This window comes from Sulfitobacter sp. HNIBRBA3233 (genome assembly GCF_040149665.1).
Taxonomy (GTDB): Bacteria; Pseudomonadota; Alphaproteobacteria; order Rhodobacterales; family Rhodobacteraceae; genus Sulfitobacter; species Sulfitobacter marinivivus.
Map to the genome: position 1 here is coordinate 2,187,672 of NZ_JBEFLP010000001.1, position 452,283 is coordinate 2,639,954.

A 452,283-nucleotide genomic window follows, 5' to 3' on the forward strand; every position below is an offset into this window, starting at 1 on the left:
TCTATGCGGCGCATGGGGCCTCTATCGGCGCGCGGCATATCGCGAAGGCTCTGGAGCGGTCACGCCCACATAGCCCGTCACGCTATTTCGCGGGTGACACAACGCAGGCATGGCAACCGCTCTGCACGATATTGGAGCGACTGGCCCCCCGAATGCTTTGCCGAGGCAAGCGATGGCGCAGGGCAAGTTTTCCGGCAGCTTGCAAGCACACGACCGACACGGTCGGAAGCTTGATAGCGTATCTTTCGGATAAAGTGGTGAGCCCTGCAGGATTCGAACCTGCGACCCACTGATTAAAAGTCAGTTGCTCTACCAACTGAGCTAAGGGCCCACTGACGCGCTGTTTAGAAACGTGCTGGGTCAGGGTCAACCCCATAACGGCATGAATCTGAGACCAGCCGCTGGAATAACCGGCGCCGCCTCGTTATATGCGCGGAATGGACCGCGATCACCCTACAGAACTGCCTTTCATGAAGATGCACGGGCTGGGAAACGACTTTGTCGTCGTTGACGCGCGCGCGCGTCCGGTCGCCTTGTCCGACAGCCTGGTGCGGGCGATTGCCGACCGCCATACCGGCATCGGTTTCGACCAGCTTGCCGTGATCGGGACCGGCAGCGGCGACGCGCATCTGACCTTCTATAATGCCGATGGGTCCACGTCCGCGGCCTGCGGAAACGCGACACGCTGTATCGCCCGCTATCTGATGACCGAAACGGGCACGGACGCGCTGCATCTGACAACGGATCGCGGTGATCTGTTCGCGGTGGACGCGGGTGACGGGCTGACATCGGTAAACATGGGCCACCCGCAGCTCAACTGGGACGAAATCCCCCTCGCGCGCGAAATGGAGACGCTGGAACTGCCCATCGCTGGCGGACCAACTGCCACGGGCATGGGCAATCCGCATTGCACCTTCTTCGTGCCCGATGCATTGGCTGTGGATCTGGAGACCTTCGGTCCCTTGCATGAGAATCACGCATTATTCCCGCAGCGCACGAATGTTCAGGTCGCCCACCTGACAGGTCCGAATCATATTCGCATGCGGGTCTGGGAACGCGGTGTCGGTCTGACGCTTGCATCCGGATCGTCCTCCTGCGCGACCGCCGTTGCGGCGGCGCGCCGTGGGCTGACCGGGCGCACCGTTCGTATCGACCTTGATGGCGGGACGATCATGATAGACTGGCGCGACGATGGCGTCTGGATGACCGGGCCAACGATGCATGTCTCGAACGGGACGTTCACCACAGAGTTTCTGGAGAGCGCCCGATGACCGCGCCCGTATTCTCGAACCATGGCTGCCGTCTGAACCAGTATGAACTGGAAGCGATGAAAGAACTCGCCGACGGTGCCGGATTGCGTGACGCCATCGTGGTGAACACATGCGCGGTCACAGCGGAAGCCGTGCGCAAGGCGCGTCAGGACATCCGCAAGCTGCGCAAGGCCCACCCGGACGCCCGGCTGATCGTCACGGGCTGTGCCGCCCAGACCGAACCGCAGACCTTTACCGCCATGGAAGAGGTCGATGCCGTGATCGGCAACACGGAAAAGATGCTGCCCGACACATGGAAGGGCCTCGCTGCGGATTTCATCGGCGAGACCGAGGCGGTACAGGTCGACGACATCATGTCGGTGCGCGAAACGGCGGGCCATCTGATCGACGGTTTCGGCACCCGCAGCCGTGCCTATGTCCAGGTCCAGAACGGCTGTGACCATCGCTGCACTTTCTGCATCATCCCCTACGGTCGCGGCAATTCTCGGTCGGTTCCCGCCGGCGTGGTGGTCGAACAGATCAAGCGGCTGGTCGACAAGGGCTTTAACGAGGTCGTGCTGACCGGCGTCGATCTGACGTCGTGGGGGGCGGACCTGCCCGCCCAGCCGAAACTCGGCGATCTGGTCATGCGGATCCTGCGGCTGGTGCCGGACCTGCCACGCCTGCGCATCAGCTCCATCGATTCGATCGAGGTCGACGAGAACCTGATGACCGCGATCGCCACCGAAGCGCGGCTGATGCCGCATCTGCACCTGTCTTTGCAGCACGGTGATGACCTGATTCTGAAGCGGATGAAGCGACGCCACCTGCGCGACGATGCAATCCGCTTTTGCGAGGACGCCTTGCGGCTGCGGCCCGATATGACCTTCGGCGCCGATATCATCGCGGGTTTTCCCACCGAAACCGATGCACATTTCGAGAACTCGCTGAAACTGGTCGAAGACTGCCAGCTGACATGGCTGCATGTTTTTCCCTACTCGAAACGCGAGGGAACGCCGGCTGCCAAGATCCCCGCACAGGTCGATGGCCGCACCATCAAGGACCGCGCCGCCCAGCTGCGCGCCGCAGGCGAAGCACGGGTCCAGCACCATCTTTCGGATCAGGTAGGGCGCACCCACGATATCCTGATGGAAAATCCGCTGATGGGCCGCACCCCGCAATTTGCGGAAGTCCGGTTCGAGACAGAGCAGCCCGAAGGCGCTATTGTCCGCGCAAGGATAACAGGGCAGGCTGGAATGGAGCTGCGGGCGTAACGCCCGACTGACCCATTGAACGGACCGCACCCATGGCGCAAGCATCGCTTGGCGATATCGGCTTTCTTTCGTCTGCCTCGGCGGCGCTGCGCAACATGATCGAGGAGCGGGCAACACGGCGCCACCTCGCTGCAGGAGAGACCCTTTTTTCGCAGGGAGATCCGGGCGACACGCTCTTCGCCATCGCCAGCGGGCTTGTAGAGGTCAGCGTGCTGTCGAAAAGCGGTCAGAAGCTCGGGCTCGATATGATGGGCGCGGGAGAATTGATCGGGGAAATCGCCCTGTTCTCGCCCGGACCACGCACGGCGACGATCACAGCCATTGAACCGACCGAAGTCTGGGGGCTGCGAAATGCGGACGTGCTGGACGCGCTGCAGGAAAAGCCGGAACTCTGCGTCGACCTGATCGAGCTTGCGGGCAAGCGGATGCGCTGGATGTCGACGCAATATCACGAACAGGTCTTCATGGATGCCCCGACCCGTCTGGCGCGCCGGATCGTTCACTACTGCGGCATTGGTGGCTCCGAATTGCGAATGTCCCACGCCGATCTGGCCTCTTTCGTGGGAACGACCCGCGAGACGGTTTCAAAAACGCTCGCGGGCTGGAAACGTGAGGGCGTGATTTCCATGGGCCGCAGTACGATCACCGTGGTCGATATGGATGCGCTTCGGGATATTGCCGGCAATTGAAAGAAATTTCATTGCTCTGTGAAACAGTTCACAGACCAGAACATATCCGCAGCGCATGCTCGGTCCATAGATAATGTGACCAAGAGAAACCCGCGCCAGTATATTCCTGGCGTCTCGCGGTCAAACAGATCCAAGTAATGCCGGGCACGCGGTGACGGGGGCTAAGCTTCTTGATCCGGGGTTCACTCTTCGGAAGGGGCCTTCCGGCATATTACAAAAATAAATTTAGCCTATCGGGTGCCGGCCTCGCTTCCTTCATTTCGGCACTCGAGAAAGCCCTTCGATCCCCTCGGATCAGAAGGGCTTTCGCATGTCTAGAACGCGAAACGCCCGCCGGGCGAACCAGCGGGCGTTCCTTCATTCACACACGCAGTGGTCAGTCCTTGCGCTTGACCGATGCCCAGAGGCGTTTGTTGGTCAGATACAGCAGCACCGACAGCAGCGTCAGGAAGACGACACCGGCAAAACCGGCCTGCTTGCGGGCACCAAGCTTGGGCTCGGCTGTCCACATGAGAAACGCGGCAACGTCCTCGGCCATCGCTTCGACCGTGTTGGCGTGGCCATCCTCGAATTCGACCGCTTCATCGTAGAGCGGGGGCGCCATGGCGATCCACCCACCGGGGAAGTAATCGTTCTCATAGAGGATTACACCCGCCTGCTCTTTCTCTTCACCGGTATAGCCGTGAAGCAGGGCAGCGATGTATTCAGGACCACCGATACCCTTGAAGAACTGGTTGATCCCCAGACCGTAAGGGCCGTGGAAACCCGCACGCGCCTTCGCCATCAACGACAGGTCAGGAGCGTTTGAAAGCGACGACATCGGGAAGTGATCCGTTGGCTTCGCTTCGCGGAAATCGTCCAGCTCTTCGTCATAGACTTCGTACTGGGCGGCATAGGCGCGCATCTGGTCGTCCGGCAGGCTCGGGCCACCGTCATCGCTCAGCGTGCGGAAAGGCACGTAACGCAGACCGTGGCAGGCCGAGCAGACTTCGGTGTAGATCTGGAGCCCGCGCTGAAGCTGGTTCACATCGTAGGCGCCAAAAGGACCATCGAACGGGAAATCGATATTCTCGATCTCGTGTCCGCTGCTTTCGGCGGCCATTGCCGCTGGCGCGGTAAGCGCCAGCGCGGCGGAGAGCAGTGTTGCTTTGATCATATTCATCTCGCGTTACTCCGCAGGGTTCACAAGTGTCTTGGTTCCGCCGGTTTTCGGCGCATAGTGCGCGTCAAAGTCGGCTGCGATTGTCTCTGGTTGCTCGATCGGTTTCTCGATCACACCAAGCAGCGGCAGAATCACGAGGAAGTAGGCGAACCAGTAGGTCGATGCGATCAGAGAGAGCGTCGCATATGGCTCTTCCGCGGGCATCGCGCCGAGCCACATGAGGGCGAAGAAATCGACCACCAGCAGGGCGAACCACCATTTGAACATCGGACGATAGCGGCCCGAACGGACCCGCGATGTATCGAGCCATGGCACAGCCGCCATTGCAGCGATCGCACCGAACATGGCCAGCACGCCGAAGAATTTGGCGTCGATGATGCCACCGGTCACGAAAGAGGCAATCTGCACCACCCAGACCTCTGCGGTGAACGCACGCAGGATCGCGTAGAACGGTAGGAAGTACCATTCGGGGACGATGTGCGCGGGTGTCGCGAGGGGGTTCGCCTCGATGTAGTTGTCGGGGTGACCGAGGTAGTTCGGCATGAAGCCTACGACCGCGAAGAACACGACCATGATGACCGCCAGCGCGAACAGGTCCTTGATCACGAAGTAGGGCCAGAACGGCAGCGTGTCTTTCTGCGCTTCTTCTTTCGACGTGCGGCGCACTTCGACACCCGTTGGGTTGTTGTTGCCCGTGGTGTGGAAGGCCCAGATGTGCAGGACAACAAGACCCGCGATCACGAAGGGGAAAAGATAGTGCAGCGAGAAGAAGCGGTTCAGCGTTGCGTTGTCCACGGCGGGACCGCCCAGCAGCAGTGTCTGGATCGGCTCACCGATGAACGGGATGGCACCGAAGAGACCGGTGATAACCGTAGCGCCCCAGAACGACATCTGGCCCCAGGGCAAGACGTAGCCCATGAAGGCCGTGCCCATCATCAGCAGGTAGATCAGGATACCGATGATCCACGTGATCTCACGGGGTGCCTTGTAAGACCCGTAGTAAAGGCCGCGGAAAATATGCGCATAGACCGCGATGAAGAACAGCGAGGCGCCGTTCGCATGCATGTACCGCAGCATGTAGCCGCCGTTCACGTTGCGCATGATATGCTCGACCGAGGCGAAGGCCTCGTCCACGTGCGGGGTATAGTGCATCGCCAGCACGATGCCGGTGATGATCTGCAGCACGAGACAGAAGGTCAGAACGATGCCCCAGATCCACATCCAGTTCAGGTTCTTGGGTGTGGGGATGAAGAGTGTATCGTAGGCCAGTCCGAGGATCGGCAGGCGCTTTTGCACCCACTTCTCGCCGTCGGACTTCGGCTCGTAATGGTCGTGAGGAATTCCAGACATAGGTACTATCCTTTAACCGAGTAGAATTGTTGTTTCATCGACGAATTCGGCCCGTGGGACCGGAAGGTTCGTCGGCGCGGGTCCGCGGCGGATGCGGCCTGCTGTATCATAGTGCGACCCGTGGCAGGGGCAGAACCAGCCACCGAAATCACCGGCATCGCCCAGCGGCACACAGCCGAGGTGCGTGCAAACGCCCATCATCACCAGCCACTCGCCCGCTTCGTCCAGCGTGCGGTTTTCGTCCAGCGCGGGTGTGCCGTCGGCGAGGTTCGCGTTCTCTGCATTCGGATCGGGAAGCTCGGACAGGTCGACGGCGCGGCCGTCGGCGATCTCTTCCTCAGTGCGGCGGCGGATGAAAACAGGTTTGCCCAGCCATTTGACGGTCAGCTGCGTGCCGGGTTCGACGGCGCTGACATCAACGCGGATCGACGCGAGCGCCTGAACATCCGCAGAGGGGTTCATCTGGTTGACCAGCGGCCAGACCGCGGCACCCACGGCTACGGCGCCGGTGCCAGCGGTTGCATAATAGAGGAAATCTCTGCGATTGCCTGCGGTATCATCTGCTTGTGACACGTTGGAGTCTCCGTTTCGGGGCCGCACCGCGGCCAACAGGTATTAAGACGCACCTGCCCCGGCGCATCGGATATTAGGGCGGTATCTAGCTTGCCACCGCGCCAGCGTCCAGATGGTTTAGGCGCGCAAACCGTCGCAGCCCAAGGAATAGTAGCCCGAATTGAAGGCCAAAAGCAGGCATTGCGCTGCGGTTCAGGCCTCCGGCGGGCGCGTCGATTTCATCCATTCACGCGATTCGAAGGCTTCGAACCATTTCGCCAGTTCGTCGTTGCCACTGCGCCAGTCCCGCGCGCCATGGCGGAAATCGATGTAGGCCAGCGCACAGCCTACAGCGATCTGCCCCATGTCCAGCGGCCCTTGCAGGTGGCTCATCCAGCGTGTGTTCAGCGCGGTCGCTGCCCGTGCGATCTTGTCCCACTGGCCCTCGATCCACTCGGGCATCCGCTTGTCTTCGGGACGGATGCGTCCTTCGTATACCATCAGCAGCGCGGCATCGAGCATACCATCCGCCGTCGCCTCGAGCGTCAGCGTATCCCAGCGGCGCGCGCCCTGCGGATAAAGCGATCCGCCCGCGCGGTCATTGAGGTAGGCGGTAATAACACGGCTGTCATATAGCGTCGGGCCATCCGTCCGCTCGAGTGCCGGAACCTTCGACAGCGGATTCTTGGTCAAAAGGGCAGCATCCGCCGCGACAGGTGTCGTTACAGTATTGATGATCTCGACATCGTTCCGCTGGCCCGTCTCTTCCAGAACGATCATGACCTTGCGCACGTAGGGCGATGTTGGTGCGTAATAGAGTTTCATGGCGGTATCCCTCATGTTGCGCGGTCACTGTTTCCCCAAATGCGATCCGGCGCAAGCCGTTCAGCGGTGATCGAGGTCGCGCATCATCCGCGCCAGAACACCGGCTTCGCTTCCGAAGCCGTGTTCGGCCATCCGGTCCGCCGCCGCGCGGCGCACCGCGTCGGGCTTGTTCTGGCCAAGTTTCCACGTGCCGTCGATGTCTTCGATGTGAAACCGGTAGGGAACGATCGCGCGCATCATCCGGTCCAGGGCGTCCGGCGTCATCTTGTCCGTGGTCCAGGGCGTCTTGGGCAAAAGGCGCGTCTCGTAGCCGGCGGATTGCTTGTCCAGCATGTCGCGCATCCGGTCGGCGGGCAGCCGTTCAAGCGTACCGGTGAGCTGGACAGCGATGTAGTTCCACGTCGGCACCTGATCTTCGGCCTCGTACCAGTCGGGCGATACATAGCTGTCCGGTCCCGACACGGCGATCCGCGCGGGGACCCGCGATTCGTCCAGCCGTGCGATCGGGTTCGAGCGCACCAGATGCAGATCGGCAGAGGCCCCGCCCGCGTCGATCAGGAATGGCACATGGCTCAGCAACGGGACCCCATCGGACGACACCGCAAGCGTGCCAAAGCCACGTTCCGCCGCGAAAGCAAGATTCCGGGCCTTTTCGGCGTCGTGGTAGACCGGATTGGGGTGCATCACCGTCTCCTCCGCAGGGTTACGTTGCACGAGCTATTGCAGAGCGGTGCGTCTCTTGGCAATAAGAAGCCATTCTCAGGGCGGGGTGAAATTCCCCACCGGCGGTATGGAGCCTTCGCGCTCCGAGCCCGCGAGCGCCGGCGGCCATTCCTCGGAAGGCACCGGGACAAGCAGATCCGGTGAGATGCCGGAGCCGACGGTTACAGTCCGGATGGAAGAGAATGCAGGCGACAGACCGCTTTCGGAAACGAAAGGCGGCTTGCGGCCTGTGATCGCCTTGGGTGGAACGTCGAACCTAAAGGAGATCAGACATGAAAGACGACACTTCCGCCCCCCGCCGCTTCGCCTTTGTGAAGGCCCAGTGGCATGCCGACATCGTGGATCGCGCGCTGGACGGCTTTATCGAAACGGCACCGGATGCGCGGACCGATGTATTCGACGTCCCCGGTGCGTTCGAGCTGCCGCTGAAAGCGCAGCAACTGGCCCGGACGGGCACATACGATGCCGTCATCTGTGCCGCCTTCGTGGTGGACGGCGGCATCTACCGCCACGATTTCGTCGCCAGCGCCGTGGTGGACGGTCTGATGCGGGTGGGGCTGGATACAGGGGTGCCTGTGCTTTCGGTGTCGCTGACCCCGCACCACTATCAGGAAACGGATCACCACAACGCGATCTACCGCGCGCATTTCGTCGAAAAGGGCCGCGAGGCTGCCCGCGCTGCCCTGTCGATTACCGAGGCGCCCGCAGTTCAGGTCGCTGCCGAATAGCGAGCGGCCCTGCCGGCACTTCAGCCCAGATAGGCACGCAATTCCGGCGGCGGATCATCCATCAGCGCCGCCGCCGGACGCGGCGCATGGGCGCGACCGCCCTCCACGAAGATGACGTCATCCGCGATCCGCCGCACGTCCTGCGGCGCGTGGGTGACCATCACCAGCGCGGCGTTGGTCTCTCCGACGAGTTCCTGCACAAGATCCAGCATTTCGTTGCGCAGCGCGGGACCGAGCGCCGCGAATGGCTCATCCAGCAGCAGCAGCGGCTCGGCCTGCACCAGCACCCGCGCCAGCGCGACGCGGCTTTGTTGCCCGCCGGACAGCGTCCCCGGCTTTGACTGCGCCTTGCCCTGCAATCCGACCCGCGCGAGCGCCGCGCCGACACGTTCCCGCTCGGGCGCGGTCAGACGCAAGTCAGGCCGCAGACCCAGCCCCACGTTTTGCATCACGCTCAGATGGCCGAAAAGATTGTTGTCCTGAAAAAGCATCGTCATCGGGCGTGCGCCGGGCGCCGAATGGGTCAGGTCGCGGTCGTCCCACATCAGCCGCCCGGCCCGAAGCGCCACAAACCCCGCCATCGCGTTAAGCAATGTGGATTTGCCCGCGCCCGAAGGCCCGATCACCGCGTATTTCCGGCCAGGCAGGATCGACAGATCGGCCCGCAGCTCGAAATCGCCCTGCGCGATCACTGCATTTTCAAGCTTCAGCACGCAGGCGCCCTCCCCTGTCACAAATCCAGAAAACGGCAAGGCTCAGCACCAGAAGCAAAAGCGCCGCACCGGCTGCGGCCTCCATCTGGTAGGCCCCCATCAGGCGGTACATCTGCAACGGCAGCGTGACCCGGTCGGGATTGGCAAAAAGCGTGATCACCCCCAAATCGCCCATGGACAGCGCCCCCGTCAGACCGGCGGCGAACCCGATCTGGCTGCGCAGGCGGGGCAACAGCACGATGCGCCAGAAGCCAAACCCACGAAGATCCAGCGTCGCCGCCAGCCGCCCGTAGACCTGTATCGTATCACGCATCGGCGGCACCATCGTGCGCAGCGCGAAAGGCAGCGCCATCATCGCGTTGACGATCACCGTGACAGCCAGCGCAAAATCGAAAGGATCGGCAACCGGATTTATCAGCAGGAACCATCCGGTCCCGATCATCAGCGGAGAGGCCGACAAACCCAGAAGCCCGATGGCCTCCATCCCGCCGCCCCGGCGGCTGGCGATCCAGCCCGACATCGGCAGCGCCAGCGCCAGCATGACGCAAATGCTCAGCCCCGCCACCGCAATCGAGATACCGGCCGCCTCCCAGACCGAAACGGGCATGAGGGCCAGCCCCCCGAGGCCGCGCAGCACGACGGCGCACAGCGGAAGCAGCAGAAACGCGGCAGCGGAGGTGATCCATGCACCATCAAGAAGCCGCTGCGCCGCGCGGTTCGCATCCCAGCGCTGGCGGACGCGGTCCAGCCCGCCGCCTACGCTGATCTGCGGAACGAACCGCAACGCCGCCAGCGCCAGCCCCCCCGCGAGGACCAGCTGCACCACAGACAGCATCGCCGCGCGCCCCAGATCGAAATCGAAACGGAAGGCCTGATAGATCGCCAGTTCGACCGTCGTGGCGCGCGGCCCGCCGCCCAGCGTCAGTGCCACGGCAAAACTGGTCAGGCAGATCACGAAGATCAGAACGAAAATGCCGGGCACCATCTGCAAGAGCATCGGACGTTCGATTGCCTGAAACACGGCCCATGGCGTCAGGCGCAATTGCGCGGCGAGCCTGAAACGCTCCGCCGGAATGGTCTGCCAGCCCTGCAACAGCAACCGCGTCGCCAGCGGCAGGTTGAAAAAGACATGGGCGAGTACGACCCCGTGAAATCCGTAGACCGACACGCCCGGAAGGCCCAGCGCCGCCAGCAGGTCATTCATCCAGCCGTTCCGCCCGAACACTGTCAGCAGACCGAAGACCGCCACGATCACCGGCAGAATGAATGGCGCGCCCAGCAGCGTCACCAGCGCACCGCGCCCGACAAAGCGGCGCCGCGCCAAGGCCCGCGCGACCGGCAGCGCAAGAAGAACGGACAGCCCCGCAGACCAGAGCGCCTGATGCACCGTAAACCTGATTGCGGCCCAATCGCTCGGGGCCAGCCCCGATCCCGCCTCGGCCCGCAACAGAACCGCGACAAGTGCGGCGAGGATCAGCGCGAGGGTAAGCCCCGCCGCGCCGATCCCTGCCCTAGATCCTATTGGGACAATGCGTTGAGCCATTCGGCCAAAGCTTCCTCGCGGATCGCGGGCACCTCTTCGGCAGGTGTCAGCAGCGCCTTTTCAGGCGTTGTCAGGGTGTCGAACCCGTCGGGCAACCCGCCATCGGGTGTCACCGCCGGGTACATCCAGTTCGTCGTGGGCAGTGCCGATTGCGCCGCGTCGGAGACCATGAATTCCATGAATTGCGCGGCCAGATCCGGTGTATCGCTGCCGGCAAGCCGGCCCAGCACCTCGATCTGCATGTAGTGACCTTCGGTGAAGGATGCAGTGGTCTTGCTGTCGTCGTCCTCGGCGATCAGGTGGTAGGCGGGCGAAGTCGTATAGCTCAGCACCATGTCCGATTCCCCCTCGAGGAACAGACCGTAGGCTTCGGACCAGCCTTTGGTGACCGTCACGACGTTATCGGCCAGCCCTTCCCAGATCGCCGATGCCTCGTCGCCGTAGGCCGACTTGACCCACATCAGAAGGCCCAGACCGGGAGTCGACGAACGCGGATCCTGGATGATGATCGACGCGTCACTTTCCGCCAGCGCGCGGAAATCCGTGGGCGCTTCGAAATCCTTGTTGTGAACGAATGCGAAATAACCCCAATCGTAGGGCACGAAAACCGGGTCGTTCCACGCGACCGGCAGATCGTAGGCGGCCTCCACAGGCGTCTCGGCAAAAAGACCGGTTTCCTTCGCGGCAGCGATCAGCGACGTATCGAGCCCCATCACCACATCTGCGTCAGACCGCGCGCCCTCAAGCCGCAGCCGCGCGAGAAGTGCTGCGCCATCGCCCATGCCCACAAGGTTCAGATCGCAGGCGCAGACTTCCTCGAACGCCTTTTCGATCACCGGGCCCGGGCCCCAGTCGGACGTGAAGCTGTCGTATGTATAGACGGTAAGCACGGGTGTTTGTGCCAGTGCGGCACTGGCGCCGAATGTTGCTGCTGCAAACGTAAGATACTTCATGGCATCCTCCAAATTGCGGCGTCAGAAACGTTTGGATGGATGTCCAGACCTTCCCTCCGCCGGTGTTAACCGGTTCAGGTTCAACGGGTCAGCTTTCGCAATCTCAGCGCCGCAGCGCCCCCCGAGGTGCCCCAAGAGCTAGGACAGCTGCATCCCCTTGGCAAGGCAAATCCCCTTGAGCGCACCCGCTCCCCCGGCTAAGGCAGGGAGGAAGGAGCACCGCATGTCGATCAACAGCTTTGGCCATCTTTTCCGTGTGACCACCTGGGGCGAAAGCCACGGGCCGGCTTTGGGTGCGACCGTGGATGGCTGCCCCCCGGGCGTAGAGATCGACGCGGGCATGATCCAGCACTGGCTCGACAAGCGCAAACCCGGGCAGAACAAATTCACCACCCAGCGCCGCGAGGCGGATGAGGTCCGGATTCTGTCTGGCACGTTCGAAGGCGTGACCACCGGCACCCCCGTGCAGTTGTTGATTGAAAACACCGACCAACGGTCGAAGGACTACGGCGATATCAAGGACAAGTTCCGCCCCGGTCATGCGGACATCACCTATTTCCAGAAGTACGGCGTGCGCGATTATCGCGGCGGCGGACGGTCCTCGGCGCGCGAGACGGCCAGCCGGGTCGCGGCGGGCGGTTTGGCCCGCGAGGCGATCAAGGCGATCGCGCCGAACGTGCAGATCACCGGCTACATGGTGCAGATGGGACCGCACAAGATCGACCGGGATGCGTTCGACTGGGACCAGATCGAGCAGAACCCTTTCTGGGTCCCGGACGCCCGCGCGGCAGCCGATTGGGCAGACTATCTCGATGGCCTGCGCAAATCGGGGTCTTCCGTCGGGGCGATCATTGAGGTCACCGCGCGCGGTGTCCCTGCGGGCATCGGCGCGCCTGTTTACGGCAAGCTCGATACCGATCTGGCGGCCGCGATGATGAGCATCAATGCCGTGAAGGGCGTCGAGATCGGCGAGGGCATGTCGGCGGCCATGCTGACCGGCGAGCTGAACGCGGACGAGATCACCATGGGCCCCGACGGCCCGCAGTATTCGTCAAATCACGCGGGCGGCATTCTGGGCGGGATCAGCACCGGACAGGACATCGTCGTGCGCTTTGCCGTCAAGCCGACCTCCAGCATCCTGACCACCCGCCGTACCATCACCAAGACCGGCGAAGAGACCGAGATCATCACCAAGGGCCGTCACGACCCCTGCGTCGGCATCCGCGCGGTGCCGGTGGGCGAGGCGATGATGGCCTGCGTGATCCTCGATCACCTGCTCCTCCACCGCGGGCAGGTCGGTGAAAACCGCGGCACGATCGGGCCCGGCGCGTGATGACGCGATGAAGGTCGAGGATTTCTCAGCCAGACCGGCACTCGGTGTTGCCCTGAAAATCACCGCGATCTTTCTGTTCACCTGCATGTCGGCGATCATCAAATCCACCTCGGACGAGATCCCCCCAGGCGAGCAGGTATTCTTCCGCTCGCTGTTTGCCATCCCGATCATCCTTGCCTGGCTGGCCCAGCGCGGGCAGCTGAAAATCGGCCTGAAAGCCAAGAAGCCGATGGGCCACGTCTGGCGGGGCCTGTTCGGCACCACAGCCATGGGTCTGACGTTCGGCGGGCTGGGCCTGCTGCCCCTGCCCGAAGTCACGGCCATCGGGTTCGCCACTCCGATCTTCACGGTGCTTCTTGCCGCGCTGATGCTCGGAGAACGCATCCGATTCCTGCGGATCAGCGCGGTCGCCGTCGGGCTTGTCGGGGTCATCATCATCCTCTGGCCCCGGTTTGGCGGCGCGCGGCTGGATCACATGGCCACCATCGGTGCGCTGATGATCCTCGGGGCCACGCTGATGCGCAGCCTTGTCCAGATACACCTGCGCCAGCTGGTGCAGAACGAACATACAGCCGCGATCGTCTTTTACTTTTCGGCCACCGCGACCGTCCTGTCGCTGTTCACCCTGCCCTTCGGCTGGGTCGTCCCCACCGGGCAGACTGCACTCTTGCTCGTGTCGGCGGGGCTGGTGGGCGGCGTGGCCCAGATCCTCGTGACCTCCTCCTACCGGTTCGGATCGGTGTCGATGCTGGCGCCCTATGACTATACCTCGATGCTTTTTGCCATCGTGCTGGGCTACGTCATCTTCGGAGAACTGCCCACGGTGATGATGCTGGCGGGCGCCTCGCTCGTGATTGTGGCGGGCGTGCTCGTGATCTGGCGCGAACATCAACTGGGGATGGAGCGCGGCAAGATCCGCGCCGTATCCGTCCCGAAATCCTGAGATCAACCCCGAAGGGAGCTTTCAATGACCGACGACCACAAGGAAAAGATGCAAGAGCGTCAGGCCGAACAGCGAAAGAAGGTCTCGGAGCTTAAAGACCCCGAGCAGGGCCTCGTGCTGGTGCACACCGGCGCGGGCAAAGGCAAATCCTCCTCCGCTTTCGGTGTGGTGATCCGCGCGCTCGGCTGGAAGCAGACCGTCGGCGTCGTGCAGTTCATCAAGGGCAAATGGAAAACCGGCGAACGCCAGTTCTTCGACCGTCTGGGAGAGGTGACCTGGCATACGATGGGCGAAGGGTTCACCTGGGACACGCAGGACAAGGACCGCGACATCGCGGCGGCGCAGGCGGCTTTCGCCAAGGCCCGCGACATGATGGAAAGCGGCGACTATGACCTGATCGTTCTGGACGAGATCAACATCGCCATGCGCTACGACTATCTGTCGGTTGCGGATGTGATCGCCGGTCTGGAGGCGCGCAATGCACGTACCGGCGTGATCCTGACGGGCCGTGACGCCAAGGCCGAACTGTGCGACTATGCCGATCTGGTCACCGAAATGACCGAAGTGAAGCACCCATTCAAAGCGGGCATCAAGGCGCAGCGCGGCGTGGACTACTGAAGGGAACGGACGTGGAGCAGAAAGTCGCCCTCGTTACCGGTGCCGCACGCGGGATCGGGTTTGCCACCGCGAAACTCTTTCTCGAGGAAGGGTGGCTGGTTGCCGCACTCGACCGCGACGGCGATGCGCTCGGCCCTGCGGTGGACGAGCTTGGGCAGGGCGCAAGTGCGCTGGTCCATGACGTCTCCAGCCCCGATCAGGCGCAGGCCGCTGTGGCCGCCGCGATCGAGAAATTCGGCCGCATCGACGCGCTGGTCAACAACGCGGGCGTCGCCGATTTCGGCCCCATCGAGGAAACGACATTCGACCGCTGGCGCACCGTCATGGCCACGAACCTCGACGGGGTGTTCCTGATGTCGCAGGCCGCCATTCCGGCCCTGAAAAAGACACGCGGCGCGCTTTTGAACATCGCATCCATATCGGGGCTGCGCGCCTCGACCCTGCGGGTCGCCTACGGCACCTCGAAGGCGGCGGTGATCCATCTGACCAAACAGCAGGCCGCCGAACTGGGCGAATACGGCATTCGCGCCAATTGTGTCTGCCCCGGCCCTGTCCGGACCAAGCTTGCCATGGCCGTGCACACGCAGGACATCATCGACGCCTACCACGACGCCATCCCGCTGAACCGCTATGGATCGGAACGCGAAATCGCCGAGGTCATCGTGTTCCTGTGCTCTGACAAGGCAAGCTATGTCACCGGTCAGGTCGTGGCCTCTGACGGCGGTTTCGAGAGCACCGGTGTCGGCCTGCCGGCCCTGCGCAAATAATTGCCCAGGCAATTGACGTAACGTCATTATGCAATCGGCGCGTGCATCCCGTGCTAGCCTGATCCTCCAGACCCAAGCGAATCGTCCCGCCAGAGGACGCGCCGGTCCAACATCGGAGGATTTATGTTATTCAAATCATTTAGTGCATTTTGCCTAGGCCTGACGCTGAGCGCGGGCGCGGCGCTCGCGCAGGATTGCGACACATCAGAGCAGTGGGGCGCGGAAGATACGCTCGGCTCTGCCAACCTTGTGACCCCCGAACGCACGCTTGAAGCGGTAAAGCTGATCAAGCAGGGCAAATCCATGCCGCTTGGCATTGCCATTGGGCCGAACACACCCGCCTTCCCGCCACGCTCGCTGTCGCTTCAGGTTGTGCAGCCGAACCAGCAAGGCGGTCAGAAACTTACCGGTTTCGGCTACGAGGGCAATTACAACGACGATATTCTGCAAACATGGATAGGGATCGGCAGCCAGCTCGACGGGCTGGGCCACCTCGGGGAAAATGGCCACTACTACAACTGCCTCGACGAGAAAGAGATTTCCGCGATCACCGGCCTGACAAAGCTGGGCACCCATGCGGTGCCACCGCTGGTGGGCCGCGCCGTGATCCTTGATATGGCCGCGCACGCCGGTGTCGAGGTGATGCAGGCGGGCGACCATTTCGGATCGGAAGAGATCAAGGCCGCCGCCGAGGCGCAGGGCGTCGAGATGGGCGAAGGCGACATCATCCTGTTCCACACCGGATGGACCGAAGGGATGCTGGAAAGCGATCCGCAAGCCTGGGGCGGCACCGAACCGGGGCTGAACAACGAGGGCGCGGAATATATCGCCTCGCTCAATCCCATGGCAGTGGGTGCGGACACATGGGGGCTTGAGCCGATCCCGGCACCCGACGGCGACAAGGTCTTTTACGGCCACGTCACCCTGCTGAAAAAGAACGGCATCTACATTCTGGAAACGATGAATGTCGGGCCGTTGCTGCGTGAGGGGGTGAACGAATTCATGTTCGTGCTCGGCCAGCCCCGTATTGTCGGCACGGTGCAGGCCATGATCAATCCGGTCGCGCTGTACTGACCTTTCGCAAACCGTGAACGCACTGCGGCGGCCCGTTGGCCGCCGCAATTCCGTGTTGCCCGCGTGGGACTGAAGATCAGGCGCGCACCAGCTTCTCGTAGCTTTCGGCAATGTCGCGCGTCAGCGCGCCAACCTCGAAGGTATAGTCGCCGATCTGCCCCACCGGCGTCACCTCGGCGGCGGTGCCTGTCAGCCAGCACTGCTCAAAACCTTCGAGCTCTTCTGGCATGATGTGGCGTTCGTGCACCGTAACGCCACGCTCCTTGAGCATCCCGATCACCGTCTGCCGCGTGATCCCGTTCAGGAAACAGTCAGGGTCCGGCGTATGCACCTCTCCGTCCTTTACGAAGAACACGTTCGCCCCGGTCGCCTCAGCCACGTAGCCGCGGTAATCCATCATCAACGCGTCCGAACATCCCTTGGCCTCTGCCGCGTGTTTGGACATCGTGCAAATCATGTAAAGACCCGCCGCCTTTGCGTGGCTCGGGATCGTTTCGGGGCTGGGGCGCTTCCACTTCGAGATGTCGAGCTTGGCCCCCTTCATCTTGGCGTCGCCGTAATAGGCCCCCCATTCCCACGCGGCGATCGCCATGCGCACGGGGTTGCGCGCCGAGGCCACGCCCATGTCTTCGCCCGCGCCACGCCACGCGATCGCGCGGACATAGGCGTCCGACAGGCCGGAGGCCTTCAGCACCTCGGCCTTCGCAGCCTCGATTTCATCAACCGTGTAGGGGACTTCGAAGTCGATCATCTGTGCGGACCTGCGCAGGCGCTCGGAATGTTCGCGGCTTTTGAAGATCTTGCCGTTGTAGGCGCGTTCGCCTTCGAACACCGACGAGGCATAGTGCATGGCGTGGGTCAGGATATGCACCTTCGCATCGCGCCAGGGCACCATTTGCCCGTCTACCCAGATATGTCCGTCCCGGTCATCATACGCTCCGGCCATGCCGCTTTCCCTTCGAGGTTTGGACGCCAATGCGCGTCGAAATTTCCATTTATTGCGCATTATACGCCCAGCAGGGATATTAAGTTACGCAAAACCTCAGGCTGGGTAGCCTTTCGGGGTTGGAGTGTCAATAACACTGACATAAACTGCCGTGAATTCGCGAACCCCCGAGGAGGCTTCATGGACAGGCGCGCACCGGCACCCCAAGGCGGCGAAGCACTGCTGTTTTTGACAGACGAACAGCTGAGGCAGGGAATCGAGGCGATGTTCTTTGCCTATCGCGGCTTCACGGCCGATCCCGACAGGATTCTTGCCGATCTCGCCTACGGGCGTGCGCATCATCGGGCGATTCATTTCATCAACCGTGCGCCGGGAACGACGGTCAACAACCTGCTCAACCTGCTCGGGGTCACGAAGCAATCGCTGAACCGTGTCTTGCGCACCCTGATCGGCGATGGTCTGGTAGAAAGCAGGGTCGGGCGGCTTGATAAACGCGAACGGCATCTGCACCTGACCGAAACCGGGCGCGCGCTGGAACAACAGCTGTCCGATGCACAGCGGGCGCGAATGCGCGCCGCCTACCGCGAAGCGGGGCCGGAGGCCGTAGCCGGATTCCGCAAGGTACTGGAGGCGATGATGGACAGCGAAATGCAGGGGGCCTACACGCGGCTTCGGGACAGCAGCGCATGACTGTGGCTGACGCGCATCTTCTTGTTGTAGACGACGACGAGCGGATCCGCGCTCTGCTCAAGAAGTTTCTCATGCGCAACGGGTTTCTGGTAACGGCGGCCCGCGACGCCGCCCACGCACGGCGTATTTTGTCCGGTCTCGACTTCGACATGATCGTCCTGGACGTGATGATGCCGGGCGAGGATGGGGTCACGCTGACGCAATCCCTGCGGGAAACCCTTGTGACGCCAATCCTTCTGCTGACCGCGAAGGGAGAAACGGATGATCGCATCGCGGGGCTTGAGGCTGGCGCGGACGACTACCTGTCAAAGCCGTTCGAGCCGAAGGAACTGCTGCTGCGCATCAACGCGATCCTGCGGCGGATGCCCGACGCCCAACCCGCCGACACGGCGCCGAAGGTTCTGACGCTGGGGCCGATCCGCTACGACATGGAGCGCGGCGAGATGTGGCTGAACGAGGATCTGGTACGGCTGACCGCGACCGAAATCCAGCTGATGAAAATCTTTGCCGCGCAACCCAACGAACCGCTGAGCCGCGCCACGCTGGTCGAGGAACTGGGCCGCGATCGCGGGCAGGCACAGGAACGCGCGGTCGATGTTCAGATCACGCGCCTGCGACGCAAGATCGAGGACGACCCCAAGCAGCCGAAATACCTGCAAACGGTGCGCGGCGCAGGCTATATGTTGGCGCCGGACTGACCCGCCGCGCGGCCCCCCTAGGGCCTGCCAGACCTCGCAATTTTCCGCGCCGAATGCCCGGCCCTCCGCTGGCCTTGTGCGCCGGTTATGACTATGGTCGCGCCAAAGTTTCAGGAAAGGTTCACGCCCGTGAGTGACACACCCGTCGAAGAGATGAGCTTCGAAGCCGCGATGGCGGAGCTTGAAAAAGTATTGGGCCAGCTTGAGCGCGGCGACGTCGCCCTCGAGGAAAGCATCACGCTTTACGAGCGCGGCGCCGCGCTGAAGGCGCGCTGCGAGGCGAAGCTGAAAGAGGCCGAAGAAAAGGTCGCGGCGATCACGCTGGACGCGGACGGAAATCCGCAGGGACTGAAGCCGGTCGAAGGTCTCTGAAAATGCGGGCATTCCGGACCGCACTCGCAGAGGCGGGCGAACTGGCCGTGACCGAAATTCGCGCGGCCCTGTCGGGCATGGAAGGACCGGTCGCCGAGGCGATGCTTTTCGCTACGGTTGGTGGCAAGGGCCTGCGCGCCTTTCTGGTCATCGAAAGCGCCCGCTTGCACGGCGTGGAGCCGCAGCGGGCGGCCAAGGCGGCCGGCGCGATCGAAGCCCTGCATGCCTATTCGCTGGTGCATGATGATCTGCCATGCATGGACGACGACGACCTGCGCCGGGGCCAGCCCACCGTGCACCGCAAGTGGGACGAGGCAACCGCCGTTCTGGCTGGCGATGCGCTCCAGACACTGGCGTTCCAACTGTGCGCGACGGCCAATGTTACAGATGCCGCGCGCGTCGATCTGATGGCGTCGCTTGCCACCGCATCGGGAATTCGCGGCATGGTAGGCGGACAGGCCCGCGACATCGCGGCGGAAACCGCAACAACCCCGCTGACACTGGACGAGATTACAGCGCTTCAGGCGGGCAAGACCGGCGCGTTGATCGAATGGGCCGCGACCGCCGGCCCGCGCATGGCACAGGAAGACACAACAGCGCTCGCGCGGTTCGCCCGCGATCTCGGCCTCGCGTTCCAGATCGCGGACGACATCCTCGATGTCGAAGGGGACGCCGCGACCGTCGGCAAGGCCACGGGCAAGGACGCCGGCGCGGGCAAGGCCACCTTCGTATCGCTGCTGGGGCTCGATGCCGCGCGCGCAAGGGCCGCAGAACTTGTGGACAGCGCCTGTGACGCGCTATCTGCCTACGGAGATGACGCAGACATCTTGCGCGACGCGGCACGCTTTGTCGTGACCCGCAAGAGTTAGGATATCAAGATGACCGACCGCCCGCAGACGCCCCTTCTGGACAGCATCAAACGTCCCGCTGACCTGAAGCGATTGAACGACCGCGACCTGACACGCCTCGCGGACGAGCTGCGCGCGGAAACCGTGTCTGCGGTATCGGTCACCGGCGGCCACCTCGGGGCCGGTCTGGGTGTGGTGGAGCTGACCGTGGCGCTGCACGCTGTTTTCGATACCCCCCGCGACAAGATCATCTGGGACGTGAGCCACCAGTGCTATCCCCACAAGATCCTGACCGAACGGCGCGACCGGATCCGCACCCTGCGGACAAAGGACGGGCTGAGCGGTTTCACCAAGCGCAGCGAATCCCCCTATGATCCCTTCGGCGCGGCTCACAGTTCGACTTCGATCTCGGCGGCGCTCGGTTTTGCCGTGGCCCGTGATCTGGGCGGTGTCGTGCCCGAAGGGCTGGGCGACGCCATTGCCGTGATCGGCGACGGCGCAATGTCGGCCGGTATGGCCTATGAGGCCATGAACAACGCAGGCCACTTGAAAAAGCGCCTGATCGTGATCCTGAACGACAACGAGATGAGCATCGCACCCCCCGTCGGGGCGATGTCGTCCTACCTCAGCCGTCTTTATGCGGAAGAGCCGTTTCAGGAGCTCAAGCTTGCCGCGAAGGGGGCTGTCAGCCTTCTGCCCGAGCCGTTCCGCGAAGGCGCAAAACGCGCCAAGGACATGCTCAAGGGGATGGCTGTCGGCGGCACGCTGTTCGAACAGCTCGGGTTTTCCTATCTCGGCCCGATTGACGGCCATGACATGGACCAGCTGCTTCCGGTGCTGCGCACGGTAAAGGCACGGGCGACCGGCCCGATCCTCATCCATGTGCTCACGAAAAAGGGCAAGGGCTATGCCCCCGCCGAAAGCGCGGCAGACCGGGGCCACGCGACCGCGAAATTCGACGTGATCACCGGCAAGCAGACGAAGGCGCCCAGCAACGCGCCCAGCTATACTCGTGTCTTCGCCGATAGCCTGCTTCAGGAAGCTGCCGAAGATGACAAGATCTGCGCGGTTACCGCCGCGATGCCGGATGGCACCGGCCTGAACCTCTTTGCCGAACGCTACCCCTCGCGCTGTTTTGATGTGGGAATCGCGGAACAGCACGGCGTGACCTTCTCGGCAGCGCTGGCAGCCGGTGGCATGAAACCGTTCTGCGCGATGTATTCGACCTTTCTTCAGCGCGGCTACGATCAGGTTGTGCATGATGTCGCGATCCAGCGGCTTCCGGTGCGCTTTGCCATCGACCGCGCGGGGCTGGTCGGCGCGGATGGTGCGACCCATGCCGGATCCTTCGACGTGGCCTATCTGGCGAATTTGCCGGGCTTTGTTGTCATGGCCGCCGCCGACGAGGCGGATCTGAAGCATATGGTGGCCACCGCGGCCGCCTACGACGACGGCCCGATCGCCTTCCGCTTTCCGCGCGGCGAAGGCAACGGCGTCGAGATGCCCGAACGCGGCAGTCCGCTGGAGATCGGCAAGGGCCGTATCATGGCGCAGGGCAACCGCGTGGCGATCCTGTCATTCGGAACCCGGCTGGCCGAGGTTCAGCGCGCTGCCGAGGCGCTGTCGGCGCGTGGCATCACCCCCACGATCGCCGATGCCCGCTTTGCCAAACCGCTCGACCGCGAGTTGATCCTGTCGCTGGCGCGGGAACACGAGGCGCTCATCACTGTCGAGGAAGGTGCGATTGGCGGCTTCGGCAGCCATGTCGCCCAGCTTCTGGCCGAGGAAGGCGTGTTCGACACCGGCCTCAAATACCGCTCCATGGTGCTGCCGGATATCTTCATCGATCAGGCATCGCCGGCCGATATGTACGCAGTTGCGGGCATGAACGCCGAAGACATCGAGGCAAAGGTGCTGGCAACGCTTGGCCTAGGCCAAATCGGATCTCAGCGGGCCTGATCCGATCTCTCTTCGAGTAGCCTGTCCAGCTTGACCTCGAGCATGGCCAGTTTGTCATGCACTTCGGCGCGGTAGGCATCCGTGGAGGCCACGGATTCCTCCTGATGCGCGTCCTGCATCGAGTTCACGATCAAGCCGACCAGCAGGTTCACCACCGCAAAGGTCGTGACCATGATGAAGGGCACAAAGAACATCCACGCCAGCGGATAGACCTCCATCACCGGGCGGACGATCCCCATCGACCACGACTCCAACGTCATGATCTGGAACAGCGAATACCCCGAGCGGCCGAGTGTACCGAACCAGTCATTGAACTGGGCCGCTTGTTCGGGCGTACAGGCCGCACAGCCCATCCCGAAAAGCTTGGTCGCCATGACCGCCGCGATATAGAAGATCAGCGCCATCAGCACGAATACGGACGCCATGCCCGGCAGCGCCGTGACGAAGCCTTCGACCACCCGGCGCAGGCGCGGGGCCACCGACACCACACGCAGGACACGCAGGATCCGCAACGCCCGCAACGCCGAGAAACCCTGCGCGTCGGGCACAAAGGACACGGCGACAATCACGAAGTCGAAGATGTTCCACCCGTCGCGGAAAAACCGGCCACGATAAGCGATAAGCTTGGCCGCGATTTCCGCGACGAAGATCGCCAGGCAAATGCGATCCAGCGTCTTGATCAGGGATCCGGCAGCGTCCATCACGGTGCGCGATGTCTCGAGCCCAAGGATGACGGCGTTGAACAGGATCACGCCCAGGATGGCGTTCCTGACGCGATCGGATTCGAGGTAATCGGAAAGGGTACGCGCGGCGGCCATCGTGAAATCCTTTGTTTCGGTGGGGCCTATATGGCTGCTCGGCCTCGGCACAACAACCACCTGTCGCGGTCCTTTGCAGTCACCGCCAGCATCCGCTGCGCCGTGCAATCCGCGCGGTCATTCCCCGGACGGATCTGCCTGATTCTTCATCGCGTTCAGGCCGCTGCGATAGTCGGCATAGATCGGCGACCAGCCAAGTTCGGCCTTGATCCGGTCGTTTCGCACCCTCTTGCTTTCTGCGTAGAAGCTGCGTGCCATCGGGGTCATCTCGGCCTCTTCGAACGGGATGCCGGGCGGGACAGGCAGGCCCAGCAGTTCCGCCGCATAGGCGATGACATCCTGTGGCGGTGCCGGATCATCGTCACACAAATTATAGACTGCGCCGGGATTCGGGGACGCGATCGACAGCTCCAGCGCTTGCGCGATGTCATCCACATGAATGCGGCTGAAAACCTGACCATCCTTGATGATGCGCCGTGCCGTCCCGCGGCGCACCTTGGCGAACGGACCGCGTTCGGGTCCGTAGATACCGGCAAGCCGGAAGATATGAAGTGGCAGCTGCGCAATCGCCTGCCATGCGGCTTCGGCCTCGACACGCGCACGACCGCGCTTGGTCGCAGGCGTCAGGGGCGCGTCTTCGTCCACCCAGTCACCTGCATGGTCGCCGTACACCCCCGTGGTCGACAGGTAACCGAGCCAGCGCATGTCGGGCGCTGCCGCCGCAAAGGCGCCGTCCAGTTCAGCGAGAACGGGATCACCATCCGGGCCCGGCCCGGCAGAGATCAGAATGTTCGGAAACTGCGCGATGAGAGGGGCCAGATCGGCCCCCGGCCATTGCAGGGTCTCTATCCCGGTGGCTGCCAGCGCCTCGCATTTTTCGGCGCTGCGGCTCGTCCCCACGATCCGCCATCCCTGCGGGACCAGCCGCCGCGCCAGAGCCTGCGCCGAATACCCGTGCCCGATCGAGAGGAGCTGTTTGTTCATTCGGAAACTCAATTCATTGCTGCGCGTGCAACGGCCAAGCACAAACAAAAACGGCCTCCCCCGATGTCGGGGAAGGCCGGAAATTCTGGATGAAGTAAGACTTAGTCTTCTTCAACGCCCGAGTCGGAGTCGGAGTCGCTGTCGCTGCTGTTTGCGGCTGCTGCCAGCAGAGCGGCTGCTGCAACTGCACCGATCACGGCTGGAACGCCGATGCCGGAACCGACGGCAGGAACGAATACGCCTTCATCTTCTGGCTCGGCTTCAACAACTGCGTCGTTCAGCGAACCGGCGAAGGAAGCTGTTGCCATCATTGCGATGAGGGCGGATACGGAGAGCGTCTTAAACATTTTGGTCATCCTGTTTTGCGTAATTCAAGGGCATATTAGCCCGTCTTTCGACTTGCCTGACAAATAGCTGAAACGAAGTTGGTCTTCAACACACTATTCCCGGCCACAATACATTATTAGCAATGTCCCGCCAACTGTGGCGAAATTGCTTAGTTTTTGAGCAAAATCATCTCGAAATAGCCGGATCTGGCCCCAACCCACTGGCGGGATTTGCGCACCAGACCGGTGCCCGACTGGACCCAGTAATCGTTCGTGATCCGCTCGCCACCCGCGGCATCGCTGACACAGGTTTCACGCAGATGCGTTGTCTCAAATACTTGATTCACAACGGCAATATTCTCCTGACCGATCAGACGCACCTCACAGCGGAACTGGACTTCGGTCGCTGTGACGTCACCATCGGACAAGATATAGCGGCGGATCCCCGCATTTGCGGCCCTGTTCTGAAGCGCACGCACGGTCATCGACGCGTCCGAAGAGATGATATCCGCCCCGACTCCGCGTGTGGCTACAACGACACCATTTCGCAGAAAAATCTGGGCGTTGTCCGAGGATTTCCAGATTTCGACGTCTCCGGGATACGAATCGCGCCGCGTTGCAGCACGACGCAGGAAGTCGCTGCCACCCGCCATCTCGGGATTGACCTGAAGCGCCGCGATCTTGGTCTCAGCCAGCATCTTGGGCGTCACGACCACGGGCGGGGCACGCCCCTCGCTGCGCTGCTGGGCTGCCTGCTGTGCCGCCCCCAGAAGAAGCTGGGGAATATCGGTGCCTTCGTTGTTTTCGGAACTGCATCCGGACAACACGGCGACCACCGCGGCGAGCGCATAAAAGATTCCGACCTTGCGGATCATTCCCATACCCCCGACCAATTGCCGAAAAGCCCCTGCCGGTGCCCGTCACGTACCTGATTATAAAGCCTTTTGGGCACACTCAGACGCGCCCCGCCATCGCGCAGGATCGGCCGGATTGTTGTTTCGAAATTCCGCTTGTCCGGACGCCCGACAAACCAGCTTATCGGCACAGTGAGCGTGATGCCCTTGTCGAAGGATCCTTCGCCAAAGTCCTCCGCGGAAACATCTGTAAGGGTGAAGAACCCGCCGACCTTCCAGCCGTTGTCGAACTCCCGCTCCAGCGTCACTGTCGCGCCGACATCACCCGCAAGGTAGCGACCCACATCCAGCTGGCCGGTAAAGCCGTTGCCGAATTCGTAGTAGGCAGACGCATGTCCTGTCGCGACAGAATAGTCCCTGAACCCGAAACGCTGGTCGAAGTCGCGCTTTTTCACGTAGTTCGCTTCGATCCCAAGGGCGAGCCTGCTTGCCACCGGCTTCCAGAGCAGCTCGGCGGATACACCGCCATACATACGCTCCAGATAGCCCGCGGTCACCCGGGCGTAGAGATCGGCACCCGGCTTCCACTGGCGATTGATGTAGAGATTGCGCAGGGTCGTGTCACCGCCACCGGCATAGCGGACCGCGTCCGTGCGGACCCGCGGCAGCGCGGACTCCGTCGTCCGGACAGTATCGGCGATGTTGCCGCCCAGCCGATGCCGCAGTTCGCCCGCAACCGTCCAGCCCGGCGCAAACTTGTAAGATGCCTTGAGGCTGACGCCCCCGTCGACGCGGATAGGCTCTGTCGGATCGAAATAGCTTTGCGACAGGTAGGGCCCGATGGACCAATTGAACACCGAAACCAGATCTTCATTGTCGGCCGCGCCGATCAGGCTGGGCGCGGCGCTGTCGATGCCGGTCACGGCCAGCAGCGCATTCGGCGCATCCGGAGATGTCTCCAGCGCCTCCAGATCCGACCGCCGGAACACGACGGTCGACTTGGCCAGCCCGTCGGCCATCGGCGTCAGGCGGAAGGTTTCGACCGACGCAGGCAGCACCCGCGCCATCAGCCGTGCGGCGCGCCCGATGGCCACGCTTTCCGCGCGGTAGCGTTCGTTGCGGAACCGTATCTCGGTCGTCGATGCCGTGGTTTTTGCGGAGACCAGCGTCAGGCCCTCCGCCTCGAACAGTGGCGTGAGCGCGTCGCGCACGGCGCCCGATGCGCTTTCCTCGGATGCGGCCCAGGCACCGTCGTAGGCCTGCGGATCCTCACGGCGGCTCGGCCGGACGTCATAGGGGCGCGGCGCAGGCAACCGCAGCGGTGACAGCGGGCGCTTCGGATTGATCTGGATCTGAAGATTCACACCCAGTTCGGAGCCATAGAGATAGTACGCGCCCAGCCGCATGCTGTCAGACAGCTGGTATTCGGCCCCGAAGTTGAACCGGGACTTGCGATCGAAAACGCCGTTGCCGGTTTCGATGTCATAGGCATCCGAGCTATACTCGGCCTTCACGCCCCATTTGTCGTTGATCTGCCATTCCAGACCCGCGAATGGCGCGACATCGCCCCGAAACCACTGATCGAAGGAAGGCTCACCGCCGGTATCGCCGGGCTCGAACCCCGGGCGTTCGGCGCCAAAAGGCGCGCCGATGCTGCCGGAACTTGCCAGACGCCCCCAGCCAAGGCCGACCGTGGCCTTGATCTCTCCCGGAACGCGCGCGCCCGAGAAGGTTTTGGTCGCGACCACGTATTCGCCCGCATAAATCCCCGTGCCGGCAAAATCCTGAAGCCCGACCGTCACCGACGGCAAATACCTGCTTTCACGATTGAGCAGGAAGCGAAGGTCGAAGCTGCGGTCGCGGTAGGTCTCGAAACCGTCAAGATTGATATCGCGAATGCCGATGTACCGAAAGCTGGCCGAGATACGCGGCGCCGCCTGAAACGTCAGCGTCGTACGCGTGGTGCCGCCGAAATTCGAGATACCCACGACGAATTGCCCATCCGGCAACGCTTCGGCGGTGGGCATGTCGACCAGACCGGGAGAGCCGTAGAGGTTCAGCGTCGGACGGTCGGCAACACCGAAGACATGGTCGATATCTTGCGCAGCCGCCACCGATGGCAGGACCACGCCAAGCGTGGTCAATTTCAAAGCTGACTTGAGGAAACTTCGGATCATCACTTGCCCACTGCCCGGAAATGCATCTTTGGCCTTCTTTTCCAACTTAATGCACGGCGGTCCGCCTGAAAGCAACACACGAGCGGGACCAATGATGGGTTTAGCAACGCGCCGTGGCGCAATAGCGCGCCTAGACCGAAGAGGCTTCGGCCCCGGTCGGCTCGGTTTCCTTGCTTTCCACCCACCGTCTGACCACGGCGCGCGCCATGTCCTCGTCTCCCGCCACAACCGCTTCGCGCAGGCTGCGGATGGCCGACGCAATCTCGATCTGGGACGGGACTGCCTCAAGCGCGCTTGAAATCTTGGGATATTTCGTCCCCAGAAGATCGTTCGACAGGGTCAGTTCCTCGACCAGCTTTTCGCCCGGACGCAGGCCCGTGATCGCGATTTCGATATCGCCGTCCGGGTTGTTCTGGTCGCGCACCTCGAAACCGGCACGCTCGATCACCTGCCGCGCGAGGCGCAGGATCGGAACCGGCTCTCCCATGTCGAGAACGAATACCTCGCCGCCCTTGCTGATCGTGCCGGCTTGCAAAACCAGTTGCACCGCCTCCTGAACGGTCATGAAATACCGCTCTACACCCTTGTCGGTGACGGTCAGCGGCCCGCCGCGGCTGAGCTGTTCCTGGAACAGCGGCACAACAGACCCGGAGGAGCCCAGCACATTGCCGAACCGGACCATCGCGAAAACCGTTCCGGTTGAACGCCGCGCGAGATCCTGAACCACCATCTCGGCCAGGCGCTTGGAGGCGCCCATCACATTCGTCGGGCGCACGGCCTTGTCCGACGAAATCAGCGTGAACCGCTCGACACCGGCCTTGGCCGACTGCTCGGCCAGGGTCTGGGTGCCAAAGACATTGTTGACCAGCCCGGTCAGCGGATTGGCTTCGACCAGCGGGACGTGCTTGTAGGCCGCGGCGTGCAGCACCACCTGCACACCGTGGGTCACCAGAAGTTTGCGCACCTGACGGCTGTCGGTCACCGATCCCAGAACCGAGATGATTTCGGTCTCCAGATTGACCTGCTCGACGATGCCGCGCAGTTCCATGTCGATCTGGTAGAGCGCCAGTTCGCTCAACTCGAACAGGATCAGCTTGCGCGGACGGCAATCTATGATCTGTCGGCAAAGCTCGGACCCGATGGACCCGCCTGCCCCGGACACCAGAACCACGCGGTCCGCGTAGGTTGCCTGCGCATCGCCCAGCGGGTTCGCGACCTCGGCACGGCCCAGAAAGCTTTGCGGCGAGACCGGCGTCAGCTTGTCGACCAGTGCCTCCTCTCCGATCAGCTGCGAGAACGACGGAAGCGTCTGCACCTCAAGGCCCATCTGCTGCAAGCGCCGCGCGATCTGCGCCTGCTTGGGCCGGCTGAGCGACGGTACCGCCAGCAAGACGCGGTCGATCTGCTTTTCCTTGACGACCTCGGCAATGCGCGCGGGTGAATAGACCGGCAAACGCGCCACCTGCATGCCTTGCAAGCCCTTGTTGTCATCGACAAAGGCGACCGGTTGGATGGACTGGTGGCCGCGCAGGGCCGATACCAGCTGCATCCCCGTCGTGCCCGCGCCGTAAATCAGAACACGGCAGCGTGCAGAGGTCCGGCGGTAGATGGCCACGACAATCTGCAAGAGCACCGCACGGCTGGCGACGGCAAGGCAGAAGAAAACCACCCCGAAGACCATATGCAGCCCGACAGGCAGCCCCAGCCCCGCAATATCCGACAGGGTAAAGGAGGCCAGCGCCAGAAGCGCCGCGAACACAGCCGTGAGGCCGACGGCTGCCGCTTCATAGCCGCTGACCTGAATGTCGCAAATGCCGATCCAGATCGACACGCCGATGCAGACCGCGATCATGTAGGGAAGGATCAGCAGATAGTCCTGAATGTTCTCCAGCGTCCCGCCCGGCAGGTTCAGCGTGGCAAACGCGAAAAACAGGGCGAAGGGGACAAGTGTAGCATCAAGCGCCAGCATGATCCGGCGCTTCTGCGCCTTTGTCAGCGATTTGACCCAACCCAACATACCACTAGAACCCTCGAAAACTGGACAGACCCGGCAACTCGCCCCTTTGAGACGGCGCATCCAATCCGCATGAAAGTATAGTCAAACTAATCAAAGATTAACCAAAATTCGGCGGTGCAGCCAGTACGGCCGTTTTTCCGCCGATCGCTCCCTACCGTCAGCGACCGTCAGCCGCGACGGAAAAGGTTTGCGATCGTCTGGAAAACAAGGTCGAAATCGTAGCAAATGCTCTGGTTGCGCTGATAGATTAGGTCCAGCTTGGCCTTGCGCGGCACGCAAATGCGGCAATAGACATCATCGGTCTGCGCAGCGGTCGTACAGCGCGCAAGAAGGCGATCCTCGTGCCTGTGAAACCGAATCGTTGCAAGGCCGGTCACGCCGGGGCGGGATTTCAGCACTTCAGTGTATATCTCGGGAAACCGTTCCACGTATTCACGCAGGGGCGGGCGCGGTCCGACAAAGGACAGATCGCCCCGAAGGATGTTCCAAAGCTGCGGAAACTCGTCGAGCCGCCGTGCACGCAAACGTGCCCCGACAGGCGTGACCCGCGATGCCTTGTGCGCACCGGAGACACCTTGATCCTCGTCAACGACCGTCATGGTCCGGAACTTGAGGAGCTGGAACGGCTCGTCAATGGTCTTCATCCTCTCGGCCACGTAGAACAGCGGACGGCCCTGTTTGAGGTAGATATAGATCACCAACGCCAGGATCGCCGGCGCAAGGACAACAGCCAGAAGGCTGGCGAAAAACAGATCGAAGCATCGCTTGCGCCAGTTCATGTTCGTGAAGATCCCTTGTCCGTATCCCTCCGCGCCTGTGCCACGAGCCCTGCGGGTGTCGTCTCGTCGGCAGAAAAATCATAGAGCCGTTGCAGCCGCGTGGTGTCCAGTACAACTTCGGCGATCACGTTTTCGTCCGGCGTTCGCGGTGTCCACGCCAGATCGGCGGCATCCAGCAGCGCACCCATCTGCACCGGTTCGGGTGCCGCGATGTTCAGGATCGCGGGAAGGGCCTCGGCCCGCGTGAGCGTTTCGAGAACGCGCGCAAGGCTGACCGGGCCGATGTAGCTGCGCGTCGGCGTCGATCCGTCTGCGAAACTGTCGATCTGCATCCCCGGCGCCCAGTTGCCAAGGATCGCATCGGCACCTGCCACGTTACCGATCCGCAGGATGCAACCACGGCCTCCCGCCTCGGCCAGAAACCGGCTCTCCATCTCGACCTTGGCACGCCCGTAGTCGGAGACGGGTGCTGTGGGCGCATCCTCGGACAGAAAACCGCCCGACCGGCCATAGACGGCAGCGGTGGAGGCCACGAACACCCGCGCCCCGGCTGGCGCTGCGCGGAGCGCCGCAAGGGCAAGATCGGTGTTGAGCGCCATCGCATCGCCGCTGGCGGCGGCATGGGCGGGCGTCACGCCCGACAGGCAGATCACCGCGCGGCATCCTTCGGCCGCGCGCACCAAAGCGTCGGGCATCGACAACGGATCGCATCGGATCATGCCCGGCCCGCCACCGCGCGAGACGGGGCGCAACAAACGCGGATCAGACCAGTGTCTGCGCAACATCCCGCCCAGTCGTCCCGAGGCCCCCATCAGGAGAACCGGACGATCGTCCCCGGATACCGTTGTAGACATTGACCTCATACTTCCATGCAGTATCTTGCCCCCAACGGATTTCCAAGCCGTGCAGCGCGGCTGCGGGGGGTTCTGGATGAACAAAGCGGGTATGCGGATGGGCCTTTTCTCGAAACTCTTCCTTGCGGGCTTGCTTGCTTTCACGATGGCAGCCTGTGATGGCCTGCCCCGCGGCGCGGCGGTACAATCGGAAATCGTGAAGGGAGCGGACCAGCCAGAGGCGGATTTCGCCGTCTACCCCGTGACCAAGAGCTTCCTGCCCAGTGTGCAGCACTGGCCCGAAACGGGCATCCGCAGATACGGCTGGCTGTCGCGCGATCACGGGTCCTCGGCCCAGATCATCCGCCCCGGCGACACCGTGAACCTCATCATCTGGGACAGTTCGGAAAACTCGCTGCTCACGATCCCCGGGCAGCGTACCGCGCGGCTTGACGGGATGCGCGTGTCCGAAACCGGCACCATTTTCATGCCCTATATCGGCAAGGTGCGGATTGCCGACAGAACCCCCGACAGTGCGCGCCAGCTGCTGCAACGGCAGATTGATCCCATCGTGCCCGGCGCGCAGGTCCAGCTGAGCATGGCGGAAGGGCGTGTGAACTCCGTCGATCTGGTGGGCGGCGTGAACGCTCCCGGCATTGTCCCGCTGCCCGATCAGAACTTTTCGGTTCTGGCGGCGATCTCGGCGGGCGGTGGCGTGCGACCGGCACTTGCGAACCCGCAGGTGAAACTGGTTCGCGGCTCAAGCATCTATCAGACCTCCGTATCGCGCCTTTACGAGGATCCCGCGCTCGATACCCGCCTGCGTGGGGGCGACAAGGTCATCGTTGAGGAAGACCGGAGATATTTCCTGTCGCTGGGTGCGGCGGGGCAGGAAAGCCAGTTCACCTTCAACCGCGACCGTGTTTCGGCGCTGGATGCGCTGTCGATCATCGGTGGTGTGGCTGACTCGCGCGCGAACCCGCAGGGTGTCCTAATCCTGCGCGAGTATCCGTCCAGCGCGCTGGCGGCTGGCCAACGCGGGCCACGTCAGCAGCGTGTTGTCTTTACCATCGACCTGACCACGTCTGACGGGCTGTTTTCGGCGAAAAACTTCCACATCAATTCGGGCGATCTGGTGCTGGCGACGGAAAGCCCCGTCAACAACGTCCGCACCATCGTGAGCATCGTCGGATCGGCCTTCGGCCTGATCAACGTGGCCAGCGCAGCCGGAAACTGACAAGGCCGGCCAGCCCGTCAGGGCAGGACGATCCGTTTCTCTTCGGGCACCAGCGCGTTGATCTCTTCCAGATGCCGCGGCAGGCATTTCGTCAGGAAGTCGTATTCCCTGACCACGTGATCGCGGGCGGCCTTGCCCAGATGCGCGAACTCCTGCGGGCGCTCCAGCACCTCGATGACCTGCGCGGCAAGGGCGTCGGGATCGAAGAAGTCGACCAGAAGGCCGGTTTTTCCGTGGGTCATCGCCTCGCGCACCGGGGCCACATCGGCGGCCACGATGGTGGCCCCCATCGACATTGATTCCAGAAGCGACCACGACAGGACGAAGGGCATCGTCAGGTATATATGGCACCTGCTGAGCCGGATGATGGACTTGTAGCTCTCGAAAGGCACCTGCCCCAGAAAATGCACGCGGTCCCAGTCCACGCGGTCGCCGACCTCGGCCTCCATCTCGGCGCGCAGGCCACCGGGCTGTTTGCTTTTGGCGCCGTAAGATACCTCGTTGCCACCGATCACCAGAACGCGGGCGTTCGGGCGGGCCTCGAGAATGCCGGGCAGCGCGCGCATGAACTGGTGAAAGCCGCGCATCCGTTCCAGATTGCGCGCCATGTATGTCACGATCTCGTCGTCGCGGGTGATCGGCCAGTCCAGCCGCCCCAGTGTCAGCGATGCCCCGGCGTCCGGGGTCAGCTGGTCGGTCCGCACGCCGTCGTGGCAGACGTAGATCTTGTCGTGAAACTCTTCCGGAAAGCAGTCGCGCTGCCAGTATGTCGGACTGAGACCACGGTCGATGACCGGAAGATTCGCAAGCGGTGTCGCGTTGCGGGCCTGTAGCAGGAAGGGCGTGTGTTCGTTCACCGGCTCTTCGGGGTCGAAATTCACCGGCCCGCCGTAGAGGCGATAGTAATATTCGAAGAAGCCGATGATCGGCACGTCCGGCCATACCTGTTTGAAAAACGTCAACTCGCCCCAACCGACATGGCCGATCACGATATCAGGCTTGAACCCGTGTTCGACATCGAGCTTCCGTGCCGCAATGGCAGCGGCGAAACCGGCACCTGTGGCTTCTTCCCACACCTTGCTGAGCCCGTAGGCGTCGGTCTTCGGCTTGTGGTGCGGTTTATAGATAACGGTCTGGACGCCCTCGAATTTTGGCGGTTTCTGTCTTTGCGTCAGGAACACGATCCGGTGCTCGCCCGTGGCGGCAAGCCACTGCACAAGCTCGCGATACTGGCCCGGCATGTTCTGATGCACGAAAAGGAAATTCACGTTCGCACACTCCGGCGTTGATCGTATCGTCGCGCCGACAATAGCGGCAGCCGCGCAAGATTTGCAATTGGACCTCTCAACGACCTTTCCACACGGGATCGCGTTTTTCGGTGAAGGCCAGTGCGCCTTCCTTCTGGTCCTCGGAGGCATAAAGCGTATCTACCGTCGGCAGTTGCCGCTTTGTGATCCGGTTCATCGCGTCCTGGAATTTCGCGTCCTCCGCATCGCGGACGATTTCCTTTATCGCCGCATAGACAAGCGGCGGCCCCGACGCGAGCAGACGCGCCAGCTCCCGCGCGCGGTCCATCAACTGATCGGCTGGCAGGACCTCGTTCAAAAGGCCCCATCCCTTGCCTTCTGCCGCATCGAACCACCTGCCGGTGAGCAGAAGCTCCATCGCGATGTGGTAGGGGATGCGTTTGGGCAGCTTCACACTGGCCGCGTCGGCCACCGTGCCCGAGCGGATTTCGGGCAGTGCAAACTGGGCATGATCGGCGGCAAGGATCATGTCGGCGCTCAGCGCCAGTTCCAGACCGCCGCCGCAGCAAATGCCGTTCACGGCGGCAATCACCGGCTTGTTCATACCGCGCAGTTCCTGCAGCCCTCCGAACCCGCCGACCCCGTAATCCCCGTCCACGGCATCGCCTTCGGTCGCGGCCTTCAGATCCCAGCCCGGACAGAAGAATTTATCCCCGCCGCCGGTAATGATCGCGACGCGCAGGTCCGGATCGTCGCGGAAGTCGCGGAAAACCTCGCCCATGAGGCGCGAGGTCTGCAGATCGATGGCGTTCGCCTTCGGTCGGTCCAGCGTGACTTCGAGAATGGCACCATCACGGTGTGTCTTGATCGGGTTCATAACGGGTCTCCTGTATCCTGTTTTATCAAGGCGTCGACGGCCACCGCCCCCATGGGGGTGCACATCAGCGGATTGATCTCTATCTCTTCGACGCGGGAGGCATGCGCGGTCACATAGGATTGCACGGCCATGACGGTATCGCAGATCGCAGCCAGATCTGCACCCGGCGCCCCGCGATACCCTTCGATCAGGGGCCAAATTCTGAGCCGCCGCAGCGCCGCCTCGACCGCGCGGCGGTCGGCGGGGATCAGGAGGGTCTGTGTGTCCTGCCACAGTTCCGTCCGCGTCCCGCCCGCACCAACGGTCAGCAAGAACCCGTGCGCAGGATCGCGGACCACCCCGACAAGCAATTCGGCGACGGTCCCCCCCACCATTTCTTCCACCAGGTAGGGGCCGTCCCCCATGGCGCTGGCCGCGCCCAGCAAATCGGCAGGCTCAAGCCCGAGACGGACCGCGCCCGCCTCGGACTTATGCGCAAGGCCGAGGCGTTTGAGCGCCAAGGGAGGCCGAAGGGTGCCCGCCACCCGGGCCAGGCCTGCGGCCTCCGGTGCGACGCTGCCCTTCGGGATCGAGATACCGCAGGCAGCGAGTGCCGATTTGGCCGTCGCCTCATCCAGCAGCACCGGTGTGCGGTCCGGTCCCGCGGGAAGCGGTAGGGCCTCTTCGGGCCTGCGCCACGACGCGGCGGCCTCGGCGGCCGCCATCGTCTCGCTCAGGCCCTGCATCGGTACGACCCCGCCCGCGATCAACCGGTCGGCCACATCGGGCGGCATCAGTTCCGGCAGCGTTGCCGCCATCGCCACCGGACGGCCACTGCGCGCGGCGACCGCCAGCGCGGCCTCTGTGGCGCAGGTCCAGTCGCGAGGATCGGTATGGGGGTAGTCGACGATGATCAGCGTCAATCCGATATGGGGAGCGGCCATCGGCAGCCATGCCTCCGTCATCGCCGCCGCATTGCGCCAGACGTAGGTATGATAATCCAGCGGATTGCCCAGCGCGACCATCGGGCCCAGCGCCGCGCGCAGGGCGCCTGCCTGCACATCGGTCAGCGCCGGAAACGTCACCGCCCGACCAACGGCTGCATCCGCGGCAAGGCTGGCTTCTCCGCCGGAACAGCTGATCGACGACAGCTCCGGTGAGGAAAGCGGGCCGACCATGTGCAGCAGTTTCGCGGTTTCGAGCAGGGTTGGCAAATCCGCCACGCGCGCAATCCCGAGCCGTTTGAGCAAGGCCTCGGCCCCTGCATCCTGCCCCGCAAGAGACGCCGTATGCGATACAGCCGCACGGCGGGCCTGATCCGAGCGTCCGACCTTCACCGCGACCAGCGGCACCCCGCGCTCCGCCGCCTTGGTTGCCAGCGCATGCCATGCAGCGATATCGCCGAAGCCTTCGATATGCAGGGCGATGACGGTCACGCGCGGATCGTCCAGCAGCGCGGTCGCAATCTCGGCCTGACCGGTCTGCGCCATGTTTCCGCAGGCCACCACATAGGCGATAGGCAGACCGCGCCGCTGCATGGTCAGGTTGATCGCGATGTTCGACGATTGCGTCAGGATCGCCACACCCCGCGAAACGGGCTTGCATCCGTGCTGGTCGGGCCAGAGCAGTGCGCCGTCCAGCGCATTGATGAAGCCGTAGCAGTTCGGGCCCAGCACCGGCATTGCACCGGCCGCTTCGACCAGACGCGCCTGCAGATCCGATCCCGACGCATCCTCGGCCAGCGCCTCGGAGAAACCGGAAGCAAAGCAGACCGCACCGCCAGCCCCGATCCGCGACAGCCGCGCCACGACATCGACGGTCGCGAACCTGTTGACCCCGACAAAGGCCGCATCGGGCGGCGTATCCAGATCCTCGACCGCGGCAACAGCCTGCACCCCTTCGACGACCGGCATCTTGGGGTGCACCACGTCGATGCGCCCCGCAAATCCCATCAGGCGGGTCTGCCTGATGATCTCGGAACACCATGCGCCACCACCGATGACCGCGACAGACGCGGGGCGGAACAGACGCGACAGATCACGCGCCACGGAACGCGGGCCTCAGGCGAAAAACCATTCCTCCGGCGGGATAGTGCGTGGCCGGACGAGGTATCGCTTCACGGACAAACACCGGCGCAAGATACGCCTGCCAGAGAGCCGTGGGCCGCGCCAAGGAGCAACGCGGTGGTTTGCTCCTCGAGCCCCTGCCTATGCCGCGCCGGCTATCGCTGTCGGCCCTGTATTTTCCGGTACCGCCTGCCCTCAGGCCGAGGGCCGGCTGGCACCCCGCGCGATGCCGCCTCACGCGCCCAGCGCCCGGAGAAGATCGCGGCTGATGATATGTCGCTGGATCTCGCTTGTGCCGTCCCAGATCCGCTCGACCCGCGCATCGCGCCAGAACCGTTCCAGCGGATAGTCGTCCATCAGCCCCATGCCACCGTGAATCTGGATCGCAGCATCCGTAACCCGCGCGAGCATCTCCGACGCATAAAGCTTGGCCGACGCGATTTCGCGGTTCGCGGGCAGCCCCTTGTCCAAACGGTCCGCCGCGGCAAGCGTCAGCAGGTCTGCCGCATCGATTTCGGTGATCATATCGGCGATCTGGAAGGACACGCCCTGAAATTTTCCGATCTGCTGGCCGAACTGGCGCCGCTCGGCGGCGTAGCCGAGCGCGTAGTCGAAGACGCGGCGCGCGCGGCCGACGCTCATGGTGGCAACCGTGATCCGCGTGGCGTAGAGCCACGTGTTCATCACCTCGAAACCGCCATCGACCTCGCCCAGAACCTGCGCATCCGGCAGGCGGCAATCGTCAAATTCGAGGATCATGTTCTTGTAGCCACGGTGGCTGACCGATTTATACCCGTCACGGATGGTGAATCCTGGCGTGCCGCGATCTACGAGAAAGGCGGTGATCCTTTTCTTCGGCCCTTTCGGTGTCTGGTCCTCGCCGGTGGCGATGAACACGATCACGAAATCCGCGTGGTCGGCGCCGGAAATGAAGTGCTTGGTCCCGTTGACGATCCAGTCGCCGCCATCACGGACGGCAGCGCATTTCATGCCGCGCACATCCGATCCGGCACCGGGTTCGGTCATCGCCAGCGCGTCCATGCGGTCGCCGCGCACCGCGGGCATCAGATATCGGTCTATCTGCTCGCCTTCGCAGGCCATCAGGATGTTCTGGGGCCGCCCGAAGAAATGGTTAAGCGCCATGGACCCGCGCCCCAGTTCCCGTTCGACCAGTGCGAATTCCAGATGGCTCAGCCCCGCGCAGCCGACGCTTTCGGGAAAATTGCAGGCGTAAAAGCCCAACTCGATGGTCTTGCGCTTGATCTCGTCGGCGATCTCCTGCGGGACCTCACCGGTACGTTCGACCAGCGCTTCATGGGGATAGATTTCTTTTTCGACGAATGTGCGTACGGTGTCGGCAATCATGCCGTGTTCTTCGGTCAATCCGTAGTTTGTCATGGGGGCGTCCTTGGAAAAGCTGTGGGGTGGGGCGGATCAGGCCCCACCCGTTCGCCGCCACAGGCGGCGCGTGCTTTTCCAGCGCTTCAGGTCATCGACAGGGGGCTGGCCCGTCGGGTCAGGCCGCATAATCCGATCCTTCGGTGTCGAGAATCGCCTTAAGCTCGGCCAGATGGCGTGCGTCCTGTTCGGGATATTCTTCCAGTTCCCGCGCTGTTTTCTCTGCGATATCATCGGGGATACGGCGCAGGGGCAGACCGGTTTGCAGCGCCCGGATATAGGTCTCGGCCGCGCGTTCGAAATAATAGAGACGGTTGAACGTCTCGGCGACGGTATCGCCGATCACCATGACCCCGTGGGACCCCATGACCATCACCTTCTGCTTGGGATCGGTCAGCAGGGCCGCGCAGCGCGCGCCCTCGTCCTCGAAGGCAAGGCCGCCGTATTCCTCGTCGATCACCACGCGGTCGAAGAAAGTGCAGCAGTTCTGGTCGATCGGCGGCAGCCGGCTGTCCTGCAGGCTTGCCAGTACGGTCGCAAAGATCGAATGGACATGCATCACGCAGCGCGCGTGGCCGCAGGCACGATGCACGCCGCCATGCAGACCCCATGCTGTCGGGTCCGGAGCGTTCGGCCCTTTCAGCGTGTCGGGATCATTCGCATCTATCAGCAACAGGTCCGATGCCTTGATCCGGCTGAAATGCACCTGATTGGGGTTCATCAGGAACTGCGTCCCGTCGTCGTTCACCGCCAGACTGAAATGGTTCGCGACCCCCTCGTGCATATCGAGGCGGGCGGTCCAGCGGAATGCCGCTGCCAAATCCACCCGCTCCTGCCAGTGGTCCATATTCGCTTTCAACTTTGTCACGCTCATAAGTCTCTCCCGTTCTGGCCCTCAGACCATCATCTCTGCGCGACAAGGTCCACCCCATGCGCGACAGGTTTTCACAATGGGCGGCTCGGCACCCACGCGTATCCGTTCCGGCACAATATATAGGCCTCGCGCAGGCCATGCGGTTTATCCGCAGGCGGTTGCAGGATCGTTCCACCCGCATCCTCGGCACGCGCACAGGCCGCTTCAGGATCGCTTTCGTATAACCTGATCTCGATGCCTGCGCCGCGCGGCGGGGTCTCGGGCAGCAGCGTCAGGAGGGGGTTCGAATGATAGGTGCCGTCGCTGTGGATCTGGAATACCTGATCGCCGTAGGCCACGATGGCGAAATCCTGCGTCGCCTGATGACCGCGCATGTCAAACACGCGCTCGAGGAAGGCGACCTGCGCCAGCACATCGCGCACCAGCAGATTGAGCCCGATGCCCCGCAATCTGGCGCCGAAGGCCTGTGCCCCTACGGTATCGTAGTCCATTGCCCTCTCCCGCTTGAACCTGCCAAAACCCTGTGCCACCAAGGACCATGACGCAAGAAACTTTCCCCTCCTGGCCCGATGTAGCTGCCGATCTGGTGAATGTGGCCGCCGGGCGCAGCCCCGCCGATACGATCATTACGGGCGGCATCTGGGTCAATGTGCATACCCGCGAAACCCTGCCCGACCACGACATCGCTATCGCCCGGGGGCGCATCGCCTTTGTCGGGCCCTCCGCCGATCACTGCCGCGGTGCGGACACCGAGGTCATCGAGGCCGCTGGCCGCTATATGATCCCCGGCCTTCTGGACGGGCACATGCACATCGAAAGCGGCATGCTGACACCGGCGGAGTTCGCCCGCGCTGTGATCCCCCACGGCACAACGACCATGTTCACCGACCCGCACGAAATCGCAAATGTGCTGGGCCTTGCCGGTGTGCGCATGATGCACGACGAAGCGTTGATGCAGCCGAACAATATCTTCACCCAGATGCCCTCCTGCGCGCCCTCCGCGCCGGGGATGGAGACAACAGGGTATGAGATCACGGCAGAGGATGTTGCCGAGGCGATGGGCTGGCCCGGCATCATCGGTCTGGGCGAGATGATGAACTTTCCCGGTGTATCCAACGCCGACACGCAGATGCTGGCGGAAATCGCGGCGACGCAGGTCGCGGGCAAGACTGTCGGCGGACACTATGCCTCGCCCGATCTGGGGCCGGCCTTCGCTGCCTATGTGGCGGGCGGGCCGGCGGACGACCACGAAGGCACCTGCGAAGCGGATGCCATCGCGCGGATGCGCCAGGGGATGCGGTCGATGATCCGGCTGGGATCAGCGTGGTACGATGTCGAAAGCCAGATCACCGCGATCACGGAAAAGGGGCTGGACCCGCGCAACATGATTCTGTGCACGGATGACTGCCACTCGGGGACCTTGGTGAACGACGGGCATATGAACCGCGTGGTCCGCCATGCCATCGACTGCGGCTGTGATCCGTTGGTTGCCCTGCAGATGGCGACGATCAACACCGCCACCCATTTCGGGCTGGAACGCGAGCTGGGTTCGATCACCCCGGGACGGCGCGCCGATGTGATCCTGACCTCCGACCTGAAAACCCTGCCGATTGAAACGGTGATCGCGCGCGGGCAGATCGTGGCGCAGGACGGCACCTGCCTTGTCGATTGCCCGCACTACGACTGGCCCGCCTCCGCGCGCCAGACGGTCAACATGGCGCGCGACCTGTCGGCGGATGATTTCGCCATCGCCGCCCCAGAGGGCGCCAACGCCGTAAAGGCGAACGTCATCGGGATTGTCGAAAATCAGGCCCCTACCAAGGCCCTGCAATTCGAGCTTGCGGTGACCGAAGGTCGGGTGCAGCCCTCCGGCGAAGTCGCCCAGATCGCACTCGTGGAGCGTCACCGCGCCACCGGCGGTGTGGTCAACGCCTTCGTCTCGGGCTTTGGCTACGAGGGCCGGATGGCCATGGCCTCCACCGTGGCGCATGACAGCCACCACATGATCGTGGTCGGCACCGACAGCGAGCAAATGGCGCTGGCCGCCAATCATCTGCGCGCATTGGGCGGCGGCATCACGATCTTCCGCGACGGTGCGGAACTTGCCACCATCGACCTGCCCATTGCGGGCCTGATGTCCGACAGCCCCGCCGCCGAGGTCGCCGCGAAGACCGACCAGATGATGTCCGCGATGCGGGCATGCGGATGCACGCTCAACAACGCCTATATGCAGCACTCCCTGCTCGCCCTTGTGGTGATCCCCGAGCTGCGCATCTCTGATCTGGGGCTCGTAGACGTGCGCACCTTCAACTTCATTCCAGTTCTGGAACCCAACGAATGACCCAAATCCTGTCCCCGAACGCGCCCAAACCGGAAGAGTTCAGCGACGCGACAGCAGCCGTTGACCGGCTGACCGCTCTTTACGACGAAGCGGTCGGTTTCTTGCGCAAACATTTCCAGGCAGCGATGGATGGCGGCCCCCCGCAGACCCGGATCCGGGCCTTCTATCCCGAGGTGCGTTTCACCACCTCGACCTTTGCGCATGTGGATACGCGGCTCAGCTTCGGGCATGTGTCCAGCCCCGGCACTTATTCCGCAACGATCACGCGGCCCGATCTATTCCGCAACTACCTGATCCAGCAGATCGGCCTGTTGATCGAGAACCACGCCCAACCGGTCAGCATCGGCCCGTCCGACACGCCCATCCCGATCCATTTCGCAGTCGCGACAAACGAAGGGGTCAGCGTCCCGCAGGAAGGGGCCGCCGATTTCACCCTGCGCGATGTGTTCGATGTACCCGACCTGTCGACCACCAACGACGATATCGTGAACGGCACCTATCAGCCGCTCGACGGCACCCAGCCGCTTGCGCCTTTTACCGCCCAGAGGGTCGATTATTCGCTGGCGCGTCTGGCGCATTACACCGCCACCGACCCCGACCATTTCCAGTGTCACGTCCTGTTCACCAACTACCAGTTCTACGTGACCGAGTTCGAGGAATACGCCCGCGCCATGCTTCGCGATCCCGACAGCGGCTATACCGCTTTCGTCTCGACCGGCGACGAGGAAATCACGGATGGAGATGCGCCGCTCAACCCGTCGCCCAAGACACCGCAGATGCCCACCTATCATCTCAAGCGCGCGAACGGCTCCGGCATCACGCTGGTCAATATCGGCGTCGGCCCGTCGAACGCGAAAACCGCGACCGATCATATCGCCGTGCTGCGGCCGCATGCGTGGCTGATGGTCGGCCACTGCGCCGGACTGCGCAACAGCCAGGCCCTGGGCGATTTCGTGCTGGCCCACGCCTATCTGCGCGAGGATCACGTTCTGGACGACGATCTGCCCGTCTGGGTGCCGATCCCGGCCCTTGCCGAAATCCAGATCGCGCTGGAAAACGCCGTGGCGCAGGTGACGCGGCTGGAGGGGTACGAACTGAAGCGCGTGATGCGCACGGGCACTGTCGCCACCATCGACAACCGCAACTGGGAGCTGCGCGACCAGTCCGGTCCGGTCCAGCGGCTCAGCCAGTCGCGGGCCGTCGCACTGGATATGGAAAGTGCGACCATCGCCGCCAACGGCTACCGTTTCCGCGTCCCCTACGGGACGTTGCTGTGCGTGTCGGACAAGCCGCTGCACGGTGAGCTGAAGCTGCCCGGCATGGCCTCGGACTTCTACAAAACACAGGTTTCAAGGCATCTGATGATCGGAATCCGCGCAATGGAACAGCTGCGGGACATGCCTCTTGAGCGCATTCACAGCCGAAAACTGCGCTCTTTCGAGGAAACAGCCTTCCTCTAGGGGTCCGCAGAGGCGGAAAAACGCAAAAAACACCATATATTGTTGGAAAAGACGCCACTATTCGTTGTGTTTGTCCACAACATGCCGTTACATTCTCGGCGTGAGGCCCAACATTCGGGCGGTCGAAGGAGAAAAACCAAATGGCAACCAAACCAATGACAAAAACCCAGCTCGTCGCCGCTCTGGCCGAGGAAATGGACACAGACAAGAAATCCGCCAACGCAGCGCTGGAAGCAGTTTGCAACCTGATCACCAAAGAAGTCTCTGGCGGCGGCGCCGTGACGCTTCCCGGTGTTGGCAAAATCTACTGCCGCGAGCGCCCCGAGCGTATGGTGCGCAACCCTGCCACCGGCGAGCAGTTCAAGAAAGAAGCGGACAAGGTCGTCAAGATGACCATCGCCAAAGCGCTGAAAGACAGCGTCAACGGCTGATCTCCGCAGCATTTCACCGATGAGAAAGGGTCGCCACGTGCGGCCCTTTTTTCTTGTTGCGGGCCAATGCCCGCCAACGTGGGGATATTGTGCACTTTTTTGTTGAACATACTTCTGGATAGACTATCTCGGATTTGAATTCCTCATATAAGATACAACGTGCGCGCACCCAAGCATCCCCAGAACGACCAGCGGCTTGAGACACTCTACGGCACGGATATCCTTGATACCGAGCCGGAAAAGGGGTTTGACGACATCGTTTCGCTTGCCGCGGATCTGTGCGACGTGCCTGTCGCGCTGGTGTCGCTGGTGGACAAGGAACGCCAGTGGTTCAAGGCGCGCCACGGTATGGATCTGACCGAAACGCCGATCGCGCAATCGGTCTGTGCCCACGCGATCCTGCATTCCGATCTGGTCGAGATCGAGGATACCAGAAACGATCCACGCACCGCCGGCAACACCCTGCTGCACAGCGATACGCCGCTGCTGTTTTACGCCGGTGTCCCGCTGATGGCGGGGGACGGTCTGGCGATAGGAACGCTCTGCGTGCTGGATTATAAACCGCGCCGTCTGACGTCGGCACAGCGGCGGGGCCTCCGGACGCTTGCCAATCAGGTCATGAAAGAGATGGATCTGAAACAGGCGCTGCGCAATGAAGAAACCTTGCGCTCTGAAATGGATCACCGGATCAAGAATTCGCTGCAGGCAACGTCATCGCTGGTGCGGCTCTACACCCGTGCGGTCGAGGATGAAGCGGCCAAGGACGCCTTGCAGGCCGTTCAGCGCCGGATCGAAGCGATGTCTGCGCTGCACGAGCAACTTCAAAGCACATCGACCTCCGGCACCATCGCGATCAAGCAGTATCTCGAAAAGGTCATCGGAAGCCTGCGCACGACCACGCCGGGACGGATCAAATTGCGGCTTGAGTGCGAGGATACCTCCGTGCCCGCGCGCGCGGCAACCGACATCGGGATCATCCTCTCCGAATTCATAGCCAATTCGATCAAGCACGGCTTTCCGGGCGGACGCACCGGGACGGTCACGATCACGCTGGCCACATCCGACGAAGACAAGCTTGTCCTGCAAGCCACCGATGACGGGATCGGGTCCGACGTTGCCCCCGCCGCACCCTGCCGGATCAGCGGCATCGGCAGCAATATCGTCGCGGCCGCCGCATCGAACCTTGGCGGTGTGCTGACCAACGACCTGACCGACGGCGGTGCGCGGCTTTCGCTGGTTTTCGAAAAAGCCTGACGCCCCGTTGCACACGGCCCCGATCTGACCGATGGTCTGCCCGAAACGAGAGTGAGGCGGGCATGGATATTCGGGCAATCGGTTTGGGTCTCGCCTTTGCGCTGATGTGGTCGTCGGCCTTTACCTCTGCGCGGATGATCGTCGCTGATGCCACGCCCCTTTTCGCACTGGCTGCGCGATACCTTCTGTCGGGTCTGATCGGTATCGCGATTGCACGGGCATTCGGACAGACCTGGTCGCTGACGCGCGCGCAGTGGCGCGCGATCGTCGTTTTCGGTTTTCTGCAAAATGCGGTCTATCTGGGTCTCTTCTTTGTCGCCATGCAAACCGTCGAGGCATCTTTCGCCGCCATTATCGCGTCAACCATGCCGCTGATGGTCGGATGCGCCGCGTGGATATTTCAGGGCGAGCGGCTGGGCGTCGTGGGGATCGGTGGCCTCGTGGCGGGGTTTGTCGGCGTTGTCCTGATCATGGGCGCACGGATCGGCGCCGGGGCGGACATGATGGGCGTGCTGCTCTGCGTGATCGGTGTTCTGGCGCTGACGATCGCGACGCTGACGGTGCGCGGAGCCAGCAGCGGCGGGAACCTGTTGATGGTTGTCGGGTTGCAGATGCTGGTCGGCTTCGTGGCCCTTGCCGTCGCGACACTCCTGTTCGAGACACCGCAGGTCACTTTCACCCCACGGCTTGTCGTGGCGTTTCTCTATACCTGCCTTGTGCCGGGTCTGCTTGCGACATTCGTCTGGTTTCTGCTGGTCGGACGCATCGGCGCGACAAAGGCGGCAACCTTCCACTTTCTCAACCCGTTCTTCGGGGTGCTGATCGCGGCGGTGCTCTTGGGCGAACAGCTGGGGCCGCGTGACGTGCTGGGCGTTGTCATCATCGCGGCGGGTATCCTCGCGGTGCAGCTGTCACGGCAGTCGCCGCGCAGGGTCTGACCCCGCCGTCAGCGCATCACTTCAGGGCCTTTTCGATCTCTGCGGTGATCGCCTGCGACATCGGCCTCACCGACGACCCCCAGGTCTGTATGATCTCGCCCTCGGTGCCGATCAGCACCTTGTTGAAGTTCCAGCGCGGCACGAATCCGGTTTGCGCTGCCACATCGCGGTAAAAGCCGTGCGCACGCGGTCCGCGCACATGGGTCATATCGGTCATCGGCAGATCGAGGTTGAAGTTGATCTCGCAGAATTCCTTCACCTCGGCGGCGGTGTCGAGTTCCTGATTGAAGTCGTCGCTGGGGATGGCCAAGACAACCAGCCCCGCATCGCGATACCGGTCATAGAGCGCCTGCAAACCGTCGTATTGCCGGGTAAAGGCACATTGCGAGGCGGTATTGACCACCAGCACCGGTTGCCCGCTATAATCGCGCAGCCGGATTTCGCCGCCGTCAATCGATGCAAATACGGCGTCCAGCGGTGCCGCGGCGACGGCCCCGCTCCAAATGAACGCCACGATCAATGTCATTAGTGAACGCATGGTGTCCCTCCTGCAAATGGTACGCAGGATCCACGCGAACGGTTCACAAAGAGTTTCGCGGCGCAGCGCCACACCCCTTTGATTTCCGCGCCAAAGACCCATCTAATAGGGCAAGCCAAGCGCAAGGAGAGACCCATGCCAGACTACCAGAAAAACCCGGACGTCATCGCGACGCTGTCGCCGGAAGAGTATTACGTTACACAGGAAAGCGGCACCGAGCGTCCCGGCACCGGCAAGCTTTTGAACAACAAGGAGCCGGGAATTTACGTGGACATCGTTTCCGGCGAGCCGCTGTTCGCATCTGCCGACAAATACGAAAGCGGCTGCGGCTGGCCAAGCTTCACCAAACCGATCGAACCTGCCTATATCGAGGAGCTGAGCGATACGTCCCTTGGCATGGTCCGGACCGAGGTGCGGTCCAAACACGGCGACAGCCACCTTGGCCACGTCTTTCCCGACGGCCCCCGCGATCGCGGCGGCCTGCGCTATTGCATCAACTCGGCGTCGCTGCGGTTCATCCACCGCGATGACATGGAGGCCGAAGGGTACGGCGATTATCTGAATCAAGTGGAGGACGCAGCATGAGCAACGAACGCGCAGTACTGGCCGGTGGCTGTTTTTGGGGTATGCAGGATCTGATCCGCAAGATGGACGGCGTGAAATCCACGCGCGTCGGCTATTCCGGCGGCGATGTGCCGAACGCCACCTACCGCAATCACGGCACACATGCCGAAGCGATCGAGGTTATCTTCAATCCAGATGTCCTCAGCTACCGGCAGCTTCTGGAATTCTTCTTCCAGATCCACGACCCCACCACGGTAAACCGGCAAGGCAACGATGTCGGCATGAGCTATCGGTCGGCGATCTATTACGAAAATGACGATCAGAAAGCGGTCGCCCTCGACACCATCGCCGATGTGGAGGCTTCCGGCCTCTGGCCCGGCAAGGTCGTGACCGAAGTCGAACCCGTCGGCGATTTCTGGGAAGCGGAACCCGAGCATCAGGACTATCTCGAGCGGATCCCGAATGGCTATACCTGCCACTTCCCCCGTGCCGACTGGGTGCTGCCCAAGCGCGACGCGGCCGAATAAAACCGAACCAAGAAGGCGCGCGGCCCCCACGCGCGCCTTTTTCTTTTCCGCAAAGCCGGAGGGCATGTGGTGAGCGCCACCATGATCCGCGATATGTTGCTCGGCGCCTTCGTCGCCGACGCGGCCGCCCTCGGGCTGCACTGGATCTACGACCCCGACCGGATTGCCGATGTCATCCGCAACAACGGCGGGCGACCTGCCTTTGTCCCGATCAACCCTGCGCATTACGAGGGCGTGCCTGCATACTTCGCCCATGGCGACCGCGACACCGGAATGCTGACGCAATACGGCGAAACCCTGCGGCTGTGCCTGCGCACTCTCATCGACGCAGACGGGTTTATTGACGCGGCGACCTACAGGCAGGCCTTCGCGGGCCACTTCGGCGCCGGTGGTCGTTTCAGCGGCTATATCGACAAACCGACGCGCGGCGCATTGCAAAGGATCGCAGCCCAAGAGGACGAGACCGGCATAGACGATGACCAGTTGCCGGCCCTGTCGACCTTGCCCGCCATCGTCGGGGCCTATGCCGGCGCTGAGGACTTCGACGACATGCGGCGCGCGGCGATGCGGGTCACAAACATCAATCCCGTGGCCGAAGCATATAGCGCAGCCTTCGCGGATCTTCTGTCGCAGGTGATCGGCGGCGGTGACCTGCAACAGGCGCTGGACAGCACAGCCGCACGCGCCGACGGGAGCATCCGCGATGCGCTCGAACACGCGCTGTACACGGATGAACCCGACAGCGTGGTCTTTGCGGGCGACGTCGGGCGCGCCTGCCATCTGCCGATGGCCGGTCCGGTGATCTTTCACATCCTGAAACGCAGCGACAGCTACCGCACCGCGATAGAGACCAATATCCGCGCCGGTGGCGACAGCGCGGGCCGCGCCATCATGCTAGGCGCGGTTCTGGGATGCGCTCACGGGGCGGGAACCGACAAGGGAATTCCGCTGCAATGGCTGCTGGCCGTCAGCGATATCGCCCGGATCGAGGCAGAGTGCAGGGCGCTGGCCCGCCAGCCCTGATGCTCAGTCTGCCACTCGCGGGCGGCCCGCGGCTTCGACGGTAATCTCTGCCTCGACGAATACCTCGCGGCCTTCCACGCCGGCAGTGCGCACATCACGGTGCACGTTGATCTGGATATCCCCCGCGCCCGCGGTCTCTGCCGCCGCAATCGCACTGGCGCGCAAAACGGATTCGAGGTGGTCAAGCGCATCATCTGCCTGCGTAAAATCCTTCGGACCCTCGGGCAGATGCACCCGGAACTGGCCCTCGCGCGGTGCCGTCACCGTGCCGCTTTCGCGCATGGTGACACGGCCCACAACAGCGCCAATCGCATTGGCGACCCCTCCGTGCGCGGGCAGGATCATCTCGCAGCCCAGACGCGCGCCGACGGGCGGGTAATAGGTCGCGGCCGATGCACCCAGCCCGATCACCGGAACCGCCAGCCCTGTCTGCAGGCGCAGCAGGCCCTCGTGCCCTCCCAACCCGCGCTGCATCAGCACATGCCGCGCCAGAACCGCCGGGTCTTCTGCAAAAGCCGGTGTCTCTTCGGCAATCGCGGCCTCGAGCAGGACCAATTCGGTCTGCCGGTGCAGCCTGTCGATCACCATCCGCGCCATATCCTCGGCGGTGGTGGCCAGACGCTCTCCCGCGCCGGTTCTGCGGCGGCCCAGCAACAACAGCGCCTTGACCGCGGCCTCCCTGTCCCATGCCCCAGCCATGCCCAGCGCATGGGCTGCGTCCGACGGTGTGACCCCCGCCATCTGCACCAGCCCGCGCGAGACCAGCCGCGACAGCGCGCCGCTTTCGATCCGTGTGCGCAATACCGCGCCCAGCGGATGAACGATGGGGCCGATGCGTTCCAGCAAAACCCGCTCGCGCGGGCCGAGGCCCTCGTGGCTCAGCCCCGGAACGGCGCGAACGAACACGGCGTCATATTCGTTCGGCACCGTGTTCCGAAGCTGCGCGTCCAGCGCGGCGTGCACGACCTGCGGCGCCTCGCTTGCCAGCAATGAAACCGGCAGCACCCTGCGCGGACCAAGGCTGACGCCGCCCTGCAATCCTTCGGACAGGAAATGAACCTCGCTGTCGCCGCCCAGTCCGGTGGTGCGCATCGCGACCGCCTCCACCATCGTGCGGTAGGGGCCCACACGCGCCCCCGCCGGGTCAATCGCGGGCCGCCCACCGCGCAGCAGCGCCACATCGGTGGTTGTCCCGCCGATATCGCTGACCAGCGCATTCTCGGCCCCTGTCAGCCAGCGCGCCCCGACGATCGAGGCCGCAGGCCCGCTCAGGATCGTCTCAATCGGGCGTTCGCGCGCCTGCCCGGCCGAGATCAGCGCCCCATCCCCGCGCACCACCATCAGCGGCGCGGTGATCCCCATCTCTCCCAGCTGGTCCTCCGCGCGCCCGATCAGCCGGTCGATCATCCCAATGAGCCGCGCGTTCAGCACCGCCGTCATGGCCCGCCGCGGACCATTGAGCTTGGCCGACAGCTGGTGTGACGCCGAAACCGGACGCCCCGTTATCTCGGCGACCAGCGCCATGGCCCGCAATTCATGCGCCGGGTTCCGTGTCGCGAATTGCGCGGCAACGGCATAGCCGCCGATGCCTTCGGCATGCTCTTCGAGAAACGCGCGCAATGCCACCTCGTCCAGTGGCGCGGCCTCGGCCCCCGCGTGGTTGTGCCCCCCCGCCAGTGTGATCGCCGGATCACCTTTCAGCGCATCGCGCAGCCCGTGCGCGTCCAGATCCCTTTCGCGGAACCCGATGTAAATCAAGGCGACGCGCCCGCCCTGCCCCTCGACCAGCGCATTGGTGGCCAGTGTCGTGGACAGCGACGCCAGTGAAATCTCCTCCGCAGACGTGCCGGATCGCTCCAGCACCGCGCGCACCGCCTCTCCGACACCGATCGCCAGATCGTGGCGTGTCGTCAGCGCCTTGGCCGAGGCGATGACCTCGACCTCGTCTCGCAGGATGACCGCATCCGTATATGTCCCGCCCGTATCGACACCCAGCAGCAATGCCATGGCCTAGCCTTCCCTCAACTGCGCAACCGCCCAGCGGGCCGCGTCCGCCACCGTTTCGTCCGGATCCTCGCAATGGCCCTGCGCGACCGCCAACAGCGCCACCTCGCCCGAGTTTCCAATCGCATAGAGAACGTTGCGCAGGAACCGGTTGCGCCCGATCCGTTTGACCGCCGACCCCGAGAACCGCGCGCGGAACGCTGCATCATCCAGCGCTGCAAGCTCGGCCAGCGTGCCGCCGGCACCTGCGTGATACCGCATGTCGCTGGCCGCCTTGGCAAACTTGTTCCAGGGACAAACCGCCAGACAGTCGTCACAACCATAGATCCGGTTGCCCATCTTGCCGCGCAGATCCTCTGGGACCGGGCCACGGTGTTCGATCGTCAGGTATGAGATACAGCGCCGTGCGTCCAGCTGGTAAGGCGCGGGAAAGGCATCGGTCGGGCAGATATCCTGACAGGCGGTGCAGGACCCGCAATGGTCTGTCTCTGGCGCGTCGGGCGCCAGATCCAGCGTCGTAAAGATAGACCCCAGAAATGCCCAGTTGCCCCAGTCGCGGCTCAGAAGATTGGTATGCTTTCCCTGCCAGCCCAACCCGGCCGCCTGCCCCAGCGCCTTCTCCGGCACCGGTGCCGTGTCCACGAATACCTTGACTTCCGGATCTTCCCCGGCGGCGTCGATCAACCAGCGCGCCAGCCGTTTCAGACGCTTTTTCACGATGTCGTGGTAATCGCGCCCCTGCGCGTATACCGATATCGCCCCCACCTCACGGTGCTCCAGAACGTCCAGAGGGTTTTCCTCGGGCGCGTAGCTTTCAGCCAGCATGATCACCGACCGGCAATCGGGCCAGAGCGCCTGTGGATCGCCCCGCCATGCGGTACGCTCGGCCATCCACGACATCTGTCCGTGGTATTTGCGCGCCAGAAACGCCGACAGCCGGGCGGGCACTTCGGGCACCGCATCCGGTCGGCAGATACGGGCGGCCACGAACCCCTCCTCGAGCGCCCGCTCGACAAGGCGCGCTTTCAGGTCCTTCTTCATTTCGCCCTTAAACTCAAGCCCGCAGGCGCAGCACGAACCACCGGTTCGACGGACAGCGCCCCCTCAGAAATCGAGGTCATTGTAATGCTTCGGTGGCGGGAAACCCGGCACTTGGTCCGCAAGGATCGACCGGAAGGCAGGGCGTGACTTGATCTTGGCGTACCAGTCCTTGACCTCCGGGCAGCTTTTCCAATCCACGTCGGATATGTAATCGAGCGCGGAAAGATGCGCCGCCGCCGCAAAATCCGCCAGCGTCATCACGTCGCCCGCCAGCCAGCGCCGCTGGTCCAGCAGCCATGTCATGTATCCCAGATGGAACTTGATCGCCTTGGCACCCGCTTTCACGTTCTTGCTGTCGGGATAGCCTGATTTCATGACCTTCTTGTTCACCCGCTCGTACAACAGGTTCGAGGTCACCTCATGATGGAACTTGTCGTCGAACCAGCTGACCAGCCGCCGGACCTCCAGCTTTTGCGCGGGATCGCTGGGCAGCAGGGACGGCTCCGGCCGTGTCTCTTCGATATATTCGCAGATCGCGGCGCTTTCGCTCATCATGATGCCATCGAGGCGCAGCACGGGCACCTTGCCTGCCGGATTACGCCGCATGAAATCGGGATCCTTTTCCCAATACCTCTCCTCTACCAGCTCGACCTCGATCTTCTTCTCCGCAAGACTCAGCCGGACTTTGCGGCAATAGGGCGACAGCGGGACGTGGAAAAGGCGGGCCATGGATGCTCCGAAACTTGGGGTACCCACCCTGAATGCATCGCCCAAGGGGATTATTCAACTCTGGAAACAGGCCGCGCGCCCGTCGGCGTCGATCGTCGCGGCGCCTGAGCGGATTTGTGCGGCCCTGCGCTGGAGAAATCCGGTGGGCCGCGATGCCGAACGTGTTTTCGGCGATGGCAGGACCGCCGCCAGTTGCGACGCCTGACGCTCCGACAGCGCCTCCGGTCCGACCCCGAAGTAATGGCGCGCCGCGGCTTCGACGCCAAAGATGCCTTCGCCGAACTCTGCCACGTTCAGATAGACCTCGAGTATGCGCCGCTTCGGCCAGACGGCCTCAACCAGAGGGGTGATCCCCGCCTCCAGTGCTTTGCGGAACCAGCTGCGGCCGTGCCACAGATAGACGTTCTTGACCGTCTGCTGGCTGAGCGTCGAAGCCCCGCGGTTCGATCCTTCCGCGATGGCCAGCTTGATCGCCGCCACGTCAAAGCCCCAGTGTTCGCAGAAATTGGCATCCTCCGCCGCAACGACCGCACGGGCCATGACCGGTGCGATGCCCGACATCGGCACCCATTGGTGGTCGACACCCCCCAGCCTGCGACTTTCGCCGAACATATAGGCCGTGGTCGGCGGATTGACGACACGACCCAGCAGAACCGCAACCGCAACCACCAGCAGGACCGCCGCCACCGACCGCCAAAGATACCGCCGCAATCCACGGCTGAACCGCAGAAGGGCAGGATCGGGCTTCGGTTCGGGTTTCTTTTTCGTGCTGGTACGCTTGGCCATGGCCCAGCTATAGACGCGCTCACGGTTTTTGTGAACGATCCTCCTGCCTGCGGATCACATCTGCCAGCGCCGTGCCCAGAAGGGCACTGCCCCGCGGCGAGGGATGAGTATCGTCGCTTGCAAATAGCGAGGCGTCTGCCTTGTCGATCACGGTGTCGCCGTCAAAGAAATACGCCCCCGCGCGGCTATCGACATAGCGCTCTATGCGTGTTTCGAGCACTTCGAAATCATCCGTACAACCAACGAAGGACGAGCCCGGCGCGGTATAATACCCCATCCAAAGAACCCGCGCCCCCGAGGCGAGGATCCGGTCCACGAACTGCGGGATCGCCCCTCCTTGCGCGTCCTGCGCAATCAGGCTGTCCACCTCTGCACGGCAATCACCGCATCCGCAGTCGCCCAGCGCCAGATCGTTTGCCCCACCGTTCAGAACCACCCAGTTCCAGCGACCACCGGGATATTGGGCGCGGATATCGAACCCGACAGCCGCGGCAACCCGCGACGGGTTGGTGAACATCGCGCCCGGAACAGGCCCTGCAGAGACGGACCTTTCCAGATCGTTGGCGATGACGTTCGCAATATCGTCGTTTTCGCTGCCGTTCCACGCCATCACGGAATCCCCGAGGACAAGGATATCCCCCGTGCGGGGGGCATGTCCGGCGCAGGCTGCAAGCAGCAACGACAGGATAAGGGAAAGAAACAGCTTCATAACAGCCGAGATATCGCGATTGCACGCGAAGTACAGGGGTCAGGCTGCGTTCAGGCAAATCGCCTCGGCCTTGCGCGCCACTGTGCGGACGGCGCGCGGATGCGCAACGCTTTTGGCGAAATCGGGAAATAGCGACAGGGTCTCGGCATAGCTTGGATCTGTCGGGTCGTCGGCGATGCCACCGGGCAGGCAGCTCTCGGACGGACAATCGTCCGCAACGACGATCTGGTGGGCGTCAAACACGAGATGCAGATAGGTGACAGTGCCGCCTTCGACACGCCGGACGGTGGTGCCGTTGACCAGATGTTTTGCCGCGACAAGCACATCATCGCATCCGGTCCAAAGTGCTGCCCGCCAGTCGCCGATCAGCATCCTGTGTTCGGGCGATACGGCAAAGGTGCGGTCATTGCCCAGCGCGCCGCGCTCGAACACGATCGGGGCGTATTTCTCGAAGGCGCGGGCATCGACGCGCAGGACCATGCGCACCGGTTGCGGGCCATTGTCCAGTGTTTCGACCAAATCGCCTATTGCGATATCCTCGATCGCGCGGGTGCCGCCGGGCACGGCGATCTGCGCGCCTGGCGTGAAACAGGTCGGGCCAAGGCTTCCCACATCCATCTCGGTACTGACCGTGACGGCAGAGGCGCGGCGGAACTCTCCATCTTGAAGAATTTGACCGTCCGTCGGCGTGAACACCGCCTCGCCGTTGGAAAGGTAGAAGGTCGTCCCGGTGTAGGTGACATTCCCTATGCCCGGAATGCGGACCGTCAGCGTGTCGCCTTCCCAGACGTTGGTGATCAGGAGGCCGTTGAAAAGATCGCCATCATTGTCGTCTATCAGCCCGTTGTCGTTCACATCCGTCATCTCGGCGCGAAAAACGGTCAGGGGCGTGCCGCGCGCGGGCGGGTTACCGGGATCTACGCGGTAGAACTGGTCCTTGTAGGTGGTCGGCATCGTCGCATTCCTTCACGCTGTTGCGTTCAGAATGTCGAAACAATTTGCCTAAAATGCGCCGAATTGTGTCGCGGCGCAGGGTCATTTCGTGTCGGGCGCATGACGCGCGGTCCGCGCCCGACACGGGTTTTCCATTACTCGGCCGGAACCGCCTCTGCCTCGATGCCCAGTGGTGCGGGCAGACGCGACAGCATTTCCTTGGGGCAGATTTGCAGGAAATTCGCCCGCTCGCTGTCCCAGTGCTGCAAGATATCCGCGGCCTTCCGGCTGCCTGTCTCGGCGACGTGCCGCTCGATCAGGGCCTTCAGCTGGTCTTCCCAATGGGCGACCGTGACCGGACAATGCACAAGCGTTTCGTGGTTCATCAGGTCCTGCGCCATCCCGTCGGGATCGTAGAGATACGCCATCCCGCCGGTCATCCCGGCGCCAAAGTTCGCGCCGATCTCGCCCAATATCACCGCAACGCCACCGGTCATGTATTCACAACCGTTGGAGCCGCAGCCCTCGATCACCACTTTCGCACCGGAGTTGCGGACGGCAAAGCGCTCTCCCGCGCGGCCGGCAGCGAACAGATAGCCTTCGGTCGCGCCGTACAACACGGTGTTGCCGATGATCGTGTTTTCGGAGGCCACGATCGTGCTGGCCATCTGGGGGCGGACAACGATGGTCCCGCCCGACAGGCCCTTGCCCACGTAGTCGTTCGCGTCCCCTGCAACGACCAGCTTCAGCCCCGGTGCCGCAAAAGCGCCGAGCGACTGACCGGCGGACCCGGACAGTTTGACCGTCAGGTGATCCGGTTGCAGGTCATTGCGCATGCCGAAGCGTTTGACGATATGGCTGCTGACGCGCGTGCCGACGGTCCGGTGGGTGTTCTGCACCGCGTAGGACAGCTGCATCTTCTCGCCGTCTTCGAGGAACCGCGCCGCGTCGCGCACGATCTGCGCGTCGAGCGTGTCCAGAACGGCGTTGCGTGGCTTGTCGCGGTCATAGACGTTCTCGAACGCACCATCGACCGAGATCAGAAGCGGGTTAAGATCCAGATCGTCCAGATGCGCCGACCCCCGTGACACCTGCGCCAACAGATCCGCGCGACCGATCACATCATCAAGGCTACGCGCCCCGAGCGATGCAAGGATCTCGCGCACCTCGGTGGCGTAATGGGTGATCAGGTTCACCACCTTGTCGGCATTACCGGTGAACTTGTCGCGCAATGCCTCGTCCTGTGTGCAGACCCCGACGGGGCAGGTATTGGACTGGCACTGGCGCACCATGATGCAGCCCATGGCGATCAGCGCCGCGGTGCCGATACCGTATTCCTCGGCCCCCAGCATCGCGGCCATCACGATATCGCGGCCGGTGCGCAGACCGCCATCGGTGCGCAGGGTTACGCGGTCGCGCAGGTTGTTCATCGACAGGACCTGATGCGCCTCGGTCAGGCCCATTTCCCACGGCAGACCCGCGTATTTGATCGAGGTCGCAGGCGACGCACCCGTCCCGCCGTTATGACCGGAGATCAGGATGATATCCGCCTTGGCCTTGGCAACGCCCGCCGCGATGGTGCCCACGCCCGAAGACGCCACCAGCTTCACCGTTACCTTGCAGCGCGGGTTGATCTGTTTCAGGTCGTAGATCAGCTGCGCCAGATCCTCGATCGAGTAGATATCGTGGTGCGGCGGCGGCGAGATCAGCGTCACACCCGGTGTCGAGTGGCGCAGACGTGCGATCAGGTCTGTGACCTTCATCCCCGGCAGCTGCCCGCCCTCGCCGGGCTTTGCCCCCTGCGCGACCTTGATCTCCAGTTCCTCGCACTGGTTGAGGTATTCCGCCGTCACGCCAAAGCGCCCCGAGGCGACCTGCTTGATCTTCGCCGAGGGATTGTCACCGTTCGATTCAGGCACGAAATGCGCCGGATCCTCGCCGCCCTCGCCGCTGTCGGATTTCGCACCGATGCGGTTCATCGCGACGTTCAGGGTCTTGTGGGCTTCGGGGCTCAGCGCGCCGAGGCTCATGCCGGGCGTCACGAAACGCTTGCGGATCGACGTGATGCTTTCCACTTCCTCGATCGGGACCGGTTTACCGATGGATTTGAAATCCAGCAGATCGCGCAGATGGATCGGCGGATTGCTCTGCATCTTGGCCGAATACTGCTTCCACATCTCGTAGGACGCCCGGTTGCAAGCCTGCTGCATCATATGCATCGAGGTCGCTTCCCATGCGTGCGTCTCGCCGGATTTGCGGGACTTGTAGAAACCGCCGATCGGCAGAACGGTATCGTTGCCGGCCCATCCCTGCGCGTGCACCTCTTCCGCCTTGCGCTGGATACCACTGACACCGATGCCGCTGATGCGGCTGGTCATGCCGGGGAAATACTCCGCGACCATTGCGCGGCTCAGGCCCACCGCCTCGAAGTTGAGACCGCCACGGTAGGAGGAAATCACGGAGATGCCCATCTTGGCCATGATCTTGAGCAGGCCCTGATCGATCGCTTCACGGTAGCGCGCAACAGCCGTTGTGAGGTCGCTATCTAGAAGGCCGCGTTTGATACGGTCAGCAAGCGAATCCTCGGCCAGATAGGCGTTGACCACTGTCGCACCGCAGCCGATCAGCACTGCGAAATAATGCGGGTCGATACATTCCGCGGACCGCACGTTCAGCGATGTGAACGTCCGCAGACCTTTGCGGGTCAGGTGGCTGTGCACGGCGCTTGTCGCAAGGATCATCGGCATCGCGACACGGTCGCGGTTCGACTCCTGATCGGTCAGCACGATATGGCCCGCGCCGGAGCGCACGGCATCCTCGGCTTCGTCGCGGATACGGCGCAAAGCCTTGTTCAGGCTATCGCCGGGCGCGAAGGTACAGTCGATGCTCACCAAATCGGCGTTGAAGTTGCGCACCAGTTCATCCCATTGCGCATTGCCCACGAACGGGCTGTCGAGCACGAGGATTTCGGTCTGGCTTGAGCTTTCTTCGAGCACGTTCTTGAGGTTGCCAAAGCGCGTCTTCAGGCTCATCACGCGGAATTCGCGCAGGCTGTCGATCGGCGGGTTGGTCACCTGGCTGAAGTTCTGGCGGAAGAAGTGGCTCAGCGGGCGGTACTTCTTCGACAGAACCGCCGACGGTGTGTCGTCGCCCATGGACGCCAGCGTTTCCTTGCCATCCTCGGCCATCGGCGCAAGGATCTGCTCAAGCTCTTCGATGGTGTAACCGGCGGCGACCTGACGGCGGCGCAATTCGTTACCTTCGAACAGCGGTGTTTCCTTCACACCGGCAAGCGCGTCGTCCAGTTCGTTGATCTTGCCGACCCAGTCGCCAAAGGGGCGTGACGCGGCCAGTTTGTCCTTGATCTCGGTATCGCCGTAAAGCTTGCCTTCGGTCATATCGACAGCCAGCAATTGCCCCGGACCCAAGGCGCCCTTGCGCACAACGCGCGCTTCGTCGAGGGGCACCATCCCCGCTTCGGACCCGGCAATCAGCATACCGTCGCTGGTCACGACATAACGCATCGGGCGCAGGCCGTTGCGGTCCAGTCCCGCACAGACCCAGCGACCGTCGGTCATAGCCAATGCGGCGGGACCGTCCCACGGCTCCATCACCGAGTTGCAGTAGGAATACATGTCGCGCCACGCCTGTGGCAGCTCGATCCGCTGCTTGGACCAGCTTTCGGGCACAAGCATCGTTTTTGCCATCGGGGCGGACCGGCCCGCACGCACCAGAACCTCGAAAACCGAATCGAGCGCCGCCGAGTCCGACGATCCCTGCGCGACGATCGGCTTGATGTCCTCGGCCATGTCGCCGAACGCATCGGACGCCATGCGGATTTCGTGGCTTTTCATCCAGTTCAGGTTGCCCTTGAGCGTGTTGATCTCGCCGTTATGGGCCAGCATGCGGAACGGCTGGGCCAGCCACCACTGCGGGAACGTGTTGGTCGAATACCGCTGGTGATAGAGGGCAAAGGCGCTCTCGAACCGTTCGTCCATCAAGTCGGGATAGAATTCGGCAACCTGCTCGGCAAGCATCATGCCCTTGTAGATGATAGACCGGCAGGACATCGACGCGATGTAAAGCCCGGGCACCTGTGCCGCATTGGCCGCCTTTTCGATCCGGCGGCGGATTACGTAAAGCTCGCGCTCGAATGTTTCCTCGTCCACGCCCTTGGCGTTGGAAATCAGGATCTGTTCGATCTCCGGGCGCGTGGCGTTGGCTTTCTCGCCCAGACAATCGACGTTCACGGGCACATGGCGCCAGCCGTAGATATAGTGCCCCATGCGCAGCACTTCGGTCTCTACGATGGTCCGGCAGGTTTCCTGCGCCGCGAAGTTGGTGCGCGGCAGGAATACCTGACCGACCGCGATCATCTCGTCCTCGCGGGGGGTATGCCCGGTGCGCCGCACCTGATCGTAGAAGAACGGCACCGGAATCTGCACGTGGATGCCTGCGCCGTCACCGGTTTTGCCGTCCGCGTCGACAGCACCACGGTGCCAGATCGCCTTGAGCGCCTTGATGCCGTTTTCCACCACCTCGCGCGACCGCGACCCGTCGATGTTCACGACAAGACCCACGCCACAGGACGAATGCTCCTCTTCGGGAGAATACAGGCCCTTTTCGGCCATCATGGCGCGTTTGGCTTCTTCGCGTGCCACCCATGCGTCATCATACTTGGTCATTTGTCTGTCTCCTGTCGGGGCGCGAAGAGCGCGATTGTCTATGGTGTGGTCAGCCTGTGGTTGACCCCGCCGACGCCTATCCCTGGGGGTCTAGCGCCGGCATCATGTAAAGGTAGCTGGCGTTTGGCCGGTTGCACCGCCTAAAACTCCTGCCACCAAGGGCCGCGGAGCCGTTACTCCGCAGCGATGGCCGATTTTGCGCTGAAGCTTTCAAGGATCGCTTCTGCGCAATCGCGCCCGTCCTTGATCGCCCAGACCACCAGCGAGGCGCCGCGCACGATGTCACCCACCGCATAGACGCCATCGGCTTCGGTCTTGCCGGTGATATAGTCCGCCTTCACGGTTCCCCAGCGGTTGACCGGCAGATCGGGGCAGTCCCAAAGGGTCGGCAGGTCTTCGGGTTCGAACCCGAGCGCCATGATGACCAGGTCGGCTTCCTCTACATAATCCGATCCTTCGATCAGTTCGGGCGCCTGACGGCCGGTCGCATCCGGTGGCCCGAGCCGCATACGCTGCGCCATCACGCCACTGACCGGATCGCCCGAGAAGCCCTTTGGCGCTGTCAGCCATTCGAAGATCACGCCTTCTTCCTCGGCGTTCTGAACTTCCCGCTGCGAGCCGGGCATGTTTGCCCGGTCACGACGGTAAAGACATTTGACCGATTCAGCACCCTGCCGGATCGAGGTGCGCACGCAGTCCATGGCGGTATCGCCCCCACCGATCACCACAACGCGCTTTCCGTGGGCATTCAGGCTGCCGTCGGTGAATTCCGGCACATCGTCGCCGAAGCTTTTCTTGTTACTGACGGTCAGGAAATCGATCGCCTTGACCAGACCCGGCACGCCCACGCCGGGTGCCTGCAAATCGCGGCTCTTGTAGACGCCCGTCGCGATGATGACCGCATCGTGCTTTGCACGGATGTCCGCGAAAGAGATGTCCACTCCGACGTTGCAGTTCAGTTCGAACTTCACGCCGCCCTTTTCCAGCTGGTCGTTGCGGCGCATCACGACATCTTTTTCCAGCTTGAAGCCGGGAATGCCGTAGGTCAGCAAACCACCCGCGCGGTCGTAGCGGTCATAGACAGTTACCTGTACACCGGCACGCCGCAAGAAATCGGCGGCAGCCAATCCACCGGGGCCCGCGCCAATGATGCCAACGCTTTCGGAGCGTTCGGCGTCCGGAACGATGGGCTGGACCCAGCCTTCTTCCCACGCGGTGTCGGTGATGTATTTTTCGACGGAGCCGATTGTCACTGTGCCATGGCCCGATTGCTCGATCACGCAGTTGCCTTCGCACAGGCGATCCTGCGGGCAAATCCGGCCGCAAATCTCGGGGAAGGTATTGGTGGCCTGACTGACTTCGTAGGCTTCCTGCAAACGCCCTTCCGCAGTCAGGCGCAGCCAGTCGGGGATGTTGTTATGCAACGGGCAATGCGTCTGGCAGTAGGGAACGCCACACTGGCTACAGCGGCTGGACTGCTCCTTGGCCTTTGCTTCTGCATATTCTGCATAGATTTCGTTGAAATCCTCGCGGCGTGCGTCTGCGCTGCGCTTTTCGGGCATGTCCCGTTCAACGCTGGTGAATTTCAACATCGGTTGCTTTGCCATATGGATCGCGTCCTTATTTCAGCCGGAAGCCACCCAATATCCCAAGACCTTTACAAATAAAAGGCAGTAGTACTGACCTATATAGCAGTTTATTTTCGCCGCACCGCAGAAAGTAGCCCCTAAATCGCGATATTTAAATCCGATTCGGACCTAATGTTTCAAAAGCCACTGATAAGAAACGCTAATGCAACGACACCCACAAAAATCCGCCACCACCCAAAAAGTGCGTACCCGTGACGGCTGACATAGCCCAAAAGCCATTTCACCACGAAAACCGCACTGACAAAGGCCATGGCAAAGCCCACTGCGATCTCTCCCATGGCCGACACATCCAGCACGTCGCGATTCTTGAACAGGTCATAGGCGAATGCCCCCGCCATCGTCGGCATCGACAGAAAGAACGAAAACTCCGCCGCGGCCCGCTTGCTGGCGCCGAGCATCAGCGCGCCAACGATCGTCGCCCCGGACCGCGACACGCCCGGCACCATGGCGAGACACTGGATGAACCCGATCTTGATCGCCATCGGCAGCGGCAGGCGCATCGCGTCCTCGTGAATGGGTTCGGGCGCGATCCGGTCGACGAAAACCAGCACGATGCCCCCGAGGATCAGCATCACGGCAATCAGCATCGGCGTTTCGAACAGGACTGTCTTGATGAAATCATGCGCCAGCACCCCGATCACAACCGCGGGCAGAAAGGCGACCAGAACGGACAGGATGAACCGCCGGGCCTGCGGATCATGCGGTGCAGCCGCAAACACCGAAACCAGCCTTTGCGCGTAGATCGTCAGGATCGCCAGCACCGCGCCCAGCTGGATCACAACCTCAAAGGTCTTGCCCGCACTGTCGAAACCCAGAAAATGACCGGCAAGCAGGATGTGACCCGTAGACGATACGGGGATGAATTCCGTCAACCCTTCGAGCAATCCCAGAAGAGCCGCGACCAGTGTCGTATTTTCCATCAGCTGGAACGCAGGTTTCGCGCCGATTCCTTGATCGCATCGTATTGGCCCGAGGGGCGGAACCGCCACAGGTATTCCGGCAGGACGGACGCCATCGCCACAGGCTTGATCCCCAGCGCGTCAAAGCCTTGCGCACCTTCTGCGACGACATTGTCCCGGCGCAGGTTGCGCACCTGATCGCGGGTGATGAAGCCATTGCGCACCAGTCCGAACGTAACGGCCTGAAGCATGTCGAACCCGAAGGCCATGACGCGCGCGGCCCAGAACGGGATGTTCAGCACCAACCGGCGCCGCCGGATCACATCAAGCATCTGCACCATCAACTGCCGGAAAGACATGACCGCCGGTCCGCCCAGTTCAAAGACGCCCGAGGCATCGCCTGTCACGCCCTTCACCGCCGCGCGCGCGACATCATCCACATACACCGGCTGGAACAGCGTTTTTGCCCCGACCACCGGCAGCACGGGCGACACACGCGTCATTCCTGCAAAACGGTTGAAGAATTCGTCCTCCGGGCCGAACACGATAGAGGGCCGCAGGATCATCGCGTCGGGCTGGTGCTTCAGAACGCCCGCCTCTCCCTCGGCCTTGGTGCGCGCGTAGTCGCTGTCGCTGTCCATATCCGCGCCGATGGCGGAGACGTGCACCATGCGCGTGATCCCCTGCTCGGCCGCGATCCGCGCAATCCGCTCCGGCCCTTCGGCCTGTACGGCGTCAAAGGTATTGCGCCCGTTGGGCGCAAGAATACCGACGCAGTTCACGACGGCATCCGCTCCATGCATGACAGCGGCCACCGATGCATCGTCGCGGATGTTGCACAAGACAGGCTCCACCTGCCCGACAACGCCGTAGGGTTTTACAAAAATAGCCTCGTTCGGGCGCCGCACGGCCACGCGCACGCGCCATCCGGCCTTTGCCATCCGCCGTGCAATATAGCGTCCGACAAACCCCGATCCGCCGTAGATCGTCACCAGTTGCGACATGTTGCGTCCTCCGTCGGTTTTCCGGGTCGGGTGTACTCCTGCCACGCCCTCCGGACAAGTCTCAAAACAGAGGCGAGGCCGCGCGATAAAAGAACTTCGCTTTCGTGCCGGAAATTGAATTGACACGCCCGGATTCGCGCCTTAGACGCTGCCGTTACAAGGTGTGCCCAGGTGGCGGAATGGTAGACGCGCTAGCTTCAGGTGCTAGTACTGGCAACGGTGTGGAGGTTCGAGTCCTCTCCTGGGCACCAAATTTTCCGGAATAGAAACGGTCGGGTAGACAGAAGACTGTCGCGGCACTTCTATGTGCTCTCAACGCGCGTCACCCTGCCGGCATTCACACATCTTCTTCGGCGATCGCGTCGCCCCATGGTGTCATGATTTCGGTCGCGCCGCAGTTGCGGTTGCCCTCGCGCATTACGCCGGCCGGTACGGCGAAAGCATAGGGATGGACCGTTCTTTTGGCGGTTTTCACCGACATCTGTGATCCGAGCGCGGCGAGCACCGGCGCGGGCAGGGTTTCGTCAGCAGTCACTGTGCCCGACCCGCTGGCATCAATGCGGGCGGTGTGAATCGCGGCGTCCAGATCCATCGCGAAATCGGTCATGAAGCTGACCAGATTCGCGACCGCCGGCATGATCTTGCGCCCGCCGGAGGCCCCGATGGCAAAGCGGCGGCCATGGGCCTCTGCTATTGTCGGGCAGACATTCATGAGGCACCGCTTGCCCGGCGCGAGCGAGTTTGGTTTGCCGGGCTCGGGGTCGAACCACATGATACCATTGTTCATCAACATCCCCGTTTGCGGCGAGAGCACGTGGCTCCCGAACATCGACAGGAGTGTCTGGGTGACGTTCACCATATTCCCGTGCCTGTCCACGATCGAGAACGTGGTGGTGCAACCGGGTGCCTGTTCGCTCTCGCCGGTATCGCCCGAATGCGCGAGCCGGTAGGCGTAGGCCTCCGTCAGCGCGGTCGCCAAGGCCGCGTAGCTGACACCATCGGGCGCGTCACCGGGTGTGAACGCGGTTTCCATCTGTTGCAGACAGCGCACCAGATCGGCACCCGCCGACAGCCCCGAAGGTGCGTGGACCGTCGCGTCCCTGTATCTGACCGTGCGCGTGGGTTCGGCAGTGGCGCGGTAGCTCGCCAAATCATCGAGCGACAGGCTCCCGCCCTTCGCCTGCATGTCCGCCACGATCCGGCGCGCGATGTCACCCTCGTAGAAATCGCGCGGGCCTGCTTCGGCCAGCCGCCGCAGGGTGCGCGCATGTGCCGACTGGTCGAGCCGCGCGTCCGATTGCGCCGTCCAGCCCGCAATATTTGGCCACTGCCCGTCGACAAGAAACAGCTCCGCCGCATCGGCATCCTGCGCCAGCTGGCGCGTTGCCGAGGCGATGAGAAGCGACGCGTACCAGTCGACCAGCATCCCTTCGTCCGCCAACGCAATCGCGGGCGCCAGCAGGTCCGACCATGCCATCGTTCCGTATCGCGCGTGGGCGAGTTCCATCCCGGCGACCGTTCCCGGCACCGCAACGGCGGTTGCGCCGTAGATGTTGCGATCCCCCTGCACGCGGGTCCACGGGAAGAGATCACCGGCACGGCCAGCAGGGTCGAGCGGATAATCCGCGGGGTCGAGGGCCTGCGGCGCCGACATTCCGAACTCGATGGTCTCGGCGCGCGCTTCGTCCGCGCGCCAGAGGGTCATCATGCCCCCGCCCATCGGTCCCGACATCCATGGCTCGACCACTCCGACGGCAAAAGACGTGGCGATAGCGGCATCCATCGCATCGCCGCCCTGCGCCAGAACCCGCGCGCCCACCTCCGCGGCCTTGCGGTGCTGAGAGGCAACGACGCCGCCCTCGGTCCAGATGACATCCTTGGTGATGCGCTGGGTGGTCGAGAAATTGCTCATGTTTCGTGTCCTTTGCTTCAGCTGGCGCCAGCGCGCCCTTGGGTTGGGGTCAGGATGATGACGATGCCTGTCAGGGCCGGCACCAGACCCGCAAGGATCAGGCCGGTAGCGTAGCCTTCGGTTCTTTCGAAAATGAACTGGAAAACCAGCGGGAAGAAAACGTAGCCCGAGAACAGCACGAATGTCCCGGCTGCTGTCACGGCACCGACGCGGCCCTTTGGTGCGGCCTCTGCCAGCCCGGTCAGCAACACACCGTTCCACGAGACCGTTCCCAGACCGGCCAGAACCGAAAGCGCCGCGACCCACCAGACCGCGCTGTCGGGCCCGATCGTCGCCAGCAGCGCCATGCAGCCCCCCGACATCAGGCACAGCCCGCCCAGTGCGCGCATCGGATCGCCCAGCCAGTCCGACACCCACCCCATCGCCACGCGCCCGCCGATACCAGTGCCCTGCAACAGCGCAAAAGCCGCACCAGCGGCAGCGAGGGAATAGCCTGCGTGATCCGACAGGAAGACCGGAAAGAATCCCATCACCACGCTCTGCGATGCACCGAGCGCGAACCCCGCAAGTGTAAGCCGCCGCAAACGGGAGCTGCGAAACAGCGTTCCCACCATCAGGATCGGCGCCATCATCACATCGCGCAGCGACGTGTTGGCCCGCACCGGCGCGTCATCGACGCGGCCTTTCCAGACGCCCAGCACCAGCACCGCCAGAAACGCAAGCACCGCCACACTTACCAGCGCGGCCCCCACCCCTCCCGCATGAAGCGCGATCAGCGGCAGCAAAAGCCCCGCGACCGCCCCGCCCAGCGGGACGCCAGCCTGCTTGATCGAAAAGATCGTCCCGCGACGGCGCTGCGGCACCACCCGCATCAAAAGCTCGCTGCCCGCCGTCGTGCCGGGGCCGTAACCGATCCCGATCACCAGCGCCGCGAACAGCATCAGATGCCACTGCCCGCTGATGCACAGCAAGAGAGACACCCCCACAACCGCGCAGCCCACTCGCAACTGCTGCACGGACGTGAGCCGCGCCAGAACCGTCGGCCCCCAGAGGAAAAACAGCATCGAACCGAGGCTCGACGCCGAGGAAAACTGCCCCACAGCTTCGGGTGACATGCCCGCCGACTGGGTCAGCGGCATGCCAAGCACAGGCAGCGCGCGCGAGGCGGCGGCAAGGACGGCCTGCACCAGAGTGACGGCCAGAACCACTGGCCCCCACCGGATCGCAGGTTGCCCGAGCGCGGTATCAGCCACTCAGGTCACCCATTGGAATCCGTCCACGGCAATATCCTGTCCGGTGATAAAGCAGGGCTCAGAGAGCGCCAGAAAGGCAACCAGCTGTGCGACGTCCGCAGGCGTTCCCGTGCGGCCAAGGGAGATCCCGCGCACCAGTTCGTCCTTGCGCGCGCGGATCATATCGTTCGAGCGTTCGGTTTCGATCACGCCGGGACAGATCGCGTTGACATAGATGTGCGGCGACAACTCCTTGGCCAATGCCCGCGTCATACCCAAAAGCCCCGCTTTGGCAGTCGTATAAGCAAAGCGCGATACCGCGCTTGTCACCCCGCCCGTATAGGCGTTGAGCGACGACATCATCACGATGCGCCCCGCCTCGCGCGCCAACATCCCCGGTACGACGGCATGGGTCCAGTTGAAGGCCCCTTTCAGGTTGATGTCGATTGTCCGGTCAAAGGATGCTTCGGTAATTTCCGCGATCCCGTTGGTGTTGGAGGCCCCGGCGTTATTCACAAGCACGTCGATGCCACCGGTAGTGGCAATCACATCCGCCACGACATCATGGGCGCGGGCGAAATCGGCGACATCGGCCTCATACGTCCAGCAGCGGCGGCCGATCTGTTCGATCTCGGCCTTGGTATTGGCCAGATCGTCGGGGATAAGATCGGCCAGAACGATGTCGCAGCCCTGACGGGCCAGTTCATGGGCACACCCGCGACCGATGCCGCGACCGCCCCCTGTGATGATCGCTGTCTTCGTCATGTGCTTGCCTTTTCGGTCGGGACCGGGGGCGAAACCTGCCCGGCGAAGTGACAGGCCGCGCGCTGTGTGCCGACCTCTATTTCCGGTGGATCCTGCTCGCGGCAGAGCGGTTGAACATGCGGGCAGCGGCCTTGAAACCGGCAACCGGGGGGCAGATGCGCCGCATCGGCGGGCTCGCCTTCCAGCCAGAAATTCTCGGTCACGCGGGCCCCGTTGATCACCGGAATCGCGGCCAGCAACGACTGCGTGTAGGGATGCTTGGGATCGTTCATGATCGCCTCGGCGGGGCCGATTTCGACGATACGGCCAAGATACATCACCGCGATCCGGTGGCACATCATCCGCACAACCGACAGGTCGTGCGACACGAAAATATAGGTCAGGTCGAACTCGTCGCGCAGATCGGAAAACAACTTCAGGACGGTTGCCTGCACCGACACATCCAGCCCCGCCGTGGGCTCATCGAGGATGATGACCTCGGGGTTCAGCATCAGGATACGGGCCAGCCCGACCCGCCGCTGCTGGCCGCCCGAAATCTCGTGGGGGAAAAGATCCGCGTGTCCCGCAGGCAAGCCAACGGCGGTCAGGATTTCGGTGACTTTCTGAAGCCGTTCCTTGCGCGGAAGATCGGCGTGTATGATCAACGGCTCTTCGAGGGATTTGCCGATTTTCCAACGCGGATCAAGCGACGCACCGGGATCCTGATAGGCGTATTGCAACCGGCGCCGCAGGGCGCGCGCCTCTTTCGGAGTGCGACCGGCAACCTCCTTGCCGTCCAGCAGGATCGACCCCGAACTGGGCTTCTGGATGCCCATGAGCGTTTTGCCCAACGTCGACTTGCCGCATCCTGATTCACCCACCAGCCCCAGAATTTCTCCGTCCTCGAGGTCGAAGGACACCCCGTCAAGGGCGCGGATCTCGCCTTCCTTGCGGCCAAAGGCACCGCGGATCGGAAAACGCACCGTCAGGTCGGTGACAGTCAGAACAGGGTCTTTGCCACTGGCGGTCATGGGCGGGCCTCCTTCAAATCTGGCTGCTCGGCATCTTCGAGCGGGTGGAAACACCGCACCACGTGGCCGGGGCCAACGGGATCGGGCGCGGGCCGGTCCTTGCAGGCCTCGGTCGCGCGGCTGCACCGTGTCTGGAACCGGCACCCCTGCGGTGGCGCATAGAAGCTAGGCAACTCACCGGGAATACCTGTCATCCCGCCACCCCCGTCGGGCCGCGAGGCCAGCAGTTTCGCGGTGTAGGGATGCGAGGGGCGGTTGAAGAATTCGGCCACCGGCGCAGATTCCACATCCTGCCCCGCGTACATCACGGTGATGCGGTCACAAATCTCGTAGGCGGAGCCAAGATCATGTGTCGTCATCAGGACCGCAACGCCGTGATCGTTCGCAAGCCGCCGCAGCAGCATCAGGATCTGCGCCTGAATGGTCACATCCAGCGCGGTGGTCGGTTCGTCCGCGATAATCAGATCGGGTTCGGGCAACAGGGCCATCGCGATCATCAGACGCTGGCGCTGGCCGCCGGATACCTCGTGCGGGTATTTCTTCAGCAACTGGTCCGCCCGCGGCAATTGCACCTGCGCCAGCATTTCCATCACCCTCTCGCGGTCCGCGCGGCGGCGCTTGCGCGGATAACGCGTCAGCATCGCGGGCATCCGGCTCTCGTCCGGTGCGCGGCGCGGGGATTTCCATTTCATCAACTCGTCGATCTGCTGGCCGATGGTGAACACCGGGTTCAGCGAGGTGAAGGGATCTTGGGGAATGAATGTCACGCGCCGGCCCCTGATCGCCTCTTGCGCCGTGGCCTGATCGGCCGAGATCATGTCCGTCCCCGCAAAATCGATCTCTCCGCCCAGCACCTCCAGCGCCGTGCGCGGCAACACGCCCAGGATCGCGTTGGCGAGCGTGGATTTACCGCAGCCGGATTCTCCGACAAGGCCGACAACCTCGCCGCGGTTGATCGTCATGTTGGCACCGTCGAGGATATGGGCAAACCCGCCATCCCCGTGAAAACCAAGCGAGATGTCGCGGACCGAAAGGAGTGCGTCACTCATTTGCTGCCCTTTCGCAATTTGGGGTCGAGGATATCGCGCAGACCGTCCCCCAGAAGGTTGAAGCCCATCACCACCAGAAAGATCGCAAAGCCCGGTGCGGCGGCGTACCACCACGCCTCAGGCAGGAATTCGCGGGCTTCCGAGATCGTACGCCCCCATTCGGGTGTGGGCGGCGGCGCGCCCAGACCGAGAAACCCCAATGCCGCAGCTGTCAGGATGGTCGTGCCCATGCCGATGGATGTCCGCACAATGATCGCCGAGGCGGTGTTGGGCAGGATATGCAGCAGCATGATCCGCATGTCGGAGGCGCCCAGCGCCTGCGCCGCCTCGACGAAGGTCTGGTTTTTCAGTGAATTCGTCTCGGCGTAGACCAGTCGCGCCCAGAACGGCCAATAGGTCAGCGACAGTGCTAGGATCACGTTTTCGACCGAAGGGCCGAGCGTCTGCGCAATGGCGATGGCCAGCACGATCTGAGGCACCGCCAGAAACACATCGGAGGTCCGCATCAGAAACCCGCCCGAAAAGCCGCCGTAGTACCCCGCGATCAGGCCGATGGGCACGCCGATGGCGACCGACACGCCAACCGCGATGAAGGCGATCGTAATGGTAATCCGGGCGCCGAAGAGAATGCGCGAAAACACGTCCGATCCCATGCGGTCGGTGCCGAAGGGGTGATCCCACGATGGCGGCTGCAACCGCTGGTCGAGGTGAAAGGCGTTCACGTCGTCGGGGTAAGGGGCGAGCCAGGGTGCGAGGATCGCGATCAGGATCAGCCCGAGGATGATCGCCGCACCCAAGGTGGCCGCGCGATCCGACAAAAGGCGGTTCAGGGCGGTCATTTCAGCGTCCTCGGATCGATGAAGGTATGGGTAATATCGACCAGCAGGTTCACCCCGATGAAGACGACGCCGACGATGACCGAGAAGCCGAGGATCGCCTTGGTGTCGGATTGCAGGATCGACTGCACCGCGTAGGTGCCGAGACCGGGCCAGTCGAATACCGCCTCGACCACCACGGCACCGGCAAAGAGCGCACCGAAGATCAGGCCGATCTGCGTGACCGTCGAAATCAGCGCGTTGCGCAGCACGTACTTCCAGATGATCAGCGGCATCGGGATGCCCATGGCCCGCTCATAGAGAACGAAGTTCGAGTTGATCACTTCCAGCACACCCGCGCGGGTAAAACGCACCAGTGTCGCCGCAGCGGGCAACGCCAGCGTGATGGACGGCAGCAGAAGGTGGTGCAGCGAGTCCCAGAGCGACTCCCAGTCGCGGTTCAATATGGAATCGATGATATAGAAGCCGGTTATCGGTTCCGGCCCCCAACCGCTGACGCGCCCGTTCAGCGGCGTCCATCCCAGCTTGGTCGAGAAATACATCTGCAGCTCCATCGCCAGCCAGAAGCTCGCGATGGCAAGACCCGAAACCGAAAGTAATCGCAGAACCTGATCGACCATCGAATTTCGTTTCACGGCCGAGATCACCCCAAGCGGGACCCCCAGCCCGACAGCAATCACCATGGCGGCCATGGTCAGCTCCAGCGTTGCGGGCAGACGGCGCAGCAAATCCTGCGAGATTTCCCGTTGGGTATAGAGGCTCTTGCCCATGTCGCCGGTTGCCAGCCCGGACAGGTAACGTCCGAACTGCACGTAAAGCGGCTGGTCCAGCCCCATCTCGGCGCGAAGCGCCTGCACCTGGACCTCGGTCGCGTTCTCTCCGGCGATGATCCGCGCCGGATCGGTCGGGATCACGTTCGAAATGAAGAAGGCCACGAACACCAGTCCGAAAAGCGTCGGGATGAACCAGATCAGCCGCGACACGATGATTTCCAGTCTGCGCATGGGGATTGTCCGCCTGTTAATCGAAAGAGGGGCCGCAGGCGCGGGGTACGCCTGCGGCTGGTTTAGGCTGCTTCAGTCCTCGAGATAGGCCCAGCGCATGTCCTGACCGTTGCCGACAGGGCAAAAGCGGATGTTCTTCACGTTGCTGGCGTAGGGGCCGTACCACTTGGTGTTGTAGATCCAGATGCCCGCGGCATCGTTGTAGACCTGCGTGGTCGCTTCCTTGTATAGCGCATCCCGCTCCGCCTGATCCGTGATCACCAATGCCTTTTCGAGCATCTGGTCGACCTCGTCGTTGTGGTAGTCACTGACGTTGCGGGTCGGCGCATAGCGCGATCCGTACTGCTCTCCGATCCAGTTGTTGGGATCGGCGTAGTAGGTCGATTTCCAGTAGGGCACCATGTCGGGCATCGTGTCGGGGTTCTGCATGTTCGACGAAATCACCGGCCATGGCGAAGCCTCGATCTCGCTTTCGATACCCAGTTGCGACAGGCTGTTCTGCATCAGCGCGGCGGTCTGCTCGGTCTCGGCAAACCCTGCGAGGGCGCCGATCTTGAGCGTGCGGATTTCATCGCCATGCTCGGCCTTGTAGGCGTCGAGGTATTCGCGCGCCTTGTCGAGATCATAGTCGTATCCCGGAACATCGGGTGCGCCCCAGAGGTTCCCCGGCACGATCGTCGGGTTGCGGGCCACGGTGCCTTGCATGATGTCGTTGATATAACCGTCGTAGTCGAAGGCATGTGTCATCGCCAGGCGGAAGTTCCTGTCGTCCAGCGGCGCGCGGCCGTTGTGCATGGCGATGTGGTAAACGCGCATGGATTCCTCTTCGAGGATCTGAACGTTCTCGTCTTCGCGCAGGCGGTTGACCTGATCGGGCGCAAGATAGCCGTCCAGCCCCTGATAATCGCCCCGCATCAGACCCTGAATCCGGGTGTTGGTCTCGACCACGGTGCGGAATTCGATCTCGTCAAAGTACTTCTCGCCCCAGCCCGCGAAATGCTCGGCAAAGCGTTCGCCGACGAACCCGCGCGCGGGATCGTACCGCTTGAGCATGTAGGAACCGGAACCGGCGACATTGTCGTTCAGGAATGCCTGTCCCATGTCATCGTCGGTCGTATTCTCCTCGACCAGTTTGGAGTTCACAACGAGGATATCCGGCACCAGCGCCGCGAAGATCGCCGACGGCTCCTTGAGCGTGAAAGCCACGGTCGTGTCATCCAGCGCCTTGGTCTGGCCGGGGTCGATCATCGGCAGGAACAGCGACCCGGCACCACGTTTCAGCGCCAGCATCCGTTCGAAGGAATAGACGACATCCTGCGCGGTCAGCGGTGCGCCGTCGTGAAAGGTCACATCGTCGCGCAGGTTGAACGTCCAGGTCAGGCCGTCTTCGGATACGGTGTGATCCTTGGCAAGCCACGGGATCAGCTGCGGCGGGTTATCCACCCAGCGGTACAGCCCGTCGTAGAAATTCAGCCGGGACGCCACCCGCGCCACGTCGCGCACCGTGTGCGGATCAAGCGTATCGTAGGCAGAGTTGTTGGCATGGACATAGCGGTCCTGTGCGAATCCCGTCGCGGGCGCGGCGAATGCCAGTGCCACCGACGCGCAGAGGGCCAGAGTCGTTCTTTTCATCTTGTTCCCTTTCTGTTGGTTCGTTTCATTCTGCTTATTGGCCGCACCGGTCAGGCCGGGGCGGCAGGACGGGGGTATCCCCGTTTCGGGTGATCCACCGGATCACGCATTCTGTTTCACCCAGTCGACAATCTCGGCATGGGTCGCGAACCACACGTCGCCCTTGGTTTTCGCGTGGCGGATCACTTCGTCCAGAATCCAGATGCGCGAGCGATAGCCGATGACATGCGGATGCATTGTCAGCTGGAAAATCCCGCCTTCGTCGTAGGCGGCGTTGAATTCGCGCATGAAAATATCGAACACAGCCTCTGGCGGCGTGTAGGGCCGCAGGGCGGAAAAGCGGTTCATGTTGAAATAGACCGCGTCATCGCGGATCCATTCCACCGGCAATTCGACAACGCCCGTGTCCTCGCCATCCAGCAGCAGCTTGTGGCAGTCGACATCGGCCATCAGAGAACTGTCATAGACCAGCCCCATGTCGCGGGTGATCTCCAGCGTGCTGTCGCTGAAATCCCACGACGGGGTGCGGATGCCGACAGGGCGGGCGCCCGTGATCTTCTCCAGAGTGTCACAGGACCGCATTTGCAAATCGCGCTCGTCCGCCGGAGGCAGGACAGAGTTGCGTTCGTGGATCCAGCCGTGAATACCGACCTCGTTGCCTTCGGCCACGAACATCCGTGCCTCGTCGGGATAGAGCATGGCGATGACCGCCGGCACATAGAACGACGCCTTGACGTCGTGATCGCGCAGCACCTTCATGATGCGCGGAATGCCCTGACGGTTGCCATACTGGCCCCGGCTGAGCGCACCGATCGAGGTGCCCCCATCCCGCAATTCGTTGGAGTCGTGATCCACGTCGAACGACAGCGCAACCGCGCATCGCGCGCCACCCGGCCACGCAGCAGGTTTGAGCGTGTCGCCCGCCCGCACCCGGTTGACCTTGCCACGCCAGATCTCTTCGGGCCATTGCCAGGGTTCTTGTTCTTCGCTCACTGTGTCGCTCCTCATGGAAAGGGATGTCCCGATACGGGCAGAACCTGCCCCGTGATGTATCCGGCGCGATCCGACGCCAGAAATGCGCAAGCCGCCGAGATATCCTCGGCCTCGCCCAGCCGCCGCATGGCAATGCGGTCCAGCATCTGTTTTTGACCTGCCTCGCCATATCCCTCCCACTGGCGCTCGTAGTCGGGGGAGGTGCGCAGAAACCCGGGGGCGACGGAATTGACGGTGATCCCGAAGGGCCCCAACTCCAGCGCCATCTGACGGGTCAGACCGACCAGCCCGTGCTTGGCCGAGCAATAGGACTGGATCCCCGTCAGGCTGGGCTTGAGCCCCGCACCGGAGGAGATCGTCACGATGCGCCCCGATCCGCGCCGCTTCATGCCCGGGACAACGGCGCGCAGCAGGTTGACGGCGGACATGACATTGGCGTCATAGATCGCCATCCATTCATCCGTTGTCACCTCTTCGAGCGGCTTGGCCGCCTGACCGCGCACGCCGCCGGTCGCATTGACCAACACATCGGGTGCAAGACCGCCGAACCGCGCGAGCACCGCATCCGCGTCGCCCAGATCGACCGTTTCGGTGGACAGTCTTTCGGTATGCCGCGCCGCCAGCGCTGCCAGTTCGTCGGCCAAAATGTCGACCGCAATCACATGCGCGCCGGCGCTGTGGAATTCCTCGACAATCGCGGCACCGATACCGCGCGCGGCACCGGCGACCAGAACCCGCTGCCCGCTGAAATCGAACGCAATCATTCCGCCGCCTCCCTCAGGTCCATCGCGCGGGTCAGACCCGGCACACGCGCACGCACCGCATCGATGGCGGCCAGGACGTCCGATCCGTCCCCGCGGAGATCGGCCTGTGGCAACGCGGCGATGTGATCGAAAACAGCGCGCTTGACGAAATGCCGCCAGTGTACGGGCATTCCGGCCAGCGCCTGCGTCAGGGCCGCGTAATTCGCATCGGTCCAGATCGCCTCGAACGCGATGCGGCTGGCGTTGTAGCTGTAGGTCTGCGGCACGGGGGCGGTATGGGCGTCGCGCAGGGTCTGCGTCGCCTGCACATCGCAAACACCGGCTGCATCCACCACCACGCCGTAATCGCGCCGCGCAGCCTCGGCGCTGATGCTGCCGCGCAGAACGTCGCGTACCACCAGATCCGCGTCGCGCGTGAACGGATCACCCCAGCCGGCACCCCCTCCGGATGTCAGATTGAACACATCGCCGGGGCCGAGGTTGATGACATCGGTGTTGCCTAGATCGTGGCGGGTGCCGTCCGGCGAAATCTTGGTGAAATGCGAAGGCGCGCCGGGGTGCCCGCCCTGTCCGCCCCACGCGGCAAAGATCGTTCGGTCCCGGTTGCGCGCCGTGACGACCGTGTCGGGCGTGAATACCTCGACCTCCAGCACGGTCGACAGACCACCGCGCGCCAGTCCCGCACCGCCGCTGTCCTGCACCAGCCCGTAGCGGCGGAACTTGATCGGCACTTCGACCTCGTTGATCTCGACCGGTGTGTTCTTGAGAAAGCCGCTGTTGGCACCGGATCCGTCGGTCCCGTCGCCCAGCGCGGATCCCCCCGCGCCGCCGATCACCGGATCGATGGAGGCCATCGACAGCGTGCCCGTCCGTGCATCGAAGGTCTTGACGTTGACGATGCCGCCGCCGCCCGCCGCGCCAACGGGCAGACGGTCCGGTGCTGCGGCGTGAAACGCGCCCATCACGACACCCTGCAAACGCCCGCAGGTCAGCGACCGCATGCCCACCGCCGCCGGATACTGCGGATTCAGAATGCTTCCTTCGGGCGCGATGCAGGTTGCCGCCCGCAGGATCCCCCCGTTCAGCGGCACGGAGGGATCGAGCGTATAGAGGCAGTAGTTATACCCCACCATCATCAGGATATGGCGCGGGTTGCCCCCCGTCGGCATATTCAGTGCCGACTTCAGCTGCGGATCCGATCCCGTGAAGTCGAGCGTGACGGCATCGCCGCGGATCTGAAGGTTGAGTTCCAGACGGACTGGCACGCCGTCGGGGCCGTCCTCGTCCAGATAATCGACAAAGCGGAAATCGCCGTCCGGCAAATCCGAAATGACCGCGCGCGCACGGGTTTCGCCCATGTCGAGCAGATCCTCGATGCCGTTCTTGACGGTCTCGACGCCGAACTTGCGGATCATCTCGTGCACTTTCGCCTCGCCGGTGTTCACGGCGGCGATCTGGGCATTCATGTCGCCCCGGTTCTGTTCCGGCATCCGCACGTTCAACATCAGCGTGTCGATCAGCTGCTGGTTCACCACACCCCCCGAAACCAGCTTGGAGGGTTTGAAACGGATCCCTTCCTGATGCACTTCGGTGTTCGCGCGGGACAGCGACGCCGGAACGGCCCCGCCCATGTCGGTATTGTGTATGTGGCCCACGGCAAAGGCGATGATCTCGCCTTCCCAGAAGATCGGCTTCCAGATGTGCATGTCGGGCGTGTGGGTGCAGACGAAGCCTGAGTAGGGATCATTCGTGATGCAGATATCCCCTTCGGCGTAGCTATCGATCCCGTCGAGCGCACCTTTGTAATCCAGACCGATGAACCATGTCGCCCCAAGGTCGCGGGGGCTGGCAAAGGTCATCCCCGACGGCGTGACAAGGCCGGTCGTGAAATCCTCGGTCTCTTTGACAAATGTCGAATGGGCCGTGCGGAACAGCGTGTAGGCCATGCTTTCCGCTACCGCCTGCGCGTGGTTCTCTAGCATCTTGAGGGTGACTGGATCAGTGCGCATCGGATGTCTCCTCGGGCGTCAGGATCAGGTTACCGTGATTATCCACCCGACCGGCGAAGCCCGGCGGTACGATGGTCGTGGTGTCGTCCTGCGCGATGACACAAGGGCTGGTGAACCGCGCCCCCGGTGTCAGATCCTTGCGGCGCAGCAGTTGCACTTCGCGCAGCGCCCCGTCGAGCCACGCGGTCATCGTCTGCTCTGCCGTGACATCATGCGGCGTCGAAGGAGCGCTTGGCAGGGTCGGTTTGGCCGAATTACCGGTCACTACAAGGTTGATCGCGATGATCTGGATCGCCGCATCGGGATCCGCGTGGCCGTAAAGGCGCCGGTGCTCGGCGTGGAACGCTTCGGCGACCGAGGCCACATCGTTGGCCGCCAGCGCGCCCGCATCTATCGCCACGTCGATTTCGAAACTCTGGCCGCGATAGCGCATTTCACCCGAGGCCTGATAGGCCGGCACGCCGTCAAAACCCTGCTCGTCGACGATCCAGTGGCGCGCGCGCGCTGTCAGATCGGCAATCGTGCGCGTCATCTGCGGAATGTTTTCCGCCTCCAGAGTGTAGAAGGCAGGCGCGGTGAAATCACTGCGGATGTCTGCCGTCAGCCCCCCCAACGCAGACAGCACACCGGGCGAGGGCGGGACGATCACATCCTTCATGCCAAGTTCCCGCGCGAGGAGGCAGGCCATCATCGGACCCCCGCCCCCGAAGGCCAGCAGGCTGAAATCCTGAACGTCGATCCCGCGACGCGAGCAGAGCTTGGAAACTTCGCGGAACATACCGGAAATCGCGATACCGATGATGCCTTCGGCGGTCTCCTCAAGCGATCTGCCCATCCGGTCGGCAAGGGGCCGTATGACCTCTTTCGCGCGGTCGCGGTCGACCGACACCATGCCATAGCCAAGCACCCCACCGTCGAGAAGACCCAGTGTCACGAAGGCATCCGTAATCGTAGCTTCCGTACCGCCATTGCCATAGGCGGCGGGACCGGGAACAGACCCGGCGCTGTCAGGTCCGACGGTCAACAGGCCCCCCTTGTCGACGCGCGCGATGGATCCCCCGCCCTCCCCGATCGAGGTGACCGATACGGTCGGCACGAAGATCGGGAAATCGCCGACGGTCTCGTTCACACCGTAGCCGGGCTGGCCATCCAGAATGATCGCCACATCGGCGGATGTGCCTCCGATATCGAGGCTCAGTACCTTGTCGGCCTCAATCGCCCGCGCGACAAAAGCCGCACCCATCACCCCCGCAGCCGTTCCCGATAGCAGCATCTCGACGCAGGCGGTCTTGCCGCTTTCGACGGACATGATGCCGCCGTTGGATTTGGTAATCATCGGATCCGGCGTCACGCCAATGTCCCGAAGTGCGCGTTGCAGGGCGTCCAGATAGTAGGACACGCGCGGCTGGACATAGCCGTGGATCACTGCGGTCGACGTCCGCTCGTATTCGCGGATGATCGGGCGCACGTCATGCGACGTGAATACCTTCAGTTCCGGCGCAAGCGCGCGGATCAGATCACGCGCGGCGTATTCATGGGCCGGGTTGCGGTAGCCGTGCAGGAACGACAGCACAACGCCCTGCGCACCCCGCGCCTCGGCGCGGGCGACGGCGTCCTTCACGCTCTCGGGATCCAGCGGTGTATCTATGCTGCCATCGGCCATGATCCGTTCGCGGACACCGAACACCATGTCACGCGTCACCAGCGGTTCAGGCCGCGCTGACAACAGGTGGTAAGGATCGGGCATCTTCAGCCGCGCAAGCTCCAGCACATCGCTGAAATGCTCGGTCGTGAAGAGCGCAAGACGTATGCCCTTGCGCATGATGATGGCGTTGATCCCGACCGTGGTGCCGTGGGTGAAATGCGAAATGTCGGAAGGCGTGATGCCAAAGCGGTCTTCTAGCGCCTTCAGCCCGTCGAGCACCTCCTGCCCCGGACGGTCGGGGGTGGTCAGCACCTTGACGCTGGCCATCGTACCGGCGGTTTCGTCGAACGCGCAAAAATCGGCGAAGGTGCCACCGATATCCATGCCGACCCGATAGCCCATTAGGCAACTCCTTCTGGCGTCGAGGTTTCATCCAGACCGGAGGCGATATCCCTGTAGCCCAGTCGCGCGCTGATCTCTGCCGCGCATTCAAGGACGGCGGCGCGCATCCTGTCGCGCTGAATTTCGAACCGCGAGGTCACTGTCGCGAGGTCGACAACGGCGACGACATCACCGTTCTGGCCGCGGATCGGGGCCGCGATACCGGCACCGCCCTGCGCGTATTGGTCGATGATTACGCCGTAGCCATCGCGCCGGATCTGGTCCAGCTCGGCGCGGACGGCCTCTTCGGTGGTGGGAGTTGTCGGGCTGAACGGCTTCAATTCGGTCTTGGTGAAATAGTCGTCGACGATCTGGGGATCCTGATAGGCGAGCAAGACCCGCCCCATGACTGTCGCGTATCCCGGCAGCACAGAATCGTCGGAGGTGTCATAGCGGATGTGTTGTGTGCTGACCGCCTTGCAGACCAGCCGCGCGTCCTGCTGCGCGGTGCGCACGCAGACAAAAACCGTTTCGTTGATACGATCACGAAGCGCTTCGATGATCGGAAGCGCCACCGGGCGCAGAATGGATTCAAACCCGCCGACCCAGCCAAACCCCTGCCGAAAGGCATCGACGAGCTCGTAGCGGTCGTCCGCTGTCTTCACCACATAGCCGCGTGAGACCAGCGTGGACAAAAGACCGAAAGCGCTGCTTTTCGGCAGGTCCAGCGATCCGGTCACCTGATTAAGCTTTACAGGTGTCGTCTGGCCCGAAAGCCACTCGAGAAGCTCCAGCACGCGCGCTGCGGATTTGACTTGATTGTTCATATATGTGAACCCTATTCACCTATGTGATCAGTGAAGGGCAGCGGACGGCGGTCTGTCAACGGATTTCTTGACCCAAGGTCAGGCTCGGGCGCTTCCGCTGCACCGCTATCGCGGCGCGACCCTTTGCGGGCAACACGGGCTGTGCGTCCCCTCAGGAAAAGGGAGCGGAAGTCGCAACAAACTGATTTTGAATATCTAATCCCGGCACGGCCGCGGCAGATACGGCGCCCGTGCTGCGTGCCCCACCGGGTGCGACGCCGGACCGGCAAGGCCGCAACCCAGGCGACCAAATTTCGCGCAATTCCATGAGGCGACCGCATACCAGTCGCTTGCACCGGATCACTGGACCGGAATCACCGGCGCCAGAGCCACACCGGTGACCGCCCGCCTGTCGCGCAATCAGAGGGCAGGCTTCTTGAGGCCGATTTCACGCTCCGCCTTCTTTTCGCCCAGCATCAGCATTGCGGGTGTCACAACCATTGTCAGGATCGTCGCCACAACCAGTCCGCCCGCGATGGCCGATGAGAGTTCGGTCCACCACTGCGTCGAAGGTGCGCCGTAAACGATTTCGCGGGTGAAGAAATTGAGGTTCAGGCCGATCACCATCGGCATCAGCCCCAAGGCAGTGGTGATCGAGGTCAGCAGAACCGGCCGCAGACGCTGGGCACCGGTGCGCAGCACGGCCTCCAGCGGTGACTGCCCGGATTTTCTGAGGTCGTTATAGGTGTCGATCAGCACGATGTTGTTGTTCACCACGATCCCCGCGAGTGCGATGACGCCAATGCCCCCCATCACGATCCCAAAGGGACGACCGGTGACCAGAAGCCCCAGCAGAACGCCCGCGATGGAAAACACGATGGCGCTCATCACGACGAATGCCTGGTAGAACGTGTTGAACTGCAACACGAGGATCACGAACATCAGCATGATCGCGGCGATGAAGGCACCGACGAGGAAAACCATGCTCTCCTGCTGGTCTTCCGCCTCTCCGGCGAAGCTGAATTCGACACCCTCCGGCAGGTCGGCATCGTTCAGCGCCGCGGTAAGCGCCACCACCTGATCGTTGACTAGGAAACCCGGCGCCACGTTCGCCTCGATCGTGGTGACGCGTTTCTCGTCGATCCGGCGGATCACGCCGGTCCGCTCGGACGGCGCGAAGGTCACGAAATTGGCAATCGGCACCAGACCGGACGTGGTCGGCACCCGCAGGCTTCCCAACTCGGCGAGGGACCGTTCCTCGCGCGGGAACCTCACGCGAATATCAAGCGAGCCGTCGATATCGTCGGGGCGATAATCCGCGACGGTGATCCCCTGCGTCAGCAGTTGCACCGCCTGCCCCAGAAGGCTGACATCGGCACCGAAGCGCGCGGCCTCGGCACGGTCGACAAGGATCGACACTTCGACGCCGGGGACAGGGCGGGTATCGGTCACATCCGTAAATCCACCGATGCGGTCCATGATCTCGCGGATTTCGGCGACGGCATCGGCCTGCTTTTCCGGGTCACGCGCGGTGACTCGAAGATTGACGGGCTTTCCGGCTGTCGGCCCACCGCTTTCTGTCTGCACCTGCACGTCGATGCCCGCGATATCCGCCACGCTTTCGCGGATATCCGCACCGATCTGCGCCGCGGTCCGGCGGGTATCCCACGGGGTAAGTTCCAGTTGCAGCGTTCCTATGGTTTCTTCGTCGCCCTGTCCGGCGGACATCATGGACCGCGCGTAGATGCTCGCGATCTCGTCGTAACCCAGCAGGCGGTCCTCGACCGCACGCACCAGCGCGTCCCGCTCGAAGATCGAGAAGTTATCCCGCGCACGCACCTGCACCTGCATGAAATCGGGTTCGACCGACGGGAAGAAGCTGACACCCTTGCCGAACTGCCCATAGAGGCCAAAGCCCCCCAGCAGCAGCGCCACGGCCAGAAGCACGGTCGCGGCAGGGCGCAAGATCGCCCAGTGCAGGACACGAACGTATCCGCCGGTGAACCCGGTCATGTCCCGCGGATCGCCAACCTCGGCGGCATGCAGCGCTGCCTTCTGCTTGGCGGTCTGGGGCTGTCTCTTGCCAATCAGACCGCCCACCACGGGGATGAAGATCAACGCCATGAACAGAGAGGCAAACAGCGTCAGGATCACGGTGATCGGCAGGAATTTCATGAACTCCCCAACCATACCTGTCCAGAAAAGCAGCGGGAAGAACACGCTCAGCGTTGTCGCGGTGGATGCGATGATGGGCCACGCCATGCGTTTCGCGGCAAAGGCATAGGCCTCGGGCGCCGGTGCGCCCTCTTGCAGCTTGCGATCGGCGAGTTCGGTTGTGACGATTGCCCCGTCCACCAGCATCCCCACCACAAGGATCAGCGAAAACAGGACCACGATGTTCATCGTATAGCCCATTGCCCACAGCGCGATCACACCGGCAAGGAAGGCGCCCGGAATGGCAAGCCCCACAAGGATCGAGGACCGCAGCCCCAGCGCCAGCACGATCACGATCATCACCAGAATGACCGCCGCAATCACATTGGCCTCAAGATCGCTGAGCATATCCTTGACCTGTTTGGACTGGTCCTGAAGGTAGGTCACCTCGATGCTGTCGGGCCAGTCCGCGCGAAGTTCTTCGACGAGGGCTCGCACATTCGCCACCGTGTCGATGATATTCGCGCCCGACCTTTTGGTCACCTCCAGCGCCAGCGCGGGCTGGCCGTTGATGCGCGCGAACGAACTTGGGTCCTCGAAGGTGCGGCGGATGGTGGCCACATCCCCGAATGTCACAACCGCATTGCCGCGCACCTTCACCGGCATCGACATGACGTCTTCGAGATCTTCGATCAGGCCCGGCACTTTCAACACGATCCGGCCCGATCCCGTTTCAATCGCCCCCGCCGCGATCAGGCGGTTGTTGCGCTGGATCTGCCCGATCAGTTCGTCGAAGGACAGGTTGTACGTCTGGAAGACGGTGGGATCGATCAATACCTCCAGAAACTCGAACCGCTGGCCGCCGATCTCGGCTTCCAGCACGCCTTCGAGGCCCTCGATCTCTTCCTGAAGCTGCTCGGCCAGATCGTTCAGCATCCTTTCCGGAACGGGGCCGGACAGGATTGCCGTCACGATCGGGAAAAGCGCTGTGTTGATCTCGGTGATCGTGATGTCGCGCGCATCTTCGGGCAAATCGTTTTCGGCGCGATCCGCGGCCTCGCGCACCTTGTCCAGCGCTTCGTCGTTGTCGCCACCGGGGGTAAATTCCAGCTGGATGCTGGCAAACCCTTCGGACGCATCCGACTTCATGCTGTCCAGACCCTCGATCGAGGCGAACTCCGTCTCCATCGGCTCCAGCAACAGGCGCTCGGCGTCCTCGGGGCTGATACCGTCCAGCCCGGTGGATACGTAGAACAGCGGAAGCGGGACTTCGGGATTGGATTCCTTTGGAATCGAGGTGTAGGCAAAGGCCCCGACGGCCAGCACCATCACAAGCGCCATGACCACGACACGGGACCGCGAGAAGGCAGCGTCGATGAGGCTATTCACCTGACATCTCCTGCGCGGCGGGTGCCACGACCTCGCCCGCGTTGACAAAGCCCTGACCGACCGTGATGACATCGACGGTCTCGGGCAGGCCGGTCACCCAGATGCCGTCAATCTGCGCCTTCACGACCTGGATCGGGTAGAACTCGACGATGTTGTCGGCGTTGACGGTTTTCACACCCAACGCCCCTTCAGTGTCCAGCGACACCACCGACGGCGAGGTGAAATGCGCTGTGACCTGCCCGGTCGGGATGATGACCTCGGCCGAGATCCCGGCAGGGATCACACCATCTGCGTTTGGCACTTCAATCTCGGCAAGGAACGTGCGCGTTTCCGAAGCGGCAGAGGTGCCGACGAAGGTAACCGTGCCCTCACGTTCCTCGCCGGTGATAAACCGCACGGTCGCGGGCTGCCCGACCTCAAGCCGTGTGAGCGACTGCTGCGGCACCTGAATGGCAACCGTCAGGGGCGTGATATCGACAAGGCGCCCGACATCAGCACCGACCGAGACGAATTCACCGGCGTCCAGATCGAGCGTTTCGATCCGCCCGTCGAAGGGTGCGGTGATCGTCAGCGCCTCTGCCGCCTGTTCGGTCTGGGTGACCTGCGCCTCGGCGGTGGCCAGCGCCGCACGCGCCTCTGTCACCCGGTCTTGCGTGGCCACGCCGCGCTCCAGCAAGGCCTGCGCATTGTCGAATTCACGCTGGGCCTGCACCAGCGCCTCTGCGGCGCGGCGCGCGTCCGCTTCGTTGCTTGACGAGTTGAGACGGGCAATCACCTGCCCCGCCGTGACATCCTCACCCTTCGTGACCAGAACCTCGGTCACGTCCCCCGATGTCTCGGCGCGCAGCGACGTGTCGCGATCCGGCAGCGCCTGACCTTCGGCCTGAAAGAATTGCGTCACGCTTTGTGCCGTGGACGTGGTCACCGCAACGGCGACCGGTTCCGGGTCCGCGCGCGATACCGGTGTCTCTTCGGGCTCCGACGGCAGGATGAACCCGCTGCCCATCCACCCCACGATCAACAAGACCAGAAGTGCCGCGAGCCAGGTAGACCGCGATGCGCCCCTATCTGACTCAAATTCCAGACGTTCGGGCCCGGCGGGATCCTGCCGCGCCGCAGCGTCGGTATCGTGTTTTTCAGTGGTCATCTTCTAGATCCTTCGACCCCTCCGGCGCCAGCCGGGGCTTATCTGCATCTTCTTTTTTCAGGTCATCGACAGCAACGGCCAGACCCGCGTGGATCGAGGCATAGAATGCTGCATATTCGCGCACGCGGGCGGTCGCATCGGCATCGGCGGGCAAGGCATCTATTGTCTGCGCAATTTCGTCCCTGAAAAGCCGCGTGCGCTTCTGCACACCTTCCAGCAAGGACAGATAGGGCCGGGGCGCCAGCTGGAAGTAATCCTGCCGGTCGCCGGGGCGGGCGATCCTTTTGACCAGACCACGCTCTTCGAGCAGTCGGATACTGTTGCTGATGCTGCCGCGGCTCACCTCGAGCCGCGTTGCAAGATCCCCGAAGGAAACCGCGTCTCCGTCGAAAATCAGCAGGCCAAAGACACGTCCCGCGATGCGCGGAAGGCCTTCGGCCTGCGTAATCATACCGACTTTCTCGATGAATTCGGATCTGGTATCGGCGGTGGCAGAGGTATCCGGCATAAGCGCGCTTTCGGTGTGAGCTACGCTGGATATGGCCGCAACGGGCGTGTCGTTCAATACTGTTCAGTAAAAACTGAACAATTTGTATAAATCCGGACTGCCTGTCCGAACCCGATACTCAGATATCGAAGAAGACCGTTTCATCCGGCCCCTGCAGGTGAATGTCGAACCGGTAAGCGCCGTCCCCGTCGCGGGTCGCAAGCAGGGTGCGCACGCGGTTCTGGTGTTCGATCCGCGACAGGATCGGATCGGTGGCGTTGGCGTCTTCTTCATCCGCGAAATAGATCCGCGTGTGCAGGCCGATGTTGATGCCCCGCGCCACGATCCAGACCGTGATATGCGGCGCCTGCATCCGCCCGTCGGGCCACGGCACGGCACCGGGCTTGACCGTCTCGAAGGTAAATTCGCCGGTTTCCATATCGGTGGGGCAACGGCCCCATCCGGTAAAGTTCGGGTCCGCCTGTCCACGGCTTTCGTTCGCGGAGGCGAACAGACCCTGCGCATCCGGCTGCCAGATTTCCACCATCGCATCGCGCAGCACTGTCCCGGTTCCGTCGCGGATCGTGCCTTTGACGGTGATTTCTTCGCCCTTCACCGGACCGGTTTTCATGACGCGCCCGAGATCGCCGTCGTACATGCGCATATCGGCGAAATTCGGTGTGCACCCGATATGGACATAGGGCCCGGCCGTCTGGCTGGGACTTTCGCGCAAATACTCGGTCTTTGCCGTCACGGTCACAGCCCCTCTGCCCGGTTTTCGAAATAGGTCTGGCGACGCCCCCGCAGCACGATGTCGAACCTGTAGGCACGCGCATCCATCGGAAGGGTGCGGTGAATATCCAGCCTGGCGGTCAGCGCATCGACGGCCTCCTGCGATTTCAGGACGCCCACAATCGGACACAGGGGGATATGCGGATCACCTTCGAAATACATCTGAGTAATCAGACGCTGGGCAAACCCATGCCCGAAAACAGAAAAGTGGATATGCGCGGGACGCCAGTCGTTCATCCCGTTGGGCCAAGGATAGGGGCCGGGCTGGATCGTGCGGAATTCATAGTGTCCCTGCGCATCCGTCACAACGCGCCCGCAGCCGCCGAAATTGGGATCGAGCGGCGCGATATACCCTTCCTTGCGGTGCCGGTAGCGCCCCCCGGCGTTGGCCTGCCAGATCTCTATCAGCGCATCGGGAACGGGACGGCCCATTTCGTCCCTGACAGAGCCGTGGACGATGATCCGCGGGCCAATGGCCGACTGGTCTGCGGCGGCAAAGTTATGAACCAGATCAGCATCCAGCGGCCCAAGGATACCGTGGCCGAAAACCGGTGACGTTTCTTCGCTCAGGCTGGTTGGGAAGGACAGAAGCGGCGCTTGCGGGCTGCGTTTCACGCTGGTCTTGTAAGCCGGTGTCAGCGCATCGGGTTGCCACGACCTGTCGCGCGGGACGAAGCCGCCGTTGCCTGTATCGCTCACAACTCCACCTCCATCTCGGCATAGGTTTGTTTCGCCAGCTTGATCGCGTGGTTGGCCCTTGGCACACCCGCGTAGATCGCAACATGCATGAAGGCCTGCATGACATCCTGCGGGCTGGCGCCGGTCGCATGGGTGGCGCGAATGTGCATCGGAATCTCCTCGAAGTTTCCGGTCGCGGCCAGCAAGGCAAGCGTCAGCATCGAGCGTTCGCGCCGTGTGATCGTATCGTCGGCCCAGACGGTGCCCCACGCCCCTTCCGTGATCAGCGTCTGGAAGGGCGCGTCAAAGTCGGTCTGCGCGGTAGCGGCGCGGTCGACATGGGCGTCGCCCAGCACGCTGCGACGGGTTGCATTGCCCTGCTCCAACCTATCCGTCATCGGCACTCTCCTCAGGATCAGTAGGGCAATCCGACATAGTTTTCCGCCATCGCGCGCTGTGCGGCCTTGTTCGAGCGCAGGAATTCCAATTCGGCCACCTGCATCTTGATATCAAAGGGGGACTGGTCGGGATAGCGGTGAAGCAAGGACGAGAACCACCACGAAAAACGCTCGGTCTTCCAGACGCGGTCAAGCGCCTTTTCGGAGTAGCCATCTATGCCAGCTTCGGACCCGTTTTCGTAGAAATCGCGCAGGGCATTGTAGAGGTAATGAACATCGGAAGCGGCGGTATTCAGCCCCTTCGCACCCGTTGGGGGCACGATATGCGCGGCGTCGCCGCACAGAAACAGGCGACCCCAGCGCATCGGCTCGGTCACGAAGGACCGCAGCGGTGCGATCGATTTTTCGATGGAGGGGCCTGTCACCAGCTTGTCTGCCTGATCCTTGGGAATCCGGCGCTTCAGCTCTTCCCAGAATGCCGCATCGGTCCAGTCATTCGGGCTGTCGGACAGCGAGCACTGGATATAGTAGCGGCTCAGCGTATCGTTGCGCATCGAGCAGAGCGCGAAACCGCGTTCGGAGTTGGCATAGATCAACTCTTCGTTGACCGGTGGCGTTTCCGACAGAACACCCAGCCAGCCGAACGGATACACCTTTTCGTATTCGCGCCGCACATCCAGCGGAATGGTCTGGCGGCTGACGCCATGGAAACCGTCGCAGCCCGCAACGAAATCGCATTCCAGCCGCCGCTCTTGCGTTCCCACCCTGTAGGTCAGATACGGCGACGTCGTATCGGCACCGTGTATCTCGACATCCTCGACCTCGAATTCGATCGGTCCGCCGGCCCGCTCGCGCGCGGCATAAAGGTCACGGGTGACTTCGGTCTGGCCGTACACCATCACCGGTTTGTCCGTATGCTCGGTGAAATCGACGCGGAACATCTCGTCACCGTAGGAGATCAGCGTTCCGTTGTGGGTAAAGCCCTCGGCGTGCATCCGGTCGGCGCAGCCCGCTTCCTCCATCAGTGATATCAGACCCTGCTCCAGTACGCCGGCGCGGATGCGGCTCAGGACATAGTCCTTGGTCTTGCGCTCCAGCACAACGCTATCGATGCCACGGACATGCAACAGCTGGGCAAGCAACATACCCGATGGCCCGCCGCCGACAATCGCCACCTGAGTTTTCATACGCCCTCCGAATTTCGTTCGGTAAGGTTAATTGGTATTCGTCAGAAGTGACAAGGGTTCATCATTCGCTGATCTGCGCACGTTTGCGCATGCACGAGCGCACAGGCCCCTGTTCCTGTTGCACCCCTGCGCGTCAAGAAGCGGCGTCACCGGGTCAGGGCGATCGCGTTTCGCGCTGAACCACTGGCGTGACACGAAAAACCCGGCACCGCTTCGGGTGCCGGGAATTTATCTTGCGACGTCGGACTGCGCTTACTGCGTCACACCAAGCACGTTGAAGCTGCCGATCTGGTTGAAGCTGGTCATATTCGCGTTGCCGACCTGTACCACGGCGACCTGATTGGCATCGCCACCGGAGATTGTGCCGATGATAGTGTTGTTGTAACCCCGTTGGCTGAATGCAACGGAGTTGGAATTCGATTCAAACGTCAGCTCGCCAATCGACAGTTCGATGTTGTTGCCGTGTCCGCGCTGAAAGATATCACCGGGCTCAAGGCCAGTGCCTTCTGTGCCTGCGGCGGCGATCGCATCGGCACCGGTGAAGCTAACCGCCGTATTGTTTTCGCTGCCATAGATCGACGCGTTGACAATATTCTGAAGACCGCCAGACGGTGTGTTGGACTGTCTCACTCTCAGGACGTTGCGATCGCCCTCGCCACCATTCGCGCCGCCGATGAGGACTGACGCGGTATTCCCTCCGCGGTGGCTGACGGTGACGTCGTTGCGGTCACCGGTGATGTCCACAGTTGCGATACCGTCAAGACCGGTCTGGTCAACTCTGACACTGTTTGCATCCCCCTCGTTGGAGGTGCCGCTGATGGTGATCGTCGCGACGTTATTCGCAGTCATCCGGTCGCCGTTCTGGAACAGGATCACATTATTGCGGTCACCGCTGACGGACAGTGTGCCGACGTTGAGGCCGAATTGAAAAATGCTCAGCGTGTTGCCGTTTCCTTCGTCCGGCGAACCGGCATCTGCGGCACCGGTCACCGAGACAGTCAGCCTGTTTTGCTCGATCTGATCGACGACAACATCGTTTCTGTCACCCGAGATCGCGATGGCGGAGGTGTTCGGCAAGACACCGGCGTTTTGCTGATTTACGTCAACATAGTTGCCGTTTCCTTCGGTCGCGCCCGTGATCCCTATTGTCGACGTGTTCGTGCCGTCCTGATCCACGTAGACCTCCGAACGGTCCCCGAAAATGTCCACCGCCGACTGGTTTGCGCCGTCCTGAAGGATTTTCACGTCATTTCCATCGCCCGCGGCCAGATCACCGTCGATCACGATGGAAGAGGTGTTTGAACCGCCGCCGGAAAATTGATCGGTGACCGCCGTGTTGCGCGACCCCGAGATTATTGTGCTGGCGGTGTTGTCGCCAATGTACTGGAGCGTAACGACATCGTTTGCATTGCCGTCAATGGTCTGGATTGCATCGTTCGTGCTACCGTTCTGTAACAGCAGGTTTTCGTTTCTGTTTCCGGTGACGACCGCGGTCGCGGTGTTCATCCTGCCGACCTGCTCGGTGCCGAACAGGTTCAGGTTGCCCATGGCGTCATAGACCAGCGTGTTGGTGTTTCCGTCCTGCAATGCCGTTCCCTGCTCGACACCGAAGGGGCCGACGAAAGCACCAAAGTCACCTGTCCGGGGATTACCGCGTGACGCGGCGCCGTTGCTTTTGCCGCTCTGCGTAACGGTCATGCTGTTGCCGCTGCCGAGCTGGTCAAGGCTTGGCCCCGTCCCCGTTGCGGGCCGCCGTCCGATGATGTTCCCATCGCCAGATTGCGTAACCGTCATGGTATTCACCGCGCCGCTTGCATCGCGATTGACCTGCCGCAGGCTGGAGACAAGGTTGTCATCCCCGCCCCCCTGAACCACCGTCGCGGTGTTTTGCGCTGCCGCCGCACCCGTGCGGCCGCGCTGAAAACTGCGGAACAGGATTTCACCGTCGCCGGTCTGTTCAACGGTCAGATCGTTGCGGTCGCCTACCTGCGTCAGCGCACGCTCGACCGGATCAGCCCCCAGACCCAGACGCGCGGCGATGTTGTCGGATCCGGTCTGTGTGACGGATGCGCTGTTTGTATCGCCGGACTGGCGCAGGGCCGAGGTGTTCTTGCGACCGTCCTGTTCGATCAGACCGGCGTTGAACGATCCGTCCTGAACCATCGCGGCCCGGTTTTCATCGGCGTAGCCTGCCGTCGCAACAAGAACGGCCAGTGTGGATGCAGAAGCGAAAAATGCGCGTTTCATAATTTAAATCCCGGGTCTTATTTAGTCTGAATTACTGGTAGATACCGGCGTTGTTGCCGCTACCCGATTGAATGAGGCTGGCAACGTTGTAACTGCCGATCTGCACGACCGCCGCCTGGTTCGCCTCGCCGCTAATCACTGCGGTCAATGCGTTGGCATCGCCGGTCTGTGCCGCCGCGAAAAGGTTGTCGCTGCCCGCGACCGTGAACGCCATTTCGTTGCCGCTGCCCGACTGCCGGAAGAAACCGGGCGTCAGCCCGCCGCGCGACGCCGCGCCCAGAAGCGGACCACCGGCATTGTTGCGATCCCCGATGATCTCGAGGCTGAAGATGTTGTCACCGAAGGCCCCGATCCCGCCGCCAAGCTGTTCAAGGTCCGCAAAATTCAGATTGCCGAAGACATCCATCGTCGCAAGGTTGTTCCCGCCCTGCCCGGACAGGTAATCCTGCACGTTGCGCAGCGTGTTCCGATTGCCTTCGACGGTCGCTGTCACCTCGTTTGTACCCTGCTGGAAAGCATAGATGCGGTTGTCGTTGCTGAATCCGATCAGGTTGACGGAAGCAGTGTTGGTGACGATCTGGTCAATCCCCACTTCGTTTCCGTCCCCTTCGATCACCGACATCTGGATATTGTTTTCGGTGCCGTCCTGACGCAGGCCGATCTGGTTTTCGTCACCGTTGATCGTCAGCAGGCCCATGCTGTTCTTGCGGCCCCCCTGACGCAGGCCAAACCGGTTATCGTCGCCGACGATCAGCAGGTTGATCTTGTTTCCGTGGACTTGCGTGTCCACGGTGTCGCCTTCCTGCACGATCGAACTGTCCAGCAGCGAGGGCTCCGCCGCAAAACCGCTGAGCGACAGCCGCCCGTTGTTCGACCCCACGATGGTCACGTCGATCTCGTTGCTGTCGTCGATACCGGTATCGTTCGACAGTTGCTCGACCCACGCGATCAGGTTGCGTCGGCCGGTCATCACGACAGTGGCGCGCTGGCCCTGTTCACCGGCTTCCTGTATCTGACGGACAGCGTTGATACGGTTTCGGTTTCCACCCTGCTGGGTGATCGACAGCGTGTTCGCACCGTTCGTCACCGCACCGCGCGACCTCTGGACCACGCTTCCTAGGATATTGAGGTCCGAATCCTGAATGATCGTGATCTCGTTGAAGATAACCGACGTGTTGCGGCGCCCGAACTGGAACAGACCGCGACCGATACGCCCGATCTGGTTGTCGAGCCCCGTCTGCGTGATGTCGAGCGAGTTGAAGATGCCATCCTGGACCATCGGCTGCACTATCGATCCTGCAAGGTTTCGCTGCCCTGTCTGGTTGATGATGGCGGAGTTGTCGGTCCCGATCTGGTCGATCAACACGTCGTTTTCCCGGTTGCTCTGCGCCTGCGCGGCAGAGGCAAGGACGAGGCCGGCAACGGCACTCAGCGCAATTGAACGATAGGACATGGATCACTCCGGTCTTGAGTTGGTTTCTCCGGGCGAAAGAAGTCCGCCCGGAGCATTAGCTGTGGACACCTGAGTGGCTCAGGTTGTGGGCGATGTGACGCCTTGGCTGATGCCCGCCGCATTGCCGTTGCCGGTTTGCGTGAACACTGCCGTGTTGCCGTTGCTCAACTGGGACACAGCGGCGGCGTTGTTGTTTCCGCTCACAACACCTGTGATGAGGTTGCCGTTACCGTCGCCAAGCGCGGCGCCCTGACCGAGCGCGAAGGCATTGCCGTTCCCGACGACTGTCAGCGTTGCCTCGTTGCTGGTGCCCCACTGGGAAATCATACCGTCCAGACCACCCACTGTCGCCGCGACACCGAAAAGGCCCGTGGAAGAGCTGAGGCCGTTGTCGTCGCCGTCGATGGAAAGGGACGCCACGTTGGTCACACCGTTCTGCATGATGCCGAATTCGTTATTGCTTCCGCCATTCAGAATGCTTGCCGACGCCGTGTTGCCGACGCCGTTCTGCGTCAGGCCGATCACGTTATCGTCCCCGGTCACGGCGGCGAGCGAGACAGTGTTTGTGTTGCCGCTCTGGTAGATGCCCAGTTCGTTGCGATCACCAAGAATGGTCAGCCCTTCGGCAGAGTTGCCGTTACCTGCCTGCAAGAAGCCAAACTGGTTGTTGTCGCCGTCGCTCACCATGTAGTTCAGACGGTTGCTGGAACCGCTCTGAACGGCGGAGGAATCAGCTGCACCGACCGCCGCAAGTCCACTGAGCGTACCACGACCGTTGGAGTTGCCGGTGATGGACAGTACCGCGGACTGGTTGGCGCCGCTCTGATTGACCAGTGCGATCAGGTTGTCGTTCCCTGTTTGCGATAGAGTGGCCGTGTGGCCAAGGCGGCCTGCGGTAGATCCATCTGTGGACCCGTTGCGCCGCTGAGAAACGCTGGTAATCTCGTTCTCGTCACCGGTCTGCGTGGCCACCAGAAGGCTACCGGAAGCACTTGCCGTTTCGGATCTCTGATAGACCTTCACGATGGAGTTGCCCAACGCCGCTGCTGTCCCGGAGGAATCTTGCGAAATAGTTGCTGTGCTGCCGGGGCCGCTTTGGTTCAACTGGTAGAAACCCGTGTTCTCACCGGCTGCAACCTGACCTGTACCGACCGCGTTATTGCTACCATCCTGATCAATGGTAAGCGTATTACCCAAAGTTGTGTTCCGGCCGAATTGCAAGATCGCGCCGTCGCTGCGGCCTGCCTTGTTTCCGCTGCCATCCGACTGATCAATCAGTGCGGAGTGGTTGTCTTTCGTCTGAGTGAGATACGCCTCGTTCGAGTCCGCATAGGCGGAGGCCATGGACAGACACAATGCAGTGGATGCCGCGAAGCCAATTTTCGTAAGTTTCACTAGAAATCTCCAGAATTTCGTTCGTTAAATCGTTCGTTGTCGAATAGGGGGCTGGTTCACCGAAAACAGTGACCGCTGTCAGCAAAGGCCGAAACGACCACGGCATCGGCCGGATCCTCCCCCCAAACGTCGCTTCGAGAATTGAAGATAATTTTTAATGAAGCAACTTATTTCCCGAATTTTGCCTTATTTTAGCCCCATTCTCGGCAATCTGGAAACGATCCGGCTTTGATATGAATTAATGTTCAATCGAATTTCTAGTATTGCGGGAATAGTTCAATTCATAAGGGAATTTATCTCTTCGAATCGCGAAAGTGGCGCGATGGCAACAATGGTACATGCCTTAATTATGTACGTTTATTACGGGCGGAAGAGATGATAAGTGGAACTGTCAAGATCAGGTATTTTACTGTTTGTCTATTGCAGATCAGGGCGACGTTTGTAACGTAACCCCGACACCGAAATGAGGTTTATGATGCAGATTTTTGCCAAAGCCGGACGCGCGAGCCTGTGTGCAGCATGTGCAGCCCTCCTTGCAGGGCCCATCGCCGCGCAGGATCTCGTCTATACCCCCATCAACCCTTCCTTCGGTGGTAATGCCCTGAATTCCAGCCACCTTCTGTCTATCGCGAACGCCCAGCGCGACGCGACCGCGCGCGATGCCAACCGCGGCAATGGCGCAGGCGACGGTGTGGATGGCGGCGATGCCGGCCCGACCGACGCGGACCTTTTTGTGCGCCAGCTTGAAGGGCGTTTGCTGTCGGCGCTTGCCGGTCAGGTCACCAACGCGATTTTCGGTGATAACCCGCAAGAGACCGGCCTGGTGACATTCGGCACGACGACGGTTCAATTCGACCGGTCCCTCGACAGCATTACCCTGCTGATTACAGATTCACTTGACGGCACCGTGACCGAAATCATTGTCCCCCAGCTGGTTACAGGAAGCTGACAGGGCGCATGGCACAGCCACCGAAATACGCGATTTGAGGAAAGAGCATATGGCAATACGGCAGACACTCCGGAGGCTTGCCCTCGCCTGCGTCGCAGCGGGCCTGAGCGCCTGCACGACCATGACCGATCTGACCGAAGGGCAGTATCAGGCACAATTCAGCCAGATCACCCCGCAGAACCGCGCCCTGCGCGAAGTTCCTGCGCCCGCCCACCGGGTTACCGTGTCGGTCTATGATTTTCCCGACCTCACGGGGCAGTACAAGGAACCCACAAACGTGCAGTCCCTGTCGCGTGCAGTGACGCAGGGCGGCGCGCCCATGCTGATCAAGGCACTGCAAGACGCAGGGGAACGGCGCTGGTTCTCCGTCCTTGACCGGTCGAACCTTGAATCGCTGATCCGCGAGCGTCAGATCGTGACCGAGATGCGCCGCATCTACCGCAACGAGCAAAACGTCAATCCAGCCGCGCTTGCCCCTCTCGATCATTCCGGGATCATCCTGCAGGGCGGGATCATCGGCTACGACAGCAACAGCATGACCGGTGGCTTCGGCGCGCGGTATCTCGGCATCGGCGGCGACCGCCAGTGGAAGCTTGATCTGGTGACCGTGTCGCTGCGGGCGATCTCGACCAACACCGGCGAGGTTCTGGCCTCTGTCGTGGTGCGCAAACCGATCGCATCGGTGTCCGACCGCGGTTCGATCTTCCGCTATATCGCGCTGGACGAGCTGCTTGAGGCTGAAGCCGGTATCGCCACCAACGAGCCCAAGCAGATCGCCGTCGAACAGGCCATCGAGAAAGCCGTGATGGCCCTGATCGCGGAAGGGTCCGAACTGGGCGTCTGGTCCTTTGCCGATGAACAGGCCGGCAACAGCTATGTCGCGAACTACCGCGCCCAGAAATACCAGGGTGAGGTGCCCGCGACCGCACGCCAGATCCGTCTGCCGAACACCCGCAACGCGGCACAGACGGTCAAAACCCGTCCGGTCAGCCGCAGCGCCCAGGTCACGCGCCGCGTGATCGAACGCCGCGTGACACCGCAACAGCAGCAGCGCGCAGCACCGCCACCTGCCCTGCCGCCCTCCGGCGCAGAGCCCGGCGAAACAGTCGGCTGATAAGATCCACATCAGGAAATCAGAGAAAGGCGGCCTTCGGGTCGCCTCTTTTTTCGTTCAGAACGCGAATTTACGTTGATTTGCCAGATGTCGTCTTAAACCAACCGCAATCCCGTCAGAATTATATCGGACCCTCGTCGTTGAAGCAGTCAACAAAAACGAGGCTCCTATGTTCAACTTCCGCACCGCAGCCGCACTGGCGGTCGTGATCTCGACAGGCGCAGCCACCACGGCGGCCGCCGATGAGACACTTATTCTTAACACTCTCGAAATCGTCGGGATCGAGGAGAACACGCTGACAATCGTGCAATCCCCGGACGCGGGACATGTCGCAAAGATTACCTTCTCGGGTCGGGCAAATGGCGGGGCCAGCGCCGAATATCCCAGCGATCCCGCGTGGTTCGGCCCGCTTGAGGCCGGCACGATTCGCCAGACCGGTCACGCCCAGCTGGCTGTTTTGTCCGTATCGGGAATTGGAAACCTTTTCGCGATTTCGCAGGCCGGAAGTAATAACAGCGTATCCGGCAGCATCAGCGGCACAGGAAACATGGCAGTTGTTCAGCAATCCGGTTACGCAAACCGGACGCAGTTCAGCCAGCAGGGACAGGGCAACAGGCTTTCGGTTTCGCAAAACATGTGATAAGACAAGGCATTATTGTTTCACTGAATTACGGATGACATGATGCCTATTTGGTCTTTTCGCGCCCTCACCGCAGCCATTACAGTTGTCGCAACTGTTTCCGCCGTGCAGGCCGATGACAACCGGCTGTTTATCACGCAAGACAGCAGCATCGGTGGTGCCGGTGGCAATACCCTTTTCGTCGATCAGTCCCTTGCCACGAACTCGACCATCAGCGGCGCATTGGACAGCGACACACCCGCGCAGCAGATCGGCGGCGGGAACACCGCACAGGTCAATATCGCCAATACCGATGGTCGCGTCGCACTGAACCAGATCACAACAGACGGCGGGACCACGGGCAACAACGCCAACGTGAATCTCAGCGGCCTGCTGGCCACGGGCGTGCTGACGCAGGTCGGCATCGACAACGACGGGCGCCTGAATGTGTCGGGTGACGGGGCGAGCGGGTTTCTGGAACAGCGGGGCGACGGCAACACGGGCTTTGTCGAAGTGACTGGCGCGCGCGCCGTAGGCCGCTTGCTCCAGAATGGCAACAACAACAGCACCGGCTTGTCGGTAACGGGCGCCGGTGCCGATGTGACCCTGACCCAGAACGGCAACAACATCATTACCGCCCCGAGCGTTGTTCCTTCCGTCACCACCAATGGCGGCAGACTCACTATCAACCAGACATTCAGCAATTAAGGAGGGCGGGCGCATGATCCGCTCTTTGGTACTCGGACTGGTCACAACCTTGGCAAGTGTATCTTCCCTCTCGGCAGGCAGCACGCTCGCCCTGCCCGATATCGAGATCACGCCGCAGGACACCGGGCTTCTGATCACAGGTCACGTGAACGGGCTGGGAGACGGTACTGTCACGGCGACCCTGACCATCGATAAATCGGATGCCTCCGGACGCGCCAAAACCAGCCAGAGCCGGAAGATCCCGGTCAGCAACGGCAGCAGCGATACAGTTGCACAAACCTCGCTCTCCGCGCAGGATGACCTGAGCCTTCGTGTCACACTTGAGTTGTCGGCAGATGGCGCCCCGATCGGGATCGCGACCACCACACTCGGCGCCCCCGCAGAATAACTCGAAAAGACGGAAACCCCATGAACAGAATTACGCGTATTCTCCTTGCCACGGCCACGGCGGCGGGCCTCGCATCATCGGCTTTCGCGCAATCCGAACAGGAATTCATCGATGCCTTTTCGGGGGAGTGGTATGTATTCGATCCCGCCCAGCATGACAGTGCGGATCCCTGTGCGCTGACGCTGCAATCGGATCGTGTGAACGATGTTCTGCCGGTCACGACAGACGGGTGCGCCGCGCCGCTTGAGCTGGTGGACCGCTGGGCGATCCGCGAAGGCCGCATTATCCTTTCGACGCCCACGGCCGAACTTGCCGTGATGGGCGGCAACCAGTTTCGTGTGACGGGGGAGTTGAACGAAACCGACACCAGCCTTGTCATTGAACGGGCACAGGGGGATGGAAGCAGTGCCCAGATCGCAGCCGCATTGCGCAAGCATAAATGTTACTTTGTGGGCTTCACGCAGCAATGCGCCGTGGCCAGCGATCTGAAAATCCCCGCCGTCAATGCCGAGGAAGGCTTTGCCACCATCGAAACCCTCGCGACGATCAACGCGCGTGCGCAACCGCGCCGCGACGCCGCTTCTGTCGGTAATATCGCGCAGGGCACCCGCGTGCGGGTCAACCAGTGCCTGACGGCATCGGATGGACCGTGGTGCCGCGCCCGCGTGGGCGAGACATCGGTCTGGCTGGCGATGACCGCACTGCGACAGGACGAATGGCCCGTTGTCACCTACCGCCTCGCCCAACCGGAGGAGTGATCCGTTCCTCGTTAACGCGCGAAACCGGTCACGTATTCCAGATCGCGGGCCAGCGTGGGCAGGCCGCGCCCACCGCAAGGTTTTGCGCAAATGAAACCAGACCCCTACACCGAAACGGTTGAGGCACTTCTCGCGCTGGGAGGGCAGAGGGTCTGGTCGCTTATGGTCACCCTTTTCGGTGATCTTGCACAGAACGAGGGAACCGCGATCGACGGGCCCGTACTGTCCGCGGTCATGGCCGCGATGGACATCCGCCCCGAAGCCGTGCGCGTGGCGCTGCACCGCCTGCGCAACGATGGTTGGATCATCTCGGAAAAGCGCGGCAGAACCCGCCGCCACGCGCTGACCCCCAAAAGCCGGAAAGAAAGCGCCGAGGCGAGCGCCCGCATCTATGCCCCGTCCGGCACAGCGGAGGAAGACTGGCAGATCGCGCTGCTGGAAGATGCCACTGTGGCCGCACCGGAAGAAATGGCAAAGCGCGGCTTCGCGCCACTGGGCCCGCGCATCTATGTCGGCGGGGCGAAAGCGGAGCCGCCCAAACACGCCCTGAGGCTTGAGGGTTCGGATCCGCCCGGCTGGCTCGGCGCGCAGCTTGCCGACGCGATGCTGACCGATGAATACGCAGCCCTTCTGCCGATCCTGCGAACGGCGGACAGGCGGCTGGGTGCGGCCACCCTTACGCCGCTACAACTGACGGTCCTGCGCTGCCTGATCGTTCATAACTGGCGGCGCATCATCCTGCGACACCCCCCGCTTCCCGCGACCCTTTTGCCCGAAGGTTGGGCGGGAACGCTCTGCCACGCGCATGTTCACAGCCTTCTTGCGCAGCTGCCGCGCCCGGATCTCAGCACAATCCGGCCCGCCTAGGCGGGATGTTCTTTCCAGCGCCCGTTCCGCAGAGTATAGAGCAGCCATGACTCATAGCGTTTATCAGAATGATCTTCCCGACGGGCTCGACCTTGGTCCGATTGTCGCAATCGATTGCGAGACGATGGGGCTCAACCCGCACCGCGACCGGCTTTGCGTGGTGCAGCTGTCCGGCGGCGATGGCCGCGCGCATCTGGTGCAGATCGCCAAGGGCCAGACCGAGGCACCGAATCTCTGCCGCCTTCTGGAAGATCCCGATACCCTCAAGCTGTTCCACTTCGGACGGTTCGACATCGCCGCGATGCTGAATGCCTTCGGCGCGACCGCGGCGCCGGTATACTGCACCAAGATCGCCAGCCGCCTGATCCGAACCTATACCGACCGCCACGGCCTTGCGAAATTGCTGAGCGAGCTTCTGGGGATCGACATCTCGAAGCAGCAGCAATCCAGTGACTGGGGAGCGGAGGAGCTGACGCAGGCGCAGATCGACTATGCGGCGTCGGACGTTCTGTATCTGCACAAGCTGCGCGACGCCCTGAACGACATGCTTCTGCGCGAGGGGCGCATGGACATTGCGCAGGCCTGTTTCGATTTCCTGCCGATGCGCGCCCGTCTCGATCTTGAAGGCTGGCCCGATACGGACATCTTCGCGCATTCATGATGCGGCGGGAGCGCTTGTCGAGGGGGGACCGGTATTCACGCACCATCGCGTGGCTCAAGTTTGCCCTGCCCCTCGCCGCGCTCGCGATTCTATCGACACTGTTTCTCGTCTCTCGCGCAATGAAGACCGAAAACGTCATCCCCTTCGCAGAGAAGGAAATCCAGAACCGGCTGCGCGACCAGCAAATCACCGGCCCCTTCTTTTCCAGCACGACAGCGAGCGGTGACAAGATCAGCTTTTCCGCCGACACGATCATCACTCCGCGCGAGGACGTTGGCAGCAACCGCGCGGAGAACGTACGCGCCCGTATCGTTTCGGCTGACGATTCTACGGTGCAGCTGAGTGCGAATGCGGTCACTCTCAACATGGGGGATGACAGCGCGTCCCTTGAAGGCGATGTGACCGTGGTTACATCATCCGGGTACAGGGTGAATACACCGCTGATCACGTCGCAGATATCGACCGTCGAACTTTACGCGCCACAAACCGTGGAGGCGTTCGGGCCTATCGGCACGCTGACAGCGGGCAACATGACAATCTCGACACCGCCGACGGGCGAAGGCACGCAAATGCTTTTCAGTGGCGGGGTCAAGCTGGTATATACACCCAACTGACTGTGAAAGTGTTTTGAAATGGGTCTTCGCCTGCTGATGATCGCCGCTGCCGCGGCACTTCTGTCTACCGCCGCCCTTGCACAGGGCACCAGCGTGGCCTTCGGAACCATCGCACAGGACACCTCGCTCCCGGTCGAAGTTTCTTCGGACGAGCTGTCGGTCGATCAGGACACCGGAACAGCGGTTTTTTCCGGCAATGTCGTCATAGGCCAGGGCGAGATGCGCCTTTCAGCCGCCCGCGTCATGGTCGTGTACCGTGCAGAGCAGAGCGGCATTGCGCGGCTTGAGGCGACCGGCGGTGTGACGCTCGTCTCGGGCAATGATGCCGCAGAGGCGCAGCGCGCCGATTACAGCATCGATACCGGCACCATCGTGATGACCGGCAACGTATTGCTTGCCCAGGGCCAAAGCGCACTCAGCGCGGACGAGATGACAATTCGTCTCGAGGACGGGACAGCGCGGATGCGCGGTAACGTGCGGACCCGGTTGCAGACTGGCGGCGACTGATGCCACCTGACCTTACAGTATCCGACGGCGACGCAGGTCTGCGCATATCGCATCTGCGTAAATCCTACCGCAAAAAGGTCGTGATCCGCGATTTTTCGATGGAACTGCACCGCGGTGAGGTTGTCGCCCTGCTGGGTCCCAACGGATCGGGCAAGACCACGACATTCTACGCTGTCGCAGGGTTGGTCACGCCCGAAGGCGGCACCGTGCTCATCGACGGCAAGGACGCCACCAACCTGCCCATGTACCGCCGCGCGCAATTGGGCATCGGATATCTGCCGCAGGAAATGAGCATCTTCAGGGGCCTGAGTGTGCAGGAGAATATTCTTGCCGTTCTGGATATTGCCGAGCCGAGCCGGCGCAAGAAACGCAAGCGGCTCGAAGAGCTGCTGAGCGAGTTTTCCATCGAACACCTTCGCCGCGCCCCCGCGCTGGCCCTGTCGGGCGGGGAACGGCGGCGCGTCGAAATCGCGCGCTGCCTTGCGGCAGATCCCAAGTATCTGCTGCTGGACGAGCCCTTCGCCGGCGTCGACCCGATTTCCGTCGGCGACATCCGCCATCTGGTCGCCGACCTGAAAAATCGCGGCATCGGCGTCCTGATCACAGACCACAACGTGCGCGAAACGCTCGAAATCGTGGATCGCGCCTACATCCTGCACGAAGGCCGTGTGCTGATGTCGGGCACGCCGGACGAGGTGGTCCAGAACGGCGACGTGCGCCGCGTCTACCTCGGCGATAACTTCAAGATTTCCTAATCTGCCAGCAGCCGCCCGATCGCTTGAATCTGCGCCACCGGTGACTGAAATCATTGACACAAGGCCGCGTTTGTCCCTCTAATCAGGTATGGCGACATTGCTTTTCTCGTTTCTCAAAGCCGCGCTTCCTATCGGGGGGTCGGCTGAAAACAAGCAAACGGCAGTCGCTTCTTCCGGCATCTGAAATCGTTCGCGCCGCGTGCCCCGCACGCGCCCGCCTTCGTGTCCGGGTGCCACTCAACACAAAGGAGACACCATGCGGTATCAAATCAGCGGAAAACAAATCGATATCGGCGACGCGCTGCAGACCCACGTCAAAGAAGAACTTGGCAGTGCAGTCCAGAAATACGCTGAACGGCCGACTGATGCTCAGGTGATCTTTTCCAAGTCGGGCCATGAATATGTCTGCGAGGCCACGGTTCACCTGTCGACGGGTCTGACGGCCTCTGCCAAGGCGCACGCGACGGAAATTTACGCCGCCTTCAACACATGCAGCGAAAAGATGGAAAAGCAGCTCAGACGCTACAAGCGACGGTTGAAAGATCATCACAAAGAACGGGCTGAGCCCGTTGAACTTTTGGGGGCCTCCGCGTATATTCTGGCATCTGAATCCGACGCCGAAGGGGAAGAACCAGATACATTGCAGCCGATGATCATCGCCGAGATGCAAACAAAAATCGCTACACTCTCGGTCGGTGAAGCCGTGATGCAGATGGAACTGTCGGGTTCGCCGGTTCTGGTCTTCAAGAAAGAGGGTAAGAACGGCGTCAACGTGGTTTATCGACGTGACGACGGTAATATAGGATGGATTGACCCAGCTTGATCGCTGGGGTAGGGCGCGCAAAGAAAGCCACCTGAAGCGCGCATAGTCTAGGGACAGTCGTACGTATGAATTTTGCGAAACTCATTCCGCCGCAGGGCGTGAAGGTGCTTTCTTCGACCAGCAGCAAGAAACGGTTGCTGTGCGAGATTGGCGAGCTGGCAGAAGCAACCTACGACCTGACAGCGAGCGAGGTGGTCGAGGCCCTTCTCGCACGCGAGGCCCTTGGTCCAACCGGTGTGGGGCACGGCGTTGCCCTGCCCCACGCCCGGATGGAAGCATTGTCCGAAGTTTGCGGCCTCTTCGTTCTGCTGGAAAAACCCGTCGACTTCGGATCGGTTGACCGGCAGCCCGTCGATATCGCTTTCAGCCTGTTCGCACCGGAAGACGCGGGCGTCGAACACCTCAAGGCACTGGCGCTGGTGTCGCGCACCTTGCGTGACAATGCCGTGTGTTCAAAACTGCGGGCCAATCCAAATCCCGGAACGCTTTATACGATCCTCACAGAGGCGCATAACGTCAAAGCCGCCTGATCAGCGCCAGCGATCAAATCCGAACATCATGTAATCGCGCTGGTAGACATCGGCGCAGAGCGCTTCGAGGGCGTCGTCGTAGATGTCGGATAGCGCGAAGGGGCCGCGCGGTTCCGGCGCGCTGATCTCCGGCACTGTCGAATACCCCACCCGCTGGGCAAGGGCGGTAAGTTCTTGCTGAAGATCCTCTTCACGCAGGATCAGATCCGGCAAGCTGAATTCGCCGAAGCCCTGGATATTCTGCGCCTGTGTAGCCCACGCCGGATCGACACGTATCGCCGTCTGCCCCGCCAGATTACCTTTGAGAAATTCAAGGAACGCGACAAAGCAGGCGCGCTGGGTCGCAGCGTCGATCTGCTGTTCTGTGCCCTCTTCGGGCAACGGCAGTTTATAGCGACGGACAAGGGTGCGGCGCAGCTGGAGGAAGCTTCCCTGCCCCGCATTCAGGACGCGATGGCAGAACACCTCATGCGCGCGCAGAAGCGGATGCCGCAGAACGGTAAAGCTGCGGTGGCCGATGTTCTTGCGCTTCCATTGCCGCAGGTCCTTCTGGGTCATCTTCTGGCCCAGCGCATTGGGTTTCTCACCATCCAGCGCGGCCAGCCAGCGGCGAATGCTCTGCGACGGCCCCCCTGCCAGCGGCATATAAAGAAGCGGCGCGCGCACACCTGCCACATAGCTCGGCACGTTCGGCCCCCGGCGGGGTTCGAAATTCGGGGTGCGGGTCAGGTCGAACCGGTCCAGCCGCGCCAAAGCCTGCGTCATCGCCCCGTAGTTGGCGACCTTTTCGCTGAGCGGGCTGGGGTTTTGTTTCTTGAGATTCTTGTCCAGTTCTTCGATCGCTTCCGGCACCCCCAGAAACGCCGCGATGCCGTTCATCACCTCGACGCTCTGCAGATCCTCGTATGCGACGTAGAAAGCGGTCTGGCCCGTCGTCTGAAGGCGGTTCATCAGCGTGATCTGGAAGGACTGAAGCTCTTCCAGATGGGCCTCGAATTCATCCGCCTTGAAAACAGCCTGCGCCGCCTTGCGGGCTTTGACATCGGTCAGCTTCCACTGTCCCGTTGCCTGCGCGATCTTCCAGCTGACGTAGCTTTCCAGCGGATTGCGGGTCAGAATGATCTTCGCGCAGCGCGGATCATCCAGCACCATGTCCAGAACGCGCGGATCATGATCGTGGAAATACCGAAATCCCGCCATCTTGCCAGACTGCAACCGGATCGCCCGCAACAAGATCGCCGGGTCACGATCGCGGGTTGCCTGATCCACACCCAGAATCTGGGAAGTGTTCGGATAGCCGATGAAAAACGGATTGAACGCTTCCCCGTGGCATTCGATTCCGTCAAAAGAGTTCAGGTTCGCTTCGAGAAAATTGGATCCCGTACGCATTTCCGCGAACACCACGAAGCTGTCGAATCGTGTCGTCATCTATTTCACCAGATATGGTTTGCGCGGGACATCGGGGCTGGCGACAGGCCCCCGCTCGACCGGGAAATCACCCATCAGATAGGGGTGCATCCCCTGGTTTTTCAGGTTCTGCAAGAATTGCCCAAAGCCCGACAGATCGACCATCTTCGGCGCTTCCGACAGGCGCCTGATCCGCACCTGCCCGATCTCGTCAAGAATACCCTGCAGCGGCTCCATCGGCGCTTCGATGAATTCCGCCATGTTCCAGATCCGCACCCGCGCCTTGGCATAGGGGGAGCGCAGGATGTCCATGTGGTCGCTTTCGATCTTTTGCATTCTGGCGGCCAGACGCCGGATGTCCGCAAAATCGAGGTTTGATTTGAACAGCGGCACGGACCACGCACCGGTAATCACCGAAATCTGCGCGTTGGGGTCTTTTGCCACCCGCCAGTTGATTTTCTGGTTGTCCATCGGACCGAACTGGAAACATTGCCGTTCGCCACGGGTGTTCCAGATCAAATTCGTCAGAAACGCTTCGGGGTTGTAATCGCGCTGCAGCGCGCTGTCGCTCAGCGCGCCGTTCAGCGTGGTCTGGCCGTCGGCGAAATGGGCGCGCTCCGGCGCGAAAAGATGCCCGTGGACGCGGGCCCCCGTTGCGTTGTGCAACCAAGGTTCGAAATTCTCGAACAGTTCTGCAAAGCCCTGAAACAAAGAGTATTCGGCAGCGGTGACGCCGTTCTCCCAATCCTCGTTGGGAAACCGCGACTGCATGTAAAGGCCCGATCGCCCGCGTGTTCGACGTTCGACGGCCTTGGCGAAAATGCGGTCGATCTTTCCGGGGTTGGGCTCTGTCCGCTTCATCGCGCTTTCGGCGTCTGTCAGGAACGCCTGATACAGCCTGTCGGCATAGGGCCAGATCTTGCGCGCCACAAAACAGTCAGACCTGCGCAACAGCTGAAGATGGTCATCGTAGAAGATGTGCGGCTTGCCCTGAAAATCGAATTTCGACAGCGTCAGCGACCGGCTTTCGATGTTGGTCGAATAGAGGCGCGCGAGGGTCTGGAAATAGCTTTCGTCGGGGATCCAGACGTGGCGGAAATATCGGTCGTAGGTCGCACGTTCGGGATCCTGCAGAATCGCGGACAGGGTCTGTCGCGAGAGGCACCACCATTGCGACCCCATGTGCGGCACGATGCCCGGCGGTATCCGGCGCCGGATATTGAACCGGCGCTGAAAGTTCACAGCGCGGTCGAAGAGAAAACGGTTGCGCTTCCACGAGAACGGAAAGCGCATGGTAAAGCGTTCCTCGTCCAGACCGCCCACGGTCCAGGGGACGTCTGCCGTGGTCGCGCTTTCGATAAAATCGGTGCGGGGACGATCCGCCAGATAGTCGACCAGTTCCTTTACCGGACGCAGCGGCAGGCACGACCCGGATGCCAGATAGACATGGCGTACCTCTGCAAAGCTTGCCAACATCATCTCGGACGCGGCCTGCGACGCGGCGACAATACCCCAGGTTCCCCATTCGCACCGGTAGCGCTTTGAAAACATCAGGTTCCGCACATCGGAAAGGGCGGCCTGAAACGCCTCGAATGTTTTCTTCGGGACCATCTGGTCGACGTGGATCACGACAGGAACGTCCGACGCGGCCCAGTGCCGTGCAACCTGCTCGGCGCGGCCGAGTGCCGTGTGCACCAGCATCACAACGCCCACCTGCGCGGTCATGCCCAGTTTCCTTTCGACATCAGGCCGAGGATCTCGAGCTGGCGCCAGTTGATGTATTTCTCGCTCCACTTGCACCAAAGCTGCGGGTTCTCACGGACCCTTTCGGCATAGGCCTTGTATTCCACCGATCCGGCATAGTGCTGCCCGCGCTCAAGCTCTTCGGCGGCTTTCGCGCCGAAAGTGTCGATGAACTTGGCATGCAGCAACACGCCCGAGGCTTTCTCCCCGCCCCATTCGTCGTAGACCTGATTTAACCCGCGCGGCAGCAACATATGGGTTGAGCTGACGTAGACGTACCGTTTGTCCCATTTGACCAGCGGCACCTTGTTCAGCGCAGGCGCGCGTGCGGGATCATCGCGGAAGAACACGCGCGCGCGCGGTCCGCCCTGTATCCACAGGTTCGTAAAGGCATGGTTGCGCGACATCGTGTAGTTGCCGCTGTCGAACCATGACGCGATGGCGATGGGATCCTGACCCTCGCGGTAGGGCTGCTCGTCCAGCCGCCCCTTGGGATACATATCCAGCAACATCGCCGAGAACGACTTGATCGAGGACGCATCGAGCCAGTCGGTCAGCGCCCGAAGGGGGCGCGTATCGCAGAACGGATAAACGAGGAATTCGTCGGGATCGACTGTCAGCGACCAGTGGCCGTGGGCATATTTGCGCTGTAGCCAGTTCAGCCAGTCCACTCCGAAACGGGACCGGCGGTAGCTTGCACGCGTGAACCACACCGAACAGTCCGGCTGCGACCGCAAATACTCAAGCGACCCGTCGTCGCTGTCGTTGTCCACAAAGAAGAAGTGATTGACGCCCTGCTCGCGGTAGTAGTCGAGAAAGTAGGACAGGCGAATGCGTTCATTTCGCTGCGTGCAGAACAACAGGATATCTTCGTCCCGAATCTGATCGGTCCGGTCCACGACGCATTTCAACTCGCGTCGTTTCCTGAATGCCCTCACTCTCCAGCGTTTCCGCTGCAGCCGCAGGCGATAGGAATTGATCGCACCCAAAAACTGCCCTCACACAATCGGCCATCGGCCTTCTCATCCGGCTATCAGGTATAACTTAAGGCAATCTTGAAGTGCGCATCCCATTCCGGTGCTTCAAAATTGCTTATCCTGATTTCCTCCCGAGACCTTTTTGACCAGTCAACTACCCGACATTTCCAATTTTGCCACCCATCTGTTTCCAAGTAAACCGCACTGTCTCCAAGGACTTCGCGGAATGTCTCTATATTGCTGCACAAAACCGGCGTGCCCAGCCGCAGGGCTTCGACCGCGGGCAGGCCGAACCCTTCTGCGAAACTCGGGAATAGCAGTGCGTGGGCCCCCTCCACCAAGGCCGCGAGCGCACCGTCATCCAGACCCGCAACCTCGCGCACCGGCCCAGTGGGTGGCATCGCGTCGAGGCGGGCAAAAACGTCCTCGTTCCGCCAGCCGCGATTGCCCGCGATCAGAAGCATGGGTGCATCGGGGCCGAGCGCCTCCCAGACATCCAGCAAAAGCGCGTGGTTCTTGCGTGGCTCGATGGTGCCAACGGTGATGAAATAGGGGGAGGCGGGCGGCAACCCGTCGGGCAACCCACCAGGGTCGGGCGCGACCGGCGTTGTGCCCAGATGGGCAACGATCCCCTGCGGCACCGCCCCCCACCCCGCGAGAATATCCAGCGTCTTTCGGGCCGTATCAGCGGAGTTGTACAGGATCACGTCCGCGTAGCGCCGGACACGCCGCAGCTTTGCCTCGAACGGCGCGACAGATCCCGCGCGCTGGAAATCGGGGTGTGTCAATGGAATGACATCGTGGATCATCACGGCGATCCTTGCCTCCGGCACGGTGCGTACCGCCTTCAAGACCCGTTCGGTCAAGTTGGAATGCCCGACGTTGAGATAGGCACAGCGCGCGGGCAGCACCCTGCGCAGCATTCGGGGCAGACCTCCCGGCAGACACCGCGCCACCGCCAGACGGCGCAGGGCCGACTGGAACGATCGCGCCGCCCGGTCGTGACCCCGCGCAAGCCGGGACAGAAAATCGGGTGGGCCGGGGGCGATCTCGGCCCGCAGCAGACGCGCGAAATCCGCAAGGCCGTTCCGGTCCAGCAGGATGTAGCCCAACGGCGTTCGCACAAGGCCCCAGACCGGCAGCGGCTCTTGCACCAGCCGTTCGAGATAGGCCATCTCGGCCCGGTCGATCCCCGTGGCCACACGCCCCGCGCGCCGCGCCAGCCGCGTCAGATCCAGAAGCCGCGCGGAGGGCGGATTATTCGGAGTAATGCCCAGTTTGATGCCATCTCCAAGCGTCGGTGATCATCCGGTCCATGGTCGACCGGTGGGGTTTCCAGCCAAGCTCGTTCTCGGCGCGGGTCGAACCCGAAACGAGTTTTGTACAGTCGCCCGGGCGTCGCGCGCCCTCAACCACCGGCACTGCGCGATTGGTCACCTGCGCGCTGTGATCGATGACTTCGCGCACCGAAAAACCGGTCCCTGTCCCAAGGTTGAACACCCGGCTGCCCTTGCCTTCGTCCAGCCAGCGAAGACCCAGCACATGGGCATCCACCAGATCGCAGACATGCACGTAATCGCGAATGCACGTCCCGTCGGGCGTATCATAGTCCGTGCCGAAAATCGTCAGCCCGTCGCGCTTGCCGTCGATGGCGTCCAGCATCAGCGGCACCAGATGGGTTTCGGGCTGGTGGAATTCTCCCACCTCGGCGTCAGGATCCGCACCTGCCACATTGAAATAGCGAAAGATGACATGCCGCAGGCCGTTGGAGGCTTCGAAATCGCGCAACATGTCCTCGATCGCGCGTTTCGACGCGCCGTAGGCGTTGATCGGCGCCTGAATGCTGTTTTCGTCCAGCACCACATTGTCCTGATCCCCGTAGGTGGCACAGGTTGAGGAAAAGACGAACCTGTCACAACCCGCAGCCGTCGCCGCCTCGATCAGGTTGAGCGACCCCAGAACGTTGTTGCGCCAGTAGCGGCCGGGCACCTGCATGCTTTCGCCGACCTGGCTGAGGGCTGCGAAATGCATCACGGCCACGGGACTGTAGGTCGCGAATGCGGCGTCCAGCGCGGCACGATCCTGCAGATCACCTTCGACCAGCGGGCCGAATTTCACCGCATCGCGCCAGCCGGTCACGAGGTTGTCGAATGTTACGGGCACATAGCCCGCCCCACGCAATGCCTTGCAGGCATGGCTGCCGATGTAACCGGCCCCACCCGTTACCAGCACATGCGGGCCGTCCGTCATCGCCATCACTCCAGTCCGGGCACCAGATCCTTGAGGTATCCGGCCAGGTCGTCGCGCAATTCAGGACGGCTCAGACCGAAGGACACTGTCGCCTGCAGGAAACCCGACTTGGAGCCGCAATCGAAACGCTGCCCCGAGAAACGGTAGCCGTAAACCTTGTTTTCCGTGCCGATATCCGCAGCGATGGCGTCGGTCAGCTGAATCTCTCCACCCGCGCCGGTGGATTTCGCGTCAAGATTGCGCAGCACCGATGGCGACAGGATATAGCGCCCGATCACAGCAAGGTTCGATGGCGCCTGACCGGCGGGCGGCTTTTCGACCATGCCCTTGACCTCGAAAAGGTTGCTGTCGCTCTGCTCCACATCCAGAATTCCGTAAGCCGAGGTGCGCTCAGGCGCGACTTCCATCGCCGCAACCATGTTGCCCCCTGTTTCCTCGTAGGCCTCGACCATCTGCTTGAGGCAGGGCTTCTCTGCGGCGATCACGTCATCGGGCAGGATCACCGCGAACGGCTGGTCGCCGATCAGACGGCGGGCACACCAGACCGCGTGACCAAGGCCCAGCGCCTTGTGCTGGCGGATATAGGCGATCGCACCGCTGTCCATGTTGGTGTCCTGCAGCGCGTGAAGCAGATCGTCCTTGCCCTTGGCGCGCAGTTCTTCTTCGAGGTTGGGTGCCAGATCGAAGTAATCCTCAAGCGCCCCTTTGCCGCGTGACGTAACGAATATGAATTCCGTGATCCCCGCCGCGCGCGCTTCGTCGATGGCGTACTGGATCAGGGGCCTGTCCACGAGTGTCATGATTTCCTTCGGCACCGATTTGGTCGCGGGCAGGAACCGTGTTCCAAGCCCGGCTACAGGGAAAATCGCGGTCGTGACTTTGTTGTTCATCTTGGTCTCTCAGTCTTCGGCAAGCTCTGCTCGTCGGGCATTTGCACCCGATTGGGATTAAAATATGACCCGTGCGCGCACGGTACTGCGCTACGAGCAAATGGTTTTTCGCCCCTCTATGTCAAATGGAGCGGTCCGCGAACAGGAATATTTCACACATCAATTCCCCGCACCCGCGCAATCCGCTGCTTTTCGCGACGCACGCGGCCCCGAAAGGAGTTCAGCCGGAAGAGGGGTTCGCTACGCTCTGCCTTGCCAAAAAGCCCTCCGCGCTGAACCCAAACGCCCTCGGGCGTCATCCAGCTGCGGTGAAAAAAAGCGCTGGGCGACAGGACCAGTACGGTTTCGATGGTCTCTCCGACCGATACCCGTGCGGCGGCATCAGCGATAGCGGCCTTGCCCCGCAACCCGCGCACGGCGGTAAACCGCGCGTTGCGTGCACGCGCAGGGAAAGGCCGGAATGGCAGGACGGAGTGGCGCGGCACCGTGGACGCGCCGAAGCTGCGTGTCTGCCCTTCGGCGTACCCGTCCCGCAGTCCGCGCATCAAAGACCGCACCTCGCCGGGCATCAACCTGCCCGAAACCATGTGCCGGAGAAGGCGGCGCCGTTCACCGGACGTGATCTCGGCCCAATGGGAGGCGCGCTCGGCGGGGGGAATGTATTTGCGCTGGAACACCGCCCAGCTTGCACCGATCTCGGTCAGATCGCGGGGCACGCGGTCCTCCCGGCGCCGCGCGCTGGCGGCAAAGCCGTGGTGGACTTGGGCAAGCGGGGCAATTGCGGTGGCATGGCCCGCCCGCGCAAGACGCATGTTCAAATCCGTCTCGTCCAGAAAGAACCGGAAGGCGGAGTCAAAGCCGCCCAGCGCCACGATCACATCCCGGCGCACCGCCATGTTGGTGCCTTCGGTCTTGATCGCCCTGCCCTTCGGCGGCATCAGAACCGTCGCCTGATAGGGATCCAGTTCGACGGGATGGGGGTTTCCGAAGGTGTCCAGCGTGCGCGCGCGCCACTGGTAGCTGATGCCGTTGCGCCCACGCACGAAACCACCCACCGCGGCCACGTCACGATGCGCGGCAGGAGCCACCAGATGGCGCAACCACGTCGGTTCTGGCACCGCGTCGTCATCGATGAACGCCACGATATCCCCCGCGGCCTGCGCGATCCCCAGATTGCGCGCCGCCGAGATATTCGCGACGTTGTAAGGGACCAGCTTTACCATCTCCATGCCTGCCATGGCGTCGACGGCATCGATCCCTGCGGGATCGGCAACCACCACGATCTCGAACGCGGGGTACTGCACCTGGGACAGGCCGGTAAGGCACCTCTGCAAGGCCTGCGGTCTGTGACGGCTGACGACGATGACACTGACGGTCGGGTCACTCATCGGTCATCGCCCCCCGGTCCGCGCGTCAGTTTCGTTGAAGCGTGACGCTGGGTGCGTGGGCGATGAAGAACGGGTTGGCAAAATCCGCCTTGCCGTAGCGCAGCGGCGTGTGATCGTCGAACCGCACCACCGCGCCCCCGGCACCGGCAAGCACCGCGTGGCCCGCGGCGGTATCCCACTCCATCGTCCGACCGAGCCGGGGATAGATATCCGCCTCCCCGGTCGCGACGAGACAAAACTTCAGCGACGATCCCGCGCTGGTCATATCCTTGACGCTGTACTTGGCGATGTAATCGTCGGTCGCCTGATCCCGGTGGGATTTCGACGCCACGACCATCAGCGCATCGTTGTCGGCCCGTGCGACAGAGATTTCCCTCAACGCGCCGATCTCCTCCTTGTCGAAGGGGCCCGTTTCCTCGACGGACTGGCCATCCGCGCCGGTCAGGAACATCCGCCCCTTCGCGGGCGCATAGACCACGCCCCGCACCGGAACACCGCCGTCGACATAGGCGATATTGACGGTGAAATCACCGCGACGGTGGATGAACTCCTTGGTGCCATCCAGCGGGTCGACGATGAGGAATGTATCGCCCTCTACGGAGTGTGTCGCGGCCTGCTCTTCAGTGACAAGAAGGACATCCGGAAACACCGCGCGCAGACCTTCGGCGATGATCTTGTCGGCGGCCTTGTCGGCGGCAGTGACGGGGCTGTCGTCGTCCTTGGACTGGACGTCGAAATCATCCTGGCCGTAGATTTCCATGATCGCGTCGCCCGCTTCAAGCGCCAGACGCCGGGAAACGCGCGCCAGTTTTTCGAAATCCATGCCCAACTCCTGCCATCCTTCGTTGATATGTCGCTCGCGAAGCTTATGATGCGTTTGCAACGGAACGGCAAGAATTCCGTGCGATAGAGCCACATAGCACAGGCGGCAGAGCAATGTTCCAACCGATCCGGAAAAACCGGTCCACCCTCGTCGTCGTCATGACGATGTTCGAACTGGTGTATCATTCGATCGTCCGGTCTGTGCGCCGGACACATAACAACGCGTTCCTTGCCATCGGAATGAACATTCTTCAGTCGGTGATTTTTGTCGGCGTGTTCTTCATCATGTTTTCGATCCTCGGCATGCGCGGCGCGGCGGTGCGTGGCGATTTTCTGGTCTACATCATGTCCGGCATCTTCCTCTACATGACCCATACGAAGGCGCTGGGCGCGGTGGCGGGATCCGAAGGGCCGGCCAGCCCCATGATGCAGCACGCGCCGATGAACACGATCATCGCGATCCTCTCCGCGGCACTTGGGTCGCTGTATATTCAGGTGCTGTCGCTGGCGATCATCCTTTTTGCCTATCACGTCGCGTGGAATCCGGTCGAAATCGATCAACCGGCAGCGGCATTCGGAATGCTGTTGCTGTCGTGGTTCAGCGGCGCGGCAGTCGGTCTGGTCCTTCTGTCGCTCAAGCCGTGGTTTCCGACGGCGGTATCGCTGTTCCAGACGATTTATCAGCGCGCGAACATGATCGCCTCCGGCAAGATGTTTGTCGCCAACACGCTGCCCGCTTTCATGCTGGCGATGTTCGACTGGAACCCGCTGTTCCACACCATCGATCAGGCGCGCGGATTTGCCTTCGTCAACTACAATCCCCGCAACAGCGATCCGATGTACGCCTTCTGGGTCGGGCTCGTTCTGGTCATGCTGGGCCTGATGGGCGAATTCTACACCCGGCGTCATGCCTCTCTCAGCTGGAGCGCGCGGCGCTGACGCAGGCCTGCCCGAGGGGTTCCGTCAGAGCAGATTGACCACAGACCTTGTCAGGTGACGACCCTGAGCGTGAGGTTCAGGCGTCCGCCCTTGGGCAATAGCCGCGATGACCCCGGCCTGATCCGGTCCACCCCGTGATAGGCCAGCCGCGCGTCGCCGCCCATCACCACCACATCGCCAGATTGCAGCCAGATGCTTTCGGTCTTGCCACCGCGGGTCACGTTACCCATCCGGAACAACCCGTCGTCGCCCAGTGAAATCGAAACCACAGGCCATTGCATTTCGGCCTCGTCGCGGTCCTGATGCAGCCCCATGCGCGCATCCGGCCCGTAGTAGTTTATCAGGCAACACTCTGGCATCCGGTCGAGCGCTGTCACCTGCGACCAGATGCTCAGCACCTCGCCGGGGATTGCGGGCCACGGCTTGCCTGACGGGTGGGCGGGCACGTAGCGGTAGCCGGCCTTGTCGGAAAACCACCCGTAGACCCCCGCCGCCGTGATCCGCACCGACATCGGCTTGCCGTAGGGCGTGTCGGGCCGAAAGAACGGCGCCTGCGCGACCACTTTGCGCACCGCGTCCAGAATCCCGCGCTGGGCCGCCGCATCCAGCAAACCTTTGTGTATTTCAAAGCCTCTGACCTGAAGTTTCACGGCCCTCGCACCTCTTTACGCTGAATTTTCGGGATTTGAGGAAGATTCCTCACATCTGCGTGTGCACCAAGGTTGCAGCACCCCGACCCCCTGCCTATATACGCTCCGAACCGCTGGAGGCGAGAGGCACCCAGCGAAAAGAGATCGGGGCAAGGGTGCCGAAACGGGCCCCTGCTTCGTGCAATCGCCTTGAGAAAAATGAGGGATCGAAAACATGTCTAAAGTTATCGGTATCGACCTTGGTACTACCAACTCCTGTGTGGCCATCATGGACGGCAGCAAGCCCCGCGTGATCGAAAACGCGGAAGGCGCTCGCACCACGCCCTCCATCGTTGCCTTTACAGATGACGAACGCCTCGTTGGCCAGTCGGCCAAGCGTCAGGCCGTCACCAACCCGGAAAACACAGTATTCGGCGTGAAGCGTCTGATCGGTCGCCGCAATGACGACCCTGATCTGGCCAAAGACCGCAAGAACATGCCGTTCAACGTCATCGACGGCGGCAACGGCGACGCATGGGTCGAAGCCAAGGGCGAGAAATACTCCCCCAGCCAAATCTCCGCCTTCATCCTCGGCAAGATGAAAGACACCGCCGAGAAGTATCTCGGTGAAGAAGTCACTCAGGCCGTGATCACCGTCCCTGCCTATTTCAACGACGCCCAGCGTCAGGCAACCAAGGACGCGGGCAAGATCGCGGGCCTCGAAGTGCTGCGCATCATCAACGAGCCGACAGCCGCGGCGCTGGCCTACGGTCTCGACAAGGAAAACACGCAAACCATCGCGGTCTATGACCTTGGCGGCGGTACGTTCGACGTGACCATTCTCGAAATCGACGATGGCCTGTTCGAGGTCAAATCCACCAACGGTGACACGTTCCTTGGCGGTGAAGACTTCGATATGCGGATCGTCAACTACCTTGCCGACGAGTTCAAGAAAGAGCACCAGGTTGACCTGACACAGGACAAGATGGCGCTGCAGCGTCTGAAAGAGGCCGCAGAGAAAGCGAAGATCGAACTTTCGTCCTCCAGCCAGACCGAGATCAACCAGCCCTTCATCTCGATGGGGTCCAACGGCCAGCCGCTTCACATGGTGATGAAGCTGACCCGCGCGAAACTGGAAAGCCTCGTCAGCGACCTGATCAAGGCATCGATGAAGCCCTGTGCCGCGGCGCTGAAGGATGCGGGCCTGTCGGCCTCCGACGTGGACGAAGTGGTCCTCGTGGGTGGTATGACCCGTATGCCCAAAGTGATCGAGGAAGTGACCAAGTTCTTCGGGAAAGAGCCCCACAAAGGCGTGAACCCCGACGAAGTTGTCGCACTGGGCGCGGCCATCCAGGCCGGTGTTCTGCAAGGTGACGTCAAGGACGTGGTCCTGCTCGACGTGACGCCTCTGAGCCTTGGTATCGAAACACTGGGCGGCGTGTTCACACGCCTGATCGACCGCAACACGACGATCCCGACGAAGAAGTCGCAGATCTTCTCGACCGCGGAAGACAACCAGAACGCCGTGACCATCCGGGTTTTCCAGGGTGAGCGTGAAATGGCAGCCGACAACAAGATGTTGGGCCAGTTCAACCTTGAAAACATCCCGCCTGCCCCACGCGGCATGCCCCAGATCGAAGTGACCTTCGACATCGACGCCAACGGCATCGTGTCGGTGGGCGCGATGGACAAGGGCACCGGCAAGGAGCAGAAGATCACGATCCAGGCATCGGGCGGTCTGTCCGACGAGGATATCGAGAAAATGGTCAAGGACGCCGAAGAGAACGCGGATGCCGACAAGGCGCGCCGCGAGCTGGTCGACGCCAAGAACCAAGCCGAGAGCATCATCCACTCCACCGAGAAATCGGTTGAGGAGCACTCCGACAAGGTCGATCCGACCACGGTCGAAGCGATCGAGCTTGCGATTGCCGCGCTCAAGGACGAGATGGAAAGCGACGACGCCGAGAAGATCAAATCCGGCATCCAGAACGTGACCGAAGCGGCCATGAAACTTGGTGAGGCGATCTACAAGGCCGCGCAGGACGAAGGCGAGGATATGGCACAGGCGGCGGATGAATCCGACGGTGCGAAATCCGACGACGATGACATCGTCGATGCCGAGTTCGAAGATCTCGACGACAACAAGCGTGCGTAACGCCGCCCGGCGGAATTGATGACGGGGCCGGTCCGACAGACGGGCCGGCCCTTCGCGTTCCAGTAAAGGAAACAAGTCATGGCAAAACGAGACTACTACGAGATTCTCGGCGTCGCCAAAGGCGCGTCAGCTGACGAGATCAAAAAGGGCTATCGCACCAAGGCAAAGGAACTGCACCCCGACCGGAACAAGGACAATCCGGATGCGGAGGCGAAGTTCAAGGAAGCCAATGAAGCCTACGAAGTACTGAAAGACGCCGACAAGAAAGCAGCCTATGACCGCTACGGCCACGCCGCCTTCGAGGGTGGCATGGGCGGCGGTGGCGGTCGTCCCGGCGGCGGGATGGGCGGCGGTCAGGGGGATTTCTCTTCCGCATTTTCCGATGTGTTCGACGATCTCTTCGGCGATTTCATGGGCGGTCGCGGACAGGGCGGCGGCGGTCGTCGTGCGGCCCGCGGCGCGGACCTGCGTTACAACCTGCGCGTCACGCTGGAAGAAGCTTTCAGCGGTCTTCAGAAATCCATCAATGTGCCCACGTCGGTTGCCTGTAATGCGTGCAACGGATCGGGTGCCGAAGGCGGTGCCGAACCGACAACCTGCCCGACCTGTTCGGGCATGGGCAAGGTGCGTGCCCAACAGGGTTTCTTCACGGTCGAACGGACCTGTCCGACCTGTTCGGGCCTTGGCCAGATCATCAAGAACCCCTGCAACACCTGCCACGGTGCGGGGCGCGTGGAAAAAGACCGCGCGCTGTCGGTCAATATCCCCGCTGGCGTTGAAACCGGCACCCGCATCCGTCTGGGCGGAGAGGGCGAGGCAGGCATGCGCGGCGGCCCTGCAGGTGATCTCTATATCTTCATCGAGGTGAAGCCGCATGAACTGTTCGAGCGGGACGGCGCGAACCTTTTCTGCCGGGTGCCCGTCTCGATGAGCAGTGCCGCACTGGGCGGCAGCATCGAGGTGCCCACAATCGACGGGGGCCGTGGCCGTGTGCAGGTGCCCGCGGGCAGCCAGTCAGGGCGCCAGATGCGACTGCGGGGCAAGGGCATGCCCCATCTGCGCGGCGGTGGCACCGGCGACATGATCATCGAGCTGGCGGTGGAAACACCGGTCAACCTGACCTCTCGCCAGAAAGAGTTGCTTCGCGAATTCGAGGATCTCTCGGAAGAGAACAACCCCGAAAGCAGCAGCTTCTTTTCGAGCGTGAAAAGCTTCTGGGACTCGATGAAGGGCTGATCTGAGGGCCCTGCCCGCGCAGTCACCGCAGAGAACGAAAAAACGCCGGTCCGTCTGGGGCCGGCGTTTTCATTTGTGCGCTCCGGATTTTAACGCCTTGGTAACCACATTTGGCCAATCCTGTGGCATGCGCGAATTCGATGAACAGCCCCTTCCCTTTCTCCTTGATGAAGCCCCGACCGCTGCGGCAGTCGGGGGCAAGCAGCCGTCCTATATTGCCGACCATCGCCAACGTCTGCGGGCGCGCTTCATGGCCGGGGGGCCGGACGCGATCCCGGATTACGAGATGCTGGAACTCGTCCTTTTCCGCGCCATTCCACGCCGGGACGTGAAACCGCTCGCACGTGCCCTGATGGACCGCTTTGGCGACTTCAACCGCGTCATCACCGCGTCAGAGGCCCGTTTGCGCGATATCTCGGGCGTGGGGGATGCCGTTATCGTCGAGCTCAAGATCGTCGCCGCTGCGGCGCGCCGGATGGCCCGCGCCAAGGTCATGAAAACCCACGCCCTGTCGGGGTGGGACGCTCTGCTGGATTACTGCCATACCACGATGGCGCATCACGAAATCGAACAATTTCGGGTTCTGTATCTGGACCGCAAGAATGTCCTGATCGGCGACGAACAGCAGGCGCAGGGCACCGTCGATCATGTTCCGGTCTACCCGCGCGAAGTGGCGAAACGCGCGCTCGAACTCAATGCCAGTGCGCTGATCCTCGTCCACAATCATCCCTCCGGCGATCCGACCCCGTCGCAGGCGGATATCGACATGACCAACCGGATCAACGCCGCCTGCGATGCGCTGGGTATCACGCTACACGACCATCTGATTATCGGAAAATCCACCGAACTCAGCTTCCGTGCAGAAGGCTACCTCTAGCGTCTTTCCCTGCCGGAATCGCGGACTAGCTTTGGCGTATGACCAATGAAAAATCCGACTTCGATCTCACCAAGCGCTCCGGCCTGCCGGACGCGCTGCGCGCTCTCCTGACCGAATATCCCCGCGCGGGCTGGGAGGAGAACCCGAATTATTCGCAACTGATCGCATTCTGGCTGGACCGTCATCTGATGTTTCGCCGCCTGAACACACAGCTTCTTGGCGATGCCGAAGCGATGCTGGACAAGCGCGACGATCCGGACACCTACCGGCGCAAACTGCACCGGTTCGGTGGCATGCTCATCGGAGAGCTGCACGGACACCACCAGATCGAGGATGCGCATTACTTTCCGGTCATGTCCCGTTTGGACACCGGTCTTGCGCGCGGTTTCGACATTCTGGATCGGGACCACCACCAGATGGATGCGCTGCTCTCAGCGCTGGCGGAATCGGCGAACGCGGTGCTGAAGGCCGGAGACGACATCACCGACCCCGTTGCGGAATTTCACCGGACGATCAGCGGCTTCGCCCCCATGCTCGACCGGCATCTGGTAGACGAGGAAGACCTCGTGGTGCCGGTTTTGCTGAAATACGCACCGCTGGAATTCCGCTAGGCTCAGCGCACCCAGACCTCGACGCGCCGGTTGGCCTGCCGGCCCCACGCGCTGTCGTCGCAGGCCATTGGCATGGCTTCACCGAAGGCGTCAACGCCCAGCTCAACGCGCCCCGCCTCCACGGCAACGGCCGCTTCGGTGACGGCGCGGCGGACCGCATCCGCGCGCCGCAGGGCGATCTCGCGGTTTGCCTCGGCGGGGCCGTTACCGTCACTGAAACCGACAAACAGCAGCCGTCGCGCGTCATAGGTCCCGACTTCGAGCGCACGCGCCAGCTGCTGCACGTTCGAGCGTGACTGCGCGTCCAGCCTGATTGACCCCGCTTCGAACCGAAACGACGTAGACAGCCGCGCCATCGGCGCAAGCGTCGCTGTCATGCGCTGCACCTCTTCGAGTGTGGTTTCCGTCCCCGCTGCGAGGATAGCGTTCGCGAACCGGTTTCCCTGCTCTTCCACAGAGATTTCTTCGGGGGACTGATCCACGAATCCGGCCCGCCGGATCACGATCTGGGCGGCGGGGCCGCGGGTGAAAGCCAGAAATTCCCGCGCGATGCGCGGCAAGCGCCGTGCGGGAAAATACAGGAACATCGGCGCGGTCAGCGGATAATCCTCGGTCTTGATGGTGCGGCGCGACGCCTTCAGCGAAAAGCCGCAGGTGCCGGTCAGCGTCAGATCCACGGTATTGCCCCGATCCGCGTAGCTGGTCAGACCAAGCGCGAATGTATCGTCCTCGACTGCGGCAGCAAGCGACGATGGCAGCGCGTGGCGTGTGGCGCTTTCGGCGACCGCCTCCAGCTGCGCGGGGCGCAGGATCTGGTCGAATATCGCCTGCCCCAATCCTGAACCTTCGTCGGGCAAATGAAGGTCTATGGGAACATCCGGGCCCCCCAATCGCGCCCAATTGGTGATCTCTCCGGCCAATACGCGGGCCAGACGTTCGGGCGAGATGCCGCGCACCGGATTGGACGGAGAGACGACCGGCACAATCGCATCCAGAGACAGGACGCGGCTTCGGTTTCGACCAGTCATGTCGCCCAGACCGGCCTCGCGGGCGCGGATCCGTTCGTCCGGCCTGATCTCGCGCAGAGACATGACGATGTCGGCCTCGTCCGCCAGAAGATCGGCGAAACCTTCGTCGGTATTGCTGGCGCGAAAGTAAAACCGCGCCGCAACGCTCTTATCGTCGGTACTGCGAAGCAGGTAGGTAAAGGTCGTGGCCTCCCCCTCGGTCTCGCGCTCGGTGGTGTATCCGTTCTTCTGGGCGAAGGCCTCCAGCAGGGCGGGCATCACCACGGCGCCCATCGTCGCCGCGCCCGAGATCTGTAGCTCGGCCACGTAGTTCTGCAGGTTGGGACACCCCGGACCCGCGCAGTTCACACCGGACCCGTCGAGCGTCAACTCGCCGTATTCGGTCTCGACCCTGTAGAATTCTCCGTCAAAGCCCAGCAACGTGCCGTTGATCTCGACCTCGCTATCACGCGAGGTCAGGGTCACATCCTGCGCCATGGCAGGAAGCGGTGCGCCAGAAAGAAAAAGTGCGGCGAAGACCGCCGCACGTATCACTCTTTTCATGTGACCTCAGCGTTGCGTTAGTTGGACGCAACTTTCAGGTCTTCGAAGAGATTATTCAACACCAGAAAGTTCCCTGCGGCGTCACACTCGGGCACCGAAAGGGTCAGATCCTTCGACACGATGTCGGAGCCTATTCCGGTCTGGAATGTCTGCGCCTCGATTTCCAGCCCGCAGTTCCCCTCGCTGACCATGGCTTCGACACTCAGATCGATATCGCCACTGGACAGGGTCGTGCGGGTCGGCAGTGTGTAGACCTCGGCGACGAGACCATCCGCGATCTCGCGATTGCCCAGCTGCGAGATATAACCGCCCTCGCCGGTGACACCGAAAGACATGTCGCGCATGGCACCTGACCACACATGGCCGTCCTCGCCGTAGGTGGCACCGAATTCCCGCGCATGTAGTTCAAAGCCGGTATTGCCCTTCCACTGGACGGCAACGCGTTCGAAATTGCTGAATTCCTCGACATCGGCCTGCGCAACGGCGCCTTCCCCGTTCGAGAAGGCGAAAACAAACATCGCATCCTGCGCCATGGCCGGCATGGCCACGTCGAGTTGCCCTTCGGCGTCGGTCATTTCATTGAACAACAGGCCACTGTGCAGGACGGTGACCCGCTCCGAGGCCATGCAAGGCGCATCAAGCGTCAGCTGCACCATCGCGGCAGCGATCGGGCGGGCCTCTGCGGTAATGTCGCATACGTTGTCCGTCGCGGCAGTGGCTTGAGCTGTAGGTACTGTAAGGGCGGAGTCTTCGGCCAAATCGACAGGAGCGCCCGGCTTTTGCGGCGCGTCGCTTGCGACAAGGTTGACAATGGCATCTGGTGCAGCGATCGCCGCCCCCGTTTCGAGATTGCCCGAAGTCAGCGTGATTTCCTCAACGTCGAGGATCGCCGCCTCCGCATTGGCAAGCCTGTCGCCGGTGGAAGCCTGATCGTTGCTGTACAGCGTCTGCGCGGATTGGGATTGCTGCATAAAGAAGCCGACCCCGATAGCACAGCAGATCGTTGCAACTGCACTGTACATTTCTTTGCGATATCGCATCGACTCGGTTCCTTCCTGCGAAAAGCGTCAGGTAAAGAAGTCGCTCACAAAGAAGGCACCAGTTGGGCGGAAACCGGCTGCAAAAGTGACAAAAAGTGGTCGGGGCGATCCCCCGGTGTCAGGTCAGCCTGCCATGGCAATGCTTGAATTTCTTTCCGGACCCGCAAGGGCACAGATCGTTTCGGCCCGGATTTCCCCATGTTTCGGGGTTCTCCTCGTCAAAGCCTGCGGCGGCATCCACAGCGGGCGCAGGAGTATCTGTCGCGGGCTGTGCTCTGGCGCCGGCCTGTGCGGTTGCACGCTGCTGGGCGATCATCTGTTCGATCATCTGCTGCTGCTCTTCCTCGCTCAGCGGCTTGATTCGCGACAGCTTCTGGGTGACGTCCGCCCGCAGGCTATCGAGCATCCCCTCGAACAGCTGGAAGGATTCGTTCTTGTATTCGTTCAGCGGATCACGCTGCGCGTAGCCGCGGAACCCGACAACAGACCGCAGATGTTCAAGCGTCAGCAGGTGCTCACGCCATTTCGTATCGATGGTGTTCAGCAACAACTGCTTTTCGATATTGCGCATGTTTTCGGGGCCGAACTGTTCGGCTTTTTCGGCCATCATCTTGTCGGTGGCCTCGACCAGGCGTTCGCGCACGATCTCTTCGTCGACGCCGTCCTCTTCGCACCAGGCGATGATCGGAACGTCCACACCGAGATGTTCGATGACAGCGGCATAGAACCCCTGCGTGTCCCACTGGTCGGCGTAGGTGTTGGGCGGCATGTACTGGTCGATCAGGTCGTCGATGGCCTGATGGCGCATGTCGTCGGTGATTTCGTGCAGATCCTCAGCTTCCATGATCTCGCGCCGCTGGCCAAAGATCACCTTGCGCTGTTCGTTCATCACGTCGTCGAATTTCAGCAGCTGCTTGCGGATATCGAAGTTGCGCCCCTCGACCTTCGCCTGCGCCCGTTCGAGCGATTTGTTCACCCAAGGGTGTACGATGGCTTCGCCTTCCTTCAGGCCAAGCGATGTCAGCACCTTTTCCAGACGCTCGGATCCGAAAATCCGCATCAGGTCGTCTTCGAGCGAGAGGAAGAACGACGAACGCCCCGGATCCCCCTGACGGCCCGACCGGCCGCGCAGCTGGTTGTCGATGCGGCGGCTCTCGTGGCGCTCGGACGCGATTACCCAAAGACCACCCGCTTCGAGCACCTTCTTTTTCTCATCAGCCGTCTCGGCCTCGATCCGCTCGCGGATCGCGACAGGATCACCGTCGGGGTCGGCGGCCAGCGCGTCCTGCACCCGCATCTCGACGTTACCGCCAAGCTGGATATCGGTGCCACGACCGGCCATGTTGGTCGCGATTGTCACCGCACCCAGCTTGCCCGCATCTCCGACGATCTGGGCTTCCTGTTCGTGCTGGCGGGCGTTCAGGACGTTGTGCTTGATGCCTTCGGCGGTCAGCAGCTGGCTCAGCATTTCCGACTTCTCGATCGAGGTGGTCCCGACAAGACAGGGCTGGCCGCGCTCGTGCGCTTCCTTCACCTTTTCGATCATTGCTGCGTATTTTTCGGTCTGCGTGCGATAGACAGCATCGTCTTCGTCGACACGCGCGATCGGCAGGTTGGTAGGGACGGCAACCACACCCAGACCGTAAATCTGGCCGAATTCCTCGGCTTCTGTCATCGCCGTTCCGGTCATACCGGCCAGCTTGTCGTACAGACGGAAGTAGTTCTGGAAAGTGACCGACGCGAGCGTGATGTTCTCGGGCTTGATGTCGACGCCTTCCTTGGCCTCGATGGCCTGATGCAAACCGTCCCCCAGACGGCGGCCGGCCATCATCCGGCCGGTGAATTCGTCGATCAGCACGACCTCGCCGTCGCGGACGATGTAATCCTTGTCTTTCTGGAACAGCTTGTGCGCCCGCAGACCCTGATTGACGTGGTGCACCACAGAGGTGCTTTCGGGATCGTAGAGCGTGAAGCCCTCTTCCAGAAGCTCGCGCGCGCGCAATTGCTCTTCGAGGAATTCGTTGCCTTCGTCGGTGAAGGTCACGTTGCGGGTCTTTTCGTCCAACTCGTAATGCTCCTCCCGCAGGGAGGGGATCAGCGTGTCGATGGTCTTGTACAGATCCGACCGGTCCTCGGACGGGCCCGAGATGATGAGCGGCGTGCGCGCCTCGTCGATCAGGATGCTGTCGACCTCGTCCACAATGGCGAAGTTGTGGTACTTCTGGTAAATCTGGCTCAGCTCGGACTTCATGTTGTCGCGCAGATAGTCAAAGCCGAGTTCGTTATTGGTGGCGTAGGTCACGTCGCAGGCATAGGCGGATTTCTTGGCGTCATCGGGCATGCCCGAATAGATATAGCCGGTCGTCAGCCCCAGAGAGGCAAACACCTTGCCCATCCATTCCGCGTCCCGCTTCACGAGGTATTCGTTCACGGTGACCACATGCACGCCCTTGCCGGTAAGCGCGTTGAGATAGGCGGCGAAAGTGGCTGTCAGCGTCTTGCCTTCGCCGGTTTTCTGTTCGGCCACGTTGCCCTGATGCAGGAAAATCCCGCCCATCAGCTGTGTGTCGAAGGCCCGCAGACCCAGCGTGCGGCGCGCGGCCTCGCGGCAGTTCGCGAAGGCTTCGGGCAGCAGATCGTCAAGGCTTTCGCCTTGCATCGCGCGTTTGGCCAGCGCTTCGGTGCGGTTCTTGATCTCTTCGTCGCTCAGCGCCTCGAACTCGGGCTCAAGTGCGTTGATCTTTTCCACCAGCGGCCTGACCGACTTGACCTTGCGATCATTCGCAGTGCCAAAAACCTTCTTGGTAATGTTTCCCAGTCCGAGCATGCGATCTCCAGCCGACTTAAATAGATACCGCGCGATCTGCTTGCCCCTGTAACACCCAGTCCATAGATAGAAGGGGAGAATGGTGGCCCATGCCGCGCCTGATGGCGTTTTAAACAACGCTTTAAGGCGATGTAAGGGCCGCAGAATACAGTGTCAATGTAAGCGGCCGGATGACGCCGCAATGTTAGGACAATCCATGCAAAAACCTCTCACTTTCCTGGCACCGCTCGCGCTGGCTGCCGCACTCGCGATGCCTGCCGCGGCACAGGACAACAAGAGCACCGACCCCACCACCGTCGTCGCCACCGTCAACGGCACCGAAATCACGCTGGGCCACATGGTCGCCGCATGGGCCAGCCTGCCGGAACAGTACCAGCAGCTTCCGGAGGACGTTCTGTTCAGCGGTATCCTCAAGCAGCTGATCGAACAAACCGCCCTCAGCCAGGATTTCGACGGTGAATTGCCACCGCGTGTCGATATCCTTCTGGAAAACGAACGCCGGTCGCTGATCGCGGGCGAAAACATCAACGCCGTGATGGGTGCCGATCTGGACGAAGCCGACGTGCAGGCCGCCTATGAGGAAACCTATGGCGAAGGCAGCCAGGAACCCGAATACAACGCCTCCCACATTCTGGTCGAAACCGAAGAAGCCGCTCTTGAGGTGCAAAAGCAGCTTGCCGATGGTGCCGATTTCGCAACCGTCGCGCGCGAGAAATCGACAGGCCCCTCCGGCCCCAACGGCGGCGAGCTTGGCTGGTTCGGAAAAGGCGCCATGGTGCCTGAATTCGAAAACGCGGTTCTGGAACTCGAGGCCGGCGAAGTCTCCGACCCGGTCAAGACCCAGTTCGGCTGGCACATCGTGAAGCTGAACGAAACGCGCATCCCCGATGCACCGGCGCTGGAAGAAGTGCGCGAAGAGATCGAGCTTCAGCTGCGCCAGACGATTGCCCAGCAAAAGATCGAAGAAACCGTGGCCGCAGCCGAAGTGGACCGGAGCGGTGAAGACAGCGTTGATCCCGCCGCGATCAAGAACCTCGGCCTGCTGGAGTAATCTGAAAGATGGCAAAAATCACTTCCGTCTCGCCGCTGGCGCCTGCGCGCTTTCCCGATCTTCCGGTCATTGACGGTGTGCGCTTCGCGACAGCCGCGGCGGGAGTGAAATACAAGGACCGCACCGATGTGATGCTGGCGCTTCTCGCACCGGGCAGCGTTGTGGCAGGGGCCTTCACCCGCTCCGCCACACGCGCGGCACCGGTTCTGGATTGCCAGACGAAGATCGGCAAACCGTCGGATGCCGGTGCCGCGATTCTCGTCAACTCGGGCAATGCGAATGCCTTTACCGGGCGTCACGGCATCGCGTCGGTCGAAGCGATCACTGCGGCGGTGGCGGCGGCCTGCGACGTTCCGCAGGACCGCGTGTTCACCTCCTCCACCGGCGTGATCGGTGAACCCCTGCCGCATGACCGGATCACCGCCGTCCTTTCAGGTCTGGCCGCCGAAACGCGGACAGACCGCATCGCAGATGCCGCCAAGGCAATCATGACAACCGATACATTCCCGAAAGGTGCTTCTGCCGAGGTGGATGTGGACGGAAGCACGGTCAGGATTGCCGGCATCGCCAAAGGGTCGGGCATGATCGCGCCGGATATGGCCACGATGCTTGTCTATATCTTCACCGATGCGCAGATCGAACAGACCGCGCTGCAGGCATTGGTCAGCCACAGCAATGACCACACGTTCAACTGCATCACCGTCGACAGCGATACCTCGACCTCGGACAGCCTGATCGTCGCGGCGACCGGCGCATCGGGCGTCGCCGTGGACGACCACCCCGGCTTTGCCGACGCATTGCACGGCGTGATGCGTGACCTCGCCCATCAGGTTGTGAAAGACGGCGAAGGGGCGACGAAGTTTGTCGAGATCACTGTCACCGGTGCCGCATCGGACAGCGATGCAAAGACCCACGCAATGGCGATCGCCAACTCTCCGCTGATCAAGACGGCCATCGCGGGCGAGGACCCGAACTGGGGCCGCATCGTCATGGCGGTCGGTAAGTCCGGCGCGGCAGCAGACCGCGACCGCCTTTCAATCCGCTTTGGCGATGTCGAGGTCGCCAAGGACGGCTGGCGCAGTGAAACCTACTCGGAAGAGGCCGCAGCCGCCCATATGCGCGGCCAGAATATCGAGATCGGCGTCGACATCGGGATCGGGGAAGGCCGCGCAACCGTCTGGACCTGCGATCTGACCCACGGCTACATCAGCATCAACGCGGATTACCGGTCTTGAAGACGGTTCTTGTTTCGGCTGTCGCGCTGATCGACGTCGACGGGCGTGTCCTGATTGCGCAGCGCCCCGAGGGCAAGGCGATGGCGGGCCTTTGGGAGTTTCCGGGCGGCAAGGTAGAGGCGGGGGAAACTCCCGAAACGGCCCTGATCCGTGAGCTTCACGAAGAGTTGGGGATCGATACGTGGTCTTCCTGCCTCGCGCCTCTGACCTTTGCCAGCCACAGCTACGACGACTTCCATCTGCTGATGCCGCTTTTTGCCTGCCGGAAGTGGAATGGAACGCCAGTTGCGCGCGAGGGACAGTCCCTGAAATGGGCAAAGCCGAACGAGCTGAGGAACTATCCCATGCCAGCCGCCGATATTCCGCTGATCCCGATCTTGCGGGACTGGCTGTAAAGTGGCGAAATTTTAGTTCAAATTCGGGGCTAATGATCACTATTTAATCGTCATTGTGCTGGATATCACAACACAAGTTGCTAAGCTTCGCCTATCTACTTGGGGAGGATAGAAATGCTGCGCACCATAGCCATCGGAACCTGCGTCTCTGTGCAGGGAATATACGTCAAGGATATGCCGGACGGGCGGATCGCCGTGAAAGTGGACGATACCGTCTTCGCCGGACGCCCCGTACAGCAAAATTCCGTTCCGGCACCCGCCTGACAAGAACCTTCCGCACGGTCCGGCGTTGAGCCATGCAACAGCATTGGATCTGCGGACATGCCCAAGAAAGTCATCGTGATTCTGAACCGGGGATCGGGGGGTCGCGACGGTGAAACCCGCGAGGCCACCATTCGTCGTGCCTTCGCGCGTCACGGCTACGACGTCGATATCATGTCGTTCAACCCCAGAAACGGGGTCGAGCGGGCAGCACGCGCCGCATTGGAAGCCAAGCCTGACATCATTGCTGTCTCGGGCGGCGACGGCACCATTTGCGCCGTTGCGTCTGTCATGGCCGGAAGCGTGCAGACAATGGCTGTCATCCCCTCGGGCACATTCAACTATTTCGCCCGATCGCTCGACCTGCCCGAAGACATCGACCGCGCGGTGGATGTCATAGCGACGGGCCAGAAGCGTCCGACGAACATCGCGATGATCAACGACAGTGTGTTTCTCAACAATACAAGCATCGGGGCCTATTCCGCGATTCTGCAAAACCGCGAGGGCATCTATGCCAAATGGGGCCGCAGCCGCATTGCCGCCTATTGGTCGGTGATCAAGACGCTCGCAACCTTCCGCGCCCCGCTCAAGATCACGGTCACGATTGACGGGACCGCACGGGAGTACCGCACGCCGCTGGTATTTGTGATGAACAATGCCTTTCAGCTGGACCAGATGAATCTGCCCGGAAGGGCGCATATCGAGAACGGGCAGATGGTCTTGCTGATTGCGCCGCACACAAACCGCTGGGGGTTGCTCAAGAACGCCATGGCGCTGGGCATGGGGATCGCGAAACCGAAATCCGACTATGAGCTGCATGGTGCCGCCGAGTTCTGCATAGACATGAAGCGCAAGCGACGGGCCGTTGCACGCGATGGCGAGATCTCGAAAATGGCGGGGCCCTTCAACCTCAGGGTGGTGCACGGGGCCCTTGATGTGATCGTCCCCTCTGAAACAGCCGCTACGGAAGCGGTGCGATGACACGTCTCGTTCATCTCTCGGACCTGCATTTCGGCAAGGACCGGCCCGATCTGTTGCAGCCGCTGACGGATGCGGTGAACGATCTGTCGCCGGATCTGGTTGTGATCTCTGGCGATCTGACCCAACGCGCCCGGGAACGCGAATACCGCGCGGCTGCGCGGTTCATCGACGGCCTCGCGTCTCCGGTTCTGAGCGTGCCGGGCAATCACGACATCCCGATCCATCGGCCTTTCCGAAGGTTTTTCCGCCCTTGGGGCAGCTATCGCAAGATGATCGCGCCCGACCTTACGCCGCGCTTCGAGACGGACGAGGCGATCGTGATCGGAATCAACACGGTAGACCGCTTTCGCTGGCAGACCGGCAGGATGAGCAGGGGGCGCATCAGACACGCCTGCGCGGCCATGGGCGACAGTGCGGGCGACCGGGCGCGCATCCTTGTGGCGCACCACCCGCTAGAGCACCCGAAACGCACGAAGAAAAAGCCGATCCCCGGCGCGCAGCAGGCCCTGCACCAACTGCTGGGGTGCGGTGCGGATATGATCCTGTCGGGTCATCTGCACGTTTGGCACACGGGCACCTTTGCGCATACGACCACACGCGAATACGGAAAAGCGATCCAGATTCACGCGGGCACCAGCCTGTCCTCCCGCGTGCGGGGAGAGCCGAACGATTTCAATCTGATCGAGATTTCACAGGAACATTTCGACATCACGCGCATCAGCTACGAAGACGAAACCACCGGCTTTCAACGCGCAGAGGCCCGGCGTTTCGACCGGGCCTCTGGTATGTTCGTCAACGCGTAGGCGTTCGGATCAGGTAAGCGTCCGAACGACCTCTTCACGCTCGAAGATTTCAATAACGTCATCGGGACGGATGTCGTCGTAGTTCTCGAACGCCATCCCGCATTCCTGACCTGACTGGACCTCGGGCACTTCATCCTTGAAGCGCTTGAGGGTCTTCAGCGTCCCTTCGTGGATGACCACGTTGTCGCGCAGCAGGCGCACACCGGCCGACCGGCGCGCAACACCTTCGGTAACCAGACACCCGGCAACCTTGCCGACGCCAGTAACCTTGAAGACTTCCTTGATCGTCGCGTAGCCGATGAAGTTTTCCTTGATCTCGTTGCTCAGGAGACCCGACGCCGCTTTCTTAACATCGTCGACCAGATCGTAGATGACCGAATAATAACGGATCTCGACGCCCTTCTGGTTGGCCGTGTTGCGTGCAGAGGCGTTCGCACGGACGTTAAAGCCCATGATCGGCGCGCCCGACGCTTCGGCCAGACCGACATCGGTTTCCGTGATCGCGCCCACACCGGAGTGCAGCACGCGCACGCGCACCTCGTCGTTCCCGATTTTCTCCATCGCCTGAACGATCGCCTCGGCAGAGCCCTGAACGTCGGCCTTCACGAGGATCGGCAGTTCGCTCACGTTCTCGTCGGCCTTGGCGTTCGCCATCAGCTGTTCGAGAGTCGTCGCGGCACCGGCAGCGGCACGTTTGTCCTTCGCCGCTTTCTCGCGGTACTCCGCGATCTCGCGCGCCTGTGCTTCGGTTTCGGTCACGTTCAGAACGTCGCCCGCTTCCGGTGTGCCGTTCAGGCCCAGAACCTCGACAGGCACCGACGGACCGGCTTCCTTGACTCGGTTTCCCTGGTCGTCGATCAGCGCACGTACCTTGCCGTATTGCTCACCCACAACAAAGATATCGCCCTGACGCAGCGTACCGTTCTGGATCAGAACAGTCGCGACAGGGCCGCGGCCCACGTCAAGCTGCGCCTCGATCACGGCACCAATTGCCGCACGGTTCGGGTTCGCCTTGAGTTCCAGAAGCTCGGCCTGAAGCGCGATGGCCTCGAGCAGATCGTCAAGACCCTGACCGGTGGTCGCGGAGACTTCGACGTCCTGAACTTCACCGGACATCTTCTCGACGATCACTTCGTGCTGGAGCAGGTCCGTACGCACCTTGTCGGGGTCGGCAGCGGGTTTGTCGATCTTGTTGATCGCCACGATCATCGGCACCTTGGCCGCTTTCGCGTGGTTGATCGCCTCGATCGTCTGGGGCATCACGGCGTCATCCGCCGCGACCACCAGAACAACGATATCCGTGACCTGTGCACCACGGGACCGCATCGACGTAAACGCCGCGTGGCCGGGTGTGTCGAGGAACGACAGAACCGCGCCGTTGTCGGTTTTCACCTGATAGGCACCGATGTGCTGGGTGATCCCGCCCGCTTCGCCGGCAACCACCTTGGCATTCCGGATCGCATCCAGAAGCGATGTCTTGCCGTGGTCGACGTGACCCATGATCGTGATGACGGGCGGACGACCGACAAGCTCTTCTTCGGTGTCTTCCACTTCCTTGATCACGTCCTCGACGTCGGCGTCGGAGACCCGGACCACCTTGTGGCCGAATTCCTCGATGATCAGTTCCGCGGTATCCGCGTCGATGGTCTGGTTCTGCGTGACCATCATGCCGTTGTTCATCAGCGCCTTGACGACTTCGCCGACGCGCTCTGCCATACGGTTGGCCAGTTCGGACACGACAATCGCTTCGGGCAGGTTGACGTTGCGCACGACCTTTTCACGCTCGACCGGGCCGCCCATTGCCTTCTGGCGGGCGCGCTCCTGCTTGCGCTTCATCTGGGCCATCGAACGCTGGCGTCCGCCTTCGCCACCGGCGAGCGCCTGGTTGACGGTCAGCTTGCCGGAGCGGCGGTTGTCGGTGCCACGGTTCTTCTTGTTGGTCTCTTCGCGGTCACGCTCGGACTTGCGCGGAGTCTGCGCGGGGGCCGATTTGTTCGGCGTGCGCTTTTCCTCGACAGCGGCAGGAGAGGCTGCGGCCTGTGCGGCGGCTTCGGCTTCGGCGACCTTCTGCGCCTCTTCCTCGGCTTTCGCTTTCAGCGCCTCTTCGCGCTCGCGCTCTTCGCGCTCTTTCTCTTCCTGTTCGGCGCGACGGCGCTCGCGATCTTCTGCGCGGGCCTTTTCCTCGGCCTCGCGCTGTGCGGCTTCTTCCGTTTCGCGGGCCTTGGCGGCCTGAACCGCCTTCAGGCGACGCTCCATTTCGGCATCTGTGATACCGGCGGGACGCTTGGAAGGATCGCCGACAGGACCGGCGCCCGGACCCGAAGGTTTCTGGCCGCCCGGCTTGGGCACGACAACCCGCTTACGCTTGGTCTCTACCACAACGTTCTTCGTCCGCCCGTGGCTAAAGCTTTGCTTTACATTACCCGGGCGCGACCCGCTGCCGCGCAGACCCAGTGTTTTCTTACCGTCGCTCTTGCCGTCACTATCGCTCATCTAGCTCGTCTATCCTTTCGACTGGCCGTTGCCAGTCTCGTTTTTGCGCACGCCGTTCAATCTTTGGGCTTCCTCTACTACACGTTGCGTGAGTCCACCAGAGGCGAGCGCCCCATGTATCACAGTTTGACGACCGAATGCCAAACCCAATTCATCCGCCGTCAAACACCCTATGTAGGTGCCGTAATGCGGCGTGCTTAGTTTCGACTTGCCGCGTCCCGACCCATCTACGGCCTGGATCAGCACTTCGGCCTCTTCCATTTGCAGCCAGCTTTTGACCTTCTCGTATCCCGCGACGGCCTTACCGGCCTTCCGCTGCATCGAGATAAGGTCCACCACACGGCGCGCCAGCTGCCTTTCCACTTCTTCGACCAATCCGTCGGGCACAACCACAGGTTGCTTGGCCCCGCGCGAAAAGAGTTTCTTCTTCACTGCGGTCTCGAGCGCGGCGCGGTCCGCCGCAACCCACATGCCCCGACCGGGCAACTTGCCCATAATGTCGGGCACGGCCTGCCCCTCCGGGCCAACGACGAAACGGATCAGCCCGTTCTTGGGCTGCACCTCGCCGGTGGCCATGCATTTGCGCTCTGCATCATCGCGCTGTTTGGAGGCGCCGCCGCGTCCCATACTACCGATCCGAAGCCCGCGATCAGGCTTCGGCCTCCTCTTCTTCCAGATCGCCCTCTTCGGCGTCCGCTTCCAGCTCGGACGGGTCGACCCACCCCAGCAGGACACGCGCCGTCATGATCAGCTGCTGGGCTTCTTCAAGGCTCATGTCGAAGGGTTCCAGCGTGCCCTCGTCCTTGACCCGCTCGCCGTTGACCGTGGTCCAGCCACCGGCCAGTTCCCAGTCGGCACAGGTGGCGAAGTCTTCCAGCGTTTTCACGTCGTCCTTGGCGAGCGCCTCAATCATCTGGGGTGTCAGACCCTCGAATTCAATAAGGCTGTCCTCGACGCCCAGCGCGCGCGCCGCATCAAGCGCGGCCTTGTTCTGGGCTTCCAGCACGTCGCGGGCACGCGCCTGCAGTTCGCTGGCGGTGTCTTCGTCGACACCGTCGATCACCAGCAGTTCGTCGACTTCGACGTAAGCGACTTCTTCAAGGTTGGTGAACCCTTCGGAAACCAGCAGCTGGGCAAAGAATTCGTCCAGATCCAGCGTATCCATGAACAGCTTGGTGCGCTCTTCGAACTCGGCCTGACGGCGCGCGCTCTCCTGCTCTTCGGTCATGATATCGATATCCAGACCGGTCAGCTGCGAAGCCAGACGCACGTTCTGGCCACGACGGCCGATCGCGAGGCTCAGCTGCTCTTCGGGCACGACCACCTCGATCTTGCCGGCTTCCTCGTCCAGAACCACCTTGGAAACCTCGGCAGGCTGCAGGGCGTTCACAAGGAACGTGGGCTGGTCTTCGTTCCACGGGATGATGTCGATCTTCTCGCCCTGGAGCTCGTTCACCACGGCCTGCACGCGGCTGCCGCGCATACCAACGCAGGCACCGACGGGATCGATGGAATTGTCATAGGAGATCACGGCGATCTTCGCGCGCGAACCGGGGTCGCGGGCAACGGCCTTGATCTCGATGATGCCGTCATAGATTTCGGGCACTTCCATCTTGAAGAGTTCGGCCATGAACTCGGGCGCGGTACGGCTCAGGAAGATCTGCGGGCCACGCTGTTCGCGGCGCACGTCCTTGATGAACACACGGATCCGGTCGTTGGGGCGGTATGCCTCGCGGCCGATCTTTTCGTTGCGGCGCAGGATGCCTTCGCCGGGGTTCATGTCGACGATGACGTTGCCGTATTCCTCGCGCTTGACCACGCAGTTGATGATCGTGCCGACACGATCCTTGAATTCTTCGTACTGCTTGTCCCGCTCGGCTTCACGCACCTTTTGCAGGATAACCTGCTTGGCGGACTGCGCCGCGATGCGGCCCATCTCGACCGGCGGCACCTCTTCGACGAAGGTATCGCCGACCGATGGGTTTTCCATGTACTGCTTGGCCTGCTCGACGGTGAACTCGGCCTGATAGTTTTCCAGCTCGTCATCCTCGACCACGGTGCGCACACGGGTAAAGGTCGCGCGACCGGTCTTGCGGTCGATGCTGACGCGGATATCCATTTCCGCGCCGTAGCGGGATTTCGCAGCACGGGCGAGCGATTCTTCCATCGCTTCGACCACGAGACCCGGATCGATCATCTTCTCGCGGGCCACCGCCTCGGCGGTTTGCAGCAGCTCAAGCTGGTTTGCAGATGTAATGGCCATTAGTCTTCTCCCTCACCGGATTCTTCCGTGATTTCGTCAAATTGGGTTTCGTCGATCACGCCCGCTTCCTTGCGCTGGCGCAGCATTTCCTTGATCAGCTCGTCGGTCAGCACAAGCTTGGCATCCGACAGCCAGTCGAACTTCAGACCCACGGTGCCCTCGGCCACGTTGATCAGAACCTCGTCGTCCTCGACCCCGGCCAACTCGCCCTTGAAGCGGCGGCGGCCGTCGATCATCTCGGTTGTTTCGATCTTGGCCTCATATCCCTCGAACGCCTCGAAGTCTTTCAGGCGGGTCAGAGGACGGTCGATACCGGGGCTGGAGACCTCGAGCGCGTATTCGTCGAGAATCGGGTCCTCCACATCCAGAACCGCACCGATCGCGGTGCTGATCTGCGCGCAATCGTCGACCTCGATACCGCCCTCAGGACGATCGGCCATAACTTGCAGAGTGGTGGATTTGCCGGACATCAGGCGCACGCGCACCAGTTCGAACCCCAGATCCTCGATCACCGGTGTGATGATCTCGGCCAGGCGCTGGTCGATGGCTGCTTTGGCGATCAGATCGTTGGTCATATTCTCACGTTTGGTTCAGGCACAAAAAAACGGGCGCGCGGCCCGTTACAAGGTTTCGGTGGGCGTCTGGTTTGGACCCGGACGCGCCGCTGTTGAAAGCCATATACGCCGCAACCCCGCGAAGTTCAAGAGCCGTTAGGCCACCCACCAGCGCTGGGGCGCGCGCAGGTCGTCGAAGGGCGCCCTGCGGCCGGTGCTACGCGGGATACCCACGCTGCGCGACACCGCTTGCCCGTCGAACACGCAGATGTCGCCAAGTCGGCGCAGGATCGCCGGATCGTCGATATCGGCCCCGTCGACCAGATATTCGGCTACGGCCTGTGCACGCACATCCGAGGACGGAATCGAGACAAGCTCGATCCGGTCGAACCAGCCCGCGCGCCCGTCCTTCCAGTGGCGGCTAACGCGGTCCGCCAGAACCTGCTGACCGGGGGTAAAGCGGGTTACGCGGTAAAGCCCGGTCCCGATCCCAGCCTCTGACGCATGGGCGGGGCGGATCGCGAAGTTCTCCTGCGCGAGCGTGAAGGGCAAGGAGGGATCGGGCGTGGGCAGAACAATCTCGACGCTGTGCTTGCCTGTGGGATGTGCCGCGCCGTCCAGATGCGACAGGCTTGCCACCACATCGCGCGCCGTCATCGGTGTTCCGTCATGGAACACCACGCCGGGGCGCAGATCGAAGGTCCAGACACGCGCATCCTCGCCCGAGCGCCAACCGGTGGACAGTTCCGGCCGCAGGGTACCATCGGCGGCAATTTCGGTCAGGGTTTCGTAAACAAGGCCGAGGCGCGCCACACGCATGAACAGGCCCGAGCCGCGCAACCAGTCGTCGTCGCGCGCCGCCCCCGACAGGGCCAGCCGCAGCTTCCCGCCGCGTTGCGGCAGTGTTCCCGCGCTCAGGCCGGTCGCCGCCAGAAGGGCCGCCGCCGCACCACTGGCGAATAGCGCCCGACGGTCCAGAGGCCCCCGCGTCATGTCAGTGCAATCCTGTCCATCGCGCGCACAAGCTCGGCGCTGATTCCCGGCTCGCTCAGCGCGTGCCCGGCATTGCGCACCATCTTCAGTTCGCAGTTCGGCCAGACCTTCGCGATGGAATAGGCGCTTTCGGGCGGACAGATCATATCGTACCGCCCCTGAACGATCACACCGGGGATATCGGCGATGCGGTCCATCTGGTTCAGGATCTGGCCGTCGTATTCAAGGAAACCGGCGTTGGTAAAATAATGGTTTTCAAGACGTGCAAAGGCCCGCGCATATTCGCCCGGCCCTTCGGCCATGTGGCCCGCCGAATGGATCGAGGCCAGCGCGTTTTCCCATCCCGACCAAGCCCTCGCATAGCGTGTCTGCAAGGACAGATCGTCGGAAAACAGCCGGCGGTGGTAGGCGGCGATGTAGTCCCCACGCTCGTCCTCGGGGACGAGCGCCACGAACTTCGCCCAGACTTCGGGCCAGAACTTGCCCGCGCCGCCGCCGTAGAACCAGTCAAGCTCGGCCTGGGTCATCAGGAAAACACCGCGCAGGACAATGTTGCGAACCGCTTCGGGATGGGTCTGGGAATAGATCAGGGCGAGCGTGGCCCCCCAGCTGCCGCCAAAGGCGATCCACTTGTCGATGTTCAGCATGGCGCGGATCCGTTCGATGTCCGCGACCAGATGCCATGTCGTGTTGTTCTGGACCGACGAATGCGGCGTCGACCGACCGCAACCGCGCTGGTCGAAAAGAACGATACGGTATTTGGCGGGGTCGAAATAACGGCGCATCGACGGGCTGCAGCCGCCGCCGGGTCCGCCGTGCAGAACCACCACGGGGATGCCTTCGGGATTACCGCATTGTTCGAAGTAGATCTCGTGTCCGTCGCCCGTATCCAGCATTCGCCGGTCAAACGGGTCGAGGGGCGGATAGAGATACTGCACCGCGCGCTTTTGATCGGGATATTTGTCCATCGGGACCCTATATAGTACGAAACGCGACATTGAGCATAGGAGCAACGGAATGCAAGCGCATCAAACCACCGTGGACCCGTCCGAAATCGCCAAGTTCGAGGCGATGGCAGCGGAATGGTGGGACCCCGCAGGCAAGTTCAAGCCGTTGCATATGCTCAACCCTTGCAGGCTAGACTATATCACCGGGCAAATCGCCGGTGAATTCGACCGCGACCTTTCCGCGCAAGCCCCTTTCGCGGGTTTGCGGATCCTCGACATCGGGTGCGGGGGCGGTCTGCTGTCCGAACCCATGGCGCGGCTGGGGGCGGATGTGGTGGGGGCGGATGCCGCTGCGGGCAACATCCCCGTGGCCCGGATCCACGCAGAGCAGTCCGGCCTGAACATCGATTACCGCCATACCACCGCCGAAGCCCTTGCCGACGCGGGGGAGCAGTTCGATGTGGTGCTGAACATGGAGGTCGTCGAACACGTCGCATCCCCGATCAGCTATCTGACGGCGTGCCAGCGTCTGCTCAAACCCGGCGGGTTGCACATCTGCTCAACCCTGAACCGGAATCCGAAAAGCTATGTCATGGCGATTATCGGGGCCGAACATGTCATGCGCTGGCTGCCCAAGGGCACCCACGAATGGTCCAAATTCATCACGCCGGACGAACTGTTCGATCTGCTGTCGCAGGCGGGGCTGGATCCGGTAGACCGCAAGGGATTCGTTTTCAATCCGCTCGACTGGAGCTGGACCCTGTCGGCCCGCGACCTGAGCGTCAACTACGTGACCGCAAGCCTGAAACCCGCGGCCTGAGCGTGATCCGGTTACGCCGGCCTATTCCATCTGCGCGCGCAGCGCCCTGAGCGCGGGAAGCGTCGCGCGCACTGTTTCCTCGCCCAACTCCTCCACGACCTGATTGATCATCGGGGTGATCGAACTGAGGGCCGATTCGCGGGCGCGCCGGCCTGCGGGGCTGATCGCCACCATCTTGCGGCGGGCATCGTCCCAATCGGGGCGGATATGAACGTAGCCCGCCCATTCCAGTTTGTTGAGCGTGTTGGTCATCGCGCCGCGCGTGACGTGAAACGTCTCGGCCAGTTGTGCGGGGCTGCGTTCAACCCCGCGCCAGGCAAGATGGTTCAGAACCGAAAAATGCGAAATCTCCATACCCTTGGGCAGCACCTTGCTCAGTCGGTTGCGCATCATCTGGTCGGTTCCCAGTATCTCGCTGAACAACAGGATCGCGAGGGTATTCCGGTCTTCGGCCATCAGGGTCCTTCGAAGTTTCTGCGGTGTGTCAGGCTTGGAACGCGGGAACGCGCTGCATCGACGGCGGCGATGTCGATATCGCACAGGTATACGCCCGGCGCGGTTCCGGCGTCCAGCACGACCTCCCCCCACGGGTCCACGACCAGCGAATGCCCGTAGGTTTCGCGGGTTTTATTCGCATCGCTTGCATGGGTGCCGGTCTGCGCCGCGGCAATCACGAAACAGCCGTTTTCGATGGCGCGAGCACGCAGCAGCGCGTGCCAATGCGCCGCCCCCGTAACCACAGAGAATGCCGAAGGCATTGTCAGGATCTGCGCACCAGCGCGGGCCAAAGCCTCGTAAAGCGCGGGGAAACGCATGTCGTAGCAGATGGTCATGCCGATCTGCCCCCACGGTGTCTGCGCCAGAACCGCGCGGTCTCCGGGCCGGTAGCCCGCGGATTCGCGATAGGTCTCGGTTTCGGACACGCGGACATCGAACATGTGGATCTTGTCGTAACGGTCGACGATCGCGCCATCCGGTCCGATCAGGAATGACCTGTTCGCAAACCGCCCGTCCGCATCATCGGTTCTGAGCGCCAGAGAACCGATGCAGACCCAGACCCGTCGCTCTGCCGCAAAGGACTGCAAGGCGGCAAGCGTCGGGTCATCCTGCTGGAGATGAAGGACGGCTTTCTGGTGATCCCGGTTGGTCGACACGCAATTCGTGACCTCCGGCGTAAAAATCATGTCAGCACCCTGCCCCGCCGCGTCCGCAGCCATTGCCAGTGTGACCGGCAGATTCGCTACCGGATCATCACTGACATTCAGTTGCAGCAGGGCCGCGCGCATCACGCCGCAAGCAGGGAATCGAGCTTGCCCGCACGCTCCAGCGCGTAAAGATCGTCACAGCCGCCGACATGGGTGTCACCGATGAAGATTTGCGGCACGGTGCGCCCGCCGTTCGCGCGTTCGATCATCTCTGGCTTGCGGTCGGGATTGGCCAGCACATCGACTTCGGAAAAATTCACGCCCTTCTCGTTCAGCAGCCTCTTTGCGGCATGGCAGAATCCGCACAGCGGAGACGTGTAGATTTCGACGGGTTTCATGGTGGCACTCCTTTGTGGCGGCGTTAGCCCACCTACTTAGGCATCTTTCACCACCCGCGCTAGGGTCACAACGCGCACATCGCGGGCACCGGCGGCGATGCAGGCGTGGGTTGCGGCACCCAGCGTGGCGCCCGACGTCAGCACATCGTCCACCAACAGAATTGAACGGTCCTGAAACAGATCGGCCCTTTTGGGATGCGCAACAATCGCACCCGCGAGAATGGCAAACCGTTCTTCACGGGTCTTACCGTCCAGCGAGGGTGTCGCGCGCGGACGGACAAGCGCATCGGGACACCACGGCAAGTCCAGTTCACGGACCAGGGCGCGGGCCAGCAGGGCGGATTGGTTATAGCGCCGCTTGACCAGGCGCCGCCAGTGCAGAGGGACCGGCACCACCAGCGCACCGGTCCCGCGCAATGCGGCACAGCGCTGCGCCATCCACACGCTTGCAGGCCGTGCGATTTCCTGACGGTCCCCGTGCTTGAGCGCGAGCACCAGCTTGCGTCCCGTGCTGCGATAGGCGAGGGCGGCGCGCCCCTGCGTCCAGACCGGCGGTGACTGCATGCACGCATCGCACAGCAACACCTCGCCCGGCGCACCGGCGGGCAGCGGCACGGCACAACCGTCGCACCCGGCCTCACCCAGAAATTCGGTTTCGCGCCAGCAGCCGGAACACAGGCCGAAATCGCTTTGCACCAGACCGCCACAGGTGATGCAGCGGGGTGGATAAATCAGCGATACAGCCGTTTGTAACTGTGCGCGCAGCACCCTATGTACCCCTCCATGACAGCCCAGATGACAGATACCGCGGCCCTTGCACTGCACCGTGCGCGCGCCACGCCCGATGCGCTTTTCCTGCACGATGCGGCAGCCGATGAGGTTCAGGATCGGCTGGAAATGGTTAACAAGTCCTTTAGCGATGTAGCCATCGTGACCGGCTTTCCCGATTATTGGGCGCAGCGGTTTCCCGACGCAAAGGTTGTGGCCGATACCGATACGCTCGACCTCGTGCCCGGTGAGCATGATCTCATCCTGCATATGATGGCGCTGCACTGGGCGAACGATCCCGTCGGTCAGCTGATCCAGTGCCGCCGCGCACTCAGGCCCGACGGGCTGGTGATCGCGGCCAGTCTGGGCGGAGACACCCTTCAGGAGCTGCGCCGCGCGCTTGGCGATGCCGAGATTGCCGAAACCGGCGGGTTGTCCCCGCGAATCGCCCCGATGCCCGAGCTGCGTGACCTTGGGGGTCTGCTTCAGCGCGCCGGACTGGCGCTGCCGGTCGCCGATACCGCGATCCTGACTGCAGAGTACCGCGATATCTGGCACCTCATGCGCGACCTGCGCGCCATGGGAGAAACCAACGCACTCGCCGCGCGGCACCGCAAGCCAACGAGTGGCCGCGTCTTTGAACGCGCTCAGGACCTTTATGCGCAGCACTTTGTCGCAGCCTCCGGACGGCTGCGCGCCAGCTTCGAGATACAGGTGCTAACCGGTTGGGCGCCTGACGATTCCCAGCCAAAACCGCTGCGCCCCGGTTCGGCACAGCAGCGGCTTGCCGATGCCCTGTCGACCGATGAAAACCCGTTGCGCGATTGACCCTTGGTCGAATCTGTCTATTTGGAACCCAAACAAGGCGGGACACCAGTGATGCGAGATATGCAAGCTACAGAGACTGAAGCGCGGCCGATCCATGCGGGCCCGGACCACCCCAAGCTGCCCCGGCCCAAGGTTGGGGTTCTTGTTGGCAATCTCGGCACACCGGACAACTACGACTACTGGTCGATGCGCCGGTATCTGGGCGAGTTCCTGTCCGACCGCCGGGTGATCGATTATTCACCCTGGCTCTGGCAGCCGCTGTTGCAGCTTATCATCCTGACGAAACGTCCCTTCACGTCGGGTGCGGCCTATAAGTCGATCTGGAATGAGGACGAAGGCGAAAGCCCCCTCATGACGATCACAAAAGCCCAGACCAAGAAGATCGCGGCCGAGATGCAAAAGACCTACGGCGACAGCGTCATGGTCGATTACTGCATGCGCTACGGCAACCCGTCGACCCAGAGCAAGGTCGAGAAACTGGTCAAGGCGGGATGCCAGAAGATCCTCTTCTTCCCGCTATATCCGCATTACGCCGGTGCGACCTCGGCCACGGCCTGTGACAAATTCTTCGAGTCGCTGGCAAAGGAGAAATGGCAGCCCGTGGCGCGCACGGTACAGCCGTATTTCGATCGTCCGGATTACATCGAGGCGCTGGCTCAATCCATCGAACGCAAATACGCGGAACTGGAGAAGCGCCCGGATATCCTCGTTTGCTCGTACCACGGCGTGCCAAAGCGCTACCTGATGGAAGGCGATCCCTACCATTGCCAGTGCCAGAAAACGACTCGCCTGCTGAAAGAGCGGCTGGGCTGGGACGACACCGAGATCACCACCACCTTCCAGTCGAAGTTCGGCCCGGAAGAGTGGCTGAAACCCTATACGGTCGAAGAGGTCGCGCGCCTTGCCGAAGCCGGCAAGAAGAACATCGCGGTCTGCGCGCCAGCGTTTTCCGCCGACTGCATCGAAACGCTAGAAGAGATCAACGAAGAGATCTTTGAAAGCTTCGAGGAAGCGGGCGGCGAGCATTTCACCTATATCCCCTGCCTCAACGATGATGATGCGCATATCGAAGCGCTGTCGAACATCATCAAGGAAAACCTGATGGGCTGGATCTGACGCCTGCCGATCGCGGGCAGGGCGACGCCCGGAAGGCTAGGGCAAGGCCCGTATCACGCCGCGGGATGCTGAAACGAAAAAAGGCGGTGCAATGCACCGCCTTTTCTATTTTGTATCGCTACTGCGATTAGTCGGAAGCAACAGCAGCTGCAACGACGACCAGCAGGATCAGCGGGATCAGGATGCCGGAAGAAGAACCTGTAGCTTCTTCGACGATCACAGGTGCTTCGATGACTGGGTCAGCAAGCGAGCCAGCGGAAGCGGCAGAAGCGGCAGCTGTCAGAGCAGCAGCAAGAACGAGTTTTTTCATAGTATAACCTCCAGAAGATGGCGCGCCGTGTTTCTCAGCAAAACGCGCCTAAGACTTACCTCGTGGCTTTTTCTAAACTACATAAGCCGCATGAAGGGAACACACATTACGTTGTCTCTTCCGGATCACACCGCGATGTCGTCAAATAAGCAACACTTGTGTGCCAACTTTTGCCATCGAGAAAAGTTCCGAAATATGTTCATTATAAAGACCGATACAGCCGTTTGACGACCGGCGACCGATCTTGCGCGTGTCGTGCGTGCCGTGGATCCGGTAGTAGGTCCAGCTCAGGTACAGCGCGTGGGTCCCAAGCGGGTTATCAGGACCGGGTCCGATGTATTCGGGCCACTCTGGGTTACGCTCCAGCATCGATGGCGTGGGGCGCCAGCTGGGCCCTTCGACCTTGCGGATCACCTCGGTCCGGCCACGGCGGGTCAGTTCCTGGGTCAGCGGCACGCTTGATGGGTAGAGCTTGTAAATGCTCTCGTCTTCGGACCAGTAATGGACCGCCCGGCTGTCGATATCGACGAGAATTGCACCGTTGCGCGTGTTGTTGAAATACGGCTGCCAATCGAGCGTCCGGAAGCTCGAGATGTTGCGGCGGACGACTTCGCTCAGGTCACGCTCGCTCTCGGTCGTGGACGCGCTGTTCACGGCGGCGGTTTCTTGCGCAAGGGCGGGCGCCGCGATCATTGCTGCCGAACCGGCAAGGAATCCGCGACGTGTATTGAATTTCAGGCCATCGTTGGACATTTCATGTCTCCACTGTTCAGCTCATGTGCAGTTCTATATGGTGTCTGTGTCACGTTTTCAAATCAAACCAGAGTGATACGGCGGCCTCACGCCGATGTGCATTTGATCTGTTGCAAGGCAGCATGTATGGCAGGCGAAAGTATGTTTGGAGTAACACCATGATCCGTCTTGTACCTGCATTGTTTGCCTGTGTGATTGCATTGGCAGCCTGTCAGCCGGCGGCACCGACAATCGGCGCGGATGGCAAACCGCTTCCGCGCGCTTACAAGATCACCGCCCGCGAGGCGAGCCAGATCCAGTTTCGCATGCTCGATTCGGTTAACGCCCTGCGCAACGCGGCAGGCCTGACATCGGTAGAGCTGAATTCGAATCTCAACGCTGCCGCGGCGACCCATTCGCGCGACATGCAGGTGCAGAACCGTCCCTGGCACTTCGGCTCCGACGGGTCGTCGCCGCTGGATCGTGTTCAGCGCGTCGGCTACACCGGCGAACTGGTTGGCGAGGTGATCTCGGAAACCTACGAGACAGAGCTTGAAACGCTAGGCGCGTGGATGGCGCAGCCCGATACCAAGCGTATCCTGATGGCGCCCGACGCGCGCGACATGGGATTCTCGTGGTACCAGGAAGATAACGGCAAGATCTGGTGGACGCTCGTTCTGGGCAAGCCCGCCACATCGACCTTCAACGCGGCTAGCTGATCACGGCATTCCCCGATCCGCCGGATCGGGGAGCCTTGCGTGTCCTCATGGACGAATGGCGATCGGCGTACCGTCGCCGACCATGGCATAGATCTTTTCGATCTGTTCGTTGTCCACAGCGATACATCCCCATGTCCAGTCGTCGCGATCCCGACGCAGGGGGTGTTTCTGGCCGTGGATAAAGATATCTCCGCCCGGCGACTTGCCCAGCGCCCGCGCGCGCGCGACGTCTTCCGAATTCGGGTAGGAAATACCCAAAGACAGATGGAAACGGCTGTTCGGGTTACGGCGGTCGATTCGGTACAGGCCTTCCGGCGTGCGCCCGTCACCTTCGTATTGTTTGTGCCCTTCGGGGGCAAAGCCAAGTCGGATCTGGTAGCGATCCAGAACCTTGTCTTCGTGCAGGAGGAACATCCGCCGCTCCTGCTTGTTCACCACGATAGCCGTGACTTCCGGCCCTGTGTACCTGCGAAACTTGCTGGGAGCGCTACTGCATGCGCCAAGAGACAGCGCTGCCGCCCCACCCATCATAAGATGTCTTCTTTTCATGTGCCTGCCGCCCATATCCGTTTTCGGAATTATGCCTTTCGCATAGCAAAGATTCCGTTAATCGCATAGGGATCACGTTTCCGTGTGGCGAAACCCTGCGATTTTCGCGCCACAGTGTCAGGCCAGCGAGAACTGCGCCGCCAGTTCGATATGCGGCGACCAGCGGAACTGGTCCACCGGCTGCACCCAGTCGAGCGTATATCCCGCTGCCACCAGCACTGCGGCATCGCGGGCAAAGGTCACAGGGTTACAGGACACGAAAGCGATCCGCGCCAGACCCGCGCGGGCAAGCTCGGCTGTCTGTGCCTCGGCACCGGCGCGGGGCGGGTCGATTACCGCGGCGTCGTATGTCTTGAATTCATCGGGCAGCAGCGGCCGGCGGAACAGATCCCGCGCGACATGGGTCACGGTCTTGACCCCCTTCGCCAAACGCCACCCCTTATCGAGGGCTGCAAGCATGGCCGCATCGCCTTCGACCGCGTGGACCGTCGCGCGGGTCGCCAGCGGCAGGGCGAAGGTGCCGCATCCCGCGAAAAGATCGACAATGCGGTCCGCGTCACCAACCGCTTCTTCGACGGCTGCCAACAGCGATGCCTCGGCATGGGCGGTCGCCTGAATGAACGCACCGGGGGGAAATGGGACTTCTGCGGGCCCGAATCTTTGCATCGGCGGCGTGCGCTGGGCGATCACCTCGTCTTCCCACGTCAGCCGCGCGATCCCGTGGTTTTCGCACAGGGCCGCAAGGGTCTGGCGCAGCGGCCCGTCCAGTGGCTTGCCCCCGTCCACCTGCACATCAAGCCCGCCGCGCGCGGTGGTCACGGTCACCGACAGGGCAGTCTTGCGGCTCGCACCTGCCAGCGCCAGCGCCTCGGCCAAGGGGAGCGCCTTCATCAGATCGGGATGCAAAAGCTTGCAATCGGGGATTTCAACGACGGTATCTGACGCCCGGCCATGAAAACCGACAAGCGCGCCCTTCTTGGTCCGGCGGGCTGCGAAGCTGGCCCTGCGCCGCGACTGCGCCGGAGAGGTCAGGATCGGCCTGACCTCGGTCCGCAGACCCTGCGCGGCAAGCGATTGCGTCACCACGCCTGTCTTCCACGCCGCGACCAGCCCGTCTGAGGCGTGTTGCAAGGTACAGCCCCCGCAGGACCGGAAATGGCGACAGGGCGGTGCGACACGCTCCGCCGACGGTTGATCTATCTTGATGTCGCGAAGGGTGGTCCCCTCCAGCGTTCCGGTCACACGTTCACCCGGCAGGGTCATCGGTGCGAAAACGGGGCCTTCGGCAATGCCGTCGCCATAAAGGCCAAGACGTTCGATCAGATGTTCACTCATGCCCCTGCCCTACTGTGCCGGAAGGGACAAAACCAGCCCCTATTCCGCCGCCTGAAGATCCAGAAAACCGCCCGACTGACGTTCCCAGTACTGCGCATAAAGCCCGCCATTGGCCAAAAGCGCCTCGTGCGAACCCGCCTCGACGATGCGGCCCTGCTCCAGCACGATGATCCGGTCCATTTCCTTGAGCGTGGAAAGCCGGTGCGCGATGGCCATCACGGTCTTGCCCTCCATCACCCGCTCCAGCGCGGACTGGATGGACGCTTCGACCTCGCTGTCCAGCGCGCTTGTCGCCTCGTCCAGGATCAGGATCGGCGCGTCCTTGATGATCGCGCGTGCAAGCGCGATGCGCTGACGCTGGCCGCCCGACAGTTTGACACCGCGCTCGCCCAGATGCGCGTCGTACCCTGTGCGCCCCTTGTGATCGTGAAGGTTCTGGATGAACTCATGCGCTTCGGCCTGTTTCGCCGCTGCGATCAGCTCTTCCTCGCTCGCCTCGGGCCGTCCGTAGAGGATGTTGTCACGGGCCGAACGATTGAACATCGCGGTTTCCTGCGTGACCATCGCGATGGACTTGCGCAGCGATTCCTGCGTGATGCTGCGAATGTCCTGCCCGTCGATCAGGATGCGTCCCTTTTCCGCCTCGTAGAGCCTGAGCAGAAGCGCCACGAGCGTCGATTTGCCCGCACCCGACGCGCCCACGACGCCCAGTTTCTCGCCCGCCGCGATGGTCAGATCGATCCCCTCGATCCCGCCGCTGTCGCGCCCGTAGGAGAATTTCAGCCCCTCGATCCGGACCTCTCCGCCACGGCCTTCCAGCGGCTGGGCATCTGCGCCGTCTTCCAGACGCACACGCGGGGTCAGCGTGCGCATCCCGTCCTCGACCTCGCCAATGTTGGCATAGATCGCCATCAGCGTGAAACTGACCCAACCGGTCATCTGTGCGATCCGGATAGAGATCGCGCCCGCCGCGGCGATGTCACCCGCGCTTGCCATGCCCCGCTGCCACAGCAGGATCGTCGCCCCGATAAGCAGCACCGGCAGAATGCCTGCGAGGCTCATCAATGCGAACCGGAAACCGGCGGCGAGATAGCCGAATTTCAGTGCGTTCCCCCGAAATGTCTCCATTGCGCCGAGCGCTGCACGGTCTTCGTGATCGTCATGGGCAAACAGCTTGACGGTCTTGATGTTGGTGATCGTATCGACCACCTGCCCCGACACCATCGCTCGCGCCCCCGCGCGCGCCGCCGAGCGTTTGCGAATGCGCGGCAGGAACCAGCGGATCAGCCCGAAATAGAGACACAACCAAACGGCAAGCCCCGCCGCCACCCACCAGTTGATCCCGCCAAGCAGCAGGACCGACCCGACCAAGGACGCCAGCGCGAAAGCGACCACGTTGATGACCTCGGACGCGACATCCGTGACCGCACGCGCGGCCTGCATCTGCTTTTGCGCAATGCGGCCCGCGAAGTCGTCATCGAAAAAGCTGATGTTCTGGCCCAATGACCAGCGGTGCAGACGGCTCAGGACCAGCGGATTCACGTTCGGCTGCACGATTATCGCGTTCGAGGCCGCGGAAAGCCCGAAAAACAACGGACGCGCAACCAGGAAGAACCCGATCGCCCCCGCGATCAGCAGCGCGTTGCTGCCGTCAAAGAACCCGTCCGGCCCGCTGGCCACCGCCGCGTCGATCACCCAGCCCAGAAACAGGGCTGTTCCCGCCTCCAGCGCACCCGCGATGGCGCTGAGCGCAGCGGCAAGACCGAGCGCAGGCCAGGCCCCGGACAGGCACCAGCGCATGAAAGCCCCCAGCGTTTGGGGGGGTGGGCCGTCCGCCGGACGGAAAGCGTTTATCATATTCTCGAACTTCACGGTGCCTCGTCTGCATCATCGTCTGCGTTCAGGAACCCGCCTGATTGGCGCGCCCAGAACTGTGCATATAGACCGCCTCGCGCCAAAAGCGCGTCATGGCTGCCATCTTCGACGATCCGGCCCTCATCCAGCACCAGAATCCTGTCCATTTGCGCGATCGTGGACAGGCGGTGCGCGATGGCGATCACCGTCTTGCCTTCCATCATCTGATACAGCGTTTCCTGGATCGCTGCCTCCACCTCGCTATCAAGCGCACTTGTAGCCTCGTCCAGCAGAAGGATCGGTGCGTCTTTCAGGATCACGCGGGCCAGTGTGATGCGCTGACGCTGACCGCCGGACAGTTTCACCCCCCGTTCGCCCACGCGCGAGGCATAGCCGGTGTTTCCTTCGGGGTCGGCCAGCCCTTCGATGAAGTCATGGGCCTGCGCCTCGCGCGCGGCGGCGATCACGTCGTCGCTGGTGGCCTCGGGCCTGCCGTAGAGGATGTTTTCGTGGACCGACCGGTGCAACAGCGCGCTATCCTGCTGGACCATCCCGATTTGCCTGCGCAGGCTGTCCTGCGTGACGCGGGTAATGTCCTGCCCGTCGATCAGAATTCGACCCTGTTCTGCATCGTAGAACCGCAAAAGCAGCTTCACCAGCGTCGATTTTCCCGCGCCCGAACGGCCCACCAGGCCGATCTTCTGACCGGGCGCGATGCTGAGATCGATACCCTCCAGACCACCCGACCGGCGCCCGTAATGGTGGGTCAGCCCCTCGATCTCGATCCGGCCCTCCGTAATCTGCAGCGGCTTTGCTTGCTGGTGATCGACCAGGGTTATCGGCTGCGCAATCGTCTCCATCCCCTCGGCCACCACGCCGAGTTGGCGGAAGAACGCGGAAAGCGCCCACATGATCCAAGCCGTCATCGAATTCAGTCGCAGTGTCAGCGTCGTTGCCGCCGCCACCGTGCCCACGCTCGCCTGACCATGCAGCCACAAGGCAAGCGCCAGGCCGACCACACCGACGATCAGCAATCCGTTCAGCGCGACCAGAACCATATCCATCGTGGTGAAAATACGCTGTTCGATCTGGAAGGTGCGCCGCGCCTCTTCGATGGCTTCCTTGGCATACCGCTCCTCGCGGTCGTGGTGGGCGAACATCTTGACCGAATGGATGTTCGTATAGGCGTCGACAACGCGCCCCGTGACCGCAGACCGCGCGTCTGATGCCGCTTTCGACGCCGGCCCGATCCGCGACAGCGCCCAGCGCGTCAGCAGAAGGTACAGCCCGAACCAGATCACCAGGGGAAGCAGCAACCGCGCATCCGCACTGGTCAGCAGGATCGCCGCGCCGATCAGATAGGCCAGCGAATAGGATATCGCATCGAATGCCTGAAAAACGACCTCCCCCGCGGCCGGCGGGGTCTGCATGATCCGGTTCGCAATGCGGCCTGCGAAATCGTTCTCGAACCATCCCACCGATTGCCGAAGCACCTGCCGGTGCGCACGCCAGCGGATCAGCGTCCCGAAATTCGGCAGGATCGTGTTGTTGATCAGCGCCACATCCAGCCCCTGAAGCACCGGACGCAGAAACACGATGAACAACCCCACGAGGATCAGTTCGGTGCCATAGGTCTCCCACATCTCATCGGGGCCCTTGTCGAGCACGTCAACCACGCGCCCCATGTAGTAGATCAAGCCGATCTCGATCGCGGCGACGACAAGGGACATGAACGCGGTCAGCGCGAAAACCCGTTTGAACGGCTGGCTGTACCCGCGAAAGAACGGCCACAGCTTTCGCGGGGGACGATCCTCTTGGGGATAGTCCACATATGGGTCGATCAGATTTTCGAAGAATCGGAACATCGTGCACCTCAAACCGTATGCAAATGCACTTAACCCGAGGGATCGGGTATTGACCATGCCAGTCGCGAGGCGGTGCTAGAGATCTAGCAGTTCCTTGCGGGTCAGCGTGAAGTCGGAGGCGATCCAAAGGGCTTCGAGCCGCGCAAGCTCTGCCCCCAGCGCGGGTCCGGTGAAGGCGGGCATCAGATCCTGCGCAGACACGGGAAAGACCTGCCCGGCAGCTGCCGAAATCCGCGGCGGGATCGTTGGATCCGGCAGGGTTTCCGAAAGCGCGCAGGCAAAAAGATAGCTTTGCAGGGCAACGTCTTCGCCATGGCGGTATGCAGTCTCTAACAAGGGCATACCAGACTCTACAACACTCGCGATCCGGTCCAGCTTGCGGGCCTCCGCACGGCTGAGGCGCAGGCGATCCGCTGCGTCCGTGGCGCCCAGCGCGAAAAGGCGCCCGAGGGCATCGGGCAGCAGGCCAAGATGCGCCTCCGCCGCTATGACGAGAAGAAGAAGCTTGATGTCAGCACCCGGCAGGATGACCGGCAGAACCCCTGTCTGCTGCATCCCCGCCATCGCTACAGACGGATCAGGGGCAGACAGCAGCTTGCGCACCTCGGCCCCTGTCCGCTCGGCCGAAAGTGTCTCTAACCCGGACAGATTAGACCCTATCGCAGCCAAGGCATCCGGATCGAGCCCCTCATCGTCATCACCGTACCAGGCATGGAAACGGAAATAGCGCAGCGTCCGCAGATAATCCTCACGGATCCGGCGATCCGCATCTTCGATAAACCGCACACGCCGCGCGCGCAGGTCGCCCAGACCGCCGAGCGGATCGACAACAACACCGTCAGGATCGGCATAAAGCGCGTTCATCGTGAAATCGCGCCGCCGCGCGTCATCGTGAAGGTCGGTCGAAAACGCGACCGTGGCATGGCGGCCGTTCGTCGCGACATCACGTCGGAATGTCGTCACCTCGAACCCTGTACCGCCGGAGACAACCGTGACCGTTCCGTGATCCAGACCCGTCGGGACGGCCTTCAATTTCGCGGCCTCGACCAAGGCGATCACCTGATCCGGGGTCGCTGCGGTTGCGATATCCACGTCGCTGACGGGCTGCCCCAGCAGCGCGTTGCGCACGCAGCCGCCGACATAGAGCACCTCGTGCCCGCCCGCCGCAATCGCCGCACAGACAGCGCGCGCGGACGGATCGTCGAGCCAAGGTGCGCTGGCGGAGGTCAGTCTGGGGATTTCAGTGTTTCGGTCCATGCCCTGAGCATACGCGCGGTCGCCCCCCAGATGTAGTAGGGGCCGTAAGGCACCACGAAATAGTGGCGCTTCTGCCCACGCCATGCACGCGATTCAACGATGTAGTTCGCGGGGTTCAGAACGTGATCCAGCGGAACGGAAAAAACCTCTTCCACCTCGCCGGGTTCGGGCACGATATCGAAACGGTCCTTTACCAGCCCGATCACGGGCGTGACGTTGAAACCTGTCACGGTCTCATGCGGCGCGAGCGTGCCGAGTATATCGACGTTCTCGGGCGGCAGGCCGATTTCTTCCTTCGCCTCGCGCAGGGCGGCGGCGATCACATCTGCATCCCCGTCGTCCTGCTTGCCGCCCGGAAAAGCGATCTGCCCGGGGTGATGCTTGAGCGCCGCAGACCGGCGCGTCAGGATCAGCTTCAACCGCCCACCCTCTTCGAAAACGGGTGCCAGAACTCCCGCGGGGCGCAACTTGCGGTTCGGGGGCAACACGGCGTCGGGGTTCAGATCGAAATCCGAAGACCCGACGCCGGTCTGCGCAAGCGCCCTTCGAAAGGTGTCGATGTGGTCTTTCACGTCAGTCCCTTGTCGCCTCGAACCCGACGCTCTCAGGGTCGAGCACATAATGCGCGCCGCAAAACTGGCAGTCGGCGGTGACGGTCCCCTCGTCGGTGGTCATGGTCGCGATATCCGCCGCCGAATAGATCGACAGGCTTTGCCGGACACGATCCTCAGAGCAGGTACATCCGAAATGCACACGCTGCTTGTCGAACACCCGCGGGCGTTCTTCGTGGAAGAGCCGCAGCAGAACCTCGGAGGGTTCAAGCGACGGGCCGATAAGCTCCAGATCGTCGACCGTATCCAGCAGGATGTTGGCGCGGGTCCAGTTCTCCCTCTCTTCGCCCTGAACCAGATCATCGGCGTTCAGAACCTCGCCGCTGCCCTGCCCTTCAGCGGCAAACGGCGATGCTTTCGGCATGTGCTGCAACATCACGCCACCCCCGCGCCAGTGCTCCGGCCCGCCGGCTTCGGTGGATTTGCCGAAACTCAACTCGAACCGGGTCGGCAACTGTTCGGACTGCGCAAAATAGCCCTCGGCGGATTTGGCGAGGCTTTCGGACGACAGCGGTGCGATGCCCTGATAGGGCTGCATCCCTTCGCCCTGATCGATCATCACGGCAAAATACCCCTCGCCGATCTGGTCGATCGGGGCGCCGTCCGTCAGGCGGTCCTTGTCATAGCTGGCATAGGCGCGGATTCGCGCGGGCTTCCCGTCGGCCTCGGGTCCGTAGTAATCGGTTGCGATCATCCGCACGGGGCCATTCGACTGCGCCTGCAGCGACAGCTTCCAGCGCAGTTTGATCGTCTGTCCGATCAGCGCCGTCAGCAGCGCCATCTCGGCCACCAGCGCCTCGACCTGCGGGGGATAATCGTGCTGGCCAAGAATACTGCCCAGCGCCGAATCGAGACGCGCAATGCGCCCACGGATGTCGGACGCATCGAGTTGGAAGGGCAGGACCGTATCGTCCCAGCCGGTTGGGTTGGCATCTGTCATGGGGTTTCCTACTGTCTCTTGTCGCGTCTATGTAGGGCGAATGGACCAAGACCAAAAGGGGGGCGAACATGATCCAACGCTTTGGGGCACCGCCACGTGCCGATAAACGCTACATCCCGCGTCCTGGAGCCTACGCCATCCTGCCACTGGGCCAGCGGTTCCTGCTGACGGCAGAGACGGCGGGCGGCATTGATATCCAGCTCCCCGGCGGGGGGATAGACCCCGGCGAAAGCCCTTTGCAGGCGCTGCACCGCGAAGTGCGCGAGGAAGTCGGCTGGTCGATCGCCACGCCCCGGAGGCTGGGCGCATTCCGGCGGTTCGTTTTCATGCCCGAATACGATCTGTGGGCCGAAAAGATCTGCCATGTTTTTGTCGCGCGGCCCGTGCGCCAGATCCATGAACCAAGCGAGGCGCACCACGTCACGCTCGTGCTGGATGCCGCCGAAGCGATTTCCGTCTTGGGCAATGACGGGGACAGAAAATTCCTGAAACGCTACGCCGAGTCGGGTGGTCTTTGATATTCAAAGAGAATGGCCGACACATCGTCGCGGAAATCACCGCCCTCGTTGAAGCGCGCCAGCTGCCAGATCAGCGCCTCGAGGAATGCGGGGCCGGCGGTACCGGTCAGATCACGGATGATCTTTGCCAGACCGTCTTCTGACAAAAGCGCACCATCGGGCCCCGCGCATTCGGTGACACCGTCCGAATGGATAAGCAGCCTGTCACCGCTGCGCAGGTGCAAGGTCTGGGGCTCGTAGAGAGCGTCGGCGACCAGCCCAACGGGAAATCCGCCCTGCCCCTGGAATTCAACATCGCCGTTGCGCCGCTGGATCACGGGATGTGGGTGGCCCGCCTGACACATCTCGAAACGCCCGGTACGCCGTTCGACGAAACCCAGCAGAAGGGTGAAATAATGCTCTGTCTCCATCTCGTTCAGAACGAAACGGTTCAGGTCGGCGACCACGTTTTCGGGCGGGCGCGGGCAGAAAACGCCCTGCTCCGACCGGTAGAGCGCGACGTTCTGGTCCGGCGAGCCGGACGAGAGATATCCCGCCAGCCGCGCGGTCATCAGCGCAGAGCTGATCCCGTGGCCCGAAACATCAATCGCGAATAGGCCCAGATGCTTTGGCCCGGCCTCGAAAAAACCGACGAGATCCCCCCCGACATGGCCCGAGGACCGCAGGATCAGGGACAGCGCGCTGGTGTCGAACCGGCGGTAGCGCTCGCGCAGCAGGCTTTGCTGCAGGCGCTTGGCCTCTTGCAGGTCCTTGTCGATATGCTCGTGAAGCCGGCGCAGTTCCGACAGCGCCTCCGACAGGCGCGCGTTGTTCTGGGCGAGGTCACGCTGCATCCCCAAAAGCCGCTCTCCGGCCGCGATCCTTGCGCGCAACTCGTTGCTGTCCACGGGTTTGGTCAGGAAATCGTCGGCCCCGCTGTCGAGGCCATGCGCCACCTCGGCCTTTTCGCTCTTGGAGGTCAGCAGGATGAAGTAGCAATAAGGGCTTTCCGTATCCGCCCGCAGGCAACGACACAGATCGGGGCCCGACATGCCGGGCATGATCCAGTCGCTGACGATCAGATCGGGCCGGTGCTGCGCGATGACTGCCAGCGCCTGTTCGCCGCTTTCGGCTTCCGTCACGCTGAACCCCCACCGGCTGAGCGATGCCGTCAGGATCCTGCGCTGAAGCTTGCTGTCGTCGACAACCAGAACATGCTGGATCGCACCCCTGTGTTTTTCGACATCCCGCAGAGATGAGGCAGTTTTGACCGTGGGCATGTTTCACCGGCTGTTCGATTGCCGATGCGTATAGCCGCGCAGCCTTAACAGCTTGTGAAGCACCCTGCACCCGGTCCGGAAAACCACTGCTTAACCGATGGCCGCTAATCTGGGCGCAAGGAGAAGCGGAATATGATCGACTGGCAGCGAATCAATGAACTGAAAAGCGAGATCGGCGAAGAGAGTTTTCCCGAGGTCGTGGACCTCTTTATCGAGGAAGCGACCGAAGCGATCGAGCGCCTGCAAAACGGACCGGATTTGGCCACCTTGGGGGCAGAGCTGCATTCACTGAAAGGCACGGCGCTGAACCTCGGCTTCGCAAACCTCGGAGAGTTGTGCCAGATCGGAGAGAGCCGCGCCGCACAGGGGCGCGCCGAAGAGATCGCCCTTGGCCCGATCATCGATTGCTACGAAAACTCCAAACATGTGTTTCTTGCCGGTATGGTGAACGGCCAGACACAGTGACGCCGCGCTAGACCAGTTTGTAGAAACTGGAAACGCTGATACCTCCCTGCTCGGCCATCGCCTTGGCGCGGAGCATCTGCATTCCCTTGATCCAACGGTCGGGATTCGCACCGCGCAAGGCACTGTAGGTGGCGACATCGGGATGCGGAAGGATCACGAACTTTCCGTCCCGCACGCCGTCCCAGACCGATTTCGCAACATCAGACGCGGTCAGCAGGTTACCGGCCGCGTCCCCGTCACCCAGCCCCAGAAGCGGCGTCGCCACATATTGCGGGCAGACGACCGATACGCCGATCCCCTGCTCCCCATGTGCGATCTTCAGAGATTCGGCAAAGCTGACCGCCGCGTGCTTGGTTGCCGAATAGGCCGCGTCGCCGATCTGGTTCAGCAGACCGGCAGCGGAAGCGACATTGACGAAATATCCGGATCCGCGTGCGATCATCGCGGGCAAAAGCGCACGGGCGGCCCAGACATGGGCCATGACGTGCACATTCCAGTTCAGCATCCAGTCTGCATCGGGGGCGGATGCCGCGTGATCCGGATCCCCCTTCCCCAAACCGGCGTTGGACACAAAGACATCGACAGGTCCATGCGCCGCCTCGGCCAGTTTGATCGCGGCGATGATGTCGCCCTCGCGGGTCACATCGCAGGTCGCGGCCACGCCGCCGATCTCTTCGGCCACTGCCTGTGCCTGGTCACCGTTCAGATCCGCGATACAGACCCGAGCACCGGCGCTGGCGGCCTGCCGAGCGAGCGCCGCTCCGATCCCGCTTGCCCCGCCCGTGATAACGACGCTCTTGTCTTTCAGGTCCATGGTCGTGCCTTTCTAGATGACGAATTGTGCAACGGTCTCGTCGTTTGTAATGTCGGTGTAGGTCAGCCCGGCCTTATCCATGGCGGCAAACAGCGCCGCAAAGTTTTCCGGTGCGTTGGTTTCGATCCCGATCAGAACCGACCCGAAGTTGCGCGCGGATTTCTTCATGTATTCAAAGCGGGTGATATTGTCGTGCGGCCCGAGCATGTTCAGGAAGTCTTTCAACGCTCCGGGTCGCTGCGGCAGACGCAGGATGAAATACTTGATCAGACCCGAATATCTCTGCGCGCGCTCCTTCACTTCTGGCAGACGCTCGAAATCGAAGTTTCCGCCAGAGGCCACGCATACCACCGTTCTGCCCCTGATCAGATCGCGCACCTCCGCCAGTGCTTCGATGCTGAGCGCACCGGCGGGTTCCAGAACGATCCCTTCGACATTCAGCATCTCAACGATGGTGACGCAGATGCGGTCCTCGCTCAGCAGTATGACATCCTCGCGCCGGGCATCGCGCAGCTTCTCGAAGGTTCGCACGCCCAGCTTTGCCACCGCCGCGCCATCCACGAAGTTGTCGATGGGCGACACATCCACCGGCGCACCCGCCTCGAGGGCAGCAGCAAGCGACGGCGCACCGACGGGTTCGACATAGGTATAGGCGCAGCGATCACCGAAGAACCCGCGCGTGCCCGCCGATAGCCCACCACCCCCCACCGGCAGAATGATGTGATCCGGGATACTGCCCAACTGGTCCTCGATCTCGACCGCGACCGAGGCCTGACCCTCGATCACGTTGTCATCGTCGAAGGGGGACAGGAAATACGCCCCTTCCTGGGTGCAGAATGCCTGTGCCGCCGCCAGCGCCGCATCGAAATAGTCGCCCACCAGCCGGACCTCGATATTGGTGCCACCAAAGGTCTTGGTCTTGTCGATCTTCTGCTGGGGGGTCGTGACCGGCATGAAAATCACACCGCGCACCCCAAAGTGGCTGCACATGAACGCGACGCCCTGCGCATGGTTTCCGGCCGAAGCGCAGACAAACAGATCGTGATCGGGGATCAGTTTGCGCATCGCGTTGAACGCACCACGCAGCTTGTACGAGCGGACGGGGCTCAGATCCTCCCGCTTGAGATAGATTTCCGCCTCGTATTTCTCCGACAGGTGGTCATTACGCAACAACGGCGTTGCGGGAAACACGCCGCGCATCGCGCGGGTCGCCGCAATCGCGGCCATCTGAAAATCTTCGCTCATCTTCGGTGCCTTTCGCGGTCAGGCCCTCTATAACGGCATCAATCTTGCCGTGCGACTTAAAAACCGATACGGGGACCGGCAAACCCGAGGAAGGAAAAAACTGATGTCCGCGCCCAAGAAAGTCGTTCTCGCCTATTCCGGCGGTCTCGATACGTCAATCATCCTGAAGTGGCTGCAAACCGAATACGGCTGCGAAGTGGTCACTTTCACTGCCGATCTCGGCCAAGGCGAAGAGCTTGAGCCCGCCCGCAAGAAGGCCGAGCTGATGGGCGCATCGGAGATTTACATCGAAGATGTGCGCGAGGAATTCGTGCGCGATTTCGTATTTCCGATGTTCCGCGCCAATGCCCTATACGAGGGTCTGTACCTGCTTGGCACATCCATCGCACGGCCGCTGATCTCGAAACGGCTGGTTGAAATCGCTGCGGAAACCGGCGCCGACGCGGTCGCCCATGGCGCCACCGGCAAGGGCAACGATCAGGTCCGTTTCGAACTGGCCGCCTATGCGCTGAACCCGGATATCAAAGTGATCGCGCCCTGGCGTGAATGGGACCTGTCGAGCCGCACAAAGCTGATCGACTTCGCCGAGAAGAACCAGATCCCGATCGCCAAGGACAAGCGCGGCGAAGCGCCGTTTTCGGTCGATGCGAACCTTCTGCACACCTCCTCCGAAGGCAAGGTGCTGGAAGATCCGGCCGAACCGGCGCCGGATTACGTCTACCAGCGCACCGTTGCCCCCGAGGACGCGCCCGACACGCCCGAATTCATCGAAGTCGGCTTCGAACGGGGGGACGCGGTTTCGATCAACGGCGAGGAAATGTCCCCAGCCACCATCCTGACCAAGCTGAACGAACTGGGCGGCAAGCATGGCATCGGGCGTCTCGATTTCGTCGAAAACCGTTTCGTCGGCATGAAGTCGCGCGGCATCTACGAAACGCCGGGCGGCACCGTTCTGCTGGAAGCTCACCGCGGGATCGAACAGATCACGCTCGACTCCGGCGCAGGCCACCTCAAGGACAGCCTGATGCCGCGTTACGCTGAGCTGATCTACAATGGTTTCTGGTTCTCGCCTGAGCGCGAGATGCTGCAGGCGGCGATCGACAAGAGCCAGGAACACGTCACCGGCACCGTGCGCCTGAAACTCTACAAAGGGTCCGCAACCTGCGTCGGTCGCTGGTCCGATCACAGCCTCTATTCCGAAGCGCATGTCACTTTCGAGGATGACGCAGGCGCCTATGACCAGAAGGACGCGGCAGGGTTTATCCAGCTGAACGCCCTGCGCCTGAAGCTTCTTGCTGCGCGCAAGCGTCGGCTGAAAAAATGACACGAAAAAGGCCCTAACAGCGTTGTTAGGGCCTTTTCCTATTCATCCATGGACCGCGTTTAGTCGGCTGTGATGACCGTCATTACCAGCTTGTCGTCCATGCGGATCGGGCCGTCTTCCTTGGCGCCGAGCGTGTATTCAAAGACACCGGTTTCCATGCCGCCCGCTTCGGAATGGACCATCAGCATCAGCATGTCGCCCGATGCGACTTCTTCCTGCAGGATCGCGGCGACATCCATGTTCTCGCCGCCGCGCAGAGGTGCGTAGCCGACAACCGGGCCCGGCTTCATATCGGCGTCCGTGCGGTGCACCACCAGCCAGCCGTTTTCACCGGCAACGATTTTTTCGGCGCTGACGACACCGTTCGATACATCCTGATTCGCGGCTTCGATCATGGGCGCGGCATGGCCTGCGGCGAATGCCGTTCCGGCGCTGAGGACGAATGCTGCGGTTGTCTTGAGTACGATATTCATTGTGGTCTCCCTAAGTTTGATGTGCAGGAGCCACGGACGCCGGAGGCGATAGTTTCGCGAAAGAAAAAATTTTATGAACGGCTCGCGCCTCGGGCGCCTGAACGACCCGGGAGGATGACGTCCCGGGTCGCCCACTCATGAAAAAGTCGTACTGGATAAACACGCCTACAATGCGCGTAAACTCGTTAACAACACCTAAGCGATACGCGGTGCGACCGGATCCTTCACGGGGAAAGTCGGCGGGCAAATAACCTCTCGAAATGGGATTCGGCGGCTGCGAGGATCGGCTCTAGCGAGGGCGGAAGCGTAGGCAGATCGCCCTCCGCGCGCGCGAAACCGGTGCTGGCGTGGACGGCTCCGTACCAGTGGCTGGCCCAGATGCCATCGACGTCCTTGGGGCCCGACGGCCAGTGCAACATCGCCGGATCAAAAGGCAGACCAATCGCATCGCAGAGCTTGCGCAGCATCCGTTCTGGGGCCGCACGGATGTCTGTCGCGTCGATCACGATACCGCCGATCCGGTCGAAAAGCGCTGTCTGCTGAAGATAGCCGATATCCTCGAGCGTGGGAGACTGGCGTTTCTCGTGATAGCTGGCGATCACACGGGCGGGATGCCGGATCAGATGGATATTCACGCAGGTCTCTGCCCAGCCCATCGGAAAATCCGCCAGCATGTGATGCGGCATGTGCTTCATGTAAAGATGCGGCGCACCGTCCTTTTCACATAGGGCGGCCACGCGTTCCGGATCGGTTTCATGCGCACTCAGAATGGTGTCGCGCATCGGGTGATCTGCACCGGTGCGGGCCAGATATGCCGCATAGAACGGTTCATCCAGCGCGGTGAAATCCCTGCGGTTCGCAAAGGAATACATCATTGCCGTGCTCAGGTTGCGCGGGCCGGACCACATCGCGATCCTCATCGGGCAACCCCTGCGGAGCGGTTACAATCCTCGGGCATGGCGGACCTCTTCGTCGGGTGGGGCTTTGCCGGACTGTATCGCGGCACGCGGCGGGGTAAACAGGTTTCGCCGCTGCGTGCGGGATGCACCGCTATTTCGTGAAAAACGATAACGAGCGCCGCAAGGCATCGGAATCGTAGCCACGGCCGATGAAAACGATCTGGTTTTCGCGATGCGATGCCTCGGGCGGCAGCATTTCGGGCGGTTGTACCGCACGCCGCACAGCCTGAAGCAGGAGTGGACCAGCCGGTGTCTGCATCACACCCTTCACCCGCACCAGATCGTGGCCGCGCGCGTAAAGCAGCGCCGACAGCCATACCGAGAAGGCGGCCCAATCCGTGCCATCGGGGATGTCGATGCGGCACGGCGTAATCGGCGCGGCACTCGCGTCGAGCGCGCGCAAGGAGAGAGCCTCCGCTTCGGGGAGGTCATCCATCGGGCTTCCAACCCCTTTGGCCGCCGCAGTGATCTGTGCGATTGGATTCAGCGCCTGCACGGTGGCCCGCACGGCAGCAAGCTGAGGCGCGGGCACGGCATCAGGCTTGGTCAGCACGATGCGGTCCGCTGCCTCGATCTGCGCACGGCTCAGATACTCGCTATCAAGCTGATCGGTTGCGTGAAGCGCATCGACCAGAACGATGATTTCATCGACCTTGATATGGTACACCAGCACGCCGTCTTCGCGCACGGCGTCGAGGATCGCCGCGGGATCGGCAAGGCCGCTGGTTTCCAGCACGATACGTGTCAGGCCGGTTTGCGCGCGCGTGTCACAAAGCTCGCGCAGGGTGCTGATAAGCGCATCGCGGCCCGTGCAGCAGGCGCAACCGCCAGCCAGCATCGTGACACCGGCAGCCTGTGCGGCCAGCAGCGTGTCATCCACCGGCGTCTCCGCGGCCTCGTTAATCAGGATATGGACGTTGTCGAACCCGCCCTCGAACAGCTGGTGCCGCAGCCAGGTCGTCTTGCCTGCACCAAGGTAGCCACCGAGGATCGTCAGGCTGATTTTACCGTCAGAGGTCATTCGCCGATAAAGCGCGGGTCAAGCGGATCGAGAGGCGCCCCCGTGGCGCGCGCCGCTTCTTCCCACAGCGCTTCGAGATCCGGCACCAATGTGGTTTTTCCGGACAATGACGACAGGGAAAAGCCCCGCATGTTTCCGGGCGGACGCGCGCGCAACCCGTAGGGGGTGAGAATGCGGTCCAGAACCTGCGCGCGGCGCATCTGCACACGCAGACGGTCGCCCGGCGTGTCGGTGCCTGCATCGGTCCAGTGGCCTGGCTTCATCGGGAAACCGCAGGCGTTGCACATGGTACGTCTCCTTGTGGAGGAAGGGACGGCGCGAACGCCGCCCCTGTCTCGTATCAGATGACTTCGGGCCGTGCGTCCCCTTCGAACGGGAAGCGTTTGCGGAAGTCGTCAGCGATGGTGTCAAAGGCGACCCATTCGACGCCTTCGTGGCCGTTGATATAGTCGATCAGGCGTTCCAGCATCAGCAGAACCTGCGGGCGGCCCGCCACGTCGGGGTGGATGGTGATCGGGAATACACCGTAGTCCATCTCACGGTAAACCCAATCGAACTGGTCCTGCCACATCTTGCCGATAACGTGCGGATCGACAAAACCGTGGCTGTTCGGTGCGTTCTTGATGAACATCATCGGTGGCAGATCGTCGACGTACCAGTTGGCACCGATATCGACGAGGTCGATTTCCTTGCCGTGCTTGAGCGGGTGCATCCATTCGCCGGCGGTCTTGGAATAGTCGATCACGTTCCATTCGTCGCCGACACGGGCATAGAACGGCTGGAAGTCGCGGTAGCTTTGGGAGTGGTCGTAGCTGAAACCGTATTTACCCAAGAGCGCTGCGGTGACGTTCGACATTTCCCACCACGGGGCGACATAGCCCTTTGGTTTGGAGCCTGTCAGACCCTCGATCAGTTCGATGGATTTGACCAGAACGTCCTCTTCCTGGCTGGGGGTCATGGCGACGGGGTTTTCGTGCATGTAGCCGTGCGCGCCGATCTCGTGACCTTCCTTGAGGATCATCTCCATCTCTTTCGGGAATGTCTCGAGCGAGTGACCGGGAATGAAGAAGCTCGTGCGCATGTCGTATTTCTTGAACAGGCGCAGAAGGCGGGGCACGCCGACCTCGGTGGCGAAGATGCCGCGCTGGATATCGTTCGGGCTGTCGCCGCCGCCGTAGGAGCCGATTTGCCCCGCAACCGAGTCGATGTCGGTGCCGAAGGCGCAATAAATTTTCTTGGTCATAGATCTCTCCCTTTTGGATCGGTGTTAAGGGGCTAGCCCCGGATTATCTCTTCGCAGCCCATGGCGGCAGCGAGGATTTGGGTATCGCGGCCCGAAGGCGCGGACATGAGGAAGCCCGTCGGCATTGCATCTGCGTCCATGCCGTTCGGGATTTGTACGCCGCACCAGCCGAGGAAGTTACCGATAGAGGTGTTGCGCAGGGTCAGGCCGTTGTGTTCGAAAAACACCTCCTGCGACGCGGCGAGAGGGTCGGTCCGCATCGCTGTGGTGGGCGTTGTCGGGCAGAGCACGATCGCGTCCCCGATCGCCGCCGCCGTCTGGGCCATCAGGCGGACCCGGGCGGATTGCAGGGTCATCAGGTCCAGCGCGGTCATGGTCTTGCCCAGCTCGATCCGGGCGACAACACGCGGATCAATCGCCGCACGGTCGTCGGTGGCAAGACGTTCGTGGTGCACGCCCCACGATTCCGCCCCCGCGAGGGGGCCGTGCGCGACTGCAAGGTCCAAGACCTCCTGCAACTCGGGCAGTTGGATACGGCGCACACGCGCGCCGGCCTGCTCCAACCGCTCGACGGTTGCGGCAAAATTCGCGGCGACCTCGGGCTGGAGTGCCTCGAAGAAAATACCGTCGGGGATTACGAATTCGAAGCGTTCGGGCGCGGTTGGCGATGCCTCCGGTTCCGTGCGGCCACGCAGCATCGCGTCGAAAAGCGCGCAGTCGGCGGCGGTCTGGGCAAGCGGGCCGATGGTGTCCAACGTCGGGCTGAGCGGAAAGACACCGTCCATCGGGTAGCGGCCCGAGGATGTCTTGTATCCGACGATCCCGTTGAAGGAGGCGGGAATACGAACCGATCCTCCGGTGTCCGAGCCCATCGATACCGGCACGATCCCCGCCGCGACCACCACGCCCGACCCTGACGAGGATCCACCGGGGCTGCGTGCCTCGCCCTTCGGGGCACGTGGATTGCGCGGGGTGCCGTAATGCGGATTGAGACCGATGCCGGAGTAAGCCATTTCGGTCATGTTGACCGTCCCGGTGCAGATCACACCCGCCCGTGCGGATGTGGCAACCACGGCGGCATCCGACTGCGCCGGCGCGTTGCGGCGCAGCACGGTGGAGGCGGCGGTGGTCACCCGTCCGCGCAGATCAAAGAGATCCTTCCACGCGGTCGGCACACCGTCGAGCGGATGCAGGCGCAGACCCGCGCGCTGCCGGATACGGCTCGCTTCGGCCTCGGCCATGGCGCGTTCACGCGTCTGGTCGATGTAAATCGCATCGTCGCCGTGCGTATCGACACGATCGTACACTTCTTCGGTCAGCGCCACGGGATCGAGGGTTGCGGCCTCAAGCCCCTGGGACATGCGGGTGGCGGTCAGCGCGGCCATCTTACTGGTCAATCACGGTCGCGGCGGCGGAGCGCCAGACGACATGAGCCGACCCGTCCACGGCCAGACGGTCACGGTATTTGTCGACGTGTCCCTCGACGTCGATTTTCTCGCCGTTTTCGAGGCGGACGACCATTTTCATAATGTGGCCGACGATCTGCAGGCGCTCGATCTTGCAGGCAATCGAATTCCCACCGAATTCAGTGGCGATCTGCGCTGCGTCAACGTCGGCGGGGACGATGTCCACAGCCTCCGCTGGCAGAACAATGCTCATGTCGCGGCCTTCGGTGATCCCTGCCCCCAGACGGTCGGTACCGCTGAGCGGACCGTAGGCGGTGTCGAGCGTGACCTTGCTGCCTTCGGTGGCGCGGACGGTGCCGGGAATGATCGTGTTGGAGCCGATGAACCGCGCCACGAACTGGCTGCGCGGCTGGGTATAAAGCTCGCGCGGCGGGCTGATCTGCTCGACCCGGCCTGCGTTCATCACGATGGTGCGGTCCGACAGGGCCAGCGCCTCGGATTGGGCGTGGGTCACAAACACGAAGGTGATGCCGAGATCGCGTTGCAGCAGCTTCAGCTCGTTCTGGATCGATTTACGCAGGTTCGCGTCCAGCGCGCCCAGTGGTTCGTCGAGCAGCAGGATATCCGGCTCGACCACCAGCGACCGGGCCAGGGCGATGCGCTGGCGCTGGCCGCCCGAAAGGCGCGCGGTAGGCAGGTTCGCGATTTCCCCGAGGCCGAGTTTTTCGAGGATGCCGTCCACTTTGCGATCGGCCTCCGCGCGGGGCATCTTTTTGACGTCGAGGCCAAAACGCACGTTCTGGCGCACATCCATATGCGGGAAGAGCGCGTAGTTCTGGAAGATCATCGAGGTCGGGCGCCGTTCGGGCAGCACGTTGTTCATGCGCTGGCCGCGCATGTTCAGATCGCCCTTCGTCACCGTCTCGAACCCCGAGATCATGCGCAACGTCGTGGACTTGCCGCAGCCCGATGGGCCGAGGAAGGCGATGAATTCGCCTTTTTCCACGTCGAGATTGAAATCGATGACGGCAGGCGTGCCGTTATCGTAGGTCTTGTAGACATGGCTGAGCTGTAGGTCGTAATCCAAGGCGTGCCTGTCCTTTTCGAAGGAGTGCGGGGGAGGAGTGTGGATGCCCGGCCAAAGGTGGCTCTGGCCGGGCGATTGAGCTTAGGCCGAGAGGAATTCGTCCCACTTGCGGATCAGCAGGTCGTACTCGTCTGGCCACTGGTGCCAGTAGGCAACGTTCGCGGCGCGCTCTTCGAGCGAGCCACCGTCACGCAGATCGCCTTCGTTGATGCCACGCTCGGACGCGCCGACCCACGGCTTGCCTTCGTACCAGAAGGCGTATTTGTCGGGGTCCATGACATCCTTGATGTTCGTGGTGGGCGAGTAGTAGCCCTGCTCGGACACCGCGATGGCGGGGGGACCGGACAGCCAGTAGTCGGCGTAGGCCGCGACAGCCTCGAGGTTTGGCGACGTCTTGAGCGGGGCGGGACCGATGGCCCAGCCGCGATAGCCGCTTTTCATCGTGGCATAGGAACACTCGACGCCCTGTGCCTTAACGGCCATGACGGCGGGCTGCCATGCGTCGGCGATGATCATCTCACCCGATGCGAGCAGGTTCACCAGCTCACCGAAGTCACCCCAAAGCGCGCGGAACTGGCCCGCTTTCTTCTTGGCGATCAGGAACTTGGCGGCCTCTTCGATGGCCTCCGCGTCCGGGTTGCCGGGGTTGGAGACTTCGAGCAGGCCGAGTTCGTTCATGGCCAGCACGGCCTGACCGAATGCGATCAGCGGATCGACGTTCAGACCAGTCTTGCCCGCGAATTTCTCGTCGAAGAGCGAGGACCAGTTTGACGCTTCTTCCGCATCCACGAGGTCGGGGCGGAAGCCGATCGAGTCGTAGTTGTAGACTGTCGGCACCATGTTCAGGCGGGTCTGGCTTTCGTCTTCCCAAATCTGGCCGACGATCTGACGCTCAAGGTCAAAACGGTCGTCGGGGGTGATGAAGGTGTCGCGGATGCCGGCCCAGTTTTTCAGGCTCGACGCCTCGATGGGGGCCAGCTTGTCCGTGGCGACCATCGCGGCCAGACGCTCACCGATGATCTCCCAGCAGTCGTAGGCGTCGGAGCCCGACAGGATTTCGGTTTGCGTGTTGGGGAAAATATCGGCTTTACCGCTGACGGCGCCGATGCCCGATTTTTCCTTGAAATCGTTGAGGATACGCTCCTGCACCGTCACGGAAAGGCCCACCGTGCGCAATTCCTGATTGGCAAGGTGACTGGCCGCAAAGGCTTGTTGTGCCCCTAGCGGACCCGTCGCGGCAAGCGCAGCAGTGCCCGCCGTCGTTTGCAGGAATTTGCGTCGTGAGAAGTTAGAACTGGTCATCTGTTTCTCCTTGTTGAGGTCGTTTCGTTTTTATTCACGCGCCCTTTTTGGGCGCGGCTCCCGTTTTCAGTAGCGCCCGACCAAAAGCCCACCGTCCACGGTAATTACTTGCCCTGTTATGTATCGCGCCTTTTCGGAGGCGAGGAAGGTCGCGACATCGGCGATGTCCTCTCCTTCCCCGATACGGCCCATGGGTATATTGTCTCCCGCCGTCTCAGCGCCCTTGGGTCCGAGCGAGTGCTCTTCGCTCAGCAATTGCGCGGTGCGGATGTAGCCGGGAGCGATCCCGTTCACACGGATACCGCTGCGGGCGAGTTCGACGGCCAGACCGCGAACCAGCCCGACAACGCCGGATTTCGCGGAGGAGTAATGTACGTGTTCGTCCCAGCCATAGGCGACGCCCATGATCGACGACAGGCACACGATCGCACCTTTGCCACGCTTGCACATCCCCGGGACAGCGGGGCGGATGACGCGGAACATGCCCTTCAGATCAATGTCGAAGGTATGGTCCCACTTTTCGTCGGTCAGTTCGTCGATGGGCACCCGGTGGGCGATGCCTGCGTTCGCGACGATTGTATCGATCCCGCCGTGGCGTTTCTCGATGTCCGCCACCAGCGCGTCGGCGGCTGCGGTATCGGTCACGTCGAGAGGCTGGAATTCGGCACTGCCCCCTGCGTCGGTGATTGCCTTGACGGTCGCCTCGCCCTCGTCTTTCAGAACGTCTGTCACGACCACATGCGCGCCCTCCGCGGCGAAAGCCTTGGCGCAGGCCGCACCGATACCGATGCCCGCGCCGGTAATGAGAACAACTTTCGTCATAGCATCACGTCTCCTGAATTCGGGCTAAGCGTCTGGCCCACGTATATCTTTGCCGCGTCCGAACACAGAAAGGCGGCTGTGTCGGCGACATCTTCGGGCTCTCCAAAACGGCCGAGCGGCAGTTCTGCGGATTTCGCCGCGCGCCAGTCGTCGGAGAGCGCGCGCACCAGCGGCGTGTTGATCGGCCCCGGCGCGATGGCGTTGACGCGCACGCCCTGCGTGCTGACCTCGCGTGCGAGTGCTTTTGTCAGGCCGATGATCCCGGCCTTGGCGGCGGAATAATGTACCAGCTCGATCCCGCCGATCTGCCCCAGCTGCGACGCCATGTTAATGATGCAGCCTTTGCCGTTGGCCAGCATCGCGGGCAGCACGGCGTGGGCGCACAGAAACGTGCCACGCAGGTGAACGGCGATCATCCGGTCGAAATCATCCGCCGTGAGGTCGGTGAACCGCGCCTGATGCACGTGACCTGCGTTGTTGATCAGATGCGTCGGTGCGCCCAGTTTGTCCGTGCAGGTGGCGACCATATCCGCCACCGCGTCCTTGTCGGACACATCCGCGTGGATCGCGAGGCCACCGATCTCTTCCGCGGTGGCGCGCGCCGCATCCGCGTCGAAATCTCCGACAGCCACGGCATAACCGTCCGCCGCCAGCCGCCGCGCGATGGCTTGTCCGATGCCCGAACCCGCCCCTGTTACCAGCGCAACGCTCACTCGATTTCCTCCTGCATCGCGACCTTCTTGGCGCGGCGGATGCTGAGCCCCATCAGGATGCCGTAGACAGCCAGCAGCGCAAAGGAGAACAGGGTGGTCATAACGCCGAAAGCGAAGATGTTGGGGTGAATCTCGACCGAGAACGTACCGTAGATCGCCAGTGGCAGCGTCTGGTCACGACCGCTTGCGAAAAGCGTGCGCGGGAATTCGTCAAAGCTGAGCGTGAAGGCAAATAGCATCGCCGACAGCACCCCGGGGAAGATCAGCGGGAACGTCACCTTGCGGAACGTGCGCGCCGGGGACACCCCGAGCGACCAGGATGCTTCTTCTACCGAACCGTCGAAGCGGTTGAGGATCGCCAGCATCACGAGGAACGCGAAGGGGAAGGTATAGACGACGTGGGCGACGAAAGCCGTGGTGAACCAGTGGCGCTCGATGTCGAGCACGTTGTTGGCCAGCAGCGAGATGCCAAGACCGGTCAGCACGCCGGGCACCATCATGCCCAGTACGATCAGGTAAAAGACGAAGCCGGAACCGCGGAACCGTTTGCGGAAGGCCTGTGCAGCCATCACGCCCAGCACGGTCGATGTTACCATGGTCATGAAGGCAAGCGTCAGCGACCGGATCAGCGCCTCGCCCACCGGCAGCGGCGCGATGCGCGACGGCGGCGTCATGCCGAAGAGGTGGCGATACCAGTAGGTCGACCATTCGATGATCGGGAACTGTGGCCCGCCCTCTGGCCCCTGCTGGAACGAAATGATGCCCAGCACGATGAACGGTCCGTAGAGAAACAGGATGAACAGCGCGACGTAGACGCCGAGGATCGGCTTGAGGATCTTGGATTCCATCGCTCAAAGCTCCCTTTTCAGATCGACGATACGCAGGAAACCCGCCACCACGATGCCCAGCAAGACGGTCAGGATCACCCCGACAACCGACGCCATGGCCCATTTCAGGCTGCCCACCTGCGTGACGATGATGTTACCCAAAAGGTTCACCTTGCGGCCCGACAGCGCGCCCGAGGTGGCAAATTCGCCCAGCACCATGACCGAGACGAAAATGGCCCCGACCACAACGCCCGGCAGGCTGAGCGGAAAGATGATCTTCCAGAAAATCCGGCCAAATCCTGCGCCAAGGTCACGCGCCGCTTCGATGATGTTGCGGTCGATACGGCCCAGCATGAAGGCGATCGGCCCGACCATGAACACGACGTAGATCTGGGTCATCCCGATGATCACGCTGAGTTCGGAGAACAGCAGAACCTCGATCGGCGTATCGATCAGGCCAAGCTTTTGCAGGATGATGTTGATCGCGCCTTCCTTGCCCAGCATCGGTCGCCAGGCCAGCACGCGGATCAGGAAAGATGTCCAGAACGGGATGACGCAGAGCACCAGAAGCACGGTCGCGATGGTCTGGTTCTTGACCAGAAGCCCAATATAGAGAGCCGCCGGATAGCCGATCAGGAAGGTTGCGGAGAGCACGATCAGCCACATCTTGAGCGTGGTCCAGAGCGCCCCGACGTAAGCCTCAGAACCGAAGAAGTTGCGCCAGCTTTCCAGTGTAAGGGTGGAGTTGATCGAGAATGTCGTCTGTGTCCAGAACGACACGTATACAATCATCAGGATCGGCGCGATCAGGAACAGCAGCATCCAGATCACACCGGGAGCGAGCAGCATCAACCGTGTCTTGTCACGTTTTGTCTCGGTAACGGCGCTCATGCGCTTGCCTCCTTGCCGAAAACGATGGCGTTGGCGGGATCCCACGACAGAACGTAGTCGTTGCCGACCGTCAGATCGCGTGGGTCCCCGAAGCTGAGATGGTGATCGACCTCGACCGTATCGCCCTTGGGTGTCTCGAACAGGAAGATGATCGACGAGCCAAGGTATTCACTGGCGAGGTATTTCGCGGGAAGAGCCGGACCGGGAAGCGTTTCACCCTTGTCAAAGATCTGCGTGCGGTCATAGCGGATGGCATAGACATCACGGTCGTTTGGCGTCGGGTTGGGCGCAGGTGCGGCCCCGAACGGCCCCTGGAACGTGTCGCCGTCCAGATGCCCTTCGAAGATATTGAAACGGTTGAGGAAAAGCGCAACGTTGGACGACGTCGGCGCATCATAGATTTCGTCAGGCGTGCCGGATTGGATGATCTTGCCGTCGTGCAGCACGCAAACGGTGTCGCCCATGGCAAGCGCCTCGGTCTCCGAGCCGGTTACATGCAGGAAGGTCACATCGAGCCGTTCGCGGATCGCGCGCAACTCGGTTTGCATCCGGTCGCGCAGATTGGCGTCAAGCGCGCCTAGCGGTTCGTCCAGCAACACAAGACGCGGCTGCATGACCAATGTACGCGCCAGCGCCACACGCTGTTTCTGACCGCCGGAAATCTGGTCGGGCAAGCGGTCTTCCAACCCTGCGAGGCCGACCATCTCGATGGCCTCGCGGGTGCGCGTATCGATCACGTCGTCGGCAAAACTCTCTGCGCCGTTGCGCATGCCGAAGGCAACGTTCTCGAAAACGCTCAGGTGCGGGAACAGGGCGAAGTTCTGAAACACCACCCCGATGCCCCGCTTGTGCGCCGGCAGGTCGGTGATGTCGCGCCCCTCGAAAAACACGCGCCCCTCGTCGGGACGCTCGAACCCGGCGATCACGCGCAACAGGCAGGTTTTGCCCGAGCCGGAGGGCCCCAGAAGCGAGATATATTCGTTGCGCGGAGCATCGAAGTCTATGGCGTTCAGCGCGACGAGATCGCCGTAGCGCCGAGTGACACCCTCGAGTCGAAAAATGGAATCGTGCTGCGCCATTTAGTCCTCTTGGTTGCTGAACGCGACGCGGTTTCGAGGTCGTTAGGGACTCGCGTTCCGGTGGCGTTCAAAGTGTATAACGTATGAAAGATCGGTTTCGTATTTGGATCAATAGTCATTATTTAAAAGTTTTAGGCCCAAAAATCCCGTTATAAGGGATATTTTTGGCAAAACAGTCTATCTATCCGCGATCAAAAAACGGATATTGTATGAATTATTCATTTATTCCACCTCCGAGAGATACCTTGGCAGCGACTCAATTTCCGGCACCAGGGCGACGATCTTGAGTCGGGCCAGCGACTTGTGCGTGACCATCCGCAAATGCTCGTGCAGGTACTCCGCCGCGGAATCGATCTGGCGTGATCCGATCAGGTCAAAAAGCGTGCGATACTGCTCGATCGCGATGGAGTCGGCGGGCAGTCCCAGATCGCTGAGCGCCTTGTCCACCGAGCTGAGCAACAAGCGGTTGTTGCGGATGATCTGGACCAGCGTGGCGTTCGGCGCGCGGTCAAGACAAGACCGCAGGAAGGCGTCCTCCAGCGCCTCGGAACTGTCCATGCTGCCGTCGCCGATCTTGGCGCGAATGTCGGCGATTTCGCCGGGTTCAAGATGATCGCTCGCCAGACGCAGCGCGGCGGGTTCGACGATGCCGCGCAGCTGGTATTTCTCCCGTAGTGCGCGCGCGGTCAGCGGACCGGCCAGCCAGTGCGCGCCCGCGCCCTTGCGCACCAGCCCCCTTTCGTTGAGGCGGCTCAGAACGTCGCGCGCGACAGTACGGCTGACGCCGAGGTAATCGGCGAGCTCTGTTTCGATCACGCGGTATTCGCCGAAGATCTGGCAGGCGGCGATCTCGCGCTCGACCTGGTCGTACACGCGCAGCCACGTGCCGCGTACCTCCAGCGCGACCTTTGCGCTGTCGGGCATGTCCAGCTTGAACTCTGCCAGATCGCGCCGCAGCGGTTCGGGGGCGCTTTCCGCCGGGCCGACCAGATAGCCACGGCCGCGGAACCGGTGGATCAATCCTTCCTCCGCGAGCTGGCGCAGCGCACCCTGCACGGGTGCGCGGCTGGTCCCCATGCGGCGCGCGATCGGCCCTTCGATCAGGACCAATCCTGTCGGCAGCCGCCCCATGGCGATGTTGCGGCGCAACACGTCGGTGATGACCTGATACAGCGGACGCTGACCCAGAGAGGCCGGGCGGCTCATGTCACCCCCCCGTTGACCCGCGCGATAAAGCGTTTCCAGACCCGCGTGGCGTAGTTGTATTCGTCCATCACCGTATTCCAGAGGGCGATGCGGCTGACCCTCTCGCGATAGCTGCCGCCCGCGCGGCGCTGGCCCTTGCGCACGGTGATGCGGCCCGGACGGCCCGGAAGGTCGGTGCGCGCCGGTTCACCGCCGTACCAGTAGTCCCATTCATCCTCGCTGAGATATTTGCGCACCCGCTCGGGGACGGTCATGTAGTACCCCTGCCTTGCCATCATCGCGCCTGCGGGGCCGGTCAGCCACCAGTTGAGATAATCATAGGCCAGATCCAGCTGCGCGCCTGACAGATGCCGCGCCAGCGATGCGCCGCCGTGCCACGCGCGGTAGCCCTCGCGCGGTGTGCTCTCGACAAAGACGCCCTCCATCAGACCCAGATTGGCGTAGGAGGGAGACCACATGCTTTGAACCGAAACGCGGTCGTTGTGCAGCATGTCCTCGGCTTCCTGCGGGGTGACCCAAGCGCCGTGAAACAGCCCGCTCTGGCGCAGGGATTCCAGCAGGATCATCAGGTTGTCGATTTCCTCGACGGTCATGTTGCCGATATCACCGAAGGTAAGGTCGCCACGGGCCTCCGCCGCGAGGGCGGCATCGAAAAGGCCGATGGCCGGCTCATCCACCAGCGCGATCCGCCCCCGCGCGCGCGGATCCAGCAGCCAGGCCCAGCTTGCGCCGCCCGCCTCTTCCTCGCCGAAGAGACGGCGGTCGAAGCCGAAGCTGTCGACGTTATGGGCGGTGGGCAGCATGGAGATATGGCGCATCGGCTGCGGACCGATCATGCCGTCCGGCTGTACATAGAGCTTGCGGCGCGGGGCGTCTCCGTGCCCCTCCCAGGTATAGCGGGTCAGCCCGCCCTCGATGGCCAGATCGCCGATATTGCCCCATTCGGCGATGCGCTCGGTGTCTATAGGCTGCAGCGCGCCCCAGTACCAGACAATGTCGAGGTTGTGGAAACACTGCTCGTAGATGTCATAGCCCCCCGGATCCATCGCGGCACGGTGCTGGCAAGTCAGAAAATCGAGCGATTCGAATTCGAGGTCGATCCCGAGGTCGGCCATCGCGGCGCGGCGCACCTCTTCCAGCAGCGTGACATCGGTGCCGCGCACACGCAGCTTGCGCCGCTTGACCCGCGGCGGCGAGGCAAGTTTATGTGACCGGTGCAGGTTGTCCGACATTGGCTTCCTTTTGTGGGGGACCGAAGCCTCCAACGCTTCGATCCCCTTTATGCTAGGCCGCCGCAGTCAGAACGTAAACGCCGCTTTCATGCAGGGACACGTTCCAGCCGGGTTCAACGACAATTGTGGTCGTTTCTTCCTCAATTACAGCCGGACCGCTGAGGCTGTCGCCCGCTCCGAGGGCCGCACCGTCGTAGACCGGCGTTTCCTGCGTATCCCCGTCGAGGGAGAAAACCATCGCGCGGCTGCCCTTTCGCGCACCATCCGCGCCGCTGCCCTTTGCGATGGGCGCGCGGATGGGTTTGTCGACCTTGCCCACGATCGTGCTTTCGACGTTGACCACCTCGATCGGGCTGCCCGGCTCATCGTAGGTATAGAGTTCGCGGTGACGCGCGTGGAACGCCGCGCGCAGTTCATCGAGGCTGTCTGTCGTGATGTCGAACGTGCCGATCTCGACGGTGCATTCGTGAACCTGACCGACATAGCGCATGTCGAGACCACGAGAGATCTCGATACTGCTTTCGTCGAAGCCGTCGCCGGACAGGTCTTCCGTCCCGCGCGCTTCCAGCCCTTTGAACAGATCGTTTAGCGTGGCCGCCGCCCCGTCATCGTCCAGCCGGATCGGCGCGGGGGCCATGTAGTTGTATTTCACATCCGACAGGATCTGCCCGTAGGCGCACAGCCCGGACGCAAGCTTGGAAATCAGCACCTTGCCGATGCCCATCTCGCGGGCAAGCGCCGTGATATGCGCGCCTGTCGCCCCGCCCGCGCCCATCAGGACGAAATCGCGCGGATCATACCCCCGCTCGACCGAGACGCGGCGGATGGCGTTGACCATGTTGTTGTTGACGATGGTGAACATGCCGTAGGCGGCAGTTTCCAGCGAAAGACCCAAGGGATCGGCCAGCTTTTCCTTGATCGCCTTGCGCGATTTCTCCTTGTCCAGCGGGACGCGCCCGCCGACCAGACCTTCGTCGTTGAGATATCCGAGGGCAAGGTTCGCGTCCGTGGTCGTTGGCATCTCGCCGCCCTGACCGTAGCAGGCCGGTCCGGGATCGGCGCCCGCAGATTGCGGCCCCATCTGCAACAGGCCCATTTCGTCGATCCAGCCGATCGATCCGCCACCGGCGCCCAGCGTTTCCACCTGAATCATCGGGATCCCGATGCGGTAACGCAGAAAGTCGATGTTCTTGTTCACGTTCGCCTTGCCGTCGCGCGTCAGCGTGATGTCGAAAGACGTGCCACCCATGTCGCAGGTGATGATGTTCTTGTCCCCCCATGGCGCGGCGACATCCAGCGCGGCCTGCGGCGCGGAGGCGGGACCGGAATTGATCGCATAGACGGATTGATCGCTGACGATCTTCCCCAGTGCCAGACCACCGTTGGATTGAAAGTAGCGCACGGGATGCTGCGAGCCGAGAGTGCTGAAATAGCCGTCCACGGCCTCGACATAGCGTTGCAGAATCGGGGCGAGGTAGGCGTTGACGATCGCTGTCGAGGTACGGGTGTATTCGCGCACCTGTGGATAGAGCTGGCTTCCGATGGTGAGCCGCACATCCGGCATCATCTCCCGCACGATTTCCGCGGTGCGGTTTTCGTGATCGGTGTGCAGGACCGACCAGACAAAGCTGATGGCAACCGATGTCACCTCCTGTTCGATGAAGTATTCGCAGGCGGCACGCACGTCATCTTCGTTCATCGGTGTATGGACGGTTCCGTTCGACACGACCCGTTCGGTCACCGGACGGCGGAGGTGACGCGGCACAAGCATGGTCGCCGGCGGGTATTCGGGATCGTAGCGGTGCCCGCCTTCCTTGTGGCCCAGCCGGATCTCGATGCTGTCCTCGTGTCCGCGCGTACAGATCAATCCGGTCTTTGCGCCGTTGTGGGTGATCAGTGCATTCAGCCCCACGGTTGTCCCGTTGATGCATAGATCGGCATTGGACACGATATCCTCGGCACTGATGCCGGTTTCCTCGGTGATGAGGTTCAGGCCGTTGCGGATCGCGGCAGTCGGGTCATGCGGGGTCGACAGCACCTTGAACAGCCGCACGTCGGCGTTCTGCTCGGCAAGGATGAAATCGGTGAAGGTGCCTCCGGCGTCGATGCCCAGACGGTATTTGGTTCTCATGTCGTTTCCTTTCAGCCTGCGCGCAGTTCTTTGGTCGCCGCCTCGTCCACCGACAGGCTGGCACGATCCGTAATGACGACGCCGTAGTCGAGCTTGGCCCCTTCGAGCGAGACAAGACCGTTGCGCACGTCCTCGACCACGCGGGCCACGTCGCGCTCCATCGGATCACCGAAGCCCCCGCCGCCGGGGTTCTTGTTGGCGGCGCGCTCGCCGGGATTGATCGTCTCGATCACGTTATCCTTGATGACCACGGTTTCGCCGTTGCGGGTCACCTCCAGCCGGCCAACCTTTTGTTCGATCATGGTGGATTTCGCGCCGCCCGCGCCCATCGCGGGGATGCGCCGCCCCTCGCCGAAGGTGATCAGGGTCATCGGCGCGTCGAGCGGTTCGACCTCCCAGCAGGTGCCGGAGCCGCCGCGGTATTTGCCCGCACCACCCGAATCCTCCATCAGCGAATAGCGGTGGATGATGATCGGATAGGAATGCTCCAGCATCTCGATGTCGCCGGAGGTCAGCGCCCCGAAACAGCAAAGCGGACCGCAGGCATGCCAGCCGTCCTGACTGTTCGTGGCCCCGGCGCCCGAGATGATCGAGGCAAGCACCATGGTCACGTATTCCTCGTCGTGGCGTGTGTCCTGGCCGGCGATATTGCACCCGTTGGCGTGGCCCCAGCTGGCCGAGACCTTGTCGGGGGCGGCCTGCTCGAAGGCGAGGCGCACCGCGTCGGTCAGCGTTTCCATCGGCGTGGTGGTGCAATTGGCGTGCGGCGCGGGGGAGCGGGCGTTGCACAGGGTCCCTTTCGGCCCCATGTCCACCGTCACATTGCGGTAGAGCCCTTCGTTGTAGGGCGGCGGCAACTGGGCAAACATCATCAGCCCCAGATAGACGCCCGAGTAGCTGTTGCCCTCGTAGGAATTGATGAAATAGGGGATCTGCGGCGGGCTCTTGATCTCGATATGGCAGCTTTCGCCGGTGATCGTCACCGTGGCGGAAATGTCGAAATCGCCGAAACCGTGGCCTGCGTCCTCCAGCACGGCGGTGCCGTGATAGGTGCCGTCGGGCACTTCTGCGATCAGGGAGTTCATGTGGCTGTTGGCCATTTTCAGCAGCTCTTCGATGCAGGCCCGAACCGTTTCCAGCCCATATTTATCCAGCAGTGCGGTAAGGTTGCGCGCGCCGACCTTGCAGGCGCCGATGAGAGCGTTGAAATCCCCCTCCTGATCGCGGCGCGCGCGCATGTTCGTCAGAAGCATGTTCAGGATATCGTTGCGCGGCACGCCCTTGTCCCAGATCTTGATGGGCGGGATGCGCAGACCCTCGGCGTATATCTCGGTCGCGTCGGGGTTGTAGCCTGCGGGCACGGGGCCGCCGATGTCCGTCAGGTGGCCCTTGCAGACTGTCCAGAACACCAGCTCTCCCTTGTAGAAAACGGGGTAGTACATGCAGGTGTCGATGATGTGCGATCCGGCGTAATCTGGATCGTTGTGCAGGATCAGATCGCCCTCGTGGATCTCGCCGTCGAAGAACTTGTCCACCGCCTTCATCGCCGGGATCAGCGACCCTAGGTGGATCGGGATGTCCTGACCTTGCAGAATCATCTCGGGCGTGTGGTTGAACAGCGCTGTCGAGTAATCATGCGCGAGATTGAAAACCGAGGAACGCGCGGTTTTCTCCAGTGTCAGCGTCATCTCCCGCTGCGTGGTTTCCAGCACGCCGCGCACGACGGAGAGGGTGATGGGATCGACTGTAGCCTGTGCCATGGTTGGTCTCCTGCGGTTGGATTTGCACGATGCTGCGCCGGGCGGGGCGCTGTTGTCTTGATCCTGAGCGCAGGATCGTTTGTCGCTCGGCGCACTTCGGTCCGCGAAAAATCAATTGCCGCAACGCGGGTGTGCGGCTAGCCTCAGACAGCCCGAGGAGTCCCATGCAGCCACCGCGCAACCCCCAGATGCACACCACTGCCCAGACGGTTGGACCGAAGCGCGCGGCCCGCTGGACCGAGATCATCGGTCAGACGTATTTCCCCCTGCACCTCGATTTTCGCGACCCGGAGCGGTTTACCGGCACCCTGCGCCACTGGTCGCTGGGCGGTGTGGCGCTGTCGCGGCTGACATCGGACGCGGTCCGCTATACCCGCCGCAAAAGCCACCTGCGCGTGGCAGAGGGAGAGGACTACCTCGTGACCATCCCGCGCCATACGCCGGTTTCCTTCCAGCAGATGGGCCGCGAGGTGACCTGTGATCCCGGCGGGTTCATCATCGAGCGGGGCGATGCGCCCTACCGCTTCAGCTACGCGCGGCCCAACGATCTGTTCGTGCTGAAGGTGACGAAGGAGGATCTGAGCGCGCGTGTCGCGAATCCGGACCGTCTATGCGCCCGCGTCTTCGATGCCACGCGCGGATCGGCGCAGCTGTTCACCTCCATGGCGGCGCTCGCGCAAGAAAGTGGCGCGGATGTGGGAGTGGCGGCACAGAACGCGCTGGGCCGACAGCTGCTTACCTTTCTGGCCTTGGCCCTGAACGAGGCGACGCCGACGGGCGAAGAGGCGATGTCGGCCGTGCGCGCGGCGCATCTGGCGCGCATCGACAGGTTCCTGCGCGACAATATCGAGGATGCGGATCTGGACCCCGACAGCATCGCGGCGCAATGCGGTATCTCGAAGCGCTATCTGCACGAACTCTATCGCGCGTCGGGGCGTACCGTCTTGCAGCGGCTGCGCGACTACCGGCTGGCGGCGGTGCATGACGATTTGACCTCGCTGCGACAGGAGCCGCTGTCGCGCATCGCCTACCGCTACGGTTTTGCCGATCAGGCGCAGATGTCGCGCCTGTTTCGCGCCAAATACGGCACGACCCCCACCGCTGTCCGGCAGGGGTCGCGCTGATTAGTTCAGCGTGCCGCGCAGAGGTTCCAGCAGATCGTTGGACGGCTGGGGCAAGCCGGGTCGGTGCCAGCGCGCCTGCTAAAGGCGCGTGGGTCCGCCGCAGTACTCGCGCCCAAATCCACGATGTGACCCCTTGCACCGCGGCGAAGGCTGGGGTCAATGTGCCGCATGATCGTCGGTCTCGCGCTCATCGCGCCGTTCTTTGTGTATATCCTCGTCGGTGTGGTGGCGGAGCGTCTGTTGCGCTTTCCCGCGGAAAGCCAGCGCTGGCTGGATGCGTTCATCTTCTACGTCGCGTTGCCAGCCCTGCTGTTCCAGTCCGTGCGCGGAATGCCCGATGATGTGGCGCGACTGCCGGCTTTTCTGGCGCTGACCACGGCAGCCACGGGCGTGATGTTCGTGCTGGGCTGGCTGTTGGGGCGCGGCAACCCAGACGGTGACCACCGCGCTGTCTACGGTCTCGCGGCAAGCTATTCCAACATCGGCTACATGGGCCCAACGCTGACTTTCGCGGCGCTGGGGCCCGCCGCCGGTGCGCCTGCGGCCTTCATCTTCTGCGCGGACGTGCTGCTGATTTTCACCATCTGGCCCGCGATGATCGACAGGCGTGGGTTGAGCCTGATGGGTATAGCGGCCTCGCTGCGCCGGGTCATCGCGCATCCGTTCATCATTGCCACCCTTGCGGGTTTGGGGTTCGCCGCAACGGGGCTGGAGATGCCGGGGTTTCTCGATGCGCCGCTGAACGGGTTTCGCGACGCGGCAGCACCCGCCGCGCTGTTTTCGCTGGGGCTCACGCTGGCGCGACACCGGGCGGGCCGGCTGGATCCGCGGTTGGGCGCCTGTCTGGGCGTCAAGCTGTTGGTGCATCCCATCGTCGTTGCAGTGGCCTTCGGCGCGATTGGCGGGTTCGACCCGATCTGGGTCGCCACGGCTATCATCATGGGGGCGCTGCCCCCTGCAGCAAACGTCTATGTCATGGCGCGCGCCGAAGGCATCTCTGTCCCGCTTGCGGCGCGCGCTGTGCTGTTCGGCACATTGCTTTCGGCACTGAGCCTTCCGGTCGTAATTGCGATGGTATCCTAGGGGTTTCCGATCAGTTGCAGGGACGTATCCCTTCGGCAAATGTCTGATCGCGTCGACTATTCTCTTTTCCAGAACGCTGGATTTAGGGGCGGCGATCACCACCCTGCCAAGCCTTGGGTTTCACAGCAAAGCGCCCCGAGGGTCACACGTGCTGGCCACCGTTCACCTCGATCTCGACGCCGGTGACGTAGGAGCTTTGTCCCGAGCAGAGGAAATAGATCGCATCGGCAACTTCCTGCGGCTGACCGAGACGCCGCATCGGCAGTGTCCGGATGATCTTGTCAGTGCCCTCGCTGAGGATACTGGTCTCCACCTCGCCGGGTGCGATGGCGTTGACGCGCACGCCGAGCGGCCCGAAATCATGGGCCATCTCGCGGGTCAGGGCGGCGAGAGCGGCCTTTGATGTCGCATAGGCCGCACCGGCAAAGGGATGCACGCGCGATCCCGCGATGGAAGTGACGTTGACCACGGATCCCTTCCCGCGGGAGAGTTCGTTTTGCAATCCACGTGCCAGCACCACGGAGGCGAAGAAATTCACGTGAAAAACCTCGCCCCAGACCCGCAGATCGGTGTCGAGCGTGCTGAGGCGTTCGCCCTCGGGGCCCTTGGGCGAGATGCCCGCGTTGTTGACCAGCGCATGCAGTTTATCGCCATCAAGCAGGGTGCGGATATGCTCGACCGCCTCGGTGATCTGGTTCGGCTGGCTGAGATCGACCTGCACATGGTCCCGCGCGCCCCCCGGCCACGGGCAGGCAGGTGAAAACGGCTGGCGCGAGCAGCTGATCACACGCCAGCCTTCGCTGGCGAATTTCTTGACTGTCGCATGCCCGATGCCACGGCTGGCGCCGGTCAGCAGAAGGGTTTTTCTTTCCGGGCCGGTGTCGGTCATCGGGTGTCCAACTCATAAGCGCGGGTGGCTATTGCGCACCCATCAAGGCCTTTTCGTATTCCTGTCCCGGGATCGCGTCCAGCAGGCTTTGCGTATAGGCGGTGTCCGGCTCGTGCAGGACCTTGGCGGTCGGCCCCACCTCGACGATCTGCCCCTTCTGCATGACGATAATCCGGTCGCAGATGCGTGCCGCGACGCGCAAATCGTGGGTGATAAAAAGCATCGAGAGGTTCAGCCGCGTCTTCAGATCCGCCAGCAGGTCCAGCACCTGCGCCTGGATCGACACATCCAGCGCCGACACCGCCTCGTCCGCGATGATGATCGATGGGTCGAGCGCGAGCGCGCGGGCGATGCCGATCCGCTGGCGCTGGCCGCCGGAGAATTCATGCGGGAAGCGATCCATGGCGGAGCGGTCGAGGCCGACAAGCTCCAGCAGGTTGCGGGCCTTTTCCATCGCTTCCTCGCGGGGGGTGTCATAGGCGATCAGCCCCTCGGTCAGGATGCGCGAGACACGGGCGCGCGGATTGAGGGAGGAAAAGGGATCCTGAAAGATCATCTGCATCTTGCGGCGCTTGTCACGCAGCGCCGTGCCCTTCATCGGGGCGATGTCTTCGCCGTCGATCTGGACGCGGCCCTTGTCGGGCTCCACCAGCCGGACGATGCAGCGCCCCACTGTGGATTTGCCCGACCCGCTTTCGCCGACGATGCCGATGGTTTCGCCCGCAAAAAGGTCAAAGGTGACATCTTGCACCGCCTTCACCACCCGCGGTTTGCCAAAGAGCGCGCCGGAACCGGTGGTGAAGGTCTTGCTCAGCCCCTCGACCCGCAGCACGGGGGTGCCGGGGGTTTCCTCGCCGTCGGCGTGGCGGGTCAGGCGCGGGATCGCGTCGATCAGCGCGCGTGTGTAGGGGTGCTGGGGACGCAAGAGAACTTCATCCGCAGTCCCCGTCTCCACGATCTCGCCCTTCTGCATGACGATCACGCGGTCGGCGATGTCGGCGACGACGCCAAAGTCGTGGGTGATGAAGATGACCGCCATGCCGCGCGACTGGCGCAGATCCTCGATCAGCTTGAGGATTTGCGCCTGCGTGGTGACGTCGAGCGCGGTGGTGGGTTCGTCCGCGATCAGGATGTCGGGTTCGAGCGCGAGCGCCATGGCGATCATCACGCGCTGGCGCTGGCCGCCCGACAGCTGGAAGGGATAGGCGCGGATCGCGGCCCGGGGGTCCGGAATGCCGACCTCGTCCAGCAACTCCAGCGCGCGGGCGCGGCGCTGCTGCGGGGACAGCTCGCCATGGGCCTCGAAGACCTCGGCAATCTGGGCGCCGACGCGCATCAGCGGATTGAGCGCGCTGAGCGGTTCCTGAAAGATCATCGAGAAACGCTTGCCGCGCATCCGCATCATCTCGCGCTCCGACAGGTTCAGAATCTCCTGCCCGTCGAAGGTGATGGTGCCGCCGGTGGCTTTGACGCCCTGCGGCAAAAGACCCATCACGGCGTTGGCGGACATGGATTTTCCCGATCCGCTTTCGCCAACGATGCACAGGATCTCGCCCGGGGCGAGGTCAAAATCGATGGCCTTGGCGGCGAAGGGACGGTCGGCCCCTTCGGGCAGGGCGATGTCGAGGTTTCGGATGCTCAGCAGGCTCATTCGGATTTCCTCGTCAGGCGCGGGTTCAATGCATCGTTCAGCCCCTCGCCGATCAGGTTGAGCGCCAGCACGGTCAGCAGGATCGCCATGCCGGGCAGGAAGGACAGCCACCAGGCGGTGCGGATCACGGTGCGCGCGGCGCCGATCATATAGCCCCAGGACATGATGTTGGGATCGCCCAGACCCAGAAAGGACAGCGAGCTTTCCAGCAGGATCGCCTGCGCCACCATGAGCGAGGCCAGCACGATGATCGCAGGCAGGGCGTTGGGCAGCACATGGCGCAGGATGATCTGGGTATTGCCGAGGCCCTGCAGCGTTGCCGCTTCGACGAATTCGCGGGTGCGCAGGCTCAGCACCTCGCCGCGTACCAAGCGGGCGACAGGAGGCCAGGACACCACCGCGATCGCGATGATGACATAGGTCAGGCTGGGCTGGAAAATCGCCAGCAGCACGATGGCCAGTGCAAAGCTTGGGATGGTCTGGAAGAACTCGGTAAAGCGCATCAGGATATCGTCGGTCCGGCCCACGAAGTATCCCGCGAGCGCGCCCACAGGCACACCGATGGCAAGCGCCACGATGGTCGAGACGAGGCCGACCAGAAGGCTCACATAGGCGCCATGGGCAAGACCGGCCAGCACGTCGCGGCCCAGCGCATCGGTGCCAAGCCACAGGGTGTCATCGGTAAAGGGCGGCAGGAACGGGCGCTGCACCATTTTCCACGGACTTTGCGGAAAGAGAAACGGGGCGGCGATGGCGGCGGCGATCACCAGCGCGAGGATCACGAGCCCGATGACCGCACCCCTGTTATAGCGGAAGCGTTTCCAGAAATCCTTCATTTGGTCAGCCTTATGCGCGGGTCGATGATGACGTAGACGACATCGGTAATCAGGTTGAACAGCAGCACCATGGCCCCCGAAATATAGAAGACACCGAGGATCACGGCATAGTCGCGCTGGGCGATCGCCTCGAACATCAGGCGTCCGATGCCGGGCCAGGCAAAGACGGTTTCGGTCAGGATCGCGCCACCGAAGATCTGGCCGGCCTGAAGGCCCGCCAGCGTGATCACCGGCAACAGCGCGTTGCGCAGGATATGCCGGCGCTGGATCAGGCTGCGCTTGAGCCCCTTGGCGCGCGCAGTCTTGACGAAATCGAGCCGGCTGACCTCAAGCATCGAAGAGCGGGTCATGCGCATGTAGATCGCTGTAAAGAACAGCCCCAGCGTGGTCGCCGGCAGGATCAGGTGCTTGGCCACGTCGAGCACATGGGCAAGGCCCGTATAGCCCGCGCCGATGGTCGAATAACCAAAGCCCGGCAGCCAGCCCAGCCAGACCGAAAACACCAGCGAGGCCATCAGCGCCACCCAGAAGAGCGGCGTGGCGTAGAACAGAAGCGCGAGCGTCGAGATGATCGTGTCGCCCCAGGATCCCTGACGGGCGGAGGCGGCGACGCCTGCAATCACGCCCAGCACCAGTGAAAGCACGAACGCCACGCCGGTCAACAGAAGGGTCGCTGGCAGCCGGTCGGCGATCAGCTCCGCGACCGGCATCTGCTGGCGGTAGGAAAAGCCGAGGTCGAGCTGCACCGCCCCCTTGAGGTAGGTCCAGAGCTGGACGTGAAGCGGTTGATCCAGTCCGAAGCGGGTGCGCAGGTCGGCGAGGAATTTCTCGTCCGCGGCGCCGGCCTCACCGGCCATGACGGCGGCGGGATCGCCCGGGGCGGCGTGGATCAGAAGGAAGTTGAAGACGAGGATGGCCAGCAGGATGAAAACCGCCTTGACCAGCCTGCCCAGAATGAATCGTAGCACGCGGTTTGCCCTGATCTTGGAATGAGGGGTCCGGGCCACCGCAGCGGCCCGGACCGGTAAAGCCCTGAGACTTAGTCCTGGTCGATCCAGACGTCCCGGAAGCCGTCATTCACACCAAGCGCGGTATTGACCGGGTTCTTGATGTTGCAGCGGTAGATCGTCGGGAAGCCCAGTTCCAGCAGCCACAGGTTTGGCACGTCTGCGACGATGGTATCCTGGATCGTCTTGTAGGCTGCCATGCGGTCATCGGGGTTCGCCATCAGCGCCGCCTCGTCGAACATCGCGTCGATTTCGGGGTTCTGATAGTTCGACACGTTGTTCCAGGGCGAGCCCGGTTCCGCGTTGGTCGACATATAGGTCCGCGACACGCCAAGCGCCGGATCGCCGTACTGGTAGAGGTAGGTGAAGGCCAGATCGAAGTCGCGGTCGGCGACCTTCTGGTTCCAGCCCGCCACGTCGGAGGGCACCAGTTCCACGTTCATGCCGATCTCGGTCAGGTTCTGTTTGACCGCTTCCGCCCAGCGCTGCCAGGTCTCGCCGTAAGGCAGACCCAGAAGACGGATGGTTTCGCCGTCATAGCTCGATTCCGCCAGCAGCGCCTTGGCCTTCTCGGGGTCATAACCGATGTCGGGCGTATCGCCTGCGTAGAAGCGGGTGGAGGACGACAGCGGGCCGGTTGCGACCTTGCCCAGACCGTTCCACAGCGCGTTCTTCGCGAAATCGCGGTCCAGCGCGTGCATCATGGCCTGACGCACCTTCACGTCATCCAGTGGCTCGTTGTTCATGTTGATCCAGATCCACGACAGCGGGCCGAAGTATTCCCAGCCCTGATCGGTGATGCAGGTGTTTTCCAGCTCGCGGATGCGCGGCACGTCGAAGTTCTCTACCGACCCGCCGGGCAGCACGTCGACCTTGCCGGTCTCGTAGGCCACCGCGCGCGACGCCGCATCGGGGATCACATGGTAGTAGACCTCATCCACGTAGGGCTTGCCTTCCATGTAGTAGTCCTCGTTCTTGACGAGGTGGATGTAGGTGCCCTTGACCCATTCGTTGAACTTGAAGGGGCCGGTGCCGATGGGCGTGTTGTTGGCCGGATTGTTCACGAAATCCGTGCCTTCATAGATATGCTTGGGAACCATCGGCGCGGTGCCCTGTTCGAAGATGCCGATGAAGGGGCCGAAGGGCTGCTTGAGGTTGAAGACAACCGTCAGATCGTCCGGCGTGTCGATGCTTTCGACCCGGTCCATGTAGGTCCGTGTGCGCGGGTTGGTCTCGCGCAGGAAGACATCCATGGTGAACTTCACATCCTCCGATGTGAACGGCTCGCCGTCGTGAAAGACGACACCCTCGCGCAGCTTGAAGGTATAGGTTTTGCCGTCCTCGGAAATCTCCCAGGATTCGGCCAGCTGCCCCTCGGGCTTGAGGTCGAAGTCATAGCGCAAAAGGCTTTCGTATATGTCGCCCGCGACCATCTGCGTGGGGCCGTTCTGCACGATCCCCAGCATCAGGCCCGGCGGTTCCGGCTGGATCACCACGTTGAGCGTACCGCCCGATTGCGGGTCCCCGTCCTGCGCGGCCAACGGCCCAGCAAGCGTCAGGGCCGCGACGGCGGCGATGATTTTGAAATGTCTAATCATAGATCTTTCCCCGTTGTTGATGCCCGTTCGGACATTATTGCGGCTCATCGCTGAACCGTTCCTTCGATGTGCCATCCCGTTGATCGGGAATAGGCACGGCCAATCGCATCAGTTTTCACCGAGCGACTGGATATACTTGGTGATCCCTTTCATCGGTCGTTCGATATCGTCCCGCATCGCAGCTCGGGCTGCTTCCGCATCATGGGTTTCGCAGGCGGCAATTATCAGGTGATGCTGGGTCACCATTTCGTTGTGGGTCCGGGCATAGTAGCCCGAGATCAGCGGCCCGGTCCGCAGCCACAGCCGGCTGAGCACATCAAGCAGGATCGGCATGCCCGCGATTTCCGCAAGGGCGAAATGGAACTTTTGGTTCATTTCAATCGCCAGCGGCCATTTTCCCGCCGCACATGCCTCCTCGTTACGCGCCACGATCCGCTTGAGCTGGGTGACATCCCTGGGCTGTGCCACCGCCGCGGCACCGGCGGCGGCGAGCCCTTCAAGCTCGGTCCGGATGCGCGTGATCTCGAGATAGGCGTCGGTGGTCAGCACCGGCACGCGCACATCCCGCATGCTGCGCTGTTCCAGTGCATTATCCTGCAGCAGCCGCTGAACCGCGTCCCGCACGGGGGTGGAGCTGGTGCCCAGCGCATCGGCCAGACCACGGATCGTGATCTTCTGGTTCGGTTGCAGCTTGCCCCGGATCAGGTCCTGAGACACCCGCTCGTAAATGGCGTGACCCAGCGAATCCTTGTTCAGCTCTTTCATCTCACCCCGCGTCGGCGTCAGTGTCATTTTGATGCATCATGCATCAATTTCGTTGAAGCGGCAAATCAAAACTGCAATAGTCTTCTAGGCCGCCATGTGGCGGAGGGCCCCTTGCCCGAATTTTCTACACATAGGCGGAAGGTCTGAGGATGAAGGTATTTTTCGACGCGCGTCAGCTGGGTCACGCGCCCGAGGTCTATTTCAGGCGCGGCGCGGCGATGCCCCATCAGGAGCAGCCGCAGCGCGCGGAAATCCTGCGCGACATGCTGTTGTCCGAAGGGTTCGAGATCGACGCGCCGGGCGATCACGGCGTCGGCCCGATCAAGGCGGTGCACAACCCCGACTACGTCGATTTCCTGCCCGATGCCTACGACCGCTTTGTCGAGAGCGCGGGCACCGAGGCGCTGGCGATTCCCACCATGCATCCGGGCGTGCGGCGCGGGAAAGTGCCGCGCGATATCCACGGCCAGCTCGGCTGGTGGATGACCGACACCTCCACGCCGCTGACGCCGGGCAGCTGGGATGCGGCCTATTGGTCGGCGCAATCGGCTATAGAGGCGACAGAGACGGTGATGGCCGGGGCGCGCGCGGCCTATGCGCTCTGCCGTCCGCCGGGGCACCACGCCATGCGCGACTGCTCCAACGGTTTTTGCTTTTTCAATAACGCCTGCATCGCGGCGCATCATCTGACCTCGAAATACGCCAAGGTCGCGCTGATCGACGTGGATGTGCATACCGGTAACGGGTCGCTCGATATCCTCTACGAACGCGGCGACATTTTCTTCTGCTCGCTGCATCCCGATCCGTCGACCTATCCCACCTTCTTTCTCGGCCACGCGGACGAAACGGGCGCGGGCGACGGCGCCGGCAAGAAGATGAACCTTCTGCTGGAACAGGGTGCGAGCCAGGACACGGTGCTGGAAACGCTTGAGCGGGGCATCGCCGCCGCGCAGGATTTCGGCGCGGAGGCGCTGGTTGTCTCGCTGGGCTTCGACATGGCCGCCGACGATCCGCTGGCGGCGGTCAAGGTATACCCCGACGGTTTCGCCGCCATGGCCAAGGCGCTGGCCGCCATGAATCTACCCACCGTGCTGGTGCAGGAGGGCGGCTATCTCGGACCGTCGCTCGCCGACAATGGCCGCGCGTTCCTGACCACCTTCCGCGAGGCGATCCGGTGAAAGATCACCCCAAAACCATGAACGGCGCGGAAAGCGTCGTGCGCAGCCTGCATGACGCCGGCGTTGACGTGTGTTTCGCCAATCCCGGTACATCCGAGATGCAGTTCGTCGATGCGCTGGACCGCACCAAGCTGATGCGCTGCGTGCTGGGACTTTTCGAAGGGGTCGTGACCGGTGCCGCCGATGGCTATGCCCGGATGGCGGGCAAACCGGCGGTGACGCTGCTGCATCTCGCCCCCGGTTTTGCCAATGCGGCAGCCAATCTGCACAACGCCCGCAAGGCGCGGGTGCCGATGGTGAACCTCGTAGGCGATCACGCCCTGCGCCACCAGAAATACGATGCCCCCCTGACCGCCGATGTGGCTGGCGCCTGCGCGCCCTTCTCGGACTGGGTCCGGTCGGGCAAGGATGCGGACAGTTTCGCCAGCGACGCGATGGAGGCCCTGCGCGTGGCCAGCGGCAAGCCGGGGCGCGTCGCCACGTTGATCGCCCCCGCCGACATCGGCTGGAACGAGGGCGGCCAGATGGCCCCGGCGTTGTCGCCCGACGGTCCCGTGCCGCTGGACGAAGCTGCACTGGATCAGGCCGTCGCAGCCCTGTCGCAAGGGTCATCGACGGTCATCATCGCCGGGAACGGCGTGCTGGAGGACATGACGGCAATGGCCCTCTTGCGGGGCATCGCCGACAGGTCCGGGGCGCGGATCCTCGCCCCGACCTCGAACCGGAGGGTGGAGCGGGGACAGGGGCGTTTCCCCATTGCCAAGATCCCCTACCCGATCAACGAGGCGATCGAGAGCCTTGCGCCCTTCTCCCACGCAATCCTGATCGAGACCGTGCCGCCGGTGGCCTTCTTCGCCTATCCCGAAAAGCCCAGCGTGCTGTTGCCGGAGGGTTGCGAGACCGTGACGCTAGCGGGCGTGGATGGGGACGGACCACAGGCGATTGCCGCCCTTGCCGACCGGGTTGGCGCCAAGGCGGCCACGGCACCGGCGGTGGAGATGCCCGCGCGGCCAACGGCGGGGGCCATCACGCTCAAGAACATCGCGGCGGCGATTGCCAATGCGCTGCCCGAGGATGCCATCGTCGTGGACGAGGCGGTCAGCTGGGGCGGAGCGCTTCATGCGGCGGGCGATGTGGCGCGGCCCAATTCGTGGCTGTCGCTGACCGGTGGTTCCATCGGTATCGGCATACCGATGTCCGCGGGTGCCGCCATCGCGCGGCCCGACCGACCGGTCATCACCCTGCAGGCAGACGGATCGGCCATGTACACGCTTCAGGGCCTCTGGACCCAGGCGCGCGAAGGATCGAACGTGACCACGATTATTCTGGCCAACCGCGCCTACCAGATCCTGAAGGGAGAGCTGCACAATGTCGGCGCGCAACCCGGCGAGGATGCGCTCAGCATGCTGAACCTCGACCGGCCTGAGCTGGATTTCGTATCGCTGGCCAAGGGGATGGGTGTGCCGGGCCGCAGCGTCGAAGACGTGCGCGACCTCATGCAGGCGATCGAGGATGCAGCGGCAGAGCCGGGTCCCTTCCTGATCGAGGCCCTGCTATGATCCTGTCGACGTTGCCCTGATGACCGGCGCGCCCCCTTCGCAACCGCCACGCGATACGGTGCCGTATGGTCCGTCCGATCTGCTGTCCCATGATCCGCCCGAGATATCGCTGGATCTGGCGGCGGCGCTTGCGCGGGATCTCTACGGGATCGCGGGCGCGGCGCAGAAACTGACCGCCGAGAAGGACGCGAATTTTTGCGTGACGGACAGCGCGGGCGCCCAATGGCTGCTCAAGATCACCAACGCCGCCGAAGACCCCGCCGTCACCGACATGCAGACCGCCGCGCTGCTGCATCTGGGACAGGTCGATCCGACCCTGCCGGTGCCGCATGTGCGCCTGTCGCTCGACGGACGCTCGACAGAGCGGATTACCCTGCCGACAGGACAGACGCATATCGTGCGGGTGCTGTCCTATCTGGATGGTCTTGTGCTCAGCAGTGTCACCCGCCCCGTTGCGCTGCACCGCGATATCGGGCGGCTTCTGGGCCGGCTGACGCGGGCGATGCAGGGGTTTTCGCATCCAGCGGCCGGGCATATCCTGCAATGGGACATCCAGCAGGCCCATCGGTTGCGCCCCATGCTCGACGCGGTCGGCGATGCCGATCTGCGCGGGCGCCTTACCGCCCTGATCGACCTTTTCGAAGACGAAATTCAGCCCCGCCTGGGCAGCCTGCGCGCACAGGTCGGGCACAATGATTTCAACCCGCACAATCTGCTGGTGGACGGACCGCAGGCAACGCGGCTGACCGGCATCATCGATTTTGGCGACATGGTGCTGACGCCGGTGGTATGCGATCTGGCAGTGGCCTGTTCCTATCAGATTGCCGATACCGATCACCCGCTCGAAGATGTGGTGCGTCTGATTGCCGGCTATTCCGAGGTGCTGCCGCTTGAGCCCGAGGAAATCGCTATCCTGCCCGACCTCATCCGCCTGCGCCACGCCACCAGTCTGACCATCGGATCGTGGCGCGCGCGGCGCTATCCTGAAAACGCCGACTACATCCTGCGCAACGCCGCCGCGTCGCTGCGCGGGCTCAAGGCGCTGGACCGGATCGGTACAGAGGCGGCCATCACTACCCTTTCGATGGGAGAGACTTCACAATGACAATGGTAAACGCCTATGACGGCAGCGCCGCGGCCGGTCTGAACGCCGAAGACGCCGCCCTGATCGCCCGGCGGGAACGGGCGCTGGGGCCGGCCTACCGGTTGTTCTACCGCGAACCGCTGCACCTTGTGCGGGGCGAGGGTGTCTGGCTCTGGGACCGGGACGGCAAGCGCTATCTCGACTGTTACAACAACGTGGCCTCGGTGGGTCATTGCCATCCGCGCGTCACGGGTGCCATCGCAGAACAGATGGGCGTGCTGAACACCCACACCCGGTATTTGCACGAGGGCGTGGTCGCCTATGCCGAGCGGTTGCTGGCCACCATGCCCGATGCGCTGGGGCATGTGATGTTCACCTGCACCGGATCCGAAGCCAATGATCTGGCTTTGCGCATCACGCGGTCGCACCTGCGCCGTCAGGGCGTGATCGTCACCAAGCTCGCCTACCATGGCCTGACCGAGGCGGTATCAGAACTCTCGCCCTCACTTGGCGAATTTGTGGATCGCGGTCCGCGTGTGCGGCTGATCCCTGCCCCCGATGCCCTGCGCGTGGCGCCTGCGGAACAGGGCGCGCGGCTCGCCGCCGATCTGGCACAGGCGATCGCGGACATGCGGCGCGACGGCATCGAACCGGCAGCCTTTATCGTCGACACGGTCTTTTCCAGCGACGGGCTCTACCCCGATCCGGCGGGCTTCCTGAAACCTGCCGTCGATCTGATCCGCGCGGAGGGTGGCATATTCATCGCAGACGAGGTGCAGCCGGGCTTTGGCCGCACGGGCGAGGCGTTCTGGGGCTTCGAGCGGCACGGGATCGTGCCGGACATTGTCACCATGGGAAAACCGATGGGCAACGGCTTTCCGCTGTCGGGTGTGGCCATGCGCCCGGAATTGGTGGCGGAGTTCGGAAGCAAGGCGCGGTATTTCAACACTTTCGGCGGCAATCCGGTCGCCGCCGCCGCTGGCATGGCCGTCTTGGACGTGATCAAGCAGGAAGGCTTGCAGGAAAACGCGCTTCACGTGGGCGCGTTTCTGAAGGCAGGTCTGGAAGACATTGCCAAGGGTGACGAAGGAATCGTCGATGTGCGCGGAGCGGGCCTGTTCCTCGCGGTCGAGATCGCGAGGGACGGCGCACCGGACGCCGACCGCGCCGCCTTCGTCGTGAATCATCTGCGTCAGAACGGTGTGCTGATCAGCGCGACGGGACCGGGTGCGAACATCCTGAAAATCCGCCCACCACTGGTGCTGAAACAGGCGGAAGCCGAAATTTTCCTCGACGCTGTTGAAGCGGCCTTTTCTGCGGACCCGATGTGAAGGAACGGATGCCCGCCGCAATGGCTTGCCAATTGCTGAACGGGTTGCGCGACCGCCACGCCTGCAGGCGTATCGCGGCAGACGAGCGCATCAAACGGAAATCGGGCGCTCTGGCGCCTTGAGCGGGCTAAAGGCCGAACTGGTCCTGAATCTCTTTCAGGTCCGGGATCACATCCGCAGTGCCGTGGCGCGCCACCATCAGCGACGCTGCTTTCAGCGCGAGATCAATCGCGCCCTCCATCCCCAGCCCGCGATCCAGACCCGCGATCAGATAACCGGTGAATGTGTCCCCTGCCCCCGTGGTATCGACCGCTTGCGCAGGATAGGCGTCAAAAACCTGTTGCTGGGACTCCTTGATCCACTTGCAGCCCTCCGCGCCGAGGGTCACGATTACGTCCCTGATCCCCTGTTCAGAGACTGGTTTGCCCGTCGCTTTCTCCAGCTGCGCTGCCTCGACGGCGTTCAGGATCATAATGTCGATCATTCCCGCCAGTTCGGCCACGGCATCGGCCTCGAACGGGGCGGCGGCATAGGCCACGCGCAAACCCAGCGACCTTGCGGTTTGCGCCGCATAGACCTGACCGTTGGTTTCGTTCTGCATCAGAACGAAATCGCCGGGCGACGCCTCGGCAAGGGCCGCGCCGATCATCGCGTCGGTCAACTGGCCGTTCGCACCCTGCAAAAGGATGATCGTATTCTCGCCCTCGGCATCAACCACGATATTGGCAAGCCCGGTCGGCACCTCGATCTGGTGGATATGCGGCACGTCCACGCCGTATTCCATCAACCGCTCCCGCGTCCAGCGCCCGTCGGCCCCGATCGCACCGATATGCGATACCGGTGCAGCGGCACGCGCGGCGGCAACCGACATATTCGCCCCCTTGCCGCCCAATCCTTGCGAAAAGCTCTGCGCGACCAGCGTTTCGCCCGGCGCAGGCAGATGGGTCACACCAAAAAAGGCGTCGATGTTGATGGACCCGAGGTTCCAGATCATCAGCCGACCTTGCTGGCAGCGAGAACCGCCATGTTCAGGATGTCGTTCGCCGTCGACGTCGAAGACGCGATCTGGATCGACTTGTCCAAGCCGGTCAGGATCGGGCCGATCACGGTGGCCCCCGCCATTTCCTGCATCAGCTTGACCGAGATACTGGCCGAGTGCCGCGCAGGTACGACCAGCACGTTGGCCGGACCGGTCAGGCGGGAGAAGGGATAATTCCGCTGGCTTGCGGCATTCATCGCGACATCGACCGTCATCTCGCCTTCGTATTCGAAATCGACACGGCGTTCATCCAGCACGCGGGGCGCGATATGCATCTTTTCGGCGCGCTCCGATACCGGGTATCCGAAGGTCGAGAAGCTGACGAAGGCCACGCGCGGCTCAAGCCCCAGATGGCGCGCGACCCGCGCACCGCTTTCGGCGATATTGGCAAGATCGGTCTCGTTCGGCCATTCGTGAACCAAGGTATCACCGATCAGAACGATGCGGCCCTTGTGAAGCACGGCGGTAATGCCTGTCGCACCGCCTTCGGCATTGGCTTCGAAAACGTGGTTGATCCGTTCGAGAACATGCGCAGACTTGCGCGTGGCACCCGTGACCAATCCGTCGCCGTGACCGTGCGCAAGCATCAGCGCGGCGAAGACATGACGGTCCCGCGCGGCGAGCCTGTGGACGTCTTTAGTGTCGAAACCGCGCCGCTGAAGGCGTTCGTAGAGAAACGATTTGTAGAGATCGAGATGCTGCGTATTCGCGGCATTCACGATCTCGAGCTCGCGCACCGCATCTTCGAGGCCCGAGGCGATCAGCTTTTGCTTCACATCGTCCGACCGGCCCACGACCAGCGCCTTGCCCAGACCGGAGCGCTGATAGGTCACCGCCGCACGCAAAACCTTCGGGTCGTCCCCTTCGGCGAAAATCATCCGCGCCTGATTGGCCCGCGCCCGCGCGAACAGACCGCGCATGATGTTCGCGGTCGGGTCGAGGCGCGATTTCAGACCCTGTTCATAGGCTTCCATGTCGATGATGGGCCTGCGGGCCGCGCCGGTGTCCATCCCCGCCTTGGCCACGGCGGGCGGGATCCGGTGGATCAGGCGCGGATCAAACGGCGTCGGAATAATGTAGTCCCGCCCGAAGCTGAGGTTCTTGCCGTAGGCAAGCGCCACTTCGTCCGGCACATCCTCCCGTGCGAGATTGGCGAGAGCATGGGCGCAGGCGATCTTCATCTCGTCATTGATTGCCCGCGCGTTGATATCAAGCGCGCCGCGGAACAGGTACGGAAAGCCCAGCACGTTGTTGACCTGGTTCGGATAGTCGCTGCGCCCTGTCGCGACAATGGCGTCCGGGCGCACGGCGTGCGCCTCTTCGGGTGTAATCTCGGGGTCGGGATTCGCCATGGCAAAGATCACCGGATCGTCCGCCATGCTCGCCACCATCTCGGCGGTCACGGCCCCCTTGACCGACACGCCCAGAAACACGTCCGCGCCATCCATCGCCTCGGCCAATGTGCGCGCCTCGGTCGAAACGGCATGGGCCGACTTCCACTGGTTCATACCCTCGGTACGGCCCTGATAGATCACGCCCTTTGTGTCGCACATGATGCAGTTCTGATGCCGCGCACCCATCGCCTTGAGCAGTTCCAGACAGGCAATGCCCGCAGCACCGGCACCGTTCAGAACGATGCGCACATCCTCGATCTTCTTGCCCGACAGCTTCAGCGCGTTCAGCAGACCCGCCGCACAGATCACGGCGGTGCCGTGCTGGTCATCGTGGAAGACGGGGATATCCATTTCTTCCTTCAGACGCTGCTCGATGATGAAGCATTCCGGCGCCTTGATGTCTTCGAGGTTGATCCCCCCGAACGTCGGTCCCATCAGTTTCACCGCCGCGCAGAACGCATCGGGATCTTCCGTGTCGAGCTCGATATCGATCGAGTTCACATCGGCAAAGCGTTTGAACAGCACCGCCTTGCCTTCCATGACCGGTTTCGATGCCAGCGCACCGAGGTTGCCCAGACCCAGAACGGCCGTCCCGTTCGAGATCACGGCAACAAGGTTGCCCTTGTTGGTGTAATCATACGCCGTCTGCGGGTCTGCCGCGATCGCCTCGCAGGGGACAGCAACGCCCGGAGAATACGCAAGCGACAGATCGCGCTGCGTGGTCATCGGAACCGTGGCGGTAATCTCGAACTTTCCCGGCGTGGGATCGAGGTGGAAGGCAAGCGCCTCTTCGTTGGTAACTTTGGTTTTTGACACGGGCGGCACTCTCATCTGTTTAGGCAGTGATAGCGGCCCCGCGCCCGTCGCACAATCAGGCGACGAAGCGAACCCAATCGTGATTGCCCACAAAAGCGGCATGACGTTCCGGAAAATCACGTTCCAACCGCGACAGCGCCCAGCGGATCACCTGCGGTCGGTCACAGTGATGCGCGCACCAGATGATGCGGATCAGAGTTTGCCACCGTGTCGGATCGGCCTTGAATGCCTGATCGATGGCCACGAGCTCCGACTTCGGCTCCGCCAGCGCCTTGTGGCAGTCGCCCCGCAGGAGGAAAAAATCCGCGTCGCCCTTGATGACGTCTTCGTGCCGGTCAAGAAGCGCCAGCGCCTGTTCGGCCAGTCCTGCCCGCAACAGCCTGCGCGCCAGTGCTTCGACCGTGCGCGCGCTCGGCAATTCGGGAACGTGGCCAAGCACGCTGACAACGTAAGAGAGGATCTGCGCGATCGCGGCATCCGACAGCGCGACAGGCACGATACCATCGGTGGCGAAATGCGGCTCTTTCAGGGGATCGTCCGTATTGAAGTCGGCGAAAAAACTGATGTAGCGGCACTGCGATGCGTGGGCCAGCGGCCAGAAATCCGCCCAGCGGAATTGCGCGGTCTGCAGCGTCCCCAGCTCGATCACCTGCGCGTCGGGATGCGCGAAGAGCATGTTGGTCAGCCCCGCCCCATGCGCCCCGATCACAATTTCCGCGCGCGCCATCAGGGCGATCTGCTCCAGCGGCGGATAATCCTCGAAAGCAATCTCTTCAAATCCGAAGAGTTCCAGATGCTCCAGCAGACGCTCCTGCCGTGCCATGGGCCGGGCCCTGGCGTGATCGTCCCGCCGCCCGATGAAAAACCGCGTCGGCAAATGCGAGAAATCCTGCCCCTCTATCGCCCGCAAGGCGCGATCGCGGAGCGCAAGAAGGCTTTCGCTGACCGCGTTCATCTGCAGCAACGGCTGCATCTCGACGCTCATCCCGCCAAGACGGTTGCGGATGTGTCGCGGGATCAAACTGTCGAGCGCGCTGTCCGCAGGTGCCTGCAGCTGGGCCGAGATCATCTCGAATCCGGTCAGCGCCTCCGGGTAGGATTTCGGAGACCTCTCGAAAAAGACCCGACCGGTCGTTTCGGGAAAAAGTGCTTCGACGAAATCGCGGACGAAATCGCGCTGCTTGTCATCCTCGTTCGGGTAGTGAAAGAAAATGTCGCGCCCTTCGGTCAAACCGTCGAAGAGCGCCAGCTGCGCCAGCGATTCAGTGATGAAGTGGTAGTAATTGAACGTGTTCCGGCACTCGATCGCGATCGGCGCGTCCGGCGAAGGGGTCGCGACAGGCAGCGCCCGACCGGCATTCTTCTCGCGGCATTGCGCGAAATAGGCGTTCAGCGCCTCCTCGGGTTCCCCTTCGGTCGCTTCGCTCTCGAAACGGAAGCCGTTGATTGCTCGGGTTCCGGCAGCGCCTTTCAGGATGAACCGGCCGCTCGACAGGATCTGGGATTTGCGAAACTCCACGTCCCGAACGACGACGGGCGCAGCGTTGAACCAGAGCGCCTTGCCGAACTTCTTCTGCTTGCGGGTGACTTCGGTAAAGGAATGGATCTTGCGGTTGATCGCGTCATGGGCGCTGACGGCAAACCCCTCAATGGTGGCTGCAGGATGTTCGCGCCAGATGAAATCGGGCTCCGATACAAGCGATACTCCCTCTTCCCGCCACGGGTCGAGGAACAGATCTTCGGGATCGAGCGTGAATTCCAACTTGTTTCGCACTGTTTTTCAGCGCCTTTTTCCTGCCTTCAAAGATCATAGTACAGACCCCGCCGCGCCGTCCAGACAGCCGCGCCCCTTCCCTCCGCCCCTGCGGTTTTGTAGAGACAGGTCAGCCAAGGGGGATGCAAATGAGCGCAGGCAACGCCACACCGATGATGGCCCAGTATCTGGAGATCAAATCCGGCTATCCGGACGCGCTCTTGTTCTACCGGATGGGCGATTTCTATGAGCTGTTTTTTGACGATGCCGTCGCCGCATCCGAGGCGCTTGATATCGCGCTGACCAAACGCGGCAAACATGACGGCGAAGATATTCCCATGTGCGGCGTGCCGGTCCATGCGGCCGAAGGATACCTGCTGACCCTGATCCGCAAGGGATTCCGCGTGGCCGTGGGCGAGCAACTGGAAAGCCCCGCCGAAGCGAAGAAGCGCGGCAACAAATCCGTCGTCAAACGCGATGTGGTGCGTCTGGTCACCCCCGGAACGCTGACGGAAGAATCCCTTCTCGAAGCGCGCCGCCACAACTTCCTCGCGGCTTTCGCGCAGGTGCGGGATGACTGTGCGTTGTCCTGGGTCGACATTTCGACGGGCGCCTTTCATGTGATGGCCCTGCCGAAGGTCCGGCTGGGGCCGGAACTGGCGCGGCTGGCCCCGTCCGAACTTCTGGTAAGCGAGGGCGACAGTGCCGAACACCGCGAGTTAGAGACTGAATTCGGGCTGTCCGTCACCGAACTTGCCCGGTCGAGTTTCGACAGTACCGGCGCCGAAAAACGGATCTGTCAGCTTTACAACGTCGGATCGCTTGACGGCTTTGGCACCTTCGACCGTGCCGAGATTGCCGCAATGGGTGCGGTGATCGAATATCTCGACCTGACGCAAAAGGGAAAGCTGCCGCTTCTGCGCAAGCCGGTGAAAGAGGCGCAGGCCCGGACCGTCCAGATCGACGCGGCCACACGGCGCAACCTCGAACTGACCCACGCGCTGTCAGGTGGGCGCGCCGGTACGCTGTTGTCGGTGATGGACAGGACGGCAACCGCCGGCGGCGCGCGCCTGTTGGAGCGCCGTATTTCGAGCCCGTCCCGTGTGTTAGAGACTATTCACGCACGGCAGGCCGCTGTTTCATTCGCGTTCGAGCAGACAAGATTGCGCGGCGAGATACGCGAGCGGCTGCGCAACGTGCCGGATCTGGAACGGGCGCTATCGCGCCTGTCGCTGGATCGCGGGGGGCCCCGTGACCTTGCCGCAATCCGCAACGGCCTGACCGAGGCCGCGCGTCTTGCCCGGTTGCTGGATCATGATCTGCCCGACCTTCTCGAAACCGCACGTCAGAGCCTTTTGGGACACGAAACGCTGGTCGATCTGCTGGACGACGCGCTGGTCGCGGAGCCGCCACTGTTGATCCGTGACGGCGGCTTCATCGCGCCGGGATATCGCGAAGAGCTGGACGAGATGCGCAAACTGCGTGACGAGGGCCGCGGCGTTATCGCGGCGATGCAATCCCAATTCGTCTCTGATACGGGCATTTCGTCTCTGAAAATCAAGCACAACAATGTCTTGGGCTACTTCATTGAAGTCACGGCAACCCACGCCGAAAAAATGCTCTCGCCCCCACTGTCCGAACGGTTCATCCACCGCCAGACGACGGCCAATCAGGTCAGGTTCACCACGGTTGAACTGTCGGAGCTGGAAACCCGGATCCTGAACGCGGGAAACCACGCGACCGAATTGGAAAAACGTCTGTTCGAGGATCTGCGCAAGGCCGTGCTGGACCGCGCGGGCGAAATCGGGGCCGCGTCGGCCGCATTGGCCGAGATTGATCTGTCCACCTCTCTTGCCGATCTCGCGCAGGCCGAGGACTGGTGCAAACCGGCGGTCGACGGATCACGCGCCTTCGAAATCGTCGGGGGCCGCCATCCGGTCGTGGAGCGCGCCCTGAAGCAACAGGGTGGCACACCCTTCGTTGCCAACGATTGCAACCTCAGCGCCGATACGGATTCCGCGATCTGGTTGCTGACCGGCCCGAACATGGCGGGTAAATCGACCTATCTGCGTCAGAATGCGATCATCGCCCTGATCGCGCAAATGGGCAGCTACGTCCCTGCCCGCTCGGCGCATATCGGAGTAGTCAGCCAGCTCTTCAGCCGCGTGGGCGCATCGGACGATCTGGCGCGTGGGCGATCCACCTTCATGGTCGAGATGGTGGAGACCGCGGCCATCCTCAACCAGGCTGACGACCGCGCGCTGGTGATCCTCGATGAAATCGGTCGCGGGACCGCAACCTACGATGGGCTGTCGATTGCGTGGGCAACGCTGGAACATCTGCACGACGTGAACCGCGCCCGCGCCCTGTTCGCCACGCACTACCACGAGATGACCGCCCTTGCCGGCAAGCTGGACGGGGTGGCGAATGCGACCGTCGCGGTGAAGGAATGGGAGGGGGATGTGATCTTTCTCCACGAGGTGAAGAAAGGTGCTGCGGACAGGTCCTACGGTGTGCAGGTTGCACAGCTTGCAGGTCTGCCGCCCAAGGTGATCGACCGCGCCCGGGTCGTGTTGGAAGCGCTGGAAAAAGGGGAGCGCGAGGGAGGTGCGACACAGAAAACGCTGATAGATGATCTTCCGCTTTTCAGCATCGCGCACACGCCGAGCCCGACGCCAGCGGCACGGACGTCACCATTGGAAGAGATGGTCGCGGAAATCATGCCGGACGAATTGTCCCCGCGCGAGGCGCTGGACCTGATCTATAAACTGAAAGAGGCGGCCAAATCCTGACCGCCTCTGCCCAATGCATTGCTCCGCTCGCGGGTCAGGCGGTGTTCGACGAAACGCCAACCTGCGCGGGGCGCAGCAAACGGTCGTGCAGCATGAAACCTTCGGCTGCCACCTGAATGATATGCCCGGCTTTTGTATCCGGCACCGGCGCTTCGAACATGGCCTGATGGTGCTGGGGATCGAAACGATCACCGACTTCCGGCGCGATCACTTCGATGCCGTGTTTCTTGAACACATTCAGAAGCTCGCGCATCGTCAGCTCGATGCCTTCCAGCAGCGGGCCCGAGATCGTGCGCTGTTCTTCTGTCGCCGCTTCAAGTGCGCGCTTCATGTTGTCGTAGACCGACAGCATATCGCGGGCGAGTTTTGATCCACCGTAGTTCTCGGCCTCGCGACGGTCCTTTTCGGATCGCTTGCGCGCATTCTCCGCATCGGCAAGCGCACGCATGAAGCGATCCTTGTACTGGTCCCGCTCCGCGATCAGGTTTTCCATTTCAAGCGCACTCTCGTCGATCTCTTCCATTTCATCGGCATAGGTCTCTGCCTCCGCGGCCTCGGGATCGTCGAGGAAATCATTTTCTTTCGGGTCTGCCATTATTCACCTCTAACTCCGGTCAGAAATCAATTTCCCGACCAGTTGCGCCGTGTAGTTCACGATCGGCACGATACGTCCATAGTTCAGGCGCGTGGGTCCGATGACCCCGACCGCGCCGACAATCTTACGATCCGAGTTCATATATGGGGAAACCACCAAAGAGGAACCCGAAAGTGAGAAAAGTTTGTTTTCCGACCCGATAAAAATGCGAACGCCATCGCCATCTTCTGCCAGTTCCAGAAAATCGGCGATGTCTCGTTTCCGCTCAAGATCGTCAAACAGCGTGCGAATGCGTTCCAGGTCTTCGGCCTGCCCCTTTTCACCGATCAGATTCGCCCGCCCCCGAACGATCAGACGTTCGGGATAATCATCCTCGCCGTCCCAGATCACCGCACCGCTTTCCACCAGTTCGGCGGCCAGCGCGTCGATCTCCTGACGGCGTTTCTTCATCTCGGCCTTGATCGTGCCCTGAAGCTCGCTCAGTGTTTTGCCCTCGACCAGCGAATTCAGGAAATTCGCGGCCTCGCGCATGGAGCTTGGCGTCTGCCCGACGGGGGGTTGGAAAAGCCTGTTTTCCACATGCCCGTCCGAAAACACCAGAACGGCCAAAGCCCTGTCATGGGCAAGTGAAACGAATTCGATATGCCGTATCGGCGCTTCGTGTTTCGGTGCCAGAACCAGCGACGCACCATGGGTCACCCCGCTGAGCGCTGATCCCACACGATCGAGAATACCCGCAACATCGTTGGAGTTGCTGCCCAGCGTCGCATCAATCTGCGCGCGGTCCTCTTCATCGGGTGTGCCGACTTCGAGCAGGCCGTCGACGAACATCCGCAGGCCCAGTTGCGTCGGGATACGTCCGGCGCTGACGTGGGGGCTGTCCAGCAGACCCAGATACTCCAGATCCTGCATCACGTTGCGGATCGTGGCGGCACTCACCTTTTCGCTGAAATCGCGGGTCAGTGTGCGCGAGCCCACCGGATCACCGTTTGCCAGATAGCCTTCGACGACGCGGCGAAACACTTCGCGCGACCGGTCGTTCATCTCCTGAAGAAGTCTCGACGTATCTGCCATCTCTTGCCCTTTGGAACACATTAAGGGTGCGGGGGTTGCATCCGCAAGGGATCGGACGCTATCGAGATCATCGAACACATGAAAAAGGAAGAACCCATGCGCCCCTCCGGTCGGAAATTGGACGAAATGCGAAATGTCTCGGTCGAGGTCGGCTTCACCAAGCACGCCGAAGGGTCCGCTCTGATCAAGATGGGGGATACCCATGTGTTGTGCACCGCGTCGATCGAAGCCCGCGTGCCACCGTTTATCAAGGGCTCCGGTTTGGGATGGGTCACCGCGGAATACGGCATGTTGCCGCGCGCAACGAACACGCGGATGCGCCGCGAGGCCGCATCGGGCAAGCAGGGCGGCCGCACCGTTGAAATCCAGCGGCTGATTGGCCGCAGCCTGCGCGCGGGTGTCGATCGCTCGGCCTTGGGCGAACGCCAGATCACCGTTGATTGCGACGTCCTTCAGGCCGATGGCGGAACGCGCTGCGCTTCGATCACCGGCGGCTGGATCGCGCTGCGCCTTGCCGTGAACAAATTGATGAAAGCGGGCGATGTCATTTCCGACCCGATGACCGATCCCGTCGCCGCAATCAGCTGCGGGATCTACGCGGGCCAGCCGGTGCTCGACCTCGACTACCCCGAGGATTCCGAAGCGGGTGTAGACGGTAATTTTATCATGACCGAAAGCGGCCAGATGATCGAAACCCAGATGAGCGCCGAGGGCGCCACATATAGCCGTGCGCAGATGAACGAACTTCTGGACCTTGCCGAAAAAGGGATCAAGCAGCTGACCGCGATCCAACGTGAGGCCTGCGCATGAGCCGAAAGTTTACCGGCGACCGGCTTTTGATCGCCACACACAACGCCGGCAAGCTGCAAGAAATGACCGAACTTTTCGGCCCCCGCGGGATCACCGTGGTCGGCGCGAAAGAGTTCAACCTGCCCGAACCGGAAGAGACTGAAGATACATTCGTCGGCAACGCGCGGATCAAGGCCCATGCCGCGGCCAAGGCAACCGGCCTGCCCGCCTTGTCCGACGACAGCGGCATTCAGGTCGCGGCCCTTGATAATGCGCCGGGTGTCTACACCGCCGACTGGGCCGAGACACCCCAAGGCCGCGATTTCGTGATGGCCATGGAAAAAACCCATCGCCTCCTCGAAGAGACCGGCGCACCCGAACCGCACCTTGCGCGGTTTTGCTCAACCCTCGTTCTGGCCTGGCCCGACGGGCACGATGAAGTCGCCGAAGGAAAGATTGACGGGCATTTCGTCTGGCCGATGCGGGGACAGACGGGTCACGGCTATGATCCGATCTTCCAGCCCATCGGCGAAACCCGAACCTTCGCGGAAATGTCCCACGACGAAAAGAACGCGATCAGCCACCGGTCCGACGCCGTGGCAAAACTGCTGGCCAAATGTTTTGACTGAAGACTGGCGTCAGGGTGGTTTCGGCATCTATATCCATTGGCCGTTCTGCGAAGCAAAATGCCCCTACTGCGATTTCAACAGCCATGTCGCCCGCCATATCGATCAGGCCGCGTGGAAGGCCGCCTATCTGTCCGAGCTGAAGCGCTACGCATCAGAAACCCCCGGTCGTGTTGTCACATCCGTTTTCTTCGGTGGTGGCACGCCCAGTTTGATGGATCCCGAAACCGTTGCCACGGTTATCGAGGAAATCCGCCGCCTCTGGCCCGTCGCGAATGATCTGGAAATCACGCTCGAGGCAAACCCCGGCTCGGTCGAGGCTGGCCGGTTTCAGGCCTACCGTGATGGCGGTGTTTCACGTGTGTCGATGGGACTTCAGGCCCTCAACAACGAGGACCTCCGCCGCCTAGGGCGGATCCATACCGTTGAAGAAGCGTTGCGCGCCTTCGATGTCGCGCGCAACTGCTTCGAGCGCGTCAGTTTTGATCTGATCTATGCGCGTCAGAACCAGACGCTGGACCAGTGGGAAGCTGAGCTTAAACAGGCCCTAAACCTCGCGATAGACCATCTTTCCCTGTACCAGCTTACGATCGAGGACGGGACCGCGTTCGGTGACCGCTACGCCTTGGGAAAACTGCGCGGCCTGCCCGGTGAGGATCTGGGCGCGGACATGTTCGATCTGACGCAGGATGTCTGTGCCGCCGCCGGAATGCCCGCTTACGAAGTTTCCAACCACGCGCGCGACGGTGCGCAATCGCGGCACAACCTGATCTATTGGCGCTACGGCGATTACCTTGGCATTGGTCCCGGTGCGCATGGCCGGCTGAGCCTGAACCAGAAACGCCACGCGACCTTCTGCTACAGCAATCCCAAGCGCTGGCTTGATGCCGTGGACGCAAATGCGCCCGAGCAGGAGCGCGAAACGCTTGATGCGAGCGACGCCGCGACGGAATTTCTGCTTATGGGCCTCAGGTTGCGCGAGGGCGTGAGCCTTGGCCGCTACGAGGCAATCGCGGGTGCACCGCTTTCCGAAGAGCGTCTCGATCATTTACGCTCTCTGGGCATGATCGAGACGCTGGAGGACAGGTTAATCGTTTCAGATCAGGGGTTTAGAGTACTAAACGCCGTGATTTCCGAACTTCTCAGGGACTAGTTTCCGCCCAGGATCCGACACAGTTCGTCCAGCTGGTCGAGAGACGTGTAATTCAGAACCATCTGCCCCGATTCCTGCCCCGGTTTGTGGTTCAGGGTTACTTTCATGCGCAGGTTCGCTGAAAGGTCATCTTCCAACGCCTTGGTATCGGCATCTTTTTCGACCTTCGGCTTCTGCGCGGCAGGCTGCGGTGCGTCACCCGAGAGCTCCTTCTTCACCAAGGCCTCCGTGGCACGCACGGACAAACCGCCGCGAATGATTTGCTGCGCCAGCCTCAGCGGATCCTGTGACGGGATCAATGCCCGTGCGTGACCGGCACTCAGTTCACCCTTGCGCAGCATATCGAGAACCGCGTCGGGCAGGTTGAGAAGACGAAGGAGGTTCGCGATGTGGCTGCGGCTTTTCCCCAACGCTTCTGCAAGCTTTTCCTGTGTGTGGCCAAAACGGTCCATCAGCTGCTTGTAGCCCGCCGCCTCCTCTGCGGCATTCAAATCGGCGCGCTGGATGTTTTCGATGATCGCGACTTCGAGAACCTCGATATCGCTGTAATCCCGTACGATCACGGGAAGCTGGTGCAGCTGCGCCATCTGCGCGGCACGCCAGCGGCGTTCGCCGGCGACGATCTCAAAACGCCCCTCGCCACTCTTGCGCACGATCAGTGGCTGAAGAACGCCCTTTTCCTTGATCGACGCGGAGAGATCCTGAAGATCATCTGCCGTGAACTGCTTGCGGGGCTGATCCGGATTCGGGGCAATCTGCTCGATCGGAACCATCTGATCGGCGGCTGACGGGCCCTGCGCCGCTGCAGTCTCAGTCTCGTTCACATCGGCCATCAGGGCCGAAAGCCCGCGGCCAAGGCCCCTTTTCCGTTCTGAATTATCCGACATGCTGCACCTCTTTCACTTCATTCTCGTTATTTTCCATCAGCTCTTTCGCCAGCTCGCGGTACGCCAATGCCCCTTTTGACGTGCTGTCATACGCCAGAACCGGCATCGCGAAACTAGGCGATTCACTGACGCGCACGTTCCGCGGGATCAGGGTCTTAAACACCAGATCGCCAAGGTTATCGCGCGCATCCTGCTCAACCTGTTGGGAGAGGTTGTTACGCCGGTCGTACATCGTCAGGACGACGCCCTCGATCCGCAGGTTCTTGTTTCCGGACTGTCTGACTTCACGAATGGTCAGCATCAGCTGTGAAAGACCTTCAAGGGCAAAAAACTCACTCTGAAGCGGTACGAGAATGGAATGCGCGGCTATCATCGCGTTAACTGTCAGCAGGTTCAGCGACGGAGGGCAATCGATCAGGATATAATCGAACGCGAAACTGTCCATCTGGGTTTGCCGCAGCGCGTCATGCAGCAAAAAGCTGCGTTTTTCGTTCGTCAGCAATTCAAGGTCAGCCGAGCTGAGATCAACTGTCGCCGGAACGATAAAGAGGTTTTCCGTCGCCGTCTTCAGGATAACTTTCTGAAGGTCGACATCTTCCAGCAGCAACTCATAGGTCGTGAATTCACGATCATCCAGCTCGATACCAAGGCCTGTCGAGGCATTCCCCTGAGGATCAAGATCGATCACCAGCACGCGGCGCCCCTCCTCGGCAAGCGCGGCAGAAAGATTAATGGCTGTCGTGGTCTTGCCGACGCCGCCTTTCTGGTTGGCGATTGCGATGATTTTCGGACCCTGGGGGCGGGAAAGGTCAGACACGCGCGAGCTCCTTGATTTTCAAGATAATGGCGTCGGGATTGGTTTTACTCTTAATCGGTTCGAGGTCGTATGACCACTCTTTGCGAGCCGCCGCATCCTCTTCGCGCCAGCGCGCGCCCTTCGGGAACAGCGCGACACCGTCTGGCGCAAGATGCTGGTGGGCATGTAACAGCAATCCACTCAGATCATCCAAGGCGCGCGCCGATAGCACCGAGGCATTCTGCGGTTCCATCTCGTCAATCCGCGAGGCGTGAACGGTGACATTCAGGTCCAGCTCTCGCGCGGCGGTCCGCAGGAATGCACACTTCCGCTGATCACTGTCGACCAAGGTAAACGCGCGCGTAGCGTCTTCCTCTTTCGCCAGAACAGCCGCAACAATTCCGGGGAAGCCGCCGCCGCTGCCGATATCCAGCCAGTGGCCCGCAGCTGGCGCGACGTCGAAGATCTGCACGGAATCAAGAATATGCCGCGACCAGATTTTTTCTGCATCCTGCCTGGAGACAAGATTGATCTTCTTCGTCCACTTCGCGACCAGCGCCTCGAAATGCCTCAACCTCTCCATTGTTTCACGTGAAACATTTGGAAGAGCGTCACGCTCGGTCATGCTGATTTTTTCTTTCCGGCACGGCGCAGCATCGCGAGGATCAGCGTCAGTGCGGCGGGAGTCATACCGTCAATCCGCGCCGCTTGCGCCAATGAGGTTGGCCTGACCTTTTGAAGCTTGCTTTTCAGTTCATTGGACAAGCCTTCAATCTCCTGAAAAGAAAACTCGGCGGGAATCTTCTCACCTTCGTCCTTGCGAAGCGCAGCAACATCCTGCTCCTGACGCTTGATATAATTCGCGTAGAGCGCATCCTTCGCGACTTGGTCCGAGATCGCGCTATCAAAGCCAGCGAGACCGGGATCAAGCTGTGCCACCTGATCAAAGGTCACCTTTGGAAAGGCGAGCAGCTGAAAGCCGCTCCGCCGTTGACCATCTTGGTTAATCGCAATCCCGGCTGCGGCGATTTCCTTGGGCGTAAACGTCGTTGCTTCAAGCTGCGCACGGCACGCATCCAGCCGCTCCATCTTATCCTTGAAGATCTCTTGACGCTTCAAAGATACACAACCCGCTGCGATCCCGACAGGCGTAAGCCGTTGATCCGCGTTATCTGCCCGCAAAGACAGCCGGAATTCTGCGCGCGACGTGAACATTCTGTAGGGCTCGGTAACACCTCGGGTCGTCAAATCGTCGATCATCACACCGATATAGCTATCCGTCCGGCTGAAATGCAGCGGCTCCCCGCCCCGAGCGGAAATCGATGCGTTCAATCCCGCAACCATTCCTTGCGCGGCAGCTTCTTCGTAGCCCGTCGTCCCGTTGATCTGGCCGGCAAGATACAGGCCGGGCACGTCACGCAACTCCAGCGTCTTTTTGAGAGCGCGAGGATCGACGTAATCGTATTCGATCGCGTAGCCAGGCTGAAGGATCGTAACCTCTTCAAGCCCCGCTATGGAGCGCACATATTCATCCTGCACGTCCAGCGGCAGCGACGTCGAAATACCGTTCGGATAAATCGTCGAGTCGCTGAGGCTTTCGGGTTCGAGGAAGATCTGGTGCGAGGTCTTGTCGGCAAACCTGACAACTTTATCCTCGATTGAGGGGCAGTATCGCGGGCCAACGCCGTCAATATGCCCGCCGTACATCGCGGACCGTCCGAGGTTCTCACGGATGATGTCATGCGTTTTCTCATTCGTATGCGTGATACCGCAGGAGATCTGGCGCGCGGACGGACGGTTTGACATGAAAGAAAACAGCGTCGGATCCTCATCCGCCGGCTGCATTTCCAATCCTTCCCAACGGATCGTTTTTCCGTCGAGCCGTGGCGGCGTTCCCGTCTTCAACCGGCCAAGCGGCAGGTTGAAGGAGTCGATACGCTCGGCCAGCCGGATGGACGGCTTGTCTCCCATGCGCCCGCCGGATTTCTGCACATCCCCAATATGGATGACACCACGAAGGAAAGTGCCCGTCGTCAGGATCACGGAACTTGCCCTGATCTGATCCTCGCCATTGAAAATCACGCCACAAACGCGGCCGCCTTCCATGACGAGGTCGGTCGCTTCGCCCTCGATTATGGTGATGCGCGGATTGGCTTCCGTTTCGGCCAGCATTGCTTCGCGATAGATTTTGCGATCAGCCTGCGCGCGGGGCCCCTGCACCGCCGGGCCTTTCCGGCGGTTCAGAAGCCGAAACTGGATCCCGGCCTTGTCGGCAACTCGCCCCATGACACCATCCAGCGCGTCAATCTCGCGGACCAGATGCCCTTTGCCCAAACCACCAATGGCCGGGTTACACGACATCACGCCAATCGTATCACGCGACATGGTCAGGAGTGCTGTTTCGGACCCCATGCGCGCGGCGGCATGCGCGGCCTCGGCGCCCGCATGGCCCCCACCGATAACGATGACATCAAAATGTTTCACGTGAAACAATCCTCACTTACCCAAGCAGAAACTTGCAAAGATCTCGTCCAGCAAGTTTTCAGCATCAATCCGCCCTACGAGCACTTCAAGCGCGTGGATTCCGATTCTCAGCTCCGCTGCCGCTATATCGTAGACATCGGGGCCATCCTCAAGAAGCTCAAGCGCCCTGTTCAAACCAGCCGAAGCTTGCTGCATCGCCGCAGCATGACGTGCGTGTGTGGCCAGACCGGCGCCGGAAACGAAGTCCTGCAACCTTGTCTGGATCTCCGCCAGAAGTTGATCCACCCCTGCCCCCGTCTCGCCGGAAACAGCGGGGTAGGACGCCCCGGTCAAATCAGCCTTTGCCGAGAGCATAACATCCCCTTCAACCGGAGTCATCGGGGGTTCGTCGCCTTCCTCCAACAGGAACACGCGCAAGTCAGCCAGCTCGGCACGGGCGAGCGCGCGCTCGACGCCCAGTGTTTCCACCAGATCATCGCTTTGGCGGATGCCGGCCGTATCAAGCAGAGTCACCGCAAGTCCACCCAGATCCATTCGGACTTCGATCACATCGCGGGTTGTGCCGGCAACGTTCGAGGTGATCGCCGCGTCCCGCCCCGCCAGTCGATTCAGCAGCGTCGATTTTCCGACGTTCGGCGCGCCAATGATGGCGACTTCGAAACCGGTCCTGATTCTCTCGGCGGCCTTGATCCCCTTGATCTCGTGCACCAGGGCTTTGTCCGTTTGAACCAGAAGCTCGCGGACCTCATCGCTTACATCGACCGGGACATCTTCGTCTGCGAAATCGATTGTCGCTTCGAGCAGTGCTGCCGCCCGGATCAGCGATTTTCGCCATTCCTCGACCTTATCGCCAAGGTCGCCTGACAGTACCCGAAGCGCCTGCTTCCGCTGTGCTTCGGTCTCAGCCTCGATCAGATCACCCAAGCCTTCGACCTGCGTCAGATCAAGGCGCCCGTTCTCGAGCGCGCGGCGGGTAAATTCACCGGGCTCCGCCAGACGGCAGCCATCGAAACCACCCAGAACTTCAAGGGTGCGGTGCATGATTGCTATGCTGCCGTGGAGATGGAGTTCGACAACATCTTCCCCGGTAAAGCTATTGGGGCCGTCGAATCGCAGGACCAGGGCCTGGTCGATGAATTCACCAGCCCCATCGCGTAGCATACGCAGCGCTGTCTGGCGGTGTTCGGGCAGAACACCAACCAGATTTGCAGCAATTTCATGCGCAGAAGGGCCAGAGATCCGAACGACGGATACCCCGGCCCGACCCACTGCAGTGGCTTGGGCGAAAATCGTATCCATAGACCTAAGCCTTTGAATTTACGTTATTTTAGGTGTTCATCGAGTCAAAGAAGTCGGAGTTTGTTTTCGTCTGCTTCAACTTGGAAATCAAGAACTCTATCGCGTCCGTGGTTCCCATCGGATTGAGGATCCGGCGAAGAACGAATGTTTTCTGAAGATCGACCTTGTCGACCAGCAGATCCTCTTTCCGCGTGCCGGATTTCAGGATGTCGATGGCCGGGAACACGCGTTTGTCCGCAATCTTGCGGTCCAGCACGATTTCCGAGTTACCGGTCCCTTTGAATTCTTCGAAGATGACCTCATCCATGCGGCTGCCGGTATCGATCAGCGCAGTCGCGATGATGGTCAGCGATCCGCCTTCCTCGATGTTCCGCGCCGCACCAAAGAAGCGTTTCGGGCGTTGCAACGCGTTCGCATCCACACCACCCGTCAGAACCTTGCCCGACGAAGGCACAACAGTGTTGAACGCGCGTCCAAGGCGGGTGACGGAGTCGAGCAGGATAACGACATCGCGCTTGTGTTCGACCAGACGCTTGGCTTTTTCGATCACCATGTCCGATACAGCGACGTGACGCGTGGCAGGCTCATCAAATGTCGAGGATACGACCTCCCCCTTCACCGAGCGCTGCATATCCGTCACCTCTTCGGGGCGCTCGTCGATCAGCAGGACGATCAGATAGCATTCGGGGTGGTTCTTCTCGATCGAGTTGGCGATGTTTTGCAACAGAACCGTTTTACCTGTGCGCGGCGGGGCCACGATCAGCGAACGCTGGCCTTTGCCGATCGGCGCGACAAGATCGATGATCCGGGCAGAGCGGTCCTTGGCTGTCGGATCTTCCAACTCCATCCGAAGACGCTCGTCCGGATAGAGCGGCGTAAGGTTTTCGAATGCAACCTTGTGGCGCGCCTTCTCGGGCTCCTCGAAATTGATCAAGGTCACTTCGGTCAGCGCAAAGTACCGCTCGTTATCGTCCGGCGCCTTGATCAGCCCCTCGATGGTATCACCCGTCCGCAGGGACCACTGGCGGATCATGTCCGGCGACACATAGATATCATCCGGACCGGCAAGATAGTTCGCCTCGGGCGAGCGCAGGAAACCGAAACCGTCCTGAAGCACTTCAAGAACGCCGTCCCCGGAGATTTCCCAGCCCTCGTCCGCGCGTTCGCGGAGGATCTGGAACATCATCTCGCCCTTGCGCATGGTCGAAGCATTCTCGATCTCGAGTTCTTCGGCCATGGCGAGCAGGCTCTTGGGGGATTTCGCCTTGAGATCGGCGAGGTTCAGCGTTTCGACTGTCATGGAAATATCCTTGGCCTGGCATGCGACTGCCAGAGATCTTCGGTTCTGATTGTACGGTATAGGCCGGTCCCCGGACGGGGCGGTGCTGATGCTCTAAGCGCTGGAGCGCATTCTGTCAACGACGGGTATCAAAACTTCACCGTCACGGAGAAGACGATCAGGATCATCAGAAGCGTCGGCACTTCGTTCATCATCCGGTATTGTTTGCCGCTGAGCGTATTCTCTGCCCGTTGAAAACCCTTCATGCGGCGTGTGAGCCAGATGTGAAAGACCGTCATGGCGATCACGCCCGCAGCCTTGAGCCACGGCCAGACATCGCCCCAATACACAATCCCGGGGGTCATCACCAAAAGCAGCCCGAACAGCCATGTCGCCATCATCGCGGGGCTCATGATCACTTTTGCAAGTTTATATTCCATCATCGCAAACAGCTCGTGAGTTTCCCCATTCAGCCCGACACGTTCGGTATGATGGACCATCAGGCGCGGCAGATAGAACAACGCAGCCATCCACGAGATCACCGAGATGATGTGAAACCCTTTGATCCAGGGATACGCCAGACTGAGAAGTTCACTCATGAGTTCCATCCGCTCTTTGGACCTCCTTATAATAATAAAGAAGAAAAGAAAGATTGTAGTTTTAAGTAGGGGGCGCCGAAACCTGTGGATTATTGAGTTATCCCCGATCGGAGCGGGTGTGAACATCCCGTAAGTCACGGTATGGGGGTAACCTGCCGCAGATCAGACAAACATCTGAAATATATAAATAATAGGTATTTTTATCGAACGGAAAACCTGTGGATATCCCTGTGCATGTGATCCTGGTCCAGGCATCTATACACGCAGCGGTTTGTTCTTCTCCCCAGAGGGAAAAGATCGGCGAAACCCGGTGAGATTTGCCAAAACATCGGCACTTGAACAGTGGGACCAAATTCTCGACAAGAAGTCCCTAAGATTTCCTTAACTTCATGCAAGAGTTATCCCCATGTCTATACAGATCATCCTTGCATCGGGATCCGCGACCCGCACCCGCCTCTTGTCGCAGGCGATGGTTCCCCACGAGGTACAGGTTGCGCGTATCGACGAGGAAACGATCACCGCATCGCTTCTGGCCGAAGGTGCAGCGCCGCGGGGCATCGCCGATACATTGGCCGAGATGAAGGCGCGCAAGGTAAGCGAAAAACATCCCGGCGCTCTGGTGATCGGCTGCGATCAGGTGCTTGAACACGGCGGGGCGCTGCTTGCCAAACCCGAGACCCCCGATGATGCACTGGCGCAGTTGCGCGCGCTGAGCGGGGACCGCCACATGCTGTTGTCCGCTGCCGTCATTTACGAAGATGGCAAGCCGGTCTGGCGGCACATCGGGCAGGTCAGGCTGCGGATGCGTAAAGTCAGCGACGACTATCTGCAGGATTACGTTGCCCGCAACTGGGACAGCATCCGTCACTCTGTCGGTTCCTACAAGCTGGAGGAAGAGGGTGTGCGCCTTTTCACCCGCGTCGAGGGGGATTACTTTAACGTGCTCGGTATGCCACTTTTGGAACTGCTGAACTATCTTGTCCTGCGTGGAGATTTGCCGACGTGACCAACCTGCCCCGTATCCCATTGGCCGGTGTGATCGGTTCCCCCATCGCGCATTCGAAATCACCCCAGTTGCACCGGCACTGGCTCGAGACGAACGGCATTCCCGGCTACTATATTCCAATGGATGTGGCACCGGATGATCTGGAGCGCGTCTTGCGGACGCTGCCGACAATGGGCTTCGTCGGTGTGAATGTGACAATCCCGCACAAAGAGGCGGTGATGCAGATTGCCGATCTTGTCACCGACCGCGCCATTCTGATCGGAGCGGCCAACACGTTGATTTTCCGCAAGGATGGCAAGATCCACGCAGACAATACGGATGGGTACGGATTCCTCGAAAACCTGCGCAACGGCGCGCCTGACTGGAATCCGAAATCGGGTCCGGCGGCGGTTCTGGGTGCGGGTGGTGCCGCCCGCGCGGTGATCGCATCGCTTCTGGATGCAGGGGTACCCGAAATCCTTCTTTCCAACAGGACGCGTGTCCGTGCGGACAAGCTCAAGCAGGATTTCGGCAGCCGCCTGCATGTATTTGACTGGGTACAGGCCGGTAACATGATCGATGACGCGGCACTTCTGGTGAACACGACCTCTCTGGGCATGATCGGCAAGGGTGAACTGCGCGTCCCGCTGGACGGGCTGTCGCCGCGCACCGTGGTGACCGATCTGGTCTATGCACCGCTCAAGACGCAGCTTCTGGCCACCGCCGAAGAGATCGGATGCCCCACGGTCGATGGTCTGGGCATGCTGCTTCATCAGGCCGTTCCCGCATTCGAGCGGTGGTTCGGGACACGACCCGTCGTCGACCGCGCCACCCGCGCTGCGGCGCTGCGCTGATGTTTCTGCTTGGATTGACCGGCTCCATCGGGATGGGCAAATCGACAACGGCAAAGATGTTCGTCGAAGAGGGCTGTGCGCTTTGGGATGCGGATGCGGCTGTCCACCGCCTCTATGCCGAAGGGGGCGCAGCGGTCGAACCCTTTCGCGCGGCATTTCCTGACGCCGTCATCGACGGCGCCGTGTCGCGGCCCGCGCTGAAAGACATCATCAGCGCCGACCCCGAAGCACTGGGGCGGATCGAACGGATCGTTCATCCGCTTGTCGGACAGGACCGCGCGGCATTCATCGCGCAGGCGCAGACGGATATCGTCGTGCTGGATATTCCGCTGCTCTTCGAAACAGGCGGCGAGGCGCGCGTCGATGCAACGGTTTGCGTCTACGTCGATGCCGACACGCAGGAAAAGCGGGTCATGGAGCGCGGCACCATGACGCAAGCCCAGTTTGAAGCGATCCGTGCCAAGCAATTGCCCGCAAAGGAAAAATGCGACCGCGCGGATTATGTAATTGAAACTGATACGCTTGAACACGCGCGCGCGCAGGTTCAGGATGTCGTCAGAAAGATCAGGAGCAGTTTAACCGATGCGTGAGATCGTCCTCGATACAGAGACCACCGGATTCGACCCGTCCACGGGCGACCGCATCGTGGAAATCGGCGCCGTCGAACTGATGGGCCATGTGCCTACGGGCCGCACCTATCACCAATACATCAACCCCGAACGCGAGATGCCGCAAGAAGCTTTCGAGGTTCATGGGCTGGGCGATGAGTTCCTGCGTGACAAGCCAAAGTTTGCGGAGATCGGGCAGGCGTTTCTGGACTTTATCGGTGATGCGAAACTGGTGATCCACAACGCGGCATTCGATATCAAGTTCCTGAACGCCGAGCTCGGCTGGATGAAGCTGCGCCAGATCCCGTGGGAGCAGGCGATCGACACACTCGCCATCGCGCGCAAGAAATTCCCCGGCTCGCCCTCGTCGCTCGATGCCCTGTGCCGCCGCTTCGGGATCGACAACTCCTCGCGGACGCTGCACGGCGCGCTTCTCGACAGCGAAATCCTCGCTGAAGTCTATCTTGAGCTGATCGGGGGAAAGCAGCCAGACTTCGGCCTGTCACAGCGTGCTGCACCGAAGGCGGGCGAGGCGTCGACCGAATGGGCACCGCGCCCGCGCCCGACGCCCCTGCCATCGCGGATCTCTGAAAAAGAAAAAGCCGCCCATGCCGAATTTGTCGGCAAGCTGGGCGGCGATCCCTTGTGGCTCAAGGCCTGATCAGGCGTCGGCGGGCGGCTGGGCGTCCGCTGCGGTCGTAGATGCCTTACGGCGCGCGATTTCGTTCCGGTACAGCTGGATGAAATCGATGTTTTCAAGGTTCAGCGGTGGGAAGCCGCCATCGCGGGTTACATCGCTGACGATCCGGCGCAGGAACGGGAAGATCATGCGTGGGCATTCGATCAGAAGGAACGGATGCAGCTGATCTTCCGGTACGTCCTCGATGTGGAAAATACCGACATAGTCGATTTCCAGAAGGAAGAGTGTCGTGTCGCTTTCCTTTGCCTTGGATGTCACGTTCAGCTTGATCGCGGTCTCGTACTGGTTCTCAACGCTGCGTTTCTTCGCATCGAGGCTGACCTGAACCTGCACGTCGGGCTGTACGTCGGATGGCGCGCCTTTTTGCGCCATGATGTTTTCGAATGACATGTCACGAATGAATTGACCCATCACACGCATCTGAGGGGCTTTTGACTGTTGTGTCGCTGCTTCGGCCTCGGCCATGAGCATCTCCTTTTTGGGAGGTTGAAATCAATTCGGGAGACTTAGCAGACCCCGCAAGAGCGCTCAACGGCTTAGTCGGGCGGTTATCGCTTGGTCCAGCCTGAATCTCCGCGTGGCGCGTCGTCGTCGGGAAGTTCGGTGAATTCGCCTTCGATCACATCCCCTCCCGCCGGGCGGCGGGGATCCGGCCGGCCGTGGCCTGTGTGGCCTGCGCGCGCATCGAAGCTTTGCACCTGAATGCGCTCGCGGATCGCCTTGTAGGCGGCTTTGCGCACGGCGGGGATCAGAAGGGCGAATCCGACCGCATCCGTGAAAAACCCCGGCGTCAGCAGCAAGGCCCCCGAAAACAGGATCATCGCACCGCTGACCAGTGGTTCGGTGGGGTCCTGCACCTCGGAAAATGATCTCTGGAGCTTGCTCAGCTCCATCCGACCCTGACTTTTAACCAGATACGTCCCCGCAATGGCCGTCAGAAGGACGATCAGAAGCGTTGGCCAGAGGCCGATAAAGCCGCCAACCTGTATGAACAGCGCGATCTCGATCAGCGGTACGGCAATGAATGCGATTAAAAGCCACATGTGTTAACATCCTTTCCTCGGGCGTCAGAGTGGACTCGCGCCCGTGCTCACCCTACATAAGGTGCTCAGTCAATTGTTTCCACGCCCTGCCCCATGAGGTGCCTATGAATTCGCCGCTTATCCAGCTTCTGGTTCTCGCCGCTATCGCGGTCTTTCTGATCCTGAGGTTGAAAAACGTGCTGGGTACGCGCGAGGGTTTCGAGAAACCACCGCTGCCGCAGCAACCTGCCCAGCGTTCCGGCCCCGCCTTCGAAGTGATCGAAGGCGGCCCCGATCTGGATATCACAGATCACTTCGACGAAGGGACACCGCAGGCCAGGGCCCTGGCCGAGATGAAGCGGATCGAACCGTCGTTCAACGTGACCGAATTCATGGCTGGCGCACGCGGCGCTTACGAGATGATCGTCATGGGTTACGAACGTGGCGAGCTTGACGATATCAAGCCCTTCCTTGCCGAAGATGTCTACGACAGCTTTGTCGATGGCGTGGCCGCGCGCGAGGATCAGGGGCTTTCCATCGAGGCCGAATTCATCGGCGTTCGGGAACTCCAGCTTGAGGATGTATCGCTCGACCCCGAGACCAAAGAGGCCGAGATGACATTGCGGTTCGTTGCCGAACTGACGTCCGCCGTGCGTGACAGCGACGGAAAGATCATCGAAGGCAGCCTGACAGACGCCAAGAAACAGAAAGACACATGGGTTTTCGCCCGCATCATGGGTTCGGATGATCCAAATTGGTTCCTGGTCTCCACAGACGGTTAGTGGTCGCGCTATGCGTGACGGTTGCTGCACTGGCCTCGTTTCCGGCGGGGCCAGTGGCGTCTGAGGTGCGATATGACGTGCTGTCCTTCGACCAGCTTGACGGCTGGGCCGAAGATGACCACGCCGCAGCGTTCGAGACCTTCCTGAACACCTGCGGCGATATGAAAGAGCCGGATTGGGAAGCCGTGTGTCGCTACGCCCGAACCGGCCCCGACCCACGGCACTTTTTCGAACTGCTGTTTCGTCCGGTGCTGATGGACGAAGGCAAACCGGCCCTCTTCACTGGCTATTTCGAACCTGAACTGGATGGGTCGCTCTACCGCTCCGAAAGATACCGCTATCCCGTCTATAAAATGCCGTCCGAGGCGCTTGAAAATCGCCCGTGGCTGACCCGACGCGATATTCTGGAAAGCGGGGTCATGGAACACCGGAATCTGGTGATCGCCTATGTCGATGATCCGGTTGAGTTGTTCTTTCTCCAGATTCAGGGGTCCGGGCGCATCCGTCTTCCCGACGGAAGTGCGCTGCGCGTCGGCTATCGCGGATCGAACGGGCACGAATACCGCTCCATCGGGCAGGAACTGGTGCGGCGCGGCGTTTATGAGCCCCATCAGGTCAGCGCGCAAGTCATCAAGAACTGGGTCCGGCGCAATCCGGTCGATGGGCAGGAGCTTTTATTTCACAATCCGTCATATGTGTTTTTCCGCGAAGTCAGCAGGGTTCCTGCGGATCGCGGGCCGCTTGGCGCGATGAACAGATCCGTCACCACCCTGCGCACGGTCGCTGTCGATCCGGCGTTCGTGCCCCTCGGGGCCCCTGTCTGGATCGAAAAGGACGGTGAAAGGCCCATGCGCAGGCTTATGGTCGCGCAGGATACCGGATCGGCGATCAAGGGTGCACAACGTGCCGATGTTTTCTTTGGGACCGGCGACGGCGCTGGCCGCGCGGCGGGACGTTTGCGCGATCCGGGCAGGATGCTTGTCTTGCTGCCGATCCAGAGGGCCTATGCCCTTTTGCCGGAGTCCGCGATATGAAGCGGCGCAGGCTCAGCAAGGAAGACCGCGAGCTGTGGGAGCGCGTCACGGCCAAGACCGAGCGGATGGCTAAATCCGATCTTGAGCCTGCGCGTTTCGACCCCGACGCGAGCATGCCCGCGCCCGCGCGGCGACCGGACCAGAAGACGCTGCGCAAGTCGCGCGAAACGCTTCTGGGCAAACCGAAGGGGCAACGCCCGGGCAAGGGCCACGACCTGATGCCGTCGATACAGGACCAGCTGCGCAAATCCCCCGTGCAGATGGACCGCAAGACCCACGGCAAGCTCACCCGCGGAAAGCTGCGCCCGGAGGGTAAGATCGACCTGCACGGCATGACACTCGACCGCGCCCACCCTGCCCTGACCGGATTTGTCCTGAAGGCCCACGCGCAGGGAAAGCGGCTGATTCTCGTGGTGACAGGCAAAGGCAAGCAGCGCGACGAAGGTGGGCCAATTCCCGTCCGCCTCGGGGTGCTGCGCCATCAAGTGCCACAGTGGCTGCAAATGCCGCCGCTCTCGTCCGTGGTGTTGCAGATCACGCCGGCCCACATCAGCCACGGGGGTGGCGGGGCCTACTATGTCTATCTCAGGCGACAGCGGTAGCGGGCAAATCGCGCTGGTAGCGCAAAATCCCCACCCCGGCGAGGATCGCACCACCGAAATAGAACAGCGCCATCGGGATCATCTGGTCGGGGAAATCCACGCCAAGGTCGATCAGCGCGCCCGAGATACCCGGCCCGATTGCTGAGCCGAACACCATGAGCGCCGCCGCCGCCGCCTTGATCGCGCCAAGGTAGCGGGTGCCGTAGAATACCGCCCAGAAGGCAGCCGTGGCGGTGCCCTGCATGCCCTGCCCGACCCCGAAGATCACCAGACCGACACCCGCCATCGCAATGGTATCGGCATAGGCCAGCACCAGAAACGACATGCCGAACGGCACCATCTGGAACGGCACGACCCATTTCACGCCGAACCTGTCGACCGCCCAGCCGGTGATGAAGGTAAAGGAGATCGATGCAACCGTATAGATCGGCATCAGCGCGACATAGGAGGTCAGCGACCAGCCCTTCACCTCTGTCAGGTGGACCTGCTGGAAGAACAGCGCAGTGCCCCATGCGGAGGGCCCCAGAACCAGCGGGATCAGCATATAAAAGAGCGGATGGCGCAGCAGCTCGGCCCGTGTCCAGTGCCGCCCCTGCATCCCGAGGCTGGCCGAGCTTTCGGCCATGGATTGCGGTGTTCTTTCCTGTCGCAGAAGAAGCTGCATCACCGGCACCAACAGCAGGATCAACCCCGCCGCGATCAGCCAGAGTGTGCGCCAGTCCGTGGTCAGCAGCAGGCCGACGAAAACCACGGGCAACACCGCCTGCCCCATGGCAAACCCCATCGACGCAAGCGAGAGCGCCTGACCGCGTGTGGCAATGAACCACCGCGACATCGCCACCGCACCAAGCTGCGACAGCATCCCCTGCCCCATCAGGCGCAAGGCGTAGATCACGACGATCAGCAACAGCGCGCTTGTGACCATCGACATCGCCACGGCGGCCAGCGCCAGCAACACCATCACCCAGAATGCCAGCGCGCGGACGCGGAACCGGTCGGTCAGGGTGCCGACCCAGATCATCGTAACCGCCGACAGCGTTGTGCCGATGGTATAGGTCAGACCCCAGCCACCGTCGGTCAGCCCGAAGCTTTCCTTGATCTCGCCCGCGAACAGGGAAATGAAATAGGTCTGCCCGAAAGACGATGTGAACGTCAGCAGGAAACCTGCCAGCAGGAACAACCGGTTATCTATGACGAAACGAAAATAGCCCATGGCCACTCGTGCCATGCGGCGCGGAAAAGAAAAAGCCCCGTTGAGAGGCGGATCACCCCGGACCCGGCCCGGAATGATCCATTAGCGCCGGATTACAGAACGTAACGGCTCAGATCGGTGGATTTGGTCAACTCGCCAAGATGCGCATCGACGAACCCGGCATCGACGGTCACGGTTTCCCCACCACGATCCGGCGCGGTAAAGCTGAGTTCCTCGAACACGCGCTCCATCACCGTGTAAAGCCTACGCGCGCCGATATTCTCGACCGACGAATTCACCTCGGCCGCAATCTGCGCGAGCGCGGCGATACCGTCTTGCGTGAATTCGACGGTGACGTCCTCGGTCCCCATCAGGGCGGTGTATTGCAGCGTCAGCGCATTGTCGGTCTCGGTCAGGATGCGCACGAAATCCTCTTCGGTCAGCGCGCGCAGTTCGACACGGATCGGCAAACGCCCCTGCAGTTCGGGCAGAAGATCCGATGGCTTGGCAATGTGGAAGGCGCCAGAGGCGATGAACAGGATATGGTCCGTCTTGACCGGGCCATGCTTGGTGCTGACGGTCGTGCCTTCGATCAGAGGCAACAGATCGCGCTGCACGCCCTCGCGGCTGACATCGCCGCCCCGCGCGTCCGTGCGCGCGCAGACCTTGTCGATCTCGTCCAGGAACACGATTCCGTTCTGCTCCACGGCCTCGATGGCGCTGCGGGTGACGGTTTCGTCGTCCAGAAGCTTGTCCGCTTCCTCACCGATCAGGATCTCGTAGCTTTCCGCGACTGTCAGGCGCTTTTTCGTGGTGCGCCCGCCCATCGCCTTTCCGAACAGATCGCCAAGGTTCATCATGCCCATACCGCCCTGCTGGCCCGGAATTTCCATGGCCGAAAACGGGTTGGACGTGTCGGCGACTTCAAGCTCGATCATCGTATCGTCAAGCTGCCCGTCCTTCAGTTTCTTGCGGAACATGTCGCGCGTGCCTTCGCGTGCGTCAGGGCCGGCGATGGCGTCGATCACCCGGTCTTCGGCGGCCTTGTGGGCGTTCGCCTTCACGTCCTCGCGCATGTGTTCGCGGGTCATCGCGATAGAGGCATCCAGCAAGTCGCGCACGATCTGTTCGACATCGCGCCCGACATAGCCGACCTCGGTAAATTTCGTCGCTTCGACCTTGAGGAACGGGGCGCGGGCAAGTTTTGCGAGACGGCGGCTGATCTCGGTCTTGCCGACGCCTGTGGGTCCGATCATCAGGATGTTTTTCGGATAGACCTCTTCGCGCAGGTCGTCACCAAGCTGCTTGCGGCGCCAGCGGTTGCGCAGGGCCACGGCGACGGCACGCTTCGCGTCTTTCTGGCCGATGATGTAACGGTCCAGTTCGGACACGATTTCACGGGGGGTCAGGTCTGTCATGCTGTCTCCTTGGGTCGCGCATCAACAGGTGGCCCCTGGGCTGGCAAATGACAAGGGGCAGGCCCGTGGACCTGCCCCCTTTCGTGATTATCCCAGAAAATCGATCAACGCCTTGTTGAAGTCTTCCGCGTGGCTGACGTTGCAGCCGTGCGGCGCCCCGTCGAGTTCGACCAGCTTGCTGCCCGCGACCGCCTTGTGGGTACGATGACCGGATCCGTCAATCGGCACGATGCCGTCCGCGGTGCCATGCAATACCAGCGTGGGAACCGTGATTTTCTTCAAGTCCTCGCGAAAATCCGTGGTTGCCCAGGCTTCCATGCAGCCCAGTGCAGCCTCTGGCGAGGACTGTTTGCACAGGCTCAGGGCCTTCTGCCTTTCCTCTTCCGAAACCTTCAGGTCACCGTTTGCCGTGAAGAAATCCTTGGTAAACCCTTCAAAGAACGCATCGCGGTCGTCGGTGAGGTTTTTCTTGAAATCGTCGGCGGCGTCCTGGGTCAGGGGGCCGTCGGGGTTGTCATCGGTTTTCAGCAGGTAGGGTGGCACTGCCGACGCGAAGACCACGCTTTTCAGGCGGTCCTCTCCGTAGGTTCCGACATAGCGCGCGACCTCTCCACCACCCATTGAAAACCCGACGAGCGTTACGTCGTTCAGGTCTTTGGCGGCCAGAACTTCGCTGACATCGCGGGCGAGCGTGTCGTAGTCAAACCCTTCGCCGGGCTTGTCCGATTGTCCAAATCCGCGCCGGTCATAGGTGATGACCCGGAAACCGGCGTCCTTCAGTGCGGGCACCTGATGCTCCCACGACGCGCCCGACAGGGGCCAGCCGTGGATCAGAAAAACCGGCCGGCCGGTGCCACCTGTATCTTCTACGTGCAATTTCATGGATGAATCCTCCGATCTGTAAATGTCACGAAGGAAACGAGCTTGCGCTGTCTATTGTTCCTTCGAGATCCGCTCGACCGTCAAATTTCCGTTCGTATAGACGCAGATATCGGATGCGATTGCCATTGCTTCGCGCGCGACTGCTTCGGCGTCGCGATCGCTGTCGATCATGCCGCGCGCAGCGGCGAGCGCATAGTTTCCGCCCGATCCGATGGCGGCGATGCCGTGCTCGGGTTCCAGAACATCCCCCGCACCGGTAATCACGAAAAGCTCGGTACCGTCGGTGACGATCAGCATCGCTTCGAGCTTCTGAAGGTACTTGTCCGTGCGCCAGTCCTTCGCCAACTCCACGCTCGCGCGCTGAAGCTGGCCGGGGGTCGCCTCCAGCTTCGCTTCGAGCCGCTCAAGCAGCGCAAAGGCGTCTGCGGTAGACCCGGCAAAACCCGCAACCACGTCATAGCCACCGGGCGACAGGCGCCGCACCTTGCGCGCCGTACCCTTGATCACGGTCTGTCCGAGGCTCACCTGACCATCGCCTGCAACCACCACTTCGCCGCCCTTGCGGACACCGATGATCGTTGTTCCGTGCCATCCGGGAAATTCTTCGCGCGCCATAAAAGCCTCCAATCTGGTTAGTGAACATATGGCCCGCAGCTTCGCGCGTAACAAGGGGAGCCTTGTTGCCCGATAGGGTGCGCAGTAGCGTAAGCATATGAACACCCCCGAGAAGATTACATTCCTGATGGAGCCTGAGCTGTGCGAAAGCGCAGTCGCGGGGCGGCACAATTTCATCGCGAAAGTTGCGAAGGTTCTTCAAGATGCCGGGCGGCAGGTGGCCTATGCCCCCTTCGGGGCGCAGCCGTCCGGTGCCACGCTCAGCCACATGAAGCAGCCGCCGGACGCGGGCGGCCTCGTGTTCCGCAGGGTCTATCACTATCCGTTCTGGCAGATCGAAAGCACGGCAGAGCGCTGGCACTGGGACGTTGCGCGCGCAACATTCGACCCCGGTGCAATTGATCCGCAGGCGGCAAAGAAGTTCCGGAAATTCTGGCAGAAGCGCCTCTTCGGCGATCTGGCCGACAGGGTGTCAAACGACGGCTTCATCTATATCCCGCTGCAGGGTCGTCTGCTGGACCGGCGCAGTTTCCAGCATTGCTCTCCGGTTGAAATGATCGAAAACTGTCTGATCCACGCCCCGGACCGCAAGATCATCGCCAGCCTGCACCCGAAAGAGCAGTATTCGGATGTCGAGATGGCAGCGCTCGAACGCCTTGAGCGCGGTGCGCCACAGCTTGAAGTGCGCATGGGCGGGATGGAGGATCTGCTGCCGCGCTGCGCTTTTGTCGTGACGCAGAACTCTTCCGTTGCCTTCAACGGGTATTTCTTTCGCAAACCCGCGCTTTTGTTCGCGCGGATCGATTTTCACCATATCGCGGTGAAGGCGCGTCTGGACAACCTGCCGGAATGTTTTTGCGAGACAACCGCCCACCGGCCTGATTTTGCGCGCTACCTCTACTGGTTCTGGCAGCTGCAATCCATCAACGCAGGCCGCCCGGAGGCGGAGGAGCGTATCGCCGCCCGGTTGCGGCGTTTCGGATGGCTGAACTAGAAAAGGCGCCCCGCGACGGGACGCCTTTTCGTCAGAACACAATCAACAGTGCTTAGATCGAGTCTTCGATCCAGCTTTGCAGGGCTGCCTTGGGCCGTGCGCCTGCCATGTTCGATACGACTTCGCCGTTCTTGAAGATGAACAATGCGGGAATGCCGCGGACGCCCATCTGGGCGGGCGAATTCGGGTTCTCGTCCACGTTCACTTTGACGATCTTCACTTTACCGTCCATTTCGGCGGAAAGCTCTTCCAGCGACGGGCCGATCTGCTTGCACGGGCCGCACCATTCCGCCCAGAAATCCACCACAACGGGGATGTCTGAGTTCTTTACTTCGGCGTCGAACGTGTCGTCTGTTACTGCAACGGTGGCCATAATACTCTCCAAGGGTTCAGGGTTGCAGTGAACCTATGAACGGGGCGTGCCATCGTCAAGGCGGGCCCAGCGATCTAGCGCAAGTGTGAGAAGATCGCGGGGCAGTTCCATCAACGCAGCATCCTGTGTCCAGAGGATCGCGGTCCGGATGCCGCGGTCGGGATAGATCGCTGACAGCGCATGGGCATAGGCCCCCATCTGCCTCAGCAACGCTTCTGGGGTGTCTTCAGGGGTTTTTGGCACGGTGCGGTTGGTTTTGAAGTCGACGGCAAGCACATGATCGCGCGCGACGATCAACCGGTCGATCACCCCGTAGATCGGCCTGTCGCCCAGCGGCGCGGTGATCGCGACCTCTGCCAGCGTGTCGGGGGCGAAAAGTGCTGCGAGGTCCGGATTGGCAAGCACTCTGCCCGCTTCCGCCAGAGCCTCGGTGCGCAGGGCTGCGGGCACTGTGGGCAAAAGCGCGTCGGCGGTGCTGCCATGTTGCGCGGCGGGCAGAAGCGGCAGATGCTCAAGCAGCAGATGCACGTAGCCACCGTAGGCCTTGGCCTCGTCCTCGTCGCGGCCCGCATCGCCCGGCAGGGCCTTTGCCCCGCCCATATCCGAGGGTGACAGGCTTTCGATGCGCTGGACGGCCTCAGGCGGGGATCTGGAAAACACCGGATCCAGCGGGGGCGTGTCGCGGGTGACGACCGGAGCGGCATGGATCGGCAGATCGTCCCAGCCGGGTTCCTGATGCCGCTTGCCCGAAACCACAGGATCGCTGAAGTCGACTGCACCGAGATGCGTCAGCGCGTCCTCGATGATCTCGTACCAGGAGGGCGACGTTTTTATGAAATTGCCTGCCGCCGCCACGATCAGCCATTTTTCGGCACGGGTCATCGCAACATAGAGCAGACGCAGCCGTTCTTCTGCCTGCAACGCCTTGGCCTTGTCGATATGCGCCGTCAGTACCTGGGGAAGCTCGTTCGCGCCGGGTTTCCAGATGGCGGTGCCGTCGGCGTCTATGATGTCGCCGCGCAATTCGTTTTTCCACCCAGCGGTGTCAGGCAGGATCACGATCGGCGCTTCCAGTCCCTTTGACCCGTGGACCGTCATCACGCGGATCTGGTTCGAGGCGCTATCGATCTGGCGCTTGATCTCGATGTCATCGGCCTGCATCCATTCCAGAAATCCGGTCAGGCTGGGCACTTCGGACTGCTCGTAGGCAAGTGCCTGGGACAGCAGTGCGTCGATCCCGTCTTCGGCTTCGGCCCCCAGCCGCGCCAGCAGGCGGCGGCGCCCGTCGTGTCGCACCAGCAGCCGCTCGATCAGATCGTATGGCCGCAGGAAATCGACCTGACTGCGCATGTCCCGCAGGATATCCAATGTATCGGGATACCGGTCCTCGCGATCCCGCAGAACCTGCCAGAGCTGTGGTTTTTCACGTCCCTGCGCCAGCGTGAAAAGATCCTGTTCGCTCCAGCCCAGCAGGGGCGACCGCAGCGCGGTCGCAAGGGACAGGCTGTCGTCGGGGGTGGCCAGAAACGACAGCAACGCACCGATGTCGCGCACGGCCAGTTCAGCGCCGACCTTCAACCGGTCCGCTCCCGCGATCGGCAGATCGGCGGCCTTGCAGGCGCGGATGATCTGTTCAAACAGCCCCGTCTTGCGGCCCCGCACGAGAATCAGGAAATCGCCCGCGCGGATGCGACGCCGGATCACGGTACGATCTGGCCCGTCATCGGGGATATAGTTTTCCTCCTCGATCAGATGCCTGATCTGATCGGCGATCTTCTTGGCGAGGATAACGGTCCGGTCTGTATTGCTTTTGCGGTCAACCGGGTCTGACCAATGCTCTTCGGGGTCCTCGGTCTTTTCGTTCTCGATATTGGGCCACAGATCCACGCGGCCGGGCAGGGCGTCCTTGAACGCGAGGTGGACCATGTTTTCGTCCATCCGGGGCTCGGGTTCGGTGTTGAACGTGCCGTCGACTGCCCGCAGGATCGCCGGGGATGACCGGAACGAATAGTCGAGGCTGAGGTTCTGGAACGGCAGGTTCGCCGCAGTAAGACTGGTCTGGAATTCAGATCTTTTCAGGTCGAATTCACGGGGATCTGCGCCCTGGAATGAATAGATCGACTGCTTTTTGTCGCCCACGACGAAAAGTGTCCTGTCGCCTTGGTCGCGGGCACCTTCGCCGGAGGTGAATTCATCGGCCAGCCTTTCGATGACTTCCCACTGTACGGGCGATGTGTCCTGTGCCTCGTCCACAAGGATATGGTCGATGCCACCGTCGATGCGGTACAGCACCCATGCCGCGACTTTGGGATCGGTCAGCAGGGCGCGGGCGCGCAGGATCAGATCGTCGAAATCCAGCCACCCGCGGCTGAGCTTCTGCGCCTCGTATTCCGCAATGAAAACCCGGGCAAAACGGTGCAGCGCGGTCGAGCGCAGGACGTTGCGGTATTTCAGCATCTGCTCGCGCGCATCGAAGGTGCGCTGGCACAGGTCTTCGAGCGGGGTCAGCAGCGGGCCGAGTTCTTTGGATGCTGGTTTGGTCACCAGGCTTTTGGGCATTGACCCGTCGGCGTTGAGCAGGGCGCGCGTCAGTTTCGCCAGCTCGCCCTCGTCCGGGTCGCTGAAATCGATCTCTTCAAGACGCGCGGCGAGCAGCGGCATCGTTTTGCCGGCCTGCACCTTCAGGATCGCGATCGCGTCCGGCATCCAGCGCGCCACCGCTTCGTCCATGACCTCGCGCACGAGCGTTGCGGGATCGAAATCCGCCGGAAGGTCGAGCAGGGCGTGAAGGTCGGGGACCGCATCGCCCGCAAACCAGTCCCGTTTGCCAACGATGCTTTTGGTGAGGTCGGCAAAATTCTCGCCGGTGTAGTGCTGCGCCAGATCGGCGATCAGCGGTGCCTGCGGGCCGTCGGCCAGGGTGTCCACGATGTCCGCCCGCAACAGCTCTGCCGCGCGGTCCTCGATCTCCTTGAACTGGGGGCTGACACCCGCCTCCAGCGGGAAGCGGCGCAAAAGAGCGGCACAGAACGAATGGATGGTCTGGATCTTCAGGCCGCCGGGAGTCTCGATGGCCTGGGCGAAAAGGGTTCGGGCGCGGCGCAGGTCATCGCCGGTAATCGTCTGGAGGACGCCAAGGTCTTTCAGGGCGGCTTGCAGGGCGGCATCATCCATCATGGCCCATTCGCCAAGGCGCTTGAACAGACGGTTCTGCATCTCGCTTGCCGCGGCCTTGGTATAGGTCAGGCACAGGATGCGCTGCGGCTCGACCCCGTCGAGAAGCAATCGCGCAACACGGTCGGTCAGCACGCGGGTCTTGCCCGATCCGGCATTCGCGCTGAGCCATGTAGAGGTATCGGGACGCGCCGCGGTGACCTGCGCGCGCGTGGCCTCGTTCCAGTCCGGCACACCGGTCATGTCAGATCCTCCGGTGTGGCGGTATCGGTCGCGTCCCATTCTCCGAAGCGGGCCAGCTGGTCGTAGTTGCCCGGAAAGCTGTCCGTTTCCGTCATCCGGCGCGCGGTGAATCCCTGCTCGGGGTCGAGATAGGTTGCCAGCAACTTGCGCAGGCTCTCCAGAACCGCCGCCGGGGGTTCCTCCTCCAGCGGTGCCGCGACTTCCTCCGGTTTCGTACCCATGCCGATAAAGACCGCCTGCGATACCGGACCTGCACCGATGCCCTTGAACGCGCCTTCCTCGATCATCGCCGCCTCGATCAGAAGCTGCTTGTCGAACATGCTCTGCTGCTTCTTGGTCGGCGGCTTTCCGGTCTTGTAATCGTAGATCCGGAAGCTGTGGTCATCCGCCTGATCGATCCTGTCTGCGACACCGGTCAGGGTGTAGCCCAGTTCCGGCAGCGACAGCGTTCCGCGGGCGTCATCTTCGAAGGCGACCGGTCTGGCGCGCAAAAGCCTTTCGGCTTCGCGCTCAAGAAACCAGTCGGCCACGCGCACCATCTTGGCCAGCCAGAGCGCGCGCGCCGTGGGCCATGGCACGTCTTCGGCAAGAACTTCGCTGGCGGTGCGCAGGAATTCCGCCCGTGTCAGGGCGTCGGGGGTGTCCGTCACCGTCTTGATAAAGCGTTCGAGCACGCGGTGCAGCGTCGTGCCGCGCAAAAGAGCGTCGGGCGATTGCACCAGCGGGTTCAGCGGACGCAGCCCAAGCGTGTGTTTGGCATAGATGGCGTAGGGATCGCGGATCAGCGTCTTGATTTCGGTCACCGACAGTTTGCGGGGGCGCGCCGCCACCGGCGGGCGCGGTGACGGACGCGGGGCCGAAGGCACGCGCGCCACGGCCTCAAGCGCGCGGGCCTGATCCAGCCAGTAATCGCCGCGCTGGACCATCGCCTGCCATGCGGCGCGTCCACCCTGATCCGGCAGGCCGTTCAGCAGATTGCTCAGCCGGTTGATCCAGCGCGACGGAACGGTTTCCGCGTCATCCGACCGAATGGACCGGGTGATCCAGACCTGCGGCGCGCTGACTGCCTGCTGGTAGTCATGCGCCGACAGGCCCACGCGGCGTTCCGGCAACAAAAGGCCCGCATCATTGCGCATCTTGCGGTTCAGCCACGGATCGGGTGGCGGGGCTTCGGGCCACGTCCCGTCGTTGAGGCCGCCGAGAATGACCAGATCCGCGCCCTGCACGCGCGCCTCCAGCGTGCCCCAGATCATGATATCGGGGTGCGGTGCGTCGCGGTCGCGCACTTCACCCGCGGACAAGAGCGCACCAACCAGATCCGCGTAATCCGCTGCGGCGAAAGCGGTGCCATGGGCCGCCTCGGACTGAAGCTCTGCCATGACGCGGCGTGCCTCGACGCCCGCTTTCTTCTGCCACAGGCCGTGGTCTGCCTCGTGGTCCGGGCCTCCGGCGATCGCTTCTGCGATGTCCAGATGCATCTCCACCCATTCCGAAAGCGGTCTTTCCGCCGGATCGAGGCGATCCAGCATCGCGTTTCCGATCCACGTGGCCCATTCGGACATGCCCGTGTCCTCGCCAGACGCATCTGCGGCCAGCGCGCTCAGGGAATGGGGTTCGGGATAGGGCAGCCCCTTGCGGCGGATGCGCAGTTCCAGCTTCTGGGTACGAAGCTGGTGCAGATTGCGCCCCTCGACACTGTGGGTCAGCGGATGTTTCAGAAGCGTCAGTAGACCTTCGGCATCCAGCCTGCGCGACATCAGCGCCGCGACATGACGCAGGAACCGGCCCGGCGGTGACAGGTGCAGCGGTGTGCCCGCGCTGTCGTCAGGCAGCAGATCCCAGCGGCCCAGCGCCGCCGTGACCCGCCGGCTGAGCATCCGGTCGGGCGTGATCAAGGCGGCTGTGATGCCGTCCTCGGCCGCCTGCCTCAGCCGCAGCGCGATGGCCAGCGCCTCGGCCCTCGGGCTGTCGGCAAGAACCAGCGTCATATCCTGTGTCGCTTCGGCAAGGTTTTCCAGCCTTGGCCCTTCAATGCGCCATGCATCGGTGACGGGGGCAGGGCGCAGGGACAGGGACACAAGCCGGTTGCGCGCCGCCGACGCCGGCGCGATGTTGTCCCAGCGCGCGACAGCATTTGCCGTGCTTCCCGCTTCTTGCATCAGCTTGTGAAAACGGTACTGCGGGTGGTCTTCGGACATCATCGGATCGTCGAGCGCGGCCCAGACCGCAGCGGGCAGATCGAAGTCGAAACCGGGCAGAACCAGCGCCCCTTGCGGCAGCCGTGCCACCGCCTGCATCAACCGCATGGTGGTCCCGCGCGATCCGGTCGATCCCGCGACGATCACCGGGTGCGCGGGCGGGTTTTCGGCCCAGAGCGCGATGATCCCCTCGACCCGCGCGCGCTGGCGCGCTTCGCTATCGGGGGCCGCTTCGGTCAAGGCCAGATAGTTCTGGACGATCCCGAGAAACCGCTTTGCACGGTCCCAATGGCCGGACTGGTCCGACACGTCCAGATCGGTGATCGCGTCGGGCGGCACGCCTTCGCTTTGCATCTCGTCGATCAGCTTGGCCAGACTGTCGGCCAGATCATACAGCGATGTTCGCGAGGCAAGATCGGGGGCCTGTTCGAGAAGGCCGGAAATCAGTCCGATCAGCTCCAGCCGCCGACGCAGTGGCGAGGTGCCGGGCGGCACGACCACTTGTGGCGCAAGCGTCCCCAGATCCGTGATCGTGCGGATCCGCGGCAGGATGCGCGCAGGGCCTTCCTCGAAAATGCCGCGCAGCCTGCGGGCCATGCGTTCGGTATTCACGATCAGGTCGATGCGGCCCAGCGCCTCCGGCGGGTCGTCGCCCTGACGCTTCAGAAGCCCATCGATCAGCGCGCGCGGAAAATCCACACCCAGCGGGAGGCCGAAAACGCGTGGACCGTCCTGCGCCTCAAACATCGCCATGGATCAGCCTTTCCGCTGTTTTGATCCCGCCCGGGTGACCGACGTCGCACCAGCGTCCCGGATAATCCAGCCCGAAGAGCCGGCCTTCGGCCTCCATCCGCCGCCAGAGCAGGTTGAGCGAAAACGCGGGTTCGCGGAAATGCGCCAACCCTTCGGTCTTGATGATCTGGACGCCGCCATAGACCAGCCCCGGCCCACAGCTGAGCCTGCCCGTGTCGTCGATGCTGAAATCACCGTTGCCGTCGTGCTCCAGCGCACGCGATACCGGAATGCAGGACATCAGCGCATCCATCCGCGTCGGATCCCACGCTGCGAGCAGCAGCTTGACCGGATTTGGTCCGGACCAGATCGCGTCCGTGTTCATGGTGATGACCGGACCGGGCCCCAGCACCGGCAGCGCATTGCGCAGACCGCCGCCGGTATCCAGAATATCCGGTGTTTCGGTTATCGTCTGCACGCCAAGCGGCGCCAGATGCGCGTCAAGCATCCGCGCCTTGTAGTGAAGGTTCGCGGCAATCAGCGGCGGCGATACATCCTGTGCCAGCGCAAGCGCATGGTCGATCAGCGGTTTGCCGTCCACCTCGACCAGCGGCTTCGGGCGGTCATTGGTCAGCGGTTTCATGCGCGTCCCAAAACCGGCGGCAAAAAGCAGGACTGGCAGGGTCATGTGCGGGCCTGTGCCCTGATGTGATCCATCCGCTCGGGCGTCGGGGCGGGCAGGGTGGTGCGGATGTGGTCGGCAACCGGCGCCAGGGCGGGATGGGCGAGGTTGCGTTCTACGAACTCCCACACCCGCGGCAGAAGGTCGATGTAGCGCGGTTTGCCCATCGCGAGGCAAAGCCGTGCGAACGCACCGACGATGCGCAGGTTACGCTGCACCCCGAGGATCGCATAGGCCGCGCGAAACCCTTCGGCAGCACTCGGATTTTGCGCAAGATAGCGGTCGATCATCGCCGCCTCGATCTCGCGGGGGACATCGCGCCGCGCGTCCTGAAGCACCGACATCAGATCGTAGGCACGATGTCCCAGCATCGCGTCCTGAAAATCAAGCAGACCGACACGCGCAACGCCGTCGCGGTCGGGCAGCCACAGCAGGTTTTCCGCGTGGTAGTCCCGCTGGATCAGAACCCGTGGTGCCGCGTCGAGCGGGCGCAGCAGGTCGGCAAAAAGATCCTCGAACGTCGACTGCGCCTTGGTCTCACGCTCGCCCGTCAGCGCGTAAAGATACCAGTGGTAGCTGAGTGCCGCATATTCGGTCATCAATACGCTATCGTATGTTTTTACGGGCGGCGCAGGCGCGGCATGCAAAACGCCCAGCACATCGACCGTCGCCGCGTAGAGGGTCGGCTCGATCTCGGGGGTGCGGGCGATCACGGTCTTGAACAGGTCATCGCCGAGATCCTCGATCAACAGGAAACCAGCGCCGGTATCGCGGGCGTAAATGCGTGGCGCGCTGAGGCCGAGCGACAGCAGAAATTCCGCGATCCGGATGAAGGGGCGCACATCCTCGCCCTTGTCGGCAGGTGCGTCCATCAGGATCACGGTATCGCCGTTCGCGGCTGTCAGACGCTCGTAGCGCCTGTTCGATGCGTCCCCCGCAACGAGTGTCCGGTGGGCGTCCTGCCATCCGGCGTTTCGGATGAAAAGCGCGGTCGCTTCTGTATGGGTCGTCATGGAATCCAACGTGTCAAAGGGGCCTCCCACCGCGGATCGGTCCACCGGGCGGTCAATATACGGGCATCGTCACCATCGGACGGAGACAGGGTGATGTCCAGTGCATCGGCGGGGCGCAGGCCGGCCAGCCTGTCCGGCCATTCCACAAGGCAGATCGCGGTATCGAAGGCGTCGATCAGGCCCAACTCCTCGATCTCGGACGGATCGGACAGGCGGTAGAGGTCCGCGTGCCAGATGTCGCAATCTTCGGCCTCGTAGGTCTGGACCAGTGTGAAGGTGGGCGATGGTACGTCTTCTGCGACGCCCAGCACGCTCTGGATGAGGGAGCGCGCAAAATGCGTCTTGCCTGCGCCGACATCGCCCGAAAGCAGGATTGTATCGCCGCTGCGCAACCTCTGGCCCAGCGCCGCGGCGCATCGGGCGGTCTCTTCCGGAGAGGCAAGATTTCGGGTCAGGGTGTTCATGGCGGCAAACTAACGCCGCACTCGGGCAGGGAAAAGCTGCTATTGCGCCGGCTGTAACGAACGGTCGGCCTCCGCAGTTGCGCGAAAGCGGATCAACGTGGCGCCCGCCGTGATCGGAACGACGCCACAGACCATCGTATCCCCGTTTTTCGGCCTGACGGGAAAGGACAGCGCTTCACGGTCGCCGAAGGTGAGCACCGAAGTCTCGACGCTGCGCCAGTCCGGACCGGCATCGCAACACGCCCGCCAAAGCTGCAGCGCATCGGTGATTGTCACATCCGCAAAGCTGCTTTCGGCGGAAAAGCCCCACAGGGTATCATAGGCCCGATTTGAAAAGGTCAGAACGCCCTGCTGTGAAAACACCGCCAGGGCGTCTTCGAAGGTGTCGAGCATGCTTTGACCCAGTTCCAGTTCGGCGCGGAAGTTGCGGGTCAGCGACACCTCGGCGCTGATATCCTCGATCAGGAAGGCGAGGGCGCCTTCCGGGTGGGGCTGTCCTTTCACTCTCAGCGTCTGCCCGTTCTCCAGCGACCATGTCTCGGTAAAGGCGTCGCCCTCTGCGGCGGTGACAAGATCGTTGATGCGGCGGCGCCAGTCGCGATAGTTTTTGGGCTCCGGCATGCGGCGGCGTTCCCGCATGGCATCGAAGAACGAGTCGAGGTCGGGCTTCGGCCCCAGAAACGCGATGTCGAGGCCGGAAAGCTCTGACAATGCGGGATTGAACAGCACCAGCCGCCGGTCGGAATTGAATATCGCCAGCCCGATCTGCAGATTGGCAAACGTCTTGGCCAGCGTCTGGACAAAGCTGCGGCGGGTATTTTCAGCGCTGACCAGATCGGTCTGGCTGATGGCGAAATGATACTGGCCATCGTCCCCCGCGTCGCGGGTTTCGATGTTGTACCATTCGGGGCTCTCGTCCCCGTGCACATCAATGGCGATACGCGACATCGTTTCGGCATCTTGACGGACGAAGACGCCATCGTGCTGGTCGGGCGGCAGGCGCATCCGCGCGCGCAAGGCATCGAACGCGGCATTCGACCAGACAATGCGCCCCGTCCTGTCGGTGCGCCACGCGGGGACAGGCAGCGCATCGCTGAGTTTACCGGCATCATCCGTGGATTGTGCCGGACCGTGGTCGTCAGGCTGATCCGTCAGCGGGCCGTCGGGCACCGTCACGCGCGCAACCTTGCCCATGATCTCGATCCGCAGGGCCGGTCCGCCGTTCCGCGATTCCAGTGTCGCGGCATGGACCTGCCGCGTGATGTCATGGGGCAGGCCTTCGAATTCCTTTTCGAGCAGGGTGCGCAGGTCGTCCCATCCGTTTGATCCGATCAGCAGGGGATAAGCCGCCAGCGCCGAGGGAGTCGCATGCTCCAGTATGCCGTTGCGAAACAGGAAGACCCGCGCGGGTTCGGCAGGGTCCACCCCCCTGCGCTCGCCCGAGCCGGTTGCCCAGATCGCGACGAGCAAAAGGATCGGGAGCCCGGCGAGAAACCCTATCACATAATAAAACACTTCTCTGACCCTTCGGTCGGGATGGACCTTGGATCAGAGTGCCTGCCGGATCGTTAATATTTCTTTAACCACCGGTGGGTTTCGCGAGAAGTTCAACTCATTGCGACATTCTGGCCGACCGCTATGGCGCTTTCGCCATCCCGGGCGTCGATCTTCGCGCGGGGCCAGCGCACCTCGACCACCGCACCGACGCGGCGGGTCTTGTATCCGGCCTCATCGGCGCCGTTGGCGAACCGCAGCTGCGCCCCGGAACGTTCCAGCAGCGTCTTGGCGATGAAAAGGCCCAGCCCCATACCTTCGTAGCCGGGGCGCGATCGCGCGTCACTGCCGCGCTTGCGTCTGGACATGAACGGATCCCCGATGCGCCCCAGAACCTGCTGCGGGAAACCTTCGCCATCGTCGAGGATGCGAACGGTGATGTTTTCGTCGGTCCAGCGCACTTCGATCCAGACAGTGCTGGTGGCAAAATCGACAGCGTTCTGGACAAGATTGCGCAGCCCGTGAATGATTTCGGGCATGCGCAGGATCGCAGGTTGCGCGGTCGGTGGACCATCTTCGGGGTTCAGCTGGATCAGGACCGTTTTCCCACGGTCCATATGCGGTTCCGCAGCGCTCTCGACGACGGTCACCAAAGGGGCCTGCCGCATGTGCAGGTCGTCTTTCCCCGCGCGCCCCATGTTATGAAGGATGTCGCGGCATCTGTCGGACTGTTCGCGGATCAATTCGGCATCCTCGCGCAGCTCGGGCATATCGCGCAACTCGTCCACCAGTTCGGCGCTGACCAGCTTGATCGTGGCCAGAGGTGTCCCCAGCTCATGCGCCGCCGCCGCGATGACGCCCCCAAGGTCCGTCAGCTTCTGCTCGCGTGCGAGCGCCATCTGCGTCGCGGCAAGCGCATCCGACATCAGGTGGATTTCCGACGTGACCCGCCGCGCGTAGGCCGAGGTGAAGATCACCGCGATCACGAGTGCAATCCAATGACCGAAGATAAAAAGCTGCGGGATCGCAAGGATGTCTCCTGTCTGCGTCCGCAAAGGCAGATGCACCACGGCCATCAGCGTCACACTGAAAATCGCCATCAGGCAGATCACGATGGTCGTCCGAAGGCTCAGCGCGGTCGCGGATATGGTGACCGGCCCAAGCAACAAAAGGGCGAACGGGTTGTTCAGCCCGCCTGTCAGCAGCAGAAGAAAACTCAGCTGGGCGAGATCGAAGATGACCATCGCCATGTTCTCTCTCTCGCTCAGCCGCTTGTTTTCGGGAAATACGAAACCGGCAAAGAGATTGCCGATCACGGACGCGCCGATGGCGAACAAGCACCACCCGAGTTCAAGTTCGATGCCGAAGAGCACCGGCGTGACCGTCACCGCAATCAATTGTCCCGCGATGGCAATCCAGCGCAGGTAGATCATCGTGCGCAAGCGAATCCAGTTGGCACGGGTGCGCGTGCTCATGGGTCTGATGGTGGGCTGCGTCATGTCGGCGCCTTGAGTGAAAGTGACTTGTATATTTCCCGACCTAGCGTAGGTCTGGCGCAAATCACTACACCCGATGGCCGCACCCATTCGCAAGGAGGACATCATGCTCCGAATTATCGCCATTTCCGCCGCCGCCCTTCTTGTCGCCGGTCTCGCGGTTCTGACATTCATCAGCCGCAGTTCAGGGGACGACGACTTTGCCCAATGCCGCGCCGGTCAGGTTGCCGGTGGCGCGCTGGGCGGCCCGTTCGAGCTGGTCAATGGCGACGGGCAGACCGTCACTGACGAAGATGTGATCACCGGTCCGTCACTGATCTATTTCGGCTATACCTTCTGCCCGGATGTCTGCCCGCTGGACGTCAGCCGGAATGCCGAGGCGATCGAGATACTGGAAGAGAACGGACAGACCGTCACGCCGGTTTTCATCACAGTGGACCCGGCGCGCGATACGACCGAGGTAGTCGGCGATTTTGCCGATGCGATGCATCCGCGTATGATCGGGCTGACAGGTAGCGACGCGCAGGTCGCGGCTGCGTCCAAGGCGTACCGCACCTATTACAAGGCGCATCCGCCGGTGGATGGTGAGTACCTCGTCGATCATTCGACATTCAGCTATCTTGTGACGCCGGAACACGGGTTCGTCGATTTCTTCCGCCGCGACCTGACGCCTGCGCAACTTGCCGAAAAGCTGTCGTGCTACGTTGACCGGATTTGACCGGGCGCGAGGCCGATCCATATTGCAGGTCAATGAAACAGACTTCTTTGCCACGAGGCGTAACAGATTATGCAACCGGACCAAGTGAGTGAGATCGGGCCAGACAAGTCGCTTTTGCTGGTCGACGATGATGAACCCTTTCTGCGCCGCCTCGCCAAGGCGATGGAAAAGCGCGGATTCGAAGTTGAAACAGCCGATTCAGTGGCGGCAGGCAGTGCGATCGCCACAGCGCGCCCACCCGCCTACGCGGTTTGCGATCTGCGGCTTGAGGACGGAAACGGCCTCGATATCGTGGAAATCCTGCGCGAGAAGCGGCCCGATGCCCGTGTTGTGGTGCTGACCGGCTACGGCGCAATCGCCACGGCGGTTGCCGCGGTGAAAATCGGCGCGACGGACTATCTGTCCAAGCCGGCGGATGCGACGGATATCACGAACGCGCTTCTGGCCAATGGCGACGACCTTCCGCCGCCGCCCGAAAACCCGATGAGCGCGGACCGCGTACGCTGGGAACATATCCAGCGGGTGTTTGAGCTGTGCGACCGGAACGTGTCTGAGACTGCCCGCAGGCTGAACATGCACCGCCGGACGCTGCAGCGGATCCTCGCAAAACGCAGCCCGCGCTAGACGTCGTAGCGCTTGAGACGTTTGTCGACGGCTGTGCCGTCGGCCAGCGTGTAACCCTCGATCGTTCCGTAGTCGCGAAAACCGCGACTTTGGTAATAGGTCAGTCCACCGTCATTGTCGGCGCGGATATTGGCCCTGATCCAGCTGTATCCCAGTGACTTTGCCGCTTTGGCCGTGGCGGCAAACAGGGCCGACCCGATCCCGAGGCCGGTCTGCCCCTGTTGTACGAAAGTGGCGATTTCGGCGGCGTCGGGGGGCAGTTGATCGCTGGGTTCGATCCATTGGAAGCCGACCACACGTTCCTGCGCGTCGAGCGCCACATGCCACGCGGACCTGTCGGGATCCACAGCCATCCATTCTGCCAGATCTTCGCCGGTGACGGGCCGCACAAGAGCCGTCGTGCCGCCGGCTTCGATGATCTGGTTCAGCAGCAGGGCCATGGATCCGGTATCCAGACCCATTGCACGGCGCACGTTGATCACGGCATCTGTTCCAGCAGTTGCGCGTGCCTGGCGGTGAAATCGCGCCGCACCTCGACAGGCGGGCGCAGCATGATGCGCAGGCCTTCCTTCAGCGCCTCATCGGGTTTTCCGAAGAACCTTGTCGCTTCGGCTTCTGAAAATCCGGCAATCTCGACCGCTTCCATCCACGCGCTGATCCGGTCCGCGCGCTTGATCTGCTTCTTGACGGATGCGGGCACTTTCGCGGGCAGGCCGAAGCGGATGTGGATCGCGGCTTCCAGCCGTTCGTCGAGTTTCCCGTAATCCGGCCCAATTGCCGCCTTCACGGGCGAGATCATGTCGCCGATCACGTATTCGGGCGCGTCATGCAAGAGTGCCGCAAGGCGCCATTTGACCGGCGCTGACGGTGCGATCCGGCCGAAAATCGTCTCAACAAGCAATGAGTGTTCGGCCACCGTGTAGGCGAAATCGCCGCGCGTCTGACCGTTCCACCGCGCCACGAAGGCGAGACCGTGGGCGATATCGTCTATTTCGATATCCACCGGTGTCGGGTCCAGAAGGTCCAGCCTGCGACCGGATAACATGCGCTGCCAGGCGCGGGGTTGTTGTGCCATCGTCGGCTCCCGTTTCGCGAAAACGCGATTGGTTCCAAAAATTATTATCGGAACATTTTGTTATTAATCGGGTTTTTCCTGCAACAAGGAGATAGAGATGAAAACCCTTTTCGCCATGATCGCTACAGCTTCCGCTATCGGTTCCGCTGCCGCCGCCCAAGAGGTCTGCATGAGCGCTGCGGAAATGCAATCCTCTTTGATCGACTGGTACGGTGAAGAACCCGTCGCTGGTCCGTCGCCCGACAACACCCGTCTTTGGGTATCTGACGCCTCAGGTACATGGACGCTTGTCCGCACGATGGCCGATGGTGCCGCCTGCGTTGAAGCGACGGGTGAAAACTGGTCGCCCGGCCGTGACGCCAGCGAAATGCTTGCCGCTCTGGAAGCCCGCGACAAAGGCTGAGACAATCAGCCTCTGCGCCATTTATTGCGCAGGACAAGTCTCGGTGGTATGCGCCCTTCAACAGTTCATGAAGGAGTGCCACCGATGGCCAACGACTACATCGTGAAAGATATCAATCTCGCCGAATATGGTCGCAAAGAGCTTGATATCGCGGAAACGGAAATGCCCGGGCTGATGGCGCTGCGCGAAGAGTACGGCGAAAGCAAGCCGCTCGCAGGTGCGCGCATCGTCGGATCGCTGCATATGACCATCCAGACAGCCGTGCTGATCGAAACGCTTGTCGCGCTGGGCGCGGACGTGCGCTGGGCATCGTGCAACATCTTCTCGACACAAGACCACGCCGCTGCGGCCATTGCCGCTGGCGGAACGCCTGTGTTCGCGATCAAGGGCCAGACACTGGAAGAGCATTGGGATTACCTCGACAAATCCTTCATGTTCGAAGACGGCCCCAACCTGATCCTCGACGATGGTGGTGACGCGACGCTCTACATCCTGCTCGGTGCGCGGATCGAGGGCGGTGAGGAATTCGGCGTTGCGACATCCGAGGAAGAGGAAGTCATCCAGAAGCAGATCAAGAAGCGGATGGAAGCCTCCCCCGGCTGGTTCACCAAGATGAAAGACCAGATCAAGGGCGTGTCGGAAGAAACGACAACCGGTGTTCACCGTCTCTACGATCTGAAAAAGAATGGCGGCCTGCCTTTCCCTGCGATCAACGTGAACGACAGCGTCACCAAGTCGAAGTTTGACAACAAGTACGGCTGCAAGGAATCGCTGGTGGACGGCATCCGCCGCGCGACCGACACGATGATGGCGGGCAAGGTTGCCGTGGTCATGGGCTATGGCGATGTGGGCAAGGGCTCTGCCGCGTCCCTGCGCGGCGCCGGTGCCCGCGTGAAGGTGACCGAGGTCGACCCGATCTGCGCCCTTCAGGCCGCCATGGACGGCTTTGAGGTGGTGCTGCTGGAAGATGTCGTCTCCTCGGCGGATATCTTCATCACCACCACCGGCAACAAGGACGTGATCCGCATCGAGCACATGCGCGAGATGAAGGATATGGCCATCGTCGGCAACATCGGTCACTTCGATAACGAAATTCAGGTGGCCAGCCTGAGAAACCACAAGTGGACAAACATCAAGGAACAGGTGGACATGATCGAGATGCCTTCGGGCAACCGTATCATCCTGCTGTCCGAGGGCCGTCTGCTGAACCTCGGCAACGCCACGGGCCACCCGTCCTTCGTGATGTCCGCGTCCTTCACCAACCAGGTGCTGGCGCAGATCGAGCTGTGGAAGAACGGCGGCCAGTACGAGAACGACGTCTATATCCTGCCCAAGCATCTCGACGAGAAGGTTGCGCGCCTGCATCTCGACCGGATCGGTGTGAAGCTGTCCAAGCTCGACCCCGAGCAGGCCGCCTATATCGGGGTTTCCCCCGAAGGGCCGTTCAAGCCGGAACACTACCGCTACTGACCGGTCTTCAGTACATCCGAAAACCGTGAATGCGCAGCGCCGCCCGGGCTTCTCGGGCGGCGGTTGCGTTTGGGGGCCAGCCAATGCGGGGAAAACCGCAGGAAAAATTCCTTTTTCCGTCGAAATTTTATGCTTAGTCTTCCCGTCGAAGACCGGCAAAACGCCGGTTGCCACAGCCGGGAGATTGGAAATATGGGCAAACGCGACGAGTGGATTCAGAAATACGCCGACGATCTGCGTAACAAATGCGGCATGGAGCCGGACATGGACCTGCTGACAAAGGTCACCATCGGATGTGGTCCATCCATTTATAACGCCGACGCCCAGACCGTTGCGGGCAGCGACACCGCAGAGCTGAATACCGTCAAGGAAAACTTCCTGATGAAGAAGCTCGGCCTGCCCGACGACGAAAGCCTGATGGGCGGCATCCAGAAGGTGATCGAAACCTATGGCCGCTCCGAGCGCAACAAATATCGCGCCGTCGTCTACTACATGCTGACAAAACATTTCGGCAAGGAATCGGTTTACAACTGATCTGCCGCGACGACCGGATGCGCCCGCCCGCAGGGGCGGGTGCATTCATTTTGAAGAAAAGACAACATACTGATTTCTTGAAAAAATCCTGCCCTTGGACTATCCAATCCAAACGGTCAGGATGGCCAGAGCGAATTTTGTCATACGTGTGCGGGGTTATGGGAGCGCACGGGGTGAGAAAGGGTTCTGGCTGGGGTGCCGGAACCCTTTTTTCGTTGGTCTTCGGAAAACCGCCGATCTGTATCTAGGGATCTGTCTGCCCCAACTCACAGACGATGCGCCATTCCTCTTCTGTCACCGGCTGGACCGACAGGCGGCTGTTCTTGACCAGAACCATTTCGTCCAGCCGCCCGTCCGCCTTGATGTCGTCCAGCGTGACGGCCTGCTTGAACGGGCGCACCGCCTTGATGTCCACGCATTCCCAACGTTCGTCTTCGGTGGTGCTGTCGGGATGTGCCTCGGCGCAGACCTCTACAATGCCGACAACCGCCCGTTCTTTCTGCGAATGGTAGAAAAAACCGCGATCGCCCGTCTTCATCTCGCGCATGAAATTGCGTGCCTGATAGTTTCGCACGCCATCCCATTCCTCGCCTTGTTCACCGCGTGCGACCTGATCGTCCCAGCCCCAGACGGAGGGTTCTGATTTGAAAAGCCAGTAGGCCATCAGCCGATCACCTTTTTCCATTCCGTCAGGCTGACGCTCTCGAAAAGGCCGGCCTTTGCGTAGGGATCCTGCGCTGCCCAGCTTTCTGCGGCCTTCATATCCGGCACATCCAGAACGATCATCGAACCGCACATTTCGCCATCCGCGTCGATCAGGGGACCGGCCAGATGCACGTGGTCGGTGCTTTTCAGATATTCCACATGGGCAGCGCGGTTTTCCTTGCGAACGTCCAGCGCACCCTGCTTGTCACGGGCCATCAGGCATACCAGCATCTCATTCCTCCTTGAGCGGTCGGTTCAGAAGCGCATCCATCGCTTCGCGTACATCTAAGACGTTATCGAGCAGTCCGGCAACGGCGCTGGTGATCGGCAGGTCCAGACCCGCCTCGCGGGCCAGCCTGTGCACGGCGCGGGCGGTCGCGGCGCCCTCGACCGTGGTCGAAGCGTCAAAGCTTTCGCCGCGCCCCAGACTGAGGCCGAGGCGATAGTTGCGCGACTGTTCGGATGTGCAGGTAAGCGTCAGGTCACCGAAGCCCGACAGGCCGGCCAGCGTATCGGGGTCCGCTCCGCGCTGGGCGGCCAGACGCTGCATTTCCGCAAAGCCACGGGTCATCAGGGCCGCGCGCGCGCTTTCACCCAGACCCGCGCCCATCGCCGCGCCGCAGGCAATCGCGACGACATTCTTCAGCGCGCCACCCAGTTCGGCACCGGCCGTGTCCGTTGTCCGGTAAAGCCTGAGTGTCGTCGTGGTCAGGCGCTTTTGCAATTCCGCGCCATCCTTGGCGACGGCGAGAGTCAGGGCCGTGGGCAGCCCCTTGGCGATATCGGCGGCAAAGCTGGGTCCGGTCAGGATTGCCGCGCTGGCCTGTGGCAGGACGCTCCGGATAACCTCGACCGGTCCGGCCCCGGTCGAGATCTCGATCCCCTTGCAGCAGGCGACCAAGGTTTTGCCGGTCAACTGATCCTGCGCCTCCTCCAGGAAGCCCCGCAGTTTTTGCATCGGCAGACACAACAGCAGTATTTCGGCAGTGCAGGCGCGCGCCAGATCGTCGGTTACTATTACATTCGCGGGCAGCTTGTGACAGGGCAGGCGGCGCGTGTTCTCGCGGCTGTCCTGCATATCGCCCACATCGCGTGCCCATAGGGTGACGGCGCTGTTCCGGCCCAACGCGATGGCAAGCGCCGTGCCGAAGGCCCCGGCCCCGAGGATCGCAACATTCATGCCTTCGCTCCCTTCTTGCCGCTGCCCAGCATCGCCGGTGCGGTGGCGTCCAATGGCCATCGCGGGCGCGCGGCCAGCGTCAGCCCATCCGGTGCGCGGTGCGGCATCTGTTCCAATGCCGCATAGGCGATCATCGCGGCGTTATCGGTACACAGGGCCAGGGGCGGTGCGACAAGCGTGGCACCGAATTCAGCGGCAACAGTCTCTAACCCGCTGCGAATGGCCTTGTTCGCGGCAACACCGCCGGCGATGCAGATGCTGCGTATTTCGGTAAGAGGTGCATATTCGGCCATGGCGCGACGCGCCTTTTCCACCAGCACATCGACCACGGCGGCCTGAAATCCAGCAGAAAGATCCGCCTGATCGACGGCCTTCAGCGCATTGGCCTGCATCAGCTTGTCGCGCTGGCGCAGCACTGCGGTTTTCAGACCCGAGAAGGACATATCGCAACCGGCACGGTCAAGAAGCGGGCGGGGCAGGGCGAACCGCTCCGCATCCCCGTCGCGCGCGCGGCTTTCGATCGCAGGGCCACCGGGCTGGGGCAGGCTCAGCAACCGCGCAACCTTGTCGAAGGCCTCTCCGGGGGCGTCGTCGATTGTCCCGCCGATCCGACGGAACTCCTGCGGGCCCGAGACGATCAGGAACTGGCAATGCCCACCTGACACCAGCAGCATCAGGTAGGGAAACGGCACCGCATCCGTCAGCCGTGGTGTCAGCGCGTGCCCCGCCAGATGGTTCACCCCGTAGAGCGGCAGGCCCCGCGCCATGGCAATCCCCTTGGCGCACATGACGCCCGACACCACGCCGCCGATCAGGCCCGGGCCGGCGGTCACGGCGATGGCGTCGATTTCGGCGAGGGTCAGCTGTGCCTCCTCCAATGCGCGTGCAACGCAATCGTCCAGACGCTCGGCGTGGGCGCGCGCCGCGATTTCGGGCACCACACCGCCGAAATCCGCGTGCAGCGCGGTCTGGTTTTGCACCACGGAGGACATCACCGCAGCCGCACCGGCGGACCCGCGCACGACCGCCGCCGCCGTATCGTCGCAGCTGCTTTCGATGCCCAACACTGTGCGCTCTGTCATCAGGTTCTACCGGATTGAGTTGTATGACGTTTGACGTGGAGGTATCACTCCGGGGCCCGGCAAACAATCCAGAGAGCGTCCCGCCATGCGACAGCCCACGCTCATCCTTACCCGTCCGCAGGCCAGCGCGGAACGGTTCGCGGAATCGCTTGATCCCGCTGCGCTGAAGGGTGTGCAACTGCTGATCGCTCCTCTTATGCGCATCGATCCGGTGGGACCGCCACCAGCCGTTGCCGAAGGCCAAGGTGCGGTCTTCACCTCCGTTCAGGGCGTTTACCATGCCCCGCAGGGCGCGGGCCGACCGGCGTGGTGCGTGGGGCAGGCGACCACGCGGGTGGCGGTTGCCGCCGGCTGGCGGGCGGTGCAGGCGGGCGAGACGGCAGAGCAATTGATCGCAACGCTGCTTGCCAGCCCTCCGGACAGGCCGCTTCAGCATATCTGCGGCGAACACCAGCGCGGCGATATCGCCGAAAATCTGGCCACCGCCGGCTTGAATATCCGCCGGACGGTGGCCTACCGGCAAACCCTGCTCAGGCTTGGCGATGCTGCCCGTGCCGCGCTGGGCGGTCCCGCCATCGTGCCCCTGTTTTCACCTCGGACGGCGCTACAATTCGCGCAGCAGGCTCCCGAAAATCTGGCGAATGTGCATATTGTGGCCCTGAGCGACGCCGTTGCAGAGAATTTGGGAAACCTTCGGGCTGCAGAACTGTTGGTAACGCAGGCACCGACAGGTGCGAGTATGCTGAAAACAGTTGAAATGCTTTGCACAAGCCTCACCTCTGCTTGAGAGGCTTGACTTGCACAGCTAAGGTCTGAGGACCAATGTGTTGGTTATGAAAGAATCGAAGAAGGTAAGTGCGGTGGCTTCAGCGAAGAAAACAGGGCCCTCCAAGGCCAAATCGTCGACGAAGAAACCGGCCGAGCCGAAACCGGAGGACATGACCAGCCTCGAAAACACGCCCGACGGCGGGGACGAAGCCCCGAAGGCGGCAGAGGTGGAATCCGCGAATAAGACGACCGAAGCCGCGCCTGCAAAGGTGGAAAAGATCGAAGTGACGACTGCGGCAGTCGTATCGGGATCCGCCAAGGCGTCTGCCACCGATGATGCGTCCGATGCGAAACCCATTGAAGGCGTGGTGCCCGCAGCCAAGCCCGACGCGGACAAGACAGAAGAAACCAAGGGCGAAGCGACATCGACACCGCTCGCCGATACGACGCACCCTGTGCCCGCACCGGTGGCAGCGGAAACATCGCCGCGCAACAACACTTTCCTTCCGCTGGTTCTGGGCGGGATCATTGCGGGTGTGATCGGTTTCGCCGCGGCGGAATACGACCTGCTGACCGGCACCGCCGGAGACGATCCGGCCATCGCCCTTCAGGAAGAGATCAACACACAGAACGACAGGATCGCAGCGCTTGAACAGGCCGAACCTGCGCCGGTGGAGGCCCCAACGGTCGACCTGTCACAGATCGAGACACAGCTTGCCGATCTTGAAACCCGCCTGACCGAGCTTGAAAACCGTCCGGTCGTCACGCCGCCCGAAGGCATGGACGCCGAAGAGGCCGAAGCCTACATCACCGAGCTTTCCGATCTGCAACGGGCTGTCCAGCAGCAGCGGTCTGAGATCGAGGATCTGATCGCGAACGCCCGCAGTGTCGAAGCTGCAACCGCCGAAGCTGCGCGCGCGGCGAATGCCCGTGCAGCCCTGACCAAGATCGTATCCGCCATCGACGCGGGCCAGCCTTTCAACGAAGACCTTGAAACGCTGAGCGACGCGGAGGGAGAGACCGTCGAACCCGCGCTACAGGACGCCGCATTGGACGGCGTTGCAACTCTTGCGGAATTGCAGACAGAGTATCCCGATCAGGCCCGTGCTGCGCTGTCTGCCTCCCGCGCAGCGGGCGAGGAAGGCCAGGGCGTTGGCGGATTTCTGAAACGCCAGCTTGGTGTCCGGTCTGTCACACCGCGTGAAGGTGACAACCCCGATGCAATCCTGTCGCGGGCCGAAGCGGCGGTTCAGCAAGGCGATCTCGATACCGCGCTTGCCGAACTAGATGCTTTGCCAGACGCGGGCAAGTCCGCGATGAGCGAATGGATCGCAGCGGCACAGGCGCGGGTCGATGCCCGCGAGGCCGCCGACGCGATGGCACAACGCCTGACGGCAGACTAAGGAAAGAAGAATATGCTCTGGTCCCTGATCAAAATCATTCTGTTTGTCGGTATCGTGGGTGCCCTTGCATGGGGTGCCGGCTTCTTGCTGGAATCACAGGGCGGGATGCAGATCCGCGCTATGGGGCTTGAGCTGAATCTGGGTCCGCTCCAGACCGTTCTGATGGTCATCGCCTTGCTGGTCGCACTCTGGCTGCTGCTCAAGATCGTGGGCCTTCTGGTGGCGGTTCTGAAATTCATCAACGGCGATGAAACGGCGCTGTCGCGGTATTTCGACCGCAACCGCGAGCGTAAGGGCTATGCCGCCCTGTCCGAAGGTCTGATGGCGCTGGCCAGCGGCGAGGGCCGCGTGGCGCTTGCCAAGGCAGCGAAAGCGGACAAGTATCTCGATCGCCCGGAGCTGACGAACCTTCTGATCGCGCAGGCGGCGGAAATGGCCGGCGACCGCAAGAAGGCGGAAGAAACCTATCGCAAGCTTGTCGAGAACGAAAAAACCCGTTTCGTCGGGGTTCGCGGCATCATGAAACAAAAGCTTGCCGAAGGGGATACCGACACCGCGCTGGAGCTTGCGAAGAAGGCATTCGCCCTCAAGCCCAAGCACGAGGAAACCGGCGATGTCCTGCTGCGCCTTCAGGCCGAGAAAGAGGACTGGACCGGCGCGCGCAAGACGCTGAGCACGAAGCTGCGCAATGGCCAGATGCCCCGCGATGTTCACAAGCGGCGCGACGCTGTGCTTGCCCTGTCCGAAGCCAAGGACATCGTGGACGAGGATAGCAGCATCGAGGCGCGCGAGACCGCGATCGAAGCCAACCGTCTTTCGCCTGATCTGATCCCCGCTGCCGTGATGGCGGCGAAAAGCTATATCAAGCAGGGGAAGCCCCGCTACGCCACGCGCGTTCTCAAGAAAGCGTGGGAAGCGCGCCCGCATCCCGATCTTGCCGCCGCCTTCGCTGCCATTGCTCCGGACGAGACGCCGAACCAGCGGATCAAGCGCTTTGCGACCCTGACGCGGATCAATCCCGATCATCCGGAGACAAGGATGCTTTCCGCCGAACTTCACATCGCCGCCGAGGATTTCCCGGCCGCCCGCCGTGCGCTGGGCGACCTTGTCGAGAAGGACCCGGATGCGCGTTCCGTGACCCTGATGGCCGCGATCGAGCGGGGCGAAGGGGCCTCCGATCAGGTCGTGCGCGGATGGCTTGCACGGGCGCTGTCGGTGCCGCGTGGCCCGCAGTGGATCTGCGAGAACTGCCAGCATATCCATGTCGAGTGGAAGCCGATCTGCGAGAACTGCTCGAGCTTCGATACGCTGGAATGGAAGCGCCCGCCGCATTCCGATGTCGCCATGCCGGCAGGAGCGCAGATGCTTCCGCTGATCGTTGGCGCGCTCGATGACAAGTCCGGCGCGAACGACGTCAGCCCCGTCCCGACAGAGACAAATACGATCGAAGAGGCAGAGATCATCGAGGATGACGCCGAGATCCCTGACGAGGCGGACAAGAAAGAAACCGAGAAAACCAGCGGTTCATAGTCTGATCCGGACACGTCCCGGTGGGTGATTCCTTGCCGGCAATGTGAGCCGCGCGAGCAGGTGGACTAAGCCGCCTGCCTTCTCGCTGCCTGAGCATACCTGTGACGCTGGAAGCCGCCAATTCGGCAATCGCGCCTCCGGCTCTGATGCTGGTCGTCCGCGCGCTCTAATACCGATCCGTCTGATTGACCGCCAAGCTGGCGCGTCCGGCTCGCTGGCTGGCAACCGGCGAACCGGTACCGCCAATCAGCCGCTGGTCGTGATGCGCCCCTCATCGGCGCGCATCAGATAAGCCCAGCGGTGGAAAGATCGCGCTTCGTCCGCGCGTTCTGCCTTTTAGAAGTCGAGGTTCTCGACGTTCAGCGCGTTCTGCTGAATGAATTCGCGGCGGGGTTCCACCACATCGCCCATCAGCTTGGTGAACAGATCGTCCGCCTCGGCCATATCTTCGACCTTTACCCGCAGCAGGGTACGCGCATCCGGGTCCAGTGTGGTTTCCCACAATTGGTCGGGGTTCATTTCGCCCAGTCCCTTGTAGCGCTGCAGGGTCAGACCCTTTTCGCCCTCGGCGAGGATCGCATCCAGAAGGTCCATCGGACCGTGGATCAATTGCGAGCGGTCCTTGCGGACGAGCGTGGCGGGCAGGTCGTAGACTTCCTGCAGATGTTCGGTGAACGTGCCGGATTTGCGGGCCTCGCCACCGCGCAGCACCTTGCCGTCCAGCGTGCGCACTTCTTCGACGCCGCGCAGGATGCGTGCAAGGCGGATACCGTGATCCTGCGTGATGCGGCCCTGCCAGCCGCGCTCGTATTCCAGCGCGATCAGGTTCAGACGTTCCGCCACGCGGTCCGCAACCTGTTGCAGGTTCTGGTCCACGACACCGGGCACAAAGGCGCCTGCGATGGCGGCCTGCTCCAGAATGTGGCGCGGATAATGGGTCGGGAAGGCTTCGAGAACGCGGCGCAACTGGCGCGCCATCTCGACCACGCGGGCCAGATCCTGTCCGCTGATTTCCTCGCCGTTGCCCTGCCGCAGCATGGCGCCGTCGATACCCTGCTGGATCAGGTACTCCTCCATCGCTGCCTGATCTTTCAGATAGACTTCGGATTTACCGCGCGAAACTTTATAAAGCGGCGGCTGCGCGATGTAGAGATGCCCGTTCTCGATCAGTTCGGGCATCTGGCGATAGAAGAACGTCAGCAACAATGTGCGGATGTGCGCACCGTCCACGTCCGCATCCGTCATGATGACGATCTTGTGGTAGCGCAGCTTGCTGATGTCGAATTCGTCGCGGCCGATGCCGGTACCCAGCGCCATGACGAGGTTGCCGATCTCCTGAGATCCGAGCATCCGGTCGAAACGCGCGCGTTCGACGTTCAGGATCTTGCCCTTGAGTGGCAGGATCGCCTGCGTGCCGCGGTCTCGGCCCGTCTGTGCGGAACCGCCCGCGCTGTCGCCCTCGACGAGGAAGACTTCGGTCTTGGTCGGGTCTTTCTCGGAGCAATCCTTCAGCTTGCCCGCAAGAAAGTTCACATCCATCGGGTTCTTCCGGCGCGTCAGATCGCGGGCCTTGCGCGCCGCCTCGCGGGCCAGTGCGGCCTCGATGATCTTGCCGACGATGATCTTGGCCTCGTTGGGGTTTTCCTCGAACCACTCGGCCAGCTTTTCGTTGACCAGACCTTCAACAGCGGGGCGCACTTCGGAGCTGACCAGCTTGTCCTTGGTCTGGCTGCTGAACTTTGGATCAGGCACTTTGACACTCAGAACGCAGGTCAGGCCCTCGCGGGCGTCGTCACCGGTAAAGGTGACCTTCTCGCGCTTGGCGATACCGCTGGCCTGCGCGTAGTTGTTGATCGTCCGCGTCAGCGCACCGCGAAAGCCTGCCATGTGGGTGCCGCCATCGCGCTGCGGGATGTTGTTGGTGAAGGGCAGGACATTTTCGTGGTAGCTGTCGTTCCACCACATCGCGACCTCGACACCGATATCGTCTTTTTCGCCGGTGATGAAAATCGGGTCGGTCATGACCGAGCTCTTGTGCCGGTCGAGGTATTTGACGAATTCCTTGACGCCGCCCTCGTAGAACAGTTCGGTTTCCAATGGCTCTTCGGGCCGTTCGTCGCGCAGGACGATCCGAACGCCGGAGTTCAGGAACGCCAGTTCGCGCAGACGTTTCTCGAGCGTCTCGAAGCTGTATTCGAGGTTCGAGAAGGTCGAAGTAGACGCCAGAAACCGGACTTCGGTACCGGTGCGGTCGGTGTCGCCGAGCACTTCGAGATGTTTGGTCGTGAAACCGCCCTCGAACCGGGCCACGTGTTCCTTGCCCTCGCGCCAGATGCGCAGTTCCAGCCAGTCGGAAAGTGCGTTCACCACGGACACGCCAACCCCGTGCAGACCCCCGGACACCTTGTAGGAGTTGCTGTCGAATTTCCCGCCCGCGTGCAGTTGGGTCATGATGACCTCTGCGGCGGAAACGCCTTCTTCCTCGTGAATGCCCACGGGGATGCCGCGCCCGTTATCCGACACGGAGACGGATGAATCGTCGTGGATTGTCACGGTCACGCGATCGGCGTGACCTGCCAGTGCCTCGTCGATGCCGTTGTCCACGACCTCGTAGACCATGTGGTGCAGCCCCGACCCGTCGTCCGTATCCCCGATATACATACCGGGACGCTTGCGGACCGCTTCCAAGCCCTTGAGAACCTTGATGGAATTGGCGCCGTACTCTTCGGGGATCTGCTCTGCTTCGGACATTCGGGAAATCCTGTTGTTTTACCGCCTAAATATACGGTTTTTCAGCAGGATTGTCACGCGACGACCACAAGATTTTGTGTCACCGCGCAGCGTCTGTCATCCCGAAACACGGATCGCGGAAAGACCCTCGTTTTCGGTCACCAGAAGGGTCTGCGCCCGCCCGCCCATCGCCTCGAATAACCCGTCCTCGGTCCCGGTCATCCACGCCTGCGCACCCAGCGCCGAGATTTCGTCGTAGAGCGCCGCACGACGCCCAGCATCAAGGTGCGCCGCGACTTCGTCGAGCAGCAGAAGCGGCGCGGCACCGAAATCTGCGGCCAAAGCACGGGCATTGGCAAGGATGAGGGACACGAGCAGCGCTTTTTGTTCTCCGGTGGAGCAATCGCGGGCCGCGATCCCCTTCGCGGTGTAGATCGCGTTCAGATCCGCGCGGTGGGGGCCGATCAGGGTGCGACCGGCCGCCAGGTCCCGCGACCGTGTCGCTGAATAGGCATCGCGCAACGCGGCGGTGTCGGCGGGCATGTCGCATTCCAGCGAAAGGGTGGCCGTGGGAAAGGATGTTTCCGCCGCGTCCTGCGCCGCCGCAAGGGCCGCAAGCGCCTGAAGCCGATTGTGATGGATCGCGGCGCCGGCCTCGGCCATGCTGGCCTCCAGCGCGGCGTACCACGACGGTTCGCGGACCATGTCTTTCAGCAGCCGGTTGCGTTCGCGCATCGCCTTTTCGTACGTCAGCGACAGTTCCGCGTGGTCGGGCAGAAAGCTCAGGGTCATGCGATCAAGAAAGCGGCGGCGTCCTTCGGCCCCTTCGATCCACAGGCGATCCATCGACGGGATCAGCCACAGGACCCGCGCGATCCGGCCCAATGCCGTCTGCGGCGTGGGTTTCCCGTCGATGCGGGTCTGCCTTGCGGCCCCGCGTTCTGACACGATCTCGATCTCGTGCAGGCCCGTGGGGCCGTGCAGCACGCAGGTGATCTTCCAGCCCAGTGCCTCGGGCCGTCTGGTCATGTCTTCTGCGCTGGCACGGCGCAGGCCGCGCCCCGGCGACAGCAGCGACAGGGCCTCGAGGATATTGGTCTTGCCCGCGCCGTTGTTGCCGTGGATTGCGACCGGGCGCGAATCCACAGCGATCACCGCGCGTTTGTGGCTGCGGTAGTGACTGAGCGTCAGATCGGAAAGATAGAGACCCGGCATCGCTCAGGTCTCGTAATGGGGCAGGGAGCGCGGCAGTCGCGGTGGAAATGACGGAATCGCCGTCACACCCGCATCGGCATGACGACGTATACTGCCGATGTATCGGTGCCTTCGCGCATCAGCGTCGGATCGCCCGAGGAATTGAACAGGAACACGGCGTTCTCGCGATCGACCTGGCTGGCGATCTCGAGCAGGTATTTGGCGTTGAACCCGATCTCGAGCCGTTCATCGGAATAGGCAACGGCAAGCTCTTCTTCCGCCGCACCGCTGTCGGGCGCGTTGACCGACAGAATCAGACGGTCCTCGTCGAGCTGCAGCTTCACCGCCCGCGAGCGTTCCGATGAAACAGTGGCCACACGGTCCACCGCGCGGGCGAAATCGGCTGCGTCCACTTCCAGCTTGCGGGTGTTTCCCTGCGGGATCACGCGTGTGTAATCGGGGAAGGTACCGTCGATCACTTTCGATGTCAGCGTGATCTGTGGTGTGGCAAAGCGGACCTTCGTCTCGGAGACGGAGACCGCGATCTGCATGTCGTCGTCCTCCAGCAGCTTGCGCAATTCACCGACGGTCTTGCGCGGTACGATCACGCCGGGCATGTCGGCAGCCCCTTCGGGCATATCCGCGTCGATCCGGGCAAGGCGGTGACCGTCTGTCGCCACGCAGCGCAGCATCTTGCCACCATCGCCATCGGCGATGTGCATGTAGACACCGTTCAGGTAATAGCGCGTCTCTTCTGTCGAGATCGCGAATTTGGATTTATCGAACAGCCGCCGCAAGACAGCCGCATTGGCCGAGAAGTTGGAGGCGTATTCCGACGATGCCATCACCGGAAAGTCCTCTTTCGGCAAGGTGGCAAGCGAGAAGTTCGAGCGACCGGCCTCGACCGTCAGACGGCCTGCCGCGCTGTCGGCGGTCAGCGACACAAGCGATCCATCGGGCAGCTTGCGGACGATCTCGTGCAGGGTCGTTGCCGATACGGTTGTCGCCCCTGCGCGTTCGACCTGTGCGGGCGCGCTGTCGACCACCTCGATATCGAGGTCGGTCGCGCGGAACGACACATCGCTGCCTTCGGCTTCGATCAGAACGTTCGCGAGGATCGGAATTGTGTTGCGCCGCTCCACAACAGACTGCGCCTGCGATACGGCCTTGAGCAAGGCGGCGCGTTCGATGCTGATCTTCATGTGCCTACTCCATAGCGACAGTCCGGGAACGGCACGTTACCCGCTTCGCATGCAATCACAAGACATAAGGCCGCAATACGTAAAAACGCGGCCCTCTTGGGGCCGCGTTGTGGCATCGCTGCACCGCGCCAAAGCGCGAAATCCGACTGTTTGATCTTCAATATCTGCGTGGCGCCTGTCGGCGGTGGCTCAGGCCTCCAGCGCGCGGCGCAAAAGCTCGAGATCCTCGGCGATCTGACCGTCCGAGATGCGCAGTTCTTCAATCCGTTTGACGCCGTGCATGACTGTGGTGTGGTCGCGCCCGCCGAAGCGACGCCCGATTTCCGGCAGCGACCGGCTGGTCATCTGTTTGCACAGATACATCGCGACCTGACGCGGGCGGGCGTAGCTGCGCAGCCGCTTGGGGCCGATCATGTCGCTCAGGCGGATGTTGTAATGCTCGCTGACTTTCCTCTGGATTTCCTCGACCGTGATCTTGCGTTCCGAGGCCCGCAACACATCGGCGAGGCAATCCTGCGTCAGTTCCATATCGATCTTGCGCCCCACCAGCGACGCGAAGGCGAAGAGGCGCGTCAGAGCACCTTCCAGAACGCGGACGTTCGTGGAAATGCGGTGGGCGAGGAATTCGAGAATGCCGCCGTCCATATCAAGTTCCGGATAGGTGCGGCGGTGGTTTTCCACCTTGTTCTGCAGAATTCCCAAGCGCAGTTCGTAGTCTGTCGGGTGCAGGTCCACGACAAGGCCGCACTGGAGCCGCGATTTCACGCGCTCTTCCAGATCCTTGATCTGGTCGGGCGCGCGGTCGGCGGAAATGATGATCTGCTTGCCCTGATCGACCAGCGCATTGAAGGTGTGGAAGAATTCTTCCTGCGTGCTGTCCTTGCCGGCGATGAACTGAACGTCATCCACCATCAGCACGTCGACAGATCGGAAGATTTCCTTGAAATCCATCATCTTGCGGTCGCGCAGGGCCTGCACGAAACGGTACATGAACTGTTCCGCCGAAAGGTAGAGAACATTCAGGTCCGGCTGGCGCACCATCAGTTCCTGCGCGATGGCGTGCATCAGGTGGGTCTTGCCCAGTCCGACGCCACCGTAAAGGAAAAGCGGATTGAACGTGACGGGGCCACCTTCGGCGACACGGCGGGCCGCCGCGTGGGCCAGCTCGTTCGGTTTGCCGACAACGAAAGTGTCAAAGGTAAAACGCGCTTCGAGCGGCGCGGCATAGGGGGCGACACCGGGACGGCGGCTTTGGATCTTGGAGGTTGCCGTGTCGGCGACGGAACCGGAGGATGCCTGGCCGGAGGTGTCCTGTGCAGCTTTGTGGGTGGTGCCGGGGGCTACGCTGCGATCACGGTTGGCGACAGAGAAATTCAGCCGCGACAGCGTTTTGTCGTAGGCTTTCATTTCGTGCAGGATCAGGTCCGAGAAATTCTGGCTGACGTAATTTCCGAAGAAGGTTGTCGGCACGCTGATCGTCGCGATTCCGTCTTCGGACTGTTTCAGCTTCAGCGGGTCGATCCACGTCGTGTAGTTGTTCTGCCCAACGGTTTTGAGAAGTCTTTGCTTAACATTGCCCCAATCCTCACGCGTCATAGTCACTCTACCACCTATCAAATGTGCCGCCCCCGCGGCTATCCCGACCCGACCACAAGACAAAAGGGAGCCGCCCGGTCCCGGCGGGATCGGCTCTGCCCTGCGGACATTGCATATGATTCAGCCGACCATCCTGCGCACGGGCGCATTGGATAATGTCGAACGTCATCGTTCTCATCATGTGACAGAGCAAACGTGCTGGCAGCAGCATTCGCATGCCTTGATCGGTCCCCAACAGAACAATCAAAGCGCTTCACGGACGGTGCGCCACCTCTAGCAAAATGGTGCGATGTCCTGAGGCCTGTCCCCCCGCGACACGAGTCGCACCGTTTAAGTACCAAGTTGCGAGAGCGCCTTTCAACATATCTTATATGTTGACTCTGATAATCCATGAAAAGAATCTCGGAGCGCATTTTTTCTGCCCCATGACGAAAAAAGGCGCCCCGAAGCGGGACGCCTTTGCAATCAGAGCGGTAGCCAGATCAGCCGAGGGATTTGACCCGCGCGGCCAGGCGCGACATTTTCCGCGCGGCTGTGTTCTTGTGGAAAACGCCTTTTGTGACGCCACGCATCAGCTCGGGCTGAGCGGCGCGCAGGGCGTTTGTTGCGGCTTCCTTGTCACCGGATGCGATCGCCTCTTCGACGGTACGCAGGTAGGTACGGATGCGCGAACGACGCGCTTTGTTGACTGCAAAACGCTTTTCGTTCTGACGGGCGCGTTTCTTCGCCTGTGGGGAGTTTGCCATGTGCGATCACCTTTCGTGAGTATCGAGTATATGTGGCGCGACGCCAAACCCGGACCGGATGAAACCGATAGGTGATTCTAGCCTGAGCGGGCTGCACGCGCATGTATGAGGCGGCGTATAACCGCTGGAGTGACGAGATGTAAAGCGGCGTCTTGGTGGTCTTGCGTATCCGCGACCTTCCGGAACGATCCGGCGGTATCGGCCGCGGTCTACCTGTCGCGGAATTGCGCTTCGCGTTTTTCCAGAAACGCGCCCATGCCTTCTTTCTGGTCTTCGGTGTTGAACAGGGCATGGAACATGCGCCGTTCGAACAGAAGACCTTCGCGCAGGGGCACTTCGTAGGACCGGTTTACCGCTTCCTTGACGACCATGACGGAGATCATGGATTTCTCCGCGATCTTCTGGGCCGCCCCCTGTGCTTCGTCCATCAGTTTCTTCACCGGTACAACGCGGGACACCAGCCCCGAACGTTCCGCTTCTTCGGCGTCCATGAAGCGGCCTGTCAGGTTCATGTCCATCGCCTTGGATTTACCGACAAGGCGGGTCAGACGCTGGGTGCCGCCGATGCCGGCCACCACGCCCAGATTGATTTCGGGCTGGCCGAACTTGGCGCTTTCGGAGGCGATGATGAAATCGCACATCATTGCCAGTTCGCAACCACCGCCCAGCGCGTAGCCGCTGACGGCTGCGATGATCGGTTTGCGGATGCGCATGATCTGGTCCGTTTCGGGTGTGAACAGATCCCCGCTGAACACATCGACAAAGCTCTTGTCTTTCATCATCGCGATGTCGGCACCGGCGGCGAAGGCCTTTTCCGAGCCGGTGATGATGATGCAGCGAACCTTGTCGTTGCCCTGACAGCCTTTCAGGCAGTCGGCCAGTTCGCTCATCAATTGATCATTCAGGGCATTCAGCGCATCGGGCCGGTTCAGCGTGATCGTGGCCACGTGATTGTCGACATCCAGAACGATCGTTTCATAAGCCATGTCAGACGGCCTTTCGTTGTTGCTCAGAAACATGTGCTTATCACGGCGCGAAGACGGATCAAGCTATCTTTGACACACCGGACAGTAGAACGATGACCGCCCCGATTGCACTATGCGTGTGACAACGCCGTCACATCCGGTGCGTTTGCACGGCTGTCCCTCGCGGCCGTAGACATCGAACGAATGCTGGAAATACCCAAGCTCTCCATCGGCTTGCTTGAAGTCGCGCAGGCTTGATCCGCCCGCTTCGATCGCTTCTTCCAGCACGGTCCGGATGATCGGAACCAGCGACTTTACAAGCTCTGCACCGATGCGTCCGGCTTTGCGTGCAGGGTGGATACCGCCACGGAAAAGCGCTTCGCAGACATAGATATTGCCCAATCCGGCGACAATTCTCTGGTCCAGCAGGGCGGATTTGACCGGTGCCTTGCGCCCTCGGAAGGCCTCCAGAAGAATCATCTCGTCGAATCCGTTGCCCAGAGGTTCGGGCCCGATGTCCGCCAGCAACTTGTGCGTCTCGGCGCCGTCTGTCGCCATCAGGTCCATGGCCCCGAAACGGCGCGGGTCATTGAAGGTGATCCGCGCGCCATTGCCCATATGCAGAACGACGTGGTCGTGTTTTTCGGGCGCGGGATGGTCGTGCACGAACCGGCCCAGCGGATCGCCCGACACCAGCATGCGCCCCGACATGCCCAGATGGATCAACAGCGTCTCGCCCGAACCGAGATCGGCAAGGATGTATTTCGACCGCCTGCGCAGGCGCTCCACCTGCTGTCCGGTCAGCCGTTCGGCCATATGCATCGGGAAAGGCCAGCGCAGATCGGGCCGGTTTACGTCCGCCCGTTCGATGGTCTGGCCTTCCATGACAGGAGCAAGGCCGCGGCGCACGGTTTCAACCTCTGGCAATTCTGGCATCGCGGCTCCTTCGGGTCTGCGGCAAATGGCGGTTTGTATCTGGCTTTCTGAGGCTATATCTGGGGTCTGACAAGCGCAGGACCAATGCCATGACCGACAAGACCACGCATTTCGGTGCGCAGACCATCCCCGAGGATGAAAAGGCGGGCCGCGTCCGTACCCTGTTCACGGATGTGGCGAACAAATACGACATCATGAACGACGTGATGAGCGTGGGCATCCACCGCATCTGGAAAGAGGCGATGATGGACTGGCTTGCGCCGCGTGCGGGCCAGAAGCTTCTGGATGTGGCGGGTGGCACCGGCGATGTTTCTTTCAAGTTCCTGAAACGCGCGGGATCGGGCCACGCGACCGTTTGCGACCTGACCGAAGGGATGCTGGTCGAAGGCCGCAAGCGCGCCGAAGCCGAGGAGATGCAGCACAGCCTCGATTGGGTTGTGGGTGACGCGATGCACCTGCCTTTCGAGGATAACACCTTTGACGTCTACACGATCTCTTTCGGCATCCGGAACGTGACCCGCCCGCAAGAGGCGTTGAACGAGGCGTTTCGCGTTCTCAGACCCGGTGGGCGTCTGATGGTGCTGGAGTTTAGCCAGCTGCCAAATCCGATGATGCAAAAGGCCTATGACCTTTACAGCTTCAACGTGATCCCCCGCATGGGCCAGCTGATCGCGAATGACCGCGACAGCTATCAGTATCTCGTCGAATCGATCCGGAATTTCCCCGATCAGGAAACATTCCTCGGCATGGTGCGCGAGGCCGGTTTCGAGAATGCGAAATACCGCAACCTGTCCATGGGGATTGCCTGTCTCCATTCGGGTTGGAAAATCTGATGCGCGGAATTCTGTGCCTGTCACACCCGTGGTCCGGGCCCCTCTGCTTGTCCCGCGGGGGGATATAGATGCGCGGACCGCACAACATCTGGCGGCTGGTGCGGACCGGCGCGACGCTGGAACGCACGGGTGCGATGAACGTCGTGCTCGATGCGTTCGAAGCGCCTGCCCCCGTGCGGTTTCTTGCGCGGACACTGGCGTTGCCGTTCAAGTTTCTGGGCTACAAGGGTGATCCGAACTTGCCCGCCGCGACCCGCGCGCTGACAGCGCTGGGGCCTGCCTACATCAAGTTCGGTCAGGTCTTGTCGACCCGCCCCGACGTGGTGGGCGAGGACATGGCGCTGCAACTGCGCATCCTTCAGGACAAACTGCCGCCCTTCGATATCGAAACCGCCAAGGCGTCGGTGGAAAAGGAACTCGGTGCGCCGATCGACACGATCTTTTCCGAATTCTCCGAGCCGGTGGCCGCGGCGTCGATTGCACAGGTGCACCGCGCGCGGCTCGCGCACACCGGCGAGGACGTCGCTGTAAAGGTGCTGCGCCCCGGGGTGGAGCGTGCCTTCCGCAAGGATGTCGATGCCTTCTATCTGGCCGCACGTATGGTCGAGCTTTTCTCGCCGGGCTCGCGCCGCTTGCGGCCCATGGATGTGATCGAACACTTCGATGGCGTGGTTCGGGGGGAGCTGGATCTGCGGCTCGAATCCTCCGCCGCATCGGAATTTGCCCATAATACCAAAGATGACAGCGGCTTCGACCTGCCGCAGATCAAATGGGATTATTCGGGCCGCCGCGTGATGACCCTGACCTGGGCCGAAGGGGTGCCCATGGGCGACAACGCGGCCATCGACGCCGCGGGCCACGACAGGGTCGAACTGAGCGAACGTATCCTTGCGCTGTTTTTGCAGCATGCCCTGCGGGACGGATATTTTCACGGCGACATGCATCAGGGTAACCTCAAGGTTGCGCCGAACGGGGATATCATCGCACTTGATTTCGGCATCATGGGCCACATCGACGAATACACCCGCCGCGTATACGCCGAGATCCTCTATGGCTTCATCCGCAAGGATTACAAACGGGTGGCCGAAGTCCATTTCGAGGCAGGCTACGTGCCCGCAGACAAGGACATCGACGAGTTTGCCCGCGCCCTGCGCGCGGTGGGCGAGCCGATTTTCGGCATGGACGCCAGCCGCATCTCGATGGCGCGGCTTCTGTCCTATCTCTTCGAGGTGACCGAGCGCTTCGGCATGGAAACCCGGACCGAGCTTATCCTGCTCCAGCGGACCATGGTCGTGGTCGAAGGGGTCGCACGGTCCCTTAATCCGCAGATGAACATCTGGCAGGTCGCAGCGCCGGTTGTGACCGATTACATCAGCAAATCCATTGGCCCAAAGGCAGTGGTCAGCGATCTGGCCCGCACCGCGCGCGTCCTGTCACGGTTCGGCCCGCGTCTGCCCGCGCTGGTCGAGGCCGCGTTGATCCGTCAGGCCGAAACACATGAACCCGCGCGCAGGCCGTTCCGGCGCTGGCTCGCGCTGTCGGCTGTGGGCGGTGCGGCCTCCGCGACAGCGCTGATCATGCTGGTCGAGGCGCTGACCTGATCTTTCTTTCCGGGGGTGGGTGCGAGGGGCAGGCCCCCCCGCTCCCGCTCCATTACATGCGCTCGATGGCCAGTGCGATGCCCTGACCGCCGCCGATGCACATCGTGATCAGCGCGCGCTTGCCGCCGATCCGCTCCAGTTCGTAAAGCGCCTTCACGGTGATGATCGCGCCGGTCGCACCGACGGGATGCCCCAAGGCGATGGCACCGCCGTTCGGGTTAACCTTCGCGGGGTCGAAATCCAGCGCCTTGCTGACGGCGAGCGCCTGCGCTGCGAAGGCTTCATTCGATTCGATCACGTCGAAATCATCTGCCTTGAGACCGGTTTTCTCCAACAGCTTCGTCACGGCAGGGATGGGGCCGATGCCCATCACCTCGGGACGCACACCCGCGTGCGCATATCCGATGACCCGCGCGCGTGGCGTCAGCCCGGCGGCCTCTGCGGCTGAGGCGCGCGCCAGCACCAGTGCGGCCGCGCCGTCGTTGATCCCCGATGCGTTGCCCGCCGTGACCGACCCGTCCTTGCGAAAGACAGGGCGCAGACCTGCGAGCTTTTCCATCGACGTGGCCTTGGGGTGCTCGTCGGTGTCGAAGGCAACAGTCTCGCGGCCCTTCTTGACCTCGACGGGAACGATCTGTTCGGCAAAGCGGCCATCGGCGATGGCGGCGGCGGCGCGTTCCTGGCTCAGAAGGGCGAAGGCATCCTGCTGCTCACGGCTGACATCATGTTCGTCCGATACGTTCTCGGCGGTCACGCCCATGTGGCCGGTGCCGAAGGGGCAGTTCAGCGTTCCGAGCATCATATCGAGCGCCTTCACGTCGCCCATTTTCTGGCCCCACCGCGCGGCAGGCAGGATAAAGGGCGACCGGCTCATGTTCTCGGCCCCGCCGGCGAGCGCGAAATCCGCGTCGCCCAGCATCAGGGATTGCGCGGCAGAGACGATGGCCTGCACGCCCGACCCGCACAGGCGGTTCACGTTCATGGCGGGCACGGCGTCGGGCACACCCGCCTCGATGGCGGCCACGCGGCTGAGATACATGTCACGCGGTTCGGTGTTGATGACGTTGCCGAACACGACATGGCCGATCTGGCCCGCCTCCACACCCGCACGCTTCAAAGCTTCCTTGGCGACCGTCGCACCCAGCGCCGTCGGTGGCGTCCCGGCAAGGCTTCCGCCGAAGGTGCCGATTGCAGTCCGGGCGCCGCCCAGAATGACGATTTCGTCTGACATGTCTTTCTCCTGTCTATTTCGGAGGGAATATGCCGAGCGTCCCGCAGAATGTCAGCCCATATATTCGGCCATGGCCCGCCGCGCGCCCGCGCCCGATTTCCAGACCGTGCCGCGTTCGTATAGACCGGTACACGTCACCGCAGCATTCAAAGAGGCGCGCCATGTCCAGCAGCTTTCTCGATCATCTGTCCCGCACCCGCGACCACATCGAGGCGGAGGGTCTCTTGAAAAGCGAACGCGCCTTCACCTCGCCGCAGAAGCCGCGATTGCGGATCGGGGACCGCGACATCATCAACCTGTGTGCGAACAACTATCTGGGTCTGGCCAACCATCCCGATCTGATCGCCGCTGCGCAGGATGCCATGGCAAGCCACGGTTTCGGAATGGCATCCGTGCGGTTCATTTGCGGGACGCAGGACATTCATCTTGAGCTGGAAAGGCGGCTGGCGCGGTATCTGGGCATGGAGGACGCGATCCTTTTCGCCGCCTGCTTTGACGCCAACGGCGGCCTGTTCGAGCCGCTTTTGGGGCCGGAAGACGCAATCGTGTCGGATGCCCTGAACCATGCCAGCATCATCGACGGCATTCGCCTGTGCAAGGCGAGGCGCTATCGCTACGCCAATAACGATATGGCGGATCTGGAGGCGCAGCTGTCGCAGGCCCGCGCGGACGGTGCGCGGTTTGTGATGATTGCGACGGACGGGGTGTTCAGCATGGACGGCACCCTTGCCGATCTGCCCGAGATTACACGCCTTGCCGCGCTCTATGACGCGCAGGTGATGGTGGATGACTGTCACGCCACCGGCGTCATGGGGCCGCAGGGCCGTGGGACTGCGGCCCATGCCGGTGTGGCGGTCGATATCCTGACCGGAACGCTGGGCAAGGCGCTGGGCGGCGGCATCGGCGGCTATATCGCAGGACCGCAGCAGGTGATCGACATCCTCAGACAGCGCGCGCGGCCCTATCTGTTCTCGAACTCCCTGCCGCCGGGGATCGTCGCCGCAGGTCTGACCGCGCTTGATATGGTCGAGGCCGGGGACGACCTGCGCGCGCAGCTTTGGGAGAATACCGCCTATTGGCGCGCGGGCCTTGGAAAACTGGGCTTTGAGGTGATGCCGGGGACGCATCCGATCGTTCCTGTTCTGCTCGGCGAGGCGCGCGCGGCGCAGCAGATGTCGGCGCTTCTGATGGCGGAAGGTGTCTATGCGACCGGATTTTTCTATCCGGTCGTGCCGATGGGCCAGGCTAGGATACGAACCCAGATGAGCGCGGCGATGACCCGCGACGATCTCGACCGCGCGCTTGCGGCCTTTGAGCGCGCGGGCCGCGCCTGCGGCATCCTGTCGTGACTGCTTTTGCCCGCAGGCGCGAACGTTTTGCGCTGCGATGCGTTGCACCGCAATGATCAGGAATATTCTTCACCGCGTCGCGTATCGGGCCGAACGCGTCATCGACAGGTTCGCCCAGAACCGCGACAGCCGCCGCATCATCGAGCCCTATCTGGGCTATGCCGAACCCGGCCATATCGTATTGCGCGGGCGCGTCCTGACCGCCCTGCGGCGGAACAAGCCGAAACCCACCCAGTCGCGTTGGACCAATTTCCGGCAGATGGTGTCGCTGTTCATGACCGACGAGGTTGCCGACGTCGCCGTCGAGGCGGAAGGCTTCAGCACCCGCACCGACGAAGAGGGGTATTTCACACTGCACCTGCCGATCTTGGCAAAACCGGGCTGGTCGGAATACACGGTCACGATCCCCGATCAGTCGGTATCGGCTGTTTGTCCGGTCATGGTACCCGACCGTGCTGCGGATTTCGGTGTTATCTCCGACATTGACGATACGGTGCTGGAAACTGGCGCGTATTCCCTGCTCCGCAATCTCTGGACGTCGCTGACGGGCAACGCGATGACGCGCCGTATTTTCCCCGACGCGGTGGCGTTTCTGGACGATCTGCACGCGGATGGACGCAATCCGGTCTATTTCGTCAGCTCCAGCCCGTGGAACCTGCATCATTTTCTTCTGCGTATTTTCGATCTGGCAAGTCTGGTCCGCGCCCCGATGTTCCTGCGTGATCTCGGGGTAAGCGAGGACAAGTTCATCAGCGGGACCCACGGATCACACAAGGGGAGTGCCGTCGATCTGTTGATGAAGGCCAATCCGGAACTGGCCTATGTGCTGGTCGGGGACACCGGGCAGCATGATGCGTCCGTTTACCGTGATGCAATCGCCCGCCACCCGGGACGTGTTCTGGCGGTTGTTCTGCGTGAACCGGGCCCCGGACCGGACGAAGAGGGAAAGGCAGCGATCCGTCAGATCGAGGGATCGGGCGTTCCCGTTTTCCACGCCCCCGGTTTTGAAGGCTTTTCCGATCAAATCTTCGCGCTGCTGCCTGCGACTATGGCGGGCAACCGGTCCGGTCAGGGCTGAGGCGACAGTCGAACCCGCCCTTTGTCGGTCAGTTGCCAGCAGTCCGTGCCCTCGATCGCCACGGCGGCCAGCGGATTGCCGTATCCGGCGCCTGCGTCGATATTGATCCGGTTGCCGTAATGTGTGGCGGTATCGACAGGCGTGTGCCCGTGCACGACCAGCTTTCCGTGGTCACTGTCGTCTTGGTGGAATTCCTTGCGGATCCACAGCAGGTCCTGCTCGGCCTGATGGTCGAGCATTATGCCCGGCCTGATCCCCGCATGGGCAAAGAACAGGCTGTCGGTCTGGTGGCAGAAAGGCAGCGTGCGCAGGAAGTCCACATGCGCCTTGGGCACCGCCTCGCGGGCGCGGGCGTGGACGGCGATCAGACGCTCCTGCGGCTTCATGTCGATCCCGTAGGAGGCGAGCGTCGTATCGCCCCCCAGACGCGGATGCAGCCAGTAAAGGCCGATGGGGAGCACCGCGTCGTGTCTTGGATAGGCTTCGAGAAACCATTCGAACATCCGGTCATGGTTGCCCTTCAGACAGGTCCATGGCTTGCCCGCGGCGCGCCCTTCGATCAGGTGGTTGATCACACCGGCGCTGTCCGGACCGCGATCGGTGTAGTCGCCGATGAACACGATGTCCGCGTCGGCCCCTCCGTCCGCCTCGATCAGGGACAGCACGCGCAACAGTTCATCCAGCTGTCCGTGAATATCACCAATTGCGTAGATCGGTCTGGTCATGGAAAGCCCTTTGAGCAGAAAAAACGCGGCCCTTCCGGAGAAAGGGCCGCGACAGGGAACGGTATATGCCCCGAAGGGTCAAGCGACGTCGAATTCCAGAACCTTCACCTGACGGAACAGCCCGGTTTCCTTGAGCTTGTCCAGAACCGGTGCCGGTACGGGTTCGTCGACGTACAGAAGCGCGATGGCCTCGCCGTGGGCTGCGGACCGTCCAAGGGTGAAGTTGGCGATGTTCACGCCGTTTTCGCCCATGGTGTTGCCCAGCGCACCGATGATGCCGGGCACGTCTTCGTTGGTGGTATAGACCATATGCGCGCCGACCTCGGCGTCGATATTGATGCCCTTGATCTGGATGAAACGCGGCTTGCCGTCGGAGAAGACGGTACCGGCGATGGACCGTTCGCGTTTCTCGGTCACGACCGTGACTTTGACATAGCCTTCGAAGGCGCCGGATTTATCCTGATTGGTGGTAGAGATCTTGATCCCTTTTTCCTTGGCCACAACGGGGGCGGACACCATGTTCACGTCCGGATTCGCACGTTTCATGATGCCTGCGACAACGCCGCAGTTCAGCGCGGCGAGGTTCATGTCGGAAACCACACCGTCATAGAGGATGTTGATCGCCTTGATCGGCTCGTCCGTGAGCTGGCCGATGAAAGATCCCAGGTGCCCCGCAAGCTTCAGCCACGGGCCCATGACCTTGGCCTCCTCGGCGGTGACCGAAGGCATGTTCAACGCGTTGGTGACAGCGCCGGTCAGCAGGTAGTCGGACATCTGCTCGGCGACTTGCAGGGCTACGTTTTCCTGTGCTTCGGATGTCGCCGCTCCGAGGTGGGGGGTGCAGACGACGTTGGGCAGGTTGAACAGCGGGTTTTCCTTGGCGGGCTCTTCCTTGAACACGTCGAAGGCGGCACCGGCGATATGCCCGGACTTCAACAGGTCGGCCAGCGCTTCCTCGTCCACCAGACCGCCACGGGCACAGTTGATGATGCGCACGCCTTTCTTGGTCTTCCCGAGGTTTTCGCGGCTCAGGATATTGGCTGTCTGATCGGTGAAGGGAACGTGCAGGGTGATGAAATCGGCCCGCTTCAGCAGCTCGTCCAGTTCGACTTTTTCAACGCCCATCTTGCGGGCCTTTTCCTCGCCGAGGAAGGGGTCGTAGGCCACGACTTTCATCTTCAGGCCGCGCGCACGATCGCAGACGATACCGCCAATGTTGCCAGCGCCGATCACGCCAAGGGTCTTGCCGGTGAGCTCGACGCCCATGAACTTCGATTTTTCCCATTTGCCGGCGTGGGTGGATGCGCTGGCTTCGGGGATCTGGCGGGCGACGGCGAACATCATCGCAATCGCGTGCTCGGCTGTGGTGATCATGTTGCCGAAGGGCGTGTTCATGACGATCACACCCTGTTTGGAAGCCGCTTCCTTGTCGATGTTGTCGGTTCCGATCCCGGCGCGGCCGATCACTTTGAGGTTCGGGGCATTGGCGAGAATCTTGTCCGTTACCTTGGTCGCGGAGCGGATCGCCAGACCGTCGTAGTTGCCGATGACTTCGGCCAGCTTGTCCTTGTCCTTGCCGAGGTCCGGCTGGAAATCGACGTCGATACCGCGGTCCTTGAAGATCTGGACGGCGGCATCGGAGAGTTTGTCGGAGATGAGTACTTTGGGGGCCATTGTATGGATCCTTTTGCGGAAGTGCAGTGAGGGGGCTCCTCGCTACGCTGCGCGCGCTCCTCGCGAGGAGCGGCTGCAAGCCAGCGAGGAGCGTCTGATCAGGTCTGGTTGGCGATTTCGGTCTCGAACGCCCAGGCAAGCCAGGGAAGCATCGCTTCGATATCCGAGGTTTCGACTGTTGCACCGCACCAGATGCGCAGGCCCGGAGGGGCATCCCGATAGGCACCGATGTCCAATGCGACATCTTCATCGCCAAGCCGCTTTGCGACAGCCTTGGCGAAGGCCGGACCGTCAGCGATGCGATCGTCCGTGAACTTCAGGCAGACCGAGGTGTTCGACCTCGTCGCCGGATCGACCGCGAGGAAATCCACCCAGTCATGCGCTTCAACGAAGCGGGTGATCGCGGCGGTATTGGCATCTGCCCGGCCGATCAGGCCGTTCAGACCACCGACATCCTGCGCCCAATCGAGCGCCAGCAGGTAATCCTCAACGCACATCATGGAGGGCGTGTTGATCGTCTCGCCCACGAAAATGCCCTCGATCAGCTTTCCGCCCTTGGTCAGGCGGAAAACCTTCGGCAACGGCCAGGCGGGCGTGTAGCTTTCAAGCCTCTCTACAGCGCGGGGGCTGAGGATCAGCATACCGTGCGCCGCTTCACCGCCCAGAACCTTCTGCCAGCTGTAGGTGGTTACGTCCAAACGGTCCCACGGCAAGTCTACGGCGAAGGCTGCGGATGTCGCATCGCAGAGCGTCAGGCCCTTGCGGTCTGCGGGAATGTCGAAGGCCGCCGGAACGCGGACACCGGATGTCGTGCCGTTCCAAGTAAAGCAGACATCATTGTCGAAGTTGACCGAGGCCAGATCGACAATCTCGCCGTAATCCGCGGTCTTTACCGTCGCATCCAGCTTCAGCTGCTTGATCGCATCGGTGACCCAGCCGGATCCGAAACTTTCCCAGGCCAGCATCTCGACATGGCGTTCGCCTAGCAGGTTCCACATCGCCATTTCATAGGCACCGGTGTCAGAGCCGGGCACGATGCCGATGCGGTAGTCTTCTGGAATGCCGAGGATCGCGCGCGTCTTTTCGATCGCTTCCTTCAGCTTTGCCTTGCCGGGTGCGGCGCGGTGGCTGCGTCCCAGAGGTGCGTCGGCAAGCCGGGCAAGATCAAATTTGGGGGGTTTGGCGCAGGGGCCGGAGGAGAAGCGCGGATTTGCCGGCCGCGCGGCCGGTTGTGCGATAGTCATTTCTGCTACCCTTTCAGATAAGCGCCCTTCGTTGGGGAAGGGTGTCCCGCGGATGGAGTTAGAACGCTTCCGGCACTGGCACAAGCGTCTATTCGGGGCTAGAACGCCGTTCGATCGCCTTTTTGCGACCTCCCTGACGCTGATCGGAAACCTGCCCATGTATTTTGCCGTCCTTCTCACCTCGCCCAAAGCGCCCTCTCTTGAGCGGTCGCTTGTTGATTCGCTGCGCAATGCGTGGGGCGGAGGCGATGCGGACTGGCTCGCTATCGACGAAGCCGCCGAATTCCCGCTCGACAGGATTCCCGCGAATTTCGAGGAAGTCTGGCAAAGCTGCCAGTCGATGGGTGTCGATGTGGTCATCGTCCCTGCACAGGGGCGGCGAAAGCGGATGCTGCTGGCGGATATGGACAGCACGATGATCGAACAGGAATGCATCGACGAGCTGGCGGATGAGGCCGGGGTCGGCGCGCATGTCAAAGACATCACGGCCCGCGCGATGAACGGCGAAATCGGTTTCGAAGGCGCGCTGCGCGAGCGGGTCGGTCTGCTGAAGGACCTGCCGGTCACCGTGATCGACAAGGTGCTGAACGAACGGATCACCCTGATGCCCGGCGCGCAGGCGCTTCTGGGGACGATGAAGGCCTCGGGCGCTTTCGCAGCGCTTGTGTCCGGCGGCTTCACCAGCTTCACCGACCGCATTGCCACCACTCTGGGGTTCGATACCCACCGCGCCAACCGGCTTCTGTCCCATGATGGCGTCCTGACCGGGACGGTGGCCGAACCGATCCTCGGTCGCGAAGCCAAGGTCGACGCGCTGGAGCAGTTCACCCGCGATCTGGGCATCACCGACGCCGATGTCATCGCCGTGGGCGACGGCGCGAACGATCTGGGGATGCTGACCCGCGCGGGGCTGGGCGTCGCCCTGCACGCCAAGCCTGCGGTCGCCGCACAGTGCAATGTCAGGATCAATCACGGCGATCTGACATCGCTTCTCTATGTTCAGGGCTACGCGAAGACTGATTTCATCGCCGGCTGAGCGCTGAATTCAGAGCGTCAGGGGCCCCGCGCAAGCGCAGGGCCGCCGCAACACGTCCGGCAAGAAGGGAAGATCACAGAAGGCCGGCGGCGGGTTTGAGGATACCGGTCTCTGTGCCGCGCCAGTTGCGGATGGGCGCATTGATCCGTTTCAGCGTGGCAGGGTGGTTTGCATCAAGCGCACCAAGCCGGACAAGAAGGGCCGCAATCGCGGCTTCGGCGGCGCGGGTGGTGCCGCAAGCGGCTTTCAGCGCGATGCCGATTTTACGTTCGGGCCAGATCGCGATGAAGAATCCCTCCGCACCGGTCTTCAATGCGACCTTGCCACCCGTGGCGCGCATCAGTTCGGTGCAGGCGCGTCCCTCACCCGCGACCAGTTCGGGATGCAGGCGCATGGCCTGATGCAGTTGCGCCTCGGCGCTGTCTTCGGGTGCGGCAGCAAAGCGCGCCATCGCGCGGGCGATACCGTGCAGGCTGGCCGCGGGATTTGGCGCGGAGCAGCCGTCGATACCGAAACCGGGGCTGGTCTCGCCGGTCACATCCTCGAACGCATCGAGACAGGCGCGCTGAACCGGATGATCGGGATCGACGTATTCCGGCCCCGCCCCCAGATGCCGTGCCAGAGTCAGAAATCCCGCGTGTTTGCCCGAGCAGTTGTTGTGGATCTGGCACGGGCTCTCACCGGCGCGGATCTGCGCCTCCAGCAGGCCGCGGTCGCGGGTTTCCTGCGCCCCGCAGCGAAAGGCGTCATCGCTGAGCCCGAGGTCTTTCATCCACGCGCCGACCTTCTCCACATGGATCGGTGCGCCCTCGTGCGAGGCGCAGGCAAGGGCGAGCTGTTCGGTGCCGAGCCCGTGGGATTTTGCCGCACCCGACCGCAGAAGGGGCAGCGCCTGGATCATCTTCGACGAACTGCGCGGCAACACGGTGACCGTCGGATCACCCCAGGCTTCCACGATCTCTCCCTTGGCGTCGCAGATCACGGCGTGGCCTGAATGAACGCTCTCGAGGAATGGTCCGCGCCAGATTTCGGCGAAGGGATGTGGGGCTGTCATGGTAGCTGTCCTTTGAGTCGGTATATATGGGCAAAAACCCGCCAATCAGGGTTTCGTCACTCGCTTCTTTCGCGCTATGGTGCTTGTTGTCGTCAGAAAGGCAACCCGAGGCGGTGACAAGGGCCAATAACACTGGCCAGCGGTCCGGGAAAATCAGGTTTGAGGCATCACGAACGGCTGGAGAAGTATAAAGATGGGACTTTTTAAAACGGGTTTGAGTGCTGCTGCGATGACGGTTCTGGTAACCGGCAGCGTCTGGGCGCAGGATCAGAGCACCAATCGCGTTGCGGCGAAAACCGATTGGAGCGTCTTTGTCGAGGACAACCCGACAGAGTGCTGGGGCGTTTCGACCCCGAAAGAGTCCGTGAACTCGCGCGATGGTCGTGTGGTCGCGGTGAACCGGGGGCAAACCCTGTTGATGGTCTTCTACCGTCCCAGCGCCGGGGCCAGTGGTCAGGTTGCGTTTACCGGCGGCTATCCCTTTGCCAGCGGATCCACCGTTACGGCAGAGATTTCCGGCGAAACCTACCAGATGTTCACCGAAGGCGAATGGGCGTGGCCCGCGACCACATCCGATGATGCCAAGATGATCGCCGCGATGAAGCGCGGCGCGGATGCCAAGCTGACCGGCGTCTCGAGCCGTGGCACACAGACCGAAGACACGTTTTCCCTGCTGGGCTTTACCGCCGCGGTCGAAGATGCGGAGAAGCGCTGCGGCGGCTGATCCCTCACGTCATTCTTCAAGCGGCCCTGCCTCTAACGGCGGGGCTGTTTTCATTTCGGGGACCGAGCCCCTATATACGCAGCAGCAATCAGAGGAATCGATCCTATGTCCGCTCCGCAAGCCCCGATTACACAGGATGTTCACACCATCCCACGCAAACTGCCCGATGGTCCGCAGAACCTTGTCGGTCTGACCCGCGATGCCATGCGTGATGCGCTGATCGCGATCGGTACGCCCGAGAAGCAGGCGAAGATGCGTGTGGGGCAGATCTGGCAGTGGATCTACCAGTGGGGCGTGCGCGATTTTGATGCGATGACCAATCTGTCCAAGGCATTCCGCGCGCAACTTGCCGAGCATTTCGTGGTTGCGGTGCCGGAGGTCGTTTCGCGGCTGATCAGCGAGGACGGAACCCGCAAGTACCTTGTGCGCATCGCGGGCGGTCACGAGGTCGAGGTTGTCTATATCCCCGAAGAAGACCGCGGCACGCTTTGCGTGTCCAGTCAGGTCGGCTGCACCCTGACCTGTTCGTTCTGCCATACCGGCACCCAGAAGCTGGTGCGCAACCTGACTGCCGGAGAGATCATCGGCCAGGTGATGGTAGCGCGGGACGATCTGGACGAATGGCCCCAGACCGGCACGCGCACCTACGAGGCGCGGCGCCTGTCGAACATCGTGCTGATGGGCATGGGCGAGCCGCTTTATAATTTCGAGAATGTGCGCGATGCGATGAAGATCGCGATGGACCCCGAAGGCATCCAGTTGAGCCGCCGGCGGATCACCCTGTCGACCTCTGGCGTGGTGCCCGAAATCGCCCGCACCGCGCAGGAAATCGGCTGCCAGCTTGCGGTGTCTTTCCATGCCACCACCGATGAGGTGCGCAACCAGCTCGTGCCGATCAACAAGCGCTGGAACATCGAAACATTGCTGGATGCGCTGCGTGAATATCCCAAGGTGTCGAACTCCGAGCGGATCACCTTCGAATACGTGATGCTCGACGGGATCAACGACAGTGACGCGGATGCGCACCGGTTGATGAAGCTGATCGAAGGCATCCCCGCAAAGATCAACCTGATCCCGTTCAACGAATGGCCGGGTGCGCCTTACAAGCGGTCGTCGAACAACCGGATTCGCGCGTTTGCGGACATTGTGCACAACGCTGGGTATGCTTCGCCGGTGCGCAAGCCGCGTGGCGAGGATATCATGGCCGCCTGCGGCCAGCTGAAATCCGAAACGGAACGGGTTCGCAAATCACGCAAGCAGATCGAGGCCGAGGCAGGCGTTTCACGCGGCTGAACGGCCCCCCTTGCAAAACGGCGGTTTCGCGTCATCTCCTTCCGAAAGGAGGCCCGCTATGGCGTCTAAACACTCCTCGTTTGTTGTGATCGGTCTGGGTGCTTTCGGCAGTACTGTGGCGCATGACCTGTCGCGCTTTGGCCATCACGTCACGGGAATAGATATTTCCGAACGCGCCGTTTCCGGCATCGCGGACAAGATCGACCGCACCATGATCCTCGATGCGCGCGACGATCAGGCCCTGCGCGAAGCAGGCATCGACATCTGCGATGTCGGTGTCGTCGCAATCGCCGACGATATCGAGGCGAGCATCCTTGCGACCATTACCCTCAAGACATTGGGCATCGGCAAGATCTGGGCAAAAGCGGCATCGAAAAACCACCACCGCATCCTGTCGCGACTGGGGGTGGATCGTGTCGTCTATCCCGAAAAGGAAGTCGGCCAGCACATCGCGCAGATGCTGCACAACCCGATGGTGCGCGACTATGTCAGCCTCGGCAACGGGCAGCATGTCGTGAACTTCAGGGTGCCCGAAAAGCTTCAGGATTGCACGCTTTCGGAACTGAGCTACGGCAAGCACGACCTGCGCTGTATCGGCGTGCTGCGCGGGACAAAGTTTCTGGGCCACGAAGGATCGGGGATCACGCTCGAGGAGGACGACCTTTTGCTGCTGCTCGGTGAGCGGGACGATCTGCGTGACTTTACCGGCAGCCTTTGATGGTGCGTAGGACGTTTCAGCTGTCACTGGCCCGCAAAAGGGTCAGCCCTCCGGCGATTCTTGCCATCTTGTACGCGCTTTTCATCTTTTTCGGCGCGCTGCTTTTGTTGATGCCTTTCAGCAATACCGGCGGTCTGTCCTTCAGCGACACATTGTTTACATCGGCATCCGCCGTGACGGTGACCGGCCTGATCGTCGTCGATACCGGCAGCCAGTACACCTTGGTCGGGCAGATCATCATCACGGTCCTCATTCAGTTGGGCGGTCTGGGGCTGATGACCTTTGCCGCGCTGCTGCTGTCGATGCTGGGGATGCGGATCGGGATGCCTCAGCGGCTGGTTCTGAGCGACGAGTTGGGCCAGACATCCCTCAGCGATCTTCTCGCGCTGGTGCGTATTGTGGCCTTCGTCGCTTTCGGGGTCGAGGCGGTGGGGACCGCGCTGCTGATGTTCGTCTTCGTGCCCGAATTCGGCTGGGCACAGGGGTTCTGGCAGGCGTTGTTCCACACGATCTCGGCGTTCAACAACGCGGGATTCTCGTTATTTTCCGATAGCCTGACACGGTATGTCGACGATCCTGTCGTCAACATCACCATTACCGCGCTGTTCATTCTGGGCGGCTTGGGATTCGTGGTGCTGGCGGATCTCAACGAACGGCGTGGCTGGAAGCATTTGACCCTGCACAGCAAGCTGATGCTGGTGGGCAGCCTGTGTTTGATCCTCTGGGCCTTCGTGACTTTCGCGGCGATGGAGTGGAACAACCCCGGCACGCTTGGCGCACTGCACGGCACCGGCGCGCGGCTTTGGGCGTCGTGGTTTCAGGCGGTCACACCGCGCACGGCGGGTTTCAACACGCTGGACTACGCGCAGATGCATGACAGTACCACGCTGGTGACGATCCTTCTGATGCTGGTGGGGGGTGGCCCTTCCTCGACCGCCGGAGGGATCAAGGTGACCACCCTGATCGTTCTGATCCTCGCGACGATTGCCTTCTTCCGGCGCAGCGAGAAGCTGCACGTTTTCGGACGCAGTCTGGGGATCGAGGAAATCTCAAAGGTGCTGGCGCTGACCGCGCTCAGCCTGTTTCTGGTCGCGATGGGGCTTTTCCTGATCCTGTTGACCTGGCGCGGTGATTTTCTGGATCTGCTGTTCGAGGTCTGTTCGGCCTTCGGAACCGTGGGCCTTTCGCGTGGCGCCACCGGTGATCTGGATACGCTGGGACGCGTGGTTATCGTTCTGCTGATGTTCGCCGGGCGGCTTGGCCCCCTGACGCTGGGCTTCTTTCTGGCAACGCGGTCCATATCGCGAATCAACTATCCGAAGGGCAAAATCTTTCTCGGGTAGGCGGATCACAACCGGGGCGCGAATTTCCGGCGTTTCCCGCGCCGAAACTATGATCGCTCAACCGTTGAGGATTCAAATACCTCTGTTCCGCCACAATCGTTGCCGAATCCTGCCATTCTGCCTGTCCAGACTGTTTCTCAAGATGGTTCAATAAGGAGAGAGACGATGTCTGTTATTATTCACAACGATGCGTTTGTTACCCGCGACATCATGAATATCGTCACGCGTGAACGCGAGATTGCCCTGTCCACGCGCGAGTGGAAACACCGGCTGGCCGGTTACGGCTACAACATCCGGGATACGGACGACGGGCAGCACGTGCTGGAAACACTGCCGCATCACGTGCCCCTGTGCGTCCTGCCCGACGAGATGTTTGCCTGACCAGCGCTTAGCGGCCGGGCACGGAGGTTCGCGCGGGCTGCTCGTTCCAGGTCTCGATGACCTCGACGGCTTCTGTTGCGGTTTCGACGAAACGGAAGAGATCCAGATCCTCGTCGGAAATTGTGCCGGCTTCGGCCAGCGCGTCCCAGTTGATGATCCGCTCCCAGAAGGCGCGGCCGAACAACAGGAACGGCACCCGCTGCATGCGGCCTGTCTGTATCAGGGTCAGCGCCTCGAACAGTTCGTCCATGGTGCCGAACCCGCCCGGGAAGACGCAGATCGCCTTGGCGCGCATCAGGAAATGCATTTTGCGGATCGCGAAATAGTGGAAGTTGAAACACAGATCCGGTGTGACGTATTCATTCGGCGCCTGTTCGAACGGCAGCACGATGTTCAGACCGATGGAGACGCCGCCGGCGTCCACAGCGCCTCGGTTGCCTGCCTCCATCACGCCCGGCCCGCCGCCGGTCACGATAACGTCCTCGCGTCCGGCGCTTTCATTTGATTTGAGCGTCATCAGCCGCGCGAATTCACGCGCCTCGTCGTAGAAATGGGACAGGTCGGCCAGTGTTTTGGTCCGGGCCTTGTCCTTGTCCGCCGGTTTCGGGATCCGCGCGCCGCCGAACAGGACGATGGTCGAGCTCACACCGTATTCGTCCAGCATCATTTCCGGCTTCAGCAGTTCGAGTTGCAGGCGCACGGGACGCAATTCTTCGCGACAAAGAAAATCCTTGTCGGCAAAGGCCAGGCGGTAGGCGGGCGATTGCGTTTGTGGCGTAACGGGCACGCCGTCTGCGGCGTTGCGGTCACTGTGCGCGTCGCGCAGGGGGTGGCGGTGCTTCTGGTTCATCAGGGTCTCCGGGAAAGGCTGCCGTTTTTTGGCACCTTGCACATCTTTTGCGATGCTGACCACGGGCGAATGCACCGGCGGGCGTGCTCCAGATTGCGCGTGGGGGCTGGCGCGCGTATAGCGCTACCCAACCATTATCTTGATGAGGAAGATCCGACCATGTCCAATGCACAGCTTGAGACCGCAATCGAAGCCGCGTGGGATGACCGCGATAGCATTACATCCGCAACCGGCGGCGAAACCCGCGAGGCTATCGAGGCCACGCTGAACGCCCTCGACAGTGGCAAGCTGCGCGTGGCCGAACGGGGCGAGGACAGCACATGGCACGTCAACCAGTGGGCCAAGAAAGCGGTTCTGCTGGGCTTCCGCATCAAGGACATGGCACCGCAGTCCGGTGGCCCGCAGGGCAGCAGCTGGTGGGACAAGGTCGACAGCAAGTTCCTGGGCTGGGGCGAGACGGATTGGAAAGACGCCGGTTTCCGTGCCGTTCCCAACTGCGTTGTGCGCAAGTCCGCCTATATCGCGCCCGGTGTGGTGCTGATGCCGTCTTTTGTGAACCTAGGTGCCTACGTCGACGAAGGCACCATGGTCGATACATGGGCAACCGTGGGCTCCTGCGCGCAGATCGGCAAGAATGTGCACCTGTCGGGCGGCGTAGGCATCGGCGGTGTGCTTGAGCCGATGCAGGCAGGGCCGACCATCATCGAGGACAACTGTTTCATCGGTGCGCGCTCGGAAGTTGTCGAAGGCTGCATCATCCGTGAAGGGTCCGTTCTGGGCATGGGTGTTTTCATCGGCCAGTCGACCAAGATCGTGGATCGCGAAACCGGCGAGATCATGTATGGCGAGGTGCCCGCAGGTTCGGTCGTGGTTGCCGGCACGATGCCGTCCAAGAACAACGTGAGCCTCTACTGCGCCGTCATCGTCAAGCGGGTGGACGAGCGGACCCGCTCGAAGACCTCGATCAACGAGCTGCTGCGCACCTGATCGGATGCGTCGGGCGCTATACGCGATACTTGTAGCCATTCCCGGGGCGGTTTTCGCCTCGGGTCCATATGACGGGCTTTACCGTCCGCAGGGCGCGCCCGACTGGGATTGCCGATCCATCGGGCAGCCCTCCGGTGCCATTGCCATCGCGAACGGATCGCTGATTGCCGTGGAGAGCAGGTGCAGCCTGCGCGACCCCAAACCGGTCCGGGGGATGACCGCGACGCTGTTCGATATGGTCTGCGACGGCAAGGTCGGACATTGGGAGGAACGTGTTATGATCCTCGACACCCCCGACGGCATCGCGATGATTCGTGGAAAAGGACCGATTGCGCTTCTTTCCAGTTGCCGCTGACGGAACTGCGGGGTCGGTGGCCGCGTTGGGCCGCCAGACATCAAAAGGAGATGACCATGACCGGCATCGGTTGGTTCGCAGCTATCATCATCGGGGCCCTTGCAGGCTGGATCGCCGAAAAGATCATGAAAACGGATCACAGCCTGATCCTGAACATCATCCTGGGTATATTGGGTGCGGTCGTTTTCAACTTCATCCTGATGACGATTTTCGGATCCACGCTGGGTGGCTGGATCGGCCAGCTTTTCGTCGGTGTCGTGGGCGCCTGCCTGTTGATCGCCCTCGGCCAGATGATCAAGAAACGCGGTTAGGCCTTTTCAAATCCGCAACGCGCAGCTACGGCATGATCCATGGCTGACAAGAAATCCGACAAGAAACCAAAACGCCAGCAGGTCTATACCCTGCTGGTCCAGATCGGTCGCAAAGATGGCGATGGCCTGCCCAAGGATGCAACCGGGGCGGGCCTTGTCTGTTTCGCCTCCGGTGTGGACGAGGCCGAAGCCGTGCGCGAAACCGTTGCGATCCTGAAGCAGGCGGATACGGCGCCGCTGGATGTCACCGGCTACGGCACGCTTGCCGAACGTGAGGCGGACGGTCAGGAGATCGACGAGGACGAGCGCGCCCTGATGCAGCGCGCGCTCGACGAGAATTCGGTTATCGTGGCGCAGATGACGCCCTTTTTCGGGGATGAAACCATCAGCGACATGGCCGACGACGACTGATCAGGCCGCCCGGCGTTTCGCCAGATGGATCGCTTCGAACCACTTGAGAACCTTATAAGACGGCTGGGCGTGTTCCGGCAGGTCCTGACGGTCTACGCCGAACAGCACGCTTGACGCCAGCTGATGCGCGTCGCGGCGCATCCGCCCGATGTACATGCTTTCCAACGGGGCGCCCGCCGCAAGGATCGGTTCGTGCTGCGGCAGGATCAGCTGGCAATAGCTGATGGTGTGGCCCCACGCTTCTTCCCGCGCGGCAAAGCCGTTCACCAGATGGCGCGCGGGCGTAAGAACCTTTTCGCAGGCAAACAGATAATCCACCTCCGGCCCGTCGACGACGACATGCTGGTTGGGCGCAATGATGATGTCCTGCTGCAGCCCGAAATAGGGCGCGCGAAAACGGATCGGGGCAAAGCTGCCCCGCGCGGGCACGGTGCGCGACACGTTATGCAGGACCGGAACGACCGTGCCGTCCGCCGCATAGACGGTATCGCCGCGCTTCAGCGTGCCCGCGTTGCGATACCCCCAAGGCGTCGCGATCGGCGTATCGGGCGCAAGGGTCGGGCCCGGGCCGATCGGTTCGATCTGGTTCGACAGGGCTGCGAAAATCATGTCGGGCGCGTATTCCACCGTCTCGCGGCCCAGCATCAGGTCGCGCAGATCCGCGAGTGTCAGGGGCAGCGGATTTTCGACGGCGACCGATGTCACATCCGTCTCGCCTGCGCGCTCCAGCGTCAGCCGGCCCCAGTTGTACTTGATGTCCCACGCATAGGTCAGCCGAAGCACTTCGGCGCGGCCCGCGTTCTTGTGGGCGATGGCGGCATGGGCGATCCGGTCGCCCTGAACGTGAACCATCGACACGCCGCCACCGGGGATGGCCTGAAAGATCAGGCTGCGATGTTGCGGATGCGGATTGGTGTAGCCAAACAGGGCCTGCGGCTTGGCATCTTCCGCAACGGCGGTTTCAAACACGATCGAGCCACGGTTCAGCACCTGATCGGGCCGGTCGGGACAGACCGGATCGGTGCGTTTGCCGCTGCCAAGACCGTGCAGGGAAAAGCGACGCTCGGAGGCGTCTGTAAGAGCGAGCCAAGTCATTTCATGCCACCTTTGCTGCGCGCAGCAGCTCTGCTTCGTAACGTTTCAGAGTGCGGCGTGCCGCAGTTGGAAAGCCGGTCCCCGTTTCGGGGTCCAGTTCGGGGAAGAGGCTGTAGATCTCGTTGACGGTGCTTTCTTCGAAGCTGCCGGCGGTCTGGGGGCCGGGCAGGAAGCTTTCGGTCTCCAGCCCTTCCGAAAACACCACCTGATGACGGTCGAACAGCAGGTGGACATAGGTCACCTCTCCGCCTTCGCGGCGGGTGATCGAGCGGTCGTTGACCAGATCGCGCGCCGCGACCAGAACCTCCGGTTCACCGAACAGAAGCTCTGCCAGATTGTCGCGGATCAGCACCCGGTGCAGCGGCGATACCAGCAGATCGCGGTGCTGGCCCAGCGTGCCTGCGTGGATATGGATAGGCGCATGGCTGCCTTGGGCCGCGACTGTCCGCGATCCGGTCCAGCGCAGCGGTTGCGGGCCCTCGTCCTTGGTCATCACAAGATCGCCGGGGGTCAGGGTTTCGACCCTGCGGTCCCCGGAGGGGGTTGCGATCAGTGTCCCGGCAACAAAGCACGGCACCGACGTCGCGTTGACAAATCCCGTGTCCGAGACGCTGCCATTGCTGACGGTGTAGGTGAAGTTGAAGTTTTCCTGATCCCCGTCACCCTGCACGCTGAAGGTGCCGTTTTCGTTCAACGTGACGATCTGGCCGGTGGGCAGGGTCACCGCCACCCCGACGACGGCAGGTTGGCCGTTGATATGGGTGATGGTCAGCGTACCCGGACCATTGTTGATGTCGTTGCTCAGCACATCAAGAATGGTAGTCCCGTCCGGATAGACGTTCACATCGTCAGAGATCGCAACCAGCGCGGTCTGCACCGACCCGCCAGCGATGAGAACGTTGGAATCGTAGTTGCTGTCGGCGACGTCGGCGATCGCGATCCGCATGGAGTTCACGACGTCGGGGTTCACGAACATCGTCAGCGTCATCGTGATGGTAAAGCCGTCCATCTCGGTGTTGTAATCGTCCGTCTGGTTGTTGACGTACATGTTTATGTTGTTGATCGTGTTGATGTTTCCAGGGTCCGTATCCCCGTCACCGACATCAAGTTCGACCTGCTGGCCATTGATCCAGACGCCGAAAAAATCCTGATAGATCGAGTTTTCGAATTCGGGATACTCTTCGGAAGAGAAGACGAATTGCATCGTCATGACCGACGAATCCGGAATGAAATCGATATCCAGAGTGGCGGCGTCATAGGTCGCGGTACCGGCGGCATTGTTGTACTGGCTGTACCCGCTTGTGCCGTAGGTATTGGTCGAGGTGTTGGTTGACTGGTTGGACTGGCCGCTGGAGTTGGTGAAATCCTGCACTTCTCCCGTCGACAGGATCACGCCGGTGTCGCCGGGCGTCACGCCGGGAGCGACTGCATCGCCGTTGGAATAGATACCCGCACTGTCGATGTCGCCGTAGTACGTCGCGCCGGTGACGGTCACGCCCGTGCCGAAAATCTCCTGCGCCATCTCCAGTGCGGAAGTCCCCTCTCGGACCGTCTGGATGGGAAGCTCTGATGCCGCTACCATGTATTTGCCTCGAACAGGTGTCGAGACAGCACAAGCCACAGCCGGACCTGACGCGTGCGTCTTTGGTCCTCGATGTCTTTTGCAAAGTGATTCCGCCCCTGTTTTCAGGTGACGAAAGCTGCTTCTGCCCTGCCTCGGGTCATTTATTATGCTCCAAGCTTACCACAGATTTTATTCAAATGAAGCGGTTTTCGAAAGCCGCCGCGCCCCACTGGCACTTTTGGATTACAGAAGGGATAAGGGCGTCAGACCTCTGGAAAGGAGCCCCGACATGCCGCCAATCGACCCCGTGGATCTGACCGCACAACTGGTCCGCTGCCCCTCCGTCACGCCCGAGGATGCGGGCGCGCTGGATATTCTGCATGATCTTCTCAGCGATGCGGGGTTTACCTGCGGCTGGGCGGATCGCGGCGGTATTCGCAACCTGTTCGCCCGTTGGGGAACGCCCGGAAACACGAAAAGCTTCGGGTTCAACGGCCATACCGATGTTGTCCCCGTGGGTGACGAAGGGGCGTGGACAAAGCCGCCCTTCGGCGCCGAGATCCATGATGGTGTGATGTACGGGCGCGGCACGACGGACATGAAATCCGGTGTTGCCGCCTTCGCTGCGGCGGCGGTCGATTTCGTGACCGATACGCCGCCGGATGGCTCCATCGTGATCGCGATTACCGGTGACGAGGAAGGCGAGAGCGTCGATGGCACCCTCGCGTTGCTGGACTATATGGAGCAGCACGGGGAACGGATGGATGTCTGCCTTGTGGGCGAACCAACCTGCCCCGAAAACATGGGTGACATGATCAAGATCGGCAGGCGCGGGTCGATGACCGTGAAATTCCGCGTGATCGGCAAACAGGGCCATTCGGCATATCCCCATCGCGCCCTTAACCCGCTGCCGGCGATGGTATCGCTGATGGACCGCCTCGCGCGCCGCACCCTTGACGAGGGGACAGAGCATTTCGACCCCTCGACACTGGCCGTGGTTACCGTGGACACTGGCAACGCGGCCACCAACGTGATCCCCGCCGACTGCACCGCCGCCGTGAACATCCGCTTCAACGACACCCATACCGGCGCAAGCCTGACCGAATGGATCGAGACCGAGGTCCATAGAGTTCGGGAAGAGTTTTCCGTCGAGGTCACCACCCAGGTGAAGATTTCGGGCGAAAGCTTTATCACGCCGCCCGGCGATCTGTCGTCGCTGGTGGCAACGGCTGTCGAAGCGGAAACCGGGGTCGCACCCGTCCTTTCGACCAGCGGCGGGACGTCGGATGCGCGGTTTGTGAAATCCCATTGTCCGGTGGTCGAATTCGGCCTTGTCGGTCAGTCGATGCATCAGGTCGACGAACACGTGCGCGTGGAGCACATCCACCAGCTCAAGGCGATCTACGCGCGGATCCTGGCGGATTACTTCGTATGATCCTGATCGCGCCGACCACCGATACCGCCACCTGCTACGCGCTGCGCCACGAGGTTTTCGTCGTCGAACAGGGTTATTCCGCCGAAGGCGAGGTCGACGCGCTGGATCCTGTCAGCCACCACTTGCTGGCCTGGGACGAAGAAACGCCGGTGGCCACCGCGCGCATCTACATGGACGGTGATACGGCCAAGATCGGCCGCGTCTGCGTGGTGCGTGCGCTGCGCGGTCGCGGCCTTGGCGCGGATCTGATCGACGCCGCGGTGGGCCGTGCAGGCCAGCTTGGCGCGTGGCGGGCGGTGCTGGGCGCGCAGGCCCACGCCGTGGGTTTCTACGAAAAGCTGGGGTTTCGCGCATTTGGCGCGCCCTACGATGACGAGGGCGAGCCGCACCAGATGATGGAACGGGCCCTGTGATCCGGACGCTGGTGGTGATGCTCAAAGAACCGCATCCCGGCAGGGTAAAGACACGGCTTGGCCGCCAGATCGGCATGACCGACGCGGCGTGGTGGTTCCGGCACCAGACCACGCGCCTGCTGCGCCGTGTGGAGGACCCGCGCTGGCAGACCGTTCTTGCGGTCAGCCCGGACGCCGAGGGACTGGTCAGCCGTGTCTGGCCCGCCCATCTGCCGCGCATCGCGCAGGGGCGGGGTGATCTGGGGGACCGTATGCTCAGGGCGCTGCGCACGCCGCCGCACGGGCCGGTCTGTGTGATCGGTGCGGATATTCCTGACATCGATCGCGCCCGCATCGCTGAAGCATTCGCCGCCTTGGGGAGCCACGACGCTGTCTTTGGACCGGCAGCCGATGGGGGTTACTGGCTTATCGGATTGAAACGCAGCCGCGCGATCCCGCCAGGCCTGTTCAGGGGCGTCAGGTGGTCGACGCGCCACGCGTTGGCCGACACGCTTGCCACGCTGCCGGACCACCGCACCGCGCGGGTTGCCCGTTTGCGCGACGTCGATACCGCGGATGATCTGAAATAATGTGACCTCCCCCCATGGCCGTGCTACCTGCAAGGCATGAGCAAGCTTCCCACCAAGACCGAGATCCTCGAATGGATCGAACAGAACCCGACCCTGACCGCCAAACGCGACATCGCCAAGGCCTTCGGGATCAAAGGTGCCGCGCGCATCGATCTCAAGCGGACCCTGAAGGAGCTTGAGGCCGAAGGGCATCTTGAGAAGCGCAAGAAAACCTATCGCGACCCCGATCGCCTGCCGCCGGTTTCGGTGCTGCTGGTCACGGGGCCGGACGGCGACGGCGATCTGTTCGCCAAGCCGATGGAGTGGCAGGGCGAGGGCAAGGAGCCCGTGGTTCTGGTCATACCGCGTGCCTCGGACCCGGCGCTGGGCGCGGGCGACCGCATCCTCGCGCGGCTGACGGCGGTCAAGGGGGAAGACCACCACTACGAGGCGCGGCTGATCCGCCGGATCGGCGCGAACCCGCGCCGGATCGTGGGCATTTTCCGCGTCCGCAGCGAAGGTGGTCGTATCCAGCCGATCGACAAGGGGTCGGACAAGGAATGGACCGTTGCCGACGACGCGACATACGGTGCAAAGGACGGCGAGCTGGTCGAGGCGGAACTGGCCGGACCGAAGGCCCGCATGGGTCTGCCGCGCGCGCGCATCGTCGAGCGGCTGGGCGATCCATCCGCGCCCAAGGCGGTATCGCTGATCGCGATCCACCAGCACGGTATCCCGGACAGCTTTCCCGATGACGTGATCGTTCAAGCGGATGCGGCGAAACCTGTGGGCCTGAAGGGCCGCGAGGATTTGCGCGATCTGCCGCTGATCACTATCGACCCGTCCGATGCACGCGATCACGACGACGCGTGTTTTGCCGAACCGGATCCGAACCCGAAAAACCCCGGCGGCCATATCCTGTGGGTCGCGATTGCAGATGTCGCAGCCTACGTCACCCCCGGGTCCGCGCTGGACCGCGAGGCACGCAAGCGGGGCAATTCGACCTATTTTCCCGACCGCGTGGTGCCGATGCTGCCCGACCGGCTGTCGGGCGATCTGTGTTCGCTGCACGAAGGCGTCGAACGCGCCTGTATCGCGGTGCGCATGGTTCTGGACGCCGAAGGCAACAAGATCGCGCATGACTTCCACCGTGGCCTGATGCGCTCGCCCGCCAGCCTGCATTACGAAGAGGTGCAGGCCGCGATTGACGGCGCACCAAATGAACGCACCGAAGACCTGCTGGAGCCGGTACTCAAGCCGCTCTACGCTGCCTACGCCGCGCTGAAATCCGCGCGGACCCGCCGCCAACCCCTCGATCTCGATCTGCCCGAGCGCCGGATCGAACTGGATGAGGACGGCACCGTGCGTTCGGTCCGTTTCCGCGACCGGCTGGACGCACACAAGCTGATCGAGGAATTCATGGTTCTGGCGAATGTCGCCGCCGCCGAGACGCTGATCGCGAAGAAGGTGCCGCTGCTGTTCCGCACCCACGAAGAGCCTACGCCGGAAAAGCTCGAAGCGCTGCGCGAGACCGCGCAGGCATCGGGCTACACGCTGGCCAAGGGGCAGGTGTTGCAGACATCGCATCTGAACCGCCTGCTGGATCAGGCGGCAGGCAGCGACGACGCCGAGTTGATCAACCTGTCAACCCTGCGGTCCATGACGCAGGCCTACTACGGCCCGCAGCACATCGGCCATTTCGGCCTCGCCCTGCGGTCCTATGCACATTTCACCTCACCGATCCGCCGCTATGCGGACCTGATCGTGCACCGCGCCCTGATTACCGCGCACGGTTGGGGCAAGGACGGCCTGTCCCCCGAAGACATCGAGGACATCGAGGCCACGGGCAACCACATCTCGGACACCGAAAGACGGTCGATGGTGGCAGAGCGGGACACCACCGACCGCTACCTTGCCGCCTTCCTGTCGGAACGTATCGGCGACGAGATGACCGGCCGTGTCAGCGGTGTCGCCCGTTTCGGCGCCTTCGTGAAACTGGACGAGACGGGCGCGGACGGTCTGATCCCGATGCGCAATCTGGGGCGCGAGTATTTCCACCACGACGCCGATGCCGGAACGCTGATGGGATCCGATACAGGCATGACCATCGGGTTGGGCCAGCGGGTAACCGTGCGACTGGCCGAAGTGACCCCGGTGACAGGCGGTATCGCACTCGAGCTTCTGGAGATCGGTGACGAACAGGTCAAACAGGGCCGCCAGAGCCCGGCAGGGCGCACGCCCCGACGCAAGGGCGCCCACGCCAAGGCAAAGAAGGCCGCGCGCGCGAAAAAGGCGAAACGCAAGGTGTCGCGCACGCGCAAATGACCGCGTTGCGGGATTGTGCCGAAAGATCCGGGCGGCAGATGTTGCCCGTATCCTGACGAATGGATTGCCTCTAGACTGGAAACAGTATCGAGAGTGTGATTGAGCCAATGAAGAAATACCCCTTTATTATCATGGCCTTGCTGGCATCTCCCGCTCAGGCGGAAACGACAGCCCAACCGGCCCCCGATCAGGCAGGGCGACCGGCCAGCATGGAGCAATGGATCACGGATTTCCGGCCCCGGGCGCTGGAAGCAGGTATCACCGGCGCGGTTTACGACCGGCACATGCAGGACCTTTCCTTTGATCCTCTGGTCGTCGAACGCGACAGGAACCAGTCCGAATTCACCAAGACGATCTGGGAGTATCTGTCGACCGCCGTATCGGACCTGAGGGTCGCGAACGGCCGTGCCGCATTGGACAAACAGCGCGAGGCGTTGACGGACATCGAAGCGGAATATGGCGTGCCTGCGCAGATCGTCGCTGCAATCTGGGGGTTGGAAAGCGCCTATGGCACCTTCCGTGGCAGCGATCCTGTCCTGCGGTCCATGGCATCGCTTGCCTACGATGCCCGCCGTGCGGCGTTCTTCGAAGCGCAGGTGATTGCCGCTCTCGATATCCTGCAATCGGGTGATACCACCGCCGCGTCCCTGACCGGCAGCTGGGCGGGCGCAATGGGGCATACGCAGTTCATGCCGACCTCTTTCATCGACCATGCCGTCGACTGGACTGGTGACGGCAAACGCGACATCTGGGGCGATGACCCGCGCGATGCGCTGGCATCCACGGCGGCCTATCTGAAGAAAAACGGCTGGACGACGGGCCAGCCCTGGGGCGTTGAGGTGCGGCTGCCCGAAGGGTTCGATTACCTGCTGGCCAGCCGCGACGTGCGCAAGCCCGCCGCCGATTGGGCCGCGCTCGGCGTGACCGATACCGGCGGCGAACCGGTTCGCGACCACGGCCTGGCCTCGATCCTGCTGCCCGCAGGGGCTGAAGGCGCTGCTTTCATGATCTTCGATAACTTCGAAGTACTGGAAAGCTACAACACGGCAGATGCCTATGTGATCGCCGTGGGGCACCTTGCGGATCGTATCGTTGGTGCCGGCCCGCTGAAAGGCAGCTGGCCCACGCAGGATCGCGCGCTCAGCTTTGATGAAAGGATCGAGCTGCAGGAACGGCTCACGCAGGCGGGGTTCGACACGCAGATGATCGATGCGAAAATCGGGCCGCTGACGATCAATGCGGTGCGGGGCTGGCAGGTATCAAAGGGTTTGCTACCGGACGGCTATGCCTCTCCGCGACTGCTGGAACGGTTGCGCAAGGATCCCTGAGGCGACCAATAAAAAAGCCCCCGACACGCGGTTGGGGGCTTTTTTTGTTTCGGTGTCCGAAGCGATCAGCCGGGGCTCATCCCGCGAAGCCGCTCGGAGCGTCGGCGCAGGATCTCGACCACCGTCAGCAGGCAGATCGAGATCGCCACAAGGATCGTCGCCACCGCAAGGATGGTTGGGCTGATCTGCTCGCGAAGGCCGGTGAACATCTGCCAGGGCAGTGTCTTCTGACCCGCGGAGCCGACGAACAGCACGACCACCACCTCGTCGAAGGACGTGATGAAGGCGAACAGGCCCCCGGAAATCACGCCGGGCAGGATCAGCGGCATCTGCACGCGGAAGAAGGTGGTGACCGGATTGGCCCCCATGTTCGCCGCAGCCCGCGTCAGTGACCGGTCAAAGCCGACCAGCGTCGCGGTGACCGTGATGATGACAAACGGAATGCCCAGCGCCGCGTGGGCCAGCACCACGCCGACATATGTCCCCTGCAGGCCGATGCGGCTGTAGAAGAAGTACATGCCCGCCGCCGAGATGATCAGCGGAACGATCATCGGCGAGATCAAGATCGCCATGATCGCACGACGGAACGGGACGTGCGGCTGGCTCAGCCCGATTGCGGCCAGCGTACCGAAGCTGACGGACAGCAGTGTCGCCACCGGCGCGATCTTGACCGAGTTCCAGAGTGCGTTCTGCCAGTCATCGTTGGTAAAGAAGTCGCGGTAATGCTTGAGCGAATATCCCTCGGGATCGAACCGCAGCATTTCGGGGGTGAAGGTAAAGAAGTTCTCGGCATTGAAGCTGAGCGGCATCACCACGAGGATCGGTGTGATGAGGAAGACGAAAATCGCACCACAGATCACGCGGAACGCGAAATGCCAGAGCACCTGCATCGGTGTCAGATATGGCGGGATTTTCGCACGGTAGCGTCCTTCAGACAGCCAGAAGGTCATAAATCCGAAGAACCAGCCGAAAAAGCCGCCGACGACCACGCCGGGGATACCTGCGATGAAGTACCCTGCAATGGCCATCACGACGAACAGCGCCCAGCGGCCGGTCTTTTCATTGCCGAACTTGACCAATGCGAAGGCGGCAATCGCCATGAGGATCGCGCCGGCGATGACCCCGAGCGGGATCGAACCCTGCCCGGCACCGATGAAGATGCCGAAGAATGCGCCGAACGCTGCCACAACCGAGACGTAGAAACTCGGTTCGGTACGGGAGATGGGTGTAAGTGCAACCATGATACTGCTCCTTATCCGAGTTTCACGTTATCGATGCCGACGATCTTGTCGTAGGCGTAGTAGAGTATGAGAACCGCAGCCAGCAGGATCGCCCCGAGCGCAGCCGCCAGTCCCCAGTTGAGCGAGCTTGAAATATGGTAGGCAATGCGGTTCGAGATGAACGTACCGCTTGTACCGCCCACGATTTCAGGCGTGATGTAGTAGCCGATGGCGAGGATGAACACGAGGATCGACCCCGCGCCGATTCCGGGCACCGACTGCGGGAAGTAGACACGCCAGAAAGCGGTCCAGTTCGTCGCCCCGAGGCTCTTGGCAGCCCGAAGATAGCTTGGCTGGATCGTCTGCATGACGGAGTACATCGGCAGGATCATGAAGGGCAGCAGGATGTGGGTCATCGCGATGATCGTACCGGTCTGGTTGTTGATCAGCACCAGCCTGTCCGCATCCGCGACAAGCCCCAGCCAGACCAGCGTATCGTTGATGACACCCTGCTGTTGCAGCATCACCTTCCACGCCGAGGTTCGCACCAGAAGCGATGTCCAGAACGGCAGCAGCACGAGGATCATCAGCAGGTTGGCGGTGCGCGACGGCAGGTTGGCAAGGATCCAGGCCACCGGATATCCGAGCAGGATGCACGACGCCGTGATCGCGACCGACATCACCATCGTGCGCCAGAACAGGATCCCGTAGATACGTTCGTCTTCGGGGCGAAGCTCGGCGCCGTCTGCGGATTTCTGCATGTCGACGGAATTGAGGAAGTAACCGGTCGTCAGATCGGGGGAATAGATCTTGATGGTCTGCCAGACATCGAGACTGTGCCAGTCCTCGTCGATCTCGCGGAAGGCCGCGACGTAGTCAACGGTTTCGAAATCAGGCGCGGCCTCGGCTGCGGCCTTGATCTCGGCGGCGGCAGGGCCGCTGTAGCTTGCGATCTGGCTCGCCGTTTCACCGGTCAGGTCTTCGTAGAAAGAGGAATATACGATTGCCCACGGATCTTCGTCGTAGAGGTTATCCTCGTCTTCGAGCTGGATGAAATCCGCGAAACGCTGGTACGCGGCAGCGGTATTGGGCAGCATATCCGCGATCCCGTCACGCATTTCGAAACGGGGCTGGGCGGTGTCACTGTCTTCGTCCCATGACTGGATGGCCGACAGCCAGCTGTCGCTGCCCATGAAGCTGTTCCAGTTCTCGCCGTCTTCCCAGAACTCGTTCAGGTCCTCGAACTGGTCCTGATAGACCTCTCCCATATCCTCGACGCTGCGCCCGGACTTGCGGAAGAGCGACGACATGCCGGTCAACTCGTAGTTCAGGCGGGACCCGAGGCGGGTGTGAAGCTTTGCTTCCTGAGCAAAGAAAATATCGTCGTAGAGGGCGCGGTATACGGTTTCACCGGGTAATTCGTTTCCGTTCGCGTCCCAGTCCTCCAGCGCCTCGGTCGTTTTCGGCAGCGTGTCGGACACGATGTCGTTTTCGACGGATCGCCAGAGCATGTCCGCAATCGGTGCGATGAACGTGACCAGCACAAAGATCAAAAGCGGCGCGACCAGCATCAGGGCGCGTAGTTTTTGCATGCGCAGGGCGCGGTTCAGCGACCTTTTGAGCGGTGTTCCGTCCGCAGCCAGAACGCCTTTCTTCTTGCTTGCGGCATCGGAGGCGCGCATCGCATCGTCAGGCGTTGGCGCGGTATCAGCGGTTGTTGCGTCTTTGACGTCGCTCATAGAATCCCCGTCGGTTGCTTTTGTTATTGGTAAATGGACTAACGAATGAACCTAAAGCGAGAGAGGGCCAAACTGGCCCTCTCCCTGAAGTTTCATGCGGGGCTTATTGAACCAGCCACGCTTGGAATTTCGCGTCGATATCGTCGCGGTAGTCAGCCCAGAACTCGTAGTTGTAGAGGAACGTGTTCTCGGAGTTCGCTGGATCGGTTGGCATGTGTGGTGCCATATCGATACCCAGCTCGGCGTGCTGACCCACCAGCGGAGCGGACGACTTACGCGCCGGACCGTAGGAGATGTAAGCAGCCTGATCTGCCAGACGCTGTGTGTCTGTCGCGAACTTGATGAAGTCTTTCGCACGGGCCACACGCTCGTCGCTCAGACCGGTTGGGATGATCCAGCCGTCAAGGTCGAACATCTGCGCGTCCCAGAGCATACCGATAGGCTGGTCCTGCTCTACGATCGCCGAGAAGAGGCGGCCGTTATAGGTCGAGCCCATGAAGATTTCGCCATCGGCCAGCAGCTGTGGCGTGTCGGCGCCTGCGGACCACCAGATCACGTCGTCCTTGATCGTGTCGAGCTTGGCAAGGGCGCGGTCCTGACCTTCTTCGGTTGCGAGAACGTCATAGATTTCGTCCTTGGCGACACCGTCGCAGAGCAGAGCCCATTCCATGTTGGCGATCGGACGCTTTTCGAGCGAACGCTTGCCTGGATATGTCTCGAGGTCGAAGATCGAGCAGACATCGCTTGGCGCGTCGACACCTTCAGGCACCATGTCCGTACGGTAGCCGAATGTGGTCGAGTACACGATCTGCGGGATGAAGCAGTCAGAGACCAGCAGGTCGCCAAAATCGTCTTCGGCGGATGTGCCGTCAGGTGCTGCTGCAAGGTCTTCTTCCGGGTCGATTTCCATCGCCAGACCTTCGTCGCACAGGCGGATCGCGTCAGCGGCAACCACGTCGACGACATCCCATGTCACGTTACCCGCTTCGTTCATCGCGCGGAGCTTCGCAACGGCTTCGGCCGAGGATTCGTCGTTGATGATCGAGACGCCGGTCTTTTCCATGTAGGGCTCGTGATAAGCCTTCTGCTGGCTGTTGGAGTATGCACCACCCCAGGACACGATCGTCATTTCGTTGGCCATGTGACCGTCAGCGTGCGACATGCCAGCCGCAACTGTCAGAGCGGTTGATGCCATCAGCATTTTTGTCAGTTTCATTAGTAGTTCTCCCAGTTATAACCCGTTGTAGGAAAACCGAGACTGCAACAACGGGCTTGGCTGCAGCCCCTGTACCATCACGCCGCCCGTAGGCGACGCGACATGTTACTATTGCTCGGGCGTCAGGCGTCCAACGCCCGGCAGTCTTGTGGCAACCAGCCGATCTTGACCTTCTCGCCCGGTTTCAGGCGGACCTGATCGGCCCGGTTACGTGTCTTGACGATAAAGTCATCGCGGCCAGCCACTTTCAGGCGCGTACGGAACACGTCACCCATATAGATGAACTCGAGGACCTCTGCGTCAAGGGTATGTGCTTCGGGGCCCAGTTCGGGATTGAATTCAACCCGTTCGGGGCGGATGGAAAGTGTTGTCTTGTCGCCGACGGACCCGACGTTGACGGGCAGGGCGTCGATCTGTTCGCCGGTGCCGTCCAGCTTCACGACGCACTGGTCGCCGTTCAGCTTTACGACTTCGCCTTTCAGCGTGTTGTTCTCGCCGATGAACTGCGCGACGAAGCTGTTCTTGGGCCGCTCGTAGAGCTCATCCGGCGGCGCAAGCTGCTGGATGCGGCCGTCGTCGAACACGGCGACGCGGTCGGACATTGTCAGCGCTTCGGTCTGGTCGTGGGTCACGTAGACCACGGTGATGCCCAGTTCATGCGCCAGATTCGTGATTTCGAACTGAAGCGATTCGCGCAGCTGCTTGTCGAGAGCGCCGAGCGGTTCGTCCATGAGGACCAGTTCGGGTTCGAACACCAGCGCGCGCGCCAGCGCGATACGCTGTTGCTGACCGCCGGAAAGCTGCGCGGGGCGGCGTCCGGCAAAATCGTTCATCTGCACCATTCCGAGCGCGCGCTGGATCTTGCCCTCGCGGTCGGATTTCGACATGCCGCGCACTTCCAGCGGGAAGGAAAGGTTTTCCGCCACCGTCATGTGCGGGAACAGCGCATAGTTCTGGAAAACCATGCCGATACCACGCTTGTGGGGCGGGATATTGTTGATGGACTTGCCACCAAGGCGGATATCGCCGTGGGTGGCAGTCTCGAACCCTGCGAGCATCATCAGACAGGTCGTCTTGCCCGAGCCCGAGGGGCCAAGCATCGTCAGAAACTCGCCCTTCGGCATGCTGAGGTTGAGATCCTTAACGACGAGGGTCTCCCCATCGTAGCTTTTCTGTACGCGATCAAACTCGACGAAAGCGTCGTTGTTCTCTGTATCCGCCAATTTTTGGCTCCCCGTGTACGTTTCTTGTCTGTCGTCTAATTAGCGTGGGACTATTCCCATGCTGACAGCGCTTTGCAACTGGATAACGCGGGTTTTCCTAAAACTGGGGGCATTACAGGCGATTTTCCTTCGAAATGACAAATTTCGGGAAAATCGCCTGCTCAATGACTGATATTTGAGCGCTCGCGCCCAAAACGGGTGCGTCAGGACGCCGCTTTCAGCATGTCTTTTTCCATAAGCGCGCTGTAGGTGTCGTCGAGCGCCTTGACCGCGCGGGTCTGGAAAATGTCGATTTCTTCGGGCGTGATGACCAGCGGTGGAGAGATGATCATCCGGTCTCCGACGTGGCGCATGACCAGATCGTTTGCGAAACACCGCTCGCGACACATGAAGCCGACGGTCCCTGCCTCCATCGCGAATTTGGCGCGGGTTTCCTTGTGCGGCGTCAGCGGCAGTGATGCCATCATGCCGCATACATTCATGCCACCGACCAGCGGATGCTCTGCCAGCACCTCAAGTGCGGCGTGCAGTGCGGGACCAGCCACATTATTCACATGGTCGAGGATGTTTTCCTCCTGCAGGATGCGAAGGTTCTCCAGCGCGACGGCGGCACAGACAGGGTGGCCCGAATAGGTGTAGCCGTGGTTGAATTCGCAGGCATTGATCACTTCGGCGACCTCGTCGCAGACGATCGAGCCGCCGATGGGGGCGTAGCCGCTGCTCAGCCCCTTGGCGATGGTCATGATATGCGGCTTGATCCCCATGGTGGTGCTGCCGAACCAGTTGCCGGTCCGACCGAAGCCACAGATCACCTCGTCCGCGATGATCAGGACATTATGCTTTTCGCAGATGCGCTGGATTTCGGGCCAGTAGGTGCTGGGCGGCACGATAACGCCGCCTGCGCCCTGAACGGGTTCCGCGATAAAGGCCGCGACCTTATCCGCGCCCAGCTCCTCGATCTTGGCCTCAAGCTCACGCGCACGCGCGAGGCCGAAATCCTCGGGCGTCATGTCGCCGCCTTCGGCCCACCAGTCGGGCTGGTTGATGTGGTGGATGCCCGGGATCGGCATTCCGCCCTGTTCGTGCATGTATGTCATGCCGCCCATGCTGCCCGACCCCATGGTGGACCCGTGATAGGCGTTCTTGCGGCTGATGATGTGGGATTTCTCCGGATGGCCCTTCTGCGCCCAATAGGTGCGGACCATGCGCAGGTTGGTGTCGTTCGCTTCCGATCCGGACCCGGCGAAAAAAACGTGGTTCAGATGATCGGGGGCAAGCTTTGCCAGTTCGGCCGCCAGTTCGATTGCGGGCGTATGTGTCGTGTTGAAGAACGTGTTGTAGAACGGCAGCTCAAGCATCTGGCGCGACGCGACGTCGACCATTTCCTGACGGCCGTAGCCGATGTTGACGCACCACAGACCGGACATCGCATCGAGGATCTGATTGCCCTCGCTGTCTTTGAGGAACACGCCTTTGCCGCTCTTGATTACGCGCACGCCGCGGTCGCGGAGTTCGTCGTTGGTGGTGAAGGGGTGCATGTGATGGGCGGCGTCCAGCGCCTGTAGTTCGGCGGTCGGCATGTGATTGGTCGGAGTGGACATGAAAGCCCCCTTTTTTAAACTGTAAGGATTTGCCCCCAGAAATATGATCAAATTTTTTCGAGGTCAATCAAAGACCCGCGGCTGGGCGGTTTTTGCAAGCATACTTGGCCAGAGCGGCGATTAAATCTTGCGCGCGACCGCAGCGATCCTGCGCCGTGATGATTGAATCACCTTGCCGCCTCGCCCAAAGTTTGATCACATTACGCGCAATGCCGGCTGAACCGGCTGTGTCTAAGGGAGTACGTAATGACCAATCAAGTTATCACCGGCGCCACACTTGTGGCGCTTCTCGCCGGTGCTGCCGCCGCGGACGAAGTACGGGTCTACAACTGGTCCGACTATATCGACGAGGAACTGCTGACGAAGTTCGAGGAAGAGACCGGCATCGACCTGATCTATGACGTCTTCGACAGCAACGAAGTGCTGGAAACGAAAATGCTTGCCGGTGGTTCGGGCTACGATGTGGTCGTGCCGTCGGGAACCTTCCTGCAGCGCCAGATCACTGCCGGCGCGTTCCAGAAGCTCGATACGGAAAAGCTGCCGAATCTCAGCAACATGTGGGACGTGGTAACCGACCGCACAGAACAGTACGATCCCGACAACGCCTATTCCATCAACTACATGTGGGGCACCACAGGCATCGGCGCGAACGTCGGCAAGGTTCAGGAGATCCTGGGCGAAGACGCACCGATCGATTCGCTTGAACTGGTCATGAACCCCGCGAACATGGAAAAGCTGGCCGATTGTGGGGTGCATTTCCTCGATGCTCCGGCCGAGATGATCCCGATGGCGCTGAAATACATCGGCGAAGATCCCGACAGCCATGACCCCGAGGTGATTGCCAAGGCCGAGGAAGCGCTGCTGGCGATCCGCCCCTACATCCAGAAATTCCACAGCTCGGAATATATCAACGCGCTGGCAAACGGTGACATCTGCGTCGCGGTCGGCTGGTCCGGTGACATTCTTCAGGCGCGCGACCGTGCGGCCGAAGCCGACAACGGTGTCGAAATCGCGTATCACGCACCCAAGGAAGGTGCGCAGATGTGGTTCGACCAGATGGCGATTCCGGTCGACGCGCCAAACCCTGATGCGGCCCACACCTTCCTGAACTTCATCATGGATGCGCAGAACATGGCTGCTGCATCCAACTATGTGTATTACGCCAACGGCAACAAGGCGTCGCAGGAATATCTCGTCGAGGACGTGATTGAGGATCCGGCGATCTACCCGGATGAGGACACGCTTGAAAACCTGTTCACCACCACGCCCTATCCGCCGAACGTTCAGCGGGTCGTGACGCGTACATGGACCAAGATCAAATCCGGCACCTGATCTGATCTGCATCCGAAGGGGCGGCCATGGCGCCGCCCCTTCGCCACCTTTCCTGCCTAGGAAGATATCCGCGTGAGCATTCCCGTCTTCGCCCCTTGGGACGATCCGAACGAAAAGCCCTTGATCCGTTTCAAGAACGTGACCAAGCGGTTTGGTAGTTTTACCGCAATCGATGACCTGACCCTCGATATCTACGCGAAGGAATTTTTCGCCCTGCTGGGTCCGTCGGGCTGCGGCAAGACGACGATGATGCGTATGCTCGCGGGATTCGAGACCGTGACAGAAGGCAAGATTGAACTGGCCGGACAGGATATCGCCGGCGTGCCGCCGAACAAGCGCGCCGTGAACATGATGTTCCAGTCCTACGCGCTGTTTCCGCACCTGTCGGTCTGGGACAATATCGCCTTCGGCCTCAAACGCGACAAGAAGCCGAAAGACGAGATCGCAAACCGCGTCTCCGAAATGCTCAAGCTGACGCGACTGGAAAAATTCGCCGCGCGCAAGCCGCACCAGATTTCCGGCGGCCAGCGACAGCGCGTTGCCCTCGCGCGGTCCCTCGCGAAAGCGCCGAAACTCCTGCTGCTGGACGAGCCTCTGGGCGCGCTGGACGCAAAGCTGCGTCAGGACACGCAGTTCGAATTGATGGACATTCAGGAGAAGACCGGCACCACCTTCGTGATCGTGACCCACGATCAGGAAGAAGCGATGACTGTCGCCTCGCGCGTGGCTGTCATGGACGAAGGGCGCGTGATGCAGGTGTCGACGCCTGCCGAAATCTACGAGACGCCCAACAGCGTCTATGTCGCCGATTTCATCGGTGACGTGAACATCATCAGCGGCACGGCGAAAGCGGCAGACGACGGTGTGTATTTCATTGACTGGGCCGTGAACCAGCCGCCGCTGCTCGCGACCTCCGAAAAGCCGTTCAGCGAAGGGCAGGAATGCCACCTTGCGATCCGCCCCGAGAAAATCGCGATCTCGAAGGAAAAGCCGGCCGAGGCTGAGAATGCGGTCGAGGGAAAGGTGCTCGATATCGCGTATCTGGGAAACCTGTCGACCTATCACGTCGAACTTCCGGGCGGTCAGATCCTTAAGGCGCAGACCGCCAACACCCGCCGCATCGCGCGCCGCGACATCACATGGGAAGACCCGGTTTGGATCCGCTGGAACAAGACCGCAGGGGTTCTGTTGGAGAAATGAAAACACCGGCGCTGACATGCCTGCGCGACTTGCGCCCCCTCGGGGGCCAGCAATCCGCACATCCGGCAGCCGCCGCACAGGGTCTGTCGTAATGCGCCGTTTTGCCCTGATCGCGGTGCCCTATGCGTGGCTTCTCGCTCTCTTTCTCGTCCCGTTCCTGATCGTCTTCAAGATATCCTTGTCGGACATCGCGCTTGCGATCCCGCCCTACACGCCCACGATGGAGGACGGTCTGGGCGCGCTGATCGAAGGGCTCGATTTCGAAAACTTCTGGTTCCTGACCACCGACGATCTCTATTACAAGGCGTATCTCAGCAGCCTCCAGATCGCGATTCTGTCGACGTTGCTGACGCTGCTGGTGGGTTATCCGATGGCCTACGGCATGGCCCGTGCGCCCGAAGAATGGCGGGCCACGCTGATGATGCTGGTGATCCTTCCGTTCTGGACGTCGTTCCTGATCCGCGTCTATTCGTGGATGGGCATTCTCAGCAACGAAGGTCTGCTGAACCAGTTCCTGCTCTGGCTTGGCCTCATCAACGAGCCGCTGACGATCCTGAATACCAATGTCGCGGTCTATATCGGCATCGTTTACACATATCTTCCGTTCATGATCCTTCCCATCTACGCACAGCTTGACCGGATGGACGACAGCCTGATCGAAGCCGCCGAGGACCTCGGCTGTTCGCGGCTCTCGGCGTTCTGGCTGGTTACCGTCCCCCTGTCGCGCAGCGGCATCATCGCGGGCTGTTTTCTGGTCTTCATCCCGGCGCTGGGCGAATTCGTGATCCCCTCGCTGCTGGGCGGATCGGGGACGCTGATGATCGGCAAGGTGCTGTTCGAGGAATTCTTCAACAACCGCGATTGGCCGGTGGCTTCTGCCGTTGCGGTCATCCTTCTGCTGATCCTGATCGTGCCCATCGTGCTGTTCCAGCGTAACCAGCAAAAGCAGGCGGAGGCCGAAACATGAAGCGTATGTCCGCCTTCAACGTCACCTCGCTTACGCTGGGATTTGCGTTTCTCTACCTGCCGATGGTGCTGCTGATCATCTACAGCTTCAACGAATCGAAGCTGGTCACCGTCTGGGCGGGCTTTTCCACCAAGTGGTACGGAGAGCTTTTGCGCGACGAGGCGTTTCTGGACGCTGCCTGGGTCACGCTGAAAGTCGCCGTGATCTCGTCGACCTTCGCCACCGTTCTGGGCACCATGGCCGCCTACGTTCTGGTCAACTCGGGGCGATTTCTGGGCCGCACCCTGTTTTCGGGTATGATCTACGCGCCGCTGGTGATGCCAGAGGTAATCACCGGCCTGTCGCTCTTGCTGCTGTTCATCGGGATCGGGCTGGACCGGGGCGTTCTGACCATCGTTCTGGCGCATACGACGTTTTCAATGTGCTACGTTTCGGTCGTGGTCTCGTCGCGGCTGGTCAGTTTCGATCGCTCGCTCGAGGAAGCCGCCCTCGATCTGGGGTGCAGCCGGTTCGATGCGTTCCGGCTCGTCACGTTGCCGATTATCGCGCCTGCCGTGATCTCGGGATGGTTGCTGGCGTTTACACTGTCTCTCGACGATCTGGTCATCGCGAGTTTTGTGGCAGGGCCAAGTTCGACAACCCTGCCGATCAAGATCTGGAGCGCGGTCCGTCTGGGCGTCACGCCCGAGATCAACGCGCTGTCGACCATCATGATCGGGATCGTCACCGTTGGCGTGATTTCGGCGTCTCTGATTTCCAAACGCAAGGCGGTCCGCGATGCCGCCGATATACGTGCCGCCGAACGTGCCACGGCATGAGGCGGATTTTCGACGACTACGCCTATAGCGACGCGCCGCGCGCCGGATGCTGGTGGGATGCGACCTGCGACATCGCGGACCGCTCCTCGCTGGAGCGGTCGGTGGATACCGACGTGGCCATCATCGGGGCGGGCTTTACCGGCCTTTCCGCCGCGCTGCATCTGGCCCAGGCTGGCATATCCGTGGTGGTGCTTGACGAAAAGCGCATCGGCTGGGGCGCGTCCGGGCGCAACGGCGGCTTTTGTTGTCTTGGCGGCGCGATGGCCTCCGATGACGCGCTGGACCACCGGTTCGGCAAGAACGGCAGGATCGCGTGGCGCCGAACCGAACTAGAAGCGACGCGGCTGGTCGACCGGCTGGTGCAGGCGAACGGTCTGGACGTGGATCGCCACTCCGACGGAGAGACCTGTCTGGCGCATCGTCCCAAGGACATGGACGACCTGCGCGAGGACGCCTTGCGCATCCCCGAGAATTACGGCGTCGATTGCGACCTGATCGACAAAAGCGATCTGCCGGCGCAGGGGATGAACGGCCCCTTTCACGGCGCGTTGAACATTCGTGCGGGTTTCGGGCTGAACCCGCGCAAATACATCGCGGGTCTTGCCACCGCTGCCGAAAACGCAGGTGCGCGGATTCACGAACGCAGCGCGGTGACGCAGTTGGTCAGGGCCGGCACCCGCTGGAAACTGACGGTTGGCGAAAACACCGTGACCGCGGACCGCGTGATCATCGCCACGAACGGCTACTCCGCCGAGGATCTGCCCGACTGGTTGTCGGCGCGGTACCTTCCAAGCCAGTCGAACGTGATTGTCACCCGCGCCCTGACCGACGACGAACTTGCGGCGCAAGGCTGGACAACGGATCAGATGGCCTATGACAGCCGCCGGTTGCTGCATTACTTTCGCCTGATGCCGGATCGCCGGTTCCTCTTCGGCATGCGCGGCGGGATCATGACCGGCACCGGCGCCGAGGCCCGCGCCCGCGCGCGCATTCGGCAGGATTTCGACAGGATGTTTCCCGCATGGAAGTCGGTCGAGGTCTCGCACGGCTGGTCCGGCATGGTCAGCATCGCCCGCGATATGCTGCCGTTTGTCGGCGCTCTGCCGGATCATCCCGGTCTGTTCGCGGGCCTGTGCTATCATGGCAACGGCGTCGCGATGGGCAGCTACAGCGGTGCGATCCTCGCTGATCTCGTGCAGGACAAGCAGCCCAATCTTGCCTATCCCCTCGCCATGCAGCAGCCGCTGCGGCGATACCCCTTTGGCCGTTTCCGCCGTGCGATCATGCCGTTCGTCTATGCGGCTTTCGCTTTCGGCGACCGCTAAAGTGCCTCCCGCAGGGCTGTTATGCTATCGGCCTCTGCCACGCTGCCACCCGCAAAGATCACCTTTGCCCCTCCGTCTTCGGTGCGCACTTCCGTGATCCGCCCGTAGGTTGCCGCCCCGGTCGTTGGCAGGGGCGATCCGGCGGCGTCAAACGCCTCGACCTCGTAGCGGTAGAGCCCTTGGGGAAATGGCGTGCCGTCATCCTTTACCCCTGCCCAAAGCGCCTCTTGCGCATTCAGCGGCAGGGACCGGCGATCCACCACGCGGTTCTGTTCATCCAGCACAACAAGAGACAGCTCAGCGGCATTCGGAGGGGGATCGGGCAGGATCGTGACCGGGCGTCCATCAAAATAGGTCGCGGATGTTGTGCGCGCCTCCATCCCGATCCATCCGGCAAGCTGACCCATTGTGCCGCCCCTCAGAGAGCCGGCAAGCGCCGAGAGCAGATCGTTGGACAGAACCTGCTGTTCGACCATGGAAAACTGCGCCAGCTGGGCGGCGTATTCGGAACTGTCCAGCGGCTCCAGCGGATCCTGATACTCGGCCTGCGTGGTCAGCATCTTGATGAACGTCTCGAAATCGGACGACAGAACGGCCTTTGCCTGCGGGGCGTTTGCGGCGAGCGCAGCGCTGGGCGCGGCACCGAGGCTGGCGATCGGGTCAGTCATGTTTGCTCCTCACAGTCGAAGGTCGAGACCCGTCGAGGGCTCGTTTTGCAGGGTGACGGCGGTGGGCGTATCGGCGGAGGGCGTCGCGCCGCCATCGGACGTGATCATTGCACTGTCGCCCTGGCCACCTTGCAGATTCTGTCCGCTATCCGCTCCTTTCCCGAAGGAAAAACTGATCGTCTCGAACCCCATGTGCCGGAAGCTTTGGCCCAGCTGGTCGATGTGCCGCCGCATCAGGTCGAGCGTTTCCGGACGCTCCGCGAGGATCTGGACGGTGATGTTACGCTCGTCGCGGGCGACCGAAAGCCGAACGCGCCCCAACTCTCGGGGGCTCATCACGATCTCGACCGGCTTTTGCGTGGCGGATGGCAGAATATCGACAAGCTGTCGCATGACCTGCGGCGCAGGTTCCGGACGCGGGGCGCCCTGTGCGGCGGATGTCTGACCCTGCGACAGGCGCGGTGGCTCCCAGACCAGATCGGTCATCGGTTCGGTCGCAATCAGCGATGATCCCTCGCCACTCTGACCTCCGGGGGGGGCTGGTGCTGCCACGGCCTGCACGATGCCTGTCGCGACGATAGCGCCCGATTTAGCGGGCAGCTGCACGCCAACCTCCGCTAAGGGTGGATCCGCACGACGAGGAAGCCCTTCCCGAGGTGGGAGGTGCTGCGCCATCATCTTCGCGGTATCGCTTTCAGGTACCGGGGGATACCCGGCCTCGAAGGGCGAAAAGCCGTGGCTGGCGTGGGCGATTCCTGCAGGGGCGGGATGCCCGCCCGGATTGCCAGCGATCGCGCTGACTTCTGCGTGGCTCCTGAGGAGCCGCTGTTGCAACGCTGCGGCGACAGTGCTGGATGGATGCGCCTTTGGGTTACCTGCTGGCGCGGCGTTATCCGCTGTAACGGCCTCTATCGGATCGCTGAAGGAGGGGTCCGTGCTGGCCGGGGAGGCAACGCTGGAAAGAGACAGCCGGGCTTGTGGATCACGACCCGCTCCACTGCGCGCGCTGGTTTTCGTGGCTGCGGATTCGGACTCCGATCCGGCCCCCTGCGCGGATCGTCCGGCGATGGTAACGGGTGGCTGCCCGCTCGGTGCCTCTGAAGCGGCAGTCTTGCCCGCGGCGTGCGATTCTGCGCGGCCGGGAAAGTCACGACCGTTTGGAAGCCCACTGATTTCTGAGTTCTCGAGGGCATCAAGGCCAGGCGGGCTGACCGATCCATGCAGCATCCCCGCACGCCCCGACTGCTCTGAAGGGGACCGATCCGTCCGTGTTGGCACGGTCTGCCAACCGGTCGGGAAGCCCGCTGATACAGCCGGATGATCTGCTTCCAGAGGCGGAGCAGAGGCCGAACCTTCCTGAACGCGCGCCTCTTGCCCGTCCCGCACATCTTCGGCGCTTGTTGCTGCATCCTTTGCATTGTCGCCCGTGGATTTTTGCTCCGGCGCGGGCCGCGGTGCTGCGCTCTCGGCATCTGTATCCGACGTGGCCTTGTCTAGCCCATCCGCCGATCTCTCCTTGTCCCTTTCGACTGCGGACTTGCCACTGGATAGAGGTTGCCCCTGCGCTTTTGCCCGCTTTTCCAGGGCCGCCGCGACGACAAATTCCGCGAAGCTATTGTGTTTTGGCCGGTCTGTGGCAGCCGCCGGGTTTGCCGATGTCGTTGCGTCCGCACCGGCAGGGGGCGCGTGTGTAAGGGATATCGAGGTCTCGGAGAGAGAGTGCATTCTGCGCCTTTCCGGTTGCGGTCTTTCTGGCGTGCAACATGACATCTGATCCTTACCGGTTGTTTACGGCTTCCCTGTCATCCTCCGGAAAATCCGATCAATTTGAGGAGACTGAAATGATTCCCCCCCTATCGAACACACAACCGGCGCAGGGCCTTGGCCCTGATCGCGACAAGGCATTGATGGATGCCGCCAAGGAGCTTGAGGTGACATTCCTTGCGGAAATGCTGGAATCCGCCGGTCTGGGCGAGCCGAGCGAGACATTCGGGGGCGGCGCGGGAGAGGACCAGTTCGGATCGCTGCTTATCCAGCATCAGGCACGGTTTATCGTTGACGGGGGCGGTATCGGATTGGCCCAGACCCTTTTCGAGACATTGAAGGAGCGCGCGAAATGACATCGGCTGCAAACCAGTTCGGCGAACTCGAAACCTTGCTCGAAGCCGAACGCGAGGCCCTTCTGGCCGGAGATCTCAGGCGCATCGCCGACCTTCTGCCCCGAAAGGAGGCGCTGGTCGCCACGGTCATGGAGAGAGGGTGGCAGGACCCGAAACCGGCGCAGGAGCTGCAATCGAGACTGGAGCGCAACCAGATGCTGCTTGACGGTGCCATGGAAGGCATCCGCAGCGTGGCTGCGCGGCTGAAGTCGCTGCAACAGGTGCGCGAAGCGCTCGATACCTACGACGCGGACGGCAAGAAGCGCAGCGTGAAGCGCCTGTCGGGCGGAAATGTCGAACGCCGCGCCTGATCCGGCGCTTTATTAAAATCGGGCAGAGACCGGATGACGGCATTAGGGCACCGTTAAGAGTTTGGAGGACAGATTGCACCTGCATCCGATCGCGGATGGCGCCGCGAACCCCCGGCACGGATCCGGGGGAACGCGGCAGTGGTCAGAAGGACAGTATCAGGCCGTGCTCGCACGGTGACCCCATCCGGCGCAAAGCGCCAAAGCGAAAGGAACATGCTTCATGTCGAGCATTATCACCAACAACAGCGCAATGGTTGCGCTGCAGACCCTCAAGCAGATCAACATGAACCTGTCGGAGACGCAAAACGCGATCGCGACAGGCAAGGACATTTCGTCCGCGAAAGACAACTCCACGGTCTGGATGACCTTCGCGTTGGACGAATAGGCGCGCTGGGTCTGGATCATCGACGTCAGTTCCGTCGCCACGTCGGTCGAGGATTCCTCGCGCGCGAAGGCCACGATGTCGCCGGTCGGCCCGTCCGACGCATCCCACAAGAAGTAGGATCCACTATCGACCGAAGGCTGGTAGGTCTGATCGTCTAGGGCGACCATGCCGTTCGGATTCGGCAGATCGACAAGCGGCACCTGATAGATCGTCCGCGTGACGCCGGTGTCGAAACTCGCGTGGACATAGCCGTTCGCATCGACCTCGACGCTGGTCATGTTGCCGACGGGCGATCCGTCCTTGGTGATGTTCACCGGCGCGAAGGTGTCCGACAGCTGGGTAAGCGCATCTTTCTGCCCGAGCAGGCCGATGTCGATTTCGATCGGACCACCGTCGACGTTGACGATCAACTTGCCGGTGGTGGCATCGTATGCGCCGCCGCTGACCGTTGTCACGGAGGCCAGTGTGCCGCCCGCGGTCCGGTCGTCCGCGAAGGTCAGGACATATTCGCCGATCGTGACCGTCGGATCGACTGAATCGGTCATCGTCATCGTCCATTCGTTCGATGATCCGGTGGCCGGAACGGTCGGGGTGAACGTGACATTGATGTTTTCGGACGTGCCGAGGTTGCCGTAGTATTCGACGGCCAGCTGTTGCGGCGCGCCCGCTGCGCCGGCCACAGTTTCTGTTGCGGGCAGGTTGACCCCCAGCGTCATCCGCGTGGTGGGCTCTCCGGTCAGCTGGTTTACGTTGATCTGTACCGGCTCCAGCCCGTCGTCGGTGTCGCGCGAATAGGTCGGGATCGACCCGTCCGCATTGGCGGGCCAGCCCAGCAGAACCAGCCCCGAGCCTGTCGTCAGATACCCCTCTGCGTCGGTCTTGAACGATCCGGTTGTGGTCAGCAGCAGGTTGGTTTCGCCGTTACCGACATTCAGGTCGGTCCGCTTGGCCACCGGGAGCATGCCGCGGCCCCGCACCGCCAGATCCGTCGCGTTCGATGTCGCCACGAGCGGGCCGCGCAGATCGATCTGCCGGTGTGCGCTGGCCCGAACACCGCCCGCAGAATACTGCGCCCCCCGGGACGAGATCACCATGGACTGGAAATCGGTCTGCACGCGTTTGTATCCGTAGGTCGACGAATTCGCGATATTGTCCGAAATGCTCGCGAGCCGCGTCGCGTTTGCTGACAATCCCGCGACGCCCGCGTTCAGTGAAGACGAAATGGTCATGAAGTGGCCTTTCTGCTCTGCCTCTGTGATCCGGCCCTCTTGGTATCCGCGTGCCTTTAATGTCGTGCTAACAGATAAAATGCGCTCTACTTCCCGCTCTGCCGCGCCGGGCGTTTCATCTGCCCTTGCGCAGCAGGATGATTTCCAGCCGGTCGTTTCGCGGCGCCATCCGGTTCGAGGTGACGGGTTCGCGGTCTGCGTGGCCGGTCACGCGCCGCATCCGGGCCTGCGCCATTCCCTGCTCCTCCAGCAGAAGACGCATCTGCGTCGCGCGCCGCTGCGAAAGCGCCCAGACCGGATTGTCGGCCAGCACCAGCGGCTGCGAGCGGACATGCCCTTCGACGGCGACAGGATTGCTCACCGATTTCGCAACCGCCGCGATCAGGGTCGCCAGATCCCGCAGCAGCTGTGTCGGCGTATCGGTATCCCCCTCGAAGATCGTCACCCCGCTGCGCGAGAAGACCTCGATCACCAGACCTTCGTCGGTGATGCGGGTGTTGATATGTTCCAGCGCGTTTTCCATCACCAGCGATTCGCCCCCGAACCCCTGCAACTGAGCGTCCAGACTGTTGAAAATCTCGTTCTCGGCGGCGGTTTCCTCGGCCTTGGGGTCATTGCCCACGCTGCCGCGCGCCTTGTTCTCTGCCGCCGGGCGCAGGGCCGATGCGCCGGTGCCGTTCTTCGGCAGGGTATCTTCGGTAAAGATACTCTCGCCGCCGAAGGCACCGTTGCCCCCGCCAGAAACCCGGTTGATCGGAATCGTCGGAGAGAAATAATCCGCGATACCTTTGCGTTGCTGTTCCGTTGTCGCGTTCAGCAGCCACATCAACATGAAAAAAGCCATCATCGCGGTGACGAAATCCGCATAGGCGACCTTCCAGGCACCGCCATGGTGCCCGCCGCCCTTGATGACCTTCTTGCGTTTGATGATGACCGGCGCCGCGTTTGTGCGCGCGTCCATAACCACTACCTTTTCTTCACCCGGCTCCAGAAGTAGCCCGACAGGTCTTAGCAAATCGCTAAACGCCTACCGTCAGGGTTAACGGGTGATGACGACCCTTGCGCTTTGGTCCGGTCTGCCCCCAGTGTGGCGGAATGGAACGCGATACCACCGACAGCCGCGCCGCATGGATGCGCCTTGGCATGACGCTGCTGACCGGCACTGTCATCAACGCGGGCATGTGGGCGATCATCGTCATCATGCCCGCGGTGGAGGCCGAGTTCGGCTCGACCCGCGCGATGTCCTCCATGCCCTATGTGCTGACGATGATCGGCTTCGCGCTGGGCAACTATTTTATCGGTCGCGCGGTGGACAGGTTCGGCGTGACGCTGTCGCTGATCGCAGCCGCCGTGATGGCCGCGCTGGGCTATGCGCTGGCGACACTGGCGGGCTCTGTCGTGTTTCTGTCGGCGGCCCAACTGATCATCGGTTTTGCCTCGGCTGTCGGGTTCGGGCCGCTGATCGCGGATATCTCGCACTGGTTTGAACGCAGGCGCGGGATTGCCGTCGCCATTGTGGCGTCGGGCAACTACCTGTCCGGGGCGATCTGGCCGATCATCCTTGCCGGTGTTCTGGCCGACAGCGGTTGGCGCAGCGTCTATCTGGTGATGGCCGTGCTGACGCCGATGGCCGTTGTGCCGCTTGCGCTGGCCCTGCGCGCGCGGGTGTCCGAGGAAACCACCGCCCGCGCAGAGCAGGTATCGGCGCAGAACGCGGCGTCAGCGGGGCTGAGCCCGCGCGCCTTGCAGTATCTTCTGGGCTTTGCGGGCATCGCCTGCTGCATGGCGATGGCGATGCCGCAGGTGCATATCGTGGCGCTTTGTGTCGGTCTGGGATACGGGCCCGCCGTGGGCGCGCAGATGCTGTCCATCATGCTGCTGGGCGGGGTCGTATCGCGAATCCTCTCGGGGCTGGTGGCGGACCGGCTGGGCGGTGTGCGCACATTGCTGATCGGGTCGGTCTTGCAGACCGTCGCGCTGTTTCTCTATCTGCCTGCGGGCGACATGGTCTCGCTCTACATCGTCAGCCTGATCTTCGGGCTGAGCCAGGGCGGGATCATACCCAGCTATGCGCTGGTTGTGCGGCAGTACATGCCCGCGCGTGAGGCGGGATCGCGGGTGGGTTTCGTGATGATGGCCACTGTTCTGGGAATGGCCTTGGGCGGCTGGGTGTCCGGGCTGATCTATGATCTCAGCGGCAGCTACAGGATGGCGTTCATCAACGGGATCGGTTGGAACATGCTGAACATCGCGATCATCGTCTGGCTGATCGCCCGAAGCCGCCCGCGCAGGGTTGCGCCGGTTGCGGCCTGATTACCACTTGCGCATTTTCGCCAGCGCCATCTGCTTCTGACGTTCGCGGAAACGGTTCTTGTCGTCTTCCGTGGTCTCTTCGATGCAGTTGTGGCACGACACGCCCGCCTCGTATTCAGGGCGCTCGGTGTCCTTCGGCAGGATCGGACGGCGGCAGCCGTGGCACAGGAGATGCGGGCCGGGTTTCAGCCCGTGTTCGACGCTGACGCGGTTGTCGAAGACAAAACAGGCCCCCTCCCAAGTGCTTTGCTCCTGCGGGACCTCCTCGAGGTATTTCAGGATACCGCCCTTGAGGTGATAGACCTCCTCAACCCCCTGACCCAGCAGGTAGTTGGTCGATTTCTCGCAACGGATGCCGCCGGTGCAGAACATCGCGATCCGCTTGTTGTGGAAGCGGTCCTTATTGGCCTCCCACCACGCGGGAAACTCGCCAAAGCTTTCGGTCTTGGGGTCGATCGCGCCCTTGAAGGTGCCGATGGCCACTTCGTAGTCGTTGCGCGTATCGATTACGGCCACGTCGTCCTGACCGATCAGGTCGTTCCACGCGTCGGCTGTCACATAGTGGCCCGTGCCCGCCAGCGGGTCCACGTCGGGCTGGCCCATGGTCACGATTTCGCGCTTCAGGCGGACTTTCATCTTGCCGAAGGGCGGCACATCGCTGTGCGATATCTTGTGCTCCAGATCGGCACAGCCGGGCAGGCCGCGCAGATGCGCAAGCACCGCATCGACAGCGCCCTGCGACGGCCCGGCAATCGTGCCGTTCACACCTTCATGGGCCAGCAGAAGCGTGCCGGTGATCTCGTGATCCAGACACAGTTTCAGAAGCGGCGGCTTCAGCGTCTCCGGATCCTCGAAGCGCGCAAAGTGATAAAGGGCGGCGATGGTATACATGGGTCGCCAAATAGGCCCGCGGGGGGCTGTTGCGCAAGAGGGTGCTGGGCTAAAACAACCTCTCAGACCGAACGCAGCTATTGATGAGGCCCGCCATGCACGCACTTCTTGTGATCGACGTCCAGAATGATTTCTGCCCCGGTGGCGCGCTCGAGGTCAGCGGCGGTGACGAGATCGTGGCGGGCATCAACGCGCTGATTGGCGAGTTCGATGCCGTGATCCTGACGCAGGACTGGCATCCGGCGGGGCATTCGTCTTTCGCCTCCGTACACGAGGGCAAGTCCCCGATGGAGATGATCGACATGCACTACGGCCCGCAGGTGCTCTGGCCCGATCACTGTATTCAGGGCAGCGAGGGGGCGGAGTTCCACCCTCTTCTCGACACGGACCGCGCCGATCTGGTCATCCGCAAGGGGTATAACCCCGCCATCGACAGCTACTCCGCCTTTTTCGAAAACGATCACAAGACGCCCACGGGGCTTGAAGGCTACCTGAGCACGCGCGGCATCAAGGAAGTGACCCTCGTGGGGCTCGCAACCGATTTCTGCGTCAACTTCTCCGCGGTCGATGCCGCGCAGCTGGGCCTGAAGGTGCACGTGCGCATGGACCTGTGTCGCGGCATCGACATGGATGGATCGCTTGATCAGGCGAAAAAGGCGATGACCGGCGCGGGTGTGGACCTGCGCTAGAGCCCTTTCAGGATCACGCGCTGCCCCTCCATCCGGCCCTTTACGAGGCGGATATTGCGCGATTCGCGCGGGCGGTCGCGGAACTGGTCATTGCTGACGACTGCAACCTTCTGGTCCTTCGCGAACCGCAGGATAAAGGCATCGGCCTCGGTCCTCGCGGGGCAGACCATGACGTTGCGCACCGGCAGACGCAGCGCGCGCGCGAAGCCGCCTTCGTCCAGAGACCGGTCGCCGACGTGGTGGCGCGACGACGCGTCCAGAAACACGACCGGCTCGAAACCGGATCGTTCCAGATGCCGGACGACCGACTTCAACGTCGACACAAGGGCGATGTTGTCGCGCCAGAACATCACATTCGTGCCGTCCACGGCGATGGAGCGCGCGGACCTCGCCGTTCCCTGTTTCGGACGCCGCTGCAGCAATAGAAGAGCACCGACAATGACCGCGCCAAGAGCGGCTATCGCGATCCAATCTGTGGGTTGCATCTGGTCCTGCCCTTTCTGCGCGCCTCACGGGCCTTCGATCCGCCGGATCGGTCATTCATACCGTTTTTGCAACTTTTACGTCCGAAAACGGCCTGTATACGGCAGGCAGCGGGCGCAAATAGGGATCTGCACGGGCGATTTGCCTTGTCAGTCACCGCGCATCTTTGGCACAACCGCCTGAACGCGAAAGGGAAACTACATGGTCGATATCGCCACGCGCGTCTGGAATCACAAGTGGAAGATCGATCCGATTGTTCGGTCGCTCATCGATACCGATTTCTACAAACTTCTGATGTGCCAGTCGATTTTCCGCAATCGTCCGGACGCGCAGGTGACGTTCAGCCTCATCAACCGCTCCACCCATATCCCGCTTGCCGATCTGATCGACGAGGGCGAGCTGCGCGAACAGCTCGATCATATCCGGTCCCTGTCTCTGTCGCGCGGCGAAAGCACGTGGCTGCGGGGCAATACCTTCTACGGCAAGCGACAGATGTTCCGCTCGGATTTCATGGAGTGGTTCGAGGGGCTGCGCCTGCCGCCCTACCATCTTGAACGCAAGGGCGACCAATACGAGCTGACATTCGAGGGGAAGTGGCACGAGGTCATGCTGTGGGAAATCCCGGCGCTTGCCGTGCTGATGGAACTGCGCGGACGTGCGGTTCTCGATGGTATGGAGAAATTCGAGCTTCAGGTGCTCTACGCGCGCGCCATGACGCGGGTCTGGGAAAAGGTCGAGGCGCTGCGCGACATCCCCGATCTGTCGATCGCGGATTTCGGCACGCGGCGGCGGCATTCGTTCCTGTGGCAGGACTGGTGCGTACAGGCGATGAACGAAGGTCTGGGCAAGGCCTTCACCGGCACCAGCAACTGCAAGATCGCGATGAAGCGCGAGCTTGAGGCGATCGGCACCAACGCCCACGAGCTGCCGATGGTCTACGCGGCCCTAGCCGAGGATGACGCGGCGCTGTTTCAGGCCCCCTACAAGGTTCTCGAAGACTGGCACGAAGAGCACGAGGGCAACCTGCGGATCATCCTGCCCGATACCTATGGCAGTCGCGGATTTCTCGACAATGCGCCGGACTGGCTGGCAGGCTGGACCGGTATCCGCATCGACAGCGGCGATCCCGAGACAGCGGCGAATATCGCTCTCGACTGGTGGAAGGCGCGGGGCGAAGACCCAAAGACCAAGCGGATCATCTTCAGCGACGGTCTGGACGTGGCCAAGATTCGCGAGCTTCACGGGATTTTCGCCGACAAGGCGAATGTCTCCTTCGGCTGGGGTACACTGCTGACCAACGATTTCCGCGGGCTGGTTCCCGATGACGCGCTGGCACCCTTCAGCCTCGTTTGCAAGGCCGTGAGCGCCAATGGCAAACCCACGGTGAAACTGTCTGACAATCCCAACAAGGCGATGGGCCCCGAGGACGAGATCGCGCGCTACAAACGGGTCTTCGACGTAGGCGCGCAGGACGCGCTGGACGTGCTGGTCTAGCCTCAACCCCGTTCTCTTGGCGAGGCGGGCGGGGCGTCAGGTCTTGACGGCGCTGCGGGCGCGAATGCTCTGTCGGATAAAGCCCGCGATGAAGATCGCGGTCAGGATCAGGATGATCGTCGGGGCGGGCGCGCTGTCCAGATAGAAGCTGACGTAGACACCGGATAGTCCCGAAAACATCGTCACGGCGACCGCAACCGGCAGCATATGTGAAAACTGCCGCGTGAAGAGGAACGCAATCGCGCCGGGTGCGATCAGCAGGCCAATCGACAGGATGATCCCCACCGCCGACAGTGTGGCCACGATGGTAAGCGAGATCAGCGCCAGCAGTCCGTAGTGCAGCAAGCCCACCCGCAGGCCCACGGCCTGTGCCTGCACCGGATCGAAGGCGTGCAGCATCAGGTCCCGCCGCTTCGCGATCAGCGTGGCCGAGACGAAAAGCGCGATCAGACCGGCTGTCCACAGATCCGACGTTCCGATCCCCAGCATGTTGCCGAACAGGATGTGGTCAAGATGCACATCGGTCGAGATTTTCGTGTAGAGCACGATGCCGAGGCCGAACATGCCGGAAAAGACGATGCCCATCACGGTATCCTGTTTCACGCGGCTGTTTTCCGACAGAAAACCTGTCGACAGCGCGCAGATCATGCCCGCGCAAAATGCGCCCACGATCAGCGGCAGGCCCAGAATATAGGCCAGAACCACCCCCGGCAGCACCGCGTGGCTGATCGCGTCGCCCATCAGCGACCAACCCTTGAGCACCAGATAGCACGACAGCAGGCTCGTCGGGACGGCAATGATTGCCATGATGAAGAACGCATTCTGCATGAAGGCGAACTGGAACGGTTGCAGCAGTATCTCCATCAGTGCGGCCCCTCCAGTGCGGCAGCGGCGCGTCTGCGTGCCGCCAGATACCCGTGTTTCGGTGCCAGAACGAAGGCCAGAAGGAAGATCGCCGTCTGAAGGGTCACAATGATCCCGCCGGTTGCCCCGTCCAGAAAGAAGCTGAGGTAGGCCCCGAAAAAGCAGCTCAGCGTGCCGATGGTGACACTGACGATCAGCAGACGCGGGAAGCGGTCGCACAGAAGATACGCCGTGGCCCCGGGCGTAACCACCAGTGCGATGACCAGAAACGCGCCAACGGTTTGTAGCGCGGCCACGCAGGAGGCCGCCAGAAGCGTGAAGAAAACCACGCGCAGGACATTGGGCCGCAACCCGACAGAGCGCGCGTGGTCCTCGTCGAAGAACGTAACCATCAGGTCTTTCCATTTTGCCAGAAGGATCGCGAGGGTGGTAAAGCCGATGATGGCCAGTTGCAGCGTATCGCCCGGCGTGATGGCAAGGATATTGCCCATCGTGATCGTCTGCACGCTGACAGAGGTCGGCGACAGCGACACCATGAACAGGCCCAGCCCGAAAAACGATGTGAAGATGAGGCCGATGATCGTGTCTTCTTTCAGCCCCGTGCGCTGGTTGAGAAACAGCATCGCCCCCGCCGCCAGTCCGCCTGCGACAAAGGCCCCCAGCGCGAAGGGCAGGCCCAGCATGTAGGCCCCCGCCACGCCGGGCACGATGGAATGGCTCAGCGCGTCGCCGATCAGCGACCAGCCTTTCAGCATCAGGTAGGCCGAAAGAAACGCGCAGATCGCGCCGACCAGAGCACTGACCCACATGGCGTTGAACATGTAGCCGTAGGAAAAGGGCAGGAGCAGCGTCTCTATCACTCCGCATCTTCCTTCTGTGTCTCGTCGCCGTAGACCACGAAGGGGCGTTCGTCATCGGTGATCACACGGACCGACCGCCCGTCGTCGTCATCGTGCAGGTCGGACCCGCCCAAAACGAAATGGCGCAGCACGCCGCCAAAGGCGCGCTCCAGATTTTCGTGGGTGAAAGTGGTTGCTGTCGGCCCGAAGGCCAGCACCGTTTCCTTGACCAGAACGGTGTGGTCGCAGAACTCCGGCACCGACCCGAGGTTATGGGTCGATACCAGCATCACCCGGCCCTCGTCGCGCATCTCGCGCAGAAGCGATACGATCGCGTCTTCGGTTTTGACATCGACGCCGGTGAAAGGTTCGTCCAGCAGGATCACCTGCCCCGCCTGCGCCAGTGCGCGGGCGAGGAAGACGCGCTTGCGCTGGCCGCCCGACAGCTCGCCAATCTGGCGGTGGCGGAAATCGCTCATGTTCACGCGGGCAAGGGCGTCTGACACGGCTGCATGGTCTTCGGCGCGCGGGCGACGGAAGAAGCCCATATGCCCGTAACGGCCCATCATCACCACGTCCTCGACCAGAACCGGAAAGGACCAGTCGACCTCTTCGGATTGCGGGACATAGGCGACGATGTTCTTGGCCAGTGCTTCCTTTACGGGCATGCCCATCACGGTGATCGTACCGCGCGCGGCCGGAACAAAGCCCATGATCGCCTTGAACAGGGTCGATTTACCCGCGCCGTTCACACCGACAAGGCCGGTGATGCTTCCTTTCGGGACCTCGAATGTCGCCTTCCGCAGAGCCGTGTGGCCGTTGCGGTAGGTGACCGTCACATCCCGCGCCGAGATGCCGGAGGTTTCGGTCATCGGGTCAACCCTTCGGCGATGGTTTCGGAAGTGACGCGCAGCAGATCCAGGTAAGTGGGAACCGGGCCGTCGGCCTCGGTCAGGCTGTCGACGTAAAGCATGCCGCCGTAGGCCGCGCCGGTTTCACGCGCAACCTGTTCGGCAGGGGCTTGGCTGACGGTGGATTCGCAAAAGACAGCCGGGATATCGTTCGCGCGCACGGTGTCGATCACCTTGCGTACCTGCTGCGGGGTGCCCTGGCTGTCGGCGTTCATCGGCCAGAGATAGAGCTCCTTCATCCCGAAATCGCGGATCAGATAGCTGAACGCACCTTCGCAGGTCGCCAGCCACCGCTGCTCTTCGGGAACCGCCATGATCCGGTCGCGCAGGGGCTCGATCACCTCGCGGATGCTCTGCTTGTAGGCCTCCGCATTGGCGGCGTAGATCTCGGCATTGTCCGGGTCATGCTCGGCAAAGGCATCGCGGATGTTGTCGATATAGATCAGCGCCGATGTCAGGCCCATCCACGCGTGCGGGTTCGGTTTGCCCTCGTATTCGCCTTCGACGATCGAGATCGGGTCAATGCCGTCGGTGATCGTTGCGGAGGGGATATCGCTCAGGTTGGACAGAAACTGCTCGAACCAGAGCTCCAGATTGAGGCCGTTCCACAGGATCAGGTCGGCGTCTTGCGCACGGATGATATCGCGCGGGGTCGGCTGGTACCCGTGAATTTCAGCGCCGGGGCGGGTGATGCTTTCGACGATGGCGGCGTCACCGGCGACGTTGCGCGCCATGTCGGCAATCACGGTAAAGGTGGTCACAGCCTTGAATTTGTCTTCCGCCTGCGCGGGGGCCGCGGTGCTGACAGCAAACGCGAGCGCGGCGGCGATGGATGTAAGATTTTTCATCATGGTTTTGTTTCCCTCGGGGAATGTTCAGGTTTTTGCTTATGAGAACTATTCACAAGTGTAAACAAGAATGATAACGATTCTCAAAGATAGGACCTGATTGAGAAAATGGAGCCAGTTCGATGAGCGACAAGAGCGACGAGACAGAAAAACTGGCCGCTTCCCTGCGAAAATCAGGCATCCGCGTGACCAAGCAGCGTGTCGCGCTGATGAGCGTTCTGGCCAGTGCCGACGATCATCCCGACGCCATCGAGCTCCACGACCGCGCCCGCGCAATCGAACCGTCGGTCTCGCTCGCCACGGTCTATCGCACCCTGTCGGTGCTCGAAGAGGGGGGCGTCGTCCACCGCCACAGCTTTGACGGGGGCGGGGCGCGATTCGAAACGACCCACGACGACCACCACGATCACATTCTGGATGTCGACACCGGCGAGGTGACGGAATTCCAGTCAGACAAGATCGAAAAGCTTCAGGACGAGATCGCGCGCGAACTGGGGTACGAGGTGGTTCATCACCGGCTGGAGCTCTATTGCCGCAAGATCAAGGGCTGATCAGGCTCTCGCGGCGCGGCGCACGCTGCGTTCGCGCCAGATGATGATCATGCCGCTGGCAATGATCAGCAACGCACCCGGAAACAGCTCGTCCCACGGCTGTTCGTCGAAGAACACCCACCCCAGCACAAAGGCCAGCGGGATCCCGAAATAGTTGAACGGGGCAAGGTTGCTCTGTTCGGTCATGCGGAAGGCCATCGTCAGAAGCAGCACGGCAGAGCCGCCGAACGCCCCCATGGCGACGATCCACCACAGATCGCTGGTCTGTGTAACAGGGGTGAAGCCACCGGTCATCAGGGCCAGAACCAGCCCGCCGATCATCGCAACGCCGGTCGAGTAGAGATTGATCAGCGGTGTCGGCACGTCATCGTCCACCAGCCGCGCCATCACACCGATCAGCGCATAACCCGCCGCAGCGCCCAGCGGCAGCAAGGACGCGGGCGTAAAGGCGTCGGCGCCGGGGCGCACGATCCAGATGACACCGGCAAACCCGACCATCACGGCAGACCAGCGCAGCGCGCCGACCCGCTCGCCCAGGATCGGGACGGCGAATGCCACGGCAAAGATCGCGTTCGAATAGGTGATCGTCGCGGCTGTGGCAAAGCTGATCAGCCCCAGCGAAAGGTAGAAAGAGAACTGCGAGAAGGTCAGAATCACGCCGCGCAGCGCGGCCAGTTTCCACTGGCGCACCTTCACGATCCGGCCCCGCGCGTGCCAGTCGCGCGACATATACAGCACCACCATCGCCGGAATCAGCCCGAAGACATTGCGGTATGCCGAAAGCTCGGCGGCCTGAAAACGTGGCGAGAGATATTTGATGATCAGGCCCATCGCGTCGAAAAGACAGATGGCCAAAAGCATGAGGGCAATGGCGGCAAGTGTACGGTCTGTCTTCATCGGCGCATGATGTGTCGGATTTGGAACGAAGGCCAGAACCCGCACGCGCATTTTCTGCATTTTCGGGGAATTGTCTTGCGTGGCTCCGGTGAATCCGCGTAACTGGAGAGGCTTGGTGCCCATCCACGGGCCGAAAAGGGAATTCAGGAGGAGCATCGCCTCTGATCTGAAGCCGCCCCCGCGACTGTTAGCGGCGAGCCGTTGCCCCGTATGCCACTTACCTCGATGGGTGGGGAAGGCGGGCAAAGGCACCGACCCGCGAGCCAGGAGACCTGCCAGGCAAGAACGTGTCAGAAACGCCGTCGGGGTGACGGCCAGGAGTGTGTAGATATGAAGACCGAAATCAAGACAGTCGCAGCAGAACGCAGCGCCGCCCTTCCCGCGCTTTTCGCGGTCATCCTCGGTGTTGCCGTGGTGACGATGACGGGCCACCTGCAGGCGGATACGCTGCACACCGCGGCGCATGATATGCGCCACGCAACCGGCTTCCCCTGCCACTAACCCATGCTTCCCAAATTGCTGACCAGCGCGTTGTTCGCTGGTGCTGCCGCAGGTCTGATTGCCGGCCTGTTGCAGCTTTTGTTCGTTCAGCCGGTGTTGTTGCACGCCGAGCTGTATGAAAGCGGCGCACTTGTGCATTTCGGTGCGGCGCAGGTTTCTGCCACGCCCGACCTGCCCGGATTTGATCCGGTGCGCGACCTCCTCAGCGTCGTTTTCACGATGCTCACCTATACCGGCTACGCCTTCATCCTCGTCGCGCTGATGCTGGTCGCCGACGAACGCGGCGCCGAACTGAACGCACGGACCGGCCTTCTGTGGGGCGTGGCGGGCTTTGTCGCGGCGCATCTTGCACCGGGGTTCAGCCTCGCGCCCGAAGTGCCCGGTGTCGCCGCTGCCGATGTTGGCGCCCGCCAGATCTGGTGGTTCGCCACCGTGATCGCGGCTGCCGTTGCGCTGTGGTTGATCGCCTTCGGGCGCAACTGGGCGCTCTGGGGGGTGGCGGTGATCCTGCTGGCCGCGCCCCATATCATCGGCGCGCCGCAGCCCGACAGCTTTATCGGCCCGGTTCCCACCGAACTCGGTGCCCTTTTCGCCGCACGCGCTCTGGGCGTTGGCCTCGCGTCTTGGGTTTTGCTGGGCGCTTTTGGTGCCTATTTTCTGGATAAGGAGCAGCGCCGCGCCTGACCGCGGCGTTTCATCGACCGGGAGCCGACAATGCGCTGTTTCTTTCTGTTTCTCATCGGGCTGACATTCGGCGCCGCGGGCGGGTTTGTCTACGCTGCGGCGAATGGCCTGACGCTGGACGGGCATGACCACGCCGATCCCGCCCAGCACGCGGAGACCGACCACGCGCGGATGCACGAGGAACCTGTCGATCTGGCTCCCGCCGATGCGCCCTCGCTTGAGGTGGAGGTGATCAAAGACCCGTTGGCGGGCTATAACCTCCACGTGATAACCGAAGGGTTCACATTCTCGCCCCGGAACGCCGGGGGCGCGCATGTCCCCGGCGAAGGCCACGCGCATGTCTACGCAAACGGGGTCAAACTGGGGCGCCTTTACGCGCCCTGGGTGCATCTGGACGGGTTGCCGCAGGGGCCCGTCGAGATCGAGGTGACCCTGACAGCCAACGACCACAGGCCGCTGGCCGCAGGCGGCACCCCGATCTCTGCCAGCACGACCGTAACGGTGGAGTAACGCCACCCCTCCAAGCGGCGCTTTCTGCGCCCGTCGATATAGGCTAAACCCAGCCGGGAAGGAGCATGCCATGACCGCAACACTCTATGTCTGCACCACCTGCCGCGCGGGTGAAGCTGTCGAAGACGACACCATGCGCCCGGGCGCGGTGCTGCACCGCGCACTGCAAGCGGGTGGCGCGCCCGCGGGGGTGCGTATTGTCGGGGTCGAGTGCCTGTCGGCCTGCAAGACCGGCGCCGCGATCGCGCTGTCCGCGCCCGGCAAGTGGACCTATGTCTACGGTCACATGACTCCTGACGACGCCGCAGAGATCCTTGCAGGTGCTGCCGCCTACGCGGCCACGCCCGACGGGTTGGTGCCCTGGCGCGAGCGCCCGGTGATCTTCCGCAAACAAAGCGTGGCCCGCGTGCCCGCGTTCACACTACCAACGGAGGCTGCCGAGTGAGCGACCTGTCAAAAATCCCCGTCACCGTGATCACCGGCTTCCTTGGATCGGGCAAGACGACCCTGATCCGTCATCTGATGACCAATGCGGGCGGTCGCCGTCTTGCGGTGCTCGTCAATGAATTCGGGACCGTGGGGGTGGATGGCGACATCCTGCGCTCCTGTGCGATCCCGGACTGCCCTGAGGAAAATATCGTCGAACTGGCCAACGGATGTATCTGCTGCACCGTGGCGGATGATTTCATCCCCACGATCGAGGCGTTGATGGCGCTGCCGACCCGTCCCGACCACATCCTGATCGAAACCTCCGGCCTCGCGCTGCCGAAGCCGCTGCTCAAGGCGTTCGACTGGCCCGCGATCCGCTCCAAGATCACCGTCGATGGCGTGATCGCGCTGGCCGACGCCGAAGCCGTTGCCGCAGGCACCTTCGCCTCCGACGTGGCCGCCGTGGACGCGCAGCGTCTGGCCGACGACAGTCTCGACCACGAAACGCCGCTCTCCGAGGTCTTCGAAGATCAGATCAATTGCGCGGACATCATCCTGATGTCGAAGGCCGATCTGGCCGGTCCCGAAGGTCTGTCCAAGGCCCGTGAGGTGATCGAGGCGGAAAGCGAGCGCAAGATCCCGATCCTCGAGATGACCGAGGGCGTCATCGACCCGAATGTGGTTCTGGGCCTCGACGCCCGCGCCGAAGACGACCTTGCCGCGCGTCCCTCGCACCACGACGGCGCCGACGACCACGAGCATGACGATTTCGACACGATCGTCGTTCCCATGCCCGAGATCGAGGATGTGGATGCGCTGGTTCAGGCGATCGAATCGCTGGCGAAGGAACAGCAGATCCTGCGCGTGAAGGGCTATGTCGCCGTCAAAGGCAAGCCGATGCGCCTGCTGGTGCAGGCCGTGGGCACCCGTGTGCGCCACCAGTTCGACCGTCTCTGGGGGTCCGAGGTCCGCTCCGGCGCGCTGGTTGTCATCGCCGAACACGACCACATCGACCACAACAAGATCCGGGAGGCGCTGGGCGCGTAAACCATGCACGTCGTTTTCCGCGAAAGCCACGGGTTGGAGGATTCCGAAACCCCGTATGATCCCGGGCAAAGCCCTGCGGATCTGGTGGTGCTGTCGTTCTCCGACAGTGACCTCGGCGCTTTCGCGGCGGGATGGCATCGTGCGGGCGGGGCGGGCGGCAGCCTGCCTTCGCTGCGTCTGTGCAACCTCACGGCCCTGCGCCACCCGGCGTCCATCGACAACTACGTCGATGCGACGCTGACCGGCGCCAAGGGTATTCTGATCCGCCTGATCGGCGGCGAGAACTACTGGCCCTACGGCATCATGCAGGTGCAGGATTTCGCCCGCCGTCACGGGATAGCACTGGCGGTGCTGCCCGCGGACGGGCGCGAGGATCCGACACTCGACGCGCATTCGACACTGCCGACCTCGACGCTGCGGCGGCTCCAGCATCTGTGCGATGCCGGCGGTGCGGTCGCGGCGCAGGCCGCGCTGGCGCAGATGGCGCTGGCCGCGGGGCTCTATGCCGGTCCGGTGCCGGGGGCGAAAACCGTGCCCGACTGCGGCTTTTATGACCCCGATCGCGGTGTCATTCCCTTTGTGGACACCGAGGGCGATACGGTCGCGGTGACCTTCTACCGCAGCTATCTGACCGCCGCCGATACCGCCCCGGTGGATGCGCTGATCCGGATCCTGCGCGACCGGGGCTACAACGCGGTGGGCGTTTTCGCACCTTCGCTGAAAAACCCGACTGCGCGCGATTTCATCCCCTCCGCGCTGGCACAGTTGTCGCCGGTCGCCATCGTCAACGCCACGGCCTTCTCCGGGCGCGGCAGCGATTCCACCTCGCCGCTCGACACAGCCGGTTGCCCGGTGTTCCAGGTGGCGCTGTCTACCGCCCGCAAGAAGGAGTGGGCCGACAGCGAACGCGGGCTGTCGCCTGCGGATCTGGCCATGCATGTTGTGCTGCCCGAAGTCGACGGGCGCATCTTTACCGGTGTCATCAGCTTCAAGGCACCGGAGAAGAAAGACCCCGATCTGCAATATTCACGCTTCTCGCACCGCGCCCATGCCGCGCGGATCGACGCCGTGGTCGACCGGATCGACGGCTGGCACCGCCTGGCGAAAACCCCCGCTGCCGCGCGCAGGATTGCGCTGGTTCTGTCGACCTATCCGGGCCGGGATGACCAGATCGCCCATGCCGTCGGGCTCGATGCGCTGGCCTCTGCCGAAGATATGCTCCTGACCTTGGGCAGTGCGGGCTATTCGGTCACCCCCGAGATCGGATTTGGTAAAACACTGGCCCACGCCCGTATCGACTGGCCGCTGGCCGAGTACGAGGCAGCGCTTGCCAGCCTGCCCGAGACGCTGCGCACCGATCTGCTGACTGCGTGGGGCGCGCCGCAGGACGATCCGCTGTTTAGCGACGGCGCGTTCCATTTCGCCGCCCGCGAGTGCGGCAAGGCGCTGGTGGCGCTCCAGCCCGAACGCGGGGCGATTGCGCAGCGCGACACCGATTACCACGATCTGGCCCGTGTGCCGCGCCACTCCTACGTCGCCTTCTATCTCTGGCTGCGGGCGCAGGGGCATCACGCGCTTGTCCACATCGGGGCCCATGGCACGCTGGAATGGCTGCCGGGCAAATCCGTCGCCCTGTCCGACGAGTGCTGGCCCGAGGCGCTGACCGGCGCGCTGCCCGTGATCTATCCTTTCATCGTCAACGACCCCGGCGAGGCCGCGCAGGCCAAGCGGCGTATCGGCGCGGTCACGCTGGGCCACGTCCCGCCCCCGATGGTCGACAGCGAAACCCCCGATGCCCTGCTGCGGCTTGAGAGGTTGCTCGACGAATACTCTACCGCCGATGGTCTGGACCCCGCGCGCCGCGACCGTCTGGTTGGCAACATCCGCGACGAGGCCCGCGCCGCCGGTGTCGAGGATGATCTGGGCCTTGCGCCCGACGCCTGCGAGGCCGAGGCGATCACCCGCATCGACCGGTTCGTCTGCGACATCAAGGAAAGCCAGTACGGCGACGGCCTGCACATCTTTGGCCGCGCCGAGGGAGAAACCGACGGCCTGCTGGCCGCGCTCGACGGGCGGCGCGTGGCGTCCGGTCCCTCCGGGTCGCCCTACCGTGGCCGGTCCGACGTGCTGCCGACGGGGCGGAACCTCTATTCCGTTGATCCGCGCGCCGTGCCGTCCCGCGCGGCTTATGCGCAGGGGGTGAAACTGGCCGAAGAACTGCTGCGCCGGCATCTTCAGGATCAGGGCGACTGGCCGAAGGGGCTGGTGGTCGATCTCTGGGGGTCGGCCACCATGCGCACCGCGGGCGAGGAAGTTGCAATGGCGATGCACCTCGCGGGGCTCGCGCCCACTTGGGACGACGGGTCCGAACGCGTCTCGGGGTTCGAGGTGCTGCCGCTCACGCTGCTGGATCGTCCGCGCATCGACGTAACCCTGCGGGTCTCGGGCCTCTTCCGCGATATATTCCCGGGCTTGGCGGGCCTGTTCGATGCCGGTGCCGCAGCACTCGCTGCGCGCGAGGAAGCGGACGACATGAACCCCTACAAGCAGCGCGCCGCCCGTGTGTTCGGCCCCAAGCCGGGGCTTTACGGGATGAACATGGAGGCCGCGATGCTGGACTATTCAGAGGCCGGTCGCGGCGCGGCCGGGGAGGCATGGCTGAAAGCCTCCGAATGGGCGCTGGACGCAAAAGGCGAGGCGCACCAGGACCGCGCGGGGCTGGAGGCGCGTCTGCGCGCCGCCGACGGGTTTGCCCATGTGCAGGACCTCACCGAGACCGATCTGCTTCTTTCGTCCGATTATGCCAGCCACGAAGGCGGCTTTGCCGCTGCGATGGCGCAGCTCGGCGCGGCGGAGCCCGCGATGTATCACGTCGACAGCACCCGCATGGGCGACCCCCGCGCCCGCGCCTTGCCCGAAGAAATCGCGCGGGTGGTGCGGGCACGTGCGGCGAATCCCGATTGGGCCAACGGCATGATGCGCCACGGTTTCCGCGGTGCCGCCGAAGTTGCCGCAACCCTCGACAACCTCGCCGCTTTTGCGCATCTGACACGCTCGGTCCCGGCGCATCTCTTCGATCTCTATTTTGACGCAACGCTGGGGCGTGACGATCTGGTGGCCTTCATGGAGGCCGAAAATCCCCGCGCATTGGAAGCGATGCGCAACCGGTTCGCAGCCCTGCGCGATGCGGGCCTGTGGGTCACACGCCGGAATTCGATTTCGGCAGCGATGGAGGCGGCTGAATGAGCGATGCCCAGAGGGTCAAGGGCTGGTGCCCCGGTGCGTTGCGCCCGATGATGTCCGGCGACGGGCTGGTGGTGCGTGTGCGCCCTTTCGGTGGCCGCCTGCGCCGCGCGCAAGCGGACGGGATCGCCTCGCTTGCCGCGGCGCACGGGAACGGCTTCATCGACCTGTCGAGCCGCGGCAACATCCAGATCCGCGGCGTCCGCGAGGACCGGCACAAGCCGCTGATCGACGGGCTGCGGGCAATGGGCCTGATCGACCCCACGCCGGAAATCGAAAGCCGCCGCAACGTGATGGTACAGCCGTTCTGGATCTCGGGTGACGATACCGAGCTTCTGGCCGCCGAACTGACCGAGGCGTTGGTCAGCGCCGAGCTTCCGGTTCTGCCCGGCAAATTCGGATTTGCCGTCGATACCGGCGCCAAGCCGGTGTTGCAGGACGCCTCAGCCGATGTCCGCCTTGAACAGGACGCGGGCGGGGGGCTGATCCTTGTGGCCGAGGGGATGCAATCGGGCAAACCCGTTTCGCTGAAAACCGCCGTCGCCGAGGCGATCGCGCTTGCCCGCTGGTTTGCGGGGGCCCCCGGCGCGCCGAAACGCATGGCCGAGCTTGTCGCTAGCGGCACCCGCCCAGAGGGGCATTTCGTGCCGCGCCAGACCGGTGCCTACCGTGCCAAACCGGGCTTTTCGCCAATGGGCGCGATGGTCGGCCCCGCCTTCGGGCAGATGCGTGTCGAAACCCTGTCCTCGCTGGCAAAACACGGCGGGCTGCGGATGACGCCATGGCGTCTGGTCCTCGTGGAAAGCGCGCGCAACCTGCCCGAGATCGCGGGTGTGATCACCGATCCCGACGATCCGATGCTGCGCATCACCGCCTGTACCGGTGCACCGCGCTGCGCGCAGGCGCTGGGCGACACCCGCGAACTGGGGCGGCATCTGTCAGCTTCGCTGCGCGCGGGCGTGACGCTGCATATCTCGGGATGCCCCAAGGGCTGCGCCCATCCGCGCTCCGCGCCCCTGACAATCACAGCGCAGCAGGACGGCTACGCCCTGATCCGCGACGGAAAGGCCAGCGATGCGCCCGCGCTGACCGGCCTTTCCCCCGACGAGTTGAAAGACCACATCTGATGCCGCATCACTACATCACCGACGGGGCGGAAATTTACCGCCAGTCCTTTGCCACCATCCGCGCTGAGGCTGCCCTGGCCCGTTTCACCCCCGAGGAAGAGATCGTCGCTGTTCGCATGATCCATGCGGCTGGCATGGTCGGACTCGAAGATCACATCGCCTTCACCGAAGGCATGGCGATAGCCGCACGCGCCGCGCTGGAAGACGGCGCGCCGATCCTCTGCGACGCCTATATGGTCAGCGAAGGCATCACCCGCAAACGCCTGCCCCGCGAGAATGCCGTGATCTGCACCCTGCGCGATCCGCGCGTGCCGGATATGGCGCGCGAGATGTCGAACACCCGTTCCGCCGCCGCTCTCGAGCTCTGGCGCCCCGATCTGCAAGGCGCTGTTGTCGCCATCGGCAATGCACCCACCGCGCTTTTCCATCTTCTGAACATGCTCGAAGATCCCGATTGCCCGCGCCCTGCCGCCATCATCGGCTGTCCCGTCGGCTTCATCGGTGCCGCCGAAAGCAAGGACGCGCTCATGGCGGCCCCGCCGGTGCCGTCGATGATCGTGCGCGGGCGCCTGGGCGGTTCCGCGATCACGGTCGCGGCGGTCAACGCTCTGGCCAGCCGGGTGGAGTAGAGACATGGGAAAGGTCATTTGCGCCGGGCTCGGACCCGGTGATCCGGAATTGATGAGCGTCAAATCCGACCGCGCCATTCGCGGCGCCAGACACCTCGCCTATTTCCGCAAGAAAGGCCGCAAGGGGCAGGCCCGCACCATCGTGCGCGACATGCTGCGCGACGATGTCGTGGAATATCCGATGGAATACCCCGTCACGACCGAACTGCACTTCGGCTCCGATGAGTATCGCCAGCTGATGGTGGATTTCTACGCGGAATGGGCCGACAAGCTGGAGGCGCTGGCCCGCGATCACGATGTGGTTGTACTCTGCGAGGGGGATCCGTTCTTCTACGGCTCGTTCATGCATCTGCACACGCGCCTGCAGGGCCGCACCGAAGTCGAGGTCCTGCCGGCCATTCCCGGTATGGTCGGCTGCTGGAACGCGCTCGATACCCCCTTCACATGGGGTGACGACGTGATGAGCGTTCTGATGGGCACCCTGCCCGAGGAAGACCTGATCACGCACATGCGCCGCGCCGATGCGCTGGTCATCATGAAAACCGGTCGCAACCTGCCACGGGTGCGCCGCGCGCTCGAAGCGACCGGGCGGCTCGACGATGCATGGCTGGTCGAAAAGGGCACGATGCCCGACCAGCGTATCGCGCGGCTGGCGGATGTGGCCGACGACGATTGCCCCTATTTCGCGATTGTTCTGGTGCACGGTCAGGGACGGCGGCCAGAGGCCGGGGAATGACCGGCTGGGTCGCCATTGTGGGCCTCGGCCCCGGGCGCGAAACGCTTGTCACACCCGAAGTCCGCGCTGTGATCGACGAAGCGACAGACATCATCGGCTATATTCCCTACGTCAAACGCATTGCCCCGCGCGATGGGCTGACCCTTCACGCCACGGATAATCGGGTCGAGATCGACCGCGCCACCCACGCGCTGACCCTCGCGCAGCAGGGCGGGCGCGTCGTGGTGGTGTCATCGGGCGATCCGGGTGTCTTTGCCATGGCTTCCGCGCTTTTCGAGGCGCTGGAGGCGCAGCCGCGGTTCGCCGATGTCGCGATTACCGTGCACCCCGGTATCACCGCGATGCTGGCCGCCGCTGCCGCACTCGGTGCGCCGCTGGGGCATGATTTCTGTGCGATCAACCTCAGCGACAATCTCAAACCATGGTCGGTCATTGAAAACCGCCTGCGCATGGCGGCGCGTGGCGATTTCGCCATGGCTTTCTACAACCCGCGTTCCAGATCGCGCCCCGTGCAATTCGGTCAGGCGCTGGATATCCTGCGCGAGGAATGCGGGCCGGACCGTCTGATTTCATTCGCCCGCAACGTCACCCACGAAGACCAGCGCCTGCGTACCGTCACGCTGGGCGAGGCGACCGAGGATATGGCGGATATGCGCACGGTGGTCATCGTCGGCAACTCGGCGACCCGGCGGGTCGGCGGCCATGTCTATACGCCACGCTCGGCGGAGTGATTCAGATGGCGCAGAACAGTCTCTGTATCGGGGCAAACGGTCGTGTCGGGCAGGGTGGGCCGGTCCACAAGGATCACCCGCATACCCAGCGCACGAGCCGCCTCGATCTTGGCCAGCGCGCCGCTGCCTCCCGCGTTCTTGGCCACGACATGGGTGATGCGATGGTCGCGCAACAGCGCGGTATCGCCCGCCACATCGAAAGGACCGCGCGCGACGATCACCGTGGTGTCGGGCAGCGGCAGGCCCTCTTTGGGCGGATCGACCAGACGCAGCAGATACCGGTGCTGCGGTGCCCCCGCAAAGGACGCCAGATGCATCCGGCCGATGGCAAGAAACACCCGCGACCGCGCCTGCGGCAAAGCCTCCCGCGCGGCGTCGAGCGTGGGAACATGCACCCAGTCGTCGCCCTCCTGCGCGCGCCATGCAGGGCGCTCCAGCCGCACGAGCGGCAGGCCGCAGGCTGCGCTGGCATGATGTGCGTTCCACGACATCTGCGCGGCAAAGGGATGGGTGGCGTCGATGATATGGCTGATGCCTTCGGCACGCAGGTATCGCACCAGCCCGTCCACCCCGCCAAAGCCCCCGACCCGCACGGGAACGGGCTGCGCCACGGGTGCATTCGTGCGGCCCGCATAGGAAAAAACAGTCTCTATTCCGGCGGATTTCAGGGCATGGGCCATCTGGCGCGCCTCGGTCGTCCCGCCCAGAAGAAGGACGCGCATCATGGGTGATCCTTGGCTCAGCATCATCGGTTTCGGTGAAGATACCCTCGACGGGTTGCCCCCCGCAAGCCGTGCCGCGCTTGACGCGGCAGAGGTGGTGTTCGGCGGCCCGCGCCATCTGGACCTTGCGGCGGTCGGCGACAGGGGCAGGCCATGGCCGGTCCCGTTTTCGACGGCACCGGTGCTGGCGTGCCGTGGTCAACGGGTGGCGGTTCTGGCCTCGGGCGATCCGTTCTGGCACGGCGCGGGCGGCAGCCTCGTGCGCGATCTGGCGCCGGGGGAATGGCGCAGCTTTCCGGCCCCGTCCACCTTCACCCGCGCGGCCAGCGCAATGGGCTGGCGGATGGAGGAGATTACCTGCCACGGTCTGCACGCCGCGCCGCTTGCGCGGTTGCGCGCGGTGCTCGCACCCCGTGCGCGGTTTGTCTGCCTTCTGCGCGACGGCGACGCGCCTGCGGAACTGGCCGCGTGGCTCACCGCTCAGGGCGCGGGCGCGGCGGAGCTGACAGTGCTCGAACGGCTGGGTGGCGCGCGCGAACGCATCCGCGCCACCCGCGCGGACCGCTTCGATCTGGCCGATATCGCGGCACCGGTCGCGGTTGCCGTTGCCTTGCCGGACGGCGTCGGCCTGCCGCGCAGCAGCGGTCTGCAGGACGATCTGTTCGCCAGTGACGGACAGATTACCAAACGCCCGGTCCGTGCGCTGACACTCAGTGCGCTTGGCCCCCGCCCGGGGGATCTCTTGTGGGACATCGGGGCCGGATCAGGCTCTGTTTCGGTGGAATACTGCCTTGCCGGTGGCCGTGCCATCGCCTTTGAACAGCACGCTGCCCGGGTTGAGAATATCCGCAGGAACATCACCGATTTCGGCATCGATCACCGGATGGAGGTGCGGCAGGGCCGCGCCGAAGATCTGATCGCCGATGCCCCGCCCCCTGATGCCGTCTTCATCGGCGGTGGCGCGAAAGAACCCTTGTTAGAGACGCTTTTCACAACCCTGCGGCCCGGCACGCGTCTTGTGGCAAACGCTGTCACGCTGGAGACCGAGGCGCTGCTGACACAGATGCACGGGCGGCGTGGCGGTCACCTTTTGCGGGCCGAACTGTCCGAGGCGGCCCCCCTCGGCCCGCTGCGCGGCTGGAACGCGGCGCGCCCCATCGTCCAGTGGAGCGTCACGCTGTGAGGGTCGCGGGTTTCGGTTTCCGGGGCGGGGCGGCACTCGCGTCGCTTCAGGATGCGCTGCAACGGGCGCTGGCGCTGGCGGGCGACGATCCGCTCGAGGCACTTGTCACCGAAAGCGCCAAATCCCGCGCGCCCGTGTTTCGCGAACTGGCGCAGGTCATGGCGCTGCCCGGCTTGGGCATCCAGCTTGAGGACCTGCAACAACTCATCACGCCCACGCAATCAAGGCAGGTGCTGGACCGGTTCGGCACCGGCAGCCTGTGCGAAGCCGCGGCCCTTGCCGCTGCCGGTCCGGGGGCCACGCTGGTTGCGGTGCGCGTCGTCTCGGGCGATGGTATGGCAACGGCAGCGATTGCCGATCTGAAAGGCACGACATGACGGTTCACTTTATCGGCGCAGGCCCCGGCGCCGCCGACCTGATCACACTGCGCGGACGCGACCTGATCGCGGCCTGTCCGGTGTGTCTCTACGCGGGCTCTCTGGTGCCGGAAGGCATCCTTGCCCACTGTCCCGAAGGCGCCCATGTGGTCAACACAGCACCCCTGTCGCTGGACGAAATCATGGCCGAGATCGAAGCGGCCCACGCGCGCGGGCAGGATGTGGCGCGGATCCATTCGGGCGACCTGTCGATCTGGTCGGCCATGGGCGAACAGCTGCGCCGGTTGCGGGCCCTTCAGATCCCCTATGACGTGACGCCGGGTGTCCCCAGTTTTGCCGCGGCCGCGGCGACGCTGGCGTCGGAACTGACACTGCCCGGTATCGTACAATCGGTGGTGTTGACCCGCACTTCCGGCCGCGCCACCGCGATGCCAGAGGGAGAAACCCTTGCCAATTTCGCGGCCACCGGCGCGACGCTTGCCATCCACCTGTCGGTGCATGTTCTCGACCGCGTGGTCGAGGAACTGACGCCCCACTACGGCGCGGACTGCCCTGTCGCCGTCGTCTGGCGGGCAAGCTGGCCGGATGAACGGGTGGTGCGCGCAACGCTCGGCACCTTGCAGACCGCCGTCGGCGAAGAGATGGCGCGCACGGCGCTGATCTTCGTGGGTCACGCGATTGGGGCCGAGGATTTCGACGAAAGCAGGCTCTACGCAGGCGATTACGATCGCCGCTTCCGCCCCGTCGGGGCGGAGCCGCGTTTTCCGGAGGCCGAATGATCCCGCCCGGCCTGATGATATCCGCCCCCGCCTCGGGGACCGGCAAGACCACGCTGATGCTGGGGCTTCTGGCCGCGTTTCGGGCGCGGGGTGTCGAGGTGCAGCCGTTCAAGGGTGGCCCGGATTACATCGACCCCGCGTTCCATACCGCCGCATCGGGTCGTGCGTCGTTCAACCTCGACAGCTGGTCGATGGAGCGGGCGCGGATCGACGGGCTGCACGGAAACGCCGAAGGCGCCGATCTGATCCTTGCCGAAGGCTCGATGGGTCTGTTCGACGGCGTGGCGATCCCCGGCGAATGCGGCAATGGCGCCAGTGCGGACATCGCCGCGATGATGGGGTGGCCCGTCGTTCTGGTGCTGGATGCTTCCGGCGCGGCGCAGTCGGTGGCGGCGACGGCGCTTGGCTTCGCGCGGATGCGCGATGACGTCACGCTTGCGGGTGTTGTGCTGAACCGCGTCGCCTCCCCAAGGCACGAGGCGCTGATCCGCGCGGGCATGGCATCCGTGGGCATCGATGTGCTGGGCGTCCTGCCACGGCGCACCGATCTGGAGCTGCCCGAGCGGCACCTCGGACTGGTTCAGGCGGGCGAACAGGAAAACCTCCCCGAGCTTCTGGCACAGGCGGCGGAATTCGTGGCCGAACACGTCGATCTCGACGCGCTGCGGGCCGCGGCGCGCGGTGGCGGGCAGGGGGCTGAGGTGCCCTCCGCCGTTACACCACCCGGCCAGCGGATCGCGCTGGCGCAGGACAATGCCTTCGCCTTCGTCTACCCGCATCTGCTGGCCGGATGGCGCGCTGCCGGGGCCGAGGTTTTGCCCTTTTCGCCGCTCGCGGACGAGGCCCCCGATCCACACGCCGACGTCTGCTGGATTCCCGGTGGCTATCCCGAACTGCACGCGGGCAGACTGTCAGCGGCGACGACCTACCGCGAGGGGCTGCGCGCCTTTGCCGAAACACGGCCCGTGCACGGTGAATGCGGCGGGTACATGGCCCTTGGTGCGGGATTGGTGGACAAGGACGGCACGCGCCACGAAATGGCCGGTCTGCTGGGGCTGGAGACATCGTTTGCGAAACGGAAATTTCACCTCGGATACCGCCGCGCAACGCTGGCGGCGCCAATCCCCGGCGCGCCTGCCGGGGCGCTGCTGCGCGGGCATGAATTCCACTATGCGACCATCGTCGAAGAACCAGACACGCCGCTGGCGGTCATCACCGACAGCAACGGTCTGGCCGTCCCCGAAACCGGCACTTGGCGCGCGATGCCCGGTGGCGGGCGCGTGTCAGGCACGTTCTTTCACCTGATTGCCGGAGGCACGGCATGACCGGTTTCGTCTCTTTCGTCTCGTCCGGACCGGGCGATCCGGAGCTGCTGACCGTCAAGGCCGTCAGACGGCTGGAGGAAGCGGACGTGGTGTTGTTCGATGATCTGTCCTCTGGTCCGATCCTCAGCCACGCACGGGCGGACGCGGACCTGATCGGGGTCGGAAAACGCGCCGGACGGCCGTCGCCGAAGCAAGACCACGTCAGCCGCACATTGGTCGAGCACGCACAGGCGGATTTGCGGGTGGTGCGCCTGAAATCCGGCGACAGCGGGATGTTCGGACGGCTCGAGGAAGAGATCACAGCCCTGCGCGCCGCCGGGATCCCCTTTGAAATCGTGCCGGGTGTGACAAGTGCCTCGGCTGCCGCTGCAACCGCCGGTATCCCGCTGACCCGCCGTCTGACCGCGCGGCGGGTGCAGTTCATTACCGGTGCCGATGTCACCGGCGATCTGCCACCCGATGTCAATATGGCCGCACTGGCCGATCCGCTGGCGACGACGGTCGTCTACATGGGCAAACGGACCTTTCCGGGGCTGGTGGCCCGGCTGATCGAGCACGGCCTTCCACCCGAGACGCCCGCGATGCTGGCCGAGGCTGTTTCGACCCCCGCCGAGCGTGTGGAGCGGTTCACCATCGCGGCCCTTGCGGCACATCTGGAAGCGACGACCACCAGCACGCCCGCGCTGATTTTCTACGGCCCGCTGGCAGAGGGTGAGCCGTGAAGATGTACGTCTGCACCAGTTGCACCGCGCAGAGCCCCGCGTTGCTGGCACATATGCGCGCCGCCCTGCCCGGGATCACTGTCGAGGGGATCGACTGTATGTCGGGATGCGCCCGTGCCCAGACCGTGGCCTTCCGTGCGGCGGGCAAGGTCGCCTACCTGTTCGGTGAGATCACCGAGGACGATGTGCCGGACCTGCGCGGATTTGCCAGCCGCTATGCCGCGTCGCCCGACGGCACCTTTGCGGATGCGCGCGTGTTGGGCGGTTTGCGGCTGAAGGCGCTGGCACGGATTCCGGGATGAGCCTGCATCTGACCCTGATCGGCATCGGCACCGGCAACCCCGAGCACCTGACGCTGCAAGCCATCCGCGCGATGAACCGGCAGGACCTGATCCTGATCCCGCGCAAGGGCGCGGGCAAGGACGATCTGGCGGGCCTGCGCCGCGACATCTGCAACGAGTTGCTGACCAACGACCGGACCCGGATTGCCGAATTCGACCTGCCGGTCCGTGACGAGACCACGCTGGACTATCGCAAGCAGGTCGACGACTGGCACGATGCGATCGCCGCCGTGTGGCAGGCGACGGTGCTGGCCCACGGGGGCGGAAACCGCGTGGCGCTGCTCGTCTGGGGGGATCCGTCGCTTTATGACAGCACGCTGAGAATTGCGGCCCGGCTCGATCCCGCGCCGGAGATCGAGGTGATACCCGGCATTACATCGATACATGCGCTGACCGCCGCACATGCCACGGTACTGAACGAAATCGGCGCTCCCTTCACGGTGACCACCGGCAGACGCCTGCGCGACGAAGGCTGGCCGCAGGGCGCTGACACGGTCGTGGTGATGCTGGACGCGGGCGGGGCTTTTCGCGAGATCGACAGTGACGGCCTGCATATCTGGTGGGGGGCCTATGTGGGGATGAAAGAACAGATCATCGTCGAGGGGCCGCTTGCGGAGGTGGCGGAGCGGATCATGCAAGAGCGCACACAGGCACGGGCGCGGCACGGGTGGATCATGGATATCTACATGCTCAAGCGGGTGTGACCGGGGGCTCCTCGCTGCCCTTCGGGCGCTCCTCGCGCGGGTTCAGTCCGGATCGACGCGTCCGCGCAATGCCTTGACCTCGCCGCGCACTTTCTTGGCCTTCAGGCGGCGTTTTTTCGATCCCAGTGTGGGGCGCGTCGCGATGCGCCGCTTCGGCGGCTTCAGGGCCTCCTGCACCATTTCTTTCAGGCGCTCGCGCACGATCTCGCGGTTGCGCGCCTGGCTGCGGGTCTCGTCGCATTGCAGAACCACCGCGCCTTCCTTCGTCCAGCGTCTGCCGGCAATCCGCTTGAGGCGCGATTTCACCGGTGGCGGCAGCGACGGCGATGTCGCGGCCTCGAACCGAAGTTCGACCGCCGACGAGGTCTTGTTCACGTTCTGCCCGCCGGGACCCGAAGCGCGGATAAAGCTTTCGGTCATTTCCCAATCCTGCAGGGCGATCTGATCTGAGATACGCAGCATGATCCCCATCATAGCGCGGAACGCGAGGGCGGGAAGGGCGTTATCCCGCTACACCCCTGTGAGGAGCCTTTCCGATGTTCAGTTGCCCATCCATTATCCAGATCCCGACCACCCGCGCGGATCTTTTCGCCTTTCGCATCACCGGGGAGGTCAGCCGCGAGGACATGTCCGGCATGGCCGACTACATGAATTCCGTCTTCGACGCCCATGAAGATAAGGTCGATATGCTGATGATCTTCGACCGCTACGATGGCGCCGAAGCGGGCGCGAGCCTGTCGTGGGAGTCTCTCAAATCGCGGTTCCGGTCGGTCACGAACGTCGGGCGCTACGTTGTCGTCGGCGCGCCGGAGGCCGCCGAGGACGTCATCAGCATGATGGATCATCTCATCCCGGTCGAGGCCGAGACATTCGACGAGGAAGCCCCGGCATGGCGCAGCCTCGGCGCGGAGGCCGCAGCCCCGAAAGCCTCCTGATCGCGGAAAGCTGCACTGAGGCAACGAAAAGGGCCGCCCCGGTTCGGGAGCGGCCCAATCGAATTGAATAGGAGGCGGGTCGGTTAGACCGTATCCACCTTGGATTTCATCGTACCAGGGGCTGCCCTAGTACGCGCCCTCCAAAGCTGTCCCGACACCTCGCTCCAGTACACTTCTTGACACTAGATCACCTCCTTTTCATTTGTTGAACCTAAGGAATCGTTGCACATAATCTGGGGTGCGCAAAGCATTTTTTGCACCAGATAATGTGAAAAAACACCCTGCTGCCCAAACGGGCGGCAGGGTGTTTGCGTAAAAGCGCGGACAGATGCCGCCGTCAGGAGGCGCGCAGGCGCTTCGTGATGACGCGGAAAGGGATCAGCGCGATCAGCGCCAGCGACAGTTTTACCGCCCAGTCGGCCACCGCCAGCGACACCCAGAGCGGCGCCATCGGGCCGGTGCCCAGCAGCGGCACGGCCTCGCCTGCCCAGGACACATCGGTGCCCGGATGCACAAAGCTCAGCGCACCCGAGAAGGCCACCGAAAAGAAAATGATCGTATCGACCGTGCTGCCCACAAGGGTCGAGACCAGCGGCGCCTTCCACCACGCGCCGCTGCGCAGGGCCGCGAAGATGCCGACGTCAAGCATCTGCGCCACAAGGAACGCCAGACCGGAGCCGATGGCGATGCGCATGGTCACGAGCGGCCCGAAGTCGCCCATGATCTGCGTGCCGATCAGCGAACACAGGATGCCGACCACGAACCCCACCAGAACGACGCGGCGCGCGGCGGCCGTGCCATAGACGCGGTTCATGATGTCGGTGACAAGGAAGGCAAGCGGATAGGTAAAGGCGCCCCACGTCAGCCAGTCGCCATAAAGAAACTGAACGAGGATATTGGAGGCCACAACAATGGCAGCCATCGCAAGAATGCCGGGAAGGTAGGTGCGTGTCATCAGATAAACCGTTTTATGCAAGGGTGCGGCGACTTGGTCCAGGGGATCGCGGACAGGGGCGCTTTAGGCCCGTTTCCCGCGCGGTGCAACCTATTGCGTGATCTCGAATTCGACGATCTGGCTGCGCTGGATCCAGAGGAAGTTGTCGTCCGAGACCATCGTCAGGCGTATCGCCCCCTTCGTATCCCGCCAGACGCTCAGACCTTCTAGGTTGTCGAACCGCCCCGGTCCCGTGGTCAGCAGGATATGTTCGCGGGCCGCTTGGCCCTCCAGCGTGAACATGCGGATGCGGCTGCGAAATCCCAGCGGGGTCGCGGCGCGTTCCAGCAGCCACAAACGCCCCCGATCGTCGAAATCCGCGCCGACGGGCACGAACGGTCTGCGGTGCGGTATTTCAAACGCCGGTGTCCAGATATCCCCGCGCAAGGCGTGAACGACGAGGGGTGCGTCGCCCTTGGGGCGGGTTTCGGCAACGGCATAAAGCGCGTCATCCGGCCCGATCGCCAAGGCCTCCATCCCGACATTTCGCGCAAGGTCGAGGAAAAACGGCCGCCGGTCGCTCAGGTGACCGGTCTGCGGATCGACGCGCATGACCCTGTGATGGTGTTCGAACGACAGTTCGATCCGGCCATCTGCTCCGATTGCGATGCCTTCCAGATCGCGCTGCAGCTTGGGCAGAGCGCGGCCTTGGGCGCCCGTGACGGGGATCGCGCGATCGATCTCGACGCCAGTCAGATCACCGTCGCTGCGCTGCATCTTGATGTGGGCAAGGGTGCCGCGGTCGCTGACCACAACGCCGGTTGTCCCGTGATCGCCGACCTCGATCCCCGACCAGCCGCCAAACCACGCGGCGCGGTCGTGCCAGTCGAACACCCGTTCGCCCACCAGCGCGGGTTCGGCAAGGGCGGGCTGCGCCAGCAGCGCCAGCCACGCCACCGCGCGCCAGATCACAGGCCGTCGAGCACCGCTTTGCACTGGGCCGGAAGATCGGCCAACACCAGTTCGCGGCGTGGCGTGCTCGGCGCGGGCTTTGCACCGGGTTTCGGCTTGGGCGGGTTCAGGATATTCGCCTGCCACTGCCGCGCGTCGTCACAGCCGTCACCGGGCGGCGGCGGGGTCTGGTTGCGGCATCCGGTGGCACCCTGCGGGCAATTCAGCCGGATGTGGAAGTGGTAATGGTGCCCGTACCACGGGCGGATCTTGCGCAGATAGCTGCGGTCGCCGGTTTCATCGTTGCACATCTGCACCTTCGCGCCGGGGAAGACAAAGATGCGCGACACGCGCGGATCCTTGGCAGCCGCCTTCAGGATCTCGTGGTGCGACCGCGTCCACGAGCTGTTGACATAGGCGCCGTTCGCCCGCCGCATCGAGATGGACGAGATATCCTCGCGCTGTTTGCGCGTCAGGCTCAGGGAGGTGGGCGGCAGCATCCAGATGTCTGCGTCCAGCCCGATCTGGTGGCTGCGGTGACCGGTCAGCATCGGCCCGCCGCGCGGCTGGCTCATGTCCCCGATATAGAGACCGTTCCACCCCGGTTGCTGCGCGGCAACGCGGCTCAGCCTTGTGACCATATCGATCATCTCGGGGTGGGCCCAGTTGCGGTTGCGGGACAGCCGCATCGCCTGCCATGTGGGGCCCGTTTCGGGCAGCTGCTGCGCGCCGGCAAGGCACCCCTTGGCGTAGCTGCCGAAGGGCGCGGGGCTTTGCGGGCTGGCCGCATTCTTGATGCCGAACAGCTTTTTCGCCTCGACATTGGCCAGCGGTCCCGCCAGCTCGCCGATGGTGGGCAATTCCGGCTGCTGCTCGGGCGCGCCGCTGATGTCGCGGCTGTTGCCACAGCTGGCAATCAACACGGTGAGGGCCGTAACACTGAGTATCTTTTTGATGATCATCTGCTGAAATCCCCGTTCGGTTTGACCCATGCTAACAGTATCAACCCTAGGATGAATAGCCCCACAATCGGCGTGACACCCAATTGCTGGCTGCCCGTCATCTGGCTGGTAAACGCGATCAGCGCGGGCGCCAGAAAGGACGTCGCCTTGCCGGACAAGGCGTAAAGGCCGAAAGCCTCTGTCATGCGCTCGGGGTTTGCCTGCCGCGTCATCATGTTGCGCGAAGACGCCTGCAGGGCACCGCCCGCGGCGCCGATCACCGCACCGGCGATGAAGAAGCTGACGTCAGGCAGCGCCGATCCTTCGGCGACCGGGATCCACAGCACCTGACCGGGGCTGACGGACACGATCAGCACCGCCACCAGCGCCAGTGCGACATTGCAGAAGACGATGACGGGCATCGGTCCTACGCGGCGGTCCACACGGCCCGCGATCCAGCAGAAAACCGCCCCCGAAACGGCGGCCAAAATGCCAAAGATACCCACCTGCGTGATCGACCAGTTCAGCACCCCGGTCGCGTAGACACCGCCGAAGGTATACATCCCGTTCAGCGCGTCGCGGTAGAACATCGACGACCCCAGATAGGCCAGCAGCGAAGGATGGCGCGGCAATCCCCGCAGGGTCCGGCCAAGATCCCGCAGGCTCTGGCGAATCACGATACGGTCGGCCATCGCGGTGGGCCGGTCGCGCGCGGTCAGAAAGAAGGGGATCATGAAGACGGCGAACCACACCGCCGTCAGCGGCCCGACAATCCGTGTGTCGGCCTTCGTCGCCGGATCCAGCCCGAAGAGCGGCGAAAGCCCCGCCATGGTCTTGCCGCTGCCGGTGGCCTGAAACAGCGCCAGCATCAATGCCAGCGCCAGCACCCCGCCAACGTAGCCGAAAGCCCAGCCCGACCCCGAAATCCGGCCCAGCTCTGCCGGATTGTCGTCCAGTTCGGGCAGGTAGGAATTGGTAAAGATCGTCGCGAACTCCATCCCGATCAGGCCGATCCCGAAGAAGAACAAGGCCCACAGAACGGAAAAATCCTGTGGCGCCGTCCACCACAGGGCCAGTGAGCCCGTGAAATAGAGAAAGGAGAAGAACCAGATCCACGGCAGCTTGCGGCCCGAATTATCCGCGATGGCACCCAGCACCGGGGCCAGCACCGCGATAGAGACGCCCGCAATGGCCAGACCCCACCCCCAGTAGGCCTGCGCCTGCGCCTTGGCTGCGGCCTCCGGCATGCCCGAGGCGATCAGGTTGGCCGACACGGTCGCGGCGAAATAGGGGCCGAAAATGAAGGTCAGCAACAAGGTATTGTAAGGCTGGCTTGCCCAGTCGAAGAAGTACCAGCCCCAGATCCGCGCGCGCCCCGATGGTTGTGCCAACTGCCTGCCTCCCGTTTTGAAAAGGTAGAGCAGGCGGACTGAGCACAATCAAGACAGGTTATTGTTGACCTGTCATATATTACTGTGCATCTTTTTGGTTAGCTGGAACCAATAACACAACCTAAGCGGTCTTTGCGCTTCAATGGCTCGGGGGGAAAGATGATCAGACTTATGTATTTCAGCACGGCGGCATCCTATGTTTCCAAGGCAGAACTTGACGCCCTGTGCGACAGTTCGGCCAGCAAGAATGCGTCGCGGTCGCTGACCGGTATGCTCGCGTTCAATGGCCGTAATTTCTGCCAGATCATCGAGGGCGAGGAAAACGATGTCGATGACCTGATCGAGGTCATTCGCGCCGACAGCCGTCACGCGGGCTTCAAGGTGCTCGCGCGCAAGCCGATCTCCGAGCGCTATTTCGACGGCTGGTCCCTCAGGCGGGTCGACTCCCTCGACTTTTCCGAGGCGTTCGGCGCGATGGATGCCTGAACGGCGCTGCTGCCCGCCGCCCGTGGTCGCGGGCGGCTGATCCACCCCGGCTCGGGCGGGCCTGCACATCCGGAACGCGGGGCGCACTTGTCCTTTTACGCGGTCTTGCTTACTTCACTGTCTGACCAGACCCCGGATAGGACCGTTTACATGACTTCGCTTTTCCAGATCCTGATGCTGCTGCTCGACATCGTGTGGTTCTTCATCATCGCGCATGTCATCATGTCCTGGCTGATAAATTTCCAGGTCCTCAACCTGCGGCAACCGCTGGTCAGCCAGATCTGGTACGGCATCAACCGCCTGATGGAGCCGCTCTATGCCCCGATCCGGCGGATCCTGCCCAACATGGGCGGTCTCGATCTGGCGCCGCTGGTGGTGCTGATCGCCGTGGCGGTACTGCGCATCGTTCTGGTCAACAACGCGGCGGCCTTTTACTGACCGCGACCGCGCTGCGGGCTGTTGCCCCCGGCGGACCAATGTGGGAGTCCTGTCGCAACTGATTTCCTGACAGGTTCCCCCGCATGCCCGCCGCGCAAGAGCTGCTGAAAGACATTTTCGGTTTCGAAGGCTTCCGCCCCGGACAGGAAGAGATCGTCGATGCGGTCAGCGCGGGCGAAAACGTGCTTGCCATCATGCCCACGGGCGGCGGAAAATCCCTGTGTTTCCAACTGCCCGCCATGATGAACGAAGGGGTCACGGTGGTCATCTCGCCGCTGATCGCCCTGATGCGCGATCAGGTTCGCGCCCTGCAAGAGGCGGGCGTTGGCGCTGGTGCGTTGACCTCCGGCAACACCCCCGAAGAAACCGACGCGGTTTGGGAGGGGCTCGAGGCGGGAACGCTCAAGCTTCTTTACATGGCGCCGGAACGGCTGGCCTCGGGGGCGGCAATGGGCATGTTGCGCCGCGTGGGTGTGCGACAAATCGCCGTGGACGAGGCGCATTGCGTCAGCCAGTGGGGCCACGATTTCCGGCCTGACTACCTGCGCATCGGAGAGCTGCGCCGCACCCTCGATGTGCCGCTTGCGGCCTTTACCGCCACCGCGGACGCCGAAACCCGCGAAGAGATCGTGCAGAAACTCTTTGACGGGCACCCGCCCCGCGCCTTCCTGCACGGGTTCGACCGTCCGAATATCCATCTTGCCTTTGCCGCCAAGAATTCGCCGCGCGCGCAGATCCTGAACTTTGCCGCCGCGCGCCGGGGCCAGTCGGGCATCGTCTATTGCGGCACCCGCGCCAAGACCGAGGGCCTCGCCCGCGCGTTGAACGACGCAGGGCAGACCGCGATCCATTACCACGGCGGGATGGAGGCAGAGGACCGCCGCATCGCCGAGCGGCGCTTCCAGCAGGAGGACGGGCTGATCGTCTGCGCCACGGTGGCGTTCGGGATGGGCGTCGACAAGCCCGACATCCGCTGGGTCGCCCACGCCGACCTGCCCAAATCCATCGAAGCCTATTATCAGGAAATCGGCCGTGCGGGCCGCGACGGTGCCCCCGCCGAGACGCTGACACTCTACGGCCCCGACGACATCCGCCTGCGCCGCACCCAGATCGACGAAGGGCTGGCCCCGCCCGAACGCCGTACTGCGGATCACGGGCGGCTCAACGCGCTACTGGGTCTGGCCGAGGCGCTCGAATGCCGCCGCAGTACCCTACTCGGCTATTTCGGCGAGGCCGAAGTGACCTGCGGAAACTGCGATCTGTGCGACAGCCCCGCAGAAACCTTCGATGGCACCACTGCCGTGCGCAAGGCGCTGTCGGCGATGCTGCGCACCGATGAATGGTTCGGCGCGGGCCATCTGATCGACATCCTGCTGGGCGCCGACACCGACAAGATCCGCCAGCGCGGTCACGACAGCCTGCCGACATACGGCGTCGGCACCGAATATTCCAAGGGCCAGTGGCAGGCGATCTTTCGGCAGATGATGGGCCATGATCTGGTCCGGCCGGACCCCGAACGCCACGGCGCCCTGCGCATGACCGATGCGGCGCTGCCTATTCTGCGCGACGAGGCGTCGATCACCCTGCGCAGCGACACGGTGGCCTCTGCCGCCACCCGCCGCCCCGCCGTCAAGGCGATGGTCGGCGAAGAGGACGCGCCGCTTCTGTCCGCTCTCAAGGCCAAGCGCCGTGCGCTGGCCGAGGCGGCGAAGGTCCCTGCCTATATCATCTTCACCGACCGGAGCCTGATCGAAATGGCCGAACGCCGGCCCGCCACGCTCGACGATATGGCCCGGATCAGCGGCGTCGGCGCCAAGAAGCTCGACAGCTACGGCGCGGCGTTCCTCGAAGTGATCAACGGCGCGGCCGAGGCGATGCATCCCCAGCGCCGCAAGCTGGCAGGGCGCGATGCCGGATCGCTCTACGACCGTCTGATGTCGGTGCAGGTCGATCTTGCCCGTGGCCCGATGGGCACCGACCGCCCGCTCAGCTGTTCGGCCTCCCTTCTGGCGAAGGTCGCGCAAATGCGCGATCCGACCGAAGAGACGCTGGAACGTCTCCTGGGCGACCGCCGGGCCGAGAGATTTGGCGCGGCCTTTCTGGACGTCCTGCGTGACCCGGACTAGGTAGCGCCCAGACCCGAACAACAGTGACCAAGGAATTGCCATGCTCGTCGTGATCTCACCCGCCAAGAAACTGGACTGGGCCGCGCGTGACACCGGCACCACCGCGCCGGATTTCACCGAAGATGCAAATCGTCTGGTGAAAACCGCACGCAACCTCAGCCTCGGCGATCTGAAATCGCTGATGGGCCTCAGCGATGATCTGGCGCGGCTGAACCGCGACCGCTTCCAGAGCTTTGCCGAAACCCCTGACGCGGACCAGACACGGCCCGCGGCACTCGCCTTCGCGGGAGATACCTATCAGGGGCTCGAGGCCGCCACCCTCGACCCGGACGAGATGGCCTATGCGCAGGATCATCTGCGCATCCTGTCCGGTCTTTACGGGCTTCTGCGTCCGCTCGACGCGATACAGCCCTACCGGCTGGAAATGGGGAGCAAGCTGAAAACCCGGCGCGGCAAGAACCTTTATGACTATTGGGGCGCGGATCTGTCCAAGGCGTTGAACGCCCAGGCAAGCGCCACAGGCAGCGACACGCTGATCAATTGCGCAAGCCAGGAATATTTCGGTGCGGTGGACCGCAAGGCGCTGGACCTGCGCGTTGTGACGCCGCAATTCATGGAAGACAAAGGGGACGGCAAGGGCCCCAAGATCGTCAGCTTCTACGCCAAGAAAGCGCGCGGCGCGATGGCGCGCTTCATCGTCCAGAACCGGATCACCGACGCGAACGCGCTGCGCGACTTCGATCTGGGCGGATACGCCTTCGACGCCGACCGCTCCACCCCCGACACGCCGGTCTTTCTGCGCGATTATCCCACGTCCTGAACCGGTAGAACCGGCGCGGTTCCTTCCGGCTGGGCTTTCAGGATCTGCTGCTCTATCGCCGCGCGCTTCAACGGTTTCGACAGGTAGTGGTCGAGCCCCGCGTCCAGAAACGACTTGTCGTCATCGCGCAGGGCGTGCGCCGTCATTGCCACGATGGGAACGTGCCGGCCGCTCGTTTGCTCGATGCCGCGGATCTCGGCCGTGGCCTTCCGGCCGTCCATTTTCGGCATCGAGATATCCATGAAAACCACGTCCGGCCCGAAGGACCGGTAGAGCGCGACAGCCTCTTCCCCGTTCTCGGCGAATTGCAGGTCGATGTTGAGCGTCTTTACCATCTTGCTGAACACCAGACGGTTGGTTCTGTTGTCCTCCGCCGCCAGCACCCGCATGCGCCTGCCGACAGCCGGCGGGGCGTCGCTGTCGCGCGCCGGGGCAGGCAAGGCGCGCAGCGCATCCACAAGGGCGCGCCGTGGCAGCGGCTTTTGCAGCACCTGCGCGAAAAGCGTGGCGCGGCTGTCGTCCTTCAGGCCGATCAGGTTCGAGCTGATCACCAGCACCTGCGCGCGCCCCGCCACCGCCTCGGCCAGGGATGCGGCATCGACGCAGGGCGGCTTGTGTTCGGTCACGATCACGTCAAAGCCTTCGGGATCGGTATCGACCTGTGCGATCGCCTCCGCAGTGCTGCCGACACCCGCAACCGCCAAGCCGAGCTGTGCCAGCTGACGCTCCAGTATGGCGCGGTTGCCGGGGCTGTCGTCCACCACCAGCACCCGGCGAAACCTGTCGCCCAGCCCCTCGAAACCGGGTTCAGCCTCCCCCTCCGTGGAAAGCGTGAGGCTGAAGCCAAAGCACGATCCCGCGCCCTCCTCGGAGGTTACCCAGATCTCGCCGCCCATCATCTCGACCAGCCGCCTTGTGATCGCAAGGCCCAGACCGGTGCCGTCGAACTGGCGGTTGCGCTGGGTCTCGACCTGATAGAACTCACCGAAGATATGTTTGGTCATATGCGCGGGGATCCCGATGCCCGTATCTTCGACCGTGATATGCGGTGTGGCTGTTGCGCTCTGGGCGTCGGCCGTGCCGGTGACACGGATCAGCACATGCCCCCGTGTGGTAAACTTGATCGCATTGCCGATGAGGTTCGTCAGCACCTGCCGGATACGCCCCGCATCGCCGCGCAGGCGCGTGGGCATGAAAAGATCGAAGTCGAAAAGGATCTCCAGCCCCTTCTCGCGCGCCATCGGCTGCAACAGCGTGATCACCTCCTCACAGGAGTGTTCCAGATCGAAGGGTTCGTCGTAGAGCTCCAGCCGCCCGGCCTCGATCTTGGAATAATCCAGCACGTCGTTGATGATAACCAGCAGCGCCTCGCCCGAACTGCGGATCGTCTGCACGTAAAGCCGCTGTTCTTCGTCCAGCTGCGAGTCGGCCAGAATATCGGCCATCCCGACGACGCCGTTCATCGGTGTCCTGATCTCGTGGCTCATATTCGCGAGGAATGCGGATTTCGCACGGTTCGCCGCCTCTGCCTGTTCGCGGGCATCGCGCAGTTCACTTTCGTATTTGACCGTGGCGGTGATATCGAGCCCGAGCGAAACCATATCGCCGCCCGGCCCGCGCTGGTCCACCAGACGGATATAGCTTTTGTTCCACAGCCGGATCACCGTCTCTTCGGGCACCCGTTTCTGGAACCGCGACAGCATCCGCTGCCGCCAGACCGTCGGGTTCATGCCGTCCAGATCAACGATCCCCTCGTCGGTCATGGCCTGCAGGATGGTGACATAGTTCACCCCCGGCTTGATGATCTCCAGCCCGTCGAAGATGGCCAGATACGCCTGATTGGCCATGATCAGCTGGTTGTCGCTGTCGAAGAACGCGAAACCGTCCTTGATCGTCTCGATAGAGTGCCACAGCCGCCGCTCCACCAGCGCGATCTTCTCCTGCGCCGCACTCAGATCGGATTTCACCCTCTGGTTCTCGCCACGGATCGATTCGACCAATGCGCGGGTATCGGTGATCTCGTCCGTCAGCTCCCGCGCGTGGCGGCCCAGCTTGCGGTTCGCGGCAAAAAGCTCGGCTTTCTTGAGCTCCAGCATACGCTCCGCCGCCAAACGGCCGCGCCGTTCCTCGGTCAGTTTCTGCTGTAGGCTCATCCAGTTCCCTCACGCGCGCGCCGTCCCTCTCTATCGCCCGAACGCGGTAAACAGCGGATTAAGGACCAGCGGACTTGCCCGAATCTCGGCGGGCGTGCCACGCTGGGCGCATTTCAACGAAGGAATTTGCCATGTCCGGTCTTTGCCGTCTTTTGTGGTTTCTTGCGCTGTCGGTTCTGGTGTCTCTTCCCGCGCGGGCGCAGGACGCGCTGCCCGACCACCGCTACCTTGTCAGCGAGAATACGGATTTCTACGGCGCGGACCTCGGGCCGCTCTTCGACACGTCCCGCGCGGCCTGCGTCCGGGCCTGCGATTCGCAATCGGCCTGCGTTGCCTATACGTTCAACAGCCGCTCGAACGCCTGCTTTCCGAAATCCGCCCTGACCGACAGCCAGCCGTTCGAGGGGGCGATCTCCGCCCGCAAGGTGCCGACACCGGCAGCGGCCCGCGCTCTGGGCACGGCGCGCGCCGCCGAACTTTCGTTTCTGGCCCCCGATGACATCGCCGCTGCCAGTGCGCTGGTGACGACGCTTGCGAATGACACGCCGGTCGGCGATCTGCGGATCCCGGATGTGGTGGCCGCGTTCAACGCGGCGCTGAGCACGGGCAACCGCCCGGCAGCCGCACGGCGGGCAGCGCAGGCCGCCGTGATCGACGACAGCGCGGACAGCTGGCAGCGCCTTGCGTGGCTGGGTCTGCGGCCTGCGCCCGACAGCACACCGCGCGCATTGGTTAACCGGCTGCGTGCCCAGTCGGTGCCAGCCGCGATCAACGCCTATCTGCGCGCCGATACAACAGCGGCGCGGGTCACCGCGCTCGACCTGATGGCCCGCGCGTTCGAGGCCAACGGCAGGGGCCGGTCCATGATCGCCCCGCTGCGGCTCGCCGCCACGCTTGAGCCGCGCGCCGAGATCGCCGCGGCGCTGGAGACGGCCATCGGCAAATACGGCTTCCGCCTGACCGATACCCGCGTCGACAAAGACAGCGCACGCCCGCGCATCTGTGCGGTCTTTTCGGAGGATCTCGTGCAGGCGGGGGTGGATTACGCGCCCTTCGTGCGCACCGAAGATCCGACACTGTCGGTGGCCCCCGACGACCGCGAAATCTGTATCGAGGGGGTCAGCCACGGCGCGCGCTACCGCGTGACGTTCCGCAGCGGCCTGCCCGCCGCCAGCGGCGAGGTTCTGCACCGCGACACGCCCGTTACGCTTTATGTGCGCGACCGCCCCGCGACGGTGCGGTTCTCGGGCCGCGCCTATGTGTTGCCGCGCAGCGCCGATGCCGCGCTGCCGGTGGAGACGGTGAATACCGATGCGGTCGAACTGGTCCTGCGCCGGATCAGCGACAGGAACCTGCTGCGCGCCATGCAGGACAGCTATTTCGGCCGCCCCCTCAGCAAGTATCAGGAGGACGCCTTTGCCACCGACATCGCAGAGCATATCTGGACCGGCACCGGCACGGTGCAGAACACGCTGAACGCGCAGGTCACCACGCGCCTGCCGCTGGGCGATATGCTGGCCGGCCAGCGCGCGGGCATCTATGCGCTCAGCGCGTCGATCGCGGGGCAGGATCCCTACGATAATCCGGCAGCGACCCAGTGGTTCATCCTGACCGATCTTGGCCTCTCGGCGTGGTCGGGCACGGATGGCCTCTACGCGGCGGTGCGCGGTCTGGGGGATACAGGTGCGCGCGCGGGCGTCACGCTGACGCTGCTGTCGCGGGCCAATGCCGTGCTGGGCACCGCCGTGACCGATGCCGAAGGCTTCGCCAGATTTCCCGCCGGTCTGACCCGTGGCACCGGGGCCGCCGCGCCCGCCCTTCTCATGGCCGAGGAGGGGGAGACCGACGCGGCATTCCTCAGCCTGCGGGATCCCGGTTTCGATCTGTCCGACCGTGGTGTCGAAGGGCATCCGCCCAGCCCGCCGATCGACACCTTCCTGACGACCGACCGCGGCGCCTACCGCGCGGGCGAGGTGATCCATGCGACGGTCCTGACACGCGATCCGGCGGGCAAGGCGGTGAACGGCCTGCCGCTGGTCGCCGTGCTGACCCGCCCCGACGGGGTCGAGCACAGCCGCACGCTCAGCCAAGGCGCGCGCGACGGGGGCCACGTCTTTGCGCTGCCCACGGGCCCGCTTGCGCCGCGCGGCGCGTGGCGGCTGGACGTGGTCGCCGATCCCGCGATGGGGCCGCTCGCCTCGCAAACCGTGCTGGTCGAGGATTTTCTGCCCGACCGCATCACCTTCGACATGACCTTGCCGGACGCGCCCCTGCGCCTTGGCGACCGCCCGCCGCTTGCCGTTGCGGCCAGCTATCTTTTTGGCTCGCCCGGGGCGGGGCTCGCGGTCGAAGGGGAGGCGCGCCTGCGCCTGACCCGCAGTCTGGACGCGCATCCGGGCTATCTTTTCGGTCGCCACGACACGCGCTTCGACACGCGCACTGCCTACCTCGATCCCGTCACGACGGATGCGCGCGGCGCTGCAACCCTTGCGCTGACCCTCCCCGATCTGGACGAAGTGCCTGCCGCCCCGCTTGAAGCAGAGATCACCCTGCGCGTCGCCGAAGGCTCCGGTCGTCCGGTGGAACGCAGCCTGACGCGCCCCGTCGCGACGGGCGCACCCCTGATCGGGATCAAGCCCGATTTCGAAGGCCCCCTGAGCGAAGGCGCGGACGCCGCGTTCCGCCTGATCGCCACCGCAGGCGACATGCCCGTCCGCTGGACACTCAACCGGGTCGAGACGCGCTATCAGTGGTTCAGCCGCTACGGTGACTGGGATTGGGAACCCGTCACCAGACGCATCCGTATGGATAGCGGGGAGGTTACCCTCGGCCAGACCCCGACAGCGCTTGAGCTGCCCACGGACTGGGGCCAGTACGAGCTTGTGGTCGAACGCCTTGGCGCACCCTACGCGGTCAGTTCCGTCAGCTTCAGCGCGGGGTGGTACGGCGGCGGTGACGCGGCGGACACACCGGACCTGTTGCAGGTGTCGCTGGACCGCCCCGATTACGGCAGGGGCGACACGGCCACGTTGCGCTTTTCCGCGCCACAGGAGGGTGTCGCTCTGGTCTCTGTGCTGTCCAACCGTGTGATCGAACAGCGCGCTGTCGCGGTGCCGCAGGGGGATTTCGCGCTTCCCCTGACCGTGACCGAAGACTGGGGCCACAGCGCCTATGTCACGGTACAGCTTTTGCGGCCCATGGATGCCGCGGCGGACCAATCCCCGCAGCGCAGCCTCGGGCTTGCCCATGCCCGCATCCGGCCCGAGGGCAAAGAGCTGACAGTCACGCTCGACGCACCGGCAGAGGTGGACGGGCAGGCGGGTCCGCTCGACGTGCCGGTGCGGATCGACGGTATCGCTGAGGGCGCGCAGGCGCATCTGACGCTTGCCGCCGTTGACGTGGGCATCCTGAACCTCACCGGATTTGCCGCACCCGATCCGACCGATCACTATTTCGGTCAACGGCGGCTGGGGGTCGAGATCCGCGATATCTACGGACGCCTGATCGACGGGCTGAACGGAGCCATGGGGCAGGTACGCTCCGGTGGCGATGCCGCGCGGTCGGCGGGCCTGCAAGCGCCGCCCCCGACCGAGGCGCTGATGGCGGCGTTCAGCGGTCCGGTCACCGTGGGGCCGGACGGCACCGCCACTGTCCGCATCGCGCGCCCGGCCTTCAACGGGACGATCCGCCTCATGGCCGTCGCCTGGAGCGATAGCGCCGTGGGCCGCGCCGTGCAGGATGTGATCGCCCGCGATCCGGTGGTCATCACCGGCAGCGTGCCGCGCGTGCTCGCACCGGGTGACGACACCACGATGCTGCTGGAATTTGTCCACGCTAGCGGCGGCGCGGGAGAGATGCCTGTCAGCGTGCTGGCCGACGCGGGAATAGCAGTCGGCGCTTTCCCTGCCACCGTTGCCATCGATCCGGGCGGCACGGTCCGGTTGGCCGTACCGCTGAGCGCGCGGGAAATCGGCGATCACCAAATCACCGTGACGCTAAGGCCACCGGGCGGCGCGCCGCTGCAACGGGTGCTGTCCCTGCCGGTGCGCATCAACGATCCCGAAATCGCCGTCACCCGCCGCTTCTCACTCGGCGCGGGCGAGACCTTCACCTACGACACCGCCCCCTTTGCCGGTCTTCGGGCGGGCACGGCCAGTGCCACGCTGACCGCAGGGCCGCTGGCGCGATTCGACGTGCCGGGCCTTCTGCGCCAGCTCGACCGTTACCCCTACGGCTGCACCGAACAGGTGACATCGGGCGCGCTGCCCCTTCTCGGCCTCGGCGCGCTTGCGTCTGAGGCGGGTCTGGGCGCGCCACAGGACATCAAGGCCAAGATCCAGTCCGGCGTCGATCAGGTGCTCGCGCGTCAGGCCTCGAACGGGGCCTTCGGCCTTTGGCGGGCGGATGGCGGGAACACTTGGCTCGACGCCTATGTCACCGATTTCCTCTGGCGCGCGCGGGGCGCTGGGCACGATGTGCCGCAACGGGCGCTGTCATTGGCGCTGGATCATCTGCGCAACCGCGTGAATTTTGCACCGGATTTCGACAGCGGCGGAGAGGACATCGCCTACGCGCTTCTGGTTCTGGCCCGTGCGGGTGCTGCGCAGATGGGCGATCTGCGGTACTACGCCGACACCAAATCCGATGCCTTCGCAACGCCCATGGCTGCGGCGCAGCTGGGTGCGGCGCTGGCGGCCTACGGCGATCCGGCGCGCGCCGACCGGATGTTCCGCCGCGCGGCAAGCCTGCTTGCCACACCGCCGGACACCACCCGCTGGCGCGACGATTTCGGCAGCCGCCTGCGCGATACCGCGTCATTGGTCCACCTCGCGGCAGAAGCAGGCAGCACTGCCGTCGACGCCGCCAGTCTGGCGCAAACCCTGCCTTTGGCAAACCTCACGCTGTCCACGCAAGAAGCAGCACAGGTCGTGCTTGCCGCGCAGGCGCTCGGTAGCCCCAGATCAGCCTCCGGGGTCGAGATTGACGGCGCGCCCGTCCCGGCCACCCATGTGCAGCGCCTGTCTGACCGGGATCCCCGAAGCCACACGGTGCGCAATACGTCAGGCGCGGCCATCGACGTGACGCTGACGACCTTCGGTGTGCCTGTCCAGCCGCCTGAGGCGCAGGGCTACGGCTATGCGCTGACCCGGCGGCTCTTCACCCTCGAGGGGTCGGAGGTTACCGGACCCGTCGCCAGCGGCACACGATTGGTCGTGGTGCTGGAGGTGCAGCCGTTCGAGGATATCGGCGCGCGCCTGATGATCGACGATCCTCTTCCCGGCGGGCTCGAGATCGACAACCCGAACCTGCTGCGGTCGGGCGATGTTGCAGCGCTCGACTGGCTGGATGTCGCTACCCCCGAGATGACCCAGTTCCGCAGCGACCGGTTTCTGGCCGCACTCGACCACCGCTCGGCAGAGCCGGTACAGCTGGCGTACATCGTCCGTGCGGTCAGCCCGGGCAGCTATCACCACCCCGCGGCACAGGTCAGCGATATGTACCGGCCCGAATACCGCGCGGTCACCGCGACAACCCGTCTGACCGTCACCCGATGAAACGCGCCGCCGCCCTTCTTGCCGGTGCCGCTCTTGCGCTGGGGCTGGCCGCGCACAGCCGCGACCGGTTCGACAGCTGGGTTGCGGCAACGGTCCTGCCGCCGGTCCTGTCCGAAACCGGTGCCGAGGTGCGCGCCGGCGATGGCACCCTCCTGCGCGCCTTCCCGGTGGAAGACGGGCGCCTGCGTCTGGCGGTCGGCCTGCACGAGGTTGATCCGGTTTTCCTGCGGTTGCTGATCGCCTACGAGGACCGCCGCTTTTACGACCACGCGGGCGTCGATCCTCTCGCTCTTCTGCGCGCTGCCGCGCAGGCGGCGCGCTACGGACGCGTCGTGTCGGGCGGATCGACACTGACGATGCAGGTGGCGCGGCTTCTGGAAAACTCCGGTACCGGGAGTGTAGGCGGCAAGCTGCGCCAGATCCGCCTTGCGCTGGCACTGGAACGGCAGCTGACCAAGGAGCAGATCCTGTCGCTCTATCTGCTGCACGCGCCCTACGGCGGGCCGGTCGAAGGTATTCGCGCCGCGTCCCTGTCGTGGTTCGGCAAGGAACCACGCCGCCTCACGCTGGCCGAGGCGGCCTTGCTGGTCGCCCTTCCCCAGTCGCCGGAGGCGCGCCGCCCGGACCGCCACCCGGACGCCGCCCGCGCCGCGCGCGACAGGGTGCTGGCCCGCACCGGTATGGACGCCGGTGCCACGCGCGGCGATGTGCCCCGCACTCTCGGCACCCCGCGGCAGGATGCACCGCACCTGGCGGAAAGTATACGCCAGCGTATGCCGCAGCGGATCCAGCACCGCACCACTTTGGACCCAGCCCTGCAACGGCAGATGCAATCGCTCGCCCGCCGCGCCGTCGCGGGGCAGGGCGATGCGGTTTCGGCGGCGATACTGGTCGCGGACCATGCCACGGGCGACGTGCTCGCCTATGTCGGATCGCCCGATTACACCGACGGACAGCGGCAGGGATATGTCGATATGGTCGCGGCGTCCCGCTCGCCGGGGTCAACGCTGAAACCGCTCATCTACGCCATGGCCTTCGACGAAGGTCTTGCCCATCCCGACACGCTGATCGACGACGCACCGGTTTATTTCGGCCGCTACGCTCCGCAAAATTTCGACGGCGTTTTCCGGGGCAGGCTGACGGTCAGGGATGCGCTGTCGCTGTCGCTGAACATACCGCCGGTTCTGCTGCTGGACGAAATCGGCCCCGCGCGGCTGATGTCGACACTGGAACGCGCGGGCGCCGCGCCGCAGCTGCCCTCCGGCCAGCCCGGACTGGCCGTGGCGCTGGGCGGTGTGGGGCTCAGCCTGCGCGATCTGGTCCAGCTTTACGCCGCGATTGCGCAGGGCGGGGACGGACCGCCGCTTCGCATACTGCAGGATACCCACCCGAAAGATCCGCCGCACATCCTGTCGCCGGTCGCGGCGTGGCAGGTCGCGCATATACTGGCCGATATCGCGCCGCCCGCAGGGTCAGCCGCCCGCGCGGGGCAGATCGCCTACAAGACCGGCACCTCCTACGGGCACCGCGATGCCTGGGCGATCGGGTTTGACGGGCAGCATGTGATCGGCATCTGGCTGGGCCGGCCCGATGGATCACCGGTGCCGGGCGCCTTCGGGGGCGACCTCGCCGCGCCGGTCCTGTTCGAGGCTTTCGGGCGTCTCGGCTCCTTGGTGCCCCTGCCACGCCCCCCGCAGAACGCCCTGATCCTCGGCACCGCCCATCTGCCCGAACCGCTGCGCGTCTTTCGCAGCCGCAGCGCCGCCTTCGAACCCGCACCCGACGGGCCAGAGGTCACCTTCCCGCCCGAGGGCGCCACCCTGCGCCGCAGCGGCTTCGGCGTGCCGCTGAAACTGCGCGCCGGACGTCTGCCGCTGACGGTTCTCGTGGACGGCGCCCCCGTGCTGACGGGGCTGCACAGCCGCGACGCGCTGCTGCCGCTCGACGCGCCGGGCTTTGCGCGGATCGCGGTGATCGACGCGGACGGGCGCAGCGCCTCGGTGGAAATCAGGCTGGACTGACGCGGTCGCACCTGCAATCCCTGCGCCATGGAATTCCTCCTCTCTGTCCTGCCCCTCGTGCTCGTGGTCGTCGCGGGCTATGCGCTGGCCAAGACCGGCACGATCCCCCGCGGCAGTTGGGCCGCGATCGAGACGCTGTCTTTCCGTGTTCTCATTCCGGCCACGCTGATCCTCGCCATCGCGACATCGGATCTGTCGGTCGCGCGGTTCGGGGGCTTCGGCGCGACGCTGTTGATTACACTGGCGCTGGTTGCCGTGGGCACGCTGGCACTGCGGCTGTTGCCCCATCACCGTTTGTCGAACCCGTCCTTCACGACGCTCTTCCAGACAACCATGCGCTGGAACGTTTTCGTGGCGCTTGCCGCGTCAGAGCAGTTCCTGACCGGCGGCATCGCCTTGCTGGCGGTCGCCATCGCAGTGCTGATCCCGCTGATCAACATCATCTGCATTGTCGTTCTGGCCAGTTTCGGCCCGGCGCGCGCCAGTGTCAGGCGGATTTTCGGGGCCGTGGCGCGCAATCCGCTGGTGCAGGCCTGTGCCATTGGCCTCGCGCTGAACCTCTTGGATGTATCCTTGCCCGCACCGGTAGAGGACACGCTTGAAATGATCGGTCGCGGGGCGCTGGCGGTGGGGCTGCTCGCCGTAGGCGGGGGCATCAGCCTGCGCCGCCTTGCGCGGGCTGATGCCCGCGTCATCGCCGGTGCGATACTGCGCCCGCTGATCACACCCGCATTGTTCGTGGTGGTCGGATCGGCTGTCGGCCTGCCCGCTGTTCAGCTGTTCGCGGGGGTGCTGGTGTTCTCTGCCCCTGCCGCGTCGAACGGGTATATCGTCGCAAAACAGATGGGCGGGGATGCGGACCTCTACGCGGATGTGCTGACGTGGCAGGTGGGGCTGTCGCTCATGTTGTTGCCGGTCTGGGCCGCTGCACTGCTTTAGAAGCGCAGGACCATGCCGTGCTTTTCCGCGTCCGAAAATCCGAGCTTTTCGTAAAACCCGCGCGCGCCCCTCGCGGTCCCGGTCAACAGCATGAGCTTGTAGGCACCCGCGCCGCGCGCGTGATCGATGGCCGCGCGCAGCGTCATCCGGCCCAGCCCGCGCCGCTGAAACCCGGGGTCGGTCACGACGTTTTCAATCAATCCGTAGGCCCTCCCGCCCGAGGTCATGTTGGGCAAAAGATGCGCGGTCAGCATCGAGCGGATGCGGCCGTCGACCTCGGCTCCGAAAATGGCCGTGCCGGGATGGGCCAGCACAGCGGCGAAATCCCGGGGTGCGGCACTGACGGGAACCGGATCACGGGTCAGCGCCCGGTAGAGCGCGAGGGCATCGTCGAAATCCGCATTGGTCAGTCTCCGGATGTCCGGGGCGCTCACCGGCGGCCTTCGCGCAACCACGCAGCGGTGATCAGGCCCGCGCTCAGCAGCAGAACCAGCCAGCCCGGCAGGATCGGTGTCTGGCGCACATCCAGCGTCTCGTAGGCGTTGCGCGGGGTCAGGCCGATCCAGCCGCGCCCCGATGCGGGGCGGCCCGCGCGCACGTCGCGCAGGCGCGGCAAACCGTCCTCGATCCGGTGGACCCCGCCGCGCAGCGCCGCGACCTGCGGCTCCAGAACCTCGGCGCTTGCGATGGTCTCAACGAATTCGCGCGGCGCTGCGGGGCCAAGGCCGATCACGCTGACCTGATCGCCGTTTTCCAGCCGGTAGAGCCCGATTTCAGGACCGGTAAACACCGTCTCGAACCGGCCGGGGGCCGTTGGCGCAAGGTCAAGCTCGACCGTCTCGCCATCGGGGCCGGTGATGGTCAGCGGCGGGACTTCTTCGTCCAGCGTGCGGCGCTGGATGCGCATGGTCTGGCCTTCGGCGGTGGCGGTCAGGGCTTCTTCTTCGAGCTCCGGCTCCCCCATCATCCAGTGGGCCAGACGGCGCAGCAGTTCCAGTTGCGGGCCGCCGCCCTCGTAGCCGCGGTTCCACAGCCACGCATGGTCCGAGGCCAAAAGCGCCACGCGCCCTTCCTCGACCCGGTCAAGGACCAGCAGCGGGCGATCGTCGATGCCCGTCATCACTGCGTCGCCCGAGGTCTGGTTCACGTCGATCTGGCGCAGCCAGCGGCCCCAGTCGCCGTTACCGGGCAGGCCGGAGGTGACGGGGTGGCGCGCGCCAAGGTCGGACACGACCGGCAGGTACGCTTCCTCCAGAACGCGGGCCGTGGGGCTGGCGGGCAGAACCGTGCCCAAGGGCGTGCGGAACAGGCTGTCGGCGCTGGCGAAATCCGGGCCCGCCGATACCAATACCGCGCCCCCCGCGCGGACGTATTGCGCGATGTTTTCCAGATAGAGCGACGGAAGGATGCCGCGCCTTTTGTAGCGGTCAAAGATGATCAGGTCGAAATCGTCGATCTTCTCCATGAAGAGTTCGCGGGTCGGAAAGGCGATCAGCGACAGTTCGGACACCGGAACGCCGTCCTGCTTTTCCGGCGGGCGCAGGATGGTGAAATGCACCAGATCGACCGAGCTGTCGGATTTCAGAAGGTTGCGCCACGTGCGCCCGCCCGCATGCGGCTCTCCGCTGACCAGCAGCACGCGCAGGCGGTCGCGCACGCCGTTCATCTGGATGATCGCGCTGTTGTTGCGGTCGGTCAGCTCGCCCTCGGCCTCGGGCAGGGAAAAGCGGATCACGTTGCGGCCCCCGTGGGGCAGGGTGACCGGCAGTTCCAGATCCTCGCCGATGGGCACCTGGAACCGCTGTGGTTCGTCCCCGTCGATCGAGATATCGAGTGCGGCCAGTTCGGCCCCGGCCGGGGCCGCGCCCAGATCGTCGATGCGCAGGGTCAGCACCACGGGCTCTCCGATGATGGCAAAGGCCGGGGCGCCCAGAACGCTGAGGCGGCGGTCCCAATCGGTCTGCTCGCCGCTGAGAAGAACGTGGAAAGGTGCGGGCAGGTCGACGGGCAGATCGGCGTCATGGACGCGCCCGTCGGTGAGCGCGAGAACCCCCGCCACCCGCGCGCGCGGCTCTTCGGCAAGGGCGGTCGAGAGCGCGGTCATCAGTTCGGTACCGGCATCGCCCTGACCGTCGGGCACGGTGATGCGGCGCAATTCGGTATTGGGCCGGGCGGCGATTTCGGCGGCCAGCGTGTCGGCGGCGGTCAGGGTCTGGGCTTCCCGCTGGCCGAGCCGCTGGCTCGCGCTTTCGTCTTCGAGCATGAGCACGATATCGGACAGCGGCGCGCGGTCTTCGCGCTGGAACGACGGGCCCGCGATCGCGGCCAGCACCACCAGTGCCGCCAGTCCGCGCAGGCCCCAGCCCTTGAGGCCCCGCATGACCGCCAGCAGCACACCCAAGAGCGCGACGATGGCCACCGCCACCAGAAGCGGCCAGGGCACGAGCGGGTCGAAAACGATGGTCGAGGTCATTGTCCCAGCCTGTCGAGTAGCGCAGGCACGTGAACCTGATCGGATTTGTAGTTACCCGTCAGCACGTGCATGACGAGGTTGACGCCGAAGCGGTAGGCGATCTCGCGCTGGCGTTCGCCGGAGAAGCCGCGGCCCACGGGCAGCAGGGGCCCGCCGCCGCTGTTGACCGCCCATGCCGCCGCCCAGTCGTTGCCGCCGATCACCACGGGGGTCACCCCGTCATTGAGATCGCGGAAGGGCATGCCCTCGATCTGTTCGGCATTCGGATCGGAGGCTTCGACCCAGACATCGCGGCTGATGTGGCGGCCCGGAAAATCCTGAAGCAGATAGAAGGTGCGCGTCAGGACATGGTCCTCAGGGACAGGTTCCAGAGCGGGAATATCGAGCGGCGCTGCCAGCTCTTGCAGCTTGCGACCGTTCGGGCTGGAGGCGCCGAAGCTGGCGATATCCGCATCGCGGGTGTCGAAGAGGATCAGCCCGCCGGACCGCAGATAGTCGTTGAGCCGCGCATAGGCTTCGGCGGAGGGGGTCGGCTGGCTGGGGGTGATCGGCCAATAGAGGATCGGGAAGAAGGACAGTTCGTCGGTTTCGAGATCGACACCCATCGGGTTGGTAGGTTCGACCGACGTCCTGAAGAAAAGCGTGTCGCTGAGACCGGTCAGACCGGCGCGGGCGATCTCGTCGACCTGCGCGTCGCCGGTCAGCACATGGGCCAGCACCAGTTCGGTGGTCGCCGCCAGCGCAAAGGCCTCGTCCTGCGCGCCGGCTTGCGCCTGCGCTTGTGCCTCGGCGGGAACGCCCTGCACCAGCGCGAGCGCCACAAGGGCCGCGGCAGCGCGGTTGCTGCGCCGCAGAAGCCGGCCCGACAGCGACAGTGACGCCACGACATCGGCCAGCAGCACCAGCAGCGCGAGGCTCAGCAGCCACCCCGCGACGGGCTGTTCCGGTGCGACCGCAAGGCCGCGCACCGGTATCCGTGACGGCCAGGCCACCGGCTCAAGCGTCGCATCGGCGGTCAGCACGTTGCGCGCCAGCCGCTGGTCGCCCGACGCGTAAAGACCCGGAGGCAGGTCGGGGCCCGTCGGATCGGTGAGCAGCGCCGCCCCGTCGACACCGGGCAGGGTGCCGGCGTCGGACAGCGTGCCGAACCCGTCGAGCGTGCGCTGCGGGATCCATGTGCTGCCTGCCAGAGTCTCGACATCCGCCGTCGCGGCAGAGGACGAAACCGCCAGACGCTCCATCATTTCCACGAACAGACCCGACAGCGGCAGGGTCGACCATTCCGCCGTTGCCGTCACGTGGAACAGCACGATCTGCCCCTGACCGACATATTTGCGGGTGACCAGCGGCGTGCCGTCGCTGAGCGAGGCGATGACCCGTTCGGCAAGGGTCGGATCGGGTTGCGCGACCACCTGCGCGGTGACGGTTACGTCCTCCGGCACCGACAGGCCGAAGAAGGGCGAGCCGTTGGAAAACGCGGACAGGGCCTTTGGCTCACCCCAGCTCATCGCGCCCCCGACGCTGCGGCCTCCGGCGCGCAGGCGGACGGGCATCAGCGGATCCTCGTCGATGCGGCTGACGTCACTCGCAGCGATGCGCGGCCCGGCGAAGCGCACCAGCATCCCGCCGCCTTCGATCCATTCGGTCAGGGGGGCGGCCTCGGCTTCGGCCAATGTGGCGACATCGGCCAGCACGATCACATCGGGGTTCGCGGGCAGCACATCGCTGAGCGATCCGTCGATCAGATCGGCAGTCGGCGCAAGAGCCTGTTCGATGTAATGCAGCGGCGACAGCAGCTCCAGCCCCTCGCGGTTCTCGCGGGCCGAGATCAGCGCGACCTCGCGGCGTCTGAGCCCGTCATCGGTCAGCGTGCTGGCCCCGGCGGAACGCTGTCCGGCGATGTCGAAACGGGTGATCCGCGCGCGCAGTTCGGACGGCAGGACAAGTGCGGCCTCGGCCTCGGTCGCGCCCTCCGCGAAGGGAGCGGTCGCTGTGGCAAGGATACGACCGTTGCCCGCCGGATCGCGGCCCACGGCCTGTATCGTGATATCACGCGCGGGGCCGGGTGCGGCCCGCAGCGCGCGCAGTTGTACCGCGCCATCGGCGTAGGTCGCAGGCGCCATGCCCAGCACGTTGAACGCGGTCTGGTAGGCCTCGACCGTGCCGCGATCCTCGAGCGTGGCAAGCAGCGTATCGCGCCCCTCGTAGGCCAGCGAGTCGCTGAACCACAGCGTGTCGAAATCGCCGACCTCTGCCAGCGCGTCCTGCGCCCGTGCAATCATCGCTTCGCTCGGTTGCCACGGCGCGGGCGACAGACCGGCAAGGCGGTTGCGCCATGCATCCGCGGACTGGAACACCGGCGCTTCGGGGCGGGTGAGGGTCAGGAACCCGACCGTGCGGCCCTGACGGCTGGCACGGGTCAGCTGGGCGTCGATGGCCTCCTGTTGCTGGGGCCAGCGGGTGGCGCCGGCCCAGGAACCGTCGAGCACGAACAGAAGCGGGCCGTCCCCTTCGGCCTGTTCGGTCTCGGGGTTGAGGACGGGACCGGCGAGGCCCAGAATGATCGCGGCAACCGCAAGCATGCGCAGCAACAACAGCCACCACGGCGTGCGGTCCGATACGGATTCGTCGTCGCGCAGGCCCAGCAGCAGCGCCACGCCGGGAAAGCGGCGGCGTATCGGTGCGGGCGGCACGGCGCGCAGCACCAGCCACAGGATCGGCAGGGCGGCAAGCGCCAGCAACAGCCACGGCGCGGTAAAGCCTATGCCCCCCAGAACGGTCACGCCGCCACCCCGGCCCGCGCATCGAGGGCAGCGTAAAGCCACAGCAGACCGGCCTGCGCCGTAGTGTCCGTGTGGTGCACGCCGTAGTGCCAGCCGGTCAGCTGGCAGAGCGCGGCAAGCTCGGCCTTGCGTTCGGCAAGACGCTCAAGATAGCGGTCCTTGAGGTCATTGGCCTTGAGGGTTTCATGGCTGAGCGTGCCGCCAACGCTTTCGAAGATGGTGCGTCCGGTGAAGGGAAATGCCTCTTCCGAGGGATCCAGAACGTGGCACAAAACGCCGCGCACACCGCGATCGGCAGCCTTGGTCAGCGCCGTGCGCACGCCGGTCAGATCGCCCATGAAATCGGAGATGAAGACCGCGCGCGCCTGCGGGATCATGGCGCGGTGTTCGGGCGGGGCGTAATCGGCCTCGCTGTCGCGGCAGAACATTTCGGCCAGCGACAGAATCTGCGCCCGCCCCGCGCGCGGCGGAAGGGAGGTGCCGGTCAGGCCCACCCGCTCGCCGCCGCGTTCCAGCAGGATGGCGAGGGCAAGGCCCAGCACCCGCGCGCGGTCGATCTTTTGCGGCAGCCCGTCGCCGGAGGCAAAGCGCATCGACGCGCCCTGATCGACCCACATCATCACCGACTGGGCAATCTGCCATTCGCGCTGGCGCACGTATTCCACATCGCCCATGGCGGACCTGCGGTGGTCGATGGCGCGCCGGCTGTCGCCGATCTGGGCCGGGCGGTACTGCCAGAAATCGTCACCCGTGCCCGCCCTGCGGCGGCCGTGCGCGCCCAGCAGAACGGTGCCCGCCAGATGCTCTGCCCGGGCCAGAAGCGCGGGCAGGCGGGCGGCCTCGTCCTCGGAGGTGGCGCGCAGGGTGACAGGATCGTTCACGCGACGGCGGCTTTCGGCGAGGCAAGGGTTTGCGCGGTTTCCTCGATCAGGTCGAGCAGGCTGTCGCCGCGGGCGCGGGCGGCAAAGTTCAGCGCCATACGATGCGTCAGAACCGGACGGGCCATATCGATCACGTCCTCGGCCGAGGGGGCCAGACGCCCCTGCAGAAGCGCACGCGCACGCACGGCCAGCATCAGCGCCTGTGCGGCACGCGGGCCGGGGCCCCATGCGACGGTTTCGCGGACACGGGCGCTCGCACCCTCTTCTTCCGGGCGGAAGGCCCGCACCAGATCGAGGATCATTTCCACGACGCTTTCGCCGACCGGCATCCGGCGCAGCAGGCGCTGGGCGTCGATCAGCTCTCCGGCGGTAAAGACCTGCACCGACTGCGCCTCGGCCTCGCCGGTGGTGGCGATCAGGATGTCGCGTTCGGTGTCGCGGTCGGGATAGGCCACGTCGATCTGTACGAGGAAGCGGTCCAGCTGCGCCTCTGGCAGGGGATAGGTCCCTTCTTGTTCGATCGGGTTTTGCGTGGCCAGAACGTGGAACGGCATGCCGAGCGCGCGGTTCTCGCCCGCGACCGTGACGGTCTTTTCCTGCATCGCCTGCAGCAGCGCGGACTGGGTGCGCGGCGAGGCGCGGTTGATCTCGTCCGCCATCAGAAGCTGGCAGAAGATCGGCCCCTCGATGAAGCGGAAGGCCCGGGTGCCGTCGGCGGCCGTGTCCAGCACTTCGGACCCCAGAATGTCGGCGGGCATCAGGTCGGGCGTGAACTGCACCCGCTTGCCATCGAGGCCCATGACCGTCGAAAGCGTTTCCACCAGACGCGTCTTGCCCAGACCGGGCAGACCGATCAGCAGACCGTGACCGCCGCACAAAAGTGCCGTCAGCGTCAGTTCGACAACGCGTTCCTGCCCGATGAAGCGGGAGTTGATGGATTTGCGTGCCTCGCCCAGCTTTTCGCCCAGAGATTCGATCTGTGCGACCATGTCGTCCGTTGCTGTGGTGTCTTGCTGGGTCATGACTTCTCCGGCTCGGGGGTTATATCTGTAAAGCAATGTATCGCTGAATGAGGGAATGGCAAAAGCAATGAGTGGACAAAATCCCGTGACACCTTCGCCCGACAGCCTTGTCGCGTCTATTAAAGCGGCAAACACACGCGGATTGCCGCCGGTCGAGAAATGGGATCCGCCGTTTTCGGGCGACATTGACATGGAGATCCGTGCCGATGGCACATGGTGGCACGAGGGATCGCAGATCAACCGCAAGAAACTGGTCAAGCTGTTCTCGACGATTCTGATCCGCGAAGGGGAGAAGTACTTTCTCGTCACCCCGGTGGAGAAAGTCGGGATCAGGGTGGAGGACGTGCCCTTCATCGCCGTCGATTTCGAGGCGACGGGCAGCGGGTCCGACCAGCTTCTGACCTTCGTGACCAACCTCGACGACGTGACCGAAGCGGGAGCCGATGCACCGATCCGGGTGGAGCGTGACCCCGACAGCGACGAGCCGTCGCCCTATGTTCTGGTGCGGCGCAATCTGGAGGCGCGGATCGACCGCAAAAGCTTTTACCGGCTGGTCGAACTTGGCGTTCATCACGACGGATGGTTTGGCGTCTGGTCGGGCGGCGTTTTCTTTGCCATCATCCCGTCCAAGGACCTGCCCGAAGGGTGACGGTTACCCGTGGGTAACCCATTAATATTGCGTTAATTTTTGGCAAAGCGGGGCGAATGAAACCAGCGGCGAATCTGAGCCATCTCTGGCCCGAGCTTCCATTTCTCGACCGGTTCGAGGCCGCCGCCGATGCAGGTTTCGCAGCGGTCGAGGTCCTGTTTCCCTACGATGTGCCCGCGAAGGATATCCAGCAGGCGCTGGGCCGTGGCGGGCTGGAGATGATCCTGATCAACGCGCCACCGCCGAACTATACCGGCGGCGAACGCGGGTTTGCGGCTGTGGCCGGTCTGGAGGCGCGGTTCGATCATGACATGCGCCGCGCCTTCCGCTACGCGCAGGCGCTGGGGGCGGGGATGATCCACGTCATGTCGGGGCCGGGCACCGGGGCCGGGGCGCGCGAGACGATGACCGAAAACCTGCGCCGCGCGGCGCGGGCCGCCCCGCGCGGTGTGACGCTGACGCTGGAGCCGCTGTGCCCGCAGGCGCAGCCCGGATACTTCATGAACGACTACGCCCTGGCGGCAGAGATCATCGCCGCCGTGGACGCGCCCAACGTGGCGCTGCAATACGATACCTTCCACGCGCAGATGATCCACGGTGATGCGGTGGCGGTGCTGGCCGAGTATCGCGACATCGTGGCGCATGTGCAGATCGGCGACAGCCCCGACCGCAGCGCCCCCGGCACCGGTGGCGTCGATTTCGACGCCGTATTCGCGGCCCTGCGCGACAGCGGATATGATCGCTGGGTTTCGGCGGAATATACGCCGGGCGGCCCGACGGACAAAACATTGGGGTGGCTGGCGGCCTTCTGACCCCCCGCGCGATCTGTCCTGTCGCGGGGACGGTCGGCATTTCGCGGCTGACGTCTCGCATCGGGGCGGCGCGATTGGGGTGTCTGGCCGCTGACCGGATGCGCGGCGTGGCCGGTCGTCAGTCCTCTGACACATAGTTGAGTTCGCGCAGCGCCTTGCGCCGGTTCCAGTTGCTGCGCACCTGACGCGTCAGGATCGTTGTCGGGACGTAGGTGATCGTGCCGTCCTGCCCGCGCTGGCGGGAGAACTTGCGCTTGGCCACCACCAGCTTCGAGGCATGGCCCGACGCGGCACCCACGGTGATTTCGATATCGTCGGCAGTGGTGTCATCGGACAGGCCGAGCCGCTGCCGCGCGCGCCAGATCAGATCGCCGAAGCTGCCTGCATCGAGATATTCGCCACTCTTGAGCGGCCCCTGGTTGGTGCGTTTGAGGGGGGTGTCGAGATGTTCGAAAGACAGCTCCTCGCGGTCGATGACCGAGGCATTGAAGATCTCGCCGTCGACCGTGAGGCGGGCAAGTATCGCGATGATATAGATCGGCTCGGCGCCCATGTTGGAGACGATGAGGCGCGCGCGGTCATCCTCGGCCGCGCCGTGGTGGATCATGATGACGGCCTGCCGCTGGCGCACATATCCCAGATAGAGCAGTTGCAGATAGGCAAGCCACACCACCGCCGACAGGGCGGTCAACACCACCTGCAAGACGTCGCTGTTCTGGCTGATCCATTCCATCGGGGACCCCTGCGGTTGACGGGGACCAACGCGGCGGGGGCGTCAAAAGGTCCGCCGCGGCGCGGGCGGGACGGACGAGGGGGTGGTTCAGTGCGCCTCGGCCCAGTTCGCGCCCTGGCCCGCGTCGACGGAAAGCTTCACGTCGAGCTTCACCACCGGATCGCAGGCGCCTTCCATGACCGTGCGGGCGGCACCGATCAGATCGTCCTCCGCCCCCTTGTCGACTTCGAACAGCAATTCGTCGTGGACCTGAAGCAGCATCTTCGCGGGGATGCCCGCGATGGCATCCGGCATCCGGATCATGGCGCGGCGGATCACGTCGGCGGCGGTGCCCTGAATCGGGGCGTTGATCGCGGCGCGGGCGGCGAAACCGGCACGGGGGCCTTTGCTGGCGATCTCGGGCGTGTGGATCTTGCGGCCAAAGAGCGTCTGGACGAATTTGTGTTCCTTGGCGAATTCCTTGGTGTCGTCCATGTATTTGCGGATGCCGGGGAAACGCTCGAAATAGCGGTCGATGAAGCCCTGCGCCTCGGCCCGCGGGATGCGCAGGTTGCGGGCGAGGCCGAAGCCCGAAATCCCGTAGATCACCCCGAAGTTGATCGCCTTGGCCTGGCGTCGCACGTCCGGTGTCATCTCGTCCATCGGGACGCCGAACATCTCGGACGCGGTCATGGCATGAATGTCGAGCCCGTCCGCGAAGGCCTGTTTCAGCTCGGGGATGTCGGCAATATGCGCGAGCAGGCGCAATTCGATCTGGCTGTAGTCCAGCGCCACCAGCGTCTTGCCCTCTTCGGCGACGAAGGCTTCGCGGATGCGGCGGCCTTCCTCGGTGCGGATCGGGATGTTTTGCAGGTTCGGATCGGTCGAGGCGAGCCGCCCGGTCGCCGCACCGGTGATCGAATAGGACGTGTGGACGCGGCCCGTGTCCTTGTTGATGTGATCCTGAAGCGCGTCCGTGTAGGTGGACTTGAGCTTGCTGAGCTGCCGCCAGTCGAGCACGCGCGCCGGCAGTTCATGCTCTGTCGCGAGGTCTTCGAGCACATCCGCACCGGTGGCATAGGCGCCGGTCTTGCCCTTCTTGCCGCCTTCGAGCCCCATCTCGTCGAACAGGATCTCGCCCAGCTGCTTGGGCGAGCCGACGTTGAAACTGTGGCCCGCGAGTTCGTGGATCTCGGCCTCGAGCGCGCCCATTTTCTGGGCGAAGGCGTTGGACATCCGGCTGAGCGTGTCCCGGTCGACCTTGACGCCGTAGCGTTCCATCTGCGCCAGAACCGGCACCAGCGGGCGCTCCATCGTCTCGTAGACGCGGGTGACCTGTTCGCGGTGCAGCTGCGGTTTGAACTGCTGCCACAGGCGCAGGGTGATGTCGGCGTCTTCGGCGGCGTAGGGCACGGCATCGGCCAGCGGCACCTTGTCGAAGGTGATCGCGGATTTGCCAGACCCCAGAAGCGGCTTGATCGGGATCGGGGTGTGCCCGAGGTAACGCTCCGCCAGCGTGTCCATCCCGTGACCGTGCAGACCTGCGTTCATCGCGTAGGACATCAGCATGGTATCGTCGAAAGGGGCGAGCGTGATGCCGAGCTGCGCGAAGATCTTGGCATCGTATTTCATGTTCTGCCCGATCTTGAGGATACCGGGATCCTCCAGCATCGGGGTGAGCATCTTCAGCGCTTCCTCAAACCCCATCTGGCCCTCGGCCAGATCGTCTGACCCGAAGAGATCGTCGCCCCGGTTCGCCTTGTGCGTCAGCGGAATGTAACAGGCCTCGCCCGCGTCGACGCAGAGGGAAATGCCCACAAGCTCGGCGGTCATCTCGTCGAGGCCGGTGGTTTCGGTGTCCACGGCGACATAGCCACGCTCGTATATCCGGTCGAGCCAGCCTTGCAGCGCCTCGGCGTCACCGACCTGTGTATAGGTCGCCTTGTCGAAGGGGACGGTTTCGATCTCCGGCGCGTTCTCTTCGGCCTTGGGTTCGGGAATTGCGGGGGCCTCGACATGCAGCGCGTCGGCGATGCGCTTGGTCAGGGTGCGGAATTCCATCCGGGTTAGGAAGTCGAGCAGCTTTTCCGGATCGGGGTCGCGGACTTCGAGATCGTCGAGGGTGAACTGGATCGGCGTCTTGTCGTCGAGCAGCACCAGCTTGCGCGACAGGCGGATCTGTTCGGCGTGGTCGATCAGGGTCTGGCGGCGCTTGGGCTGCTTGATCTCTTCGGCCCGCTCGAGCAGCGATTCCAGATCGCCGTATTCGTTGATGAGCAGCGCCGCCGTCTTGATCCCGATACCCGGCGCACCGGGCACGTTATCGACCGAATCCCCGGCGAGCGCCTGCACGTCCACCACGTTTTCGGGATAGACGCCGAATTTTTCGTGGACGCCTTCGCGGTCGATACGGGTGTTCTTCATCGCGTCCAGCATCTCGACGCCGCCGCCCACGAGTTGCATCAGGTCCTTGTCGGAGCTGATGATGGTGCAGCGGCCACCGGCCTCGCGGGCCTGCACGGCGAGCGTGGCGATGATGTCGTCGGCCTCATACCCCTCAAGCTCTTCGCAGGCGATATTGAACGCCTCTGTCGCTTCGCGGGTCAGGGGGATCTGCGGGCGCAGGTCTTCGGGCATCTCTTCGCGGTTGGCCTTGTACTGGTCGTACATCTCGTTGCGGAAGGTATGGCTGCCCTTGTCGAAGATCACCGCGACATGGGTGGGCGCATCCGAACCGGTGTTCCCCTCGACGTAGCGCTGGAGCATGTTGCAAAAGCCGTGGACCGCGCCGATGGGCGCGCCGTCGGATTTGCGGGTCAGCGGCGGCAGGGCGTGGAAGGCGCGGAAGATGAAGGCCGATCCGTCGATCAGGTGCAGATGGTGCCCTTTGCCGAATGCCATGTGGTGCGTTCCTTCCTGAAGGTTGTCCCGGAGGAGCGGTGGACGACACGCGTCCTGCGCCTACCGGCGGGAATATAGGGCAGGGGGCCGTCCGGGACAGGGCGGAGGCCTGCGGGTGTCAGACCTTGCCTTCGAAATCGCGGTGAATGAACTTGCAATCGCAATAGCCGCATTCGACCCAGCCCTTGTCGGCGGGGATCTGGTACCAGACGCGCGGGTGGCCAAGCGCCCCTTCGCTGCCGTCGCAGGCGATGCGGTAGCTGTCAACGATGCGGGTTTCTGGGACATCTTGTGTCATCTGGGGCCTCGGGGCTGAACGAAAGGACCGGCGTCACGCCATCGCCCGCCGTTATGGACAATGTGCGGCGGGCGGGCAAGGGCAAGCGCAAGCCGCGCTTGCGCCATCCGCATCAGGGGGTGATTCGCGCCCGTCGGCCCCAGAGGTCGAATCGCGCGCCTGACGCCTACGCCACATCGTGTATGACCGGCCTCCGCTGGCGGATTATCTGGAGTCCGCCGGGGGAAAATACACGGCAATCTCAAAATTTCGTTGATCGGGAGCCGGCGGAGAGTCAACATGTCGCCATACCAAGCATCTATAGAAAGATTCCTTTCTTTTCCCTCTTCTTTGTACCCAAGGGCGGGGCTGAAACGGAAGCGAACCGTAACGCTGCCGACGATTCGTCGGGAGCAGGCTGTGTGGCATATTTCGCCCCGCGGTCCCGGGTCGGGTCCGTGGCATCCCTCCCGGTGCGACCGGACGCTCTTGGGGCTCATTTCTTGACCTTCGCCCGCGCGGACTGCGCCCTTCCGAAATATGGGTTCAATCCGGCGGCCAACGGCGTTAGAAGGCCGGTATCCTGTCACACCCTCCCAAGGAGCGTTCATGGCCCCCCGCAAGCCTGTTGTCCTGTGCATCCTAGATGGCTGGGGACTGAGTTCCCTGCGCAAAGGAAACGCCCCCCTGCTGGCCGAAACTCCGACGATGGACCGCCTGATGCAGGCCTGCCCGAACGCCACGCTGACGACATTTGGCCCCGATGTGGGTCTGCCACGGGGGCAGATGGGAAATTCGGAGGTGGGCCATACCAATATCGGTGCGGGTCGCGTCGTGGCGATGGACCTCGGACAGATCGACCTTGCCATCGAAGAAGACCGTTTCGCGACCAACCCGCCGCTGGTGGCGTTCATCGACGCGCTGAAGGTGTCCGGCGGCACCGCGCATCTTTTGGGGCTGGCCTCCGAGGGCGGTGTGCACGGGCATATCTCGCATATGATCGCGGCGGCGCGGGCGCTGGATGCGGCGGGCGTGCCGGTGGTGATCCACGCGCTGACCGACGGACGCGACGTGGCCCCGCAGGCGGCGGGTGACGATATCGCGGCGCTCGCGCAAGCGCTGCCCGATGGCGCGCGCATCGTGACGGTGACGGGCCGCTATTTTGCCATGGACCGCGACAACCGCTGGGACCGCGTGGCCCGCGCCCATGGTGCGATCGTGCGCGGCGACGGCGAAGCGGCCCCCAGCGCGGGTGACGCGGTTCGGGCGGCCTATGCGGCGGGCACCACGGATGAGTTCATTTCGCCCCATGTGATTGATGGATACGCGGGCGCGCGTGACGGCGACGGTTTCTTCTGCCTCAATTTCCGCGCCGACCGCGCGCGGGAGATCATGGCCGCCCTTGCCGCGCCGTCCTTCGACGGGTTCGACCGGGGCGGGCGCATCGACTGGGCCGCCGTCATGGGCATGGCGCAGTATTCGAGCGCCCATGACGCCTATATGACGACGATGTATCCCAAGCCCGATATTCCGAACACCCTGGGCGCGTGGGTCGCGGCGCAGGGCCTGCGCCAGTTCCGCGTGGCCGAGACCGAAAAATACCCTCACGTGACCTTCTTCCTGAACGGCGGAGAGGAAGAGCCAGCCCCCGGCGAGGACCGCGATATGCCGCGTTCGCCCAATGTGGCGACCTATGACCTGCAGCCGGAGATGTCGGCGGAGGAGGTGACGGCGAAGCTGGTTGCAGCCATCGGTTCGGGCTACGACCTGATCGTGGTCAACTACGCAAACCCCGACATGGTGGGCCACACCGGCGATCTGGAGGCGGCAATGGCTGCCTGTCACGCTGTGGATGCCGGTCTGGGCCGTGTCGTCGCGGCGCTGGAGGCGGCGGGCGGGTCGATGATCGTGACCGCCGATCACGGCAACTGCGAAACGATGATCGACCCCGACACCGGCGGGCCGCATACGGCGCATACGCTGAACCCTGTGCCGGTCGTGCTGGTCGGCGGGCCCGAGGGCGCGCGCCTGCGCAGCGGCAGGCTCGCTGATCTGGCGCCGACGGTGCTGGCGCTGATGGGCATCACACCACCGCCGGAGATGACCGGCGAAAGCCTGATCGTATGAAACTGCGGGCGGCGATCCTCGGCCTCGCGCTCATGGTGCCCTGCGCCGGGCTGGCGCAGGAGGGCGACGCCGCTGCCGAGGCCCGCGCGGCCGGGGTGCTTCTGGATGCGGCGATCGCGCGGCTCGACGCGGCCGACGGGGCGCGCGACAGGGTGCTGGCGTTGACCGAAACGATACAGGCTTTCGAGACCGGCCTTGCCGCGATGCGCACCGGCTTGCGGCAGGCGGCGATCCGCGAGGCGCAGCTGAGCCGCCGCCTGTCGGCGCGCGATACCGAGGTGGGCCAGCTTCTCTCCGCGCTGCAGAGCATCGGCAAGGGCGGAACGCCGACGGCGTTTCTGCATCCCGACGGGCCGACGGGGACGGCGCGGGCGGGGCTGCTTCTGGCAGAGCTGACGCCGGCGCTGAACCAGCGCGCCGACCGGCTGCGCCGCGATCTGGAAGACGTGCAGACCCTGCGCGCGCTTCAGGTCGATGCCGAAGAACGCCTGCGCGAAAGCCTGACAGCCGTGCAGGCGGCGCGCACCGCGCTGAACCAGGCGATGGCCGAACGGACCGACCTGCCCAGACGTTTTGTCGAGGATCCCGTATCCACGGCGATTCTGATCGCGTCGACCGAAACGCTGGAGGGGTTCGCATCGGGCCTGTCGCAGATCGTCGGCACCGAGAACATCAACGTCGAGACCCCCAACGCCATTGAGGCAGAGGCAGGCAGCCTGCCCCTGCCGGTTCAGGGAATCGTGCTGCGCGGCATGGACGAGCCCGACGCCGCGGGTGTCGCGCGGCCCGGCCTGCTGATCGCCACGCGTCCGCGCGCGATTGTCACATCTCCAACGGCGGCCACGATACGCTACAAGGGGCCATTGCTGGACTTTGGCAATGTCATCATCCTGGAGCCGCGGGCAGACACGTTGTTTGTCTTCGCGGGGCTCGAAACCGTCTATGGCGAGACGGGGCAGGTCATTCCCGCGGGCACGCCCGTCGGGTTGATGGGCGGGCCGGATGGCGGTGTCGGCGGGGAATTGTCAACAGATGGTGAGGGTACTGGCGCTCGGCGCTCGGAAACGCTCTATATGGAAATAAGACAGGATAACGTTCCACGGGATCCCGGATCCTGGTTCAGAACCGACAAGGATGGTGAGTAGATGAAGAAATTTCTGATGGCCGCACTGGGCGGCACTGTCGCGGGCGTGATCGCCACGACCCAGATCGCCGCCCCCCTGCTGGCGCAGGAAGCGGCCAAGACCGAAAGCGTTTACGAACAGCTTGACCTGTTCGGCGATATCTTCGAGCGGATCCGCAACCAGTATGTTACGGAGGTCGACAGTTCCGAACTGATCGAGGCCGCGATTGACGGGATGCTGACATCGCTCGATCCGCACTCAAGCTACCTGTCGCCCAAGGATGCCGAAAAGATGCGCGAACAGACGCGCGGCGAATTCGGCGGTCTGGGCATCGAGGTCACTCAGGAGGACGGCTTCGTCAAGGTTGTGTCGCCCATCGACGGCACCCCCGCCGACGAGGCAGGCATCGAAGCCGGCGATTTCATCACCCATGTGAACGGCGAAAGCCTGCTGGGTCTCGTTCTGGACGAAGCGGTGGATCTGATGCGCGGGCCGGTGGGGTCGGAGATCGTGATTACGGTGGTGCGCGAGGGCGAGCAGGAGCCGTTCGACGTGTCGATCATCCGCGACACGATCGAGCTGACGGTCGTGCGGTCGCGCACCGAAGGCGAAACGGTCGTGCTGCGCCTGACGACATTCAATGAACAGACCTATCCCAAGCTCGAAGAACAGCTTGCCGAACGGGTCGAGGCGCTGGGCGGTATGGAAAACGTCAACGGCTTCGTGCTGGATCTGCGCAACAACCCCGGCGGTCTGCTGACGCAGGCGATCAAGGTGTCCGACGCGTTCCTCGACGCGGGCGAGATCGTGAGCACCCGTGGCCGCGAAGCCGCGGACGGGGACCGCTACAACGCCCGCGAGGGCGATCTGGCACAGGGCAAGCCCATCGTCGTGCTGATCAACGGCGGCTCTGCCTCGGCCTCCGAAATCGTCGCGGGCGCGTTGCAGGACCACCGCCGCGCCATCGTCATCGGCACCAAGAGCTTTGGCAAGGGGTCCGTGCAGACGGTGATGCCGCTGCGCAGCCAGGGCGCGATGCGACTGACCACCGCGCGGTATTACACGCCGTCGGGCCGGTCGATCCAGGCGCTCGGCGTGTCGCCTGACATCGTGGTGGCGCAGCCGCCCCGCCGCCCCGAGACCGAGGACGAGGAAGAAGGCGCCAACCGCCTGATCCGCTCCGAAGCGGACCTGCGCGGCAGTCTGAACAACGACAGCCTGAGCGAGGACCAGATCGAACAGATCGAGGAAGACCGCGAAAAGGCCGAGAAGACCGCCCAGTTGCGCGAAGAGGATTACCAGCTGGCCTACGCCATCGACATCCTCAAGGGCCTCTCCGCGCTGGGTCCGAAGGACTGAGCAGGGCGCGTCAGCGGTGATACACTCAGGGGCCGTCCGGTATCGGGCGGCCCTTTTTCATGGCCTCCTGTCAGGCGGCAGGCACGGGGTTTCAGGCGGAATGGAATGACAGCACCGGTTCGAGCGCGCGGACCAGCGCCCCAAGCCGGACACGGGCGAGGAGCGCGCGCAGCGTAGCGAGGAGCCCCCTCAGCCGGTTTCGAGGCAATGCCTGCGGAATGCGCGCTTGAGCATGTCGAGTTCCGCGCGCAGCAGGTCCATCTCGACCCGCATGTCGTCGGCCAGCGCTTCGCCCGCCATCAGGGTGATGGACCCGATCTGTCTGGATGTGGCGGCATCCGCGATCAGCACCGTGTGCATGCCGTCGGCAATCGCCTCCCGCGGGATCGGGATCTGCACGGCGAAACCGTCGCCCGCGCCTGTCGCGCTCAGGGTCACGTCGGGGACGTCCTTTCCCTGATGCGTCACGGCCAGCTTCGGCACGGCCCCGCCGGTGCCGGTCAACAGCCCCTCCCAGACGCCCTGCTGCATCTTGGTCTTGGTCAGCGTGATCTCGGTCATGGTGTCGCTCGCTCGCTCAAATCTGGGCCCGTGGCCGGCGTGAGAAGGTAAGGTCGCGCAGCGTGACCTCGTTCATTTCCGGCCCTTCAAAGATCAGGTCGATCCACGCGCCTTCGACCCGGCGCTCGTTGAGGTTGGAATAGGCGAGGTCGAATTCAACCACGATCTGATCTTCCCCGAGGTCGAGTTCGCGCACGATCTGTTCGGTGTTCGGCCCGTTCTTGATGTTCAGCCGCGCGAAAATCTCGATCGGCTTTTCCAGCTCGATGATCATGTCCATGCGCAGCAGATGCGTGCGTTTGAGACCGGTAAACCCTTCATCGGGCAGGTCGATCACCAGCGACAGGAACGATCCGTCGAACTGGAACACGTCCATGCGCAGCCCGTAGGGCGCAAGATCCTCCTCGCGCAGGTTGCGCAGCTGGCGCAGGGTCAGTTCCGAAAAGTCGCAATCGTGGAACAGCGTCACCTCGTTGCCCAGCATCGACCGCGTCTGGACCGAGCTCATCCCCGGTACCGGCAGCGGCCCGCGCCAGAGTTCGGGGCGCCACGCCCAGTCGGCGTTATGTGGCTTGGGAAAGCTGGTGGAGCCTGTCAGCGGCAGCGCCAGACGTTCGTCCGCGATATGGATCAGATGGTCCAGATGCGCCTTCAGCTGGCGTGCGCGCAGACGCTGGCGGCGCAGCGACGACAGGTCCGCGGTGCGTGCCATACGCGCGTTGCGCGCCCATTTGGCGATCGCGCGGGTATAGAATGCCGCGTCGAGCAGATTTTCACCGAGTTTCGCCATACTGCCTATGCCTTGCTGCGTGCCGCCGGACCCTATGCGCACATTCCTTGCGTTCCGCTGAACGGGTGTGCTTTGGCGCAGAATGCCACCGAAGTCCCCCGTGACGCAAGCGCCCTGATCCTGTGCCTCAGGTCTTCGACCGTGTCCGTGCGATCAGGTCTTCCACAAGGCCCGCGCCCTCGATGGACAGGGCGCGTTTGCCCTCGGCCCCGAATAGCGCGACACCCATCGTATAGGTGCCGAGCCTTGCGACCGCGCGCCAGTGCAGATCCGACAGTTCCGGCGTGGGCGGGGTGCCGCGGGTCGCGAAAACCGTGTGATCGGCCGCGTCGCGCTGGCGTTCGGGCGCGGCCAGTCCCGCGGCTTTGGCATAGTCGCTGGCGCTGGGCAGCGCTGCGCCCGCCGCGCTGCGGGTGAAGCTGGCCGTCATCAGGCCCAGCGGAGCGCCACGGCCGCCGGTATTCGCCCCCAGCGTGTCGCAGCGCGCCATCAGCGCGAAATCCTGCCGCAGGCTGTAGGGATCTATGCAAAACCCCGCCGGCGGCACCAGCGTGACCCCGCCGCGCATCATCACCGCCTGTGTCAGTGGGGGGCGGGCGGGTTTGGTGGCGCCGGACGTGGCCAGCGCGTCCAGAAATCCACCCGATCCGTCCACCCCCTCGCAGGCCGCAAGGCCCGCGCAACACAGCAGGGCTGCGCCGACCCTAGAGATCCATGTAGTCATGGGTCTCGTGCTTGGCGCCGGGATGGGTCACGGCACCGAGATAGGTAGGCCCGACAAGCTGCGCGTATTTCCACAGCGCGCCCGAGGCATAGTTGGTCTCGCGCGGGCCTGTCCACGCTTCGCGGCGCTTGGCGAGCTCGTCGTCCGACAGGTCCACGTCGATGGCGCCGGTGATCGCGTTGATGGTGATCATGTCGCCGTTCTTCAGCAGCGCGATGGGGCCGCCCATCGCAGCCTCCGGCCCGACGTGGCCCACGCAGAAACCGCGCGTCGCACCCGAGAACCGCCCGTCGGTGATCAGCGCGACTTTCTTGCCCATGCCCTGCCCGGACAGCGCCGCCGTGGTCGCCAGCATCTCGCGCATACCGGGACCGCCGCGCGGACCCTCGTTGCGGATGACGAAGACATCGCCTTCGGAATAGGTGCGGTTCTGCACCGCCTCGAAGGCGTCCTGTTCGCATTCGAACACCAGCGCGGGACCGGTGAAGACGATGCTGTCCTCGTCCATGCCCGCGATCTTCACGATGGCGCCTTCCGGGGCGAGATTGCCCTTCAGGCCGACAACGCCGCCGGTCTTGGAGATCGGATTGGCGACCGAGTGGATGACCTTGCCATCCGCCTCGCGCTCGATCTTGTCGAGCTCTTCGCCCATGGAATAGCCGGTGACGGTCAGGCAGTCGGTGTGCAACAGGCCCGCCTTGCGCAGTTCGCGCATCACGACGGGAACACCGCCCACGTCGTAGAGATCCTTGGCGACGTACTGACCGCCCGGTTTCATATCGACGAAATAGGGCGTGTCGCGGAAGATCTCGCAGACGTCTTCGAGGAAGAAGTCGATGCCGGCCTCATGCGCCATGGCGGGCAGGTGCAGACCCGCGTTGGTAGAGCCGCCCGTGCAGGCCACGATGCGCGCGGCGTTCTCGAAGGCTTCGCGGGTGCAGATGTCGCGGGCGCGGATGTTCTTTTCGATCAGGTTCATCACCGCCTTGCCCGACGCGATGGCGTATTCATCGCGGCTCTCGTAGGGCGCGGGCGCGCCAGAGGAGTTGGGCAGCGCAAGGCCGATCGCTTCGGAAACGCAGGCCATGGTGTTGGCGGTGAACTGACCGCCGCAGGCCCCCGCAGACGGGCAGGCCACGCGTTCCAGCACATCGAGCGCGGCTTGCGACATGGTGCCGTTCTGGAAATTGCCGACGGCCTCGAACATGTCCTGCACCGTCAGGTCACGGTCGGCGAAGCCTTCCGGCACATCCGCGCCCTTGGGCGCCTTGCCCGGCAGGATCGACCCGCCGTACATGAACACCGATGGCACGTTCAGCCGGATCATGGCCATCATCATGCCGGGCAGGGATTTGTCACAACCCGCGAGCCCGACGAGCGCATCGTAGCAGTGGCCCCGCATGGTCAGCTCGACCGTGTCGGCAATCGCCTCGCGGCTGGCCAGCGACGACCGCATGCCTTCGTGGCCCATGGCGATGCCGTCGGTGACGGTGATGGTGGTGAATTCGCGCGGCGTGCCCTGTTCGGCTGCAACGCCCACCTTGACCGACTGCGCCTGACGGTTCAGCGCGATGTTGCACGGCGCGGCCTCGTTCCAGCAGGTCGCCACGCCGACGAGCGGCTGGTGGATCTCTTCCTCCGTCATGCCCATGGCATAGTAATACGACCGGTGTGGCGCGCGCGCCGGGCCTTCGGTCACATGGCGGCTGGGCAGTCTGGATTTGTCGAAACGGCTGTTGCTGGACATCGGTACGCTCCCTTGTCGTGTCTTGCAAACTCGATAGGCGAGCGGGGCCGTGCTGGCAAGTCTGCTGCAAGGGGCAGGACCTGATCCGAGCGCGCGTTTCGCCCGCAGGTTTGGCGCTGGAAGGCCGCGCAGGCGGGACGCGCACAGTGCCTGCGCGTTGTAACCCGTGGTCTGCGGCCCTAGATTGTCCCTACGCCCCTTCACGGAAAGCCAGCCCATGGAACGCAGCCTGTTCGCCTTCATCTGGAAGTATTCCAAGCGCGACCAGATTTTCCTGCTGGCGTTCACGGTTTTCACCTTTCCCTTTCTCTACGCCACGCTCGAGCTGCCGAAGCGGATCATCAACGATGCCATCGGCGCCGAGTCTTCTACCGTCGAGGTGTTCGGCAACCAGATCGGGCAGATCGAGTTTCTGGTAGCGCTGTGTCTGGCGTATCTGGGGGCGGTGATCGCGCACGGCCTGCTGAAGATGCGGCTGAACACCATGAAAGGCGTGCTGGCCGAGCGGATGCTGCGCAGGTTCCGCTATCGCCTGATTTCGCGGATGATGCGGTTCCCCAAACGCTATTACCAGAACACCAGCCAGGGCGAATTGGTCAGCATGATCACCTCCGAGGCCGAGCCCATGGGTGGGCTGATGGGCGATTTCATCGCCCAGCCGGTGTTTCAGGCCGGCCAGATGCTGATTATCGTGATCTTCCTGTTCATCCAGTCGTTCTGGTTCGGTCTGGCCGGTGTCGCGCTGATCCCGTTGCAGGCCTATGTGATCCCGATGCTGCAGCGCCAGATCAACCTTCTGAACAAGGACCGGATCGCGCAGGTGCGGCTGCTGTCCGCCGAGATCGGCGAAACGGCGGCGGGCATCGCCGACTTGCGCACCAACGGCGGCTGGCGCTTCCGTCTGGCGGCCTTCACGGACCGGCTGGGGATGCTTTTCCGCATCCGTTTCCAGATCTACCAGAAGAAATTCTTCATGAAGTTCCTCAACAACTTCATCACCCAGCTTACGCCGTTCTTCTTCTATCTGGTCGGCGGCTATCTGGCGATCAAGGGCCAGATCACCGTGGGCGCGCTGGTGGCCGCACTCGCGGCCTACAAGGATCTTTCGAGCCCGTGGAAGGAATTGCTGGCCTATTACAACCAGACGCAGGACATGGGGCTGCGCTGGGAGATCGTCACCGAACGTTTCGCCCCGCGCGGGATGATCGACGAAGCCCTGTTCGAAGGCACACCGGACGAGATCCCGCACCTCAAGGGGGATATCCATATCCACAATGTCGTGGTGTCCAACGGCGAGGGCGGCAACGTGCTGGAAAACATCACGCTTGAAATCCCCAAGGGCGCGCAGGTGGCGGTCAAGGCGTCGACACAGGCCGAACGCCGCGCCTTTGCCGAGCTTCTGACCCGCGAGGTGATGCCGTCGCGCGGGACGGTCACGATGGGCGGCCACGATATCGCGACCCTGCATCAGGCGGTGATCGCGGCGCGGATCGGCTATGTGCAGGCGCAGCCCTACCTGTTCAACGGCACCATCGGCGACAACCTGTTGATGTCGCTGCGCACCTCGCCGAAGACGGTGTTGTGGGACCCTGACAAGCGGGATCGCGATGCGATCGAAGCACGGCGCGCGGGCAACAGCCTCGACAGCCTCAAGGCCGACTGGCTGGACCCCGCGCTGGCCGATCTGCAGAAGGAACAGGACGTCTACGCGTGGTGGTTCGAACTGAGCCGCGTGCTGAACACCGACGAGGGGATCATCCGTAGCGTCCTGAATTCGCGGATGGACCCCGAAAGGCATCCCGTGCTTGCCAGCCGGCTGGTGGCCCTGCGCGACGATGTCGAGGCCACGCTGAAGGAGCGCGGATTGGACGGTGCCGTGTACCGCTTCGATCCCGACAGCTTCAACCCGGCGGTGCCGTTGGCGGGGAACCTTCTGTTCGCGGCACCGCGCCGCGACATTTCCCAGCAGGGGCTGGCCGCCGAAAAGCGGCTGCTCGGGATGATCGTCGAACAGGGGCTGGCCGAACAGGCCATCGCGATCTCGCAGACACTGGTCGAGACCCTGCACCAGACCTTTGGCCGCGACGGCACCGACCATCCGCTGTTTACCGCGCTGGGCATCGAGGCGCAGCTTTACGAGCAGCTGGTGGATATCGCCGCGCGGCGCCGCGACGAGGGCGACGGCGCGTTGAGCGAGGAAGAATTCGCGCTGCTGCTGACCGTGCCTTTCGCCTTTACCGCCGAACAGATCGGTCCGGCCTTCCCCGAAAGCTTCAAGGACGAGATTCTGGCGATCCGGCGTACCAGCGCCCCGACGCTGCGCGAACGCGCGTCGGACCTGTTCGTGCCCATCGCGCCCGAGAACTATCTGCCGCGGCTGACGCTGCTGGAAAACCTGCTCTACGGGCGGGTCTCCAACATGGCGGGCCTGCAGGAGGATCTGATCCTGGACGCGGTGTCGGACATCCTGCGCGAGAACGGTTTGCGCCAGATGGTCGCGTCGAATGTGTTCGACGTGCCGACAACGATTGGCGGGGCGAACCTGCCGCAATCGATTCACGAGCGCGCCTCGTTCACCCGCGCGGGGATCAAGAAGCCCGATGTGCTGATCTTCGACAAGGCGCTGATGGGTGGCGATCACGCGGCGGTGCGCAAGCGTCTGCGGGACCTGATGCCCGAGACCACGCAGATTTTCGTCAACGACACGATTGATGCGCCCGACACCTACGACATGCTGGTCGAGATCAGCCACGGCCGCATCGACGGTGTGGAGGCCGGAGCGGACCCCGCGATCAACGGCGGCGTGTCGGACGACCTGCGCCGCAAGCTGTCGGTGATCCAGCGCAACGACCTGTTCAGCAATCTCGAACCGCGGGCCCAGCGGCTGCTGGCCTTTGCAGCGCAGTGGTACGAAGCCCCGGCGGGGACCCGGATTTTCAGCATCGGAGAGCCGCCCGATGCGGCCTATCTGTGTCTGTCGGGCAAGGCGGAAATCTCGTTCACCAACGATGACGGGCGCGAACAGCATATCTCGACGGTCGAGCCGGGGCGCGTGATCGGCGATCTGGCGGTGATCGTGAACGAACCGCGCTCGGTCAGCCTGACCACGCTGGAGGATACCCGGTTCCTGCGCCTTGGTGCCGCGCAGTTCCGGTCGGTCATCGAAAACGATACCGCCGTGATGATGAGCCTTCTGAAAACCGTCTCAGGCCATCTGACCGGCGCGAGCGAGGTGATGCGCGCGGCCAATATTTCCGTGCCGCGCGATTTCGGGCCCTCCGCCCCGCCGCTGCTGCCGGAGGAGGGACGATGAGGGCGCTTCTGCCGGATTACGCGATGCACGCGTTGCATACGCGCGCCGCGCAAGGGACCGCCCAGATATGGCGCGTCCTGCTGGCCATCGTGCTGATGGTCGCGGCCTATATCAGCCTCAGCCTTGTCTACCGCGAGGGACTTTTCGCGCTGATCACACTCACCCCGTCGCTGCAGGAAGAGCTGGGCACGGGCAGTTCCGCGCGCGCCATGTACCTGATATTGCTCAACTTCGCAGTCATCACGGCGAGCGTGGCCATCGCCGTGCGGGTGGTGCATAGGCGTCCGGCGATCAGCGTTCTGGGGCCACTGGCGCTGCTGGTGCCGCATTTCGCACGGGTTATGGGGATACTGGTGGTGCTGGGCCTCGTCGTCATGGTGCTGCCCCCCTACGAGATCGGCGGCGCGCTGGTGCCCCATATGGCGCCGGGCAAATGGGCGCTTTTGCTGCCGGTGTCCCTGATCGCGGTGTTCATCCAGATCAGCGCCGAGGAAGTGCTGTTTCGCGGCTACCTGCAACAGCAACTGGGCGCGCGGTTCCGGTCGGCGCTGGTGTGGATGGTCCTGCCTTCGGCGCTGTTCGCCATCGGACATTACCAGCCCGCCGAAGCGGGCGGAAATGCGTGGATCATCGTGGTGTGGGCGTTTGTCTTCGGGATGCTGATGGCCGATCTGACCGCGCGGGCGGGCAATATCGGCCCGGCGCTGGCGGTCCATTTCGTCAACAACGTCGGCGCGCTGCTGATCACATCGCTGCCCGATACGCTCAGCGGTCTGGCGTTGTTCCACACGCCTTTCGGCATGGACGACGAAGCGGCGCTGATGGCGTGGATGCCGGTGGATTTCGCGATGATGCTCTGCATGTGGCTGGCCGCGCGGCTGGCGTTGCGGCGCTGATTGCAATTCCGGCGCCGCACCTTTATCTCAAGGCCAAACCTAACGTCAGGACCGTGACCCCATGAACTGGATCAGCAATTACGTCCGCCCCCGGATCAATTCGATCTTCTCGCGCCGCGAGACGCCCGAGAACCTGTGGACGAAATGCGAGGAATGCGGAACGATGCTGTTCCACCGCGAGGTCAGCGAGAACCTCAACGTGTGTACGAACTGCGGCCATCACATGCACATCACGCCGCGCGACCGTTTCAAGGCGCTGTTCGACGGCGGTGTCTATTCCGAGGTGAAAGTCCCCGCGCCGACGCCGGACCCGCTGCATTTCCGCGACCAGAAGAAATACCCCGACCGCCTGCGCGCCGCGCAAAAGCAGACCGGCGAGACAGAGGCGATGCTGGTCGCCTCCGGTGATATCGGGCGCACGCCAATCGTGGCCTGCGCGCAGGATTTCAGCTTTATGGCCGGATCGATGGGGATGTATGTCGGCAACGCCATCATCGCCGCTGCGGAAGAAGCGGTGAAGCTGAAGCGCCCGCTGGTGCTGTTTTCGGCCGCCGGTGGCGCGCGGATGCAGGAAGGGATCCTGAGCCTGATGCAGATGCCGCGCACCACCGTGGCGGTGCAGATGCTGAAGGAAGCGGGCCTGCCCTATATCGTCGTGCTGACGCATCCGACCACGGGCGGGGTTACGGCAAGCTACGCGATGCTGGGCGATGTCCATATCGCCGAGCCGAACGCGCTGATCTGTTTCGCGGGACCGCGCGTGATCGAACAGACGATCCGCGAGAAGCTGCCCGAAGGGTTCCAGCGCGCCGAATACCTGCTGGATCACGGGATGCTGGACCGCGTGACACCGCGCACCGAGTTGCGCGAGGAGCTGATCACGATCGTGCGGATGCTGATGGGGCTGCCGCCTGCGGTGCGGGGCGATCTGCCGCCACCGGCGGACCTGCCGCACGAGCTGTCGCCCGAGCCCGAAGCGGAAGCCGCCCCCGCCCCCCCACCCGCAGCCAAGAAAGGATAGCCGGCCCTTCGGCCGGCCACGGGGGCTCCTCGCTGCGCTCCTCGCCCCTGACACCACCGTTTCGACAGACTGGACCCGCCGCGATGGCCGACGCTGACACTGCTTCCTCGGATGTCATTCTGGACCGGATGATGGCGCTGCATCCCAAGGTCATCGACCTGACGCTGGACCGGATGTGGCGGCTGCTGGACGCGCTGGGCAACCCGCAGAACGATCTGCCGGCGGTTGTCCATATCGCGGGCACCAACGGCAAGGGATCGACGCAGGCGATGATCCGCGCCGGGCTGGAGGCCGCGGGCCACCGCGTCCATGCCTATACCTCGCCGCATCTGGCGCGCTTTCATGAACGGATCCGGCTGGCCGGGACGCTGATCGACGAGGACGCGCTGAGCGCTGTGCTGGACGAATGCTATGCTGCCAATGGCGGCGAGAGCATCACCTATTTCGAGATCACCACCGCCGCAGCGCTGCTGGCCTTTGCCCGCACGCCCGCCGACTATACCCTGCTGGAGGTCGGTCTTGGCGGTCGGCTGGATGCGACCAATGTCATATCGAGCCCCGCCGCCACGGTGATCACGCCCGTCTCGATCGACCACCAGCAATTTCTGGGCGATACGCTGGCGCAGATCGCGGGCGAGAAGGCGGGCATCATCAAGCGCGGAGTGCCCTGCATCGTCGGCCCGCAGGCCGAGGAGGGGCTGGAGGTGATCGAGGCGCGGGCCGCCCGTGTCGGCGCGCCCCTGCGTGCCTACGGCCAGCACTGGCATGTCGGCACGGAAGGCGGGCGGCTGATCTATCAGGACGAAAGCGGGCTGCTGGACCTGCCGCGCCCCAACCTGCTGGGCGCCCATCAGGTGCAAAACGCCGGTGCCGCGCTTGCCACCCTGCGCCATCTGGGTGCTGACGAGGCTGCCTGCACCGCTGCCGTCACCCAGGCCGAATGGCCCGCGCGCATGCAGCGGCTGCGCAAGGGGCCGCTTTTCGACATCGCGGGAACGGCGGAGCTGTGGCTCGATGGCGGCCACAACCCTGCCGCCGGAGAGGCGATTGCCGCGCTGCTGGCTGATCTGCCGAACGTGCCGACCCACCTGATCTGCGGAATGCTCAACACCAAGGACATCGGCGGCTATCTGCGGCCGCTTGCGCCGCATGTGGCGTCCCTTCAGGCGGTGTCGATCCCCGGCGAATCCGCGACACTGGCCGCCGAAACCACGGCCGAGGCAGCCCGCGCGGCGGGCATCACCGCCACCGCCGCCGACAGCGTCGAGGATGCGCTGCGCGCCATCGTGGCGCAGGACCCCCAGGCGCGGGTCGTCATCTGCGGATCCCTGTATCTTGCGGGCAACATTTTGCGGCGTAACAGTTAACGGAATTGCAAGCTTTCAGGGGTCAACTTGACCCGTGGAAAGCGCCGAAATACCCTCGGAGCTATAACAGACCGGATGCGGCGATGCGCCTGTCCGGCATCAACCGAGGATCGAGCATGACCCAGACTTCCGCCACAACGCGGGCCGCATCCGCGCCTGAAACTCCCGTGAAAAGGCAACTGATCGTCTGCGGCGTGGCGATTGCCATCATGTCCCTCGGCGTCTGGAGCCTGTGGAACGAGATGGCGCCCTACCATCCCGACAGCTACAGCGCGGGCCCCGGATTTGACGCAGAAGAAGTCAGCCGCGACGGCGGTTCGCTGACCGCAATCTCCGACTAGCGCCGCCCGCCGTTCAGGCCCCGTCACGGCCCCAGTCGGCGCTCTGCATCTCGCGCAGGCGCGAGGCGGTGCGCTCGAACTCGAACGTGCCCTCGCCTTCGAGGTAGAGCATTTCGGGCGAGGCCGCCGCCGAACAGATCAGGCGCACGCGCGCCTCGTAAAGCGCGTCTATCAGGGTGACGAAGCGCTTGGCCTCGTTGAAGTTGCTGCGCCCCAGCGTCGGAATGTCGTCGAGCATCAGCACACGGACCGCTTCGGCGATGGCGAGGTAGTCCGCCGCGCCCAGCGGTTGCCCGCACAGCGCGTGAAACCGCGCGCGCCCGATCCCGCTGCGAAAGCGTGGCAGCACCACGTCGCGCCCCTTGACCCGCAGGGTCAGCGGTTCGGCGTCGCCCCCGGTCAGGTCCTCCCAGACCGCGTCCATCGCGGCGCGGCTTTCGTCGTTCACGGGGGTGAAATAGACCGGGCTGCCCGACAGCCGGTCCTGACGGTAATCGGTCGGGCTGGCAAGTTCGTGGACAACCATCCGGTCCTTGATCAGCTCGATGAACGGCAGGAAAATCTGCCGGTTCAACCCGTCCTTGTAGAGGTCGTCGGGAATGCGGTTCGACGTCGTGATCACGGTCACCCCGCCCGCGAACAGCGCCTCGAACAGGCGCCCGACGATCATCGCATCGGTGATGTCGGTGATCTGCATCTCGTCGAAGGCCAGCAGGCGGATGCTGTCTGTCACCTCTTTCGCCACCGGTGCGATGGCGTCATCGACGCCTGTCTTGCGCGCGGCGTGCAGCTTTTCGTGGATTTCCTGCATGAAGGCGTGGAAATGCACGCGGCGTGCCGGAATATTGCCCAGCTCGCGCACGAAGAGATCCATCAGCATGGATTTGCCGCGCCCGACCCCACCCCAGAGATAGAGACCCTTTGGCGGTTCGGGCGCACGCCGGAAAAGCCCCTTCTTCACGGGCTTTTCCAGTGCGGCGCGGATGCGGTCGAATTCGGGAAGAACGGCCTCCTGCGCGGGATCGGGCGCAAGGGTGCCTTCGGCGATCATCTGGTCGTATCTCTGGCGCATGCTCATGCAGGGATGCCTAGCGCGGCGGCGCGGCGTTGGAAAGTGTAAGGATACAATCTCGCAATTGACGAAACCGCGGACCCCGCGCAGGTTGGCCGGACAACTGCCGGAGTCGTCACATTGGAAAAATCCCCGCTGTTCACGCCGGTGCTGATCGTCGGTTGCGCGATCATCATCGTCAGCTTCGCCGTCCGCGCGTCCTTTGGCGTTTTCCAGATCCCGATCGCCGAGGAATTCGGCTGGCTGCGGGCGGAATTCTCGCTCGCCATCGCGATCCAGAACCTTGCGTGGGGGATCGGGCAGCCGATCTTTGGCGCGCTGGCGGAGCGGATGGGCGACCGCAAGGCGATCGTCGCGGGGTCGGTGATCTATGCGCTGGGGCTGATCCTGTCGGCGGGCGCCGAGACGCCGCTGGCGCACCAGACCTATGCGTGGCTGGTGGGCTTCGGGATCGCAGGGACCGGGTTTGGCGTGATCCTTGCGGTGGTCGGGCGCGCCGCATCCGACGACAACCGGTCGATGGCGCTGGCTGTCGTCACGGCGGCGGGCAGCGCGGGCCAGATCTTTGGCGCGCCGGTGGCCGAATGGTTGCTGGGCTTCATGGGCTGGCAAAGCGTTTTCCTGATCTTCGCCGCTGCCATCCTCGCGATAATCCTGACCCTGCCGTTCATGCGCGCGCCGGTACAGGCGGACCGGACCGAGCTGGAAGAAAGCATGGGCACGATCCTCATGCGGGCATTCCGCGATCCCAGTTACGCGCTGATCTTCCTCGGATTTTTCTCCTGCGGATATCAACTGGGGTTCATCACCGCGCATTTCCCCGCCTTCGTCACCGAACTCTGCGGCCCGATTCTGGCCGGCGGGGTGCTGCACAACATGGGGATCACCACGACATCGGCGCTGGGTGCGGTGGCGATTTCGCTGATCGGGGCGGCCAATATCGCGGGATCGCTTGCGGCGGGCTGGGCCGGCAAGCGATATTCCAAGAAGTACCTGCTGGCGGGGATCTACGCGGGGCGCACGGTGGTTGCGTCGGTGTTCATCCTGATGCCGATCACCCCCGCCAGCGTGATCGTCTTCTCCATCGCCATGGGGGCGCTGTGGCTTGCCACCGTGCCGCTGACCTCGGGGTTGATCGCGCATATCTACGGGCTGCGCTACATGGGGACGCTTTACGGGATCATCTTCTTCAGCCACCAGTTGGGCAGCTTCGTCGGTGTCTGGCTCGGCGGGCGGATGTATGACGTCTATGGCACCTACACGATGGTGTGGTGGATCGGCGTGGGCGTCGGCGCCTTCAGCGCGATCGTCCACCTGCCCGTGCGCGAACGCCCCGCCGGATTGCCCGAACCGGCATAGCGCATCCGTACCATGCTTGGCGGGCTGGGCAGAAGCTATGGCCAGAAGGCAAAGAGGCCGCTGCCCCTAGTCGGCGAGGGGTGCTGCGGGCGCGGGCAGAAAGGCGGTGATCCGCTCTGTCACCTCGGACGCGTGGGTATAGGGCAGGCCGTGGCCCGCATCGGCGATGACGTCGTGGCGGACGTGGCGGTTCCACGCGGCAAGCTGCCCCATCGAACTTGTGGGGATCACCGTGTCATCCTCGCCCCAGATCGCCAGAACCGGCAGGCCGTTGCGATGGATCGCCAGATGTTCGCCCTCCATCGGGCGGGCGAGGATGCCGCGCAGGCTGGCAAGCACCGCCGGAACGAACCCCCGGAAATCGAGCTGCGCGCGTTGCAGATCCGCGATGCCGGGGACCGCGCTGGCCAGATCGCGTTCGGCGCGGATGCCCTGCCGCAGCGCGCGCGGATAGAGCGCCAGCATCGCCCATGTGCCCAGAAGCCCACGGTCGCGGATAAAGCGCAGGGTCGGCGTGTCGGGCACGGACATTCCGGCGGGGGCGATCAGAACCAGCCGGTCGACCCGTTCGGGCTGTGCCGCTGTGAACCCCGCCGCAATGGCGCCGCCCATGGAATAGCCGACAAGGTGGAAAGGTGTCGTGATATCGAGATGTGCCAGCAGCGCGTCGAGCTGCGCGAGAAAGAACCCCTTGTCCTCGACCCCTCCGGGCCGGTCGGAAAACCCCCGTCCGTACAGATCGTAGGCCAGCACCCGAAACCCGCGCACGGCCAGACCCCGCGCGATGGCCGTCCAGACAAAGCTGGGGGTGGTCAGCCCGTGGATCAGAACCACCAGCGGTCCGGTTTCGGGGCCGCTGAGGTGATAGTGCGTCACCCCGCCCTCAAGCTCGGCAAACTTCCCCGGTGCCGAGCCGCGCCGCCCATCCGACATTTGCGGCTTGTAGCGTTCGTAGACGAAAGGGGCGGCGAAGACCGCGAGCAGCAGAAGCGCCAGCCAGATCATCTGGCGCCGCGCCACTGCTCAAGGATATAGCGGCTGGTCATCAGATCGAGATGCGCACCGCCGCCGTTCTTGGCGATGGTGATCTCGTCAGGGCTGGTGCGGGTCACACGGTCGAGCGTGTAGTAATCCGCGATGATGTCTGATTTCTGGATCGTACCGGCCTCCAACGGGATCTTGAGCTCTCCGATATGGCCCAAAGTCGTGTCGAAACTGTCAACGAAGAGCCGCGCGCGGCCGAGTGCGGTGTCGTCGACCTCGCGCATGTCGGGGCGATAGGCGCCGATCAGGTCCAGATGCTGGCCGGGGCGCAGCCAGTCGCCCGCGATCACCGGCTCGGTGGCCATGGTTGCAGTCGCGATGATGTCCGCCGCGCCGACGGCTTCGGCAAGGTCGGTCGCGACTTTCAGCCCGGGGATATCGCGGGCCATCTCGCGGGCGTTGGCGGTGGTGCGGTTCCAGACGGTGAATTCGGCCTCCGGAAAGGCGGCGCTATAGGCCTCGACCAGTGACCGCGCGACGGTGCCCGCCCCGACCAGAAGGATGCGGCGGCTGTCGGGCCGTGCCAGCCTGCGCGCGGCCAGAAGGCTGTCACCTGCGGTTTTCCACTTGGTCACCAGATGGAAGTCGATGATCGCCTCCAGCGTGCCGTCCGCGTCGGAATAGAGGCTGACACCGCCGTTGATATTCGGTGTGCCACGGGCCGCGTTGCCGGGAAAGATCGTCGCGGATTTCACGGCGATGCCCATGCCGTCGATCCATGCCGCGCGGCTGAGCAGCGTGTCGGGATCGCGGTAGAGAAAGGTATCGCCGATCTCGGCCTTCGGCAGGGCATGGCCCGCCGCCAGCGCATCGGTCAGGCCGATCCAGTCCATCGCCCGCTCTCCGGCCTCGAAGGAGATAAAGGGAATATCGCTCATTGTGCGTCCTCCTGTGTCAGCAGCCCTTCGGCGACCAGCCGGTCGGCCCAGCCTGCGGACCCGGTGAAATGGTGTGTCTGCCAGCCGCGCGAACTGGCCTGCGCGATGTTGTCGGCGCGGTCATCGGTGAACAGCAGCGCGTCACCGGAGAGCCCCGTCGCCTCTTCCAGCATCCGGTAGATCGTCGGGTCGGGTTTGATCGTCCCCATATGCCCCGAGATGAAATCGCGGTCGAATTCGCGCAGGAACGGGTATTTCGTTTCGGCCAGCGCGTAGGTTTCAATTCCGAAATTGGTCAGGGAAAACACCGGCACGCCACGGCCCTGAAGGGCGCGCATCAGGCGCACGGAATGGTCGATGGCGGGCGACGCCATGTCGAGCCATCGGTCGTGCCAAAGCATCACGGCGTCGTGGAAATCGGGATGGTTCGCGGCGGTCTCTTCCAGAACGCTGGTGAAATTCTCGCCGCGATCGACGCGGTCGTTCATCGCGTGCAGGTCGATGGCCGCGAACAGCGCGCGGCGGCGCTCCTGCCCGATCTGCGCATCGAAGAACCGTTCGGGCTGCCATTCTATCAGGACGTTGCCGATGTCGAAAATCACCGCTTGCGGGGTCATCAAGCCTCCTTTGGCAGGACGGATTGCTGTGCACCCTGCCGGTTTCGGGTTGTCGGTCGCGTGGCTAGCCCGCCCTGGCGGCGGCACGGATCTCACGCTCCAGCGCCTCCAGAAAGCGGGAACGGTCGGCCTTTGTAAAGCCTTTGCCGCCGCCCTGCCGGAACGGGTCGGCGGCGCGCAGGTCGGTCATCAGGTCGCGGGTGGCAAGCACGTTGCCGATGTTCGCCTGCGTCAGCGCCTCGCCGTTGTGCTTGATCACACGCGCGCCGGCGGCGACGCATTTGGCGGCCAGCGGGATGTCACCGGTCACGACCACGTCGCCCGGGCCCGCGCGTTCGGCGATCCACATATCGGCCACGTCCGGCCCGTCGGGGACGATCACGGTTTCCACCAGCGGGTTCTGCGATGGGCGCAGGCCGCCGTTGGAGACCACGAACATGCGCAGCCGGTGGCGCGTGGCGACGCGCTCGGCCTCGGCCTTCACGGGACAGGCATCGGCGTCGATGTAGAGCGCCGTCATGCGGACCAGAGCGCTTCGGCGTGGAAGGTGACGTGGTCTTCCATGAAGGTCGAGATGAAGAAATAGCTGTGGTCATAGCCGGGCTGCATCCGGAAGATGCCCTGCTGCCGCCGTTTCGCCATGGCCGCGCTCAGCGCTTCGGGCATCAGCAGATGCAGAAACTGGTCGTCGGTGCCCTGATCGATCAGAACGGGACCGTCAAAGCCTTTCTCGGCCATCAGAAGGGTCGCGTCATGGGCCTGCCATGTGCTGCGGTCCTCGCCCAGATAGGCAGTGAACTGCTTTTCGCCCCAGTCGCTTTCGGTGGGGTTGGCGATGGGTGCAAAGGCCGACACCGAGCGGAAGCGCCCCGGCAGCGACATCGCAAGCGTCAGCGCGCCGTGTCCGCCCATGGAGTGCCCGGTGATGCTCTGGCGGTCCATGTCGAGCGGGAAGTGTTCGGCCAGAAGGGCGGGCAATTCGTCCGAGACATATGTCCACATCGCGAAATGCGCGGCCCAGGGATCCTGCGTGGCGTCGACGTAGAAACCCGCGCCCTTGCCGAGATCGAAAGCCTCGTCGTCGGCCACGCCGTCGCCGCGCGGCGAGGTGTCGGGAAAGACCAGCGCGATGCCCTGCTCGGCGGCCCATGCCTGCGCACCCGCCTTGACCATCGCGTTCTCGTGGGTGCAGGTCAGGCCCGACAGGAACCACAGCACCGGCACCGGACCTTCCTGCGCCTCTGCGGGCAGAAACAGCCCGAAGGTCATGTCGCAGTCGCAGGCGGGGGATGCGTGTTTGATGACATGTTGCACACCGCCGAAGCAGGCGTTGGACGAAAGCGTTTCCATGGAATGTCTCCTGTTGCGGTTTGGCCTTGGCTACCGTGCCGGAGGGGCAGGCCGCAAGGGGCATGGCGTCATGCGCCCGTCAGCCACCCGATCCAGAGGCTGACCGTCACGATGCTGACTGCCGTCGAGACGAGGATCGCGGCCGAAACCCGCTGGGGTGCGACGCCGTAGTGCTGGGCCAGAATATAGACGTTACCGGCCACGGGCAGCGCCGCCGCCGAGATCACGACCGTCGCCTGATAGGGATCGACGTGGAACAGCGCAAAACAGGCGAAGGCCACGAAGAGCGGGTGCAGTACCAGCTTGCAGAAGGTCAGCCAGCCCGCGACGCTCAGCCGTTCCGCGGATTTCGACGCCAGCGACGCGCCGATGGCAAAGAGCGCGCCGGGTGTGGCCGCGGCCCCCAGAAGGGACAGGAATTCGTTCATCGGGTCCGGAATGGGGATTTGCAGGCCCGACCACAGAAGGCCGAGCGTGATCGCCACGATCATCGGATTCTTCAACAGCCCCAGGCCTACGGTGCGCAGGATCGCGATGCTCATCCGGCCATCGCGCGAGCCGGTGATCAGGATCACGATCAGCGAGGAGAAGACGATGAGGTCGATGGCCAGCGCCAGCATCACCGGACCGATGGCTTCGGCGCCCAGAAGCAGCGTCAGCATCGGCACGCCCAGAAAGCCCACGTTGCCGATCACCGCGCATTGCGCCTCGATCGCCGTCACCTCGACCTTGAGACCGCGCAGATAGGCCACGATGGTCGCAATGCCGTAGACAAAGGCGGTGCCCCACAGATAGGCCGCCACCAGCCTGCCGTTCCACACATCGGCCAGCGACAGATTGGCGGAAAACCGGAACAGCATCGCGGAAAGCGCGAAGTAGAACACGAACTTGGTGAGGTAGGCGGTCGCTTCCTCGGAAAAGAATTTCGTGCGCCCGGCCCAGTACCCCAGACCGATGAGCGCGAAAAACGGAAGTGTTTTGAGGAAGATCGCAAGCATGAGCGAAGGGATAACTTGGCCGCAGGGTGCCTGCCAGAGAAAACGGCACCCGGCAGGGCAAAGGCTGCGGTGCGTTGCAAATTGTCTCTTGGAAGTGAACCGTTCTGTTTATATCCTCTGGGTTCAGCCCAGATCGGAGACCGGATGACCGAGACCGCAGAACCCCTACACGACAGTGTGCACCGGGGCCGGAAATACGCGCAGGTGCTCGCCGGTGCGCGGCAGGTCTTCATGGCGGACGGGTTCGAAGGGGCCAGCGTCGACGAAATCGCGCGCGTGGCCGAGGTCTCGAAAGCGACACTGTACAAGTATTTCCCCGACAAGCGGGTCCTGTTCATGGAGGTCGCCAACAGCGAGTGCCAGCGGCAGGCGGGCCGCGCCATCGACAGCATCGACAAGGCGGCGCCGCCACGCGAGGTGATGGGACAGACGGGCAGGCATTTCCTGCGCTTCATCACCAGCAAGTTCGGGCAACAGATCTTTCGCATCTGCGTGGCGGAATCGGACCGGTTTCCCGAACTGGGACGCAGTTTCTGGGAAAGCGGGCCGAAGGTGATGCGCGGCGAGATGGTCGCCTATTTCGCCGAAGCCTGCGCGCGCGGCCAGTTGCGCATCGACGACATGGGTCTGGCCGCCGACCAGTTCGGCGAGCTGTGCAAGGCCGATCTCTGGCCACGGCTGATATTCGGTGTCATCAAGGACGTCACATGCGAAGAGATCGACCGCGTGGTCGACAGCGCGGTGGACACATTTCTGGCGAGGTACGGGACATGAAATATTCGGTGATGATGCTGGCACTGCTGGCAGGATGCGGTGGCGCTGTCGTGCAGGCCCCGGCAGGCGGAACTGCCGGCGCGGGCCCCGACACCTGCGGCGCGTCCGGGTTTCAGGATCTGGTCGGACGGGGGGCCGCTGCGGCGCTTGTGGTGCCCGAGCCAAAGCGGCTTTACCGCACGGACGAGGCGATCACACAGGATTTCGTGCCCGGACGGCTGAATGTGGTGCTGGACGAAACCGATACGATCATCGCGGTGCGCTGCGGCTGACCCCGGGTTTTTGGCCGAACCGGCGTGATCCGATTGACGCGCCCCCGCGGGGGCGCGACGACATTCCGGCTGTGTGCGCGGGCGTTCTGGCGTAACGCGCTAGCGTTTGTCGAGGATGCGCACGGCCTTTCCCTCGGAGCGGGGCACTGCGCCGACCTCTCCCACCGTCACGGCGACGCTGATCCCGATGCTCTGCTTGATCGCTGCGGCGAGGTTCTGGCCCGCCTGGCTGCGCAGCGCTTCGGTGACCGCGGCGTCGGTCGCCTCGCAGAGGATGCGCATCTGGTCCATCCGGTCGGGCCGGGTGAGTTCGAGCTGGAAATGCGGCGCGAGACTGGGCATCTGCATCAGGATTTCCTCGATCTGGGTCGGGAAGACGTTGACGCCGCGCAGGATGATCATGTCGTCCGAGCGCCCCGTCACCTTTTCCATCCGGCGCATGGACCGCGCCGTGCCGGGCAGCAGCCGCGTCAGATCGCGGGTGCGATAGCGGATGATCGGAAACGCTTCCTTGGTGAGCGAGGTAAACACCAGCTCGCCGCGTTCCCCCTCCGCCACGGGCTGTCCGGTTTCGGGATTGATGATCTCGGGAAAGAAATGATCCTCCCATATGTGCAGGCCGTCTTTCGTTTCGACACATTCCATCGAGACGCCGGGGCCCATGACCTCGCTCAGCCCGTAGATGTCGACGGCGTGCATGTCGAAGGCGGTTTCGATTTCGCCGCGCATCGCGTTGGTCCAGGGTTCGGCACCGAAAATGCCGACTTCGAGCGCGCTGTCGCGCGGATCAATGCCCTGTGCCGCGAATTCGTCGAGGATCGACAGCGCGTAGGAGGGGGTGACGGTGATCCCCTTGGGGCGAAAATCGGTGATCAGGCGCACCTGCCGGGGCGTCATGCCCCCCGAGATCGGGACCGTCACCAGCCCCAGCGCATCGGCACCCAGATGGATGCCCAGCCCGCCGGTAAACAGCCCGTAGCCGTAGGCGTTGTGCAGCATGTCGCCGGGCCGCAGGCCGGCGGCGCGCAGGGACCGCGCGACGACCGCGCCCCAGTTCTGGAGATCGCGCTCGGTATAGCCGACCACCGTGGGCTGGCCGGTCGTCCCCGACGAGGCATGGACGCGGCGCAGCTGATCCTGCGGGACGGCGAACATGCCGAAGGGGTAATTGTCGCGCAGGTCGGTTTTGACGGTGAAGGGAAACTTTGCCAGATCCGACAGATCCTCCAGATCGTCAGGATGCACGCCCGCCGCATCGAAGGACGTCCGATAGAAAGGCACGTTGTCGTAGGCATGGCGCAGGGACCATTTGAGCCGGTCAAGTTGCAGGGCCGCGATTTCGTCGCGGCTCGCGATCTCGATCGGATCGAGGCTGCTGCGGTCTGGTGTGAGGTCTTTCATTCCGTTTCTCCGTCTTCGGGGAAATGCTGTCCCCTGATCCGTCGCGACAGGCCGCGGAAGGTGGCCACGCAGCGCCCGTTCTCGCCCGTTACAGTCACATCGTAGACGCCGGACCGTCCGGCGACAGCGGTTTGCGTGGCCGTCGCGGTCAGCAATTCGCCCGCGCGACCGGGATCAACATAGGTGATCTGGTTTTGCTGCGCGACAGTAACCGCGTTGTAGCTGTTGCAGGCGAAGGCAAAGGCGCTGTCGGCCAGCGTGAAGATATATCCGCCGTGGCAGATTCCGTGCCCGTTGATCATCGCATCGGTGACGCGCATCGTCAGCGTCGCCGCGCCCGGCGCGATCTCGACGAGTTCCATGCCGAGCGCGCGCGAGGCGTTGTCGTTTGCCATCATCACGGCGGCGCTGCGGGTGGCGCGATCCTGCGGGTCCATGGGCGTCCTTCATGCGTTTCAATTTTTGGCGAGCGTACAGAATGCTGTAACGCTTTCAAGAGTTTTGCGCACGGGGCTTGATTTGCCCGGCGAAGGGGGCAACTCTTGGATCATGAACATACCCACGATCCCCCTACGCGGCGTGTCCGGTGGCGGACAGCGCCTGCCCGAGCAGGTGGCCTTTCACCGCACCGAGCTTTCACAGATCCTGTCGCTCTACGGGCGCATGGTCGCTGCCGGAGAGTGGCGCGACTACGGCATTTCCAGTCTGCGCGAGGTCGCCGTCTTTTCGGTTTTCCGGCGCACCGCCGAGATGCCGCTCTACCGGATCGAGAAACGTCCGAAGCTGAGGTTGAAGCAGGGGCAATATTCGGTCGTGGGGACGGATGGGCAGGTGCTCAAACGCGGGCACGATCTGAAATCCGTGTTGCGGGTGCTGGAGCGTAAGCTGATCCGTGTGGTGGATTAGGCGACACCGGACTCGAGTTTAGGGGCAAAATGGAGACAGACCGTCGCGTTCCGGCACGGGCGGTGGCGCCTTGGCGCGGGGGCTCAGGCGGGCAGGCGTCTGCGGGCGGTAATCCGGCCATCGGTGCGGGCGATGCGTGCGATGGCGCTGTCGAGCGGTTCGAAGACGACTGCCATGGCATGGGCATTGGCGTGGATCAGGGTCTGGGGATCCCAGACGAGTGCGACATGCCCTTTCCAGAAGACCAGATCGTTGCGTCGAAGCGGCGTGTGGGGATCGAGCGGATCGCCCAGGTCCCGCTCCTGCATGTCGCTGTCACCGGGGCAGGGGATGCCGCAGGCGGTGCAGGCGGCCTGGACCAGACCGGAGCAATCGATGCCGAAGCGGCTGTTGCCGCCCCAGAGATAGGGCGTGCCGATGAAGAGCGCCGCCAGTTCCGCAGGGTCCGCGACGAGAGTATCGATCGGTGCGACATGCTGCGCGGGGATGTGCCCGTGCACCGTTTCGATGAACTGTCCGGACCGGTCCGTTGCCGCGACGCGGCTGCCGTGGCTGAGCGAGATGCGGTCGGGTGATTTGATGTCAGGGTCGAGATAGGCATGTGTCGCGGGGGCGATGACCCTGTGCGTCAGGGGCAGGGGGGCTGTGACCTCTGTCGTCCGCACGAAGCCGCAGTAGCCATCCGCCGCCGCCTGCACATAGGCCCAGCCGTCGGTTCGGTCCATCACTGTCACGTCGGCGCCCAGCAGCAGCTGGCGGTCGCGCGGGCCGCCGGGGCGGCGCATCAGATCGACCACGGGGCGGGCGATCTGCGCGGCCTCGCTGCCGCTCACGCGGGTGGGATCCGGTGTGGTGCGCGGATCGCTCATCGTTTCAGGATACCCGCGAGCGCGCCGTACAGCGCGCGGGTGCCCTGCCCGACGCCGCCCTTGGGGCGTGCCGGTGCGGCGCTGGGCTGCCAGCCGTAGATGTCGAAATGGGCGTAGCGGCTTCGGGTGACGAAGCGGCGCAGGAACAGGGCCGCCGTGATACAGCCCGCGAACCCGCCTTTCGGCGCATTGTCGAGATCCGCGATATCCGGTTCGATCATTGTCTCGTAGGGGTCGTGGAAGGGCATCCGCCAGACCGGATCGGCGACGGCGACGGCGGAGGCCTCGAGCGCTGTGACGAAAAGGGGATCGTCGCTGAAATAGGGCGCGAGGTCGGGACCCACGGCGACCCGTGCCGCCCCTGTCAGTGTCGCCATCGAGATGATCTGGTCGGGCTTTTCCTCGTCCGCCAGCGCCAGCGCGTCGGCCAGAACCAGCCGGCCCTCGGCATCGGTATTGTTGATCTCGACCGTCAGGCCCTTGCGGGAGGTCAGGACATCCTGCGGGCGGAAGGCATCGCCGGACACGGAGTTTTCCACGGCCGGGATCAGAATCCGCAAGCGCATCCGCGCGCCGGTGGCCATCAGCATATGCGCCAGACCCAGAACCGCGGCAGCGCCGCCCATGTCCTTTTTCATCAGACCCATAGAGGCGCCGGGTTTCAGGTTGAGACCGCCGGTGTCGAAACATACGCCCTTGCCGACCAGCGTGAGGGCGGGGCCTTCGTCGCCCCAGCGCATGTCGATGAGGCGCGGGGGTCGTGACGCCGCACGGCCCACGGCGTGGATCATCGGAAGATTGTTTTCCAGCAGCGCCTCGCCGCGGGTCACGTCAATGCTGGCGCCATGGCGTTCGGCCAGCTTGCGCGCCGCTGTTTCCAGTTCGGGCGGACCCATGTCGCTGGCGGGGGTGTTGATCAGGTCGCGTGTCAGCGCCTCGCCCGCCGCGATCGCCTCGAGACGAGCGGCGTCGACACCTTCGGGCGCCACGAGCCTGGCCCCTGCCGGTTTGGCCGACTTGTAGCGGTCAAAGCGGTAGCCGCCCAAAAGCCAGCCCAAGGCTTCGACCTCGAGGAGGTCTTCGGGCAGGCCGTCGGCGATGCGCCACGCGCCTTCGGGCAGTTTCGACGCTGCGGCCGCGAGTGTGAAGCGCCCGCGCAGGCGCTTGGCCGCTGTGCCGAACCCGATCAGAGCCCGCGCGGGCGCACCATCGGGGCCGGGCAGGACCAGCGCCTGCCCGATCCCGCCGGTAAATCCCATGGCGCGCACCCATGCGGCATCGCGCGCCTCTTGCGTGTCCAGCCATGCGTCGACTGCGTCCTCTTCGAGAATGTGGAGGGGCAGGGCATCGGGGCCGTCGGCGGCGAAGGTGAGGGACATTGCGTTTCCTTGGCATATTCGGGTTCGCCGCCAGACTACGCAATCCTGTCGCAGCGGCAAGCGCCGCGTCGGCGCAGGCCCGAGGGCCCTTGGCCGGCAGCGCTAGAGGCTGCGTTCCTGCATCGACCAGATCGCCGAAAGCGACCTTTCCCCGGTGCGCAGCATCCGCGACAGGGTGGCTGACACCGCGACGCTGTCGCGATCGTCGATACAGGCGGTCACGTCACCGGCCACCTGTGCAAGGCGCTTCATGCCGAGCTGTTCGGAAATCGCGATCAGCGATCGCGCGTTCTTGCGCAGCTGGGCGGTCTTGCCCTCCTGCCAGAGCGACCGGCACAGGGACATGCGGACGGCCAGTTCCTCCATCGCACGGCACATCACGTTGTCGGCGCCGTCCGCGCCCAGCTGTCTGTAGAGCGCACCGATCCTGCCCTGATCCAGTTCGACCCTTTCGATCAAGCGCATTTCGAGTATCTCACCCATCTTTCACCCCTTCGTTTCGCCCCCACGGCTGGAGACGTTATGCGGGGCGTTGCTTTAGAAATCCTTTCGGGGAAACGGGATTAAGGCTCGAATCTTCGGCGTTTTCCGTCTAATTCATCGAAACAAGAAATCAGGAGGTCCGCCACCATGAAAGAGGCAAAGCCGCTGCCAGGATACCTTGTCCAGCGCTATCAGGGCTGGCGGGCGACGACCTTTTCCGCAAATCGGGCGTGGTATCAGAAGCTTGCCACCGACGGCCAGCATCCGCGCGCCATGGTGATTTCGTGCTGTGACAGCCGGGTCCACGTCACCTCGATTTTCGGGGCGGACCAGGGGGAGTTCTTCATTCACCGCAATATCGCCAACCTCGTGCCGCCCTATCAGCCTGACGGGCTTCAGCACGGCACCTCGGCGGCGGTGGAATACGCGGTGAACGTGCTGAAGGTCGCGCATCTGATCGTGCTGGGCCATTCCAACTGTGGCGGCGTGCAGGGGTGCCTGTCCATGTGCAAGGGGCACGCGCCGGAGCTGGAGGAGAAGACCAGCTTTGTCGGGCGCTGGATGGATATCCTGCGTCCCAAATACGAGCTGGTCGCGGAGATCGAGGACGAGGCCGCGCAGGTCAGGGCGCTGGAGAAACATGCGGTGATGATCTCGCTGGAGAATTTGATGACCTTCCCGTGGCTCGAAGAGAAGGTGCAGAGTGGGGATCTGACCTTGCATGGCATGTGGACCGATATCGGTGCCGGCGGCCTGGAATACTTCAGCCCGGCCGATAACGGGTTCCAACCGGTCTGAGCCGCTGTTGCGGGCCGGATTAACAGGCCGTTAACCATGTCGGGGCCAGACTGGATCCATGGAACTGGAATCGGTCACCCTCAAACTGCCGCGCGACCTGTTGTCGGGCGCACAGCGTGTCGCCACGGCGCGCGATGTCACCATCGGCCATCTGGTGCGGGTGCTGTTGAAACGCGAGGTGGAGCGTCAGCTGCGCGTGCCCAAGCCCCGCCCCGACCAGGGGCTCCTCGCGGCCCTTCAGGCGCTCCTCGCCCGTGACATCGCGGCTGCGGTGGACTGGGCGGATCTGGCCGCGCGCCTGCGCCCGCACGGATACGAGATGCGCGCGAAGGGCGGGGGGCTGGTTCTGGTCAAATCCAGTTGCGGCACGCAGGTCTGCAAGGCGTCGGACATCGGTTTCGCCTACGGCGATCTGGTTGCGCGGTTCGGAGTGGCCATGCCCGGCCACCCGCACAGCATGACCCATCGCGGTGTGATGCCCGCGGGGCAGATCGACCCGTGCCGGCACCGCCTGGTATCGGCCCATCTGGACGCGGCGGCGGACTGGTCCGATCTGGCAAACCGGCTGGCGGGGGAAGGGATGGAACTGCGCCCCATGGGGGCCGGGCTGGGGATCCACATCCGCGCCACGGGACGGCATCTGTGCAATACCACCGCCGTGGGCGCGAGTTACGACGCGCTCATCGAACGGTTCGGTGGACCGGTGCCGGGCCACACACATGAGATCCCGCGCCAACTGCCGGACGCGCACCCGCAGGCGGGCGATTTCCATACCGTGGTGCGGGACTGAACCGGGCCAAGACCCTCGCGCGCGGACCTGTTCGCTGGCGGTGGTTGCCCGCACCGGCGGGCGCGGGCACAGGATCCGCCGCTATCTGGTGTCTGCATTCAGTTTAGGTCAACCGTCAGCGCGGCGGCTGGCCGTTTGCGCAGATCGCTCTGCGGCCCCTGTCCGCGGATGCCTAGCGCAACACCTTGCCCTCCGGCCAGCGGACGGTCTGCTCCAGCGTGATCTCGCGGGTGGCACCGGCGTCGAGGCTCAGGTTCCATTGCAGCAGCCCGCGGCGGTCCTCCGCGCGGGTCACGTCGGGCGCGGGGGTCGCGGACCAGTCGATGCGCAGGTCGTCCTGTTCGCTGTAGGGCACCGCCGCGCGCAGTTCGATCTCCCATGCTTCGTCGCCGAGGTTCTCGATCTTCGTGCGCACCGCTTCCACCCTTGCGGAATTGCGGTTGATGATGCCGGTGTCGCCCTCGCTGCGGTCCAGCACCGTGCGTGTCAGGCGCAACGCCTCGACCGGTCCGAAGGCCTGCGCGAAACTCTCCCCCGCGGGCACGGGCGGGAAATGCGTCCGCCCGACGAGCGTGCCATCCACAAACACCTGCGCCGTATCGGCGCGCAAAAGCGGCTCTTCGGTTGTATTGACCGCTTCGGCCATCAGGAACGCGGTCTCGTCGCGTTCGGGCACGGCGCGGGCAAAGACCCGCGCGTCGAACTCGAGCGTATCCAGCGGCACCCGCGCGCCCTCGGCACCCGAGGCGATGCTGACCGGATCCTGCGGCGCATAGCTCACACCGGGGCCGTCGAACCGCGCCACGGCGGCGGCTTCGTCGGCGATCATCATCGATTCGGGGGCGGGTGCACCTGCCATCGACCTCTCCAGCGGGCGCGGCGGCAGCGGATCGCCATAGCTCAGCAGTGGCGGATAAAGCTCGCTCGGCATGATTTGCCCGCCGGGGGACAGGGTCGAGAGTGTCAGGGTCACATTGTCCCATGCCTCGCCGCTGGTCTGGGTGACGATCGCCGCGCGGCCCAGCGTCAGCCGGTCCCGATCGCCCCGTGTCAGCCGCAGATCGTAGGTCGGTTGCCAATAGGCGGCGGCGGGGTAGCTGACGGTGGCAGCGACAGGGCCAGCGGTATCGGCGCTCACGCTCAGGGTCAGAAGCGCGCCCTCACCCGTGCGCGGCATCAGGGCGGCAAGGGCGGCCCGCGCGTCCTCCAGCGCCTCTTCAAGCGCGGGGCGTTCTTCGGCGATGCGCCGCGCCTCGCGCTCGGCCTCGTTCCTGTTGCGCACGGCGTCCAGCGTCTGCGCCTCGATCATCCGCGAAACGGCGGCAAGGGCATCGGGATCCGACGGCAGGGTCTGGCTCGACCCGAGGCTGGTGAGGAAGGTCACCCGCGCCTCGGCAGCGGTCGCGGCAAGGCGGGCATCCGCCACGCGGTCCTCCAGCACAACCAGCGCGCGCTCGGCCTCTTCGACACGGTCGCGGGCCGCGGCCACGGCGGGGCTGTCACGGTCGGGCTGCGGGGGCAGGGCATCGAAACGCAGGCGCGTGGTGCCCAGAACCGCACCGCTGACCGCCACGCGCAGGGCATCCGCGTCAACCCAGACCGGCATGTCGGGCAGCACGATCTCGTGGCGCCCGGCGCTCACATCCACGCTGACCGTGCGGGTTACCATTGCGAAATCCGAGTAGACCGTCACCGCGCTGGGCGCCGACGGCAGGGTGTAGGTTTCCGCCACCAGCGGCAGCGGCATCAGAGCGAGGGCAAGAGCGGTGAAGCGCATGGCAATATTCCTTCGTGGCTTTGCCGCGAAGGATGCCCCGCCTTGCCCGAAAGAAAAAGGGGAGCCTTCCGGCCCCCCTCCATATCCGCGTCCGACAGGCGGATATCAGCCCTTCTTGAGCACTTCGCGGCCCAGAAGCTCGGCGATCTGCACGGCGTTCAGGGCCGCACCCTTGCGCAGGTTGTCGCTGACGCACCACAGGTTCAGACCGTTGTCGATGGTGCTGTCCTGACGGATCCGGCTGATGAAAGTGGCGAAATCGCCGACACATTCGACAGGCGTGACGTAGCCGCCGTCCTCGCGCTTGTCGATCACCATGATGCCGGGCGCCTCGCGCAGGATGTCGCGTGCCTCGTTCTCGTCGAGATGGTCCTCGAACTCGATGTTGATCGCTTCGGAGTGGCCGACAAAGACCGGCACCCGCACGCAGGTCGCGGTGACCTTGATCTTGGGGTCGACGATCTTTTTCGTCTCGGCGACCATTTTCCATTCTTCCTTGGTCTCGCCGCTGTCCATGAACACGTCGATATGCGGGATCACGTTAAAGGCGATCTGCTTGGTGAACTTGCTGGGCGGCACTTCGGAAGTCGGGTTGTAGATGCTCTTGGTCTGGTCCCAGAGCTCGTCCGCGCCTTCCTTGCCCGCGCCCGATACGGACTGGTAGGTGCTGACCACGACGCGTTTGATCGTCGCGCGGTCGTGCAGCGGCTTCAGCGCCACGACCATCTGCGCGGTCGAACAGTTGGGGTTGGCGATGATGTTTTTCTTGGAGTAGCCGTGGATCGCTTCGGGGTTTACCTCGGGCACGATCAGCGGCACGTCGGCATCGTAGCGGTAGAGCGACGAGTTGTCGATCACCACACAGCCCGCGGCGGCGGCCTTGGGCGCGTATTTCTTCGTCGCGTCCGAGCCGACAGCGAAAAGCGCAATGTCCCATCCGGTGAAGTCGAAGGCATCCAGATCCTTGGTCTTCAACGTCCTGTCGCCAAAGCTGACCTCCGTGCCCAGTGACTTGCGGCTGGCAAGTACCGTGATTTCATCCACGGGGAACTGGCGCTCGGCCAGAATGTTCAGCATTTCGCGGCCCACGTTTCCGGTGGCACCCGCGACGACGACGCGATAACCCATTTCGTTTCACTCCAGATATGTGCGGTTGGGTGGTGCGGGCCTGTTATACGGCTTTGGCGGTGTTGGAAAGGGGCGCAGGCGTGGGTTTGTCGCGCGCGAAGAGATACACCAGCAGCCCGGCGCCCAGCAGCAGCGCGAAGAAACCGAGGATCGCGGTGTAGGGCGCGGCGGGATCGGCCCCGCCGCTGGTGGCCGAATGGATACGGCCGGTGACGAACTGCGCGACGCCCACACCGCCGATCGAACACAGGTTCAGCATGGTCACCCCCCGCCCCACCAGATGCGGCGGCAGGAAGCCGCGCCCGTGTGCCATGATCGCGGGGTAGGTCGAGCCGAAGAAGCCGATCGCGCACATCAGCACGACGATCAGCAGCGCAGAGGTATCGACCACCGCCATCATCACGCCGGTCGAGCCCAGCACCAGCGCGCTTCCGGTAAAGATGATCCATTTGCGCGTCGCCACCACACGGTCCATCGCCCCGTAGGCAATCGGCCCGACGATCATCGCGATGCCCATGGCCAGCGTCGCCTGCCCGATGAGGCGCGGCGGGGCGGCGAAGACCTCGAACAGGTAGGGCCCGATCCACAGGCCCCGCAGCGCGCCCACCTCGGCGTAGCTGACCAGCATCAGCGGAAAGATGAACCACAGCGGCTTGATCCGCAGGACGGCGGCGAAACTGCCGCGCTCTGTCTGCGGCTCTTTCAGCGGGTCGCGCACGAGAAAGAAGATCGCGATGGCCGTGACGCTCGATGCGGCGCACAAGGCCCACATCGCCGCGCGCCAGCCCACGGTTTCGGCGGCCAGCGTGACTGGGTAGGACGCCACGATATTGCCCAGCGTGCCGATGCCCACCATCAGCGCGGCAAGGAATGCGAAGCGCGCCGCCGGATGGTCGAGCGCGAAGATATAGTAGGATGCCATCAGCACCGGTGCGCAGCCCACGCCGATCAGCGTCATGGCCACCGAGATATGCAGCGGCGTGGTGGCCAGCGCAAAGACCGCCGATCCGCCGCCCGCACCCAGCAGCATCAGCCCCGCCGCCGTGCGGCGCGGTCCGTGGGTGTCCAGCGCCCAGCCGATCGGCGGTTGCAGCGCCGCGAAGGCGATGAACCACATCCCCGATGCAAAGGCGAGATCTTGCGGCGTTGCGCCCAGATCGGTGCTCAGAAACGGGCTGAGCACCGCGAGGAACGCGCGGAAGAACTGGCTGAGCACATAGGCGAAGGCGAGGACAGCGAGGCCGGAATTCACCTGCGCGTGCCTTGCCATTTCTGCGCCAGCGCGCGCGCGGCGTTGCCCAGCAACAGGATATCCGCGCCCACGGCCACGAATTGCGCGCCCGCCGCGATGGCGTCATTGGTCATCTCGTCGCGGGTGGACAGAATGCCGGGGGCCTTTCCGGCGGCGCGGATGCGCGCCAGTGCGTCCATGATCGCCGCCTGTACCTCGGGATGATCGGCGCGGCCCATGTGGCCCATGTCGGCGGCCAGATCGGCGGGGCCGATGAACACGCCGTGCACGCCGTCCACTGCCAGAATCTCATCCAGCGCCGCCAGGCCGGCGCGGTTTTCGACCTGCACCAGCAGACAGATTTCGGCATCCGCCGCGGTGCCGTAGTCGGCGATCATGCTGAACCGCGAGGCGCGGGTCAGGGCGTATCCCACACCGCGCACCCCTTCGGGCGGATATGTCACCGCGCGCACCAGCGCACGCGCCTCCTCGGCGCTTTCGACCATCGGCACCAGTACCGTCTGCGCGCCCGCATCCAGCACCTGTTTCAGGATCCACGTCTCGCCGATGGGCACCCGCACGACGGGATGGGCGGGCGTGCTTTCGAGGACCTGCAACATGCCAAGGATCGACCGGATGTGGTTCGGACCGTGTTCGCCGTCGATCACCAGCCAGTCGAAACCGGCGTGGCCCATCATTTCCGCAGATACCGTATCGGCAAGGCCCACCCAGCAGCCGAATTGCATCTCGCCCGCGGCGAGGGCGTGTTTGAACGGATTGCGGGGCACTTGCATAGCGGGATTCCTTTCGGGCATTTCCGCCGGAGCCTAGCCCCGCGCCCCCGCCGATGACCAGAGACTGAATCGTACCAATCAATCGCGCGCCGGTTCAGAGAACCTTGATCACGTCCTTGTCGATGGCCAGCATATATCCGCGCCGCGCGATATTCTTGACCAGAAGCTCGCTGACGATCTGGTTGCCCAGCGTGTCGCGCAGCCGCTTGATGCGCGTCGCCCCCGCCGCCTCGTCGCAATCTGCGGCGGACCGGCCCGAGATCATGCCCTCGATCTCGGATCCCGATAGAACGTCGTCGTCCATCCGCGCCTCTGCCAGTACCGATAACGTCTCCATCGCCGCATCGGTCAGCTTGAACCCCAGATTGTTGAGGTAGACCTTGTTTTCCTCGCGGCTGATCAGCAGCGACGAGACCTGAATGCCCGTCCGCTCGATCTGGGCCATCCTGCGGTTGAAGCCGATCAGCATCACCAGAAAGGTCACCGCCGCCACCAGCATCGCGGCGGCGAAGATCAGCAGCACCCCGATCAGCACGCGGTAGTTGGTCAGCGTGTCGGAAAAGGCGGTGCCCGACTGCGCCAGAATCTCCAGCAGCTTGATCTCGGCGGCGCTGGTCAGATCGTCATTTTCGATAAAGATACGTTCGACCCGCGCGTTGAACGCGTTGGCGTCGGGCAGGGCCCAGAACATCACGACAGCGCCGATCAGCAGCATGGCCACCACGGCGGCCACGCCGAAACCCACGAACCGCCCGCCGAAACGGCGGATCTCAGAAGCGGAGAAAGTTTGATCCGGCACTGCTTCTCCTTTGGTCCAGTCCCTCGGGTCCGAAGACCGACACGATATTCAGAAGGGTCCACCCCTTCGCGGCCAGCCGCTCGGCGAGTTCGCTGCGGGCGGCGCCCTTGGTGCAGTCGCCGCGCACCTCTGCCACACCGTAATGCAGTCTGAGGGGATTGTCCTGCTTCGCCTTGTAGTCGGCGTAGCAATCCGCCGCCTGCGCCTGTGCGCCTGCGGTGGTCAACAGGGCGACAAGGCCCAGAAGGGGAAGCATCTGTTTCATAGGCTCACGATGCGCCCCGGCGCGCGGATATTCAATATCCCTTGGCGTCCGCCGCTGGCGTTATCCGATAACAGGCCCGCGTTATTGCCTGTCCGGCGGCCCCCGACCGATGTTGGCCTCACACCGCCGAACGTGGCCTCTGCCGCCCTCAGGCACCTTCGACCGAAAGGACCAGACCCATGCGCCTGCTTTTTCCGAACCGCTTCATTCCGCTGTTGTTGGCAACGGCGGTTGCCCTGGCGGCCTTTACCTCTGTGCCCGCCTACGCCGACGACCGGCGCGCCGCGCGGACCATCGCGACGATTCTCGGCCTCGCGGTCGTGGGCAAGATCATCCACGACAAGCGCAAGGACGAGAAGAAAGCCAAGAAGGCAAAGAAAGAGGCCAAAGAAAGGTCATACAAGGACGTGCAGCGCCGCCACTACGATCCGCAGCCCGCGCGCCGGCCCGCCCCGCTGGTCCATCGGCACGGAAACCTGACGCATGCGCACCGCGACGGGGAATACGTCCACAACCACGGCTATACCCGCCACCAGCCTCGTCCGCTGCCGCAGGCCATAGACCGCAAGCTGCTACCCAAGCAGTGCTTCCAGAATATCCAGACGCGCGACGGCTCCGCACAGCTCTTCGAGCGCCGCTGCCTCGAACGCTCCTACAGCTTCGTCGACAACATGCCGCAAAGCTGCGCACAGCGGATCCGCACCCGCGATGGCACGCTCAGCGGCTATGACGCGCGCTGCCTGCGGCGCAACGGCTACAGCCTTGCACGCAGCTGACGTCTGAAAGGGTACCGGCGCGGGGGTGTCACCGCTTTTGCGTCGGGTTGGCGGTGTGTGTGTGCCGCCAAAGGGAAGGAGGGGATGTTCGGGCATCCCCTCCTTTTCACTTGCGCGAAAGGGCTGCATCCGCTTTTCCGGTGTCATGTTGCCTGATTTCTCATTCGAAGACGCCGCGCGCGCCCGCGGCTATACACGTATCGCCGGTGTGGACGAGGTCGGGCGCGGCCCGCTTGCCGGTCCGGTCACCGCCGCGGCTGTCGTGCTGGATCCGGCGCGCATTCCCGACGGCATCAACGACAGCAAACAGCTCAGCCGCAAACGCCGCGAAGCGCTGCACGAGGTGCTGATGGAGGTGGCCGATGTCTCCGTCGCCCATGCCACGGTCGCGGAAATCGAGGAGCACAACATCCTGCGCGCCAGCCACATCGCGATGCGCCGCGCGCTCGCGGGGCTGCGGGTGCCCGCCGATTATTGCCTGATCGACGGCAATCGCCTGCCCGAAGGTCTGAACCTGCCCGGTCTTCCGGTCGTGAAGGGAGACACCCGTTCGCTGTCGATTGCGGCGGCCTCAATTATGGCAAAAATCTGTCGAGATTGTGTCATGTTGTCCCTCGCGCAACAGCACCCCGGCTACGGATGGGAAACCAACATGGGATATGGATCAAAAAGCCACATGTCCGCGCTGCAAAAACTTGGCCCGACCCCACACCATAGACGAACCTTCGCACCCGTACACAAGATGTTGTGGCAAGGTTAATTCTTAAACTTTTGATTCAAAAAAGAAATTGACCGGGAATCAGCCCGCGGTCATCTTTGTCCTCAACCAACGAGTGCACAAAAGCACCGGGGCAGAGGCAGTACATGACGACCAAGACAAAAGGGGCGCAAGCGCTCCCCCTGAACACGATTCTCAGTGGCGATTGCATCGAGGCGATGAACGCGTTGCCCGAGGCCAGCGTCGATCTCATCTTTGCGGACCCTCCCTATAATCTCCAGCTGCGCGGCGATCTTCACAGGCCCGACAATTCCAAGGTCGATGCGGTGGACGATGCGTGGGACCAATTCGACAGCTTCAAGGTGTATGATGAATTCACCCGCGCCTGGCTCAAGGCCGCGCGGCGGCTTCTGAAACCCGATGGCGCGATCTGGGTGATCGGCAGCTACCACAATATCTTCCGCGTCGGTGCCGCGCTTCAGGATCAGGGCTTCTGGATCCTCAACGATGTGGTCTGGCGCAAGTCGAACCCGATGCCCAACTTCCGCGGCAAACGCTTTACCAACGCCCACGAAACCATGATCTGGGCCGGTAAATCCGAAGCCAGCAAATACACCTTCAACTACGAGGCGCTGAAGGCGCTGAATGAAGGCGTGCAGATGCGCAGCGACTGGGTTCTGCCGATCTGCAACGGTCACGAACGGCTCAAGGATGAAAACGGCGACAAGGCGCATCCGACACAGAAACCCCACAGCCTGCTGCACCGCGTGCTGGTCGGTTCGTCCAATCCTGGCGACGTGATCCTCGACCCGTTCTTCGGCACCGGCACCACCGGCGCGGTGGCCAAGATGCTCGGCCGTGACTGGATCGGCATCGAACGCGAGGAAGCCTATCGCAAGGTTGCCGAAAAGCGCATCGCGAGCGTGCGCAAGTTCGATTCCGAAGCGCTCCAGACCACGACGTCCAAACGCGCCGAACCGCGTGTGCCGTTCGGCCAACTGGTCGAACGTGGCATGCTGCGCCCGGGCGAGGAGCTCTACTCCATGAACGGTCGCTACAAGGCAAAGGTGCGCGCGGACGGCACATTGATCGGAGGCGACAACAAAGGGTCGATCCACCAGGTCGGTGCTGCCTACGAGAAAGCACCCAGCTGCAACGGCTGGACCTACTGGTGCTACAAGAAAGAAGGCAAGCGTGTGCCCATCGACGTTCTGCGCCAGCAAATCAGGGCCGAAATGCAGAACTGAATACCCCCAGACATTCGAACACCGCCAGTGTCACTGCGCCCTCCACATGAGGGACCGCATTGCTGACACTCACCTTGGCCCCGCCTTCATTGGCGGGGCTTTTTTCTGTTCCGCCCCCCCTTTGGCGCGCGGGCCGCACCGGTATCCTTTCGCTTCCGCCCTCAGCTTACACGCGTGTTCCGGAGCGGGCGGCAGCGCAACGCCTGCTCGACGTAGCGCGCGCCGAACTCCGATTTGTTCACCACATAGAGAACCCCCGCACTCGCCGCCTTTTCCCACATGAAGGGCGTCGGCCAGTCGCTGACCATGATCACGGGGATTCGCGACAGCTTCGGGTCCGATGCGAGTTCCAGCGCGAAATTCGCCCCGATCCCGTCGGGCAGGTTGTTGTCGAGAAGGATCAGGCCGATCCCGCCGCGCGCCAGCGCGGCACGGGCCGAGTGCAGGGTCGCGGCGATTTCGACCCGCATCTTACCGGCGGTCTTGCCGATCACCCGCGTCATCATCAGCTGGTCGAACGTGCTGTCCTCGACGATCAGACAGGTCGTTGGTTTCGACTGTGGCATCGTGGCGGCATGGCTGTGCATGGGATCCCCTCAACGGAAAATGGCGCATGCACCACTATCCATCACGGGGTCTTAAGATGCCCTTACCGGGGCATCGGCGTGCGCGCCTTGTTATAGTCCGCCCAGTCCTTGATCTCGGGATAGTAGGTCTTGCGCCAGCCGCGCACGCGCGGGTTCATCACCCGCCGCCAGAGCGGGGGCACCATCGCGATCATCGTCATCATGGGATAGCCGTAGGGCAGCTGCGGCGCCTCGTCCGGGCCATAGGTCTGCAGCACGGCAAACCGGCGGTCGGGCTTGAAATGATGGTCCGAATGGCGCTGGAGGTTGATCAGCAGCCAGTTCGATGCCTTTTGCGCCGCGTTCCACGAATGACGCGGCTGGACATGTTCGTATTTTCCGTCGCCCAGATGTTTGCGCGTCAGCCCGTAGTGTTCGATGTAGTTGACCAGCTCAAGCTGCCAGATCGCCACGCCCGCCTGCAGCACGAAGAGGCCCACGCCCGACCAGCCCCCCAGCGCGAAAGCCAGCGCCACGAATCCCGCCTGCAGGGCCCAGTACCGCCAGAACGGATTGGACCGATGGCTCCAGCGCAGACCCTTGCGCGACAGCATCGCGGCCTCGGCGCGGAACGCCGACCGCCAGCATTGCCACAACACGCGCGGATAATAGCGGTGGAAACCTTCGTTATAGCGCGCCGACACCGGATCGCGCGGGGTGCCGACATAGCGGTGATGGACGAGCAGGTGTTCGGACCGGAAATGCGAATAGAGCACCATCGCCAGCAGGATGTCGGCCATCCATCGCTCCAGCCGGTTGCGCTGGTGCATCAGCTCGTGGGCGTAGTTGATGCCCACCGTGCCGGTAATCACCCCGACGCCGAAGAAAACCCCGATCCGTTCGGCGGTGCGCAGATGCTCCGCCTGCGGGACGTACCACAAAAGGCCCATCAGCATTGCCAGTTGGACCGGCACCCAGATCGTGGTGATCGCGCGGTACCAGAATAGATGCGCATCGGTCGCGGAGGGATCCGCGTTCTCGGTATTCAGCCCCAGGGCGGCATCCAGCGCGGTAAACAGGTACCACGTCGCCACCGGCACCAGCACGATCGCCCATCCGCCATAGAAGGCGGCGGTCCACGCCAGTGGCACCAGCGCCAGCGACAGCCAGAACGGCAGGGCGCGGCTGAGCTTGGCCAGCTCCGGTGGGGCGATCGTGGTCTCTGTCATCTTCGTGTTCCGTGTTTGGCTACGGACCTACACAGTACCAGAAAATTCGGGAAGGGAATATGTGGCCCGCTGTCACTGCACCAGATCGTAGGCTTTGCGCATCACCGTGGGCAGATCGGCGGGTCCGAACTCGGCGCGGGTATAGAAACGGCCGCGTGCGGGGGTGCAGTCGTGCGGCAGCTCGGCCAGCATGACCCGCAGGATCAGGTGGAAATGCGTAAAGGTATGGCGCACGTCACCGGCGACTTCTTCCCAGTCGCCCGGCGCGGGAGGGGGGCTTTCGGGATGCGGCTGGTCCGTGCCGATCCACTCCGACCCCGGCCAACCCAGCATCCCGCCCAGCAATCCGCGTTCGGGTCGGGTTTCCAGCAGCCAGGCACCATCCGCGCGGCGGCCCAGATAGACAGTGCCGTGGCGGACCGGTTTCGGTTTCTTCGGGGTCTTCTTCGGCAGTTCGCCCATGGTGCCCGCGATCCGCGCGGCGCAGGGCTCGCGCCACGGGCAGATCCCGCAGGCCGGCGATTTCGGCGTGCAGATCGTGGCCCCCAGATCCATCACCGCCTGCGCGTAATCGCCGGGGCGTGTCTCGGGGGTCAGCGCCTCGGCTCTCGCCATCAGCAGCGGCTTTGCCTCGGGCAGCGGCGTGTGGATATCGTAGAGCCGCGCCATCACCCGCTCGACATTGCCGTCCAGAACCGCGTGCGGCAGGTCGAACGCGATCGAAGATACCGCAGCCGCCGTGTAGGGCCCTATGCCCGGCAGCTTGAGCAGCTGCGCATGATCGGCGGGAAACGCGCCGCCGTGCTCGGCCACGACCACGCGGGCACATTTCAGAAGGTTTCGCGCCCGAGCGTAATAGCCAAGGCCCGCCCATTCGGCCATCACCTCGGCGTCCTCGGCCGCCGCCAGATCGCGCACCGTGGGCCAGCGCGCGATGAACCGGCGGAAATAGTCGCGCACCGTTGCCACGGTTGTCTGTTGCAGCATGATCTCGCTCATCCAGACGGCATAGGCGTCGGGGCGCTCGCCTGCCTTGCGCGCCTGCGGGCCCACGCGCCACGGCATTTCGCGCGCGTGCCGGTCGTACCAGCCGAGCAAGGTTACAGACATGTTATCTTTGTCACGCAATCTTTATGCTCCGGTGGGGTTCTGACGGGGTGGCAGGGCGCGTACCTTGCGTTAGACTGATCACTGTCCCACATAGGGCGAAACCGTGATAGGCTCCACCGTCGCCGAAGGAAAGACCGCGCCAGCGAGATGACAAAGCGTTTTCCCACCACCAAGGGCTTTGCCCGAACCTCCAATCTGCTGGCCAAGCGGATTCGCGAGGCGTCGGAAAGCCGTGGTTTCGCGCAGTCGCGTCTGCTGACCAACTGGGCCGAAGTCGCGGGCGAAGACGCCGCTGCGATCTCGCGTCCGGTCGAGGTGTCCTACGGGCGCGGCGGGATGGGGGCGACGTTGACCCTGCTGACCACCGGCGCCAATGCGCCGATCCTCGAGATGCAGAAGGAACAGCTGCGCGCGCGGGTGAACGCGGTCTACGGCTACAACGCCATCGCCCGGATCCGCGTCACGCAGACCGCCGCGACAGGCTTTGCCGAGGGGCGCGTCGCCTTCGACCACGCCCCGAAGAAGGCCGCCCCCGCGCCCGATCCCGCCCTGCGCGCCCGCGCCTCGGAAACCGCGGCCCCCATCGGCGACGCCGGCCTGCGCGACGCGCTCGCGCGGCTGGGCGAGAATATCCTGACCAAGACATCCGCACCGGCGAACAAGACCCGGTCGGACCAATAAGACAAAGGAAAACACCATGAACCGCAGAACTCTCCTTCTCGGCAGCGCCGCCCTTCTGGGCCTTGGCGGCTGGTACGCTTTCACACCGCGCCCCACAGGTGCGCTGTCGGAAGGGCTGTTGCCCGGCGCGGCCAATGCCCAGACCACCGACGAGACGGTCGATACCTCCGGTATCGTCGAGATGGTCGCAGGCAATCCCGACGCCGAAGTCGAGGTCATCGAATACGCGTCTTTCACCTGCCCCCATTGCGCCAGCTTCCACGCAGGCCCCTACAAGCAGCTCAAGGCCGACTACATCGACACCGGCAAGATCAAATTCGTCTACCGCGAGGTCTATTTCGACCGCTTCGGCCTCTGGGCGTCGCTGATCGCGCGCTGTGGCGGCGAAGAGAAGTTCTTCGGCATCGCGGACCTGCTCTATGCCGGCCAGTTCGAATGGACCCGCGCGGGCGAACCCGCCGCCATCGTCGAGGAGTTGCGCAAGATCGGTCGCCTTGCGGGGATGGAGAACGATGCCATCGAAGCCTGCCTTCAGGACGGTGAAAAGGCCAAGGCGCTGGTCACCTGGTACCAGCAGAACGCCGAAGCCGATGACATCGACAGCACGCCGACCTTCCTGATCAACGGCAAGAAATACTCGAACATGGCCTACGCGGACATGAAAGAGATCATCGAAGAGGCGTTGGCAGGCTGATGGCTGCGCCTCTCGCCGGACTGAAAGTCATCGAACTGGCGCGCGTTCTGGCTGGCCCATGGGCCGGCCAGACGCTGTCGGATCTGGGCGCGGATGTGATCAAGGTCGAAAGCCCGGCGGGCGACGACACGCGCCAGTGGGGTCCGCCCTTTGTCGAACGCGAGGGGGACCGGTCGTCGTCCTATTTCCACTCGGCGAACCGCGGCAAGGCGTCCGTGGTCGTCGATCTCAAGACCGACGCGGGCCAGCAGCGGATGCACGAGCTTCTGGACGGGGCCGACATCCTGATCGAGAATTTCAAGACCGGCGGCCTTGCCAAATACGGCATGGACTACGGCAGCCTCAAGGAGCGGTATCCGGGGCTGATCTATTGCTCGATCACCGGCTTCGGGCAAACCGGACCCTACGCGCACCGCGCGGGATATGATTTCATCATTCAGGGCATGTCCGGCCTGATGTCGATCACCGGCGAACCCGACCGCCAGCCGCAAAAGCACGGCATGGCGATCACCGATATCTTCACCGGCATCTACGCCACCACCGCGATCCTCGCGGCCCTGCACCAGCGCGGCACGACCGGAACCGGGCAGCATATCGACATGGCCCTGCTGGACTGCGCGGTGGCCATCACCGGCAATCAGGCGATGAACTATCTGACCACCGGCACCGCGCCCACGCGGCTGGGCAACGCACATCCGAACCTCACCCCCTACGAGGTATTCGAGACCTCCGATGGCCACCTGATCATCGCGACCGGGAACGACGGCCAGTACCAGCGGCTCTGCGCGCTTCTGGGGCTCGACGATATGGCCCGCGACCCCGATTACCTGACCAACGCAGACCGCGTCGCCAACCGGCCCGAGATGATCCGCCGTCTGGGCGCCGCCACGCTGAACTTCACCCGCGACAGCCTCCTGCAGGCCTGCGAGGACAACAACGTGCCCGCAGGGCCGATCAACGAGATGAACGATGTCTTCGCCGACCCGCAGGTCGTCGCGCGCGGGATGCAGATCGAACTCGACGGGATACCGGGCGTGCGGTCGCCCTTCGGTTTTTCGGATGCGGAGCTGTCGCTGGTCCGTCCCGCCCCGAAACTGGGCGAGGACGACTGATCCCGCCCACCGTACTGCATTTTTCGGCCAGATCTGCTAGGCTTTCACGGGCCGCCGGCAACCGGCGACCCGCGAAAGAAAGGATCGGAATATGCCAAAAGGGTATCTCATAGGGCACATCGACGTGCACGACAGCGCGGCCTTTGAAGAGTTCAAGACCATGTCGGGGGCCGCGATCAAGGCGCACAACGGGCGCGTCCTGATCCGCAATCCCGACCCCGAAGTGCTGGAAGGCGAGGTCCGGAAGCTGACGATCGTCGTCGAATTCGACAACATCGAGGCGGCACGCACCTTCTATCACTCCGATGCCTATACCCAGGCGCGGCAACTGCGCGAAAAAGCGTCCGATACCGATCTGATGCTTGTCGAAGGGATCTGAAAACCTCGCGGGTCAGCGGATCTCCGAGGTCACCCGCTTCAGCGCGTCTACCAGTGCCGCGTCGTCATCCATCTGCAACCGGACGGGCAGGGTGATGACCTTCATCCGCCACTCGGGCGGCAGGCGCACCGCGTCCTTTTCCGTTGTCACCAGCTGCGCCCCTGCGGCGCGGGCATCCGCGTCCAGCCGCGACAGCAACGCGCCGGTCAGCGGCTGGTGATCGTCCAGCGGCTCGGCGTGGATCAATGTCGCGCCCAGACCGCGCAGCGTGTCGAAAAACTTCTCCGGGTGGCCAATGCCGGCAAAGGCCAGCATCGGTGTATCGGTCCAGTTCATTCCCGTTTGCAGCGGCACCAGCTCTGCCGCGACCCGTGGCAGCGCGGGCGGCAGGGGCCAGAGCTGCGCAAAGCGCTCCTGCGCCGCCGCCTCCCCGATCGAGACCAGCAGATCGGCCCGCGCCAGCGCGGTCTCCACCGGCTCGCGCAGGGGCCCTGCGGGCAGACACAGCCCGTTGCCGAACCCGCGGGCCGCATCGACCACGACAAGGCTCAGGTCGTGGGCCAGCGCGGGGTTCTGGAAGCCGTCGTCGAGCACGATCACTTCTGCGCCGCCGCCGACAGCCGCGCGGGCGCCCGCCGCGCGGTCCTCGGCAACCCAGACTTCGGCAAAGGCCGACAGCAGCAGCGGCTCGTCGCCCACCGCTGAGGCACGGTGGCGGCGCGGATCGACACGCACCGGCCCCTTCAGGCTGCCGCCGTATCCCCGGCTGACCACATGCGGCTCGAGATGCAGCGCGCGGAGCCGATCGACCACCGCGATCACCGTGGGCGTCTTGCCGGTGCCGCCCGCGTTGATGTTGCCCACGCAGATCACCGGCACGCCGACGCGGGCGCGGTCGCCCCCGGCCAGCCGCCGCGCCGTGGCACGGGCATAGAGCGCGCCAAGCGGTTGCAGCGCCCGCGCGGCCAGACCGGGCCGCCTGCTGTCCCAGAACCGGGGCGGGCGCATCAGCCCATCCCCGCTTGCGTGTCCAGCGTGTCCTGCACCAGATCGGTGATCCGGTCCGACAGCGCCGCGCCTTCGCTGATAACCTCCCAACCCGCATGCGCCATCAGCGCCGCCTGATCGGGCGCAACCAGCCGGGTTACGGCGGTGCCGAGGGCGGAACTGTCGTTGATGATCCGTGCCGCCCCCGCATTGGCAAGCCGCGAATAGCTTTGCAGGTATTGCCCCACCCGCGGGCCGTAGAGAACCGCCGACCCCAGCGCGGCCGCCTCCAGCGGGTCACAGCCCAACTCACCGGCGACCAGCGATCCACCCAGAAACGATACCGGCGCCATGCGGTAGAAAAGCCCGACATCGGCGAGATCCTCGGTGATCAGCACCTGTGTCGTCTCGTCGGGAAACTGGCCGTCGTCCCAGCTGAGCGTGCGGAACTCGCGCGCGCGCGCCTGTTCATGCGCCAGTGCGATGGCCGTGCGACCGGCGGGGCGCAGGATCAGCAGCAACCGGTGCGACAGGCGCAACGCCTGCCGGTGGGCAGCAAGCACGGTCTGCAGCTCGTCCTGCTGGACCCCGTTGGCGAACCAGATGGGCCGCCCCACGCAGGCGGCTGCCAGCTCTGTGATGTCGGTCTCGTTGCACGGCAGCGCCTGGCTGCCCGCGCTCAGCGGTGCGGTCAGCGCGATATCGTCCCGGTTCAGGCCCAGCTGCGTCAGCCTGCGGGCGGCTTCGGGCGTGCGGGCCATCACGGCGGCAAAGCGCGGCAGCAACGCGCGTGTGACATCGGGCAGCCAGCGGTCGCGCTGGCGGTCGAACCCGTGCGCATCGGCATTCACCAGCAGCAGCGGGACATCGCGGTCGGAGGTGGCGATCACGAGGTTCGGCCGCAGACCGCCCCACGTCCAAAGGCAGCAATCGGGCTGCCAGTGGTCCAGAAACGCCGTGACGCTGTCGGGATGTTCGGACGGCAGCACATCGAGGATCACGCCCCGATATTCCGCCGCGAGGTCGCGCAGGCTGCTGCGCGGCTCCTCGGCAAAGGTGATGAGCACGCAAAGCCCCTCGCGGCTGCTCATCTGGCGCAGGGCCAGATCCTGCACCGCGATGAAATCGTCCGGCGTCCCGCAGTGCACCCACAACAGCTCGCCCGACGGGCGCGGCACGTCTCGCTTTGGCAGCGTGGCCTCCCCGCGCCGCATCAGCGCGCGGTAGGCCGTCAGTCCGAGCGTGCCGGCCATGGATGTATCTCAGCCCAGCTCTTCGGTGGGCGACGCCGGCTTTTCCTCGTCGCGCAGACGGTGAAGATGGGCGATGAAATAGCGCATGTGGGCATTGTCCACCGTGCGCTGCGCTTCGGTCTTCCACGCGTTATAGGCGCTGGCGTAGTCGGGAAAGATCCCGACGATGTGAATGTCGTCGACGTTCTTGAAAACATTCTCGCTGGGTTTGACCAGTTCGCCACCGAAAACCAGATGAAGTCTTTGTGTCATCGTACATATCCCTTGGGTTGGATCAGTTGCGTGTGTGCACGGGCGCGGGGGCGCGCGTCAAGCGGCAGGCACCGGTTCGAGGGCGTCGATCATCGCGCCGTGCAGCGCCGCGCCGCCCGCCACCACCCCGTCTAGGCGCGGATCGGTGTTGTTGAACAGCAGCGGCGCGCCGTGGCGGTTGCTGCATCGCCCGCCCGCTTCCTCGACGATCAGCGCACCGGCGGCGATGTCCCATTCCCAGCTGCGCCGGAGCGTGAGCATCGCGTCGAACCGCGCCTCGGCCACCAGCCCCAGCCGGTAGGCCAGCGACGGGCGGTAGGCGCGTTTGAACGATGGCGCCGCCCCGCCCCGCCAGAGTGTCCCGTCGAGCGCGGGTTTCGCCGCCAGCACGGTCGCGCGGTCGAAGGCATCGATGCCCGACGCCCGGATCGGCACGCCGTTCAGCCACGCGCCCTGCCCCAGTGCGGCGGAATACAAAAGCTCGCGCAAGGGCAGGTAGATCACCGCCGCCGTGACGACGCCGCGTTCGGCCACCGCCAGCGCATGCGCCCAGGTATCCGCGCCTTCGACAAAGCTGCGGGTGCCGTCGATGGGATCGATGATGAAGATCCGCTCGTGGCCGCTGCGGTGGGTGGCGTCGCCCGATTCTTCCGACAGCCAGCCATAGCCGGGCCGCGCGGTCGTCAGCACGTCGCGCAGCAGCCGGTCCACCGCCAGATCGGCCTCGGTCACCGGCCCTGCGTCGCCGGGTTTCTCCCAGCGCTCCGCGCGCGTCCCGCTGAAACTGGTCGAGACTTTCGCCGCCAGCCGCGCCGCGTCGATCAGGAGGGGCAGGTCAGTCGCCGGCAAGGGTCATCCCCGGCACCAGAAGCGATGGCACCACGCGGCTGAGGTGCGTGCGCGCGTCATTCGCCGGTACGATCGACAGCAGCATGTCGCGCAGGTTGCCGGCGATGGTGCATTCATTGACGGGATAGGTAATCTCGCCGTTTTCCACCCAGAACCCCGCAGCACCCCGTGAATAATCGCCGGTGTTGGGGTTGATGGTCGATCCGATCATCGACGTGACCAGCAGACCGGTTCCCATGTCGCGCAGCAGCTCGGCACGGCTGGCGCTGCCTTGCGTCAGGCTGACGTTCCATGTGCTGGGCGAGGGCTGTGATCCGGTGCCGCGCCCCGCGTTCGCGGTCGACGGCAGGCCCAGCTGGCGTGCGGTCGCCAGATCCAGCGTCCAGCCTTGCAGGATGCCGTTCTCGACGATGGCACGGCGCGCGGTGGGCAGCCCTTCGGCATCGAAGGGGCGCGATCCGGTGGCGCGCGGACGGTGCGGATCCTCGATCAGCGACAGGCCCTCGGGCAGCACGGCTTCTCCCATGGCGCCGCGCAGGTAGGACGCGCCGCGCGCGATGGCGCTGCCGTTGATCGCGCCCAGCAGATGGCCGATCAGCGTGCTGGCGACCCGTTCGTCGAACAGCACCGGATAGCGGCCCGTCTTGGGGCGGCGCGCGCCGCTGCGTTCGACCGCGCGTTCGGCGGCGCGGCGGCCGATTTCCTCCGGGCGGCGCAGATCGGACTGGAAGATGCGGCTGTCGCCGTCGTAATCGCGCTCCATCCCGGTGCCGGTGCCCGAAATCGCAACACAGCTGATGCCGCGATCGGTGCGGCGGTAACCGCCCGCGAAGCCGTTGCTCGCCGCCAGATGGACCTCCCGCGCGCCGTAGCCCGCGCTCGACCCCTGCACCTGGCTGACGCCCGCAACCTCCAGCGCCGCCGCTTCCGCCGTTGCGGCATCCTCCTGCAATGCCTCGGGCGAAGGCTCCTCCGCCGGATCGTGCAGCTCTAGCGCCGCGGCATCCGTGTCGCGGGCAAGCTGCGCAGGCTCGGCCAGACCGGCAAAGGGGTTCTCAGGAGCCTCGCGCGCCATGGCGACCGCGCGGGTGGCCATTTCATCGACCGTGCGCGAGGACGTATCCGAGGCCGAGACGATGGCACTGCGCTGGCCCACGAAGACCCGCAGGCCGATATCGGTGCTTTCCTCGCGCTGCGCTTCTTCCAGCGTGCCGCCACGGACATCCACGGACATGGATGTCCCGCGCACGGCCATGGCGTCGGCACTGTCCGCTCCGGCGGCTTTCGCCGCGTCCAGCAATTGCGCGGTCAGCGTGTCTAGCGCCTGCGTCATGTGATGATCTCCTGTCCCCGGGGTCGGCAAAGAGGTAGCGGCGCCCCGCCCCTGCCGCAAGGGCAGGGGGTGATATTGACGCGCCCCGCGTCGCTAAGATCGCTCCGCGCCCGACAAAAAGGCGCGGGCGGCACCCCCGGCGCAGGTTTGCGCGGCGGAGGCGGGGCCTGCGGGCGGCTACCTGATCTGCTGCCCGTTGGCGAGAATGCGGCCGTCTTCGCTGAAGGTGATGGTGGATTTCAGCGTGTCGGGCGCGTCGCCCGGCACCGCGAAAAGCCCCATCATCATCCGCGCACCCATCGCCTGATCCGCAGGGATGAGCCCCATCGCCGCCAGTTTTTCCAGCAGCGCATTGGCGCCTGCAAGATCTATGTTGATCTCGCCGACTGGCTTGGGAAAGCCCGGCAAGGTGGTCTTGTCGGTGTTGTCAAAGGCGACATCGCCGGTGGCATTCACCTCGGCGCCCACGGCGTCGACGGTCAGGTCGTTGATCGTCACACGCTCGATCTCGCCCGGCACGGTACCGGGCGCCATGTTCGCCGCGACCTGCGGGTCGAGGAAATCGTACAGCAGCTTCACCTTGCCGGTCAGATCCAGTGCAACCGTGGCGGGGTCGTGCGGCAATTGCCCCTGCGGATCGACCATGCCCCAGATCATGTCCGGCAGGTCCAGCTCCGTCAGGTTGAAGCCCAGTGCGAAATCCTGCGCGTCCTCACCCTTCAGAACCGGTGCCCGCAGGGTGAAACCGCTTTGCGCCATCGACGCCGACAGCGGCAGCGGGAACCCGGCAAACTGTGCGGCCATCGCCACCTCTTGCGATGCGATGTCGTAGCGGATGCCGTCGGGGGTCATCGCGACGCCGAAGGTGGCGTTGGCCGATCCGGTGGTAATCTTGCTCTGCCCGTCGCTGCCGGTCAGGTCGATGTTGGTCTGCGCGCCTTCGCTGCGGATCGTCCCGTCAAAGGCAAAACCCGCGTCGAGCATGGCGGTGATGTCGCCAGCGGAGGCGATCGGATCGGCGGGCAGAGCGCTGGTTCCGCCAAGCTCGATCTTGTTTGCGGTCAGGTTCAGCGCCATCTGGTCCGGGCCGTCGGGCGACTGGAAAAACGCATCGTAGACGAAATTGTCAAAGGTCATGTTCTGCACGTACTGCCGCACCTGCGCGACCGTGACGCCGGTGGTCGACAGCAGGTTCTGCCCCGAGAGGGTGAACCGCGCGCTTTCGGCGGCGGCGGCGGCCTCTTCATCATCCGTCTCCAGTGACAGATTGCTCAGGGCGACGGCAAAGCTGTCGGCGGAATAGTCGTATTGCATCGCCTCGGGGGTGCCGCTGGCGATCATGCGCTGACCCGATTGCGTGTAGGTCATGTTGATCGTCGCGGGCTGGCCCAGTTCCTCGTTGGTCATGCGGATCGTGACCGGAATCGTGTCGGGCATCACGACCTCGACAGTGCCATCGCTGGCCTCGACGAATTCCAGACTGCCCAGCGTCATCGTCATGTCCTGCCCATCGGCCGCATCCGGGGCCAGAGCGACAGCGATGCCCGTCACCGCGAGGGTATCGCCCCGCGCGGTTTCGGTCGCGGTCACGACGTATCCCATGCCCTGCATGTAGCTGCGCCAATCGCCCCAGACGTCGGCGGCCGTCAGGTCTGCGGCGGCGGAGGTTGCAAGAAACACCAGCCCGAGAGCCGTGCTGCCGGTAAGAGTACGCGCGCGTGTCATCGGTGAAATATCCTTTGCATCAAATCAACGGGCAAAGGCTCTGCCAAAGCGGCGGTGGGGTCAAGGGGCGGCTTCGCGCGCCATGGGCTGGCCCCGGCGCGTCGCATTGGATACCAAGGGCAAAACGCGCCCCCGGCGCGGGCGCAGAACACAGGGAGACACACGATGGATATGACCGGAAAGACCGTAATGATTACCGGCGCAAGCCGTGGCATCGGGGCCGAAGCCGCGCGGGTTTTCGCCAAGGCGGGCGCGAACGTGGCCCTTCTGGCGCGCAGCCAGGACGATATCGCCACGCTGGCGGGTGAAATCGGCCAGCAGGCCATCGCCATCCCCTGCAATGTCGCGCGCTTTTCCGAACTCTCCTCGGCGGTGGAAACCACCGTCAGCGCCTTCGGCGGGCTGGATGTGCTGATCAACAACGCGGGTGTTGTCGAGCCGATCAGCCACATCGCCGATGCCGACCCCGACGCATGGGGACAGCTGATCGACATCAACGTCAAAGGTGTCTTTTACGGGGTGCGCGCGGCGCTGCCTGCGCTGCGGGCAAACGGCGGTGGTTCGGTCCTGACGATCAGCTCGGGTGCTGCCCATAACGCCATCGAAGCCTGGAGCGCCTATTGCGCCTCCAAGGCGGCGGTCAACATGTTCAACCGCGCGCTGCACCTCGAAGAACACGCCAACGGCATCCGCGCCATCGGCCTGTCACCGGGCACCGTGGCCACCGAAATGCAGCGCAAGATCAAGGCGTCGGGGATCAATCCGGTCAGCCAGCTGGACTGGGAGACCCACATCCCCGCCGACTGGCCCGCGAAATGCCTGCTCTGGATGTGCTCGCCCGAGGCGGATGACTGGTGCGGCGACGAAATCTCGCTGCGCGACGAAGATATCCGCAGCAAGGTGGGCCTGACATGATCGAACTGGCGCAGGACGGCGGCATCTGGACCGTCACGCTGAACCGGCCCGACAAGGCGAACGCGCTGACCGAGGATATGCTGGTCGAGCTGTGCGAGATCATGGAGCGCGCGGGCGACGCGCGCGCCGTTATCCTGACGGGCCGTGGCAAGATCTTCAGCGCCGGTGCGGACCTCGATGCCGCCCGCGCGGGCCTCGCCACCTCCGATCTCTGGGAGCGTCTGTCGGGCGCCATCGCTCAACTGCCGGGGCTGACCATCGCGGCGCTGAACGGGACGCTGGCGGGCGGCGCGATGGGCATGGCGCTTGCCTGCGACATGCGCATCGCCGTACCGGGAGCGAAATTCTTCTATCCGGTGATGAAACTGGGCTTCCTGCCACAACCCAGCGATCCGGCGCGCATGGCGGCGCTCACCGGCCCGGCCCGCGCCAAGCTGATCCTGATGGGCGGGCAGAAGATCCTCTCCGACGAGGCGCTCTCGATCGGGCTGATCGACCGTATCGTCGATCCCGAATCGCTGATCGAAACGGCCCGCGCGCTCTGCGCCGATACCGTCGCCGCCGACCCCGAGATCGCACGGGCCATCAAACGGATGTGCACCGGCCGGGCGTGACAGCCGGGAGGCGCGTTAACCTATTGATAATAAATGGCAAAGTTACCCACGGGTAACCGTGCCCCGGCCGCGTCAGATCAGCGGCACGAAAGGCACATCGCAGGCTGCGAGGGTCAGAAGGACACCCAGAAGGACAAGAATACGCATGGCTGCTGCTCCGGTTTGTTGGGGGTCATGCCCCGTTTTGCGGGCAGACTAGCACGGCTTCAGCGCTTGCGCATGCCACCCGGAACCTTTGATTTGAACGATGGCGGACGTTTGCTCACCCATTTGGCGAATTTCTCCAGCCTCGGATGCGAACGCAGCGCTTCGGGCGTGTGATAGTCGCGCGCCAGCTCGGCCTCGGTCAGGCTGGCGTGGACCTCGCGGTGGCAGATGTGGTGCATCAGAACCGTCGGTCCGCCCTTTCCCCCTTTCAGCTTAGGAATCAGGTGGTGCAGGCTTTGCGGCACACCCGGCGGGATCGGCCGCAGACACAGCGGGCAGATCGGATCATCGGTCGGTGTGTCCAGCGTGCGGGCCAAGGGCTTGATCCTGAAACGGGGCTGCGCCAATAGAGTGGTACGGTCGCGCAGCAAGGCAAGGGATGCCCATGGATTTCGATCTCACCGCGTTTCCGCCGATCGTCCAGCAGATCGCGGGCTACGCCATTCAGGGGTACGAGCTGGCACTTGGCTGGCTGCTCAGCCCCGCGGCATGGTCGCAATTCGCGGTTCTCGTGGTGGCCTACCTGCTGGCGGTGGTCATCGCGCGCCGGATGCGCCCCGCGCTCAGCTCCCTGATCGACCCCGGCGAACGGCGTGGCATCTTTTCGGCCCCGCGCCGGTTCATCCTGCGCTTTCTGCCCCTGATCCTGCCGTTGCTGGCCTATGCGCTGACCGGGATCGGCGAACAGGTGATCCGCTCGATCTTTGAAAGCGGGGCGGTCATTGCCTTCGGCAAGCGGCTGTTCCTTCTGCTGGCCGCGCGCATCTTCGTGCGCGACATTCTCAACGATCCGTTTCTCAAGCTGCTGGGCCGTTTCATCCTGCTGCCCATCGCCGCGCTCTACGCTGTGGGGCTGCTCGACACGGTGGTGCTGCAACTGTCCGAAACCGTCGTCGGTGTCGGCAACATCCGCTTTTCGCTGATCTCGATCGTGCGCGGCCTGATCGCGGGGTCGCTGCTGTTCTGGCTCGGGCAATGGTCGAACCAGCAGACCGTCGCGGTGATCGAAAAGCAGCGGGAAATGCGCCCGTCGATCCGGCAGTTGCTGATCAAGACCGTCGAATTCGCGATCTTCGCGATCGCCTTCATCCTGCTGATGAACATCATGGGCATCAACCTCAGCACTCTTGCGGTGCTGGGCGGTGCCATCGGTGTCGGTCTGGGTTTCGGCCTGCAAAAGATCGCGTCGAATTTCATCTCCGGGGTGATTCTGCTGGTCGAGGGTCAGGCGACCGTTGGCGATTTCGTCGAACTCGACGGGGGCGAGGCGGGCACCATCGTCAAGATGACCGCCCGCGCGATCATTCTGGAAACCTACGATGGCCGCTGGATCGTGGTCCCGAACGAGGATTTCATCGTCACCCGCGTGGTGAACTATTCCGACTCCGGTTCTGCCAACCGCTACGAGGCGCCGTTCAGCGTGAGCTACGACACCGACATCAACCGCGTTCCGGGTATCATCGAACGGGCCGTGGCGACCCATCCCGAAGTGCTGTCGGAGCCCTATCCCCCCGATTGCGAATTGCGCGGCTTTGGCGACAGCGGCATAGATTTCGCGGTGGAATTCTGGGTCAACGGCATCGACGATGGCCCGAACAAATACACCTCCGACGTGCTGTTCCTGATCTGGAACGCGCTGCGCGACGAGGGGATCGAGATCCCCTATCCGCACCGCGTCGTCGAAATCAAGGGCGGCCCTGTCCCCGCCGCGCCGGAATGAGCCACGCGGTCGTCATCGGCAGCGGCCCCGCCGGTCTGATGGCGGCGGCTGCGCTGGCGCAGGCGGGCCACCCCGTCACGATCTGCGAGGCCAAGCCCTCCGTCGGGCGCAAGTTCCTGATGGCGGGGAAATCCGGTCTGAACCTGACGAAAGACGAACCCGCCGATGCCTTCCTGCGCGCCTACGCCGAGGCGCAGCCGCCCCTGCGCCCGATGCTGGACGCCTTCGGCCCGTTGCAGGTGATGCGCTGGGCCGAGGATCTGGGAGAGCCGGTGTTCGCGGGCAGCTCCGCGCGGGTCTTCCCGAAGGCGATGAAGGCCTCGCCGCTGCTGCGCCGCTGGCTTGCGCAACTCGGTGCAAGCGGCGTCACGATCAACACGCGCTGGCGCTGGACCGGATGGGACGGCGCTGCGCTGGCTTTCGAAACGCCCGCCGGCGTGCAGCACCTTCATGCGGATGCAACGGTTCTGGCGCTCGGGGGCGCAAGCTGGCGGCGGCTGGGGTCGGACGGGGAATGGACAGGCTTGCTGGCCGGACGGGGCGTGCCTCTGACACCCTTCGCGCCCGCGAACGCGGCGGTGGCGATGGCCTGGTCGGATCATATGACGCGCCACTTCGGGGCCGCGCTGAAATCCATCTCGCTGGCCTGCGGCCCCTATACCTCGCGCGGGGAGGCGGTGATCTCCCGGCGCGGGCTCGAAGGGGGCGGTATCTACAGCGTCAGCCGCGGCCTGCGCGAAGGGCATCCGCTGGTGGTTGATCTCGCCCCCGACCTGCCGGCCGCGCAGATCGCCCAAAGGCTGTCACGCCCCCGCGGCAAAGCCACGCTGTCGAACCATCTGCGCAAAACCCTGCGTCTCGATCCGGTGAAAATCGCGCTGTTGCAGGAAATGGCGCATCCGCTGCCCGACGACGCGGCGGCACTGGCGGGGTTGGTCAAGGCGCTGCCGTTGCACCACGCGGGGCTGCGCCCGCTGGACGAGGCGATCTCCACCGCCGGTGGCATCGCGTGGGCGGGGCTGGACGAGGGGCTGGGCATTCGCGCATTGCCGGGTGTTTTCGCCGCCGGAGAGATGCTGGACTGGGAAGCGCCGACCGGCGGCTATCTGATCACCGCCTGTATGGCGACCGGGTTATGGGCCGGTCGCCACGCAGCCGCGGCGATGGGCTGAACGCCCCTCTCAGGCGCCGCGTGCCTTTGCGGCCTTGAACGCGTCGCGCTTGCGCAGGCCGGCGGCCCATGTGCCAAGCTTGTCGTCCACCGCAGGGAATCCCGCGCCGATGGACCAGTTGATGCAATGCACGGCCAGCAGGTCCGGCACGGTGATCTCTTCGCCCATCAGGAACGGCCCCTGCAGCCGTTCGGACAGCTGGCCGGAGGTGCGGGCAAACTCCGCCTTGAGGCTGTCCTTGATCGCGGGCACGCGCTGGTCTTCGGGGAAGACAAAGCTGTGCTTGGCCGCGGCCCACAGGATCGCGTCGAATTCATCGATCAGCCAGAACAGCATCGCGTCCTGACGGGCCCGCGCGATTGTGCCCGCCGGTGCCGTCAGCGCGCCGTGCTTGTCCGCGAGATATTGCATGATCGCGACAGAATCGGTCAGCAATTCATCACCGTCCAGAAGCGCCGGCACCTTGCCGGAGGGATTGTACTCCATCGCTTCGGGCGAGCGCGGCTTGGCCGGAACCAGATCGAAGGGCTGGCCCAGTTCCTCGAGCATCCACATCACGCGGAACGCCCGTGTCTGGGCTGCGCCGATCAGTTTGTACATGTCTTTCCTCCCGTTGGTTTCAGGTCGCGCCATACATCGCGAGGCGGATGAAAAGCCGCTCGATGATGGCCAGCGCAGGGGCGGTTTGCCCGGCGGAGCGCAGTTGCAGATCGGTATCGGTCAGCATTGTCAGCGCATTCTCCAGCTTGGCCGTGCCCCACGCGCGCGCCTGCCGCGCCACGCGGTCGCGGTCGCGCACGCCGTAGATCGGCGCGCCGGGTGAACAGGCCACGCGGTGCAGGGTGCGAAAGTGGCGCATCGCCATGATGCTGAGTGTCACCGCGTTCACACCCTGGCTTTGCAGGCGGCGCATCAGCGGGCCGATCTTGGCCGACTGCGCCTCGGCCACGACGTTGAGAATGTCGTCCACGCCCGCCTCGACGGACGCGGGGGCACAGGCGGCGATATCGTCCAGCGTGACCGGATCATTCGGGGTGCTGAGCTTGTAGAGCGACAGTTTCTCGAGGGTCTGGCGAAAGTCACCGGGATCGAGCGTGCGCGCGAGATCCTCGAGTGCCGCCATGACGCTGCCTTCGGCCTGCAGTCCGGTGTCGGCCAGCAGGCGCGCGATCTCGGCGCGGTCGGGGGGATCGTCGTAGATCGCCAACGCGTAGGCATTGGGGTGGCTTTCGAAGGCCTTGCGCAGTTTCGACGTCTTTTTCAGATCGCCCGCGCTGACGACGATCTGGGCATCGCCCGGCTGCCAGTCCGACAGCGCATCGAGGACCGCACCGGCCACCTGTTCGGTGGCGTCCTCGACAAAGGCGGCGCGGGGGCCGGGGAAAAATCCGACCGCCTTGATCGCGTCGTTCAGCAGCGCCGGTTCGCGGCGCAGATCGGCGGCGGGGATGCGTGTGAGGCGCATTTCCTCGTCGGCGGCGGGACCGAGAAGGGCGCGCAGGTATTCCTGCCGCTTGATCGCCACGCGCATCGCGTCCGATCCGAAGACAAGCAGTCCCAGCCTGTCGGCGGGGGGCTTGGCGATCAGGGCGGTCGCGTCGCGGCGGTTCAGTTTCATGCGGGCAGGGCCGTGGTGAACAGCCGCGCGACGATCTGGTCGGCGAGGATGGTCATCAGCCGCTCAACCGCGTCGCGTTCGGCAGCAAGCGTCGCCACGGTGGTGCCGGTGGCGGAATAGGCGGTGAAGTTGCGCACGTCGCCCGAGGTCACGATGCTGCCGGTGGTGGTATCGCGCAGGGCAAAGCCCGCCTCGCCGATCAGGTTGTAGCGCGTGATGTCGCCCGCGCTGTTGATGGCGAGCCCTTCTTCGGCCACGTCGAGCGTCATGTCGAGCGCGTAGCGCGCGGCCGGATTGCTGCGCCCCAGACGCGTTTCGAGCTGGCGCGCCAGAAGATAGCCGGGCTGTGTTGTCGGTTCCTGCACCAGAACCTGTCCGCGCAGGGCCGCACCGGCGCCGCCGGGCGCGTAGACGGGCGTAAAGCCGCAGGCACCCAACCCCAGAGCCGCAAGCGGCAGGGCAAGGCGCAGCAGGCTGCGGCGGTCAAGCAACGACATTCACGATCCGGCCGGGCACAACGATCACCTTCTTCGGGGTTGCCCCGTCGAGTGTACGGACAACCGCCTCGTGGGCAAGGGCGAGCTTTTCGATCTCGGCCTTGTCCATGTCGGCGGGCACCTGTATTTCCGCGCGCCGCTTGCCGTTGACCTGAATCGGCAGGGTGACGGTATCGTCGACCAGCATCGCCTCGTCCGCCGTGGGCCACGGGGCGGTGGCAATCAGGCCCTCGCCACCCTGTGCGGACCAGATCTCTTCGGACAGATGCGGTGTCATCGGCGACATCAGTTGCGCCAGCGTCATGACGGCCTCACGTTGCGCGGCCTTGGAGGCTTTGGATTTCTGCAGGGTCGCGGTGAAACCGTAGAGCTTGGCGATGGCAGCGTTGAAGCCGAAGGATTCGACCCCCATGGTCACATCGTGGATCGTCTTGTGCATCGCGCGCAAAAGCTCTTCGTCCCCCTCGCCTGCGGCTCCGTCGCTCATCGCGGCGATCCGGTCCGAAAGGCTCCAGACCCGTCCGAGGTGTTTATAGGCGGCTTCCGCACCCGACGCGGTCCATTCCACGTCGCGTTCGGGGGGCGAATCGCTGAGCACGAACCAGCGGGCGGTATCGGCCCCGAAGGACGAGATGATGTTGAGCGGGTCGACCACGTTGTTCTTGGATTTCGACATCTTGGCGGAGGGGATGACCTCGACCTCCATGCCGGTTTCCCTGAGCACCGCGCGGTCGCCCTGCAGCTCGACCTCTTCGGGGAAGTGGAACACCGGGCGCCCCTCGGGCCCCTTGCTGCGATAGATCGCGTGGGTCACCATTCCTTGGGTAAAGAGCGCATCGAAGGGTTCGATCGCCGACTCGGGCAGGTGCCCCGTGATCTGCATCGCGCGGGCGAAGAAGCGGGCATAGAGCAGGTGCAGGATCGCGTGCTCCACGCCGCCGATGTACTGGTCGACGTTCATCCAGTACTGCGCGTCTTCCATGACCGTCGGCGTTTCGGCGCGCGGCGCGGTGAAACGCGCGTAGTACCAAGACGAATCGACAAAGGTGTCCATCGTGTCCGTCTCGCGCTTGGCGTCCTTGCCGCAGGCGGGGCAGGGCACGTTGCGCCACGCGTCATGACGGTCCAGCGGGTTGCCGGGAATGTCGAAGGTGACATCCTCGGGCAGTTTGACGGGCAGGTTTTCCTTTCGCTCGGGCACCACGCCGCAGGCGTCGCAATGCACCACCGGGATCGGGCAGCCCCAGTAGCGCTGGCGCGACAGGCCCCAGTCGCGCAGGCGGTATTTGGTCACGCCTTGGCCGACACCCTTGGATTCGCAGAACGCGATGGCGGCCAGGACGGCCTCTGCCCCCGTCTGCCACTGCTCGCCCGCGAAGCCGCGGTTGTAGAAGACCTTTTCGGTCTTCGGCGGGACATAGGCGACAAAGAGCTCTTCGTCGGCATCCTCCGACGGCAGGAAGGTCGAGATGATCGGCAGGCCGTATTTGGTGGCGAATTCGAAATCGCGCTGGTCGTGCGCCGGACAGCCGAAGATCGCACCGGTGCCGTAGTCCATCAGGATGAAGTTGGCGATGTAGACGGGCAGCTCATGGGAGGTGTCGAAGGGATGGCGCACGCGGATGCCGGTATCGAAGCCCAGCTTCTCGCCGGTTTCGATCGCTTCCTCGGTGGTGCCGCCCTTGCGGCATTCGGCGACGAAATCCGCGACTGCGGGGTTGTCACGCTCCAGCGTCTTGGCAAGCGGGTGATCGGGCGAGATGCCGACAAAGCTTGCGCCCAGCAGGGTGTCGGGACGTGTGGTGTAGACCTCGATCCGGTCGTGGCCGTCAGGCGCATCAATGGTGGAAAAGGCAAATTGCAGGCCACGCGACTTGCCGATCCAGTTCTCTTGCATCAGGCGTACCTTGGCGGGCCAGTTTTCGAGCCTGTCGAGGGCGGAGAGAAGTTCCTCGGAGTAGTCGGAGATGCGGAAGAACCACTGCGTGAGCTCGCGCCGCTCCACCAGCGCGCCCGAGCGCCAGCCGCGCCCGTTCTCGACCTGTTCGTTGGCCAGAACCGTCATGTCGACCGGATCCCAGTTGACCACCGCGTTCTTGCGGTAGATCAGGCCGGCCTCGATCATGTCGATGAACATCGCCTGCTGGTGGCGGTAGTATTCGGGATGGCATGTCGCGATCTCGCGCGACCAGTCGAGCGAGAAGCCCAGCGGCTTCAGCTGGCTCTTCATGTCCTCGATGTTCTGGTAGGTCCATGTGCCGGGGTGGATGCCCTTTTGCATGGCCGCGTTTTCGGCGGCGAGACCGAAGGCATCCCAGCCCATCGGGTGCAGCACATTGAAGCCGCGCGCCAGTTTGTAGCGCGCGATCACGTCGCCCATCGTGTAGTTGCGCACATGGCCCATGTGGATGCGCCCAGAGGGGTAGGGGAACATCTCGAGCACGTAATACTTGGGCTTGTCGGCACTGCGGGTGGCGCGGAAAATCTCGTGCTTTTCCCAAGCGGCCTGCCAGCGGGATTCGATCTCGGACGGGGTGTAGCGGGTCATTGTCGGGCCTTTTTACGCAATCCGCCGAGCGCGTGCGTGTCACGACTGCCCGGCGTTGCGATGGAGAGAATGGAATATGTGGGCGAACGGTAGGCTAGAGGCGGTTGTCGGCGATCCGCATTTCACGGGCCCGCGACAGAATGGCGTCTTCGACAGCGCGGGCGGTGGCGCGGCTGACAGGGCCGCCCCGCGATTGCAGCGCCAGGTTCAGGGACCGGGCATCGAGCGCGGGGTCGTCGATCAGGACCGTGGCGCGGTAGGCACGCCCGCCGCCGGGCGGTGTGCCGTAGCCTGTCACGATGACACCGGTGAAGGGATCGACAGACTGCACCGGCAGGAAGTTCAGCACTTCGAGCGAGGCGGACCATAGATACTTGTTCACCTTGACCGTGGTTTCGGTGTTCTTCTTGTTGAGAAGCGACCAGATCGTGTTGTCGGGGTTGGTTTCGATCGTGCCGGGATTGTTGGGGTTGTTATAGTAGCCGGGCCGCTCCGTTGCCGGAGAGCCGAATCTGCCGCCGCAGGCCGCGACAGCGCCGAGCGCTACCGCCATCACCGCGAAATTGAGTACCTGTCTGCGCCCCATGACCGCCACCTTTATCCTGATTGGCTATGGAATACCCAAGCGGGCCATGCGGGGCAAGCTATATGTATTATAGTGAAAACCGCTGTTTTCTGGCCTGCCGGACGTGCGCGCAGCGGGCTGCGGCGGGGGTGTGACGCAAAACTGTGGCAAAGCTGCACCAACATTGAGCGCAGTTTTGGGCAATGTTCGCGTTTGCTTGCCAAAACGCGGGGTGAAGAGCAAAAGACCCTCATACCTAGATCGGAATTCCCCGGTCGGGTCTTATGAATTCAAACCGAGGGAAAACTCATGAAAAAAGTTCTCTTCGCAACAACAGCTCTGGTTGCCACAGCTGGCGTTGCAGCAGCAGACGTTACCTTTGGCGGCTACGGCCGTTTTGGTATCCTCTACGTGGACAACGCCGCTGGCGACTCCACAGACATCACAAGCCGCTTCCGTCTGCAGATCGACGCGACAGCAGAATCCGACGCAGGTGTGACATTCGGTGCACGCGCTCGTATCCAGCAGGACAACGACGGTGCGGCCTCTTCCGCAAACGTCGGTCGTGACATCGACGGCGACGGCACACCAGACTTCCGCGGTGACCGCGAAGAAACAGGCATCAACGGCGTTCGCTTCTTCGCACGTTCCGGTGGCCTGGAAGTCGGCGTTGGCAACATCTTCGGCGCGCTGGAATTCATGCCTGGCATGTACCCCATCGATCTGGGTCTGACCGGTCACTCCTATGACTACACCGCGTACAACTTCCGCGGCGACGCATACGACTCCGACGGCAACGGCGCAGCCGGTGCAAACGGTGTTGAAGTTCTGTACTCCGCAGGCGACTTCTCGGTTCACGTGTCGGCTTCCGACATCAACGACCGTATCGCCGCACACGCAGCGTACACATGGAACGGCTGGACATTCGCTCTGGCTGCTCAGGACTCCGACAGCGCGACAGACACCGAGTTCGCAGCTTCGGTTGGTGGTTCCTTCGGCATCGCCGACGTGACACTGGCATATGCCGACAACGGCACATCCGGCGACCACTGGGTTCTGGCAGGCCGCTTTGACGTTGGCGCAGCCACAAACGTCGAAGTCTACGTTGCTGACGCGGATTACTTCGCTGAAACATCCTACGGTATCGACTTCAACCACGACCTGGGCGGCGGTACATCGCTGCGCGGCGGTGTATCCTCCAACGGTGCCGACGTGACGCTGGTTGACTTCGGTGTGCGCTTCAACTTCTAAGTTGAGCCATCGTAGTTAAGAAGTTTGGGGCGGACCTTCGGGTTCGCCCCTTTTCTTTTGCGTCCGACTGTTATCTCTAGACCCCTGGAGGTGACCGATGACGTTGCAGGATATATCAGACCGTATCGCGAAGGCCGAAGAGGCCGCGGGCCGTGCCGCTGGAGACACCACGCTGATCGCGGTGAGCAAGGTGCAGCCCAACGAGCGTGTGGCGGCGGTTCTGGAGGCCGGACACCGGGTGTTCGGGGAGAACCGCGTGCAGGAGGCGGCGGGCAAATGGCCCGATTTCAGGGAGCGGTTCGACGGGATCGAGCTGCATCTGATCGGCCCCTTGCAGACCAACAAGGCCCGGCAGGCGATGGAGCTGGCGCAGGCCATCCACACGCTGGACCGCCCGAAACTGGCGAAAACCATTGCCCGGCTGGCGCAGGAGATGGGCCAGTGCCCCAAGCTGTTCGTTCAGGTGAATACGGGTGAGGAAGAGCAGAAGGCAGGCGTGCTGCCCGCCGAGGCGGATGACTTCATCGCCAGCTGCCGTGACATGGACCTGACGCTGGAGGGGTTGATGTGCATTCCCCCCGTCGAAGAGGAACCCAGCCTGCATTTCGCCTTGCTTGCGAAGATCGCCGAGCGCAACGGCCTGAAGGGGCTTTCCATGGGGATGAGTGGCGATTTCGAACGTGCGATCGCGCTGGGTGCGACCCATGTGCGTGTCGGATCTGCGATTTTCGGGGAGCGGACCGCGGGCTGAATCGTGTGAGGCAGGTGGTGCAGGGGGGCCAGCCCCCCTCCTGCGCGCGGCGCAGGATCCCCCCGGAGTTTAGGGGCAAGCAGAGAAGGGCCGCCGCGCGGGTCAGGCCACGATCAGGCGGGTCCGGTAGGAAATCAGCGGCGCGATGCGGTGCAGGTTCTGGCGGCTGAAGGCGATGCAGCCTTCGGTCGGGAAGCCCGGCCTGCGCCACTGGTGCAGGAATATTGCCGACCCGCGCCCCTTGACCGCATAGGGCCAGTTCCAGTCCGTGAGGATGACGAGATCGTAAAGCGGATCGGCACGGCGGAGCCTTTCGTGGCCAAACCCGTGCGGCGCGCGCACCATCATGTTGTACTCGGGGTCGGCCACATCGTCGGACCACAGATCCAGCGGTCCGATGGGGCGGGCCCAGGGGGCCGGGCGGGCGATACGGTCGGGGCGGTAGAGCATCCCGACAATGCGGTGGGTGCCGCGCGGGGTGGCGCCGTCGCCTTCTTGCTTGCGGGTCTTGATCCCGCCCTTGCCGATCGTGCAGGGCCAGAGGCGCCCGTGAAACCGGACGCCGCGCGGTGTCAGCACCAGATCGTCGGGGGTCACAGCAGGTGACCCGATTTCGCGGCTTTCGTCGCGAGATACGCCGCGTTGTGCCGGTTCTCGCCCACCGCGAGGGGGACGCGTTCGGTCACGTCGATCCCGCTGGCGGTCATCATGTCCACCTTGCGGGGATTGTTGGTCAGCAGGCGCACGGCGCCGAAGCCCATGGTCTTGAGGATATCCGCGCCGAGGCGGAAATCGCGTTCGTCATCCTCGAACCCCAGCCGGTGGTTTGCTTCGACCGTATCGAAGCCCTGATCCTGCAAGGAATAGGCGCGCATCTTGTTGGCAAGGCCGATGCCGCGGCCTTCTTGGTTGAGATAGAGCAGGACGCCATGGCCTTCGCCGCCCATCTGCGCGAGGGCGGCGCGCAACTGCGGTCCGCAGTCGCATTTCAGGCTGCCCATCAGATCGCCCGTAAAGCAGGCGGAGTGCAGGCGGCACAGCACCGGCGCCGCGCGGTCGGGGCGGCCGATCTCGATGGCGTAATGTTCCTCGCCGCCGTCCTCGGGGCGGAAGATGTGCAGCCGGCCCGCTTCGGATACCTCCATCGGCAGGCGCGCGTTCACGACGGGCCGCAGCGGGCTGCGCCGTGCGAGGTGTTCGCTGGCCGCCTCTACGGACAGGTGGATCAGACCGTGGGTGGCGGCAAAGGCAGCGCCGTCGGCGAGCTGCGCGATCACGGCGGCAGGCAGTAGGCGCGCGGATTTCGCCAGCGCCAGCGCCGCGCGATGGGCGGCGGTATCGCCGCCGCGCAGGGTTGTGAGCGGGCCTTTCATCGGGACGCGCAGATCGTCCGCCGGATCGGCCAGCGCGCGCACCCACGACAGCCGCGCAGCGGCGGGCAGGGCCACCCGCGCCAGATCACCGTCGTAGATCCGCGCCTTCAGCGTCTGCGCCCGCCGCGCGGTCAGGGCCAGCACCGGCGCGCTGTCTTCGAGCGCCAGCACATCGGCGAGCCGCGCGGCGTCCAGCGTTTCGGCGGCAAGCACAAGCGCATCGCCCAGCACAACGGGAACGCCCATGCGCAGATCCGCCCGCGCACGGGCCATCGTTTCGTTCACATCGGGGCTCAGGGACATTGGTTTATTACAACTCGGCCGGTTTCATGACAGGTATCTAGCCCGAAGCCACAGGAATTGAAACATTCCACGGTTGGCCTGACACAGGAGCGTGAGAACGCGCCGGCGTCCCTTGTTGATCCGGCAATGGCATATATCTAGTGACGTAACGGCAGCGGAGACGATGATATGGCCCAGATGAAAAAGATCCTACTTGTCGATGACGACGATGACCTGCGAGAGGCGCTGAGCGAACAGCTGGTCCTGACCGAGGATTTCGACGTTTTCGAAGCTGCCAATGGCGCCGATGCGATGAAGCGCACCAAGGAAGCGATCTATGATCTTGTGATCCTCGACGTCGGCCTGCCGGATACCGATGGCCGCGAGCTGTGCCGCCTGATGCGCAAACAGGGTGTGAAAAGCCCGATCATGATGCTGACCGGCCACAACGGGGATGCCGATACGATCCTCGGGCTGGATGCGGGCGCGAACGACTACGTCGCGAAACCCTTCAAGTTCCCGGTGCTGCTGGCGCGGATCCGCAGCCAGTTGCGCACCCACGAGCAGTCCGAGGATGCGGTGTTCCAGCTGGGGCCCTATACCTTCCGGCCCTCGATGAAGATGCTGGTCACAGGCGACGACAAGAAAATCCGGCTGACCGAGAAAGAGACGAACATCCTGAAGTTTCTCTATCGCGCCACGGATGGTGTCGTGCCGCGCGACACGCTGCTGCACGAGGTCTGGGGATATAACGCGGGCGTGACGACCCACACGCTGGAGACGCATATCTACCGCCTGCGCCAGAAGATCGAACCGGATCCTTCGAACGCGCAGCTTCTGGTGACGGAATCGGGCGGATACCGGTTGATGCCGTGAAAAATGTGATGCGGTCGGGAACCAATCACCGCATCACCCGTTTCATCCCCGAGCGGCGGAGTTTTTTCATGAGTTTTCCGCCTGTTTGAACCCCGAAGAAGAGTGGCCGGGGCAACTGCCACTCTACCTCCCTGTTGGACTATGGCCGGGCCGGTGTGCCCGGTCTTTTTTTGCCGGGGGGCGTTCGGTTTCGGGTGCGAGGAAAGGCTGTTCTGACCGTAAGGGAACAAAGCCTTGAGGAGCCTTCCCTTCGCGGCTGTCGATCAATAGGGTGCGCCGGACCCTAACCACCGGAGTGTCGACCTTGCCTTTCACCCTTGCCACCTGGAACATCAACTCGGTTCGTCTGCGCGCGCCCATCGTCTGCAAGCTGCTGGAAGAAGAGGGGCCCGATGTCCTGTGCCTGCAGGAATGCAAAAGCCCGGTCGACAAAATTCCCACCGAAGTCTTCGCCGAGCTTGGCTATACCCACATGGTCGCACGCGGGCAGAAGGGCTATAACGGTGTCGCGATCCTGTCGCGGCTTCCGCTCGAGGAAGCGGGTGCCGAAGACTATGCCGCGCTGGGCCACGCGCGCCATGTCGCGGCGCGGCTGGAAAACGGTGTAACGATCCACAATTTCTATGTTCCCGCCGGCGGCGACGTGCCCGACCGCGAGGTGAACGAGAAATTCGGCCAGAAGCTCGACTACCTTTCGGAGATGCGCGATGCCTTCCGCGCCGATGCGCCGCGCAAATCCATCCTTGTGGGTGACCTCAATATCGCGCCGCGCGAGGATGATGTCTGGGACCACAAGAAACTGCTGAAGATCGTCAGCCACACTCCGCAGGAAGTCGCGGCGCTGGGCGATACGCAAGATGCGGGCAACTGGGTCGATGTGACCCGTGCGGACATTCCCGACGGCAATCTCTATAGCTGGTGGAGCTACCGCGCCAAGGATTGGGACGCCGCCGACAAGGGGCGCAGGCTGGATCACGTCTGGGCCACGCCCGACATCTCGAACGCCGCGCATTCCAGCAAGATCCTGCGTGCCGCCCGCGGTTGGGAGAAACCCAGCGACCACGCGCCGGTTTTTGCAACTTTCGATCTTTGAAGTTAGACACGCCCATCACATATAAGACCAAAGCCGCAACCCGAGGATTTCGAATATGGACCTGAACCTTTCCGCCGCAGCACCCGATGCCGACCTGATCAAGGACACGTCCGAGGCGACCTTCATGGCCGACGTGGTCGAAGCCAGCCAGAACATCCCGATCATCGTGGATTTCTGGGCACCGTGGTGCGGCCCGTGCAAAACCCTCGGACCCCAGCTCGAAGCGGCTGTTGTTGCCGCAAAGGGCGCGGTCAAGATGGTCAAGATCAACGTGGACGAGGCGCAGAGGATCGCAGGCCAGCTGCAGATCCAGTCGATCCCGACGGTCTATGCCTTCCACAAGGGACAGCCGATCGACGGTTTCCAGGGCGCGCTGCCGCAGTCTGAAGTCCAGGCGTTCGTGGACCGTGTGATCAAGGCCGCAGGGGGCGAATCGCCGACCGACACGCTGAACGATGCGGTCGAAGCCGCCGAGGAAATGCTGGCAGAAGGGTCCGCAGCCGATGCCGCGCAGACCTTTGCCGCCATTCTGGGCGAGGATCCGATGCACGCGGGCGCCTACGGTGGCATGGTGCGCGCGCATATCGCGATGGGCGAGCTTGACCAGGCCGAGGGCCTTCTGAACGGCGCCCCGATCGAGATTTCCAAGGCGCCCGAGCTGGAAGCCGCACACGCGCAGCTGGAACTCGCGCGGCAGGCCGAAGGTGCGGGCCCGGTGGCCGAGCTTCAGGCAGCGGTCGAGGCAGATGAGGATGACCATCAGGCGCGGTTCGATCTGGCGCAGGCGCTCTATGCCAAGGGGGATGCGGAAGGGGCCGTCGGGCATCTTCTGGAAATTTTCCGGCGTGACCGCACATGGAACGACGAGGCCGCGAAGAAGCAGCTTTTCACGATTTTCGACGCGCTCAAGCCGAACGATCCTGTCGTATTGAACGGTCGGCGGAAACTTAGCTCGATGATATTTGCCTGAGCGGCTTCCGGCGCTACCTGATTTCCATGATCAAACAAGCAGACTTGCCCGACACGATTCCGATCTTTCCGCTGGGTGGTGCGCTGCTTCTTCCGCGTTCGCGGTTGCCGTTGCACATCTTCGAGCCGCGCTATCTGCAGATGATAGATGACGCGCTGAAAACGCCCACGCGCCTGATCGGCATGGTGCAACCAAACGTTATTCCGGGCCGCGACGGGCCGGGATTGCAAACCATCGGCTGCGCGGGGCGGATCACGCAGTTTTCCGAAACCGAAGATGGCCGGTACATGATTACCCTCGGCGGCATATCGCGCTTTCGCGTGTTGCGCGAAGTGGAAGGGTTTACCCCCTACCGCCGCTGCGAAGTGGCGTGGGACGGGTTCGACCGCGATCTGGGGCCGGAAGAGAAAGACGGCGATTTCGACCGTGACCGGTTCCTGCGGATCCTCGGCCAGTTTTTCGACAGCAAGGGCCTGTCGGCCGACTGGGACACCCTGAAGGACGCCGACGACGAATTGCTGATCAACTCGCTGTCGATGATGCTGGATTTCGACCACGAGGACAAACAGGCCCTGCTGGAAGCGCCGTCGCTCAGCACGCGGCGCGAGACATTGCTGACGCTGATCGAATACGGAATGCGCGGGGGCGGCGGCGAAGGCGGGGAGATGATGCAATGACCGAAACCACCGTGGAATTCGACCGCCGGATGCTGGAGGCACTGATCTGCCCGCGCAGCCAGACCACGCTGACATACGACGCCGAGGCGCAGGAGCTGATTTCGAAGTCGGCGGGCCTTGCCTATCCGATCCGCAACGGGATCCCCGTGATGCTGGTGGACGAGGCGCGCGTCCTCGACTGAGCGCGCGGTCTTGCGGCGGGGCATGGCTCCTCGCTACGCTGCGCGCGCTCCTCGCCCGGGCTGCGTCACCTCACAAGGGGTGGCCACGCATCAGGCGGGGCAGATCACCGGTGAGGCCCGCCGCTTCGCGGATGAAGCCGCGGCGCAGCCCCGGCAGCGATCCGATCACACCCATGCCGATGTCGCGTGCCATTCGTACCAGTGGATTATCGTTCGAGAACAGCCTGTTGAAGCTGTCGGTCGCAAGGGCCAGCGCGGCGTTGTCGAAGCGGCGCCACTGCTGGTAGCGCTCCAGCGCGAGGGGGCTGGCAAAGTCCTCTCCGCGGCGGCGGGCGTCCACGATCACCTCGCAGAGGGCGGCGATATCCCGAAACCCCGCGTTCAGGCCCTGCCCCGCGATGGGATGCACCCCGTGGGCCGCATCGCCCACCAGCGCCACGCGCGGCGCGATCATGTCATGCGCGAGCGACAGGCTGAGCGGATAGGTATATCGCTCGCCCGCCAGCGCGATCTCTCCGAGGAAATCACCGAAGCGCGGGCGCAGCACGTCGAGGTAATCGGCATCGGGCAATGCGTGGATCGCCGCCGCGTTGGCGTCGGTTTCGGACCACACGATGCTGCTGCGGTTGTTGGTCAGGGGCAGGATCGCCAGCGGGCCGGGCGGCATGAAGAACTGGTGCGCGATGCCGTTGTGCGGTTCGGCGTGCGAGATTGCGCAGACCAGCGCCGTCTGCCCATAGCGCCAGCCGGTCCGCTTGATCCCCGCGCGCGCCGCCACGCCGGAGCCGCGGCCGTCCGCGCCCACGCAGAGCCGCGCGCGCAGGGCCTTTCCGGATGCCAGCGACAGGGTCACGCCGCTGGCGTCCGCGGATTGCGCTGTCACCGTTTCGGCGTTCATCGTCGTGATGCGGTCATCTGCGGCCACCATCTGCATCAGCGCGCGACGCAGATGGCGGTCCTCGACCATATGGCCCATCGGGCCTTCCTCGATCTCGGCGTGGTCGAAATGCATGAAGAACGGCGACGGGCCTTCGCCCGCGCGACCGTCCGTGACCTTGATCTCGCGCATCGGCTGCGCGTCACCTGCGACCGCATCCCACAGGCCAAGCCCCTGAAGCAGGCGCACCGAGGTCAGGGCCAGGGCGTAGGACCGCCCGTCAAACCCGTCGCTGGTCCGTGTGTCCACCGCGCGCGCGTCGATGACCGTGACGTGCAGTCCGGCCTGTGCCAGTCCAAGCGCCAGAGCGGGCCCGTTCAGGCCGCCGCCGACGATGGCGATATCCGTATCAAATTCCATGACCTCAGATATGCGTCTGCGGTGGGGATTGTCCATGCGCGCAGTCGCCGCTACCGTCTGGATCAGGAAAATCGGGGGACTTGAGACATGCAAGACTGGCTGACGATGACGGCGGCGGATCTGGGGCGCGCGATCGGCGCCGGAGAGATTGATCCGGTGGCGCTGTGCCAGACCTATCTGGACGCGATCGAGGCGCATCCGCTGCGCGACCGCATCTACGCGCGGGTCACGGCGGACCGCGCACTGGCCGAAGCCGCTGCCGCCTCGGCGCGGGCGAAATCGGGGCACCGCCTGTCGGCGCTCGACGGTGTGCCGATCAGCTGGAAAGACCTTTTCGACACGGCGGGCATCACCACCGAGGCGGGATCGAAGCTGCTGGAGGGCCGCGTGCCCGAGCGCGACGCACTTGTGCTGGAGAACGCGACCGCCGCCGGTCTGGTCTGTCTTGGCAAGGTCCACATGAGCGAGCTTGCCTTTTCGGGGTTGGGTTATAACCCGTCCACCAATACGCCGCCCTGCGTGAATAACGACGCGGCGGTGCCGGGCGGGTCGTCCTCGGGCTCGGCGGCATCGGTGGCATTCGGGCTGGCGGCGGCCAGCATCGGGTCGGACACCGGCGGATCAGTGCGTATTCCTGCCGCGTGGAACGATCTGGTCGGCCTCAAGACGACCCATGGTCGGCTGTCGCTGGAAGGCGTGGTGCCGCTGGTGCTGAGCTTTGACACGCTCGGCCCGCTCTGCCGGTCGGTCGAGGATGCGGCATTGCTGCTGTCGGTGATGGAGCCCGCAAAGCCCGCCGATCTGGCGGATGCGGATCTGAAGGGACGCCGTCTGGCGATCCTCGAGACGGTGGGAATGGAGGGCCTGCGCGATGGGCCGCGCGAGGCGTTCGAGGGGGCGGTCGAAAAGCTGGCCGCCGCAGGAGCCGAGATCAGCCGGATCGAGGTGCCCGCCGTGGCCGAGGCGATGGGCCTGTCGGGGTGTCTGTTCACCGCCGAAGCCTACGGTCTGTGGCGCGATGTGATCGAGGCCGCGCCGGAGAAGATGTACGGCGAAATCCTCAACCGGTTCCGGCTGGGCAAGGAACATTCCGGCCCCGATTACGTGGCCGCCTGGGCCAAGCTGCGCGCGTTGCGGGTGGAATACGACCGCGCGACCGCAGGCTTTGACGCTGTGATCCTGCCGACTGCGCCGAATGTGCCGCCCGATCTGGAGCGGCTGAATTCGGACGGCGAATACTACGTGACCGAAAACCTGCTGACCCTGCGCAACACGCGGATCGGCAACCTGATGGGGCTGTGCGGCCTGACCCTGCCCACCGGCACGCCCAGTTGCGGATTGATGATGCTGGCGGCCCCCAATCAGGATCTGGCGCTGTTGCGGCTGGGGACGGCGGCGGAAGGCGCGCTGGGCTGAGACCGGAGGGCAGGCAGGGCAGGGCGAAAAAGCCACAAACCCTGTCTGCAATAGGGAATACGCCTAGACGCCGCGGGGGGGCTTACGTTACCTTGGACAAAACGGGGCGATAACGATCCCGATCCGAGGCAGTTTTTGATGAAGTACCCTGAGCGGTTTTCGAACCTTCCGGCTCATGCGTGGCCCCGTTTGCGCGCCCTTCTGGACGTGCACGAAGGGGGTGGCCCGCTGATTGCCATGACCATCGGTGAGCCGAAGCACGCGTTTCCGGCTTGGGTCAGCGATGTGATCGCGCAGAATGCCGCCGGTTTTAACAGCTATCCGCCCAACGACGGCTCTGCCGAGCTGCGCACGGCGATTGCCGGTTGGGTGCAGCGGCGCTACGGCGTGCCGGTGGATGCTGACAGTCAGGTGATGGCGCTGAACGGCACCCGCGAGGGGCTCTACAATGCTGTCATCGCGCTGGTGCCAGAGATGAAGAACGGCCAGAAGCCCGCCGTGCTGATGCCGAACCCGTTCTATCAGGTCTACATGATCGCCGCGATTTCCGGCGCCTGCGATCCGGTCATGGTCAACGCCACCGCCGAGACAGGCCACCTGCCGGATTTCCACAGTGTCGACGTGGAAACGCTGGACCGCACCGCCGCCGTCTATATCTGCTCGCCCGCCAACCCGCAGGGCGCTGTTGCCAGTCGCAGCTATTGGGAAGACCTGATCCGGCTGGCCGAGAAACACGATTTCCTGATCTTCGCGGACGAATGCTATTCCGAGATTTACCGCCACGATCCGCCCGTGGGCGCCCTGCAGGCCGCGCATGACATGGGGGCCGATCTGAACCGTGTGGTCATCTTCCACAGCCTCAGCAAGCGGTCGAACCTGCCGGGGCTGCGCTCGGGGTTCGTGGCCTCGGGGCCGGACACGATGCGCGAGATCAAGCAATTGCGCAATTACGCCGGTGCGCCGCTGCCGCTGCCCTTGCAGGCCGCTGCCGCCGCCGTCTGGCGCGACGAGGCGCATGTGCAGGAAAACCGCGCCCTCTACGCCGAGAAGTTCGACATGGCGGACCGCATCCTTGGCAACGTGCCGGGATACGCCAGCCCCGAGGCGGGGTTTTTCCTGTGGTTGCCGGTCGAGGACGACGAAGAGGCCGCCGTCAGGCTGTGGCGCGAGACGGGCGTGAAGGTTCTGCCGGGCGGGTATCTGGCGCAGGAGGTTCCGGGGCAGAAGAACCCCGGCAAGACATATATAAGAGCGGCCCTTGTGGCCCCGAAAGAAGAGACGGAGCGGGGGCTGCAAGCCATCCGCGACTGTCTTTATGCGGTATAGAGGGACAGCGGTATGGCATATCAGACGCGCGGACGCGATCCGCTTTTGGACAGCACGATGAGCGAGGCCATCGAGAAACGCGGCAAGGAACTGCTGGGCGTTGTGCTGGTGGTGCTGGGCATGGCTGCGGCGATGATGATCGGCAGCTACACACCCGATGACCCGAACTGGATGCTGGCCAGCGATGCGCCCGCGCAGAACTGGATGGGCCAGCTGGGCGCGTCGCTGGCGGCGCCGTTGTTCATGATCGTCGGCTGGGGCGCGTGGGGCGTGGCCGCCGTGCTGCTGGTCTGGGGGCTGCGCTTTGCCCTGCACCGCGGGCAGGATCGCGCGATGAGCCGGGTGATCTTTGCCCCGATCGCCGTCGCACTGGGATCGATCTATGCGGCGACCCTTACGCCGGGGGCGGAATGGCTGCAAACCCACAGCTTCGGTCTGGGCGGGCTGTTCGGTGACACGGTGATGGGGGTGATCCTGACCGTACTGCCGATCGGGTCGACTTTCACGATCAAGCTGATGTCCGTGCTGATGGGGATCGGCATTCTGGCGCTGGGCGCTTTCGTTCTGGGCTTTACCCGTGCCGAGCTGGCCCGCTTCGGCCGTTTCCTTCTGGTCGGGACGATCATGGCCTATGCCACGATCATGAACCTTCTGGGGCGCGGCGCGACCGGGGCCGTGAGCGCGGCGCAAGAATTGCAGGCCAAACAGGCCGAACGCCGTGCGGAACGGCGCGCCTCTGCCGAGGCGCAGGCCGCGCTTGCCGCCTCCGAGGCCCGCGCCTCGGCGCAGGTGCAGCCCGCATCCGCGCCACGCCGTCCGGCGATCATCGCCACGCGCAACGTGCCGGCACCCGAACCCTTCATTGACGCGAGTGACGACAGCTTTGATCCCTTCGAGGAGGACCACCGCGCGGAGGCGGAGCCGAAGCCCGGCCTTCTGGCGCGGATGCCCGGCCTGATCAAACGCCCCGCCGACCCGATGCCGCAGCCCGAGCTGGTGCATCAGGAGCCCTCTTTCGCCGATGAGGACGTGCCGGATGCGGACCGGATCAAGTCCAAGATTTCGGATGTCATCCGCAATCGCGTGCGCTCCACCACCGCCGTGCACACGCCGGTGACTGCGCCGCTGACCAAGGGGCGCGGGCGCGGTCCCGATCCACTGGTGCTGAACACGGCGCGGCGCGAACCGCCCGTCACCGCCGCTGCCACTGCCGCGCCCGCAAAGCCCCTGCGCGCCGAGCCGCCGGTCACGGCGCCCGCCCGTGCGGCCCCTGCGGCTGTGGCCTATCACGACGCAACCCCGGACGAAGGCTATCCGATGGACGCGCCTGCCGAAGAGAGGAACATGTTCCTCGATGCAGGCCCGGTCGAGGCACAGCCTGCGCCCTATGACAGCGTGCAGGATGACGCCCCGTCCGAGGGACTTGCCGATGCGGCCCCTGCCGCGCCGCAGGCGCCTGCCCCACGCAAGCCGGTCGTTGCGGATACCCGCAAGCCGCTCGTTCAGCAGCCCATGCGCCGCACCGTCCAGCCCAGCAAACAGGCGCGCGCCGAAGCCCAGCCGACGCTGAGTTTCGAGGACACGCACCCGGGTTTCGAACTGCCGCCGCTGAACCTGCTGGAAAGCCCCGAGAGCGTGCCGCGCCTGCACCTGAGCGACGAGGCTCTGGAAGAAAACGCACGGATGCTCGAAACGGTGCTGGACGACTACGGCGTCAAGGGCGAGATCGTCGCCGTGCGCCCCGGTCCCGTCGTCACCATGTACGAACTCGAACCCGCGCCGGGCCTCAAGGCATCGCGCGTGATCGGTCTGGCTGACGATATCGCACGGTCCATGGCGGCGCTGTCCGCGCGTGTGTCGACGGTTCCGGGCCGGTCGGTCATCGGGATCGAACTGCCCAACGAGAACCGCGAGAAAGTCGTGCTGCGCGAGATCCTTTCCAGCCGTGATTTCGGCGATGGCAACCAGCGCCTTCCGCTGGCGCTGGGCAAGGACATCGGCGGCGAGCCCGTGGTGGCCAACCTCGCCAAGATGCCCCACCTGCTGATCGCGGGGACCACCGGGTCGGGTAAATCCGTGGCGATCAACACCATGATCCTGAGCCTTCTCTACAAGCTCAGCCCCGAAGAATGCCGGATGATCATGATCGACCCGAAGATGCTGGAACTCAGCGTCTACGACGGCATCCCGCACCTTCTGTCGCCTGTCGTGACGGACCCCAAGAAGGCGCTCGTGGCGCTGAAATGGACCGTGGGCGAGATGGAGGACCGTTACCGCAAGATGTCCAAGATGGGCGTGCGCAACATCGAGGGATACAACGGGCGCGTGGCCGAAGCGCTCGCCAAGGGTGAGAATTTCGAACGCACCGTCCAGACCGGTTTTGACGAGGACACCGGCGAGCCGATCTTCGAGACCGAGGAAAACACACCGGTCAAACTGCCCTATATCGTCGTCATCGTGGACGAGATGGCCGATCTGATGATGGTCGCGGGCAAGGAGATCGAGGCCTGCATCCAGCGTCTGGCGCAGATGGCGCGGGCCTCGGGCATCCACCTGATCATGGCCACCCAGCGTCCGTCGGTCGACGTCATCACCGGCACGATCAAGGCGAACTTCCCGACGCGGATTTCCTTCCAGGTGACCTCGAAAATCGACAGCCGCACGATCCTGGGTGAAATGGGTGCCGAGCAGCTGCTGGGCATGGGCGACATGCTCTACATGGCGGGCGGATCGAAGATCGTGCGCTGCCACGGCCCCTTTGTCAGCGATGAGGAGGTCGAGGAGATCGTCAACCACCTCAAGCAGTTCGGCGAACCCGATTACGTCAGCGGCGTTGTCGAAGGCCCGCCCGAGGAGAAGGAAGCCGACCTCGACGCAGTGCTGGGTCTGAATACCGGCGGCAATACCGATGGCGAGGACGCGCTCTATGACACCGCCGTTCAGGTGGTCATCAAGGACCGCAAGTGTTCGACATCCTACATCCAGCGCAAGCTGGCCATCGGCTATAACAAGGCCGCGCGGCTGGTCGAACAGATGGAGGACGAGGGCCTCGTCTCGCCCGCCAACCACGTCGGCAAGCGTGAAATTCTGGTGCCGGAACAGGGGTGATCTCAGCCCCCCTGACGGCAACCTCGTAAGGATGGCCCTCCGGCACAGCGGGGGGCCATTTTTCGTTCCTCCCGCCGGTGCGGGAACGCAGCGCTGCTGTTGCGGGTTCGCCCTGTGAACGAAGGGGGCTCCGGCATGGAAAACGATATCTCATCGGCGGGCGATGTTGTGGATGCGCTCGACGATCTCGCGCAGAGCGAGGATGACGTGACCATCGGTGACGTGGTCGACAGCTTTGGCGGGCGCGGCTTCGGCCCGATCATCACGTTGCTGGCGCTGGTGGTGATCTCACCGCTCGGCGGTATCCCTGTGCTGCCCACGCTGGTTGCCATCGTGATCGCGCTTATCGCGGTGCAGCTGGTGATCGGGCGGGACGCTTTGTGGCTGCCCCGCGTGCTGTCGGATCGGGGCGTGGATGACAGGCGGGTCGAAAAGGCCGCCGAGAAGCTGCGCAGGCCCGCAGGCTGGCTGGACCGCCGGATGGGCGCGCGGGCCGCTGCACTGGTCGCCCCGCCGATGCCGCGGATCGCGGCGGGCGTGGTGATCGTGCTGTGCCTTGCGGTGCCGCCTTCGGAAGTGATTCCCTTCGCGGCGCTTTTGCCCATGGGGGCCATCGCGCTGATCGGCATGGCGCTGACCGTGCGCGACGGGCTGGCGATGGTGGTGGCGCTGGCCGCTTCGGCGGCGGCTTTCTACGGGCTCTGGCTGCTTGCCTGAGCGTTTCCCCGCCGGTCGCTATCGCATAACAATGCGCCGCGCCCTATCTGTTCATCAACCTCGCAAGAATACAGGATGCGACCATGAATGTTTTGAAGACCTTTGCACTGGGCGCGGTGGTGATCATCGCCACAGCGACCGCCAGTTTCGCGGACAAGCTGCCGCTGAACGCCATCAGCCAGTATCTGAACGGGATGACCACCGCGCAGGGTGAATTCACCCAGATCAACGGGGATGGCACGATCTCGACCGGGACGATCTATATCAAGCGCCCCGGGCGCGTCCGCTTCGAATACAATCCGCCCGATGGCGGGCTGGTCGTGGCGGGATCGAATACCGTGGTGATCTACGACCGCAAGTCGAACCAGCCGCCCGAGACCTATCCGCTGGCGCGCACGCCGCTGTCGATCATTCTGGCCCGCAACGTCGACCTGACCCGTGCCAAGATGGTTACCGGCCACAGCTTTGACGGCACCGCGACCACTGTTACGGCGCAGGACCCGGAGAATCCGCAGTACGGCAACATCCAGATGAAGTTCACCGGACCGGAGCCCGAGCTGCGCCAGTGGATCATCAACGATGGCAACGGCGGTCAGACGACCGTTGTGCTGGGCGATCTGCGCAAGGGCGGAAATCTGGCAAACAGCCTGTTCGACGTGGGCAGCCCCGGTCAGCGCAGTCGCTGACCGGCCCCGAGACCTTTCGGCATTAGCCACCGAATTGACATTATTTGACCTATCAACTGCCTTGAGCCGGCGCGATGATCCGCGCCGGACATTCGCAGAGAAGGGTTTATTTAATGGCAACACTGACTTTCACGCTTGAAGGCGGCGTCAACGTCGCGGTCACGATCACCGAGCTTGAGGGCGGCGCGCTGCAGTTCGATCTTGCGGTGCTGGACGAGACCGGATCGATCGGCGATCTGAACGGTCTGTTTTTTGATCTGACCGATGCAAGCCTTCTCGACGGGCTGGTGTTCTCCGGTACGGACGTGACGGGCACCGCCGTGAAAGAGGACGGGGTCACCAAGGTCGACGGCTACATGAACATCAACGGCGACGTCGTGAACGAATACGGAAAGTTCGACGCGGGCGTTCAGTTCGGAACCGCCGGGATCGCAGGGGACGACATTCGCGAAACCAGCTTCGTGCTGTCGCACGAAAGCGTGGATCTGTCGCTCGATATGCTGTCGCAGATGGATTTCGCCGTGCGCCTGACCTCGGTCGGTGAGGAAGACGGCAGCCGGGACGATTCGCTCAAGATCGGCGGAACGGCACCGGAGGTCGTGGAGGAGCCAGAAGGCCCCGTTGCGGTCGCCGGTCCCGATTCGATGACGGTGACCACCAATGAGACTTTCAGCGAATTCGGGTTGAGCGATCCGCTCGACGATTTCGTTTTCTCGGTGCTTGAGAACGATACCGTCGACGGAACGCCCACAACGGGTACGGTGGTCGCGGCCAACGGGCAGGTCTTCGAGGATTTCGTGATCGTCAGCGGATCGAACGGCGGTCAGATGCAGTTCAACTCCGACGGAACTGTCGATTTCTCGGCCAACGGCGATTTCGATCATTTGACCGGCGATCAGACCGACACGACGGAGTTCACCTATACCACGTCGGACGGCGCGACAGGCACGTTGTCGGTCGAGGTTTTCGTCGCCACAGACGGTGGTCCGATCGGGGAATTCGGCCCGTTCTGACGGTACCGCTGCCGCGCGATGCGTGCGGGAGCGGCCGCAGGGCCGGTCCCGGTGGTCCGTGCGGGTCTAGCGCAGGCGGCAGGCGGCGATCTGGTCGCGGTACATGAAGGACCGCGCCTGCACCTTGGCGGCAACGCCCACGAGCCACGGTTTCGAATTGTAGCTGGCGCGCGCGTAGCCGGTATGGCCCTCGTGGTAGGCCAGATACTGGTTGCGCGCGTCGGTCAGCGGGATGCCGTTACGCTCGCGCGTGATGTTCATGTACCAGCCCATGAAATCCGTGGCATCGGTGATGCGGTCCCGCTTGGCGTTCCGGCGGCCCGCGGAATTGCGGTATTCGTCCCATGTGGCATCCAGTGCCTGACTGTAGCCGAAGGCGCTGGACTGGCGCCCCATCGGGATCACACCCATCACATAGCGGAATGGCGTGCGTGCGTCGGAGACGAATTTGCTTTCCTGATGGATGGTCGCCATCTGTACATGGATGGGGACACCCCATTTGCGTTCGACGCTCTTGAATGCGCGGTGGTAGGTCGGGCGCTCTCTGAGAATCGTGCAGGCGTTATCCAGATCGCGCGGGGGCGAACTGGAATTGCCGCCGCAGGATGCCAGCAGCAGCACGATGATCAATGCGCGAAGGGGTGTTTTCATCTGCCTCTCGCCTCAACTGTCGTTTTTTATTTTGCCCTACTCTAGCGCAATCCGGGCGCGGCATACAGGAAAAATTCTACAGAAGCGCCGCCAGCAGCAGCGGTAATGCGCCCACCGACAGCAGGGTCGATACCACCACCAGCCCCGCGACCGCCTGCGCATCGGCGCCGTATTTTTCCGCCAGAAGATAGGAGGTGACGGCGACGGGTGTGGCGATTTGAAGCACCAGAACCCCGAAGGCGGTACGATCAAGCCCGAACCAGACACCGGCGGCCCAGGCCACCGCGACGCAGAGCACCAGTTTGACGACCGACAGCGCCAGCGCGCGCCCCACGCCGCCGGGCGTCAGCCGCGCCACGGCAACCCCCAGCGTGATCAGCATCAGCGGAATGGCCATCTGCCCGACCAGCTCGAGCGTGTTGGTCAGGAAGACCGGTGTTTGCCAGTCCTGCCAGAGAAACAGCCCCCCCGCGAGCGTGGCCCAGACCAGAGGCTCGCGCAGAACCTTGCCGAGACTGCCGGTCCCCGCCACCAGCCAGATTCCATAGGTGAAGGTCCAGACCGCCATCACGGCGAAGACCACCACGGCATATCCCAACCCCTCCTGCCCGAAGGCGAAAAGCGCCAGCGGCAGGCCGAGATTGCCGGTATTGCCGAAAATCAGCGGTGCTTCGAAAGTCCGCCTGTCGAGCCGCAAAAGGCGCACGAGGACACCCGCCGCAAGGGTGACGCCGGCATAGGCCGCGAGGGTCGCCAGCAACAGCGCCGTCAGGGCCGCAGGCGCGATTTCGGTGCGCATCAGCGAGGTGAAGATCAGGCAGGGCACGGCGAGGGTGGTCGCCAGCTGCGTGACGAAGTTGATGCGGTATTCGAACCCCAGCTTGACCCAGGTAAAGCCGAGGCCGGCAAGCAGGAAGACGGGGGCGACGATCTCGAGTACCGTAAGGGCAAGGTTCACAGACTGTTTCCCTTTCGGAAGGCGGGTTTCGTGGACAAATTGCCCTTGTTTCGGATAGAAACCCTAGGTAGGGAGCGCAATGCCATGATAAGAACCCGCGCGAAATATCACCTCGGCCAAGTGGTCCGGCACCGGAAGCATCCCTTCCGCGGTGTGATTTTCGATGTCGACCCGGAATTCGCCAATACCGACGAGTGGTACGAGGCGATCCCCGAGGAAAACCGGCCGGTCAAGGATCAGCCCTTCTATCATCTGCTGGCCGAAAACGATCAAAGCTACTACGTGGCCTATGTGTCCGAGCAGAATCTGGTCGCCGATTATTCGGGAGAGCCTGTCGATCATCCGGATATCCCCGATCTGTTCGGCCCGTTCGAAAACGGGACCTATCCGCTGCATTTCCAGTTGAACTGACCGCACCGTCCCGTGCCCGAGACGCGCCTGTGCACGCAGAGAGTGCGGGATTGAGTTTATTGGCAAAATGGAGAAGCGGACCGCCGCGCGTCATTGGTGAGCGCGGCGGTCCGGATCGGGGTCAGTAGCCGAGGGCGCAGCCGTCCTTGCGCGCATCGGAGGCGCCTTCCAGTACACCGCTGTCGTGGATGCGAATCGCCTGCGCACCGCCGATGGCGGTGTCGGGGATTTCGACCCGGTGGCCCATCGACGCGAGTTTGTCGCGCACAGCGTCGCTGTAGCCGCGTTCGACCTTGAGCGTGCCGTTGTCCGAGAAGGCACGGGGAGCGTCGATCGCCGTTTGCGGATCCATGCCGAAATCGGTCAGGTTGCTGGCAAAGCGCGCGTGGCCGTTTGGCTGGTAGGCGCCGCCCATCACGCCGAAGGGCATGGTGATGCGCCCGTTTTCGCGGATCATGCCGGGAATGATCGTGTGCATGGGGCGCTTGCCACCCTTCAGCTCGTTCGGGTGGCCTTCTTCCAAGGTGAAGCCCGCGCCGCGGTTTTGCAGCAGAATGCCGAACTTGTCCGACGCGATGCCCGATCCGAAGCCGTGGAAGATGGAATAGATCAGCGAGACCGACATCCCGTCACCATCCACCACGGTGATATAGATCGTATCCTTGTGCACTGCTTCCGACAGGGCGGTGGGGCTTTCCATCGCCTTGGCGGGATCGATCAGCGCCGCGAGTGCCTTGGCGGTGTCCATCGACAGCATATGGTCGGTGCGGGTCATGTAATCGGCGTCAGCGATGAAGCGGTTGCGGGCGTCGTAGGCGAGCTTGGCCACTTCCGCCTCGATGTGCACGCGTTCGGCGCCGAAGGGATCCATGCCCGCGATGTCGAACTGCGACAGCATGTTGAGCATCAGAATCGCCGTCGCACCCTGACCGTTCGGCGGATGCTCGACCACTTCGATGTTCTTGTAGGGGCCCGCAATCGGTTCTTCGGAGGTGCAGCGCACGGCGGCGAAATCATCGGCCGTATGCTGCCCGCCAAGCGCGGTCAGAGCGTCGATCATGTCCTGGGCAATCTCGCCTTCGTAAAAGGCGTTGCGACCGTCCTTGGCGATGCGGCGCAGAACCTCGGCCTGACCCGGTGCGCGGAAGACCTGGCCGGTTTCGGGCGCCTTGCCGTCCAGCAGGTAGTGTTTGCGTGCAGACCCCTGCAGCACCGCCGCATCGTTTGCCCAGTCGAAGGCCACGCGCGGGGAGACGGGAACGCCGGTTTCGGCATAGTGGATGGCGGGTGCGAGAACCGCATCCAGCCCGATCTTGCCGACGGTGTCGGACAGATGGCAGAACGCGTCGATCGCACCGGGCACTGTCGCGGCATGCGCGCTGGTCAGGGGCACTTTGGTCTCTCCCGCGTCGCGGAGCATGGCTGCGTCGAGCGAGGCGGGTGCGCGTCCCGATCCGTTCAGCGCCTGTACCGGTTTGCCGGGTTCGGACCAGAGCACGAAGCAGTCGCCCCCGATGCCGGTCATCTGCGGCTCGCAGATGCCCAGCAGGACGGCCCCCGCAATGGCTGCATCCATCGCATTGCCGCCACGCGCCAGCGTATCGATGGCAGCGCGTGCGCCCAGCGGGTGCGACGTGGCGCACATCCCGTTGCTGGCAAATACGGGGGAACGTCCTGGAAGGTGGAAATCGCGCATGGCAAGGCCTCTCTTTCAACTGCGGTTGCGGGCAACCTAGTCGGAAGCGGCAGTGCTGCCAATGCTATAGAGAGGGGAAGAGTGCCTCGGCGCCACGTACTGGGTGGGGGCAATGAAACGCAGCGCCGAGGGAAGCCATATGCAGCTACAGCGAAGGGTATGACGTTCAACGATGGCGTAAATGCGGTCTCAGCGGGGCATCTTCGCGGTATTGCCGCGCGGGGGGCAGGCCTAGACCGCCAGTGGGATGCGCAGGTACAACCGGTTTTGGCCTGCGATCCGTTCATAGCTTACCTGCTCGGCCAGCTCACGGATCATCGACCAGCCAAATCCGCCCTCCGGCAATTGCGCGGTCGGCACGTCGACCTTTGGCATGGTGCCGGCAGGAAGCCTGTGCCCCGGCATCGCCAGCCCTGCGTCGGTCAAAACCAGCTCGACGGCGTCGGGCCCGAGTGTGCCGCGGACCGTGATCCGGCAGGCGTCCGGCTGGCCGGGCAGGGCGTGTTCGATGATATTGTTCAGCGCCTCTGCGAGCACCAGCTGCACGGTCGCAATGCTGGCGGTGTCCACCCCCCGTGCGGCAAGCCGGGCAACGACTTCGGACAGGGTCGGGCGCACGACCTGCGCCGAGCCCTGAAGCCGGAGGTCGAACGCCGGTGTGGGGCAGGGGGGCGAGGACGGCGGCGGTGTCATCCCCCGTGCTCCGCCAGCGCCGCCTCCACTGTCGGGTAGATGCCAAAGACGCTGTCCATCCGCGTCAGGCGGAACACCTTGTCGACAGTCGCCGTCATTCCGGCAAGCAGCAGCCGGCGGTCCGGTGCCAGCTGTTTCATCGCGGCGACGATCGCGCCGAGGCCGCTGGAATCGATGAAATCGACGTGGTTGAGATCGAGCAGAACAGTCTCCTGCGTATCGCTCGTGATCTCGCGCATGCGGTCCTTGAACGCCAGCGCGACAAAGGCGTCGATACGCTGCTCCTGAACGGTAATGATTTGCAGTCGGGCTTCTTTCGAGCTTGTAAGGTCCATGATACGCTCCTGCTCAGAATGGCTTTGCGGCCTTGCTAGCGGGCAATCGCTAACATCAGATAACCACCCACCGGAAGGAAACCGAAATGCGTAAAGTTGTGATTGCCGGAGCGGCGCGGACCGCGATGGGCGGCTTTCAGGGGGCGCTCGCCGACATGACAGCGGCCGAACTGGGCGGCGCTGCCATACGGGCCGCCCTTGCCGGTGCCGGGACGGAGACTGTCGACGAAGTGCTGATGGGCTGCGTGCTGCCGGCAGGACAGGGGCAGGCACCGGCACGGCAGGCGGGGTTCCATGCGGGCCTCGGCGAAGAGGTGCCTGCGACCACGCTGAACAAGATGTGCGGATCGGGCATGAAGGCGGCGATGATCGGCTATGACCAGATCGCGCTGGGCCAGACCGATACGCTGGTCGCGGGCGGTATGGAATCGATGACCAACGCGCCCTACGTGCTGCCGAAGATGCGCGGTGGCGCGCGGCTGGGCCACGCGCAGGTCGTGGACCACATGTTTCTCGACGGGCTCGAGGATGCCTACGACAAGGGACGCCTGATGGGAACTTTCGCGGAGGATTGCGCCGAGACGTTCCAGTTTACACGCGCAGCACAGGACGATTATGCGCTGTCCTCGCTGAACCGTGCGCTTGCGGCGCAAAAGGACGGTGCCTTCGCGGATGAAATCGCCTCCGTTGCGGTAACCTCGCGCAAAGGCACCGTGAATGTAGACACGGATGAACAGCCGGGCACGGCACGGCCGGACAAGATTCCCCAGCTGAAACCCGCCTTCCGCGAAGGCGGAACGGTAACGGCGGCGAATTCCTCCTCCATCTCGGATGGCGCCGCGGCGCTGGTCCTCGCGGCGGAGGATAGCGCCAATGCCCGCGGCCTGACCGTACGGGCACGTATTCTGGGACACGCCAGCCATGCACAGGCCCCGGGGCTGTTCACCACCGCGCCGGTACCCGCCGCGCAAAAACTTCTCGACCGGCTGGGCTGGACCAAGGACGACGTGGATCTGTGGGAAGTGAACGAGGCGTTCGCCGTGGTGCCGATGGCCTTCATGCACGAGATGGGGCTCGGCCATGACATCGTGAACGTCAACGGCGGCGCCTGCGCGCTGGGCCACCCCATCGGGGCCTCCGGCGCGCGGATCATCGTCACCTTGCTGAACGCGCTCGAAAAACGCGGGCTGAAACGCGGCGTTGCGGCGATCTGCATCGGCGGCGGCGAAGGCACGGCCATTGCCATCGAACGGCCCTGACAGCGCGCGACGCCCGTCTCCATTTTGCCTATAAACTCATGGCGGCCCTGGCCGCCTCCAACCTGTCAGGACACGATCCCATGCATGTGGACTACCCCACCCTCGCCAAAACCCTTGCCGCGCTGACCGAAGGCGAAACCGACGAGGTCGCGCTGATGGCCACCGTCGTCTGCGAGGTCCACCACAGTGACGACCGCTTCGACTGGACCGGATTTTACCGCGTGACAGGTCCGGAAATGCTCAAGATCGGCCCCTATCAGGGCGGCCACGGGTGCCTCCAGATCCCGTTTGCGCGCGGCGTCTGCGGCGCTGCGGCGCGCACGGGCGAGGTGCAGCTGGTGCCCGATGTCGATGCGTTTCCCGGGCATATCGCCTGCGCAAACTCGACCCGGTCGGAACTGGTCCTGCCGGTCTGGGCGGGGAACGGCAGGCTTCTGGGCGTGCTCGACATCGACAGTGACCGTGCGGATGCCTTCACCGCCGAGGACGCAGAGGCGCTGACCGCGATCATGGCGGATATTTTCAGTGCTGTGAAATAAGTCTGGATTTTTTCACGATCCTGCTGCAACGCTGGTCCGACAGGCAGCGCGTTGGGGACCATGCAGCATCACCGTCCGGGCATACCGCACACATTGGGGGCCGATCTTCGGGCCCTGCGGCGCGCACGCGGGATCAAGCTTGCGGATATGGCCGTGGCGCTGGGCCGCTCCGTCGGATGGCTCAGCCAGGTGGAGCGGGACAAATCCGACCCTTCGATCACCGATCTGCGCCACATCGCGGCCCATCTGGACGTCCCGGTCTCGATCCTCTTCCGTCACGAGGCAGCCCCGGCAAACGAGGCAGGCTATGTCGTGCGCGCCGGCACCCGCCGCCCCATCGGCAGTTCGGTCGCGGGGCTGGTCGAGGAATTGCTGTCGCCGGACCTCACAGATGATTTCGAGATGGTGCACTGCACGTTCCAGCCCCATTCGCGCATCGCCGACAGGGTGACCCGCCCGACGCAGGAGGTTGGCTATATCCTCTCCGGCACGCTTGAGATCGAGATCGCGGGAGTGACCCACCGTCTCGATCCCGGCGACAGTTTCCGTATCCGCGGCGAGCCGTTTCGCTGGGCCAACCGGACCGATACGCCGGTGGTGGCGATATGGGTCATCGCGCCGCCGGTCTACTGACATGAGTTGGGAGGGATGGATCGTCTTCGCGCTGTTCTGGGTGGTCTTCGTGACCACGCCGGGGCCGAATGCGGTCAACTGCATCTCGAACGGCATGGCGCTGGGATTCCGGCGCGCGATGGTGGGGGTGCTGGGCATTCTCACGCAGGCAACGCTGTTTCTGCTGCTGTCGGCGGCGGGTGTCACCGCGCTGATCGCCGCCTCTCCGGCTGCCTTTACGGTGGCGAAATACATCGGGGCGGGGTTTCTGATCTATCTCGGCGTGCGCGGCATCCTGAACGCGCGCAAGCCCGTGCGCATCGACGACCGGCCCGCGCGCAGCATCTACCTGCGCGCCTTTGCCATTGCCACGATTAACCCCAAAAGCGTCGCGGGGTATCTCGCCGCATTTTCGCAATTCGTGCAGCCCGATGTCCCGATCTGGACCCAGATGGGCGTGATCGTTCCCACGGCGCTGACCCTGACCGCGCTGAGCTATACCGGCTTCACCGCTCTGGGCGCGGGGATCGGGCGCGCGGCCCTGGGGGCTGTGTTCAACGTCTGGGTCAGGCGCGTGATGGGGGCCTGCTTCGTTGTCTACGGTGTCCTGCTGGGCAGTGCCACCACACCGGGGAGGGGATGACATGCTGAGGGGCAGCTGCCTTTGCGGAGACATCCGGTTTACCGCCACGGGCCCCGCGCGGGATCCCGCGGCCTGTCACTGCAGCCAGTGCCGCAAGCAATCGGGCCATCACTGGGCCTCGGTGCAGGTGATGGATGATGCGCTTTCCGTAACCGGCACGCCGCAATGGTACGCCGCCAGCGACAGCGCGCGGCGCGGCTTTTGCCCGCGCTGCGGGTCGTTCCTATTCTGGAAGGGGGCAGCGGATCCCGACACCGGGATCGCGCTGGGCGCTTTGGACGGCCCGACGGGCCTGCGGCTGAAGCGGCATATCTTCACCGCCGACAAGGGCGACTATTACGACATCACCGACGACACCCCCAAGCAGGAGCAGGAAACATGAGCGATTTTCCAACAACGGCCCGCGTTGTCGTCATCGGTGGCGGTGTGGTCGGCGCCTCGACCCTCTACCACCTTGCCAAGGCGGGATGGTCCGACTGCGTTCTGATCGAAAAGAACGAGCTGACCGCAGGGTCCACGTGGCACGCGGCGGGCAACTGTCCCAATTTCTCGAGCTCCTGGGCGGTGATGAACATGCAGCGCTACGGGCTGGAAATGTACCGCACGCTGGCCGACGACGTGGACTATCCGATGAACTACCACGTGACCGGATCGCTGCGGCTGGCCCACAGCCGCGAGCGGATGATGGAATTCGAGCGCGTGGCGTCGATGGGCGCCTATCAGGGGCTCGACATGAAGGTGATGACCCCGTCCGAGATGCGCGAATACCATCCCTTCATGGAAACCCACGCGCTGGCCGGCGGGCTGTGGGACCCGATGGATGGCGATATCGATCCCGCGCAGCTGACGCAGGCACTGGCCAAGGGCGCGCGCGACCACGGTGCGCGCATCGAGCGGTTCTGCCCGATGACCGGTCTTGACCGGCGCGGCGACGAGTGGATCGTCAAGACCCCGAAAGGAGAGATCCGCGCCGAGATCGTCGTGAACTGCGCGGGATACTACGCGCAGCGCGTGGGCGAGATGTTCAGACCCTTCGGCGGGCGCACCGTGCCGATGGTCACGATGAGCCACCAGTATTTCCTGACCGAACCGATTGCCGAGCTTGAGGCATGGACCCGCGAGGTCGGTCACAAGCTGCCCATCGTGCGCGATGTCGATATCTCCTACTACCTGCGGCAGGATAAATACGGGCTGAACCTTGGCCCCTACGAGCGGAACTGCAAGGCGCATTGGGTCACGCCGGACGATCCGATGCCCGAGGATTTCAGTTTCCAGCTGTACCCCGACGATCTGGAGCGGCTGGAGTTCTACATCGAGGATGCGATGGCGCGGGTGCCCCTGCTGGGTCAGGCCGGTGTCGGGCGCAACATCAACGGGCCGATCCCCTACGCGCCCGACGGGCTTCCGATGATCGGGCCGATGCCCGGTGTGCGCAATGCCTTTGACGGGCATTCGTTCACCTTCGGCATCGCGCAGGGCGGCGGCGCGGGCAAGGTGCTGAGCGAATGGATCATTTACGGCCAGACCGAGATGGACATGTGGGCCGTCGATCCGCGCCGCTATACCGATTACACCGACCCCGACTATTGCCTCGCCAAGGCGATGGAGACCTACGGCCACGAATATGCGATGCATTTCCCGCATCACGCATGGCCCGCGGGCCGCGACAGGAAACTGTCGCCCATCGACGCCAAGCTGCGCGCGCAGGGCGGGCAGATGGGCGCGTACAACGGCTGGGAACGCGCCAACTGGTTCGCGATGGCGGGCGACGACACCTCCGAAGAAGCAACACAGACATGGGATCGCAACGGCCCCTGGGCGCAGCGTGTGCAGGAGGAAATCGAGGCGGTGCGCGACAGCGCCGGCGTGCTGGAGCTGTCCGGGTTTTCGCGGTTCAAGGTTTCCGGCCCCGGCGCGGATGAATGGCTGCGTGGGCAGGTCACCGGTGCGCTGCCGAAGGTCGGGCGCACGGGGCTTGTGTATTTCGCGGACGATCGCGGAAGGATCCTGACCGAAATGTCCGTCTCGCGCGAGGCCGAGGACCGTCTGATCCTTGTCACCGCCGCCGTGGCGCAGTGGCACGACGCGGAGCTGTTGCAATCCCGTCTGCCGCAGGACGGCAGCCTGACCTTCGAGGACTGGACCGACCGCATGTCGACCCTGCTGGTGACCGGGCCGAAATCGCGCGACCTGCTGGCGGGGCTGACCACCGGCGATCTGTCGCTGCCGTGGCTGAGCCTGCAAGAGGCCGAGGTCGCCGGCCGCTGGGCGGCGCTGGTACGCCTGTCCTTCGCGGGCGAGCTGGGCTGGGAAATCCACGCCGAGAACGCGGATATCCCCGCGATCTACGACGCGGTGATCGACGCGGGCGCGCGGCCGTTCGGGATGTACGCGCTGAACTCCATGCGGATGGAGAAGGGATACCGCACCTGGAAGGGCGATCTGTCCACGGATTATTCGCTGCTGGAGGCCGGGCTGGAGCGCTTCGTGAAATTCGACAAACCGCAGGATTTCCCCGGCAAGGCGGCACTTCTGGCGCAGAAACAGCGCGGGGTGGAAAAGCGGTTCGTCACCATGACCGTCGAGGCGGGCGATCAGGACGCGCCCTATATGTCCACGGTGTTCCACGACGGACAGGTGGTGGGGGAAACCACCAGCGGCGACTGGGGATACCGCGTCGGCAAGTCGATCGCGCTGGGCTGCATCCGTGCCGATCTGGCGCAGCCGGGAACGGTGGTAGAGATCAACATTTTCGGGCAGATGTGCCGGGCAACCGTCCAGGCGGACCAACCGCTCTGGGACCCCGAAAATGAAAGACTACGTGCATGACGAAAATACTCTTCCAGCGTTCCCCGGCACGGAGGCGCGCCAATGGCTGAAATCACATTGCTCGACGGCGGCATGGGGCAGGAACTGGTCCATCGCGCGGGCGACAAGCCGACGCCGCTCTGGTCGACCCAGATCATGATAGACCGGCCCGGCCTCGTGGCCGAGGTGCACCGTGATTTCACGCAGGCCGGGGCCACTGTCGCCACGGTCAATTCCTACGCGATCCACCACGACCGTCTCGAAGGGACGGGGATGGAGGACAGCTTTTCCGACCTGCACGCCATGGCGCTGGAGGAAGCGCGGACCTCCGGTGCCGCCCGGATGGCTGCCTCTATCGGGCCGCTGGGTGCGACCTATCGGGCCGATCTGCACCCCGACAGCGACACCGCCGAGGCGCTGTTCGGCGAAATCGTCGATCTGCTGGCGCCGCACTGTGATCTGGTGCTGTTCGAAAGCATCGCGTCGGTTGCGCAGGCGCGCGATGCGATGCGCGCGGCCAAGCGCACGGACAAACCCGTCTGGCTGGCCTTCACCGTCGGCGATGCCGATGGCAGCGTGCTGCGCTCTGGCGAACCGCTCGCCGAGGCGCTGAAATCCGGGCATCCCGACGCCGTCCTGATCAATTGCTCGACACCCGAAGCGATCCCTGCCGGTCTGGCGGTGCTGGCGGACACTGGCCTGCCCTACGGCGCCTATGCCAACGGGTTCGAGACCATCACCGAAGGGTTCCTGCAAGACAAGCCAACGGTGGACGCGTTGCGGGTGCGCAAGGACTTCACGCCCGAGAACTACGCCGATCACGTCATGGCGTGGGTCGATGCGGGGGCCACAATCGTCGGCGGCTGTTGCGAAGTCAGCCCCGGCCATATCGCCGAAATCGCCCGACGCCTGCGCGCGGCGGGTCACACCATCGTCTGAGGAGCCCCTGAATGGCCGATGTTCCCACCCATGCCCGTGTCGTCATTATCGGAGGGGGGGTCATCGGCTGTTCCGTCGCCTATCACCTGACCAAGCTGGGATGGCGCGATGTCGTGCTTCTGGAACGCAAGCAGCTGACCTCGGGCACCACCTGGCACGCTGCCGGTCTGATCGCGCAGTTGCGCGCGACGGCGAATATGACGAAGCTCGCTAAGTACAGTCAGGAACTCTACGGCAGCCTCGAGGCCGAGACAGGCGTGGCAACGGGCTTCAGGCGGGTGGGGTCGATCACCGTGGCACTCACCGGCGAACGCCGCGAGGAGATCTTCAGGCAGGCGGCCATGGCACGCGCCTTCGGCGTGGAGGTCGAGGAGATTTCCCCTGCCGAGGTCAAGGCGCGCTATAGCCACCTCAACACGCAGGGTGTGACCGGCGGGGTCTACCTGCCGAAAGACGGGCAGGGGGATCCGGCCAATATCGCGCTGGCACTGGCCAAGGGCGCGCGCCAGCGCGGCGCGCAGGTGCTGGAGCGCACGGCAGTCACGGGCATCACGCGGTCAGGCCGCCGCGTGACCGGCGTGGACTGGCAGCAGGGCGCAGAGACAGGCCATATCGCCGCCGACGCGATCGTCAACTGCGCGGGCATGTGGGGCCATGCTGTGGGACGGATGGCCGGCATCAACGTGCCCCTGCACGCCTGCGAACACTTCTACATCGTGTCCGAGCCCATCGAGGGTCTCACTCAGATGCCGGTGCTGCGGGTGCCGGACGAATGCGCCTACTACAAGGAAGACGCGGGCAAGATGATGCTGGGCGCCTTCGAGCCTGTGGCAAAGCCCTGGACGCTGGATATACCGCGCGATTTCGAATTCGATCAGTTGCCCGAGGATTTCGACCACTTCGAGCCGATCCTCGAACAGGCCGTCGCGCGGATGCCGATGCTGGGCGAAGCGGGCATCCATACCTTCTTCAACGGTCCCGAAAGCTTTACCCCCGACGATGCTTACCACCTTGGCCTTGCGCCCGAGATGGACAACGTCTGGGTCGCGGCGGGGTTCAACTCCATCGGGATCCAGTCGGCGGGCGGTGCGGGCATGGCGCTGGCGCAGTGGATGGACGAGGGGCAGAAACCCTTTGACCTTGGCGATGTGAACATCGCGCGGATGCAGCCCTTTCAGGGCAACCGCCGCTACCTGCGCGAACGGTCTTCGGAAACGCTGGGGCTGCTCTATGCCGACCACTTCCCGTTTCGGCAAAAGGCGACCGCGCGCGGTGTCCGCCGCACGCCGTTTCACGCCGAGCTTTTGAAACACGGCGCGGTGATGGGCGAGCTTGCCGGATGGGAGCGCGCCAACTGGTTTGCCCGTCCGGATCAGGAGCGCGCGTATCGCTACAGCTGGCGTCGGCAGAACTTCTTTGAAAACGTGGCGGCGGAACACCGCGCCGTGCGCAGCGGTGTCGGCATGTACGACATGTCGTCCTTTGGCAAGATCCGCGTGGAGGGCCGCGATGCCGAAGCCTATCTGAACCACGTCGGCGGCGGCGATTTCTCGGTGCCGGTGGGCAAGATCGTCTATACCCAGTTCCTCAACCCGCGCGGCGGGATCGAGGCGGACGTAACGGTGACGCGCCTGTCGCCGACCGCCTATCTGGTGGTGACACCTGCGGCGACGCGGCTGGCGGACGAGACATGGATGCGCCGCCATATCGGTGACTTCAACGTGGTGCTGACGGATGTGACCGCTGGCGAGGGCGTGCTGGCCGTCATGGGGCCGCGTGCGCGCGACCTGATGCAGGCCGTATCGCCCAACGATTTCTCGAATGCCGCAAACCCTTTCGGCACCGCGCAGGAGATCGAGCTGGGCCTCGGCCTCGCACGGGCGCACCGCGTCTCCTATGTAGGCGAGCTGGGGTGGGAAATCTATGTCAGCGCCGATCAGGCGGTCCACGCCTTCGAGACGCTGATGGAGGCGGGGCAGGAGGTGGGACTGACCCTCTGCGGGATGCACATGATGGACAGTTGCCGCATCGAGAAAGCCTTCCGCCACTTCGGCCACGACATCACGTCGGAGGATCACGTCCTTGAGGCGGGGCTCGGTTTTGCCGTGAAGACCGACAAGCCCGATTTCATCGGCCGTGACGCGGTGCTGGCGAAACGCGACGCGGGATTGGCGCGCCGTCTGCTGCAGTTCCGCCTGACCGATCCCGAACCGCTGCTTTATCACAACGAACCCATCCTGCGGGATGGCGAAATCGTGGGATATGTCAGTTCGGGGGCGTATGGTCACAGTCTGGGTGGCGCCATCGCCATGGGCTATGTGCCCTGTGCGGGTGAGGGGGCGGCAGAGCTTCTGGCCTCGCGCTACGAGATTGATGTGATGGGCACCCGCGTGCGCGCCGAGGCGGCGCTGAAGCCCATGTATGACCCGAAATCGGAACGGGTAAAAATGTAACCGTTACAATGCAGTGCTTTTACCGGGCGCCTGTCTGTTCTACCTATTTGGTCAGACCGGAGGACAGATGCGCAATCCCGACACCCAGCCGCCGACACAGGACCAGGACACGCCGCAGGGCCTTGCCTTTGCACTGGGCGCCTACATTCTGTGGGGGTTTCTGCCGCTCTACATGAAGGCGCTCAGCCACATGGGCGCGGCCGAGGTGGTCGCGCACCGGATCATCTGGTCGGTGCCGATCGCGCTTGTGGTGCTGATCGCGACCCGCCGCACCGGTGCCTTGCGCGAGGCGCTGCGCAACCCGCGTATGCTGGGCATGGGATGCGTGACGGCGGCGCTGATCTCGATCAACTGGGGGATCTATGTCTGGGCGATTTCCGTCGGCCAGACCGTCGATGCTGCCATCGGATATTACATCAACCCGCTGTTCAGCATCTTTCTGGCGGCGCTGGTTCTGGGCGAACGGCTGAGCCGTGCGCAGCTGGCGGCCATCGCCGTGGCGGGGGTCGCGGTGCTGGTGCTGATCGTGGACGCCGAACGCACACCCTGGGCGGCCTTCGGCCTGATGCTGAGCTGGGGGTTTTACGCGCTGGCGAAGAAAAGCCTGCCCATCGGCCCCAATCAGGGGTTCCTGCTGGAGGTGCTGATCCTGCTTGCGCCTTCGCTGGGCTACGTTGTGTGGCTGGGGACAACCGGCGAAGGGCATTTCGCCACCGGCGACGCTTTCGACACGTGGATGCTGGTCGGCTGTGGACTGGTGACGGCGGTGCCGCTGATGTTTTATGCCAACGGCGCAAAGCTGTTGCGCCTGTCGACCATCGGTATCCTGCAATATATCGCACCGACGATGATCTTCCTCGTCGCGATATTCGTCTTCGACGAACCGGTCGGGCGCGCGCGCATGGTCGCCTTCCCGCTCATCTGGCTGGCGCTGGTGATCTATACGACTTCCATGGTGCGCCAAATGCGCGCCCGCACGGCGGCACCGCGATAGGATCAGGACAGCGCCGACTTGTGCTGCAGGAACGACGGATCCTGCGAGACGCGTTCGTTCATAGCGGCCCGCAAGGCGCCGATCGTCTTGTAGGGTCGCATCACCACCTCGAAGTGCTGGATCAGCCCGTCGTCGCCGAGTGTGATCAGATCGACCCCGACGCAATCCAGACCATCGACCTTGCACTGGAACTCGAGCGCCCAGTCGTTGCCGGAGCCCATCACGCGGCGATAGCTGAAGTCGGTGAAGACCTCGTTCACATGGCCAAGCACAGCCGCCACGGCCGCGCGCCCGTTCCAGGTGGCCCAATAGGTCGGCGGCTGGAAGCGCACGTCCTCGGCCATCAGCTCTGCGATGCCATCGTGAGTATGCGCGAGGACCTTGTCGTGGAAACTCTGGATTGTCGGATGCATGGGTCTCTCCCTTTTTTCGCAGAGTGGCACGGGGCGGGTTGAAAACCTAGTCATGCAACGCGATAGGGTGGGGCATGGACGCAACGTATTCTCCCCCCGACGACCCGCTGGTGGTTCTCCACGAAGACCACGAAGTGCTTCTTGTCGACAAGCCCAGTGGCCTCTTGTCGGTGCCGGGGAAAGGGCCCGATCTGGAGGATTGCCTTCTGGCGCGGGTGCAGGATGTCTTTCCGGAGGCGCTTCTTGTGCACCGTCTGGACCGCGATACGTCCGGTGTGATGATCTTCGCCCGAACGCCCCACGCGCAGCGCCACCTCGGTTTGCAGTTCGAGAAACGCATGACCAGGAAGACCTACGTTGCGCGGGTCTGGGGGGTGCCGGCAGAGAAGAAAGGCACCGTCGATCTGCCCCTGATCGTCGACTGGCCCAACCGGCCTTTGCAGAAGATATGCCGCGAGACCGGCAAGCCCGCACAGACCGACTGGCGGCTCCTCAAGGATGAGGGCAAGACCGCGCGGCTGCGTCTGATGCCGCACACCGGACGCAGCCACCAGCTTCGTGTCCACATGCTGGCCCTCGGTCATCCGATCCTTGGCGATCCGTTCTACGCCACCGGGGCCGCCGCAGACTATCCGCGCCTTATGCTGCACTCCGAGGAATTGCGGTTCAAGCATCCCGACGGCGGCCGGTCGACCAAAATCCGGGCGAAGGCGCCATTTTGAGAGTGCGGGATTGAGTTTAAGGGCAAAATAGAGAAGCGGCCCGGGGCGTGGTCCACTCCGCCCTCGCGTAGTTACGCTGCGGGCGGAGCTTCTCCACTTTGCACGCAGGGTCGCTCTCCAGCTGTCTGCGCATCTCCACTCTCCCATAGCTTGGTTAACAGTCGCTTAACGCGCACACCTTCGCTTCTCCATTTTGCCAATAAACTCAATCCTGCCGTTTCAGCGAGCGCAGGTGGCCGATGCAAAAAAAGGGCGGCCCGAAACCGGACCGCCCCCTTCTTTTCTCCGGAATCGGCTCTGGACTATTCGGCGGCCCAGCCCGAGACGGCTTTGACTTCGAGGAATTCCTCAAGCCCGTATGTGCCTCCCTCGCGCCCGTTGCCGGATTGCTTGTACCCGCCAAAGGGAGAGCCCGCGGCAAAGCCCTTGCCGTTCGTTTCCACCATACCCGAGCGAAGCTGCCGCGCGACGCGCCGGCGCTTCTCGTCGTCGGTGGTCTGGACGTAGTTGGTCAGACCGTAGGGCGTGTCGTTGGCAATGGCGATCGCCTCTTCCTCGGTCTCGAAGGGGATGATCGACAGGACAGGGCCAAAGATTTCCTCGCGCGCGATCGTCATGTCGTTCGTGACATCCGCGAAAACGGTCGGCTTCACGTAGTAGCCGCGGTTCAGCCCGTCCGGACGACCAAGACCACCCGCGACGAGGCGGGCTTCCTTCATGCCTTTCTCGATCAGTCCCTGGATCTTGTCGAACTGCACTTCGGAGACCACGGGCCCGATGTGGCGGCCTTCTTCGGAGGCCGGTCCGACCTTGGTCTTTTCTGCGACATCGGCGGCCTGTGCCACTGCGGTTTCGTATTTCGAGCTGTGCACCAGCATCCGGGTTGGCGCGTTGCACGACTGGCCCGAGTTGGCAAAGCAGTGACGTGCGCCGCGCACGACGGCTTTTTCGTCGGCATCCGCGAAGATGATATTGGCACCTTTGCCGCCAAGCTCGAGCGAGACGCGTTTGAGCGTGTCCGCCGCTGCTTTCGAGATCGCGATGCCCGCGCGGGTCGAGCCGGTGAAGCTGACCATGTCCACATCGGGATGCGCCGAAAGCTGGCTGCCGACACCTGCGCCATCGCCATTGACCATGTTGAACACGCCTGCGGGGAACCCAGCCTCATGCACGAACTCAGCAAAGAGCAGACCCGAGAGCGGGGCCACTTCGGACGGTTTCAACACCATCGTGCAGCCTGTCGCCATGGCCGGGATCGCCTTGAGCATGATCTGGTTCATCGGCCAGTTCCAGGGCGTGATCAATGCGCAGACGCCGATGGGCTCGAGCAGGGTTTTTTCGGTCGCGGTGAAATCGCGCTCGAAGTCGAATTCCTCGAAGGCTTTCAGAAAGCCGCCGATGTGCCAGCTGCCTGCGCCGACCTGGCTGCTGCGGCTCATTTCGATGGGCGCGCCCATCTCCATGCTCATGGCCTGAGCCATTTCCTCGCTGCGGGCCTTGTAGATGTCGGCCAGTTTCTGGATCAGCGCGACGCGTTCCTCGCGCGGGGTCTGCGACCAGCCGGGAAAGGCCGCGCGCGCGGCGGCGACAGCGGCGTCCGTATCCGCCTGACTGCCGAGCGAGATCGTGGCACATTGTTCCTCTGTCGAGGGGTCGATGACCGGATAGTCGTTGGCCTGGGCGGGGTCGACCCACGCGCCGTTGATGTAGAATTGCTTTTTCTCCAGCATGGGAATGCTCCTTTGATGAGAATTTGGCGCCACTCTGTCATCGGCATCCGCGGTTCGCAAGCGGGGGGATGGCAACCGTCGCAGGAATGACTAGGTAGGGGGCAACGGATACAAAAAGAGGAGACTTGAACCATGGCTTTGCGCATCAACGACACCGTCCCGGATCTTGAGGTCGCGACCGATCAGGGCATGATCAAGCTGCATGACTGGATCGGCGACAGCTGGGCGATCCTGTTTTCACACCCCAAGGATTTCACGCCGGTCTGCACCACGGAATTCGGAGCGGTCGCCCAACTGGCCGACGAGTGGGAAAAGCGCGGCACCAAAGTGATCGGCGTTTCCGTCGACGGCGTCGAGGATCACAAGAAGTGGAAAGGCGATATCGAAACCGTTGCCGGCACCAAGGCGGGTTTCCCGATCATCGCGGATGGCGACCTTGAAGTGTCCAAGGCCTTCGACATGCTGCCTGCCGAGGCCTACCTGCCCGACGGGCGCACGCCCGCCGACAGCGCGACCGTGCGGTCGGTTTTCATCATCGGGCCGGACAAGCAGCTCAAGCTCAGCATGACCTATCCGATGACCGTCGGACGCAACTTTGCCGAGGTGCTGCGCGCCCTCGACGGGTTGCAGACATCGACCGGCAAGGGCGTAGCAACACCTGCCAACTGGAACGTGGGCGACGATGTGATCATCCCCGCAACCCTGTCGGACGAGGACGCGAAGGCGAAGTTCGGTGAGTTCAAGACCGTGCTGCCCTATCTGCGCACGACCAAGGCCCCGTCCTGAGCGCGTCGGACAGGCAGTGACACGAAATGCGGCTGCCCCTTGCGGGGTGGCCGTTTTCAGTTTCCGCGCAAGGTTTCGAGATAGGCCAGAGTGCCCGCGCCGAACACCGCTTGCAGCGTCTCGGCAGTTTCCGACGCATTGTCGGTCGCGTGGACAGATGTCTGCGTGGCCGGATCGCTCTGACCGCGTCGCAGAACGAACACGTAGATCCCGCGCGAGGCATCGACCAGTGGCGCCATCAGGTTGCGATCGTGCGAGATAAGCCCGCGCAGAGAAAGAATGCTGAGAGGAATTCGCGGTAGGCATATTTCGGGTGCCGCAGTTTCGATCAGATAAAGCTGAGCGGGAAGAGTTTGACGACATAGCTGCGTCGCCCCAGACGCTGGCGGAAGATGAAGCGCTGCCGGCCCCGTTTGAGGAGCGTTTGATCCCCGCGTGCCTCTGGTCTGGCGAAATCGGACTGCACCACCAGCAGCGCGGGATCGCGGCCTTTGTCATTGCGCCAGTAGATCCGTGTGTTGTCG

428 protein-coding genes, 2 tRNA genes and 3 riboswitches (1 of these 433 cut by a window edge) are annotated in these 452,283 nt (G+C 63.2%); of the genes, 188 read left to right on the forward strand and 242 right to left on the reverse strand.

From position 1 onward, the window contains the following. Positions 1–255: 255 nt before the first annotated feature. Positions 256–331 (reverse strand) — tRNA-Lys (locus tag ABMC89_RS10775). Positions 332–437: 106 nt separating this feature from the next. On the opposite strand from ABMC89_RS10775, the gene dapF reads away from it, so the two are divergent. From dapF to ABMC89_RS10790, 3 genes are read left to right on the forward strand one after another with little or no spacing between them, the layout of a single operon-like run. Next, on the forward strand, positions 438–1,271 hold the full coding sequence (dapF, locus tag ABMC89_RS10780; protein WP_349567932.1) for a diaminopimelate epimerase: 834 nt from the start codon (positions 438–440) through the stop codon (positions 1,269–1,271). Continuing rightward, complete coding sequence (gene mtaB, locus ABMC89_RS10785; RefSeq protein WP_349567933.1) at positions 1,268–2,524, forward strand: tRNA (N(6)-L-threonylcarbamoyladenosine(37)-C(2))-methylthiotransferase MtaB; 1,257 nt, start codon at positions 1,268–1,270, stop codon at positions 2,522–2,524. Before dapF ends, mtaB begins: the two co-directional genes overlap by 4 nt. A gap of 32 nt (positions 2,525–2,556) precedes the next feature. Continuing rightward, positions 2,557–3,213, forward strand: coding sequence for a Crp/Fnr family transcriptional regulator (locus ABMC89_RS10790; RefSeq protein WP_349567934.1), 657 nt, complete (start codon positions 2,557–2,559; stop codon positions 3,211–3,213). 376 nt (positions 3,214–3,589) lie between these two features. On the opposite strand, the gene ABMC89_RS10795 is transcribed toward ABMC89_RS10790, so the two are convergent. The 5 genes from ABMC89_RS10795 to ABMC89_RS10815 form a co-directional block, all read right to left on the reverse strand. Further along, a complete protein-coding gene (locus ABMC89_RS10795) occupies positions 3,590–4,369 on the reverse strand; it encodes a cytochrome c1 (RefSeq protein ID WP_349568598.1) in 780 nt (259 codons plus the stop codon). A 12-nt stretch (positions 4,370–4,381) separates the two neighbouring features. After that, positions 4,382–5,725: a cytochrome b gene (gene petB / locus ABMC89_RS10800; RefSeq protein ID WP_349567935.1), complete on the reverse strand. Its 1,344-nt coding sequence runs from the start codon at positions 5,723–5,725 to the stop codon at positions 4,382–4,384. Between the two features lie 12 nt (positions 5,726–5,737). After that, positions 5,738–6,298: a ubiquinol-cytochrome c reductase iron-sulfur subunit gene (gene petA / locus ABMC89_RS10805; RefSeq protein ID WP_349567936.1), complete on the reverse strand. Its 561-nt coding sequence runs from the start codon at positions 6,296–6,298 to the stop codon at positions 5,738–5,740. 192 nt (positions 6,299–6,490) lie between these two features. Beyond that, a complete protein-coding gene (locus ABMC89_RS10810; RefSeq protein WP_349567937.1) occupies positions 6,491–7,102 on the reverse strand; it encodes a glutathione S-transferase in 612 nt (203 codons plus the stop codon). A 60-nt stretch (positions 7,103–7,162) separates the two neighbouring features. After that, positions 7,163–7,786 (reverse strand): FMN-binding negative transcriptional regulator, encoded by a 624-nt coding sequence (locus tag ABMC89_RS10815; RefSeq protein WP_349567938.1) that lies wholly within the window; start codon positions 7,784–7,786, stop codon positions 7,163–7,165. 67 nt (positions 7,787–7,853) lie between these two features. Beyond that, a riboswitch (FMN riboswitch) is annotated at positions 7,854–8,013 on the forward strand. 84 nt (positions 8,014–8,097) lie between these two features. Between ABMC89_RS10815 and ABMC89_RS10820 the strand changes: the two genes are divergently transcribed. Beyond that, positions 8,098–8,553, forward strand: a complete 456-nt coding sequence (locus ABMC89_RS10820) for a 6,7-dimethyl-8-ribityllumazine synthase (protein ID WP_349567939.1) — start codon at positions 8,098–8,100, stop codon at positions 8,551–8,553. A gap of 20 nt (positions 8,554–8,573) precedes the next feature. Here ABMC89_RS10820 and ABMC89_RS10825 read toward each other — a convergent pair whose 3' ends face one another. From ABMC89_RS10825 to thiB, 3 genes are read right to left on the reverse strand one after another with little or no spacing between them, the layout of a single operon-like run. Continuing rightward, positions 8,574–9,266 carry a thiamine ABC transporter ATP-binding protein gene (locus ABMC89_RS10825; protein WP_349567940.1) on the reverse strand — a complete coding sequence of 231 codons (693 nt, stop codon included), beginning with the start codon at positions 9,264–9,266 and terminating at the stop codon, positions 8,574–8,576. Then, a complete protein-coding gene (locus ABMC89_RS10830) occupies positions 9,253–10,809 on the reverse strand; it encodes a thiamine/thiamine pyrophosphate ABC transporter permease ThiP (protein WP_349567941.1) in 1,557 nt (518 codons plus the stop codon). The genes ABMC89_RS10825 and ABMC89_RS10830 overlap by 14 nt, the downstream gene beginning before the upstream one ends. Next, a complete protein-coding gene (gene thiB / locus ABMC89_RS10835) occupies positions 10,785–11,762 on the reverse strand; it encodes a thiamine ABC transporter substrate binding subunit (RefSeq protein WP_349567942.1) in 978 nt (325 codons plus the stop codon). The genes ABMC89_RS10830 and thiB overlap by 25 nt, the downstream gene beginning before the upstream one ends. 34 nt (positions 11,763–11,796) lie before the next feature. Beyond that, positions 11,797–11,896, reverse strand: a riboswitch (TPP riboswitch). Positions 11,897–11,985: 89 nt separating this feature from the next. Between thiB and aroC the strand changes: the two genes are divergently transcribed. From aroC to ABMC89_RS10860, 5 genes are all read left to right on the forward strand, one after another. Further along, entirely contained in the window at positions 11,986–13,095 is a 1,110-nt protein-coding gene (gene aroC, locus ABMC89_RS10840; protein WP_349567943.1) for a chorismate synthase, read from the forward strand. Positions 13,096–13,102: 7 nt separating this feature from the next. Then, a complete protein-coding gene (locus tag ABMC89_RS10845; RefSeq protein WP_349568600.1) occupies positions 13,103–14,038 on the forward strand; it encodes a DMT family transporter in 936 nt (311 codons plus the stop codon). Positions 14,039–14,062: 24 nt separating this feature from the next. Continuing rightward, entirely contained in the window at positions 14,063–14,656 is a 594-nt protein-coding gene (gene cobO, locus ABMC89_RS10850) for a cob(I)yrinic acid a,c-diamide adenosyltransferase (protein WP_349567944.1), read from the forward strand. Between the two features lie 11 nt (positions 14,657–14,667). Continuing rightward, complete coding sequence (locus ABMC89_RS10855; protein WP_349567945.1) at positions 14,668–15,423, forward strand: SDR family NAD(P)-dependent oxidoreductase; 756 nt, start codon at positions 14,668–14,670, stop codon at positions 15,421–15,423. Positions 15,424–15,546: 123 nt separating this feature from the next. Beyond that, positions 15,547–16,497, forward strand: coding sequence for a cyclase family protein (locus ABMC89_RS10860; RefSeq protein ID WP_349567946.1), 951 nt, complete (start codon positions 15,547–15,549; stop codon positions 16,495–16,497). Between the two features lie 76 nt (positions 16,498–16,573). Here the strand turns inward: ABMC89_RS10860 and ABMC89_RS10865 are convergent, their stop codons facing one another. Further along, positions 16,574–17,443 carry a branched-chain amino acid aminotransferase gene (locus ABMC89_RS10865; protein WP_349567947.1) on the reverse strand — a complete coding sequence of 290 codons (870 nt, stop codon included), beginning with the start codon at positions 17,441–17,443 and terminating at the stop codon, positions 16,574–16,576. Positions 17,444–17,623: 180 nt separating this feature from the next. On the opposite strand from ABMC89_RS10865, the gene ABMC89_RS10870 reads away from it, so the two are divergent. From ABMC89_RS10870 to dxs, 5 genes are all read left to right on the forward strand, one after another. Next, positions 17,624–18,133 carry a MarR family winged helix-turn-helix transcriptional regulator gene (locus ABMC89_RS10870; RefSeq protein WP_349567948.1) on the forward strand — a complete coding sequence of 170 codons (510 nt, stop codon included), beginning with the start codon at positions 17,624–17,626 and terminating at the stop codon, positions 18,131–18,133. Further along, positions 18,130–18,831: a response regulator gene (locus ABMC89_RS10875; protein WP_349567949.1), complete on the forward strand. Its 702-nt coding sequence runs from the start codon at positions 18,130–18,132 to the stop codon at positions 18,829–18,831. The genes ABMC89_RS10870 and ABMC89_RS10875 overlap by 4 nt, the downstream gene beginning before the upstream one ends. 129 nt (positions 18,832–18,960) lie before the next feature. Then, positions 18,961–19,203: an exodeoxyribonuclease VII small subunit gene (locus tag ABMC89_RS10880; protein WP_349567950.1), complete on the forward strand. Its 243-nt coding sequence runs from the start codon at positions 18,961–18,963 to the stop codon at positions 19,201–19,203. Positions 19,204–19,205: 2 nt separating this feature from the next. Next, positions 19,206–20,072 carry a polyprenyl synthetase family protein gene (locus ABMC89_RS10885; RefSeq protein WP_349567951.1) on the forward strand — a complete coding sequence of 289 codons (867 nt, stop codon included), beginning with the start codon at positions 19,206–19,208 and terminating at the stop codon, positions 20,070–20,072. 9 nt (positions 20,073–20,081) lie between these two features. Beyond that, positions 20,082–22,010 carry a 1-deoxy-D-xylulose-5-phosphate synthase gene (dxs, locus tag ABMC89_RS10890; RefSeq protein WP_349567952.1) on the forward strand — a complete coding sequence of 643 codons (1,929 nt, stop codon included), beginning with the start codon at positions 20,082–20,084 and terminating at the stop codon, positions 22,008–22,010. Here the strand turns inward: dxs and ABMC89_RS10895 are convergent. The 8 genes from ABMC89_RS10895 to ABMC89_RS10930 all read right to left on the reverse strand — a co-directional run bounded on the left by ABMC89_RS10895 (position 21,998) and on the right by ABMC89_RS10930 (position 30,828). Continuing rightward, complete coding sequence (locus ABMC89_RS10895; RefSeq protein ID WP_349567953.1) at positions 21,998–22,828, reverse strand: ion transporter; 831 nt, start codon at positions 22,826–22,828, stop codon at positions 21,998–22,000. The two genes, dxs and ABMC89_RS10895, sit on opposite strands and share 13 nt — an antisense overlap. A gap of 117 nt (positions 22,829–22,945) precedes the next feature. Further along, entirely contained in the window at positions 22,946–23,812 is an 867-nt protein-coding gene (locus tag ABMC89_RS10900) for an SDR family oxidoreductase (protein WP_349567954.1), read from the reverse strand. A 101-nt stretch (positions 23,813–23,913) separates the two neighbouring features. After that, positions 23,914–24,159: a hypothetical protein gene (locus ABMC89_RS10905; RefSeq protein ID WP_349567955.1), complete on the reverse strand. Its 246-nt coding sequence runs from the start codon at positions 24,157–24,159 to the stop codon at positions 23,914–23,916. 149 nt (positions 24,160–24,308) lie between these two features. After that, on the reverse strand, positions 24,309–25,013 hold the full coding sequence (locus ABMC89_RS10910) for a YjbF family lipoprotein (RefSeq protein ID WP_349567956.1): 705 nt from the start codon (positions 25,011–25,013) through the stop codon (positions 24,309–24,311). Then, positions 25,010–27,169, reverse strand: a complete 2,160-nt coding sequence (locus tag ABMC89_RS10915; RefSeq protein WP_349567957.1) for a YjbH domain-containing protein — start codon at positions 27,167–27,169, stop codon at positions 25,010–25,012. Before ABMC89_RS10915 ends, ABMC89_RS10910 begins: the two co-directional genes overlap by 4 nt. A gap of 130 nt (positions 27,170–27,299) precedes the next feature. Further along, positions 27,300–29,186 carry a polysaccharide biosynthesis protein gene (locus tag ABMC89_RS10920; protein ID WP_349567958.1) on the reverse strand — a complete coding sequence of 629 codons (1,887 nt, stop codon included), beginning with the start codon at positions 29,184–29,186 and terminating at the stop codon, positions 27,300–27,302. 167 nt (positions 29,187–29,353) lie between these two features. Continuing rightward, entirely contained in the window at positions 29,354–29,965 is a 612-nt protein-coding gene (locus tag ABMC89_RS10925; RefSeq protein ID WP_349567959.1) for a sugar transferase, read from the reverse strand. Next, positions 29,962–30,828 carry an NAD-dependent epimerase/dehydratase family protein gene (locus ABMC89_RS10930; RefSeq protein WP_349567960.1) on the reverse strand — a complete coding sequence of 289 codons (867 nt, stop codon included), beginning with the start codon at positions 30,826–30,828 and terminating at the stop codon, positions 29,962–29,964. Before ABMC89_RS10930 ends, ABMC89_RS10925 begins: the two co-directional genes overlap by 4 nt. 67 nt (positions 30,829–30,895) lie before the next feature. On the opposite strand from ABMC89_RS10930, the gene ABMC89_RS10935 reads away from it, so the two are divergent. Next, positions 30,896–32,035: a polysaccharide biosynthesis/export family protein gene (locus ABMC89_RS10935; RefSeq protein ID WP_349567961.1), complete on the forward strand. Its 1,140-nt coding sequence runs from the start codon at positions 30,896–30,898 to the stop codon at positions 32,033–32,035. A gap of 17 nt (positions 32,036–32,052) precedes the next feature. Here ABMC89_RS10935 and ABMC89_RS10940 read toward each other — a convergent pair whose 3' ends face one another. From ABMC89_RS10940 to ABMC89_RS10965, 6 genes are all read right to left on the reverse strand, one after another. Continuing rightward, positions 32,053–33,303 (reverse strand): glycosyltransferase family 4 protein, encoded by a 1,251-nt coding sequence (locus tag ABMC89_RS10940; RefSeq protein WP_349567962.1) that lies wholly within the window; start codon positions 33,301–33,303, stop codon positions 32,053–32,055. Positions 33,304–33,379: 76 nt separating this feature from the next. After that, positions 33,380–34,159, reverse strand: coding sequence for a carnitinyl-CoA dehydratase (locus ABMC89_RS10945; RefSeq protein ID WP_349567963.1), 780 nt, complete (start codon positions 34,157–34,159; stop codon positions 33,380–33,382). After that, positions 34,156–36,186, reverse strand: a complete 2,031-nt coding sequence (locus tag ABMC89_RS10950; protein ID WP_349567964.1) for an acetate--CoA ligase family protein — start codon at positions 36,184–36,186, stop codon at positions 34,156–34,158. Before ABMC89_RS10950 ends, ABMC89_RS10945 begins: the two co-directional genes overlap by 4 nt. Before the next feature lie 252 nt (positions 36,187–36,438). Then, the gene (locus ABMC89_RS10955) at positions 36,439–37,602 is read right to left on the reverse strand and encodes an acyl-CoA dehydrogenase family protein (RefSeq protein WP_349567965.1); all 1,164 of its coding nucleotides are present in this window, start codon (positions 37,600–37,602) and stop codon (positions 36,439–36,441) included. Positions 37,603–37,720: 118 nt separating this feature from the next. After that, positions 37,721–38,476, reverse strand: a complete 756-nt coding sequence (locus ABMC89_RS10960; RefSeq protein ID WP_349567966.1) for a class II aldolase and adducin N-terminal domain-containing protein — start codon at positions 38,474–38,476, stop codon at positions 37,721–37,723. A 71-nt stretch (positions 38,477–38,547) separates the two neighbouring features. Further along, positions 38,548–38,967, reverse strand: coding sequence for a VOC family protein (locus tag ABMC89_RS10965; protein WP_349567967.1), 420 nt, complete (start codon positions 38,965–38,967; stop codon positions 38,548–38,550). Positions 38,968–39,014: 47 nt separating this feature from the next. Here ABMC89_RS10965 and ade point away from each other — a divergent pair, with 47 nt between their 5' ends. From ade to ABMC89_RS10990, 5 genes are all read left to right on the forward strand, one after another. Further along, positions 39,015–40,817, forward strand: a complete 1,803-nt coding sequence (gene ade, locus ABMC89_RS10970; RefSeq protein WP_349567968.1) for an adenine deaminase — start codon at positions 39,015–39,017, stop codon at positions 40,815–40,817. Then, entirely contained in the window at positions 40,814–42,277 is a 1,464-nt protein-coding gene (locus tag ABMC89_RS10975) for an AMP nucleosidase (RefSeq protein ID WP_349567969.1), read from the forward strand. Before ade ends, ABMC89_RS10975 begins: the two co-directional genes overlap by 4 nt. Positions 42,278–42,417: 140 nt before the next feature. Next, positions 42,418–42,708 (forward strand): HU family DNA-binding protein, encoded by a 291-nt coding sequence (locus tag ABMC89_RS10980; protein ID WP_349567970.1) that lies wholly within the window; start codon positions 42,418–42,420, stop codon positions 42,706–42,708. Between the two features lie 159 nt (positions 42,709–42,867). Continuing rightward, positions 42,868–43,962, forward strand: a complete 1,095-nt coding sequence (locus tag ABMC89_RS10985; RefSeq protein ID WP_349567971.1) for a histidine kinase dimerization/phosphoacceptor domain -containing protein — start codon at positions 42,868–42,870, stop codon at positions 43,960–43,962. A 62-nt stretch (positions 43,963–44,024) separates the two neighbouring features. Then, on the forward strand, positions 44,025–44,900 hold the full coding sequence (locus ABMC89_RS10990) for a DMT family transporter (protein ID WP_349567972.1): 876 nt from the start codon (positions 44,025–44,027) through the stop codon (positions 44,898–44,900). A gap of 16 nt (positions 44,901–44,916) precedes the next feature. Here ABMC89_RS10990 and ABMC89_RS10995 read toward each other — a convergent pair whose 3' ends face one another. Next, positions 44,917–45,438: a glutathione peroxidase gene (locus ABMC89_RS10995; protein WP_349567973.1), complete on the reverse strand. Its 522-nt coding sequence runs from the start codon at positions 45,436–45,438 to the stop codon at positions 44,917–44,919. 135 nt (positions 45,439–45,573) lie between these two features. On the opposite strand from ABMC89_RS10995, the gene msrB reads away from it, so the two are divergent. The 3 genes from msrB (at position 45,574) to ABMC89_RS11010 (ending at position 47,552) form a co-directional block, all read left to right on the forward strand. Continuing rightward, complete coding sequence (gene msrB, locus ABMC89_RS11000; RefSeq protein WP_349567974.1) at positions 45,574–46,023, forward strand: peptide-methionine (R)-S-oxide reductase MsrB; 450 nt, start codon at positions 45,574–45,576, stop codon at positions 46,021–46,023. Continuing rightward, positions 46,020–46,529, forward strand: coding sequence for a peptide-methionine (S)-S-oxide reductase MsrA (msrA, locus tag ABMC89_RS11005; RefSeq protein ID WP_349567975.1), 510 nt, complete (start codon positions 46,020–46,022; stop codon positions 46,527–46,529). The genes msrB and msrA overlap by 4 nt, the downstream gene beginning before the upstream one ends. 69 nt (positions 46,530–46,598) lie before the next feature. Next, the gene (locus ABMC89_RS11010) at positions 46,599–47,552 is read left to right on the forward strand and encodes an ADP-ribosylglycohydrolase family protein (protein WP_349567976.1); all 954 of its coding nucleotides are present in this window, start codon (positions 46,599–46,601) and stop codon (positions 47,550–47,552) included. A gap of 3 nt (positions 47,553–47,555) precedes the next feature. On the opposite strand, the gene ABMC89_RS11015 is transcribed toward ABMC89_RS11010, so the two are convergent. The 10 genes from ABMC89_RS11015 to ABMC89_RS11060 all read right to left on the reverse strand — a co-directional run bounded on the left by ABMC89_RS11015 (position 47,556) and on the right by ABMC89_RS11060 (position 61,991). Continuing rightward, entirely contained in the window at positions 47,556–49,559 is a 2,004-nt protein-coding gene (locus ABMC89_RS11015) for a hydantoinase/oxoprolinase N-terminal domain-containing protein (RefSeq protein WP_349567977.1), read from the reverse strand. 3 nt (positions 49,560–49,562) lie between these two features. After that, entirely contained in the window at positions 49,563–50,597 is a 1,035-nt protein-coding gene (gene queG, locus ABMC89_RS11020) for a tRNA epoxyqueuosine(34) reductase QueG (RefSeq protein ID WP_349567978.1), read from the reverse strand. A 63-nt stretch (positions 50,598–50,660) separates the two neighbouring features. Further along, positions 50,661–51,326 (reverse strand): FtsZ-binding protein FzlA, encoded by a 666-nt coding sequence (gene fzlA / locus ABMC89_RS11025; RefSeq protein ID WP_349567979.1) that lies wholly within the window; start codon positions 51,324–51,326, stop codon positions 50,661–50,663. 54 nt (positions 51,327–51,380) lie between these two features. After that, entirely contained in the window at positions 51,381–52,112 is a 732-nt protein-coding gene (gene mtgA / locus ABMC89_RS11030) for a monofunctional biosynthetic peptidoglycan transglycosylase (protein WP_349567980.1), read from the reverse strand. Positions 52,113–52,131: 19 nt separating this feature from the next. Continuing rightward, positions 52,132–52,821, reverse strand: coding sequence for an SGNH/GDSL hydrolase family protein (locus tag ABMC89_RS11035; RefSeq protein ID WP_349567981.1), 690 nt, complete (start codon positions 52,819–52,821; stop codon positions 52,132–52,134). 39 nt (positions 52,822–52,860) lie between these two features. After that, positions 52,861–53,775 (reverse strand): Hint domain-containing protein, encoded by a 915-nt coding sequence (locus tag ABMC89_RS11040; protein WP_349567982.1) that lies wholly within the window; start codon positions 53,773–53,775, stop codon positions 52,861–52,863. Positions 53,776–53,909: 134 nt separating this feature from the next. Next, on the reverse strand, positions 53,910–58,439 hold the full coding sequence (gene gltB, locus ABMC89_RS11045) for a glutamate synthase large subunit (RefSeq protein ID WP_349567983.1): 4,530 nt from the start codon (positions 58,437–58,439) through the stop codon (positions 53,910–53,912). A 173-nt stretch (positions 58,440–58,612) separates the two neighbouring features. Beyond that, positions 58,613–60,046 (reverse strand): NAD(P)-dependent oxidoreductase, encoded by a 1,434-nt coding sequence (locus tag ABMC89_RS11050; RefSeq protein WP_349567984.1) that lies wholly within the window; start codon positions 60,044–60,046, stop codon positions 58,613–58,615. Between the two features lie 158 nt (positions 60,047–60,204). Further along, positions 60,205–61,011 (reverse strand): undecaprenyl-diphosphate phosphatase, encoded by an 807-nt coding sequence (locus ABMC89_RS11055; RefSeq protein WP_349568602.1) that lies wholly within the window; start codon positions 61,009–61,011, stop codon positions 60,205–60,207. Further along, positions 61,008–61,991, reverse strand: coding sequence for a complex I NDUFA9 subunit family protein (locus ABMC89_RS11060; RefSeq protein WP_349567985.1), 984 nt, complete (start codon positions 61,989–61,991; stop codon positions 61,008–61,010). Before ABMC89_RS11060 ends, ABMC89_RS11055 begins: the two co-directional genes overlap by 4 nt. A 165-nt stretch (positions 61,992–62,156) precedes the next feature. Between ABMC89_RS11060 and ABMC89_RS11065 the strand changes: the two genes are divergently transcribed. Further along, positions 62,157–62,242 (forward strand) — tRNA-Leu (locus ABMC89_RS11065). Between the two features lie 86 nt (positions 62,243–62,328). Here ABMC89_RS11065 and ABMC89_RS11070 read toward each other — a convergent pair. The 23 genes from ABMC89_RS11070 to ABMC89_RS11180 form a co-directional block, all read right to left on the reverse strand. Continuing rightward, the gene (locus ABMC89_RS11070) at positions 62,329–63,903 is read right to left on the reverse strand and encodes a gamma-glutamyltransferase (RefSeq protein WP_349567986.1); all 1,575 of its coding nucleotides are present in this window, start codon (positions 63,901–63,903) and stop codon (positions 62,329–62,331) included. A gap of 17 nt (positions 63,904–63,920) precedes the next feature. Continuing rightward, on the reverse strand, positions 63,921–65,156 hold the full coding sequence (locus tag ABMC89_RS11075) for an MFS transporter (RefSeq protein WP_349567987.1): 1,236 nt from the start codon (positions 65,154–65,156) through the stop codon (positions 63,921–63,923). After that, a complete protein-coding gene (locus ABMC89_RS11080; RefSeq protein WP_349567988.1) occupies positions 65,157–65,900 on the reverse strand; it encodes an SDR family NAD(P)-dependent oxidoreductase in 744 nt (247 codons plus the stop codon). Then, complete coding sequence (locus ABMC89_RS11085; RefSeq protein WP_349567989.1) at positions 65,897–66,910, reverse strand: ABC transporter ATP-binding protein; 1,014 nt, start codon at positions 66,908–66,910, stop codon at positions 65,897–65,899. The genes ABMC89_RS11080 and ABMC89_RS11085 overlap by 4 nt, the downstream gene beginning before the upstream one ends. Then, complete coding sequence (locus tag ABMC89_RS11090; RefSeq protein ID WP_349567990.1) at positions 66,907–67,959, reverse strand: ABC transporter ATP-binding protein; 1,053 nt, start codon at positions 67,957–67,959, stop codon at positions 66,907–66,909. Before ABMC89_RS11090 ends, ABMC89_RS11085 begins: the two co-directional genes overlap by 4 nt. Continuing rightward, positions 67,956–68,798, reverse strand: a complete 843-nt coding sequence (locus ABMC89_RS11095; RefSeq protein ID WP_349567991.1) for an ABC transporter permease — start codon at positions 68,796–68,798, stop codon at positions 67,956–67,958. The genes ABMC89_RS11090 and ABMC89_RS11095 overlap by 4 nt, the downstream gene beginning before the upstream one ends. Continuing rightward, positions 68,795–69,799, reverse strand: coding sequence for an ABC transporter permease (locus ABMC89_RS11100; RefSeq protein ID WP_349567992.1), 1,005 nt, complete (start codon positions 69,797–69,799; stop codon positions 68,795–68,797). Before ABMC89_RS11100 ends, ABMC89_RS11095 begins: the two co-directional genes overlap by 4 nt. A gap of 72 nt (positions 69,800–69,871) precedes the next feature. Next, positions 69,872–71,431, reverse strand: coding sequence for an ABC transporter substrate-binding protein (locus ABMC89_RS11105; RefSeq protein ID WP_349567993.1), 1,560 nt, complete (start codon positions 71,429–71,431; stop codon positions 69,872–69,874). A 102-nt stretch (positions 71,432–71,533) separates the two neighbouring features. Then, on the reverse strand, positions 71,534–72,424 hold the full coding sequence (locus ABMC89_RS11110; RefSeq protein ID WP_349567994.1) for a polysaccharide deacetylase family protein: 891 nt from the start codon (positions 72,422–72,424) through the stop codon (positions 71,534–71,536). An 11-nt stretch (positions 72,425–72,435) separates the two neighbouring features. Then, complete coding sequence (locus ABMC89_RS11115; RefSeq protein WP_349567995.1) at positions 72,436–73,188, reverse strand: SDR family NAD(P)-dependent oxidoreductase; 753 nt, start codon at positions 73,186–73,188, stop codon at positions 72,436–72,438. Next, positions 73,185–75,197, reverse strand: coding sequence for a hydantoinase B/oxoprolinase family protein (locus ABMC89_RS11120; RefSeq protein WP_349567996.1), 2,013 nt, complete (start codon positions 75,195–75,197; stop codon positions 73,185–73,187). The genes ABMC89_RS11115 and ABMC89_RS11120 overlap by 4 nt, the downstream gene beginning before the upstream one ends. Continuing rightward, positions 75,187–77,244, reverse strand: a complete 2,058-nt coding sequence (locus ABMC89_RS11125) for a hydantoinase/oxoprolinase family protein (protein WP_349567997.1) — start codon at positions 77,242–77,244, stop codon at positions 75,187–75,189. Before ABMC89_RS11125 ends, ABMC89_RS11120 begins: the two co-directional genes overlap by 11 nt. Beyond that, positions 77,244–78,050, reverse strand: a complete 807-nt coding sequence (locus ABMC89_RS11130) for an IclR family transcriptional regulator (RefSeq protein WP_349567998.1) — start codon at positions 78,048–78,050, stop codon at positions 77,244–77,246. Before ABMC89_RS11130 ends, ABMC89_RS11125 begins: the two co-directional genes overlap by 1 nt. A gap of 399 nt (positions 78,051–78,449) precedes the next feature. Then, positions 78,450–81,572 carry an efflux RND transporter permease subunit gene (locus tag ABMC89_RS11135; RefSeq protein ID WP_349567999.1) on the reverse strand — a complete coding sequence of 1,041 codons (3,123 nt, stop codon included), beginning with the start codon at positions 81,570–81,572 and terminating at the stop codon, positions 78,450–78,452. Further along, positions 81,565–82,719, reverse strand: a complete 1,155-nt coding sequence (locus ABMC89_RS11140) for an efflux RND transporter periplasmic adaptor subunit (RefSeq protein ID WP_349568000.1) — start codon at positions 82,717–82,719, stop codon at positions 81,565–81,567. Before ABMC89_RS11140 ends, ABMC89_RS11135 begins: the two co-directional genes overlap by 8 nt. Continuing rightward, the gene (locus ABMC89_RS11145; protein ID WP_349568001.1) at positions 82,709–83,227 is read right to left on the reverse strand and encodes a GbsR/MarR family transcriptional regulator; all 519 of its coding nucleotides are present in this window, start codon (positions 83,225–83,227) and stop codon (positions 82,709–82,711) included. The genes ABMC89_RS11140 and ABMC89_RS11145 overlap by 11 nt, the downstream gene beginning before the upstream one ends. Positions 83,228–83,345: 118 nt before the next feature. Then, complete coding sequence (gene pcaG, locus ABMC89_RS11150; protein WP_349568002.1) at positions 83,346–83,960, reverse strand: protocatechuate 3,4-dioxygenase subunit alpha; 615 nt, start codon at positions 83,958–83,960, stop codon at positions 83,346–83,348. A 2-nt stretch (positions 83,961–83,962) separates the two neighbouring features. Continuing rightward, complete coding sequence (gene pcaH / locus ABMC89_RS11155) at positions 83,963–84,697, reverse strand: protocatechuate 3,4-dioxygenase subunit beta (protein ID WP_349568003.1); 735 nt, start codon at positions 84,695–84,697, stop codon at positions 83,963–83,965. Beyond that, a complete protein-coding gene (pcaC, locus tag ABMC89_RS11160) occupies positions 84,694–85,074 on the reverse strand; it encodes a 4-carboxymuconolactone decarboxylase (RefSeq protein ID WP_349568004.1) in 381 nt (126 codons plus the stop codon). Before pcaC ends, pcaH begins: the two co-directional genes overlap by 4 nt. Positions 85,075–85,091: 17 nt before the next feature. Continuing rightward, a complete protein-coding gene (gene pobA, locus ABMC89_RS11165) occupies positions 85,092–86,261 on the reverse strand; it encodes a 4-hydroxybenzoate 3-monooxygenase (RefSeq protein ID WP_349568005.1) in 1,170 nt (389 codons plus the stop codon). Between the two features lie 252 nt (positions 86,262–86,513). Beyond that, positions 86,514–88,508, reverse strand: coding sequence for a beta strand repeat-containing protein (locus ABMC89_RS11170; RefSeq protein ID WP_349568006.1), 1,995 nt, complete (start codon positions 88,506–88,508; stop codon positions 86,514–86,516). Between the two features lie 31 nt (positions 88,509–88,539). Next, positions 88,540–89,961 (reverse strand): hypothetical protein, encoded by a 1,422-nt coding sequence (locus ABMC89_RS11175; RefSeq protein WP_349568007.1) that lies wholly within the window; start codon positions 89,959–89,961, stop codon positions 88,540–88,542. A gap of 78 nt (positions 89,962–90,039) precedes the next feature. Next, complete coding sequence (locus ABMC89_RS11180; RefSeq protein WP_349568008.1) at positions 90,040–91,356, reverse strand: beta strand repeat-containing protein; 1,317 nt, start codon at positions 91,354–91,356, stop codon at positions 90,040–90,042. Positions 91,357–91,831: 475 nt separating this feature from the next. Between ABMC89_RS11180 and ABMC89_RS11185 the strand changes: the two genes are divergently transcribed. The 13 genes from ABMC89_RS11185 (at position 91,832) to ABMC89_RS11245 (ending at position 100,649) form a co-directional block, all read left to right on the forward strand. Continuing rightward, positions 91,832–92,305 carry a curli assembly protein CsgF gene (locus ABMC89_RS11185; protein ID WP_349568009.1) on the forward strand — a complete coding sequence of 158 codons (474 nt, stop codon included), beginning with the start codon at positions 91,832–91,834 and terminating at the stop codon, positions 92,303–92,305. A gap of 49 nt (positions 92,306–92,354) precedes the next feature. Next, positions 92,355–93,419, forward strand: a complete 1,065-nt coding sequence (locus ABMC89_RS11190) for a CsgG/HfaB family protein (RefSeq protein ID WP_349568010.1) — start codon at positions 92,355–92,357, stop codon at positions 93,417–93,419. A gap of 169 nt (positions 93,420–93,588) precedes the next feature. Further along, complete coding sequence (locus ABMC89_RS11195; RefSeq protein WP_349568011.1) at positions 93,589–94,059, forward strand: hypothetical protein; 471 nt, start codon at positions 93,589–93,591, stop codon at positions 94,057–94,059. A 42-nt stretch (positions 94,060–94,101) separates the two neighbouring features. Continuing rightward, entirely contained in the window at positions 94,102–94,746 is a 645-nt protein-coding gene (locus ABMC89_RS11200) for a hypothetical protein (protein ID WP_349568012.1), read from the forward strand. A gap of 13 nt (positions 94,747–94,759) precedes the next feature. Further along, positions 94,760–95,134 carry a curli-like amyloid fiber formation chaperone CsgH gene (gene csgH / locus ABMC89_RS11205; protein WP_349568013.1) on the forward strand — a complete coding sequence of 125 codons (375 nt, stop codon included), beginning with the start codon at positions 94,760–94,762 and terminating at the stop codon, positions 95,132–95,134. Between the two features lie 20 nt (positions 95,135–95,154). Continuing rightward, positions 95,155–95,892, forward strand: a complete 738-nt coding sequence (locus tag ABMC89_RS11210) for an SH3 domain-containing protein (RefSeq protein WP_349568014.1) — start codon at positions 95,155–95,157, stop codon at positions 95,890–95,892. Between the two features lie 90 nt (positions 95,893–95,982). After that, entirely contained in the window at positions 95,983–96,759 is a 777-nt protein-coding gene (locus tag ABMC89_RS11215) for a PaaX family transcriptional regulator C-terminal domain-containing protein (RefSeq protein ID WP_349568015.1), read from the forward strand. Between the two features lie 46 nt (positions 96,760–96,805). Continuing rightward, on the forward strand, positions 96,806–97,420 hold the full coding sequence (locus ABMC89_RS11220; RefSeq protein WP_349568016.1) for a ribonuclease D: 615 nt from the start codon (positions 96,806–96,808) through the stop codon (positions 97,418–97,420). A gap of 119 nt (positions 97,421–97,539) precedes the next feature. After that, a complete protein-coding gene (locus ABMC89_RS11225) occupies positions 97,540–98,034 on the forward strand; it encodes a hypothetical protein (RefSeq protein ID WP_349568017.1) in 495 nt (164 codons plus the stop codon). Positions 98,035–98,052: 18 nt separating this feature from the next. Continuing rightward, complete coding sequence (lptA, locus tag ABMC89_RS11230) at positions 98,053–98,541, forward strand: lipopolysaccharide transport periplasmic protein LptA (RefSeq protein WP_349568018.1); 489 nt, start codon at positions 98,053–98,055, stop codon at positions 98,539–98,541. Beyond that, positions 98,538–99,296, forward strand: a complete 759-nt coding sequence (lptB, locus tag ABMC89_RS11235; protein WP_349568604.1) for an LPS export ABC transporter ATP-binding protein — start codon at positions 98,538–98,540, stop codon at positions 99,294–99,296. The genes lptA and lptB overlap by 4 nt, the downstream gene beginning before the upstream one ends. A 256-nt stretch (positions 99,297–99,552) precedes the next feature. Next, positions 99,553–100,119, forward strand: coding sequence for a ribosome hibernation-promoting factor, HPF/YfiA family (hpf, locus tag ABMC89_RS11240; RefSeq protein ID WP_349568019.1), 567 nt, complete (start codon positions 99,553–99,555; stop codon positions 100,117–100,119). A gap of 65 nt (positions 100,120–100,184) precedes the next feature. Next, positions 100,185–100,649, forward strand: a complete 465-nt coding sequence (locus tag ABMC89_RS11245; RefSeq protein ID WP_349568020.1) for a PTS sugar transporter subunit IIA — start codon at positions 100,185–100,187, stop codon at positions 100,647–100,649. Here ABMC89_RS11245 and ABMC89_RS11250 read toward each other — a convergent pair whose 3' ends face one another. The 8 genes from ABMC89_RS11250 to cysQ form a co-directional block, all read right to left on the reverse strand. Further along, complete coding sequence (locus tag ABMC89_RS11250; RefSeq protein WP_349568021.1) at positions 100,650–102,077, reverse strand: sulfotransferase family 2 domain-containing protein; 1,428 nt, start codon at positions 102,075–102,077, stop codon at positions 100,650–100,652. Continuing rightward, positions 102,078–103,781, reverse strand: a complete 1,704-nt coding sequence (locus tag ABMC89_RS11255; protein ID WP_349568022.1) for a DUF5927 domain-containing protein — start codon at positions 103,779–103,781, stop codon at positions 102,078–102,080. After that, positions 103,778–104,764, reverse strand: coding sequence for a glycosyltransferase family 2 protein (locus ABMC89_RS11260; RefSeq protein ID WP_439655664.1), 987 nt, complete (start codon positions 104,762–104,764; stop codon positions 103,778–103,780). Before ABMC89_RS11260 ends, ABMC89_RS11255 begins: the two co-directional genes overlap by 4 nt. Positions 104,765–104,832: 68 nt before the next feature. Continuing rightward, on the reverse strand, positions 104,833–105,978 hold the full coding sequence (locus ABMC89_RS11265) for a glycosyltransferase family 4 protein (protein ID WP_349568024.1): 1,146 nt from the start codon (positions 105,976–105,978) through the stop codon (positions 104,833–104,835). 55 nt (positions 105,979–106,033) lie between these two features. Beyond that, positions 106,034–107,032 carry a UDP-glucose 4-epimerase GalE gene (galE, locus tag ABMC89_RS11270; protein ID WP_439655647.1) on the reverse strand — a complete coding sequence of 333 codons (999 nt, stop codon included), beginning with the start codon at positions 107,030–107,032 and terminating at the stop codon, positions 106,034–106,036. Further along, complete coding sequence (galU, locus tag ABMC89_RS11275; protein ID WP_349568025.1) at positions 107,032–107,916, reverse strand: UTP--glucose-1-phosphate uridylyltransferase GalU; 885 nt, start codon at positions 107,914–107,916, stop codon at positions 107,032–107,034. Before galU ends, galE begins: the two co-directional genes overlap by 1 nt. A gap of 152 nt (positions 107,917–108,068) precedes the next feature. Further along, on the reverse strand, positions 108,069–109,304 hold the full coding sequence (locus ABMC89_RS11280) for a glycosyltransferase family 2 protein (RefSeq protein WP_349568026.1): 1,236 nt from the start codon (positions 109,302–109,304) through the stop codon (positions 108,069–108,071). A 25-nt stretch (positions 109,305–109,329) separates the two neighbouring features. After that, positions 109,330–110,127: a 3'(2'),5'-bisphosphate nucleotidase CysQ gene (cysQ, locus tag ABMC89_RS11285; protein WP_349568027.1), complete on the reverse strand. Its 798-nt coding sequence runs from the start codon at positions 110,125–110,127 to the stop codon at positions 109,330–109,332. 113 nt (positions 110,128–110,240) lie between these two features. On the opposite strand from cysQ, the gene ABMC89_RS11290 reads away from it, so the two are divergent. After that, on the forward strand, positions 110,241–111,065 hold the full coding sequence (locus ABMC89_RS11290) for an ABC transporter permease (protein WP_349568028.1): 825 nt from the start codon (positions 110,241–110,243) through the stop codon (positions 111,063–111,065). Between the two features lie 50 nt (positions 111,066–111,115). On the opposite strand, the gene ABMC89_RS11295 is transcribed toward ABMC89_RS11290, so the two are convergent. Next, a complete protein-coding gene (locus ABMC89_RS11295) occupies positions 111,116–111,715 on the reverse strand; it encodes an alpha-ketoglutarate-dependent dioxygenase AlkB family protein (RefSeq protein WP_349568029.1) in 600 nt (199 codons plus the stop codon). A gap of 214 nt (positions 111,716–111,929) precedes the next feature. Between ABMC89_RS11295 and dnaK the strand changes: the two genes are divergently transcribed. From dnaK to ABMC89_RS11315, 4 genes are all read left to right on the forward strand, one after another. After that, complete coding sequence (dnaK, locus tag ABMC89_RS11300) at positions 111,930–113,849, forward strand: molecular chaperone DnaK (RefSeq protein ID WP_349568030.1); 1,920 nt, start codon at positions 111,930–111,932, stop codon at positions 113,847–113,849. A gap of 78 nt (positions 113,850–113,927) precedes the next feature. Then, positions 113,928–115,085, forward strand: a complete 1,158-nt coding sequence (gene dnaJ, locus ABMC89_RS11305) for a molecular chaperone DnaJ (protein WP_349568031.1) — start codon at positions 113,928–113,930, stop codon at positions 115,083–115,085. 127 nt (positions 115,086–115,212) lie between these two features. Continuing rightward, positions 115,213–115,962 (forward strand): RadC family protein, encoded by a 750-nt coding sequence (gene radC / locus ABMC89_RS11310; protein WP_349568032.1) that lies wholly within the window; start codon positions 115,213–115,215, stop codon positions 115,960–115,962. Between the two features lie 38 nt (positions 115,963–116,000). Then, the gene (locus ABMC89_RS11315; RefSeq protein ID WP_349568033.1) at positions 116,001–116,573 is read left to right on the forward strand and encodes a hemerythrin domain-containing protein; all 573 of its coding nucleotides are present in this window, start codon (positions 116,001–116,003) and stop codon (positions 116,571–116,573) included. A gap of 2 nt (positions 116,574–116,575) precedes the next feature. Here ABMC89_RS11315 and ABMC89_RS11320 read toward each other — a convergent pair whose 3' ends face one another. From ABMC89_RS11320 to secA, 3 genes are all read right to left on the reverse strand, one after another. Continuing rightward, positions 116,576–118,144 (reverse strand): phosphate ABC transporter substrate-binding/OmpA family protein, encoded by a 1,569-nt coding sequence (locus tag ABMC89_RS11320; RefSeq protein ID WP_349568034.1) that lies wholly within the window; start codon positions 118,142–118,144, stop codon positions 116,576–116,578. Positions 118,145–118,161: 17 nt separating this feature from the next. Further along, positions 118,162–119,115, reverse strand: a complete 954-nt coding sequence (locus ABMC89_RS11325) for a hypothetical protein (RefSeq protein ID WP_349568035.1) — start codon at positions 119,113–119,115, stop codon at positions 118,162–118,164. A 187-nt stretch (positions 119,116–119,302) separates the two neighbouring features. Next, a complete protein-coding gene (gene secA, locus ABMC89_RS11330; protein ID WP_349568036.1) occupies positions 119,303–122,011 on the reverse strand; it encodes a preprotein translocase subunit SecA in 2,709 nt (902 codons plus the stop codon). A gap of 196 nt (positions 122,012–122,207) precedes the next feature. Here secA and ABMC89_RS11335 point away from each other — a divergent pair, with 196 nt between their 5' ends. The 6 genes from ABMC89_RS11335 to ABMC89_RS11360 all read left to right on the forward strand — a co-directional run bounded on the left by ABMC89_RS11335 (position 122,208) and on the right by ABMC89_RS11360 (position 126,737). Continuing rightward, positions 122,208–123,062, forward strand: coding sequence for a peptidylprolyl isomerase (locus ABMC89_RS11335; protein WP_349568037.1), 855 nt, complete (start codon positions 122,208–122,210; stop codon positions 123,060–123,062). 8 nt (positions 123,063–123,070) lie between these two features. Then, positions 123,071–124,297, forward strand: coding sequence for a bifunctional glutamate N-acetyltransferase/amino-acid acetyltransferase ArgJ (gene argJ / locus ABMC89_RS11340; protein WP_349568038.1), 1,227 nt, complete (start codon positions 123,071–123,073; stop codon positions 124,295–124,297). Next, the gene (mutT, locus tag ABMC89_RS11345) at positions 124,294–124,692 is read left to right on the forward strand and encodes an 8-oxo-dGTP diphosphatase MutT (RefSeq protein WP_349568039.1); all 399 of its coding nucleotides are present in this window, start codon (positions 124,294–124,296) and stop codon (positions 124,690–124,692) included. The genes argJ and mutT overlap by 4 nt, the downstream gene beginning before the upstream one ends. A gap of 114 nt (positions 124,693–124,806) precedes the next feature. Further along, the gene (locus ABMC89_RS11350) at positions 124,807–124,956 is read left to right on the forward strand and encodes a hypothetical protein (RefSeq protein WP_349568040.1); all 150 of its coding nucleotides are present in this window, start codon (positions 124,807–124,809) and stop codon (positions 124,954–124,956) included. A gap of 57 nt (positions 124,957–125,013) precedes the next feature. Next, positions 125,014–125,934 carry a diacylglycerol/lipid kinase family protein gene (locus ABMC89_RS11355; RefSeq protein ID WP_349568041.1) on the forward strand — a complete coding sequence of 307 codons (921 nt, stop codon included), beginning with the start codon at positions 125,014–125,016 and terminating at the stop codon, positions 125,932–125,934. Next, entirely contained in the window at positions 125,931–126,737 is an 807-nt protein-coding gene (locus ABMC89_RS11360; protein WP_349568042.1) for a metallophosphoesterase family protein, read from the forward strand. The genes ABMC89_RS11355 and ABMC89_RS11360 overlap by 4 nt, the downstream gene beginning before the upstream one ends. Positions 126,738–126,746: 9 nt before the next feature. On the opposite strand, the gene infB is transcribed toward ABMC89_RS11360, so the two are convergent. The 6 genes from infB to pip all read right to left on the reverse strand — a co-directional run bounded on the left by infB (position 126,747) and on the right by pip (position 134,008). Continuing rightward, a complete protein-coding gene (gene infB, locus ABMC89_RS11365; RefSeq protein ID WP_349568043.1) occupies positions 126,747–129,230 on the reverse strand; it encodes a translation initiation factor IF-2 in 2,484 nt (827 codons plus the stop codon). A 9-nt stretch (positions 129,231–129,239) separates the two neighbouring features. Beyond that, the gene (locus ABMC89_RS11370; protein WP_349568044.1) at positions 129,240–129,857 is read right to left on the reverse strand and encodes an RNA-binding protein; all 618 of its coding nucleotides are present in this window, start codon (positions 129,855–129,857) and stop codon (positions 129,240–129,242) included. Positions 129,858–129,879: 22 nt separating this feature from the next. Beyond that, positions 129,880–131,493: a transcription termination factor NusA gene (gene nusA, locus ABMC89_RS11375; protein WP_349568045.1), complete on the reverse strand. Its 1,614-nt coding sequence runs from the start codon at positions 131,491–131,493 to the stop codon at positions 129,880–129,882. After that, a complete protein-coding gene (gene rimP / locus ABMC89_RS11380; RefSeq protein ID WP_349568046.1) occupies positions 131,493–132,068 on the reverse strand; it encodes a ribosome maturation factor RimP in 576 nt (191 codons plus the stop codon). Before rimP ends, nusA begins: the two co-directional genes overlap by 1 nt. A 135-nt stretch (positions 132,069–132,203) precedes the next feature. After that, positions 132,204–133,040: an ABC transporter substrate-binding protein gene (locus tag ABMC89_RS11385; RefSeq protein WP_349568047.1), complete on the reverse strand. Its 837-nt coding sequence runs from the start codon at positions 133,038–133,040 to the stop codon at positions 132,204–132,206. Further along, positions 133,037–134,008: a prolyl aminopeptidase gene (gene pip, locus ABMC89_RS11390; RefSeq protein ID WP_349568048.1), complete on the reverse strand. Its 972-nt coding sequence runs from the start codon at positions 134,006–134,008 to the stop codon at positions 133,037–133,039. The genes ABMC89_RS11385 and pip overlap by 4 nt, the downstream gene beginning before the upstream one ends. A 49-nt stretch (positions 134,009–134,057) precedes the next feature. Between pip and ubiG the strand changes: the two genes are divergently transcribed. After that, positions 134,058–134,807 carry a bifunctional 2-polyprenyl-6-hydroxyphenol methylase/3-demethylubiquinol 3-O-methyltransferase UbiG gene (gene ubiG, locus ABMC89_RS11395; RefSeq protein ID WP_349568049.1) on the forward strand — a complete coding sequence of 250 codons (750 nt, stop codon included), beginning with the start codon at positions 134,058–134,060 and terminating at the stop codon, positions 134,805–134,807. Positions 134,808–134,828: 21 nt separating this feature from the next. Here ubiG and ABMC89_RS11400 read toward each other — a convergent pair whose 3' ends face one another. Genes ABMC89_RS11400 through ABMC89_RS11415 form a run of 4 tightly spaced genes read right to left on the reverse strand, consistent with a single transcriptional unit; the run spans position 134,829 to position 137,118 of the window. Next, on the reverse strand, positions 134,829–135,263 hold the full coding sequence (locus ABMC89_RS11400; protein ID WP_349568050.1) for a MarR family winged helix-turn-helix transcriptional regulator: 435 nt from the start codon (positions 135,261–135,263) through the stop codon (positions 134,829–134,831). After that, positions 135,263–136,093 carry a carbon-nitrogen hydrolase family protein gene (locus tag ABMC89_RS11405; RefSeq protein ID WP_349568608.1) on the reverse strand — a complete coding sequence of 277 codons (831 nt, stop codon included), beginning with the start codon at positions 136,091–136,093 and terminating at the stop codon, positions 135,263–135,265. The genes ABMC89_RS11400 and ABMC89_RS11405 overlap by 1 nt, the downstream gene beginning before the upstream one ends. After that, on the reverse strand, positions 136,093–136,350 hold the full coding sequence (grxC, locus tag ABMC89_RS11410) for a glutaredoxin 3 (protein ID WP_349568051.1): 258 nt from the start codon (positions 136,348–136,350) through the stop codon (positions 136,093–136,095). The genes ABMC89_RS11405 and grxC overlap by 1 nt, the downstream gene beginning before the upstream one ends. Positions 136,351–136,386: 36 nt before the next feature. Then, on the reverse strand, positions 136,387–137,118 hold the full coding sequence (locus ABMC89_RS11415) for a double zinc ribbon domain-containing protein (protein ID WP_349568052.1): 732 nt from the start codon (positions 137,116–137,118) through the stop codon (positions 136,387–136,389). Between the two features lie 15 nt (positions 137,119–137,133). Between ABMC89_RS11415 and ABMC89_RS11420 the strand changes: the two genes are divergently transcribed. Beyond that, positions 137,134–137,946 carry a methyltransferase domain-containing protein gene (locus ABMC89_RS11420; RefSeq protein WP_349568053.1) on the forward strand — a complete coding sequence of 271 codons (813 nt, stop codon included), beginning with the start codon at positions 137,134–137,136 and terminating at the stop codon, positions 137,944–137,946. A 60-nt stretch (positions 137,947–138,006) separates the two neighbouring features. Then, complete coding sequence (hemH, locus tag ABMC89_RS11425) at positions 138,007–139,062, forward strand: ferrochelatase (protein WP_349568610.1); 1,056 nt, start codon at positions 138,007–138,009, stop codon at positions 139,060–139,062. Positions 139,063–139,189: 127 nt separating this feature from the next. Here the strand turns inward: hemH and ABMC89_RS11430 are convergent, their stop codons facing one another. Further along, positions 139,190–139,372, reverse strand: a complete 183-nt coding sequence (locus ABMC89_RS11430) for a hypothetical protein (protein ID WP_349568054.1) — start codon at positions 139,370–139,372, stop codon at positions 139,190–139,192. Between the two features lie 141 nt (positions 139,373–139,513). Beyond that, on the reverse strand, positions 139,514–140,125 hold the full coding sequence (locus tag ABMC89_RS11435) for a L,D-transpeptidase (protein ID WP_349568055.1): 612 nt from the start codon (positions 140,123–140,125) through the stop codon (positions 139,514–139,516). A gap of 158 nt (positions 140,126–140,283) precedes the next feature. Here ABMC89_RS11435 and dalA point away from each other — a divergent pair, with 158 nt between their 5' ends. After that, positions 140,284–140,823: a divisome-associated lipoprotein DalA gene (dalA, locus tag ABMC89_RS11440; protein WP_349568056.1), complete on the forward strand. Its 540-nt coding sequence runs from the start codon at positions 140,284–140,286 to the stop codon at positions 140,821–140,823. A 45-nt stretch (positions 140,824–140,868) separates the two neighbouring features. On the opposite strand, the gene ABMC89_RS11445 is transcribed toward dalA, so the two are convergent. The 7 genes from ABMC89_RS11445 to hslO all read right to left on the reverse strand — a co-directional run bounded on the left by ABMC89_RS11445 (position 140,869) and on the right by hslO (position 149,234). Further along, positions 140,869–141,372: a L,D-transpeptidase family protein gene (locus ABMC89_RS11445; protein WP_349568612.1), complete on the reverse strand. Its 504-nt coding sequence runs from the start codon at positions 141,370–141,372 to the stop codon at positions 140,869–140,871. 117 nt (positions 141,373–141,489) lie between these two features. Then, positions 141,490–142,707 (reverse strand): class I SAM-dependent RNA methyltransferase, encoded by a 1,218-nt coding sequence (locus tag ABMC89_RS11450; RefSeq protein ID WP_349568057.1) that lies wholly within the window; start codon positions 142,705–142,707, stop codon positions 141,490–141,492. Positions 142,708–142,746: 39 nt separating this feature from the next. Further along, positions 142,747–144,564: an ABC transporter ATP-binding protein gene (locus ABMC89_RS11455; protein WP_439655648.1), complete on the reverse strand. Its 1,818-nt coding sequence runs from the start codon at positions 144,562–144,564 to the stop codon at positions 142,747–142,749. An 11-nt stretch (positions 144,565–144,575) separates the two neighbouring features. Beyond that, positions 144,576–146,426 (reverse strand): ABC transporter ATP-binding protein, encoded by a 1,851-nt coding sequence (locus ABMC89_RS11460; protein WP_349568059.1) that lies wholly within the window; start codon positions 146,424–146,426, stop codon positions 144,576–144,578. 75 nt (positions 146,427–146,501) lie between these two features. Then, positions 146,502–147,683: a CCA tRNA nucleotidyltransferase gene (locus tag ABMC89_RS11465; protein WP_349568060.1), complete on the reverse strand. Its 1,182-nt coding sequence runs from the start codon at positions 147,681–147,683 to the stop codon at positions 146,502–146,504. Next, positions 147,653–148,255: a CoA pyrophosphatase gene (locus ABMC89_RS11470; protein WP_349568061.1), complete on the reverse strand. Its 603-nt coding sequence runs from the start codon at positions 148,253–148,255 to the stop codon at positions 147,653–147,655. The genes ABMC89_RS11465 and ABMC89_RS11470 overlap by 31 nt, the downstream gene beginning before the upstream one ends. Before the next feature lies 1 nt (position 148,256). Further along, positions 148,257–149,234, reverse strand: coding sequence for an Hsp33 family molecular chaperone HslO (gene hslO, locus ABMC89_RS11475; protein ID WP_349568062.1), 978 nt, complete (start codon positions 149,232–149,234; stop codon positions 148,257–148,259). Positions 149,235–149,302: 68 nt separating this feature from the next. On the opposite strand from hslO, the gene ABMC89_RS11480 reads away from it, so the two are divergent. Next, positions 149,303–149,752: an NUDIX domain-containing protein gene (locus tag ABMC89_RS11480; RefSeq protein ID WP_349568063.1), complete on the forward strand. Its 450-nt coding sequence runs from the start codon at positions 149,303–149,305 to the stop codon at positions 149,750–149,752. On the opposite strand, the gene ABMC89_RS11485 is transcribed toward ABMC89_RS11480, so the two are convergent. Further along, a complete protein-coding gene (locus tag ABMC89_RS11485; RefSeq protein ID WP_349568064.1) occupies positions 149,728–151,011 on the reverse strand; it encodes a PP2C family protein-serine/threonine phosphatase in 1,284 nt (427 codons plus the stop codon). The two genes, ABMC89_RS11480 and ABMC89_RS11485, sit on opposite strands and share 25 nt — an antisense overlap. 132 nt (positions 151,012–151,143) lie before the next feature. On the opposite strand from ABMC89_RS11485, the gene ABMC89_RS11490 reads away from it, so the two are divergent. Next, positions 151,144–151,476 carry an Hpt domain-containing protein gene (locus ABMC89_RS11490; RefSeq protein ID WP_349568065.1) on the forward strand — a complete coding sequence of 111 codons (333 nt, stop codon included), beginning with the start codon at positions 151,144–151,146 and terminating at the stop codon, positions 151,474–151,476. Positions 151,477–151,483: 7 nt separating this feature from the next. Here the strand turns inward: ABMC89_RS11490 and ABMC89_RS11495 are convergent, their stop codons facing one another. Both ABMC89_RS11495 and ilvA read right to left on the reverse strand, forming a co-directional pair. Further along, complete coding sequence (locus tag ABMC89_RS11495) at positions 151,484–152,290, reverse strand: SDR family NAD(P)-dependent oxidoreductase (protein ID WP_349568066.1); 807 nt, start codon at positions 152,288–152,290, stop codon at positions 151,484–151,486. Between the two features lie 12 nt (positions 152,291–152,302). Then, on the reverse strand, positions 152,303–153,535 hold the full coding sequence (gene ilvA / locus ABMC89_RS11500; RefSeq protein WP_349568067.1) for a threonine ammonia-lyase IlvA: 1,233 nt from the start codon (positions 153,533–153,535) through the stop codon (positions 152,303–152,305). A 103-nt stretch (positions 153,536–153,638) separates the two neighbouring features. Here ilvA and ABMC89_RS11505 point away from each other — a divergent pair, with 103 nt between their 5' ends. Further along, positions 153,639–154,859: an argininosuccinate synthase gene (locus ABMC89_RS11505; protein ID WP_349568068.1), complete on the forward strand. Its 1,221-nt coding sequence runs from the start codon at positions 153,639–153,641 to the stop codon at positions 154,857–154,859. 59 nt (positions 154,860–154,918) lie between these two features. Here the strand turns inward: ABMC89_RS11505 and ABMC89_RS11510 are convergent, their stop codons facing one another. The 17 genes from ABMC89_RS11510 to capB form a co-directional block, all read right to left on the reverse strand. Continuing rightward, positions 154,919–155,332, reverse strand: coding sequence for a DUF7282 domain-containing protein (locus ABMC89_RS11510; protein WP_349568069.1), 414 nt, complete (start codon positions 155,330–155,332; stop codon positions 154,919–154,921). A gap of 224 nt (positions 155,333–155,556) precedes the next feature. Further along, positions 155,557–156,252, reverse strand: coding sequence for a sulfotransferase-like domain-containing protein (locus tag ABMC89_RS11515; RefSeq protein ID WP_349568070.1), 696 nt, complete (start codon positions 156,250–156,252; stop codon positions 155,557–155,559). Positions 156,253–156,382: 130 nt separating this feature from the next. Continuing rightward, on the reverse strand, positions 156,383–157,312 hold the full coding sequence (locus tag ABMC89_RS11520) for a CobW family GTP-binding protein (protein ID WP_349568071.1): 930 nt from the start codon (positions 157,310–157,312) through the stop codon (positions 156,383–156,385). Beyond that, entirely contained in the window at positions 157,309–157,599 is a 291-nt protein-coding gene (locus ABMC89_RS11525) for a hypothetical protein (RefSeq protein WP_349568072.1), read from the reverse strand. Before ABMC89_RS11525 ends, ABMC89_RS11520 begins: the two co-directional genes overlap by 4 nt. A 53-nt stretch (positions 157,600–157,652) precedes the next feature. Next, positions 157,653–158,555, reverse strand: a complete 903-nt coding sequence (locus ABMC89_RS11530; RefSeq protein WP_349568073.1) for a polysaccharide deacetylase family protein — start codon at positions 158,553–158,555, stop codon at positions 157,653–157,655. Between the two features lie 32 nt (positions 158,556–158,587). Further along, entirely contained in the window at positions 158,588–159,940 is a 1,353-nt protein-coding gene (locus ABMC89_RS11535; protein ID WP_349568074.1) for an amidase family protein, read from the reverse strand. 1 nt (position 159,941) lies between these two features. Next, positions 159,942–161,048: an ABC transporter ATP-binding protein gene (locus ABMC89_RS11540; RefSeq protein WP_349568075.1), complete on the reverse strand. Its 1,107-nt coding sequence runs from the start codon at positions 161,046–161,048 to the stop codon at positions 159,942–159,944. Positions 161,049–161,129: 81 nt separating this feature from the next. Next, positions 161,130–162,350, reverse strand: coding sequence for an ABC transporter substrate-binding protein (locus tag ABMC89_RS11545; RefSeq protein WP_349568076.1), 1,221 nt, complete (start codon positions 162,348–162,350; stop codon positions 161,130–161,132). Positions 162,351–162,416: 66 nt separating this feature from the next. Then, a complete protein-coding gene (locus ABMC89_RS11550; protein WP_349568077.1) occupies positions 162,417–163,172 on the reverse strand; it encodes an SDR family NAD(P)-dependent oxidoreductase in 756 nt (251 codons plus the stop codon). Further along, positions 163,169–163,885 carry an SDR family NAD(P)-dependent oxidoreductase gene (locus ABMC89_RS11555; protein ID WP_349568078.1) on the reverse strand — a complete coding sequence of 239 codons (717 nt, stop codon included), beginning with the start codon at positions 163,883–163,885 and terminating at the stop codon, positions 163,169–163,171. The genes ABMC89_RS11550 and ABMC89_RS11555 overlap by 4 nt, the downstream gene beginning before the upstream one ends. Further along, positions 163,882–164,733, reverse strand: a complete 852-nt coding sequence (locus ABMC89_RS11560; protein ID WP_349568079.1) for an ABC transporter permease — start codon at positions 164,731–164,733, stop codon at positions 163,882–163,884. Before ABMC89_RS11560 ends, ABMC89_RS11555 begins: the two co-directional genes overlap by 4 nt. Before the next feature lie 3 nt (positions 164,734–164,736). After that, a complete protein-coding gene (locus ABMC89_RS11565) occupies positions 164,737–165,603 on the reverse strand; it encodes an ABC transporter permease (RefSeq protein WP_349568080.1) in 867 nt (288 codons plus the stop codon). Beyond that, the gene (locus tag ABMC89_RS11570) at positions 165,600–166,682 is read right to left on the reverse strand and encodes an ABC transporter ATP-binding protein (protein ID WP_349568081.1); all 1,083 of its coding nucleotides are present in this window, start codon (positions 166,680–166,682) and stop codon (positions 165,600–165,602) included. The genes ABMC89_RS11565 and ABMC89_RS11570 overlap by 4 nt, the downstream gene beginning before the upstream one ends. Positions 166,683–166,904: 222 nt before the next feature. Then, a complete protein-coding gene (locus ABMC89_RS11575; protein ID WP_349568082.1) occupies positions 166,905–167,888 on the reverse strand; it encodes a GntR family transcriptional regulator in 984 nt (327 codons plus the stop codon). Beyond that, entirely contained in the window at positions 167,885–169,120 is a 1,236-nt protein-coding gene (locus ABMC89_RS11580; RefSeq protein ID WP_349568083.1) for an ABC transporter substrate-binding protein, read from the reverse strand. The genes ABMC89_RS11575 and ABMC89_RS11580 overlap by 4 nt, the downstream gene beginning before the upstream one ends. Before the next feature lie 52 nt (positions 169,121–169,172). Beyond that, entirely contained in the window at positions 169,173–171,251 is a 2,079-nt protein-coding gene (gene capA / locus ABMC89_RS11585; protein ID WP_349568084.1) for a caprolactamase subunit alpha, read from the reverse strand. Positions 171,252–171,262: 11 nt separating this feature from the next. Then, positions 171,263–173,011: a caprolactamase subunit beta gene (gene capB / locus ABMC89_RS11590; protein ID WP_349568085.1), complete on the reverse strand. Its 1,749-nt coding sequence runs from the start codon at positions 173,009–173,011 to the stop codon at positions 171,263–171,265. Positions 173,012–173,175: 164 nt separating this feature from the next. On the opposite strand from capB, the gene ABMC89_RS11595 reads away from it, so the two are divergent. Further along, complete coding sequence (locus ABMC89_RS11595) at positions 173,176–174,135, forward strand: AraC family transcriptional regulator (protein ID WP_349568086.1); 960 nt, start codon at positions 173,176–173,178, stop codon at positions 174,133–174,135. 168 nt (positions 174,136–174,303) lie between these two features. Beyond that, positions 174,304–175,218 (forward strand): AEC family transporter, encoded by a 915-nt coding sequence (locus ABMC89_RS11600; RefSeq protein ID WP_349568087.1) that lies wholly within the window; start codon positions 174,304–174,306, stop codon positions 175,216–175,218. Between the two features lie 142 nt (positions 175,219–175,360). Here ABMC89_RS11600 and ABMC89_RS11605 read toward each other — a convergent pair whose 3' ends face one another. From ABMC89_RS11605 to ABMC89_RS11630, 6 genes are all read right to left on the reverse strand, one after another. Next, a complete protein-coding gene (locus ABMC89_RS11605) occupies positions 175,361–176,107 on the reverse strand; it encodes an SDR family NAD(P)-dependent oxidoreductase (protein WP_349568088.1) in 747 nt (248 codons plus the stop codon). 28 nt (positions 176,108–176,135) lie between these two features. Beyond that, positions 176,136–177,758 (reverse strand): ABC transporter ATP-binding protein, encoded by a 1,623-nt coding sequence (locus ABMC89_RS11610; RefSeq protein WP_349568089.1) that lies wholly within the window; start codon positions 177,756–177,758, stop codon positions 176,136–176,138. Continuing rightward, positions 177,755–178,594: an ABC transporter permease gene (locus tag ABMC89_RS11615; RefSeq protein ID WP_349568090.1), complete on the reverse strand. Its 840-nt coding sequence runs from the start codon at positions 178,592–178,594 to the stop codon at positions 177,755–177,757. The genes ABMC89_RS11610 and ABMC89_RS11615 overlap by 4 nt, the downstream gene beginning before the upstream one ends. Next, a complete protein-coding gene (locus ABMC89_RS11620; RefSeq protein WP_349568091.1) occupies positions 178,591–179,562 on the reverse strand; it encodes an ABC transporter permease in 972 nt (323 codons plus the stop codon). The genes ABMC89_RS11615 and ABMC89_RS11620 overlap by 4 nt, the downstream gene beginning before the upstream one ends. Before the next feature lie 71 nt (positions 179,563–179,633). Beyond that, complete coding sequence (locus ABMC89_RS11625; protein WP_349568092.1) at positions 179,634–181,199, reverse strand: ABC transporter substrate-binding protein; 1,566 nt, start codon at positions 181,197–181,199, stop codon at positions 179,634–179,636. 108 nt (positions 181,200–181,307) lie between these two features. After that, positions 181,308–181,991, reverse strand: coding sequence for a GntR family transcriptional regulator (locus tag ABMC89_RS11630; protein ID WP_349568093.1), 684 nt, complete (start codon positions 181,989–181,991; stop codon positions 181,308–181,310). Between the two features lie 122 nt (positions 181,992–182,113). On the opposite strand from ABMC89_RS11630, the gene ABMC89_RS11635 reads away from it, so the two are divergent. The 4 genes from ABMC89_RS11635 to ABMC89_RS11650 are packed head-to-tail and all read left to right on the forward strand — an operon-like array spanning position 182,114 to position 187,116. Next, positions 182,114–183,142: a histone deacetylase family protein gene (locus ABMC89_RS11635; RefSeq protein ID WP_349568094.1), complete on the forward strand. Its 1,029-nt coding sequence runs from the start codon at positions 182,114–182,116 to the stop codon at positions 183,140–183,142. Then, positions 183,139–184,701 (forward strand): acetolactate synthase large subunit, encoded by a 1,563-nt coding sequence (locus ABMC89_RS11640; protein WP_349568095.1) that lies wholly within the window; start codon positions 183,139–183,141, stop codon positions 184,699–184,701. Before ABMC89_RS11635 ends, ABMC89_RS11640 begins: the two co-directional genes overlap by 4 nt. A 19-nt stretch (positions 184,702–184,720) precedes the next feature. After that, a complete protein-coding gene (locus ABMC89_RS11645) occupies positions 184,721–185,806 on the forward strand; it encodes a phosphotransferase (protein ID WP_349568096.1) in 1,086 nt (361 codons plus the stop codon). Beyond that, positions 185,803–187,116, forward strand: coding sequence for an aspartate aminotransferase family protein (locus ABMC89_RS11650; protein WP_349568097.1), 1,314 nt, complete (start codon positions 185,803–185,805; stop codon positions 187,114–187,116). Before ABMC89_RS11645 ends, ABMC89_RS11650 begins: the two co-directional genes overlap by 4 nt. 127 nt (positions 187,117–187,243) lie before the next feature. Here the strand turns inward: ABMC89_RS11650 and ABMC89_RS11655 are convergent, their stop codons facing one another. The 3 genes from ABMC89_RS11655 to ABMC89_RS11665 are packed head-to-tail and all read right to left on the reverse strand — an operon-like array spanning position 187,244 to position 192,139. Then, positions 187,244–188,113 carry a ribokinase gene (locus ABMC89_RS11655; RefSeq protein ID WP_349568614.1) on the reverse strand — a complete coding sequence of 290 codons (870 nt, stop codon included), beginning with the start codon at positions 188,111–188,113 and terminating at the stop codon, positions 187,244–187,246. Next, positions 188,110–190,365: an NADP-dependent malic enzyme gene (locus tag ABMC89_RS11660; protein ID WP_349568098.1), complete on the reverse strand. Its 2,256-nt coding sequence runs from the start codon at positions 190,363–190,365 to the stop codon at positions 188,110–188,112. Before ABMC89_RS11660 ends, ABMC89_RS11655 begins: the two co-directional genes overlap by 4 nt. 55 nt (positions 190,366–190,420) lie before the next feature. Continuing rightward, a complete protein-coding gene (locus tag ABMC89_RS11665) occupies positions 190,421–192,139 on the reverse strand; it encodes a glycosyltransferase 61 family protein (protein WP_349568099.1) in 1,719 nt (572 codons plus the stop codon). A gap of 128 nt (positions 192,140–192,267) precedes the next feature. On the opposite strand from ABMC89_RS11665, the gene mutS reads away from it, so the two are divergent. Beyond that, complete coding sequence (mutS, locus tag ABMC89_RS11670; protein ID WP_349568100.1) at positions 192,268–194,910, forward strand: DNA mismatch repair protein MutS; 2,643 nt, start codon at positions 192,268–192,270, stop codon at positions 194,908–194,910. A gap of 34 nt (positions 194,911–194,944) precedes the next feature. On the opposite strand, the gene ABMC89_RS11675 is transcribed toward mutS, so the two are convergent. Both ABMC89_RS11675 and hrcA read right to left on the reverse strand, forming a co-directional pair. Next, on the reverse strand, positions 194,945–195,505 hold the full coding sequence (locus ABMC89_RS11675) for a nucleotide exchange factor GrpE (RefSeq protein ID WP_349568101.1): 561 nt from the start codon (positions 195,503–195,505) through the stop codon (positions 194,945–194,947). Positions 195,506–195,514: 9 nt separating this feature from the next. Continuing rightward, positions 195,515–196,579 (reverse strand): heat-inducible transcriptional repressor HrcA, encoded by a 1,065-nt coding sequence (gene hrcA, locus ABMC89_RS11680; protein ID WP_349568102.1) that lies wholly within the window; start codon positions 196,577–196,579, stop codon positions 195,515–195,517. Between the two features lie 96 nt (positions 196,580–196,675). On the opposite strand from hrcA, the gene rph reads away from it, so the two are divergent. Genes rph through hemW form a run of 3 tightly spaced genes read left to right on the forward strand, consistent with a single transcriptional unit; the run spans position 196,676 to position 199,147 of the window. Then, a complete protein-coding gene (rph, locus tag ABMC89_RS11685; protein WP_349568616.1) occupies positions 196,676–197,389 on the forward strand; it encodes a ribonuclease PH in 714 nt (237 codons plus the stop codon). Then, on the forward strand, positions 197,386–197,997 hold the full coding sequence (rdgB, locus tag ABMC89_RS11690; RefSeq protein WP_349568103.1) for an RdgB/HAM1 family non-canonical purine NTP pyrophosphatase: 612 nt from the start codon (positions 197,386–197,388) through the stop codon (positions 197,995–197,997). Before rph ends, rdgB begins: the two co-directional genes overlap by 4 nt. Beyond that, positions 197,990–199,147: a radical SAM family heme chaperone HemW gene (hemW, locus tag ABMC89_RS11695; protein WP_349568104.1), complete on the forward strand. Its 1,158-nt coding sequence runs from the start codon at positions 197,990–197,992 to the stop codon at positions 199,145–199,147. The genes rdgB and hemW overlap by 8 nt, the downstream gene beginning before the upstream one ends. Here hemW and ABMC89_RS11700 read toward each other — a convergent pair. The 7 genes from ABMC89_RS11700 to ABMC89_RS11730 form a co-directional block, all read right to left on the reverse strand. After that, positions 199,144–200,034: a ParB/RepB/Spo0J family partition protein gene (locus ABMC89_RS11700; protein WP_349568105.1), complete on the reverse strand. Its 891-nt coding sequence runs from the start codon at positions 200,032–200,034 to the stop codon at positions 199,144–199,146. The two genes, hemW and ABMC89_RS11700, sit on opposite strands and share 4 nt — an antisense overlap. After that, positions 200,024–200,851 carry a ParA family protein gene (locus ABMC89_RS11705; RefSeq protein WP_349568106.1) on the reverse strand — a complete coding sequence of 276 codons (828 nt, stop codon included), beginning with the start codon at positions 200,849–200,851 and terminating at the stop codon, positions 200,024–200,026. Before ABMC89_RS11705 ends, ABMC89_RS11700 begins: the two co-directional genes overlap by 11 nt. Further along, the gene (gene rsmG, locus ABMC89_RS11710) at positions 200,844–201,455 is read right to left on the reverse strand and encodes a 16S rRNA (guanine(527)-N(7))-methyltransferase RsmG (RefSeq protein WP_349568107.1); all 612 of its coding nucleotides are present in this window, start codon (positions 201,453–201,455) and stop codon (positions 200,844–200,846) included. The genes ABMC89_RS11705 and rsmG overlap by 8 nt, the downstream gene beginning before the upstream one ends. Continuing rightward, a complete protein-coding gene (gene mnmG, locus ABMC89_RS11715) occupies positions 201,452–203,323 on the reverse strand; it encodes a tRNA uridine-5-carboxymethylaminomethyl(34) synthesis enzyme MnmG (protein WP_349568108.1) in 1,872 nt (623 codons plus the stop codon). The genes rsmG and mnmG overlap by 4 nt, the downstream gene beginning before the upstream one ends. 3 nt (positions 203,324–203,326) lie before the next feature. Beyond that, positions 203,327–204,613 carry a tRNA uridine-5-carboxymethylaminomethyl(34) synthesis GTPase MnmE gene (gene mnmE / locus ABMC89_RS11720; RefSeq protein WP_349568109.1) on the reverse strand — a complete coding sequence of 429 codons (1,287 nt, stop codon included), beginning with the start codon at positions 204,611–204,613 and terminating at the stop codon, positions 203,327–203,329. A gap of 28 nt (positions 204,614–204,641) precedes the next feature. After that, positions 204,642–205,913, reverse strand: a complete 1,272-nt coding sequence (rho, locus tag ABMC89_RS11725) for a transcription termination factor Rho (protein ID WP_349568110.1) — start codon at positions 205,911–205,913, stop codon at positions 204,642–204,644. 128 nt (positions 205,914–206,041) lie between these two features. Further along, entirely contained in the window at positions 206,042–206,491 is a 450-nt protein-coding gene (locus ABMC89_RS11730) for a CopD family protein (RefSeq protein ID WP_349568111.1), read from the reverse strand. Between the two features lie 406 nt (positions 206,492–206,897). Here ABMC89_RS11730 and ABMC89_RS11735 point away from each other — a divergent pair, with 406 nt between their 5' ends. From ABMC89_RS11735 to dnaQ, 4 genes are read left to right on the forward strand one after another with little or no spacing between them, the layout of a single operon-like run. After that, positions 206,898–207,497, forward strand: a complete 600-nt coding sequence (locus ABMC89_RS11735) for a Maf family protein (protein ID WP_349568112.1) — start codon at positions 206,898–206,900, stop codon at positions 207,495–207,497. Then, entirely contained in the window at positions 207,494–208,330 is an 837-nt protein-coding gene (locus ABMC89_RS11740) for a shikimate dehydrogenase (RefSeq protein WP_349568113.1), read from the forward strand. The genes ABMC89_RS11735 and ABMC89_RS11740 overlap by 4 nt, the downstream gene beginning before the upstream one ends. Beyond that, entirely contained in the window at positions 208,330–208,920 is a 591-nt protein-coding gene (coaE, locus tag ABMC89_RS11745) for a dephospho-CoA kinase (RefSeq protein WP_349568114.1), read from the forward strand. The genes ABMC89_RS11740 and coaE overlap by 1 nt, the downstream gene beginning before the upstream one ends. Continuing rightward, positions 208,913–209,599 (forward strand): DNA polymerase III subunit epsilon, encoded by a 687-nt coding sequence (dnaQ, locus tag ABMC89_RS11750; protein ID WP_349568115.1) that lies wholly within the window; start codon positions 208,913–208,915, stop codon positions 209,597–209,599. Before coaE ends, dnaQ begins: the two co-directional genes overlap by 8 nt. On the opposite strand, the gene secB is transcribed toward dnaQ, so the two are convergent. Beyond that, positions 209,600–210,103, reverse strand: coding sequence for a protein-export chaperone SecB (secB, locus tag ABMC89_RS11755; protein WP_439655649.1), 504 nt, complete (start codon positions 210,101–210,103; stop codon positions 209,600–209,602). It abuts the gene before it with no gap. A gap of 83 nt (positions 210,104–210,186) precedes the next feature. Then, a complete protein-coding gene (locus tag ABMC89_RS11760) occupies positions 210,187–210,681 on the reverse strand; it encodes an FxsA family protein (protein WP_349568117.1) in 495 nt (164 codons plus the stop codon). A 104-nt stretch (positions 210,682–210,785) separates the two neighbouring features. Between ABMC89_RS11760 and ABMC89_RS11765 the strand changes: the two genes are divergently transcribed. Genes ABMC89_RS11765 through ABMC89_RS11775 form a run of 3 tightly spaced genes read left to right on the forward strand, consistent with a single transcriptional unit; the run spans position 210,786 to position 213,078 of the window. Further along, on the forward strand, positions 210,786–211,442 hold the full coding sequence (locus ABMC89_RS11765) for a Tim44/TimA family putative adaptor protein (protein ID WP_349568118.1): 657 nt from the start codon (positions 210,786–210,788) through the stop codon (positions 211,440–211,442). Positions 211,443–211,471: 29 nt separating this feature from the next. Then, positions 211,472–212,476, forward strand: coding sequence for a murein transglycosylase A (mltA, locus tag ABMC89_RS11770; RefSeq protein ID WP_349568618.1), 1,005 nt, complete (start codon positions 211,472–211,474; stop codon positions 212,474–212,476). Further along, complete coding sequence (locus ABMC89_RS11775; protein ID WP_349568119.1) at positions 212,473–213,078, forward strand: Smr/MutS family protein; 606 nt, start codon at positions 212,473–212,475, stop codon at positions 213,076–213,078. Before mltA ends, ABMC89_RS11775 begins: the two co-directional genes overlap by 4 nt. Here ABMC89_RS11775 and ABMC89_RS11780 read toward each other — a convergent pair. From ABMC89_RS11780 to hslV, 4 genes are all read right to left on the reverse strand, one after another. Next, complete coding sequence (locus tag ABMC89_RS11780) at positions 213,062–214,291, reverse strand: MFS transporter (protein ID WP_349568120.1); 1,230 nt, start codon at positions 214,289–214,291, stop codon at positions 213,062–213,064. The genes ABMC89_RS11775 and ABMC89_RS11780 overlap by 17 nt on opposite strands. A 92-nt stretch (positions 214,292–214,383) precedes the next feature. Further along, positions 214,384–215,688: an ATP-dependent protease ATPase subunit HslU gene (gene hslU / locus ABMC89_RS11785; RefSeq protein WP_349568121.1), complete on the reverse strand. Its 1,305-nt coding sequence runs from the start codon at positions 215,686–215,688 to the stop codon at positions 214,384–214,386. Positions 215,689–215,775: 87 nt separating this feature from the next. Continuing rightward, positions 215,776–216,570 carry an alpha/beta fold hydrolase gene (locus ABMC89_RS11790; protein WP_349568122.1) on the reverse strand — a complete coding sequence of 265 codons (795 nt, stop codon included), beginning with the start codon at positions 216,568–216,570 and terminating at the stop codon, positions 215,776–215,778. A 51-nt stretch (positions 216,571–216,621) separates the two neighbouring features. Continuing rightward, the gene (hslV, locus tag ABMC89_RS11795) at positions 216,622–217,185 is read right to left on the reverse strand and encodes an ATP-dependent protease subunit HslV (protein WP_349568123.1); all 564 of its coding nucleotides are present in this window, start codon (positions 217,183–217,185) and stop codon (positions 216,622–216,624) included. 97 nt (positions 217,186–217,282) lie between these two features. Here hslV and ABMC89_RS11800 point away from each other — a divergent pair, with 97 nt between their 5' ends. Further along, positions 217,283–218,179 carry a hypothetical protein gene (locus ABMC89_RS11800; RefSeq protein ID WP_349568124.1) on the forward strand — a complete coding sequence of 299 codons (897 nt, stop codon included), beginning with the start codon at positions 217,283–217,285 and terminating at the stop codon, positions 218,177–218,179. Between the two features lie 52 nt (positions 218,180–218,231). On the opposite strand, the gene trxA is transcribed toward ABMC89_RS11800, so the two are convergent. From trxA to regB, 8 genes are all read right to left on the reverse strand, one after another. After that, positions 218,232–218,552, reverse strand: a complete 321-nt coding sequence (trxA, locus tag ABMC89_RS11805) for a thioredoxin (RefSeq protein ID WP_500812331.1) — start codon at positions 218,550–218,552, stop codon at positions 218,232–218,234. Positions 218,553–218,585: 33 nt separating this feature from the next. Continuing rightward, positions 218,586–221,969 (reverse strand): double-strand break repair helicase AddA, encoded by a 3,384-nt coding sequence (gene addA / locus ABMC89_RS11810; RefSeq protein ID WP_349568126.1) that lies wholly within the window; start codon positions 221,967–221,969, stop codon positions 218,586–218,588. Beyond that, entirely contained in the window at positions 221,966–224,914 is a 2,949-nt protein-coding gene (addB, locus tag ABMC89_RS11815) for a double-strand break repair protein AddB (protein WP_349568620.1), read from the reverse strand. The genes addA and addB overlap by 4 nt, the downstream gene beginning before the upstream one ends. After that, positions 224,907–225,587: a nucleotidyltransferase family protein gene (locus ABMC89_RS11820; RefSeq protein ID WP_349568127.1), complete on the reverse strand. Its 681-nt coding sequence runs from the start codon at positions 225,585–225,587 to the stop codon at positions 224,907–224,909. The genes addB and ABMC89_RS11820 overlap by 8 nt, the downstream gene beginning before the upstream one ends. Further along, positions 225,584–226,594, reverse strand: coding sequence for an aminoglycoside phosphotransferase family protein (locus ABMC89_RS11825; RefSeq protein ID WP_349568128.1), 1,011 nt, complete (start codon positions 226,592–226,594; stop codon positions 225,584–225,586). Before ABMC89_RS11825 ends, ABMC89_RS11820 begins: the two co-directional genes overlap by 4 nt. Further along, a complete protein-coding gene (tsaE, locus tag ABMC89_RS11830) occupies positions 226,591–227,058 on the reverse strand; it encodes a tRNA (adenosine(37)-N6)-threonylcarbamoyltransferase complex ATPase subunit type 1 TsaE (protein WP_349568129.1) in 468 nt (155 codons plus the stop codon). The genes ABMC89_RS11825 and tsaE overlap by 4 nt, the downstream gene beginning before the upstream one ends. A gap of 39 nt (positions 227,059–227,097) precedes the next feature. After that, on the reverse strand, positions 227,098–228,573 hold the full coding sequence (locus ABMC89_RS11835; protein WP_349568130.1) for a PAS-domain containing protein: 1,476 nt from the start codon (positions 228,571–228,573) through the stop codon (positions 227,098–227,100). A gap of 92 nt (positions 228,574–228,665) precedes the next feature. Next, complete coding sequence (gene regB, locus ABMC89_RS11840; RefSeq protein ID WP_349568131.1) at positions 228,666–230,051, reverse strand: sensor histidine kinase RegB; 1,386 nt, start codon at positions 230,049–230,051, stop codon at positions 228,666–228,668. 103 nt (positions 230,052–230,154) lie between these two features. Here regB and ABMC89_RS11845 point away from each other — a divergent pair, with 103 nt between their 5' ends. Beyond that, positions 230,155–230,766: an SCO family protein gene (locus tag ABMC89_RS11845; RefSeq protein WP_349568132.1), complete on the forward strand. Its 612-nt coding sequence runs from the start codon at positions 230,155–230,157 to the stop codon at positions 230,764–230,766. A gap of 69 nt (positions 230,767–230,835) precedes the next feature. Beyond that, the gene (locus tag ABMC89_RS11850; RefSeq protein ID WP_349568133.1) at positions 230,836–231,390 is read left to right on the forward strand and encodes an ActR/PrrA/RegA family redox response regulator transcription factor; all 555 of its coding nucleotides are present in this window, start codon (positions 230,836–230,838) and stop codon (positions 231,388–231,390) included. Here the strand turns inward: ABMC89_RS11850 and ABMC89_RS11855 are convergent. Further along, positions 231,387–231,872, reverse strand: a complete 486-nt coding sequence (locus ABMC89_RS11855; protein ID WP_349568134.1) for a GNAT family N-acetyltransferase — start codon at positions 231,870–231,872, stop codon at positions 231,387–231,389. The two genes, ABMC89_RS11850 and ABMC89_RS11855, sit on opposite strands and share 4 nt — an antisense overlap. Beyond that, on the reverse strand, positions 231,869–232,465 hold the full coding sequence (locus tag ABMC89_RS11860) for an HD domain-containing protein (RefSeq protein ID WP_349568135.1): 597 nt from the start codon (positions 232,463–232,465) through the stop codon (positions 231,869–231,871). Before ABMC89_RS11860 ends, ABMC89_RS11855 begins: the two co-directional genes overlap by 4 nt. Before the next feature lie 97 nt (positions 232,466–232,562). Between ABMC89_RS11860 and ABMC89_RS11865 the strand changes: the two genes are divergently transcribed. The 3 genes from ABMC89_RS11865 (at position 232,563) to ABMC89_RS11875 (ending at position 234,872) form a co-directional block, all read left to right on the forward strand. Further along, on the forward strand, positions 232,563–232,868 hold the full coding sequence (locus ABMC89_RS11865; RefSeq protein ID WP_349568136.1) for an S-adenosyl-L-homocysteine hydrolase: 306 nt from the start codon (positions 232,563–232,565) through the stop codon (positions 232,866–232,868). A gap of 84 nt (positions 232,869–232,952) precedes the next feature. Further along, the gene (gene ahcY / locus ABMC89_RS11870) at positions 232,953–234,338 is read left to right on the forward strand and encodes an adenosylhomocysteinase (RefSeq protein ID WP_349568137.1); all 1,386 of its coding nucleotides are present in this window, start codon (positions 232,953–232,955) and stop codon (positions 234,336–234,338) included. 192 nt (positions 234,339–234,530) lie between these two features. After that, on the forward strand, positions 234,531–234,872 hold the full coding sequence (locus ABMC89_RS11875) for a DUF2853 family protein (protein WP_349568138.1): 342 nt from the start codon (positions 234,531–234,533) through the stop codon (positions 234,870–234,872). Positions 234,873–235,116: 244 nt separating this feature from the next. On the opposite strand, the gene ABMC89_RS11880 is transcribed toward ABMC89_RS11875, so the two are convergent. The 4 genes from ABMC89_RS11880 to tsaD are packed head-to-tail and all read right to left on the reverse strand — an operon-like array spanning position 235,117 to position 237,839. Continuing rightward, positions 235,117–235,536 (reverse strand): EVE domain-containing protein, encoded by a 420-nt coding sequence (locus tag ABMC89_RS11880; RefSeq protein WP_349568139.1) that lies wholly within the window; start codon positions 235,534–235,536, stop codon positions 235,117–235,119. Further along, positions 235,536–235,808 carry a YciI family protein gene (locus tag ABMC89_RS11885; protein WP_349568140.1) on the reverse strand — a complete coding sequence of 91 codons (273 nt, stop codon included), beginning with the start codon at positions 235,806–235,808 and terminating at the stop codon, positions 235,536–235,538. The genes ABMC89_RS11880 and ABMC89_RS11885 overlap by 1 nt, the downstream gene beginning before the upstream one ends. Position 235,809: 1 nt before the next feature. Further along, entirely contained in the window at positions 235,810–236,757 is a 948-nt protein-coding gene (locus ABMC89_RS11890) for an NAD(P)H-dependent glycerol-3-phosphate dehydrogenase (protein WP_349568141.1), read from the reverse strand. Further along, entirely contained in the window at positions 236,754–237,839 is a 1,086-nt protein-coding gene (gene tsaD, locus ABMC89_RS11895) for a tRNA (adenosine(37)-N6)-threonylcarbamoyltransferase complex transferase subunit TsaD (protein ID WP_349568142.1), read from the reverse strand. Before tsaD ends, ABMC89_RS11890 begins: the two co-directional genes overlap by 4 nt. Before the next feature lie 172 nt (positions 237,840–238,011). On the opposite strand from tsaD, the gene ABMC89_RS11900 reads away from it, so the two are divergent. From ABMC89_RS11900 to ABMC89_RS11910, 3 genes are read left to right on the forward strand one after another with little or no spacing between them, the layout of a single operon-like run. After that, entirely contained in the window at positions 238,012–238,626 is a 615-nt protein-coding gene (locus ABMC89_RS11900) for a uroporphyrinogen-III synthase (protein ID WP_349568143.1), read from the forward strand. Positions 238,627–238,672: 46 nt separating this feature from the next. Next, positions 238,673–240,010, forward strand: coding sequence for a hypothetical protein (locus tag ABMC89_RS11905; protein ID WP_349568144.1), 1,338 nt, complete (start codon positions 238,673–238,675; stop codon positions 240,008–240,010). 12 nt (positions 240,011–240,022) lie between these two features. Continuing rightward, on the forward strand, positions 240,023–241,540 hold the full coding sequence (locus ABMC89_RS11910; RefSeq protein WP_349568145.1) for a heme biosynthesis protein HemY: 1,518 nt from the start codon (positions 240,023–240,025) through the stop codon (positions 241,538–241,540). A 336-nt stretch (positions 241,541–241,876) separates the two neighbouring features. On the opposite strand, the gene gyrB is transcribed toward ABMC89_RS11910, so the two are convergent. The 7 genes from gyrB to mutM form a co-directional block, all read right to left on the reverse strand. Continuing rightward, positions 241,877–244,291, reverse strand: a complete 2,415-nt coding sequence (gene gyrB, locus ABMC89_RS11915) for a DNA topoisomerase (ATP-hydrolyzing) subunit B (protein ID WP_349568146.1) — start codon at positions 244,289–244,291, stop codon at positions 241,877–241,879. Positions 244,292–244,387: 96 nt separating this feature from the next. Then, positions 244,388–245,485, reverse strand: coding sequence for a DNA replication/repair protein RecF (gene recF, locus ABMC89_RS11920; protein WP_349568147.1), 1,098 nt, complete (start codon positions 245,483–245,485; stop codon positions 244,388–244,390). Positions 245,486–245,547: 62 nt separating this feature from the next. Then, positions 245,548–246,666 carry a DNA polymerase III subunit beta gene (dnaN, locus tag ABMC89_RS11925; protein WP_349568148.1) on the reverse strand — a complete coding sequence of 373 codons (1,119 nt, stop codon included), beginning with the start codon at positions 246,664–246,666 and terminating at the stop codon, positions 245,548–245,550. A gap of 189 nt (positions 246,667–246,855) precedes the next feature. Continuing rightward, positions 246,856–248,262 (reverse strand): chromosomal replication initiator protein DnaA, encoded by a 1,407-nt coding sequence (dnaA, locus tag ABMC89_RS11930; RefSeq protein WP_349568622.1) that lies wholly within the window; start codon positions 248,260–248,262, stop codon positions 246,856–246,858. Between the two features lie 482 nt (positions 248,263–248,744). Next, the gene (gene rpsT, locus ABMC89_RS11935; RefSeq protein ID WP_349568149.1) at positions 248,745–249,008 is read right to left on the reverse strand and encodes a 30S ribosomal protein S20; all 264 of its coding nucleotides are present in this window, start codon (positions 249,006–249,008) and stop codon (positions 248,745–248,747) included. Positions 249,009–249,217: 209 nt separating this feature from the next. Then, the gene (locus tag ABMC89_RS11940) at positions 249,218–249,994 is read right to left on the reverse strand and encodes an enoyl-CoA hydratase (RefSeq protein WP_349568150.1); all 777 of its coding nucleotides are present in this window, start codon (positions 249,992–249,994) and stop codon (positions 249,218–249,220) included. 63 nt (positions 249,995–250,057) lie between these two features. Continuing rightward, positions 250,058–250,909, reverse strand: a complete 852-nt coding sequence (mutM, locus tag ABMC89_RS11945; protein WP_349568151.1) for a bifunctional DNA-formamidopyrimidine glycosylase/DNA-(apurinic or apyrimidinic site) lyase — start codon at positions 250,907–250,909, stop codon at positions 250,058–250,060. A gap of 89 nt (positions 250,910–250,998) precedes the next feature. Between mutM and ubiE the strand changes: the two genes are divergently transcribed. Both ubiE and ubiB read left to right on the forward strand, forming a co-directional pair. After that, complete coding sequence (gene ubiE, locus ABMC89_RS11950; protein ID WP_349568152.1) at positions 250,999–251,742, forward strand: bifunctional demethylmenaquinone methyltransferase/2-methoxy-6-polyprenyl-1,4-benzoquinol methylase UbiE; 744 nt, start codon at positions 250,999–251,001, stop codon at positions 251,740–251,742. Between the two features lie 68 nt (positions 251,743–251,810). After that, positions 251,811–253,343: a 2-polyprenylphenol 6-hydroxylase gene (gene ubiB / locus ABMC89_RS11955; protein WP_349568153.1), complete on the forward strand. Its 1,533-nt coding sequence runs from the start codon at positions 251,811–251,813 to the stop codon at positions 253,341–253,343. Between the two features lie 52 nt (positions 253,344–253,395). Here ubiB and ABMC89_RS11960 read toward each other — a convergent pair whose 3' ends face one another. Next, a complete protein-coding gene (locus tag ABMC89_RS11960) occupies positions 253,396–254,574 on the reverse strand; it encodes an acetyl-CoA C-acyltransferase family protein (RefSeq protein ID WP_349568154.1) in 1,179 nt (392 codons plus the stop codon). A gap of 161 nt (positions 254,575–254,735) precedes the next feature. Between ABMC89_RS11960 and ABMC89_RS11965 the strand changes: the two genes are divergently transcribed. Together ABMC89_RS11965 and ABMC89_RS11970 are read left to right on the forward strand one after the other, a co-directional pair. Continuing rightward, a complete protein-coding gene (locus ABMC89_RS11965; RefSeq protein ID WP_349568155.1) occupies positions 254,736–255,923 on the forward strand; it encodes a glycine C-acetyltransferase in 1,188 nt (395 codons plus the stop codon). A 52-nt stretch (positions 255,924–255,975) separates the two neighbouring features. Further along, positions 255,976–257,001 (forward strand): App1 family protein phosphatidate phosphatase, encoded by a 1,026-nt coding sequence (locus ABMC89_RS11970; RefSeq protein WP_349568156.1) that lies wholly within the window; start codon positions 255,976–255,978, stop codon positions 256,999–257,001. Here ABMC89_RS11970 and ABMC89_RS11975 read toward each other — a convergent pair. The 3 genes from ABMC89_RS11975 to ABMC89_RS11985 form a co-directional block, all read right to left on the reverse strand. Then, positions 256,992–257,726, reverse strand: coding sequence for a metallophosphoesterase family protein (locus ABMC89_RS11975; protein ID WP_349568157.1), 735 nt, complete (start codon positions 257,724–257,726; stop codon positions 256,992–256,994). The two genes, ABMC89_RS11970 and ABMC89_RS11975, sit on opposite strands and share 10 nt — an antisense overlap. A 78-nt stretch (positions 257,727–257,804) precedes the next feature. After that, positions 257,805–259,400 (reverse strand): phosphoglycerate dehydrogenase, encoded by a 1,596-nt coding sequence (serA, locus tag ABMC89_RS11980; RefSeq protein ID WP_349568158.1) that lies wholly within the window; start codon positions 259,398–259,400, stop codon positions 257,805–257,807. Between the two features lie 98 nt (positions 259,401–259,498). Then, the gene (locus tag ABMC89_RS11985) at positions 259,499–260,644 is read right to left on the reverse strand and encodes a phosphoserine transaminase (RefSeq protein ID WP_349568159.1); all 1,146 of its coding nucleotides are present in this window, start codon (positions 260,642–260,644) and stop codon (positions 259,499–259,501) included. A 157-nt stretch (positions 260,645–260,801) separates the two neighbouring features. Between ABMC89_RS11985 and serB the strand changes: the two genes are divergently transcribed. Continuing rightward, on the forward strand, positions 260,802–261,680 hold the full coding sequence (serB, locus tag ABMC89_RS11990) for a phosphoserine phosphatase SerB (protein ID WP_349568160.1): 879 nt from the start codon (positions 260,802–260,804) through the stop codon (positions 261,678–261,680). A gap of 73 nt (positions 261,681–261,753) precedes the next feature. On the opposite strand, the gene ABMC89_RS11995 is transcribed toward serB, so the two are convergent. Then, positions 261,754–262,734, reverse strand: coding sequence for an asparaginase (locus tag ABMC89_RS11995; RefSeq protein WP_349568161.1), 981 nt, complete (start codon positions 262,732–262,734; stop codon positions 261,754–261,756). A 229-nt stretch (positions 262,735–262,963) separates the two neighbouring features. On the opposite strand from ABMC89_RS11995, the gene ABMC89_RS12000 reads away from it, so the two are divergent. From ABMC89_RS12000 to ABMC89_RS12020, 5 genes are all read left to right on the forward strand, one after another. Continuing rightward, positions 262,964–263,458 carry an invasion associated locus B family protein gene (locus ABMC89_RS12000; protein ID WP_349568162.1) on the forward strand — a complete coding sequence of 165 codons (495 nt, stop codon included), beginning with the start codon at positions 262,964–262,966 and terminating at the stop codon, positions 263,456–263,458. 105 nt (positions 263,459–263,563) lie between these two features. Next, positions 263,564–264,751, forward strand: coding sequence for a dual-specificity RNA methyltransferase RlmN (gene rlmN / locus ABMC89_RS12005; RefSeq protein WP_349568163.1), 1,188 nt, complete (start codon positions 263,564–263,566; stop codon positions 264,749–264,751). A 58-nt stretch (positions 264,752–264,809) separates the two neighbouring features. Further along, entirely contained in the window at positions 264,810–265,469 is a 660-nt protein-coding gene (locus ABMC89_RS12010; protein WP_349568164.1) for a potassium channel family protein, read from the forward strand. Beyond that, entirely contained in the window at positions 265,469–266,812 is a 1,344-nt protein-coding gene (locus ABMC89_RS12015; protein ID WP_349568165.1) for a TrkH family potassium uptake protein, read from the forward strand. The genes ABMC89_RS12010 and ABMC89_RS12015 overlap by 1 nt, the downstream gene beginning before the upstream one ends. Before the next feature lie 165 nt (positions 266,813–266,977). Beyond that, positions 266,978–267,193 (forward strand): hypothetical protein, encoded by a 216-nt coding sequence (locus ABMC89_RS12020; RefSeq protein ID WP_349568166.1) that lies wholly within the window; start codon positions 266,978–266,980, stop codon positions 267,191–267,193. A gap of 7 nt (positions 267,194–267,200) precedes the next feature. On the opposite strand, the gene ABMC89_RS12025 is transcribed toward ABMC89_RS12020, so the two are convergent. Beyond that, positions 267,201–268,043, reverse strand: coding sequence for an LOG family protein (locus tag ABMC89_RS12025; protein WP_349568167.1), 843 nt, complete (start codon positions 268,041–268,043; stop codon positions 267,201–267,203). 159 nt (positions 268,044–268,202) lie between these two features. Here ABMC89_RS12025 and dapD point away from each other — a divergent pair, with 159 nt between their 5' ends. The 4 genes from dapD to ABMC89_RS12045 are packed head-to-tail and all read left to right on the forward strand — an operon-like array spanning position 268,203 to position 270,107. Then, entirely contained in the window at positions 268,203–269,030 is an 828-nt protein-coding gene (gene dapD / locus ABMC89_RS12030; protein WP_349568168.1) for a 2,3,4,5-tetrahydropyridine-2,6-dicarboxylate N-succinyltransferase, read from the forward strand. Between the two features lie 4 nt (positions 269,031–269,034). Beyond that, positions 269,035–269,385, forward strand: a complete 351-nt coding sequence (locus tag ABMC89_RS12035; RefSeq protein WP_349568169.1) for a hypothetical protein — start codon at positions 269,035–269,037, stop codon at positions 269,383–269,385. Between the two features lie 56 nt (positions 269,386–269,441). After that, positions 269,442–269,696 (forward strand): GlsB/YeaQ/YmgE family stress response membrane protein, encoded by a 255-nt coding sequence (locus tag ABMC89_RS12040; RefSeq protein ID WP_349568170.1) that lies wholly within the window; start codon positions 269,442–269,444, stop codon positions 269,694–269,696. Between the two features lie 39 nt (positions 269,697–269,735). Continuing rightward, the gene (locus ABMC89_RS12045; protein ID WP_349568171.1) at positions 269,736–270,107 is read left to right on the forward strand and encodes a DUF8846 family protein; all 372 of its coding nucleotides are present in this window, start codon (positions 269,736–269,738) and stop codon (positions 270,105–270,107) included. On the opposite strand, the gene ABMC89_RS12050 is transcribed toward ABMC89_RS12045, so the two are convergent. Next, positions 270,108–271,202, reverse strand: coding sequence for a Hint domain-containing protein (locus tag ABMC89_RS12050; protein WP_349568172.1), 1,095 nt, complete (start codon positions 271,200–271,202; stop codon positions 270,108–270,110). 1 nt (position 271,203) lies between these two features. Further along, entirely contained in the window at positions 271,204–272,784 is a 1,581-nt protein-coding gene (locus tag ABMC89_RS12055) for a Hint domain-containing protein (RefSeq protein ID WP_349568173.1), read from the reverse strand. A 271-nt stretch (positions 272,785–273,055) separates the two neighbouring features. On the opposite strand from ABMC89_RS12055, the gene dapE reads away from it, so the two are divergent. From dapE to ABMC89_RS12080, 5 genes are all read left to right on the forward strand, one after another. Then, positions 273,056–274,201, forward strand: a complete 1,146-nt coding sequence (gene dapE / locus ABMC89_RS12060) for a succinyl-diaminopimelate desuccinylase (RefSeq protein WP_349568174.1) — start codon at positions 273,056–273,058, stop codon at positions 274,199–274,201. Then, positions 274,198–274,614 carry a GNAT family N-acetyltransferase gene (locus ABMC89_RS12065; protein ID WP_349568175.1) on the forward strand — a complete coding sequence of 139 codons (417 nt, stop codon included), beginning with the start codon at positions 274,198–274,200 and terminating at the stop codon, positions 274,612–274,614. Before dapE ends, ABMC89_RS12065 begins: the two co-directional genes overlap by 4 nt. Next, entirely contained in the window at positions 274,611–275,183 is a 573-nt protein-coding gene (locus tag ABMC89_RS12070; RefSeq protein WP_349568176.1) for a TIGR04282 family arsenosugar biosynthesis glycosyltransferase, read from the forward strand. Before ABMC89_RS12065 ends, ABMC89_RS12070 begins: the two co-directional genes overlap by 4 nt. 36 nt (positions 275,184–275,219) lie before the next feature. Then, positions 275,220–277,487, forward strand: coding sequence for a ribonuclease R (gene rnr / locus ABMC89_RS12075; protein WP_349568177.1), 2,268 nt, complete (start codon positions 275,220–275,222; stop codon positions 277,485–277,487). Positions 277,488–277,594: 107 nt separating this feature from the next. Next, entirely contained in the window at positions 277,595–278,815 is a 1,221-nt protein-coding gene (locus ABMC89_RS12080; protein WP_349568178.1) for a lytic murein transglycosylase, read from the forward strand. Positions 278,816–278,880: 65 nt separating this feature from the next. On the opposite strand, the gene ABMC89_RS12085 is transcribed toward ABMC89_RS12080, so the two are convergent. The 5 genes from ABMC89_RS12085 to ABMC89_RS12105 all read right to left on the reverse strand — a co-directional run bounded on the left by ABMC89_RS12085 (position 278,881) and on the right by ABMC89_RS12105 (position 285,814). Next, positions 278,881–280,056, reverse strand: coding sequence for an ABC transporter permease (locus tag ABMC89_RS12085; RefSeq protein WP_349568179.1), 1,176 nt, complete (start codon positions 280,054–280,056; stop codon positions 278,881–278,883). Between the two features lie 11 nt (positions 280,057–280,067). After that, positions 280,068–281,717, reverse strand: coding sequence for an ABC transporter permease (locus tag ABMC89_RS12090; RefSeq protein WP_349568624.1), 1,650 nt, complete (start codon positions 281,715–281,717; stop codon positions 280,068–280,070). Positions 281,718–281,877: 160 nt separating this feature from the next. Continuing rightward, the gene (locus ABMC89_RS12095) at positions 281,878–282,990 is read right to left on the reverse strand and encodes an extracellular solute-binding protein (RefSeq protein ID WP_349568180.1); all 1,113 of its coding nucleotides are present in this window, start codon (positions 282,988–282,990) and stop codon (positions 281,878–281,880) included. Between the two features lie 122 nt (positions 282,991–283,112). After that, positions 283,113–284,213, reverse strand: a complete 1,101-nt coding sequence (locus tag ABMC89_RS12100; protein WP_349568181.1) for an ABC transporter ATP-binding protein — start codon at positions 284,211–284,213, stop codon at positions 283,113–283,115. Positions 284,214–284,416: 203 nt separating this feature from the next. Then, positions 284,417–285,814, reverse strand: coding sequence for an aspartate aminotransferase family protein (locus ABMC89_RS12105; protein WP_349568182.1), 1,398 nt, complete (start codon positions 285,812–285,814; stop codon positions 284,417–284,419). Between the two features lie 246 nt (positions 285,815–286,060). Between ABMC89_RS12105 and ABMC89_RS12110 the strand changes: the two genes are divergently transcribed. The 5 genes from ABMC89_RS12110 (at position 286,061) to ABMC89_RS12130 (ending at position 291,456) form a co-directional block, all read left to right on the forward strand. Continuing rightward, positions 286,061–287,146, forward strand: a complete 1,086-nt coding sequence (locus tag ABMC89_RS12110) for a polyamine ABC transporter substrate-binding protein (RefSeq protein ID WP_349568183.1) — start codon at positions 286,061–286,063, stop codon at positions 287,144–287,146. Positions 287,147–287,218: 72 nt separating this feature from the next. Next, positions 287,219–288,346, forward strand: coding sequence for an ABC transporter ATP-binding protein (locus tag ABMC89_RS12115; RefSeq protein ID WP_349568184.1), 1,128 nt, complete (start codon positions 287,219–287,221; stop codon positions 288,344–288,346). 91 nt (positions 288,347–288,437) lie between these two features. Continuing rightward, positions 288,438–289,313 (forward strand): ABC transporter permease subunit, encoded by an 876-nt coding sequence (locus ABMC89_RS12120; RefSeq protein WP_349568185.1) that lies wholly within the window; start codon positions 288,438–288,440, stop codon positions 289,311–289,313. Further along, positions 289,310–290,131 (forward strand): ABC transporter permease, encoded by an 822-nt coding sequence (locus ABMC89_RS12125; RefSeq protein ID WP_349568186.1) that lies wholly within the window; start codon positions 289,310–289,312, stop codon positions 290,129–290,131. Before ABMC89_RS12120 ends, ABMC89_RS12125 begins: the two co-directional genes overlap by 4 nt. Then, positions 290,128–291,456 carry an NAD(P)/FAD-dependent oxidoreductase gene (locus tag ABMC89_RS12130; protein WP_349568187.1) on the forward strand — a complete coding sequence of 443 codons (1,329 nt, stop codon included), beginning with the start codon at positions 290,128–290,130 and terminating at the stop codon, positions 291,454–291,456. The genes ABMC89_RS12125 and ABMC89_RS12130 overlap by 4 nt, the downstream gene beginning before the upstream one ends. Here the strand turns inward: ABMC89_RS12130 and ABMC89_RS12135 are convergent. Further along, positions 291,453–292,124 carry a flagellar hook capping FlgD N-terminal domain-containing protein gene (locus ABMC89_RS12135; RefSeq protein WP_349568188.1) on the reverse strand — a complete coding sequence of 224 codons (672 nt, stop codon included), beginning with the start codon at positions 292,122–292,124 and terminating at the stop codon, positions 291,453–291,455. The genes ABMC89_RS12130 and ABMC89_RS12135 overlap by 4 nt on opposite strands. A gap of 9 nt (positions 292,125–292,133) precedes the next feature. Next, positions 292,134–292,730 (reverse strand): flagellar hook-length control protein FliK, encoded by a 597-nt coding sequence (locus tag ABMC89_RS12140; RefSeq protein ID WP_349568189.1) that lies wholly within the window; start codon positions 292,728–292,730, stop codon positions 292,134–292,136. A 1,235-nt stretch (positions 292,731–293,965) separates the two neighbouring features. Between ABMC89_RS12140 and ABMC89_RS12145 the strand changes: the two genes are divergently transcribed. Beyond that, on the forward strand, positions 293,966–294,244 hold the full coding sequence (locus ABMC89_RS12145; protein WP_349568190.1) for a rod-binding protein: 279 nt from the start codon (positions 293,966–293,968) through the stop codon (positions 294,242–294,244). Further along, complete coding sequence (locus ABMC89_RS12150) at positions 294,241–294,594, forward strand: flagellar biosynthesis protein FlgN (protein ID WP_349568191.1); 354 nt, start codon at positions 294,241–294,243, stop codon at positions 294,592–294,594. The genes ABMC89_RS12145 and ABMC89_RS12150 overlap by 4 nt, the downstream gene beginning before the upstream one ends. Before the next feature lie 156 nt (positions 294,595–294,750). On the opposite strand, the gene ABMC89_RS12155 is transcribed toward ABMC89_RS12150, so the two are convergent. Beyond that, positions 294,751–296,208, reverse strand: a complete 1,458-nt coding sequence (locus tag ABMC89_RS12155; protein ID WP_349568192.1) for a flagellar hook protein FlgE — start codon at positions 296,206–296,208, stop codon at positions 294,751–294,753. Between the two features lie 115 nt (positions 296,209–296,323). Next, entirely contained in the window at positions 296,324–297,169 is an 846-nt protein-coding gene (locus tag ABMC89_RS12160; protein ID WP_349568193.1) for a flagellar motor protein MotB, read from the reverse strand. 134 nt (positions 297,170–297,303) lie between these two features. On the opposite strand from ABMC89_RS12160, the gene ABMC89_RS12165 reads away from it, so the two are divergent. Beyond that, positions 297,304–298,521 (forward strand): MFS transporter, encoded by a 1,218-nt coding sequence (locus ABMC89_RS12165; RefSeq protein ID WP_349568194.1) that lies wholly within the window; start codon positions 297,304–297,306, stop codon positions 298,519–298,521. Here the strand turns inward: ABMC89_RS12165 and trhO are convergent, their stop codons facing one another. Further along, the gene (trhO, locus tag ABMC89_RS12170; protein ID WP_349568195.1) at positions 298,522–299,412 is read right to left on the reverse strand and encodes an oxygen-dependent tRNA uridine(34) hydroxylase TrhO; all 891 of its coding nucleotides are present in this window, start codon (positions 299,410–299,412) and stop codon (positions 298,522–298,524) included. It abuts the gene before it with no gap. A 95-nt stretch (positions 299,413–299,507) separates the two neighbouring features. Here trhO and pncA point away from each other — a divergent pair, with 95 nt between their 5' ends. After that, positions 299,508–300,101: a bifunctional nicotinamidase/pyrazinamidase gene (gene pncA, locus ABMC89_RS12175; protein ID WP_349568196.1), complete on the forward strand. Its 594-nt coding sequence runs from the start codon at positions 299,508–299,510 to the stop codon at positions 300,099–300,101. Here pncA and ABMC89_RS12180 read toward each other — a convergent pair. After that, a complete protein-coding gene (locus ABMC89_RS12180; protein ID WP_349568197.1) occupies positions 300,098–300,586 on the reverse strand; it encodes an NYN domain-containing protein in 489 nt (162 codons plus the stop codon). The genes pncA and ABMC89_RS12180 overlap by 4 nt on opposite strands. Before the next feature lie 199 nt (positions 300,587–300,785). Between ABMC89_RS12180 and pncB the strand changes: the two genes are divergently transcribed. Further along, a complete protein-coding gene (gene pncB / locus ABMC89_RS12185; RefSeq protein ID WP_349568198.1) occupies positions 300,786–302,078 on the forward strand; it encodes a nicotinate phosphoribosyltransferase in 1,293 nt (430 codons plus the stop codon). Between the two features lie 36 nt (positions 302,079–302,114). On the opposite strand, the gene ABMC89_RS12190 is transcribed toward pncB, so the two are convergent. Genes ABMC89_RS12190 through ABMC89_RS12205 form a run of 4 tightly spaced genes read right to left on the reverse strand, consistent with a single transcriptional unit; the run spans position 302,115 to position 305,543 of the window. Continuing rightward, on the reverse strand, positions 302,115–302,942 hold the full coding sequence (locus ABMC89_RS12190; protein WP_349568199.1) for a metal ABC transporter permease: 828 nt from the start codon (positions 302,940–302,942) through the stop codon (positions 302,115–302,117). Beyond that, positions 302,942–303,802: a metal ABC transporter permease gene (locus tag ABMC89_RS12195; RefSeq protein WP_349568200.1), complete on the reverse strand. Its 861-nt coding sequence runs from the start codon at positions 303,800–303,802 to the stop codon at positions 302,942–302,944. The genes ABMC89_RS12190 and ABMC89_RS12195 overlap by 1 nt, the downstream gene beginning before the upstream one ends. Further along, the gene (locus tag ABMC89_RS12200) at positions 303,799–304,653 is read right to left on the reverse strand and encodes a manganese/iron ABC transporter ATP-binding protein (RefSeq protein ID WP_349568201.1); all 855 of its coding nucleotides are present in this window, start codon (positions 304,651–304,653) and stop codon (positions 303,799–303,801) included. Before ABMC89_RS12200 ends, ABMC89_RS12195 begins: the two co-directional genes overlap by 4 nt. After that, complete coding sequence (locus tag ABMC89_RS12205) at positions 304,650–305,543, reverse strand: metal ABC transporter substrate-binding protein (RefSeq protein ID WP_349568202.1); 894 nt, start codon at positions 305,541–305,543, stop codon at positions 304,650–304,652. Before ABMC89_RS12205 ends, ABMC89_RS12200 begins: the two co-directional genes overlap by 4 nt. A gap of 119 nt (positions 305,544–305,662) precedes the next feature. Here ABMC89_RS12205 and ABMC89_RS12210 point away from each other — a divergent pair, with 119 nt between their 5' ends. Next, positions 305,663–306,091 carry a Fur family transcriptional regulator gene (locus ABMC89_RS12210; protein ID WP_349568203.1) on the forward strand — a complete coding sequence of 143 codons (429 nt, stop codon included), beginning with the start codon at positions 305,663–305,665 and terminating at the stop codon, positions 306,089–306,091. Here ABMC89_RS12210 and ABMC89_RS12215 read toward each other — a convergent pair whose 3' ends face one another. Next, positions 306,092–306,988, reverse strand: a complete 897-nt coding sequence (locus tag ABMC89_RS12215) for a DMT family transporter (RefSeq protein ID WP_349568204.1) — start codon at positions 306,986–306,988, stop codon at positions 306,092–306,094. A 96-nt stretch (positions 306,989–307,084) separates the two neighbouring features. Continuing rightward, positions 307,085–307,282, forward strand: a riboswitch (cobalamin riboswitch). A 36-nt stretch (positions 307,283–307,318) separates the two neighbouring features. Here ABMC89_RS12215 and ABMC89_RS12220 point away from each other — a divergent pair. The 10 genes from ABMC89_RS12220 (at position 307,319) to cobJ (ending at position 316,625) form a co-directional block, all read left to right on the forward strand. Then, positions 307,319–307,489, forward strand: a complete 171-nt coding sequence (locus tag ABMC89_RS12220; RefSeq protein WP_349568205.1) for a CbtB domain-containing protein — start codon at positions 307,319–307,321, stop codon at positions 307,487–307,489. Between the two features lie 3 nt (positions 307,490–307,492). Continuing rightward, positions 307,493–308,173: a CbtA family protein gene (locus ABMC89_RS12225; protein WP_349568206.1), complete on the forward strand. Its 681-nt coding sequence runs from the start codon at positions 307,493–307,495 to the stop codon at positions 308,171–308,173. 30 nt (positions 308,174–308,203) lie between these two features. Further along, complete coding sequence (locus tag ABMC89_RS12230) at positions 308,204–308,683, forward strand: hypothetical protein (protein ID WP_349568207.1); 480 nt, start codon at positions 308,204–308,206, stop codon at positions 308,681–308,683. A gap of 70 nt (positions 308,684–308,753) precedes the next feature. Then, complete coding sequence (locus ABMC89_RS12235; RefSeq protein WP_349568208.1) at positions 308,754–309,128, forward strand: DUF1636 family protein; 375 nt, start codon at positions 308,754–308,756, stop codon at positions 309,126–309,128. Continuing rightward, positions 309,125–310,159, forward strand: a complete 1,035-nt coding sequence (gene cobW, locus ABMC89_RS12240; RefSeq protein WP_349568209.1) for a cobalamin biosynthesis protein CobW — start codon at positions 309,125–309,127, stop codon at positions 310,157–310,159. Before ABMC89_RS12235 ends, cobW begins: the two co-directional genes overlap by 4 nt. A gap of 3 nt (positions 310,160–310,162) precedes the next feature. Next, entirely contained in the window at positions 310,163–313,405 is a 3,243-nt protein-coding gene (gene cobN / locus ABMC89_RS12245; protein ID WP_349568210.1) for a cobaltochelatase subunit CobN, read from the forward strand. Next, the gene (cobG, locus tag ABMC89_RS12250; protein ID WP_349568211.1) at positions 313,402–314,529 is read left to right on the forward strand and encodes a precorrin-3B synthase; all 1,128 of its coding nucleotides are present in this window, start codon (positions 313,402–313,404) and stop codon (positions 314,527–314,529) included. The genes cobN and cobG overlap by 4 nt, the downstream gene beginning before the upstream one ends. Beyond that, positions 314,529–315,158, forward strand: coding sequence for a precorrin-8X methylmutase (locus ABMC89_RS12255; protein WP_349568212.1), 630 nt, complete (start codon positions 314,529–314,531; stop codon positions 315,156–315,158). Before cobG ends, ABMC89_RS12255 begins: the two co-directional genes overlap by 1 nt. A gap of 4 nt (positions 315,159–315,162) precedes the next feature. Further along, entirely contained in the window at positions 315,163–315,894 is a 732-nt protein-coding gene (locus tag ABMC89_RS12260; RefSeq protein ID WP_349568213.1) for a precorrin-2 C(20)-methyltransferase, read from the forward strand. Further along, complete coding sequence (gene cobJ / locus ABMC89_RS12265) at positions 315,891–316,625, forward strand: precorrin-3B C(17)-methyltransferase (RefSeq protein ID WP_349568214.1); 735 nt, start codon at positions 315,891–315,893, stop codon at positions 316,623–316,625. Before ABMC89_RS12260 ends, cobJ begins: the two co-directional genes overlap by 4 nt. Here the strand turns inward: cobJ and ABMC89_RS12270 are convergent. Next, the gene (locus tag ABMC89_RS12270) at positions 316,601–317,347 is read right to left on the reverse strand and encodes a cobalt-precorrin-6A reductase (RefSeq protein ID WP_349568626.1); all 747 of its coding nucleotides are present in this window, start codon (positions 317,345–317,347) and stop codon (positions 316,601–316,603) included. The genes cobJ and ABMC89_RS12270 overlap by 25 nt on opposite strands. Position 317,348: 1 nt before the next feature. Here ABMC89_RS12270 and cbiE point away from each other — a divergent pair, with 1 nt between their 5' ends. The 7 genes from cbiE to cobF are packed head-to-tail and all read left to right on the forward strand — an operon-like array spanning position 317,349 to position 322,778. Beyond that, on the forward strand, positions 317,349–318,530 hold the full coding sequence (gene cbiE / locus ABMC89_RS12275; RefSeq protein WP_349568215.1) for a precorrin-6y C5,15-methyltransferase (decarboxylating) subunit CbiE: 1,182 nt from the start codon (positions 317,349–317,351) through the stop codon (positions 318,528–318,530). Then, a complete protein-coding gene (locus tag ABMC89_RS12280) occupies positions 318,527–318,907 on the forward strand; it encodes a cobalamin biosynthesis protein (protein ID WP_349568216.1) in 381 nt (126 codons plus the stop codon). The genes cbiE and ABMC89_RS12280 overlap by 4 nt, the downstream gene beginning before the upstream one ends. Continuing rightward, positions 318,904–319,686: a precorrin-4 C(11)-methyltransferase gene (gene cobM, locus ABMC89_RS12285; RefSeq protein WP_349568217.1), complete on the forward strand. Its 783-nt coding sequence runs from the start codon at positions 318,904–318,906 to the stop codon at positions 319,684–319,686. Before ABMC89_RS12280 ends, cobM begins: the two co-directional genes overlap by 4 nt. Then, entirely contained in the window at positions 319,683–321,011 is a 1,329-nt protein-coding gene (locus ABMC89_RS12290; protein ID WP_349568218.1) for a cobyrinic acid a,c-diamide synthase CobB, read from the forward strand. Before cobM ends, ABMC89_RS12290 begins: the two co-directional genes overlap by 4 nt. Beyond that, positions 321,008–321,733, forward strand: a complete 726-nt coding sequence (gene cobA / locus ABMC89_RS12295; protein ID WP_349568219.1) for a uroporphyrinogen-III C-methyltransferase — start codon at positions 321,008–321,010, stop codon at positions 321,731–321,733. The genes ABMC89_RS12290 and cobA overlap by 4 nt, the downstream gene beginning before the upstream one ends. 2 nt (positions 321,734–321,735) lie before the next feature. Then, entirely contained in the window at positions 321,736–322,035 is a 300-nt protein-coding gene (locus ABMC89_RS12300; RefSeq protein ID WP_349568628.1) for a DUF1636 family protein, read from the forward strand. Beyond that, positions 322,032–322,778: a precorrin-6A synthase (deacetylating) gene (gene cobF / locus ABMC89_RS12305; RefSeq protein WP_349568220.1), complete on the forward strand. Its 747-nt coding sequence runs from the start codon at positions 322,032–322,034 to the stop codon at positions 322,776–322,778. The genes ABMC89_RS12300 and cobF overlap by 4 nt, the downstream gene beginning before the upstream one ends. A gap of 42 nt (positions 322,779–322,820) precedes the next feature. Here the strand turns inward: cobF and arfB are convergent, their stop codons facing one another. Beyond that, entirely contained in the window at positions 322,821–323,240 is a 420-nt protein-coding gene (gene arfB, locus ABMC89_RS12310; RefSeq protein ID WP_349568221.1) for an alternative ribosome rescue aminoacyl-tRNA hydrolase ArfB, read from the reverse strand. A 74-nt stretch (positions 323,241–323,314) separates the two neighbouring features. Between arfB and ABMC89_RS12315 the strand changes: the two genes are divergently transcribed. After that, positions 323,315–323,713, forward strand: coding sequence for a SpoIIAA family protein (locus tag ABMC89_RS12315; protein ID WP_349568222.1), 399 nt, complete (start codon positions 323,315–323,317; stop codon positions 323,711–323,713). A gap of 337 nt (positions 323,714–324,050) precedes the next feature. Here the strand turns inward: ABMC89_RS12315 and ABMC89_RS12320 are convergent, their stop codons facing one another. From ABMC89_RS12320 to ABMC89_RS12335, 4 genes are all read right to left on the reverse strand, one after another. Beyond that, positions 324,051–324,668 carry a queuosine precursor transporter gene (locus ABMC89_RS12320; protein WP_349568223.1) on the reverse strand — a complete coding sequence of 206 codons (618 nt, stop codon included), beginning with the start codon at positions 324,666–324,668 and terminating at the stop codon, positions 324,051–324,053. 90 nt (positions 324,669–324,758) lie between these two features. Further along, positions 324,759–325,619, reverse strand: a complete 861-nt coding sequence (locus tag ABMC89_RS12325) for an esterase-like activity of phytase family protein (RefSeq protein ID WP_349568224.1) — start codon at positions 325,617–325,619, stop codon at positions 324,759–324,761. Beyond that, entirely contained in the window at positions 325,616–326,560 is a 945-nt protein-coding gene (gene mepA, locus ABMC89_RS12330; protein ID WP_349568225.1) for a penicillin-insensitive murein endopeptidase, read from the reverse strand. Before mepA ends, ABMC89_RS12325 begins: the two co-directional genes overlap by 4 nt. Further along, a complete protein-coding gene (locus tag ABMC89_RS12335; RefSeq protein WP_349568226.1) occupies positions 326,557–327,930 on the reverse strand; it encodes an MFS transporter in 1,374 nt (457 codons plus the stop codon). Before ABMC89_RS12335 ends, mepA begins: the two co-directional genes overlap by 4 nt. A 159-nt stretch (positions 327,931–328,089) precedes the next feature. Between ABMC89_RS12335 and ABMC89_RS12340 the strand changes: the two genes are divergently transcribed. The 4 genes from ABMC89_RS12340 to yaaA all read left to right on the forward strand — a co-directional run bounded on the left by ABMC89_RS12340 (position 328,090) and on the right by yaaA (position 331,800). Next, positions 328,090–328,416 carry a BLUF domain-containing protein gene (locus ABMC89_RS12340; protein ID WP_349568227.1) on the forward strand — a complete coding sequence of 109 codons (327 nt, stop codon included), beginning with the start codon at positions 328,090–328,092 and terminating at the stop codon, positions 328,414–328,416. A gap of 150 nt (positions 328,417–328,566) precedes the next feature. After that, complete coding sequence (locus tag ABMC89_RS12345) at positions 328,567–328,854, forward strand: YggT family protein (RefSeq protein ID WP_349568228.1); 288 nt, start codon at positions 328,567–328,569, stop codon at positions 328,852–328,854. Between the two features lie 83 nt (positions 328,855–328,937). Beyond that, on the forward strand, positions 328,938–330,980 hold the full coding sequence (gene recQ, locus ABMC89_RS12350) for a DNA helicase RecQ (RefSeq protein WP_349568229.1): 2,043 nt from the start codon (positions 328,938–328,940) through the stop codon (positions 330,978–330,980). Positions 330,981–331,020: 40 nt separating this feature from the next. Next, on the forward strand, positions 331,021–331,800 hold the full coding sequence (gene yaaA, locus ABMC89_RS12355) for a peroxide stress protein YaaA (protein ID WP_349568230.1): 780 nt from the start codon (positions 331,021–331,023) through the stop codon (positions 331,798–331,800). Here the strand turns inward: yaaA and ABMC89_RS12360 are convergent. Further along, a complete protein-coding gene (locus tag ABMC89_RS12360; protein ID WP_349568231.1) occupies positions 331,785–333,953 on the reverse strand; it encodes a response regulator in 2,169 nt (722 codons plus the stop codon). The genes yaaA and ABMC89_RS12360 overlap by 16 nt on opposite strands. Before the next feature lie 131 nt (positions 333,954–334,084). On the opposite strand from ABMC89_RS12360, the gene ABMC89_RS12365 reads away from it, so the two are divergent. Genes ABMC89_RS12365 through ABMC89_RS12375 form a run of 3 tightly spaced genes read left to right on the forward strand, consistent with a single transcriptional unit; the run spans position 334,085 to position 342,468 of the window. Then, positions 334,085–339,508 carry an alpha-2-macroglobulin family protein gene (locus ABMC89_RS12365; protein WP_349568232.1) on the forward strand — a complete coding sequence of 1,808 codons (5,424 nt, stop codon included), beginning with the start codon at positions 334,085–334,087 and terminating at the stop codon, positions 339,506–339,508. After that, complete coding sequence (pbpC, locus tag ABMC89_RS12370) at positions 339,505–341,529, forward strand: penicillin-binding protein 1C (protein ID WP_349568233.1); 2,025 nt, start codon at positions 339,505–339,507, stop codon at positions 341,527–341,529. The genes ABMC89_RS12365 and pbpC overlap by 4 nt, the downstream gene beginning before the upstream one ends. A 27-nt stretch (positions 341,530–341,556) precedes the next feature. After that, positions 341,557–342,468 carry an AEC family transporter gene (locus ABMC89_RS12375; protein WP_349568234.1) on the forward strand — a complete coding sequence of 304 codons (912 nt, stop codon included), beginning with the start codon at positions 341,557–341,559 and terminating at the stop codon, positions 342,466–342,468. On the opposite strand, the gene ABMC89_RS12380 is transcribed toward ABMC89_RS12375, so the two are convergent. The 5 genes from ABMC89_RS12380 to ABMC89_RS12400 are packed head-to-tail and all read right to left on the reverse strand — an operon-like array spanning position 342,465 to position 349,627. Then, entirely contained in the window at positions 342,465–342,902 is a 438-nt protein-coding gene (locus ABMC89_RS12380) for a GNAT family N-acetyltransferase (RefSeq protein WP_349568235.1), read from the reverse strand. The genes ABMC89_RS12375 and ABMC89_RS12380 overlap by 4 nt on opposite strands. Beyond that, complete coding sequence (locus tag ABMC89_RS12385; protein WP_349568236.1) at positions 342,899–344,941, reverse strand: hypothetical protein; 2,043 nt, start codon at positions 344,939–344,941, stop codon at positions 342,899–342,901. The genes ABMC89_RS12380 and ABMC89_RS12385 overlap by 4 nt, the downstream gene beginning before the upstream one ends. After that, positions 344,938–347,724, reverse strand: coding sequence for a DUF4159 domain-containing protein (locus tag ABMC89_RS12390; RefSeq protein WP_349568237.1), 2,787 nt, complete (start codon positions 347,722–347,724; stop codon positions 344,938–344,940). The genes ABMC89_RS12385 and ABMC89_RS12390 overlap by 4 nt, the downstream gene beginning before the upstream one ends. Then, positions 347,721–348,605: a DUF58 domain-containing protein gene (locus tag ABMC89_RS12395; RefSeq protein WP_349568238.1), complete on the reverse strand. Its 885-nt coding sequence runs from the start codon at positions 348,603–348,605 to the stop codon at positions 347,721–347,723. Before ABMC89_RS12395 ends, ABMC89_RS12390 begins: the two co-directional genes overlap by 4 nt. After that, complete coding sequence (locus ABMC89_RS12400) at positions 348,602–349,627, reverse strand: AAA family ATPase (RefSeq protein ID WP_349568239.1); 1,026 nt, start codon at positions 349,625–349,627, stop codon at positions 348,602–348,604. Before ABMC89_RS12400 ends, ABMC89_RS12395 begins: the two co-directional genes overlap by 4 nt. 67 nt (positions 349,628–349,694) lie before the next feature. On the opposite strand from ABMC89_RS12400, the gene ABMC89_RS12405 reads away from it, so the two are divergent. Then, entirely contained in the window at positions 349,695–350,276 is a 582-nt protein-coding gene (locus ABMC89_RS12405) for a DUF1285 domain-containing protein (protein WP_349568240.1), read from the forward strand. 56 nt (positions 350,277–350,332) lie between these two features. Beyond that, positions 350,333–351,088 carry a hydroxypyruvate isomerase family protein gene (locus ABMC89_RS12410; RefSeq protein ID WP_349568241.1) on the forward strand — a complete coding sequence of 252 codons (756 nt, stop codon included), beginning with the start codon at positions 350,333–350,335 and terminating at the stop codon, positions 351,086–351,088. A 118-nt stretch (positions 351,089–351,206) separates the two neighbouring features. On the opposite strand, the gene ABMC89_RS12415 is transcribed toward ABMC89_RS12410, so the two are convergent. From ABMC89_RS12415 to ABMC89_RS12425, 3 genes are all read right to left on the reverse strand, one after another. Beyond that, positions 351,207–351,821, reverse strand: coding sequence for a hypothetical protein (locus ABMC89_RS12415; RefSeq protein ID WP_349568242.1), 615 nt, complete (start codon positions 351,819–351,821; stop codon positions 351,207–351,209). Positions 351,822–351,908: 87 nt separating this feature from the next. Beyond that, positions 351,909–354,701: a DNA polymerase I gene (gene polA, locus ABMC89_RS12420; protein WP_349568243.1), complete on the reverse strand. Its 2,793-nt coding sequence runs from the start codon at positions 354,699–354,701 to the stop codon at positions 351,909–351,911. A gap of 118 nt (positions 354,702–354,819) precedes the next feature. Continuing rightward, positions 354,820–354,999: a zinc-finger domain-containing protein gene (locus tag ABMC89_RS12425; RefSeq protein ID WP_349568244.1), complete on the reverse strand. Its 180-nt coding sequence runs from the start codon at positions 354,997–354,999 to the stop codon at positions 354,820–354,822. A 588-nt stretch (positions 355,000–355,587) separates the two neighbouring features. On the opposite strand from ABMC89_RS12425, the gene gpmI reads away from it, so the two are divergent. The 3 genes from gpmI to ABMC89_RS12440 are packed head-to-tail and all read left to right on the forward strand — an operon-like array spanning position 355,588 to position 359,588. Beyond that, positions 355,588–357,105 (forward strand): 2,3-bisphosphoglycerate-independent phosphoglycerate mutase, encoded by a 1,518-nt coding sequence (gene gpmI / locus ABMC89_RS12430; protein WP_349568245.1) that lies wholly within the window; start codon positions 355,588–355,590, stop codon positions 357,103–357,105. Further along, positions 357,102–358,250: a murein hydrolase activator EnvC family protein gene (locus ABMC89_RS12435; protein ID WP_349568246.1), complete on the forward strand. Its 1,149-nt coding sequence runs from the start codon at positions 357,102–357,104 to the stop codon at positions 358,248–358,250. Before gpmI ends, ABMC89_RS12435 begins: the two co-directional genes overlap by 4 nt. Further along, entirely contained in the window at positions 358,251–359,588 is a 1,338-nt protein-coding gene (locus ABMC89_RS12440) for a S41 family peptidase (RefSeq protein WP_349568247.1), read from the forward strand. A gap of 189 nt (positions 359,589–359,777) precedes the next feature. On the opposite strand, the gene ABMC89_RS12445 is transcribed toward ABMC89_RS12440, so the two are convergent. The 4 genes from ABMC89_RS12445 to ilvD all read right to left on the reverse strand — a co-directional run bounded on the left by ABMC89_RS12445 (position 359,778) and on the right by ilvD (position 363,410). Beyond that, a complete protein-coding gene (locus ABMC89_RS12445; RefSeq protein ID WP_349568248.1) occupies positions 359,778–360,149 on the reverse strand; it encodes a hypothetical protein in 372 nt (123 codons plus the stop codon). Positions 360,150–360,165: 16 nt separating this feature from the next. Then, complete coding sequence (locus ABMC89_RS12450) at positions 360,166–360,939, reverse strand: DUF6478 family protein (RefSeq protein WP_349568249.1); 774 nt, start codon at positions 360,937–360,939, stop codon at positions 360,166–360,168. 127 nt (positions 360,940–361,066) lie between these two features. Then, on the reverse strand, positions 361,067–361,663 hold the full coding sequence (locus tag ABMC89_RS12455) for a hypothetical protein (protein WP_349568250.1): 597 nt from the start codon (positions 361,661–361,663) through the stop codon (positions 361,067–361,069). Continuing rightward, positions 361,644–363,410, reverse strand: coding sequence for a dihydroxy-acid dehydratase (ilvD, locus tag ABMC89_RS12460; RefSeq protein ID WP_349568251.1), 1,767 nt, complete (start codon positions 363,408–363,410; stop codon positions 361,644–361,646). Before ilvD ends, ABMC89_RS12455 begins: the two co-directional genes overlap by 20 nt. 217 nt (positions 363,411–363,627) lie before the next feature. Between ilvD and ABMC89_RS12465 the strand changes: the two genes are divergently transcribed. From ABMC89_RS12465 to ABMC89_RS12485, 5 genes are all read left to right on the forward strand, one after another. After that, positions 363,628–366,723, forward strand: a complete 3,096-nt coding sequence (locus tag ABMC89_RS12465) for an ABC transporter transmembrane domain-containing protein (RefSeq protein WP_349568252.1) — start codon at positions 363,628–363,630, stop codon at positions 366,721–366,723. After that, positions 366,720–367,619 carry a CPBP family intramembrane glutamic endopeptidase gene (locus ABMC89_RS12470; RefSeq protein WP_349568253.1) on the forward strand — a complete coding sequence of 300 codons (900 nt, stop codon included), beginning with the start codon at positions 366,720–366,722 and terminating at the stop codon, positions 367,617–367,619. Before ABMC89_RS12465 ends, ABMC89_RS12470 begins: the two co-directional genes overlap by 4 nt. Before the next feature lie 61 nt (positions 367,620–367,680). Then, positions 367,681–368,640, forward strand: coding sequence for an acetyl-CoA carboxylase, carboxyltransferase subunit beta (gene accD / locus ABMC89_RS12475; protein ID WP_349568254.1), 960 nt, complete (start codon positions 367,681–367,683; stop codon positions 368,638–368,640). Positions 368,641–368,723: 83 nt separating this feature from the next. After that, complete coding sequence (locus ABMC89_RS12480) at positions 368,724–370,007, forward strand: bifunctional folylpolyglutamate synthase/dihydrofolate synthase (RefSeq protein ID WP_349568255.1); 1,284 nt, start codon at positions 368,724–368,726, stop codon at positions 370,005–370,007. 116 nt (positions 370,008–370,123) lie between these two features. Further along, positions 370,124–370,348: a hypothetical protein gene (locus ABMC89_RS12485; RefSeq protein ID WP_349568256.1), complete on the forward strand. Its 225-nt coding sequence runs from the start codon at positions 370,124–370,126 to the stop codon at positions 370,346–370,348. Positions 370,349–370,361: 13 nt separating this feature from the next. Here the strand turns inward: ABMC89_RS12485 and zapE are convergent, their stop codons facing one another. After that, the gene (zapE, locus tag ABMC89_RS12490) at positions 370,362–371,426 is read right to left on the reverse strand and encodes a cell division protein ZapE (protein ID WP_349568257.1); all 1,065 of its coding nucleotides are present in this window, start codon (positions 371,424–371,426) and stop codon (positions 370,362–370,364) included. A 114-nt stretch (positions 371,427–371,540) separates the two neighbouring features. Between zapE and ABMC89_RS12495 the strand changes: the two genes are divergently transcribed. Beyond that, positions 371,541–372,779, forward strand: coding sequence for an MFS transporter (locus tag ABMC89_RS12495; RefSeq protein WP_349568258.1), 1,239 nt, complete (start codon positions 371,541–371,543; stop codon positions 372,777–372,779). 66 nt (positions 372,780–372,845) lie between these two features. Here ABMC89_RS12495 and ABMC89_RS12500 read toward each other — a convergent pair whose 3' ends face one another. The 6 genes from ABMC89_RS12500 to ABMC89_RS12525 form a co-directional block, all read right to left on the reverse strand. Continuing rightward, a complete protein-coding gene (locus ABMC89_RS12500; RefSeq protein WP_349568259.1) occupies positions 372,846–373,784 on the reverse strand; it encodes an alpha/beta fold hydrolase in 939 nt (312 codons plus the stop codon). Continuing rightward, on the reverse strand, positions 373,781–374,701 hold the full coding sequence (locus ABMC89_RS12505; RefSeq protein ID WP_349568260.1) for an ornithine cyclodeaminase family protein: 921 nt from the start codon (positions 374,699–374,701) through the stop codon (positions 373,781–373,783). The genes ABMC89_RS12500 and ABMC89_RS12505 overlap by 4 nt, the downstream gene beginning before the upstream one ends. Beyond that, positions 374,698–375,318 (reverse strand): HAD family hydrolase, encoded by a 621-nt coding sequence (locus ABMC89_RS12510; RefSeq protein WP_349568261.1) that lies wholly within the window; start codon positions 375,316–375,318, stop codon positions 374,698–374,700. Before ABMC89_RS12510 ends, ABMC89_RS12505 begins: the two co-directional genes overlap by 4 nt. Before the next feature lie 64 nt (positions 375,319–375,382). Continuing rightward, the gene (locus ABMC89_RS12515; protein WP_349568262.1) at positions 375,383–375,838 is read right to left on the reverse strand and encodes a YaiI/YqxD family protein; all 456 of its coding nucleotides are present in this window, start codon (positions 375,836–375,838) and stop codon (positions 375,383–375,385) included. Beyond that, positions 375,835–376,668: an S-formylglutathione hydrolase gene (gene fghA, locus ABMC89_RS12520; RefSeq protein WP_349568263.1), complete on the reverse strand. Its 834-nt coding sequence runs from the start codon at positions 376,666–376,668 to the stop codon at positions 375,835–375,837. The genes ABMC89_RS12515 and fghA overlap by 4 nt, the downstream gene beginning before the upstream one ends. 68 nt (positions 376,669–376,736) lie before the next feature. Beyond that, complete coding sequence (locus tag ABMC89_RS12525; RefSeq protein WP_349568264.1) at positions 376,737–377,666, reverse strand: AEC family transporter; 930 nt, start codon at positions 377,664–377,666, stop codon at positions 376,737–376,739. 144 nt (positions 377,667–377,810) lie between these two features. Between ABMC89_RS12525 and ABMC89_RS12530 the strand changes: the two genes are divergently transcribed. Then, positions 377,811–378,440, forward strand: a complete 630-nt coding sequence (locus ABMC89_RS12530; RefSeq protein ID WP_349568265.1) for a TetR/AcrR family transcriptional regulator — start codon at positions 377,811–377,813, stop codon at positions 378,438–378,440. Continuing rightward, positions 378,437–378,712, forward strand: a complete 276-nt coding sequence (locus tag ABMC89_RS12535) for an I78 family peptidase inhibitor (protein ID WP_349568266.1) — start codon at positions 378,437–378,439, stop codon at positions 378,710–378,712. The genes ABMC89_RS12530 and ABMC89_RS12535 overlap by 4 nt, the downstream gene beginning before the upstream one ends. A 99-nt stretch (positions 378,713–378,811) precedes the next feature. On the opposite strand, the gene paaK is transcribed toward ABMC89_RS12535, so the two are convergent. After that, a complete protein-coding gene (gene paaK, locus ABMC89_RS12540; protein WP_349568267.1) occupies positions 378,812–380,113 on the reverse strand; it encodes a phenylacetate--CoA ligase PaaK in 1,302 nt (433 codons plus the stop codon). Continuing rightward, positions 380,110–380,550, reverse strand: coding sequence for a hydroxyphenylacetyl-CoA thioesterase PaaI (gene paaI, locus ABMC89_RS12545; protein WP_349568268.1), 441 nt, complete (start codon positions 380,548–380,550; stop codon positions 380,110–380,112). The genes paaK and paaI overlap by 4 nt, the downstream gene beginning before the upstream one ends. A 112-nt stretch (positions 380,551–380,662) precedes the next feature. Between paaI and ABMC89_RS12550 the strand changes: the two genes are divergently transcribed. Next, a complete protein-coding gene (locus ABMC89_RS12550) occupies positions 380,663–381,019 on the forward strand; it encodes a DUF2794 domain-containing protein (protein WP_349568269.1) in 357 nt (118 codons plus the stop codon). An 83-nt stretch (positions 381,020–381,102) separates the two neighbouring features. Here ABMC89_RS12550 and ABMC89_RS12555 read toward each other — a convergent pair whose 3' ends face one another. From ABMC89_RS12555 to ABMC89_RS12565, 3 genes are all read right to left on the reverse strand, one after another. Then, a complete protein-coding gene (locus ABMC89_RS12555) occupies positions 381,103–381,888 on the reverse strand; it encodes a C40 family peptidase (RefSeq protein WP_349568270.1) in 786 nt (261 codons plus the stop codon). After that, entirely contained in the window at positions 381,885–383,267 is a 1,383-nt protein-coding gene (locus ABMC89_RS12560; RefSeq protein WP_349568271.1) for a leucyl aminopeptidase family protein, read from the reverse strand. Before ABMC89_RS12560 ends, ABMC89_RS12555 begins: the two co-directional genes overlap by 4 nt. 102 nt (positions 383,268–383,369) lie before the next feature. After that, positions 383,370–383,750: a hypothetical protein gene (locus ABMC89_RS12565; RefSeq protein WP_349568272.1), complete on the reverse strand. Its 381-nt coding sequence runs from the start codon at positions 383,748–383,750 to the stop codon at positions 383,370–383,372. A gap of 147 nt (positions 383,751–383,897) precedes the next feature. Here ABMC89_RS12565 and ABMC89_RS12570 point away from each other — a divergent pair, with 147 nt between their 5' ends. Continuing rightward, positions 383,898–384,548, forward strand: a complete 651-nt coding sequence (locus ABMC89_RS12570) for a carbonic anhydrase (RefSeq protein WP_349568273.1) — start codon at positions 383,898–383,900, stop codon at positions 384,546–384,548. 58 nt (positions 384,549–384,606) lie between these two features. After that, a complete protein-coding gene (locus ABMC89_RS12575; protein ID WP_349568274.1) occupies positions 384,607–385,338 on the forward strand; it encodes a hypothetical protein in 732 nt (243 codons plus the stop codon). Positions 385,339–385,510: 172 nt separating this feature from the next. Here the strand turns inward: ABMC89_RS12575 and ABMC89_RS12580 are convergent, their stop codons facing one another. The 6 genes from ABMC89_RS12580 to ABMC89_RS12605 form a co-directional block, all read right to left on the reverse strand. After that, positions 385,511–387,115 (reverse strand): DUF4139 domain-containing protein, encoded by a 1,605-nt coding sequence (locus ABMC89_RS12580; protein ID WP_349568275.1) that lies wholly within the window; start codon positions 387,113–387,115, stop codon positions 385,511–385,513. A gap of 105 nt (positions 387,116–387,220) precedes the next feature. Then, positions 387,221–388,243: an aspartate-semialdehyde dehydrogenase gene (locus tag ABMC89_RS12585; RefSeq protein ID WP_349568276.1), complete on the reverse strand. Its 1,023-nt coding sequence runs from the start codon at positions 388,241–388,243 to the stop codon at positions 387,221–387,223. A gap of 43 nt (positions 388,244–388,286) precedes the next feature. Then, the gene (locus tag ABMC89_RS12590; RefSeq protein ID WP_349568277.1) at positions 388,287–389,495 is read right to left on the reverse strand and encodes an MFS transporter; all 1,209 of its coding nucleotides are present in this window, start codon (positions 389,493–389,495) and stop codon (positions 388,287–388,289) included. Further along, positions 389,492–390,268 carry an aldolase/citrate lyase family protein gene (locus ABMC89_RS12595; RefSeq protein ID WP_349568278.1) on the reverse strand — a complete coding sequence of 259 codons (777 nt, stop codon included), beginning with the start codon at positions 390,266–390,268 and terminating at the stop codon, positions 389,492–389,494. The genes ABMC89_RS12590 and ABMC89_RS12595 overlap by 4 nt, the downstream gene beginning before the upstream one ends. A 94-nt stretch (positions 390,269–390,362) precedes the next feature. Continuing rightward, on the reverse strand, positions 390,363–391,067 hold the full coding sequence (locus ABMC89_RS12600; RefSeq protein WP_349568279.1) for a winged helix-turn-helix domain-containing protein: 705 nt from the start codon (positions 391,065–391,067) through the stop codon (positions 390,363–390,365). Continuing rightward, entirely contained in the window at positions 391,039–391,332 is a 294-nt protein-coding gene (locus ABMC89_RS12605) for a hypothetical protein (protein WP_349568280.1), read from the reverse strand. The genes ABMC89_RS12600 and ABMC89_RS12605 overlap by 29 nt, the downstream gene beginning before the upstream one ends. Before the next feature lie 179 nt (positions 391,333–391,511). Here ABMC89_RS12605 and ABMC89_RS12610 point away from each other — a divergent pair, with 179 nt between their 5' ends. From ABMC89_RS12610 to ABMC89_RS12620, 3 genes are all read left to right on the forward strand, one after another. After that, the gene (locus tag ABMC89_RS12610) at positions 391,512–392,108 is read left to right on the forward strand and encodes a hypothetical protein (protein ID WP_349568281.1); all 597 of its coding nucleotides are present in this window, start codon (positions 391,512–391,514) and stop codon (positions 392,106–392,108) included. A 145-nt stretch (positions 392,109–392,253) separates the two neighbouring features. Then, positions 392,254–392,868: a ribonuclease HII gene (gene rnhB / locus ABMC89_RS12615; protein ID WP_349568282.1), complete on the forward strand. Its 615-nt coding sequence runs from the start codon at positions 392,254–392,256 to the stop codon at positions 392,866–392,868. A gap of 104 nt (positions 392,869–392,972) precedes the next feature. Continuing rightward, positions 392,973–394,073, forward strand: coding sequence for a site-specific DNA-methyltransferase (locus tag ABMC89_RS12620; RefSeq protein ID WP_349568283.1), 1,101 nt, complete (start codon positions 392,973–392,975; stop codon positions 394,071–394,073). A 161-nt stretch (positions 394,074–394,234) separates the two neighbouring features. Here the strand turns inward: ABMC89_RS12620 and ABMC89_RS12625 are convergent, their stop codons facing one another. The 3 genes from ABMC89_RS12625 to mutY form a co-directional block, all read right to left on the reverse strand. After that, positions 394,235–394,660: a response regulator gene (locus tag ABMC89_RS12625; RefSeq protein ID WP_349568284.1), complete on the reverse strand. Its 426-nt coding sequence runs from the start codon at positions 394,658–394,660 to the stop codon at positions 394,235–394,237. 62 nt (positions 394,661–394,722) lie between these two features. Continuing rightward, on the reverse strand, positions 394,723–395,868 hold the full coding sequence (locus ABMC89_RS12630; RefSeq protein WP_349568285.1) for an alkane 1-monooxygenase: 1,146 nt from the start codon (positions 395,866–395,868) through the stop codon (positions 394,723–394,725). Between the two features lie 72 nt (positions 395,869–395,940). Next, entirely contained in the window at positions 395,941–396,978 is a 1,038-nt protein-coding gene (mutY, locus tag ABMC89_RS12635; protein WP_349568286.1) for an A/G-specific adenine glycosylase, read from the reverse strand. 147 nt (positions 396,979–397,125) lie between these two features. On the opposite strand from mutY, the gene ABMC89_RS12640 reads away from it, so the two are divergent. From ABMC89_RS12640 to ABMC89_RS12655, 4 genes are all read left to right on the forward strand, one after another. Beyond that, a complete protein-coding gene (locus ABMC89_RS12640) occupies positions 397,126–397,659 on the forward strand; it encodes a DUF721 domain-containing protein (protein WP_349568287.1) in 534 nt (177 codons plus the stop codon). Positions 397,660–397,675: 16 nt separating this feature from the next. Then, positions 397,676–398,353, forward strand: coding sequence for a DsbA family protein (locus ABMC89_RS12645; RefSeq protein WP_349568288.1), 678 nt, complete (start codon positions 397,676–397,678; stop codon positions 398,351–398,353). Further along, positions 398,353–399,465 carry a CaiB/BaiF CoA transferase family protein gene (locus ABMC89_RS12650; protein ID WP_349568289.1) on the forward strand — a complete coding sequence of 371 codons (1,113 nt, stop codon included), beginning with the start codon at positions 398,353–398,355 and terminating at the stop codon, positions 399,463–399,465. The genes ABMC89_RS12645 and ABMC89_RS12650 overlap by 1 nt, the downstream gene beginning before the upstream one ends. A gap of 91 nt (positions 399,466–399,556) precedes the next feature. Beyond that, entirely contained in the window at positions 399,557–399,844 is a 288-nt protein-coding gene (locus tag ABMC89_RS12655) for a DUF1330 domain-containing protein (RefSeq protein ID WP_349568290.1), read from the forward strand. Positions 399,845–399,856: 12 nt separating this feature from the next. Here ABMC89_RS12655 and lpxK read toward each other — a convergent pair whose 3' ends face one another. The 6 genes from lpxK to ABMC89_RS12685 all read right to left on the reverse strand — a co-directional run bounded on the left by lpxK (position 399,857) and on the right by ABMC89_RS12685 (position 406,243). Next, the gene (gene lpxK, locus ABMC89_RS12660; RefSeq protein WP_349568291.1) at positions 399,857–400,852 is read right to left on the reverse strand and encodes a tetraacyldisaccharide 4'-kinase; all 996 of its coding nucleotides are present in this window, start codon (positions 400,850–400,852) and stop codon (positions 399,857–399,859) included. Further along, complete coding sequence (locus tag ABMC89_RS12665) at positions 400,852–402,084, reverse strand: 3-deoxy-D-manno-octulosonic acid transferase (RefSeq protein ID WP_349568292.1); 1,233 nt, start codon at positions 402,082–402,084, stop codon at positions 400,852–400,854. The genes lpxK and ABMC89_RS12665 overlap by 1 nt, the downstream gene beginning before the upstream one ends. A 9-nt stretch (positions 402,085–402,093) precedes the next feature. After that, positions 402,094–402,336 (reverse strand): DUF4170 domain-containing protein, encoded by a 243-nt coding sequence (locus ABMC89_RS12670; RefSeq protein WP_349568293.1) that lies wholly within the window; start codon positions 402,334–402,336, stop codon positions 402,094–402,096. 57 nt (positions 402,337–402,393) lie between these two features. Further along, positions 402,394–403,185, reverse strand: a complete 792-nt coding sequence (locus ABMC89_RS12675) for an inositol monophosphatase family protein (protein WP_349568294.1) — start codon at positions 403,183–403,185, stop codon at positions 402,394–402,396. Beyond that, positions 403,172–404,518, reverse strand: a complete 1,347-nt coding sequence (locus ABMC89_RS12680) for a TldD/PmbA family protein (RefSeq protein ID WP_349568295.1) — start codon at positions 404,516–404,518, stop codon at positions 403,172–403,174. The genes ABMC89_RS12675 and ABMC89_RS12680 overlap by 14 nt, the downstream gene beginning before the upstream one ends. Positions 404,519–404,695: 177 nt before the next feature. Further along, on the reverse strand, positions 404,696–406,243 hold the full coding sequence (locus ABMC89_RS12685; protein ID WP_349568296.1) for a DUF2125 domain-containing protein: 1,548 nt from the start codon (positions 406,241–406,243) through the stop codon (positions 404,696–404,698). A 165-nt stretch (positions 406,244–406,408) separates the two neighbouring features. Here ABMC89_RS12685 and ABMC89_RS12690 point away from each other — a divergent pair, with 165 nt between their 5' ends. Together ABMC89_RS12690 and ABMC89_RS12695 are read left to right on the forward strand one after the other, a co-directional pair. Next, positions 406,409–407,158: an SDR family oxidoreductase gene (locus ABMC89_RS12690; protein ID WP_349568297.1), complete on the forward strand. Its 750-nt coding sequence runs from the start codon at positions 406,409–406,411 to the stop codon at positions 407,156–407,158. Further along, positions 407,155–407,772: an enoyl-CoA hydratase/isomerase family protein gene (locus tag ABMC89_RS12695; RefSeq protein WP_349568298.1), complete on the forward strand. Its 618-nt coding sequence runs from the start codon at positions 407,155–407,157 to the stop codon at positions 407,770–407,772. The genes ABMC89_RS12690 and ABMC89_RS12695 overlap by 4 nt, the downstream gene beginning before the upstream one ends. Positions 407,773–407,978: 206 nt before the next feature. Here the strand turns inward: ABMC89_RS12695 and ABMC89_RS12700 are convergent, their stop codons facing one another. Beyond that, a complete protein-coding gene (locus ABMC89_RS12700) occupies positions 407,979–408,296 on the reverse strand; it encodes an HNH endonuclease (RefSeq protein WP_349568299.1) in 318 nt (105 codons plus the stop codon). Between the two features lie 68 nt (positions 408,297–408,364). Here ABMC89_RS12700 and ABMC89_RS12705 point away from each other — a divergent pair, with 68 nt between their 5' ends. Next, a complete protein-coding gene (locus ABMC89_RS12705; RefSeq protein ID WP_349568300.1) occupies positions 408,365–409,699 on the forward strand; it encodes a mechanosensitive ion channel family protein in 1,335 nt (444 codons plus the stop codon). Then, positions 409,696–410,871 carry a TIGR03862 family flavoprotein gene (locus tag ABMC89_RS12710; protein ID WP_349568301.1) on the forward strand — a complete coding sequence of 392 codons (1,176 nt, stop codon included), beginning with the start codon at positions 409,696–409,698 and terminating at the stop codon, positions 410,869–410,871. Before ABMC89_RS12705 ends, ABMC89_RS12710 begins: the two co-directional genes overlap by 4 nt. 9 nt (positions 410,872–410,880) lie before the next feature. Here the strand turns inward: ABMC89_RS12710 and ABMC89_RS12715 are convergent, their stop codons facing one another. From ABMC89_RS12715 to ABMC89_RS12735, 5 genes are all read right to left on the reverse strand, one after another. Then, positions 410,881–411,471, reverse strand: a complete 591-nt coding sequence (locus ABMC89_RS12715) for a glutathione S-transferase family protein (protein WP_349568302.1) — start codon at positions 411,469–411,471, stop codon at positions 410,881–410,883. A gap of 19 nt (positions 411,472–411,490) precedes the next feature. Continuing rightward, positions 411,491–412,489 carry a DNA polymerase III subunit delta gene (holA, locus tag ABMC89_RS12720; protein WP_349568303.1) on the reverse strand — a complete coding sequence of 333 codons (999 nt, stop codon included), beginning with the start codon at positions 412,487–412,489 and terminating at the stop codon, positions 411,491–411,493. Continuing rightward, positions 412,486–412,986, reverse strand: coding sequence for an LPS assembly lipoprotein LptE (gene lptE / locus ABMC89_RS12725; protein ID WP_349568304.1), 501 nt, complete (start codon positions 412,984–412,986; stop codon positions 412,486–412,488). The genes holA and lptE overlap by 4 nt, the downstream gene beginning before the upstream one ends. After that, positions 412,973–415,534 carry a leucine--tRNA ligase gene (gene leuS / locus ABMC89_RS12730; RefSeq protein WP_349568305.1) on the reverse strand — a complete coding sequence of 854 codons (2,562 nt, stop codon included), beginning with the start codon at positions 415,532–415,534 and terminating at the stop codon, positions 412,973–412,975. The genes lptE and leuS overlap by 14 nt, the downstream gene beginning before the upstream one ends. A 94-nt stretch (positions 415,535–415,628) precedes the next feature. After that, on the reverse strand, positions 415,629–416,120 hold the full coding sequence (locus tag ABMC89_RS12735) for a DUF3576 domain-containing protein (RefSeq protein WP_349568306.1): 492 nt from the start codon (positions 416,118–416,120) through the stop codon (positions 415,629–415,631). A gap of 288 nt (positions 416,121–416,408) precedes the next feature. Between ABMC89_RS12735 and ABMC89_RS12740 the strand changes: the two genes are divergently transcribed. Further along, complete coding sequence (locus tag ABMC89_RS12740) at positions 416,409–417,350, forward strand: porin (RefSeq protein ID WP_349568307.1); 942 nt, start codon at positions 416,409–416,411, stop codon at positions 417,348–417,350. A 97-nt stretch (positions 417,351–417,447) separates the two neighbouring features. Then, positions 417,448–418,101 carry a YggS family pyridoxal phosphate-dependent enzyme gene (locus ABMC89_RS12745; protein WP_349568308.1) on the forward strand — a complete coding sequence of 218 codons (654 nt, stop codon included), beginning with the start codon at positions 417,448–417,450 and terminating at the stop codon, positions 418,099–418,101. A gap of 102 nt (positions 418,102–418,203) precedes the next feature. Here ABMC89_RS12745 and ABMC89_RS12750 read toward each other — a convergent pair whose 3' ends face one another. Together ABMC89_RS12750 and ribA are read right to left on the reverse strand one after the other, a co-directional pair. After that, the gene (locus tag ABMC89_RS12750) at positions 418,204–418,698 is read right to left on the reverse strand and encodes a L,D-transpeptidase family protein (RefSeq protein WP_349568309.1); all 495 of its coding nucleotides are present in this window, start codon (positions 418,696–418,698) and stop codon (positions 418,204–418,206) included. Continuing rightward, on the reverse strand, positions 418,695–419,777 hold the full coding sequence (gene ribA, locus ABMC89_RS12755) for a GTP cyclohydrolase II (protein ID WP_349568310.1): 1,083 nt from the start codon (positions 419,775–419,777) through the stop codon (positions 418,695–418,697). Before ribA ends, ABMC89_RS12750 begins: the two co-directional genes overlap by 4 nt. A 168-nt stretch (positions 419,778–419,945) precedes the next feature. On the opposite strand from ribA, the gene ABMC89_RS12760 reads away from it, so the two are divergent. From ABMC89_RS12760 to ABMC89_RS12780, 5 genes are all read left to right on the forward strand, one after another. Then, positions 419,946–420,632, forward strand: coding sequence for a response regulator transcription factor (locus ABMC89_RS12760; protein WP_349568311.1), 687 nt, complete (start codon positions 419,946–419,948; stop codon positions 420,630–420,632). 304 nt (positions 420,633–420,936) lie between these two features. Further along, positions 420,937–421,725, forward strand: coding sequence for an exodeoxyribonuclease III (locus ABMC89_RS12765; protein WP_349568630.1), 789 nt, complete (start codon positions 420,937–420,939; stop codon positions 421,723–421,725). 55 nt (positions 421,726–421,780) lie between these two features. Then, positions 421,781–422,695, forward strand: a complete 915-nt coding sequence (locus tag ABMC89_RS12770; protein WP_349568312.1) for a tetratricopeptide repeat protein — start codon at positions 421,781–421,783, stop codon at positions 422,693–422,695. 26 nt (positions 422,696–422,721) lie between these two features. Further along, positions 422,722–423,372 carry an LON peptidase substrate-binding domain-containing protein gene (locus tag ABMC89_RS12775; protein WP_349568313.1) on the forward strand — a complete coding sequence of 217 codons (651 nt, stop codon included), beginning with the start codon at positions 422,722–422,724 and terminating at the stop codon, positions 423,370–423,372. Beyond that, positions 423,369–423,554 carry a Trm112 family protein gene (locus tag ABMC89_RS12780; RefSeq protein ID WP_349568314.1) on the forward strand — a complete coding sequence of 62 codons (186 nt, stop codon included), beginning with the start codon at positions 423,369–423,371 and terminating at the stop codon, positions 423,552–423,554. Before ABMC89_RS12775 ends, ABMC89_RS12780 begins: the two co-directional genes overlap by 4 nt. A gap of 70 nt (positions 423,555–423,624) precedes the next feature. Here ABMC89_RS12780 and ABMC89_RS12785 read toward each other — a convergent pair whose 3' ends face one another. Continuing rightward, complete coding sequence (locus ABMC89_RS12785; RefSeq protein ID WP_349568315.1) at positions 423,625–424,851, reverse strand: FAD-dependent monooxygenase; 1,227 nt, start codon at positions 424,849–424,851, stop codon at positions 423,625–423,627. Positions 424,852–424,938: 87 nt separating this feature from the next. On the opposite strand from ABMC89_RS12785, the gene ABMC89_RS12790 reads away from it, so the two are divergent. The 6 genes from ABMC89_RS12790 (at position 424,939) to ABMC89_RS12815 (ending at position 433,117) form a co-directional block, all read left to right on the forward strand. Then, on the forward strand, positions 424,939–426,267 hold the full coding sequence (locus tag ABMC89_RS12790; RefSeq protein ID WP_349568316.1) for an amidase: 1,329 nt from the start codon (positions 424,939–424,941) through the stop codon (positions 426,265–426,267). Between the two features lie 138 nt (positions 426,268–426,405). Continuing rightward, positions 426,406–427,593, forward strand: coding sequence for an aminotransferase class I/II-fold pyridoxal phosphate-dependent enzyme (locus tag ABMC89_RS12795; protein ID WP_349568317.1), 1,188 nt, complete (start codon positions 426,406–426,408; stop codon positions 427,591–427,593). A gap of 12 nt (positions 427,594–427,605) precedes the next feature. Next, complete coding sequence (locus tag ABMC89_RS12800) at positions 427,606–430,701, forward strand: DNA translocase FtsK (protein ID WP_349568318.1); 3,096 nt, start codon at positions 427,606–427,608, stop codon at positions 430,699–430,701. A gap of 135 nt (positions 430,702–430,836) precedes the next feature. Continuing rightward, positions 430,837–431,418 (forward strand): exopolysaccharide biosynthesis protein, encoded by a 582-nt coding sequence (locus ABMC89_RS12805; protein WP_349568319.1) that lies wholly within the window; start codon positions 430,837–430,839, stop codon positions 431,416–431,418. Positions 431,419–431,501: 83 nt separating this feature from the next. Further along, the gene (locus tag ABMC89_RS12810) at positions 431,502–432,104 is read left to right on the forward strand and encodes a LolA family protein (RefSeq protein WP_349568320.1); all 603 of its coding nucleotides are present in this window, start codon (positions 431,502–431,504) and stop codon (positions 432,102–432,104) included. Positions 432,105–432,217: 113 nt separating this feature from the next. Beyond that, a complete protein-coding gene (locus ABMC89_RS12815; RefSeq protein ID WP_349568321.1) occupies positions 432,218–433,117 on the forward strand; it encodes a hypothetical protein in 900 nt (299 codons plus the stop codon). A gap of 66 nt (positions 433,118–433,183) precedes the next feature. On the opposite strand, the gene ABMC89_RS12820 is transcribed toward ABMC89_RS12815, so the two are convergent. Next, on the reverse strand, positions 433,184–433,768 hold the full coding sequence (locus tag ABMC89_RS12820) for a transglycosylase SLT domain-containing protein (RefSeq protein WP_349568322.1): 585 nt from the start codon (positions 433,766–433,768) through the stop codon (positions 433,184–433,186). A gap of 76 nt (positions 433,769–433,844) precedes the next feature. Next, positions 433,845–434,726, reverse strand: a complete 882-nt coding sequence (locus tag ABMC89_RS12825; protein ID WP_349568323.1) for an AEC family transporter — start codon at positions 434,724–434,726, stop codon at positions 433,845–433,847. Between the two features lie 84 nt (positions 434,727–434,810). On the opposite strand from ABMC89_RS12825, the gene hspQ reads away from it, so the two are divergent. After that, positions 434,811–435,137 carry a heat shock protein HspQ gene (gene hspQ / locus ABMC89_RS12830; RefSeq protein WP_349568324.1) on the forward strand — a complete coding sequence of 109 codons (327 nt, stop codon included), beginning with the start codon at positions 434,811–434,813 and terminating at the stop codon, positions 435,135–435,137. A gap of 121 nt (positions 435,138–435,258) precedes the next feature. On the opposite strand, the gene ABMC89_RS12835 is transcribed toward hspQ, so the two are convergent. The 3 genes from ABMC89_RS12835 to ABMC89_RS12845 form a co-directional block, all read right to left on the reverse strand. Beyond that, entirely contained in the window at positions 435,259–436,833 is a 1,575-nt protein-coding gene (locus ABMC89_RS12835; protein ID WP_349568325.1) for a gamma-glutamyltransferase family protein, read from the reverse strand. Positions 436,834–437,064: 231 nt separating this feature from the next. Further along, positions 437,065–437,526, reverse strand: a complete 462-nt coding sequence (locus ABMC89_RS12840) for an ATP-binding protein (protein ID WP_349568326.1) — start codon at positions 437,524–437,526, stop codon at positions 437,065–437,067. Continuing rightward, entirely contained in the window at positions 437,523–437,861 is a 339-nt protein-coding gene (locus ABMC89_RS12845) for an STAS domain-containing protein (RefSeq protein ID WP_349568327.1), read from the reverse strand. Before ABMC89_RS12845 ends, ABMC89_RS12840 begins: the two co-directional genes overlap by 4 nt. Positions 437,862–437,947: 86 nt before the next feature. On the opposite strand from ABMC89_RS12845, the gene ABMC89_RS12850 reads away from it, so the two are divergent. From ABMC89_RS12850 to rarD, 9 genes are all read left to right on the forward strand, one after another. After that, a complete protein-coding gene (locus ABMC89_RS12850; RefSeq protein ID WP_349568328.1) occupies positions 437,948–439,120 on the forward strand; it encodes a thiolase family protein in 1,173 nt (390 codons plus the stop codon). Between the two features lie 80 nt (positions 439,121–439,200). Then, a complete protein-coding gene (locus tag ABMC89_RS12855; RefSeq protein ID WP_349568632.1) occupies positions 439,201–439,659 on the forward strand; it encodes a free L-methionine (R)-S-oxide reductase MsrC in 459 nt (152 codons plus the stop codon). Positions 439,660–439,719: 60 nt separating this feature from the next. Then, positions 439,720–440,292: a helix-turn-helix domain-containing protein gene (locus ABMC89_RS12860; protein ID WP_349568329.1), complete on the forward strand. Its 573-nt coding sequence runs from the start codon at positions 439,720–439,722 to the stop codon at positions 440,290–440,292. Between the two features lies 1 nt (position 440,293). Then, positions 440,294–440,914: a LysE family translocator gene (locus ABMC89_RS12865; protein WP_349568330.1), complete on the forward strand. Its 621-nt coding sequence runs from the start codon at positions 440,294–440,296 to the stop codon at positions 440,912–440,914. A gap of 1 nt (position 440,915) precedes the next feature. Further along, entirely contained in the window at positions 440,916–441,296 is a 381-nt protein-coding gene (locus tag ABMC89_RS12870) for a GFA family protein (protein WP_349568331.1), read from the forward strand. Then, complete coding sequence (locus tag ABMC89_RS12875; RefSeq protein ID WP_349568332.1) at positions 441,293–443,743, forward strand: GcvT family protein; 2,451 nt, start codon at positions 441,293–441,295, stop codon at positions 443,741–443,743. Before ABMC89_RS12870 ends, ABMC89_RS12875 begins: the two co-directional genes overlap by 4 nt. A 42-nt stretch (positions 443,744–443,785) precedes the next feature. Then, positions 443,786–444,661 (forward strand): homocysteine S-methyltransferase family protein, encoded by an 876-nt coding sequence (locus ABMC89_RS12880; RefSeq protein ID WP_349568333.1) that lies wholly within the window; start codon positions 443,786–443,788, stop codon positions 444,659–444,661. Positions 444,662–444,672: 11 nt separating this feature from the next. Next, positions 444,673–447,114 carry a GcvT family protein gene (locus ABMC89_RS12885; RefSeq protein WP_349568334.1) on the forward strand — a complete coding sequence of 814 codons (2,442 nt, stop codon included), beginning with the start codon at positions 444,673–444,675 and terminating at the stop codon, positions 447,112–447,114. 67 nt (positions 447,115–447,181) lie between these two features. Next, positions 447,182–448,108 (forward strand): EamA family transporter RarD, encoded by a 927-nt coding sequence (rarD, locus tag ABMC89_RS12890; protein ID WP_349568335.1) that lies wholly within the window; start codon positions 447,182–447,184, stop codon positions 448,106–448,108. Between the two features lie 2 nt (positions 448,109–448,110). Here the strand turns inward: rarD and ABMC89_RS12895 are convergent, their stop codons facing one another. After that, on the reverse strand, positions 448,111–448,521 hold the full coding sequence (locus ABMC89_RS12895) for a nuclear transport factor 2 family protein (RefSeq protein ID WP_349568336.1): 411 nt from the start codon (positions 448,519–448,521) through the stop codon (positions 448,111–448,113). Between the two features lie 74 nt (positions 448,522–448,595). On the opposite strand from ABMC89_RS12895, the gene ABMC89_RS12900 reads away from it, so the two are divergent. Then, positions 448,596–449,243 carry an RluA family pseudouridine synthase gene (locus ABMC89_RS12900; protein ID WP_349568337.1) on the forward strand — a complete coding sequence of 216 codons (648 nt, stop codon included), beginning with the start codon at positions 448,596–448,598 and terminating at the stop codon, positions 449,241–449,243. Between the two features lie 302 nt (positions 449,244–449,545). Here ABMC89_RS12900 and ABMC89_RS12905 read toward each other — a convergent pair whose 3' ends face one another. Beyond that, entirely contained in the window at positions 449,546–450,973 is a 1,428-nt protein-coding gene (locus tag ABMC89_RS12905) for an aldehyde dehydrogenase family protein (protein WP_349568338.1), read from the reverse strand. 132 nt (positions 450,974–451,105) lie between these two features. Between ABMC89_RS12905 and ABMC89_RS12910 the strand changes: the two genes are divergently transcribed. After that, the gene (locus ABMC89_RS12910; RefSeq protein WP_349568339.1) at positions 451,106–451,759 is read left to right on the forward strand and encodes a peroxiredoxin; all 654 of its coding nucleotides are present in this window, start codon (positions 451,106–451,108) and stop codon (positions 451,757–451,759) included. A gap of 56 nt (positions 451,760–451,815) precedes the next feature. On the opposite strand, the gene ABMC89_RS12915 is transcribed toward ABMC89_RS12910, so the two are convergent. Both ABMC89_RS12915 and ABMC89_RS12920 read right to left on the reverse strand, forming a co-directional pair. Continuing rightward, the gene (locus ABMC89_RS12915) at positions 451,816–451,998 is read right to left on the reverse strand and encodes a hypothetical protein (RefSeq protein WP_349568340.1); all 183 of its coding nucleotides are present in this window, start codon (positions 451,996–451,998) and stop codon (positions 451,816–451,818) included. A gap of 89 nt (positions 451,999–452,087) precedes the next feature. Beyond that, positions 452,088–452,283, reverse strand: the 3' portion of a protein-coding gene (locus ABMC89_RS12920; protein ID WP_349568341.1) for a hypothetical protein. The gene runs 59 nt beyond the window's last position; only the last 196 of its 255 coding nucleotides appear in the window; its start codon lies off the right edge, out of view; the stop codon is at positions 452,088–452,090.

What these genes read in the sequence shown, in the direction of transcription:
- secB (WP_439655649.1), bottom strand. Translation starts at nt 210,103, where the DNA reads ATGGCCGAGGCCGAAGCAGCGACACAACAGTCAAAAGCCCCTCAGATG.
- ABMC89_RS11800 (WP_349568124.1), top strand. Translation starts at nt 217,283, where the DNA reads ATGAACACCCCCGAGAAGATTACATTCCTGATGGAGCCTGAGCTGTGC.
- ABMC89_RS12800 (WP_349568318.1), top strand. Translation starts at nt 427,606, where the DNA reads ATGGCATATCAGACGCGCGGACGCGATCCGCTTTTGGACAGCACGATG.
- secA (WP_349568036.1), bottom strand. Translation starts at nt 122,011, where the DNA reads ATGCTCGGACTGGGAAACATTACCAAGAAGGTTTTTGGCACTGCGAAT.
- yaaA (WP_349568230.1), top strand. Translation starts at nt 331,021, where the DNA reads ATGCTCGTCGTGATCTCACCCGCCAAGAAACTGGACTGGGCCGCGCGT.
- ABMC89_RS12040 (WP_349568170.1), top strand. Translation starts at nt 269,442, where the DNA reads ATGACCGGCATCGGTTGGTTCGCAGCTATCATCATCGGGGCCCTTGCA.
- ABMC89_RS12155 (WP_349568192.1), bottom strand. Translation starts at nt 296,208, where the DNA reads ATGACCATTTCGTCTTCACTGAACGCGGGCGTCGCGGGATTGTCAGCA.
- ABMC89_RS12085 (WP_349568179.1), bottom strand. Translation starts at nt 280,056, where the DNA reads ATGGTTGCACTTACACCCATCTCCCGTACCGAACCGAGTTTCTACGTC.
- msrA (WP_349567975.1), top strand. Translation starts at nt 46,020, where the DNA reads ATGAGCAACGAACGCGCAGTACTGGCCGGTGGCTGTTTTTGGGGTATG.
- ABMC89_RS12025 (WP_349568167.1), bottom strand. Translation starts at nt 268,043, where the DNA reads ATGAACCAGAAGCACCGCCACCCCCTGCGCGACGCGCACAGTGACCGC.
- cbiE (WP_349568215.1), top strand. Translation starts at nt 317,349, where the DNA reads ATGGGTGATCCTTGGCTCAGCATCATCGGTTTCGGTGAAGATACCCTC.
- ABMC89_RS12655 (WP_349568290.1), top strand. Translation starts at nt 399,557, where the DNA reads ATGCCAAAAGGGTATCTCATAGGGCACATCGACGTGCACGACAGCGCG.
- galE (WP_439655647.1), bottom strand. Translation starts at nt 107,032, where the DNA reads ATGGCGATGACGGACGGCCCGCATGTGCTGGTAACGGGTGGGGCCGGT.
- ABMC89_RS11100 (WP_349567992.1), bottom strand. Translation starts at nt 69,799, where the DNA reads ATGCGCAGACTGGAAATCATCGTGTCGCGGCTGATCTGGTTCATCCCG.
- ABMC89_RS11505 (WP_349568068.1), top strand. Translation starts at nt 153,639, where the DNA reads ATGTCCGCGCCCAAGAAAGTCGTTCTCGCCTATTCCGGCGGTCTCGAT.
- ABMC89_RS12065 (WP_349568175.1), top strand. Translation starts at nt 274,198, where the DNA reads ATGATCCTGATCGCGCCGACCACCGATACCGCCACCTGCTACGCGCTG.
- ABMC89_RS12620 (WP_349568283.1), top strand. Translation starts at nt 392,973, where the DNA reads ATGACGACCAAGACAAAAGGGGCGCAAGCGCTCCCCCTGAACACGATT.
- ABMC89_RS11510 (WP_349568069.1), bottom strand. Translation starts at nt 155,332, where the DNA reads ATGAATATCGTACTCAAGACAACCGCAGCATTCGTCCTCAGCGCCGGA.
- rho (WP_349568110.1), bottom strand. Translation starts at nt 205,913, where the DNA reads ATGACAGTCGAAACGCTGAACCTCGCCGATCTCAAGGCGAAATCCCCC.
- ABMC89_RS12570 (WP_349568273.1), top strand. Translation starts at nt 383,898, where the DNA reads ATGAAAGAGGCAAAGCCGCTGCCAGGATACCTTGTCCAGCGCTATCAG.
- nusA (WP_349568045.1), bottom strand. Translation starts at nt 131,493, where the DNA reads ATGGCCATTACATCTGCAAACCAGCTTGAGCTGCTGCAAACCGCCGAG.
- ABMC89_RS12320 (WP_349568223.1), bottom strand. Translation starts at nt 324,668, where the DNA reads ATGACACGCACCTACCTTCCCGGCATTCTTGCGATGGCTGCCATTGTT.
- ABMC89_RS12780 (WP_349568314.1), top strand. Translation starts at nt 423,369, where the DNA reads ATGACCGAAACCACCGTGGAATTCGACCGCCGGATGCTGGAGGCACTG.
- ABMC89_RS12580 (WP_349568275.1), bottom strand. Translation starts at nt 387,115, where the DNA reads ATGCGCTTCACCGCTCTTGCCCTCGCTCTGATGCCGCTGCCGCTGGTG.
- ABMC89_RS11195 (WP_349568011.1), top strand. Translation starts at nt 93,589, where the DNA reads ATGTTCAACTTCCGCACCGCAGCCGCACTGGCGGTCGTGATCTCGACA.
- ABMC89_RS10945 (WP_349567963.1), bottom strand. Translation starts at nt 34,159, where the DNA reads ATGAACCCGATCAAGACACACCGTGATGGTGCCATTCTCGAAGTCACG.
- ABMC89_RS12405 (WP_349568240.1), top strand. Translation starts at nt 349,695, where the DNA reads ATGAGTGGACAAAATCCCGTGACACCTTCGCCCGACAGCCTTGTCGCG.
- ABMC89_RS12485 (WP_349568256.1), top strand. Translation starts at nt 370,124, where the DNA reads ATGACCCAGACTTCCGCCACAACGCGGGCCGCATCCGCGCCTGAAACT.
- ABMC89_RS12035 (WP_349568169.1), top strand. Translation starts at nt 269,035, where the DNA reads ATGCGTCGGGCGCTATACGCGATACTTGTAGCCATTCCCGGGGCGGTT.
- ABMC89_RS11975 (WP_349568157.1), bottom strand. Translation starts at nt 257,726, where the DNA reads ATGACCAGACCGATCTACGCAATTGGTGATATTCACGGACAGCTGGAT.
- ABMC89_RS11880 (WP_349568139.1), bottom strand. Translation starts at nt 235,536, where the DNA reads ATGGCCTACTGGCTTTTCAAATCAGAACCCTCCGTCTGGGGCTGGGAC.
- ubiE (WP_349568152.1), top strand. Translation starts at nt 250,999, where the DNA reads ATGACCGACAAGACCACGCATTTCGGTGCGCAGACCATCCCCGAGGAT.
- ABMC89_RS11290 (WP_349568028.1), top strand. Translation starts at nt 110,241, where the DNA reads ATGTTCCAACCGATCCGGAAAAACCGGTCCACCCTCGTCGTCGTCATG.
- ABMC89_RS11360 (WP_349568042.1), top strand. Translation starts at nt 125,931, where the DNA reads ATGACACGTCTCGTTCATCTCTCGGACCTGCATTTCGGCAAGGACCGG.
- ABMC89_RS11570 (WP_349568081.1), bottom strand. Translation starts at nt 166,682, where the DNA reads ATGGCGCAGCACGATTCCATTTTTCGACTCGAGGGTGTCACTCGGCGC.
- polA (WP_349568243.1), bottom strand. Translation starts at nt 354,701, where the DNA reads ATGGCATTCGGCAAAGGGCACCATCTGCACCTGATCGACGGATCGGCC.
- dnaA (WP_349568622.1), bottom strand. Translation starts at nt 248,262, where the DNA reads ATGACGCGTGAGGATTGGGGCAATGTTAAGCAAAGACTTCTCAAAACC.
- ABMC89_RS10955 (WP_349567965.1), bottom strand. Translation starts at nt 37,602, where the DNA reads ATGACAAACTACGGATTGACCGAAGAACACGGCATGATTGCCGACACC.
- ABMC89_RS11885 (WP_349568140.1), bottom strand. Translation starts at nt 235,808, where the DNA reads ATGCTGGTATGCCTGATGGCCCGTGACAAGCAGGGTGCGCTGGACGTT.
- dnaQ (WP_349568115.1), top strand. Translation starts at nt 208,913, where the DNA reads ATGCGTGAGATCGTCCTCGATACAGAGACCACCGGATTCGACCCGTCC.
- ABMC89_RS12360 (WP_349568231.1), bottom strand. Translation starts at nt 333,953, where the DNA reads ATGAGCCTACAGCAGAAACTGACCGAGGAACGGCGCGGCCGTTTGGCG.
- rlmN (WP_349568163.1), top strand. Translation starts at nt 263,564, where the DNA reads ATGTCCGCTCCGCAAGCCCCGATTACACAGGATGTTCACACCATCCCA.
- ABMC89_RS12415 (WP_349568242.1), bottom strand. Translation starts at nt 351,821, where the DNA reads ATGGAATGGATCAGCCAGAACAGCGACGTCTTGCAGGTGGTGTTGACC.
- ABMC89_RS12550 (WP_349568269.1), top strand. Translation starts at nt 380,663, where the DNA reads ATGAACATACCCACGATCCCCCTACGCGGCGTGTCCGGTGGCGGACAG.
- ABMC89_RS11865 (WP_349568136.1), top strand. Translation starts at nt 232,563, where the DNA reads ATGAAAACCCTTTTCGCCATGATCGCTACAGCTTCCGCTATCGGTTCC.
- ABMC89_RS11450 (WP_349568057.1), bottom strand. Translation starts at nt 142,707, where the DNA reads ATGAGTGAACATCTGATCGAACGTCTTGGCCTTTATGGCGACGGCATT.
- mtaB (WP_349567933.1), top strand. Translation starts at nt 1,268, where the DNA reads ATGACCGCGCCCGTATTCTCGAACCATGGCTGCCGTCTGAACCAGTAT.
- ABMC89_RS12795 (WP_349568317.1), top strand. Translation starts at nt 426,406, where the DNA reads ATGAAGTACCCTGAGCGGTTTTCGAACCTTCCGGCTCATGCGTGGCCC.
- ABMC89_RS12650 (WP_349568289.1), top strand. Translation starts at nt 398,353, where the DNA reads ATGGCTGCGCCTCTCGCCGGACTGAAAGTCATCGAACTGGCGCGCGTT.
- ABMC89_RS12465 (WP_349568252.1), top strand. Translation starts at nt 363,628, where the DNA reads ATGGAACGCAGCCTGTTCGCCTTCATCTGGAAGTATTCCAAGCGCGAC.
- ABMC89_RS10935 (WP_349567961.1), top strand. Translation starts at nt 30,896, where the DNA reads ATGAACAAAGCGGGTATGCGGATGGGCCTTTTCTCGAAACTCTTCCTT.
- dnaN (WP_349568148.1), bottom strand. Translation starts at nt 246,666, where the DNA reads ATGAAGATCAGCATCGAACGCGCCGCCTTGCTCAAGGCCGTATCGCAG.
- rdgB (WP_349568103.1), top strand. Translation starts at nt 197,386, where the DNA reads ATGAGCCGAAAGTTTACCGGCGACCGGCTTTTGATCGCCACACACAAC.
- ABMC89_RS11460 (WP_349568059.1), bottom strand. Translation starts at nt 146,426, where the DNA reads ATGTTCCGATTCTTCGAAAATCTGATCGACCCATATGTGGACTATCCC.
- ABMC89_RS11430 (WP_349568054.1), bottom strand. Translation starts at nt 139,372, where the DNA reads ATGAAAAAACTCGTTCTTGCTGCTGCTCTGACAGCTGCCGCTTCTGCC.
- ABMC89_RS12145 (WP_349568190.1), top strand. Translation starts at nt 293,966, where the DNA reads ATGATTCCCCCCCTATCGAACACACAACCGGCGCAGGGCCTTGGCCCT.
- ABMC89_RS12410 (WP_349568241.1), top strand. Translation starts at nt 350,333, where the DNA reads ATGAAACCAGCGGCGAATCTGAGCCATCTCTGGCCCGAGCTTCCATTT.
- ABMC89_RS11550 (WP_349568077.1), bottom strand. Translation starts at nt 163,172, where the DNA reads ATGACGAAAGTTGTTCTCATTACCGGCGCGGGCATCGGTATCGGTGCG.
- ABMC89_RS11200 (WP_349568012.1), top strand. Translation starts at nt 94,102, where the DNA reads ATGCCTATTTGGTCTTTTCGCGCCCTCACCGCAGCCATTACAGTTGTC.
- ABMC89_RS11455 (WP_439655648.1), bottom strand. Translation starts at nt 144,564, where the DNA reads ATGATAAACGCTTTCCGTCCGGCGGACGGCCCACCCCCCCAAACGCTG.
- ABMC89_RS11775 (WP_349568119.1), top strand. Translation starts at nt 212,473, where the DNA reads ATGAAGCGGCGCAGGCTCAGCAAGGAAGACCGCGAGCTGTGGGAGCGC.
- serA (WP_349568158.1), bottom strand. Translation starts at nt 259,400, where the DNA reads ATGGCCCCCAAAGTACTCATCTCCGACAAACTCTCCGATGCCGCCGTC.
- ABMC89_RS12895 (WP_349568336.1), bottom strand. Translation starts at nt 448,521, where the DNA reads ATGCATCCGACAATCCAGAGTTTCCACGACAAGGTCCTCGCGCATACT.
- ahcY (WP_349568137.1), top strand. Translation starts at nt 232,953, where the DNA reads ATGGCCAACGACTACATCGTGAAAGATATCAATCTCGCCGAATATGGT.
- rph (WP_349568616.1), top strand. Translation starts at nt 196,676, where the DNA reads ATGCGCCCCTCCGGTCGGAAATTGGACGAAATGCGAAATGTCTCGGTC.
- ABMC89_RS12340 (WP_349568227.1), top strand. Translation starts at nt 328,090, where the DNA reads ATGATCAGACTTATGTATTTCAGCACGGCGGCATCCTATGTTTCCAAG.
- ABMC89_RS12480 (WP_349568255.1), top strand. Translation starts at nt 368,724, where the DNA reads ATGGCCGACGCTGACACTGCTTCCTCGGATGTCATTCTGGACCGGATG.
- dapE (WP_349568174.1), top strand. Translation starts at nt 273,056, where the DNA reads ATGCCGCCAATCGACCCCGTGGATCTGACCGCACAACTGGTCCGCTGC.
- ABMC89_RS12670 (WP_349568293.1), bottom strand. Translation starts at nt 402,336, where the DNA reads ATGACACAAAGACTTCATCTGGTTTTCGGTGGCGAACTGGTCAAACCC.
- ABMC89_RS12855 (WP_349568632.1), top strand. Translation starts at nt 439,201, where the DNA reads ATGCATGTGGACTACCCCACCCTCGCCAAAACCCTTGCCGCGCTGACC.
- ABMC89_RS12805 (WP_349568319.1), top strand. Translation starts at nt 430,837, where the DNA reads ATGGAAAACGATATCTCATCGGCGGGCGATGTTGTGGATGCGCTCGAC.
- ABMC89_RS11625 (WP_349568092.1), bottom strand. Translation starts at nt 181,199, where the DNA reads ATGATTAGACATTTCAAAATCATCGCCGCCGTCGCGGCCCTGACGCTT.
- argJ (WP_349568038.1), top strand. Translation starts at nt 123,071, where the DNA reads ATGGCAAAAATCACTTCCGTCTCGCCGCTGGCGCCTGCGCGCTTTCCC.
- rpsT (WP_349568149.1), bottom strand. Translation starts at nt 249,008, where the DNA reads ATGGCAAACTCCCCACAGGCGAAGAAACGCGCCCGTCAGAACGAAAAG.
- ABMC89_RS12705 (WP_349568300.1), top strand. Translation starts at nt 408,365, where the DNA reads ATGGATTTCGATCTCACCGCGTTTCCGCCGATCGTCCAGCAGATCGCG.
- ABMC89_RS11480 (WP_349568063.1), top strand. Translation starts at nt 149,303, where the DNA reads ATGATCCAACGCTTTGGGGCACCGCCACGTGCCGATAAACGCTACATC.
- rsmG (WP_349568107.1), bottom strand. Translation starts at nt 201,455, where the DNA reads ATGACCGAGCGTGACGCTCTTCCAAATGTTTCACGTGAAACAATGGAG.
- ABMC89_RS12575 (WP_349568274.1), top strand. Translation starts at nt 384,607, where the DNA reads ATGGAACTGGAATCGGTCACCCTCAAACTGCCGCGCGACCTGTTGTCG.
- ABMC89_RS12125 (WP_349568186.1), top strand. Translation starts at nt 289,310, where the DNA reads ATGAAGCGTATGTCCGCCTTCAACGTCACCTCGCTTACGCTGGGATTT.
- ABMC89_RS12735 (WP_349568306.1), bottom strand. Translation starts at nt 416,120, where the DNA reads ATGGGGCGCAGACAGGTACTCAATTTCGCGGTGATGGCGGTAGCGCTC.
- ABMC89_RS12200 (WP_349568201.1), bottom strand. Translation starts at nt 304,653, where the DNA reads ATGACCGAAACCTCCGGCATCTCGGCGCGGGATGTGACGGTCACCTAC.
- dapD (WP_349568168.1), top strand. Translation starts at nt 268,203, where the DNA reads ATGTCCAATGCACAGCTTGAGACCGCAATCGAAGCCGCGTGGGATGAC.
- ABMC89_RS12690 (WP_349568297.1), top strand. Translation starts at nt 406,409, where the DNA reads ATGGATATGACCGGAAAGACCGTAATGATTACCGGCGCAAGCCGTGGC.
- ABMC89_RS12235 (WP_349568208.1), top strand. Translation starts at nt 308,754, where the DNA reads ATGACCGCAACACTCTATGTCTGCACCACCTGCCGCGCGGGTGAAGCT.
- ABMC89_RS12470 (WP_349568253.1), top strand. Translation starts at nt 366,720, where the DNA reads ATGAGGGCGCTTCTGCCGGATTACGCGATGCACGCGTTGCATACGCGC.
- ABMC89_RS12440 (WP_349568247.1), top strand. Translation starts at nt 358,251, where the DNA reads ATGAAGAAATTTCTGATGGCCGCACTGGGCGGCACTGTCGCGGGCGTG.
- ABMC89_RS11080 (WP_349567988.1), bottom strand. Translation starts at nt 65,900, where the DNA reads ATGACGAAGACAGCGATCATCACAGGGGGCGGTCGCGGCATCGGTCGC.
- grxC (WP_349568051.1), bottom strand. Translation starts at nt 136,350, where the DNA reads ATGAAACCCGTCGAAATCTACACGTCTCCGCTGTGCGGATTCTGCCAT.
- ABMC89_RS11760 (WP_349568117.1), bottom strand. Translation starts at nt 210,681, where the DNA reads ATGTGGCTTTTAATCGCATTCATTGCCGTACCGCTGATCGAGATCGCG.
- ABMC89_RS11420 (WP_349568053.1), top strand. Translation starts at nt 137,134, where the DNA reads ATGACAGCCCAGATGACAGATACCGCGGCCCTTGCACTGCACCGTGCG.
- aroC (WP_349567943.1), top strand. Translation starts at nt 11,986, where the DNA reads ATGTCGATCAACAGCTTTGGCCATCTTTTCCGTGTGACCACCTGGGGC.
- ABMC89_RS12745 (WP_349568308.1), top strand. Translation starts at nt 417,448, where the DNA reads ATGACGTTGCAGGATATATCAGACCGTATCGCGAAGGCCGAAGAGGCC.
- ABMC89_RS11350 (WP_349568040.1), top strand. Translation starts at nt 124,807, where the DNA reads ATGCTGCGCACCATAGCCATCGGAACCTGCGTCTCTGTGCAGGGAATA.
- thiB (WP_349567942.1), bottom strand. Translation starts at nt 11,762, where the DNA reads ATGAAGTATCTTACGTTTGCAGCAGCAACATTCGGCGCCAGTGCCGCA.
- ABMC89_RS12445 (WP_349568248.1), bottom strand. Translation starts at nt 360,149, where the DNA reads ATGACCGAGATCACGCTGACCAAGACCAAGATGCAGCAGGGCGTCTGG.
- mnmE (WP_349568109.1), bottom strand. Translation starts at nt 204,613, where the DNA reads ATGGATACGATTTTCGCCCAAGCCACTGCAGTGGGTCGGGCCGGGGTA.
- ABMC89_RS11050 (WP_349567984.1), bottom strand. Translation starts at nt 60,046, where the DNA reads ATGGCAAAGCAACCGATGTTGAAATTCACCAGCGTTGAACGGGACATG.
- ABMC89_RS12385 (WP_349568236.1), bottom strand. Translation starts at nt 344,941, where the DNA reads ATGACCTCGACCATCGTTTTCGACCCGCTCGTGCCCTGGCCGCTTCTG.
- cobM (WP_349568217.1), top strand. Translation starts at nt 318,904, where the DNA reads ATGACGGTTCACTTTATCGGCGCAGGCCCCGGCGCCGCCGACCTGATC.
- ABMC89_RS11095 (WP_349567991.1), bottom strand. Translation starts at nt 68,798, where the DNA reads ATGACCGCCCTGAACCGCCTTTTGTCGGATCGCGCGGCCACCTTGGGT.
- ABMC89_RS12775 (WP_349568313.1), top strand. Translation starts at nt 422,722, where the DNA reads ATGATCAAACAAGCAGACTTGCCCGACACGATTCCGATCTTTCCGCTG.
- ABMC89_RS11120 (WP_349567996.1), bottom strand. Translation starts at nt 75,197, where the DNA reads ATGCGCACTGATCCAGTCACCCTCAAGATGCTAGAGAACCACGCGCAG.
- ABMC89_RS12760 (WP_349568311.1), top strand. Translation starts at nt 419,946, where the DNA reads ATGGCCCAGATGAAAAAGATCCTACTTGTCGATGACGACGATGACCTG.
- ABMC89_RS10860 (WP_349567946.1), top strand. Translation starts at nt 15,547, where the DNA reads ATGTTATTCAAATCATTTAGTGCATTTTGCCTAGGCCTGACGCTGAGC.
- cysQ (WP_349568027.1), bottom strand. Translation starts at nt 110,127, where the DNA reads ATGGATTTCGAAAAACTGGCGCGCGTTTCCCGGCGTCTGGCGCTTGAA.
- ABMC89_RS11910 (WP_349568145.1), top strand. Translation starts at nt 240,023, where the DNA reads ATGCTCTGGTCCCTGATCAAAATCATTCTGTTTGTCGGTATCGTGGGT.
- gpmI (WP_349568245.1), top strand. Translation starts at nt 355,588, where the DNA reads ATGGCCCCCCGCAAGCCTGTTGTCCTGTGCATCCTAGATGGCTGGGGA.
- ABMC89_RS11435 (WP_349568055.1), bottom strand. Translation starts at nt 140,125, where the DNA reads ATGTCCAACGATGGCCTGAAATTCAATACACGTCGCGGATTCCTTGCC.
- ABMC89_RS11190 (WP_349568010.1), top strand. Translation starts at nt 92,355, where the DNA reads ATGGCAATACGGCAGACACTCCGGAGGCTTGCCCTCGCCTGCGTCGCA.
- ABMC89_RS12770 (WP_349568312.1), top strand. Translation starts at nt 421,781, where the DNA reads ATGGACCTGAACCTTTCCGCCGCAGCACCCGATGCCGACCTGATCAAG.
- dnaJ (WP_349568031.1), top strand. Translation starts at nt 113,928, where the DNA reads ATGGCAAAACGAGACTACTACGAGATTCTCGGCGTCGCCAAAGGCGCG.
- ABMC89_RS12450 (WP_349568249.1), bottom strand. Translation starts at nt 360,939, where the DNA reads ATGGCGAAACTCGGTGAAAATCTGCTCGACGCGGCATTCTATACCCGC.
- ABMC89_RS11595 (WP_349568086.1), top strand. Translation starts at nt 173,176, where the DNA reads ATGCAGCCACCGCGCAACCCCCAGATGCACACCACTGCCCAGACGGTT.
- ABMC89_RS11015 (WP_349567977.1), bottom strand. Translation starts at nt 49,559, where the DNA reads ATGGCATTGCTGCTGGGTGTCGATACGGGCGGGACATATACGGATGCG.
- rimP (WP_349568046.1), bottom strand. Translation starts at nt 132,068, where the DNA reads ATGACCAACGATCTGATCGCCAAAGCAGCCATCGACCAGCGCCTGGCC.
- lptA (WP_349568018.1), top strand. Translation starts at nt 98,053, where the DNA reads ATGGGTCTTCGCCTGCTGATGATCGCCGCTGCCGCGGCACTTCTGTCT.
- dnaK (WP_349568030.1), top strand. Translation starts at nt 111,930, where the DNA reads ATGTCTAAAGTTATCGGTATCGACCTTGGTACTACCAACTCCTGTGTG.
- ABMC89_RS11140 (WP_349568000.1), bottom strand. Translation starts at nt 82,719, where the DNA reads ATGACCACTGAAAAACACGATACCGACGCTGCGGCGCGGCAGGATCCC.
- ABMC89_RS11355 (WP_349568041.1), top strand. Translation starts at nt 125,014, where the DNA reads ATGCCCAAGAAAGTCATCGTGATTCTGAACCGGGGATCGGGGGGTCGC.
- ubiB (WP_349568153.1), top strand. Translation starts at nt 251,811, where the DNA reads ATGCGCGGACCGCACAACATCTGGCGGCTGGTGCGGACCGGCGCGACG.
- ABMC89_RS11515 (WP_349568070.1), bottom strand. Translation starts at nt 156,252, where the DNA reads ATGAGGATCGCGATGTGGTCCGGCCCGCGCAACCTGAGCACGGCAATG.
- ABMC89_RS10875 (WP_349567949.1), top strand. Translation starts at nt 18,130, where the DNA reads ATGACTGTGGCTGACGCGCATCTTCTTGTTGTAGACGACGACGAGCGG.
- ABMC89_RS10960 (WP_349567966.1), bottom strand. Translation starts at nt 38,476, where the DNA reads ATGAGCGTGACAAAGTTGAAAGCGAATATGGACCACTGGCAGGAGCGG.
- ABMC89_RS12740 (WP_349568307.1), top strand. Translation starts at nt 416,409, where the DNA reads ATGAAAAAAGTTCTCTTCGCAACAACAGCTCTGGTTGCCACAGCTGGC.
- ilvD (WP_349568251.1), bottom strand. Translation starts at nt 363,410, where the DNA reads ATGTCCAGCAACAGCCGTTTCGACAAATCCAGACTGCCCAGCCGCCAT.
- dapF (WP_349567932.1), top strand. Translation starts at nt 438, where the DNA reads ATGGACCGCGATCACCCTACAGAACTGCCTTTCATGAAGATGCACGGG.
- pncB (WP_349568198.1), top strand. Translation starts at nt 300,786, where the DNA reads ATGGTCGATATCGCCACGCGCGTCTGGAATCACAAGTGGAAGATCGAT.
- serB (WP_349568160.1), top strand. Translation starts at nt 260,802, where the DNA reads ATGTATTTTGCCGTCCTTCTCACCTCGCCCAAAGCGCCCTCTCTTGAG.
- recF (WP_349568147.1), bottom strand. Translation starts at nt 245,485, where the DNA reads ATGCCGGGTCTCTATCTTTCCGATCTGACGCTCAGTCACTACCGCAGC.
- pncA (WP_349568196.1), top strand. Translation starts at nt 299,508, where the DNA reads ATGCACGCACTTCTTGTGATCGACGTCCAGAATGATTTCTGCCCCGGT.
- ABMC89_RS10865 (WP_349567947.1), bottom strand. Translation starts at nt 17,443, where the DNA reads ATGGCCGGAGCGTATGATGACCGGGACGGACATATCTGGGTAGACGGG.
- ABMC89_RS10790 (WP_349567934.1), top strand. Translation starts at nt 2,557, where the DNA reads ATGGCGCAAGCATCGCTTGGCGATATCGGCTTTCTTTCGTCTGCCTCG.
- ABMC89_RS11565 (WP_349568080.1), bottom strand. Translation starts at nt 165,603, where the DNA reads ATGAGCGCCGTTACCGAGACAAAACGTGACAAGACACGGTTGATGCTG.
- hslO (WP_349568062.1), bottom strand. Translation starts at nt 149,234, where the DNA reads ATGACAGATGCCAACCCAACCGGCTGGGACGATACGGTCCTGCCCTTC.
- ABMC89_RS11325 (WP_349568035.1), bottom strand. Translation starts at nt 119,115, where the DNA reads ATGCAGCAATCCCAATCCGCGCAGACGCTGTACAGCAACGATCAGGCT.
- ABMC89_RS11115 (WP_349567995.1), bottom strand. Translation starts at nt 73,188, where the DNA reads ATGATTGCGTTCGATTTCAGCGGGCAGCGGGTTCTGGTCGCCGGTGCC.
- mutS (WP_349568100.1), top strand. Translation starts at nt 192,268, where the DNA reads ATGAGCGCAGGCAACGCCACACCGATGATGGCCCAGTATCTGGAGATC.
- ABMC89_RS12880 (WP_349568333.1), top strand. Translation starts at nt 443,786, where the DNA reads ATGGCTGAAATCACATTGCTCGACGGCGGCATGGGGCAGGAACTGGTC.
- ABMC89_RS11650 (WP_349568097.1), top strand. Translation starts at nt 185,803, where the DNA reads ATGACAATGGTAAACGCCTATGACGGCAGCGCCGCGGCCGGTCTGAAC.
- ABMC89_RS11860 (WP_349568135.1), bottom strand. Translation starts at nt 232,465, where the DNA reads ATGGCACAACAACCCCGCGCCTGGCAGCGCATGTTATCCGGTCGCAGG.
- ABMC89_RS12345 (WP_349568228.1), top strand. Translation starts at nt 328,567, where the DNA reads ATGACTTCGCTTTTCCAGATCCTGATGCTGCTGCTCGACATCGTGTGG.
- ABMC89_RS12530 (WP_349568265.1), top strand. Translation starts at nt 377,811, where the DNA reads ATGACCGAGACCGCAGAACCCCTACACGACAGTGTGCACCGGGGCCGG.
- ade (WP_349567968.1), top strand. Translation starts at nt 39,015, where the DNA reads ATGACGCAAGAAACTTTCCCCTCCTGGCCCGATGTAGCTGCCGATCTG.
- ABMC89_RS11145 (WP_349568001.1), bottom strand. Translation starts at nt 83,227, where the DNA reads ATGCCGGATACCTCTGCCACCGCCGATACCAGATCCGAATTCATCGAG.
- ABMC89_RS12645 (WP_349568288.1), top strand. Translation starts at nt 397,676, where the DNA reads ATGAACCGCAGAACTCTCCTTCTCGGCAGCGCCGCCCTTCTGGGCCTT.
- ABMC89_RS11465 (WP_349568060.1), bottom strand. Translation starts at nt 147,683, where the DNA reads ATGGACCGAAACACTGAAATCCCCAGACTGACCTCCGCCAGCGCACCT.
- ABMC89_RS10795 (WP_349568598.1), bottom strand. Translation starts at nt 4,369, where the DNA reads ATGATCAAAGCAACACTGCTCTCCGCCGCGCTGGCGCTTACCGCGCCA.
- addA (WP_349568126.1), bottom strand. Translation starts at nt 221,969, where the DNA reads ATGACCGGTGTGCCGGACTGGAACGAGGCCACGCGCGCGCAGGTCACC.
- ABMC89_RS10915 (WP_349567957.1), bottom strand. Translation starts at nt 27,169, where the DNA reads ATGATCCGAAGTTTCCTCAAGTCAGCTTTGAAATTGACCACGCTTGGC.
- ABMC89_RS11535 (WP_349568074.1), bottom strand. Translation starts at nt 159,940, where the DNA reads ATGGCCGCGCTGACCGCCACCCGCATGTCCCAGGGGCTTGAGGCCGCA.
- ABMC89_RS12810 (WP_349568320.1), top strand. Translation starts at nt 431,502, where the DNA reads ATGAATGTTTTGAAGACCTTTGCACTGGGCGCGGTGGTGATCATCGCC.
- ABMC89_RS10810 (WP_349567937.1), bottom strand. Translation starts at nt 7,102, where the DNA reads ATGAAACTCTATTACGCACCAACATCGCCCTACGTGCGCAAGGTCATG.
- ABMC89_RS12845 (WP_349568327.1), bottom strand. Translation starts at nt 437,861, where the DNA reads ATGGACCTTACAAGCTCGAAAGAAGCCCGACTGCAAATCATTACCGTT.
- ABMC89_RS12020 (WP_349568166.1), top strand. Translation starts at nt 266,978, where the DNA reads ATGTCTGTTATTATTCACAACGATGCGTTTGTTACCCGCGACATCATG.
- ABMC89_RS12685 (WP_349568296.1), bottom strand. Translation starts at nt 406,243, where the DNA reads ATGACACGCGCGCGTACTCTTACCGGCAGCACGGCTCTCGGGCTGGTG.
- ABMC89_RS10965 (WP_349567967.1), bottom strand. Translation starts at nt 38,967, where the DNA reads ATGGACTACGATACCGTAGGGGCACAGGCCTTCGGCGCCAGATTGCGG.
- ABMC89_RS11675 (WP_349568101.1), bottom strand. Translation starts at nt 195,505, where the DNA reads ATGGCAGACCCGAAAGAAAATGATTTCCTCGACGATCCCGAGGCCGCG.
- ABMC89_RS12585 (WP_349568276.1), bottom strand. Translation starts at nt 388,243, where the DNA reads ATGGGTTATCGCGTCGTCGTCGCGGGTGCCACCGGAAACGTGGGCCGC.
- ABMC89_RS12500 (WP_349568259.1), bottom strand. Translation starts at nt 373,784, where the DNA reads ATGATCTGGCTGGCGCTTCTGCTGCTCGCGGTCTTCGCCGCCCCTTTC.
- arfB (WP_349568221.1), bottom strand. Translation starts at nt 323,240, where the DNA reads ATGCTGCGTATCTCAGATCAGATCGCCCTGCAGGATTGGGAAATGACC.
- cobF (WP_349568220.1), top strand. Translation starts at nt 322,032, where the DNA reads ATGAGCCTGCATCTGACCCTGATCGGCATCGGCACCGGCAACCCCGAG.
- ABMC89_RS11545 (WP_349568076.1), bottom strand. Translation starts at nt 162,350, where the DNA reads ATGACCAGTTCTAACTTCTCACGACGCAAATTCCTGCAAACGACGGCG.
- ABMC89_RS10925 (WP_349567959.1), bottom strand. Translation starts at nt 29,965, where the DNA reads ATGAACTGGCGCAAGCGATGCTTCGATCTGTTTTTCGCCAGCCTTCTG.
- ABMC89_RS11245 (WP_349568020.1), top strand. Translation starts at nt 100,185, where the DNA reads ATGAATTTTGCGAAACTCATTCCGCCGCAGGGCGTGAAGGTGCTTTCT.
- ABMC89_RS12665 (WP_349568292.1), bottom strand. Translation starts at nt 402,084, where the DNA reads ATGGCCGGCACGCTCGGACTGACGGCCTACCGCGCGCTGATGCGGCGC.
- mepA (WP_349568225.1), bottom strand. Translation starts at nt 326,560, where the DNA reads ATGATCATCAAAAAGATACTCAGTGTTACGGCCCTCACCGTGTTGATT.
- ABMC89_RS12680 (WP_349568295.1), bottom strand. Translation starts at nt 404,518, where the DNA reads ATGACGCAGGCGCTAGACACGCTGACCGCGCAATTGCTGGACGCGGCG.
- ABMC89_RS11780 (WP_349568120.1), bottom strand. Translation starts at nt 214,291, where the DNA reads ATGGGCTATTTTCGTTTCGTCATAGATAACCGGTTGTTCCTGCTGGCA.
- ABMC89_RS11255 (WP_349568022.1), bottom strand. Translation starts at nt 103,781, where the DNA reads ATGACCGCGCAGGTGGGCGTTGTGATGCTGGTGCACACGGCACTCGGC.
- ABMC89_RS11315 (WP_349568033.1), top strand. Translation starts at nt 116,001, where the DNA reads ATGACCAATGAAAAATCCGACTTCGATCTCACCAAGCGCTCCGGCCTG.
- hemH (WP_349568610.1), top strand. Translation starts at nt 138,007, where the DNA reads ATGCAAGCTACAGAGACTGAAGCGCGGCCGATCCATGCGGGCCCGGAC.
- ABMC89_RS11820 (WP_349568127.1), bottom strand. Translation starts at nt 225,587, where the DNA reads ATGACCCTGCCAGTCCTGCTTTTTGCCGCCGGTTTTGGGACGCGCATG.
- ABMC89_RS12300 (WP_349568628.1), top strand. Translation starts at nt 321,736, where the DNA reads ATGTACGTCTGCACCAGTTGCACCGCGCAGAGCCCCGCGTTGCTGGCA.
- ABMC89_RS11085 (WP_349567989.1), bottom strand. Translation starts at nt 66,910, where the DNA reads ATGACCGCCAGTGGCAAAGACCCTGTTCTGACTGTCACCGACCTGACG.
- ABMC89_RS12255 (WP_349568212.1), top strand. Translation starts at nt 314,529, where the DNA reads ATGCCGCATCACTACATCACCGACGGGGCGGAAATTTACCGCCAGTCC.
- ABMC89_RS11385 (WP_349568047.1), bottom strand. Translation starts at nt 133,040, where the DNA reads ATGACGCGGGGGCCTCTGGACCGTCGGGCGCTATTCGCCAGTGGTGCG.
- ABMC89_RS10820 (WP_349567939.1), top strand. Translation starts at nt 8,098, where the DNA reads ATGAAAGACGACACTTCCGCCCCCCGCCGCTTCGCCTTTGTGAAGGCC.
- ABMC89_RS11130 (WP_349567998.1), bottom strand. Translation starts at nt 78,050, where the DNA reads ATGAACAATCAAGTCAAATCCGCAGCGCGCGTGCTGGAGCTTCTCGAG.
- ABMC89_RS11850 (WP_349568133.1), top strand. Translation starts at nt 230,836, where the DNA reads ATGCAACCGGACCAAGTGAGTGAGATCGGGCCAGACAAGTCGCTTTTG.
- ABMC89_RS12425 (WP_349568244.1), bottom strand. Translation starts at nt 354,999, where the DNA reads ATGACACAAGATGTCCCAGAAACCCGCATCGTTGACAGCTACCGCATC.
- ABMC89_RS11335 (WP_349568037.1), top strand. Translation starts at nt 122,208, where the DNA reads ATGCAAAAACCTCTCACTTTCCTGGCACCGCTCGCGCTGGCTGCCGCA.
- ABMC89_RS10990 (WP_349567972.1), top strand. Translation starts at nt 44,025, where the DNA reads ATGGATATTCGGGCAATCGGTTTGGGTCTCGCCTTTGCGCTGATGTGG.
- ABMC89_RS11630 (WP_349568093.1), bottom strand. Translation starts at nt 181,991, where the DNA reads ATGACACTGACGCCGACGCGGGGTGAGATGAAAGAGCTGAACAAGGAT.
- ABMC89_RS11105 (WP_349567993.1), bottom strand. Translation starts at nt 71,431, where the DNA reads ATGAAAAGAACGACTCTGGCCCTCTGCGCGTCGGTGGCACTGGCATTC.
- ABMC89_RS12190 (WP_349568199.1), bottom strand. Translation starts at nt 302,942, where the DNA reads ATGGAGATACTGCTGCAACCGTTCCAGTTCGCCTTCATGCAGAATGCG.
- ABMC89_RS12165 (WP_349568194.1), top strand. Translation starts at nt 297,304, where the DNA reads ATGGAACGCGATACCACCGACAGCCGCGCCGCATGGATGCGCCTTGGC.
- ABMC89_RS12015 (WP_349568165.1), top strand. Translation starts at nt 265,469, where the DNA reads ATGGTGCGTAGGACGTTTCAGCTGTCACTGGCCCGCAAAAGGGTCAGC.
- ABMC89_RS11995 (WP_349568161.1), bottom strand. Translation starts at nt 262,734, where the DNA reads ATGACAGCCCCACATCCCTTCGCCGAAATCTGGCGCGGACCATTCCTC.
- ABMC89_RS11445 (WP_349568612.1), bottom strand. Translation starts at nt 141,372, where the DNA reads ATGAAAAGAAGACATCTTATGATGGGTGGGGCGGCAGCGCTGTCTCTT.
- ABMC89_RS12910 (WP_349568339.1), top strand. Translation starts at nt 451,106, where the DNA reads ATGGCTTTGCGCATCAACGACACCGTCCCGGATCTTGAGGTCGCGACC.
- rarD (WP_349568335.1), top strand. Translation starts at nt 447,182, where the DNA reads ATGCGCAATCCCGACACCCAGCCGCCGACACAGGACCAGGACACGCCG.
- ABMC89_RS11495 (WP_349568066.1), bottom strand. Translation starts at nt 152,290, where the DNA reads ATGGACCTGAAAGACAAGAGCGTCGTTATCACGGGCGGGGCAAGCGGG.
- ABMC89_RS11320 (WP_349568034.1), bottom strand. Translation starts at nt 118,144, where the DNA reads ATGAAAAGAGTGATACGTGCGGCGGTCTTCGCCGCACTTTTTCTTTCT.
- ABMC89_RS12835 (WP_349568325.1), bottom strand. Translation starts at nt 436,833, where the DNA reads ATGCGCGATTTCCACCTTCCAGGACGTTCCCCCGTATTTGCCAGCAAC.
- ABMC89_RS12215 (WP_349568204.1), bottom strand. Translation starts at nt 306,988, where the DNA reads ATGAAGACAGACCGTACACTTGCCGCCATTGCCCTCATGCTTTTGGCC.
- trhO (WP_349568195.1), bottom strand. Translation starts at nt 299,412, where the DNA reads ATGTATACCATCGCCGCCCTTTATCACTTTGCGCGCTTCGAGGATCCG.
- ABMC89_RS11875 (WP_349568138.1), top strand. Translation starts at nt 234,531, where the DNA reads ATGGGCAAACGCGACGAGTGGATTCAGAAATACGCCGACGATCTGCGT.
- galU (WP_349568025.1), bottom strand. Translation starts at nt 107,916, where the DNA reads ATGAACAACAAAGTCACGACCGCGATTTTCCCTGTAGCCGGGCTTGGA.
- ABMC89_RS11070 (WP_349567986.1), bottom strand. Translation starts at nt 63,903, where the DNA reads ATGAGCAATTTCTCGACCACCCAGCGCATCACCAAGGATGTCATCTGG.
- ABMC89_RS12090 (WP_349568624.1), bottom strand. Translation starts at nt 281,717, where the DNA reads ATGCGCGCCTCCGATGCCGCAAGCAAGAAGAAAGGCGTTCTGGCTGCG.
- ABMC89_RS11615 (WP_349568090.1), bottom strand. Translation starts at nt 178,594, where the DNA reads ATGAAGGATTTCTGGAAACGCTTCCGCTATAACAGGGGTGCGGTCATC.
- ABMC89_RS12535 (WP_349568266.1), top strand. Translation starts at nt 378,437, where the DNA reads ATGAAATATTCGGTGATGATGCTGGCACTGCTGGCAGGATGCGGTGGC.
- ABMC89_RS12290 (WP_349568218.1), top strand. Translation starts at nt 319,683, where the DNA reads ATGATCCCGCCCGGCCTGATGATATCCGCCCCCGCCTCGGGGACCGGC.
- ABMC89_RS10895 (WP_349567953.1), bottom strand. Translation starts at nt 22,828, where the DNA reads ATGGCCGCCGCGCGTACCCTTTCCGATTACCTCGAATCCGATCGCGTC.
- ABMC89_RS12885 (WP_349568334.1), top strand. Translation starts at nt 444,673, where the DNA reads ATGGCCGATGTTCCCACCCATGCCCGTGTCGTCATTATCGGAGGGGGG.
- ABMC89_RS12225 (WP_349568206.1), top strand. Translation starts at nt 307,493, where the DNA reads ATGCTTCCCAAATTGCTGACCAGCGCGTTGTTCGCTGGTGCTGCCGCA.
- ABMC89_RS11215 (WP_349568015.1), top strand. Translation starts at nt 95,983, where the DNA reads ATGAAACCAGACCCCTACACCGAAACGGTTGAGGCACTTCTCGCGCTG.
- ABMC89_RS11125 (WP_349567997.1), bottom strand. Translation starts at nt 77,244, where the DNA reads ATGGGCTATCGGGTCGGCATGGATATCGGTGGCACCTTCGCCGATTTT.
- ABMC89_RS12220 (WP_349568205.1), top strand. Translation starts at nt 307,319, where the DNA reads ATGAAGACCGAAATCAAGACAGTCGCAGCAGAACGCAGCGCCGCCCTT.
- ABMC89_RS12875 (WP_349568332.1), top strand. Translation starts at nt 441,293, where the DNA reads ATGAGCGATTTTCCAACAACGGCCCGCGTTGTCGTCATCGGTGGCGGT.
- msrB (WP_349567974.1), top strand. Translation starts at nt 45,574, where the DNA reads ATGCCAGACTACCAGAAAAACCCGGACGTCATCGCGACGCTGTCGCCG.
- hslU (WP_349568121.1), bottom strand. Translation starts at nt 215,688, where the DNA reads ATGACAGACCTGACCCCCCGTGAAATCGTGTCCGAACTGGACCGTTAC.
- ABMC89_RS12160 (WP_349568193.1), bottom strand. Translation starts at nt 297,169, where the DNA reads ATGGACGCGCGCACAAACGCGGCGCCGGTCATCATCAAACGCAAGAAG.
- recQ (WP_349568229.1), top strand. Translation starts at nt 328,938, where the DNA reads ATGCCCGCCGCGCAAGAGCTGCTGAAAGACATTTTCGGTTTCGAAGGC.
- ABMC89_RS11790 (WP_349568122.1), bottom strand. Translation starts at nt 216,570, where the DNA reads ATGAAATTGCACGTAGAAGATACAGGTGGCACCGGCCGGCCGGTTTTT.
- coaE (WP_349568114.1), top strand. Translation starts at nt 208,330, where the DNA reads ATGTTTCTGCTTGGATTGACCGGCTCCATCGGGATGGGCAAATCGACA.
- ABMC89_RS11575 (WP_349568082.1), bottom strand. Translation starts at nt 167,888, where the DNA reads ATGAGCCGCCCGGCCTCTCTGGGTCAGCGTCCGCTGTATCAGGTCATC.
- ABMC89_RS12105 (WP_349568182.1), bottom strand. Translation starts at nt 285,814, where the DNA reads ATGTCCACTCCGACCAATCACATGCCGACCGCCGAACTACAGGCGCTG.
- ABMC89_RS12315 (WP_349568222.1), top strand. Translation starts at nt 323,315, where the DNA reads ATGTTCAGTTGCCCATCCATTATCCAGATCCCGACCACCCGCGCGGAT.
- ABMC89_RS11490 (WP_349568065.1), top strand. Translation starts at nt 151,144, where the DNA reads ATGATCGACTGGCAGCGAATCAATGAACTGAAAAGCGAGATCGGCGAA.
- ABMC89_RS11965 (WP_349568155.1), top strand. Translation starts at nt 254,736, where the DNA reads ATGTCCAGCAGCTTTCTCGATCATCTGTCCCGCACCCGCGACCACATC.
- ABMC89_RS11185 (WP_349568009.1), top strand. Translation starts at nt 91,832, where the DNA reads ATGCAGATTTTTGCCAAAGCCGGACGCGCGAGCCTGTGTGCAGCATGT.
- ABMC89_RS11530 (WP_349568073.1), bottom strand. Translation starts at nt 158,555, where the DNA reads ATGACCAAGAAAATTTATTGCGCCTTCGGCACCGACATCGACTCGGTT.
- ABMC89_RS12850 (WP_349568328.1), top strand. Translation starts at nt 437,948, where the DNA reads ATGCGTAAAGTTGTGATTGCCGGAGCGGCGCGGACCGCGATGGGCGGC.
- capB (WP_349568085.1), bottom strand. Translation starts at nt 173,011, where the DNA reads ATGGCACAGGCTACAGTCGATCCCATCACCCTCTCCGTCGTGCGCGGC.
- mtgA (WP_349567980.1), bottom strand. Translation starts at nt 52,112, where the DNA reads ATGGCCAAGCGTACCAGCACGAAAAAGAAACCCGAACCGAAGCCCGAT.
- gltB (WP_349567983.1), bottom strand. Translation starts at nt 58,439, where the DNA reads ATGACCAAGTATGATGACGCATGGGTGGCACGCGAAGAAGCCAAACGC.
- ABMC89_RS10830 (WP_349567941.1), bottom strand. Translation starts at nt 10,809, where the DNA reads ATGGCTCAACGCATTGTCCCAATAGGATCTAGGGCAGGGATCGGCGCG.
- ABMC89_RS10930 (WP_349567960.1), bottom strand. Translation starts at nt 30,828, where the DNA reads ATGAGGTCAATGTCTACAACGGTATCCGGGGACGATCGTCCGGTTCTC.
- zapE (WP_349568257.1), bottom strand. Translation starts at nt 371,426, where the DNA reads ATGAGCATGCGCCAGAGATACGACCAGATGATCGCCGAAGGCACCCTT.
- ABMC89_RS11175 (WP_349568007.1), bottom strand. Translation starts at nt 89,961, where the DNA reads ATGTCCTATCGTTCAATTGCGCTGAGTGCCGTTGCCGGCCTCGTCCTT.
- ABMC89_RS11040 (WP_349567982.1), bottom strand. Translation starts at nt 53,775, where the DNA reads ATGCCGACCACCTACAAGGACCAGTTCTACCGCGTAGATCCCGGTAAC.
- ABMC89_RS12375 (WP_349568234.1), top strand. Translation starts at nt 341,557, where the DNA reads ATGGAATTCCTCCTCTCTGTCCTGCCCCTCGTGCTCGTGGTCGTCGCG.
- regB (WP_349568131.1), bottom strand. Translation starts at nt 230,051, where the DNA reads ATGACGCAGCCCACCATCAGACCCATGAGCACGCGCACCCGTGCCAAC.
- pip (WP_349568048.1), bottom strand. Translation starts at nt 134,008, where the DNA reads ATGGACAAATATCCCGATCAAAAGCGCGCGGTGCAGTATCTCTATCCG.
- lpxK (WP_349568291.1), bottom strand. Translation starts at nt 400,852, where the DNA reads ATGCGCCCGCCCCGGTTCTGGGACAGCAGGCGGCCCGGTCTGGCCGCG.
- paaI (WP_349568268.1), bottom strand. Translation starts at nt 380,550, where the DNA reads ATGGACCCGCAGGATCGCGCCACCCGCAGCGCCGCCGTGATGATGGCA.
- pbpC (WP_349568233.1), top strand. Translation starts at nt 339,505, where the DNA reads ATGAAACGCGCCGCCGCCCTTCTTGCCGGTGCCGCTCTTGCGCTGGGG.
- ABMC89_RS12900 (WP_349568337.1), top strand. Translation starts at nt 448,596, where the DNA reads ATGGACGCAACGTATTCTCCCCCCGACGACCCGCTGGTGGTTCTCCAC.
- hslV (WP_349568123.1), bottom strand. Translation starts at nt 217,185, where the DNA reads ATGGCGCGCGAAGAATTTCCCGGATGGCACGGAACAACGATCATCGGT.
- ABMC89_RS11035 (WP_349567981.1), bottom strand. Translation starts at nt 52,821, where the DNA reads ATGAAGCTGTTTCTTTCCCTTATCCTGTCGTTGCTGCTTGCAGCCTGC.
- ABMC89_RS12840 (WP_349568326.1), bottom strand. Translation starts at nt 437,526, where the DNA reads ATGACACCGCCGCCGTCCTCGCCCCCCTGCCCCACACCGGCGTTCGAC.
- ABMC89_RS12710 (WP_349568301.1), top strand. Translation starts at nt 409,696, where the DNA reads ATGAGCCACGCGGTCGTCATCGGCAGCGGCCCCGCCGGTCTGATGGCG.
- ABMC89_RS11580 (WP_349568083.1), bottom strand. Translation starts at nt 169,120, where the DNA reads ATGTCGGACAACCTGCACCGGTCACATAAACTTGCCTCGCCGCCGCGG.
- ABMC89_RS12230 (WP_349568207.1), top strand. Translation starts at nt 308,204, where the DNA reads ATGCGCTGTTTCTTTCTGTTTCTCATCGGGCTGACATTCGGCGCCGCG.
- rnr (WP_349568177.1), top strand. Translation starts at nt 275,220, where the DNA reads ATGAGCAAGCTTCCCACCAAGACCGAGATCCTCGAATGGATCGAACAG.
- ubiG (WP_349568049.1), top strand. Translation starts at nt 134,058, where the DNA reads ATGCAAGCGCATCAAACCACCGTGGACCCGTCCGAAATCGCCAAGTTC.
- ABMC89_RS11525 (WP_349568072.1), bottom strand. Translation starts at nt 157,599, where the DNA reads ATGTGCAACGCCTGCGGTTTCCCGATGAAGCCAGGCCACTGGACCGAT.
- ABMC89_RS12455 (WP_349568250.1), bottom strand. Translation starts at nt 361,663, where the DNA reads ATGACTACATGGATCTCTAGGGTCGGCGCAGCCCTGCTGTGTTGCGCG.
- pobA (WP_349568005.1), bottom strand. Translation starts at nt 86,261, where the DNA reads ATGAAAACTCAGGTGGCGATTGTCGGCGGCGGGCCATCGGGTATGTTG.
- capA (WP_349568084.1), bottom strand. Translation starts at nt 171,251, where the DNA reads ATGAGAACCAAATACCGTCTGGGCATCGACGCCGGAGGCACCTTCACC.
- ABMC89_RS12365 (WP_349568232.1), top strand. Translation starts at nt 334,085, where the DNA reads ATGTCCGGTCTTTGCCGTCTTTTGTGGTTTCTTGCGCTGTCGGTTCTG.
- ABMC89_RS12435 (WP_349568246.1), top strand. Translation starts at nt 357,102, where the DNA reads ATGAAACTGCGGGCGGCGATCCTCGGCCTCGCGCTCATGGTGCCCTGC.
- accD (WP_349568254.1), top strand. Translation starts at nt 367,681, where the DNA reads ATGAACTGGATCAGCAATTACGTCCGCCCCCGGATCAATTCGATCTTC.
- ABMC89_RS12130 (WP_349568187.1), top strand. Translation starts at nt 290,128, where the DNA reads ATGAGGCGGATTTTCGACGACTACGCCTATAGCGACGCGCCGCGCGCC.
- petB (WP_349567935.1), bottom strand. Translation starts at nt 5,725, where the DNA reads ATGTCTGGAATTCCTCACGACCATTACGAGCCGAAGTCCGACGGCGAG.
- ABMC89_RS12820 (WP_349568322.1), bottom strand. Translation starts at nt 433,768, where the DNA reads ATGAAAACACCCCTTCGCGCATTGATCATCGTGCTGCTGCTGGCATCC.
- hpf (WP_349568019.1), top strand. Translation starts at nt 99,553, where the DNA reads ATGCGGTATCAAATCAGCGGAAAACAAATCGATATCGGCGACGCGCTG.
- ABMC89_RS11765 (WP_349568118.1), top strand. Translation starts at nt 210,786, where the DNA reads ATGAATTCGCCGCTTATCCAGCTTCTGGTTCTCGCCGCTATCGCGGTC.
- ABMC89_RS12270 (WP_349568626.1), bottom strand. Translation starts at nt 317,347, where the DNA reads ATGCGCGTCCTTCTTCTGGGCGGGACGACCGAGGCGCGCCAGATGGCC.
- ABMC89_RS12595 (WP_349568278.1), bottom strand. Translation starts at nt 390,268, where the DNA reads ATGCAAGTGCCCCGCAATCCGTTCAAACACGCCCTCGCCGCGGGCGAG.
- ABMC89_RS12625 (WP_349568284.1), bottom strand. Translation starts at nt 394,660, where the DNA reads ATGCACAGCCATGCCGCCACGATGCCACAGTCGAAACCAACGACCTGT.
- ribA (WP_349568310.1), bottom strand. Translation starts at nt 419,777, where the DNA reads ATGTCCCTGAGCCCCGATGTGAACGAAACGATGGCCCGTGCGCGGGCG.
- ABMC89_RS11280 (WP_349568026.1), bottom strand. Translation starts at nt 109,304, where the DNA reads ATGAGTGACCCGACCGTCAGTGTCATCGTCGTCAGCCGTCACAGACCG.
- ABMC89_RS11985 (WP_349568159.1), bottom strand. Translation starts at nt 260,644, where the DNA reads ATGACTATCGCACAACCGGCCGCGCGGCCGGCAAATCCGCGCTTCTCC.
- cobJ (WP_349568214.1), top strand. Translation starts at nt 315,891, where the DNA reads ATGACCGGCTGGGTCGCCATTGTGGGCCTCGGCCCCGGGCGCGAAACG.
- ABMC89_RS12915 (WP_349568340.1), bottom strand. Translation starts at nt 451,998, where the DNA reads ATGGCGCCACTGGTCGATGCCTCGCGCGGGATCTACGTGTTCGTTCTG.
- ABMC89_RS11735 (WP_349568112.1), top strand. Translation starts at nt 206,898, where the DNA reads ATGTCTATACAGATCATCCTTGCATCGGGATCCGCGACCCGCACCCGC.
- ABMC89_RS10995 (WP_349567973.1), bottom strand. Translation starts at nt 45,438, where the DNA reads ATGCGTTCACTAATGACATTGATCGTGGCGTTCATTTGGAGCGGGGCC.
- ABMC89_RS12905 (WP_349568338.1), bottom strand. Translation starts at nt 450,973, where the DNA reads ATGCTGGAGAAAAAGCAATTCTACATCAACGGCGCGTGGGTCGACCCC.
- ABMC89_RS11960 (WP_349568154.1), bottom strand. Translation starts at nt 254,574, where the DNA reads ATGTCAGACGAAATCGTCATTCTGGGCGGCGCCCGGACTGCAATCGGC.
- mutM (WP_349568151.1), bottom strand. Translation starts at nt 250,909, where the DNA reads ATGCCAGAATTGCCAGAGGTTGAAACCGTGCGCCGCGGCCTTGCTCCT.
- ABMC89_RS12510 (WP_349568261.1), bottom strand. Translation starts at nt 375,318, where the DNA reads ATGACCCCGCAAGCGGTGATTTTCGACATCGGCAACGTCCTGATAGAA.
- ABMC89_RS10910 (WP_349567956.1), bottom strand. Translation starts at nt 25,013, where the DNA reads ATGATCCGCAAGGTCGGAATCTTTTATGCGCTCGCCGCGGTGGTCGCC.
- ABMC89_RS10905 (WP_349567955.1), bottom strand. Translation starts at nt 24,159, where the DNA reads ATGTTTAAGACGCTCTCCGTATCCGCCCTCATCGCAATGATGGCAACA.
- ABMC89_RS12605 (WP_349568280.1), bottom strand. Translation starts at nt 391,332, where the DNA reads ATGAAACAGATGCTTCCCCTTCTGGGCCTTGTCGCCCTGTTGACCACC.
- ABMC89_RS12525 (WP_349568264.1), bottom strand. Translation starts at nt 377,666, where the DNA reads ATGCTTGCGATCTTCCTCAAAACACTTCCGTTTTTCGCGCTCATCGGT.
- ABMC89_RS11370 (WP_349568044.1), bottom strand. Translation starts at nt 129,857, where the DNA reads ATGGGACGCGGCGGCGCCTCCAAACAGCGCGATGATGCAGAGCGCAAA.
- ABMC89_RS10900 (WP_349567954.1), bottom strand. Translation starts at nt 23,812, where the DNA reads ATGAACAAACAGCTCCTCTCGATCGGGCACGGGTATTCGGCGCAGGCT.
- ABMC89_RS12135 (WP_349568188.1), bottom strand. Translation starts at nt 292,124, where the DNA reads ATGACTGACCCGATCGCCAGCCTCGGTGCCGCGCCCAGCGCTGCGCTC.
- mutY (WP_349568286.1), bottom strand. Translation starts at nt 396,978, where the DNA reads ATGTCTGTAACCTTGCTCGGCTGGTACGACCGGCACGCGCGCGAAATG.
- dalA (WP_349568056.1), top strand. Translation starts at nt 140,284, where the DNA reads ATGATCCGTCTTGTACCTGCATTGTTTGCCTGTGTGATTGCATTGGCA.
- ABMC89_RS11405 (WP_349568608.1), bottom strand. Translation starts at nt 136,093, where the DNA reads ATGCGCGCGGCCCTGCTGCAACTGAATGTCAGTGATGATCCGGTAGCG.
- ABMC89_RS11970 (WP_349568156.1), top strand. Translation starts at nt 255,976, where the DNA reads ATGATCAGGAATATTCTTCACCGCGTCGCGTATCGGGCCGAACGCGTC.
- ABMC89_RS12055 (WP_349568173.1), bottom strand. Translation starts at nt 272,784, where the DNA reads ATGGTAGCGGCATCAGAGCTTCCCATCCAGACGGTCCGAGAGGGGACT.
- ABMC89_RS12790 (WP_349568316.1), top strand. Translation starts at nt 424,939, where the DNA reads ATGCAAGACTGGCTGACGATGACGGCGGCGGATCTGGGGCGCGCGATC.
- ABMC89_RS10975 (WP_349567969.1), top strand. Translation starts at nt 40,814, where the DNA reads ATGACCCAAATCCTGTCCCCGAACGCGCCCAAACCGGAAGAGTTCAGC.
- cobO (WP_349567944.1), top strand. Translation starts at nt 14,063, where the DNA reads ATGACCGACGACCACAAGGAAAAGATGCAAGAGCGTCAGGCCGAACAG.
- ABMC89_RS12120 (WP_349568185.1), top strand. Translation starts at nt 288,438, where the DNA reads ATGCGCCGTTTTGCCCTGATCGCGGTGCCCTATGCGTGGCTTCTCGCT.
- ABMC89_RS11170 (WP_349568006.1), bottom strand. Translation starts at nt 88,508, where the DNA reads ATGAAACGCGCATTTTTCGCTTCTGCATCCACACTGGCCGTTCTTGTT.
- csgH (WP_349568013.1), top strand. Translation starts at nt 94,760, where the DNA reads ATGATCCGCTCTTTGGTACTCGGACTGGTCACAACCTTGGCAAGTGTA.
- ABMC89_RS12610 (WP_349568281.1), top strand. Translation starts at nt 391,512, where the DNA reads ATGCGCCTGCTTTTTCCGAACCGCTTCATTCCGCTGTTGTTGGCAACG.
- ABMC89_RS12150 (WP_349568191.1), top strand. Translation starts at nt 294,241, where the DNA reads ATGACATCGGCTGCAAACCAGTTCGGCGAACTCGAAACCTTGCTCGAA.
- ABMC89_RS12210 (WP_349568203.1), top strand. Translation starts at nt 305,663, where the DNA reads ATGAGCGACAAGAGCGACGAGACAGAAAAACTGGCCGCTTCCCTGCGA.
- ABMC89_RS11400 (WP_349568050.1), bottom strand. Translation starts at nt 135,263, where the DNA reads ATGGCCGAAGACCGGAATACCCTCGCGATCCTGTTGTTCAGCGAGATA.
- ABMC89_RS12860 (WP_349568329.1), top strand. Translation starts at nt 439,720, where the DNA reads ATGCAGCATCACCGTCCGGGCATACCGCACACATTGGGGGCCGATCTT.
- ABMC89_RS10845 (WP_349568600.1), top strand. Translation starts at nt 13,103, where the DNA reads ATGAAGGTCGAGGATTTCTCAGCCAGACCGGCACTCGGTGTTGCCCTG.
- ABMC89_RS11700 (WP_349568105.1), bottom strand. Translation starts at nt 200,034, where the DNA reads ATGTCGGATAATTCAGAACGGAAAAGGGGCCTTGGCCGCGGGCTTTCG.
- ABMC89_RS12785 (WP_349568315.1), bottom strand. Translation starts at nt 424,851, where the DNA reads ATGGAATTTGATACGGATATCGCCATCGTCGGCGGCGGCCTGAACGGG.
- addB (WP_349568620.1), bottom strand. Translation starts at nt 224,914, where the DNA reads ATGTTTGAGGCGCAGGACGGTCCACGCGTTTTCGGCCTCCCGCTGGGT.
- ABMC89_RS11605 (WP_349568088.1), bottom strand. Translation starts at nt 176,107, where the DNA reads ATGACCGACACCGGCCCGGAAAGAAAAACCCTTCTGCTGACCGGCGCC.
- ABMC89_RS11250 (WP_349568021.1), bottom strand. Translation starts at nt 102,077, where the DNA reads ATGACGACACGATTCGACAGCTTCGTGGTGTTCGCGGAAATGCGTACG.
- ABMC89_RS12080 (WP_349568178.1), top strand. Translation starts at nt 277,595, where the DNA reads ATGAAGAAATACCCCTTTATTATCATGGCCTTGCTGGCATCTCCCGCT.
- ABMC89_RS12515 (WP_349568262.1), bottom strand. Translation starts at nt 375,838, where the DNA reads ATGACGGCGCTCTACATCGACGCCGATGCCTGTCCCGTGAAGGCCGAG.
- ABMC89_RS11940 (WP_349568150.1), bottom strand. Translation starts at nt 249,994, where the DNA reads ATGGCTTATGAAACGATCGTTCTGGATGTCGACAATCACGTGGCCACG.
- hrcA (WP_349568102.1), bottom strand. Translation starts at nt 196,579, where the DNA reads ATGGCAGATACGTCGAGACTTCTTCAGGAGATGAACGACCGGTCGCGC.
- ABMC89_RS11485 (WP_349568064.1), bottom strand. Translation starts at nt 151,011, where the DNA reads ATGCCCACGGTCAAAACTGCCTCATCTCTGCGGGATGTCGAAAAACAC.
- ABMC89_RS12555 (WP_349568270.1), bottom strand. Translation starts at nt 381,888, where the DNA reads ATGAGCGATCCGCGCACCACACCGGATCCCACCCGCGTGAGCGGCAGC.
- ABMC89_RS12045 (WP_349568171.1), top strand. Translation starts at nt 269,736, where the DNA reads ATGGCTGACAAGAAATCCGACAAGAAACCAAAACGCCAGCAGGTCTAT.
- ABMC89_RS11610 (WP_349568089.1), bottom strand. Translation starts at nt 177,758, where the DNA reads ATGAGCCTGCTGAGCATCCGAAACCTCGACATCGCCCTGCCCGAAGGG.
- ABMC89_RS12870 (WP_349568331.1), top strand. Translation starts at nt 440,916, where the DNA reads ATGCTGAGGGGCAGCTGCCTTTGCGGAGACATCCGGTTTACCGCCACG.
- ABMC89_RS12205 (WP_349568202.1), bottom strand. Translation starts at nt 305,543, where the DNA reads ATGATGAAAAATCTTACATCCATCGCCGCCGCGCTCGCGTTTGCTGTC.
- ABMC89_RS12260 (WP_349568213.1), top strand. Translation starts at nt 315,163, where the DNA reads ATGGGAAAGGTCATTTGCGCCGGGCTCGGACCCGGTGATCCGGAATTG.
- ABMC89_RS11220 (WP_349568016.1), top strand. Translation starts at nt 96,806, where the DNA reads ATGACTCATAGCGTTTATCAGAATGATCTTCCCGACGGGCTCGACCTT.
- trxA (WP_500812331.1), bottom strand. Translation starts at nt 218,552, where the DNA reads ATGGCCACCGTTGCAGTAACAGACGACACGTTCGACGCCGAAGTAAAG.
- ABMC89_RS11890 (WP_349568141.1), bottom strand. Translation starts at nt 236,757, where the DNA reads ATGAATGTTGCGATCCTCGGGGCCGGGGCCTTCGGCACGGCGCTTGCC.
- ABMC89_RS10980 (WP_349567970.1), top strand. Translation starts at nt 42,418, where the DNA reads ATGGCAACCAAACCAATGACAAAAACCCAGCTCGTCGCCGCTCTGGCC.
- ABMC89_RS11730 (WP_349568111.1), bottom strand. Translation starts at nt 206,491, where the DNA reads ATGAGTGAACTTCTCAGTCTGGCGTATCCCTGGATCAAAGGGTTTCAC.
- ABMC89_RS11600 (WP_349568087.1), top strand. Translation starts at nt 174,304, where the DNA reads ATGATCGTCGGTCTCGCGCTCATCGCGCCGTTCTTTGTGTATATCCTC.
- ABMC89_RS12630 (WP_349568285.1), bottom strand. Translation starts at nt 395,868, where the DNA reads ATGACAGAGACCACGATCGCCCCACCGGAGCTGGCCAAGCTCAGCCGC.
- ABMC89_RS12050 (WP_349568172.1), bottom strand. Translation starts at nt 271,202, where the DNA reads ATGACTTGGCTCGCTCTTACAGACGCCTCCGAGCGTCGCTTTTCCCTG.
- rnhB (WP_349568282.1), top strand. Translation starts at nt 392,254, where the DNA reads ATGTTGCCTGATTTCTCATTCGAAGACGCCGCGCGCGCCCGCGGCTAT.
- infB (WP_349568043.1), bottom strand. Translation starts at nt 129,230, where the DNA reads ATGAGCGATAGTGACGGCAAGAGCGACGGTAAGAAAACACTGGGTCTG.
- lptE (WP_349568304.1), bottom strand. Translation starts at nt 412,986, where the DNA reads ATGTCGTTGCTTGACCGCCGCAGCCTGCTGCGCCTTGCCCTGCCGCTT.
- tsaE (WP_349568129.1), bottom strand. Translation starts at nt 227,058, where the DNA reads ATGAACACCCTGACCCGAAATCTTGCCTCTCCGGAAGAGACCGCCCGA.
- ABMC89_RS11905 (WP_349568144.1), top strand. Translation starts at nt 238,673, where the DNA reads ATGAAAGAATCGAAGAAGGTAAGTGCGGTGGCTTCAGCGAAGAAAACA.
- ABMC89_RS12010 (WP_349568164.1), top strand. Translation starts at nt 264,810, where the DNA reads ATGGCGTCTAAACACTCCTCGTTTGTTGTGATCGGTCTGGGTGCTTTC.
- ABMC89_RS12715 (WP_349568302.1), bottom strand. Translation starts at nt 411,471, where the DNA reads ATGTACAAACTGATCGGCGCAGCCCAGACACGGGCGTTCCGCGTGATG.
- ABMC89_RS12565 (WP_349568272.1), bottom strand. Translation starts at nt 383,750, where the DNA reads ATGGGTGAGATACTCGAAATGCGCTTGATCGAAAGGGTCGAACTGGAT.
- pcaC (WP_349568004.1), bottom strand. Translation starts at nt 85,074, where the DNA reads ATGACGGATAGGTTGGAGCAGGGCAATGCAACCCGTCGCAGCGTGCTG.
- ABMC89_RS11825 (WP_349568128.1), bottom strand. Translation starts at nt 226,594, where the DNA reads ATGACGACCCATACAGAAGCGACCGCGCTTTTCATCCGAAACGCCGGA.
- ABMC89_RS12180 (WP_349568197.1), bottom strand. Translation starts at nt 300,586, where the DNA reads ATGCAACCCACAGATTGGATCGCGATAGCCGCTCTTGGCGCGGTCATT.
- cobA (WP_349568219.1), top strand. Translation starts at nt 321,008, where the DNA reads ATGACCGGTTTCGTCTCTTTCGTCTCGTCCGGACCGGGCGATCCGGAG.
- ABMC89_RS12560 (WP_349568271.1), bottom strand. Translation starts at nt 383,267, where the DNA reads ATGTCCCTCACCTTCGCCGCCGACGGCCCCGATGCCCTGCCCCTCCAC.
- ABMC89_RS11060 (WP_349567985.1), bottom strand. Translation starts at nt 61,991, where the DNA reads ATGTCGCAACTGGTGACGATCTACGGCGGATCGGGGTTTGTCGGACGC.
- ABMC89_RS12400 (WP_349568239.1), bottom strand. Translation starts at nt 349,627, where the DNA reads ATGACCCAGCAAGACACCACAGCAACGGACGACATGGTCGCACAGATC.
- paaK (WP_349568267.1), bottom strand. Translation starts at nt 380,113, where the DNA reads ATGAAAGACCTCACACCAGACCGCAGCAGCCTCGATCCGATCGAGATC.
- radC (WP_349568032.1), top strand. Translation starts at nt 115,213, where the DNA reads ATGCGCGAATTCGATGAACAGCCCCTTCCCTTTCTCCTTGATGAAGCC.
- ABMC89_RS12865 (WP_349568330.1), top strand. Translation starts at nt 440,294, where the DNA reads ATGAGTTGGGAGGGATGGATCGTCTTCGCGCTGTTCTGGGTGGTCTTC.
- ABMC89_RS11635 (WP_349568094.1), top strand. Translation starts at nt 182,114, where the DNA reads ATGAAGGTATTTTTCGACGCGCGTCAGCTGGGTCACGCGCCCGAGGTC.
- ABMC89_RS10815 (WP_349567938.1), bottom strand. Translation starts at nt 7,786, where the DNA reads ATGCACCCCAATCCGGTCTACCACGACGCCGAAAAGGCCCGGAATCTT.
- fghA (WP_349568263.1), bottom strand. Translation starts at nt 376,668, where the DNA reads ATGGAAACGCTTTCGTCCAACGCCTGCTTCGGCGGTGTGCAACATGTC.
- ABMC89_RS11845 (WP_349568132.1), top strand. Translation starts at nt 230,155, where the DNA reads ATGCTCCGAATTATCGCCATTTCCGCCGCCGCCCTTCTTGTCGCCGGT.
- ilvA (WP_349568067.1), bottom strand. Translation starts at nt 153,535, where the DNA reads ATGAGCGAAGATTTTCAGATGGCCGCGATTGCGGCGACCCGCGCGATG.
- ABMC89_RS11560 (WP_349568079.1), bottom strand. Translation starts at nt 164,733, where the DNA reads ATGGAATCCAAGATCCTCAAGCCGATCCTCGGCGTCTACGTCGCGCTG.
- hspQ (WP_349568324.1), top strand. Translation starts at nt 434,811, where the DNA reads ATGATAAGAACCCGCGCGAAATATCACCTCGGCCAAGTGGTCCGGCAC.
- ABMC89_RS12095 (WP_349568180.1), bottom strand. Translation starts at nt 282,990, where the DNA reads ATGAAACTGACAAAAATGCTGATGGCATCAACCGCTCTGACAGTTGCG.
- ABMC89_RS10870 (WP_349567948.1), top strand. Translation starts at nt 17,624, where the DNA reads ATGGACAGGCGCGCACCGGCACCCCAAGGCGGCGAAGCACTGCTGTTT.
- ABMC89_RS11210 (WP_349568014.1), top strand. Translation starts at nt 95,155, where the DNA reads ATGAACAGAATTACGCGTATTCTCCTTGCCACGGCCACGGCGGCGGGC.
- ABMC89_RS11645 (WP_349568096.1), top strand. Translation starts at nt 184,721, where the DNA reads ATGACCGGCGCGCCCCCTTCGCAACCGCCACGCGATACGGTGCCGTAT.
- ABMC89_RS10885 (WP_349567951.1), top strand. Translation starts at nt 19,206, where the DNA reads ATGCGGGCATTCCGGACCGCACTCGCAGAGGCGGGCGAACTGGCCGTG.
- leuS (WP_349568305.1), bottom strand. Translation starts at nt 415,534, where the DNA reads ATGACCCGCTACACCCCGTCCGAGATCGAATCCCGCTGGCAGGCCGCT.
- ABMC89_RS11090 (WP_349567990.1), bottom strand. Translation starts at nt 67,959, where the DNA reads ATGAGTGACGCACTCCTTTCGGTCCGCGACATCTCGCTTGGTTTTCAC.
- gyrB (WP_349568146.1), bottom strand. Translation starts at nt 244,291, where the DNA reads ATGTCCGAAGCAGAGCAGATCCCCGAAGAGTACGGCGCCAATTCCATC.
- dxs (WP_349567952.1), top strand. Translation starts at nt 20,082, where the DNA reads ATGACCGACCGCCCGCAGACGCCCCTTCTGGACAGCATCAAACGTCCC.
- fzlA (WP_349567979.1), bottom strand. Translation starts at nt 51,326, where the DNA reads ATGGCCCGCCTTTTCCACGTCCCGCTGTCGCCCTATTGCCGCAAAGTC.
- ABMC89_RS12110 (WP_349568183.1), top strand. Translation starts at nt 286,061, where the DNA reads ATGACCAATCAAGTTATCACCGGCGCCACACTTGTGGCGCTTCTCGCC.
- ABMC89_RS11225 (WP_349568017.1), top strand. Translation starts at nt 97,540, where the DNA reads ATGAAGACCGAAAACGTCATCCCCTTCGCAGAGAAGGAAATCCAGAAC.
- ABMC89_RS12505 (WP_349568260.1), bottom strand. Translation starts at nt 374,701, where the DNA reads ATGAGCGATATTCCCTTTATCTCCTTCGAGGCCGGAGAGCGGGCGATG.
- holA (WP_349568303.1), bottom strand. Translation starts at nt 412,489, where the DNA reads ATGAAACTGAACCGCCGCGACGCGACCGCCCTGATCGCCAAGCCCCCC.
- ABMC89_RS11520 (WP_349568071.1), bottom strand. Translation starts at nt 157,312, where the DNA reads ATGACCTCTGACGGTAAAATCAGCCTGACGATCCTCGGTGGCTACCTT.
- ABMC89_RS10920 (WP_349567958.1), bottom strand. Translation starts at nt 29,186, where the DNA reads ATGTTGGGTTGGGTCAAATCGCTGACAAAGGCGCAGAAGCGCCGGATC.
- ABMC89_RS12695 (WP_349568298.1), top strand. Translation starts at nt 407,155, where the DNA reads ATGATCGAACTGGCGCAGGACGGCGGCATCTGGACCGTCACGCTGAAC.
- cobG (WP_349568211.1), top strand. Translation starts at nt 313,402, where the DNA reads ATGAGCGATGCCCAGAGGGTCAAGGGCTGGTGCCCCGGTGCGTTGCGC.
- queG (WP_349567978.1), bottom strand. Translation starts at nt 50,597, where the DNA reads ATGAAGAAGGACCTGAAAGCGCGCCTTGTCGAGCGGGCGCTCGAGGAG.
- ABMC89_RS12000 (WP_349568162.1), top strand. Translation starts at nt 262,964, where the DNA reads ATGACGGTTCTGGTAACCGGCAGCGTCTGGGCGCAGGATCAGAGCACC.
- cobN (WP_349568210.1), top strand. Translation starts at nt 310,163, where the DNA reads ATGCACGTCGTTTTCCGCGAAAGCCACGGGTTGGAGGATTCCGAAACC.
- ABMC89_RS12640 (WP_349568287.1), top strand. Translation starts at nt 397,126, where the DNA reads ATGACAAAGCGTTTTCCCACCACCAAGGGCTTTGCCCGAACCTCCAAT.
- tsaD (WP_349568142.1), bottom strand. Translation starts at nt 237,839, where the DNA reads ATGACAGAGCGCACAGTGTTGGGCATCGAAAGCAGCTGCGACGATACG.
- ABMC89_RS12815 (WP_349568321.1), top strand. Translation starts at nt 432,218, where the DNA reads ATGGCAACACTGACTTTCACGCTTGAAGGCGGCGTCAACGTCGCGGTC.